This window comes from Paraburkholderia sp. 32 (genome assembly GCF_050435345.1).
GTDB classification, from domain to species: domain Bacteria; phylum Pseudomonadota; class Gammaproteobacteria; order Burkholderiales; family Burkholderiaceae; genus Paraburkholderia; species Paraburkholderia tuberum.
Map to the genome: position 1 here is coordinate 2053968 of NZ_JBNDKD010000003.1, position 461373 is coordinate 2515340.

Annotated in this window: 414 protein-coding genes, 9 tRNA genes, 3 rRNA genes, 19 pseudogenes and 4 riboswitches (2 of these 449 running past the window's edge); of the genes and pseudogenes, 172 read left to right on the forward strand and 273 right to left on the reverse strand. The window is 63.3% G+C overall.

Annotation, left to right across the window (positions count from 1 at the left end; translation table 11 throughout):
• The 7 genes from mlaD to OKW26_RS32280 all read right to left on the reverse strand — a co-directional run.
• Nucleotides 1-522, reverse strand: the 5' portion of a protein-coding gene (mlaD, locus tag OKW26_RS32250) for an outer membrane lipid asymmetry maintenance protein MlaD (protein WP_187612918.1). It extends 9 nt beyond the left edge of the window; 522 of the gene's 531 nt are visible here — the first part of the coding sequence; it begins with the start codon at nt 520-522; its stop codon lies off the left edge, out of view.
• Between the two features lie 90 nt (nt 523-612).
• Nucleotides 613-1380, reverse strand: a complete 768-nt coding sequence (gene mlaE / locus OKW26_RS32255) for a lipid asymmetry maintenance ABC transporter permease subunit MlaE (RefSeq protein WP_018420057.1) — start codon at nt 1378-1380, stop codon at nt 613-615.
• Complete coding sequence (locus tag OKW26_RS32260; protein ID WP_018420056.1) at nt 1377-2201, reverse strand: ABC transporter ATP-binding protein; 825 nt, start codon at nt 2199-2201, stop codon at nt 1377-1379. Before OKW26_RS32260 ends, mlaE begins: the two co-directional genes overlap by 4 nt.
• 91 nt (nt 2202-2292) lie before the next feature.
• A complete protein-coding gene (thiE, locus tag OKW26_RS32265; RefSeq protein WP_429356239.1) occupies nt 2293-3396 on the reverse strand; it encodes a thiamine phosphate synthase in 1104 nt (367 codons plus the stop codon).
• Nucleotides 3393-4208, reverse strand: a complete 816-nt coding sequence (locus OKW26_RS32270; protein WP_184052290.1) for a thiazole synthase — start codon at nt 4206-4208, stop codon at nt 3393-3395. Before OKW26_RS32270 ends, thiE begins: the two co-directional genes overlap by 4 nt.
• Nucleotides 4209-4315: 107 nt before the next feature.
• Nucleotides 4316-4513, reverse strand: a complete 198-nt coding sequence (gene thiS / locus OKW26_RS32275; RefSeq protein ID WP_026225709.1) for a sulfur carrier protein ThiS — start codon at nt 4511-4513, stop codon at nt 4316-4318.
• 59 nt (nt 4514-4572) lie between these two features.
• Entirely contained in the window at nt 4573-5709 is a 1137-nt protein-coding gene (locus tag OKW26_RS32280) for an FAD-dependent oxidoreductase (protein WP_090802108.1), read from the reverse strand.
• A 221-nt stretch (nt 5710-5930) separates the two neighbouring features.
• Nucleotides 5931-6054: riboswitch (TPP riboswitch) on the reverse strand.
• Nucleotides 6055-6485: 431 nt separating this feature from the next.
• Here OKW26_RS32280 and OKW26_RS32285 point away from each other — a divergent pair.
• From OKW26_RS32285 to OKW26_RS32305, 5 genes are all read left to right on the forward strand, one after another.
• On the forward strand, nt 6486-8237 hold the full coding sequence (locus OKW26_RS32285) for an ABC transporter ATP-binding protein/permease (protein WP_184065552.1): 1752 nt from the start codon (nt 6486-6488) through the stop codon (nt 8235-8237).
• Nucleotides 8234-9037, forward strand: coding sequence for an SDR family NAD(P)-dependent oxidoreductase (locus tag OKW26_RS32290; protein WP_429356240.1), 804 nt, complete (start codon nt 8234-8236; stop codon nt 9035-9037). Before OKW26_RS32285 ends, OKW26_RS32290 begins: the two co-directional genes overlap by 4 nt.
• 205 nt (nt 9038-9242) lie before the next feature.
• Nucleotides 9243-9716: a hypothetical protein gene (locus tag OKW26_RS32295; RefSeq protein WP_429356241.1), complete on the forward strand. Its 474-nt coding sequence runs from the start codon at nt 9243-9245 to the stop codon at nt 9714-9716.
• Nucleotides 9717-9780: 64 nt separating this feature from the next.
• Nucleotides 9781-10449 carry a hypothetical protein gene (locus OKW26_RS32300; protein ID WP_429356242.1) on the forward strand — a complete coding sequence of 223 codons (669 nt, stop codon included), beginning with the start codon at nt 9781-9783 and terminating at the stop codon, nt 10447-10449.
• A gap of 101 nt (nt 10450-10550) precedes the next feature.
• Nucleotides 10551-11294: a response regulator gene (locus OKW26_RS32305; RefSeq protein ID WP_184065545.1), complete on the forward strand. Its 744-nt coding sequence runs from the start codon at nt 10551-10553 to the stop codon at nt 11292-11294.
• A 96-nt stretch (nt 11295-11390) separates the two neighbouring features.
• Here the strand turns inward: OKW26_RS32305 and OKW26_RS32310 are convergent, their stop codons facing one another.
• From OKW26_RS32310 to OKW26_RS32320, 3 genes are all read right to left on the reverse strand, one after another.
• Nucleotides 11391-12062 carry a flagellar basal body L-ring protein FlgH gene (locus tag OKW26_RS32310; protein WP_429356243.1) on the reverse strand — a complete coding sequence of 224 codons (672 nt, stop codon included), beginning with the start codon at nt 12060-12062 and terminating at the stop codon, nt 11391-11393.
• Nucleotides 12063-12173: 111 nt separating this feature from the next.
• Nucleotides 12174-12887, reverse strand: coding sequence for a hypothetical protein (locus tag OKW26_RS32315; RefSeq protein WP_187612926.1), 714 nt, complete (start codon nt 12885-12887; stop codon nt 12174-12176).
• Nucleotides 12888-12890: 3 nt separating this feature from the next.
• Nucleotides 12891-13088, reverse strand: coding sequence for a DUF6726 family protein (locus OKW26_RS32320; protein WP_184070632.1), 198 nt, complete (start codon nt 13086-13088; stop codon nt 12891-12893).
• 43 nt (nt 13089-13131) lie between these two features.
• On the opposite strand from OKW26_RS32320, the gene OKW26_RS32325 reads away from it, so the two are divergent.
• From OKW26_RS32325 to OKW26_RS32335, 3 genes and pseudogenes are all read left to right on the forward strand, one after another.
• A complete protein-coding gene (locus tag OKW26_RS32325; protein WP_429356244.1) occupies nt 13132-13569 on the forward strand; it encodes a hypothetical protein in 438 nt (145 codons plus the stop codon).
• Nucleotides 13570-13687: 118 nt separating this feature from the next.
• Entirely contained in the window at nt 13688-14428 is a 741-nt protein-coding gene (locus tag OKW26_RS32330; RefSeq protein ID WP_018420192.1) for a response regulator, read from the forward strand.
• Nucleotides 14425-15733: pseudogene (locus tag OKW26_RS32335) on the forward strand (ATP-binding protein). The gene OKW26_RS32330 and the pseudogene OKW26_RS32335 overlap by 4 nt, the downstream one beginning before the upstream one ends.
• Nucleotides 15734-15925: 192 nt before the next feature.
• Here OKW26_RS32335 and OKW26_RS32340 read toward each other — a convergent pair.
• A complete protein-coding gene (locus OKW26_RS32340) occupies nt 15926-16801 on the reverse strand; it encodes a tyrosine-protein phosphatase (protein ID WP_429356245.1) in 876 nt (291 codons plus the stop codon).
• Nucleotides 16802-17154: 353 nt separating this feature from the next.
• Between OKW26_RS32340 and OKW26_RS32345 the strand changes: the two genes are divergently transcribed.
• Both OKW26_RS32345 and OKW26_RS32350 read left to right on the forward strand, forming a co-directional pair.
• The gene (locus OKW26_RS32345; RefSeq protein ID WP_429356246.1) at nt 17155-18414 is read left to right on the forward strand and encodes an MFS transporter; all 1260 of its coding nucleotides are present in this window, start codon (nt 17155-17157) and stop codon (nt 18412-18414) included.
• Nucleotides 18415-18441: 27 nt separating this feature from the next.
• Complete coding sequence (locus OKW26_RS32350) at nt 18442-19707, forward strand: D-amino acid dehydrogenase (RefSeq protein WP_429356247.1); 1266 nt, start codon at nt 18442-18444, stop codon at nt 19705-19707.
• Between the two features lie 197 nt (nt 19708-19904).
• On the opposite strand, the gene OKW26_RS32355 is transcribed toward OKW26_RS32350, so the two are convergent.
• The 3 genes from OKW26_RS32355 to OKW26_RS32365 form a co-directional block, all read right to left on the reverse strand.
• A complete protein-coding gene (locus OKW26_RS32355; RefSeq protein WP_090802122.1) occupies nt 19905-21374 on the reverse strand; it encodes a glutamate synthase subunit beta in 1470 nt (489 codons plus the stop codon).
• A gap of 105 nt (nt 21375-21479) precedes the next feature.
• Nucleotides 21480-26183 (reverse strand): glutamate synthase-related protein, encoded by a 4704-nt coding sequence (locus OKW26_RS32360; RefSeq protein ID WP_429356248.1) that lies wholly within the window; start codon nt 26181-26183, stop codon nt 21480-21482.
• Between the two features lie 352 nt (nt 26184-26535).
• Entirely contained in the window at nt 26536-27243 is a 708-nt protein-coding gene (locus tag OKW26_RS32365; protein WP_013090727.1) for a transposase, read from the reverse strand.
• Between the two features lie 187 nt (nt 27244-27430).
• Between OKW26_RS32365 and OKW26_RS32370 the strand changes: the two genes are divergently transcribed.
• Entirely contained in the window at nt 27431-28156 is a 726-nt protein-coding gene (locus OKW26_RS32370) for an OmpW/AlkL family protein (protein ID WP_429356249.1), read from the forward strand.
• 367 nt (nt 28157-28523) lie between these two features.
• Nucleotides 28524-28904, forward strand: a complete 381-nt coding sequence (locus tag OKW26_RS32375) for a DUF883 family protein (protein ID WP_090802126.1) — start codon at nt 28524-28526, stop codon at nt 28902-28904.
• A 103-nt stretch (nt 28905-29007) separates the two neighbouring features.
• Here OKW26_RS32375 and OKW26_RS32380 read toward each other — a convergent pair whose 3' ends face one another.
• From OKW26_RS32380 to pilM, 7 genes and pseudogenes are all read right to left on the reverse strand, one after another.
• A complete protein-coding gene (locus tag OKW26_RS32380) occupies nt 29008-30210 on the reverse strand; it encodes a deoxyguanosinetriphosphate triphosphohydrolase (protein ID WP_429357147.1) in 1203 nt (400 codons plus the stop codon).
• A 144-nt stretch (nt 30211-30354) separates the two neighbouring features.
• Nucleotides 30355-31431, reverse strand: a complete 1077-nt coding sequence (aroB, locus tag OKW26_RS32385) for a 3-dehydroquinate synthase (protein ID WP_429356250.1) — start codon at nt 31429-31431, stop codon at nt 30355-30357.
• A gap of 8 nt (nt 31432-31439) precedes the next feature.
• Nucleotides 31440-31991 (reverse strand): shikimate kinase, encoded by a 552-nt coding sequence (locus OKW26_RS32390; protein WP_090802131.1) that lies wholly within the window; start codon nt 31989-31991, stop codon nt 31440-31442.
• Between the two features lie 114 nt (nt 31992-32105).
• Nucleotides 32106-33824, reverse strand: coding sequence for a type IV pilus secretin PilQ (gene pilQ, locus OKW26_RS32395; RefSeq protein WP_429356251.1), 1719 nt, complete (start codon nt 33822-33824; stop codon nt 32106-32108).
• The gene (locus tag OKW26_RS32400; protein WP_429356252.1) at nt 33821-34759 is read right to left on the reverse strand and encodes a hypothetical protein; all 939 of its coding nucleotides are present in this window, start codon (nt 34757-34759) and stop codon (nt 33821-33823) included. Before OKW26_RS32400 ends, pilQ begins: the two co-directional genes overlap by 4 nt.
• Nucleotides 34756-35442, reverse strand: coding sequence for a fimbrial assembly protein (locus tag OKW26_RS32405; RefSeq protein WP_429356253.1), 687 nt, complete (start codon nt 35440-35442; stop codon nt 34756-34758). Before OKW26_RS32405 ends, OKW26_RS32400 begins: the two co-directional genes overlap by 4 nt.
• A pseudogene (pilM, locus tag OKW26_RS32410) lies at nt 35439-36429 on the reverse strand (pilus assembly protein PilM). The gene OKW26_RS32405 and the pseudogene pilM overlap by 4 nt, the downstream one beginning before the upstream one ends.
• 270 nt (nt 36430-36699) lie before the next feature.
• Here pilM and OKW26_RS32415 point away from each other — a divergent pair.
• Nucleotides 36700-39096, forward strand: coding sequence for a penicillin-binding protein 1A (locus OKW26_RS32415; protein WP_429356254.1), 2397 nt, complete (start codon nt 36700-36702; stop codon nt 39094-39096).
• A 95-nt stretch (nt 39097-39191) separates the two neighbouring features.
• Here OKW26_RS32415 and cyaY read toward each other — a convergent pair whose 3' ends face one another.
• Entirely contained in the window at nt 39192-39512 is a 321-nt protein-coding gene (gene cyaY / locus OKW26_RS32420; protein WP_090802140.1) for an iron donor protein CyaY, read from the reverse strand.
• Nucleotides 39513-39547: 35 nt separating this feature from the next.
• Here cyaY and lptM point away from each other — a divergent pair, with 35 nt between their 5' ends.
• Entirely contained in the window at nt 39548-39892 is a 345-nt protein-coding gene (gene lptM, locus OKW26_RS32425) for an LPS translocon maturation chaperone LptM (protein WP_184035642.1), read from the forward strand.
• Between the two features lie 9 nt (nt 39893-39901).
• Nucleotides 39902-41164, forward strand: coding sequence for a diaminopimelate decarboxylase (gene lysA, locus OKW26_RS32430; RefSeq protein ID WP_429356255.1), 1263 nt, complete (start codon nt 39902-39904; stop codon nt 41162-41164).
• 111 nt (nt 41165-41275) lie between these two features.
• Here lysA and msrQ read toward each other — a convergent pair whose 3' ends face one another.
• The 5 genes from msrQ to OKW26_RS32455 form a co-directional block, all read right to left on the reverse strand.
• A complete protein-coding gene (gene msrQ, locus OKW26_RS32435; RefSeq protein ID WP_429356256.1) occupies nt 41276-41971 on the reverse strand; it encodes a protein-methionine-sulfoxide reductase heme-binding subunit MsrQ in 696 nt (231 codons plus the stop codon).
• A gap of 10 nt (nt 41972-41981) precedes the next feature.
• Entirely contained in the window at nt 41982-42977 is a 996-nt protein-coding gene (msrP, locus tag OKW26_RS32440; RefSeq protein ID WP_184065483.1) for a protein-methionine-sulfoxide reductase catalytic subunit MsrP, read from the reverse strand.
• 206 nt (nt 42978-43183) lie between these two features.
• Entirely contained in the window at nt 43184-44395 is a 1212-nt protein-coding gene (gene ccsB, locus OKW26_RS32445; protein WP_429356257.1) for a c-type cytochrome biogenesis protein CcsB, read from the reverse strand.
• Between the two features lie 4 nt (nt 44396-44399).
• Nucleotides 44400-46610: a cytochrome c biogenesis protein ResB gene (locus tag OKW26_RS32450; RefSeq protein ID WP_429356258.1), complete on the reverse strand. Its 2211-nt coding sequence runs from the start codon at nt 46608-46610 to the stop codon at nt 44400-44402.
• A gap of 118 nt (nt 46611-46728) precedes the next feature.
• Nucleotides 46729-47382 (reverse strand): c-type cytochrome, encoded by a 654-nt coding sequence (locus OKW26_RS32455; RefSeq protein ID WP_429357148.1) that lies wholly within the window; start codon nt 47380-47382, stop codon nt 46729-46731.
• 219 nt (nt 47383-47601) lie between these two features.
• On the opposite strand from OKW26_RS32455, the gene yihA reads away from it, so the two are divergent.
• Together yihA and hemB are read left to right on the forward strand one after the other, a co-directional pair.
• Entirely contained in the window at nt 47602-48264 is a 663-nt protein-coding gene (gene yihA, locus OKW26_RS32460; protein WP_018420165.1) for a ribosome biogenesis GTP-binding protein YihA/YsxC, read from the forward strand.
• 278 nt (nt 48265-48542) lie between these two features.
• Nucleotides 48543-49541, forward strand: a complete 999-nt coding sequence (hemB, locus tag OKW26_RS32465) for a porphobilinogen synthase (protein WP_429356259.1) — start codon at nt 48543-48545, stop codon at nt 49539-49541.
• A gap of 123 nt (nt 49542-49664) precedes the next feature.
• Here hemB and dsbD read toward each other — a convergent pair whose 3' ends face one another.
• The 56 genes from dsbD to OKW26_RS32745 all read right to left on the reverse strand — a co-directional run bounded on the left by dsbD (nt 49665) and on the right by OKW26_RS32745 (nt 96532).
• Complete coding sequence (gene dsbD / locus OKW26_RS32470; protein ID WP_429356260.1) at nt 49665-51545, reverse strand: protein-disulfide reductase DsbD; 1881 nt, start codon at nt 51543-51545, stop codon at nt 49665-49667.
• A complete protein-coding gene (gene cutA / locus OKW26_RS32475) occupies nt 51538-51870 on the reverse strand; it encodes a divalent-cation tolerance protein CutA (RefSeq protein ID WP_090802155.1) in 333 nt (110 codons plus the stop codon). The genes dsbD and cutA overlap by 8 nt, the downstream gene beginning before the upstream one ends.
• Nucleotides 51871-52059: 189 nt before the next feature.
• Nucleotides 52060-52452, reverse strand: coding sequence for a 50S ribosomal protein L17 (rplQ, locus tag OKW26_RS32480; RefSeq protein ID WP_013090750.1), 393 nt, complete (start codon nt 52450-52452; stop codon nt 52060-52062).
• A gap of 192 nt (nt 52453-52644) precedes the next feature.
• Nucleotides 52645-53622 carry a DNA-directed RNA polymerase subunit alpha gene (locus OKW26_RS32485; RefSeq protein WP_007730697.1) on the reverse strand — a complete coding sequence of 326 codons (978 nt, stop codon included), beginning with the start codon at nt 53620-53622 and terminating at the stop codon, nt 52645-52647.
• Nucleotides 53623-53746: 124 nt separating this feature from the next.
• Nucleotides 53747-54370 (reverse strand): 30S ribosomal protein S4, encoded by a 624-nt coding sequence (gene rpsD, locus OKW26_RS32490; RefSeq protein WP_013090752.1) that lies wholly within the window; start codon nt 54368-54370, stop codon nt 53747-53749.
• Between the two features lie 147 nt (nt 54371-54517).
• The gene (gene rpsK, locus OKW26_RS32495; RefSeq protein WP_006052224.1) at nt 54518-54922 is read right to left on the reverse strand and encodes a 30S ribosomal protein S11; all 405 of its coding nucleotides are present in this window, start codon (nt 54920-54922) and stop codon (nt 54518-54520) included.
• Between the two features lie 28 nt (nt 54923-54950).
• Complete coding sequence (gene rpsM, locus OKW26_RS32500; protein WP_013589830.1) at nt 54951-55316, reverse strand: 30S ribosomal protein S13; 366 nt, start codon at nt 55314-55316, stop codon at nt 54951-54953.
• Nucleotides 55317-55357: 41 nt separating this feature from the next.
• Nucleotides 55358-55474 carry a 50S ribosomal protein L36 gene (rpmJ, locus tag OKW26_RS32505; protein WP_004199844.1) on the reverse strand — a complete coding sequence of 39 codons (117 nt, stop codon included), beginning with the start codon at nt 55472-55474 and terminating at the stop codon, nt 55358-55360.
• A gap of 20 nt (nt 55475-55494) precedes the next feature.
• Nucleotides 55495-55713 (reverse strand): translation initiation factor IF-1, encoded by a 219-nt coding sequence (gene infA / locus OKW26_RS32510; RefSeq protein ID WP_004521905.1) that lies wholly within the window; start codon nt 55711-55713, stop codon nt 55495-55497.
• A gap of 8 nt (nt 55714-55721) precedes the next feature.
• Nucleotides 55722-57068: a preprotein translocase subunit SecY gene (gene secY, locus OKW26_RS32515; RefSeq protein ID WP_090802158.1), complete on the reverse strand. Its 1347-nt coding sequence runs from the start codon at nt 57066-57068 to the stop codon at nt 55722-55724.
• Nucleotides 57069-57114: 46 nt separating this feature from the next.
• Nucleotides 57115-57549 carry a 50S ribosomal protein L15 gene (rplO, locus tag OKW26_RS32520; RefSeq protein WP_075303261.1) on the reverse strand — a complete coding sequence of 145 codons (435 nt, stop codon included), beginning with the start codon at nt 57547-57549 and terminating at the stop codon, nt 57115-57117.
• 29 nt (nt 57550-57578) lie between these two features.
• Nucleotides 57579-57761, reverse strand: coding sequence for a 50S ribosomal protein L30 (rpmD, locus tag OKW26_RS32525; protein WP_008923335.1), 183 nt, complete (start codon nt 57759-57761; stop codon nt 57579-57581).
• Nucleotides 57762-57772: 11 nt separating this feature from the next.
• Nucleotides 57773-58291 carry a 30S ribosomal protein S5 gene (gene rpsE, locus OKW26_RS32530; protein WP_075303262.1) on the reverse strand — a complete coding sequence of 173 codons (519 nt, stop codon included), beginning with the start codon at nt 58289-58291 and terminating at the stop codon, nt 57773-57775.
• Between the two features lie 14 nt (nt 58292-58305).
• Nucleotides 58306-58671, reverse strand: coding sequence for a 50S ribosomal protein L18 (rplR, locus tag OKW26_RS32535; protein ID WP_008923336.1), 366 nt, complete (start codon nt 58669-58671; stop codon nt 58306-58308).
• A 12-nt stretch (nt 58672-58683) separates the two neighbouring features.
• A complete protein-coding gene (gene rplF, locus OKW26_RS32540; RefSeq protein WP_018420154.1) occupies nt 58684-59214 on the reverse strand; it encodes a 50S ribosomal protein L6 in 531 nt (176 codons plus the stop codon).
• Nucleotides 59215-59232: 18 nt separating this feature from the next.
• Entirely contained in the window at nt 59233-59628 is a 396-nt protein-coding gene (gene rpsH / locus OKW26_RS32545) for a 30S ribosomal protein S8 (protein WP_006052216.1), read from the reverse strand.
• A gap of 14 nt (nt 59629-59642) precedes the next feature.
• Nucleotides 59643-59948 carry a 30S ribosomal protein S14 gene (gene rpsN, locus OKW26_RS32550; RefSeq protein WP_090802162.1) on the reverse strand — a complete coding sequence of 102 codons (306 nt, stop codon included), beginning with the start codon at nt 59946-59948 and terminating at the stop codon, nt 59643-59645.
• Between the two features lie 7 nt (nt 59949-59955).
• Nucleotides 59956-60495 carry a 50S ribosomal protein L5 gene (gene rplE, locus OKW26_RS32555; RefSeq protein ID WP_090802163.1) on the reverse strand — a complete coding sequence of 180 codons (540 nt, stop codon included), beginning with the start codon at nt 60493-60495 and terminating at the stop codon, nt 59956-59958.
• Between the two features lie 16 nt (nt 60496-60511).
• A complete protein-coding gene (gene rplX / locus OKW26_RS32560) occupies nt 60512-60820 on the reverse strand; it encodes a 50S ribosomal protein L24 (protein ID WP_184035555.1) in 309 nt (102 codons plus the stop codon).
• A 9-nt stretch (nt 60821-60829) separates the two neighbouring features.
• Nucleotides 60830-61198, reverse strand: a complete 369-nt coding sequence (gene rplN / locus OKW26_RS32565; RefSeq protein ID WP_006998478.1) for a 50S ribosomal protein L14 — start codon at nt 61196-61198, stop codon at nt 60830-60832.
• Between the two features lie 290 nt (nt 61199-61488).
• A complete protein-coding gene (gene rpsQ / locus OKW26_RS32570) occupies nt 61489-61761 on the reverse strand; it encodes a 30S ribosomal protein S17 (protein ID WP_007180129.1) in 273 nt (90 codons plus the stop codon).
• Entirely contained in the window at nt 61758-61952 is a 195-nt protein-coding gene (gene rpmC, locus OKW26_RS32575) for a 50S ribosomal protein L29 (protein ID WP_007180130.1), read from the reverse strand. The genes rpsQ and rpmC overlap by 4 nt, the downstream gene beginning before the upstream one ends.
• A gap of 10 nt (nt 61953-61962) precedes the next feature.
• Nucleotides 61963-62379, reverse strand: a complete 417-nt coding sequence (gene rplP, locus OKW26_RS32580; RefSeq protein ID WP_008923342.1) for a 50S ribosomal protein L16 — start codon at nt 62377-62379, stop codon at nt 61963-61965.
• Nucleotides 62380-62381: 2 nt separating this feature from the next.
• Entirely contained in the window at nt 62382-63188 is an 807-nt protein-coding gene (rpsC, locus tag OKW26_RS32585) for a 30S ribosomal protein S3 (protein ID WP_012434570.1), read from the reverse strand.
• An 11-nt stretch (nt 63189-63199) separates the two neighbouring features.
• The gene (gene rplV / locus OKW26_RS32590) at nt 63200-63529 is read right to left on the reverse strand and encodes a 50S ribosomal protein L22 (protein ID WP_004199272.1); all 330 of its coding nucleotides are present in this window, start codon (nt 63527-63529) and stop codon (nt 63200-63202) included.
• A 12-nt stretch (nt 63530-63541) separates the two neighbouring features.
• A complete protein-coding gene (rpsS, locus tag OKW26_RS32595; protein ID WP_006998484.1) occupies nt 63542-63817 on the reverse strand; it encodes a 30S ribosomal protein S19 in 276 nt (91 codons plus the stop codon).
• Between the two features lie 10 nt (nt 63818-63827).
• The gene (gene rplB, locus OKW26_RS32600) at nt 63828-64655 is read right to left on the reverse strand and encodes a 50S ribosomal protein L2 (protein WP_184065465.1); all 828 of its coding nucleotides are present in this window, start codon (nt 64653-64655) and stop codon (nt 63828-63830) included.
• 2 nt (nt 64656-64657) lie between these two features.
• On the reverse strand, nt 64658-64972 hold the full coding sequence (rplW, locus tag OKW26_RS32605) for a 50S ribosomal protein L23 (RefSeq protein WP_008923345.1): 315 nt from the start codon (nt 64970-64972) through the stop codon (nt 64658-64660).
• The gene (rplD, locus tag OKW26_RS32610; RefSeq protein ID WP_090802165.1) at nt 64969-65589 is read right to left on the reverse strand and encodes a 50S ribosomal protein L4; all 621 of its coding nucleotides are present in this window, start codon (nt 65587-65589) and stop codon (nt 64969-64971) included. Before rplD ends, rplW begins: the two co-directional genes overlap by 4 nt.
• Nucleotides 65589-66248, reverse strand: a complete 660-nt coding sequence (gene rplC / locus OKW26_RS32615) for a 50S ribosomal protein L3 (RefSeq protein ID WP_090805499.1) — start codon at nt 66246-66248, stop codon at nt 65589-65591. Before rplC ends, rplD begins: the two co-directional genes overlap by 1 nt.
• Nucleotides 66249-66449: 201 nt before the next feature.
• The gene (gene rpsJ, locus OKW26_RS32620) at nt 66450-66761 is read right to left on the reverse strand and encodes a 30S ribosomal protein S10 (RefSeq protein ID WP_006998489.1); all 312 of its coding nucleotides are present in this window, start codon (nt 66759-66761) and stop codon (nt 66450-66452) included.
• A 127-nt stretch (nt 66762-66888) separates the two neighbouring features.
• Nucleotides 66889-68079: an elongation factor Tu gene (gene tuf / locus OKW26_RS32625; RefSeq protein WP_129958904.1), complete on the reverse strand. Its 1191-nt coding sequence runs from the start codon at nt 68077-68079 to the stop codon at nt 66889-66891.
• 48 nt (nt 68080-68127) lie between these two features.
• Nucleotides 68128-70230 carry an elongation factor G gene (gene fusA / locus OKW26_RS32630; protein ID WP_090802169.1) on the reverse strand — a complete coding sequence of 701 codons (2103 nt, stop codon included), beginning with the start codon at nt 70228-70230 and terminating at the stop codon, nt 68128-68130.
• A gap of 131 nt (nt 70231-70361) precedes the next feature.
• Entirely contained in the window at nt 70362-70832 is a 471-nt protein-coding gene (gene rpsG, locus OKW26_RS32635; RefSeq protein WP_006053291.1) for a 30S ribosomal protein S7, read from the reverse strand.
• A gap of 181 nt (nt 70833-71013) precedes the next feature.
• Complete coding sequence (gene rpsL, locus OKW26_RS32640; protein WP_006053290.1) at nt 71014-71394, reverse strand: 30S ribosomal protein S12; 381 nt, start codon at nt 71392-71394, stop codon at nt 71014-71016.
• 218 nt (nt 71395-71612) lie between these two features.
• Nucleotides 71613-73460 (reverse strand): DNA helicase RecQ, encoded by a 1848-nt coding sequence (gene recQ, locus OKW26_RS32645; protein ID WP_184070691.1) that lies wholly within the window; start codon nt 73458-73460, stop codon nt 71613-71615.
• Between the two features lie 230 nt (nt 73461-73690).
• Entirely contained in the window at nt 73691-77929 is a 4239-nt protein-coding gene (gene rpoC, locus OKW26_RS32650) for a DNA-directed RNA polymerase subunit beta' (protein WP_429356261.1), read from the reverse strand.
• Nucleotides 77930-77950: 21 nt separating this feature from the next.
• Nucleotides 77951-82057 (reverse strand): DNA-directed RNA polymerase subunit beta, encoded by a 4107-nt coding sequence (gene rpoB, locus OKW26_RS32655; protein WP_090802173.1) that lies wholly within the window; start codon nt 82055-82057, stop codon nt 77951-77953.
• A gap of 369 nt (nt 82058-82426) precedes the next feature.
• The gene (rplL, locus tag OKW26_RS32660) at nt 82427-82804 is read right to left on the reverse strand and encodes a 50S ribosomal protein L7/L12 (protein ID WP_018420143.1); all 378 of its coding nucleotides are present in this window, start codon (nt 82802-82804) and stop codon (nt 82427-82429) included.
• 63 nt (nt 82805-82867) lie between these two features.
• Entirely contained in the window at nt 82868-83371 is a 504-nt protein-coding gene (rplJ, locus tag OKW26_RS32665; protein ID WP_062129470.1) for a 50S ribosomal protein L10, read from the reverse strand.
• Nucleotides 83372-83675: 304 nt separating this feature from the next.
• A complete protein-coding gene (gene rplA, locus OKW26_RS32670; protein WP_184065453.1) occupies nt 83676-84374 on the reverse strand; it encodes a 50S ribosomal protein L1 in 699 nt (232 codons plus the stop codon).
• On the reverse strand, nt 84375-84806 hold the full coding sequence (rplK, locus tag OKW26_RS32675; RefSeq protein WP_008922976.1) for a 50S ribosomal protein L11: 432 nt from the start codon (nt 84804-84806) through the stop codon (nt 84375-84377).
• Between the two features lie 161 nt (nt 84807-84967).
• Nucleotides 84968-85525 carry a transcription termination/antitermination protein NusG gene (gene nusG / locus OKW26_RS32680; RefSeq protein ID WP_075303275.1) on the reverse strand — a complete coding sequence of 186 codons (558 nt, stop codon included), beginning with the start codon at nt 85523-85525 and terminating at the stop codon, nt 84968-84970.
• 1 nt (nt 85526) lies between these two features.
• Complete coding sequence (secE, locus tag OKW26_RS32685) at nt 85527-85907, reverse strand: preprotein translocase subunit SecE (RefSeq protein ID WP_184040841.1); 381 nt, start codon at nt 85905-85907, stop codon at nt 85527-85529.
• A gap of 34 nt (nt 85908-85941) precedes the next feature.
• Nucleotides 85942-86017: transfer RNA gene (locus tag OKW26_RS32690), tRNA-Trp, on the reverse strand.
• Nucleotides 86018-86081: 64 nt separating this feature from the next.
• Nucleotides 86082-87272, reverse strand: coding sequence for an elongation factor Tu (gene tuf / locus OKW26_RS32695; protein ID WP_090802167.1), 1191 nt, complete (start codon nt 87270-87272; stop codon nt 86082-86084).
• A gap of 62 nt (nt 87273-87334) precedes the next feature.
• Nucleotides 87335-87409, reverse strand: a tRNA-Thr gene (locus tag OKW26_RS32700).
• A gap of 16 nt (nt 87410-87425) precedes the next feature.
• Nucleotides 87426-87499: transfer RNA gene (locus tag OKW26_RS32705), tRNA-Gly, on the reverse strand.
• Between the two features lie 39 nt (nt 87500-87538).
• Nucleotides 87539-87624, reverse strand: a tRNA-Tyr gene (locus OKW26_RS32710).
• Between the two features lie 156 nt (nt 87625-87780).
• Nucleotides 87781-87894, reverse strand: a 5S ribosomal RNA gene (gene rrf / locus OKW26_RS32715).
• A gap of 226 nt (nt 87895-88120) precedes the next feature.
• Nucleotides 88121-91002: ribosomal RNA gene (locus OKW26_RS32720) — 23S ribosomal RNA — on the reverse strand.
• Between the two features lie 346 nt (nt 91003-91348).
• Nucleotides 91349-91424 (reverse strand) — tRNA-Ala (locus OKW26_RS32725).
• A gap of 53 nt (nt 91425-91477) precedes the next feature.
• A tRNA-Ile gene (locus OKW26_RS32730) sits at nt 91478-91554 on the reverse strand.
• Between the two features lie 75 nt (nt 91555-91629).
• Nucleotides 91630-93162: ribosomal RNA gene (locus OKW26_RS32735) — 16S ribosomal RNA — on the reverse strand.
• The 16S, 23S and 5S rRNA genes sit together here with 5 tRNA genes alongside, the layout of an rRNA operon.
• 353 nt (nt 93163-93515) lie before the next feature.
• Nucleotides 93516-94796 (reverse strand): SGNH/GDSL hydrolase family protein, encoded by a 1281-nt coding sequence (locus OKW26_RS32740; protein ID WP_429356262.1) that lies wholly within the window; start codon nt 94794-94796, stop codon nt 93516-93518.
• Between the two features lie 113 nt (nt 94797-94909).
• The gene (locus OKW26_RS32745) at nt 94910-96532 is read right to left on the reverse strand and encodes an NAD(P)/FAD-dependent oxidoreductase (RefSeq protein WP_429356263.1); all 1623 of its coding nucleotides are present in this window, start codon (nt 96530-96532) and stop codon (nt 94910-94912) included.
• 247 nt (nt 96533-96779) lie between these two features.
• Between OKW26_RS32745 and paaA the strand changes: the two genes are divergently transcribed.
• The 8 genes from paaA to OKW26_RS32785 all read left to right on the forward strand — a co-directional run bounded on the left by paaA (nt 96780) and on the right by OKW26_RS32785 (nt 103166).
• A complete protein-coding gene (gene paaA / locus OKW26_RS32750; protein ID WP_429356264.1) occupies nt 96780-97781 on the forward strand; it encodes a 1,2-phenylacetyl-CoA epoxidase subunit PaaA in 1002 nt (333 codons plus the stop codon).
• A gap of 36 nt (nt 97782-97817) precedes the next feature.
• Nucleotides 97818-98102, forward strand: coding sequence for a 1,2-phenylacetyl-CoA epoxidase subunit PaaB (gene paaB, locus OKW26_RS32755; protein WP_018418671.1), 285 nt, complete (start codon nt 97818-97820; stop codon nt 98100-98102).
• 8 nt (nt 98103-98110) lie between these two features.
• On the forward strand, nt 98111-98932 hold the full coding sequence (gene paaC / locus OKW26_RS32760) for a 1,2-phenylacetyl-CoA epoxidase subunit PaaC (RefSeq protein WP_429356265.1): 822 nt from the start codon (nt 98111-98113) through the stop codon (nt 98930-98932).
• A 7-nt stretch (nt 98933-98939) separates the two neighbouring features.
• A complete protein-coding gene (gene paaD / locus OKW26_RS32765; RefSeq protein WP_090802184.1) occupies nt 98940-99509 on the forward strand; it encodes a 1,2-phenylacetyl-CoA epoxidase subunit PaaD in 570 nt (189 codons plus the stop codon).
• Between the two features lies 1 nt (nt 99510).
• Entirely contained in the window at nt 99511-100599 is a 1089-nt protein-coding gene (gene paaE, locus OKW26_RS32770) for a 1,2-phenylacetyl-CoA epoxidase subunit PaaE (RefSeq protein ID WP_184034674.1), read from the forward strand.
• 175 nt (nt 100600-100774) lie between these two features.
• The gene (locus OKW26_RS32775; RefSeq protein WP_429356266.1) at nt 100775-101590 is read left to right on the forward strand and encodes a DUF1835 domain-containing protein; all 816 of its coding nucleotides are present in this window, start codon (nt 100775-100777) and stop codon (nt 101588-101590) included.
• Between the two features lie 17 nt (nt 101591-101607).
• Nucleotides 101608-102219 carry a TetR/AcrR family transcriptional regulator gene (locus OKW26_RS32780; RefSeq protein WP_429356267.1) on the forward strand — a complete coding sequence of 204 codons (612 nt, stop codon included), beginning with the start codon at nt 101608-101610 and terminating at the stop codon, nt 102217-102219.
• 278 nt (nt 102220-102497) lie between these two features.
• The gene (locus OKW26_RS32785; RefSeq protein WP_090802188.1) at nt 102498-103166 is read left to right on the forward strand and encodes a GNAT family N-acetyltransferase; all 669 of its coding nucleotides are present in this window, start codon (nt 102498-102500) and stop codon (nt 103164-103166) included.
• A 97-nt stretch (nt 103167-103263) separates the two neighbouring features.
• On the opposite strand, the gene OKW26_RS32790 is transcribed toward OKW26_RS32785, so the two are convergent.
• Nucleotides 103264-103761: an Lrp/AsnC family transcriptional regulator gene (locus OKW26_RS32790; RefSeq protein ID WP_184034682.1), complete on the reverse strand. Its 498-nt coding sequence runs from the start codon at nt 103759-103761 to the stop codon at nt 103264-103266.
• Between the two features lie 189 nt (nt 103762-103950).
• Between OKW26_RS32790 and hppD the strand changes: the two genes are divergently transcribed.
• On the forward strand, nt 103951-105048 hold the full coding sequence (gene hppD / locus OKW26_RS32795; RefSeq protein WP_429356268.1) for a 4-hydroxyphenylpyruvate dioxygenase: 1098 nt from the start codon (nt 103951-103953) through the stop codon (nt 105046-105048).
• A 138-nt stretch (nt 105049-105186) separates the two neighbouring features.
• Here hppD and OKW26_RS32800 read toward each other — a convergent pair whose 3' ends face one another.
• On the reverse strand, nt 105187-105372 hold the full coding sequence (locus OKW26_RS32800) for a hypothetical protein (RefSeq protein WP_429356269.1): 186 nt from the start codon (nt 105370-105372) through the stop codon (nt 105187-105189).
• Between the two features lie 386 nt (nt 105373-105758).
• Between OKW26_RS32800 and OKW26_RS32805 the strand changes: the two are divergent.
• Nucleotides 105759-109356, forward strand: a pseudogene (locus tag OKW26_RS32805) (indolepyruvate ferredoxin oxidoreductase family protein).
• A gap of 159 nt (nt 109357-109515) precedes the next feature.
• Here the strand turns inward: OKW26_RS32805 and OKW26_RS32810 are convergent.
• Together OKW26_RS32810 and OKW26_RS32815 are read right to left on the reverse strand one after the other, a co-directional pair.
• A complete protein-coding gene (locus OKW26_RS32810; protein WP_429356270.1) occupies nt 109516-111798 on the reverse strand; it encodes an NADP-dependent malic enzyme in 2283 nt (760 codons plus the stop codon).
• A gap of 360 nt (nt 111799-112158) precedes the next feature.
• Nucleotides 112159-113403, reverse strand: coding sequence for an MFS transporter (locus tag OKW26_RS32815; protein WP_429356271.1), 1245 nt, complete (start codon nt 113401-113403; stop codon nt 112159-112161).
• A 312-nt stretch (nt 113404-113715) separates the two neighbouring features.
• Here OKW26_RS32815 and OKW26_RS32820 point away from each other — a divergent pair, with 312 nt between their 5' ends.
• Nucleotides 113716-114402, forward strand: a complete 687-nt coding sequence (locus OKW26_RS32820; protein WP_018418686.1) for an orotate phosphoribosyltransferase — start codon at nt 113716-113718, stop codon at nt 114400-114402.
• 143 nt (nt 114403-114545) lie between these two features.
• On the opposite strand, the gene OKW26_RS32825 is transcribed toward OKW26_RS32820, so the two are convergent.
• Nucleotides 114546-115235 carry a response regulator gene (locus OKW26_RS32825; RefSeq protein WP_187612705.1) on the reverse strand — a complete coding sequence of 230 codons (690 nt, stop codon included), beginning with the start codon at nt 115233-115235 and terminating at the stop codon, nt 114546-114548.
• Between the two features lie 269 nt (nt 115236-115504).
• Between OKW26_RS32825 and OKW26_RS32830 the strand changes: the two genes are divergently transcribed.
• The 7 genes and pseudogenes from OKW26_RS32830 to OKW26_RS32860 all read left to right on the forward strand — a co-directional run.
• Nucleotides 115505-116101, forward strand: a complete 597-nt coding sequence (locus OKW26_RS32830; RefSeq protein WP_090802611.1) for a YbhB/YbcL family Raf kinase inhibitor-like protein — start codon at nt 115505-115507, stop codon at nt 116099-116101.
• 91 nt (nt 116102-116192) lie between these two features.
• The gene (locus tag OKW26_RS32835; RefSeq protein WP_026225500.1) at nt 116193-116765 is read left to right on the forward strand and encodes a flavodoxin family protein; all 573 of its coding nucleotides are present in this window, start codon (nt 116193-116195) and stop codon (nt 116763-116765) included.
• Between the two features lie 236 nt (nt 116766-117001).
• Nucleotides 117002-117949: an N-acetyl-gamma-glutamyl-phosphate reductase gene (gene argC, locus OKW26_RS32840; protein ID WP_184034699.1), complete on the forward strand. Its 948-nt coding sequence runs from the start codon at nt 117002-117004 to the stop codon at nt 117947-117949.
• A 146-nt stretch (nt 117950-118095) separates the two neighbouring features.
• Nucleotides 118096-118824 (forward strand): annotated as a pseudogene (locus OKW26_RS32845) (DUF2957 domain-containing protein); the annotation flags it as partial.
• Nucleotides 118825-119202, forward strand: a complete 378-nt coding sequence (locus OKW26_RS32850) for a transposase (protein WP_429357149.1) — start codon at nt 118825-118827, stop codon at nt 119200-119202. It begins immediately after the preceding pseudogene.
• Nucleotides 119132-119599: pseudogene (locus OKW26_RS32855) on the forward strand (DUF2957 domain-containing protein); the annotation flags it as partial. The gene OKW26_RS32850 and the pseudogene OKW26_RS32855, both read left to right, overlap by 71 nt.
• Nucleotides 119517-119735: pseudogene (locus OKW26_RS32860) on the forward strand (OmpW family outer membrane protein); the annotation flags it as partial. The pseudogenes OKW26_RS32855 and OKW26_RS32860, both read left to right, overlap by 83 nt.
• 242 nt (nt 119736-119977) lie before the next feature.
• Here OKW26_RS32860 and OKW26_RS32865 read toward each other — a convergent pair.
• Together OKW26_RS32865 and OKW26_RS32870 are read right to left on the reverse strand one after the other, a co-directional pair.
• Nucleotides 119978-120613, reverse strand: a complete 636-nt coding sequence (locus OKW26_RS32865) for a LysE family translocator (RefSeq protein ID WP_184065758.1) — start codon at nt 120611-120613, stop codon at nt 119978-119980.
• Between the two features lie 106 nt (nt 120614-120719).
• The gene (locus OKW26_RS32870) at nt 120720-121589 is read right to left on the reverse strand and encodes an NAD(P)-dependent oxidoreductase (protein WP_429356272.1); all 870 of its coding nucleotides are present in this window, start codon (nt 121587-121589) and stop codon (nt 120720-120722) included.
• A gap of 93 nt (nt 121590-121682) precedes the next feature.
• Between OKW26_RS32870 and OKW26_RS32875 the strand changes: the two genes are divergently transcribed.
• Together OKW26_RS32875 and OKW26_RS32880 are read left to right on the forward strand one after the other, a co-directional pair.
• A complete protein-coding gene (locus OKW26_RS32875; protein ID WP_187612748.1) occupies nt 121683-122441 on the forward strand; it encodes a Mut7-C RNAse domain-containing protein in 759 nt (252 codons plus the stop codon).
• Nucleotides 122442-122494: 53 nt separating this feature from the next.
• Nucleotides 122495-122770 carry a hypothetical protein gene (locus tag OKW26_RS32880; protein ID WP_018418694.1) on the forward strand — a complete coding sequence of 92 codons (276 nt, stop codon included), beginning with the start codon at nt 122495-122497 and terminating at the stop codon, nt 122768-122770.
• A gap of 151 nt (nt 122771-122921) precedes the next feature.
• On the opposite strand, the gene OKW26_RS32885 is transcribed toward OKW26_RS32880, so the two are convergent.
• Both OKW26_RS32885 and OKW26_RS32890 read right to left on the reverse strand, forming a co-directional pair.
• Nucleotides 122922-123131: a hypothetical protein gene (locus OKW26_RS32885; protein WP_184056380.1), complete on the reverse strand. Its 210-nt coding sequence runs from the start codon at nt 123129-123131 to the stop codon at nt 122922-122924.
• Nucleotides 123132-123396: 265 nt separating this feature from the next.
• A complete protein-coding gene (locus OKW26_RS32890) occupies nt 123397-124149 on the reverse strand; it encodes an IclR family transcriptional regulator domain-containing protein (protein WP_018418696.1) in 753 nt (250 codons plus the stop codon).
• A gap of 236 nt (nt 124150-124385) precedes the next feature.
• Between OKW26_RS32890 and OKW26_RS32895 the strand changes: the two genes are divergently transcribed.
• Nucleotides 124386-125315, forward strand: coding sequence for a DMT family transporter (locus OKW26_RS32895; RefSeq protein ID WP_429356273.1), 930 nt, complete (start codon nt 124386-124388; stop codon nt 125313-125315).
• A gap of 78 nt (nt 125316-125393) precedes the next feature.
• On the opposite strand, the gene OKW26_RS32900 is transcribed toward OKW26_RS32895, so the two are convergent.
• From OKW26_RS32900 to OKW26_RS32920, 5 genes and pseudogenes are all read right to left on the reverse strand, one after another.
• A complete protein-coding gene (locus OKW26_RS32900) occupies nt 125394-125645 on the reverse strand; it encodes a hypothetical protein (protein WP_184056386.1) in 252 nt (83 codons plus the stop codon).
• A 781-nt stretch (nt 125646-126426) separates the two neighbouring features.
• Nucleotides 126427-127345, reverse strand: a pseudogene (locus tag OKW26_RS32905) (DUF2242 domain-containing protein).
• A gap of 194 nt (nt 127346-127539) precedes the next feature.
• Nucleotides 127540-128232, reverse strand: coding sequence for a lytic transglycosylase domain-containing protein (locus OKW26_RS32910; RefSeq protein ID WP_184065770.1), 693 nt, complete (start codon nt 128230-128232; stop codon nt 127540-127542).
• Nucleotides 128233-128357: 125 nt separating this feature from the next.
• Entirely contained in the window at nt 128358-129644 is a 1287-nt protein-coding gene (locus tag OKW26_RS32915; RefSeq protein ID WP_429356274.1) for a cytochrome-c peroxidase, read from the reverse strand.
• Between the two features lie 8 nt (nt 129645-129652).
• Nucleotides 129653-130888, reverse strand: coding sequence for an alkaline phosphatase family protein (locus OKW26_RS32920; protein ID WP_429356275.1), 1236 nt, complete (start codon nt 130886-130888; stop codon nt 129653-129655).
• Between the two features lie 240 nt (nt 130889-131128).
• On the opposite strand from OKW26_RS32920, the gene OKW26_RS32925 reads away from it, so the two are divergent.
• Nucleotides 131129-131389 carry a DUF6723 family protein gene (locus OKW26_RS32925; RefSeq protein WP_090805534.1) on the forward strand — a complete coding sequence of 87 codons (261 nt, stop codon included), beginning with the start codon at nt 131129-131131 and terminating at the stop codon, nt 131387-131389.
• A 51-nt stretch (nt 131390-131440) separates the two neighbouring features.
• Here the strand turns inward: OKW26_RS32925 and OKW26_RS32930 are convergent, their stop codons facing one another.
• The 6 genes from OKW26_RS32930 to OKW26_RS32955 all read right to left on the reverse strand — a co-directional run bounded on the left by OKW26_RS32930 (nt 131441) and on the right by OKW26_RS32955 (nt 137903).
• A complete protein-coding gene (locus OKW26_RS32930; protein WP_090802595.1) occupies nt 131441-132040 on the reverse strand; it encodes a rhomboid family intramembrane serine protease in 600 nt (199 codons plus the stop codon).
• A 162-nt stretch (nt 132041-132202) separates the two neighbouring features.
• Entirely contained in the window at nt 132203-134020 is a 1818-nt protein-coding gene (gene glmS / locus OKW26_RS32935) for a glutamine--fructose-6-phosphate transaminase (isomerizing) (RefSeq protein WP_429356276.1), read from the reverse strand.
• Nucleotides 134021-134079: 59 nt separating this feature from the next.
• Nucleotides 134080-135441, reverse strand: a complete 1362-nt coding sequence (glmU, locus tag OKW26_RS32940) for a bifunctional UDP-N-acetylglucosamine diphosphorylase/glucosamine-1-phosphate N-acetyltransferase GlmU (RefSeq protein ID WP_429294082.1) — start codon at nt 135439-135441, stop codon at nt 134080-134082.
• Nucleotides 135442-135583: 142 nt separating this feature from the next.
• A complete protein-coding gene (gene ttcA / locus OKW26_RS32945; RefSeq protein WP_090802590.1) occupies nt 135584-136585 on the reverse strand; it encodes a tRNA 2-thiocytidine(32) synthetase TtcA in 1002 nt (333 codons plus the stop codon).
• A gap of 3 nt (nt 136586-136588) precedes the next feature.
• Entirely contained in the window at nt 136589-136984 is a 396-nt protein-coding gene (locus OKW26_RS32950) for a dihydroneopterin aldolase (RefSeq protein ID WP_429356277.1), read from the reverse strand.
• A gap of 91 nt (nt 136985-137075) precedes the next feature.
• Nucleotides 137076-137903 (reverse strand): SDR family oxidoreductase, encoded by an 828-nt coding sequence (locus tag OKW26_RS32955; RefSeq protein ID WP_184065800.1) that lies wholly within the window; start codon nt 137901-137903, stop codon nt 137076-137078.
• Between the two features lie 13 nt (nt 137904-137916).
• On the opposite strand from OKW26_RS32955, the gene OKW26_RS32960 reads away from it, so the two are divergent.
• Together OKW26_RS32960 and OKW26_RS32965 are read left to right on the forward strand one after the other, a co-directional pair.
• Nucleotides 137917-139119, forward strand: a complete 1203-nt coding sequence (locus tag OKW26_RS32960) for a class I SAM-dependent methyltransferase (protein ID WP_429356278.1) — start codon at nt 137917-137919, stop codon at nt 139117-139119.
• A gap of 31 nt (nt 139120-139150) precedes the next feature.
• Nucleotides 139151-139345 carry a DUF2905 domain-containing protein gene (locus tag OKW26_RS32965; protein WP_018418711.1) on the forward strand — a complete coding sequence of 65 codons (195 nt, stop codon included), beginning with the start codon at nt 139151-139153 and terminating at the stop codon, nt 139343-139345.
• Between the two features lie 34 nt (nt 139346-139379).
• On the opposite strand, the gene OKW26_RS32970 is transcribed toward OKW26_RS32965, so the two are convergent.
• From OKW26_RS32970 to OKW26_RS32985, 4 genes are all read right to left on the reverse strand, one after another.
• On the reverse strand, nt 139380-140612 hold the full coding sequence (locus tag OKW26_RS32970) for a multifunctional CCA addition/repair protein (RefSeq protein WP_429347403.1): 1233 nt from the start codon (nt 140610-140612) through the stop codon (nt 139380-139382).
• Nucleotides 140609-141262: a glutathione S-transferase family protein gene (locus OKW26_RS32975; RefSeq protein ID WP_184065809.1), complete on the reverse strand. Its 654-nt coding sequence runs from the start codon at nt 141260-141262 to the stop codon at nt 140609-140611. The genes OKW26_RS32970 and OKW26_RS32975 overlap by 4 nt, the downstream gene beginning before the upstream one ends.
• Before the next feature lie 27 nt (nt 141263-141289).
• On the reverse strand, nt 141290-142243 hold the full coding sequence (locus OKW26_RS32980) for a complex I NDUFA9 subunit family protein (RefSeq protein WP_429356279.1): 954 nt from the start codon (nt 142241-142243) through the stop codon (nt 141290-141292).
• Nucleotides 142244-142325: 82 nt separating this feature from the next.
• Entirely contained in the window at nt 142326-144293 is a 1968-nt protein-coding gene (locus OKW26_RS32985; protein ID WP_429356280.1) for a transglycosylase SLT domain-containing protein, read from the reverse strand.
• A gap of 20 nt (nt 144294-144313) precedes the next feature.
• Here OKW26_RS32985 and OKW26_RS32990 point away from each other — a divergent pair, with 20 nt between their 5' ends.
• Nucleotides 144314-144913 carry a 5-formyltetrahydrofolate cyclo-ligase gene (locus OKW26_RS32990; RefSeq protein ID WP_429356281.1) on the forward strand — a complete coding sequence of 200 codons (600 nt, stop codon included), beginning with the start codon at nt 144314-144316 and terminating at the stop codon, nt 144911-144913.
• Nucleotides 144914-144964: 51 nt separating this feature from the next.
• On the opposite strand, the gene OKW26_RS32995 is transcribed toward OKW26_RS32990, so the two are convergent.
• The gene (locus OKW26_RS32995) at nt 144965-145477 is read right to left on the reverse strand and encodes a winged helix DNA-binding protein (RefSeq protein WP_018418717.1); all 513 of its coding nucleotides are present in this window, start codon (nt 145475-145477) and stop codon (nt 144965-144967) included.
• A gap of 210 nt (nt 145478-145687) precedes the next feature.
• Between OKW26_RS32995 and pxpB the strand changes: the two genes are divergently transcribed.
• The 5 genes from pxpB (at nt 145688) to OKW26_RS33020 (ending at nt 150162) form a co-directional block, all read left to right on the forward strand.
• Nucleotides 145688-146341 carry a 5-oxoprolinase subunit PxpB gene (pxpB, locus tag OKW26_RS33000; RefSeq protein WP_429356282.1) on the forward strand — a complete coding sequence of 218 codons (654 nt, stop codon included), beginning with the start codon at nt 145688-145690 and terminating at the stop codon, nt 146339-146341.
• Nucleotides 146338-147390: a biotin-dependent carboxyltransferase family protein gene (locus OKW26_RS33005; RefSeq protein ID WP_090802578.1), complete on the forward strand. Its 1053-nt coding sequence runs from the start codon at nt 146338-146340 to the stop codon at nt 147388-147390. Before pxpB ends, OKW26_RS33005 begins: the two co-directional genes overlap by 4 nt.
• Before the next feature lie 20 nt (nt 147391-147410).
• On the forward strand, nt 147411-148163 hold the full coding sequence (gene pxpA, locus OKW26_RS33010; protein WP_429356283.1) for a 5-oxoprolinase subunit PxpA: 753 nt from the start codon (nt 147411-147413) through the stop codon (nt 148161-148163).
• Nucleotides 148164-148441: 278 nt separating this feature from the next.
• Nucleotides 148442-149209: a DUF969 domain-containing protein gene (locus tag OKW26_RS33015; protein WP_184065840.1), complete on the forward strand. Its 768-nt coding sequence runs from the start codon at nt 148442-148444 to the stop codon at nt 149207-149209.
• The gene (locus tag OKW26_RS33020; protein WP_187612724.1) at nt 149206-150162 is read left to right on the forward strand and encodes a DUF979 domain-containing protein; all 957 of its coding nucleotides are present in this window, start codon (nt 149206-149208) and stop codon (nt 150160-150162) included. The genes OKW26_RS33015 and OKW26_RS33020 overlap by 4 nt, the downstream gene beginning before the upstream one ends.
• Before the next feature lie 65 nt (nt 150163-150227).
• Here OKW26_RS33020 and OKW26_RS33025 read toward each other — a convergent pair whose 3' ends face one another.
• The 12 genes from OKW26_RS33025 to OKW26_RS33080 form a co-directional block, all read right to left on the reverse strand.
• The gene (locus OKW26_RS33025; RefSeq protein ID WP_429357150.1) at nt 150228-151478 is read right to left on the reverse strand and encodes a TraB/GumN family protein; all 1251 of its coding nucleotides are present in this window, start codon (nt 151476-151478) and stop codon (nt 150228-150230) included.
• Nucleotides 151471-152490, reverse strand: a complete 1020-nt coding sequence (locus OKW26_RS33030) for a peptide ABC transporter ATP-binding protein (protein WP_090802569.1) — start codon at nt 152488-152490, stop codon at nt 151471-151473. Before OKW26_RS33030 ends, OKW26_RS33025 begins: the two co-directional genes overlap by 8 nt.
• A complete protein-coding gene (locus OKW26_RS33035) occupies nt 152487-153491 on the reverse strand; it encodes an ABC transporter ATP-binding protein (RefSeq protein WP_429356284.1) in 1005 nt (334 codons plus the stop codon). Before OKW26_RS33035 ends, OKW26_RS33030 begins: the two co-directional genes overlap by 4 nt.
• A gap of 2 nt (nt 153492-153493) precedes the next feature.
• Nucleotides 153494-154411 carry an ABC transporter permease subunit gene (locus OKW26_RS33040; protein WP_090802566.1) on the reverse strand — a complete coding sequence of 306 codons (918 nt, stop codon included), beginning with the start codon at nt 154409-154411 and terminating at the stop codon, nt 153494-153496.
• A 6-nt stretch (nt 154412-154417) separates the two neighbouring features.
• Nucleotides 154418-155428: an ABC transporter permease subunit gene (locus tag OKW26_RS33045; protein WP_090802564.1), complete on the reverse strand. Its 1011-nt coding sequence runs from the start codon at nt 155426-155428 to the stop codon at nt 154418-154420.
• Between the two features lie 141 nt (nt 155429-155569).
• On the reverse strand, nt 155570-157201 hold the full coding sequence (locus tag OKW26_RS33050) for an ABC transporter substrate-binding protein (protein ID WP_429356285.1): 1632 nt from the start codon (nt 157199-157201) through the stop codon (nt 155570-155572).
• A 205-nt stretch (nt 157202-157406) separates the two neighbouring features.
• Nucleotides 157407-159065 (reverse strand): ABC transporter substrate-binding protein, encoded by a 1659-nt coding sequence (locus tag OKW26_RS33055; protein WP_429356286.1) that lies wholly within the window; start codon nt 159063-159065, stop codon nt 157407-157409.
• A 158-nt stretch (nt 159066-159223) separates the two neighbouring features.
• Nucleotides 159224-160054, reverse strand: coding sequence for a methylenetetrahydrofolate reductase [NAD(P)H] (gene metF / locus OKW26_RS33060; RefSeq protein WP_184035098.1), 831 nt, complete (start codon nt 160052-160054; stop codon nt 159224-159226).
• A gap of 11 nt (nt 160055-160065) precedes the next feature.
• Complete coding sequence (locus OKW26_RS33065; protein ID WP_090805530.1) at nt 160066-160419, reverse strand: phage holin family protein; 354 nt, start codon at nt 160417-160419, stop codon at nt 160066-160068.
• A gap of 173 nt (nt 160420-160592) precedes the next feature.
• Nucleotides 160593-162011 carry an adenosylhomocysteinase gene (ahcY, locus tag OKW26_RS33070; RefSeq protein ID WP_184065849.1) on the reverse strand — a complete coding sequence of 473 codons (1419 nt, stop codon included), beginning with the start codon at nt 162009-162011 and terminating at the stop codon, nt 160593-160595.
• A gap of 33 nt (nt 162012-162044) precedes the next feature.
• A riboswitch (S-adenosyl-L-homocysteine riboswitch) is annotated at nt 162045-162179 on the reverse strand.
• 65 nt (nt 162180-162244) lie between these two features.
• Nucleotides 162245-162970 (reverse strand): LrgB family protein, encoded by a 726-nt coding sequence (locus OKW26_RS33075; RefSeq protein WP_429356287.1) that lies wholly within the window; start codon nt 162968-162970, stop codon nt 162245-162247.
• The gene (locus OKW26_RS33080) at nt 162967-163458 is read right to left on the reverse strand and encodes a CidA/LrgA family protein (protein WP_429356288.1); all 492 of its coding nucleotides are present in this window, start codon (nt 163456-163458) and stop codon (nt 162967-162969) included. Before OKW26_RS33080 ends, OKW26_RS33075 begins: the two co-directional genes overlap by 4 nt.
• Before the next feature lie 112 nt (nt 163459-163570).
• On the opposite strand from OKW26_RS33080, the gene OKW26_RS33085 reads away from it, so the two are divergent.
• Nucleotides 163571-164539 carry a LysR substrate-binding domain-containing protein gene (locus OKW26_RS33085; protein ID WP_429356289.1) on the forward strand — a complete coding sequence of 323 codons (969 nt, stop codon included), beginning with the start codon at nt 163571-163573 and terminating at the stop codon, nt 164537-164539.
• A gap of 66 nt (nt 164540-164605) precedes the next feature.
• Here the strand turns inward: OKW26_RS33085 and OKW26_RS33090 are convergent, their stop codons facing one another.
• Complete coding sequence (locus OKW26_RS33090; protein WP_429356290.1) at nt 164606-166267, reverse strand: GMC family oxidoreductase; 1662 nt, start codon at nt 166265-166267, stop codon at nt 164606-164608.
• Nucleotides 166268-166583: 316 nt separating this feature from the next.
• Here OKW26_RS33090 and OKW26_RS33095 point away from each other — a divergent pair, with 316 nt between their 5' ends.
• Nucleotides 166584-168272 carry an isovaleryl-CoA dehydrogenase gene (locus OKW26_RS33095; protein WP_429356291.1) on the forward strand — a complete coding sequence of 563 codons (1689 nt, stop codon included), beginning with the start codon at nt 166584-166586 and terminating at the stop codon, nt 168270-168272.
• A gap of 109 nt (nt 168273-168381) precedes the next feature.
• The gene (locus OKW26_RS33100) at nt 168382-169800 is read left to right on the forward strand and encodes a coniferyl aldehyde dehydrogenase (protein WP_090802550.1); all 1419 of its coding nucleotides are present in this window, start codon (nt 168382-168384) and stop codon (nt 169798-169800) included.
• A 674-nt stretch (nt 169801-170474) separates the two neighbouring features.
• Here OKW26_RS33100 and OKW26_RS33105 read toward each other — a convergent pair.
• From OKW26_RS33105 to fliE, 5 genes are all read right to left on the reverse strand, one after another.
• The gene (locus OKW26_RS33105; RefSeq protein WP_429356292.1) at nt 170475-170834 is read right to left on the reverse strand and encodes an EscU/YscU/HrcU family type III secretion system export apparatus switch protein; all 360 of its coding nucleotides are present in this window, start codon (nt 170832-170834) and stop codon (nt 170475-170477) included.
• A complete protein-coding gene (locus OKW26_RS33110; protein WP_429356293.1) occupies nt 170834-172249 on the reverse strand; it encodes a flagellar hook-length control protein FliK in 1416 nt (471 codons plus the stop codon). Before OKW26_RS33110 ends, OKW26_RS33105 begins: the two co-directional genes overlap by 1 nt.
• A 106-nt stretch (nt 172250-172355) precedes the next feature.
• Nucleotides 172356-172682, reverse strand: coding sequence for a flagellar protein FliT (locus tag OKW26_RS33115; protein ID WP_090802544.1), 327 nt, complete (start codon nt 172680-172682; stop codon nt 172356-172358).
• The gene (gene fliS / locus OKW26_RS33120; RefSeq protein WP_090802543.1) at nt 172679-173113 is read right to left on the reverse strand and encodes a flagellar export chaperone FliS; all 435 of its coding nucleotides are present in this window, start codon (nt 173111-173113) and stop codon (nt 172679-172681) included. Before fliS ends, OKW26_RS33115 begins: the two co-directional genes overlap by 4 nt.
• A gap of 295 nt (nt 173114-173408) precedes the next feature.
• Entirely contained in the window at nt 173409-173744 is a 336-nt protein-coding gene (gene fliE, locus OKW26_RS33125; RefSeq protein WP_429356294.1) for a flagellar hook-basal body complex protein FliE, read from the reverse strand.
• Between the two features lie 236 nt (nt 173745-173980).
• On the opposite strand from fliE, the gene fliF reads away from it, so the two are divergent.
• The 6 genes from fliF (at nt 173981) to OKW26_RS33155 (ending at nt 181348) form a co-directional block, all read left to right on the forward strand.
• Nucleotides 173981-175777 carry a flagellar basal-body MS-ring/collar protein FliF gene (gene fliF, locus OKW26_RS33130; protein ID WP_429356295.1) on the forward strand — a complete coding sequence of 599 codons (1797 nt, stop codon included), beginning with the start codon at nt 173981-173983 and terminating at the stop codon, nt 175775-175777.
• Complete coding sequence (gene fliG, locus OKW26_RS33135) at nt 175767-176762, forward strand: flagellar motor switch protein FliG (RefSeq protein ID WP_187612735.1); 996 nt, start codon at nt 175767-175769, stop codon at nt 176760-176762. The genes fliF and fliG overlap by 11 nt, the downstream gene beginning before the upstream one ends.
• Entirely contained in the window at nt 176755-177438 is a 684-nt protein-coding gene (gene fliH / locus OKW26_RS33140) for a flagellar assembly protein FliH (protein ID WP_090802539.1), read from the forward strand. The genes fliG and fliH overlap by 8 nt, the downstream gene beginning before the upstream one ends.
• Nucleotides 177432-179075 (forward strand): flagellar protein export ATPase FliI, encoded by a 1644-nt coding sequence (gene fliI, locus OKW26_RS33145; RefSeq protein WP_429356296.1) that lies wholly within the window; start codon nt 177432-177434, stop codon nt 179073-179075. Before fliH ends, fliI begins: the two co-directional genes overlap by 7 nt.
• Before the next feature lie 220 nt (nt 179076-179295).
• A complete protein-coding gene (gene fliJ, locus OKW26_RS33150) occupies nt 179296-179745 on the forward strand; it encodes a flagellar export protein FliJ (RefSeq protein WP_090802535.1) in 450 nt (149 codons plus the stop codon).
• 61 nt (nt 179746-179806) lie between these two features.
• Nucleotides 179807-181348 (forward strand): flagellar hook-length control protein FliK, encoded by a 1542-nt coding sequence (locus OKW26_RS33155; RefSeq protein WP_429356297.1) that lies wholly within the window; start codon nt 179807-179809, stop codon nt 181346-181348.
• Between the two features lie 412 nt (nt 181349-181760).
• On the opposite strand, the gene OKW26_RS33160 is transcribed toward OKW26_RS33155, so the two are convergent.
• The gene (locus OKW26_RS33160) at nt 181761-182060 is read right to left on the reverse strand and encodes a hypothetical protein (RefSeq protein WP_429356298.1); all 300 of its coding nucleotides are present in this window, start codon (nt 182058-182060) and stop codon (nt 181761-181763) included.
• Nucleotides 182061-182103: 43 nt separating this feature from the next.
• Between OKW26_RS33160 and fliL the strand changes: the two genes are divergently transcribed.
• The 7 genes from fliL to fliR are packed head-to-tail and all read left to right on the forward strand — an operon-like array spanning nt 182104 to nt 186551.
• Nucleotides 182104-182601, forward strand: a complete 498-nt coding sequence (gene fliL / locus OKW26_RS33165; RefSeq protein WP_429356299.1) for a flagellar basal body-associated protein FliL — start codon at nt 182104-182106, stop codon at nt 182599-182601.
• Nucleotides 182602-182659: 58 nt separating this feature from the next.
• Complete coding sequence (fliM, locus tag OKW26_RS33170; protein ID WP_184065889.1) at nt 182660-183658, forward strand: flagellar motor switch protein FliM; 999 nt, start codon at nt 182660-182662, stop codon at nt 183656-183658.
• Nucleotides 183651-184112: a flagellar motor switch protein FliN gene (gene fliN / locus OKW26_RS33175; RefSeq protein WP_429356300.1), complete on the forward strand. Its 462-nt coding sequence runs from the start codon at nt 183651-183653 to the stop codon at nt 184110-184112. Before fliM ends, fliN begins: the two co-directional genes overlap by 8 nt.
• On the forward strand, nt 184109-184624 hold the full coding sequence (gene fliO, locus OKW26_RS33180; RefSeq protein WP_429356301.1) for a flagellar biosynthetic protein FliO: 516 nt from the start codon (nt 184109-184111) through the stop codon (nt 184622-184624). Before fliN ends, fliO begins: the two co-directional genes overlap by 4 nt.
• Nucleotides 184624-185433 (forward strand): flagellar type III secretion system pore protein FliP, encoded by an 810-nt coding sequence (gene fliP, locus OKW26_RS33185; protein WP_184069741.1) that lies wholly within the window; start codon nt 184624-184626, stop codon nt 185431-185433. Before fliO ends, fliP begins: the two co-directional genes overlap by 1 nt.
• Before the next feature lie 34 nt (nt 185434-185467).
• On the forward strand, nt 185468-185737 hold the full coding sequence (gene fliQ, locus OKW26_RS33190; RefSeq protein WP_090802525.1) for a flagellar biosynthesis protein FliQ: 270 nt from the start codon (nt 185468-185470) through the stop codon (nt 185735-185737).
• Nucleotides 185738-185768: 31 nt separating this feature from the next.
• A complete protein-coding gene (gene fliR, locus OKW26_RS33195; protein ID WP_090802523.1) occupies nt 185769-186551 on the forward strand; it encodes a flagellar biosynthetic protein FliR in 783 nt (260 codons plus the stop codon).
• Nucleotides 186552-186619: 68 nt separating this feature from the next.
• Here fliR and flgL read toward each other — a convergent pair whose 3' ends face one another.
• The 12 genes from flgL to flgB all read right to left on the reverse strand — a co-directional run bounded on the left by flgL (nt 186620) and on the right by flgB (nt 199166).
• Nucleotides 186620-187846 (reverse strand): flagellar hook-associated protein FlgL, encoded by a 1227-nt coding sequence (flgL, locus tag OKW26_RS33200; protein WP_184065899.1) that lies wholly within the window; start codon nt 187844-187846, stop codon nt 186620-186622.
• A 9-nt stretch (nt 187847-187855) separates the two neighbouring features.
• On the reverse strand, nt 187856-189850 hold the full coding sequence (gene flgK, locus OKW26_RS33205; RefSeq protein ID WP_429356302.1) for a flagellar hook-associated protein FlgK: 1995 nt from the start codon (nt 189848-189850) through the stop codon (nt 187856-187858).
• A gap of 217 nt (nt 189851-190067) precedes the next feature.
• Nucleotides 190068-190841 (reverse strand): flagellar brake protein, encoded by a 774-nt coding sequence (locus OKW26_RS33210; RefSeq protein WP_184065917.1) that lies wholly within the window; start codon nt 190839-190841, stop codon nt 190068-190070.
• Nucleotides 190842-191195: 354 nt separating this feature from the next.
• On the reverse strand, nt 191196-192212 hold the full coding sequence (gene flgJ / locus OKW26_RS33215; protein ID WP_429356303.1) for a flagellar assembly peptidoglycan hydrolase FlgJ: 1017 nt from the start codon (nt 192210-192212) through the stop codon (nt 191196-191198).
• 12 nt (nt 192213-192224) lie between these two features.
• Nucleotides 192225-193394, reverse strand: a complete 1170-nt coding sequence (locus tag OKW26_RS33220; protein ID WP_026225507.1) for a flagellar basal body P-ring protein FlgI — start codon at nt 193392-193394, stop codon at nt 192225-192227.
• 2 nt (nt 193395-193396) lie between these two features.
• Nucleotides 193397-194095, reverse strand: coding sequence for a flagellar basal body L-ring protein FlgH (gene flgH, locus OKW26_RS33225; RefSeq protein ID WP_184066049.1), 699 nt, complete (start codon nt 194093-194095; stop codon nt 193397-193399).
• 29 nt (nt 194096-194124) lie between these two features.
• Nucleotides 194125-194913 (reverse strand): flagellar basal-body rod protein FlgG, encoded by a 789-nt coding sequence (flgG, locus tag OKW26_RS33230; protein ID WP_429356304.1) that lies wholly within the window; start codon nt 194911-194913, stop codon nt 194125-194127.
• Nucleotides 194914-195017: 104 nt separating this feature from the next.
• On the reverse strand, nt 195018-195776 hold the full coding sequence (gene flgF / locus OKW26_RS33235) for a flagellar basal-body rod protein FlgF (protein ID WP_184065937.1): 759 nt from the start codon (nt 195774-195776) through the stop codon (nt 195018-195020).
• Nucleotides 195777-195793: 17 nt separating this feature from the next.
• A complete protein-coding gene (locus tag OKW26_RS33240; protein WP_429356305.1) occupies nt 195794-197323 on the reverse strand; it encodes a flagellar hook-basal body complex protein in 1530 nt (509 codons plus the stop codon).
• A 43-nt stretch (nt 197324-197366) separates the two neighbouring features.
• The gene (locus OKW26_RS33245; protein WP_184065943.1) at nt 197367-198101 is read right to left on the reverse strand and encodes a flagellar hook assembly protein FlgD; all 735 of its coding nucleotides are present in this window, start codon (nt 198099-198101) and stop codon (nt 197367-197369) included.
• Nucleotides 198102-198111: 10 nt separating this feature from the next.
• On the reverse strand, nt 198112-198537 hold the full coding sequence (flgC, locus tag OKW26_RS33250) for a flagellar basal body rod protein FlgC (RefSeq protein ID WP_026225509.1): 426 nt from the start codon (nt 198535-198537) through the stop codon (nt 198112-198114).
• 128 nt (nt 198538-198665) lie between these two features.
• A complete protein-coding gene (flgB, locus tag OKW26_RS33255; protein ID WP_090802505.1) occupies nt 198666-199166 on the reverse strand; it encodes a flagellar basal body rod protein FlgB in 501 nt (166 codons plus the stop codon).
• A gap of 218 nt (nt 199167-199384) precedes the next feature.
• On the opposite strand from flgB, the gene flgA reads away from it, so the two are divergent.
• The 5 genes from flgA to OKW26_RS33280 all read left to right on the forward strand — a co-directional run bounded on the left by flgA (nt 199385) and on the right by OKW26_RS33280 (nt 202818).
• Nucleotides 199385-200860: a flagellar basal body P-ring formation chaperone FlgA gene (gene flgA, locus OKW26_RS33260; RefSeq protein ID WP_429356306.1), complete on the forward strand. Its 1476-nt coding sequence runs from the start codon at nt 199385-199387 to the stop codon at nt 200858-200860.
• 177 nt (nt 200861-201037) lie between these two features.
• Nucleotides 201038-201397 carry a flagellar biosynthesis anti-sigma factor FlgM gene (gene flgM, locus OKW26_RS33265; protein WP_429356307.1) on the forward strand — a complete coding sequence of 120 codons (360 nt, stop codon included), beginning with the start codon at nt 201038-201040 and terminating at the stop codon, nt 201395-201397.
• Between the two features lie 94 nt (nt 201398-201491).
• Nucleotides 201492-201938: a flagella synthesis protein FlgN gene (locus tag OKW26_RS33270; protein WP_429356308.1), complete on the forward strand. Its 447-nt coding sequence runs from the start codon at nt 201492-201494 to the stop codon at nt 201936-201938.
• Between the two features lie 290 nt (nt 201939-202228).
• On the forward strand, nt 202229-202411 hold the full coding sequence (locus OKW26_RS33275) for a type II toxin-antitoxin system HicA family toxin (protein ID WP_013090886.1): 183 nt from the start codon (nt 202229-202231) through the stop codon (nt 202409-202411).
• Complete coding sequence (locus tag OKW26_RS33280; RefSeq protein ID WP_187613875.1) at nt 202408-202818, forward strand: type II toxin-antitoxin system HicB family antitoxin; 411 nt, start codon at nt 202408-202410, stop codon at nt 202816-202818. Before OKW26_RS33275 ends, OKW26_RS33280 begins: the two co-directional genes overlap by 4 nt.
• 93 nt (nt 202819-202911) lie before the next feature.
• Here the strand turns inward: OKW26_RS33280 and OKW26_RS33285 are convergent, their stop codons facing one another.
• The 20 genes from OKW26_RS33285 to flhD all read right to left on the reverse strand — a co-directional run bounded on the left by OKW26_RS33285 (nt 202912) and on the right by flhD (nt 225045).
• Entirely contained in the window at nt 202912-203646 is a 735-nt protein-coding gene (locus OKW26_RS33285; RefSeq protein ID WP_090802497.1) for an RNA polymerase sigma factor FliA, read from the reverse strand.
• Nucleotides 203647-203676: 30 nt separating this feature from the next.
• A complete protein-coding gene (locus OKW26_RS33290; RefSeq protein WP_187613876.1) occupies nt 203677-204546 on the reverse strand; it encodes a MinD/ParA family ATP-binding protein in 870 nt (289 codons plus the stop codon).
• A complete protein-coding gene (flhF, locus tag OKW26_RS33295; RefSeq protein WP_184065961.1) occupies nt 204539-206488 on the reverse strand; it encodes a flagellar biosynthesis protein FlhF in 1950 nt (649 codons plus the stop codon). Before flhF ends, OKW26_RS33290 begins: the two co-directional genes overlap by 8 nt.
• 247 nt (nt 206489-206735) lie before the next feature.
• On the reverse strand, nt 206736-208838 hold the full coding sequence (flhA, locus tag OKW26_RS33300; RefSeq protein ID WP_187615278.1) for a flagellar biosynthesis protein FlhA: 2103 nt from the start codon (nt 208836-208838) through the stop codon (nt 206736-206738).
• Complete coding sequence (gene flhB / locus OKW26_RS33305; protein WP_429356309.1) at nt 208835-210070, reverse strand: flagellar biosynthesis protein FlhB; 1236 nt, start codon at nt 210068-210070, stop codon at nt 208835-208837. The genes flhA and flhB overlap by 4 nt, the downstream gene beginning before the upstream one ends.
• Nucleotides 210071-210245: 175 nt before the next feature.
• Nucleotides 210246-211568 (reverse strand): DUF3443 domain-containing protein, encoded by a 1323-nt coding sequence (locus OKW26_RS33310; RefSeq protein ID WP_429356310.1) that lies wholly within the window; start codon nt 211566-211568, stop codon nt 210246-210248.
• A 14-nt stretch (nt 211569-211582) separates the two neighbouring features.
• The gene (locus OKW26_RS33315; protein ID WP_184065972.1) at nt 211583-212128 is read right to left on the reverse strand and encodes a DUF2844 domain-containing protein; all 546 of its coding nucleotides are present in this window, start codon (nt 212126-212128) and stop codon (nt 211583-211585) included.
• A gap of 337 nt (nt 212129-212465) precedes the next feature.
• The gene (cheZ, locus tag OKW26_RS33320; RefSeq protein ID WP_184051785.1) at nt 212466-213176 is read right to left on the reverse strand and encodes a protein phosphatase CheZ; all 711 of its coding nucleotides are present in this window, start codon (nt 213174-213176) and stop codon (nt 212466-212468) included.
• A 1-nt stretch (nt 213177) separates the two neighbouring features.
• Nucleotides 213178-213573 (reverse strand): chemotaxis response regulator CheY, encoded by a 396-nt coding sequence (cheY, locus tag OKW26_RS33325; RefSeq protein ID WP_018418782.1) that lies wholly within the window; start codon nt 213571-213573, stop codon nt 213178-213180.
• Between the two features lie 61 nt (nt 213574-213634).
• A complete protein-coding gene (locus tag OKW26_RS33330) occupies nt 213635-214723 on the reverse strand; it encodes a protein-glutamate methylesterase/protein-glutamine glutaminase (protein ID WP_187613900.1) in 1089 nt (362 codons plus the stop codon).
• Nucleotides 214724-214728: 5 nt separating this feature from the next.
• Nucleotides 214729-215448: a chemoreceptor glutamine deamidase CheD gene (cheD, locus tag OKW26_RS33335; RefSeq protein ID WP_018418784.1), complete on the reverse strand. Its 720-nt coding sequence runs from the start codon at nt 215446-215448 to the stop codon at nt 214729-214731.
• Nucleotides 215445-216407, reverse strand: coding sequence for a CheR family methyltransferase (locus tag OKW26_RS33340; protein WP_429356311.1), 963 nt, complete (start codon nt 216405-216407; stop codon nt 215445-215447). Before OKW26_RS33340 ends, cheD begins: the two co-directional genes overlap by 4 nt.
• A 205-nt stretch (nt 216408-216612) precedes the next feature.
• Complete coding sequence (locus OKW26_RS33345) at nt 216613-218469, reverse strand: methyl-accepting chemotaxis protein (protein ID WP_429356312.1); 1857 nt, start codon at nt 218467-218469, stop codon at nt 216613-216615.
• Between the two features lie 39 nt (nt 218470-218508).
• Nucleotides 218509-219042: a chemotaxis protein CheW gene (locus OKW26_RS33350; protein ID WP_090802480.1), complete on the reverse strand. Its 534-nt coding sequence runs from the start codon at nt 219040-219042 to the stop codon at nt 218509-218511.
• A 78-nt stretch (nt 219043-219120) separates the two neighbouring features.
• Nucleotides 219121-221487: a chemotaxis protein CheA gene (gene cheA, locus OKW26_RS33355; protein ID WP_429356313.1), complete on the reverse strand. Its 2367-nt coding sequence runs from the start codon at nt 221485-221487 to the stop codon at nt 219121-219123.
• A 96-nt stretch (nt 221488-221583) separates the two neighbouring features.
• Nucleotides 221584-221961, reverse strand: a complete 378-nt coding sequence (locus OKW26_RS33360) for a response regulator (protein ID WP_018418789.1) — start codon at nt 221959-221961, stop codon at nt 221584-221586.
• A gap of 83 nt (nt 221962-222044) precedes the next feature.
• A complete protein-coding gene (gene motB, locus OKW26_RS33365) occupies nt 222045-223055 on the reverse strand; it encodes a flagellar motor protein MotB (protein ID WP_090802477.1) in 1011 nt (336 codons plus the stop codon).
• A 22-nt stretch (nt 223056-223077) separates the two neighbouring features.
• The gene (gene motA, locus OKW26_RS33370; RefSeq protein WP_090802475.1) at nt 223078-223938 is read right to left on the reverse strand and encodes a flagellar motor stator protein MotA; all 861 of its coding nucleotides are present in this window, start codon (nt 223936-223938) and stop codon (nt 223078-223080) included.
• A 136-nt stretch (nt 223939-224074) separates the two neighbouring features.
• Nucleotides 224075-224725, reverse strand: coding sequence for a flagellar transcriptional regulator FlhC (gene flhC, locus OKW26_RS33375; RefSeq protein ID WP_184065986.1), 651 nt, complete (start codon nt 224723-224725; stop codon nt 224075-224077).
• Nucleotides 224725-225045: a flagellar transcriptional regulator FlhD gene (gene flhD / locus OKW26_RS33380; protein WP_090802472.1), complete on the reverse strand. Its 321-nt coding sequence runs from the start codon at nt 225043-225045 to the stop codon at nt 224725-224727. Before flhD ends, flhC begins: the two co-directional genes overlap by 1 nt.
• Nucleotides 225046-225842: 797 nt before the next feature.
• Between flhD and OKW26_RS33385 the strand changes: the two genes are divergently transcribed.
• Nucleotides 225843-226907 carry a glycosyltransferase family 4 protein gene (locus OKW26_RS33385; RefSeq protein WP_090802471.1) on the forward strand — a complete coding sequence of 355 codons (1065 nt, stop codon included), beginning with the start codon at nt 225843-225845 and terminating at the stop codon, nt 226905-226907.
• Between the two features lie 299 nt (nt 226908-227206).
• Here OKW26_RS33385 and OKW26_RS33390 read toward each other — a convergent pair whose 3' ends face one another.
• Complete coding sequence (locus OKW26_RS33390; RefSeq protein ID WP_013090908.1) at nt 227207-227509, reverse strand: H-NS family nucleoid-associated regulatory protein; 303 nt, start codon at nt 227507-227509, stop codon at nt 227207-227209.
• Between the two features lie 287 nt (nt 227510-227796).
• On the opposite strand from OKW26_RS33390, the gene aqpZ reads away from it, so the two are divergent.
• From aqpZ to OKW26_RS33405, 3 genes are all read left to right on the forward strand, one after another.
• Complete coding sequence (gene aqpZ, locus OKW26_RS33395) at nt 227797-228537, forward strand: aquaporin Z (RefSeq protein ID WP_184065992.1); 741 nt, start codon at nt 227797-227799, stop codon at nt 228535-228537.
• Nucleotides 228538-228710: 173 nt separating this feature from the next.
• A complete protein-coding gene (locus tag OKW26_RS33400; protein WP_429356314.1) occupies nt 228711-229478 on the forward strand; it encodes a histidine phosphatase family protein in 768 nt (255 codons plus the stop codon).
• A gap of 287 nt (nt 229479-229765) precedes the next feature.
• Nucleotides 229766-230059: a PXPV repeat protein gene (locus OKW26_RS33405; protein WP_090802466.1), complete on the forward strand. Its 294-nt coding sequence runs from the start codon at nt 229766-229768 to the stop codon at nt 230057-230059.
• A gap of 101 nt (nt 230060-230160) precedes the next feature.
• On the opposite strand, the gene OKW26_RS33410 is transcribed toward OKW26_RS33405, so the two are convergent.
• Together OKW26_RS33410 and OKW26_RS33415 are read right to left on the reverse strand one after the other, a co-directional pair.
• Nucleotides 230161-230982 carry a Cof-type HAD-IIB family hydrolase gene (locus tag OKW26_RS33410; RefSeq protein WP_429356315.1) on the reverse strand — a complete coding sequence of 274 codons (822 nt, stop codon included), beginning with the start codon at nt 230980-230982 and terminating at the stop codon, nt 230161-230163.
• A gap of 47 nt (nt 230983-231029) precedes the next feature.
• A complete protein-coding gene (locus OKW26_RS33415; RefSeq protein WP_429356316.1) occupies nt 231030-231920 on the reverse strand; it encodes a BadF/BadG/BcrA/BcrD ATPase family protein in 891 nt (296 codons plus the stop codon).
• Between the two features lie 141 nt (nt 231921-232061).
• On the opposite strand from OKW26_RS33415, the gene OKW26_RS33420 reads away from it, so the two are divergent.
• Nucleotides 232062-232658, forward strand: coding sequence for a DNA-3-methyladenine glycosylase I (locus OKW26_RS33420; protein ID WP_429356317.1), 597 nt, complete (start codon nt 232062-232064; stop codon nt 232656-232658).
• Between the two features lie 162 nt (nt 232659-232820).
• Nucleotides 232821-233170: pseudogene (locus OKW26_RS33425) on the forward strand (hypothetical protein).
• A 100-nt stretch (nt 233171-233270) separates the two neighbouring features.
• Here OKW26_RS33425 and rpsU read toward each other — a convergent pair.
• The 6 genes from rpsU to OKW26_RS33455 all read right to left on the reverse strand — a co-directional run bounded on the left by rpsU (nt 233271) and on the right by OKW26_RS33455 (nt 242443).
• The gene (gene rpsU / locus OKW26_RS33430) at nt 233271-233483 is read right to left on the reverse strand and encodes a 30S ribosomal protein S21 (protein WP_006050883.1); all 213 of its coding nucleotides are present in this window, start codon (nt 233481-233483) and stop codon (nt 233271-233273) included.
• A 418-nt stretch (nt 233484-233901) separates the two neighbouring features.
• On the reverse strand, nt 233902-234843 hold the full coding sequence (locus OKW26_RS33435) for an aldo/keto reductase (protein WP_187613888.1): 942 nt from the start codon (nt 234841-234843) through the stop codon (nt 233902-233904).
• Nucleotides 234844-235285: 442 nt separating this feature from the next.
• Nucleotides 235286-238720 carry a tetratricopeptide repeat protein gene (locus tag OKW26_RS33440; RefSeq protein WP_429356318.1) on the reverse strand — a complete coding sequence of 1145 codons (3435 nt, stop codon included), beginning with the start codon at nt 238718-238720 and terminating at the stop codon, nt 235286-235288.
• Nucleotides 238721-238931: 211 nt separating this feature from the next.
• A complete protein-coding gene (locus tag OKW26_RS33445) occupies nt 238932-239231 on the reverse strand; it encodes a flagellar protein FliT (protein ID WP_184051749.1) in 300 nt (99 codons plus the stop codon).
• A gap of 19 nt (nt 239232-239250) precedes the next feature.
• Complete coding sequence (gene fliD / locus OKW26_RS33450) at nt 239251-240876, reverse strand: flagellar filament capping protein FliD (protein ID WP_429356319.1); 1626 nt, start codon at nt 240874-240876, stop codon at nt 239251-239253.
• A gap of 148 nt (nt 240877-241024) precedes the next feature.
• Nucleotides 241025-242443: a flagellin gene (locus tag OKW26_RS33455; RefSeq protein WP_187615240.1), complete on the reverse strand. Its 1419-nt coding sequence runs from the start codon at nt 242441-242443 to the stop codon at nt 241025-241027.
• Nucleotides 242444-242857: 414 nt separating this feature from the next.
• Here OKW26_RS33455 and OKW26_RS33460 point away from each other — a divergent pair, with 414 nt between their 5' ends.
• Nucleotides 242858-244990: a tetratricopeptide repeat protein gene (locus OKW26_RS33460; protein WP_429356320.1), complete on the forward strand. Its 2133-nt coding sequence runs from the start codon at nt 242858-242860 to the stop codon at nt 244988-244990.
• Between the two features lie 30 nt (nt 244991-245020).
• Here the strand turns inward: OKW26_RS33460 and OKW26_RS33465 are convergent, their stop codons facing one another.
• A complete protein-coding gene (locus OKW26_RS33465) occupies nt 245021-245320 on the reverse strand; it encodes a hypothetical protein (RefSeq protein WP_429356321.1) in 300 nt (99 codons plus the stop codon).
• A gap of 444 nt (nt 245321-245764) precedes the next feature.
• Here OKW26_RS33465 and OKW26_RS33470 point away from each other — a divergent pair, with 444 nt between their 5' ends.
• From OKW26_RS33470 to OKW26_RS33490, 5 genes are all read left to right on the forward strand, one after another.
• Entirely contained in the window at nt 245765-246514 is a 750-nt protein-coding gene (locus OKW26_RS33470) for a TIGR04255 family protein (RefSeq protein WP_429356322.1), read from the forward strand.
• Nucleotides 246511-246999 carry a hypothetical protein gene (locus tag OKW26_RS33475; RefSeq protein WP_429356323.1) on the forward strand — a complete coding sequence of 163 codons (489 nt, stop codon included), beginning with the start codon at nt 246511-246513 and terminating at the stop codon, nt 246997-246999. Before OKW26_RS33470 ends, OKW26_RS33475 begins: the two co-directional genes overlap by 4 nt.
• A gap of 123 nt (nt 247000-247122) precedes the next feature.
• Nucleotides 247123-247479 (forward strand): hypothetical protein, encoded by a 357-nt coding sequence (locus OKW26_RS33480; protein WP_429356324.1) that lies wholly within the window; start codon nt 247123-247125, stop codon nt 247477-247479.
• 255 nt (nt 247480-247734) lie between these two features.
• Nucleotides 247735-248286 (forward strand): hypothetical protein, encoded by a 552-nt coding sequence (locus tag OKW26_RS33485; RefSeq protein ID WP_429356325.1) that lies wholly within the window; start codon nt 247735-247737, stop codon nt 248284-248286.
• Between the two features lie 65 nt (nt 248287-248351).
• The gene (locus OKW26_RS33490) at nt 248352-248627 is read left to right on the forward strand and encodes a hypothetical protein (RefSeq protein WP_429356326.1); all 276 of its coding nucleotides are present in this window, start codon (nt 248352-248354) and stop codon (nt 248625-248627) included.
• Nucleotides 248628-248795: 168 nt separating this feature from the next.
• Here the strand turns inward: OKW26_RS33490 and OKW26_RS33495 are convergent, their stop codons facing one another.
• Together OKW26_RS33495 and OKW26_RS33500 are read right to left on the reverse strand one after the other, a co-directional pair.
• Nucleotides 248796-250145 carry an IS4 family transposase gene (locus tag OKW26_RS33495; protein WP_429356327.1) on the reverse strand — a complete coding sequence of 450 codons (1350 nt, stop codon included), beginning with the start codon at nt 250143-250145 and terminating at the stop codon, nt 248796-248798.
• Nucleotides 250146-250460: 315 nt separating this feature from the next.
• Nucleotides 250461-251483: an IS30 family transposase gene (locus OKW26_RS33500; protein ID WP_429352295.1), complete on the reverse strand. Its 1023-nt coding sequence runs from the start codon at nt 251481-251483 to the stop codon at nt 250461-250463.
• Between the two features lie 350 nt (nt 251484-251833).
• Between OKW26_RS33500 and OKW26_RS33505 the strand changes: the two genes are divergently transcribed.
• Nucleotides 251834-252013 (forward strand): hypothetical protein, encoded by a 180-nt coding sequence (locus OKW26_RS33505; RefSeq protein WP_187627427.1) that lies wholly within the window; start codon nt 251834-251836, stop codon nt 252011-252013.
• Nucleotides 252014-252211: 198 nt separating this feature from the next.
• Here OKW26_RS33505 and OKW26_RS33510 read toward each other — a convergent pair whose 3' ends face one another.
• Together OKW26_RS33510 and OKW26_RS33515 are read right to left on the reverse strand one after the other, a co-directional pair.
• On the reverse strand, nt 252212-252763 hold the full coding sequence (locus OKW26_RS33510; protein WP_429356328.1) for an IS630 family transposase: 552 nt from the start codon (nt 252761-252763) through the stop codon (nt 252212-252214).
• The gene (locus OKW26_RS33515) at nt 252760-253221 is read right to left on the reverse strand and encodes a helix-turn-helix domain-containing protein (protein ID WP_429356329.1); all 462 of its coding nucleotides are present in this window, start codon (nt 253219-253221) and stop codon (nt 252760-252762) included. The genes OKW26_RS33510 and OKW26_RS33515 overlap by 4 nt, the downstream gene beginning before the upstream one ends.
• A 59-nt stretch (nt 253222-253280) precedes the next feature.
• Here OKW26_RS33515 and OKW26_RS33520 point away from each other — a divergent pair.
• The 3 genes and pseudogenes from OKW26_RS33520 to OKW26_RS33530 form a co-directional block, all read left to right on the forward strand.
• Nucleotides 253281-253493 (forward strand): annotated as a pseudogene (locus OKW26_RS33520) (phage late control D family protein); the annotation flags it as partial.
• Between the two features lie 160 nt (nt 253494-253653).
• Nucleotides 253654-253935, forward strand: coding sequence for a BrnT family toxin (locus OKW26_RS33525; RefSeq protein ID WP_090802435.1), 282 nt, complete (start codon nt 253654-253656; stop codon nt 253933-253935).
• On the forward strand, nt 253907-254182 hold the full coding sequence (locus OKW26_RS33530; RefSeq protein ID WP_429356330.1) for a BrnA antitoxin family protein: 276 nt from the start codon (nt 253907-253909) through the stop codon (nt 254180-254182). The genes OKW26_RS33525 and OKW26_RS33530 overlap by 29 nt, the downstream gene beginning before the upstream one ends.
• A gap of 130 nt (nt 254183-254312) precedes the next feature.
• Here OKW26_RS33530 and OKW26_RS33535 read toward each other — a convergent pair whose 3' ends face one another.
• On the reverse strand, nt 254313-255044 hold the full coding sequence (locus tag OKW26_RS33535; RefSeq protein WP_429356331.1) for an alpha/beta hydrolase: 732 nt from the start codon (nt 255042-255044) through the stop codon (nt 254313-254315).
• Between the two features lie 61 nt (nt 255045-255105).
• Here OKW26_RS33535 and OKW26_RS33540 point away from each other — a divergent pair.
• Nucleotides 255106-255419: pseudogene (locus OKW26_RS33540) on the forward strand (toprim domain-containing protein); the annotation flags it as partial.
• Nucleotides 255411-255701, forward strand: a pseudogene (locus tag OKW26_RS33545) (tyrosine-type recombinase/integrase); the annotation flags it as partial. The pseudogenes OKW26_RS33540 and OKW26_RS33545, both read left to right, overlap by 9 nt.
• A gap of 54 nt (nt 255702-255755) precedes the next feature.
• Here OKW26_RS33545 and OKW26_RS33550 read toward each other — a convergent pair.
• Nucleotides 255756-255831: transfer RNA gene (locus OKW26_RS33550), tRNA-Arg, on the reverse strand.
• Between the two features lie 308 nt (nt 255832-256139).
• On the opposite strand from OKW26_RS33550, the gene OKW26_RS33555 reads away from it, so the two are divergent.
• Nucleotides 256140-257039, forward strand: a complete 900-nt coding sequence (locus OKW26_RS33555) for a c-type cytochrome (RefSeq protein WP_429356332.1) — start codon at nt 256140-256142, stop codon at nt 257037-257039.
• 120 nt (nt 257040-257159) lie between these two features.
• Here OKW26_RS33555 and OKW26_RS33560 read toward each other — a convergent pair whose 3' ends face one another.
• Nucleotides 257160-259250: a UvrD-helicase domain-containing protein gene (locus tag OKW26_RS33560; RefSeq protein WP_429356333.1), complete on the reverse strand. Its 2091-nt coding sequence runs from the start codon at nt 259248-259250 to the stop codon at nt 257160-257162.
• 368 nt (nt 259251-259618) lie between these two features.
• Here OKW26_RS33560 and OKW26_RS33565 point away from each other — a divergent pair, with 368 nt between their 5' ends.
• The 8 genes from OKW26_RS33565 to OKW26_RS33600 all read left to right on the forward strand — a co-directional run bounded on the left by OKW26_RS33565 (nt 259619) and on the right by OKW26_RS33600 (nt 271051).
• On the forward strand, nt 259619-260668 hold the full coding sequence (locus tag OKW26_RS33565; RefSeq protein WP_429356334.1) for an oxidoreductase: 1050 nt from the start codon (nt 259619-259621) through the stop codon (nt 260666-260668).
• Between the two features lie 218 nt (nt 260669-260886).
• Nucleotides 260887-261237, forward strand: coding sequence for a hypothetical protein (locus OKW26_RS33570; protein WP_429356335.1), 351 nt, complete (start codon nt 260887-260889; stop codon nt 261235-261237).
• A 219-nt stretch (nt 261238-261456) separates the two neighbouring features.
• Nucleotides 261457-261558, forward strand: a riboswitch (glycine riboswitch).
• 21 nt (nt 261559-261579) lie between these two features.
• Nucleotides 261580-261741, forward strand: a riboswitch (glycine riboswitch).
• Between the two features lie 80 nt (nt 261742-261821).
• Nucleotides 261822-262937: a glycine cleavage system aminomethyltransferase GcvT gene (gene gcvT / locus OKW26_RS33575; RefSeq protein WP_429356336.1), complete on the forward strand. Its 1116-nt coding sequence runs from the start codon at nt 261822-261824 to the stop codon at nt 262935-262937.
• Between the two features lie 59 nt (nt 262938-262996).
• Nucleotides 262997-263377 carry a glycine cleavage system protein GcvH gene (gcvH, locus tag OKW26_RS33580; protein WP_184003117.1) on the forward strand — a complete coding sequence of 127 codons (381 nt, stop codon included), beginning with the start codon at nt 262997-262999 and terminating at the stop codon, nt 263375-263377.
• Nucleotides 263378-263445: 68 nt separating this feature from the next.
• Nucleotides 263446-266382 (forward strand): aminomethyl-transferring glycine dehydrogenase, encoded by a 2937-nt coding sequence (gene gcvP, locus OKW26_RS33585; RefSeq protein ID WP_429356337.1) that lies wholly within the window; start codon nt 263446-263448, stop codon nt 266380-266382.
• 139 nt (nt 266383-266521) lie between these two features.
• Complete coding sequence (locus OKW26_RS33590) at nt 266522-267652, forward strand: alginate lyase family protein (RefSeq protein WP_018418839.1); 1131 nt, start codon at nt 266522-266524, stop codon at nt 267650-267652.
• Between the two features lie 29 nt (nt 267653-267681).
• Nucleotides 267682-269070 (forward strand): L-serine ammonia-lyase, encoded by a 1389-nt coding sequence (locus OKW26_RS33595; RefSeq protein WP_090802417.1) that lies wholly within the window; start codon nt 267682-267684, stop codon nt 269068-269070.
• Nucleotides 269071-269308: 238 nt separating this feature from the next.
• Nucleotides 269309-271051, forward strand: coding sequence for a thiamine pyrophosphate-binding protein (locus tag OKW26_RS33600; RefSeq protein WP_429356338.1), 1743 nt, complete (start codon nt 269309-269311; stop codon nt 271049-271051).
• A gap of 97 nt (nt 271052-271148) precedes the next feature.
• Here OKW26_RS33600 and OKW26_RS33605 read toward each other — a convergent pair whose 3' ends face one another.
• Both OKW26_RS33605 and putA read right to left on the reverse strand, forming a co-directional pair.
• Entirely contained in the window at nt 271149-272297 is a 1149-nt protein-coding gene (locus OKW26_RS33605) for a branched-chain amino acid ABC transporter substrate-binding protein (RefSeq protein ID WP_184061013.1), read from the reverse strand.
• 87 nt (nt 272298-272384) lie between these two features.
• Nucleotides 272385-276323, reverse strand: a complete 3939-nt coding sequence (gene putA, locus OKW26_RS33610) for a trifunctional transcriptional regulator/proline dehydrogenase/L-glutamate gamma-semialdehyde dehydrogenase (protein ID WP_429356339.1) — start codon at nt 276321-276323, stop codon at nt 272385-272387.
• A gap of 323 nt (nt 276324-276646) precedes the next feature.
• Here putA and OKW26_RS33615 point away from each other — a divergent pair, with 323 nt between their 5' ends.
• Nucleotides 276647-276817: a hypothetical protein gene (locus tag OKW26_RS33615; protein WP_429335503.1), complete on the forward strand. Its 171-nt coding sequence runs from the start codon at nt 276647-276649 to the stop codon at nt 276815-276817.
• A gap of 103 nt (nt 276818-276920) precedes the next feature.
• Here OKW26_RS33615 and OKW26_RS33620 read toward each other — a convergent pair whose 3' ends face one another.
• The 4 genes from OKW26_RS33620 to hemE all read right to left on the reverse strand — a co-directional run bounded on the left by OKW26_RS33620 (nt 276921) and on the right by hemE (nt 282616).
• Nucleotides 276921-277199 (reverse strand): hypothetical protein, encoded by a 279-nt coding sequence (locus tag OKW26_RS33620; RefSeq protein WP_184061011.1) that lies wholly within the window; start codon nt 277197-277199, stop codon nt 276921-276923.
• 4 nt (nt 277200-277203) lie between these two features.
• On the reverse strand, nt 277204-278634 hold the full coding sequence (locus OKW26_RS33625) for a YeiH family protein (RefSeq protein WP_429335504.1): 1431 nt from the start codon (nt 278632-278634) through the stop codon (nt 277204-277206).
• A 169-nt stretch (nt 278635-278803) separates the two neighbouring features.
• A complete protein-coding gene (locus OKW26_RS33630) occupies nt 278804-281041 on the reverse strand; it encodes a primosomal protein N' (protein WP_429356340.1) in 2238 nt (745 codons plus the stop codon).
• Nucleotides 281042-281515: 474 nt separating this feature from the next.
• Nucleotides 281516-282616: a uroporphyrinogen decarboxylase gene (hemE, locus tag OKW26_RS33635; protein ID WP_184061008.1), complete on the reverse strand. Its 1101-nt coding sequence runs from the start codon at nt 282614-282616 to the stop codon at nt 281516-281518.
• 294 nt (nt 282617-282910) lie between these two features.
• On the opposite strand from hemE, the gene OKW26_RS33640 reads away from it, so the two are divergent.
• Nucleotides 282911-283702 carry a transporter substrate-binding domain-containing protein gene (locus OKW26_RS33640; RefSeq protein ID WP_184051712.1) on the forward strand — a complete coding sequence of 264 codons (792 nt, stop codon included), beginning with the start codon at nt 282911-282913 and terminating at the stop codon, nt 283700-283702.
• An 814-nt stretch (nt 283703-284516) separates the two neighbouring features.
• Here OKW26_RS33640 and OKW26_RS33645 read toward each other — a convergent pair.
• The 26 genes from OKW26_RS33645 to OKW26_RS33770 form a co-directional block, all read right to left on the reverse strand.
• Nucleotides 284517-286247 carry an AMP-binding protein gene (locus tag OKW26_RS33645; protein WP_429356341.1) on the reverse strand — a complete coding sequence of 577 codons (1731 nt, stop codon included), beginning with the start codon at nt 286245-286247 and terminating at the stop codon, nt 284517-284519.
• Nucleotides 286248-286481: 234 nt separating this feature from the next.
• Entirely contained in the window at nt 286482-286907 is a 426-nt protein-coding gene (locus OKW26_RS33650) for a F0F1 ATP synthase subunit epsilon (protein WP_090802403.1), read from the reverse strand.
• A 158-nt stretch (nt 286908-287065) separates the two neighbouring features.
• Nucleotides 287066-288460, reverse strand: coding sequence for a F0F1 ATP synthase subunit beta (gene atpD / locus OKW26_RS33655; RefSeq protein ID WP_090802401.1), 1395 nt, complete (start codon nt 288458-288460; stop codon nt 287066-287068).
• A gap of 101 nt (nt 288461-288561) precedes the next feature.
• Complete coding sequence (gene atpG / locus OKW26_RS33660; RefSeq protein WP_184036910.1) at nt 288562-289446, reverse strand: F0F1 ATP synthase subunit gamma; 885 nt, start codon at nt 289444-289446, stop codon at nt 288562-288564.
• Between the two features lie 140 nt (nt 289447-289586).
• Nucleotides 289587-291128: a F0F1 ATP synthase subunit alpha gene (gene atpA / locus OKW26_RS33665; protein WP_090802398.1), complete on the reverse strand. Its 1542-nt coding sequence runs from the start codon at nt 291126-291128 to the stop codon at nt 289587-289589.
• A 56-nt stretch (nt 291129-291184) separates the two neighbouring features.
• Nucleotides 291185-291724 (reverse strand): F0F1 ATP synthase subunit delta, encoded by a 540-nt coding sequence (locus tag OKW26_RS33670; RefSeq protein ID WP_090802396.1) that lies wholly within the window; start codon nt 291722-291724, stop codon nt 291185-291187.
• Nucleotides 291725-291726: 2 nt separating this feature from the next.
• Nucleotides 291727-292197: a F0F1 ATP synthase subunit B gene (locus OKW26_RS33675; protein ID WP_090802394.1), complete on the reverse strand. Its 471-nt coding sequence runs from the start codon at nt 292195-292197 to the stop codon at nt 291727-291729.
• A gap of 136 nt (nt 292198-292333) precedes the next feature.
• Entirely contained in the window at nt 292334-292603 is a 270-nt protein-coding gene (gene atpE / locus OKW26_RS33680; protein ID WP_007180033.1) for a F0F1 ATP synthase subunit C, read from the reverse strand.
• An 81-nt stretch (nt 292604-292684) separates the two neighbouring features.
• Nucleotides 292685-293536, reverse strand: a complete 852-nt coding sequence (gene atpB, locus OKW26_RS33685; protein WP_429356342.1) for a F0F1 ATP synthase subunit A — start codon at nt 293534-293536, stop codon at nt 292685-292687.
• A gap of 165 nt (nt 293537-293701) precedes the next feature.
• The gene (locus OKW26_RS33690; protein ID WP_429356343.1) at nt 293702-294247 is read right to left on the reverse strand and encodes an ATP synthase subunit I; all 546 of its coding nucleotides are present in this window, start codon (nt 294245-294247) and stop codon (nt 293702-293704) included.
• Between the two features lie 575 nt (nt 294248-294822).
• Nucleotides 294823-295710 (reverse strand): ParB/RepB/Spo0J family partition protein, encoded by an 888-nt coding sequence (locus OKW26_RS33695; RefSeq protein ID WP_090802389.1) that lies wholly within the window; start codon nt 295708-295710, stop codon nt 294823-294825.
• Nucleotides 295711-295728: 18 nt separating this feature from the next.
• The gene (locus OKW26_RS33700; RefSeq protein WP_090802387.1) at nt 295729-296520 is read right to left on the reverse strand and encodes a ParA family protein; all 792 of its coding nucleotides are present in this window, start codon (nt 296518-296520) and stop codon (nt 295729-295731) included.
• 71 nt (nt 296521-296591) lie between these two features.
• Nucleotides 296592-297275 carry a 16S rRNA (guanine(527)-N(7))-methyltransferase RsmG gene (gene rsmG, locus OKW26_RS33705; RefSeq protein ID WP_429356344.1) on the reverse strand — a complete coding sequence of 228 codons (684 nt, stop codon included), beginning with the start codon at nt 297273-297275 and terminating at the stop codon, nt 296592-296594.
• The gene (gene mnmG / locus OKW26_RS33710; RefSeq protein WP_429356345.1) at nt 297272-299230 is read right to left on the reverse strand and encodes a tRNA uridine-5-carboxymethylaminomethyl(34) synthesis enzyme MnmG; all 1959 of its coding nucleotides are present in this window, start codon (nt 299228-299230) and stop codon (nt 297272-297274) included. The genes rsmG and mnmG overlap by 4 nt, the downstream gene beginning before the upstream one ends.
• Nucleotides 299231-299404: 174 nt before the next feature.
• Complete coding sequence (locus OKW26_RS33715) at nt 299405-300181, reverse strand: ABC transporter ATP-binding protein (protein ID WP_429356346.1); 777 nt, start codon at nt 300179-300181, stop codon at nt 299405-299407.
• A complete protein-coding gene (locus OKW26_RS33720) occupies nt 300181-301965 on the reverse strand; it encodes an ABC transporter permease subunit (RefSeq protein WP_429356347.1) in 1785 nt (594 codons plus the stop codon). The genes OKW26_RS33715 and OKW26_RS33720 overlap by 1 nt, the downstream gene beginning before the upstream one ends.
• A gap of 4 nt (nt 301966-301969) precedes the next feature.
• Complete coding sequence (locus OKW26_RS33725; protein ID WP_429356348.1) at nt 301970-303025, reverse strand: branched-chain amino acid ABC transporter permease; 1056 nt, start codon at nt 303023-303025, stop codon at nt 301970-301972.
• A gap of 219 nt (nt 303026-303244) precedes the next feature.
• A complete protein-coding gene (locus OKW26_RS33730) occupies nt 303245-304405 on the reverse strand; it encodes an ABC transporter substrate-binding protein (RefSeq protein WP_429356349.1) in 1161 nt (386 codons plus the stop codon).
• A 419-nt stretch (nt 304406-304824) separates the two neighbouring features.
• Nucleotides 304825-305991, reverse strand: a complete 1167-nt coding sequence (locus tag OKW26_RS33735; RefSeq protein WP_090802374.1) for an ABC transporter substrate-binding protein — start codon at nt 305989-305991, stop codon at nt 304825-304827.
• 559 nt (nt 305992-306550) lie between these two features.
• Entirely contained in the window at nt 306551-307522 is a 972-nt protein-coding gene (locus tag OKW26_RS33740) for a branched-chain amino acid ABC transporter permease (protein WP_167368667.1), read from the reverse strand.
• Nucleotides 307522-308406: a branched-chain amino acid ABC transporter permease gene (locus OKW26_RS33745; RefSeq protein ID WP_184036882.1), complete on the reverse strand. Its 885-nt coding sequence runs from the start codon at nt 308404-308406 to the stop codon at nt 307522-307524. The genes OKW26_RS33740 and OKW26_RS33745 overlap by 1 nt, the downstream gene beginning before the upstream one ends.
• 190 nt (nt 308407-308596) lie before the next feature.
• Nucleotides 308597-309811, reverse strand: coding sequence for an ABC transporter substrate-binding protein (locus tag OKW26_RS33750; protein WP_184060997.1), 1215 nt, complete (start codon nt 309809-309811; stop codon nt 308597-308599).
• Nucleotides 309812-309873: 62 nt separating this feature from the next.
• The gene (locus OKW26_RS33755) at nt 309874-310632 is read right to left on the reverse strand and encodes an ABC transporter ATP-binding protein (protein ID WP_184036876.1); all 759 of its coding nucleotides are present in this window, start codon (nt 310630-310632) and stop codon (nt 309874-309876) included.
• Nucleotides 310629-311408, reverse strand: a complete 780-nt coding sequence (locus OKW26_RS33760) for an ABC transporter ATP-binding protein (RefSeq protein WP_018418872.1) — start codon at nt 311406-311408, stop codon at nt 310629-310631. Before OKW26_RS33760 ends, OKW26_RS33755 begins: the two co-directional genes overlap by 4 nt.
• Before the next feature lie 289 nt (nt 311409-311697).
• On the reverse strand, nt 311698-313413 hold the full coding sequence (locus OKW26_RS33765; RefSeq protein WP_429356350.1) for a GMC family oxidoreductase: 1716 nt from the start codon (nt 313411-313413) through the stop codon (nt 311698-311700).
• Between the two features lie 139 nt (nt 313414-313552).
• Nucleotides 313553-315106, reverse strand: coding sequence for a CoA-acylating methylmalonate-semialdehyde dehydrogenase (locus OKW26_RS33770; protein WP_429356351.1), 1554 nt, complete (start codon nt 315104-315106; stop codon nt 313553-313555).
• A 145-nt stretch (nt 315107-315251) separates the two neighbouring features.
• Here OKW26_RS33770 and OKW26_RS33775 point away from each other — a divergent pair, with 145 nt between their 5' ends.
• A complete protein-coding gene (locus OKW26_RS33775) occupies nt 315252-316151 on the forward strand; it encodes a LysR family transcriptional regulator (RefSeq protein WP_184051684.1) in 900 nt (299 codons plus the stop codon).
• A gap of 235 nt (nt 316152-316386) precedes the next feature.
• Entirely contained in the window at nt 316387-316923 is a 537-nt protein-coding gene (locus OKW26_RS33780) for a class IV adenylate cyclase (RefSeq protein WP_018418876.1), read from the forward strand.
• A gap of 86 nt (nt 316924-317009) precedes the next feature.
• Here the strand turns inward: OKW26_RS33780 and OKW26_RS33785 are convergent, their stop codons facing one another.
• A complete protein-coding gene (locus tag OKW26_RS33785) occupies nt 317010-317501 on the reverse strand; it encodes an Lrp/AsnC family transcriptional regulator (RefSeq protein ID WP_090805519.1) in 492 nt (163 codons plus the stop codon).
• Between the two features lie 150 nt (nt 317502-317651).
• Between OKW26_RS33785 and OKW26_RS33790 the strand changes: the two are divergent.
• A pseudogene (locus OKW26_RS33790) lies at nt 317652-317891 on the forward strand (phenylalanine 4-monooxygenase); the annotation flags it as partial.
• A 209-nt stretch (nt 317892-318100) separates the two neighbouring features.
• Nucleotides 318101-318391: a 4a-hydroxytetrahydrobiopterin dehydratase gene (locus OKW26_RS33795; RefSeq protein WP_187612237.1), complete on the forward strand. Its 291-nt coding sequence runs from the start codon at nt 318101-318103 to the stop codon at nt 318389-318391.
• Between the two features lie 104 nt (nt 318392-318495).
• Here the strand turns inward: OKW26_RS33795 and OKW26_RS33800 are convergent, their stop codons facing one another.
• Nucleotides 318496-318720 (reverse strand): DUF3717 domain-containing protein, encoded by a 225-nt coding sequence (locus tag OKW26_RS33800; protein ID WP_090802357.1) that lies wholly within the window; start codon nt 318718-318720, stop codon nt 318496-318498.
• Between the two features lie 149 nt (nt 318721-318869).
• On the opposite strand from OKW26_RS33800, the gene OKW26_RS33805 reads away from it, so the two are divergent.
• Nucleotides 318870-319556, forward strand: coding sequence for a response regulator (locus OKW26_RS33805; protein WP_013090980.1), 687 nt, complete (start codon nt 318870-318872; stop codon nt 319554-319556).
• Between the two features lie 167 nt (nt 319557-319723).
• Nucleotides 319724-321238, forward strand: a complete 1515-nt coding sequence (locus tag OKW26_RS33810) for a sensor histidine kinase (protein ID WP_429356352.1) — start codon at nt 319724-319726, stop codon at nt 321236-321238.
• Between the two features lie 83 nt (nt 321239-321321).
• On the opposite strand, the gene OKW26_RS33815 is transcribed toward OKW26_RS33810, so the two are convergent.
• The 7 genes and pseudogenes from OKW26_RS33815 to mnmC all read right to left on the reverse strand — a co-directional run bounded on the left by OKW26_RS33815 (nt 321322) and on the right by mnmC (nt 330673).
• On the reverse strand, nt 321322-321855 hold the full coding sequence (locus OKW26_RS33815; RefSeq protein ID WP_018418882.1) for an SET domain-containing protein: 534 nt from the start codon (nt 321853-321855) through the stop codon (nt 321322-321324).
• A gap of 213 nt (nt 321856-322068) precedes the next feature.
• On the reverse strand, nt 322069-323181 hold the full coding sequence (locus tag OKW26_RS33820; protein ID WP_429356353.1) for an NADH:flavin oxidoreductase/NADH oxidase: 1113 nt from the start codon (nt 323179-323181) through the stop codon (nt 322069-322071).
• A gap of 109 nt (nt 323182-323290) precedes the next feature.
• Nucleotides 323291-324004 carry a glutamine amidotransferase gene (locus tag OKW26_RS33825; protein ID WP_429356354.1) on the reverse strand — a complete coding sequence of 238 codons (714 nt, stop codon included), beginning with the start codon at nt 324002-324004 and terminating at the stop codon, nt 323291-323293.
• Between the two features lie 142 nt (nt 324005-324146).
• Nucleotides 324147-324785 carry a MarR family winged helix-turn-helix transcriptional regulator gene (locus OKW26_RS33830; protein WP_184060989.1) on the reverse strand — a complete coding sequence of 213 codons (639 nt, stop codon included), beginning with the start codon at nt 324783-324785 and terminating at the stop codon, nt 324147-324149.
• A 570-nt stretch (nt 324786-325355) separates the two neighbouring features.
• Nucleotides 325356-326471 carry a YbdK family carboxylate-amine ligase gene (locus OKW26_RS33835; protein WP_429356355.1) on the reverse strand — a complete coding sequence of 372 codons (1116 nt, stop codon included), beginning with the start codon at nt 326469-326471 and terminating at the stop codon, nt 325356-325358.
• Nucleotides 326472-326558: 87 nt separating this feature from the next.
• A pseudogene (locus OKW26_RS33840) lies at nt 326559-327765 on the reverse strand (cation:proton antiporter).
• A gap of 940 nt (nt 327766-328705) precedes the next feature.
• Nucleotides 328706-330673 carry a bifunctional tRNA (5-methylaminomethyl-2-thiouridine)(34)-methyltransferase MnmD/FAD-dependent 5-carboxymethylaminomethyl-2-thiouridine(34) oxidoreductase MnmC gene (gene mnmC, locus OKW26_RS33845; RefSeq protein ID WP_429356356.1) on the reverse strand — a complete coding sequence of 656 codons (1968 nt, stop codon included), beginning with the start codon at nt 330671-330673 and terminating at the stop codon, nt 328706-328708.
• A gap of 230 nt (nt 330674-330903) precedes the next feature.
• On the opposite strand from mnmC, the gene OKW26_RS33850 reads away from it, so the two are divergent.
• Both OKW26_RS33850 and OKW26_RS33855 read left to right on the forward strand, forming a co-directional pair.
• Entirely contained in the window at nt 330904-331101 is a 198-nt protein-coding gene (locus tag OKW26_RS33850) for a hypothetical protein (protein WP_429356357.1), read from the forward strand.
• 18 nt (nt 331102-331119) lie between these two features.
• Nucleotides 331120-331398 (forward strand): HU family DNA-binding protein, encoded by a 279-nt coding sequence (locus OKW26_RS33855; protein ID WP_018418891.1) that lies wholly within the window; start codon nt 331120-331122, stop codon nt 331396-331398.
• Nucleotides 331399-331545: 147 nt separating this feature from the next.
• On the opposite strand, the gene OKW26_RS33860 is transcribed toward OKW26_RS33855, so the two are convergent.
• Together OKW26_RS33860 and OKW26_RS33865 are read right to left on the reverse strand one after the other, a co-directional pair.
• Nucleotides 331546-332838: a GTP-binding protein gene (locus OKW26_RS33860; RefSeq protein ID WP_429356358.1), complete on the reverse strand. Its 1293-nt coding sequence runs from the start codon at nt 332836-332838 to the stop codon at nt 331546-331548.
• A gap of 145 nt (nt 332839-332983) precedes the next feature.
• Complete coding sequence (locus tag OKW26_RS33865) at nt 332984-333427, reverse strand: lytic transglycosylase domain-containing protein (protein ID WP_184060985.1); 444 nt, start codon at nt 333425-333427, stop codon at nt 332984-332986.
• 496 nt (nt 333428-333923) lie between these two features.
• Between OKW26_RS33865 and gspD the strand changes: the two genes are divergently transcribed.
• Genes gspD through gspF form a run of 3 tightly spaced genes read left to right on the forward strand, consistent with a single transcriptional unit; the run spans nt 333924 to nt 339029 of the window.
• Nucleotides 333924-336290 carry a type II secretion system secretin GspD gene (gene gspD / locus OKW26_RS33870; protein ID WP_429356359.1) on the forward strand — a complete coding sequence of 789 codons (2367 nt, stop codon included), beginning with the start codon at nt 333924-333926 and terminating at the stop codon, nt 336288-336290.
• A complete protein-coding gene (gene gspE / locus OKW26_RS33875; RefSeq protein WP_429356360.1) occupies nt 336287-337807 on the forward strand; it encodes a type II secretion system ATPase GspE in 1521 nt (506 codons plus the stop codon). The genes gspD and gspE overlap by 4 nt, the downstream gene beginning before the upstream one ends.
• Before the next feature lie 4 nt (nt 337808-337811).
• On the forward strand, nt 337812-339029 hold the full coding sequence (gene gspF, locus OKW26_RS33880) for a type II secretion system inner membrane protein GspF (protein ID WP_090802334.1): 1218 nt from the start codon (nt 337812-337814) through the stop codon (nt 339027-339029).
• Nucleotides 339030-339105: 76 nt separating this feature from the next.
• On the opposite strand, the gene OKW26_RS33885 is transcribed toward gspF, so the two are convergent.
• Nucleotides 339106-339519, reverse strand: a complete 414-nt coding sequence (locus tag OKW26_RS33885; RefSeq protein WP_184060983.1) for a type II secretion system protein N — start codon at nt 339517-339519, stop codon at nt 339106-339108.
• Nucleotides 339520-339654: 135 nt separating this feature from the next.
• Between OKW26_RS33885 and gspG the strand changes: the two genes are divergently transcribed.
• The 8 genes from gspG (at nt 339655) to OKW26_RS33925 (ending at nt 345796) form a co-directional block, all read left to right on the forward strand.
• Nucleotides 339655-340119: a type II secretion system major pseudopilin GspG gene (gene gspG / locus OKW26_RS33890; protein ID WP_184060982.1), complete on the forward strand. Its 465-nt coding sequence runs from the start codon at nt 339655-339657 to the stop codon at nt 340117-340119.
• Nucleotides 340120-340308: 189 nt separating this feature from the next.
• A complete protein-coding gene (locus OKW26_RS33895) occupies nt 340309-340836 on the forward strand; it encodes a GspH/FimT family pseudopilin (protein ID WP_409259081.1) in 528 nt (175 codons plus the stop codon).
• Nucleotides 340837-340888: 52 nt separating this feature from the next.
• Entirely contained in the window at nt 340889-341281 is a 393-nt protein-coding gene (gspI, locus tag OKW26_RS33900; RefSeq protein ID WP_429357151.1) for a type II secretion system minor pseudopilin GspI, read from the forward strand.
• Nucleotides 341259-341933 (forward strand): PulJ/GspJ family protein, encoded by a 675-nt coding sequence (locus OKW26_RS33905; protein WP_429356361.1) that lies wholly within the window; start codon nt 341259-341261, stop codon nt 341931-341933. Before gspI ends, OKW26_RS33905 begins: the two co-directional genes overlap by 23 nt.
• Nucleotide 341934: 1 nt before the next feature.
• Nucleotides 341935-343050 carry a type II secretion system minor pseudopilin GspK gene (gspK, locus tag OKW26_RS33910; protein WP_429356362.1) on the forward strand — a complete coding sequence of 372 codons (1116 nt, stop codon included), beginning with the start codon at nt 341935-341937 and terminating at the stop codon, nt 343048-343050.
• Between the two features lie 28 nt (nt 343051-343078).
• Nucleotides 343079-344488 (forward strand): type II secretion system protein GspL, encoded by a 1410-nt coding sequence (gene gspL / locus OKW26_RS33915; protein ID WP_429356363.1) that lies wholly within the window; start codon nt 343079-343081, stop codon nt 344486-344488.
• Complete coding sequence (locus OKW26_RS33920; RefSeq protein ID WP_429356364.1) at nt 344485-344988, forward strand: type II secretion system protein M; 504 nt, start codon at nt 344485-344487, stop codon at nt 344986-344988. The genes gspL and OKW26_RS33920 overlap by 4 nt, the downstream gene beginning before the upstream one ends.
• A gap of 28 nt (nt 344989-345016) precedes the next feature.
• Nucleotides 345017-345796: a type II secretion system protein N gene (locus OKW26_RS33925; RefSeq protein ID WP_184060977.1), complete on the forward strand. Its 780-nt coding sequence runs from the start codon at nt 345017-345019 to the stop codon at nt 345794-345796.
• Between the two features lie 138 nt (nt 345797-345934).
• On the opposite strand, the gene OKW26_RS33930 is transcribed toward OKW26_RS33925, so the two are convergent.
• Nucleotides 345935-347539, reverse strand: coding sequence for an efflux transporter outer membrane subunit (locus OKW26_RS33930; RefSeq protein WP_429356365.1), 1605 nt, complete (start codon nt 347537-347539; stop codon nt 345935-345937).
• Between the two features lie 279 nt (nt 347540-347818).
• Nucleotides 347819-348217: a hypothetical protein gene (locus OKW26_RS33935; RefSeq protein WP_090802318.1), complete on the reverse strand. Its 399-nt coding sequence runs from the start codon at nt 348215-348217 to the stop codon at nt 347819-347821.
• Between the two features lie 258 nt (nt 348218-348475).
• Between OKW26_RS33935 and OKW26_RS33940 the strand changes: the two genes are divergently transcribed.
• Together OKW26_RS33940 and OKW26_RS33945 are read left to right on the forward strand one after the other, a co-directional pair.
• Nucleotides 348476-348982: a MarR family winged helix-turn-helix transcriptional regulator gene (locus OKW26_RS33940; protein ID WP_090802317.1), complete on the forward strand. Its 507-nt coding sequence runs from the start codon at nt 348476-348478 to the stop codon at nt 348980-348982.
• Between the two features lie 211 nt (nt 348983-349193).
• Nucleotides 349194-350756: a DHA2 family efflux MFS transporter permease subunit gene (locus OKW26_RS33945; RefSeq protein ID WP_429356366.1), complete on the forward strand. Its 1563-nt coding sequence runs from the start codon at nt 349194-349196 to the stop codon at nt 350754-350756.
• Between the two features lie 51 nt (nt 350757-350807).
• Here the strand turns inward: OKW26_RS33945 and OKW26_RS33950 are convergent, their stop codons facing one another.
• The 4 genes from OKW26_RS33950 to ada all read right to left on the reverse strand — a co-directional run bounded on the left by OKW26_RS33950 (nt 350808) and on the right by ada (nt 355484).
• Entirely contained in the window at nt 350808-351323 is a 516-nt protein-coding gene (locus tag OKW26_RS33950) for a hypothetical protein (protein ID WP_429356367.1), read from the reverse strand.
• Nucleotides 351324-351546: 223 nt separating this feature from the next.
• Entirely contained in the window at nt 351547-353163 is a 1617-nt protein-coding gene (gene gshA, locus OKW26_RS33955) for a glutamate--cysteine ligase (protein WP_429356368.1), read from the reverse strand.
• Between the two features lie 213 nt (nt 353164-353376).
• Complete coding sequence (locus tag OKW26_RS33960) at nt 353377-354297, reverse strand: DNA-3-methyladenine glycosylase family protein (RefSeq protein WP_429356369.1); 921 nt, start codon at nt 354295-354297, stop codon at nt 353377-353379.
• Nucleotides 354294-355484 (reverse strand): bifunctional DNA-binding transcriptional regulator/O6-methylguanine-DNA methyltransferase Ada, encoded by a 1191-nt coding sequence (ada, locus tag OKW26_RS33965; protein WP_429356370.1) that lies wholly within the window; start codon nt 355482-355484, stop codon nt 354294-354296. Before ada ends, OKW26_RS33960 begins: the two co-directional genes overlap by 4 nt.
• A gap of 463 nt (nt 355485-355947) precedes the next feature.
• Here ada and OKW26_RS33970 point away from each other — a divergent pair, with 463 nt between their 5' ends.
• Nucleotides 355948-356373 (forward strand): VOC family protein, encoded by a 426-nt coding sequence (locus OKW26_RS33970; RefSeq protein ID WP_184060970.1) that lies wholly within the window; start codon nt 355948-355950, stop codon nt 356371-356373.
• 44 nt (nt 356374-356417) lie between these two features.
• Here OKW26_RS33970 and OKW26_RS33975 read toward each other — a convergent pair whose 3' ends face one another.
• Nucleotides 356418-356972 (reverse strand): YaeQ family protein, encoded by a 555-nt coding sequence (locus tag OKW26_RS33975; protein WP_184061040.1) that lies wholly within the window; start codon nt 356970-356972, stop codon nt 356418-356420.
• Nucleotides 356973-357114: 142 nt separating this feature from the next.
• Nucleotides 357115-358092, reverse strand: coding sequence for a LysR family transcriptional regulator (locus OKW26_RS33980; RefSeq protein WP_429356371.1), 978 nt, complete (start codon nt 358090-358092; stop codon nt 357115-357117).
• Nucleotides 358093-358264: 172 nt separating this feature from the next.
• Here OKW26_RS33980 and OKW26_RS33985 point away from each other — a divergent pair, with 172 nt between their 5' ends.
• The 4 genes from OKW26_RS33985 (at nt 358265) to araH (ending at nt 363608) form a co-directional block, all read left to right on the forward strand.
• The gene (locus tag OKW26_RS33985) at nt 358265-359713 is read left to right on the forward strand and encodes an aldehyde dehydrogenase family protein (RefSeq protein WP_429356372.1); all 1449 of its coding nucleotides are present in this window, start codon (nt 358265-358267) and stop codon (nt 359711-359713) included.
• A gap of 160 nt (nt 359714-359873) precedes the next feature.
• Nucleotides 359874-360878: an arabinose ABC transporter substrate-binding protein gene (locus tag OKW26_RS33990; protein ID WP_429356373.1), complete on the forward strand. Its 1005-nt coding sequence runs from the start codon at nt 359874-359876 to the stop codon at nt 360876-360878.
• 91 nt (nt 360879-360969) lie between these two features.
• Complete coding sequence (gene araG, locus OKW26_RS33995) at nt 360970-362529, forward strand: L-arabinose ABC transporter ATP-binding protein AraG (protein WP_429356374.1); 1560 nt, start codon at nt 360970-360972, stop codon at nt 362527-362529.
• 74 nt (nt 362530-362603) lie between these two features.
• Nucleotides 362604-363608, forward strand: coding sequence for an L-arabinose ABC transporter permease AraH (gene araH, locus OKW26_RS34000; RefSeq protein ID WP_184060966.1), 1005 nt, complete (start codon nt 362604-362606; stop codon nt 363606-363608).
• Nucleotides 363609-363862: 254 nt separating this feature from the next.
• On the opposite strand, the gene sap1 is transcribed toward araH, so the two are convergent.
• A complete protein-coding gene (gene sap1 / locus OKW26_RS34005) occupies nt 363863-364201 on the reverse strand; it encodes a surface attachment protein Sap1 (protein ID WP_018418921.1) in 339 nt (112 codons plus the stop codon).
• A 622-nt stretch (nt 364202-364823) separates the two neighbouring features.
• Here sap1 and OKW26_RS34010 point away from each other — a divergent pair.
• Nucleotides 364824-365003: a hypothetical protein gene (locus tag OKW26_RS34010; RefSeq protein WP_090805511.1), complete on the forward strand. Its 180-nt coding sequence runs from the start codon at nt 364824-364826 to the stop codon at nt 365001-365003.
• A 206-nt stretch (nt 365004-365209) separates the two neighbouring features.
• On the opposite strand, the gene OKW26_RS34015 is transcribed toward OKW26_RS34010, so the two are convergent.
• Both OKW26_RS34015 and OKW26_RS34020 read right to left on the reverse strand, forming a co-directional pair.
• Entirely contained in the window at nt 365210-365635 is a 426-nt protein-coding gene (locus OKW26_RS34015) for an HIT family protein (RefSeq protein WP_090805510.1), read from the reverse strand.
• Between the two features lie 99 nt (nt 365636-365734).
• Nucleotides 365735-366670, reverse strand: a complete 936-nt coding sequence (locus tag OKW26_RS34020) for a GlxA family transcriptional regulator (protein WP_429356375.1) — start codon at nt 366668-366670, stop codon at nt 365735-365737.
• Nucleotides 366671-366844: 174 nt separating this feature from the next.
• Here OKW26_RS34020 and OKW26_RS34025 point away from each other — a divergent pair, with 174 nt between their 5' ends.
• Nucleotides 366845-367684, forward strand: a complete 840-nt coding sequence (locus OKW26_RS34025) for an SDR family NAD(P)-dependent oxidoreductase (RefSeq protein WP_429356376.1) — start codon at nt 366845-366847, stop codon at nt 367682-367684.
• Nucleotides 367685-367713: 29 nt separating this feature from the next.
• Here OKW26_RS34025 and OKW26_RS34030 read toward each other — a convergent pair.
• Nucleotides 367714-368831 (reverse strand): annotated as a pseudogene (locus OKW26_RS34030) (diguanylate cyclase).
• Between the two features lie 285 nt (nt 368832-369116).
• On the opposite strand from OKW26_RS34030, the gene OKW26_RS34035 reads away from it, so the two are divergent.
• Complete coding sequence (locus OKW26_RS34035; RefSeq protein WP_429356377.1) at nt 369117-369446, forward strand: ecotin precursor; 330 nt, start codon at nt 369117-369119, stop codon at nt 369444-369446.
• Between the two features lie 99 nt (nt 369447-369545).
• On the opposite strand, the gene OKW26_RS34040 is transcribed toward OKW26_RS34035, so the two are convergent.
• The 3 genes from OKW26_RS34040 to mnmE form a co-directional block, all read right to left on the reverse strand.
• The gene (locus OKW26_RS34040) at nt 369546-369707 is read right to left on the reverse strand and encodes a hypothetical protein (protein ID WP_184036753.1); all 162 of its coding nucleotides are present in this window, start codon (nt 369705-369707) and stop codon (nt 369546-369548) included.
• Between the two features lie 245 nt (nt 369708-369952).
• A complete protein-coding gene (locus OKW26_RS34045; RefSeq protein WP_429356378.1) occupies nt 369953-371143 on the reverse strand; it encodes a tyrosine-type recombinase/integrase in 1191 nt (396 codons plus the stop codon).
• Nucleotides 371144-371327: 184 nt separating this feature from the next.
• Nucleotides 371328-372722, reverse strand: coding sequence for a tRNA uridine-5-carboxymethylaminomethyl(34) synthesis GTPase MnmE (gene mnmE / locus OKW26_RS34050; protein WP_090802291.1), 1395 nt, complete (start codon nt 372720-372722; stop codon nt 371328-371330).
• 382 nt (nt 372723-373104) lie between these two features.
• Here mnmE and OKW26_RS34055 point away from each other — a divergent pair, with 382 nt between their 5' ends.
• Nucleotides 373105-373512, forward strand: a complete 408-nt coding sequence (locus OKW26_RS34055; protein WP_018418931.1) for a helix-turn-helix domain-containing protein — start codon at nt 373105-373107, stop codon at nt 373510-373512.
• 137 nt (nt 373513-373649) lie between these two features.
• Here the strand turns inward: OKW26_RS34055 and yidC are convergent, their stop codons facing one another.
• The 4 genes from yidC to rpmH form a co-directional block, all read right to left on the reverse strand.
• Complete coding sequence (yidC, locus tag OKW26_RS34060; RefSeq protein ID WP_184060959.1) at nt 373650-375308, reverse strand: membrane protein insertase YidC; 1659 nt, start codon at nt 375306-375308, stop codon at nt 373650-373652.
• 30 nt (nt 375309-375338) lie between these two features.
• Nucleotides 375339-375569 (reverse strand): membrane protein insertion efficiency factor YidD, encoded by a 231-nt coding sequence (gene yidD / locus OKW26_RS34065; RefSeq protein ID WP_167050029.1) that lies wholly within the window; start codon nt 375567-375569, stop codon nt 375339-375341.
• Between the two features lie 112 nt (nt 375570-375681).
• The gene (gene rnpA, locus OKW26_RS34070; RefSeq protein ID WP_429356379.1) at nt 375682-376161 is read right to left on the reverse strand and encodes a ribonuclease P protein component; all 480 of its coding nucleotides are present in this window, start codon (nt 376159-376161) and stop codon (nt 375682-375684) included.
• A gap of 19 nt (nt 376162-376180) precedes the next feature.
• Complete coding sequence (rpmH, locus tag OKW26_RS34075) at nt 376181-376315, reverse strand: 50S ribosomal protein L34 (RefSeq protein WP_004198824.1); 135 nt, start codon at nt 376313-376315, stop codon at nt 376181-376183.
• Nucleotides 376316-376697: 382 nt separating this feature from the next.
• On the opposite strand from rpmH, the gene dnaA reads away from it, so the two are divergent.
• The 3 genes from dnaA (at nt 376698) to gyrB (ending at nt 382516) form a co-directional block, all read left to right on the forward strand.
• A complete protein-coding gene (dnaA, locus tag OKW26_RS34080) occupies nt 376698-378296 on the forward strand; it encodes a chromosomal replication initiator protein DnaA (RefSeq protein ID WP_429356380.1) in 1599 nt (532 codons plus the stop codon).
• Between the two features lie 530 nt (nt 378297-378826).
• Complete coding sequence (gene dnaN, locus OKW26_RS34085) at nt 378827-379930, forward strand: DNA polymerase III subunit beta (protein WP_090802283.1); 1104 nt, start codon at nt 378827-378829, stop codon at nt 379928-379930.
• 114 nt (nt 379931-380044) lie between these two features.
• A complete protein-coding gene (gyrB, locus tag OKW26_RS34090) occupies nt 380045-382516 on the forward strand; it encodes a DNA topoisomerase (ATP-hydrolyzing) subunit B (protein ID WP_429356381.1) in 2472 nt (823 codons plus the stop codon).
• 1113 nt (nt 382517-383629) lie between these two features.
• Here the strand turns inward: gyrB and OKW26_RS34095 are convergent.
• Nucleotides 383630-385153, reverse strand: coding sequence for a CoA-acylating methylmalonate-semialdehyde dehydrogenase (locus tag OKW26_RS34095; RefSeq protein ID WP_429356382.1), 1524 nt, complete (start codon nt 385151-385153; stop codon nt 383630-383632).
• A 49-nt stretch (nt 385154-385202) separates the two neighbouring features.
• Nucleotides 385203-386530, reverse strand: a pseudogene (locus tag OKW26_RS34100) (aspartate aminotransferase family protein).
• A 114-nt stretch (nt 386531-386644) separates the two neighbouring features.
• Between OKW26_RS34100 and OKW26_RS34105 the strand changes: the two are divergent.
• Nucleotides 386645-388057, forward strand: a complete 1413-nt coding sequence (locus OKW26_RS34105; protein ID WP_429356383.1) for a PLP-dependent aminotransferase family protein — start codon at nt 386645-386647, stop codon at nt 388055-388057.
• A gap of 48 nt (nt 388058-388105) precedes the next feature.
• Here OKW26_RS34105 and OKW26_RS34110 read toward each other — a convergent pair whose 3' ends face one another.
• From OKW26_RS34110 to OKW26_RS34155, 10 genes are all read right to left on the reverse strand, one after another.
• The gene (locus OKW26_RS34110; protein WP_429356384.1) at nt 388106-388870 is read right to left on the reverse strand and encodes a GntR family transcriptional regulator; all 765 of its coding nucleotides are present in this window, start codon (nt 388868-388870) and stop codon (nt 388106-388108) included.
• A 15-nt stretch (nt 388871-388885) separates the two neighbouring features.
• The gene (locus OKW26_RS34115) at nt 388886-389917 is read right to left on the reverse strand and encodes a proline racemase family protein (RefSeq protein ID WP_429356385.1); all 1032 of its coding nucleotides are present in this window, start codon (nt 389915-389917) and stop codon (nt 388886-388888) included.
• Nucleotides 389918-389929: 12 nt separating this feature from the next.
• The gene (locus tag OKW26_RS34120) at nt 389930-391411 is read right to left on the reverse strand and encodes an aldehyde dehydrogenase family protein (protein WP_429356386.1); all 1482 of its coding nucleotides are present in this window, start codon (nt 391409-391411) and stop codon (nt 389930-389932) included.
• A 13-nt stretch (nt 391412-391424) separates the two neighbouring features.
• A complete protein-coding gene (locus tag OKW26_RS34125) occupies nt 391425-392717 on the reverse strand; it encodes an NAD(P)/FAD-dependent oxidoreductase (protein WP_429356387.1) in 1293 nt (430 codons plus the stop codon).
• On the reverse strand, nt 392714-393730 hold the full coding sequence (locus OKW26_RS34130) for a 4-hydroxyproline epimerase (protein WP_184060948.1): 1017 nt from the start codon (nt 393728-393730) through the stop codon (nt 392714-392716). The genes OKW26_RS34125 and OKW26_RS34130 overlap by 4 nt, the downstream gene beginning before the upstream one ends.
• Nucleotides 393731-393786: 56 nt before the next feature.
• Nucleotides 393787-394665, reverse strand: coding sequence for a dihydrodipicolinate synthase family protein (locus tag OKW26_RS34135; RefSeq protein WP_429356388.1), 879 nt, complete (start codon nt 394663-394665; stop codon nt 393787-393789).
• 35 nt (nt 394666-394700) lie between these two features.
• Complete coding sequence (locus tag OKW26_RS34140; protein WP_184060946.1) at nt 394701-395366, reverse strand: amino acid ABC transporter permease; 666 nt, start codon at nt 395364-395366, stop codon at nt 394701-394703.
• Nucleotides 395367-395376: 10 nt separating this feature from the next.
• Nucleotides 395377-396048 (reverse strand): amino acid ABC transporter permease, encoded by a 672-nt coding sequence (locus tag OKW26_RS34145; protein ID WP_184060945.1) that lies wholly within the window; start codon nt 396046-396048, stop codon nt 395377-395379.
• Between the two features lie 10 nt (nt 396049-396058).
• Complete coding sequence (locus OKW26_RS34150; protein WP_184060944.1) at nt 396059-396892, reverse strand: amino acid ABC transporter ATP-binding protein; 834 nt, start codon at nt 396890-396892, stop codon at nt 396059-396061.
• Nucleotides 396893-397357: 465 nt separating this feature from the next.
• Entirely contained in the window at nt 397358-398488 is a 1131-nt protein-coding gene (locus OKW26_RS34155; protein WP_260321173.1) for a porin, read from the reverse strand.
• A 489-nt stretch (nt 398489-398977) separates the two neighbouring features.
• On the opposite strand from OKW26_RS34155, the gene betC reads away from it, so the two are divergent.
• The 3 genes from betC to OKW26_RS34170 all read left to right on the forward strand — a co-directional run bounded on the left by betC (nt 398978) and on the right by OKW26_RS34170 (nt 402428).
• Nucleotides 398978-400528 (forward strand): choline-sulfatase, encoded by a 1551-nt coding sequence (gene betC, locus OKW26_RS34160; protein WP_429356389.1) that lies wholly within the window; start codon nt 398978-398980, stop codon nt 400526-400528.
• Nucleotides 400529-400632: 104 nt separating this feature from the next.
• Nucleotides 400633-401358: a GntR family transcriptional regulator gene (locus OKW26_RS34165; protein WP_184060942.1), complete on the forward strand. Its 726-nt coding sequence runs from the start codon at nt 400633-400635 to the stop codon at nt 401356-401358.
• A 197-nt stretch (nt 401359-401555) separates the two neighbouring features.
• The gene (locus OKW26_RS34170) at nt 401556-402428 is read left to right on the forward strand and encodes a substrate-binding periplasmic protein (protein ID WP_260321172.1); all 873 of its coding nucleotides are present in this window, start codon (nt 401556-401558) and stop codon (nt 402426-402428) included.
• Between the two features lie 272 nt (nt 402429-402700).
• Here the strand turns inward: OKW26_RS34170 and OKW26_RS34175 are convergent, their stop codons facing one another.
• Nucleotides 402701-403534 carry a transporter substrate-binding domain-containing protein gene (locus tag OKW26_RS34175; RefSeq protein ID WP_184060941.1) on the reverse strand — a complete coding sequence of 278 codons (834 nt, stop codon included), beginning with the start codon at nt 403532-403534 and terminating at the stop codon, nt 402701-402703.
• A gap of 239 nt (nt 403535-403773) precedes the next feature.
• Here OKW26_RS34175 and OKW26_RS34180 point away from each other — a divergent pair, with 239 nt between their 5' ends.
• Entirely contained in the window at nt 403774-403992 is a 219-nt protein-coding gene (locus OKW26_RS34180) for a hypothetical protein (RefSeq protein WP_429356390.1), read from the forward strand.
• A 289-nt stretch (nt 403993-404281) separates the two neighbouring features.
• On the forward strand, nt 404282-405508 hold the full coding sequence (locus OKW26_RS34185; protein WP_429356391.1) for a hybrid sensor histidine kinase/response regulator: 1227 nt from the start codon (nt 404282-404284) through the stop codon (nt 405506-405508).
• 209 nt (nt 405509-405717) lie between these two features.
• On the opposite strand, the gene OKW26_RS34190 is transcribed toward OKW26_RS34185, so the two are convergent.
• Both OKW26_RS34190 and OKW26_RS34195 read right to left on the reverse strand, forming a co-directional pair.
• Nucleotides 405718-407493, reverse strand: a complete 1776-nt coding sequence (locus OKW26_RS34190) for an SWIM zinc finger family protein (RefSeq protein ID WP_429357152.1) — start codon at nt 407491-407493, stop codon at nt 405718-405720.
• A 372-nt stretch (nt 407494-407865) separates the two neighbouring features.
• Entirely contained in the window at nt 407866-408417 is a 552-nt protein-coding gene (locus OKW26_RS34195) for a hypothetical protein (RefSeq protein ID WP_429356392.1), read from the reverse strand.
• Nucleotides 408418-408838: 421 nt separating this feature from the next.
• Here OKW26_RS34195 and OKW26_RS34200 point away from each other — a divergent pair, with 421 nt between their 5' ends.
• Nucleotides 408839-409111 carry a hypothetical protein gene (locus tag OKW26_RS34200; protein WP_260321169.1) on the forward strand — a complete coding sequence of 91 codons (273 nt, stop codon included), beginning with the start codon at nt 408839-408841 and terminating at the stop codon, nt 409109-409111.
• A gap of 410 nt (nt 409112-409521) precedes the next feature.
• Here the strand turns inward: OKW26_RS34200 and OKW26_RS34205 are convergent.
• Both OKW26_RS34205 and phaP read right to left on the reverse strand, forming a co-directional pair.
• Nucleotides 409522-409629, reverse strand: a pseudogene (locus OKW26_RS34205) (cold-shock protein); the annotation flags it as partial.
• Between the two features lie 411 nt (nt 409630-410040).
• On the reverse strand, nt 410041-410613 hold the full coding sequence (gene phaP / locus OKW26_RS34210; RefSeq protein WP_429356393.1) for a TIGR01841 family phasin: 573 nt from the start codon (nt 410611-410613) through the stop codon (nt 410041-410043).
• An 817-nt stretch (nt 410614-411430) separates the two neighbouring features.
• Here phaP and OKW26_RS34215 point away from each other — a divergent pair.
• Nucleotides 411431-411694, forward strand: coding sequence for an XRE family transcriptional regulator (locus tag OKW26_RS34215; protein ID WP_184060937.1), 264 nt, complete (start codon nt 411431-411433; stop codon nt 411692-411694).
• Nucleotides 411695-411717: 23 nt separating this feature from the next.
• Here OKW26_RS34215 and hfq read toward each other — a convergent pair whose 3' ends face one another.
• Entirely contained in the window at nt 411718-411960 is a 243-nt protein-coding gene (gene hfq, locus OKW26_RS34220) for an RNA chaperone Hfq (RefSeq protein WP_429357153.1), read from the reverse strand.
• A gap of 119 nt (nt 411961-412079) precedes the next feature.
• Between hfq and OKW26_RS34225 the strand changes: the two are divergent.
• The 3 genes and pseudogenes from OKW26_RS34225 to OKW26_RS34235 form a co-directional block, all read left to right on the forward strand.
• Nucleotides 412080-412280 (forward strand): annotated as a pseudogene (locus OKW26_RS34225) (cold-shock protein); the annotation flags it as partial.
• Nucleotides 412281-412587: 307 nt separating this feature from the next.
• The gene (locus tag OKW26_RS34230) at nt 412588-412767 is read left to right on the forward strand and encodes a DUF2934 domain-containing protein (RefSeq protein WP_184004408.1); all 180 of its coding nucleotides are present in this window, start codon (nt 412588-412590) and stop codon (nt 412765-412767) included.
• 548 nt (nt 412768-413315) lie between these two features.
• The gene (locus tag OKW26_RS34235) at nt 413316-413705 is read left to right on the forward strand and encodes a response regulator (protein WP_184060935.1); all 390 of its coding nucleotides are present in this window, start codon (nt 413316-413318) and stop codon (nt 413703-413705) included.
• Nucleotides 413706-413790: 85 nt separating this feature from the next.
• Here the strand turns inward: OKW26_RS34235 and OKW26_RS34240 are convergent.
• The 3 genes and pseudogenes from OKW26_RS34240 to OKW26_RS34250 form a co-directional block, all read right to left on the reverse strand.
• Nucleotides 413791-414314 (reverse strand): annotated as a pseudogene (locus OKW26_RS34240) (OB-fold nucleic acid binding domain-containing protein); the annotation flags it as partial.
• A gap of 60 nt (nt 414315-414374) precedes the next feature.
• On the reverse strand, nt 414375-415082 hold the full coding sequence (gene phoU / locus OKW26_RS34245; RefSeq protein ID WP_184060934.1) for a phosphate signaling complex protein PhoU: 708 nt from the start codon (nt 415080-415082) through the stop codon (nt 414375-414377).
• A gap of 186 nt (nt 415083-415268) precedes the next feature.
• Nucleotides 415269-415721 (reverse strand): hypothetical protein, encoded by a 453-nt coding sequence (locus tag OKW26_RS34250; RefSeq protein WP_429356394.1) that lies wholly within the window; start codon nt 415719-415721, stop codon nt 415269-415271.
• A gap of 384 nt (nt 415722-416105) precedes the next feature.
• Here OKW26_RS34250 and OKW26_RS34255 point away from each other — a divergent pair, with 384 nt between their 5' ends.
• Together OKW26_RS34255 and OKW26_RS34260 are read left to right on the forward strand one after the other, a co-directional pair.
• A complete protein-coding gene (locus OKW26_RS34255) occupies nt 416106-416291 on the forward strand; it encodes a DUF3562 domain-containing protein (RefSeq protein ID WP_184060932.1) in 186 nt (61 codons plus the stop codon).
• A gap of 155 nt (nt 416292-416446) precedes the next feature.
• A complete protein-coding gene (locus OKW26_RS34260; protein WP_184060931.1) occupies nt 416447-416671 on the forward strand; it encodes a hypothetical protein in 225 nt (74 codons plus the stop codon).
• A gap of 22 nt (nt 416672-416693) precedes the next feature.
• Here the strand turns inward: OKW26_RS34260 and OKW26_RS34265 are convergent, their stop codons facing one another.
• Nucleotides 416694-417266, reverse strand: coding sequence for a CHAD domain-containing protein (locus tag OKW26_RS34265; protein ID WP_429356395.1), 573 nt, complete (start codon nt 417264-417266; stop codon nt 416694-416696).
• Between the two features lie 424 nt (nt 417267-417690).
• Between OKW26_RS34265 and OKW26_RS34270 the strand changes: the two genes are divergently transcribed.
• On the forward strand, nt 417691-418596 hold the full coding sequence (locus OKW26_RS34270) for a dienelactone hydrolase family protein (RefSeq protein ID WP_429356396.1): 906 nt from the start codon (nt 417691-417693) through the stop codon (nt 418594-418596).
• Nucleotides 418597-418731: 135 nt separating this feature from the next.
• Nucleotides 418732-420009 carry an IS256 family transposase gene (locus OKW26_RS34275; protein ID WP_429356397.1) on the forward strand — a complete coding sequence of 426 codons (1278 nt, stop codon included), beginning with the start codon at nt 418732-418734 and terminating at the stop codon, nt 420007-420009.
• 432 nt (nt 420010-420441) lie between these two features.
• Here the strand turns inward: OKW26_RS34275 and OKW26_RS34280 are convergent.
• Nucleotides 420442-421325: pseudogene (locus OKW26_RS34280) on the reverse strand (AraC family transcriptional regulator).
• A 318-nt stretch (nt 421326-421643) separates the two neighbouring features.
• Here OKW26_RS34280 and OKW26_RS34285 point away from each other — a divergent pair.
• The gene (locus tag OKW26_RS34285; RefSeq protein WP_429356398.1) at nt 421644-423038 is read left to right on the forward strand and encodes an ethanolamine ammonia-lyase subunit EutB; all 1395 of its coding nucleotides are present in this window, start codon (nt 421644-421646) and stop codon (nt 423036-423038) included.
• The gene (gene eutC / locus OKW26_RS34290; protein ID WP_429356399.1) at nt 423035-423826 is read left to right on the forward strand and encodes an ethanolamine ammonia-lyase subunit EutC; all 792 of its coding nucleotides are present in this window, start codon (nt 423035-423037) and stop codon (nt 423824-423826) included. The genes OKW26_RS34285 and eutC overlap by 4 nt, the downstream gene beginning before the upstream one ends.
• 31 nt (nt 423827-423857) lie before the next feature.
• Here the strand turns inward: eutC and OKW26_RS34295 are convergent, their stop codons facing one another.
• Nucleotides 423858-426293, reverse strand: coding sequence for a heavy metal translocating P-type ATPase (locus tag OKW26_RS34295; protein ID WP_429356400.1), 2436 nt, complete (start codon nt 426291-426293; stop codon nt 423858-423860).
• Nucleotides 426294-426374: 81 nt separating this feature from the next.
• On the opposite strand from OKW26_RS34295, the gene cadR reads away from it, so the two are divergent.
• From cadR to OKW26_RS34325, 6 genes are all read left to right on the forward strand, one after another.
• Nucleotides 426375-426806 carry a Cd(II)/Pb(II)-responsive transcriptional regulator gene (gene cadR, locus OKW26_RS34300; protein WP_184074348.1) on the forward strand — a complete coding sequence of 144 codons (432 nt, stop codon included), beginning with the start codon at nt 426375-426377 and terminating at the stop codon, nt 426804-426806.
• A 122-nt stretch (nt 426807-426928) separates the two neighbouring features.
• Complete coding sequence (locus OKW26_RS34305) at nt 426929-427129, forward strand: hypothetical protein (protein WP_090802271.1); 201 nt, start codon at nt 426929-426931, stop codon at nt 427127-427129.
• 23 nt (nt 427130-427152) lie between these two features.
• Nucleotides 427153-428556 (forward strand): ATP-dependent RNA helicase DbpA, encoded by a 1404-nt coding sequence (gene dbpA, locus OKW26_RS34310; protein ID WP_184056100.1) that lies wholly within the window; start codon nt 427153-427155, stop codon nt 428554-428556.
• Nucleotides 428557-428897: 341 nt separating this feature from the next.
• On the forward strand, nt 428898-430052 hold the full coding sequence (locus tag OKW26_RS34315; RefSeq protein ID WP_429356401.1) for a pyridoxal phosphate-dependent aminotransferase: 1155 nt from the start codon (nt 428898-428900) through the stop codon (nt 430050-430052).
• A gap of 64 nt (nt 430053-430116) precedes the next feature.
• Nucleotides 430117-430911 carry an ABC transporter substrate-binding protein gene (locus OKW26_RS34320; RefSeq protein ID WP_184060920.1) on the forward strand — a complete coding sequence of 265 codons (795 nt, stop codon included), beginning with the start codon at nt 430117-430119 and terminating at the stop codon, nt 430909-430911.
• Nucleotides 430912-431052: 141 nt separating this feature from the next.
• Complete coding sequence (locus OKW26_RS34325; RefSeq protein ID WP_429356402.1) at nt 431053-431925, forward strand: AraC family transcriptional regulator; 873 nt, start codon at nt 431053-431055, stop codon at nt 431923-431925.
• 40 nt (nt 431926-431965) lie between these two features.
• Here OKW26_RS34325 and OKW26_RS34330 read toward each other — a convergent pair whose 3' ends face one another.
• On the reverse strand, nt 431966-432553 hold the full coding sequence (locus OKW26_RS34330; protein WP_184060918.1) for a LysE family translocator: 588 nt from the start codon (nt 432551-432553) through the stop codon (nt 431966-431968).
• A gap of 436 nt (nt 432554-432989) precedes the next feature.
• Between OKW26_RS34330 and OKW26_RS34335 the strand changes: the two genes are divergently transcribed.
• A complete protein-coding gene (locus tag OKW26_RS34335; protein ID WP_429356403.1) occupies nt 432990-434507 on the forward strand; it encodes a sensor domain-containing diguanylate cyclase in 1518 nt (505 codons plus the stop codon).
• A 114-nt stretch (nt 434508-434621) separates the two neighbouring features.
• On the opposite strand, the gene OKW26_RS34340 is transcribed toward OKW26_RS34335, so the two are convergent.
• Together OKW26_RS34340 and OKW26_RS34345 are read right to left on the reverse strand one after the other, a co-directional pair.
• Nucleotides 434622-435377 carry a complement resistance protein TraT gene (locus OKW26_RS34340; RefSeq protein ID WP_184040829.1) on the reverse strand — a complete coding sequence of 252 codons (756 nt, stop codon included), beginning with the start codon at nt 435375-435377 and terminating at the stop codon, nt 434622-434624.
• Between the two features lie 364 nt (nt 435378-435741).
• A tRNA-Lys gene (locus tag OKW26_RS34345) sits at nt 435742-435817 on the reverse strand.
• Nucleotides 435818-436017: 200 nt separating this feature from the next.
• Between OKW26_RS34345 and OKW26_RS34350 the strand changes: the two genes are divergently transcribed.
• Together OKW26_RS34350 and OKW26_RS34355 are read left to right on the forward strand one after the other, a co-directional pair.
• Nucleotides 436018-436422, forward strand: coding sequence for a PaaI family thioesterase (locus OKW26_RS34350; RefSeq protein ID WP_018418954.1), 405 nt, complete (start codon nt 436018-436020; stop codon nt 436420-436422).
• A gap of 75 nt (nt 436423-436497) precedes the next feature.
• Nucleotides 436498-437376 (forward strand): patatin-like phospholipase family protein, encoded by an 879-nt coding sequence (locus OKW26_RS34355; RefSeq protein WP_090805505.1) that lies wholly within the window; start codon nt 436498-436500, stop codon nt 437374-437376.
• Nucleotides 437377-437434: 58 nt separating this feature from the next.
• Here OKW26_RS34355 and OKW26_RS34360 read toward each other — a convergent pair whose 3' ends face one another.
• On the reverse strand, nt 437435-438448 hold the full coding sequence (locus tag OKW26_RS34360) for a D-2-hydroxyacid dehydrogenase family protein (RefSeq protein ID WP_184025762.1): 1014 nt from the start codon (nt 438446-438448) through the stop codon (nt 437435-437437).
• Nucleotides 438449-438833: 385 nt separating this feature from the next.
• Here OKW26_RS34360 and OKW26_RS34365 point away from each other — a divergent pair, with 385 nt between their 5' ends.
• Entirely contained in the window at nt 438834-440690 is a 1857-nt protein-coding gene (locus OKW26_RS34365) for a phosphoenolpyruvate carboxykinase (GTP) (RefSeq protein ID WP_429356404.1), read from the forward strand.
• A 12-nt stretch (nt 440691-440702) separates the two neighbouring features.
• On the opposite strand, the gene OKW26_RS34370 is transcribed toward OKW26_RS34365, so the two are convergent.
• On the reverse strand, nt 440703-440993 hold the full coding sequence (locus OKW26_RS34370) for a hypothetical protein (protein WP_184060913.1): 291 nt from the start codon (nt 440991-440993) through the stop codon (nt 440703-440705).
• A gap of 39 nt (nt 440994-441032) precedes the next feature.
• Between OKW26_RS34370 and OKW26_RS34375 the strand changes: the two genes are divergently transcribed.
• Entirely contained in the window at nt 441033-442139 is a 1107-nt protein-coding gene (locus OKW26_RS34375) for a LysR family transcriptional regulator (protein ID WP_090802249.1), read from the forward strand.
• A gap of 188 nt (nt 442140-442327) precedes the next feature.
• Here OKW26_RS34375 and OKW26_RS34380 read toward each other — a convergent pair whose 3' ends face one another.
• The 3 genes from OKW26_RS34380 to dprA all read right to left on the reverse strand — a co-directional run bounded on the left by OKW26_RS34380 (nt 442328) and on the right by dprA (nt 447011).
• Entirely contained in the window at nt 442328-444994 is a 2667-nt protein-coding gene (locus OKW26_RS34380) for a DNA topoisomerase III (RefSeq protein ID WP_429356405.1), read from the reverse strand.
• Nucleotides 444995-445302: 308 nt separating this feature from the next.
• A complete protein-coding gene (locus OKW26_RS34385; RefSeq protein ID WP_018418960.1) occupies nt 445303-445680 on the reverse strand; it encodes a thioredoxin family protein in 378 nt (125 codons plus the stop codon).
• Between the two features lie 101 nt (nt 445681-445781).
• Nucleotides 445782-447011 (reverse strand): DNA-processing protein DprA, encoded by a 1230-nt coding sequence (dprA, locus tag OKW26_RS34390; protein ID WP_429356406.1) that lies wholly within the window; start codon nt 447009-447011, stop codon nt 445782-445784.
• A gap of 277 nt (nt 447012-447288) precedes the next feature.
• Here dprA and def point away from each other — a divergent pair, with 277 nt between their 5' ends.
• From def to OKW26_RS34460, 14 genes are all read left to right on the forward strand, one after another.
• Nucleotides 447289-447792, forward strand: a complete 504-nt coding sequence (def, locus tag OKW26_RS34395) for a peptide deformylase (RefSeq protein WP_429356407.1) — start codon at nt 447289-447291, stop codon at nt 447790-447792.
• Between the two features lie 30 nt (nt 447793-447822).
• On the forward strand, nt 447823-448818 hold the full coding sequence (gene fmt / locus OKW26_RS34400; RefSeq protein ID WP_429356408.1) for a methionyl-tRNA formyltransferase: 996 nt from the start codon (nt 447823-447825) through the stop codon (nt 448816-448818).
• 116 nt (nt 448819-448934) lie between these two features.
• Entirely contained in the window at nt 448935-449576 is a 642-nt protein-coding gene (locus OKW26_RS34405; protein ID WP_429357154.1) for a LysE family translocator, read from the forward strand.
• A 105-nt stretch (nt 449577-449681) separates the two neighbouring features.
• Entirely contained in the window at nt 449682-450539 is an 858-nt protein-coding gene (gene htpX, locus OKW26_RS34410; RefSeq protein ID WP_018418965.1) for a zinc metalloprotease HtpX, read from the forward strand.
• A gap of 199 nt (nt 450540-450738) precedes the next feature.
• Nucleotides 450739-452178 (forward strand): 16S rRNA (cytosine(967)-C(5))-methyltransferase RsmB, encoded by a 1440-nt coding sequence (gene rsmB / locus OKW26_RS34415; RefSeq protein ID WP_429356409.1) that lies wholly within the window; start codon nt 450739-450741, stop codon nt 452176-452178.
• The gene (locus OKW26_RS34420) at nt 452175-452774 is read left to right on the forward strand and encodes a DUF4390 domain-containing protein (RefSeq protein ID WP_184025788.1); all 600 of its coding nucleotides are present in this window, start codon (nt 452175-452177) and stop codon (nt 452772-452774) included. The genes rsmB and OKW26_RS34420 overlap by 4 nt, the downstream gene beginning before the upstream one ends.
• Entirely contained in the window at nt 452764-455190 is a 2427-nt protein-coding gene (locus tag OKW26_RS34425; protein WP_429356410.1) for an ATP-binding protein, read from the forward strand. Before OKW26_RS34420 ends, OKW26_RS34425 begins: the two co-directional genes overlap by 11 nt.
• Nucleotides 455191-455880 (forward strand): response regulator transcription factor EsaR, encoded by a 690-nt coding sequence (gene esaR / locus OKW26_RS34430; RefSeq protein ID WP_184051110.1) that lies wholly within the window; start codon nt 455191-455193, stop codon nt 455878-455880.
• A gap of 93 nt (nt 455881-455973) precedes the next feature.
• A tRNA-Phe gene (locus tag OKW26_RS34435) sits at nt 455974-456049 on the forward strand.
• A gap of 395 nt (nt 456050-456444) precedes the next feature.
• Nucleotides 456445-457176 (forward strand): 7-cyano-7-deazaguanine synthase QueC, encoded by a 732-nt coding sequence (queC, locus tag OKW26_RS34440; RefSeq protein WP_429356411.1) that lies wholly within the window; start codon nt 456445-456447, stop codon nt 457174-457176.
• Nucleotides 457177-457240: 64 nt separating this feature from the next.
• Nucleotides 457241-457873 (forward strand): 7-carboxy-7-deazaguanine synthase, encoded by a 633-nt coding sequence (gene queE, locus OKW26_RS34445; protein ID WP_184060905.1) that lies wholly within the window; start codon nt 457241-457243, stop codon nt 457871-457873.
• A gap of 9 nt (nt 457874-457882) precedes the next feature.
• Nucleotides 457883-458338 (forward strand): 6-carboxytetrahydropterin synthase QueD, encoded by a 456-nt coding sequence (gene queD / locus OKW26_RS34450; protein ID WP_184061034.1) that lies wholly within the window; start codon nt 457883-457885, stop codon nt 458336-458338.
• A 191-nt stretch (nt 458339-458529) separates the two neighbouring features.
• Nucleotides 458530-459312: an HpcH/HpaI aldolase family protein gene (locus OKW26_RS34455; protein WP_090802233.1), complete on the forward strand. Its 783-nt coding sequence runs from the start codon at nt 458530-458532 to the stop codon at nt 459310-459312.
• Between the two features lie 29 nt (nt 459313-459341).
• Nucleotides 459342-460043 carry a tetratricopeptide repeat protein gene (locus OKW26_RS34460; RefSeq protein WP_409340037.1) on the forward strand — a complete coding sequence of 234 codons (702 nt, stop codon included), beginning with the start codon at nt 459342-459344 and terminating at the stop codon, nt 460041-460043.
• Nucleotides 460044-460126: 83 nt separating this feature from the next.
• Here OKW26_RS34460 and rodA read toward each other — a convergent pair whose 3' ends face one another.
• Together rodA and mrdA are read right to left on the reverse strand one after the other, a co-directional pair.
• The gene (rodA, locus tag OKW26_RS34465) at nt 460127-461275 is read right to left on the reverse strand and encodes a rod shape-determining protein RodA (protein ID WP_187612101.1); all 1149 of its coding nucleotides are present in this window, start codon (nt 461273-461275) and stop codon (nt 460127-460129) included.
• 10 nt (nt 461276-461285) lie between these two features.
• Nucleotides 461286-461373: the end of a penicillin-binding protein 2 gene (gene mrdA / locus OKW26_RS34470; RefSeq protein ID WP_429356412.1), read on the reverse strand. 2288 nt of this gene lie beyond the right edge of the window; 88 of the gene's 2376 nt are visible here — the last part of the coding sequence; the start codon falls outside the window, past its right edge — the gene reads right to left on this strand; it ends in the stop codon at nt 461286-461288.

The window sequence follows — 461373 nt, forward strand, 5'->3', positions numbered from 1 at the left end:
GGCAGCGCCGGAGGCCGGCGCGCCCGGCGCCGGTGCAGGGGCGGATGCGGCGGGCTTCGCCGCGCCGGAATCCGCGGCCTTGCTATACAGGAACTGGCCGATCAGGTTTTCCAGCACGATCGCCGATTGCGTCATCGAGATCGTATCGCCGGCCTTCAGCATTTCCGAGTCGCCCCCCGGCTCGAGCCCGATGTACTGCTCGCCGAGCAGACCCGAGGTCAGGATCTTCGCCGAAGTGTCCCTCGGAAACTGATATTGCTTGTCGATATCGATCGTGACGAGCGCCTGGTAGGTGTTGCTGTCGAAGCCGATCGACGCGACCCGGCCGACCGTCACGCCGGCGCTCTTCACCGGCGCGCGTGGCTTCAGCCCGCCGATGTTGTCGAACTTCAGCTTGACCGGGTAGGTTGCCTGGAACGACAACGAGCTCATATTGCCGGCCTTCAGCGCAAGAAACAGCAACGCCACGAAACCCAGCACCACGAACAGGCCGACCCAGAAGTCGAGAACATTCTTTTTCATCGTCATCCCAAAGTGAATCCGCCGCGCCGCCATCACCTCCGCCGTGCGCGGCGCATCATGCACCGCCGGCAGCCGGCATGCTGCGCGGTCTTAGCTGAACATTAGTGCGGTCAGCAGGAAATCGAGCCCGAGCACCGCGAGCGACGCGTACACGACCGTGCGGGTCGTCGCGCGCGACACGCCTTCCGGCGTCGGCTTCGCCTCGTAGCCCTGAAACAGCGCGACGAAGGTCACCGCGAGGCCGAACACCACACTCTTGACGACCCCGGCGCCGACATCGCGCCACACGTCGACGCCGCTTTGCATCTGCGACCAGAACGCGCCGGCATCGACGCCGATCAGCAGCACGCCCACCACGTAACCGCCCAGAACGCCGACCGCGCTGAAGATCGCGGCGAGGATCGGCATCGACACGATGCCGGCCCACAGGCGCGGCGCGATCACGACCTTGACCGGATCGACGGCCATCATTTCCATCGCGGTGAGCTGCTCGCCCGCCTTCATCAGGCCGATTTCGGCGGTCAGCGACGTGCCCGCGCGCCCGGCGAACAGCAGCGCGGTCACGACCGGCCCGAGCTCGCGCACGAGCGACAGCGCGACCAGCAACCCGAGCGCCTGCTCGGAGCCATAACGGTTCAGCGTGTAATAGCCCTGCAGCCCGAGCACGAAGCCGACGAACAGCCCCGACACCGCGATGATCACGAGCGAATAATTACCGACAAAGTGGATCTGCTTCGTGACAAGACGCGGGCGGCGCAGCAGCGGGAAAAATTCGAGCACGAGCCGCAGGAAGAAGCGCGTCGCGTAGCCGGCGGTGCCGAGCCCGGTGATGACCGAGCGACCGATCGTACTGATCATGACTGGCCTCCGCCGATGCCGAAGTCCGCCGCGAGCGGCGTCTGCGCCGGATAGTGGAATCTGAACGGGCCGTCCGGCGCGCCGTCGATGAACTGCCGCACGGTCGGATCGGTCGACGCGCGCAGTTCGTCGGGCGTGCCCTCGGCAAGCACACCGCCGTTGGACAGGAAGTACACGTAGTCGGCGATCGCGAATGATTCCGGCACGTCATGCGTGACGAGAATCGACGTGGCGCCGAGCGCCCGGTTCAGCGTGCGGATCAGGTTCGCGGTGATGCCGAGCGAGATCGGGTCGAGACCGGCGAACGGCTCGTCGTACATCATCAGTTCGGGGTCGAGCGCGATTGCGCGCGCGAGCGCCACGCGTCGCGCCATGCCGCCGGAAATCTCGGACGGCAGCAGGTCGCGCGCGCCGCGCAGACCGACCGCGTTGAGCTTCATCAGCACGAGGTCGCGCAGCAGTTCTTCGGGGAGATCGGTATGCTCGCGAAGCGAGAAGGCGACGTTTTCGAACACCGACATGTCGGTGAACAGCGCGCCGAACTGGAACAGCATGCCCATCTTGCGGCGCAGCGCGTAAAGGCCTTCGCGCGTCTGCTCGCCGATGTCTTCGCCATGGAACAGCACCTGGCCGCGCTGGGCGCGCACGAGGCCGCCGATCAGCCGCAGCACCGTGGTCTTGCCGCAACCCGAGCCGCCCATGACCGCGACGACCTGACCGCGACGAAAGCGCAGATTCAGATTCGACAGGACGAGCCGGTCGCCGTAACCGAAGTCGACGTCGCGCAGCTCGAGTAAGGTCTCGGGATAGGAAGGCACCAAACTGACAATCCTTTTACAGGGAAGGCCGAATTATAGGGCCATCGTGCAAAAGCTGCCGTGAGGTGCCCCGTTCCTTGACTATGCCTGACGATTATTGCGTAAACGTGTGTTGCAGTGCAGAAAGGGCCGCGGCCGGGTCGGCCGCTTCCGTCACCGCGCGCACCACGGCCGCGCAGCCAACGCCGGTCGCGAGCACGTCCGGCAGCACCTGCAGATCGATCCCGCCGATCGCGACGAGCGGCACCACGCCGTCGAGCAGCCGCACATAGCGTGCGAGGCGGCGCAAGCCCTGCGGCGCGGTCGGCATGACCTTGGTCGTGGTCGGGAACACGGCGCCCAATGCAATGTAGCTCGGCCGGAAATGCAGCGCCTTCAGCATCTCGTAGAAGCCATGAGTGGACAGCCCCAAGCGGATGCCCGCGTCAGCCAGCGCGGACAGATCCGCGCTATGCACGTCTTCCTGGCCGAGGTGCACGCCGTACGCGCCCGCCTCGAGCGCCGCCTGCCAGTGATCGTTGATGAACACCTGCGCGTCGTGCGCGCGGCCGGCCGCCACGCAGCGCGCGATTTCGCGCTTCAGCTCGTCGGCGGGTTCGGCCGACTTGCGGCGCAACTGCACCGTCTTCACGCCGAAGCCGACCACCCGTTCGACCCAGTCCGCGGTCGGCAACACCGGATACAGGCCGAGCCTTGCCGGGCAGCGCGGGAACGCCTTGGCGGGTGCCGCCGGCAGGTCGGTAAGGCGCGGAAAGCGAGCGAGGTCGGCCGGGAAAGCATCGTCGGCGCGGGTCTCGTCGCCATCGCGCCACGCGAGCGCGAGCACCAGCGCGTCGTGCGGATCGAAACCGCAGTCGAGGAACGCGGCAAGCGCGGGAATCCAGTCTTCCGCCAGATGGCCTTCGAGGCCGTACTTCTCGCCGCCCAGATGCAGCGTCGCGCGGTTTTCCGCGGCGACGATCACGCCCGCACCCCGCATCAGCCAGCGCGCGATCTGCTCGCCGTGCTGCTGTGCGTCGGCGGTTACGATCAGGTCGCCACCGTTCGGTTCGTCGGGTGCGATCAGGCAGATGCGCCACGGCGCGTGCGTCGGCGGCCAGTCGCCGAGACGTGCGCGGATGCGCTCGGCGGCTTCGATGAGTTCGTCGGCCGTCGGCCAGAACAGATCGCGGTCCTTCAGCGTCAACGACTGAGTCATGCGGCACCTCCATCCTGATGCCAGAACGGCATGCCGATCACCGGCGTGCTCGCGTGCGCGCTCTCGCGCTCGGCCATCGGGCCCGCGAGATACGCTTGCCGACCCGCCTCGACGCCCAGCGCGAACGCGCGCGCCATCGCGTCGGGGTGCGTCGCCTGCGACACGGCCGTGTTCAGCAGCACGCCGTCGAAGCCCCACTCCATCACCTGGGCCGCATGCGACGGCACGCCGAGCCCGGCGTCGACGATCAGCGGCACGTCCGGCAGCCGCTCGCGCAACACGCGCAGCCCGTATGGATTGATCACGCCCTTGCCGGTGCCGATCGGCGCGCCCCACGGCATCAGCGCCTCGCAGCCGGCGTCGAGCAGACGGCGGCCGATCACCAGATCTTCGGTGCAGTACGGCAGCACCTTGAAGCCATCCTTGACGAGCCGCGCGGCGGCTTCGATCAGGCCGACCGGGTCGGGCTGCAGTGTGTAGTCGTCGCCGATCAGTTCGAGCTTGATCCACTCGGTCTCGAAGATTTCGCGCGCCATGTGCGCGGTCGTCACCGCTTCACCGACGCTCAGGCAACCCGCCGTGTTCGGCAAGAGCGGCACGCCATGGCGCTTGAGCAGATCGAAGAAGCCGGCTTCGGCGTGGCCCTCGTTCATCTGACGGCGCAGCGCGACCGTCACCATGCCGGGGCGCGCGGCGTCGATCGAGTCGGACAGCGATTGCAGCGACGGATAGCGCGATGTGCCGAGCAGCACGCGGCTTGCAAAAGTTTGACCGTATAGCGTCAGCGCGTCGGCGGTCTCGTGAGAAGTCATTTGCATCATCCTGGTTTGCCCTCGCGGCTAGAACCGACCGCGTTGCGGCAATGGGTTTTCGGCGACGGTTGTTGCGTTCGGTAAGCGAGAGGCTGGCGCGGTCGCGCTCAGCCGCCCGCGACCGGCTGCACGACGTCGAGCCGGTCGCCCGTTTGCAACGCGCGCGCCGCATGCTGCGCACGCGCGACGAAATCGCCGTTGAGCGCGACAGCGAACGGCGGACGCGCGCCAAAGGCGGCGAGCGCATCGGCGACAGTCGCGCCCTCGGGCAGCGACAACGGCTTCTGATTGATATGAATGTCCATGGTGTTCGAATACGGTTCAATCGATGGCGCAAGCGGCATCGCGCGCGGCACGTTGGCCGCTACGCTCGGGCCGGCTCGCGCGCGAAATGCTGCTGGAACAGCTCGCTCCAGCGTGAGTCGCGCCGCCAGCCGGCGAATGCGTCGGCATCACCGACGCGGCCGTCGAGCAGCGCGCTCGCGAAGCGCACGGCTTCGTCGGCGACTTCGGGCGCGATCATGTAGCCGTGCCGGTACAGGCCGTTCACGCGCAGCGTGCGCGCGCCGTCCCACAGCAGCGCGGGGCGATGATCGGGCAAGGTCGGCCGGCACTGCGAATTCAGCTCGAGAATGCGCGCCTCGCCGAAGCCCGGGTGCACCGAAAACGCCGCGCTCAGCAACTCGAGCGCCGAACGCACGCTGACGGGCGACATGTCCTCGCCCTCCACCTCGGTCGCGCCGATCACGTAGAGGCCGTTCTGCTTCGGCGCGATATACAGCGGGTAACGCGGATGCAGTAGCCGCACCGGGCGCGTCAGCTGCAGGTGAGGCGCATGCACGCGCGCAACTTCGCCGCGGATGCCGCGCAGCGTCGGCAGCACCGGCTTCGCGCCGAGCCCGCGGCAATCGATGGTGATGCCGGCCTCGGGCAGCGACGCGTCGTCGATCGGCGTGTTCCAGTGCGTGTCGACGCCGCGCTCGGCAAGCCCGGCCGCGAGCGCGGACAGCACCTGGCGGTTGTCGAGCTGGCCTTCTCGCGGCAGCAGCCAGCCTTGGCTGAAGCGGCCGGCCAACGCGGGTTCGGCGGCGCCGAGCTGCGCGCCCGCCAACGCGACGAAGCCGCCGTCGAGCAACTCGGCCGGCGCGTTCGCACGCACGCGCCGCTCGAATAGCGGCGCCTCGGTGCGATCCGCGTGATGCCAGACGACGAGCGTGCCGTTGCGCTGGAAAAACACCGGCTCCGGCAGTTCGGCAAGCACGCGCGGCCAGCTTTCGAGCGAACTCGCGCCAAGCCGCGTGATCAGCAGCTCGGCGCTCGCGGCCTCTGCCAGCGGCGCGAGCATCGCGGCGGCGACCCACGCGGCAGCCTGCGAACCGGTGGCATCGCCGCGCTCGTAGAGCGCCACGCGATGCCCGTCGCCAGCGAGGCGCCACGCGACCAGGCGGCCGCACAGGCCGCCGCCGAGCACGGCGAAATCGGGTCGGGCGGGACGGTTCATCGCGCGCGCTCCGTTCGACTGCGGTGGGCAAAACCAAAACGGCACGGCTCACCCGAGGCGGCGTGACGAACGGAAAAATGCATGTCTGAAGAATAGGCGGTCATCGAGTCCTTTCCGTACGGCCAAAAACGCACGTACCCAGGACGAAACCGGCGGGTGAAGCCGGCCGGTCACGACGTGCACATGTGAGCTGCGCTCGCCGCCCGGCGGGGAATGGAAGACGGTTGCTTCCGGAAACTTCCCGCGCCGGTATTACCCGGATCGGGTGCAAAGGGTCTCTCTCAGCCTCGCCGCCCCGGCATGAAAGTCATGCCGCCTGTGGGCGAAGCACCCCTGTTTCGTCGAAGGTCATTAGACCATAAAAGGCGCGGCGCCCGCAAACCAGCGCTCCACGGTCGCCACCCCAATTTTGATCTGGCACCGTCTATCGAGATGCCGGTGCGAAGCGGCCCGGCGCTCTGGCACAATGCCGTGACCAGTGCCGCAAAAACGCGGTGCGCGCGGCGCTCGTGGCCGCATGCGTGGCGGCGGCACCCCAGCGGATGCCGGCCCCGAAAATTAATTTTCGCTTAAGGGCGTCACGCCAGAATCGGGCGCCCGTCCGGACTCGCGTTCATCGAGCGTGATGGCGCGATGCCCGGCCAGGTATCGCAGACCCGCGGCAGCCACGCCCTCGCAAAGAGGCCTGCTGTTCGCGGGATCGCCCGACATGGGTCAACCAGATCGGACCCGTACGCCGGAATGGCACTTCGGGTCAGCACTTCATCAGGACGCTCATGACACCACATACTTCCGCCAGCCCCGCGCTGCCGCCCGACGAAAAGGTCTCCGCGTGGACCCTGATCAAGCCCTACTGGGTTTCCGAGGAACGAGGCATCGCGTGGGGGCTGCTCGTCACGATCATCGTGATGAACCTGCTCGTCGTCTGGATCAACGTGCGCCTGAATAGCTGGAGCAGGGACTTCTACAACGCGCTGCAGGCGAAGAACGTCCACGACTTCCCGCACCTGCTGATGATCTTTACCGGACTCGCGTTCGGTTTCATCATCCTCGCCGTGTATGGACGCTATCTGCGCCAGATGCTCGGCTTCCGCTGGCGCCAGTGGCTGACCACCCGCTACCTGAACGAGTGGCTCGACGACAGCGCGTTCTACCGCATCGAGCGCGACCGTCTCGCCGACAACCCCGACCAGCGGATCAGCGACGACCTGCAGTCGTTCGCGACCACCACGCTGTCGCTAACGCTCGATCTGCTGTCGACCGTCGTCACGCTCGTGTCGTTCATCACGATCCTGTGGTCGCTCGCGGGCGCGTTGAGCATCTCGCTCGGCGGCATGCCGCTGCAGATCCCCGGCTACATGGTGTGGGCCGCGGCGCTGTATGCGGTGGGCGGCTCGCTCGTCACGCAGAAGGTCGGCCATCCGCTCGTGTCGATCAACTATCAGGCGCAGAAAGTCGAGGCCGATTTCCGTTTCGGCTTGATCCGGCTGCGTGAGAACGCCGAGCAGATCGCGTTCTACAACGGCATGGAAACCGAGAAGACGAACGCGCGCACGCTGTTCGGCCGCATCCGCGACAACTGGTGGCAGGTGATGAAGTACACGAAGCGCCTCACCTTCGTGCTGAGCTTCTACGGCCAGATCGCGATCATTTTCCCGATCGTCGTCGCCTCGCCGCGCTACTTCGCGGGCGCGTTCACGTTCGGCGTGCTGATGCAGATTTCGAGCGCGTTCGGCACGGTCAGCGATTCGTTCTCGTGGTTCATCAACAGTTATACGAGCCTCGTCGAATGGCGCGCGACCGTGAACCGGTTGCGCGAATTCAAGCGCGTCGTGCATTCGCCGCGTCTGAAGGAATCGGTGTCGCCGGCCACGGAACATGGCGGCATCAATCTGCATTTCGTCGACAGCAACACGCTTACCACCGACAGCCTCCAGCTCGCCCTGCCCAATGGCAACCCACTGTCGCGCATCCGCGATATCGCGATCCGGCCGGGCTCGCGCTGGCTCGTGCGCGGTCCGTCGGGCGCCGGCAAGAGCACGCTGATGCGCGCGCTCGCGGGCCTGTGGCCGTTCGGCGACGGCTCGATCGACGCACCGGTCAACGCGCGCATGATGTTCATCCCGCAGATCAGCTACATGCCGATCGGCACGCTGAAGGCGGCGCTCGCGTATCCGTCGGCGGCGGACACCTATGGCGACGACGAATGCCGCGACGCGCTCATCACCTGCCATCTGTCGGAATACGCGGACCGTCTGCAGGAAACGGCGCACTGGACTCGCGTGCTGTCGCCGGGTGAGCAGCAGCGCTTCGCCGCCGCGCGCGTGCTGCTGCACAAGCCGGACTACCTGTTCCTCGACGAAGCGACCAGCGCGCTCGACGCGGAAAACGAGGCGCGGCTCTATCGGCTGTTCACCGAGCGGTTGCCGAAGGCTGCGATCGTCAGCGTCGCGCATCGCGAATCGCTCGCAGCGTTCCATGACGAAACGCTCGACGTCGAGCGTTCTGTCGAAGCGGTAGCGGCGTGAGCGACGCGAGCGGCGCTCACGTCAGCGAAGCGCACGGCACCGCCGCTCGCGTCGTGCTGATCACCGGCGCCGGTTCCGGCATCGGTGCGGCGCTCGCACGGCGCCTCGCGGCGCCGCATACGTCGTTGATGCTGCACGCGCGCGGCGCAGACGACGCCTCCCGTCGACGGCTCGTGCAGGTTGCCGCCGACTGCACGGCAAGCGGCGCACGCTGCGCGACCGTGTTCGGCGACCTCGCCGAGCGCGGCGCGGCGGAGCACGTGATCCATCAGACGCTCGCGAGCTTCGGCGCACTCGATCAACTGGTCGCGAACGCCGGCCATGCGCAGCGCCAAACGCTGGCCGCGCTCGATCCCGACGCCTTCGGCGCCGCCTTCGCCGCGATGCCAGCCGCCTTCGCCGCGCTCGTGCGACGCGCGATGCCCGCGCTCGAAACATCGAAGCGCGGTCGCGTGGTCGCCTTGAGTTCGTTCGTCGCGCATCGCTATCGCGCGGATGCGCCATTCGCCGCGACGGCGGCCGCGAAAGCGGCACTCGAAGCGCTTGCGAAAACGGCGGCCGCGGAGCTCGCGCCGCTCGGCGTGACCGTCAATTGCGTGGCGCCGGGCTACACGCGCAAGGATCGCGGCCCAAGCGCCGACAACGCGGCCGTGTGGGCGCACGCCGCCGAAGCCACGCCGCTCGGTCATGTTGCCGAACCGGACGACGTCGCCGCGCTGATCGCATTCCTGCTGTCCGACGCGGCACGCCACATCACCGGCCAGGTGATTCACATCGATGGCGGCTTGACGCTCGGTTAAGCCTCGCCTGCGCGCCGGCACCTCCGGGCGCAACATCCGGAAAGACACGAGAAGAGTTCGAAAGCATTTGCGGAGCGCGCAAGCTGTTCCGCGCTTTGAAAATGCCGGCGAGCAGCGACGATAGTCGTACGGGCCGCGCCATGCGCCGGCCGTCGTTGATGTCAGTCACGTCTTTCATCGCAACCGCTCTTCGGACTCCTCGCCCATGTCATTCGCTCGCCGTGTTTCACCTTTGCTCCCGTCTTTGCTCCCGCGCATCGCGCTCGCCTGCGGCGCGGCGCTGCTGCTCACGAACGCCGTCGATGCCGCGCAAACGACCGAGCCGAACCAACCCGCCGATATCTGCGCGGCGCTCACGCACATCGTCGATGCGAGCGATTTCCGGCGACTGCCAAACGAGACCGCCGCGCAACTGCCGGGCGTCTCCAATACGGACGCTTGCCGCGCCAGCCCGCACGCGTACGACTGCCACTGGCGCGCGCACTGGCAAGCCGACGGCGTCATCAACGATCCGCTCGAAGAACTCGGCGCCGACATCGCCGCCTGCTTTCCGCGCGTCGTGCATGACGTCAACACACCCGTGCGCCAGCATTTCGTCGTGACCACCGACGCCCGTCGCGTGAACGTCACCGCGAGCGTGCAAGGTCAGAACGAACTGCGACTGCGCGTGACGCGCTGAGCGCGCGGCCGTCGCTGCTTTTGATGCTCCATCGCATTTCGTGACCGGGATCGGGCGCTGCCTCATGACCTCGTCGCCGACCGTGCGCGCGCCAGCGGCAACCAGGCATTCGCGCCTGGGTCTGGTCGCCTCGCTGATATGCCGGCGTCGTTGCGCCCTCGCCGCCTTCGCCGCGACGCTGACGCTCGCGCTCGACGGCTGCGCCTGGACGCTGATCCAGGCCGCCGACGCCACCGGCTCGGTCATCCAGGCCGGCTACGCGATCGCGTCGAACTACTCGTCGCCGACCTTCGTCAACGGGCGGCCCGCGGATTTGCGGCACGTCTGCATCGAAGTGAACCCGACGGTGTCGGTCGGCGATTTCGTGCCGGCGCTGCAGCTCGCGCTCGAGCGGCGCGGTATTCGTTCGGACGTCTACAATCCGGGCACCTCGCCGGCCGGCTGCGAAGCGCGGCTCGTCTACGACGCCGCGATCGACTATGGCCGCCGCTCGTTCAGCGACGAATCGATCCAGTACCTGTCGATCATCGATCTGACGCTGATCCAGGGTGGCCGCATTCTGGTCACCGCGCGCTATCAGACCGGCGGCCTGAACACCGACCGTTTTTCGTCGGCCTCGGTCAAGCTCGGCGGGCTGATCGAGCGGATGGTGGTCGATCGGACCGATTTCCCGCGTCAAGCGCAGCAACAGCAGACCCTGCAAACCTCGCAGGCCTTCCCGCCGCCCCACTGAGTGCTTGCGGCTTTGCTTTCGCTTGCAGCGCCTTACACGGGAAAGGATTGGAAAGCGGTATACGCTTTGCGCGGCCCGTGCGCATCACTAAGATGACCTGAATGAACCAGACCATCCTGATCGTCGATGACGATCCCGTCGTACGCGAGCTCGTCAGCGAATATCTGCACGGCCGCGGCTTCAAGGTCGCCATGCTGGAAAATGGCTTGGCGTTGCAGCGCAGATTGCAGCAGGAGCGTCCCGCGCTCGTCGTGCTCGACATCATGATGCCGGAGCTCGACGGCATCAGCGCGCTGCGCGCCTTGCGTGTCGCCGGCGACGACATTCCCGTGATCCTGCTGACCGCGCGCGCCGATCCGATCGATCGCGTGATCGGCCTCGAACTCGGCGCCGACGATTATCTCGGCAAGCCTTTCGAACCGAGCGAGCTCGTCGCGCGGATTCGCACCGTGCTGCGGCGTCGCGGCTCGATCGCGCCGGGCGCGCCCGAACAGCGCGCGCCCTATCATTTCGGCCGCTTCGAAGTGAACTTCCCCGCGCGCGAACTGCGCCGCGACGGCGAACGCATCACGCTGCGTTCGAGCGAATTCGCGATGCTGAAGGTGTTCGTCACGCACGCGATGACCGTGCTCACGCGTGCGCAGCTGCTCGAAAAACTGCACGGCAATAGCGAAGCGCATCGCAACCGCAGTCTCGACGTATCGATCTGGCGCTTGCGTCGATTGATCGAAGTGGACCCGTCGGAACCGCGCTACGTGCAGACGGTGTGGGGACACGGCTACGTGTTCGTGCCGGACGGCGAGATCGGCGCGGCCGAACGCGGGCTTGCGCCGCCGCTCGGTTAGCGGCGCCTGATGGTCGAAGCCGGTTGATGCGGCCCACGCGTCGCACGTAACGCGCAGCGCGGTGTCGCGCGCACCGCGCTGACCCGGGGCTGACGGTCAAAACGTCAGCACACTCAGAAACATCCTCTGCAGCCAGCCCATCGTCATCGCATCGTTGACCATGCCGAGGCCCGCCTGCTCGATGCGCGCGTTCGCAACCTTGCTCGACGCGACGTAATTGCCTGCTTCGATGTCCTTGGGATTGACGATGCCCGAGAGTCGAAGACGGTCGCGGGTCCCGCTCATCGCGATCACCTTCTCGCCTGACACGACGAGATTGCCGCCCGACACCGTGCCGATCACGGTCACGGCTAGCGTGCCCGTCATGTCGCTGATGTCGCTCAGATTGCCCTGCCCTTTGTAGTCGGTGCTGGCAGAGCCGATGTTGAATAGTTTGGCGAGTCGCGCGGCGGCATTCGTCGATTGATCCGCGGCAGTCGCGGTGATGCTGCTCGTGCGGTTCGCCGACGCGCTCGCGCTGTTGTTGCCGCTATACGATTCCGACAGCCGGATCGTCAGCACGTCGCCGACGTGCTGCGCGCGCGGCGTCTCATACAGCAGCAACGGCGCGCCGGCCTGATAGATCGCGCCTTGCGTGTTGACGTTCAACGGCGCGGACGCGAGCGGCGGCGCCATCGGCGTTTCGACGATCGACCTGGTCTGCGCGCTCGAACAGGCCGCGAGACAGCTCGCGGAGCCGAGCACGAGGGTGAGACGTAGCGCGGTCATGCTGGCTCCGTGGCGGAAAGGATGAAAGGAGTCGAAGTGAGGCGGCCTATCCGGACACCGCCCGGTTTCGGCGTTGGGATCGCACCGGTAATCAGGGTTGCCTGGCAAACGTCAGCCCGCGTCGGCGCCGCTCGCCTGCCATTGCCGCACGACCGCTTTCATCCACGCATCCGAGCCCTTCAGCAGATACGTGAGCGTGCCGTTGCGGCTGCCGGGCAGAAAGCACAGCGTGATCGAACTCACCGCGTTCTCCCATACGTACATCGGCATCGCGCCCGGCGCCGCCGCGTTGCGGGTCGCGAGACGCGGCGGCCCGTAACGATCCTCGAGCGCGTCGCGCAGATCCTCCGCGGTCAGCTCGTCGATCACGAACGACATCTCGTAGAGACGCAGCGCGCCCTGCCCGTCGATGCGCGCGAAGCGCATCACGTGTTCGAGCGCCGGCGCACCATCGACCACGGCCTGCGACACCGCCCAGCGTTCATCATCGCGATGCGCCCAGCGGCATGCGACGCTCAGGCTATCGTGCGACTTCAGCCGCATGCCGAGCGCTCCGGCCTGCACGTCCGTCTCGCAGATCGGCACGCTGCCGACCGGCGTCGCGCGCACGGTCGAGCCCGCACGGAATTCGTCGATCGTGATGCCGAGCGCGACGCCGCGAAACGAAAACGGCGCGTCCGGCGAGCGCCGCCGCGTGTCGGTGACGACGCTATTCGATGCCGCGCTGGCCGCCTTCGCACTGCGCGCGACGAGCTGTGCATGCGCGGCGCACGACAGCACGCCGCCGAGCAGCATCAGTGCACCAACCATCCGGGTGAGCGTCATGATTCAATCGATCGCGGAAGCGCACATGTCGAAAGGCGTCGCCGCCGCATGGCCGACGACCGGCAGCACTTTCAGGGTCGCCGCCGTGACCCGGCACGGCAGCGCCGCGGCGCCGCAGCCGCCGAGCGGCAACAGCAGCGCGCCGGCAACGAGCCACGCCACGGCGCGCCGCCGCTGCTCAGTAGTTCTGGATAACGGCACGCGGACCTCGCCGATTCACGCAGTCGTGTTGAGCAGATGGCCGATGAGCCCCGTGCCCGGCGCAGGCAGTGCAGGCTTCCCTAGCCCGGCGCTCTGCTGCGATTTCGCCGCTGCGCCCGTGGAGTTTGAACTGGCGGATTTCTCCGTGGCCGGCTTATTCGCCAGCGAGGAGAAAGGCATGGAACTGAGCGTATTGTGGATCGTCATGATGGACCTCGCGAAGGTGCGCATTGCGCACCGGTGTCGGTTGAACGCCGCGCGCCGTCGTCCGAGGCAGCGGGCCTCGTTCGGCGTGCGGCGCGACTTGCTGCGGAACCAATCATCGCGCCGCGCGGGCGCCGACGATGGGCGAAGCAAAGCACGCTTTCGCGCGGTTGTTACGATCCGTTCCGTGGGCTTGCGAGGGCTTTCGAGTGCTTGCCAACTGTTGTCATCGCGTGCCTGTCGTCGCGCAGAGCCGGATCAGGCAGTGCTAAAGTAAGCGCTGCACCTTCGCTGATCCGCCCCGGCGCGAGCCCGCCAGCACCGAGCGGCACACAGTAAGCGTTGGTAAGGAAATGCCCGGTCGCGCGTCGGGCGGGCCAGTCTAGAATTTCGCCATGAATCCACAGGTCCTTATCGTCGACGACGATCCGGTCGTACGCGATCTGCTTTGCAAGTTTCTGCAGTCGAACGGCTTCGATGCGTCCGTGCTGCATGACGGCACCCATTTGCAGCGTCGTCTCGAGCGTGAGCGGCCGTCGGTCGTCGTGCTCGACATCATGATGCCGAACACCGACGGCCTGCGCGCGCTCACCGCGTTGCGCGCCGCCGGCGACGACATCCCGGTGATCTTCGTGACCGCGCGCGGCACGGTGGCCGACCGCATCGTCGGCCTGTCGCTCGGCGCGGACGACTATCTGACCAAGCCGTTCGATCCGCGCGAACTGCTCGTGCGGATCCAGACCGTGTTGCGCCGGCGCGGGCCGTCCACCACGAGCGCGCCCGAAGCACGCAAGCGCTATCGCTTCGGTCCATTCGAACTGGACTTCGCCACGCGCTCGCTGAGCCGCGACGACGCCAAGCTGCCGCTGCGCGACAGCGAATTCGCGCTGCTGAAGATCTTCGTCAACAATCCGTACAAGGTGCTGTCGCGCGTGCTGATTCACGATCTCGTGCATCGCGACAACCTCGCGTTCCGCGACCGTAGCCTCGACGTACCGATCTGGCGCCTGCGCCGCGTGATCGAGGACGACCCGTCGAACCCGTGCTACGTGCAAACGGTGCGCGGCAAGGGCTACGTGTTCGTGCCCGACGCCAACGGCACACCCTTCGAGGACGGGGCCGCCCCGAGCGCATGAGAAATCCGCTGAACACGCTGTTCGGCAGAATGGCGTTGCTGTCGGCGGCGGTGCTGTTCGCGATTCAGGCGAGCTGGTTCGTGCTGGTGACGATGCAGCCGCCGCGCCACGAAATCGACGGCTTCGCGCGCGGCATTCTGCTCGTGCTGCAGGCGATCAACGGCGAGCCGATCAAGGGCGCCGCGCTCGCGCCGGCGATGCGCGTGCATCTGGTGCCCACCTGGAACATGCCGACCAGCGTGCATCTGCGCGAGCCGCACGAGCATATGGTGGTCGAACTGAGCCGGCACCTGCGTGAGAACCTGCCGGCCGGCACGCAGATCGCCGTCGACGATCTGCGTCCGCCGCAACTGTGGGTGCTGGTCCCGGGCAAGTCGAACTGGGTCGTCGTGCCGGTCGACCTGCCGCCGCCGCCGCGCTTTCTGATCGAATCGGTGTCGATGCTGGTCGCCGGGCTGATCCTGTCGTTGTTCGCGGTGTGGCAGATGCAACGGCCGTTGTCGCGCGTGGCCGATGCGTCGCGCGCGTTCGGCTCGGGCGGCCGGCCCCAACCCGTGCCGGTGCAGGGCCCGCGCGAGCTGCGTGAGCTGATCGGCTCATTCAACGACATGATGCGGCGCCTGAACGAAGCCGGCGACGACCAGGCGGTGATGCTCGCCGGCGTCGCGCACGATCTGAAGGCGCCGCTCACGCGCCTGAAGCTGCGCGCAAGCGTGCTGGTCGACGAAAACGAGCGCGCGGGCCTGATCCGCGACGTCGATTCCCTGACCAACATCGTCCAGCAGTTCCTCGAATTCGCGGGCCAATCGGCGGACGCCGGACCGCCCGTCGAAGTCGACGAGTTCTTGCGCGAGCAGTTTTCCTCGGGCGATTACGCGGAGGCCGCTGAAACCGCCGAAGCGGCGGACCCCGCCGAAACCCCGCTGTTCGCGCTCGATCTGCGCGCCGGCCCCTCGTTCACGCTGCCGCGCACGCTGCTCGACCGGCTCGTGACGAACCTCGTCGACAACGCGCTCGAACACGGCATGCCGCCGGTGGAAATCTCGACCGCGTGCAACGACCGTCATTGGACGATCAGCGTGCGCGACCACGGCGCCGGCATTCCCGACGACCGCATTTGCCGCGGCGATGAAGCCGTTCGTGCGGCTCGACGCCGCGCGCGGCGGCGAAGGCCATTGCGGGCTCGGTCTCGCGATCGTCGCGCGGCTCGCGCACGATCGCGGTGGACGCTGCCTCGTGCGCAATCACGCGCAGGGGGGGCTCGAAGTGCGGATCGAATTGCCGGTGGACCCGGCGCTGTCGTAAGGATGCTCGCAGGCAAACGCGGCGCGGACCGGACACTTACCTGCCCTTACCGCATCGACTGTCGCGCGGGTTGCGGCCTTATAGTCGCCCTCGGCAACCTTGATGCAGCCCTTCCCGGTCCGCCCGCACCTCTGCGGCGGACTTTTTTTTTGCGCTGTAAGGAAGGCCACCAAAGCGCGCCAGCGAAGCGCGTCAATGCACGAGCCGATTGCGCAGCGCGTCGACCGTCGCCGTGGAAAGACCGAGGCCTTGCGTCAGGTAGCTCGCCATCGTGCCGTAGCTCGCCTGCACCTGGTCGAAGCCCGCCTGCAGATAATTCTCGTCGACGTCGAGCAACGGCGCTCTCGCCGTCGCGATGGCCGCGCCTTCCTGCGCGCGCAGCGTGGTGGTTTGCGCGGCGATCGATGGCGCGAGATAGACGTTGCTGAGCAGGTAGTCCTGCATGATCACGTCGAGCGGAACGTTGGCGATGCTGAGCAGCAGCGCCGCGACCCAGCCCGCGCGATCCTTGCCCGCGTTCGAGTGGAATAGCTGCGCGCCCGTGCCGTCGGCGAGCGCGCCGAGCAACGCGCCATAGGCGGCTCGCTGCGGGCCGCCCGTCACATACGCGCGCGCCTGCGCCTGCATGAACGCGACGGCGTCGACGGGAGAATCGACCGGGGGCGCGACGAAGTCGTTCGTGCCGAGCACGTTCAGCGTCGAGGATGTCGCGCCGCTCGGCAGCACGTCGGCGGCGCGTGCGATTTCGGCGGGCGTGCGCAGGTCGTAGACCGACACGATACCGAGCTTGTCGAGCGTCGCCGTGTCGGTGCCGCTCAGCGTCAGCGCGTTCGCGCGATAGAACACGCCGCGCCGCATCTGTTTGCCGTCGACGGTCAGGTAGCCGGCACCCGCGCCGCCGACATCGCGGAAGTTGCTGACCGACACGAGCCGCGGCGTAGCCGGCTGATCGGCTTCGAGACTACCGCCGCAGGCGGACAGCAGCGTGCTGCCGAAACCCGCGGCCAGCATCGCACCGGCCGAGCCCCTCAGAAAGCGTCGCCGCGCCGCCGACGCTTCGCCGGGCATGCCGCGCTCCACGGGCACGGTCGTGCTCGCAAAGGCGCGGAAAGGCGAACGGTTTTTCGCGGTAACGGACATCGGGGCGACAGGTGTATAGGAGGATTGCGTGGGGCAGCCGGGGCTGCAGACGCAGTTTAACGTTGACCAATAAGTTTTGCGTTACATCGTAGGGGTTAGTAAGAAAAAAGAGGGACGGTTGGCCCACCGATTTCCGTTCCCTTGCGGTGCCTTATCGGCCGTTACCTCGCGCACGCCCTTTTTGACCCCAACTGGCCTCACGACGCCGCATCCCCGTAGAATACTGACACCCTCCCATCCGGCCCCCGCAGGCACAAGAAACCTGGAGACCACAACAAAACATGTCTTCTCTCCAATGGTTCACCGAGCTGACCCCGCGCGAGCGTCGCACGCTATTCGCCGGTTTCGGCGGATACGCGGTCGACGCGTTCGACTTCATGATCTACTCGTTCCTCATCCCGACGCTGATCGCGACGTGGGGCATGAGCAAAAGCGAAGCAGGCATGATCGCCACCAGCTCGCTGATTTCGTCGGCGATCGGCGGCTGGCTCGCCGGCATTCTTGCCGATCGCCACGGCCGCATCCGTGTATTGCAATGGACGATCGCCACCTTCGCGATTTTCACGTTCCTGTCTGGCTTCACGCAGTCGTTCTGGCAGTTGCTCGCCACGCGTACGCTGCAGGGCATCGGCTTCGGCGGTGAGTGGTCGGTCGTGACGATCATGATGGCCGAGACGATCCGCTCGCCACAGCATCGCGCAAAGGCGGTCGGCACCGTGCAGAGCAGCTGGTCGTTCGGCTGGGCGGCCGCGGCGATCGTCTACTGGGCGGCTTTCGCGCTGCTGCCCGAGCAGTACGCGTGGCGCGCGTGTTTCTGGGTTGGCCTGCTGCCCGCCGCATGGATCATCTATATCCGCCGCAACGTCAGCGACCCCGAGATCTTTGTCGCGACGCGTCGCGCGCGCGAAAGCGGCATCAACACGTCGCACTTCATGCAGATCTTCTCGGCCGCGCATCTGAAGACAACTGTGCTCGGCAGCGCGCTGTGCACCGGCATGCTCGGCGGTTACTACGCGATCACGACGTGGCTGCCCACCTATCTGAAGACGGAGCGCCATCTGTCGGTGTTCAATACGAGCGGCTATCTGATCGTGCTGATCGTCGGTTCGTTCGCCGGCTATATCGTCGGCGCGATTCTGTGCGACAGGATCGGCCGGCGCGCGTCGTTCGTGCTGTTCGCGGTCGGCTCGTTCGTGCTCGGCATGGTCTACACGATGCTGCCGATCACCGACACGATGATGCTCGCGCTCGGCTTCCCGCTCGGCATCGTCGTGCAGGGGATTTTCGCGGGCATCGGCGCGTATCTGTCGGAGCTGTATCCGAACGAAATCCGCGGCTCGGGGCAAGGCTTCTGCTACAACCTCGGGCGCGGGCTCGGCTCGTTCTTTCCGATACTCGTCGGTACCTTCGCGCAGACGATGACACTCGTGAAGGCGATGGGCATCGTCGCGGGCGCGGGGTATCTGCTCGTGATCGTCGCCGCGTTGTGCCTGCCGGAAACGAAGGGCAAGGTGCTAGGGGCGGCCGGCTCCGCCGCTTGAGATCGTCTGACACCGCAGTTCCCAATCATGAAAACGATCGTACTCGGCGGCGGCGTCATCGGCGTCGCCACTGCTTTTTATCTGTGCCAGCAAGGCTGCGACGTGACGGTGATCGAGCGCGAACCCGACGTCGCCCTGTCCACGAGTTTCGGCAACGCCGGCGTGATCGCGCCGGGCTACGTGACGCCATGGGCCGCGCCCGGCATGCCGGCGAAAATCCTCAAGTACCTGTTCAAGCCGGCCTCGCCGCTGATCTTCCGGCCGACGCTCGATCCGGCCCAATGGCGCTGGATCGCGCGCTGGCTGCGCGAGTGCGACCTCGACCGCTTTCGCGTGAACAAGCAGCGTATGCAGCGCATCGCGTACTACAGCCGCGCTTGCCTGCACGAATTCCGCGGCCGTCATCCGTTCGACTACGGCCGCAGCCAGGGCTATCTGCAACTGTTTCGCAGCGAGTACGACGTCGAACTCGCGCAGCCGGCGCTCGCGGTGCTGCGCGATGGGGGCATCGTGCATCGGGAAGTCAGCGCCGCGCAGTGCGCGGAGATCGAGCCCGGTCTGCGCTGGGCGCGTCAAGCGCCGTTCTCGGGCCTCTATCTGCCCGACGACGAAGCCGGCGACTGCGCGCGCTTCACCCGCGAACTGCGCGCGATCTGTGAACGCAATGGCGTGAGCTTTCGCTTCGACACGCGCGTCACGTCGCTCGATGTCGAGGGAGCGACGGTGCGCGGCGTGCGTATTCGAAGCGAGCGGGGCGCGCAGACGCTGCAGGCCGACGCGGTGGTCGTCGCGCTCGGCGTCGATAGCGCGGCGCTGCTCGCGCCGCTCGGCGTGAAGGTGCCGCTCTATCCGGTGAAGGGCTATTCGGCCACGCTGCCTGTGACCGACGAGGAAAAAGCGCCACGGGCGGCACTGATGGACGAATCGCTGAAGACGGCGATCACGCGCTTCGGCAACAACCTGCGCATCGCGGGTACGGCGGAGCTCGGCAATCGCCAGACGACGTTGCGCGAGCAGGCGCTGCAAACGCTGCTCACGGTGCTGCGCGACTGGTTTCCGCACGCGGCCAATCCGACTTCCGCGCACTTCTGGGTCGGCCACCGGCCGATGACGCCCGATGGCGCGCCGCTGCTCGGCCCGTGCAACATCGACAACTTATGGCTGAACCTCGGGCACGGCTCGACGGGCTGGGCGATGTCGATGGGCTCGGCGCGCGTGGTCGCGGATCTGATCGCACAGCGCAAACCGGAGATCGATCTCGACGGTCTGACGCTCGCGCGCTATCGCCAATGAGGCGGACATAACGCACCGCGACGAGATAAAAGAAAACCGGGCTCCCCCATTCAGGCGAGCCCGGTTTCTTTTTTACTGCATTGCTTTCCCGCTACAGGTGCCCTTCATGGGGCGCCTTGCCGTCTCCACGTCTTCCTGCAAATCGTCGCCGGCGCGCGCGGCCTGGAACGCCAGGCACGCACACCGGCTGAAGACGCTTAACGCGGCAGTTCCGAATGCCCCATCAGGAACGCATCGACCGAACGTGCGCACTGACGGCCTTCGCGAATCGCCCACACCACGAGCGACTGGCCGCGGCGCATGTCGCCTGCCGTGAACACCTTGTTCACCGACGTGTAGTACGCCTTGTCGCCCTCGGTCGTGGCGCGCACGTTGCCGCGCGCATCCTTGTCGACGCCGAACGCTTCGAGCACCGGCGACACCGGCTGCGTGAAGCCCATCGCGAGCAGCACGAGGTCAGCCTTCATTTCGAATTCGGAGTTCGGCACTTCGACCATCTTGCCGTCCTTCCATTCGACGCGCGCGGCGATCAGCTTCTCGACCTTGCCGTTCTTGCCTTCGAGACGCTTGGTCGCGACCGCCCAGTCGCGCTCGCAGCCTTCCTCATGCGACGACGACGTGCGCAGCTTGATCGGCCAGTACGGCCATACGAGCGGCTTGTTCTCTTCTTCCGGCGGCTGCGGCAGCAGTTCGAACTGCGTGACGCTCTTCGCGCCATGACGGTTCGACGTGCCCACGCAGTCGGAACCGGTATCGCCGCCGCCGATCACGACGACGTGCTTGCCCTTCGCGACGAGCTGGTTCGGCACTTTGTCGCCGGCGTTGACCTTGTTCTGCTGCGGCAGGAATTCCATCGCGTAGTACACGCCTTCGAGCTCGCGGCCCGGCACCGGCAGATCGCGCGGCATTTCGGAACCACCGGCGATCACGACCGCGTCGAACTGTTCGTTCAGCTCGGCCGGCGTGATGGTTTCCTTCGCCGTGTTGCCGATGTGCGCCGGCAGCGAGTCCGGCTTGCCGATGAACACGTTGGTGCGGAACGTCACGCCTTCGCCTTCCATCTGGCGCATGCGGCGGTCGATCTGCCACTTCTCCAGTTTGAAGTCGGGGATGCCATAACGCAGCAGGCCGCCGATCCGGTCGTTCTTCTCGAACACGGTCACGTCATGACCGGCGCGCGCGAGCTGCTGCGCGGCCGCGAGACCCGCGGGGCCCGAGCCGACCACGGCGACCTTCTTGCCGGTCTTGTGCTTCGGCGTTTGCGGCGCGACCCAGCCTTCGGTCCAGGCTTTGTCGATGATCGCGTGCTCGATCGACTTGATGCCGACCGGGTCGTCGTTGATGCCGAGCGTGCACGCCGCTTCGCACGGTGCCGGGCAGATACGGCCCGTGAACTCGGGGAAGTTGTTGGTCGAATGCAGCACTTCGATCGCGTTCTTCCAGTCCTGACGGAACACCAGGTCGTTGAAGTCCGGGATGATATTGTTGACCGGGCAGCCGCTGTTGCAGAACGGAATGCCGCAGTCCATGCAACGCGCGCCTTGAATCTTCGCTTCGTCGTCGGTCAGTGCCGCGACGAATTCCTTGTAGTGCTTCACACGCGTGAGCGGAGCCTCGTACGTCTCGTGGCGACGTTCGAACTCGAGAAAACCGGTTGCCTTGCCCATGTGGTTCTCTTCTCTATCTGTATCTAGGGGGTAATCTGGACCCGCCACGCGTCGATTGGTCGGAACGCGGCGGGTACGTCTAAAGTTGACTTCCGTGAAGGCAGCTCAGGCGGCGAGCACTTCGCTGTTCGCCTTCTTTGCGGCGAGTTCGCCGAGCGCGCGCTTGTATTCGGTCGGGAACACCTTCACGAACTGACGGCGTGCCGCGTCCCAGTTTTCGAGCAGCGCCTTCGCGCGCGGCGAGCCCGTGAACTGGAAGTGACGCTCGATGAGCCCCTTGAGCAGCGCTTCGTCGGTCGTGCCGCGATGCCACACGCCCTGATCGACCGTGCGCTCCTGTTCGGCCTGTTGCAGAACCGGTTCGAGCGCGACCATCGACTTGTTGCACTTGCTCGCGAACATGCCGTCCGGATCGAACACGTACGCGATGCCGCCCGACATGCCGGCCGCGAAGTTACGGCCCGTCTCTCCGAGCACGACGACCGTGCCGCCCGTCATGTATTCGCAACCGTGGTCGCCCGTGCCTTCGACGACCGCTGTCGCGCCCGAGTTACGCACGCAGAATCGCTCGCCGGCCACGCCGCGGAAGAAGGCTTCGCCTTCGATCGCGCCGTACATCACCGTGTTGCCGCAGATGATGTTCTCTTCCGACTTGCCGCGGAAATCGTTGGTCGGACGGATGATGATGCGGCCGCCCGACAGGCCCTTGCCCACGTAGTCGTTGCCGTCGCCGACCAGATCCAGCGTGATGCCCTTCGCGAGGAACGCGCCGAAGCTCTGACCCGCGGTGCCCTTCAACTGGATGTGGATCGCGTCGTCCGCGAGTCCTTCGTGGCCGTACTTCTTCGCGATCGTGCCCGACAGCATCGCGCCGACCGTGCGGTTCACGTTGCGCACCGGCTGGATGAACGACACGTGCTCGCCTTTCTCGATCGCGGCCTTCGCCTTCTCGATCAGCGTGTGGTCGAGCGCGCGGTCGAGGCCGTGATCCTGCACGTCGACGTGCTTGCGCGCGACTTCAGCCGGCACTTGCGGCTGGTAGAACACACGCGAGAAGTCGAGGCCCTTCGCCTTCCAGTGCTCGATACCCTTCTTCGTGTCGAGCAGTTCCGCGCGACCGATCAGGTCGTCGAACTTGCGGATACCGAGTTGCGCCATGATTTCGCGCGCCTCTTCCGCAATGAAGAAGAAGAAGTTCACGACGTGTTCCGGCTGGCCCTGGAACTTCGCACGCAGCACCGGATCTTGCGTCGCGACGCCGACCGGGCACGTGTTCAGATGGCACTTGCGCATCATGATGCAGCCTTCGACGACGAGCGGCGCCGTCGCGAAGCCGAACTCGTCAGCGCCGAGCAGCGCGCCGATCACGACGTCGCGGCCGGTCTTCATCTGACCGTCGGCCTGCACGCGGATACGGCCGCGCAGCCGGTTCAGCACCAGCGTCTGCTGCGTTTCGGCGAGACCCAGTTCCCACGGCGTGCCCGCATGCTTGATCGACGACAGCGGCGATGCACCCGTGCCGCCGTCATGACCGGCGATCACGACGTGGTCGGCCTTCGCCTTCGCGACACCCGCGGCAACCGTACCGACGCCCGACTCCGACACGAGCTTCACCGAGATGCTCGACGACGCGTTCACGTTCTTCAGATCGTGAATCAGCTGCGCCAGATCTTCGATCGAGTAGATGTCGTGGTGCGGCGGCGGCGAAATCAGGCCGACGCCCGGCACCGAGTAACGCAGCTTGCCGATGTAGTCCGACACCTTGTGACCCGGCAGCTGACCGCCTTCGCCCGGCTTCGCGCCCTGCGCCATCTTGATCTGGATCTGGTCGGCCGACACGAGGTACTCCGCCGTCACGCCGAAGCGGCCCGACGCGACCTGCTTGATGCGCGAGCGCAGCGAATCGCCTTCCTTCAACGCAATGTCGACGACCACTTCGTCGCCGATCACGGACTTCATCGTGTCGCCGTTCTTGATCGGAATGCCGCGCAGTTCGTTGCGGTAACGGTTTGCGTCTTCACCGCCTTCACCGGTGTTCGACTTTCCGCCGATGCGGTTCATCGCGACGGCGAGCGTGGCGTGCGCTTCGGTGCTGATCGAGCCCATCGACATTGCGCCGGTCGCGAAACGCTTGACGATTTCCTTCGCCGGTTCGACTTCGTCGAGCGGGATCGCCCTGGTCGGATCGAACTTGAACTCGAACAGGCCGCGGAAGGTCATGTGGCGCTTGGTCTGATCGTTGATCAGATGCGCGTATTCCTTGTACGTCTGGTACGAGTTGCTGCGCGCCGAGTGCTGCAGCTTGGCGATCGCATCCGGCGTCCACATGTGTTCTTCGCCGCGCACGCGGTACGCGTACTCGCCGCCCGCGTCGAGCATGTTCGCGAGGACGGGGTTGTCGCCGAATGCTTCGCGATGCAAACGGATCGCTTCTTCCGCGACGTCGAACAGACCAATGCCGCCGACTTTCGACGACGTGCCGTGGAAGTACTTCGACACCAGATCCGCGGCCAGACCGACCGCTTCGAAAATCTGCGCGCCGGTGTACGACATGTAGGTCGAAATACCCATCTTCGACATGACCTTCTGCAGGCCCTTGCCGACTGCCTTCGTGAAGTTGTAGACCGCCTTCTCCGCCGACAGGTCGCCCTTCAGGCCGGCCGCGAGCTGGCTCAGCGTTTCCATCGCGAGGTACGGGTGCACGGCTTCCGCGCCATAGCCCGCGAGCAGCGCGAAGTGGTGCGTTTCACGCGCCGAACCGGTTTCGACGACGAGACCCGTGCTCGTGCGCAGACCCTGCTGCACGAGGTGCGTGTGGATCGCGGCCGTAGCGAGCAGCGCCGGAATCGCGACGTTGTCGCGGTCGGTCTTGCGGTCCGACACGATCAGCATGTTGTAGCCGGACTTGACCGCATCGACGGCTTCCGCGCACAGCGACGCAAGGCGTGCCTCGATGCCTTCCTTGCCCCAGGCGACCGGATAGCAGATGTTCAGTTCGTACGAGCTGAACTTGCCGCCCGTGTACTGATCGATCGCGCGGATCTTCGCGATGTCCTTGAAGTCGAGCACCGGCTGCGATACTTCGAGACGCATCGGCGGGTTGATGTTGTTCGTGTCGAGCAGGTTCGGCTTCGGGCCGATGAACGACACGAGCGACATCACCATGTTTTCACGGATCGGATCGATCGGCGGGTTCGTGACCTGCGCGAACAGCTGCTTGAAGTAGTGATAGAGCGTCTTGTTCTTGTTGGACATGACCGCGAGCGGCGAGTCGTTGCCCATCGAGCCGACGGCTTCCTCGCCCGCTTGCGCCATCGGCGCCATCAGGAACTTCAGGTCTTCCTGGGTGTAGCCGAACGCCTGCTGGCGATCCAGCAGCGCAGCAGCTTCGCGGCGTTCCGTCACGACGTCTTCGGCCTTCGCCTCGATCTCGTCGAGCTTGATGCGCACGGCGTCGATCCAGCTCTTGTACGGCTTGGCGTTCGCGAGGTTGTCCTTCAGTTCCTTGTCGTCGATGATGCGGCCGTGCTCCATGTCGATCAGGAACATCTTGCCCGGCTGCAGACGCCACTTCTTGACGATCTTCGACTCGGAAATAGGCAACGTGCCGGCTTCCGACGCCATGATGACGAGGTCGTCGTCGGTGACGATGTAGCGCGCCGGGCGCAGACCGTTACGGTCGAGCGTCGCGCCGATCTGGCGGCCGTCGGTGAACGCGATGGCGGCGGGGCCGTCCCACGGCTCCATCATGGCGGCGTGGTATTCGTAGAACGCGCGGCGATTTTCGTCCATCAGCGTGTGCTGTTCCCAGGCTTCCGGAATCATCATCATCATCGCGTGGACGAGCGGGTAGCCGGCCATCACCAGCAGTTCGAGACAGTTGTCGAACGATGCCGTATCCGATTGGCCCGGATAGATCAGCGGCCACAGCTTCGGCAGATCGTCGCCGAGTACGTGCGAGGCGATCGCGCCGGTACGCGCGTTCAGCCAGTTGACGTTGCCCTTCACCGTGTTGATTTCGCCGTTGTGGGCGATCATGCGGTACGGGTGAGCCAGTTCCCACGCCGGGAACGTGTTGGTCGAGAAGCGCTGGTGCACGAGTGCGAGCGCCGAGATGGTGCGGTCGTCCTGCAGGTCGCGGTAGTACACGCCGACCTGGCCCGCCAGCAGCAGACCCTTGTAGACGACCGTGCGCGCCGACATCGACGGCACGAAGTATTCCTTGCCGTGCTTGAGCTTCAGCGCCTGGATGCGATGGCTCGCGGTCTTGCGGATGATGTACAGCTTCCGCTCGAGCGCGTCGGTCACCATGATGTCCTTGCCGCGGCCGATAAAGATCTGGCGGATCAGCGGCTCGCTCGCCTTCACGGTCGGCGAGATCGGCATGGCGTGGTCGACCGGCACGTCGCGCCAGCCGAGCACGACCTGACCCTCGGCCTTCACCGTGCGCTCGAGCTCCTGTTCGCAGGCGATGCGCGACGCGTGCTCCTTCGGCAGGAAAATCATGCCGACGCCGTATTCGCCAGCCGGCGGCAGCGTCACGCCCTGCCGGGCCATCTCTTCGCGATAGAAGCCGTCCGGAATCTGGATCAGGATGCCCGCGCCGTCGCCCATCAGCGGATCGGCGCCGACGGCGCCCCGGTGATCGAGGTTCTCGAGAATCTTCAGGCCCTGCTGGATGATTTCGTGACTCTTGTGTCCCTTGATATGGGCGACGAAGCCGACGCCGCAGGCATCATGCTCGTTTTGCGGGTCGTACAGACCTTGGGCGGCGGGAACCGGGTGAATCGGTTGCTGATGATCGTTCATGGGGACACCGTCTGTGAGGAGGCCGGACAGGCCGTTAAACCATTGTGCTTTTGCCGCAGTGCGCTTCGGGACCACGACGGCGCTCTTCTCGCAGCAAGACTGCGCGGGACGAAAAGCGTCGGAAATCGGAATATACGCGACGAATCAAGGAAATAGCAAATAAAACCTAATGATCAGCCCCCGATTATCAAATTGGTGCAGTGCGGTTATTTTTTATTGGTGCCACATCAATTTGGGGCAAAAGAAAACGGCATCCGACGTGCCGTCTTCATGCAGTCCCTTGATGCAAAACACTTTAATCGGATTTAAAGCGGCTCTATCGGCGCCGCCGGGGTATCGCCCTGCCGCCGCCTCACTGCGTATGCGGCGTCTCGCGCACCTTGCGTGGCCGGCCACGCGGTAGGGGTGACACACGTCGGTTGGCGGCGCGCGCCGCCCATTCGCGGTACGTGTCGCTGCCGAGCACCCAGCCCTTCAACGTGGCTTGCTGAAGCTGACTTGCCTCGCGCTCGTCGAGCGGCTGCTCGCACAGTTCGCGATAAGCACGCTGTCGCTCGAACGGCGTATTGCCGAGCGACCAGTAAAGGGGGTGATCCGTGATCAGACTGTCGAGGGTGAGGCCGATGTGATGACGGTAGCTCGACCAGCGATAATCCTCGGCCGCGTTGACCAGCTGCAAGCGCACCGGACACATTTCCACGACCCGGCTCGCAAGCAGGAAGTAGCGCTCACCCTCGATCACGGTGGCCCGGTAACGGCCTTCCCACAAGGTGCCGCGACGCGCATAGCGCCGGTTGAAGTGCGCGACATAGCGCCGCCCGACGGCCTGCATCGCCTTGGGCAGGCTCGACTCCTCGGTGGGCGTGACAAGCAGTTGCACGGCGCCCGGCATCAAGGCGTAAGCGTGGATGGAAAGGTGATGGTCCCGGGAGGCCGCCTTCAGACAGTCGATGAAAAGCTCGTAGTCCTGGTCGTCGACGAAGGCGGGCTGCTGGTCGAGCCCGCGGAGGATGACGTGCTGCGGCTGGTCGGGGACATAAAGACGTGCAAGCCGTGCCATGCTGGAGTGTCCAATAGTCGCGTTGGTATATACCCGAAGGTCCGAAGAGCCGCATGGGCGCAAGGTTCGGCGCCATGCGGCCAAGCCAGAAACCACGCGGTGCTTAGGGAGAAAACTCTAACCGCCGCGTATGGTTTGTTTCAAACGTTGTAGTCATAATGAGCGGGCCTTTTTTGGAGGAGCACATATGAAATTAAAACAGGCCGTAACGGGGATGGCAGTGCTAGCCTGCATGAGCACGGCAGCGCACGCACAATCGGCCGGCACCATTTACTTCTCGACGGGCTGGTTCCATCTGGCGCCCCAATCGAGCAGCGACCCACTGACCGTGACCAGCATTGGCGGTAGCCCAACCAACATCACCGAAGCCAACACCGGCGCCTCGCTGAGTTCGGCCGATACCATCGGTTTCACCGCCGGCTACTTCGTCACCGACCATATCGCAACCGAATTCGTCATTGGCGTCCCCCCTACTTTCGATCTGTACGGCACGGGCAGCTTCGCGCAGTTCGGCAAGCTCGGGCAGGCCAAACAGTGGAGCCCGACGCTGCTGTTCAAGTACTACTTCAACGCGCCGACCGCTTCGTTCCGCCCGTATCTCGGTCTCGGTGTGAGCCGCATCTGGTTCACCGACGAACACATTTCCAACAGCGCATTCGAAGCCAACGTTCTGCATGGTCCGACCAGTGTGTCGACGGATAGTTCGTGGGAACCCGTGTTTAATGCGGGCTTCACGTACGCCTTCAATCAGCATTGGTTCGCCGGCGTGTCGATCTCGTACCTGCCGCTCAGCACGACCGCAAAGCTCAGTTCGGCATCGGCCACGCCGGTCGGCACGCTGACCGTGCAATCGCAAACCAAGATCAAGCTGAACCCGATCGTCACTTACGTCAACGTCGGTTACCGTTTCTAACGCTTCGCTAAAGCAGGTAGCTTGAATTAGGGTAGTCGAATTTTCGCGACCTGGGGAACGCCGTCATCGAACCGATCACGGCGTTTGCATTTGGCGTCTCTGTTGCATCGGGATGGCAGCGTCATCCGGCATCAGCGTTTGTAAATTTGACGCGAATTCGGCGCGTCCATGTGCAAAATCCGGCGACGATACGGGCACGCCCCATCCTGTCGCGAGCCGCACGCGTGCAGCGGTGCCGGCAATGCAGCGCTTGGCATCGAAGTTGCGTTTAGATGGCGTTTCCTATGCGACGACGTGATACTGCGTCTACGCATAGCGTGTCCGCGCGACGATGCGCGGGGCCTTTCAACTCATCGACGGAGCGACCATGACAGCACTTCCAAATACGCGAGACGCCCTCGGCGAATCCTGGACCAGCGCGAGTCGCCGCGCGCGGCGCATCGCTCGCCACAGCCGCCACGCGGCCGAAGATATCGCGGTCGAGTTGCGCACCCTGCTGTCGGAACTCGAATCGACCTTGGCCGACGGCACGCAGGCCGACGCCGTGGCCCTGCGCGGCAGGCTGCGCAAACAGTTGGACGCCGCGCGCGAGCGGCTGAACGACACGCGCGACGCGATGCGCGATCGGGCGGGCGTCGCGATCTCGGACGCCGATCACTACGTGCATGAAAATCCGTGGCAGACGATTGCGATCGTCGGCGGGCTTGCGCTGGTGCTGGGGGCGCTGTTCGCGTCCCGTTCGCGATGACACTGGCTTGCCCGGTTTGACGGTGCTGGCAAGGGGGCGCGACGGCCGCTTCGATGCGGCAACGCTGAACGTTACACCCCTTGCCGCGCCCAGCCGCCAGCGGCTAGTTATCGTCGATCACGAACAGCCGCCGATACTCCTTCAGCGCGTAACGATCGGTCATCCCCGCGATGTAATGCGCGATCAAACGCGGCTGACGCGTCGCATCGGCCGACTGATAGTCCGGCGGCAGCAGCCGCGGGTCGTCGGTGAACGCGTCGAACAGGCCGACCACGACGCGGCGTGCCTTGTTGGCCATGCGCATCACGCGATAGTGACGGTACATGTTTCTGAACAGGAAGCGCTTGAGCGCCGCGGCCTGCGCGGCGATCGCATCACTGTGCGCGACGAGCGGGGGCGCCGCGCGCACGTCGTCGAGTGACGCCGGCGCGTAGCGCGCGAGACTGGCCCGCGTCGTTTCGATCAGATCGACGATCAGCGTATTGATCACGCGCCGCACCGTCTCGTGAATCAGCCGACGCCCCTCGATCTGCGGATAGTCGCCGCGCGCCGCCTCGCAGTGCGTCTGCCAGAGTTCCACTTCGGCGAGCTGCTCGAGCGACAGCAGACCGGAGCGCAGACCGTCGTCGACGTCGTGATTGTTGTACGCGATTTCGTCGGCGACGTTGGCGATCTGCGCTTCGAGCGACGGTTGCCGCCCTTCGAGAAAGCGCTCGCCCAATGTCCCGAGCCGGCGCGCGTTGTCGCGTGAGCAATGCTTGAGAATGCCCTCGCGCGTCTCGAAGCACAGGTTCAACCCGTTGAACGCTCCGTAGTGCTCTTCAAGTTCGTCGACGACCGTGAGGCTCTGCAGGTTGTGCTCGAAGCCGCCATGCTCGCGCATGCATTCGTTCAACGCATCCTGGCCGGCATGGCCGAACGGCGTATGGCCGAGATCGTGCGCGAGCGAAATCGCTTCGACGAGATCTTCATTGACGCGCAGATTGCGCGCAACCGAGCGCGCGATCTGTGCAACTTCGAGGCTATGGGTGAGGCGCGTGCGAAACAGGTCGCCCTCGTGGTTGACGAATACCTGAGTCTTGTATTCGAGCCGCCGGAATGCGGTCGAGTGGACGATGCGGTCGCGGTCGCGCTGAAACTCGGTACGCGCGCTCGGCGCGGTTTCCGCATAGCGACGCCCACGCGACTGGCTCGAATGCGCCGCGTACGGCGCGAGATGCGCTTCGAGCGCCTGCTGGGTCGGCGCGGGGGCGGCGGGTGTGGCAACCGCGGCAGCGGCATCCGCGGTGCTGACCGTGGCGGCGATGACGCCGTTCCCGGCGCCTGCGCGCGCGCTCGTCGTGTCATGCTGGATATCGTCGCTGCGCCTGTCAGTCACCGGGTCCTCCGAAACATGGGCGGCGCCTCGTGACGCGGGTGCGTGAAGCGTGGCTGCAGGGCCGTGTTGAATCTAGACGGCGGCGGCCAGCGTCGCATGCACGTCGGCGTCGGGCGCGCGGGTGATCAGTGTCTCACCGAAACGCTTCAGCAGAATGAACTTGATCGCGCCGGCTTCCGCCTTCTTGTCGATCTGCATCAGCTCGATGTAACGATCCGCGCCGAGCGCGGGAGCACGAGTGGGCAGATGCGCGGCAAGCACGACGTCGACGAGCCGCTTGCGCGACGCTTCATCGAGATGGCCGAGCCTCACCGACAGATCCGCCGCCATCACCATTCCGCAACCGACCGCCTCGCCGTGCAGCCACTCGCCATAGCCGAGTCCGGCTTCGATCGCGTGGCCGAACGTGTGACCGAAGTTGAGGATCGCGCGCAGACCACCTTCGCGCTCGTCCTGCGCCACCACCGACGCCTTGATCTCGCACGAGCGTTTGACTGCTTCAGTCAACGCCTGCGGTTCGCAGCGGTTCAAAGCCTCGATATTGGCCTCGATCCAGGTGAAGAATCCGGCGTCGGCGATTGCGCCGGTCTTGATGACCTCGGCGATGCCCGCCGCAAGTTCGCGTTCGGGCAACGTACGCAATGCGCCGATGTCAGCGATCACCGCCCGAGGCTGGTAGAACGCGCCGATCATATTCTTGCCCAGCGGATGATTGATGCCGGTCTTGCCGCCGACCGACGAATCCACCTGCGACAGCAACGTGGTCGGCACCTGGATGAACGGCACGCCGCGCATGTAGCAGGCGGCGGCAAACCCGGTCATGTCGCCGACCACACCGCCACCGAGCGCGATCAGCGTGGTCTTGCGGTCGGCGCGCGAGCCGAGCAGCGCGTCGAAGATCAGGTTCAGCGTCTGCAGATTCTTGTGTGCTTCGCCGTCCGGCAAAACCACCGTGGACACCTGCTTGTTCAGCGGCGCAAGCGCTGCGCGCAGCTTGTCGCCGTAGAGCGGATCGACGGTGCTATTGGTGACGATCGTGACCGAGTTGCCGGCGATATGCGGCGCGAACAGCGCGGTCTGGCCGATCAGGCCGGCACCGATATGGATGGGGTAGGCGCGCTCGCCCAGTTCGACGTTGACGGTAATCATACGGTCCATTATGAAGCAGGATGTTTGGCGACGCCGGCCATCTCGAGCTGCATCAGAACCATGTTGACGAGTCCGTTGACCGAGGGCCGGCCGGTTTCGATCACGAAGTGCGCGCATTCGCGGTACAGCGGGTCGCGCACTTCATAGAGCGCTTCGAGGCGCGCCTTGGGGTCTTCCGTTTGCAGCAGCGGGCGATTCTTGTCGCGCCGCGTGCGCAGCCACAGGTCATGCGGATTGGCGCGCAGATAGATCACGAGGCCACGGCTTTTCAACGCTTCGCGGTTTTCCGGCCGCAGGACTGCACCGCCGCCGGTCGCGAGCACGATATTGTCGCGCCCGGTCAGCTCGGAGATCACGCTCGCTTCGCGATCGCGAAAGCCCGCTTCGCCCTCGAGCTCGAAGATCACGGGAATGCGCGCGCCCGTGCGCGCCTCGATTTCGTGGTCGGAATCGAAGAACGGGCGCTCGAGACGGCGCGCAACCGCCCGACCCACAGTGGTTTTTCCTGCCCCCATGAGCCCTACGAAAAAAACATTGGCGTGTGCGTCCCGCGCTTGCAACGGTGTCCTCTGGCTAATCCGGTGTAGTTCGTGCCGCAGCTTACTGGCAAAGCGGCTGCCTTGTCGAGCCTGCGCGCCGCCGGCGGACGGCGGTGCATGCGTGCCCTATATGCCCTAATTTTCCCGCACCACGCGCGGTGTGATGAAAACCGCCAGTTCGCTACGCGTGTCGCGATGAGTCCGATGGCGGAACAATGCGCCCAGAACCGGTATTTTGCCGAGGAGGGGCACCCGCTCGACGTCGTCACGGTCGTCGGTCTCGTAAATTCCGCCGATCGACACCGTACCACCGTCCTCGACCTCGACGCGCGTTTGCACGTGCTTGGTGTTGATCGCGGGCCCGGCGTCGGTCTGCTCGCCGACGCTGTCCTTCGCGACGTCGAGATCGAGCACCACGCGGCCATCCGGCATGATCTGCGGCTCGACCTCCAGTTTGAGCGTCGCCCGGCGAAACTGCACGCCGGATACGCCCTGGCCGACCTTCGCCTGATACGGCAGCTCGGTGCCCTGCTCGACGATCGCCTTCATCCGGTCCGCGGTGACGACCCGTGGGCTCGACACGATTTTCCCATGCCCTTCGGACTCGAGCGCCGAGAGTTCGATATTCAGCAGCCGGGTCGCGTGAGCCGCGAACAGCGTGAGGCCGGCGGTCGCGGCATCGAATCCGGAGATCGGTCGGGCCGACAGATCGTACACGGAGCCGTCCGTCCCACCCGTCAGCCCTCTCGACGTACCGTCCGCACTGGTGCCGGCGAGCGACAGCCGCACCCCGAGATTGCGCGAAAAGCCTTGGTCGCCTTCGACGATCTGAGCCTCGATCAGCACCTGGCGAGTCGGCCGGTCGACGGAAGCGATCAGCGCCGCGATCTGCTCGAGCCGCCCCGCGAGATCGGTGACGAACAGCAGGTTGGTGCGCGGATCAGCGGTGACGGCGCCACGTTTGGACAGCACGCGCTGCGTGCCGGAACCGGTCAGCAGGCGACGCACGTCCTCGGCGTGCGCGTAGTGCAGTTCGAAGGTGCGGCTCGCGAGCGGCTCGAGGTCCGCGGCGCGCGCGTGGGCTTCGAAGCGCTGACGTTCGCGCGCGGCGAGCTCGGCGGCAGGCGCGACCCAGATTACGTTGCCGTGGCGCTCCATCGCCAGATTGTTGACGTCGAGCAAGGTGTCGAACGCGGTGCGCCACGGCACCTTGTCGAGACGTATCGACACGGCGCCGCGCACTTTGTCGCTGGCGACGATGTTCAGGCCGGTGAACTCGGCGAACGCTTTCAGGACCGCGCCAAGTTGCGCACGCTGAAAGTTCAGCGAGATCGGCTCGTTGCCCGCGGGAAGGCCCGAGTCCGCACTCGCCGATGCGTCGGCGAGGCGCGGCCGCGGCGGCAGCGGGACCGGCGGGCCTTCGAGACCAGGCGTGCCGGCACTGTCGTCGCGAGCCGGGGTGGCGGGTTGTCTTGGCGAAGGCGGCGGCATTGGGCCGTTGGCGACGTCGTCCGGGGAAGCGTCGGGCGCTATCGCGGAACGCGCGGCCGGCTGGAGCGTGTCCGGCTCCTGGGCCGCGCCTGGCGTGGAAACGTCGCCGAACGGATTGGCCGCCTGGCCGATGCCGCCGCTCGGCAGCGGCGCCGTCTCGTAGGCGGTGTTGGCCGATACGGCCGGGTCGTCGAGCGCCGCGTAAGTCGGCAACGGCGGCAGCAGCAGTGGCGTCGCTGCCTGTGCGACGCCGGCACCCAGCGTCGCGGCGACGTAGAGCCCGAAACACCGTCCGCAGACGACGCGGACCTCCCGTCCGACACCCAGCGTCGCGACGCTCCATCGTTTGAGCGGGCGCATCATGACGCCTCCGTCAGCGTCAGCGTCAGCGTGCGCGTCGCGCCGCCGTTCGCGAGCGTAATGCCAAGCGCGTCGAGCTGTGTGACCCGCTCGACGCCCAGTCGTTGCCCGGCCGCGACCGTCGTCGTGCCGTCTGGCGTGTCGAGCAGCGCGAGCCCGCGGGTACGATCGCGCAGCAAACCGACAAGGCGCAACTCAGAAGCATCGCCCAGCTCGCCGCTCGCGGAGATCTGCGACTTCGCAAACGGATCGAAGAACACGAGGCCTTCGTCGTCATCGTCGGCAGCCTCGTCGGCGTCAGGGCTCGCCTCGGCGCTCGCAGCCGGGGTGTCGGGCACCGGTCGCAGCGCGGCGTACACCTGCAGCGTCGCGGCCACCGCGAGCCCTTTGCCGTCCTGCTTGACGGTCACGTCGACGGGAACGATCAGCACCGGCAGTTGCGCGAGCCCGTGGAAAAACGCCATCAGGTGAACGAAGTCGGTGCGCGCGGTGAGCTGCAGCACGCGCATCCGCTCGACGCCCTCGCCGCTCGCCGCGCCCGGTTCCACCGCAAGCAGCGCGACGCCGCTTTGCGTGGCCAGCTCGGAGACGATGCGCACGTCGTCGGCGGAGTTCCACGACACGGCGCTCGACGCCGTGGCCGGCATCGCCGCGGCTGCACGGCGCAGCGACGGCAGCTGTGCGAGCGTGTGCCGCGCGTGTGCGAGACGCTGCGTGCTGACCGCGAGCGCCGCGCGGCTCGCTTCCAGTCCGGCGAGATCAGCCGCGTTCCAGCCGTACGCGCCGACGCCGAACACGAGCGCGGCAAGCGTCGCCGCGACGAGCCAGCGACGGCGCCGGCTCCACGCCTCGAGCGGCATACGCGCCTGCTTGACCCAGCGCGAAAAACCCGCGGATCCATGCGCCGCACCACCCGCCTCGAAAAAGGTCGTGCTCATCGCGCACCTCCCGTTGCTGCGGCCTTCAGGGCGCGCGTCGCTTTGTGCGGCGGATCGCCCCAGCGCAGGCGCGCATCGAACTCCACGGGTCCGCCTATCGCCTGTTCCGTCGACGCGCCGCCCTTCCCCGTCGGCCGATGCAGATCACGCATCTCCGCGCCCTGCACGCCGTGGATCGCGCCGAGCCGCTTGAGCCACTCAGCCGACGCGATATGGTCACTCGAAGTCGCCAGCAATTCAGTCTCGTACTCGCGCTGGCGCAGCTGCCGCAACACGACGCGATCGCCGGGTTCGAAGCTCAGCGCGTCGAGCAGATCGCGCAGATGTGCGAGCGGCCTCGCGAGACTCGCGGCGCGCGCCGCGGCTTCGCGCTCATCCTGTTCGGCCCGCGACAGCTTCGCGTGCTCCGCGAGCGGCACGGCGAGCGGAGTCAGCGCGTGCCCGGCCGCCGCGCGCCGCGCATCGAGCCGCGCTGCGGCGAAGCTCTGCCAACCGGCGACGAGCGACACACCCGCGGCACCGACACAGGCGGCTACAGCCCAGTCGCGCATACAGCGGCGCCGCGCGAGTCGCACGTTGCGTTGGCGATACGGCAGCAGATTGAAGCCGCCCAGCCACGGTACAGCGGCGCGCTGATCGGCACTCGCGGCGACGCCAGACGAAAACGACAGAACGGCCTTCATTCCAGCACCCCGCGCAACGCGAGCCCAAACGCGACCGCGCCAGCCGGCTCGTGCAGCAAGGCGTCGTCGAGCGGCCGCGCGTGGCTGCCGAGCAGCGCGCATTCGAACGGCAGCGCCGAGCAGCCGAGCACGTCGCCAATATCGGCGAGTGAAAAGCCGACGCCGTCGAGCAGATCGATTTCGCCGCCGATCAGCGCGCAGTCGAACTCCGGCCCGCGCATGAGATCGCGCAACGCGTCGGCGAGATCGGCATGCTCCGGCGCCGGGTAGCGCATCTCGCCGACGCTCGCGCCATCGACGACGCTCCAGCCGTACACGCCGTCCGTACCGACCCACACCGCCGCGTACGGCTCGTTCGGGTCGAGCTCGCGACTGGCCGCGTGGCGCAGCGCGCGCAATGCCGCGTGCGGTTCGCCATCGATCGCGGACAGCGAAATCCCTGCGGTCGCGGCGCATTCGATCCGCGCTTCGAGATGCTGACGCGCGGTCGCGGCGATCTTGACCGAGCGCACCGGCGACGGCGTCTCGTCGACGTACCAGTCGACCGCGAGCGCATGACGCTCGAGGCCGGCGATGCGCTCCGCCTCTCCCATCACCGCGGGCCGCAAGTCCGGCGAGCGCAACGCCGCCGTCCTCCCCCTCGCAGTCGCTCTGAGCGGCGAGCCGCGCGAGCGGCACTGTCGTCGTCAGCGTGGCCGACGAAGGCACGGCCATCGCGCAGCGCAGCGCGTGCGTCGCGCACACGCGCGGCAAACCGGCGAACGCATCGCGCAACGCCCGCGCGACGGCCTGCCGATCGACGATCTCGGCGCCCGCCATGGTGCCGGCCGCGAACGGCACCGTGCTCATATGTTCGAGATGCAGCGCGCCCCGGGCGCGTTGACTCACCACGACGAGACGCACGTTTTGCGAACCGACATCGATGCCGGCGGCGAAACGCTGCCGGCCCTCCCGCACCGCCTGAAGCCACGAATTTTTATAGGCCATACCGCCCTCCCTCTGACTCACGCGACGAACCATTCGAACGCGAGTAACGAGGGATCATTGTCGGCAGACGCACGTCCTAACGACATTCAGCCGAATGGCTAACGCGGATGCGAAGCCGCCCCGCGCGACATCAAAGCGACTACAGTTGGGACTACAGCGAAGTCACTCCCGCGCCGCCTGGCGTGTGCCGATTGCGCGTTATTCGTAAGCTCGTCGAAAGCAGAAAAACCCTGGCGGCTATAATCGCGGGACTGTTTTTCCGGTACTCCTATGCAAGCCACGTCTCCTGCGTCCCCACCGCCCGCGCCGAAAAAGCGCAAACGTCCGTTATGGCTGAAGCTGATCCTCGGCTTTGTCGGGTTGATCGTGGCGGGCATCGTATGCGTGGCGCTGGTGCTCGGCTATGCGCTCGTCGTCGCGACGCCGAACCTGCCGTCACTCGATGCATTGACCGACTATCAGCCCAAAGTGCCGCTGCGAATCTATACGGCCGACCACGTGCTGATCGGCGAATTCGGCGCGGAGCGGCGCGACATCGTGCACATCCAGGACGTGCCCGACAGCCTGAAGAAAGCGATCCTCGCGATCGAGGACGCGCGCTTCTATGAGCACGGTGGCGTCGACCTCACCGGCATCGCGCGAGCCGGCTTCGTCGCGCTGACCAACGGTCATGCGACGCAAGGCGCGAGCACGATCACGATGCAGGTCGCGCGCAACTTCTTTCTGTCCAGCGAGAAGACGTACACGCGCAAGATTTACGAGATGCTGCTCGCGTACAAGATCGAGTCGAAGCTGAGCAAGGATCAGATTCTCGAGGTGTACATGAATCAGATCTATCTCGGTCAGCGCGCGTACGGTTTCGCGAGTGCCGCGCGCGTGTACTTCGGCAAGGATCTGAAGGACCTGACGCTCGCCGAATCGGCGATGCTCGCCGGTCTGCCGAAGGCGCCCTCCGCGTATAACCCGGTCGTCAATCCGAAGCGTGCGAAGGTGCGCCAGGAGTACATCCTGCAGCGCATGTACGAATTGCACTACATCACTCAGGAACAGTACGACGAGGCGAGCCGGCAGCGGCTCGTCGTGAAGGGCATGGGCAAGGAGTACAGCGTGCACGCGGAATACGTCGCGGAAATGGTGCGGCAGATGATGTACGCGCAGTATCGCGAGGAAGCCTACACGCGCGGCCTGAACGTCGTGACCACGATCGACTCGGCCGATCAGGACGTCGCCTACCACGCGGTGCGCAAAGGCCTGATGGACTACGAGCGCCGTCACGGCTATCGCGGCCCGGAGGCGTTCATCGATCTGCCGGCCGACGCCGACGAGCGCGAGCAGGCCATCGACGACGCGCTGCTCGAACATCCCGACAATGGCGAAATCATCGCGGCCGTCGTCACGGCGGCGAGCCCGAAGCAGGTCCAGGCGGCGTTCATCGACGGCAATGTCGCGACCATTCAGGGCGACGGCCTGCGCTATGCGCAGTTCGCGCTCGGCCCTCGCGCGCAGCCGAATCAGCGCATCCGGCCCGGCGCGATCGTGCGGCTCGTGAAGAACGACGAGGGCGACTGGTCGATCACGCAATTGCCCCAGGTGGAAGGCGCGTTCATCTCGGTGGTGCCGCAGGACGGTGCGATCCGCTCGCTGGTCGGCGGCTTCGACTTCAACAAGAACAAGTTCAATCACGTGACGCAGGCGTGGCGTCAGCCGGGCTCCAGCTTCAAGCCGTTCATCTATTCGGCGTCGCTCGAAAAGGGCCTCGGGCCCGCCACGATCATCAACGACGCGCCGCTCTTCTTCAGCGCCGCCGAAACCGGCGGCCAGGCGTGGGAGCCGAAAAACTACGGCGGCGGCTTCGACGGTCCGATGACGATGCGCACCGCGCTGCAGAAATCGAAGAACCTCGTGTCGATCCGCATCCTGAACCAGATCGGGCCGAAGTACGCGCAGCAATACATCACGCGGTTTGGCTTCGACGCGGACCGCCATCCCGCCTATCTGCCGATGGCGCTTGGCGCGGGTCTCGTGACGCCGCTGCAAATGGCCGGTGCGTTCTCGGTGTTCGCCAACGGCGGCTACCGGATCAATCCGTATCTGATCGCGGAGGTCACCGATCAGCGCGGCATCGTCGTCGCGCACGCGCAGCCGCTCGTGGCCGGGCAAAGCGCGCCATTCGCGATCCAACCGCGCAACGCCTACGTGATGAACAGCCTGCTGCAAAGCGTCGCGCAGCACGGCACCGGGGCGAAGAGCAACGTGCTCAAGCGCACCGATCTCGCCGGCAAGACCGGCACGACCAACGATTCCCGCGACGCGTGGTTCGCCGGCTATCAGCACACGCTCACCGCGATCGCGTGGATCGGCTACGACAACCCGCGCAGCCTCGGCGACAAGGAAACCGGCGGCGGCCTGGCGCTGCCGGTGTGGATCGAGTACATGGGACGCGCGCTGAAGGGGGTGCCCGAGTACAAGATGCCACGCCCCGACGACGTCAGCGAAATCGGCTCGGAGCTTTATTTCGACGAGTTCACACCGGGCCACGGCTTCATCGCGACGGTCGGCGTCAGTCAGGCGACGCTCGATGCGGAGGCGAGCGCGGCAGCCGCCGCGCCGGAACAGGTCGGCGAACAGGAAAAGCAGGACATCATGAATCTGTTCCGCGGGCACTGAGGCTGCGTCGATGTCCCGCTAGAAAAGAAAAAAACCGCCGCGTTCGTTACGCGGCGGTTTTGTTTTGAGAGCGTCTCGCGCTTATTACACCGCGCTCATAGCGCGGCGATCCGCACCGGCTCGCCAGCCTGCTGCGTCGCATACTGCGACAGCGCCGCGAAAAACTCCGCGCCGCTGCGCGTGTCGCGCCATTCACCGTCGACGAAACGGAAGTGGAAACCGCCGGCCTTCGCCGCGATCCAGATCTCGCTCATCGGCGGCTGAAGGTTGACGATGATCTTCGTGCGGTTCTCGAATTCGAGCGTCAAAACGTTGCCGCTGCGCTCGAGCTCGATGTCGGCGTCGATGTCGTCGAGCGCGCTCTCGATGGCGGCCAGCACGGCTTCCGCACGGGTCAGGTAATCACTATCGGACATGCTAAACTCCATCGATTATTCATTCAGGGACAGTCATGCGAGTCGTAACTCGGATGCGCGCGGCAGCGCCCGGCCGCGCGATTGTAGCGGTTTTAGTCATTCTCGCAGGTTGTGCGCTTACCGGCTGCGGCCAACGCGGTGCACTCTATCTGCCGACCGTACCGCCGATGCCTGCCCCGCCGGCTCACCGCACGCAAACGCCATCGACCGATCGAAGCCAACCGGCTAGCGGCAGCGCGGCCGACACGGGTTCGATCCCGGACACCTCGGGCACGCCGCTCACGCTCGCCCCCGAAGACCAGCTCGCGGCGCCGCCCGCTTCGGCGGCATCGGCTCCCGCAGTGCCGCTGCCCGCCTCCGCCGTCCCTTCCGTTCAATAAGACTTTCGCATGACTCGATCCGCATTTGACTACGTCGACGGCGTATTGCACGCCGAAGGCGTGTCCGCCGTTTCCCTCGCCGAGCAGTTCGGCACGCCGCTCTACGTCTATTCACGCGCCGCGCTCACCGCTGCGTGGAACGCCTATGCGGGCGCCTGCGCGGGGCGTCGCGCGAGCGTGCACGTGGCCGTCAAGGCCAACAGCAATCTCGCGGTGCTGAATGTGTTCGCGCGCCTCGGCGCGGGCTTCGACATCGTGTCGGGCGGCGAGCTCGCGCGCGTGCTCGCGGCTGGCGGCAAAGCGGAAAACACCGTGTTTTCGGGCGTCGGCAAGCAGGCAAGCGAAATGCGCGACGCGCTCGCGGCGGGCGTCAAATGCTTCAACGTCGAATCGATTCCCGAACTCGACCGCCTCAACGCGGTGGCGGGCGAGATGGGCAAGAAAGCGCCGGTGTCGCTGCGCGTGAATCCCGATGTCGATGCGAAAACGCATCCGTACATTTCCACCGGACTCAAGACCAACAAGTTCGGCGTCGCGTTCGAAGATGCGCGTGCCACCTACCAGGCGGCCGCGGCGATGTCGAATCTCGAGGTGATCGGCATCGACTGCCATATTGGCTCGCAGATCACCGAAGTCGCGCCCTATCTCGACGCGATCGACAAGGTGCTGGAACTCGTCGAGCAGATCGAGCAGGACGGCGTGTCGATTCGCCATATCGACGTCGGCGGCGGTCTGGGCATCACCTACGACGACGAAACGCCGCCGGAAATCGGTGAGTTCGTGCGCACGGTGCTCGATCGCATCGAAGCGCGCGGCCACGGTCACCGCGAAGTCTATTTCGAGCCGGGCCGCTCGCTGGTCGGCAATGCGGGCGTGCTGCTCACACGTCTCGAGTTTCTGAAGCCGGGCGAGGACAAGAACTTCGCGATCGTCGACGCGGCGATGACCGATCTCGCGCGCCCCGCGATGTACGACGCCTATCACGCCATCGAGCCGGTCGTGAAGCGCGACGTCCCCGCGCATGTGTACGACGTGGTCGGTCCGGTCTGCGAAAGCGGCGACTGGCTCGGCCGCGAGCGGCTGCTCGCGGTCGAACCCGGCGATCTGCTCGCGATCCGCTCGGCCGGCGCGTACGGCTTCGTGATGAGCTCGAACTACAACACCCGTGCGCGCGCCGCCGAGGTGATGGTGGATGGTACACAGGCGCATGTGGTTCGCGCGCGCGAAGAGCTCAAGCAGCTGTTTGCGGATGAAACGATACTGCCGGCGTAAACGTCAGTCCCTGCGGCAGAGCGCGAAGGTCGAGCGCAGCAACGAAAACGGCGATGCCACGGTGGCATCGCCATTTTTATTTGAAACAGCGTGACGCCAATAAACTCGCCATCATCGTCGGCGCGTTCCCATCCTCCGCTCACGTATCCACACCACCAGCCGCCATCCCAGCAACGCGATCATCACCGCGCCGTAGATCTTCGGCAGCAGCAGGTCGTGCTTGCCTGCCTTCATCCACCAGAAATGCAGGATCGCGAGCACGCCGATCGCATAGATCGCGCGATGCAGCGTCTGCCAGCGACGTCCGAGCTTGCGCACCATCGCGCGCGGCGACGTGACCGCGAGCGCGATCAGCAGCACGAACGCGGCGAAGCCCACCGTGATGAACGGCCGCTTGCCGATGTCCTTCAGAATCTCCGCAACATCGAACCACTTGTCGAACCACAGGTACGTGGTGAAATGCAGCGTCGCGTAGAAGAACGTGTAGAGCCCGAGCATGCGGCGCAAACGCACGAACGCGGCGACGCCGGTCAGACGGCGTAGCGGCGTCACCGCGAGCGTGATGCACAGGAATACGAGCGTCCACAGGCCGGTCGAGCGCGTGATGAATTCAATCGGATTCGCGCCGAGCCGGTCGGTCAGGCCGAACAGCACGAGGCGCGCGAGAGGATAGAGCGCCGCGATGAAGACTGCGACTTTGGTGGGCACGACCCAGCGCGCGCCGCCGGTGGAACGCGGGTTCGCGGCCGACGCCGTCCGCCGCGTCGCAGGCTCGGTGCGGGTGACAGTTTGCGTATCGGAAACCATCGCGCTCGCCCTAGAAGTTCTTCTTCAGGTCCATGCCCTGATAGAGCGACGCGACCTGATCGCCGTAACCGTTGAACATCAGCGTCTTGCGTTTCGGCGTGAAAAAGCCGTCTTCGCCGATGCGCCGTTCAGTGGCTTGACTCCAGCGCGGATGATCGACATTCGGATTCACGTTCGAATAAAACCCATATTCGTTCGACGCGTACGTGTTCCAACTCGTCGGCGGCTGCTTCTCGACGAAGCGGATTTTCACGAGCGACTTCGCGCTCTTGAAGCCGTACTTCCACGGCACCACGACGCGCACCGGCGCGCCGTTCTGATTCGGCAGCACCTGGCCGTAGAGGCCCATCGTCAGTAGCGTCAGCGGATGCATCGCCTCGTCCATCCGCAGGCCTTCGGAGTACGGCCAATCGAGTATGGGTGCCGACAACCCTGGCATCTGCGACGGATCGGCGAGCGTGATGAACTGCACGTACTTTGCATTGCCGGTCGGTTCGACGCGTTTGATCAGCTCCGACAGCGAGACGCCGATCCACGGCACCACGATCGACCAACCTTCGACGCAGCGATGCCGGTACACACGCTCCTCGAGCGGCGCGAGCTTCAGCAGATCGTCGATGTCGTACACCTTCGGATTCTTGATCTCGCCCTCGACGCTCACCTTCCACGGATGCGGCCGCAACGTGCCCGCGCGCTGCGAGGGGTCGGATTTATCGGTGCCGAACTCGTAGAAATTGTTGTAGGTGGTGATGTCCTTGTACGGCGTGATCTTGTCGAGCGCGACGAACCTGGTGTTGGTTTTCGCCGCGAGCTTCTGCGCCTTCGGATCGGGCGACGAGTAGGTCGCGAGCGCCTCGCCGCTCACGCCGATCAGGCCGCCGAGCGCCATCGCGCCCGCCGCCTGCAGGATGCGTCGCCGGTTCTCGAACACGTGCCGCGGCGCGATTTCGCTGCGCGCGATGTCATCGCCGGTCAGTTGAATTCTGTCGCTTCGCTTGATCCACATCGTGCTACTCCTTGCCGGCCCGCCGCGTCGCGCGCGTTGCGGAGCCTTATTGATGATCGCCCCTTTGGGGGCGTCTGTCATCCATGGGTAGTTGCTCTGGTGCTCGACTGGCGAACACCGGGGAGCAACGAATATTCCATCGGCCATAAAAAAACCGCCGGTGCGAAAGCACGCGGCGGTTCTTAGTCGGTTCAGCGCGGCGGATCTTACAGCTTGCCGTAGCTATGCAAGCCCGACAGGAACATGTTCACGCCGAGGAACGCGAAGCTCGTGACCAGCAGCCCGGTCAGCGCCCACCACGCGGCGAGCGCGCCGCGCAGGCCCTTCATCATACGCATGTGCAGCCAGGCCGCGTAGTTCAGCCACACGATCAGCGCCCACGTCTCCTTCGGGTCCCAGCTCCAGTAGCCGCCCCAGGCTTGGGCGGCCCACAGCGCGCCGAGAATCGTCGCGATCGTGAAGAACGCGAAGCCGACCGCGATCGACTTGTACATCACGTCGTCGAGCACGTCGAGCGCCGGCAGACGATCCGCGAGCACGCCGCGTTCCTTCGCCAGATATGCGACGCCGACCATCGCCGACAGCGCGAAGCTGCCATAGCCGATGAAGTTCGCCGGCACGTGAATCTTCATCCACCAGCTTTGCAGCGCCGGCACGAGCGGCTGGATCTGCTGCGCGTCGCGCGCGACCGAGTACCACATCAGGAAGCCGACGGCTGCGCTGATCACGAGCAACACGAACGCGCCGAGCGCGCGCGTGTTGTAGTGCTGCTCGTAGTACAGATAGAACAGCGCGGTGATCAGGCTGAACAGCACGAACACTTCATAGAGGTTCGAAATCGGAATATGGCCGACGTCCGCGCCGATCAGATACGACTCGTACCAGCGCACCATCATGCCGACGAAGCCCATCAGCACCGCCGCCCACGTCATCGTCGAGCCGATCGCGGCGCCGGTCGGCGAGCGCGACAGCAGCGCGATCCAGTAGAACCCGGTCGCGAATACAAAGAGCGCGCTCATCCACAGGATCGCGGACTGGCTCGACAGGAAATACTTGAGGAAGAAAGCGTTGTCGGCGCGACTCAGATCGCCGTGGTAGATCTGGATTGCGAGCAGCGACAGCGCGGCGATTCCCACCATCAGCGGACGCACCGGCTTCCAGCGCCAGCCGAGCACGACGAAAACCGGCACCGAGCACATCAGCACCAGTTTGTCGTAGTAGTTCATGAACGGGTAATAGCGCGACAGCGCGAACCCGGCGCCCCCGACAAGCACGAGCGCGAACAGCCAGTCGACGATACCCAGGCGTTTCAGGAACGGCCGTTCGTCGAAGTTCGGGAGTTCGGGCGTGCTGCTCGCAAACGCCTTGTCGGCGCGTGAAGCAGAAGAAGAGGAGGAGGAAACCTGAGTCAAGTCCATGATCTTACCGGGTCGAATCCTGTGAGCTTGCCGACGCAGCGGCGGCCTGACCGGCCGGGCTGGCATCGGCTGCTTCGATGAGTTTCGCGCCCAGTGCGGCGCTCACGGCGGCCCGCGTCTGGACGAACTCTTTCTCGAAGTCTAGCGTCTTACGCGCGCTCGACATCGCCATTACGACGCTCGTGCCGTGGTCCGTGTCCTTGAGCCAGAACCACAGACGCCGTTCGCGAACGTAGAACATCGAGAAGATGCCCAATACGAGAAGCAGGCTGCCAAGATACACGACTTTTTTGCCCGGCGCGCGCGTCAACTGAAATACCGAAGCTTGCACCTGCTTGAATGAGTCAAGCTGCAAATAGACCGGCGATCCATACAGAAAGCTGTCGGAAATCGCATTAAGCGAACTCTGGATGAAGCGGCTCGTGTCCGCATCGGCCGGCGCGGCGGGCTCGCCGAGCCGCTGGCGCGACAGTTGCCACAAGTCCCACGTCACGCCTTCGAGCATGCGAAGCAGCAGGCCCGCCGCCTTTTCCTGCTCGCCCTTCGGTACCGAGCGGTCGATAAACCCAGCGACCGCCTGGAAGCCGCCGAGCGTTTCGCCATTCGGCATCTTCATGCTGCTGTCGGCGCCCGCAAAAAGGGTCAGCACCCGCAAGGCGCTTTCCTCCAGATGTTGCTGCAACTCCGCATTTGAACCCGGCACCGAACGCTGCGCGAATTGATGAGCGGCGATGGCCCGTTGGTTCGGGTCTTCCAGCGTGGCGCGCAGATTCATCCATTCCTTGAGCGTGCCGCCACTATCGGCGGGAATTCGCAGATAGCGGAACGGGTCATCGGGATTCAAGCGCATGCCGGCGAGGAACATTTTCTCGCCGTTCACGTCGACGGGCAGCATGTAGTTGTTGTACTCGCGCGCCTGGCCATCCTTGCCGCGAATCTTGTACTGCACCGACGGGCCGACGTTGTGCAGATCGAGCGGCTTCGACGTTTTCGCGCCGGAGCCGAGGCGCTCGTCGAACGCTTCCTTCAGCGAGTGCTGCGCGACAACCCCGCGCGCATCGTTCTGCCCGTTGCCGTTCGAGATGTTTTCGACGTTGATCGCGCGGAAGTCGGTGAATTCGACGGTCTGGCCATCGGCCAGCGGCGTGGCCGAGCTCAACGGCGCGCTGCCGCCGATCGTGCCGCCAAACGGCGCGGGCTTTGCACTCGGGCCGGACATCGGGAAGGCAGTCATCTGCATCAGCGAGCCGCCGTCCTGGAAGCTCGATTGATAAATCGACACGCCGTCGTATTCGAACGGCTTGTTGACCTCGACGCGCGCCGGCACGCGCGCGCCGGTCTTGTGATCGATCACGACGATGTCGCTCGCGAACAGCTTCGGCATGCCGGTCGAGTAGTAATCGACGATGAACTTGTTGAGCTCGATCGAAAACGGCAGGTCCTGGATCAGCGAACCATTGGGCTGATTCAGGATCGCGGTCGACACGTGCTGCCCTTCGGGTACCCACGCGTAGCCGCGGAACGTCGGGTTCGATTGCGACAGCCGATGCTCGGGCGAAATCTCGTTGATCACCGTGTTCGAGTTGATCGGCGACTTATCGAACAGCCACATTTGCAGCTTGATCGGCAGATTGCTGTCGAGCAGGCCGCCGAGGCAGATCACGACGATCGCGAGGTGCGCGGAGATGTAGCCGAACTTCGTCAGCGCGCCACGCTTCGCGGCGATCAACGTCGCGCCGTCCGACTCGCGCGTGACGAACTTGTAGCCGAGCTTCGTCGACAACCTTGCGAGCACCGCCGCCGACTGCGCGCGCGTGCCGTGCACCGCGAACTCACCCTTGTGATGGAACGCGCGCAGGCTGCCTTCTCGAACCTTGTCCTTCCAGCTCTTCGCGTCGGCGACCATCTTCGGCGCATTTCGGATCACGCAGAGCGACACAGACACCATCAGGAAGCCGAGAATCAGCATGAACCACCACGAGCTGTACACCGTGTAGAGGCTTAGCGCGCGGAAGATGTCCGCCCAGAACGGACCGAACTGGTTGACGTAGTTGGGATACGGATCGTCCTGCGTGAGGACGGTACCGATGATGCTGGCGATCGACAGAATGACGAGCAGCGCAATGGCGAAACGCATCGAGCTCAGGAGCTCGATGGCGCTGCGCATGACGCGATTGCCCGACTTCGACTGCAGACCCGACGTGGTGACGCTCATTCAATCTCCGACTGAACAGCAAAAAAGGGTGAAGGGCTGTCGTAGCGACGACACCCTCACCCTTTTCTTGTTTTTCACCGGCCTCGCCGGGCCGGTTGGATTTGCGCGGACGAAGCGCTTAATGCAGGCCCGCGATGTAGTCGGCAACCGCTTTGATTTCGTTGTCCGACAGACGCGATGCTATCGCATGCATCGCGTCGTTGTTATTACGAGCGCCCGGACCTTGCGTGAACGCGGTCAATTGCGTCACCGAGTACTCGGCCCACTGCCCCGACAGGCGTGGATACTGGATCGGAATGCCCTGCCCCGTGGGCCCGTGACAGGCCGCGCAGGCCGGCACCCCGCGGTCGGCAATCCCACCGCGATAGATCTGCTGCCCCACCGCGACGGTCTTCTTGTTGTGCGCATAGCCTGGCTTGGGCGTCTGCGCCGAGAAGTAAGCCGCGACGTTGATCATGTCCTGATCGGAAAGCGCGGCGGCCATGCCCGCCATGATCGCATTGTTGCGCGCGGCCTGTTTGGCGCCCGGCTGCGCCTTGAAATCTCTGAGCTGCTTGACGAGGTACTCAGGATGCTGGCCCGCCAGTTTCGGGTATGCGCCGCCGGCACTGTTGCCGTCTGCGCCGTGACATGACGCGCATACCTGTACCGCGATTGCCTGCCCCCGATTGATGTCCGGCTTTGCCGGATCTGCTGCTCGTGCCTGAATTGCCAAACCTGAAAGACCTGCCGTTACATGAAGCACCATCAGAGTCTTGCACAGTCGATTCATTCGCACACCCTGTCTCGTCTTGTGGGATTTTAGATGTTCTGCAAAGTACGACGACGGCGACCGAGTGACCGCCAGGAGCCGCCAAGGCACGTGGGGCGGCCTCCTAACGTTTTCAGTAAACCATCGTATTGTACAATAACTCGCTAATCGTTTAGACGCCAGTCGGGCTTGACCCGTTCCCGCTGCGGGCTCCGCAGCTTCTCCAATCTGGCTTCCACCATGCCCTTCCTGCTCCACGAATCCCGCTTCTATACCACCGTAAATCATCTGCGCGACCTGCCGGCCACCGCGCAGCCCGAGATCGCTTTCGCGGGACGCTCGAACGCGGGCAAATCGACCGCGATCAACGTGCTCTGCAATCAGAAGCGACTTGCATTCGCAAGTAAGACGCCTGGCCGCACGCAGCACATCAATTATTTTTCGGTTGGCAAGGCGGATGAGCCGACCGCCTATCTGGTCGACCTGCCGGGCTACGGTTATGCGGAAGTGCCGGGTGCGGCGAAGGCGCACTGGGAAGCGCTGCTGTCCACGTATCTGCAATCGCGCTCGCAACTGCGCGGCATGATCCTCATGATGGATTCGCGCCGCCCTCTGACGGATCTCGATCGGCGCATGATCGAGTGGTTCGCGCCGACCGGCAAGCCGATCCACACGCTGCTCACCAAATGCGACAAATTGACGCGTCAGGAAAGCACGAACGCGTTGCGCACCGCGCAGAAGGGACTGGCCGAATATCGGGCTGCGGGCTATCGCGGCGAACTCACCGCGCAACTGTTTTCGGCGCTCAAGCGAACGGGGCTCGATGAAGCGCATGAGCTGATCGAGAGCTGGCTGATCCCGGAGGCAGCGGGCGAAACAGGCGAAACGCCGGCCGCGGGCTGAACGCATATCAATGCAGGAATCCCGCGGCACGCGTGATATGCCTGTAAAACCCACGTCAGAGCGCGTTTGCGGCCGCGCATAAAAAAACCCGCCGCTTGAACGGCGGGTCAAACAGCCTAATCGAAAAACGACAGGCACCCGCTCAGGGAGGAGAAGCGGGGAGGTCAGCGCTAGGCGCCTTGCTCGATCGGTATGATATACCATTGTCTCGAAAAGTTTCCGGGAGCGGAGCCAGGTGCTATTTGTCCACTCCACCTATCCACGATCTTCGATTCGACATGAGCTTCTACCCGCACTACCGTCCGCGCCGCATGCGCCGTGACGACTTCTCGCGTCGCATGATGCGCGAAAACCTCCTCACGACCAACGATCTGATTTACCCCGTGTTCATCGTCGAGGGAACCAACGTGCGGCAAGCCGTGCCGTCGATGCCGGGCGTCGAGCGCGTGTCGGTCGATCTGCTGATGGGCGTCGCCGGGCAGTGCGTCGAACTGGGCGTGCCGGTGTTGTCTCTGTTTCCCGCGATCGAGCCCTCGCTGAAGACGCCCGAAGGCCGTGAAGCGGCCAACCCGGCGGGCCTGATCCCGCGCGCGGTGCGTGAGTTGAAGAAGAATTTTCCGGGGCTCGGCGTGCTCACCGACGTGGCGCTCGATCCGTATACGAGCCATGGTCAGGACGGCGTGCTCGACGAAGCCGGCTACGTGATCAACGACGAAACCGTCGAGATCCTCGTCGAGCAGGCTCGTGCGCAGGCGGAAGCCGGCGTCGACATCGTCGCGCCGTCGGACATGATGGACGGACGCATTGGTGCGATCCGCGAAATGCTCGAGAGCGAGGACCACATCCACACGCGCATCATGGCGTACGCGGCGAAGTACGCTTCGGCGTTCTACGGCCCGTTCCGCGATGCCGTCGGTTCCGCGACGAACCTCGGCAAGAGCAACAAGATGACCTACCAGATGGACCCGGCAAATTCCAACGAGGCGCTGCGCGAAGTGCAGGCCGACATCAACGAAGGCGCGGACATGGTGATGGTCAAGCCGGGCATGCCGTATCTGGACATCGTGCGTCGCGTGAAGGACGAGTTCCAGTTCCCCACCTACGTGTACCAGGTAAGCGGCGAATACGCCATGCTGAAGGCCGCCGCGCAGAATGGCTGGCTCGATCACGACAAGGTGATGATGGAATCGCTGCTCGCGTTCAAGCGTGCAGGCGCGGACGGCGTGCTGACGTATTTCGCGCTGGATGCCGCGAAGATCCTGCGTTCGCAGAAGTAAGCCAGGCGCGCTTTAGCGCGCGGCCGTCGAGAAAAAAACGGAGGCGAACCTTAGGGTTTCGCCTCCGTTTTTTTGTGCTGCCGCTTGCGAAGCGGCGGTCTTGCAACGCCCCGCGGCCTTCGATTACACCCCCGATGCACTCGCCCGATCCAGTGTGCGCAGGAATTTATCCGCCGATTCGTAGCCGACCTCCCGCAACACTTCCTTGCCACCCTGATCGAAAAAAATAATCCCCGGCGGCCCGAACAGATTGAAGCGCTTGAGCAGCGCCTGGTCGTCGGTATTGTTCGCAGTGACGTCGGCGCGCAGCAGATTCATCTGCTTCAGCTTCGCCTGAACGCGCGGGTCGCTGAAGGTGAATTTCTCCATCTCCTTGCAGCTCACGCACCAGTCCGCGTAAAAATCGAGCATGGCTGGCTGCGCCGCCGTTTTGACGGCCTGGTCGAGCTGATCCGATGAACGTACCGGCGCGAACGTCAATTCGCTTTGCGGCGCCGTTGCGGCCGCGCTGGAGCCATCCTTCGCGATGCTCGCCTGATTGCCGACGCGAGCCGCGAGCACCGCCAGCGGTCGCAGCGGATCCAACGATCCCGCCGCGAGGCCAACTAGAAGCGCGGCTGCCCAAACCGCCATCACGACGCCGACCGCCCGCCCAAGCCGGTGCCATATCGAGGCGCCTGCAACCGACTTGGAAAACAGGCCGAGCGCAACCGCGGCGATCAGCAGCCAGAGGGCGCTCAACAGCATCGACGCCGCCCCGCCGAGCACCGGCCAAACAATCCACAGCGCCGCGGCCAGCAGAACGACGCCAAAGAACACTTTTACGCTGTCCATCCACTTGCCCGCGCGCGGCAGCAGTGTACCCGCGCCGAGGCCAATGATCAGCAGCGGCAGCCCGAGCCCGATGCCCATCGAGAACAGCGCCGCGCCACCGAGCACGGCGTTGCCGGTATGCGCAATGAACGCGAGCACCGCAAAAAGCGGCGCGGTCATGCAGGCGCCGACCACCAGCGCCGACAGCGCGCCCATCACGGCGACCGCCGTAAATTTGCCACCCGAGCGTCCCGCTGACGCGCTCGACATGCGATCGCGCCAGCGCGGCGGCAGTTCGAGATCCACACCGGCGATCAGCAGCAGCGCGAAAATCGTCAGAAGCCCGCCGAACGCGCCGAGCACCCACGGGTTCTGGAGCCATGCGCCGAGACTCTGCCCGACGAGTGCCGCCACGACACCCAGCACCGTGTACACGAGCGCCATCCCGACTACATACGCGAGCGACAGCGCGAAGCCACGCCTGCGCGTGACGCGCGCTCCCTCACCGATGATGATCGCCGACAGAATCGGAATCATCGGATACGAGCACGGCAGCAAGCTCAGAATGGCGCCGGCAACGAAATAAAGCCCGACGATCGCAAAAAAACCGCCACGCTGCAGCAGCGACTGCGCGTAATCGGCGCTGGTGGCGCGTTCGTACCAAGGTTCGTCGTCAGTGGCGGCGGATTGTTGCGCGGTTGGGGTCGCCGCCCCGCTGCCAGCCAGCTGCAGCGCCTCGCTGCTCACGTGGTACACGCGCTCCATCGGGGGGTAGCAGATGCCCGCGTCGGCGCAGCCCTGCGACGTCACCGCAAGATCGAACGGTCCGGCAGCCTGCTTGACCGGAATGCGAATCGTCAGCTCGTTGCGATACGTCTCGACATTCTTGTTGAATGTCTGATCGAACTTCACATGACCGCCTGGCAGTTCAGGCTCGCCAAGCGTCGCCGTGCCGTTGCGGGTCGCGAACGCGAAGCGCTCGCGGTACATGTAGTAGCCGTCCGCAATCTTGTAGGTGACGACGACTTGGCCGGGGGCCTCGGTCGCGCTGAACCGGAACGCGACGGACGGGTCGAGGAAGTCGTCCGCGGCGCGCGCGAGCGTGGCGACTTGCGCGAGCAACGCGCAGCCGAGCAGAAAGAATGCGGTGCGCAGCGCAGCGCGCGCGCGCCGGTCGAGACCGTTAAACATGAACAGGGCGTTGGGTTTCAGCAGTGATCCACTGGCCGTAGGCGGCGGAGGCCGTCGCTTGCCATGAGAGGATTTCCGGCGTGCCGTAGGGATGGTGAGCCTGAATGTATTGCTCCAGTTCGAGCGCGCGAGCGGCGCTGGTCTTGAACAGCAGCTGGATTTCCTGCGCGGTTTCGATCGCGCCCTGCCAGTGATAGCTCGACTGCACGCTGCCTAGCTGGGTGACGCACGCGCAAAGGCGAGCGGCGAGCGCGTCGGCTGCGAGCTTTTGAGCGCCGGCCGCATCCGGCACCGTTGTCAGCACCAAGGTCACATTCACACTCACACCAAGCTCCGGCGGCGCAGGATTTCGATCCCGATATCGTATCACCTGGCCCTGTCGCCCTGCAGGGCGCCACGCGGTGCGGCCGCGACATTTGGTCACTGCGAAGCGGCTTTCGCTATCAATGAAAAATCCGCCGCAGAAAACAAAAAAGCCAGGCGATGCGCCTGGCTTTTTGTCGAAGCAGAAAGCTTACTCAGCTTCTTGCACTTCCGTTTCTTCGACTTCCGGTCGGTCGAGCAGTTCGACCAGTGCCATCGGCGCATTGTCACCGACGCGGAAGCCGAACTTCAGCACGCGCAGGTAGCCGCCCGGACGGTTTGCGTAGCGCGGGCCGAGCACGTCGAACAGCTTCGTGACCGAGTCACGATCGCGCAGGCGGTTGAACGCCAGACGACGGTTTGCGAGCGACGGCTTCTTGCCGAGCGTGATCAGCGGCTCGACGACTTTACGAAGTTCCTTGGCCTTCGGCAGCGTGGTCTTGATGACTTCGTGCTCGATCAGCGAGTTGGACATGTTACGGAGCATTGCCAAACGGTGGCTGCTCGTGCGGTTCAGTTTCCGCAGACCATGACGGTGACGCATGTTAATTCCTTCAGTTCAAAGTTTTGGTCCAGCTCTTCTATCGCACTCGTTCTGCAGCATCGACTACAAACAGTGAGCGCACGGGCCGGTAGTGACAAAAGACAAGACGCGGATTTTAAAGGAAAATCCGCGCCTGTGCCAGTACAGTACAGCGGTGCAATTCGCGGGTCCACACCCGACCGAGTTGTCCGCTTACTTGTCGAGACCAGCCGGCGGCCAGTTTTCGAGCTTCATGCCGAGCGTCAGCCCACGCGATGCCAGAACTTCCTTGATCTCGTTCAGCGACTTGCGACCCAGATTCGGAGTCTTGAGCAGTTCGTTCTCGGTACGCTGGATCAGGTCGCCGATGTAGTAGATGTTCTCGGCCTTCAGGCAGTTCGCGGAACGAACCGTCAGTTCGAGATCGTCGACCGGACGCAGCAGGATCGGATCGATCTGCGGTGCGCGCGACGGCGCTTCCGCCGCTGCTTCGGTACCTTCCAGCGCCGCGAACACCGACAACTGATCGACCAGAATGCGCGCCGATTGTCGGATCGCTTCTTCCGGCGAAATCACACCGTTGGTCTCGATGTTCATCACGAGCTTGTCGAGGTCGGTGCGCTGCTCGACGCGAGCGCTTTCGACCGCGTAGCTCACGCGACGAACCGGCGAAAACGAGGCGTCCAGCACGATCCGGCCGATGATCTTGGCCGACTCTTCACCGTAACGACGCACATTGCCCGGCACATAGCCGCGGCCCTTTTCGACCTTGATCTGCACGTCGAGCTTGCCGCCCTTCGATAGATGCGCAATCACGTGATCGGGATTGATGACTTCGCAATCGTGTGCGAGTTCGATATCGCCGGCCGTGACCACGCCTTCGCCTTCCTTCCGCAGCGTAACCGTCACTTCGTCACGATTATGCAGCTTGAAGACGACGCCCTTCAGGTTCAACAACAGGTTGACCACATCCTCTTGCACACCGTCGAGCGTCGAATACTCGTGCACGACGCCTGCAATCGTCACCTCGGTCGGGGCATAGCCCACCATCGACGACAACAGCACGCGCCGAAGCGCGTTGCCCAAGGTGTGGCCATAACCGCGTTCAAACGGCTCCATGACCACTTTCGCGTGGCTTTCGCCAAGCGATTCAACTGCAATAATCTTGGGCTTCAACAAACTGGTTTGCATAGGTTTTCCTTTTCAATACCCTCGGCTCGTTACACCGATAAGGCTGACCGGTAACAACCTGAAAATAAACAGCCGAGACGCCCCCTTGCGCAACGCAATCAGGGCGCCCCGGCCGTCAATCCGATTACCGCGAATACAATTCGACGATCAGGCTTTCGTTGATGTCGCCAGCGATGTCGCTGCGTTCCGGCTTCTGCTTGAAGGTACCTTCGAACTTCTTCGCGTCGACCGCGACCCAGCTCGGCATGCCGCCTTGCTCAGCGAGCGACAGCGCCTCAATGATGCGAGCCTGCTTGCGCTTCTGTTCGCGCACGGCGACGACGTCCCCAGCCTTCACCTGCATCGACGGGATGTTCGTTACGACGCCGTTCACCGTGATTGCCTTGTGGCCAACGAGCTGACGTGCTTCAGCGCGCGTCGAGCCAAAGCCCATGCGATACACGACGTTGTCCAGACGCGATTCGAGCAGTTGCAGCAGGTTCTCACCCGTGTTGCCCTTCAGGCGGTCTGCTTCAGCGAAGTAGCGACGGAACTGGCGCTCGAGGACACCGTAGATACGCTTTACTTTTTGCTTCTCGCGCAGCTGAGTGCCATAGTCGGACGTACGTGCGCCCGAGGTACGGCCGTGCTGGCCGGGCTTGCTGTCAAGCTTGCACTTGTCAGCGAGCGAACGGCGCGCGCTCTTCAGGAAGAGGTCAGTGCCTTCCCGGCGGGACAGCTTGGCCTTGGGGCCGATATAACGTGCCACGTTGATTCCTTCTGTGATTTATCACGCGAATGCTTCCACTCGCGCTAGTCCGAACCCTTTGAGTCGAACGGTGGGCTTAGTCAATTCAATAACACGCGCAGCCCGCCACCGCGCAAGGCGGGAACAGGCGCTCGAAATACCAGCGTCTTAGATACGACGACGCTTCGGCGGACGGCAGCCGTTATGCGGGACCGGCGTCACGTCGGAGATCGCGGTGATCTTGATGCCAAGACCATGCAGCGCGCGCACCGCCGATTCCCGGCCAGGACCGGGGCCCTTGATCCGCACTTCGAGGTTCTTCACGCCGTATTCCATCGCCACGCGGCCAGCTGATTCAGCTGCGACCTGAGCTGCAAACGGAGTCGACTTACGCGAACCCTTGAAGCCCTGACCGCCCGACGTTGCCCAGGCAAGCGCGTTGCCTTGACGGTCGGTGATCGTGATGATGGTGTTGTTGAACGACGCGTGAACGTGAACCACGCCCTCGGCGACGTTCTTCTTGACCTTCTTGCGAACGCGTTGCGCCGCGGAGTTGTTCGAAGCCTTAGCCATTACGTTTTCCTGTAACTGTCAGTTCCGCTTACTTCTTCAGCGATTGCGCTGCACGACGCGGACCCTTGCGCGTACGGGCATTCGTACGCGTACGCTGGCCGCGCAGGGGCAGACCCTTACGATGCCGCACGCCACGATAGCAGCCGAGATCCATCAGGCGCTTGATGTTCATCGTCGTTTCACGGCGCAGATCGCCTTCAACGATGAACTTGCCGACTTCTTCACGCAGCTTTTCGAGGTCTGCGTCAGTCAGGTCTTTGACCTTCTTCGAAAATGCCACACCAGCAGCGACGCAAATGTCGCGCGAGCGCGTGCGACCGACACCGTAAATAGCCGTCAGGCCGATTTCAGTATGCTGGTGATTCGGGATGTTAACCCCTGCGATACGAGCCATTGTTTTTCCTCAAACAAAAAGCGCAAGCAAAAGCGCGGCGTTCAGCCTTGACGCTGTTTGTGGCGCGGATCAGAACTGCAAATCACGCGCACAACGCCTTTGCGCTTGATAATCTTGCAATTGCGGCAAATGCGCTTAACCGATGCCATCACTTTCATGATATTACCCTTTTTTCAAATCACTTCGCCCGGAACACGATCCGCGCACGCGACAGATCGTAAGGCGTCAATTCAACCGTCACCTTGTCGCCCGGCAAGATCCGGATGTAGTGCATCCGCATTTTGCCGGATATGTGTCCCAATACGACATGGCCGTTTTCCAGCTTCACCCTGAAGGTAGCATTAGGCAGGTTCTCGATTACTTCGCCCTGCATCTGGATAACATCGTCTTTGGCCATAAGTCCTTTCAACGCATCGGGACGCCGCCGCCTTTGAAATTAGCTTTCTTCAGCAGCGATTCATACTGTTGCGACATAACGTACGACTGCACCTGCGCCATGAAATCCATTGTGACGACGACAATGATCAGCAGCGACGTTCCACCAAAATAAAACGGCACGTTCCAGCGTAGCACCAGAAATTCAGGCAGCAGGCAAACGAACACGATGTAGATCGCACCGGCAAGCGTCAAACGCGTGAGGATGCGGTCGATATATCGCGCCGTCTGATCGCCCGGGCGGATACCTGGGACGAAAGCGCCGCTCTTTTTCAGGTTGTCGGCCGTTTCCCTGCTGTTAAACACCAGTGCAGTGTAAAAGAAGCAGAAGAAGACGATCGCCAACGCGTACAGCAACACGTACACCGGTTGACCGGGCTTCAGGGCTTCGGCAACGTTGTGCAACGTGTCTGCGAACCAGCTGGTACGCGAACCCGAACTAAACCAGTTCAGGATAGTTGCCGGGAAGAGAATGATCGACGATGCGAAGATCGGTGGAATCACGCCCGACATATTCAGCTTCAGCGGCAAATGCGAAGACTGGCCGCCGTAAATCTTGTTGCCCACCTGCCGCTTCGCATAATTCACAAGTATCTTGCGCTGGCCGCGTTCGATGAACACCACCACATAGGTCACAGCAGCAATCAGCGCGACGACGATAATCGCCGAGATGATGCTCATCGAGCCGGTTCGCACCAGTTCAAAGAGACCACCGATTGCGTTCGGGAAACCCGCCGCAATACCGCCGAATATGATGATCGAGATACCGTTGCCAAGCCCGCGCTCCGTGATCTGCTCACCCAGCCACATCAGGAACATCGTGCCGGTCACCAGCGTCACGACCGTCGTCAAGCGGAAAACCATCCCCGGATCGATCACGAGGCCCGGCTGATTTTCCAGAGCGACGGCAATACCGAACGCCTGGAACGTCGCCAGCACAACCGTGAAGATCCGCGTGTACTGCGTAATCTTTCGCTGACCTGCCTGCCCTTCCTTTTTCAGCGCTTCGAGCTGCGGCGAAACAATCGCCAGCAACTGCATGATGATCGACGCCGAAATGTACGGCATGATCCCCAGCGCGAAAATCGTGAACCGCGAAAGTGCGCCACCCGAGAACATGTTAAACATGCCAAGGATGCCGCCCGACTGGCTTTGGAACAGTTTCGCCAGTTGGTCCGGGTCGATACCCGGCACCGGAATATGCGCGCCGATACGGTAGACGACTAGCGCCAGCAGCAGGAACACTGCTCGCCGGCGCAAATCGCCAAACTTCGCCGCGCTGCGACCGGGTTTTGCGAGACTCGGGCTGTTAGCCAAGTACCTTCTCCGATGCAAGTGCTAGTGACGGCAATTAACTCGCGCGTTACTCGGCAAAAGAGCCACCGGCTGCCTCGATAGCAGCACGTGCGCCCTTCGTCGCACCCAGACCCTTCACAACGACCTTGCGCTTGAGCTCGCCCGTTGCAATGATCTTGGCGCTACGGATCAGCTCGCCGACGAGGCCGGCTTGCTTGAGAGCCAGCAGATCGATTTCGTCGACCGGCAGCTTCTCCAGATCCGAGAGACGTACTTCACCGACGAATTCCTTCGTCAGCGAGGTGAAGCCACGCTTCGGCAGGCGACGTTGCAGCGGCATTTGACCGCCTTCAAAGCCAACCTTGTGAAAGCCGCCCGAACGCGACTTCTGACCCTTGTGACCACGGCCAGCGGTCTTGCCGAGGCCGGAGCCGATGCCGCGACCAACGCGGCGCTTTGCGTGCTTCGCGCCTTCGGCCGGCTTCAGGTTATTCAATTCCATTATCAACTCCTTGAGTCCTGGTCAGCCGCTTAGCTGATGACCTTAACGAGGTACGAAACCTTGTTGATCATGCCGCGCACAGCCGGCGTATCCTGCAACTCGCTAACCGAGTTGAGTCGGCGCAGGCCCAGGCCACGCACCGTTGCACGGTGCGATTCACGGGTGCCGATCAGGCTCTTGACGAGCTGGACCTTGACAGTTTTATCAGACATGGTGTCCACCTTTAGCCCAGAATTTCTTCGACGGACTTGCCACGCTTCGCAGCGATGTCGGCCGGCGTGGACTGCTTGCGCAGACCATCGAGCGTCGCACGAACGAGGTTGTACGGGTTCGTCGAGCCGTGGCTCTTGGCCACAACGTTCTGCACGCCCATCACGTCGAACACGGCGCGCATCGGGCCGCCTGCGATCACGCCGGTACCGTCCTTCGCCGGAGCGAGGAGGACCGTCGATGCGCCGTGCTTACCGTGCACTTCGTGTTGCAAGGTACCGTTCTTCAACGGCACCTTGAACATGTTGCGGCGAGCCTGTTCCATCGCCTTCTGGACAGCGACCGGTACTTCCTTCGCCTTGCCCTTGCCCATACCGACGCGGCCATCACCGTCGCCAACCACGGTCAGTGCAGCGAAGCCGAGAATACGGCCACCCTTCACGACCTTGGTCACGCGGTTAACCGCGATCATTTTTTCACGAAGGCCGTCGTCGCGTTCGTCAGCCTGAACTTTAGCTTGCATCTTTGCCATGACGAATTCTTCCCTTAGAACTTGAGTCCGGCTTCGCGCGCCGCGTCAGCCAGCGCTTTCACGCGGCCGTGGTAACGGAAACCCGAACGGTCGAAGGCGACGGATTCGATGCCGGCAGCCTTAGCCTTTTCTGCAATGCGCTTGCCGATCAGGGTGGCAGCAGCAACGTTGCCGCCCTTTCCCGATTGATCGGCCAGTTGCGCACGCACTTCGGCTTCGAGCGTCGACGCGCTAGCGAGCACCTTGGTGCCGCACGGCGAGAACACTTGCGCATAGATGTGCGTGTTCGTGCGATGCACGGCGAGACGCGCGACCTGCAGCTCAGCGATCTTTATACGCGTCTGACGAGCGCGGCGCAGGCGAGATTGAGTCTTATCCATGATTGCGCACCCTTACTTCTTCTTCGTTTCTTTGAGGATCACAACCTCATCGGCGTAACGCACGCCCTTGCCCTTGTAGGGCTCCGGCGGACGGTAGCCGCGCACTTCTGCAGCGACTTGACCGACTTGTTGCTTGTTGATCCCCTTGATCACGATTTCGGTTTGCGACGGGGTTTCTGCCTTGACGCCAGCCGGCATCTGGTGCACCACCGGGTGCGAGAAACCCAGCGACAGGTTCAGCTTGTCGCCTTGCGCTTGTGCGCGGTAACCGACGCCAACCAGCGTCAGCTTGCGCTCGAAACCCTTCGTCACGCCGTGCACCATGTTCGCAACCAGCGCGCGCATCGTGCCCGACATCGCATTCGCCTCGCGGCTTTCATCGACCGGCTCGAACTTCAGCGTGCCGCTGTCGTTCACTACCTTCACGAGGCTGTTGGCAGCCTGCGAAATCGTACCCAGCGGACCCTTGACAGTAATGCTGTCGGCGCTCAGGGCCACTTCCGCGCCTTGCAGCGCGATTGGGCTCTTACCTACTCGAGACATGTTTCTCTCCTTTCGGCCTTAAGCGACATAGCAGATGACTTCGCCGCCAACGCCCGTTGCACGTGCCTTGCGGTCCGTCATCACGCCCTTCGGCGTCGACACGATTGCCACGCCCAGGCCATTCATGACCACGGGGATGTCGTTACGGCCGCGGTACACACGCAGACCAGGCTTCGAGACGCGTTCAATGCGCTCGATGACCGGACGGCCAGCGTAATACTTCAACACGATGTTCAATTCCGACTTCGCACCTTCGGACTTCACTGCGAAATCGTCGATATAACCTTCGTCCTTCAGGACCTGCGCAATCGCAACCTTGACTTTCGACGAGGGCATAGTCACCGAAACCTTCTCGACCATCTGCGCATTGCGGATGCGAGTCAGCATATCGGCGATAGGATCACTCATGCTCATTTATGTTTCTCCTATTACCAGCTCGCCTTGGTCAGGCCAGGGATCTCGCCGCGGAACGCGATTTCGCGAATCTTGTTACGCGCCAGCCCGAATTTACGGAACGTGCCGCGCGGACGACCGGTAATTGCGCAACGGTTGCGCTTACGGGTCGGGTTAGAGTTTCGCGGCAGTTGCTGCAGTTCCAGGCGTGCTGCGTAATGCTCTTCTTCCGACTTGCTCGTATCGCCAATGATTGCCTTCAATGCTGCACGCTTGGGAGCGTACTTGGCGGCGAGGCGAGCACGCTTCTTTTCACGTTCGATCAGTGCCAGTTTAGCCACGGTAACCTCAGTTTCTGAACGGGAACTTGAAGCTGGCGAGCAGAGCCTTTGCTTCGTCGTCAGTCTTCGCAGTCGTCGTGATGCTGATGTTCAGCCCACGCAGTGCGTCGATCTTGTCGTAGTCGATTTCGGGGAAAATGATCTGCTCTTTCACACCGACGTTGTAGTTGCCGCGACCATCGAACGCCTTGCCCGACACGCCACGGAAGTCGCGCACACGGGGGAGCGCAACCGTCACGAAACGGTCCAGGAATTCGTACATTGCCTGGCCACGCAGCGTGACCATTGCACCGATCGGATAGCCCTGACGGATCTTGAAGCCAGCGATTGCCTTGCGTGCCTTCGTGATCACCGGCTTCTGGCCCGCGATCTTCGTCAGATCGCCAACGGCGTTTTCGATGATCTTCTTGTCAGCAACGGCTTCGCCAAGGCCCATGTTCAGGGTGATCTTGGTGATGCGCGGCACTTCCATCACGGACTTGTAACCGAACTTCTCGATGAGGCCGGGTACAACCTTCTCTTTGTAAAACTCTTGCAAACGAGCCATTTTTTACTCCGCAGCGTCAGGCGCTCAGTACGGCACCGGTCGTCTTCAGGAAACGGACCTTCTTGCCCCCTTCGACCTTGATGCCTACACGCGATGGCTTGCCATTCGCGTCCACCAATGCGACGTTCGAAATTTGCAGCGGCATCGTCTTGGCTTCCACGCCGCCCGTCGTACCCTTCATCGGGTTCGGCTTGACGTGCTTCTTGACGAGGTTGATGCCCTCGACAGTCACGGTCTCGCCGTGAACGGCCAGCACCACGCCACGCTTGCCCTTATCTTTGCCGGTGATGACGATAACTTCGTCACTCTTGCGAATCTTGTTCATCGCGACTCCTTACAGCACTTCAGGCGCCAGCGAAACGATCTTCATGAATCGTTCGCTACGCAACTCGCGCGTGACAGGCCCAAAAATACGGGTACCGATCGGTTCGAGCTTGGTGTTGAGCAACACAGCCGCGTTGCCGTCGAACTTGATCAGCGAGCCGTCCTGACGACGCACGCCCTTGGCGGTGCGAACCACCACGGCGTTGTAGATTTCGCCTTTCTTCACGCGCCCGCGCGGCGTTGCCTCTTTGACAGTCACCTTGATGATGTCGCCAATGCTGGCATAACGACGCTTCGAGCCGCCGAGCACCTTGATGCACATGACTTCACGTGCACCCGTGTTGTCGGCCACTTCAAGCCGAGTTTCGGTCTGGATCATGGTTTATCTTTCCCAACTTAATCCGGTCACGCCACCATGGCGCTTCCCGGTCAGTCTTGGTCCCGTCAGCCGATCGGCTGCTTGGGTTAGAACAGCAGCGACGGCAAACGAAACCCGCCATCGCAATCCGGTGAATCCTTCGGTCTGGGCTGGCGCCCGAACCGCTTCCCCCACCAACTTCGCCCGCGACGGGGCTCCCACAAAGAGGGAAGACCGAAATTATATCAAATAATCTCGGTCTTGCAAGCGAAACTTACTGCGATTTCAACTACTTCTACAGCTTTGCGACATTAGATGACGCGAGCAGCCTCGACCAGGCGAGCCACAACCCAAGCCTTCGTCTTCGAAATCGGACGAGTTTCCTGGATTTCAACGAGGTCACCCTCGTTGTACGTGTTCGCGTCGTCATGCGCGTGGTACTTCTTCGACCGCACGACGTACTTGCCGTAGATCGGGTGCTTCACGCGGTGCTCGACCAGCACGGTAACCGTCTTGTCCATCTTGTTGCTGACGACCTTGCCGACCAGCGTCCGCTTGAGCGAGGTTTTTACGCTATCGTTCATTTCTGGTTCGCCTTCTCAGTCAGGACGGTCCGCACACGCGCGATGTCGCGACGGACCTTCTTCAGCTGGCTCGTGTTCGTGAGCTGCTGGGTCGCGAGTTGCATGCGCAGGCCGAATTGCGCCTTCAACAGGTCCGACAGCTCCTTGTTGAGCGCGGCCTGATCTTTCTGGTGAAGTTCGGAAGCCTTCATCATTTGCTCCTTAGGCGCCGAGCTGACGCACGATAAACGTCGTCTTCAGCGGCAGCTTCGCTGCAGCCAGACGGAACGCTTCGCGCGCCAGTTCTTCGGTTACGCCGTCCATTTCGTACAGCATCTTGCCCGGTTGAATCTCAGCGACGTAGTACTCCGGGTTACCCTTACCGTTACCCATACGCACTTCCGCCGGCTTGGTCGAGATCGGCTTGTCCGGGAAGATCCGGATCCAGATGCGGCCACCGCGCTTGATGTGACGCGTCATTGCACGACGCGCCGCTTCAATCTGGCGCGCGGTCAGACGGCCACGACCGACAGCCTTCAGGCCGAACTCACCGAACGACACCGCGTTGCCGCGGGTAGCAACGCCGGTGTTACGACCTTTCTGCTCTTTGCGATACTTTCTGCGTTTCGGTTGCAGCATCGTTATTCTCCAGTCTTCCCGTCGCCGCCGGCACCGCCAGCACGTCGGGGAGCGCCACGGCGTGCACCTGCCGGGCCACCACCTTCGCCATCACGACGCGGACGGCGATCGCCACCCGGACGTGCATTGCGGCGCGGACGCTTTTCTTCGGCGACTTCTTCGACCACCGGTGCGTCGTTGCGGCCGAGCGTGTCGCCCTTGTAGACCCACACCTTCACGCCGATGATGCCGTACGTCGTCTTTGCTTCCGACGTTGCGTAGTCGATATCCGCACGCAGCGTATGAAGCGGCACGCGACCTTCGCGATACCATTCCGTACGGGCGATTTCGATACCGTTCAGACGGCCAGCGCTCATGATCTTGATGCCTTGAGCACCCAGACGCATCGCGTTCTGCATCGCACGCTTCATCGCGCGGCGGAACATGATCCGGCGCTCGAGCTGTTGCGTGATCGAATCAGCGATCAGTTGCGCGTCCGTTTCCGGCTTGCGGATTTCTTCGATGTTGACGTGAACCGGAACGCCCATGCGCTTTTGCAGCTCGGACTTCAGCAGTTCGATGTCTTCACCCTTCTTGCCGATCACGACACCCGGACGCGAGCTGAAAATCGTGATACGCGCGTTCTTTGCAGGACGCTCGATCACAACGCGGCCGACGGACGCGTTCTTCAGCTTCTTCTTCAGGTATTCACGAACACCGATGTCTTCCTGCAACATCGCCGCGAAATTGTTGTTGTTCGCGTACCAACGTGAAGCCCAATTGCGGCTGACGGCCAAACGGAAGCCAGTCGGATGAATTTTCTGTCCCATCGTATGACCCCTTAATTCCCGACCGTCACAGTGATGTGACAGGATTGCTTCTCGATGCGGTTACCGCGGCCTTTAGCGCGCGCGGTGAAACGCTTCAGCGATGCTGCCTTGTCGACGTAGATGCTCTTGATCTTGAGCTCGTCGATATCGGCGCCTTCATTGTGCTCCGCATTCGCGATCGCCGACAGCACGACCTTTTTCACGATCCCCGCAGCCTTCTTCGGCGAGAACGTCAGAACGTTCAGCGCCTTGTCGACCGGCAAACCGCGGATCTGGTCAGCCACAAGGCGCGTTTTCTGCGCCGAGATGCGGGCACCGCGATGAATTGCTTTCACTTCCATCTTGATTGCCCCTTATTTCTTGGCCTTCTTGTCGGCCGCGTGTCCCTTGAACGTACGGGTCAGTGCGAACTCGCCAAGCTTGTGGCCGACCATGTTTTCCGTGACATACACCGGAACGTGTTGACGGCCGTTGTGAACGGCGATCGTCAGGCCGATGAAGTCCGGCAGGATCGTCGAGCGACGCGACCAGGTCTTGATCGGTTTCTTGTCACGCGATGCTGCAGCCGCCTCAACCTTCTTCAGCAAATGGGCGTCGCAGAACGGACCTTTCTTAATAGAACGTGCCATTGCCTACTCCTTAACGCTTGTGACGGCGCTGGACGATCATGCTCGTCGTGCGCTTGTTGCTGCGGGTGCGATAGCCCTTCGTCGGCGTGCCCCACGGGCTCACCGGATCGCGGCCTGCCGCAGTCTTGCCCTCGCCACCACCGTGCGGGTGGTCGACCGGGTTCATTGCAACGCCACGCACCGTCGGGCGGATACCGCGCCAGCGGTTCGCACCAGCCTTACCGATTTGACGGAGGCTATGCTCTTCGTTGCCTACTTCACCGATCGTTGCGCGGCATTCAACGTGAACGCGGCGGATTTCGCCCGAACGCAGACGAACCTGCGCGTAGATGCCTTCGCGAGCCAGCAGCATCGCCGACGTACCCGCCGAACGCGCCATTTGCGCGCCCTTGCCCGGCAGCATTTCGATGCAGTGAATCGTCGTACCGACCGGGATGTTGCGGATCGGCAGCGTGTTACCTGCGCGGATCGGCGCCTCCGAACCCGACATCAGCTGTTGACCGACGGCAATACCCTTCGGAGCGATGATGTAGCGGCGCTCGCCGTCTGCGTACAGAACCAGCGCGATGTTCGCGCTACGGTTCGGGTCGTACTCGAGACGCTCGACCTTTGCGGGAATACCATCCTTCGTGCGACGGAAGTCGACGACACGATAGTGATGCTTGTGACCACCACCCTTGTGACGCGTGGTGATGTGACCGTTGTTGTTACGGCCGGCGGTCGACGACTGCGTGTCGAGCAGCGCTGCGAACGGCTTGCCCTTGTGCAGTTCCTTGTTGACCACCTTGACCATCGCGCGGCGACCCGGCGAAGTCGGCTTAACTTTCACGATTGCCATGATTACTTGGCCTCCGCTTCAAAGTTGATTTCCTGGCCGGGCTTCAGGCAGACGTACGCCTTCTTCACGTCCTTGCGCTTGCCCATGAAGCGACCAAAGCGCTTGGCTTTGCCCTTCGCGACCAGCACGTTGACGGAATCGACTTCCACCTTGAACAGCAGCTCGACTGCAGCTTTCACTTCCTGCTTCGTGGCATCCGGCGCGACTTCGAACACAACCTGTTCGTTCTTGTCGGCCACCAGCGTCGCCTTTTCGGAGACCACCGGCGCGAGCAGGACCTGCATCAAACGATGATCGTTCTTGCGAATCTCGCTCATGACAGCAACTCCTCGATCTGGGCGACCGCAGCCTTCGTGATCAGGATCTTCTTGAAGTAGATCAGCGACAGCGGGTCGGCGTAACGCGGCTCCACAACCGCCACGTGGGCGAGGTTGCGCGACGCGAGGTACAGGTTTTCGTCAACCGTGTCGGTAATCACCAGCACGGAATCGAGACCCATCGCCTTGAATTTTTCGGCCAGCAGCTTCGTCTTCGGCGCTTCGAGCGTCAACTCATCGACCACCGAGATGCGGCCTTCGCGGGCCAGCTGCGAGAAGATCGAGCAGAGACCTGCACGATGCATCTTCTTGTTGACCTTGTGCGAAAAGTTTTCTTCCGGCGAATTCGGGAAAATACGGCCACCGCCGCGCCACAGCGGGCTCGACGACATACCGGCACGGGCGCGGCCCGTACCCTTCTGGCGCCACGGCTTCTTGGTCGTGTGTTTGACCTGCTCACGATCCTTCTGCGCGCGGTTGCCGCTACGGGCATTCGCCTGGTACGCAACCACCACCTGGTGAATCAGGGCTTCGTTGTAGTCGCGGCCGAACACGACGTCCGACGCGCTAACGCCTGCACTTTCCTGACCATTGGCATTCAGGAGCTTAAGTTCCATTATTTCGCTCCTTTCACGGCACGCGTCTTCACGGCCGGCGTAACGAATACCTTGCCACCCTTCGCACCCGGAACGGCGCCCTTGACCAGCAGCAACTTGCGGTCAGCATCGATACGAGCGATTTCGAGGTTTTGCACCGTTACCTTCTCATCACCCATGTGACCGGTCATGCGCTTACCCGGGAAAACACGACCCGGATCCTGCGCCATACCGATCGAGCCCGGCACATTGTGCGAGCGCGAGTTACCGTGTGATGCACGGCCAGACGAGAAGTTATAACGCTTGATGGTACCGGCGTAGCCTTTACCGATCGACACGCCTTGCACGTCGACCTTCTGGCCCACTTCGAACAGCTCGGGACCAACCACGGCGCCGCTCGACAGTTCGGCAGCCTTAGCGGCATCGATCTGGAATTCTTTGAGGATTTCACCGGCTTGAACACCGGCTTTGGCGAGATGACCTGCCAACGGCTTCGTCACGCGGGATGCACGGCGCGTACCGAAGGCAACCTGCACGGCCGTGTAGCCGTCGGTTTCAACAGTCTTGATCTGCGTCACGCGGTTGTCGGACACGTCCAGCACGGTGACGGGAATTGAATCCCCTTCAGCCGTGAAGATACGGGTCATACCAACCTTGCGACCTACGAGTCCAAGGCTCATCGTTTTCTCCATTCCCGACTGCGATTGGTCGGGGCTAATTTACAAAATGCCGGCACCGCTTCGGGCATGAAACCATGCTGCAGGACGCCGACTTTTTTACGCAAATGCGCGAAAAGCTCAACAGTATAGCGAGCCTTTTCGTTTTCCGCAAGCAATCAATGACTTAGCGTTGCCCGGGTGGCCGGGCAAGGGCTGGAAGCCTTACTGCAGCTTGATTTCAACGTCCACGCCAGCCGGGAGATCCAGCTTCATGAGCGCGTCGACGGTCTTGTCCGTCGGGTCAACGATGTCCATCAAACGCTGGTGGGTGCGGATTTCGAGCTGGTCACGCGAGGTCTTGTTGACGTGCGGCGAACGCAGGATATCGAAGCGTTGAATGCGGGTCGGCAGGGGTACGGGACCACGAACAATCGCGCCAGTCCGCTTTGCCGTATCGACGATTTCAGCTGCCGATTGGTCGATCAGGCGATAGTCGAAAGCCTTCAGGCGAATGCGGATTTTCTGGTTCTGCATGACAAATTCCTTGAAAAGAGCGAGGCGATATTGCACCGCCGATTAGAAAAAGAACGTAGGCTCGGACGCTCGCGCAGAGCGAGTGCCCGAGCCCGGGCGCTACAGACTGCTACAGCAATCGTCGATGTTACTCGATGATCTTGGCGACGACACCAGCGCCGACCGTACGGCCACCTTCGCGAATTGCGAAGCGCAGACCTTCTTCCATCGCGATCGGGTTGATCAGTTTCACCGTGATCGACACGTTGTCGCCCGGCATCACCATTTCCTTGTCCTTCGGCAGCTCGATCGAGCCCGTCACGTCCGTCGTACGGAAGTAGAACTGCGGACGGTAGTTGTTGAAGAACGGCGTGTGACGGCCGCCTTCGTCCTTGCTCAGCACGTACACTTCAGCCGTGAAGTGCGTGTGCGGGTTGATCGAACCCGGCTTGGCCAGAACCTGACCACGCTCCACGTCTTCACGCTTCGTGCCGCGCAGCAGGATACCAACGTTGTCGCCTGCCTGACCCTGGTCGAGCAGCTTGCGGAACATTTCCACGCCCGTGCAGGTCGTCTTGGCCGTTGCGCGGATACCGACGATCTCGATTTCCTCGCCAACCTTGATCACGCCGCGCTCGACGCGACCCGTCACTACCGTGCCGCGACCCGAGATCGAGAACACGTCTTCCACCGGCATCAGGAACGCACCGTCAACCGCGCGCTCCGGCGTCGGGATGTACGTGTCCAGCGCATCGGCCAGGTTCATGATCGCTACCTCGCCCAGCTCGCCCTTGTCGCCTTCCAGCGCCAGCTTGGCCGAACCCTTGATGATCGGCGTGTCGTCGCCCGGGAAGTCGTACTTCGACAGAAGTTCGCGAACTTCCATCTCGACGAGTTCCAGCAGCTCGGCGTCGTCCACCATGTCGCACTTGTTCAGGAACACGATGATGTACGGAACGCCAACCTGACGCGCCAGCAGGATGTGCTCACGCGTTTGCGGCATCGGGCCGTCGGCAGCCGAGCACACCAGGATTGCGCCGTCCATCTGCGCCGCGCCCGTGATCATGTTCTTCACGTAGTCTGCGTGGCCCGGGCAGTCGACGTGTGCGTAGTGGCGGTTAGCCGTTTCGTACTCGACGTGCGCGGTGTTGATGGTAATGCCACGCGCCTTTTCTTCCGGCGCCGCGTCGATCTGGTCGTACGCCTTCGCTTCGCCGCCAAACTTCTGCGTCAGGACCGTCGTGATCGCTGCCGTCAGCGTGGTCTTGCCGTGGTCAACGTGACCGATCGTGCCCACGTTCACGTGCGGCTTGGTCCGCTCGAATTTACCTTTAGCCATGTTTCTCTTCTTTCAGAAAGTTAATCGTTGAATGACTTTGCCGCGCGATTACTTCGACTTCGCGTTGATGATCGCTTCCGACACGTTACGCGGAGCTTCAGCATAGTGCTTGAACTCCATCGTGTACGTTGCACGGCCTTGCGTCAGCGAACGCAGAGACGTCGAGTAGCCGAACATTTCCGACAGCGGCACTTCGGCGCGAACGATCTTGCCGCCGCCAACCATGTCATCCATGCCCTGAACAATACCGCGACGGCCAGAGAGGTCGCCCATCACGTTGCCCATGTAGTCTTCCGGCGTTTCGACTTCGACAGCCATCATCGGTTCGAGAATGACCGGCTGTGCCTTGCGCATCGCTTCCTTGAACGCCATCGAACCGGCCATGCGGAACGCGTTTTCGTTCGAGTCGACATCGTGGTAGGAACCGAACGTCAGGTGAACCTTCACGTCCACGACCGGGAAGCCCGCCAGCACGCCGGCCTTCAGCGTTTCCTGGATACCCTTGTCGACTGCCGGGATGTATTCACGCGGAATCACACCGCCCTTGATCTCGTCCAGGAACTCGTAGCCCTTGCCTTGCTCGTTCGGCTCGAGCGTGATGACCGCGTGGCCGTACTGGCCGCGACCACCCGACTGCTTGACGAACTTGCCGTCAACGTCTTCCGCCTTGCCGCGAATCGTTTCGCGGTAAGCCACCTGCGGCTTGCCAACCGTTGCTTCGACGCCGAACTCACGCTTCATCCGGTCGACCAGAATTTCCAAGTGGAGCTCGCCCATGCCCGAAATAATGGTTTGACCCGATTCTTCGTCCGTTTGAACGCGGAACGACGGATCTTCCTGCGCCAGACGGTTCAGGGCCAGACCCATCTTTTCCTGGTCCGGCTTCGTCTTCGGCTCAACAGCCTGCGAAATCACGGGTTCCGGGAAAACCATGCGCTCGAGCACGATCGGGCTCGTCGGATCGCACAACGTGTCGCCCGTGGTCGCGTCCTTCAGGCCGACCGCAGCGGCGATGTCGCCTGCGCGCACTTCCTTGATTTCTTCGCGCTGGTTCGCGTGCATCTGCAGAATACGGCCCAGACGTTCCTTCTTGTCCTTGGTCGCGTTCAGCAGGGTGTCGCCCGAATTCACAACGCCAGAGTAGACACGGAAGAAGATCAGTTGGCCGACGAACGGGTCGGTCATGATCTTGAATGCCAGTGCCGAGAACTTTTCGTCGTCAGCAGCGCGGCGCTCACCCTTTTCACCGTTTTCCAGCTCGCCGGTAACCGGCGGGATGTCGATCGGCGACGGCAGGAAGTCGAGCACGGCGTCCAGCATGCGCTGCACACCCTTGTTCTTGAACGCGGTGCCGCACAGCATCGGCTGGATTTCGCAAGCGATCGTACGGTCGCGCAGACCCTTGATGATTTCCTCTTCGGTCAGCTCACCCGACTCGAGGTACTTGTTCATCATGTCTTCGTTCGCTTCCGCCGCGGCTTCGACCATCTTTTCACGCCATTCGTTGCATGTGTCGACGAGCTCTGCCGGGATGTCTTCGTACGAGAACTTGGTGCCTTGGGACGCGTCGTCCCAAATGATCGCCTTCATCTTCATCAGATCGACGACGCCCGTGAAGTTCTCTTCCGCGCCGATAGGCACGACGACCGGAACCGGGTTCGCCTTCAGACGCAGCTTGAGCTGGTCGTAGACCTTGAAGAAGTTCGCGCCGGTACGGTCCATCTTGTTGATGAACGCGAGACGGGGAACCTTGTACTTGTTAGCCTGACGCCACACGGTTTCCGACTGGGGCTGCACGCCGCCCACAGCGCAGTACACCATGCACGCGCCGTCGAGCACGCGCATCGAGCGCTCGACTTCAATCGTGAAGTCGACGTGACCCGGGGTGTCGATGATGTTGATGCGGTGTTCGGCGCGGTCGCCCGCCATGCCCTTCCAGAATGCCGTGGTAGCAGCGGAAGTAATCGTGATGCCGCGCTCCTGTTCCTGCTCCATCCAGTCCATGGTGGCAGCGCCGTCGTGAACTTCACCAATCTTGTGGTTCACGCCCGTGTAGAACAGAATGCGCTCGGTCGTCGTCGTTTTGCCGGCGTCGATGTGAGCGCTAATACCGATGTTACGGTAGCGCTCGATAGGAGTCTTGCGAGCCACTTTGATCCTCTATTGGGATGACGCGATGCGAGAGATGCCCATCGCGCTGTAACACAAACGGGCGAGGCGCCTTTGAAGCGCACCCGCCCGGAATTTCTTTCCGTTTTCCGCTAAACCCGGGGTGGGGAAGCTTAGAAACGGAAGTGCGAGAACGCCTTGTTGGCTTCTGCCATCCGGTGAACTTCGTCGCGCTTCTTCATCGCGCCGCCACGGCCTTCGGCCGCTTCGGAGAGCTCACCTGCCAGACGCAGGGCCATCGACTTCTCGCTGCGCTTCTTCGCGGCTTCACGCAGCCAACGCATCGCCAATGCCATACGACGCGACGGGCGCACTTCGACCGGAACCTGATAGTTCGCACCACCAACGCGGCGGCTCTTCACTTCGACCACCGGCTTGACGTTGTTGAGCGCCACCGTGAACACTTCCAGCGGGTCCTTGCCACCCTTGGTCTGGATCTGTTCGAAAGCGCCGTACACGATACGCTCGGCAACCGACTTCTTGCCGGAGAGCATCAGCACGTTCATGAATTTTGCTACATCAACGTTGCCAAACTTCGGATCCGGCAACACTTCCCGCTTGGGGACTTCGCGACGACGCGGCATGTTTCTTCCTTTACTTTTCAGTTGGAGCTGTTTACAGCCCCGCGGCCACCAACTAACCCGATTCATCCGTAAGACTAACCAGCCTGGTCGGGTGACCACTTACTCGATAGCACCGGTGATTCCGGCACCATCGCTATTACCGCCTTTGCAGGCGACCTGAAACTACGATCGACCGGCTAAATTACTTGCCAGCCTTGGCACGCTTCGCACCGTACTTCGAGCGAGCCTGCTTACGATCCTTGACGCCCTGGGTATCCAGCGAGCCGCGAACCATGTGGTAACGCACACCCGGCAAGTCCTTCACACGGCCGCCGCGAATCAGCACGACCGAGTGTTCCTGCAGGTTGTGGCCTTCGCCACCAATGTACGAAATGACTTCGAAGCCGTTCGTCAGACGAACCTTGGCGACCTTCCGGAGTGCCGAGTTCGGCTTCTTCGGCGTCGTGGTGTACACACGGGTGCACACGCCCCGACGCTGGGGGCAGTCCTGCAAAGCCGGGCTCTTGCTCTTCGTCGTTTCCGACGTGCGGCCTTTGCGAACCAGTTGATTGATGGTTGGCATTGATTATTCCTGAAATTGAACAAAATCGACGCATCGGTTTCCGGGCAAAGCGGAAACGCCCGCGCATCGAACTTCCGGCTGGCCCGCTCACGCACGAACTGAAGTTGCGCGTAGGCATTCCAAGAACCGGAACCTAACATAATATTCCGAAAATACTAAGGGAGTCAACAAGTTGCGGTGTTTCGCCCCTGTCAAACCGGCTAAACAGCCAGACGACGTCAGTCTGCCGCTACGACGTGCAGCAATTCGTAGCCGAAACGGTCCAGTTTACGCGCCCCCATGCCCGGAATCCCGCGCAGATCGTCGATCGAATCGGGGCCGAGACGGGCGATTTCCGCGAGCGTCGCGTCATGGAAAATCACATAGGCCGGCACTCCGTCGCTCTTCGCGGTTTCTGTGCGCCACATGCGTAGACGCTCCCAGCGGGCCCGCTCGCGAGGGCCCATGCCAATGGTCGGATCGGCGCGCTCGCTCGTACGACCCGACGATTGACGCGTGCGTGTCGGCTTGACGTAGCGACGCATCGTCACCTTCTGCTCGCCCTTGAGCACCGGCTTGCTCGCCTCCGTCAGCACGAGCGAACCGAAGCCCTCGTGGTCGACCGTCAGGTAACCGAACGCGACGAGTTGGCGAAAGATCGCACGCCACTCCGGCTCACCGAGCGCCGCGCCGATACCGAACGTGGTCAGCTTCTCGTGGCCGCGCTGCAGGATTTTTTCGCTGCGGTTGCCACGCAAAATATCTATCAGGTGTCCGGCTCCGAAATGAAAGCCGCTCGCACGCTGCGCGCGAAACACGCACGACAGCGCCATCTGAGCCTCGCGCGTTGCATCCCAGGTCGGCGGCGGCTCGAGGCAGTTGTCGCAGTTGCCGCACGGCTGGCTCGTTTCGCCGAAGTACGCGAGCAGGCGCACCCGCCGGCAAGTCGCCGTTTCGCACAAACCGAGCAGCGCGTCGAGCTTGCCTGTCTGGACGCGCTTGTGCGCGTCGTCTGCTTCGGATTCGTCGATCATCTTGCGCTGCTGCACGACGTCGCCGAGCCCGTAGGCCATCCACGCGTTCGACGGCAGTCCGTCGCGGCCCGCGCGGCCGGTCTCCTGGTAGTACCCTTCCACGCTCTTGGGCAAATCCAGATGCGCGACAAACCGCACGTCGGGTTTGTCGATGCCCATGCCGAACGCAATCGTCGCGCACATCACGATGCCTTCCTCGCGCTGGAACATCTCCTGATGTTTCTGGCGCACCTCGAACTCCATGCCGGCGTGGTACGGCAGCGCGCGCATGCCCTTTTCCTTCAGCCACTCCGCGGTTTCCTCGACCTTGCGGCGCGACAGGCAATAAACGACGCCCGCGTCGGTCGTACCGTCAGCTTTCGTATGCTCGGCGCGGATGAAGTCGAGCAGTTGCGTGCGCGCGTTGTCTTTTTCGGCGATGCGATAGCGGATGTTCGGCCGATCGAAACTCGACACGAACACGCGCGCGTCTTCGAGCGCGAGACGGTGGATGATTTCGTCGCGTGTGATCGCGTCGGCGGTCGCCGTCAGCGCGATGCGCGGGACATTCGGAAAGCGCTCGTGCAGCACCGACAGCTGAATATATTCGGGCCGGAAATCGTGTCCCCATTGCGACACGCAGTGCGCTTCGTCGATCGCGAAAAGACCGATGCGCGTGCGTTCGAGCAGTTCCTGGAAGCGCGGCGTCATCAGCCGCTCCGGTGCGACGTAGAGCAGATCGATGTCGCCGTCGCGGAGCGCCCGCTCGGTGGCCACCGCCTCCGCGCTCGACAACGTTGAGTTCAGGTACGCGGCCCGCACGCCGACTTCGGTCAGCGCGGCCACCTGATCCTGCATCAGCGCGATCAGTGGCGACACCACGATGCCGGCGCCAAAGCCGCATTCGCGCCGCACCAGCGACGGGATCTGATAGCACAGCGATTTGCCGCCGCCCGTCGGCATCAGCACAAGGCAATCGCCACCGTCGGCGACGTGCTCGACAATTTCGCCCTGCTGCCCTCTGAACGCGGGATAACCAAAGACTTCATTGAGGATTTCGAGCGGTCGGGACATGTATTTGAGAGAGACGGCGAAAGGAACGGCACGCAGGCGGTGAGACGGATTTTACCAACCCATTCGTGCCGCGCCCGCGCTTTGCGACAACGTTAGCCATCGGGCCTAGGACTGCTCCGGCACGTCGCACCCATGCACGCGCAAAAAAGAGCAAAAAAAAACCGCTCAGTCGAAACTGAGCGGCCTTTTTTTCGTGGCTCGTGAGGCAAGGCGGCTTGCGCCGCCAGCACTTACTCGCCCGAGTGTTGCTGTTCGGCAGCCGGCGTTTCCGGCGTACCGAATTCGAACGACTCTTCCGCTGCGATCTGATCGAAACGCTCGCGGTCGGCCAGTTCCTTGCTCTTGCGCGCCTTGTGGAACGCGAGACCCGTACCGGCCGGAATCAGGCGGCCGACGATCACGTTTTCCTTCAGGCCACGCAGGTCGTCGCGCTTGCCCATGATCGCCGCTTCGGTCAGCACGCGGGTCGTTTCCTGGAACGACGCCGCGGAGATGAACGAATCGGTCGACAGCGACGCCTTCGTGATACCGAGCAGCACGTTTTCGTACGTTGCCGGACGCTTGTCTTCCGCGATCATACGGTCGTTCTCGTCGAGCATGTCCGACCGCTCGACCTGTTCGCCCGGGATGAAACGCGTATCGCCGTTGTCCGAAATCTGCACGCGGCGCAGCATCTGACGCACGATCACTTCGATGTGCTTGTCGTTGATCTTCACGCCTTGCAGACGGTACACGTCCTGCACTTCGTCCACGATGTAGCGCGACAGCGCCTCGACGCCCTGCAGACGCAGGATGTCGTGCGGATCCGCCGGTCCGTCGACGATCATTTCGCCCTTGTTGACGACCTGACCATCGTGCACCAGAACCTGCTTTTCCTTCGCGATCAGGAACTCGTGCTGGTTGCCCTCGAGGTCCGTGATAACGAGACGCTGCTTGCCCTTCGTGTCCTTACCGAACGACGTCGTACCCGTGACTTCCGCCAGGATACCCGCGTCCTTCGGCGAACGTGCTTCGAACAGTTCCGCCACACGCGGCAGACCACCGGTAATGTCACGCGTCTTCTGCGATTCGGTCGGGATACGTGCGAGCACTTCGCCGACCTGCACCTGCTGACCGTCCTTCACGGTGATCAGAGCGCCGACCTGGAAGCCGATCTGCACCGAGTGCTCGGTGTTCGGGATCTTCACTTCCTCGCCGTTCGCATCGAGCAGCTTGACCTGCGGACGCACCGTCTTCGACGCCTGCGAACCACGACGCTTCACGTCGATCACGACAAGCGTGGACAGACCCGTCACGTCGTCGATCTGTTTCGCGACCGTCACGCCTTCCTCGACGTTCTCGAACTTCACCGTACCACCGTACTCGGTGATGATCGGACGCGTCATCGGATCCCACGTGGCCAGTTGCGTGCCAGCCTTGATCTGCGCACCGTCGAGCTGCAGCAGCGTGGCGCCGTACGGCACCTTGTGACGCTCGCGCTCGCGGCCGTGATCGTCGGTGATCATCGCTTCACCCGAACGCGAGATGACGATCTGCTCGCCCTTCGCATTCGTGACGTAACGCATCGTCGACGTGAAACGCACCGTACCGTTCGACTTCGCTTCGACCGACGATGCCACCGCCGCACGCGACGCCGCGCCACCGATGTGGAACGTACGCATCGTGAGCTGCGTGCCCGGTTCACCGATTGACTGCGCCGCGATCACGCCGACCGCTTCGCCGACGTTCACCATCGAGCCGCGGCCGAGGTCGCGACCGTAGCAGGCCGCGCACAGACCGTAGCGCGTTTCGCAGGTCAGCGGCGTGCGCACGCGCACTTCGTCGATGCCGAGGCGTTCGATGTCTTCGACCGCGTCTTCGTCGAGCAGTGTGCCCGCTTCGAACAGCGTTTCCTGCGATTCCGGGTTGACGATGTCAGCCACGGCCACGCGACCCAGGATACGGTCACGCAGCGCTTCGACCACTTCACCGCCTTCCACGAGCGCCTTCATCGCCACGCCGTTCGACGTACCGCAATCTTCCTCGACGACGACCAGATCCTGCGTCACGTCGACGAGACGACGCGTCAGGTAACCCGAGTTCGCGGTCTTCAGTGCCGTATCAGCCAGACCCTTACGTGCACCGTGGGTCGAGATGAAGTACTGCAACACGTTCAGACCTTCGCGGAAGTTCGCCGTAATCGGCGTCTCGATGATCGAGCCGTCCGGCTTCGCCATCAGACCGCGCATACCGGCCAGCTGACGGATCTGAACCGCGGAACCACGAGCGCCTGAGTCCGCCATCATGTAGATGGAGTTGAACGACTCCTGACGCGTCTGGTTGCCGTCGCGGTCCGTGACCGGTTCCGTCGACAGCTGCTCCATCATTGCCTTGCCGACCGCTTCCGACGTCGCCGACCAGATGTCGACCACGTTGTTGTAGCGCTCCTGCGCAGTGACGAGACCCGACATGTACTGACGGTCGTATTCCTTCACCTTCTTCGCGGCGTCGCCAACGATGGTTTCCTTCTGCGGCGGTACGAGCATGTCGTCGACGCAAATCGAAATACCAGCACGCGTTGCCAGACGGAAGCCCGACTGCATCAGTTGGTCGGCGAAAATCACCGTCTCACGCAGACCGCACTTGCGGAACGCGGTGTTGATCAGACGCGAGATTTCCTTCTTCTTCAGCGGCTTGTTCAGCACCGAGAACGGCAGACCCGGCGGCAGGATTTCCGACAGGATCGAGCGGCCAACCGTGGTCGCATACAGCGTGATCTTCGGTACGAACGCCGGCCCGCCTTCCGACTTGTCTTCGTTGTGGACCATTTCGGTGATCCGCACGTTGACGCGCGAGGCCAGTTCGACTTCCTTGTTCTCGTACGCGCGCAGCACTTCCGACACGCCCGTGAACGTCAGGCCTTCGCCCTTGCCGTTCACCGCTTCACGCGTCGCGTAGTACAGGCCGAGCACGATATCCTGCGACGGCACGATCGACGGATCGCCGTTAGCCGGGAACAGTACGTTGTTCGACGCGAGCATCAGCGTGCGCGCCTCCATCTGCGCTTCGAGCGACAGCGGCACGTGAACGGCCATCTGGTCACCGTCGAAGTCGGCGTTGAACGCCGCGCAAACGAGCGGGTGCAGCTGGATTGCCTTACCTTCGATCAGCACCGGCTCGAAAGCCTGGATGCCGAGACGGTGCAGCGTCGGCGCACGGTTCAGCATGACCGGATGTTCGCGGATCACCTCTTCGAGGATGTCCCACACCACCGGTGTCTGGTTCTCGACCTCCTTCTTCGCGGCCTTGATGGTGGTAGCGACACCCATCACTTCGAGCTTGTTGAAGATGAACGGCTTGAACAGTTCGAGCGCCATCAGCTTCGGCAGACCGCACTGATGCAGCTTCAGCGTCGGGCCGACCACGATCACCGAACGGCCCGAGTAGTCGACACGCTTACCGAGCAGGTTCTGACGGAAGCGACCGCCCTTACCCTTGATCATGTCCGCGAGCGACTTCAGCGGACGCTTGTTCGCACCGGTCATCGCCTTGCCGCGACGGCCGTTGTCGAGCAGCGAGTCGACGGCTTCCTGCAGCATCCGCTTTTCGTTGCGGACGATGATTTCAGGCGCCTTCAGCTCGAGCAAACGCTTCAACCGGTTGTTACGGTTGATCACGCGGCGATACAGGTCGTTCAGGTCCGACGTCGCGAAACGGCCGCCGTCGAGCGGGACGAGCGGACGCAGTTCCGGCGGCAGCACCGGCAGCACTTCGAGGACCATCCAGTCCGGCTTGATGCCCGAACGCTGGAACGCCTCGAGCACTTTCAGGCGCTTCGCGTACTTCTTGATCTTCGCTTCCGAGCCGGTGTTCTTGAGCTCCGTGCGCAGCAGCTCGACCTGCTCGTCGATGTTGATCGCGCGCAGCAGTTCGCGAATACCTTCCGCGCCCATTTCGGCACGGAATTCGTCGCCGTATTCCTCGACCTTGTTGTAGTAATCCTCTTCGGTCATGATCTGCCGCGCTTTGAGCGGCGTCATGCCCGGATCGATCACCACGTATGCTTCGAAGTACAGCACGCGCTCGATGTCGCGCAGCGTCATGTCGAGCACCATGCCCAGACGCGACGGCAGCGACTTCAGGAACCAGATGTGCGCGACCGGCGAGGCCAGCTCAATGTGGCCCATTCGCTCACGACGCACCTTCGCGAGCGTCACTTCGACGCCGCACTTCTCGCAGATCACGCCGCGGTGCTTCAGGCGCTTGTACTTGCCGCAAAGGCATTCGTAGTCCTTGATCGGACCGAAAATCTTCGCGCAGAACAGACCATCGCGCTCCGGCTTGAACGTGCGGTAGTTGATGGTTTCCGGCTTCTTGACTTCACCGAACGACCACGAACGGATCTTGTCCGGCGAGGCCAGACCGATCTTGATCGCGTCGAAAACTTCAGGTTGTTGGACTTGCTTGAATAGATCGAGCAAAGCTTTCATCGCTTCTCTCCAGTAGTCCGATTAGTTCCGGTCCAGGTCGATGTCGATACCCAGCGACCGGATTTCCTTCACCAACACGTTGAACGACTCAGGCATGCCGGCATCGATCACGTGATCGCCCTTGACCAGGTTCTCGTAAACCTTGGTCCGGCCCGTCACGTCGTCCGACTTCACCGTCAGCATTTCCTGCAGCACGTACGATGCGCCGTACGCTTCGAGCGCCCACACTTCCATTTCACCGAAACGCTGGCCACCGAACTGCGCCTTACCGCCCAACGGCTGCTGCGTGACGAGCGAGTACGGGCCCGTGGAACGCGCGTGCATCTTGTCGTCGACCAGGTGGTGCAGCTTCAGGTAGTGCATGTAGCCGACCGTCACCGTACGTTCGAACATCTCGCCCGTGCGACCGTCGAACAGACGCACCTGGTTCTTCGACGGCGTCATGCCGAGGTTTTCAGCGATGTCGTCCGGGAACGCCAGGTCCAGCGCGCGGGACATTTCTTCTTCCGTCGCACCGTCGAACACCGGCGTTGCGAACGGCACGCCTTCGCGCAGGTTCTTCGCCAGTTCGAGGATTTCGTCGTCGCTGAAGCTGTCCAGCTCTTCGGCGCGGCCCGATTCGTTGTAGATCTTGATCAGGAATTCGCGCAGTTCAGCGATCTTCGCCTGACGCTGCAGCATTTCGCCGATACGCCAGCCGAGACCCTTCGCGGCCCAACCCAGATGCACTTCGAGAACCTGACCCACGTTCATCCGCGACGGCACGCCGAGCGGGTTCAGAACGACGTCAGCCGGACGGCCGTCGGCCATGTACGGCATGTCTTCGATCGGCACGATCTTCGACACGACACCCTTGTTACCGTGACGGCCTGCCATCTTGTCGCCAGGCTGCAGACGGCGCTTCACCGCCAGATACACCTTGACCATCTTCAGCACGCCCGGCGGCAGTTCGTCGCCTTGCGTGAGCTTCTTGCGCTTCTCTTCGAACGCGAGGTCGAACTGGTGACGCTTCTCTTCGATCGAGTTCTTGATCGCTTCGAGCTGGGCCGCTGCTTCTTCATCCGCGAGGCGGATGTCGAACCAGTGATAGTGGTCCAGATCTTCGAGGTAAGCGCGGTCGATCTTCGTGCCCTTCGCGAGCTTCTTCGGACCGCCGTTCACCACCTTGCCTTCGAGCATGCGTGCGAGACGCTGGAACGCATCGCCTTCCACGATACGCAGCTGGTCGTTCAGGTCGAGACGATAGCGCTTCAGTTCATCGTCGATGATCTGTTGCGCGCGCTTGTCGCGCTGGATGCCTTCACGCGTGAATACCTGCACGTCGATCACAGTGCCGCTCATGCCCGACGGCACGCGCAGCGACGTGTCCTTCACGTCCGACGCCTTCTCACCGAAGATCGCGCGCAGCAGTTTTTCTTCCGGCGTCAGCTGGGTTTCGCCCTTCGGCGTGACCTTGCCAACCAGCACGTCGCCCGCCTCGACTTCCGCGCCGATGTACACGATGCCCGACTCGTCGAGACGGCCAAGCTGCACTTCGGCGAGATTCGAGATGTCGCGCGTGATTTCTTCCGGTCCGAGCTTCGTGTCGCGTGCAACGACGTTCAGTTCTTCGATGTGAATCGACGTGTAACGGTCGTCCGCAACGACCTTCTCCGAAATCAGGATGGAGTCTTCGAAGTTGTAGCCGTTCCATGGCATGAACGCGATCAGCATGTTCTGGCCGAGCGCGAGCTCGCCCAGATCGGTCGATGCGCCGTCAGCCAGCACGTCGCCGCGCGCAACCTTGTCGCCCATCTTCACGATCGGACGCTGGTTGATGTTCGTGTTCTGGTTCGAACGCGTGTACTTGATCAGATTGTAGATGTCGACGCCGACTTCACCCGCGACCGCTTCGTCGTCGTTCACGCGAATCACGATACGGCCCGCGTCGACGTAATCGACCACACCGCCACGCAGTGCCTGAACCGTCGTGCCCGAGTCGACCGCCACGGTGCGTTCGATGCCCGTACCGACGACCGGCTTTTCCGGACGCAGACACGGGACGGCCTGACGCTGCATGTTCGAGCCCATCAATGCGCGGTTCGCGTCGTCGTGCTCGAGGAACGGAATCAGCGAAGCTGCGACCGACACGATCTGCGACGGCGCCACGTCCATGTACTGAATGCGGTCCGGCGTGACCATCAGCGTTTCGCCCGCTTCACGCGACGACACGAGTTCGTCGGTCAGCGTGCGGTCGTCGGCCACCGCCGCGTTCGCCTGAGCGATCACGTAACGGCCTTCTTCGATCGCCGACAGATAGTCAATCTGGTCGGTCACCTTGCCGTCCGCCACCTTGCGATACGGCGTTTCGAGGAAGCCGTATTCGTTCAGGTGCGCGTACAGAGCGAGCGAGTTGATCAGACCGATGTTCGGACCTTCCGGCGTTTCAATCGGACACACACGGCCGTAGTGAGTTGGGTGCACGTCGCGGACTTCGAAGCCTGCGCGCTCACGAGTCAGACCGCCCGGGCCTAGTGCGGAAACACGACGCTTGTGCGTGATTTCCGACAGCGGATTGGTCTGGTCCATGAACTGCGACAGCTGCGACGACCCGAAGAACTCGCGAATCGCCGACGAGATCGGCTTCGAGTTGATCAGGTCGTGCGGCATCAAGTTTTCGCTTTCGGCCTGGCCGAGGCGTTCCTTCACAGCACGTTCGACACGCACGAGGCCCGCGCGGAACTGGTTCTCAGCGAGTTCGCCGACACAGCGCACACGACGGTTGCCGAGGTGGTCGATGTCGTCCACTTCGCCCTTGCCGTTGCGCAGCTCGACGAGGATCTTGATCGTCGCGAGAATGTCGTCGTCCTGCAGCGTCATCGGACCGACGATTTCATCACGGCCGACGCGCCGGTTGAACTTCATACGACCCACCTTCGACAGGTCGTACGCTTCTTCGCTGTAGAACAGACGGTTGAACAGTGCCTCGACCGCTTCTTCGGTCGGCGGCTCGCCCGGACGCATCATGCGGTAGATCGCGATACGTGCGGCCATCTTGTCGGCCGTTTCGTCGATACGCAGCGTCGACGAGATGTACGGACCCTGGTCCAGATCGTTCGTGTAGAGCGTCTGGATGTCCTTGATCTTCGCTTCGCGCAGCTTCTCGAGCACGGATTCGGTAATTTCGTCGTTGGCGTTCGCGATGACTTCACCCGTATCGCCGTCGATCACGTTCTTCGCGAGCACGCGGCCGAGCAGATAATCTTCCGGCACCGAGATGAACTTGGTCTTCGCGTTATCGAGGTCGCGAATGTGCTTGGCGTTGATCCGCTTGTCCTTCTGGACGATCACGTTGCCATCGCGGTCCGTGATATCGAAGCGCGCGACTTCACCGCGCAAACGCTCCGGCACGAATTCCATCTGCGCGCCTTCCGGCATCAGCGTGAAATTGTCGAACACGAAGAAGTTTGCGAGGATCTGTTCCGGCGTCAGGCCGATTGCCTTTAGCAGGATCGTAACCGGCATCTTACGACGACGGTCGACGCGGAAGTACAGCACGTCCTTCGGGTCGAACTCGAAGTCGAGCCACGAGCCACGGTAGGGAATGATACGTGCCGAAAACAGCAGCTTGCCCGAGCTGTGCGTCTTGCCCTTGTCGTGTTCGAAGAAAACACCCGGCGAACGGTGCAGCTGCGAAACGATCACACGTTCCGTGCCGTTGATGACGAACGAACCGGTCGGCGTCATGAGCGGGATTTCGCCCATGTACACTTCCTGTTCCTTCACTTCTTTGACGACCGGCTTGCTCGGTGATTCTTTGTCGAGCAGCACCAGACGCACCTTGGCGCGCAGCGCCGAGCAGTACGTCAGACCGCGCTGCTGGCATTCCTTGATGTTGAATGCCGGCGGCGACAGCATGTAGCTGACGAACTCAAGGCGCGCGAAGCCGTTGTGCGAAACGATCGGAAAAACGGAAGTAAACGCGGCCTGCAAGCCTTCCGGCTTGCGTTGCGTAGATGACGTGTCTGCTTGCAGAAACGTGCTGAATGATTCAAGCTGGGTAGCCAGCAGGAAAGGTACTTGGTGAACGATGGGGCGCTTCGCAAAACTCTTGCGAATACGCTTCTTCTCGGTGAAGGAATATTGCATACGATCTCCGAATCACGGCGGGCATAGTTGTCGAGGCAGGATACCTTGATGAGACAACCCGAGTGTTCACCGACTGAGACCCGATGGCCGTCCGATGGCTTGAACGAGCCTAGAAGCTTGGTGGTTGGCCGCTACCAACCGCTGGCTGACGGCAGCGGATGCCTGTGTTGCCCGCTACCCGACCAAACTTGCCTTCTGCAGTCGCTTCAGAAGACAAAGAGAAATGCCGGTCAAAATTACCGTGGGCGTTTTTCTTTGGCTTCTGGGAAGCACATTCCTGCCGGCATACGCCCGCAAAAACGCGTCCTCCACAAAGCACAAAAAGGCCGGCGGTGAAAAACCGCCAGCCTTCGCACAGCGCGTTGAAGCTTACTTGATTTCAACCTTCGCGCCGGCTTCTTCCAGCTTCTTCTTGGCTTCTTCAGCAGCAGCCTTGGGCACCGCTTCCTTAACGGGCTTCGGTGCACCGTCGACCAGATCCTTCGCTTCCTTCAGGCCGAGACCCGTCAGTTCACGAACAGCCTTAATGACCGAAACCTTGTTTGCACCGGTTTCAGCCAAGATGACCGTGAATTCGGTCTGCTCTTCAGCAGCAGCAGCGCCGCCGGCTGCACCTGCCGGGCCAGCCACTGCAACAGCAGCTGCCGAGACGCCAAACTTTTCTTCGAACGCCTTGACCAGCTCGTTCAGTTCCAGAACCGACATCGAGCCTACGGCTTCGAGGATGTCTTCTTTTGCGATTGCCATTTGAAATACTCCTAAATTGAATTCGGATACAGCCAGCGATCAATCACGCTCGACTGAAGTGCATTACGCAGCGGCTTCTTCGCCTTGCTTCTTTTCTGCCAGCGCGGCCAGAGCGCGCGCGAAGCCAGAAACAGGTGCCTGCATAACGTACAACAGCTTGGAGAGCAGTTCTTCGCGGCTCGGGATGCTTGCCAGCGCTTGCACGCCAGCCTTGTCCATCACCTTGCCTTCGTAGGAACCAGCCTTGATGACCAACTTGTCATTGCTCTTGCTGAAGTCATTGACGACCTTAGCAGCAGCAATCGCATCTTCCGAGATGCCGTAGATCAGGGGGCCAGTCATCTGCTCTGCCAGCGGAGCAAACGGGGTACCCTCGACGGCGCGACGCGCCAGCGTGTTCTTCAACACGCGAAGGTAAACCTGTTGCTCACGCGCTTTCGCGCGCAGCTTGGTCAGATCGCCAACCGCGATTCCACGATACTCAGCCAGAACCACGGTCTGAGCTTTCGCGACTTGCGCGGCAACCTCAGCGACGACGGCCTGCTTGCTTTCTTTGTTTAGTGGCACGGTTAACCTCCAGATTCGATACACGCAGCGTGCGCCTTGTGTACCGCATTCAATAACGGCGTCCGACCAGTCAGGAGTATTTCGACCGTCAAAAATCCGTATCGCTACAGACATCCAACGGCTTCATCACTACAAAACCTTTTCGGGTTCGCCATCTGCGTTGGCTTTACATTAAGGGCCCGCCTACTTGCTGCGTGCCCACCAACGGTCTTTGACAACCGGTCGCGCGATGCAGACTGCCACCTCGCAACCGCCCAAAGCCCTTAAAAGCCGCCCCAACTCGCGCCGGAGCGGCGAAAATTCATTACTGGGCAGCGATCGACGTCTGGTCGACACGAACACCAACACCCATCGTGCTCGATAGGGCGACCTTGCGCAGATACACGCCCTTGCTCGTTGCCGGCTTCGCCTTCTGCAGCGCTTCGATCAGCGCATTCAGGTTGTTGCGCAGTGCTACCGGTTCAAACGAAGCGCGGCCGATCGTTGCGTGGATAATGCCGGCCTTGTCGACACGGAATTGCACCTGACCAGCCTTGGCGTTCTTGACCGCGGTCGCGACGTCCGGCGTGACCGTGCCAACCTTCGGGTTCGGCATCAGGCCACGCGGGCCGAGAATCTGCCCGAGCGTACCGACGATACGCATCGTGTCCGGCGAAGCGATCACGATGTCGAAGTTCAGGTTCCCGGCCTTGACCTGTTCGGCCAGGTCTTCCATACCGACGACGTCAGCACCAGCGGCACGAGCCTGCTCAGCCTTTTCGCCCTGCGCGAACACAGCGACGCGGACCGACTTACCGGTACCAGCGGGCAGCACGACCGAGCCGCGAACCACTTGATCCGACTTCTTTGCGTCAATGCCGAGTTGCACGGCGACGTCGATCGACTCGTCGAACTTCGCGCTTGCGCATTCCTTCACGAGCGACAGAGCGTCTTCGATCGGGTACAGCTTCTGACGATCCACTTTGGCTGCAAATGCTTGCAGACGCTTCGAAAGCTTAGCCATTTACACGCCCTCCACGGTGATGCCCATCGAGCGGGCGCTACCAGCGATCGTACGAACCGCTGCGTCCAGATCAGCAGCCGTCAGATCGGGCATCTTGGTCTTGGCGATATCTTCAGCTTGAGCGCGGGTGATCTTGCCGACCTTGTCGGTATGCGGCTTGCTCGAACCCTTGTCGAGCTTCGCTGCCTTCTTGATCAGAACCGTAGCCGGCGGCGTCTTCAGAACGAACGTGAAGCTCTTGTCCGCGAATGCCGTGATCACGACAGGAATCGGCAGACCCGGTTCCATCGCTTGAGTCTGCGCGTTGAACGCCTTGCAGAACTCCATGATGTTCAGGCCGCGCTGACCCAGCGCCGGACCAACCGGCGGCGACGGATTGGCTTTACCTGCAGGAATCTGCAGCTTGATAAAGCCGATAATTTTCTTTGCCATTTCGAGAACCTTTGTGGAACGCCGCCTTACGGGCGGACGCTCAGTGAGTAGTAGCGCGTGTTCGCCGACAAACTGGCTAGTTACGCTCCTCAACGGCCATTACGCGGACCGTAAGCGCGAAATACGGAACGCACCTAGCGGTGCGTTCCATAAAATCTAGACTACAACTTTTCGACTTGGCCGAATTCCAACTCGACCGGCGTTGCGCGGCCGAAGATTGTAACGGAAACACGGACTCGCGACTTTTCGTAGTTCACTTCTTCGACGCTGCCGTTGAAATCTGTGAACGGGCCTTCTTTCACGCGCACCATCTCGCCTACCTCAAACAGGGTCTTCGGACGCGGCTTCTCCACGCCCTCCTGCATCTGCGACATGATCTTTTCAACTTCCCTAGGGGAGATCGGGCTCGGCCGATTACGCGCCCCGCCGACGAAGCCGGTCACCTTCGCCGTATTTTTCACGAGATGCCACGTTTCGTCTGTCATTTCCATTTCGACTAAAACATAGCCCGGGAAGAAACGACGTTCGGTTACTGATTTGTGACCGCCCTTTACCTCAACAACCTCTTCCGTTGGAACGAGGATCTGGCCGAACTGATCCTGCATACCAGCCCGCTCGATGCGCTCCTGAAGCGCTCGTTGCACGCTCTTCTCCATACCGGAATATGCGTGCACTACGTACCAACGTTTGCCGCTCGGGGATGCCGGAGTATCACTCATATCATTTCCAACCCAGAATCGCCGAGAAAATCGCCCACTCAATGGATTTATCACAAACCCAGAGGAAGATAGCCATCACGACTACGAAGCCGAAGACCACGAGTGTTGTTTGGGTCGCCTCTTTGCGACTCGGCCAAACTACCTTGCGGACCTCTTTGTATGAGTCATTGGCGAAAGCGATGAAACCCTTGCCAGGCGCCGAGAGAAGACCGACTGCGACACCCGCGATCGCACCAACAGCCAAGGCGGCTCCGCGGATGTACCATTCCTGGCCATTAAGCCAGAAGAACCCCACGAACCCGGCCAAGACCAGCAACACACCTGCGATCAACATCAACTTGTCGCCGGATGTATTTACAGTTTCGACGGAAGGATTCGCCATAACACCTTAACAAGCGCCACTACGGCGCGATAGTTGGCAGGGGCAGAGGGAATCGAACCCCCAACCTTCGGTTTTGGAGACCGACGCTCTGCCAGTTGAGCTATACCCCTAAACCATTTGGGGTTGACGACACCGCCAACCCCGATACAACCGATTATCGAGAACTCTCTGGCGTTACTCGATGATCTTGGCGACGACACCAGCGCCGACCGTACGGCCACCTTCGCGAATTGCGAAGCGCAGACCTTCTTCCATCGCGATCGGGTTGATCAGTTTCACCGTGATCGACACGTTGTCGCCCGGCATCACCATTTCCTTGTCCTTCGGCAGCTCGATCGAGCCCGTCACGTCCGTCGTACGGAAGTAGAACTGCGGACGGTAGTTGTTGAAGAACGGCGTGTGACGGCCGCCTTCGTCCTTGCTCAGCACGTACACTTCAGCCGTGAAGTGGGTGTGCGGGTTGATCGAACCCGGCTTGGCCAGAACCTGACCACGCTCCACGTCTTCACGCTTCGTGCCGCGCAGCAGGATACCAACGTTGTCGCCTGCCTGACCCTGGTCGAGCAGCTTGCGGAACATTTCCACGCCCGTGCAGGTCGTCTTGGCCGTTGCGCGGATACCGACGATCTCGATTTCCTCGCCAACCTTGATCACGCCGCGCTCGACGCGACCCGTCACCACCGTGCCGCGACCCGAGATCGAGAACACGTCTTCCACCGGCATCAGGAACGCACCGTCAACCGCGCGCTCCGGCGTCGGGATGTACGTGTCCAGCGCATCGGCCAGGTTCATGATCGCTACCTCGCCCAGCTCGCCCTTGTCGCCTTCCAGCGCCAGCTTGGCCGAACCCTTGATGATCGGCGTCTCATCGCCCGGGAAGTCGTACTTCGACAGAAGTTCGCGAACTTCCATCTCGACGAGTTCCAGCAGCTCGGCGTCGTCCACCATGTCGCACTTGTTCAGGAACACGATGATGTACGGAACGCCAACCTGACGCGCCAGCAGGATGTGCTCACGCGTTTGCGGCATCGGGCCGTCGGCAGCCGAGCACACCAGGATTGCGCCGTCCATCTGCGCCGCGCCCGTGATCATGTTCTTTACGTAGTCTGCGTGGCCCGGGCAGTCGACGTGTGCGTAGTGGCGGTTAGCCGTTTCGTACTCGACGTGCGCGGTGTTGATGGTAATGCCACGCGCCTTTTCTTCCGGCGCCGCGTCGATCTGGTCGTACGCCTTCGCTTCGCCGCCAAACTTCTGCGTCAGGACCGTCGTGATCGCTGCCGTCAGCGTGGTCTTGCCGTGGTCAACGTGACCGATCGTGCCCACGTTCACGTGCGGCTTGGTCCGCTCAAACTTACCCTTGGCCATTTTCGACTCCTAAGAGGATTTTCCGTACGTTGCGCCGGGCGCAAACAATCACCGATTACTTCTGGTGCCCATGGGCAGGATCGAACTGCCGACCTCTCCCTTACCAAGGGAGTGCTCTACCACTGAGCCACATGGGCGCTACCTCTGTGTTGCTGGAGCGGGTGAAGGGAATCGAACCCTCGTCGTAAGCTTGGAAGGCTTCTGCTCTACCATTGAGCTACACCCGCAGGATCATGGATTCCCAACAACTGCTACATCTTGCATTCTGGTGGAGGAGGTTGGATTCGAACCAACGTAGGCGTAAGCCAACAGATTTACAGTCTGCCCCCTTTAGCCACTCGGGCACCCCTCCGCAGAGAACTGACGATTATGGGGGAACAATGTCTCTTTGTCAAGGGCTGCTTGACCGTTCCGATCCCAACGCTCTCATTTATATAGTGATTGACTGTTAGCCGTCCGTAAACGCAAAAACCCCACCGCGGCGGGTGGGGTTTCTGACTGGGGGGGAGCCTGACGATTACCTACTTTCACACGGGCAATCCGCACTATCATCGGCGTGGAGTCGTTTCACGGTCCTGTTCGGGATGGGAAGGGGTGGGACCGACTCGCTATGGTCATCAGGCATGACGGGTTGCTGCGTCGCAGGGCTGGAGTCAACCGGTTGCGCCACAGCCAATCGGGAAGAAGCGTAAAGGATTCGAGTGGGAGGGTTGTGTTGTTTCTGGCACAACACTGAATCCCAACCGGGCGTTTCTGTGAGCTCCCGCGGGAGTTCACACCAATCCCCTTCGGGGATCGGACCCGCGTAAGTGCTGAAGCACTACCGCGGGTCGAGACACACCTGTTATAGGATCAAGCCTTACGGGCAATTAGTATCAGTTAGCTCAGTACATTACTGTACGTGCACACCTGACCTATCAACGTCCTGGTCTTGAACGACCCTTCAAGGGGCTCGAAGCCCCGGGGATATCTCATCTTAAGGCGAGTTTCCCGCTTAGATGCTTTCAGCGGTTATCTCTTCCGAACATAGCTACCCGGCGATGCCACTGGCGTGACAACCGGTACACCAGAGGTTCGTCCACTCCGGTCCTCTCGTACTAGGAGCAGCCCCCTTCAAATATCCAGCGCCCACGGCAGATAGGGACCAAACTGTCTCACGACGTTTTAAACCCAGCTCACGTACCTCTTTAAATGGCGAACAGCCATACCCTTGGGACCGGCTACAGCCCCAGGATGAGATGAGCCGACATCGAGGTGCCAAACACCGCCGTCGATATGAACTCTTGGGCGGTATCAGCCTGTTATCCCCAGAGTACCTTTTATCCGTTGAGCGATGGCCCTTCCATACAGAACCACCGGATCACTATGACCTGCTTTCGCACCTGTTCGACTTGTCAGTCTCACAGTCAAGCACGCTTATGCCATTGCACTATCAGCACGATTTCCGACCGTACCTAGCGTACCTTCGTACTCCTCCGTTACACTTTGGGAGGAGACCGCCCCAGTCAAACTGCCTACCATGCACTGTCCCCGACCCGGATCACGGGCCAAGGTTAGAACCTCAAACAGATCAGGGTGGTATTTCAAGGACGGCTCCATTGAGACTGGCGTCCCAACTTCATAGCCTCCCACCTATCCTACACAGACCGGTTCAAAGTCCAATGCAAAGCTGCAGTAAAGGTTCATGGGGTCTTTCCGTCTAGCCGCGGGGAGATTGCATCATCACAAACACTTCAACTTCGCTGAGTCTCGGGAGGAGACAGTGTGGCCATCGTTACGCCATTCGTGCAGGTCGGAACTTACCCGACAAGGAATTTCGCTACCTTAGGACCGTTATAGTTACGGCCGCCGTTTACCGGGACTTCAATCAGGAGCTTGCACCCCATCATTTAATCTTCCGGCACCGGGCAGGCGTCACACCCTATACGTCCACTTTCGTGTTTGCAGAGTGCTGTGTTTTTATTAAACAGTCGCAGCCACCAGTTTATTGCAACCCTTTCACCCTTCTGGCGCAGGCCAGTCAGGCTATGAGGGCGTACCTTATCCCGAAGTTACGGTACCAATTTGCCGAGTTCCTTCTCCCGAGTTCTCTCAAGCGCCTTAGAATACTCATCTCGCCCACCTGTGTCGGTTTGCGGTACGGTCACTGTGAAACTGAAGCTTAGAGGCTTTTCCTGGAACCCCTTCCAGTTGCTTCGCCACCGAAGTGGCTCGCCTCGCACCCTTGAATTCTGCGCCCGGATTTGCCAAAGCGCCTTCTCCAATGCAAGGACCGGGACTTCCAACACCCGGACAACCTTCCGCGATCCGTCCCCCCATCGCATTTCACAATGGTGCAGAAATATTAATCTGCTTCCCATCAGCTACGCATTTCTGCCTCGCCTTAGGGGCCGACTCACCCTACGCCGATGAACGTTGCGTAGGAAACCTTGGGCTTACGGCGAGGGGGCCTTTCACCCCCTTTATCGCTACTCATGTCAGCATTCGCACTTCCGATACCTCCAGCACACTTTCCAGTGCACCTTCGCAGGCTTACGGAACGCTCTCCTACCATGCACATTACTGTGCATCCGCAGCTTCGGTATATGGCTTAGCCCCGTTACATCTTCCGCGCAGGACGACTCGATCAGTGAGCTATTACGCTTTCTTTAAAGGGTGGCTGCTTCTAAGCCAACCTCCTGACTGTTTTAGCCTTCCCACTTCGTTTCCCACTTAGCCATATTTGGGGACCTTAGCTGGCGGTCTGGGTTGTTTCCCTCTTGACACCGGACGTTAGCACCCGATGTCTGTCTCCCGTGATTGCACTCTTCGGTATTCGGAGTTTGCTATGGCGTAGTAATCCGCAATGGACCCCACAACCATGACAGTGCTCTACCCCCGAAGGTGAGACACGAGGCACTACCTAAATAGTTTTCGGAGAGAACCAGCTATTTCCAGGTTTGTTTAGCCTTTCACCCCTATCCACAGCTCATCCCCTAACTTTTCAACGTTAGTGGGTTCGGTCCTCCAGCACGTGTTACCGTGCCTTCAACCTGGCCATGGATAGATCACCTGGTTTCGGGTCTACACCCAGCGACTGGACGCCCTGTTCGGACTCGCTTTCGCTACGCCTGCCCTAATCGGTTAAGCTCGCCACTGAATGTAAGTCGCTGACCCATTATACAAAAGGTACGCCGTCACCCCTTCGCAGAGGCTCCGACTGTTTGTATGCATGCGGTTTCAGGATCTGTTTCACTCCCCTCCCGGGGTTCTTTTCGCCTTTCCCTCACGGTACTGGTTCACTATCGGTCGATCACGAGTATTTAGCCTTGGAGGATGGTCCCCCCATCTTCAGACAGGATTTCACGTGTCCCGCCCTACTTCTCGTACACCCAGTTCTTCCATGCTGTTTTCGTCTACAGGGCTATCACCTGCTATGGCCGCACTTTCCAGAGCGTTCGACTAACAATACAGATAACGTGTACCGGCTGATCCCATTTCGCTCGCCACTACTCTGGGAATCTCGGTTGATTTCTTTTCCTGCGGTTACTTAGATGTTTCAGTTCACCGCGTTCGCCTCACGCAGCCTATGGATTCAGCTACGGATACTCCATTAGGAGTGGGTTTCCCCATTCGGACATCTCCGGATCAATGCTCGTTTGCCAGCTCCCCGGAGCTTTTCGCAGGCTACCGCGTCCTTCATCGCCTGTGATCGCCAAGGCATCCACCACATGCACTTGTTCGCTTGACCCTATAACGGGTGTGTCTCTGTGTCGACCCACGTTAGCGCTTTAGCGCTTACGTGGGTCCCATCCCCGGAGGGGATAGACGCACTCGCTACAGGTTGAGTATTCGTGTTGCGCCGTATTCCAAAGCGATCTCTCGATCACCTTTAAAATACATCGATACAATCACAACCCTGATTCACCTACTCACACACCCATCTCCAGGTATGCTTTCGTGAATCTCTTTACTACTTCTTCCTGATTGTTAAAGAACGGCAGCCGGTATGAAGCCTGTGCCTCATACCGCTCTGACTGGCTCAATCGCCAATGCGCAACGCTCTGCCTTCATGCAGAACCCTGCGCATTGAGGATTGGTGGAGGATGACGGGATCGAACCGACGACCCCCTGCTTGCAAAGCAGGTGCTCTCCCAGCTGAGCTAATCCCCCAGTCCCACAGATACTCCAGCGGCCCCAGCCCTTCAGCTCACCAGACAAGACACTGGTGGGTCTGGATGGATTCGAACCATCGACCCCCGCCTTATCAAGACGGTGCTCTAACCGGCTGAGCTACAGACCCCTGAGCCTGTCTGCGTTTCTTCTAACCACAGCCGATAAGCGTGAGCACTTGAGTGCAATGAATGCACAGCTCTGGAAAGGAGGTGATCCAGCCGCACCTTCCGATACGGCTACCTTGTTACGACTTCACCCCAGTCATGAATCCTACCGTGGTGACCGTCCTCCTTGCGGTTAGACTAGCCACTTCTGGTAAAACCCACTCCCATGGTGTGACGGGCGGTGTGTACAAGACCCGGGAACGTATTCACCGCGGCATGCTGATCCGCGATTACTAGCGATTCCAGCTTCACGCACCCGAGTTGCAGAGTGCGATCCGGACTACGATCGGTTTTCTGGGATTGGCTCCACCTCGCGGCTTGGCAACCCTCTGTTCCGACCATTGTATGACGTGTGAAGCCCTACCCATAAGGGCCATGAGGACTTGACGTCATCCCCACCTTCCTCCGGTTTGTCACCGGCAGTCTCCCTGGAGTGCTCTTGCGTAGCAACTAGGGACAAGGGTTGCGCTCGTTGCGGGACTTAACCCAACATCTCACGACACGAGCTGACGACAGCCATGCAGCACCTGTGTTATGGCTCCCTTTCGGGCACTCCCGCCTCTCGGCAGGATTCCATACATGTCAAGGGTAGGTAAGGTTTTTCGCGTTGCATCGAATTAATCCACATCATCCACCGCTTGTGCGGGTCCCCGTCAATTCCTTTGAGTTTTAATCTTGCGACCGTACTCCCCAGGCGGTCAACTTCACGCGTTAGCTACGTTACCAAGCCAATGAAGGCCCGACAACCAGTTGACATCGTTTAGGGCGTGGACTACCAGGGTATCTAATCCTGTTTGCTCCCCACGCTTTCGTGCATGAGCGTCAGTATTGGCCCAGGGGGCTGCCTTCGCCATCGGTGTTCCTCCACATCTCTACGCATTTCACTGCTACACGTGGAATTCCACCCCCCTCTGCCATACTCCAGCGCTGCAGTCACCAATGCAGTTCCCAGGTTAAGCCCGGGGATTTCACATCGGTCTTACAGCACCGCCTGCGCACGCTTTACGCCCAGTAATTCCGATTAACGCTCGCACCCTACGTATTACCGCGGCTGCTGGCACGTAGTTAGCCGGTGCTTATTCTTCCGGTACCGTCATCCCTCACGGATATTAGCCACGAGGTTTTCTTTCCGGACAAAAGTGCTTTACAACCCGAAGGCCTTCTTCACACACGCGGCATTGCTGGATCAGGCTTGCGCCCATTGTCCAAAATTCCCCACTGCTGCCTCCCGTAGGAGTCTGGGCCGTGTCTCAGTCCCAGTGTGGCTGGTCGTCCTCTCAGACCAGCTACAGATCGTCGGCTTGGTAGGCCTTTACCCCACCAACTACCTAATCTGCCATCGGCCGCCCCTTGAGCGCGAGGTCCCGAAAGATCCCCCGCTTTCCTCTCCCGAGCGTATGCGGTATTAATCCGGCTTTCGCCGGGCTATCCCCCACTCCAGGACACGTTCCGATGTATTACTCACCCGTTCGCCACTCGCCACCAGACCGGAGTCCGTGCTGCCGTTCGACTTGCATGTGTAAGGCATGCCGCCAGCGTTCAATCTGAGCCAGGATCAAACTCTTCAGTTCAAACCTGTTACTGTGTTCGGGCTCTCTCGAACCCGGTCGCTCACTCAACGTACTGACGATGATTGATCCGTCTTTCGACAGACAAACCTTCCTCTAATACTGTGTGAGGCTTCTGATACTTCTGCCTGACAGCAGATTCCGGAGAATCCGCCGCCGCATTCCGCATCAAGCGCCCACACTTATCGACTGTTAGTTTTTAAAGATCGGTCCGCCAAACCCGCCGCGCCTGAACCACCACTACCCGGCACTGCTTCGTTTGCGTCGCTGCGTCTGCAGCAGAGAAGCGAGATTATGGGGACTCTTTCGCGTCTCGTCAATACCCGTTTTTGCTTTCGCTTAAAAAAAGTTGCCGCTCACTCCCGGGTCGCATCCACCACGACCTCGACAGGAACTGCAGCGGCCATAGCCGCGTAGCCCGCGTCGCTTGGATGGATGTGGTCGCCGCTATCGAAAGCGCGCTGCAGACGCTCCGGCTGCGCCCGATCGCGCAACGCCGCGTCGAAGTCGACGACGCCATCGAAAGCACGACTAGTTCGGATCCACTGATTAACCGCGAGTCGGATGTTTTCCCGCTCCGGTGGCAGCGACGCCGGCGTCAGCGTCGCGCCGAACATCTTGACACCGTTGCGCCGCGCGGCCGCGATCACTCGCTGGTAACCGGCGATCAGATCGGCAGCCGTGACCGACGTATGAGGAAAATCGCAGTCGAGCCCGCCATGAGGCGGCATTGCCGCAAAGTTGATGTCGTTGATGCCAATCAGCAGGATCGCCGCTTTGACGCCTGGACGTCGCAAAACGTCGCGCTCGAAGCGGCTCGCAAGCGCGTCGCCATAGCAAGGCGAGTCGCTCAGGAGCCGGTTGCCGCTGATGCCGAGATTCACGATCGCGGTCGACTGCGCGCCGCTCGCCGCCAGCCGCCGAGCCAGCGCATCCGGCCAGCGACGGTTCTGGTTGAGGGTGGAGCGCATGCCGTCGGTGATCGAGTCGCCGATCGCGGCCACGGCAAGCGACGGTGCCGCCGCCTCCACCGACAAACCCGTGACCCACACATATTGCGTGAAGCGGCCGGGAAACGCCGTGGCGGACGCGTCGGTGGTGTGATTGCCGGGCCCGGACACATAATTTACCTGATTCGACACTCGGTGCCATGCGACGATCCGCTGCTCCGGTCCCACGAACGCACTGATCGCATATGGCGCGCCCTCGACGACATCGATCGCGACCGCATCGCTGTCCACCTCGCCGCCAGGCGGAACGCTGACCGCGCCCTTACCGCCAAACGTCACCCGACTGCCGGCGCCCTCGACTGCTGCCGCGCCACCGGCGGAGCGCGCGATGCGCAGTTCGTCGATGACGAGAGGCGTCTTGCCGTACGCATTGCTCAGATGAATTCGCGCCACCCTCCCCGACAACGTCGGATACATGATTTGCCGAACGGTGCGCCCGGCGACTTCCGGCGCGCGATACAGCGGTGGCAACTCGGCCCGCTGTGGAATCGGTTGCAGCGCGGTCGCCCAAACGGCGACCCAATGCTCGGACGCTTCGGCAGCGAACGCACTCGAGGAAACGACAAACGGGGCAAATTGGGCAAGCAGCGCCGCGCCGCATGCGGCAGCCAGGGTGCGAATGGTCATTCGGAAGATCGGTTCGAGGCGAAACGCGCATTGTGCACGAACGACGCGGCAAGCGCCGGCAATCGCAGGCAGGTCCGCTTACCCCGGCGCCCGGCGGCTGTGCCGGCTCGGTCTCACGCCGTTTGCTGACTCATGATCTTCAGCGCGACCGCTTCGGCGACCTCGATTCCGTCGATTGCCGCCGAGTAGATCCCGCCCGCATACCCCGCACCCTCGCCCGCCGGATACAGCCCGTTGACGTTGACACTCTGGTAGTCGTCGCCGCGACGCACGCGTACCGGCGACGAAGTTCGCGTTTCAACGCCGGTCAGCACCGCATCATGCATCGCGAAACCTGCGATTTTCTTCTCCATCTGTGGCAGCGCTTCGCGAATCGCTTCGATCGCGTAGTCGGGCAGCGCGGTGCTGAGATCGGTTGGCCGCACGCCCGGCTTGTACGACGGAACGACCGAGCCGAGTGAAGTGGACGGCCGCCCCGCGATGAAGTCGCCGACCAACTGCCCTGGAGCCATATAGTTACCGCCACCGAGCTCGAACGCCCGCTCCTCCCACTTGCGCTGGAACGCGATGCCGGCGAGCGGCCCGCCCGGGTAGTCGTCTGGCGTAATGCCGACCACGATGCCCGCGTTCGCGTTGCGCTCCGCGCGCGAGTACTGGCTCATGCCGTTCGTGACGACGCGCCCCAGCTCGGACGTGGCCGCCACCACGGTGCCGCCGGGACACATGCAGAAGCTATAAACCGCTCGCCCGTTGCTGCAGTGGTGCACCACCTTGTAGTCGGCTGCGCCGAGCTGTTTGTGACCGGCAAATTTCCCGAAACGGCTCCGATCGATGATCCCTTGCGGATGCTCGATCCGAAAACCGAGCGAAAACGGCTTCGCCTCGACGTGAACGCCGCGGTCGTACAGCATCTGGAAGGTATCGCGTGCGCTATGGCCGACCGCCAGCACAACGTGGTCGCAGCGCAGCGTCTCGCCGGTCGACAGCTTCAGCCCGCGCACCTGGCCGTTGTCGATGTCGATGTCCTCGACACGCGTTTCGAAGCGCACTTCGCCGCCCAACTCGTGGATGCTCGCGCGCATCTTCTCGACCATGCTGACGAGACGAAACGTGCCGATATGCGGCCGGCTCAGGTACAGGATGTCCTCCGGCGCACCGGCCCGCACGAATTCGTCGAGCACCTTGCGGCCGTAGTGTTTCGGGTCCTTGATCTGGCTGTAGAGCTTGCCGTCCGAAAAGGTGCCCGCGCCACCTTCGCCGAACTGCACGTTCGACTCGGGATTCAGCACCGATTTGCGCCACAGGCCAAACGTGTCCTTGGTGCGCTCACGTACGGCCTTGCCGCGCTCGAGGATGATCGGCCGGAAGCCCATCTGCGCGAGGATCAGGCCCGCGAACAGTCCGCACGGCCCCATGCCGATGACGACCGGACGCGGCGTGCTCAGTTGGGCGGGCGCTTCGGCGACGAACTTGTAGCTCATGTCGGGCGTCACGGCGCAATGCGGCACGTCGGCGAGCCGTTTCAGCGCGGCCCCTTCATCCTTGACCTCGACATCGACGATGTAGGTGAGCTTGATGTCGGCGCGCTTGCGCGCGTCGTGCGCGCGGCGAAACACGGTGTATCGGATGAGCCCGTCCCGCGCCACGCCGAGTTCCGTGAGGCGCGCACGGATGGCGGCTTCGAGGGCGCTTTCGGGATGATCGAGCGGGAGTTTGATTTCGCTTAGACGTAACATGAGTACCGGAGATGCAAGTGGGCCGCAAATCGCGGCCAATTCGCAATTTTACCGGTAAGTGTCGGCGCGGGGTGACGGCCGGTCATGAAGCGCCGGCCCGTCGAAACCGGGCAAACCAGCATGCATGCTTCGACGCCCTCGACGAGCTATCAGCCCCAACGTCTCTGCACAAAAAATTTATTAACCGACCGGTCGGTTGGTTTATACTACGCCGACACAGACCACTCCTCCAGAGAGAGCGTCCCTCATGTACACCCAATCCCTCGATATCCCCGGCAACGTTGCCCCGCTGGACGCGGACGCGAATTCGCCCGAACAACAGGCTCGCTTCGACGCGGTCATGAGCGCCGACGGCAAGATCGAGCCGCAGGACTGGATGCCCGACGCGTACCGCAAAACGCTGGTGCGGCAGATCTCGCAGCATGCGCACTCGGAGATCGTCGGCATGCTGCCCGAGGGCAACTGGATCACGCGCGCGCCGAGCCTCAAGCGCAAGGCGATCCTGATCGCCAAGGTGCAGGACGAAGCCGGCCACGGCCTCTATCTGTATAGCGCCGCCGAAACGCTCGGTGTCTCGCGCGAGCAGCTGATCGACGCGCTGCACGCGGGCAAGGCCAAGTATTCGAGCATCTTCAACTACCCGACACCCACCTGGGCCGACGTCGGCGTGATCGGCTGGCTCGTCGACGGCGCGGCGATCATGAACCAGATCCCGCTGTGCCGCTGCACGTACGGCCCGTACGCCCGCGCGATGATCCGCATCTGCAAGGAAGAGTCGTTCCATCAGCGCCAGGGCTTCGACGCGCTGCTCGCGATGATGGCCGGCACCGAGGCGCAGCGCGAGCTGGTCCAGCAGGCGGTGAACCGCTGGTGGTGGCCGGTGCTGATGATGTTCGGCCCGAGCGACAAGGACTCGGTCCACAGCAACCAGTCGGCCAGATGGGGCATCAAGCGCATCACCAACGACGACCTGCGCCAGAAATTCGTCGATGCGACCGTCGAGCAGGCGAAGGTGCTCGGCGTCACGCTGCCCGACGTGGACCTCAAATGGAACGAGGCGCGCGGCCACTACGACTACGGCGACATCGACTGGGAAGAGTTCTGGCGCGTCGTCAATGGCGACGGCCCGTGCAACCGCGAGCGCCTCGCGACCCGCGTGAAGGCCCATGAAGACGGCGCCTGGGTACGCGAAGCCGCGCTCGCCCACGCGCAAAAGCAGCGCCAGCGCGCGCAACAGCGCGCCGCCTGAGTGGCACCGCACATCAAAGGAATCAGGAGATCAGCAATGAACAAGGAATGGCCGATTTGGGAAGTGTTCGTGCGCAGCAAGCAGGGACTCGACCATAAACACTGCGGCAGTCTGCATGCCGCCGACGCGCCGATGGCGCTGCGCATGGCCCGCGACGTCTACACGCGCCGCCAGGAAGGCGTGAGCATCTGGGTGGTGCCGTCCTCGGCGATCACGGCCTCGGCGCCGCACGAGAAGGCCGAGCTGTTCGAACCGGCGGGCGACAAGATCTATCGCCACCCGACGTTCTACACGCTCCCCGACGAAGTCAACCACATGTAAGCGCGGCCATGACCACTACGTCCACTACGCCCATTACGCCCGAACATCTCCAGTACGTGCTGCGCCTCGCGGATACCGCGCTGATCCTCGGTCAGCGCAACACCGAGTGGTGCGGCCACGGCCCGATCCTCGAAGAGGACATCGCGCTGTCGAACATGAGCCTCGACCTGATCGGCCAGGCGCGCCTGCTGTACACGCACGCGGCCGCGCTCGAAGCGCCGCTGACCGGCCGTCAGCGCAGCGAAGACGACTACGCGTACTTCCGCGCCGAGCGCGAATTCGCGAACTACACGCTCGCCGAGCTGCCGCATTACGGGCCGCTCGCCGGCACCGCGCAGGCCGGGAAGGATTACGCGGTCACGATCGTGCGCAACTTTCTGTACGCGACGCTGATGATGCATCTGTGGGGTGCGCTGACGGGCTCCACCGACGGACAGCTCGCCGCGATCGCCGCGAAGTCGATCAAGGAAACGCAGTACCACGTGCATCACGCGAGCGAGTGGCTGATCCGTTTCGGCGACGGCACCGACGAATCGCACCGTCGCGCGCAGGCCGCGCTCGACTATCTGATGCCGTACACGTACGAGTTCTTCAGCGCGGACGCGGTGGAAGACGCGGTCGCCGCGGCCGGCATCGGCCCGCGCACCTCAGCGCTGGAAGCCGCGTGGCTCGACGACGTGCGCGCCACGCTCGACCAGGCCACGCTGACGCTGCCCGCGGTGCTGCGGCACGTGAGCACGGGCAAGCACGGCGAGCATTCGGAGCACATGGGTTTCGTGCTCGCCCAAATGCAGAGCCTCGCGCGCCAGCATCCGGGCGCCAGCTGGTGAGTACGCGATGACGACCTCGACCGCCCCGCAGCCCGCGAACGCCGCCGCTGCCACGACCGACGCCGCGCTCACCCGCGCATGGACCGTGCTCGAAGCGGTACCCGACCCGGAGATCCCGGTGGTGTCGATCCGCGAGCTCGGCATCCTGCGCGACGTGCGACGCGCCGCGGACGGCGCGCTCGAAGTCGTGATCACGCCGACCTACTCGGGCTGCCCGGCGATGTCGCAGATTGCCGAAGACATCGGCCGTGCGCTCGAGGCCGCGCAGCTCACGCCATACCGCGTCGCCACCGTGCTCGCGCCGGCGTGGACCACCGACTGGATCACGGCCGAAGCCCGCGAAAAACTGCGCGTCTACGGCATCGCGCCGCCGACGGGCAACTGCGGTTCAGCCGCGACGTCAGCGCCGCAGGAGAAAGTGCTGCGCTTCGTGCCGCGCGCGCTGCCGGCCCCAGGCTGCCCACGCTGCGGCTCGGCGCACACCGAGCGGCTCGCGCAATTCGGCTCGACCGCCTGCAAGGCCCTGTATCGCTGCCTCGACTGCCGCGAACCCTTCGACTACTTCAAACCGTACTGATATGGCCACCCCGCAATTCCATCCGCTGCGTATCCGCGAAGTGCGCCCCGAAACCGCCGATGCGGTCTCGGTCGCCTTCGAAGTCCCGCCCGAACTGCGCGACCACTATCGCTTCACGCAGGGGCAGTTCGTCACGCTGAAGACGCATATCGACGGTGAGGAAACGCGCCGTTCGTATTCGATCTGCGTGGGCGTCACCGACTACGATCGCGACGGCGAGTTGCGCATCGGCATCAAGCGCGTGCGCGGCGGGCGTTTCTCGAACTTCGCGTTCGACACGCTGCAGCCGGGCCACACGATCGACGTGATGACGCCGGACGGCCGTTTCTTCACGCACCTGAACGCGGAACAGGGGCAGCAGTACCTCGCGTTCTCGGGCGGCTCGGGCATCACGCCGGTGCTCGCGATCATCAAGACGACGCTCGAAGTCGAGCCGCGCAGCACCTTCACGCTCGTCTACGGCAACCGCAGCGTCGACCAGATCATGTTCGCCGAGGAGCTCGAGGATCTGAAGAACCGCTTCATGAACCGCTTCGTGCTGTATCACGTGCTGTCGGACGACCTGCAGGACGTCGAGCTGTTTAACGGCGTGCTCGACCAGGAAAAATGCGCGGCGTTCATCGAGCAGCTGCTGCCGGCCGACGCGATCGACGAAGCGTTCATCTGCGGCCCCGCGCCGATGATGGATGCGGCCGAGGCCGCGCTCAAGGCAGCCGGCGTGCCGCCCGCGAAGGTGCACGTCGAGCGCTTCGGCACGCCGCTGCCGCAGGCGGGCGTGCCGCCCGTCGAGATCACCGCGGACACCCCCGCGGCCGAGCTCGAAATCGTGCTCGACGGCAAGCGCCGCAAGCTGCGCCTGCCGTATCAGGGCACGAGCGTGCTCGACGTCGGGCTGCGCGCCGGTCTCGCGCTGCCGTATGCGTGCAAGGGCGGCGTGTGCTGCACCTGTCGCGCGAAGGTGCTCGAGGGCGAAGTGAAGATGGAAAAGAACTACACGCTCGAAGAACACGAGGTCCGCGACGGGTTCGTGCTGACGTGTCAGTGTCATCCGGTTAGCGACAAGGTCGTCGTCAGTTACGACGAACGTTGAGTCGAGTGCTTTCATGGCCTATGTACGGACTGCCCGCCCGTGACGTCCGCCACCGCTTTCGGCCGTTTCGCGATCCGCTTAAACTAGAGGCCGCTCATCGATCGGGACATCGGGTTCCAGTCGGCGAGCGGCCTCTTTTTGTTACAGCTGCTGGCGTCACTGCAAGCCCTTGCCCATGAGCACGATTCACCTCACCAACGGCGATGTCGCCGCCGAGTCGCTGCGTACCGCGCTGGACCAGGCGGGCCGCGACGATCGCGTGCAGCCGCTGCGGGACGATCTGGCGGTCGGCCCGTTACGCGGCGTCGACGACGCTCCGCACGTGCGCGCCGACTTCTGGGAACGCGTCAGCGCCGACACGCAACGCGACTTCGTGCGCGAGTTCCGCGAACAGGCCGCGGTGCTCGACGGCCTCGCCAGCAGCACCGCGAATCTCGTGGTGTGGCACGCCGAAAGCGCGTCCGATCAACTGATGCTGCGCCGCGTCTGCTACCTGGTGCGCAACAGCCCGCAGCGTTTGAACGAAGTGCGTCTGTCGATCGCCGACCTCACCGATCCGCAAGCGTGGGCGCATACCCGCAAGGATCGCGCGACATCGGTCGGCATGTTTGCGCCGGACGTATTGCAGACACACCTGCCGGACGCCGCGCCGATTTCCGTGCTGCGCATCAGCCGGCTCGCGCTCGAATGGCAGGAGGTCAAACAGGCGAACGGCGAGACGCGGCGCTGGCGTGACAAGACGTTCACGAGCGGCAGCGTTGCCGAAATCGACGCGCTGATCCTCGACCGCGTACCCGACGACTGGCAGCCCGCCGCGCGCGTCGCCGCCTACGTGATGACCGCCGGGTTGGGGTTCCTCGTCAGCGACAGCATCGTGCTGTGGCGCATGCGCGAACTCGCGGCGCTGCGGCGCATCCGCCTGCGCGGCGACGCGAACGAATGGCGCTCGCTCGAACTGCGCGCGGCATCCGCCCCCTGCTCACCCCAATAAGATAAGAACAGACGAATATGGCCCGCACCCGAGCCCCCGACCACGAGACCCAACGCGAGCAGATTCTCGAACTGGCCGCCGCGAAGTTCGCGCAGACCAGCTATCCAAGCACGTCGATGGCCGATCTTGCCGCGGCGAGCGGCACCTCGAAAGCGCGCCTCTATCACTATTACGAGAGCAAGGAAGCAATCCTGTTCGATCTGCTCGATCGCTACACGAAGCGCCTGATGCTGATCATCGCCGAGGTGGAAGGATCGAGCCAGCGGCGCGAACTGAGCGAGCGAGAAACCTTCGCGGAGCTGATCCGCGCGTTCCTGTCCGAGTATGAGACGTCGCACAGCCGGCACGTCGCGCTGCTGAACGATGTCAAGTATCTGGTCGATTCGCAGCGCGAGATCATCCTGAACCGTCAGCGCGACGTAGTCGCCGCCTTCGCGCGGCAGCTCGTGCGCGCCTATCCCGAACGCGCGACACGCGACAACCAGACCGCGCTGACGATGATGGTGTTCGGCATGATCAACTGGACCTTCACGTGGCTCAAGCCGGACGGCCGGATGGGCTATCGCGAGTTCGCCGAGCAGGTGGTCGGCATGGTCGAGCATGGTCTCGCCAGCGCGCCGGCCAGGTAGACGATGGTCTGAACAGATCGCAACCCGCGCACTGGATGTTGCAAAGCAACAACATGCAGACCAAATAAATCAGCGCAGGGAATCCATGCGGCATCGTGTCACGAACGTGCGATCACTTTTAACTTCTGTTTAAAATCAAATAATTAAATTTAGGGTTCCAGCGCTCCAGGTATTCACCTCGACTTTTGATACGGGTTTTCCCTAGTGAATGGCTTAGGTTTCCGTTAAAATCGGTTTTGCGGTGCACAACGCCGCCTGATTAAAAGGAGAACCCGACCATGAACATGCTGACCCATCGCAACACCGAGCCGATCGCGCCGAACGATCGCGCGTCGCTGCCTGCTGAACGCGCGCACGTTCTGGTCCGTGAACTCACCGCCGCCGATCGCGAACGCCTGCTTGCTCACTTCCTCGCGCTCGACGAAGAAGACCGTCTGCTGCGCTTCGGCCAAGTCGTGCCGAACCATGTGATCGAAAACTACGTGCGCGCGATCGACTTCACGCGCGACACCGTGTTCGGCGTGTTCAACAGCAAGCTGGAACTGAGCGGCGTCGGCCATCTGGCCTACCTGCCGGCCGAAGGCAACAAGCGCACCGCCGAATTCGGCGTCTCCGTGCTCGAAAGCGCACGCGGCATCGGTATCGGCTCGAGGCTATTCGAGCGTGCCGCGATCCGCAGCCGCAACACGCATGTGACGACGCTGTACATCCACTGCCTGGCGCGCAATTCGACCATGATGCACATCGCCAGGAAGGCCGGCATGAAGATCGAGTACGCGTACGGCGAGGCCGACGCCTATCTGACGCTGTCGCCGGCCGATCAGTCGAGCATCCTCGCGGAAATGCTGCAGGAGCAGGCCGCCGTGTTCGATTACGCGCTCAAGCGCCACGCACGCCAGGCATCGCGACTGTTCGAGTCGTTCATGCCGGTGGCTGTCGCTGCCTGAATAATCGCTACGGGGAACTGAGATTGGGGCGGCCGCAAGGTCGCCCTTTTTCTATCTGTACCCAATCAACGCCACGCGTAGGACCGTGCGCGGAAGCCTACAAAATGGGCAGCGCTGTCGTTTCCTTGATCTTTTCTAGCGAAAAGCTCGATTTCACATCGATCACCGATGGATGCCGCAGCAATTGATCCTGCACGAAGCGCGAAAAGTGCGCCATGTCCTCCACCTGGACGCGCAGCAGGTAATCCATCTCACCCGTCATCGCGTGACATGCGACAACTTCGGGCCACGTCTGCACGGCCGCGCCGAACAGATCGGCATGCGTGGCCTCGCCATGCGGACTGAACGCGCGACCGCCACCCTTCTCCAGCCGCACGCTGACATACGCGAGCAGGTCGAGCCCGAGACGTTGCGCGTCGAGCAGCGCGACATAGCCGCGAATCACGCCGCTTTCCTCGAGCCGGCGAATCCGCCGCAGGCACGGACTCGGCGACAGATTGATCCGTTCCGCTATCTCCTGATTCGATAGCCGGCCATTCTCCTGAAGGATCGCCAGAATGCGTCGATCGATCGCGTCTATCTCGCCAATAGCCATGTTCTGCCACGTGTCGTTCGAATAGAGCCATAAACTGGCTCAAGCGTAGCGACGCGTGATTAAGTTCGCAAGTTTTTGTCTTCATCGCGGTTCTACACTTGCCCCATCCGGTCGCGCTCAGCCGACCGTCCCGCGCGCTCACCGCCTGCGCGCCTCGGCAACCCTCTTGCATGGGATTGGAGACTGACGATGCAGGTTTCAACTTGGGAAAATCCTGTCGGCACTAACGGCTTCGAATTCATCGAATACACGGCGCCGGACCCGAAAGCGCTCGGCAAGCTGTTCGAACAGATGGGCTTCACGGCCGTCGCGCGGCATCGTCATAAGGACGTGATGCTGTATCGTCAGGGCGACATCAACTTCATCGTCAACGCGGAGAAGCATTCGTTTGCGCAGCGCTTCGCGCGCTTGCATGGCCCGTCGATCTGCGCGATTGCGTTTCGCGTACAGGACGCCGCGAAGGCCTACGCCCAAGCGCTCGAAAAAGGCGCATGGGGTTTCGACAACAAGACCGGCCCGATGGAGCTGAACATCCCGGCGATCAAGGGCATTGGCGATTCGCTGATCTATTTCGTCGACCGCTGGCGCGGCAAGAACGGCGCGACGCCGAACAGCATCGGTGACATCGACATTTACGACGTCGACTTCGAGCCGATTCCGGGCGCGAACCCGAACCCGGTCGGTCACGGCCTGACCTATATCGATCACCTGACGCACAACGTGCATCGCGGCCGCATGCAGGAATGGGCGGAGTTCTACGAGCGCCTGTTCAACTTCCGCGAGGTGCGCTACTTCGACATCGAGGGCAAGGTGACGGGCGTCAAGTCGAAAGCGATGACCTCGCCGTGCGGCAAGATTCGCATTCCGATCAACGAGGAAGGCTCGGACACCGCCGGTCAGATCCAGGAATACCTGGACGCGTACCACGGCGAAGGCATCCAGCACATCGCGCTCGGCACCAGCGACATCTACCGCACCGTCGACGGCCTGCGCGCATCGGACATTTCACTGCTCGACACGATCGACACGTACTACGAACTCGTCGACCGACGCGTGCCGAATCATGGCGAGCCGCTCGAGGAACTGCGCAAGCGCAAGATCCTGATCGACGGCGCACCGGACGATCTGCTGCTGCAGATCTTCACCGAAAACCAGATCGGCCCGATCTTCTTCGAGATCATTCAACGCAAGGGCAACCAGGGCTTTGGCGAAGGCAACTTCAAGGCGCTGTTCGAATCGATCGAGCTCGATCAGATTCGCCGCGGCGTCGTGCAGGACAAGACCTGACCACGCAGACTCGCGCCTGATCGGCGCGCACAAGAAAAAAGGGCGAGGATCGCAGGATCCTCGCCCTTTTACGTTGCAACGCCGCCGCTCTCTTCGGAACGGCGGCCGGTCGTCATTAGACGCGCGCGATGCGGTGCGTCATGAATTCTGCCTGTACCGATCGCTGCCGATCGCACCGTCGACCCGCGCCGGCGCCACCTGCGCCGTGCGGATGATCGCGTTCGGCAGTGCCCCCGTGCTGCCCGGATTCGAGCGCACCGGCGCGCTCATCGCGAAGAAAGCGGCGGAAACCATCAGGAAGGTCTGGATGTTTCTTGTGTTCATGCGTACTCCTTTTCTAACTGCCCTGCTGTCCAGAAGCTGCACAGAATGCGCGGCGTTCGGCATCGCTCGCAGGTCGGGGTTAGACAGTCGTTTTCACTGCGGTTCCGCAAATTTGTAGGTTTTACAGCTTGTTACACGCGCAGGCGCAATACAACTCCATTCCGGCGGAAATCCGCGACAACTGCCGACAACACGTCGGCAACTTGTCGCGAAACCGGCCGAAATCAGACCGTGCGCGGGCGATTTTTGATCCGCTGCGGCGGGTTTCCACCAGTGCTACCATCGCTTAAAACCCGTCAATATGACGGCCCCGGCCCCAGCATTCACGAGATGCCGGGGCCAGAAAAGTTTTGGTGATCCCAAGCTGAAGTGGAGGAGTACACATAATGAATGCCCCGCTAGACGCAGGTCAGCGAGCCTCGCTCGAAGCCGCGTTGTCTTCCGTCACGCTCGACGACAAATACACCCTCGATCGCGGCCGCGCGTACATGAGCGGCATCCAGGCGCTGGTGCGTCTGCCGATGCTGCAGCAGGAACGCGACCGCGCCGCCGGCCTCAGCACGGCCGGCTTCATCTCCGGCTACCGCGGATCGCCGCTCGGCGGGCTCGACCAGTCGCTGTGGAAAGCGAAAAAGCATCTGGCCGCGCATCAGGTGGTGTTCCAGCCCGGCGGTCAACGAAGACCTCGCGGCCACCGCCGTATGGGGTTCGCAGCAAGTCAATCTGTACCCGAGCGCCAAATACGACGGCGTGTTTTCGATGTGGTACGGCAAGGGCCCCGGCGTCGACCGGTCCGGTGACGTCTTCAAGCACGGCAACTCGGCCGGCTCGTCGCGGCACGGCGGCGTTCTCGTGCTCGCCGGCGACGATCACGCGGCCAAATCCTCGACACTCGCGCACCAGTCCGAACACATCTTCAAGGCATGCGGGCTGCCGGTGCTGTTTCCGTCGAACGTGCAGGAATATCTGGACTTCGGCCTGCACGGCTGGGCGATGAGCCGCTACTCGGGCCTCTGGGTCGCGATGAAGTGCGTGACCGACGTGGTCGAATCGTCCGCATCGGTCGATATCGATCCGCACCGCACCAACATCATCCTGCCGGAAGACTTCGTGATGCCCGACGGTGGGCTGAACATCCGCTGGCCCGATCCGCCGCTCGTGCAGGAAGCGCGTCTGCTCGACTACAAGTGGTACGCGGGTCTCGCCTACGTGCGAGCGAACAAACTCGACCGCGTCGAAATCGATTCGCCGCATGCGCGCTTCGGCATCATGACCGGCGGCAAAGCTTATCTAGACGTGCGCCAGGCGCTGACCGACCTCGGTCTCGACGACGAAACCTGCTCGCGCATCGGCATCCGGCTGTACAAGGTCGGCTGCGTGTGGCCGCTCGAAGCGCAAGGTGCGCAGGCCTTCGCACGCGGTCTCGACGAAATTCTGGTGGTCGAGGAAAAGCGCCAGATCCTCGAATACGCGATCAAGGAAGAGCTGTACAACTGGCCCGACGCGCAGCGCCCGCGCGTATTCGGCAAGTTCGACGAGAAGGACGGCGCGGGCGGCGAATGGTCGGTGCCGATGGGCAACTGGCTGCTGCCGGCGCACTACGAGCTGTCGCCCGCGATCATCGCGAAGGCGATCGCCACGCGGCTCGACAAGTTCGATCTGCCATCGGATGTGCGCGCCCGCATCGCCGCGCGCATCGCGGTGATCGAGGCGAAGGAAAAGGCGCTCGCGCGGCCGCGCGTCGAAGTCGAGCGCAAGCCGTGGTTCTGCTCGGGCTGCCCGCACAACACGTCGACCAACGTGCCGGAAGGCTCGCGCGCGATGGCCGGCATCGGCTGTCATTACATGACGGTCTGGATGGATCGCAGCACCAGCACGTTCAGCCAGATGGGCGGCGAAGGTGTCGCGTGGATCGGCCAGGCGCCGTTCACGAACGACAAGCACGTGTTCGCCAATCTCGGCGACGGCACCTACTTCCACTCGGGGCTGCTCGCGATTCGCGCGGCGATCGCGTCGAAGGCGAACATCACCTACAAGCTGCTGTACAACGACGCGGTCGCGATGACGGGCGGCCAGCCGGTCGACGGCGTGCTGAGCGTGCCGCAGATCACGCATCAGCTCGCCGCCGAAGGCGCGGCGAAGATCGTCATCGTCACCGATGAGCCGGAGAAGTACGCGGCAAGCGTCGGCCTCGCGCCCGGCGTCGACATTCACCACCGCGACCAGCTCGACGACGTGCAGCGTCAGCTGCGCGAGGTTCCGGGCACCACGATCCTGATCTACGACCAGACCTGCGCGACCGAAAAGCGCCGTCGCAGGAAACGTGGCGCGTATCCCGATCCGGCACGGCGCGTCGTGATCAACGAAGCGGTGTGCGAAGGCTGCGGCGACTGCTCGGTGAAGTCGAACTGCCTGTCGGTCGAACCGCTCGACACTGAGTACGGCACGAAGCGCCAGATCAACCAGTCGACCTGCAACAAGGACTTCTCGTGCGTGAACGGCTTCTGCCCGAGCTTCGTCTCCGTTGAAGGCGGCCAGTTGCGCAAGCCGAAGGCGGCGTCGGGCGCCGGCGCCGAAATGCCGCCGGTGCCGGATCCCGAGTTGCCGTCCATCGACCGTCCGTACGGCGTTCTGGTGACGGGCGTCGGCGGCACGGGCGTCGTCACGATCGGCGCGCTGCTCGGCATGGCCGCGCATCTCGAGAACAAGGGCGTCACGGTGCTCGACGTCACCGGCCTCGCGCAGAAAGGCGGCGCCGTGATGAGCCACGTGCAGATCGCGAAGCAGCCCGCCGACATCCACGCGACCCGCATCGCAATGGGCGAAGCGAGCCTCGTGATCGGCTGCGACGCGATCGTCACCGCCAGCGACGAATGCGTGTCGCGGATGCACGCGGATCGCACGCGCGTCGTGCTGAACAGCGCGCACACGCCGACGGCCGAGCTGATCAAGAACCCGAACTGGCGCTTCCCCGGCAGCAGCACCGAAGCCGACGTGCGCGCCGCGGCCGGCGATGACAACGTCTCGACCGTCGACGCGAATCACTTCGCCGTCGCGCTGCTCGGCGACGCGATCTACACGAACCCGTTCGTGCTCGGCTATGCGTGGCAGCGCGGCTGGGTGCCGCTCACGCACGAGTCGCTGATTCGCGCGATCGAGCTGAACAACGTGCAAGTGGACAAGAACCGCGCGGCGTTCGAATGGGGCCGGCGTGCCGCGCACGATCTGGCTGCGGTACGCAAGCTCGCGCAAACGCAGGGACGCGGCGATCCGGCCGACAGCGCGGGCGGCAAGATCATCGCGCTGCATACGCCGAAGGCGCTCGACACGCTGATCGACAAGCGCGCCGACTATCTGACCGCCTGGCAGAACCGTGCGTACGCGGAGCGCTATCGCGCGCTGGTGTCGCAGGTGCGGGCCGCGGAAGAAGCGCTCGATTCCGGCGACGGCCAAATGCCGCTGACCGAGGCGGTCGCGAAGAACCTGCACAAGCTGATGGCGTACAAGGACGAATACGAAGTCGCGCGTCTGTACAGCGACCCGGCGTTCATCGAAAAACTGAACGCGACGTTCGAAGGCGACTGGAAGCTGCACCTGCATCTCGCGCCGCCGACGCTATCGAAGAAGGACGCGCACGGCCATCTGGTGAAGAAGAAGTACGGCCCGTGGATGTTCCGCGCGATGCACGTGCTCGCGAAGCTCAAGTTCCTGCGCGGCACCGCGTTCGACGTGTTCGGCAACACCGGGGAGCGTCGCACCGAGCGCGCGCTGATCGGCGAATACGAGGCATTGGTGCGTGAGCTGATCGGCGGGCTGACTTCTCAGAAACGCGATCTCGCGGTCGAGCTCGCGAATCTGCCCGACGGCATCCGCGGCTATGGGCACGTGAAGGAAAACAACCTGAAAGGCGTGCGCATCAAGTGGAACGAGCTGCTCGCGCGTTGGCGTTCGCCGGATGCGGGCAAGACGCAGCACGCGGCTTGATCGACTCTCCCAACTGAACCGAAAAGCGGCGGTCTGCACGGACCGCCGCTTTTTTTCAGGCGCAAAAAAACGCTACGGAACCGGGATTCCGTAGCGCTTCTGCCCAGGCCGCCGCGCGCGCGTTACTGCCGCGCCCGCGCCAACCTCACGTGATGCACGTTACTTCGCGTTCACCGACTTGCGCGCGTTCGCCGAAGCGACCGCCGTCATGTTGATGATACGGCGCACGGTCGCGGCCGGCGTCAGGATATGCACCGGCTTTTCCGCACCCAGCAGGAACGGCCCGACCGTCACACCCTCGCCGCCCACGACCTTCAGCAGGTTGTACGCGATGTTCGCCGCTTCGACGTTCGGCATGATCAGCAGATTCGCTTCGCCGGCGAGCGTCGTGCCCGGGAACGCGGCCTTGCGGACCGTCTCCGACAGCGCCGCGTCGCCGTGCATTTCACCGTCGATTTCGAGCGACGGCGCGCGTTGCGTGATCAGCTTGCGCGCCGCGGCCATGCGCTGCGACGACGACGACGGCGCGCTGCCGAAGTTCGAGTTCGACAGCAGCGCGACCTTCGGGGTGATGCCGAACTTCTCGATTTCGCGCGTGGCGAGCATCGTCATGTCGGCAAGCTGCTCGGCGGTCGGCACTTCGTTCACGTACGTGTCGCAGATGAACATGTTGCGGCCCGGCAGCATCAGCAGATTCATCGCGGCGAAGTTCTCGACGTCGTCGGCCTTGCCGAGCACCTGCTCGATGAAGTTCAGATGCGTGTGGAACTGGCCGATCATGCCGCAGATCATTCCGTCCGCTTCGCCAAGGCGCACGAGGATCGCGCCGATCAGCGTGTTGAACTTGCGCATCGCGGCCTTCGCGACGTCCGGCGTCACGCCTTCGCGCGCGCCGAGTTCGTGATACGCCTGCCAGCACTTGTGATAGCGCGGATCGTCTTCCGGATCGACGATCTCGACGTCTTCACCGCACTTGAGCTTCGAGCCCATCTTCTTCAGACGCATCTCGATCACCGACGGACGGCCGACCAGGATCGGCTTGGCGATCTTTTCGAGCAGCACGAACTGCGCGGCGCGCAGCACGCGCTCGTCTTCGCCTTCCGCGAACACGATGCGCGCCGGTGCCGACTTCGCCGCCGCGAACACCGGCCGCATCACCATGCCCGAGCGATAGACGGTCGCGCCGAGCTGTTCGCGGTACGCATCCATGTCCTGGATCGGGCGGGTCGCGACGCCCGAATCCATTGCGGCCTGCGCGACGGCCGGCGCGATCTTGATGATCAGGCGCGGATCGAACGGCTTCGGAATCAGGTATTCGGGACCGAATTCGAGCGAGTGGCCTTCGTAGGCCTTCGCGACTTCATCGCCCTGGTCGGTTTCCTCGGCCAGTTCGGCAATCGCGCGCACGCACGCGAGCTTCATTTCTTCGGTGATCGTCGTCGCGCCGACGTCGAGCGCGCCGCGGAAGATGAACGGGAAACACAGCACGTTGTTGACCTGGTTCGGATAGTCCGACCGGCCGGTCGCGATGATGCAGTCCGGGCGCACCTTGCGCGCTTCTTCCGGACGGATTTCCGGCTCGGGGTTCGCGAGCGCGAGAATCAGCGGCTGCGAGCCCATTTCGGCGACCATCTCCGGCTTCAGCACGCCGGCGCTCGAGCAGCCGAGGAACACGTCCGCGCCGCGGATTGCATCGGCGAGCGAGCGCGCTTCGGTGTGCGCGGCATAGCGCTCCTTCGACGGATCGAGGTTGCCGCGCCCTTCGTAGATCACGCCCTTCGAGTCGGCGACGAGAATGTTCTGCTTCGACAGACCGAGATTGACGAGCAGATCCAGACACGCAATGGCCGCCGCGCCCGCGCCCGAACAGACCAGCTTCACTTCGTCGAGCCTCTTGCCGACCACCTTGAGGCCGTTCAGGATCGCCGCCGACGCGATGATCGCGGTGCCGTGCTGATCGTCGTGGAAGACCGGAATCTTCATACGTTCGCGCAGCTTCTTCTCGATGTAGAAGCACTCGGGCGCCTTGATGTCTTCGAGGTTGATGCCGCCCAGCGTGGGCTCGAGCATCGCGATCGCCTCGACGAGCTTGTCCGGATCGGATTCGCTCAGCTCGATGTCGAACACGTCGATGTCCGCGAACTTCTTGAACAGACACCCCTTGCCTTCCATCACCGGCTTCGCGGCAAGCGGGCCGATGTTGCCGAGGCCGAGCACCGCGGTGCCGTTCGTGATCACGCCGACGAGGTTGCCGCGCGACGTGTACTTCTGCGCGTCGAGCGGTTCCTCGTGAATTGCCATACAGGCTGCCGCCACACCCGGCGAATACGCGAGCGACAAATCCAGCTGGTTCGACAGCGCCTTGGTAGGCGTCACCGAAATCTTGCCAGGTTTCGGATTCTGGTGATATGCGAGAGCGCTTTGCTTGAGTTGTTCGTCCATTTCTAGGCCTGCGAGACGTAAGTGATTGGGCCCGGCGACACACATCGTTGCAGCGCTTTCATCTGTCGGACCGATAGCCGACCGAGGCGGTTTTCGCACGCGCCCGGTCAGGCGCGACGGCTTACCTCGACGAAGACGGGACGATGTGGAGTGCTTCGCGGGTCGATTAGTGTACACCCCGGACGTGTCGATGCACTGAGTGGTTAACAGGACTCGCCATTAGCGAAACAGGCGTTCAGGACGCTGCGTCGCCATGGCCCAACCGTGCTTTTCCGCCACGCGGCGGGGCGCCATGCGGGCCGCATGGTCCACGCATTCGCAGTATTCGAAGCGATTGAAGGACGCGCTTCGTCGACGCGGTCAGTCGAGTTCGGCGCCGCGTCGCTCAGGTATCAGAACCAGGGTCGCGAGGATGTCGAGCAGGTAAATCGACGCCAGTAGCGCGAGCGCCGCGCCGAACGAGTAGCGCGCCGCCAGCGCGCCCACGACGACCGGCCCAAAGCCGCCCACCGCGCGACCCGCGTTGAACAGCACGTTTTGCGCGGTGGCGCGCGCATCGGTTGGATAGAGCTCCGAAATCAGCGCGCCGTAGCCGCCAATCATGCCGTTGACGAACACTCCCATCGCCGCGCCGCCGATCAGCAACGCCATCGGCGTCGTCAGTTGCGCATAGAGGAACACCATGACGACGGCGCCCGCCTGGTAGAACAGGAACGTCGGCTTGCGGCCGAAGCGGTCGGCGGCGATGCCGAATAGCCAGATGCCGGCCGCCATGCCGAGAATCGTCGCGGCGGTCCACAGCCCCGATTTGGTCAGCGAATAGCCGAAGGTCTTCGACAGATAGCTAGGTAGCCAGATCATCAGCCCGTAATAGCCGAAGTTCTGCACCGAGCACAGGATCGTGACGCCGAGGCTCGCGCGCGTCGTGCGTCCATCGACGAACAGCAGTTTCAGCGGCAGCTTGCGCATGCCGCGCGCGACGCGTTGGTCGAAAAGCGCCGGCTCCTCGACGCGGCGCCGCACGAAGAACGACACGACCGCCGGCAGCAGCCCGAGCGCGAACATGCCGCGCCAGCCGATCACCGGCAGCAGCAGCGGCGTCAGCAACGCGGCCGCCAGCACGCCAAGCTGCCAGCCGAGCCCGACATACGACGACACCCGCGCCCGCTGCGACGCCGGCCACGCTTCGGCGACCAGCGTCATACCGATGCCGAATTCGCCGCCCAGCCCGATCCCGGCGACGGTCCGATAGATCAGCAGGTCCGTGTAGCCTTGCGCGAGCGCGCACAGGCCGGTGAACACTGCGAAGATCAGGATCGTCCACGTCAGCATGCGCACGCGGCCGAAATAATCGCTGAGCACGCCGAAGAGCACGCCGCCCGCCACCGCACCGATGAGCGTCCATGTGACCAGCGCACCGGCCTGCGAGGAACTCAGATGCAGGTCGGCGGCGATCGCCGGCAGCATGAAGCCGAGAATCAGCAGATCGAAGCCGTCCATCGCATAGCCCAGCACCGACGCAAGCAGCGCGCGGCCCGCATAGCCCGGTTGGACGGCGGAGCGGGTTTCGGTGGCGGAGGCGGAGGCAGGCGGAGCGGCGTTCATTGAAAGCATTCCGTAGGTCTGAAGGCGGCTGCGTGGGAAGCGTCGCGGGAAAGTCGCGTGAGTGTAAAGGCGGCCTCACCCGGTCACAAGACGATGCGCGCGCCAAAGCGCCCGCCGGCTGCGCCGCCGCGCACGACGGCCTCCTCGGTGCGACCCATTTCAGGTAAAATAGCGGCCCACGCGCGCAGCAAAAGCCGGTCTGTGCTCTTCCCCCGGCCGCGTATCCCGCCCAGCATGGCGCGGCATACCCCGCTTGCTGCGCCACCGGGCCCAGCGCCCGCTTCTCCCCCGCTCACTCCGAAGGATCCGCCCATGACAGGCTTCGATCGCCAGACGATCTCCGACACCACCGCCAAAATGCTGCTCGAAGTACAAGCAGTGCATTTCAACGCGGAGAAACCGTATATTTTCACGTCCGGCTGGGCGAGCCCGGTGTATATCGACTGCCGCAAGCTGATCTCGTATCCGCGTGTGCGCCGCGGCCTGATGGAAATGGCCGAAGCGACGATCCTGCGCGACGTCGGCTATGAGCAGATCGACGCGGTCGCCGGCGGCGAAACCGCGGGCATCCCGTTCGCGGCATGGCTGTCCGACCGCCTGATGGTGCCGATGCAGTACGTGCGCAAGAAGCCGAAGGGTTTCGGCCGCAACGCGCAGATCGAAGGTCTGCTGACCGAAGGCCAGCGCGTGTTGCTCGTCGAAGACCTGACGACCGACAGCCGCAGCAAGATCAACTTCATCAACGCGCTGCGCACCGCCGGCGCGACGGTGAACCACTGCTTCGTGCTGTTCCACTACAACATCTTCAAGGAAAGCGTGTCGGTGCTGAAAGACATCGACGTCGATCTGCACGCGCTCGCCACGTGGTGGGACGTGCTGCGCGTCGCGAAGCAGAACAACTACTTCGACACGAAGACGATCGACGAAGTGGAAAAATTCCTGCACGCGCCGGCCGAGTGGTCCGCTGCACATGGCGGTGCGACGTCTACGCCGCAATAAAGCCATCGCGCTAAGGCAGTGACAATAAAAACGTAGCCGCTTTATGCGGATTGAATGAAAAAGCCGCCTGTTTCGCAGCAGGCGGCTTTTTTTATCGCCGATTGTTTATCGCCGATTACCCGGCGGACGAAACGAGGCCGATATCAGGACTGGTTCGCGATGTTCTTACTCGAGTTCGACGAAAGATTCAGCAAACCATTGCTCTGCGCATACTGGAATAGTTGGGAGTCGCGATCGATTCCGAGCTTGCGCATGGCCGCGTTTTTTTGTGTGCTGATCGTCTTGATGCTGCGATTCAAACGCTCCGATATTTCCTTGATCGTCATACCCGATACGAACAGGCGCACGACTTCGAGTTCGCGCCGCGACAGCTTCGAGTCGTCGCGCTTGCCGGCTGAATTGACCCGCAACCCATCGAGCACCGCCTTCACCGACGGACTCATATAGGTCATACGACGGCCCACGTGTTGTACCGCAAGCGCAATATGGCTGAGATCGTCCGATTTGTTCACGACCGACGTCACGCCAAGTTCCTTGAGCCGTTTGAGCAATGCGGCGTTCTCGAGCATGGTGAGCACGACGATCGGCAGATTCGGGAAATTGCGGCGCAAATAGTCGATGAGTTGCAAGCCGTCGCCGTACTGACCGCCCGGCATGGCCAGGTCGGTGACGAGCACGTCGCATTCGGTGGATTGCAACATTTTGATAAGTTCAGTCGACTGCCTTGCGCGCCCAACGACTTGCATACCGGGAAATTTGAGCAGCGCATTTTCAGCGCCAAACAGAATAACCGGATGATCGTCTGCCACCACGACCCTGAGTGAAACTTGCATCGTCCTCCTCTGGACGGATAAACCGGTCTCCACAACTTCTAACACTGCTTTTGACGCTCGCTATTTAAACGAGTCAAATGCAGTAAGGGTCGCGCGACAACCCCCTTACTATAGCTGATTTCCTGTCTGCGAATTCCGCGGCACGCGAACATATTGCGTCGCAGAGCTAATCAGCGCTGATGTTAGACTTGATTCGACCTTGGGGCACAATTCAGCACAACGACAGTCGCGAGGACCCGCGCCTCGCGCCCTTACAGGAGAACCGGCATATGCGCATGCGTTGCCTGGTTGTTTCGCTGGCTTCATCTTGGCGGCATCGATCGCTCGCCGTCGGCGCGATGCTTGCGCTATTCGCAGCGCATAGTGCCGGTGCGCGGGCCGACGAGCCGTTCACGCTGACGAGCGCGAGCGTGCGCGCGGGCGGCACCGTGCAGAATGCGCAGGTGTTCGACCGGAACGACTGCAAGGGCGGCAACCGTTCACCGCAGCTCTCATGGCGCGACGCGCCGGCCGGTACGCGCGGCTTCGCGATCACGATGTTCGACGAGGACGCGCCGGGGCGCGGCTGGTGGCACTGGGCGGTCGCGGGCATCCCCGCCACGGTCGACAGCCTGCCCGAGAATGCGAGCTCGTCCGGTTTCCTGCGCAAGCTCGGCGCGGTCGAAGCGCGCAACGACTTCGATACCGACGGCTATGGCGGCCCGTGCCCGCCGCCCGGCAAACCGCATCGCTATATCATCACCGTGTACGCGCTGAACTCGGCCGATCTGCGTCTCGCGCAAGGACGTCCCGCGTTGATGTTCGATCACGAGATCGGCACGGCCGCGATCGGCAGCGCGCGGCTCGAGGTCAATTACGGGCGCTAGTGGCGGCCGTCGCGGTCGTGATGGGGCGCCGCCGCGCCGCATCGCCTGGCTTGCGCCGTTCGCCTTCCCGATCGCTTTGCTGGAGCACTTCATGTCGAAGATCGTCATCGTTTATCACAGCGGCTACGGCCACACGAAGAAGGTCGCCGAAGCCGTGCTCGCGGGCGCGCTGGAAGCCGGTGCGCAGGCGAAGATGATGCCGGTCGGCGACCTCGACGACGCCTCGTGGGACGAACTCGCCGCCGCCGACGCGCTGATCTTCGGCGCGCCGACCTACATGGGCGGCCCGTCGGCCGATTTCAAGAAGTTCGCCGACGCCAGTTCGAAACCGTGGTTCGCGCAGGCGTGGAAAGACAAGATCGCAGCCGGCTTCACGAACTCGGCGACGATGAACGGCGACAAGTTCTCGACCATTCAGTACTTCGTCACGCTGGCGATGCAGCACAGCATGATCTGGGCCGGCACCGGCATGATGCCGTCGAACACGAAGGCCGCGACGCGCAACGATCTGAACTTCGTCGGCGGCTTTACCGGACTGCTTACGCAATCGGCGGCCGATGCGTCGCCCGACGAAGCGCCGCCGCCGGGCGATCTCGAAACCGCGCGCCTGTTCGGCGCGCGCATTGCGGGCGTCACCGCGCGCTGGATCGCGCCGCGCGGGTAGCGGCGCGCGGGTAGCGGCGCGCGGCTAATGGCTGAACGGCGCCGAAACGACGTCGCGGCTCATCGGCGGTTCATCTTCGGTCATCAGCCCGCATTCGCCGCGCAACGGGTCACGCCAACGTCACGTTGTGCGCGCATCGTCGTTTTTTCGCGCTGCACCGCACGGTCGCGGCGATGACGTCTTAAAATAACGTTCCGGCGCGGCGTCGCGCCCCGTTTCCAGCGAGTGAGATCGAGATGAGCACGAAAGTTTTTGTCGACGGACAGGAAGGCACGACCGGCCTGAAAATTTTTGAATACCTGTCGCAGCGCGCCGACGTGGAAATCCTGCGTATCGAAGAAGCGAAGCGCAAGGACCTGGACGAGCGCCGTCGTCTCATCAACGCGTCGGACGTCACGTTCCTGTGTCTGCCCGATGTCGCCTCGCGCGAGTCGGCCTCGCTCGTCGAGAACGACCGCACGGTGCTGATCGACGCGAGCACCGCGTTCCGCACCTCGCCCGACTGGGCCTATGGCCTGCCCGAGCTGGCTCGCTCGCAGCGTGAGCGCCTGCGCACCGCCAAACGCATCGCCGTGCCGGGCTGCCACGCCTCGGCGTTCGTGCTCGCGATGCGCCCGCTCGTCGAAGGCGGCGTCGTCGCGCCCGAGTTCGCCGCGCACGCCTATTCGATCACTGGCTACAGCGGCGGCGGCAAGAAGATGATTGCCGACTACGAAGCCGGCGGCAACGACAGACTCAAGAGCCCGCGCCCGTACGCGCTCGGCCTCACGCACAAGCACCTGCCGGAAATGGCCACGCATACGGGCCTGAAGTCGGCGCCGATTTTCACGCCGATCGTCGGCGACTTCTACAAGGGCCTCGCGGTCACCACGTACTTCTCGCCGGGCCAGCTCGCGAAGAAGACGACGCCGCAGGACGTGCAGGCTCAGTTCGCCGAATACTACGCGGGCGAAGCGTTCGTGCACGTCGCGCCGTTCAACGCCGACGCGAGTCTCGACAACGGCTTCTTCGACGTGCAGGCGAACAACGACACCAACCGCGTCGACCTGTTCGTGTTCGGCAACGAAGAGCGCTTCGTGACCGTCGCACGGCTGGACAATCTCGGTAAGGGCGCGTCGGGTGCGGCGATCCAGTGCATGAATCTCGCGATCGGCGCGGCCGAAGACACCGGTTTGAAACGCTAGGCGAGTCGACCCGCATCCGCGGTGCCACGAAAAAAGCCGGTCTTTGCAGACCGGCTTTTTTTGTTTTAAAGCCCGCTCATTGCATTGCACTGCATTGTGTTTTCCGCCTGCAGCGCATGTCGCACGGCATAACTCGCGGCCTGGCAATGGCTATTGCCACAGCACCTTTTCTTATCGCTTGCGGCGGGGCAAAGCCGACAATCCGGGCTCCGTCACACCGGCGCAATGCGCGGGCGCGAGTTGCGGTACGCAAGGCGCGCCGACGCCCAGCGCTAGCACCGCGACGCTGTGCCCCGACATCGCGGACCTCGTCAACAGCACTTACCTCGGCGGCGCCGGCAGCGGCGAAATCGTTCAGCTGAATATCGACGCGACCGCGATGACCTACACGCTGAAGTGGCTCGAGTCGCCGATTCCGCTCACCAGCGCGAGCGTCGCCGTCACACGCAGGGGCACGCAGATCACGGGCGCGGTGATTCACCCGCCCACCGGCATGCTGCCGACCGCCGAGCAGACACGCTGCGCGTTCATCCTCGGCGCGGGCACCGGCACCGCGTCGGACGGCACGACCTACGCGACGCCCGACTTCGTCGACAACCCCGAACCCGCCGATGATCCTGATCGGCAAGGGCGTCGCGGGCGGCGGGATTCCGGGCGCGACGATCCAGTATGCAGGCATCACGCTGCTGCCCGGCGTTCCCGCCATCGGCGCGGTCAACAAGCGGCACTTCGACTTCTATCCGTTCCTCGGCTTCGCGAGCACGACGACCGACATCACGAAGCTTGCCGGCACCTACAACGCGCTGCTGTACCACCTGTCGCCGACCGCGAACTACGAAACCGTCGCTACGAACGCCGTCGAAACCTTCGACGCGATGTTGACGGCAGAATTCATCGCCGTGGCAGGCCCAACGGTCCGCTTCAGATCGCCTGATGCATTGGCTTCGGCCGCTGGCCTGGCTCCGGTCCTGAAGCAATCGGGCAAATCCAGCTGGCTCAAACGACCTCAAAAGGGCGACAAGCGTCTCAAGCGGATCTTCTATCAGTCCGCATTCGCATCGATGCGCTGTCCCGAGAGCGCCGCGTTCTACGCGCGCAAACGCAAAGAGGGGAAGCGACATCATCAGATCATCATTGCTCTGGCCAGACGACGCGTGAATGTGCTGTGGGCCATAGGGCGGTATGAATTCGAAAATCATTTCGGTGCTCGCTCTGTGCGCACCGTTGCTGGGCGCGTGCGGCGGCAGCAGTAACGGCGACGGACCGATGACCGAAACGCGGCCGTGCCCTGCGTCGCTCGACTACGGCACGGTCTTCACCGGTGGCGGCGGAGACGGTGAACTCGTCAAACTGCAGCTCGATACGACGAAGATGACGTGGCAGATCAGCTACATCCAGTCGCCGATTCCCGCCACCACCGGCACCGTCGCCCCGACGCGCGCGGGCCAGGTCGCGGGCGGCTCCCTGCCCCCGGAAAAGCGGCTACCGACCAACAAGCTGAACCAGTGCGCGTTCCGTCTGAACGGCGCGAGCCTCGATGCGAGCCGGCCGGCGCGGATTTTCGTGGGCGAAGGCGTCGTCGTCGTGGGCGCCGGTGTTCAACGCGGGCCTTGCGTACAACATCACCGAGCACTGGGGGCTCGTTGCGTCGGTCACGTATATCCCGCTGAAGACGACGTCGTCGGTCATCGTCAAGGCGGCCGATGGGACGGAGCTTGGCGTGTCGAAAGCGGATCTGGACGCAGACCCGATCATTTCCTTCCTGGCCGTGTCGTATAAGTTCTGAATTTGATTTTCCGCGGTCGCGGCGCCGCCTTGGGCGCGCGGCGAATTCCGGGCAAAAAAAAGCCCACCTAAGTTGGCGGGCTGAATCCATATCAGAGGAGACATGGAGGAGACAAGACGAACTATAGCAGACCGCTTGGTGCGTCGCAACATGCAAATTAGGGTTGACCCTCAATGTTGCAGACATACAACGGTCACATCGGTACGGCTCAGTTTTCCCTTGTCTGCCGACACGCGCGGTGCTTAGTGCCTCACCAGCGCCATCATCGCGCCGAAACCGACGAACACACCGCCCGTCAGCCGGTTGAACATCCGCGCGACGCTGCGGCTCTTCAACCTGGCGCCGATGCGCGTGCCAAAACCCGCATACACCAGATACCAGCTGACCTCGATCGACGCGAACGTCGCGAGCAGCACGCCGAACTGCGGCAACTTCGGCTGGGTTGCATCGATGAATTGCGGCAGCAGCGCGGCCGCGAACAGGATCGCCTTCGGATTGCTGCTCGCGACCAGAAAGCCGTTGCGAAATAGCGCGAAGCGCGAGCGCGCGGGCCGGGCCGTCAGGTCGTCGACGTTGTGCGCAGCGGTTTCGTCGGCCGGCGCGCGCCATGCCTTGATGCCCAGATATACGAGGTAGGCCGCGCCGATCATGCGCAGTGCATTGAACATGGTCGGCCATGCCGCCAGAAACACGCCGAGCCCCGCCGCCGATACCACCAGCATCAGCACCAGCGCCGATAGACAACCGGCCATCGTCGCGCTCGCGCGACGCAGGCCGTGCTGGGCGCCGTGCGTCATCACGAGCAGCATGTTGGGACCGGGAATCGCGGAAACGACGAAAACGGTGGCGGCGAACAGCCACCATGTATGCAGAGTCATCGAAATCGGGTGTAGGGGGATCGGGCGGCTATTATGCCTTGCCGCCCAGCGCGACTCATGCGGCCACGCTGCGTCGAGCGCTCGCGTCCGGCGATCGACAGCGCCGTCAGCGGCCGGCCCGGCGCGTCGCGACCTGACCCAGCACCGCGAAATCCTTCTCGCCGTCGCCGTGCGCGATCGCCTCGATCAGGCTGTCGCGAACCACGCTCGCGACCGGCATCGGCGTCGTCACCGCATCGGCGGCGGCGAGCGCGAGGCGCACGTCCTTCAGTCCCAGACGCGCCTTGAACAGCGCCGGCTCGAAGCGCTGCTCGGCGATCAGCTTGCCGTAGCCCGAGTACACCGGTCCCGGAAACAGGCCGCTCGTGATCACGTCGAGGAAGTCCTGCATCGCGAGGCCGTGGCCCGTCACGAGCGCGGCCGCTTCGCCGAGCGTCTCGATCGCCGCGCCGAGCATGAAGTTCGCGGCCAGCTTCATCACGTTCGCCTGCTGCGGCAGCGAGCCGATGCGCCAGGTCTTCTGGCCGAGTGCGTCGAAAATCGGCTGGATCCGGTCGATCGATTCGGCCGGGCCGCCCGCGACGATCGTCAGCTTGCCCGCGGCCGCGACGTCGGGCCGCCCGAGCACCGGTGCGGCGACGTAATGCACGCCGCGCGACGCGTGCGCGGTCGTCAGTTCCTCGGCGAGAGCCACGGAAATCGTCGCCATGTTCGCGTGGATCAGCCCGCGCGGCGCATGTTCGAGCAACGACGCGGTGATGACTTCGCGCAGCGCGGCATCGTCGGCAAGCATCGAGAACACGGCGTCGCCCGCAAACGCTTCAGCCGGCGTCGCGACGACTTGCGCGCCCAGCCCGGCCAGCGGCTGAGCCTTTTCCGGTGAGCGGTTCCACACGCGCACCTGGTGCCCGGCTTTCAGAATGTTTGCAACCATCGCGGCGCCCATCTCGCCGAGACCGATAAAACCGATGTCCATCTATCGCTCCGTCTTCTAAAGAACCCGAAGTAGAGCACACTCATGCGACAAGCGCAGGACAACGCGCAACCCGAGCGGTGCGATACTGCAGGCATGGTCACCGCGACATTCCGCTTCTACGAGGAGCTGAACGACTTCATCGCCCGGCCGCTGCGCCGGCGCGCGTTCACCTGCGTCTGCGCGCGCGGCGCAACGACCAAGCACATGATCGAAGTGCTCGGTGTGCCGCATACCGAGGTCGAGCTGATACTGGTAAACGGCGACTCGGTCGGTTTCGATCATCCGCTCGCCGACGGCGACCGCGTCGCGGTCTATCCGAAATTCGAGGCGCTCGACATCCAGCCGCTGCTGCGCGTGCGCGAGCGGCCGTTGCGCGTGATGCGCTTCATCGCAGATGCGCATCTCGGCGGCCTGGCGCCGCTTCTGCGGCTTGCGGGCTTCGATACGCTGTACGACAACCACTTTCCCGACGCCGATATCGAGGCGCTTGCCGCCGCGCAGCAGCGCATCGTGCTGACGCGCGACCGCGAGCTGCTCAAACGCCGCAATATCACGCATGGCTGCTACGTGCGCGCGCTGCGGCCGCGCGAGCAGTTGCGCGAAGTGTTCGAGCGGCTCGACCTCGCGCGCAGCGCGCAACCGTTTCGGCTATGCCTCGTATGCAACGCGCCGCTGCGACGCATCGCACGCGAGGAAGCCGGCCTGCGCGTGCCGCGCGGCGTGCTGCAGCGGCACAGCCGCTTCGTGACCTGCGATGTATGCCGACGCGTGTTCTGGGAAGGCACGCATTGGCAGAGGATGCGCGCGTTGATGGACAGCGTCTCCGCCGGCGCACCGGACCGTGTCGGCTGACGCCCCGCGCTTGCGTACAATGCGGGTTGATCTATTTGGCAGAGGCCTTTCCGATGATGAAAAAAACCGACCTTGAAAAGAACAAGGCGCTGAAACTGGGCAACGCGATGAAACAGGCAACCGCTAACCGCGGCGGCAAGAACGCGGCGACCGAGCCGAAGATCGACCGGCGCGAGCAGCGCAAGCTCGATCAGGCGCAAGGCCTCGTCCCGTTTGCGTGCAAGCTCAACGGCGAGCTGGTGGAGGAGCTGAAAACGCGCGCCGCCAGTCATCCGGACGGCCTGAACGGGCTGCTGGATGAAGTGATCCGGCGCGGACTCGCGGGCTGATCTTCCCGCGCGCAAAATCCGCCGCAAAAGCAAAAAGGCCAGAGCGCGAGCTCTGGCCTTTTTGCTGGCAACGCATCTGCCGCCACCGGCTGCACCGACCGGCAAACGGTGCGGCGCAGCGCTATGTCGCGCCCGACGAGCGCGCGTTGGCTTAGTTCTGCACGCCCTTGTCGTTCGTGCCTGCTGCCGAAGCTGCGGCGGAAACGTGTGCCTTCTTGCCGTGGGTCTTCAACTGCTTGACGTGGTGCTTCTTCGGTGCGCTTGCTGCTTCCATAGCAGCGGCATCCGATGCCTGCGCGAAAGCCTGAACGGAAACGAGTGCGATCGAAGCGGCTGCGAGCGAGACGATAACTTTTTTCATGTGTTGATCCCCAAACCAGACGACTGAGTCAATGTGAATGAATACAGCTGCACGGTAGAGCGGCTGGACTTCGAGGTGCCTTGTGCTCCCCGCGGGAGAGTATTACCCAGGCGTAGGCGGTTTGTCATGCGCAAAACTCGATATGTATTTTCCGGGAGACAGCCTGCTTTCAGCCTGCTTTCATCTACCTGCAAGCCGCAGCGGAGACCCTACCAGGTCCCCGTGAAGCCGCCGCCCGCGCGCCTCGCCGACCGCTTCGCGGCGCTCAAACCAGGTTTCGCAGCAGGCTCGCGGTCTCCTGCAGCGCCGGCAAAACGCGGTGCAGCGCGGCGTTCGCCGACTCCTCGCCGATCGGCATGCTGACGCTGATCGCCGCGACCACCGTACCGTGCCGGTCGCGCAGCGGGACCGCGACGCCGCGCACACCGATCTCGAGCTGCTGGTCGGTGACCACGTAGCCGTTGCGGCGGATTTCGCCAAGCACTTCTCTGAGCCGTTCGACGGTCGAATAGGTGTACGGCGTGAAAACCTTGATCGGATACGACGCGAGCCACGGGTCGATGCTGTCGGGCGGCTGGAACGCGAGCAGCACGAGCCCCGCCGACGATAACGGCGCCGGCGCGCGCGAGCCGGTCACGAAGCCGACCGCCATCGCTCGATTCACGCCGTTGCGCGCGACGTAGACGACGTCGTGTTCGTCGAGGATCGCGACCAGCGCGGTTTCCTGCACGGTCGCGGTGATCCGCTGCAGGAACGGTTGCACCGTGCGCGGCAGCCGCGCCGAATCGAGGTAAGACTGGCCGAGGCGCAGCACGCGCGGCGCGAGCCAGAACAGCTTGCCGTCTGTGTCGACGTAGCCGAGCTCGCGCAGCGTCAGCAAATAGCGGCGCGCAGCCGTGCGCGACAGGCCGGCGCGCGCGGCGACCATCGTTGGCGTCATGCGCGCGTGCTCTTCGTCGAATGCTTCGATGATCGCGAGCGCCTTCGCGGCGCCCGCGATCCAGTCCTTGTCGTCCATGTCGTTTGCTCGTGGAAGGAGCGGGGGATCGCGGTCCGGTCCGCAAGTCGCTTGATTACCGCGATCCGCAGGCCGGCGACCGCACGGCCGTTGCGCGATTATCGCGCGACTCGCGGGATTTGCCTGCCTGGCGCGCGACGCCCGCGTATCATGTGAGCGATTCCTTACCGGCTGAGCACCGCGTGGCGTGCCTGCGCGGCTTCCCAGCGCGATCCCAAGACAAATCAGAAGAAATCTTGAATCCCGATACCCGCCAACACCTGCGCGCGAACGTGCTGATGCTGATCGCGGCGATGATCTGGGGCTCCGCGTTCGTCGCACAGCGACTGAGCCTCGATACGATCGGCCCGTTCCTGTTTACCGGCTTGCGCTTTCTGCTCGGCGCGCTCGTCGTGCTGACGATGATCGTCTGCGTGCGCCGCGCGCCGCTCGGCGAGCGGACGAAGCGCGCGCCCGGCGGAGCCCGCGAACTGCTTGGCGCGGGCGGGCTGCTCGGCGTCGTGCTGGCCGTGTCGATCTCGCTGCAGCAGATCGGCCTGCAGTACACGAAGATCGCGAACGCGGGCTTCATCAGTTCGCTGTATGTGGTGATCGTGCCGCTGCTCGGCGTGCTGTTTCGCCACCGGACTGGCCTCCGTACGTGGCTTGGCGCGCTACTGGCGGCCGTTGGCATGTACTTCCTGAGCGTCGACGAGCACTTTTCGATGCTGTACGGCGACTGGTATCAGCTCGCCGGGGCGCTGGTGATTTCCGCGCAGATGATGCTGGTCGGCCGCTTCGCGGCGCGCCACGACACGCTGATGCTCGCACTCGCGCAGTTCGTGACCTGTGGGCTCGTGTGCCTGTCGATCGGCCTTGCCATTGAACCCGTTAGCGCCGTGGTAATTGCGCGAGCCGCGCCGACGATCGCGTACGGCGGTGCGTTATCGGTGGGCGTCGCGTATACGATCCAGGTGGTCGCGCAGCGCCACGCGGCGCCCTCGCATGCGGCGGTGATTTTCAGCATGGAAGGCGTGTTCGCGGCGTTTGCGGGCTGGCTCGTCCTCGGCGAAACGCTGACGACTCGCGCGTTGTTCGGCTCTGCGCTGATGCTCGCGGGATTGATCGTGTGTCAGATACTGCCGGGCTGGAAACGCGCCCGGCAGCGTGCGCCGCAGGTGATGTGATTTACAGCGTTTTAAAACGATTCGACGCCAACGCTCGGTGCGCGATGCGCGCCGACAGGCGTCTTGCCCTTCGCCCAACTATGCCGCGCGCGGATGAGCGAATAGGCTCGGCGTATCGGCGGTTGGCGGAAACACGCACCAGCAGCCGTCGTCGTGGCGAAAGAAGAACAAACCCCGCCCGCCCTGTTCCGACGACGTCTCCACCCTCACATAGCGCCGCCCGCCCGCGCGCGTGCGGCTGAACTCCGTCACGTGAACCGGCTCGGCCGGCGATGGCGAAAGCCACTTCTCGACCAGAAACCGCAACGACTGTTCGCTCGCGGCTCTCATGATCTGCTCCGGAACAGCTTGTCGCGCTGCTCATCGCGCGTGGACTCGGGACTGTCGTCGTCGCGAGCGGCGTCGCCGTCCTCGGCGGCCTCGGCGGCTGCCAGCGCCATCATCCGACTGGTCGCGACCGCGCGCAACGAGCTGCAATGGGCCGCATGTCGAAGGTCCGACAGAAGACGGACTAGCTGTCGTGCTGATCTGCGCTTCATACATCCCCCGCACTGCACCAGAAACCTCACAAAGCACTTTAACTCTATGCCGGATTGTTCGCTGGGCAAATGGTTTTGACTAAATAGCAACAGTTGCGCTTGCAATAAGAAGGCGTGCAATCTTCGTACCGAGTTATCAATGTGCGCGTTCGGTGGGCGGAAATCTGTGCGTTGGCGAGCCCTTCGCGTCGCGCGAAGCGTCGATGCGGGAGCAACGGGAAGTGTCGGTCGGAGGCGTGGTTATCCACAGCGACCTCTGAATAACTTCGGGATAGCGCGACGAACAGCCTGTGCGCGAAATCTTGATAAAGATCAGGGTCGGCTAACGGTGTTCGAACTTATCCCAGTTATGTAGTTTTTCTACCGACGTGTTCCGCAGGGTTATAGGTTTCGCATGATGTTGAAGCGGCGCGACATTTGCGACTTATCCACAGAATCGGTTGACCCTTGTTAACTACTACTACGTATGTATACGTATCAAGTAAACACCATAAGGTGAATATCGCTGCGCGCCTGAATCAGAGGCTGATCGGACCTTGATCAGCCTCGATGCGAAAGCCGCTGCGCCGCTGTCACGGCACCAGAGGCGCCGTGCCGCTCGCGGGTTCGATCGCTGCAGCCTGGCCAATCGGGTCGGCGGGCTGGACCGGCGAGGATGTCGACGGTGTCGTCAACGGAACCGGTGCGGGCGCGGGTTAACTGCACTGGCGCGGGCGCTGACTGGACCGCCTGAGCCGCAGCTGGTGGCGTCACGGCGACAGGCTTGTCGGTCGTCGGTTGGGCGAGCGCTGGTGACGTCGTCTGAACCGGCACGGTCGGCGTCGCTCGAACTGCAGCGGAGGTGGTCGCCGCTACCGGCTCGGGCACCGGCTCAGGGATCGTCCGTTGAAGCGGCGCTGCTACCGGCATCGGCAGCGTCCGCGTCTCGATCGGGCTGCTCGTCACCGGCTGCGTGCGCACGACCGTCTGCAAGTAATGATCGACGAGACCGAAAAAGCGGTCATAGAACTTGCCCGACGGAATCGTCTCGCTCGAGATCTTCACCATCGCGTCGCTATTGGAGCGAATCGGCAGCGACAGCGAACCGAGCACGCTGAGCCCGACGCTCGCCGACGTATCGCTCTTCTTCAATGCGAAGCCGTTCTGCACCGCGTTCACGTACACGATGCTGGTATCGGCCGCCTCTTCGCCGGGCGTGCACACGACGTGAAATTCGACGACCACGTGCGAATCGCCGGTAGGCTGAAAATTCTTCCTGCCGTCGACGGTATCGGGACGCGACATCGTCGTCAGATAGCCTTGGCTCAGCAATGCGCGGCGCGCGGCTTCGCAGCTATCGCCCGTACTCGAATTGAAATTGCGCGCGTACGGGCTTGCGCCGGTTTCGAATAGTTCCTGAGTGAATTTGGGTTGCGGCGTGCTGCTGCATGCCGTGAGCGCGACCAGCCCGAACAGGGCCGCAGCGGTGGTGCGGGAAAAGGGGTTCTGCATGATCAGTTGCGAGAAGCGCTTCGTGAGCGCGAACGGAAATGCATTGTAGAGCGGGCAGCGTCACGTGCGTAAAAAGCGTGCAAGGTGCAGCCCGGACCCTATTGCAGCGGGTAACACCACGTCAACTTGAAGCACGCTGCCGCCCCCTCGCAGTGCATGCGGGCGAAAATGCGAAAGAAATCGCGCGCGCGTGCCTAGTTCGACGTCGTGCGCGTCGAGCCAATCGTCGCGGCCGAAGTCGACCCAGAGGTCGCGGCCGACGATGCCCCGGCTGCCCCGCTCGCGGCGGGTGCCGCGGATGCAATGAGCACCGCCGGCACGCTGAACGCGTCGGCCCACGGATTCGCGCTGGCGCAACGATCCGCCTCGCACGACGCGGCCCGCCCAACGGCCCCGGAAGCGCCGTCAGCGGGTGTCGCAACCGCCGCGAAATCCTCCACGCGCAGATTCACCTTCTGCGCATAGGCCTTCGAGCCGCCATAGCTCTTGAGCGCGGTATTCAGATCGCCGTTCGCCGAGCGCATGTAGCCGTACAGAATCGCCGAGCCCGCTTCGATGTTCGCACCCGGCTCGGTCAGATCCTTCACGTTGCGCAGCAGGCCGCGGTGCGCCTGCGGCACGACCTGCATCAGCCCCGTCGCGCCATTGGCGCCGCGGGCTTTTTCCTTGAAGCGGGATTCGATCGAGATGATGGCGAGCAGCAGCGCCGGAGGAAGGGAGTATTTGTTGGCGGCGGATTGCACCGCGTCGGAGATCTTTTGAGCCTTTTCTTTGCCCACACCGAACTTCTGCGTCAGGTACGCCGATATTCGGTCGGTGTTCTCGTCGGCCGCCGCGGTTTGCGCGAGGCCGAGCGAAAGCACGATCAGGCAAAGTAACCGGCTCATAGTGGACGTCGGAGGAAGCAAAGATCCGCGCATTATAGCGCCGCGGCGTCGGGCGGCGCCTTTCCTCGGCAATTTTTGTCTTTTAAATCAAGGGTGACCGGAACTCGCCCCGCTTTCCGATGCGTTCATTTGACCGCTTTTGACTTCAGGTCATAGCCGTCGCTCAGCGTCGCGAGGAACGCGGCGACGTCGTCGATATCACGCTCGGACCAGACCGGACGCTCGCCCGTTTTGCGCGTCAGCGGCTCGTCGGTCGTATCGACGTTCACGCGCAGTGCGACCGGCAGATCGTTGAATTTGTCGACTTTGCCGTGCGCATCCCTTGGATACCACTTGTCCGGGTTCGTATCGCGTTGCACGTAGAAACGCAACGCCTCTTTCAGCGTGTGGAAGCGACCGTTGTGAAAAAACACGTGACGCGTCGCGGTATTGCGCAGCGATACCGACTTGAACAGTCCGCAGTTCAGCTTGTCGCTCTGATCCGTACGCAATGGTCCGCACAGGCCCATGTCGAAATACTTCGGATCGGCGTTGACCTTCAGTTCAGCGTTGCGCGGCACGCCAAGCGCCTGAAAGTTGAAGTCGGTGAAAAGCGGATGAGCGCCGTTCACGCCCGACTGGTCGATATGACAGGATGCGCAATTGCCGCCGGCGGGGTCGTCGAACAGTTTTTTGCCGCGCAACTCTTGTGCAGTTAGTTGCACTTTCCCGTCCAGGTAGTAGTCGAACTTGCTCGTGTACGGATGAAAACTCGGGTCTTCGAGCTCGAAGCGCTCGATCGCGTACATCGCCTGGGTGAACGCCTTGGTCGGATCGGCAAAAATGTTCTGGCCGAATACTTCCTTGAAGCGCGCAGCGTAGGGCGCGCGCTGCATCTTCGCGAGCAATGCGGCCGGATCCTTGTTGGCCATCTCGTTCGGATTGAACAGCGGGAAGTTCGCCTGATCGTGCAGATAGTTGAAGCGCCCGTCCCAGCCGAAGCCGCCGACCGGCGCGTTGTCCGTTTCGCTGAGCCGCTCGGACAGGCTCGCCGCCTGCGCATGCGTCCAGATCGGCGTACGGTTCAGCACGTAGCGCAGGCTCGGCACCGCGCGCGTGCCCTGCTGATGCAAGTCCGCGCCGCCCAGTTGCGCGGCGAGACCGTTGGGCGGCCCGTACGCGTGCTCGGGACTGTGGCAGCTCGCGCACGACATCTTGCCCGAGGCCGACAGCGCCGGATCGAAGAACATCAGTTTGCCGAGCGCGGCGGCGTCGCTATAGACGGGCTTCGCATCGGCGGATGTCGGTGTCGCATTCGACGCAACAGCGGGCGCCGCACCGGCGCCCCCCAGTAACGCGCCGCCCATCAGGGCGGCGAGCGCTATCCGACGCGCGCTCGCGCGCGCCGTGAATCGCATGACAGAAGACAGCATCGAGTCTTTTACAGGTTCGTGAAGATGTCGCTGCCGAACCCCACCAGACCGGCCTGTCCCGCATAACCAAGGTGGTCGAGCTGGAAGATGTCCTCGATGCTCTTCAGCATCGAATAGTGGTTGTACGGCACCGTGGACACCGTGCCCGGCTTGATGAACTTCGAGATCATCACAGCGCCGGTCTGGTCGCCGCCGTAGCTCGACTTGGTCAGGTTGATCGTGATGCCGTTATAGGCGAGCGACGAAGTCTCCGGGAACGACGGCAGGTTCGGGCCGGGTTGCTGGCTACAGCAGGTCGTGCCCGCAAATACCAGATCCTCGCCCGACGCGGACTGCGTGACCGTCGCGTAGCTGCTTTCGTCGAAGTTGATGATCAGCAGGCCATCCTTCTGGAACGCCGGCGATGCGGTAATGATCGGCACCCACTTCTGCAGGAACGTGTTCGCGCTCGTCAGGCCGCCCGGCTGGCCGTTCACGCAAGGTGCGTCGTGGCCGTCGTCGCACAGGTTCGGCGTGATCAGGTTGAAGTTCGCCGTGGTCGAGACCGATTGCAGATCGTTCTGCAGGTTATTCAGATTGACGACGTGCTGTCCGCAGTCCGGCGAATCGATGATCGAGTGGAAGTACATGAACGGATTGTGGCGCGTCGCATACTGGTCGCCGAGCGGCACGGCCGCGCTCGGCGCTTCGGCCGACTGCGTGAGGTCCGTCGTGTTCAGCGTCGGATGGCCGCAGGTGGCGGCTTCGCGCGACGGATCGTTGCCCATGTCGCCTTCATAGCCCTTCCACGTATAGCCCGCTGCCTTCAGCTGGTCCGGCAACGTCTTCACGCTCGCCGGATACACGCAGCCCGAGCCGATCGCCTGGCCATCGGACGTCATGCCGGTCAGCTTGAAGTCCTGATAGGTCATGCAGTCGTTGTCGGTCTCGTTAGTCGGCGACTGGCCGCTGATCATCGAGATGTAGTTGTCGAGACTCACGTGGCCCGTGCCGTAGTACTGCTGCACGAGCGCGCCTTGCGATGCCAGTGTTTGCGCGAGATACGGCGCTTTGGTGTTGGCGCCGAATGTGGTCGCGTAGTTTTCGTTTTCGAGCGTGATCACGAAGACGTGGCGAATCTGCTGCTGTCCGGTCAGTTGCAGCCCGCCGGACGAAGAAGACGAGCCGCAGGCGGCCACGATCAAAGCGATTAAAGCCGCGCAAGCGGCCGTGATGAGTGCGCGTAGCCCAATGCGGTGTGACATGTTCGTTGCCCTCTGTTGCTGTCTTTTTGTTGCCCTGTGGGGAATGCGGTTTTATTTGCGGGCAGACTTTATGGAGTGCCTATGACATTGCCGTGAAAGTTGACATTAGTTCACCGATAAAACCATTGGCGAACCAGCGGGTTGCCCACTCGATTCACGCTTCGCGCCGATTTGAGACAATGCGCGTCGGCCGCGAGCATCGTTGCGCGCGGCCTCAACGAACAACCGATGTTTTCAGCTATGAGCAAGACCGCGTTTATTCCCAGCGTCCCCGGCACGTCGGAGGACGACTTCGAGATTTCGGCGAGCGCGAAAATGGCCGGCTACCGGCGCTTCTTCGGCGTATTGAAGGTGGTGCGCACGACCGACGGCCGCGTGCTGTTTCCATTCGATGGCGCACCCGAACTGGGCCCACACGCGAGCCGACTCGAAGCGCTCGCGGCCGCGCAGGTGTATGGCGAACACATCGTCGCGAGCGATCTGGCGCGGCCGGAGTTGTAGGATTCGTCGATCACCCGGCGATATGCCGATAGGCGAAAAGATGCGGGTGGGTCAGCGCACGCGCACCCGGTTTGCCGCGCCGGCCCCCGCACGCGCGGCGAGCACACCACCGAGCACGCCGCCGACATGGCTCTGCCACGACACATCCGGATAGATCGGCAGTACGCCGAACAGCAGGCTCAGACCGTAGCTGCTGACGACGACCAGGGCCACGAGGATCGACACGAGATTGCGCGTGTAGTAACCACGCGCAACCAGGTGACCCGCATAGCCGAACACCAGCCCGCTCGCGCCGATATGCACCGAATACGGCGCGCCGAATAGCCACGCGCAAAGACCGGCGCCGAGCATCGCGCCGATGGTCGCGCGCCAGAAGCCGGCGATGTTCGGCCACGTACACAGCCAGCCGAGTACGACGAGCCCGCTGGTGTTGGCGGCGATGTGTCCGACGCTCGCATGCAGCCACGGCGCGAACAGGATGCCCTGCAAGCCGTCGAGCGAACGCGGCACGACGCCGTGTTCGTTCAGATGCAGGAACGGCAATGCAACCGACAGAAAGAACACCGCCCACATCGAACCGACGAACAGCGCGATTAGCACGACGCGTGACTTCAGCTTTTCGGTTAGCGTGTTGGGAGATGAGGTCTTCATGATGACGAGGCCACGTGGGATGTCGACAGAGGGTAGTCGATGTGGCGTCGTCACGTCGAGGCATCGTGGCAAGACAGATGCCGATGGTGTTTCGTCCGCCGGACCGCATGGCGGCGCGGCTGATTGCATGAGCTTGCGGCGCGGTTTGCCGCTACGTCTTCGTCACTCCACCGTCACCGACTTCGCCAGGTTCCGCGGCTTATCCACATCCGTGCCACGCGCACAAGCGGTGTGATACGCGAGCAACTGCAGCGGCACGACGTGCAGGATCGGCGACAGCAAGCCATAGTGCTCTGGCATCCGGATCACATGCAGCCCTTCGCCGTTGACGATCTTCGTATCGGCATCGGCGAACACATAAAGCTCGCCGCCGCGCGCGCGCACTTCCTGGATGTTCGACTTCAGCTTTTCGAGCAGCGCGTCGTTCGGGGCGACCGTCACCACCGGCATCGCTTCGGTCACGAGCGCCAGCGGCCCGTGCTTCAGCTCGCCAGCCGGATACGCCTCGGCGTGGATATACGAAATCTCCTTGAGCTTCAGCGCGCCTTCGAGCGCGATCGGATAGTGCATGCCGCGTCCGAGGAACAACGCATGTTCCTTGCGCGAAAACTCCTCCGACCACGCGATGATCTGCGGCTCCAGCGCGAGCACGCTGTTGAGCGCCGCCGGCAGGTGGCGCAACTGCTTCAGATAACTCGCTTCCTGCTCGTCGTTCAAACGTCCGCGCAGCTTCGCGAGCGTTGCCGCCAGCGTGAACAGTGCAACCAGCTGCGTCGTGAATGCCTTGGTCGACGCGACGCCGATCTCGCGGCCCGCGTGCGTGAGGAACGACAACTCGGTCTGCCGCACCATCGCGCTCGTGCCGACGTTGCAGATCGCGAGCGTGTGCTTGTGGCCGAGTTCCTGCGCGTGCTTGAGCGCCGCGAGCGTGTCGGCGGTTTCGCCCGACTGCGAAATCACCACCACCAGCGACTTCGGATTCGGCACCGACTCGCGATAGCGATACTCGCTCGCGATCTCGACCTGAGTCGGAATCTTCGCGAGCCATTCGAGCCAGTACTTGGCGGTGAGCCCCGAGTAGTAGCTGGTGCCGCACGCGAGAATCAGCAGGCTGTCGATGTCCGCGAACACCTGGCGCGCGCCCTCGCCGAAGATCGACGCATCGAACGCGTCGGCCTGCGGAATCGTGTCGGTGATCGCGCGCGGCTGCTCGAAGATTTCCTTCTGCATGAAGTGGCGATACGGGCCGAGTTCGACCGCGCCGCCATAGGCGGCCACCTGGCGCACCTCGCGTTGCGCGGCCTCGCCCTGGCGATCGGCGATGCGCACGCCATCGAGCGACAGTTCGCAGACGTCGCCTTCCTCGAGGAAGATGAAGCGCTCGGTGCTGCCTGCGAGCGCGAGCGCGTCCGATGCGAGGAAGTTTTCGCCGTCCCCGAGCCCGACCACGAGCGGCGAGCCCTGACGCGCGCCGACCACCGTATGCGGCTGATCCTCGTGCAGCACCGCGATCGCATACGCGCCGTGCAGTTGCGCGATCGCCTCGCGCACCGCGGCGAACAGGTCGCCGCGATACAGGCTATGGACCAGGTGCGCGATAACCTCGGTGTCGGTCTGCGAGACGAACTCGTAACCCTTGCCGCGCAGCATTTCGCGCAAGGTCTCGTAGTTTTCGATGATGCCGTTGTGTACCAACGCCAGCGCATCCCGCGAGAAGATCGGGTGCGCGTTGTCGGTGACCGGTGCGCCATGCGTGGCCCAGCGTGTATGCGCGATGCCCGTCACGCCTTCGAGGCGACCGTCGCGCACCTGGCCTTCGAGGTCGGCCACGCGCGCGACGCTGCGCGCGCGGCTCGGCCCGCGAGCGCCGAGCACGGCGACGCCGCACGAATCGTAGCCGCGATATTCGAGGCGCCGCAGTCCTTCGATCAGGACGGGAACGATATTACGTTGCGCAACCGCGCCGACAATGCCGCACATGGTGTATTCCTTTTCAGTGCCGGATTCAGTGAGCGCGCCTCGTGGGCACGCCGTATCGATCAGCTTTTCTTTTTGACAGGGCGCACGTAGCCCGTCTTGCTCGTCTGGGTTTTATCGTTCAACACCAGCGCGTCGGCGGCGACGTCCTTCCACACCGTGGTGCCGGCCGCGATCGTCGCGCCGCGCTGCACGCGCACCGGTGCGACCAGTTGCGTGTCCGAGCCGACGAACACGTCGTCCTCGATCACGGTGCGGAATTTGTTGGCGCCGTCGTAGTTGCAGGTGATCGTGCCCGCGCCGATATTCACGCGCGCGCCGACATCCGCATCGCCGATGTAGGTGAGGTGGTTGGCCTTCGAGCCATGACCGAGCACCGCGTTCTTGATCTCGACGAAGTTCCCTACATGAGACTCGTCCTGCAGCGCCGCGCCTGTGCGCAAGCGCGCATATGGACCGACAACGGCCTTCGCGCCGACTTCCGCGCCTTCGATGTGCGTGAACGCATCGACGCGCGTACCGGCGCCGATACTCGCGTTGCGAATCACGCAGTTCGGCCCGATGCTGACGTTGTCGGCCAGCGTCACACGGCCTTCGAACACGCAGTTGACGTCGATCGACACGTCGCGGCCGCATTCGAGCGTGCCGCGCACGTCGACGCGCGCCGGGTCGGCGAGCGTCACGCCCGCGACGAGTAGTGCGTCGGCGACATTGCGCTGATGAATCCGCTCGAGCTCGGCGAGCTGCTGCTTGCTGTTGACGCCGAGCGTTTCCCACTCGTCGTCGGGCTGCGTGGTGACGACTTCGAGGCCGGCTTCGATCGCCATTTCGACCGCGTCGGTCAGATAGAACTCGCCTTGCGCGTTGTCGTTTTTGAGCGCCGCGAGCCAGCCGGCAAGGCGCGCGGTCGGCGCGACGATGATGCCGGTGTTGATTTCGGCGATCTTCAGCTGCTCGGGACTCGCGTCCTTCTGCTCGACGATGCGTTGCACGTTGCCGTGCTGATCGCGCACGATGCGGCCGTAACCGGTCGGGTCGTCGAGCGTGACGGTGAGCACGCCGTAGCCGTCCTGGCCGGCACGCCCGGTCAGTGCGCGCAGCGTTTGCGCACGCGTGAGCGGCACGTCGCCATAAAGCACCAGCGTGGGCAACGATGGATCGAGCAGCGGCAGCGCCTGCTGCACCGCGTGGCCGGTGCCGAGCTGTTGCTCCTGCACCGCGAACTGGATATCGGGCGCCGCGACGGCTTCGCGCACGGCTTCGGCGCCGTGGCCGATCACGACGATCAGGCGGGCGGGCTTCAGCGCGCGGGCGGTGTCGATGACATGAGCGAGGAGCGGCCGGCCGGCCAGAGGATGGAGCACCTTGGGAAGCGCGGACCGCATGCGCTTGCCGGTACCTGCCGCCAAAATGACGATGTTCATGGCGTCGGCAAATAGACGAGTTTGGAGCGGACGATTCTATCATGCTGCACCTGCAAAAAAGGCCGCAGACGCGGCCTCGGCAGGGCTTGCAAGCCAGCGGAAAAGCGGCCGGAATGCCGCCGGAACAGGCACTTTTCGCTCGTTACAGGTCGTCGAACTGGACCAGCGAAATGGTCTTCGCACTGGTGAGCGGCGCGCCTTCGTCGCCGCTCGAGCATGGTTCTTCGTCGAACGCGATGTCACCTTGCGGGTCGGCTTCGCCGCTCGCGCGCAGCCCCGCGAACGCAAACAGCTGGTGATCCATCAGATGCGACGGCACCACGTTCGACAACGCATTGAACATGTTCTCGATGCGGCCCGGGAAACGCTTTTCCCAGTCGCGGACCAGCGCCTTCATTTCCGCGCGCTTAAGGTTTGGTTGGCTACCGCACAGATTGCACGGAATGATCGGGAATTCACGCAACTCGGCGTACTTCTCCAGATCGGTTTCCTTCACGTAGGCGAGCGGCCGGATCACGATGTTCTTGCCGTCGTCCGATTGCAGCTTGGGTGGCATGCCCTTCAACTTGCCGCCATAGAACAGGTTCAGCAGCAGCGTTTGCAGGATGTCGTCGCGATGATGGCCGAGCGCGATCTTGGTCGCGCCGAGCTCGCCGGCGACGCGATACAGGATGCCGCGCCGCAGCCGCGAGCACAGCGAACAGGTGGTCTTGCCCTCCGGCACGAGCCGCTTGACGATGCTGTAGGTGTCCTGATTCTCGATGTGAAACGGGATGTCGAGCTGGGTCAGATACTCGGGCAGCACGTGCTCGGGGAAGCCCGGCTGCTTCTGGTCGAGGTTTACCGCGACGATGTCGAAATTGATCGGCGCGCGCTCGCGCAGCCGCATCAGGATCTCGAGCATCGCGTAACTGTCCTTGCCGCCCGACAGGCACACCATCACCTTGTCGCCGTCCTCGATCATGTTGTAGTCGCCGATCGCCTGGCCGACCTGGCGCGCGAGACGCTTGAAGAGCTTGTTGTTCTCGTACGCTTCCTTCTGCTCGCGGCGCGTGAGCGGCGATTTCGGGGCGCGGGCGGCGCTCGGTGCCGCGGTGGCGTCAGCGGCTTCGTTGTCTGCGGTCAGGATTTCCGGTGCGTTCATCGCTCAGTCCTCCTTGATGCGGAAGACTTCGACGCCGACCGCATCGCAGTCCGGATACACGTCCGGCTTTTCGGTCGACACGCGCGCGCCGCGCACCTGCGGATGTTCGAGCATCGCGCGCACGAGGTCGTCGCACAGCGTTTCCTGCAGATGAATATGGCCTTGCGAGACGCGCCTCGCGATCGTCGAGCGCATGAAGTCGTAGTCGACGACTTCGGTGAGCTTGTCGTGCACCGGCGTGGACATCGCGAGCGGCACGAACAGTTCGACGTTGATCACGACGCGCTGCTCGCCGCGCTTTTCGAAGTCGTGCACGCCGATATTGATGTGCACTTCGTAATTGCGCAGAAAAAGCAGGCGGCAATCGGCGAGCCGGGGGTGCGAAAGAGCGGCAAACATGTTCGTTCCAGTCCAAAAAAGCGTGCGGGGCACGCAAAGGGGCGCTTCGCCACACGCGATGACCGCCTCGAAGGCCGGCCACGCGCGCGTGTCAGGCGCCCGTCAAAAACATCACGTCGCGCGGCAGCGGCACGAGATGCTGCCCGCCGTCGACCACCAGCGTCGTTCCGGTCACGCCGGCTGCATCCGCGAGATACAGCGCGGCGGCGACGATGTCCTCGGGCCGCGACGCACGGCCAAGAGGCGTCATACGGTGAGCGGCCTCGAACCCGTGCTGGGTCTGGTCGCCCGATTGCATGGTCAGCCCGGGCGCGAGCCCGACCACCCGGAGCTTCGGCGCGAGCGCCTGAGCGAGCGCGACCGTCGCGGTCTGCAGCGCCGCCTTCGACAGCGTGTACGACAGATAGTCCGGGTTCATGTTGTACAGCTTCTGATCCAGCACATTGATGACGACGCCGCGCTGACTTTCGTCGCGCAATGCCGCATCGGGCGTCGCGTCGTAAAGCATGCGCGCGAGCACGAGCGGCGCGCCGACGTTCATCGCGGTCAGCTTCAGCAGCAGCTCGTAGCCGACGTCGCGCGCCGTGTCTTCCTCGAAGCGCGACGCGTTATTGACGATGCACGACGGCCGCCCGAGCGCAGCGGCGCAGTCCGGCAGCAGCCGGGCGACCTGCGCCTCGTCGCCGAGCTCGGCGTGCAGCGCGACCGCGCGGCGGCCCAGCGCGACGATCTGCGCGACCACTTCGTCGGCGTCCTCACGCGAGGCACCGTAGTGCACGGCCACGTCCCAGCCGCGCGCGGCGAAGCCGAGGGCGAGCGCGCGCCCGATGCGGCGCGCGGCGCCCGTAATCAGCACGACGCGGGGCGTTTCGGGCGGCAGTTCAGCCGCGCGGGCAGCGATGTCCGGAGAGACGGTCATTTACAATGCGGGGATGAATCCCAAAGCTCACCAACCCGATAGTTTACCTGCTCCCGGCCCGAGCGCGCTCGCGCAGTCCGACGCGCTCGTCGCCGAGATCCGCGTGCAGCTCGACGCGGCCGGCGGCTGGCTGCCGTTCGACCGCTACATGGAGCGCGCGTTGTACGCGCCGGGTCTCGGCTACTACAGCGGCGGTGCGCGAAAATTCGGCCTGCGCGCCGACGACGGCAGCGACTTCGTCACCGCGCCGGAATTGTCGCCGCTGTTCGCCGCGACGCTCGCGCGCCCGCTCGCCGAAGCGTTGGAGGCGAGTGGCACGCGCGATGTGATGGAGTTCGGCGCCGGCACCGGCAAGCTCGCCGCGGGCTTGCTCAATGCGCTCGACACGCTCGGCGCCGGGTTCGACAGCTATTCGATCATCGATCTATCGGGTGAGCTGCGCGAGCGGCAGCGCGAAACGATCGCGGCGGCCGCGCCCGCGCTGCTCGCGAAAGTGCGCTGGCTCGACGCGTTGCCGCAGCGCTTCGAAGGCGTGGTGATCGGCAACGAGGTGCTCGATGCGATGCCGGTGCGGCTCTTCGCGCAAAACGGCGGTGTCTGGCGCGAGCGCGGCGTGGTGTGGCGCGACGCCGCCTTCGCGTTCGACGACCGCCCCGTCGCGGCCGCCGCGGACCTCGCGCTGCTGACCGAAATCGATGCGAGCCGCGAACCGGCCGGCGACGACTACGTGACGGAAACGCACGAAGCCGCGCGCGCCTTCACGCGCACCATCTGCACGATGCTCGCGCGCGGCGCGATCTTGCTGATCGACTACGGTTTTCCGCGCCACGAGTACTACCACGACCAGCGCGCGCAGGGCACGCTGATGTGCCACTACCGGCACCGCGCGCACGGCGACCCGTTCCTGTACCCCGGTCTGCAGGACATCACCGCGCACGTCGAATTCACCGGCATCGCCGAGGCGGGCGTCGAGACCGGCGCGGACCTGCTCGGCTTCACATCGCAAGCGCGCTTCCTGCTGAACGCGGGCGTCACCGAGGTGCTCGGCGAAATCGATCCCGCCGACGCCGCGCGCTTTCTTCCCGCCGCCAACGCGGTACAGAAGCTGCTGTCCGAGGCGGAGATGGGCGAGCTCTTCAAGGTGATCGCGTTTTCGCGTGGACTCGACGATACGCTGCGCGCCTTTTCGAGCGGCGATCGTTCGCATACGCTGTGATCGTGAATCCGCTCTGGCTCGAGGACTCGCGATGATTCGCTGGCTTTTGACTACCTTCGTTGCCGTCGCGGTGCTGTCGTCGTGCTGGCCGTGGCTGAGGAAGCTCGGCATCGGCCGGATGCCCGGCGACGTGACCTTGCGGCTGTTCGGCCGCGAGTATCCGTTTCCGTTCATGTCGACGCTGGTGCTGTCGATGCTGTTGTCGCTGTTGGCGCGGGTGTTGTAGGCGCCGTCGCGCGCTACTTTACGCCCGCACGACTTCAAGCCAGCGCAGCCTCTACCGCACGTACGCGCTCCTCATGCACGGCGTCCTTGATGCCGGCCGGCGCATCGGCGAGCCGCTGCGCCACTGCCCCTGCATCCACGCCTCGCGCGGCCACCAGTGCAAGCCTCAGCCGCTCGGCCTGCGGGTACTCGCTCATCTCGAGGCCGAGCCGCCCGCGTGCATCCGACTCGCAGGCCTGCAGCGCCTCGGCGAAGCGCGCCGGCTTCCTGATCGCGTCGCTGCGCTCGAGCAGGCGCACCAGAGCCGCCGCCCCCATCTCCATCACGCGATGAATATTGCCGTGCTCGCGCGCGACCAGCACCGCCAGATCGCGGCACTCGTTCGGCACGCGCAGCCGCTCGCACAGCGGCTTCAGCAGATCGACGCTGCGGCCCTCGTGGCCGATGTGCCGCGGCAGCAGGTCCTCCGGCGTGGTCGCCTTGCCGAGGTCGTGCGTCAGCGCCGCGAAGCGCACCGGCAGCGCGTAGCCCTGCTGCGCGGCATGGTCTAGCACCATCATCACGTGGACACCGGTATCGACCTCGGGGTGATAGTCGGCGCGCTGCGGCACGCCGAACAGCGCGTCGATCTCCGGCAGAATCCGCGCGAGCGCGCCGCAGTCGCGCAGCACGCCGAACATCCGCGACGGCTTCTTCTCCATCAACCCGCGCGACACCTCCTGCCACACGCGCTCGGCCACCAGCGCATCGGCTTCGCCGTCGGCGACCATCTCGCGCATCAGCGCCAGCGTTTCCGGCGCGACCGTGAAATCGACGAAACGCGCCGCGAAACGCGCGATGCGCAGAATCCGCACCGGATCTTCGAGGAACGCGGCGCTGACATGGCGAAAAAGCCGCGCCTGCAAGTCAGCCTGGCCGTTGAACGGATCGATGACGGGGCCGGTCAGCTCGCCGTCCGGGCGCACCTCGCGCGCCATCGCGTTGATCGTCAGATCGCGGCGCGCGAGGTCTTCTTCGAGCGTCACGTCGGGCGCATAGAAAAACTGGAAGCCGTGATAGCCGGCCGCCGTCTTGCGCTCGGTGCGCGCGAGCGCGTACTCCTCCTGCGTCTGCGGATGCAGGAATACCGGAAAGTCCTTGCCCACCGGCCGATAGCCCTGCGCGACCATCTGCTCGGGTGTTGCTCCCACCACCACGTAGTCGCGGTCCTGCACCGGCACGCCGAGCAGCTCGTCGCGGACCGCGCCACCTACTGCATAGATATTCATGGGCATTCGTCTTGATAGGCGATCGCGTGCGTTTCGCGGCGCGAGGCGTCGATCCATGCATTGACCGCGGGCAGCTCGGTGAGCCGCTCGACATAGGCGGCTGCGGTCTCCGACAACGCCGGCTTCCACGTGTTGAAGCGCATCGCGACCGGCGCGAACATCGCGTCGGCAATGCCGAATTCGCCGAACAGGAACGGACCGCCGTAGGTCTCGAGGCAGTCGCACCAGATCGTCTCGATCCGCGCGATATCGGCGAGCGCGCCCGGCGTCGCGTTCTTGCCCGGGAACGACGCACGGATGTTCATCCACATCTTCGAGCGCAACTCGCCGAACCCCGAATGCATCTCGGCGCTGACGCTGCGCGCATGCGCGCGCGCCGCCGCGTCTCGCGGCCACAGCGCGTGTTGCGGGAAGCGCTCGGCGAGCGTTTCGGCGATCGCCAGCGAATCCCACACGGCCTGCCCGGCGTCGTCGATCAGGCACGGCACCTTGCCCGGTCCGCGCGGCGCCTGAGCGCGGATCTTCGCATTCGTGTCCGCTTCGTACAGCAGGATCAGTTCCTCGTCGAACGGAATGCCGAAGTGCGTGAGCAGCAGCCACGGACGCATCGACCACGACGAATAGTTCTTGTCACCAATCAGCAGTTTCATACTTGTTATCAGGTAGAGGGAAAGGCTTCAGCGTCCGGCGTTGGCGCGGAACGTGTCGAGTCGCGAACCCGAGGCAGCACCGGTCAGGTACGTCGGCACGATCGCTTCGATGCTGACCGGTTCGAGTCCGAGCTCGGGCGCGAGCGGCCCGCTCAGAATGTTGGCGACCTTCATCGAATCGAGATTGTCGCGCGAAATCACCGGTTCGCCCGGCGCCATTTCGAAGCTCAATGCCTGCAGGCGCGCGAGCGGCTCGGGCAGACGGATGATGCGCGCATGCTTGCCGATCACGTCGCCGCAGTACGAAACCAGGTCTTCGAGCGTGTAGACGGTCGGACCGCCGAGCTCGTAGGTGCGGCCGCTCGCGCCATCGAGATCGAGCACGTTGACGATCGCCTTCGCGACGTCGCCGACATAGACCGGTTGGAACTGCGCGTCCGGCATCGCGAGCGGAATGGCCGGAAACACGCGCTGCAGGAACGCGAACTTGTTCAGAAACGCGTCCTCGGGTCCGAACACGACCGACGGCCGGAAGATCGTCCACGCGACGTTGGCCGCATGCACGGCTTTCTCGCCGTCGGCCTTCGAGCGCGAATACATGCTCGGGCCGTTCGGATTGGCGCCTAGCGCGCTCAGATGAATCAGCCGATGCACGCCCTTGCCTTCGCAGGCGGCGACGATGCGCGTCGGCAGCTCGACGTGCGCATGCGCGAACTCTCGCCCATAGGGCTTGCCGCGTTTGCCGTTCAGGATACCGACCAGATTGATTACGCAATCGGCGCCCTCGACGAAGCGCGCGAGTTGCACCGGATCGAACACGTCTGTTTCGAGCACGTCGATCGGCAGCATGGTCAGATGTCGCGCGTTGTAGCGTCGCCGTGTGGCGACGCGCACGTCCTTGCCCGCCTCGACGAGCGCGTTGACGAGGTAGCTGCCGATAAACCCTGAACCGCCGATGACCGCGATGGCTTGATGTCGCATTTTTCGACTCCCTGATGGAAGCCGCGGCAACGGCTGGCGAAGCGCGCCGCAACCTCGAAGCGAGATTGCGGCGCCAAGGCGCTTACGGTGCGATGTAACCCAGGCGCGCCTTCAGCGATTGCGGACGGCCTTCGAACAATGCCGCGTAGTAGACCGTGTTGGACAACACATTTTTCACGTAGTCACGAGTTTCCTGAAACGGAATCGTCTCGGCGAAGACCGCGCCTTCGACCGGGCGCTGCAGCGACTGCCGCCAGTTGCGCGGACGGCCCGGACCTGCGTTATAGCCAGCGGTGGCCAGCACGGCGGACCCGTCGAACTGATTGTAGATCATCGCCAGGTAGTTCGTGCCGAGCAGGATGTTGGTGTCGATGTCGTTCATCTGCTCGCGCGACACCGGTCCCAGACCGATCTTCTTCGCGACCAGTTGCGCGGTGGCGGGCATCAGCTGCATCAGTCCGCCCGCGCCGACCTCAGAGCGCGCGTTGATGATGAAGCGCGACTCCTGGCGAATCAGCCCGTACGCCCACTCGACGTCGAGCCCGCTCGACTGCGCGTCCTGCTCGACGATGTTGCGGAACGGCGATAGATAGCGCAGCGAAAAATCGTGCTCGCTCTTCGTGCGGTCCGCGGTGTTGACGGTGCGGTCGTACAGCTCGATGCGGCGCGCGTACTCGGCGGCGGCGAGCAGTTGCCGGTCGGACATGTTGCGCAACGGCCAGTTCCATTCGCGATTGCCTTCGAGCCGCAGATTCAGCCCATAGAAGCGCTGCGCGAGATCGAAGCCCGGCGTGGTGCCGGCTTGCTGCACTTCGGCGTCGGTCACGGTGGTTTTCGGCGGCACGGTGATCTTCTGGCCGAGCTCTTCGAGCGCGAGCTGCCCGTAGAAGTTGAAGTTCGACGCGATCGACTGGAATTCCTGACTGGCCGTGGCCGTGTCGCCGGCCTGCTTCAGCGCGCGCGCGTGCCAGTACACCCACGACGGTTGCTTGCGCAGCGACTCGGGCATCTGCTCGATCGACCAGCGCACCATGTTCCAGTCGCCTGCGAGTAGCGCGCTGCGTGTGCGCCATTCATACGCGGGATTCGACAGCGGCGCGTTGGCCGACAGCCGGAACCAGTCGACCGCGCCAGGCATCTGCTTGAGCGCGCCCTGATAGCCGATCGTGCCCCAGCCGATCGCGCGCTCCGGCGAATTCAGCGACGGCGCGACCGACGCGAACGTGGCCGCGGCCATGGCCGGATCGTTGCGCGCCATGCGCGTGATGGCGAGCAGCGCCAGTTGATGCGATTGCGCATCCGGTCCGACGCCGCGCGCGAGCAATAGCGGCGGCGCATTGGTCGCCTGGCTGAACAGCACCGGGTCGGGCGGCTGGTCGCCGAGCGCGTCGACGAGCTTGCTGCCGGTACTCGTGTAGTTCTGTTCGTACGCGAGACGAATTTGCGCCCAGATGTCGTCGGCGCTGAACTGGTGGTTCACGCCGAGCACCGTGATCAGATCGACGCAGCCGTCGCCGTACCACTTCGGCTCGACGAGCAGCGCGCGCGCCGCGTCCGCGACGTTCTCGCCGCGCGACGCGCGCGATTCGAGCGCGTAGCACTTGACCTGAGTGTCGTCGTCGAGCACGAACTTCGCGTACTGCTGGTCGAAGTTGCGCCAGTCGTGACGCGTGCCGAGCACCGTCAGGTAGTCGTTGCGCATGCGATCGGCGATCGCCTGGCCGTCGTACTTCTGCAGGAACGCGAGCACGGGCGCGTCCGGCGCGTCGATGCGCGCATGGCCGGTCGAATCGAACAGCTGCGGCTTGATCTGGAAGTACTCCAGATACGAGGGCGCCGGATAATTCGGGATCATGCTCGCGAGCTGGGCTGCGCGCGCCGCGTCGTTAGTACGCGAGGCTTCGCGAAGCTGGACGAAAATCTGGTCGTCGTTCGTGAGTTGCGAGATCGGAAGGGGCTTGACGGCCGAGGCAGTGCTGCAGGCCACGAGTGCCGCTGCGGCAAGCGCGATACTGGCCGCGCGATATACTCGAAAAAGGCGTTTTGACATCGTTGTTTCTGGAGCGCGAATTGGACCCAAGCATAGCATGCAACCCTGTCCCGGCAACGAAAAAGGCGCTGCGCCGGAGGTTGCTGGAAAGCCGTCTGCAAGCGGCTTCCGAGCCGGCGAAGAATGCCGCGCTCGGGCGTCGGATGCTCGACGCGCTGAAGCACTACGCGGTACGCAGCGCGGGATTCTACTGGCCGCTTGCCGGCGAGTTCGACGCGCGCGGCGCGATTGCGCTCTGGCTTGCCGCGGACTCGCACCACGAAGCCAGTCTGCCAATCATTAAAGAACGTGGCATGGCGCTCGAATTCCATGCCTGGACGCCCGCGACGCCGATGAAAATCGGCCATCACAAGATTGCCGAGCCCACCTCGGGGCGCGTGGTGCTGCCCGAGCTGCTGTTCGTGCCCTGCGTGGGTTTCGACTCGGACGGCTACCGCCTCGGCTACGGCGGCGGCTATTACGACCGCACGCTGGCCGGCTGGCCGGCGGCGCACAAGCCGATCACGGTCGGCATCGCCTACGAAGCGTGCCGCACCGACACGCTGGAACGCGAGGCGCATGACATTGCGCTCGATCTGATCGTCACGGAGGCGGGGTTTCATCCGGCGCTGCCGGGCTGAACGCGCGATGCGCGGCGTGTGACGCGCCGGCGCTTGCGCGGTGTTTCGTCGTTACAGTGAAGCCGCCGCGCGCGCCGCCGTGTCGTACAGGCCCGACGCATTGCGCATCAACTGCGCGGCCTCGCCGATCTGCTGGTTGGTCAGGCCGCTTTCCTTGAGCGTCGAGATCAGGCAGTTTTCGCGCACCTCGCGATACTTCAGGCATAGTTCGCGGCCCGCGTCGGTTGCGGAAAAGAACACTTCCTTGCCGGTCTTTTCGCTTTTTACGTACCCTCTAGCTACGAGCTTTTTCAACGCGTACGTCGCGACGTGCGTGTCCTCGATGTTCAGCACGAAGCAGATGTCCGCGAGCTTCTTGCGGCGTTCGCGATGGCTCACGTGGTGCAGCAGCGACACTTCGATCGCGGTCATGTCCTTGTCGCCGGCCGCCGACATGCAGCGCACCATCCAGCGGTTGAACGCATTGCCTGCCATGATCAGCGCGTATTCGAGTTCCGAGAGTTCCGCGCTGCTCTCGGAGACGAGATGTTCCGACGAAACGATCTTGGTGGGATGACGCGTCATACGAGGTTCCCGTGACGAAAATGGGCTGGAAAAGTGTCGCAAGTGTACGACGATGCTCGCCACCGACGAGCCTGGCAAAAACGCTTATTGGTAAATCGTCAATATTTTATTGATAATGTACGCTCCAAACGTCGCCGACTCCGTGCCGGGCATGCGCCAACGCACCGCGCTGTCCGCCTCATCCTCCGACTCGATCCGGGCCGCCCAGTCATGAGCCAACCACGAATTTTTCCCCTCGGCGATGCCGCGCTCGTCTGCGAAGCGCCGCCGCCCGCCACGCTGGAGTGCCAGCAGCGCGTGTGGGCTGCGGCCGAAGCCGCGCGCGACTGGCCGCAGGTGCTCGAAGTCGTGCCCGGCATGAACAATCTGACGCTCGTGTTCGACCCGCTCTCGACCGACGCCGACGCGCTCGGCGAGCAGTTGCTGACGGCCTGGAACGCAGCGGCCAAAGCCGTCGCGCCCGGGCGCGACGTCGAGATTGCAGTGCAGTACGGCGGCGCATTCGGCCCCGATCTGCGGGCGGTCGCCGAACATACGGGCTTGAGCGCGCGCGAGGTCGTCGAACGTCATGCGGGCGGCGTCTACGTGGTGTTCTTTCTCGGCTTCCAGCCCGGCTTCGCCTATATGGGTGGGCTCGACACCGCGCTGCACACGCCGCGCCGCGCGTCGCCGCGGCTCGAGGTGCCGGCGGGCTCGGTCGGCATCGGCGGCGAGCAGACTGGCATCTATCCGGCGGTGTCGCCGGGCGGCTGGCAGCTGATCGGCCGCACCGAGGTGCCGCTGTTCGATCCGGCGCGCCGTCCGCCCACGCTGCTGCAGCCCGGCGACCGGGTGCGCTTCACGATCGCGGGGATGCACGCATGATCGACGTGATCCGCGCGGGTCTCCAGACCACGATCCAGGACCTCGGCCGCCACGGCTATCGGCATCTCGGCGTCGCGATGGGGGGGGCGCTCGACCGGCTGTCGCTCGAAGTCGGCAACCGGCTGGTCGGCAACCGCCCCGACGCGGCCGGCCTCGAAATCACCTTCGGCCCGACCGCGCTGCGCTTTTTGCGCGCGACGCGCGTCGCGATCACCGGCACCGAGTTCGGCGCGACGCTCGACGGCAAACCCGTCTATTCGTTTTGGAGTCTGCCCGTGCAGGCCGGCCAGGAGCTCGTGCTGCACGCGGCGAAGCGCGGCATGCGCGGCTATGTCTGCGTGGCGGGCGGCATCGACGTGCTGCCGATGCTCGGCTCGCGCAGCACCGACCTTGCCGGCCATTTCGGCGGACTCGGCGGCCGCGCGCTCAACGACGGCGACCGTCTGCCGGTCGGCGCGCCGCAGCAGCGCGGCCACCTCGGCTTCACGCCCGAGGCGCCCGAGTTCGGCGTGAAGGCGCCCGCCTGGTGCAAGTTCGTGCTGGTCAACGAGCCGCTGCGGCGCGGTCGTCATCCGTCGGGCGTGCCGTGGGCCATACCGATCCGCGTGCTGCGCGGCCCCGAATACGACAGCTTCACTGCGGATGCACAGCAGTCGTTCTGGTCCGACGAGTGGCTCGTGACGCCGAACAGCAACCGCATGGGCTATCGCCTTGCCGGCACCGAGCTGAAGCGCACGCACAAGACTGACCTGCTGTCGCACGCGGTACTGCCCGGCACGATCCAGGTGCCCCCGAACGGTCAGCCGATCGTGCTGATGAGCGACGCGCAGACCACCGGCGGCTATCCGAAGATCGGCGCGGTGATACAGGCCGATCTGTGGAAGCTCGCGCAGGTGCGCCTGAACGGTGCTGTCCGTTTCATCCCGACGACGCCCTACGAAGCGCGCCAGGCTTTGCTGGAAGAACGCACGTATCTGCGGCAGATCGATGCCGCGATCGCGATGCATGAAGAGCGTTGCGCGCGCCGGGTGGCGCTCGCGGCGCTGTGACACTAAGTAAAGGAATCCCCATGGAAATCGATCTGAACGCCGATCTCGGCGAAGGCTGCGGCTCCGACGAGGCGCTGCTCGACCTCGTGAGCTCGGCCAACATCGCATGCGGCTGGCATGCGGGCAGCCCCAACGCGATGCGCGACTGCGTGCGCTGGGCCGTGCAGAAAGGCGTGTCGATCGGCGCGCATCCGAGCTTCAACGATCCCGAGAATTTCGGCCGCAAGGAAATGGAGCTGCCGGCGGGCGAGATCTACGCGGGCGTGCTGTATCAGCTCGGCGCGCTGTCGGCGATCGCGCAGGCCGAGGGCGGGCGCATCGCGCACGTAAAGCCGCACGGCGCACTGTACAACCAGGCCGCGCGCGACGCGAAGATCGCTGACGCGATCGTCTCCGCGGTGCACGATTTCGATCCGTCCGTGGCGGTGTTCGCGCTCGCCAACAGCGGGCTCGTGAGCGCCGCGCGCAACGCGGGCCTGACCGCGATCGAGGAAGTGTTCGCCGACCGCGGCTATCGCGCCGACGGCTCGCTCGTGCCGCGCAAGGAGCCGGGCGCGCTGCTCGACGACGAGGACGAAGTGCTCGCGCGCACGCTCGTGATGATCCGCGAGCAGCGCGTGAAAGCCGTCGACGGACAGTGGGTGCCGTTGAACGCGCAGACCATCTGCCTGCACGGCGACGGCCCGCATGCGCTGGCGTTCGCGCGACGCATTCGCGGCGCGCTCGCCGACGCCGGCATCGAAGTGCATGCGGCGGCCGCCGCGCGCGTCTGAGCGTTCGCCTCACCGTCCTAGCCACTGCGCGCGTCGCTCCGATCCGGCGCGCGTGACCGATCCAGCGCCCCGCACCCATGCGGGGCGATTGCCAGCCGCGGCATCAATCGCGATGCCCGCTGCAAACCCACGGATGCCGACGCGCATTCACGGGGCAGGTAAAGAGAGTTCGACGCGGCCGCAGAGCCGCGGCGGCACGCCGGCGCATGAGGCCGCATGCACCGGTTCACGTCAGCCGCCACCCGCGGCGAAGTTGAATAGCCTCTTTGGAGATCCTGATGCAGACAACTGTCAGTCTATGGCCGCTCATCGGTGTGGCCGTCATCATCGTTGGCTTTCTGTTGCGCTTCAATCCGATGCTGATCGTGGCCGTCGCCGCGATCGTCACCGGTTTCGCGGCGCACTTCCCGCCGGAAAAAATCCTCGCGCTGATCGGCACCGGCTTCATCAAGACGCGCAACATCCCGCTGATCATCCTGCTGCCGCTCGCGGTGATCGGCCTGCTCGAACGACACGGCCTGCGCGAGCGCGCGCAGGCGTGGATCAGCAGCATCAAGGCGGCGACCGCCGGACGTCTGTTGATCGTCTATCTGCTCGTGCGCGAGCTGACCGCCGCGGTCGGCCTGACCGGGCTCGGCGGCCATCCGCAGATGGTGCGTCCGCTGATCGCGCCGATGGCCGAGGGCGCGACCGAGAACCGCTTCGGCAAGATCGGCGACGCGGTGCGCTTCCGGCTGCGCGCATTCTCGGCCGCAACCGACAACGTCGGCCTCTTTTTCGGCGAGGACATCTTCGTCGCGTTCGGCGCGATCGTGCTGATGACGACTTTCCTGAAGGAAGCGGGCATCGTCGTCGAGCCGATTCACGTCGCCGTGTGGGGCATTCCGACCGCGATCAGCGCGTTCATCGTGCATGGCTTCCGGCTCTGGCTGCTCGACCGCCGGCTCGAGCGTGAATTGCGCGGCAAGGCGCCGGGCGGCAGTTCGAGCGCGACCGCCGCATCGACGCCGCCGTCGGCCACGCGTGCTACCGGAGACGAAGCATGACCTTCACGATCACCTATCTGTTCTGGTTGCTCGGCATCGTGCTGCTGATCGTCGGCGGCATGATCGTCACGGACCGCGAGCATCCGCGCCGCCTCACCGCGGGCGGCTTCTGGATTCTTTACGCGCTGATCTTCCTGATCGGCGACCGGCTGCCGCCGGCCGTGGTCGGCGGCGCGGTAATCGCGATGGCGCTGATCGCGGGCTTCGGCGGCGTCACCGCGGGCAAGCCGAAGACGCTGTCGCTCGAAGCACGTCAGGCGAGCGCCGCGCGACTGCGCAACAAGCTGTTCGTGCCCGCGCTGACGATTCCGGTCGTCACCGTGATCATCACGCTCGCGGCAAGCCATCTCGTGTTCGGCGGTGTGCCGTTGATCGAGAAGGCCAACGTCACGCTGATCGGCTTCGGTCTGGGCTGCGTGATCGCGCTCGCGATCGCCTGTGTGATCACGCGCGACACGGTCGGCCAGTCGATGAAGGAAGCGCGCCGCCTCGTCGATGCGCTCTCGTGGGCCGCGGTGCTGCCGCAGATGCTCGGCATGCTCGGTCTGGTGTTCTCGGACGCGGGCGTCGGCAAGGCGGTCGCGCACGTGACCACGTCGTATATCAGCCTCGAGTACCGCTTCGTCGCGGTGGCCGTGTACTGCATCGGCATGGCGCTGTTCACGATGGTGATGGGCAACGGCTTCGCCGCGTTTCCGGTGATGACGGGCGGCGTCGGCGTGCCGATCCTCGTCGGCGTGTTCCACGGCAACCCGGCCGTGATGGCCGCGATCGGCATGTTCTCCGGCTACTGCGGCACGCTGATGACGCCGATGGCCGCGAACTTCAACATGGTGCCGGCTGCGCTGCTCGAATTACCCGACAAGAATGCGGTGATCAAGGTGCAGATTCCGACGGCGTTGATGCTGCTGGTGATCAATATCTTTCTGTTGAATTTCTTGATGTTTTTGTAGGGCTGCTGACAAGCGCGTCGTTTTGACAACCGGGATGTGAGCAGACGCAAACGGTCTTGCGCCGATCAACTCGCCTCGACCACGAAGCCGTGCTGCCGCAACAACTGCAGCACGCCCTTCGGCCCACCCAGATGCAATGCGCCGATCGCGACGAACAGCGGCTTGTTCGGCGCGGCGAGCTGCAACATTCTCGCGACGAAGCGGCGATTGCGCTCGTAGACGATCCGGTTGTCGATCGAATTGGAGACGCGCGGGTCGCGCGCGAGCTTCTCCGATTTGGCAGCCTGCCACGCGGCGATCGCATCGGCATCGCCGACCCGCCACAGCCGGTGCAGCGTGCGCACGTCCTCGACGTTCTGCGCGGGCGTCTGCACCAGATCCTGCGCGAGCATCTCCCGCTGCTGCGCGGCCGACAGTCCGGTGAACGCGCGCATCTGTTGCGCGAGCGTTTCGAGTCCGACGATCTTGCCGCGCGTCTTCAGATAGACGTTCTGCAACTGCGCTTCGGTGCCGTATTCCGTTTGCAGACCCGCGGACAGCGAGTCGTAGGTCTCGACCACCAGCGACGCGAGCCACGGCCGCATCTTTTTGATCGCATCGAGCGCGGCCGGGTTGCCGCGCAACCGCAACGCGAGCTTGTGCCACAGCGGCTCGGGCAGCAGACCCGGCAGGCAGTCGTGCTTGCACACGCCGTACTTCGACACGTCGTCCTGCGACACCAGCAGCTCGTCGGGCGACAGTTCGAGCGCGAGCGTCGGCGACGCGGCGAGCGCCGCGAGGATCGGCGCGCGGAACGGCTGCCCCGCCGGATAGTCGGCGGGATCGCCGACGTGCAGCGTGCCGAGCACGTAGATCGTCGTACTGCCGCGCGTCGCGACATAGAACGGCATGCGCGCCGGTTGCAGACGCACCGGTCCGCTCGCGGTGGTGCCGGGGACCGGAGGCGGCGCAATCGACGGCGGTGGCGTAGCTGGCACCGTGACGGCAGGACGGGCCGCCTGGGCTGGTGCCTTGGCCGCCGCGCCGGCCGCGTGAGCGATGCAGGGTACGGCCGCGCCGACCGACAGCGCGCAGCCTACGCGAAATAAAGCGGACAGCGACGCGGGAAGAAATACGGAGAAAAAGGCGCGCGCGAGCACGTGAACAAACGCGCAGAGAAACGTGCGAAAAAACTTGCCGGCGAACCTTCCAGCAAATGCGCCGCAGGGCGCGGCGCCTCCCAGCGCACGCGCCCCGCGGCGCCGCGCGAAGGCGGCTATCCAGCCGCCCTCACACAAGCGGCGCGCAAGACGACGCGCCGCCACCACATCAGGCATCCACGTCCCCCACCTCTTCAGCGCGGTGACAGGAGACCAGGCGGCCATCCACTTCTCGCAGCTTCGGCTCCTCGCTGCGGCAGCGGTCGATCACGTACGGGCAGCGCTGATGGAACGTGCAGCCCGACGGCGGATTCAGCGGCGACGGCATTTCGCCTTGCAGCTTGATCTTGATCGTGCGGTCGGCCTCGAAGATCGACGGGGTCGCCGACATCAGCGCGCGCGTGTACGGATGGCGCGGCTTCGAAAAGATGCGTTGCTTGTCGCCGAGTTCAGCGACGCCGCCGAAGTACATGACCATCACGTCGTCGGCGATATGCTCGACCACCGACAGGTTGTGCGAGATGAACACGTAGCTCGTCTTGAACTCGTCCTGCAGGTCCATGAACAGGTTCAGGATCTGCGCCTGGATCGAGACGTCGAGCGCCGAGACCGGTTCGTCGGCGACCACGATCTGCGGATCGAGGATCATCGCGCGCGCGATCGCCACACGCTGACGCTGGCCGCCGGAGAACATGTGCGGATAGCGCTTCGCGTGCTCGGGCCGCAGGCCGACCGTGCGCATCATCTGCGCGATGCGCTCGGCGCGCTCGGTCGCGCTCATCTGCGTGTTGATCGCGAGCGGTTCGCCGAGCGTCTGCTCGACGGTCTTGCGCGGATTGAGCGACGCAAACGGGTTCTGGAACACCATCTGCACGCGGCGCCTGAGCGCCGCGATCTTCTCGTGATTCGCGCCGGCCACGTCCTCGCCGTCGATCAGCAGGCGGCCCGCGCTCGGCGTTTCGATCATCGTCAGCTGACGCGCGAGAGTCGACTTGCCGCAGCCGGACTCGCCGACTACCGCCAGCGTCTTGCCGCGGTCGAGCGCGAACGACACGCCGTTCAGCGCCTTCACCGTGCCGTGCGCGAACATGCCGCGCTTGACCGTGTAGTAGCGCGCGAGCTGGTCGGCGACGAGCACGTGATCGCCAGTACGATCCGACTGGCGACGGGTTTCGGGTACTGCGCTCATCGGGCGCCTCCTTGCGTGTGAACGTTGGCGTCCTTATCGAGGTTCAGCGGCTTGATGCAACGCACGCGCGTGAGCTCGGCGTGCGCGGGCAGCGGCGCGAGCGCGGGGCGGGCCTTCATGCAGTCGTCGACCACGTACTTGCAGCGCGGCGCGAACAGGCACCCCTTGGGCCGGTCGTCGCGGCCCGGCACCATGCCCGGCAGCGCCGCGAGCCGCACCGCGCCGACGTTGTGCTCGGGAATCGCGGCCAACAGTGCTTCCGTGTACGGATGATGAGGCGCGGCGAAGATGTCCGGCACCTTGTTCGTCTCGATCACCTCGCCCGCGTACATCACGGCGACGCGCTGCGCGACCTCGGACACCACGGCCAGATCGTGCGAAATCAGCACGAGCGCCATGCCGCGTTCCTTCTGCAGGCGCATCAGCAATTCCATGATCTGCGCCTGGATCGTCACGTCGAGCGCGGTGGTCGGCTCATCGGCGATCAGCAGCTTCGGGTTGCAGGCGATCGCCATCGCGATCATCACGCGCTGGTTCATGCCGCCCGACATCTGATGCGGAAACGAGCCGATGCGGTTCTTCGCGTCCGGAATGCCGACCTGGTCGAGCAGTTCGAGCGCGCGTTTGTCTAGCGCGCCGCCGCGCAGGCCCTCGTGCAGCTTCAGCACTTCCTTGATCTGATAGCCGACCGTGTAGCTCGGGTTCAGGCTCGTCAGCGCGTCCTGGAACACCATCGCGATGTCCTTGCCGATGATCTTGCGGCGTTCCCTCGCGGAAGCCTTCAGCAGGTTCTTGCCGTCGAACGTGATTTCGTCGGCGGTAACCTTGCCGGGCGCGTCGATCAGGCCCATCAGCGCCATCATCGTCACGCTCTTGCCCGAGCCCGATTCGCCCACCACGCCGACCACTTCGCCCGGCGCGACGTCGAGATTGATGCGGTCGACCGCGGGCAGGCCACCGAAGTTGACCACGAGATTGCGGATGGTCAGTAAGTTGCTCATGGTCAGGCCATCCGTTTCAGTTTGGGGTCGAGCGCGTCGCGCAGCCCATCGCCGAGCAGGTTGATCGCAAGCACCGAGATCAGGATGGACAGGCCGGGCATCGTGACGATCCACCATGCGCTGTCGATGTAATCGCGCGCCGACGCGAGCATCGCGCCCCACTCCGCCGACGGCGGCTGCACGCCGAGGCCGAGGAAGCCGAGCGCGGCGGCATCGAGAATCGCCGACGAAAAGCCAAGGGTTGCCTGCACGATCAGCGGCGCGGTGCAGTTCGGCAGCACCTGCGAGAACATCAGCCGCAACGTGCTCGCACCCGCGACGCGTGAAGCGGTCACATACTCCTTCTGCAACTCGCCCTGGGCGGACGCGCGCGTCAGACGCACGTAGCCCGGCAGCGCGACGATCGCGATCGCGAGCATCGTGTTGACGAGACCCGGACCGATGATCGCGACCACCGCGACCGCGAGCAGCAGCGACGGCAGCGCGAGCAGCACGTCCATGATGCGCATGATCGGGGTGTCGGCCCATTTCTCGAAGAACGCGGCGACGAGGCCGAGCACGACGCCCGGAATCAGCGCGAGGACCACCGAGACGAAGCCGATCCAGAACGACAGCCGCGCGCCGTACATCAGACGCGAAAGGATGTCGCGGCCCGCTTCGTCGGTCCCGAGAATGAACTTCCAGTTGCCGCCGTCGAGCCATGCCGGCGGGATCTTCACGGAGTCGCGGTATTGCTCGATCGGGCTGTGCGGCGCGATCAGCGGCGCGAAGATCGCGATGAAGACCAGCACCAGCACGATGATGCCCGCGCCGACCGCACCGCGGTTGCGCGAGAAGTTCGCCCAGAATTCGCGTGCCGCGATGCCGCGGCCGCTCGGCGGGGTAACCGCTTGGGGGACGGTGTTTTGAATGTCAGCCATCGTGATTTACCTCGTATGGCGAATGCGCGGGTTGAGCACGCCGTACAGCAGATCGACGACGAGGTTCACGACGATCACCAGCGTGGCGATCAACAGGATACCGCCCTGCACGACCGGATAATCGCGCCGGCCGATCGCGTCGATCAGCCACTTGCCGATGCCCGGCCATGAAAACAGCGTTTCGGTCAACACCGCGCCCGCAAGCAGTGTGCCGACCTGCAGGCCGATCACGGTGACGACCGGAATCAGCGCATTGCGCAGCGCATGCACGACGATCACGCGTCCCGGCGAGAGCCCCTTCGCGCGCGCTGTGCGGATGTAGTCCTCGCGCAGCACTTCGAGCATCGACGAGCGCGTCATGCGCGCGACGACCGCGAGCGGAATCGTGCCGAGCACGATCGCGGGCAGGATCAGGTGACTGAGCGCGGATTTGAACGCGCCTTCGTCGGTGGACATCAGCGAGTCGATCAGCATGAAACCGGTCACGTGCGGAATGTCGTATTCGACCGCGATGCGGCCCGACACCGGCGTCAAGCCGAGCTTGACCGAGAACACCATGATGAGGATCAAGCCCCACCAGAAGATCGGCATCGAGTAGCCGGTCAGGGCGGTGCCCATCACGCCGTGATCGACCACCGTGCCGCGCCTCAGCGCCGCGAACACGCCCGCCGGCAGGCCGACGATCAGCGCGAACAGCATCGCGCAGAACGACAGTTCGACGGTGGCGGGAAAGCGCGCGAGGAATTCGCCCATCACGCTCGTGTTGGTGATGATCGAAGTGCCGAGGTCGCCGTGCACGGCGCGCACGATGTAGTGGAAGTACTGCATTGGCAAGGGCTCGTCGAGCCCGAGGCGGTGCATCGCGGCCGCATGCATGGCCGGATCGACGCCGCGCTCGCCCATCATCACTTCGATGGGGTCGCCCGGGATCAGGTGAATCAGCGCGAACGCGAGGATCGTGATGCCGATGAATGTCGGTATCACCATGCCGATGCGGCGCAAAACGAAGCGGAACATGGTTCGCTCCCATGGTACTGGTGATGAAAAAACGCAACCGGCGACGAGGGCTCGTGACCCCGGTCGCCGGACCATTTCGACCAGTTTTCTAACCGTGCGAAAAGTGTACTGTGTTGCGGCGTACTTTTTGAACTTTACGGATTACTTGACGCTGACGCCGTCGAAGCGCGCGTAGCCGAGCGGTTCGATGCGCATGTCGACCACCTTCTTGCTGACCGGCTGATAGACGGTCGAGTGCGCGATCGGCGAGAACGGCAGTTGCTGCGCGAAAATATATTGCGCTTCGCCGTAGATCTTCGTGCGCGTCGCCACGTCCGAAGTCGTGCGGCCCTTCTGGATCAGATCGTCGAACGGCTTGTAGCACCACTTCGAGAAGTTGTTGCCGTTGATCGCCTCGCAGCCGAGCAGCGTGCCGAGCCAGTTGTCCGGATCGCCGTTGTCGCCGGTCCAGCCGATCAGCATCGTGTCGTCTTCGCCCGCGTGCGCGCGCTTGATGTACTCACCCCATTCGTACGTGACGATCTTCGCCTTCACGCCGATCTTCGCCCAGTCCGCCTGGATCATTTCCGCCATCAGACGCGCGTTCGGGTTGTACGCGCGCTGCACCGGCATCGCCCACAGCGTGAGGTCGAAGCCGTTCGGGTAGCCCGCCTTCGCGAGCAGATCCTTCGCCTTGGCCGGATCGTACGAGGCGGCCGGCAAGTTCTTGACGAACGACCATTGCGTCGGCGGCATCGGGTTCGTGGCCAACTGGCCCGCGCCCTGGTAGACCGACTCGATGATCGCCTTCTTGTTGATCGCCATGTCGAGCGCCTGACGCACTTCGAGCTTGTCGACCGGCTTGTGCGTCACGTTGTACGCGAGATAGCCGAGGTTGAAGCCCGGTTGCGACGGCATGTCGATGTTCGGCTCGGCCTTCAGCGGCGCGATGTCGGCCGGGCGCGGATAGCTCATTACCTGGCATTCGTCGCGCTTGATCTTCTGCACGCGCACGCCGGCATCCGGCGTGATCGAGAAGATCAGCTTCGAGATCTTCACCGCGCCCGGCTTCCAGTAGTCGGGATTGCCGTCGAAGCGGATCGTCGCGTCCTTCGTGTAGCTGCGGAAGATGAACGGACCGGTGCCGACCGGGTACTGATTGATGTCGGCGGCCTTGCCTGCCTTGAGCAGCTGATCCGCATATTCAGCCGACAGGATCGACGCGTATTCCATCGCCAGATTCTGGATGAACGGCGCGTTGACTTCCTTCAGCGTGAACTTGACCGTGTACGGGTCGACCTTCTCGACGCTCGTGATCAGCTTGTCGAGGCCCATGTCGGTGAAGTACGGGAACTGCACCGGATACGCCTTGCGGAACGGCTGGTTCGGGTCGAGCATGCGCTGGAACGAGAAGACCACGTCGTCCGCGTTGAATTCGCGCGTCGGCTTGAAGAACGAGGTGGTCTGGAACTTCACGCCATGACGCAGATGGAACGTGTAGGTCTTGCCATCGGGCGACACGTCCCACTTCTCCGCGAGGCCGGGCTCGACCTTGGTGCCGCCGCGTTCGAACTCGACGAGGCGGTTATAGACGGTGAACGTGTTGGCCGTGAAGTCGACGCCCGTCGTGTATTGGGCCGGATCGAAACCCGCGGGACTGCCTTCCGAGCAGTAAACGAGGGTTTTGTTCGGGATCCCAGCGGCCTGCGCGCTCGTGACGCCAAGCAGGGATGCCGCTGCGGCAGCGACGAGCGTGGACCTACGCGCGACGCGCAACAGATTGTTTTGCTTCATGTTTCCTCCAGGTTCAGGGCCGGCTTGCGCCGGCGTAGCGGGATATTACTTGAGCTTGGGCCGGCTACCAAGCGGAGCAAAATCCCTCTGTTGACGACAGGAAACACTTCGTGCAAACGTTTTGCCACGGTTTTGTCACGGGCCGGGCGGGCTCATTCGAGCCGCCCGGCGACGAATGCGGCGCAAAAAAACGCGCCGCGCCCGCTTATTTCACCCCAACCCCCAGGAATTGCGTCGGCCCGAACGGATCGATCTTGAAGCCCGTCACGTTCTTGCTGATCGGCTGATAGACGGTCGAATGCGCGATCGGCGTGAACGGCACCTGGTCCTTGAAGATCTCCTGCGCCTGCGTATAAGCCTTGGTGCGATCGGCCATGTTGGTGGTGCTGCGGCCCTGCTTGATCAGATCGTCGTAAGGCTTGTAGCACCACTTCGAGAAGTTGCTGCCGTTGACCGCGTCGCAGCCAAGCAACACGCCGAGCCAGTTGTCAGGGTCGCCGTAGTCACCCGTCCAGCCGATCAGCATCGCCTGATGCTCGCCGGCGTGCGCGCGGCGAATGTACTCGCCCCATTCGTACGTGACGATATTCACCTTGACGCCGATCTTCGCCCAGTCCGCCTGCAGCATTTCGGCCATCAGGCGCGCGTTCGGGTTATACGGGCGCTGTACCGGCATCGCCCACAGCGTCAGCTCGAAGCCGTCGGGGTAGCCCGCCTGCTTCAGCAGCGCTTTCGCTTTGTCGACGTCGTAGGGCGCGTCCTTCAGGTTCTTGTCGTAACCCCATTGCGTCGGCGGCATCGGGTTGGTCGCGAGCTGGCCCGCGCCCTGGTAGACCGCTTCGATAATCGCCTTCTTGTTGACCGACATGTCGAGCGCGCGGCGCACGAGGACGTTGTCGAGCGGCTTTTTGGTCGTGTTGTACGCGATATAGCCGAGGTTGAAGCCCACTTCGCTTGGCATCGCGAGCGACGCATCGGCCTTCACGGTGGGGATGTCGGCCGGGCGCGGATAGGACATCACCTGGCATTCGCCGCGCTTCAACTTTTGCAGGCGCACGGCCGGATCGACCGTGATCGCGAAGATCAGCTTGCCGAGCTTCGCGACGCCCGGCTTCCAGTAGTCGGGATTGCCGTCGAAGCGGATCGTGTCGTCCTTCGTATAGCTGCGGAAGATGAACGGACCGGTGCCGACCGGGTACTGGTTGATGTCGGACGCCTTGCCCGCCTTCAGCAGCTGATCGGTGTATTCAGCCGACAGGATCGACGCGAACGGCATCGCGATCTGCTGCAGGAACGGCGCGTCGACTTCCTTCAGCGTGAAGCGCACCGTGTACGGATCGACCTTCTCGATTTTGGCGATGTTCTTCGCGAGACCGAGGTCGTTGAAATACGGGAAATTGACTGGATACGCCTTGCGGAACGGGTTCTCGGGATCGAGCATGCGTTCGTAGGTGAACACGACGTCGTCCGCGTTGAATTCGCGGGTCGGCTTGAAGTACGACGTGGTCTGGAATTTGACGCCGTGGCGCAGATGGAACGTATAGGTGAGGCCGTCGGGCGACACGTCCCACTTTTCGGCGAGTCCTGGCTCGATGTCCGTGCTGCCATGCGCAAATTCGACGAGCCGGTTATAGACCGTGTACGAGCCGGCGCTGAATTCGACGCTGGTCGTGTATTGCGCGGTATCGAAACCCGCCGGGCTGCCTTCGAAGCAGAACACCAGCGTCTTGTCGGGCAGCGTGGCCGCCTGCGACGCGGCGGGCGCGAGGCCGCTCGTGGCGACCGCGAGCGCGGCGAGCGCCGGCAGGCAGAACTGGTGAAGCGCGAACAGCCGGTGTGTCGCAGTCTTTCTTGTCACTGTCATATCGTCCTCCGCACAGCAGCCGGGTTAGCTGCGTTTCGATGATAGACAGCCCAAAAATGAGCTTCAACAGGGACTTACCACGCTATTTGGGACAAATTTGCGACCCATGCCAGACTGGCGGGGACCGCGCGGCCGTTGCGGCCGCGCGGGCATCGCAATTACACGGCGAGCCGTTCGCAGATCGCCTTGGTCGACGCGGCCGCGTTCAGCGTATAGAAGTGCAGACCCGGCACTTTCGCGTCGAGGAGCCGTTGACACAGAGCCGTCACCACGTCGAGCCCGAACGCGCGGATCGACTCGCGGTCGTCGCCGAAGCTCTCTAGCCGGCGCGCGATCCAGCGCGGCACTTCGGCGCCGCACATTTCGGAGAAGCGCATCAGCTGCGAGAAGTTCGTGATCGGCATGATGCCGGGCACGATCGGCACGTCGACGCCGAGCTGGCGCGCATCGTCGACGAAACGGAAGTACGCGTCCGCGTTGAAGAAGTACTGCGTGATCGCCGAGTTCGCGCCGGCTTTCACCTTGCGCGCGAAGTTTTCGAGATCGTGACGCGGCGAGCGCGACTGCGGATGGTATTCCGGATAGCCCGCCACCTCGATCCAGAACCAGTCGCCGAACTCGGCACGGATGAAGCTGACGAGCTCCGACGCATAGCGCAGCTCGCCGACCGCGCCCATGCCCGAGGGCAGATCGCCGCGCAGCGCGACGATATGGCGGATGCCGTACGCGCGGTACTCGTTGAGGATCGCGCGCAGGCTGTCCTTCGACGAGCCGATGCACGACAGATGCGGCGCCGCCTCGAGCCCTTCCTTCGCCATGTCGACGACGGTATCGAGCGTGCCTTGCTGGGTCGAGCCGCCGGCGCCGAACGTGACGGACACGAACTTCGGTTTGAGCGACACGAGTTCCGCGCGCGTCGCGCGCAGTTTGTCGATGCCTTCCTGCGTTTTCGGCGGGAAGAATTCGAATGAGAGTTCGATCGGATTCATAGTCAAAAAGGTCAACCGAGACTGCGGTTGCCGAAAATGAGCGCGGACAGTAGCCACGACACGATGCTGTACAGGATCGAGCCGAAGAACGCCGACCAGAAGCCCGACACCTCGAAGCCCTTCAGCAGCGACGCGCACAGCCAGAAGCACAGCGCATTGACGACCAGAATGAAGAGTCCGAGCGTGAGGATCGTGACGGGCAGCGTCAGCAGGATCAGCAGCGGCCGCAGCAGCGTATTGATGAGGCCGAGCACGATCGCGACGATCAGCGCGGTACCGAAACTACGGATATGGATCGACGGAACGATGTAGGTGATGATCAGCAGCGCGAGCGCGTTGATGAGCCAGGTCAGCAGCACGGTCATGTAGAACTCCTTGTAAGCACCTGTGCGGAGAAGATGTCCAGCAAACGAAAAGCCGCGCTGGCGAACAAAGCGGCGCATTGCGCGCCGCCCCGGGATCGGACCGTCAAGCTTTTACCGCCGCCCGCGTGGCCGGGCGCGCGAACGCGCGCATCGAGCCGCGGACGGCCGCGTGCTTAATAGCGGTAGTGGTTCGGCTTGAACGGACCGTTCTTGTCGACGCCGATGTAGCCGGCCTGCGCGTCGGACAGCACGGTCAGGTTCGCGCCGATGCGCGCCAGATGCAGACGCGCGACCTTCTCGTCGAGATGCTTCGGCAGCACGTACACCTTGTTTTCGTACTTCGCGCCCTGCGTGAACAGTTCGATCTGCGCGAGCGTCTGGTTCGTGAACGAGTTCGACATCACGAACGACGGGTGGCCCGTCGCGCAGCCGAGGTTCACGAGGCGGCCTTCGGCCAGCAGGATCACGCGCTTGCCGTCCGGGAAAATGATGTGGTCGACTTGCGGTTTGATGTTTTCCCACTGGTACTGACGGGTCGACGCGACGTCGATTTCCGAGTCGAAGTGGCCGATGTTGCAGACGATCGCGTTATGACGCATCGCCTTCATGTGATCGTGGTTGATCACGTGGTAGTTGCCGGTCGCGGTCACGAAGATGTCGGCCTTGTCGGCCGCGTATTCCATCGTCACGACGCGGTAGCCTTCCATCGCCGCTTGCAGCGCGCAGATCGGATCGATTTCGGTGACCCACACGGTCGCGCCCAGACCGCGCAGCGATTGCGCGCAGCCCTTGCCCACGTCGCCGTAACCGGCCACGACCGCGATCTTGCCCGCGATCATCACGTCGGTCGCGCGCTTGATGCCGTCGACGAGCGACTCGCGGCAGCCATACAGGTTGTCGAACTTCGACTTCGTGACCGAGTCGTTGACGTTGATGGCCGGGAACGGCAGGCGGCCTTCCTTCTCCATCTGGTACAGACGGTGCACGCCGGTGGTGGTTTCTTCGGTGACGCCCTTGATCGCCGCGAGGCGCTTCGAGTACCACGTCGGGTCGATCTCGAGGTGCGCGGCGATCGACTTGTACAGCGCGACTTCTTCTTCGTTGGTCGGCCTGGCGATCACCGAGCGGTCTTTCTCGGCCTTCGAGCCAAGGATCAGCAGCAGCGTCGCGTCGCCGCCGTCGTCGAGGATCATGTTGGCGAACTCGCCGTTCGGCCATTCGAAAATGCGGTGCGAGAACTCCCAGTATTCATCGAGCGATTCGCCCTTGAACGCGAACACCGGCGTGCCGGCCTGCGCGATCGCGGCGGCGGCATGGTCCTGAGTCGAGAAGATGTTGCACGAGGCCCAGCGTACGTCCGCGCCGAGCGCGGTCAGCGTCTCGATCAGCACGCCGGTCTGGATCGTCATGTGCAGCGAGCCGGCGACGCGCGCGCCCTTCAGCGGCTGCTGCGCCTTGTACTCATCACGGGTCTGCATGAGGCCGGGCATTTCGGTCTCGGCGATCGTGAGTTCCTTGCGGCCCCAAGCGGCGAGCGACATGTCGGCGACAACGTAATCCAGCTTCTGGGAATCGATGACTGCGGCGTTCATCACGCCCTCCTTTCTAAGAAATTGACTAGAAATGTGACGTGAGCGCGGTTTGAGGCAGCGTTCGGATTCGCGCGATGCGCATTCCATGCTGCCAATTGAAGCCTTCGAGCCTGGCGGGCGGCCGGCGAATGCGGATTCGCGGTACCCGTCGCAACGCTCCTCGAAGACGAACGGCGATTGTAGCAAATCGAGATGACTTCGGCGCGTGCCGGATGGTGCGGCAGCGCGCTGGTTCAGATCGGCAGCAGCCCCAGCATCGGCGCGAGCAGCACCATGGCGACGCCGGCGATCATCATCGTCAGGCTGGACACCACGCCCTCCTCGCTGCCGAGCTCGCGTGCCTTCGCGGTGCCGACGCCGTGCGCGGCCGCACCGAACAGCGCGCCGCGCGCGAGCCGCGTGCGCAGCGGCACGAACGCGAGCACGATTTCGCCGAACAGCATGCCGCAGACGCCGGTCGCGATCACGAACAGCGCGGTCAGGTCCTTCGGCGCGTGAATCCTGTCGGACACGGCGAGCGCGAATGGCGTCGACACCGAACGCGTCATCAGGCTGCGCTGCAAGTCCGGCGACAGGTGCAGCAACTTCGCGAGCATCAGCGAGCCGCCGACGCCGACCAGAATGCCCACCGTCACGCCGACGGACAGCGAGATCCAGTGGCGCTTCAACAGTGCGCGGTACTCGTAGATCGGCACGGCGAACGCGACCGTCGCGGGGCCGAGCAGCCACATCAGCCAGCGTGTGTCCTCGAAGTAAAGCGAATACGGAATGTGCGCGAGTACGACGATCGCGACGAGCGCGGCCGGCACCGTCAGCATCGGCGTGAGCCACGGCGAGCGCACGCGCGCATACAGCGCCTTCGACGCGAAGTACAGCGCGATCGTCAGCACGAGGCAGCCGGCCGCGATCAGGCGCGCGGCGTCGTCGGCCAACAGCGAAGCGAACGGGAGCGGGTTCATCGGCGCTCGTGCGACAGACTGCCTGCCTTACGCGCAACCCGCACGCGGCGCAGCGCGAAACGCCGTTCGACGCGCGCGGCCTGATCGACAGCGAACGCCACCGCGACCATCACCATCAGGGTGCCGGCGATCACCACTAGCGCGAGGCGCCAGCCGTCCGCGCGGAACAGGCCGCCGTATTGCACGGCGGCGACCGCCGCCGGAATGAAGAACAGCAGCATGTCGGACAGCAGCCAGTCCGCGCCGGCCTTGACCCAGCGCGGCGCGATACCTCCGCAGAACAGCAGCGCGAGCAGCGCGACGAGGCCGACCACGCCGCCCGGCACCGGCAGATGGAGCCGCCGCACGATGAAATCGGCGCCGATCCAGAGCGCCGCGATCGCGGCGCTTTGCACGGCGATGCGTGCGACACGGCCGAAGCCACCCGCGTCTCCACTTGAGCCGCCACCGGCGGGACGGGCGGAACGGGTGAAAACTGGCGCGGACATGACATCCCCTGGCTGGCGTGGAAGGCATTTAGTATGGGGCCCGCCGCGCCATAAATAAAATGACTTACAATCATCGAAACCATTCCGAACTGGAATTCTGGAGACCACGCTCATGGAACTCCGCGCGCTGCGCTATTTCGTCGAAGTGGTCCGTCGGCAAAGCTTCACCGTCGCCGCTGAGCAGATGTTCGTCACGCAGCCGACCATCAGCAAGATGGTCAAGTCGCTGGAAGACGAAATCGGCTCGCCGCTGCTGCTGCGCGACGGCCGCCAGATGGTTCTCACCGACGTGGGCCGGATCGTCTATCAGCGCGGCCAGGACGTGCTCGCCGCGCACGCGCAACTGCAGGCCGAGCTGAACGATCTCGACACGCTCGGGCGCGGTGAACTGGCAATCGGCATTCCACCGATGGGCGGTGCGCTCTTCACCCCCGCAATCGCCGCGTTCCGCCAGCGCTATCCGAAGATCGAGCTGAAGCTGTTCGAGCAGGGCTCGCGCGCGATCGAAGCCGCGCTGATCAACGGTGAACTGGAACTGGGCGGTGTGCTGCAGCCGGTCGACCCCGACAACATCGACGTGCTGCCGATGTCGCGCGAGCTGTTGTGGCTCGTCGCGCGCGCCGGCTCGCGCTGGGATGCGTTGAACGAGGTGCCGCTCGCCCAACTCGCCGATGAGCCGTTCGTGTTTTACGGCGAAAGCCTCGCGCTGAACGACGTCGTGTTGAACGCGTGTCGCGCGGCGGGATTTGCGCCCGCGATCGTCGGACGCAGCGCGCATTGGGACTTCATGGCGGCGCTGGTGCTGGCTGGCGTCGGCATCGCGCTGCTGCCCGCGCCCTATTGCCGGCGGCTCGATCCCGCGCAGTTCACCTGCCGCCCGGTCGTCGAACCGGAGATCCCGTGGGAAATGGCGATCGGCTGGCGCCGCAACGGCTATCTGTCGCACGCGGCGCGCGCGTGGCTCGACGTCGCGCGCGAAACGCTGCCGACACACGCCAGCGACGATTTCATACTCGGACCGGGGATCGGCTTTAACGGAATCACAGCGCCGCAAGGAGCTCTGCCACCCTCAGGCGAGTGACGGGCGGCGGCCGGCCGCCGGCCGCGTTACGCCGCTCGCGTTTGCCGACCTCCTTGCAAACGGCGATCAAACCGCCTGCGCCGGCATGTCACCTGGGTTCGGGGGCGTCACCGTCGCCGACCTCCCCGCTCCGTCTCGCCGGCTCGTCGCGATCAACTCCGCCGCCCGTTCGCCGATCATCACCGTCGGCGAATTGGTGTTGCCGCCGATCAGGGTCGGCATGACCGACGCATCGACGATCCTCAACCCCGTCACGCCGCGCACGCGCAATTGCGGATCGACGACCGAGCGCGCGTCGCCGCCCATCCGGCAGGTCGCGACCGGGTGATAGATCGTGTCCGCGCGCTCGGCGATCGTCTGGCGCAGTTCCGCATCCGATTGCCCTGGCCGCGTGTACAACTCCTCGCCGCCGTGCAGCGCGAGCGACGGCGCGCCGAGAATGCGCCGCGCCATCTTCGCGCCCTCGACGAGCAGATCGAGATCGCGCGCATCGCTCAGAAAGCGCGGATCGATCAGCGGCGCGACACGCGCATCGGCGCTTGCGAGCGTCACGGTGCCGCGGCTATGCGGACGCAGCACGCATACATGCAGCGAATAGCCGTGGCCCCAGTGCATATGGCGGTTGTGATCGTCGACGATCGCCGCGCAGAAATGCAGTTGCAGATCGGGCCGCGCGAGCGTCGGCCGGCTCTTCAGAAAACCGCCCGCCTCGGCGACGTTGCTCGACAGCATGCCGCGCCCGTGGCGCATGAAGGTCACGAATTGCGGCAGCATCCGCGCGATGCCGCGCACCGAAAAACCGGTGGGCTCGATCGACCTCACGCGCTTGTTGATCGTGAAATCGATGTGATCGATCAGGTTCTGGCCGACCTCGGGCGCATCGTGAAGCACGTCGATGCCGAGCGAGCGCAGATGCGCGGCCGGCCCGATGCCCGAGCACATCAACAGTTGCGGCGAGTTGAACGCCCCAGCGGCGAGCACGACCTCGGCGCGCGCCGCGAGCGTTTCGGTGCGGCCGCCGCGCACGATTTCGACGCCGCTCGCGCGCTTGCGGTCGAACACGACGCGCAGCACGGTCGCGTCGGCCATCGTGTGCAGATTCGCGCGCGGCCGGTCGTAGATGTACGCGCGCGCGACGCTGCAACGGCGCCCGTCACGTTGCGTGACCTGATAGAAGCCGATGCCTTCCTGATCCGCGCCGTTGAAGTCGTCGTTCGCTTTGTAGCCCGCTTCGAGCGCGGCCTGCACGAAGCGCCTGGAAAACGGATTCCTGAAGCGCAGATCGGACACGGTCAGCGGACCGGCCTCGCCATGCCACGCATCGGCGCCGCGCTCGTTGTCTTCGGCGCGGCGAAAATACGGCAGCACCTCGGCCCACGACCAGCCGTCGCAGCCGAGCCGCGCCCACTCGTCGTAATCGAGCGGATGGCCGCGCGTGTAGATCATCGCGTTGATCGCGCTCGATCCGCCGAAACCGCGTCCGCGCGGCTGATAGCCCTGGCGACCGGCGAGCCCCGGCTGCGGCGTGGTCAGGTAGCCGTAGTTGGTCTTCAGTCTGTTCGGCACCACGGCCGCGACGCCGACCGGCATGTTCACCAACAGATTGCGCCCGGTATGCGGACCGGCCTCGATCAGCGCGATGGTCGCGTCGGGACAGCTATCCGCGAGACGGCTCGCGAGCGTGCAGCCGCCCGAGCCCGCACCGACGATGATGTAGTCGTATTGCATGCGCTCCTCCTGATGGGCCGCGTTGCTCGCGGACCCTGTCTCGTGCACACTTGTCTACGTGTGTTTTCTGCGCATTGTAGGGAGCGTATTGGGGCTGCGGCGGCTCCCTGACAGAACGATTCCTCTAAACGCCGGCGGCAACGCGCCCCTATGATGAAAGGCGCGTACGGCCCGCGCGCGGCTTCCAAACATGGCGCGACGCGCGCCCTCCTTCCGGCATGCGGCATCACGCGCGGCGCTCGAACAGATGCGACAAAGCGCATCGGGGATGCCGTCGGCGAAGCGGCGCACAATAGCGAAAGCAAGGAGACAGCAGATGGAACGGCACGGCTTCGGCCAGACTCACGAAGTGACGAATCAGGCACCGCCGCTCGCGGACTACAACCTGTTCTCGAGCGACGCCGCTTTGAGCGCGGCCGTCGATCGCGACGGCGCGAGCTGGCATCGCGAGGCGCTGCTGCGACACGGCGCGACGCTGACGACGCCCGACACGCTCGCGCTCGCGGAGCTCGCCAACCGCCATACGCCGGAGCTGGTCACGCATAGTCCGCGCGGCGAGCGCATCGACGCGCTCGAGTTCCATCCCGCGTGGCATGAACTGCTCGCGCTGCTGCGCCGCGAAGGGCTACACGCGCTGCCGTTCGCCGAGCCGCGAAGCGGCGCGATGGCCGCGCGCTGCGCCGGCTACTTCATGCATGCGCAAATCGAATCCGGCTCGCTGTGCCCACTGACGATGACATTCGCGAGCATTCCGGTGTTGCAGCGCGAATCCACGTTGTTCGATACGCTGCGCGACCAGTTGTACACACGCGAGCACGATCCGCGCGACGTGCCGCTCACGCAAAAGCGCTCGGCGATGATCGGCATGGGCATGACCGAGAAACAGGGCGGCTCCGACGTGCGCAGCAACCGCACGCGCGCCCATGCGTTCGACGGTGCCGGCGGACGGGGCGGCGCCTACCGGCTCGTCGGTCATAAATGGTTCTTCTCGGCGCCGCAGTGCGACGCCCATCTGGTGCTCGCGCGCACCGACACGCACGAGGGACTGTCATGCTTTTTCGTGCCGCGCTTCGCGCCGGACGGCAGCAAGAACGCGGTGCAGATCCAGCGTCTGAAGGACAAGCTCGGCAATCGCTCCAACGCAAGCAGCGAAGTCGAATTTCTCGACGCGTACGGTGTGATGATCGGCGACGAAGGACGCGGCGTGCCGACCATCATCGAAATGGCGAGCTACACGCGGCTCGACTGCGTGATCGGCAGCGCCGCGCTGATGCGTGCCGCGCTCGTGCAGGCGGTCCATCATGCGCGGCATCGCAGCGCGTTCGGCCGGCACCTTGCCGAGCAGCCGCTGATGCGCAACGTGCTCGCCGATCTCGCGCTCGAATCCGAAGCGGCTACGGTGCTGTTCATGCGTCTCGCGCGCGCGTTCGAGGAATCCGCCGACGCGTCGTCGGCTTCATCGGCCGAACGCGCCTGGCGGCGCATCGTTACGCCTGCCGCGAAGTACTGGGTCTGCAAGCGCGCGCTCGAATTCACCGGCGAGGCGATGGAAGTCTGGGGCGGCAACGGCTACGTCGAAACCGGGCCGATGGCGCGCTTCTATCGCGAGGCGCCGGTCAACTCGATCTGGGAAGGCTCGGGCAACGTGATGTGCCTCGACGTGCTGCGCGCGATGGAGCGCGAGCCGCAGGCCGCGCAAGCGCTGTTCGCCGCCTGGCAGGACGTCGCGCGCGCGCATCCGGCGTTGGGCGCGGCGCTCGCGCGTCTCGCCGCGACGCTGAACGGACCGGCCGAACCGCGCGAGGCGTCGGCGCGACGTATCGCGCAGCAGATCGTGCTGATCGCGCAGGCGACGCTGCTCGCGCAGCACGCGCCCGCCGGGGTCGCCGACGCGTTCATCGCGACGCGTCTCGCCGACGGCTGCGGCGAAAGCGGCCGCGTGTACGGCACGCTGCCGGCCACGTTCGATCACGCGGCGATCGTCAAGCGCGCCTTTCCCGGGTAAACGCGGCGGGCGCGCAAACCCCGAGCGCACCGCTCGCAACTCCGACTCAACCTCAAACCAAGATAAGCGCGCTCGACGCGCACGGTCATCCATCTGGGAGTGGACTCACATGAAGAACGATGTGCCGGAGGTCGCCGCGCTCCAAGCACTGTTGCGCGATCAACGTCATGCGTATCTGCGCGCGCCCTATCCGTCGTGGGACACGCGTGCGACGCATCTGCGTGCGCTGCGCAAGCTGATGCTCGACAATCGCGATGCGCTCGCCGACGCGATGCACGCGGACTTCGGCAATCGCGCGAAGGAAGAAGTGCTGCTCGCCGAATTCCTGCTCGTGAAGGAAGAGATCGACGCCGCGCTGCGTCACGGCAAGCGCTGGATGAAAGCGCAGCGCCGCCGCACCAACAAGTGGCTGCTGCCGGCGCGCGCGAAGGTGGTGCCGCAGCCGCTCGGCGTGGTCGGCATCATCGTGCCGTGGAATTATCCGGTGCTGCTCGCGGTCGGCCCGTTGATCAGCGCGCTGACGGCCGGCAATCGCGCGATCATCAAGATGTCCGAGCTGACGCCGCGCACCTCGGCGCTATTCGAGCTGCTGATCGGTCAGACGTTCGCGCGCACTCACGTCGCGGTCGTCAACGGCGATGCGGCGCTCGCGGCCGCGTTCAGCGCGCTGCCGTTCGATCATCTGCTGTTCACCGGCTCGACGAAGGTCGGTCACGAAGTGATGCGCGCGGCGGCCGAGCATCTGACGCCGGTCACGCTCGAACTCGGCGGCAAGTCGCCGGCGCTGATCGGCGCGCATGCGCGTTTCGACAACGCGGTCGACAATCTGATCGCCGGCAAGACCCTGAACGCGGGGCAGACCTGTGTGGCGCCCGACTACGTGCTGGTGCCGCGCGGCAAGGAGCAGGCGTTCATCGAACGGGCGCGCGTGCGGATGGCGAGGATGTATCCGGACTTCGCGCAGAACCCGGATTACACGTCGATCATTTCTTCGCGGCACTTCGAGCGGCTCGAACGTCTCGCCGACGAAGCGCGGGCTGCGGGCGCGCAATTGCATGCGCTGACCAACGCGACGCCCGATGCCGGGAGCCGGCGCTTTCCGCTGATCGCCGTGACTGGCGCGCCGGACGAATGCGCGCTGATGCAGGAGGAGATTTTTGGGCCGCTGTTGCCGCTCGTGCCGTACGACACGCTCGACGACGCGATCGCGTGGATCAATGCGCGGCCGCGGCCGCTGGCGCTTTATCTCTATGCCGACGATGCGCGGACGGTTGAGCGTGTCACGCATGAAACGATCGCCGGCGGCATGGCGGTTAACGAGACGCTGATGCATCTGGCATGTGAGAGTTTGCCGTTCGGCGGGGTCGGGGCGAGTGGGATGGGGGCGTACCACGGGTACGAGGGGTTCGTTACTTTTTCCAAGATGAAGCCCGTGCTCGTGCAGGCGCGCTTGAATGCGCGCGGGTTGATTTCGCCACCGTACGGGAGACGCGTGAACGCGGTGTTGAAGTTGATGATGAGATTCTGATTTAGCCCCTGGGCGGGGTGAGGCCTTTTTTTGTCTTTGTTCTTTGCGGTGTTGGCCTTTCCTTGTTGTCTTATCGATCTATTAGCGTTGCCCCTGTGCGGGGCGGCACCTACTTTCTTTGCTGCTGCAAAGAAAGTAGGCAAAGAAGACAGCTAAAACCGCCAACTCTTAAGCGGGTCCCTCGGTCTGCATGAGGTAGTGGTGCATCTGGAATCCGTGCTCCCGCACATTCCGCGCCAGTGACAAGGCAGTCATTCTTCCGGCGGCGCTACGCGCGCCGAAACCCCGTTCAAAACCCACCGGTTGTTTCGGCGCATCGCCGAGGCGCAGCCGACGGCCCCCGCTGCGCGGGCCAAACCATTGGTTTCCCTGGCAGACCCGTCCGCGACGCACGTAGTGCGGAGTGGGAGGGATGATGGCTTTGTCACGAACGGGGAATGTGCGGGGGCCCGGATTCCAGATGCACCACTACCCCTTCCAAGCCAGGGGACCCGCTTATAAGCTTGCGGTTTGAGCTGTCTTCTTTGCCTACTTTCTTTGCAGCAGCAAAGAAAGTAGGTGCCGCCCCGCACAGGGGCAACGCTAATAGACCGATAACAAAGCAAGGAAAGGCCAACAAAGCCAGAACAACGACAAAAAAGCGCCCCGCCCTGCCAAAGGGCAAACACACACCTTCAGTTATCCACAGTACTAGCACCGCCAGGCACATCAGTAGCAACAACATCAACCACATCCGGCGCGCCAGCGCCATTGCCCGTCTCAGCATCGGCCCCACTCTCGAGCCGATGCAACCAGGCCAGCAACTCGGCGACAGCCTGATAAAGCTGCGGTGGAATCCGCGCATCCAGATCGACTTGCATCAGCAGCGACACCATCTCGGGCGCCTCATGCACATAGAGCCCTGCCTCCTTCGCGCGCTGCACGATCATCTCAGCGAGCAGCCCATACCCCTTGGCGACCAGACGCGGGGCGGGCTCGCCGCCATGAGCGTCATAAACAAGCGCGGCCGCGCTGCGACGTTGGGTGCGGCTCATCAGATATCCCAATCGAGGTCGTCGCGCGATGCGGCGCCCGACGCCGACGCCGTCGACGTGGCCACAGCCGCCGACGCCGACCGTGCATACGCGCTCGCGGCCTGCGCACCCGCCGCCGAGGTGCCCGCCGCGGTAGTACCAGGCACACCGCCGCCGATCTCGCGAATCGTCAATCCCTGCAACTCGAGCCCCGCCGCCGCGAGCCGCTGACGGAAATCGTCCCCCTGCATCGCGAGCCGCGCGGCGCCCCGCGGGCTCGCCTGCACGCGCGCGGCCAGCCGCGTGCCGGTCAGCGTCAGTTCGGCATCGACGGTGCCGAGCGTCGGCAGCGACAGCGTCAGGCGCGTGCGCCACGGCTGGTCGTCCTCGCTCGCGAGGCCGCCGCCGCTGCGGTCCCATTCGTCGCCATCCTGCTCGATCGTCCAGTCCAGACGCGCGCCGGGCCACGCCTCGCCGGTCCAGCGGAACTGTCCGGTCGCAAGCAGATCGAGCTGCTGGCGCACGAGCGGCACCGTCGCCGGATGCACCGCCGCCGCCATCGCCTGCGCGCTCTGCGACGAGCCGGCATCGGCCGCCTGGGACACCGCGCTGTGCAGCCCCGCGTGTGTGGACTGGCCATTCAGGTCGGACACCGAGCTGGCCAGCAGCTCGCCCGCGACGAGTCGCGCGGCCTGCGCGGTCAGGATCGACGGCGTCGCGTGCATGGCAGGGTTGTTCTCGGCAACGTTCGCCGTGCCGCGTGGCGTTGCCTCGGGGGCTCCGTTCGCCGCAGCGGACCGCGCGCCCGCGTCGCCAGCGTCGGCGCTCCAGTCGGGAGGCAATTGAGAATCTGCGACGAGCTGGTTCTGCGCCTCGTTCGCCAGTTGGGCCGGCGAACGCTGGCCGACCAGCCACGCCGCGAGATGCGCCTCGTAGAACAGGCCGCTGTCGGCGACCGTCTGTTGCAGCGCGGCCGCGAGCGCCGCGACCGGCACTTCGGTCGCCGCCACGCTCGCGGTGGCGGCCGCGGTTGCGTTGGCGGCAGCGTTGGGATTGGTGTTGGTGCTGGCAGCAGCAGCGGAATCGTCGGCAGCGAAATTGACTGTCGCGGCGCCCGCCGCATCGGTCAGCGGCAAGCTTTCGATGGCGACGTCGAGCGCCGGCGCGGCCGCCCAGATCGGCGCGCGGCCGAGCACCGCCGGTGTGGCCTCGCCGCCTGAGTGCGCAATCGCATTCAGCGTCAGCGCGACGGCCGACAGCGCGGTTTGCGCGGACGGCTGGGGCGCGGGCGTCACGTTCGCAGGCGCCGCGGGAACCGCGGTATCGACGCCGGCCGCGCCGGTCTGCGAGGTGGTCGCGGTTCCCGGCGCGATGCTGAGCAGGCTGTCGATCCGGCTCGACAGCACCGAAGCGAGGGCCGAATCGATTCCGTTCATGCCGGTTCCTTGGTCGCATCGGCGGCAACGCGCGCGATGCTCTGATTGCTCCGATCCTTCAGACGCGTGCGGCGTGGCGCCCGCTCACGCGCGCGCCCGCTCGCGCTCAGCGCGCCCCGTACAACTCCTTCAGCACGCGCGTCGACCGGCCGGCGAACAGCGCCGACAGATGCGCCATGCGCGGATTCGCGAGGTCGCGGATCGCGGCGTCGTCGGCGAGGATCTGGCGGATCAGCGCGTACTTGCGCAGGCGTTCGGCCTCGTCGAGCTTGACGCCCACGTCGGCTTCGCGCAGCGCTTCGACCAGCTGCCGATACTCTTCCTGCAAGTGCACCAGGTCGTTCCACAGTGCACGACGGGCCGCCATCAGCATGCGGCAGGACAGCGCCGCGATCGCCTCGTAGCGGGCAAAATATTCTGCGTTCGATGTCATCTCAGGCTTTCCGCGGCTGGCTGTGCTGCCATCCGCGCGATCTCCGGGGCTATCCCGATCCATGCCTCTTCGAGCGTCGCGAGCAGACGGTCCACTTCCACGAGCATCGCCTCGCTCTGATTGATATTGGCTTGCAACAGTCGACGCGCCATATAGTCGTACAAAGCGTTGAGCCGTTCGGCGATTTCGCCGCCCACCTCGAGGTTGAGCGACTGCTGCAGCCCGCTTTCGATGATCCGGATCGCCTTGCTGATCGCCATGCCACGCTCGGCCACGTTGCCCTGCTGCAAATGCATGCGGCTTTGCGCGATCGCCTGGCGTGCGCCCTGGTACAGCAACACGATCAGACGATGCGGACTTGCGCCCATCACGGATGTCTCGATACCGACACGCGCATACGCGTTGGCTCCAGCGTGCCCTTGGGAAAACATCGGCGCTCCTCCTCTTATACTGGCTGCGGTTAAGTCGTGGCGTGGCCGCGCGGCGCGTCGACGCGCCGGTCGCTGACCTGTAATTTGGTTATCGGATGCGCGACGACAAAGCTTTAGTCCGGTGTAAGGAGGATCGAAAGCGCCGCTGGGCGGGCACCGGAAACACGGCACGAAGCCGCCGGCGCAAGCGCCGGCAGCGGCGTGCCGGATCGCCGGACGGGACTCGTGTGGACCTTCAGGCGGTCCTTCAGGCAGTCCTTCAGGCAGCCCTTCAGGCGGACACGCGCGATCCCGCTCAGATCGACATCTGCGCGATGTCGTTGTACGCGGCGACCAGCTTGTTACGCACCTGCAGGCCGAACTGGAAGCCGATGTTGGCCTTCTGCATGTCGACCATCACGTCGTTCAGCGAGACGCTCGACGCGCCGAGCTCGAACGCCTGCGACTCGCCGACCGCCTTCTGCTGGTCGCCGCTGATCTTGTCGAGCGAAGCCTTCAGCGCCGCCGCGAAGTTGGTGGGCGTCGCCGCGCCGGATTGCTCCGCCGCCGGGGTCGCGTCGCCGGCCGCCTGCGCCGCCATCGCCTGCATCTGTTGCAGCGCCGACGATAGCGCGTTCACGGGCATGGTCATGTTTTCTCCGTTGGATGTGCGATCGGACCGCCGGACGGTGTACCGATCTGGACGAAAGCATAGCAGCGGCTCCTCGCGGAAAGTCCCGAAACTAGAGGGAAAACCCGGCTCTATTCAAGCAATCGGGTTGAGCGGCGCTGCGGATAATTTCAAAGGTGAAAGTCTCTGTCCGTCCGCCCAGCCCCGGCGCGGCATCACGACAGAACGCCAAGGCATTCCCCGGAGAAACCCGACGCATGGATTCGTCAGCCAACTCTTTGATCAACCCCGACGCCCGTATGGGGCTCGCCGGCGCGCAGCCCGCTGCCGGTCAGGCCGGTAGCGGCCAGGCCGGCGGCATGGCCGACCTCGGTGGCCTCGGCGGCCTGGGAGGTATCGGCGGCAATTTCGGCCAGCGTCTGTCCGGACTCGCGCAGATGCGCGGCAACCCGCGCGCGCCGCTCGTGTTCGCGGTCGCGCTGCTGGTGGCGGTCGTCGCCGGCCTGTTCCTGTGGTCGCGCGCGCCCAGCTACAAGGTGCTCTACAGCAATCTGTCCGACCGCGACGGCGGCTCGATCATCACCGCGCTGCAGCAGGCCAATATTCCGTACAAGCTGTCCGAAAGCGGCAGCGCGATCCTCGTGCCGGCCGAGCAGGTCCACGAGATGCGCCTGCGCCTCGCATCGCAGGGGCTGCCGAAGAGTGGCTCGGTCGGCTTCGAGCTGATGGACAACCAGAAATTCGGCATCAGCCAGTTCGACGAGCAGATCAACTATCAGCGCGCGCTCGAAGGCGAACTCGAACGCACGATCGAAGCGATCTCGAGCGTGAAATCGGCGCGCGTGCATCTCGCGATTCCGAAGCCGAGCGTGTTCGTGCGCGACAAGGAAGCGCCGTCGGCGGCGGTGCTCGTGAACCTGTACCCGGGCCGCGTGCTCGACGAAGGGCAGGTCGTCGCGATTACGCACATGGTGGCGTCGGCGGTGCCGGAAATGCCGGTGCGCGGCGTGACGATCCTCGACCAGGACGGCAACCTGCTCACGCAGCCAACCAATGGCGGCGGACTCGATGCGACCCAGCTGAAGTTCCGCCAGCAGATCGAGCGCAACACCCAGCAGCGCATCGACACGATCCTCGCGCCGCTGTTCGGCGCCGGCAACGCGCGCTCGCAGGTCAGCGCCGACATCGACTTCTCGCACAGCGAGCAGACCTCCGAGAACTACGGCCCGAACGGCAATCCGCAGCAGGCCGCGATCCGCAGCCAGCAGTCGAGCAGCGCCACCGAAATGTCGCAAGGCGGCGCCTCGGGGGTGCCGGGCGCGCTGTCGAACCAGCCGCCGCAGCCGGCCTCCGCGCCGATCGTGGCGGGCAACGGCGCGAGCTCGGTCACCACGACGCCGGTCAGCGACCGCAAGGATTCGACCACCAACTACGAGCTCGACAAGACCGTGCGCCACGTCGACCAGCCGATGGGCGGCATCCGCCGGCTGTCGGTCGCGGTGGTCGTCAATTATCTGCGGGTCGTCGATCCGAAGGGTCACGTGACGATGCAGCCGGTCAGCGCCGACAAGCTCGCGCAGATCACCCAGCTCGTGAAGGACGCGATGGGCTTCGACGCGTCGCGCGGCGACTCGGTCAACGTGGTCAACAGCGCGTTTACCACCGAGCTCGACCCGAACGCCGACCTGCCGTGGTGGCGCACGCCCGACATGCTCGCGCTGTACAAGCAGATCGCGACGTACCTCGGCATCGGCGCGGTGGCCCTGTTCCTCTACTTCGTGATGGTGAAGCCGGCGTTGCGCCGCGCCTTCCCGCCGCCGCCCGAGCCGGTTGCCGCGCTGATGGCGCCCGACGAACCGGTGCTGCTCGACGGCATCCCGGCCGAGGAGCGCGATGGCGCGGTGGTGGAAATCGAAGCGGATAGCGAGCATCTCGCGCTCGAAAACGCGAAGCACAAATACGAGCGGAACCTGGAGTTCGCGCGCAGCATCGCGCGTCAGGATCCGAAGGTCGTAGCAACCGTCGTCAAGAACTGGGTGTCCGATGAGCGCTGAAGGCGTAGTGAAGAGCGCGCTGCTGCTGATGTCGATCGGCGAGGAAGAGGCGGCGCAGGTGTTCAAGTTTCTGGGCCCCCGTGAGGTTCAGAAAATCGGCGTCGCGATGGCCGCGCTGAAGAACGTCACCCGCGAACAGGTCGACGAGGTGCTGCAGGAGTTCGTGCGCGAGGCCGAGCAGCACACCGGCATGTCGCTCGATTCGAGCGATTACATCCGCTCCGTGCTGACCAAGGCGCTCGGCGACGACAAGGCCGGCGCGATCATCGACCGGATCCTGCAGGGCAGCGACACGAGCGGCATCGAAGGCCTGAAGTGGATGGACTCGGCGGCGGTCGCGGAACTGATCAAGAACGAGCATCCGCAGATCATCGCGACGATCCTCGTGCATCTGGACCGCGATCAGGCTTCGGAGATCGTCGGCTGTTTCACGGACCGGCTGCGCAACGACGTGCTGCTGCGGATCGCGACGCTCGACGGCATCCAGCCGGCCGCGCTGCGCGAGCTCGACGACGTGCTGACCGGCCTCTTGTCCGGCAGCGACAACCTGAAGCGCAGCCCGATGGGCGGTATCCGCACGGCGGCCGAGATTCTGAACTTCATGTCGAGCAACCACGAGGAAGGCGTCATCGAAAACGTGCGCCAGTACGACGCCGAGCTCGCGCAGAAGATCATCGACCAGATGTTCGTGTTCGAGAACCTGCTCGAGCTCGAAGACCGCGCGATCCAGCTGCTGCTGAAGGAAGTCGAATCCGAAGCGCTGATCATCTCGCTGAAGGGCGCGGCGCCCGCGCTGCGTCAGAAGTTCCTGTCGAACATGTCGCAGCGCGCGGCCGAGTTGCTCGCCGAAGACCTCGACGCGCGCGGCCCGGTACGCGTGTCCGAAGTCGAGACGCAGCAGCGCCGCATCCTGCAGATCGTGCGCAACCTGGCCGAGAGCGGACAGATCGTTCTAGGCGGCAAGGCGGAAGACGCCTATGTCTGATCCGAACGCCCCGGCAAAGGAAAGCCTCTCGGCCTACCAGCGCTGGGAGATGGCGTCGTTCGACCCGGCTCCGCCGGCGCCGCCGCCGGCCGAACCCGAGTTCGACGAGCGCGCGTTCGAAGCCGAACTCGAGCACCGCCGCGAAGCCGCGCATGCACAGGGCGTCGCGTCCGGTCATGTGGCCGGCCAGGCGCTCGGCTATCAGGCGGGCTATGACCAGGGGCACGCGCAGGGTTTCGCGCAAGGCCAGACCGAGGCGCGCGAGGAAGCGATGCGGCTCGCCGCGCTCGCCGAAACCTTCAAGAGCGCGCTCGATGGCGCGCAGCACGCGATCTCCGAAACGCTGATCGCACTCGCGCTCGACATCGCGCAGCAGGTCGTGCGCCAGCACGTGCAGCACGACCCGACCGCACTGATCGCGGCCGCGCGCGAGGTACTCGCGGCCGAGCCCGCGCTTGCCGGCGCACCGGCGCTGATCGTGAGTCCCGCCGATCTGCCGGTCGTCGAGGCGTATCTGCTCGATGAATTGCAAACGCGCGGCTGGACCGTGCGCACCGACGCATCGGTGGAGCGTGGCGGTTGCCGCGCGCAGGCCGGCACCGGTGAGGTCGACGCGGGCATCGACACGCGCTGGCAGCGCGTCGCCGCCGCGCTCGGCAAGGTGAGCACGTGGTGAAGCCGACGCTCGACGAGATCCGCGCGAGCGATCTGACGCCGCTCGAACGCGAGCTCGCGTTGGCGTCGTTCGGCGCCGAGGCGCTGGCCGATGTCGAGTCGGCCGGTATTCCGCAGCCCCCGGATGCGGCATGGCACGCTCCTGCGAGCGCACATCCGGCGACAGGCGCGGCGGCGAGCCGCGAGTCCGCCGCGACGGACCACGCCGCGCGCAGTGCTTGCGCCGCTCACGCTCCGCACGCGCCGTCCTACGATCCCGCGCTCGACATCAATCCCCACATGCAGGCATGGCGCGGCCAGCTCGACGCGCTGCGCGCGCGCAACGCGATCGCGAAGCCGCTGCGCGCGTGCGGGCGTCTCACACGCGCGGCCGGTCTCGTGCTCGAAGCGGTCGGCCTGCGTCTGTCGGTCGGCGCCGAAGTGATGATCGAGTTGCCGCCCGGCAGTTCGCTGCCGATGGCCGAAGCCGAAGTGGTCGGCTTCTCCGGCGACAAGCTGTTCCTGATGCCGACCACCGAAGTGATCGGCCTGTTGCCCGGCGCGCGGGTCTTTCCGCTCGAAAGCGCGCCGATCGCCGACCCGCTCGCGGGCGCGAAGCGTCTACCGGTCGGCTGGGAATTGCTCGGCCGCGTGCTCGACGCATCCGGCCGTCCGCTCGACGGGCTCGGCCCGCTCGGCACGCAAAGGGACGCGCCGCTGTCCGCGCCGGTCATCAATCCGCTCAATCGCGAGCCGATTCACAAGGTGCTCGACGTCGGCGTGCGCGCGATCAACTCGCTGTTGACCGTCGGTCGTGGTCAACGGATGGGGCTGTTCGCGGGTTCGGGCGTCGGTAAATCGGTGCTGCTCGGCACGATGGCGCGCTACACCAGCGCCGAGGTGATCGTGATCGGCCTGATCGGCGAACGTGGCCGCGAAGTGAAGGAGTTCATCGAACAGATTCTCGGCGAGGAAGGGTTGGCGCGCTCGGTCGTGATCGCCGCGCCGGCCGACGTGTCGCCGCTGTTACGGATGCAGGCCGCCGCGTACTCGACCTCGCTCGCCGAATACTTCCGCGACCAGGGCAAGCACGTGCTGCTGCTAATGGATTCGCTGACCCGTTACGCGATGGCGCAGCGCGAGATCGCGCTCGCGATCGGCGAGCCGCCCGCGACCAAGGGGTATCCGCCGTCGGTGTTCGCGAAGCTGCCGGCGCTCGTCGAGCGCACCGGCAACGGACCGGCGGGCGGCGGCTCGATCACCGCGTTCTACACGGTGCTCACCGAAGGCGACGACCAGCAGGACCCGATCGCCGACTCGGCGCGCGCGATTCTCGACGGCCACATCGTGCTGTCGCGCTCGCTCGCCGAAGCCGGCCACTACCCTGCGATCGATATCGAAGCGTCGATTAGCCGGGCAATGACCGCGCTGATCGACGATAACCATCTGAATAAAACGCGTATGTTCAAGCAGATGCTGTCGCGCTATCAGCGCAACCGCGATCTGATCAACGTCGGCGCGTATTCGAGCGGGCGCGACGCGGTGCTCGATCGCGCGATCGCGCTGTATCCGCGGATGGAAGCGTTCCTGCAGCAAGGCTTTCGCGAGTGCGCGAACTTCCAGCCGAGCATCGACATGCTGAACGCGCTGTTTGCTTAGGGTCTGTTTACATATGGAACGCACGTGCGTTGCCGCGAGAAGGGCCGCTCGCAAGGACTGCGACGCCGCGAATACTCGACGTATTCGCAAGGAGCATGACGCAGCGAGCGGCCCTTCTCGCGGCAACCCCATTGCCTGGAATTCATTTCAGGGGAATGCCCGCGGGCATTCGCACGTGCGTTCCATATGTAAACAGACCCTACGGCCGAGGAGGCTGACGATGTCGAAACATTTTCCGATCAAGACGCTGATCGGTCTCGCGCAGGACGACGTGGACGCCGCCGCGCAGCGGCTCGGCCGCGCGCAGCGCGAGCGCAACGACGTTCAGGCGCAACTCGATGCGCTCGTGCAGTACCGCGACGAATACTACGCACGCTTCATGGAGAGCGCGCAGTCGGGCATGCCGGCCGGCAACATGCGCAACTTCCAGGCGTTCATCGATACGCTCGATGCCGCGATCGAGCAGCAGCGCAGCCTGCTGGCGGCGGCGAGCGCGCGCCTCGAGGCGGCGAAGCCCGACTGGCAGCGCCACAAGCAGAAGCTCGGCTCGTACGAAGTGCTGCAGGCGCGCGGCGAGGCGGCCGAGGCGAAGGTTGCGGCGCGGCGCGAACAGCGCGACGCCGACGAATTTGCGGCGCGGAGTCTGCGCATGCGAGCCGACGGCGCGTGAGGCCTTGCCTCGCGGCCAAAGCCTGACGGCACACCCGTTCGACCGATTCACAGGATTCTTTATGTCGCTTCTTTCACAGATCGGCTCCCAACTGAGCACGCTGCTCGACACGAGCGGCAATGGGTCGAGCAGCGCGTCCGCGAACGCCGCGGTCTCGAGCCCGTTCGCGCAGACCTTGCAGCAAAGCATCGACCAGCAGAACAGCGCGAATCAACAGCAGACCAGTTCAGCGACGGCGTCGCAAGCCTCGGCGCCGAGCGCGCCCAGTGCGCCGCCGCCCGCTTCCGCTTCCACGTCCGCTCCCGCTTCCTCGCAGCAGAGCGCGAGCGGCAGCCAGAACGGCAACGGCACAGCGAGCAACGCGGCCAGCAGCAGCGCGTCATCGCCGTCGTCCACGCCGTCGACGACACCAACGCAGCAGGCATCGAACAGCCAGACGACCGCGACGCAAGCCAGGCAGAAAGACACCAAGGCGCAAACCGACGCTGGCGCGCTCGCCGCCGCTGCGGCTGCCGCCCAGGCTCAGGCGCAAGCGCAGGCACAGGTCGTCGCCAACAACGCCGACTCGAACGCCACCACCACGACCGATGCCGCGAGCTCCGCCGCCGATGCGGTGAGCGCGCTGGCCGGCACGGCCACGAGCGCGCTCGCGGCCACCGCGGCAAGCAGGAAAGGCGCGGTCGATCCGAAGTCGCTGCAGGATGCGTTGCAGCGTGCGCTGTCCGCGCTGTCGAGCGGCCAGGGCGCGGTGCCCGCGGCCGCGCTCGCTGCCGGCGCGGCCGCAAAAGCCACGAGCGTGTCGAGCGCGGCGGGCGGCTTGGGCAACACGAAAAACGGCCTGAACGGCACGTCGGACGACAAGACGCTCGCGAGCGGCCTGTTCGGCAACGGCAAGGGGGCCTCGACGACCCACACGACGTCGACGGCGACGGCTGCCGCGACCGCGCTGGCCGATCCGTCGGCAGCGAAGTCGGCCGCCGACGCGTTGAGCGCCGCGGCCGCGACGAGCGGCCAGGCGGACAACCTCGCATCGGTGCGCAGCGCGTCCGAGGCGGCGAACGCCGCGCTGGCCGCGACGCAGGCGGCAGCGAACGCCGCGAGCACGACGGCGGCAGCGCAGAGTACGGGCAATGCGAGCGCGGCCGCCGCCGCGAATGCGTTGACGCCGCAGGTCGGCACGAGCGACTGGGAAGACGCGCTGAGCCAGAAGGTGGTGTTTTTGTCGAATGCGCATTCGCAGAGCGCTGAGCTGACGCTCAATCCAAAGGATCTGGGGCCGTTGCAGGTCGTGTTGCAGGTGGCGGATAACCATGCGCATGCGCTGTTCGTTTCGCAGCACCAGTCGGTGCGGGAGGCGGTCGAGGCGGCGTTGCCGAAGCTTCGCGAGGCGATGGAGTCGAATGGGATTGGGCTTGGCAGCGCGAGTGTGAGTGATGGGTTTGCGCGGCAGAGCGGGCAACAGCAGCAGAGCGCTGGCGCGGGTGGGGGGAATGGGAAGAGGGGTGGTGGTGGTGGGGGCGCCCTTGCAGGGGACAGTTCCAGCGATGCCATCGGGAATGTTGCCGTGCGGCAGCAGGTTGGATTGGTCGATACGTTTGCCTAGAGCGAGGCGGGGCGCTTTTTTGTCGTTGTTCTGGCTTTGTTGGCCTTTCCTTGCTTTGTTATCGGTCTATTAGCGTTGCCCCTGTGCGGGGCGGCACCTACTTTCTTTGCTGCTGCAAAGAAAGTAGGCAAAGAAGACAGCTCAAACCGCAAGCTCATAAGCGGGTCCCTTGGCTTGGGAGGGGGAGTGGTGCATCTGGAATCCGGGCCCCCGCACATTCCCCGTTCGTGACAAAGCCGTCATCCCTCCCACTCCGCACTACGTGCGTCGCGGACGGGTCTGCCAGGGAAACCAATGGTTTGGCCCGCGCAGCGGGGGCCGTCAGCTGCGCCTCGGCGATGCGCCGAAACCACCAGTGGGTTTTGAACGGGGTTTCGGCGCGCGTAGCGCCGCCGGAAGAATGACTGCCTTGTCACTGGAGCGGAATGTGCGGGAGCACGGATTCCAGATGCACCACTACCTCATGCAGACCGAGGGATCCGCTTAAGAGTTGGCGGTTTGAGCTGTCTTCTTTGCCTACTTTCTTTGCAGCAGCAAAGAAAGTAGGTGCCGCCCCGCACAGGGGCAACGCTAATAGACCGATAACAAAGCAAGGAAAGGCCAAAAAAGCCAGAACAACGACAAAAAAAACCCCAAAAACCAGAAACAGCCAGAAATAGCCAGAAATAGCCCTTCTTTTCGACCCATAGCGCCGCAGGCAAATCAACAACAATCACCCTAACCCTTACTAGGCCAGCAACAAGCTGGCAAACCAAATGGCAACCACGACCGCACCGCAACAAGCGCCCGCCTCGCCGGGCCCCATGAAGCGCATCATCCTGATCGTCCTCATTGCGCTGATCGCCGCGGGCGCTGCCGGTGCCGGCGTGTGGTTCTTCATGTCGAAGCGCGCACCCGTCGCCGTATCGGCCGAAGCCGCGCCGGCGCAATCCGCCGTGCCGCTGTTCTTCCCGCTCGAATCGATGACCGTCAACCTGCAATCGGACGACGGCCAGCAACACTTCCTGCGCATCGGCCTCACGCTCAAGCTCGGCGATGCCGCCACCCAGCAGGCGCTCACCGATCACATGCCGGAAGTGCGCAGCCGCATCCTGCTCGCGCTGTCGAACAAGCACCCCGAAGAACTCGCGCCGCTCGAAGGCAAGCGCGCGCTCGCCGAAGAGCTGAAGACGCTGATCACCGAGCCGATTGACAAGGGCGCCGCACCGATCCGCGTGCAGGACGTGCTGTTCACCGAATTCGTCGTGCAGTGACGTGACGTTGTCAAGCGCTGCCATCATCAATCGCCAAGGGACGCACGAGGAATAAGCAATGGGCCACGAAGAGTTCATGTCCCAGGAGGAGGTCGATGCCCTTCTGAAGGGCGTCACCGGCGAATCCGACACGGAATCCGAGCAAAACGACCGCACGGGCGTGCGGCCGTACAACATCGCCACGCAGGAACGTATCGTCCGTGGCCGGATGCCGGGCCTCGAAATCATCAACGACCGCTTCGCGCGCCTGTTGCGCGTCGGCATTTTCAACTTCATGCGGCGCTCGGCGGAAATTTCCGTCGGCCCGGTGAAGGTGCAGAAGTACAGCGAGTTCACGCGCAACCTGCCGATCCCGACCAACCTGAACCTGGTCCACGTGAAGCCGCTGCGCGGCACGTCGCTGTTCGTGTTCGATCCGAACCTCGTGTTCTTCGTGGTCGACAACCTGTTCGGCGGCGACGGCCGTTTCCATACGCGCGTCGAAGGACGCGATTTCACGCAGACCGAGCAGCGCATCATCACGAAGCTGCTCAATCTGACGTTCGAGCACTACGCGGCGTCGTGGAAGAGCGTGCGTCCGCTGCAGTTCGAATACGTGCGCTCGGAAATGCACACGCAGTTCGCCAACGTCGCGACGCCGAACGAAATCGTCATCGTCACGCAGTTCTCGATCGAGTTCGGCTCGACGGGCGGCACGCTGCACATCTGCATGCCCTACTCGATGATCGAGCCGATCCGCGACATTCTCTCGTCGCCGATCCAGGGCGAGGCGATGGACGTCGACCGACGCTGGGTGCGCGTGCTGTCGCAGCAGGTGCAGGCCGCCGAAGTGCAGCTGAGCGCCGATCTCGCGCAGGTGCCGGTCACGTTCGAACAGATCCTGAACATGCGCAAAGGCGATGTTCTGCCGATCAACATCCCCGAGCACATCACCGCGAAAGTGGACGGCGTGCCGGTGATGGAATGCGGCTACGGAATTTTCAATGGTCAGTACGCGTTGCGGGTCCAGAAGATGATCAGCGCAGCCGACACGATGAAGGAAGGTGGATATGAGTGACCTGAACGCAAAGCCCGAGACCGATCTCGCGGCAGCCTCGCAACTCGCCGGCGAGCTGTCCGCCGTGGAAGACGACGCGGCGATGGCCGACTGGGCAAGCGCGCTCGCCGAGCAGAACGGCAACGACGAAATCAACCCGGCCGCGGGCGCCGTGTTCCAGCCGCTGTCGAAGGCCGCGCCGACCTCGACGCACAACGACATCGACATGATCCTGGACATTCCCGTCCAGATGACGGTCGAACTCGGCCGCACCAAGATCGCGATCCGCAATCTGCTGCAGCTCGCGCAGGGCTCGGTCGTCGAACTCGACGGCATGGCCGGCGAGCCGATGGACGTGCTCGTCAACGGCTGCCTGATCGCGCAGGGCGAGGTGGTGGTCGTCAACGACAAGTTCGGTATCCGGCTGACCGACATCATCACGCCGTCCGAACGCATCCGGAAACTCAATCGATGAAACGTTTGGCAGGTCGCGGCGTGCTGCTCGCGTCGCTTTTCGCGTCCACCGTCGCGCACGCCGCCGACATGAACGCGGTCAACAACGCCGCGAAGATCGCCTCCGGTGTCGGCGCGGGTAGCGCGGTGCCGGCGCTCGGCGTCGGCGCGGTCCTGCAAACCTTCGTCGGGCTGGCGGTCGTGATCGGCCTCGTGTTCGGCTGCGCGTGGCTCGCCCGACGCTTCGGCCTGCAACCGGGCCAGCGCGGCGGTCTTGTGAAGACGGTCGGCGGCGCTTCGCTCGGTGGCAAGGAACGCGTCGCGGTCGTCGAGATCGGCGATACGTGGCTCGTGCTCGGCGCCGCGCCCGGCAACGTGCGGCTGCTGCATACGATGCCGGCGGGTTCCGTCGCGGCCGATACGGTTGCCGCTTCGCCTGCACCGCTTTCCGGCACTTTTGGTCAACGCTTTCGCGACGCCCTGAAGGGCGAAGTGGGCAAACGTTTCAACGCGCACCGCGGCGGGGATCGGTAATGCAGGTCAGTTTCAGGCAGTCAGCCTGGTTCTTCACGCTTACGCGCCGTGCGGGGCGGGCGCTCCCCGCAGCGCTGCAACTCGCGCTGCCGGCACTGCTGTTCGCGCTGCCGACGCTGTCTTTCGCGCAAACCGCCGGCCTGCCGGCGTTCACGACGAGCCCCGGCCCCAACGGCGGCACGACTTACTCGCTGAGCGTGCAGACGATGCTGCTGCTCACGATGCTGTCGTTCCTGCCCGCGATGGTGCTGATGATGACGAGCTTCACGCGCATCGTGATCGTGTTGTCGCTGCTGCGCCAGGCGCTCGGCACGACCACGACGCCGCCGAACCAGGTGGTCGTCGGTCTCGCGCTGTTTCTGACGCTGTTCGTGATGTCGCCGGTGCTCGATAAAGCCTATAACGAAGGTTACAAGCCGTTCTCCGAAGGCACGATGTCGATGGATCAGGCGGTGGCGCGCGGCGTCGCGCCGTTCAAGACCTTCATGCTGCGTCAGACCCGCGAAAGCGACCTTGCGCTGTTCGCGCGCATCTCGCACGCGGCGCCGATGCAGGGGCCCGAAGACGTGCCGCTGTCGCTGCTGGTGCCGTCGTTCGTGACGAGCGAGTTGAAGACCGGCTTCACGATCGGCTTCACGATCTTCATTCCGTTCCTGATCATCGACATGGTGGTCGCGAGCGTGCTGATGTCGATGGGCATGATGATGGTGTCGCCGGCGACGATTTCGCTGCCGTTCAAGCTGATGCTGTTCGTGCTCGTCGACGGCTGGCAGTTGCTGCTCGGCTCGCTCGCGCAGAGCTTCGTCTGATATTTTTTGACTCCTTGTTCCTCAGGCACTCACGATGACACCCGAAGCAGTCATGACGCTGGCCCACCAGGCCATGTACGTCGGCCTCGTGCTGGCCGCCCCGCTGCTGCTCGTCGCGCTCGTCGTCGGTCTGGTCGTGAGCCTGTTCCAGGCGGCCACGCAGATCAACGAAAGCACGCTGTCGTTCATCCCGAAGCTGCTCGCGATCGCGCTCACGCTGGTGATCGCCGGACCATGGATGCTGACCACGATGCTCGACTATCTGCGCCACACGATCACCAGCATTCCGACGCTCGTCAACTGAGCGCCGCTGGCACGCCTGCCCTCCCCACTCCATGTTCACGGTCACCTACGCGCAACTGAACGTCTGGCTGACCGCGTTCCTGTGGCCGTTCGCGCGCATCGCCGCGCTGATCGCGACCGCGCCGGTGCTCGGCAACATGTCGCTGCCCTCGCGCGTGAAAATCGGTCTCGCCGCGTTCGCGACGATCATCGTCGCCCCGACGATCGGCGCGCTGCCGCAGGTCACCGTGTTTTCCGCGGCCGGCGTGTGGATTCTCGTCAACCAGTTCCTGATCGGCATCGCGCTCGGCGTGACGATGCAGGTCGTGTTCCAGGCGATCGACGCGACCGGCTACTTCATCGGCCTCGGCATGGGCCTTGGCTTCGCGACCTTCTTCGACCAGCAGGCGACCGGCTCGGGCGTCGTGATCTCACGCTACATGACGACGATCGCGACGCTGGTGTTTCTCGCCGTCGACGGTCATCTGCAGATGATCGCCGCGCTCGTGACGACGTTCCAGTCGGTGCCGGTGTCGGCGAACCTGCTCGCGCCGCACGGTTGGCAAACGCTCGCGAACTGGGGCGGCTCGATCTTCTCGGCGGGGCTGCTGCTCGCGTTGCCGGTCGTCGTCGCACTGCTGATCGCGAACCTCGCGCTCGGCATTCTCAATCGCGCGGCGCCGCAGATCGGCGTGTTCCAGATCGGCTTTCCGCTGACGATGCTGGTCGGCCTGCTGCTCGTGCAGCTGATGCTGCCGAACATGATCCCGTTCTTCGTGCGCTTGTTCGATAACGGCATCGATGAGATGGGACGGGTCGCGGCGGCACTGGGATAACGCCGAAAATCGCGGACATAAAAAAACCGGCTCGCGCCGGTTTCTTTATTGCGCCGCCGGGAGCGGCATCAGCTGTTGATGTACTGGAACAGCGACATGTTCTGGATCTGCACGAACGCTTGCTGCGAAGCCTGCAAGGCCGCCTGCTCCATCGAGTACTTGCTGATCGTCGAGACCATGTCGGTCTGGGTCAGGTCCGCGAGATCGCTTTGCGTTTGCAGTGAGTTGGTCTCCGTCACCGTTTGCAGCGCCTTGACTTCCTGCTCGCGGCCGCCGACCGATGCCTGCACCGCGGTGACGTTGTTCAGCGTGTTGCCAAGCTGCGACAGGCCCGTATTCAACGCGTTCTGCAGGTTCGCCGAGGCCGCGGGGTTGCCGCTCACCGGCTGCTGGAGCGCGGCGATCATCGCGTTCAGGTTCGCGAACACGTTGGTGCCCGCCTGGTTGGCCGGCTGCACCGTGAATTTGTCGTTGGCCGCCGGCGTGCCTGTGATTTCGACGGTCTGGCCCGCGATCGTGATGTCCGAGCCCGCCGTGTACGGCTGCACCGTACCCGCGACGTTGGTCGTCGTGTCAGTGACCGTGTAGGTGAGCGAGCTGCCGCTGCCGCTGAACTGGATCTGGTACGAGTCCGCGTTCCCCGCGTTGGTCGGATCCTTGACCGACACCGCGCCGATCACGCCGCTGCCGGTATTGGCCGGGTCGCCCGAGGCGATCGGCTGCGCGTTGGTCGCGCCGACGCTCATGAACACCGACAGCCCATTGTCACCGGTCGAGACCGCGTTGCTATCGGTGACCTGCACGGTGCGCGTGCCCGTGTCGCCCGTATAGGTGACGTTGCCGGCCGCATCGGTCGTGAAGGCCTGGGTCGAATTCTGGAAACCGGCGAACAGCGCATTGCCCGAGCTGTCGCTCGCATTCGCGGAGGTGACGAGCTGGTCGCGCAGGGCGGTCAGCTGCGCGGCGATCGCCGTGCGGTCGGCGTCGTTCAAACTGCCGTCGCCGGCGCGCAGGCCTAACGTGTTCGCGCTTTGCAACGTCGTGATGACGCTGGAGAGCGTCGAGTCCTCGGCCTGCAACGACGTGAGCGCCGCGTTCTGGTTCGTCGTGTACTGCGACAGCGCGGACGCCGTCGAGCTGAGCTGCACGGCCTGCGCGGCGCCGAGCGGATTGTCGGCGGGCGTGGTCAGGCTCTCGCCGCTCGAGATTTCCTGATAGATCTGCGACAACTGAGCCTGCTGATTGCTCATGTTCGCGACGTTCATGCTGAAGTACTGCTGGGTCGAAATTCGCATGGTTCCGCCTTACGAGAAGATGCCAAGCAAAGTCTGGAACAGCGTCTGCGCCGTCTGGATGACCTTGCTGTTGGCCTGATAGAGCTGCTGGTACTGAAGCAGGTTGGCCGCTTCCTCATTGATATTGACGCCCGACACCGACTGCTGCGCCGACGTGATCTGCGTGACGAGCGTGCTTTGCGCGGTCGCCGAGGTCTGGATCTGCGTGGTCTGGTTGCCGATGTTGTTGACGTAGCTCGCGTACGCGCCCGTCAGCGTCGAGGTGCCGCCGTCGAGCGCCTGCGCCGAAGTCAGGTTCGACAGCAGTTGCGCGTTGCGGCCGTCGTTGGTCGCGCCGGTGTTCGGTCCGATCGTGAACGAGTCGCCGTTGGCGGGCGTGCCGCTGATCGTGACCGTCACGTTGTTCATCACGCCCGCGCTCGCCGAATTGCTCGGGTTGGTGATCGTCAGCGTCGCGCCCGAGCTCGGCGAGTATGGCACCGCGGTCGTCGCCGAGCTGATCGTGTACTGCGTGGACGGCGAGCCGGCGACTGTCACCACCGTGCCGACCGGGAAGCCGGTCAGGCCGGTGCCCGCGGTGTAAGTGATCGTCGAGGTGCTGGTCGGCGCGCTGTAGCCGGCAGATACCGTGCCTTGCGTGATCGTCCCGGTGCCGGTGTTCGACGTCGACGCCGACGCGAGCACCGGCGCCGCGGCCGCGATTGCCGACGCCGACGTGGTGGTCAGCGCGAAGCCGTCGAGCGCGCCGCGGGTCGGTTCGACCGAGAACGAGTCGCCGGCCTTCATCGTGCCGCTCGCGACCGAGAACTGCAGGCCGCCGATCGGGTTGGTCAGGTTCGCCGCCGAACCGACGATGCTGCCGGTCTGGTTGTCGGTCAACGTGTAGGTGCTGCCGTCGTACGACAGCGTGTAGTCGCCCGTGGTCGGCTGGGTCGCGTCGGCGAACGAGACGCCGAGCGTAGCGTTGCCGGTGTTCTGCGAGTTCGCGTACACGGTCGGCGAGCCGACCGTGAACAGCGCGCCGCCCGCGGTGCCGTTCAGCGTCAGGCCGAGTTCGTTCTGCGCATTGACCTGCGCGGCGAAGCTGGTCGCGATCGCGCCGAGTTGCGCCTCGGCCGGATCGAGCGTTTGCGAGCGGAATTGCAGCAGTCCGCCCAGCGTGCCGCCGGACACGCTCGTGTCGGACAGCGTCTGCGGCGTCGGTGTCGGCTTTGCCCCGGCCTGGCCGAGATACTGGACCGACAGCTCGCTCGGATCACCCGACGAAGTCGCCGTGCCGAGATTGAAGCTGTTGCCGGCCAGCACGAGCGGCTGTCCGCTCGACATGAACAGGCTATAGCTGCCGTTGTCCTGCACGACCGACACGCCGATCAGTTGGGACAGGTTCGACACCGCCTGGTCGCGTTCGTCGAGCAGCTGGTTCGGCGGCTGGCCCTGGTTGCTCGCCTGCGTGATCTGCGTATTCAGCGACGCGATCTGCGCGGTGTAGGTGTTGATCTGCGTAACAGAGTTGCTCAGCTGCGTGTTGACGCTCGAGCGCAACTGGTCGTACTGCTGGCCCGCCGCGTTGATCTGGTTCGCGAGCGTCTGCGCGTCGCTGACCGCGGTCTGCCGCGTCGACACGCTCGACGCGTTGTTGGCGACGTTCTGCAGCCCGGTGAAGTAACCGCTGATCGCGCTCGCAATCCCGGCGGTCGGACTGCCGACGAGGTTGTTGAGCTGGGTGATCATCGTGTTGTACGCGGTGAGCGCGCTGCTCGACGACTGCGCGTTGTTCAGCTGGGTCGTCAGGTACTGGCTGTACGCGCGCGTCACGGTGTCGGTGGAGACGCCCATCGGCAGGTAGCCGGAGCCGGTATACGTGCCGCCCGTCTCCGAATACACCGGGGTTTCCATCGTATAGCCGGGTGTCGACGCGTTGCTGATGTTCTCACCAGTCGTCGTCAAACCCCACTGGGCCGCGTTGAGTCCGCTAAGGCCGATATTCAACAGATTGCTGGACATGCGTCATCCTGAAGGGCGGCATCGCAGACATGCCACCGCGTTAGTGGAACATCCTCTTTAACGGCCCACCGTGCGAAAAATTGAGGGCCATGCCGTTTCGTTTGCGCGACGTTGCCGCGCTGTTGCCTCCGACGCGAGTGCAACGTTTGCTTCGTCGGCCAAAGCGTTCGCGCGGTGCCGGGCGTCGCGCGCACGGCACCGCGCGTTGGCTCGCCGCTCAGCGCGCCAGCGAGCGGCGCTTCATTTCGAGCTGCGTGATCAGCCGCTGCAGCGTGTTTTCCGCGCTGCCCGGCAGCGACAGGAAACGGAAGCCGAGCTGATAGCGCTGCGTGCCGTTCGGCAGCGCGAGCGAGCGATGCGACACGAGCTGCAGATCGAGCGACAGACGGCCGAGCGCGCCGAGCGTGAGCTCGCAGTCCATCAGGCGCGCGCCCATCGGCAGCGCGGCGACGCGCAGGTCGGTCGTGCGCATCCCGACGCCGCCGAGCGACAGGTCGTGCACCTCGAAGCGGAACGTGTCGCCCTCGGGCAGGCGGCCCGTACACATGAACGGGTCGAGAATCGGCGCGGCGACGCGGAAGTACTCGCGGCGCTGCACGTAGAACAGCACCTCGGGGAAGTCGGCCTCGAACGCCGGCATTCCCTCGAAGCGCGTCTCGCGTGGCGTCGGGGTCGTGAACTCGACGCGCACGCCGTCGGGCGACGCGTGGAACTGGCAGCGCGGCGCGTTGAGCAGCCCCTTGTTCTGATCGGCGAGCGCGCCCCAATCGAAGGTGAAGGTGCGCTCGCGCACGTCGACGTCGAGCAGGCGCGTGACGATCTGCCCGCCCGCATATTCGACGGTGAGGAAATCGCCGCGATTGACGATATTGCGCAGCTGCACGCCGATTTCCAGCGGATTGCGGCGGCCGAAATCGGAAGCGCTCTCGTTTTGCGGGACGTGCGGCTGACCGTTCGTGTCAGTCAGGCCGTTCGACTGGTTCATATCCATGGGCTTGCCGGTAAGCATGTTCTTGCGGGCACGTGCCAGGGCCTAGCCATGGACTCTGAGGGTCTTCATGCAAAGCCGCAACACACGCGTTCGACCGGACCTTACAGCGCTATTCCGGTATCGGGTCTAACTCGTTAGCGGCAGCATCGAGCCAAAATTTAGGGGCTCAATTTAAATATTCGCCGGAAAATTTCGCGCAAACGTTAAAAGCGTATCTGCCCTATTTTCCGCGACCTTGCTCGCCCCGGACCCTGCGGAGCTTTTTACCGATGCCGGTTTTTCTGCTGCTTTTATCGCCGCTTTTACCGACACCTTTAAAACCGCTTTGATGCCCGTCGCGTGCGTTATTTTTAATCAGCCCATTTTCTGCATGATCGACAGCAGCTTTTTCGCGTAATGCGGATCGGTTGCATAACCGGCGCGCTGCATGCCGTTCGCAAAACCGTTCACGTCGCGCGACGAATTGATCACCTGCGCGTAACGCGGATTGCTCTTCAACATGCTCGCGTAATCGGTCATCGCTTCCTGGTACGAGTCGTACGCGCGGAATTTCTCGACCGTGCGCTGCGGCTTGCCGTTCACATACTCGGTCGTGACCGTCGACACGGTCTTGCCGGTCCAGTCGTTGCCCGCCTTGATGCCGAACACGTTGTGGCTCGTCGAGCCGTCGGCCTTCTTGATCTCGCTCTTGCCCCAGCCCGATTCGAGCGCGGCCTGACCGATGATGAAGCGCGCCGGAATGCCGGTCGCCGCGCTCGCGGCCTGCGCCGGCGTGGCGAGCTTGTCGACGAAGGCGTCGACCTTCGACGAGCTGCCGTCGCCGCGCACCGGCGGCGTCAGCGCGCTATTGGCCGAGTAGGCGCGGCCGAGCCCGAGCTGACCGTTGGCCTGGGCGTTGCCGTAGGCACGCGCGAGCGCGTTGAGCGCCGCGCTCTGGCCTTCATCGCCGCCGCTAGCGCCGCCGCTAGCGCCGCCGAGCGCGTTGGCCATGCCGGCGAGACCACCCGCCGCGCCCGCGCCGTTCGCGCCACCCACCTGCATGCCCTGGTTGCGCATCAGTTGCTTGAGCATCGCGTCGGCGACGCCGATGCCCTTCTTCGACAGCTGCTGCGCCATCTGCTGATCCATCATCGACGTGAACGTCGCCGTGTCGTGCGAATCGAACGGACCGTCCTGCGGCGTTGCATCGCGCATGCTCTTCAACATCATCTGCGTGAACACGGCGTCGAACTGCTGCGCGGCCATCTTCATGCCGGCTTGCGGCGAGGCCTTCGCCTGCGCGCTGAGTGCGCCGAAGCCCTGCACGTCGAGCGCGAACCGGCTGGTCAGATCGTTGGCGGAGTTGGCGCTATTGGTCGTATCGGAATTCATCTCGCGTGCTCCTTAGATGATTTCAAGGTCGGCGCGCAATGCGCCGGCTGCTTTCATGGCCTGCAGGATCGACATCAGATCCGCGGGCGTCGCGCCGAGCGCGTTGAGCGCCTTCACCACTTCGGCGAGGTTCGCACCGGCGTTCACGAGTTTCAGCGAGCCGTTGTCCTGCTTCATCTGGATCTGCGACTGCTGCGCGACCACCGTGCGGCCGTTCGAGAACGCGCCCGGCTGGCTCACCACCGGCTGCGTATTGATCACGACCGACAGATTGCCGTGCGCGACCGCGCAGTTCTGCAGCGTGACCATCTGGTTCATCACGATCGAGCCGGTGCGGGCGTTCAGGATGACTTTCGCGGCGGCCTGCCCGGGCCGCACTTCGAGGTTCTGCAATTGCGCCATGAACGAGACCTGCTGCTGCGGATCGGCCGGCGCGCGCAGCTGGATCGTGCGGCCGTCGAGCGCGGTCGCGGTGCCGCTGCCGAACGCGTTGTCGATCGCCGCGACGACGCGCTGCGTGGTGTCGTAGTCCATGTCGTTCAGGTCGAGCTGCATGGTGCCCGCCTGCGACACCGCCGTCGGCACCGAGCGCTCGACGATCGCGCCGCTGGTGATGCGCCCCGCGGCGAGCTGGTTGACCTGCACCCTGCTGCCGTTCGCGCTCGCGCCCGCGCCGCCCACGGCGACGTTGCCCTGGCCGAGCGCATACACCTGGCCGTCGGCGCCCTTCAGCGGCGTGAGCAGCAGCGTGCCGCCGCGCAGGCTTTTCGCATTGCCGAGCGACGACACCGTGATGTCGATCGCTTCGCCCGGCCGCGCGAACGGCGGCAGCACCGCGGTCACCATCACCGCGGCGACGTTCTTCAACTGGATGTTCGACAGCGACGACTGCGAGTTGCTGGAGCCCGCCGCCTGGTTGTTGATCGAGATGCCGAGGTTCGCGAGCATGTTCGCGAGCGTCTGCGTCGTGAACGGCGTCTGCGTGGTCTGGTCGCCGGTGCCGTCGAGGCCGACCACGAGGCCGTAGCCGATCAGCGGGTTGTCGCGCACGCCCTGGATCTGCACGAGGTCCTTCAGGCGCTCCGCGTGCGCCGGCGTCGCGGCCGGCAGTGCCGCGCAGGCGAGCGCGACGAACATCAGTGCGCGGCCCGCGCGCGACAGCGTGTTGAAGACGGTACCCATGATCACCACGGCGCCACGTTGAGGAAGAACCGCTGCAGCCAGCCCATGGTCTCCGCTTCGTTGATGTAACCCTTCGCGGAGTATTCGATTTTCGCGTCGGCGACCTGGGTTGAGTACACGGCGTTCAGACTCGAAATCGTGTTGGGATTCACGACACCGGAAAAGCGCACGAATTCATTACCCTGATTGATCAGCATCTGTTTCTCACCGCTCACGATCAGGTTGCCGTTCGCCTGCACGCCGGTCACGGTCACGGTGATCGTGCCGTTGAACGTATTCGACGCGTTCGCGCCGCCGGTGCCGGCAAAGCCGTTGGCGCCGGTCGCGTTCAGGTTGGTCTTGGCGAACAGGCCGCCGAGAAAGCCCGCGGTCGGCACGCTGAAGTTCGTGCTGCCGTTGCGGCTCGCATTCGCGCCCGAGTTCTTCGTCGCGTTGATGTTCTCGGCGATCACGATCGTGATGATGTCGCCTACGTTGCGTGGCCGCTGGTCTTCGAACAGCGGCCGACCCGCGTAGCCCGGGTTGTAGATCGAGCCCGGCGCCTGCGCCTGCGGCGGCAGCGGCGGCACCGCGTTCATCGGCTGCTGGGTGATCGGTTCCCTCGGCAGTTGGGCGCAGCCGCCGAGCGCGGCGAGCAGCGTGAGCTGCACGAGCGCCTCGGCCGTGCGCGAATGAACCGGAGTGCGAGTGGAGTGCGACATCATCGTTTACCGCCTTAAATTTCCAGTCCTCAAACCTGCATCTGGCTCAAGGTCTGCAGCATCTGGTCGGAGGTCGTCACGGCCTTGCTGTTGATTTCGTACGCGCGCTGCGTCTGGATCATGTTCACCAGTTCCTGCACGACGTTCACGTTCGACGCTTCCACGTAACCCTGGTTGAGCGTGCCCGCGCCGTTCAGACCCGGCTGCGACACGTTCGGCGCACCCGACGACGCCGTCTCCGAGAACAGGTTCTCGCCCTTGGCGTCGAGGCCGGCCGGGTTGATGAAGGTCGCGAGCTGCATCGTGCCGAGCTGCTGCGTATTGCTCGAGCCGGCCACGGTGATCGACACCGCGCCGTCGCTGCCGATCGTCAGCGAGGTGGCATTGGTCGGGATCGTGATCGCCGGAATCACCTGGTAGCCGCTCGACGTGACGAGCTGACCCTGCGCGTTGGTCTGGAACGAGCCGTCGCGCGTGTAGGCGGTCGTGCCGTCGGGCATCTGCACCTGGAAGAAGCCCCCGCCGTTGATCGCGACGTCCTTCGAGTTGCCGGTCTGCTGCAGGTTGCCCTGCGTGTACAGACGCTCGGTCGCGACCTGTTGCACGCCGGTGCCGAGCTGGATGCCGGACGGCAGTTCGGTTTGCTGCGTCGAGTTCGCGCCCGGCTGGCGGATGGTCTGGTACAGCAGATCCTCGAACACCGCGCGCGAGCCCTTGAAGCCGTTGGTGCTGACGTTCGCGAGGTTGTTCGAGATCACGTCCATCTGCGCCTGTTGCGCATTCATGCCGGTGGCGGCGATATAGAGTGAGCGGTTCACTTATGGTTCTCCAATGTCGGGCGGAGTTGGCGCTTTAGCGCTTACTCCGGCCCCATGCAAAGCGGTCTCGGAGCGCGCCTCGTAGGGCGCCCCGCGGCAATCCGTTAACTGAAGCTGAGCAGCTGGTTGGCGGACTGATCGTTCTTGTCGGCGTTTTCCAGCAACTGCGTCTGCATCTGGAACTGGCGCGCGTTGGTGATCATCGAGACCATCGCGCTGACCGGATTCACGTTGCTGCCTTCGAGCGACGCCGGCGCGACCGTCACGGTCGGATCGGCGTCGGCGGGATTGCCGTCGGCGGTGCGAAACAGACCGTCATCGCCGCGCGTGAGCGACTGCGGATCGGGATTGACCAGCTTCAGCTGATCGACGGTGACCACAGCGGTGGGCGGATCGCCCGGCGTCAATGCCGACACCGTGCCGTCCTTGCCGATCGTGATCTGCGCGCCCGGCGGCACCGATACCGGCCCGCCGTTGCCGAGCACGACCTGATTGGTCGCGTTCACGAGCTGGCCGTTTTCGTCGATGTGCAGATTGCCCGCGCGCGTGTAGGCCTCGTTGCCGTCGGCGGTCTGCACCGACAGCCAGCCCGGCCCCTGAATCGCGACGTCGAGCGGATTGCCCGTCTGCTGGATCGGCCCCGGCGTGTAGTCGGCGCCCGGTGTCGACGACAGCACGAAGGTACGGGTCGTGTCGTCGTTGATCGCGCTGCCGTCGCCGAACGACATCGGCACGGCGCGGTAGGTTTCGAGCTGCGCGCGAAAGCCCGTGGTCGACGCGTTCGCGAGGTTGTTCGCGACGATCGCCTGCTGTTCGAGCGCCTGCGCGCTGCCCGACATCGCGGTGTAGATCAGCCGATCCATGAAGAACTCCTGTTCGCTTACAGGTTGATCAGGGTCTGGTCGACGGCCTGCTGGGTCTTGATCGTCTGCGCGTTCGCCTGATAGTTGCGTTGCGCGGTGATCAGGTTGACCAGCTCGTTCGTCAGATCGACGTTCGAGTTCTCGACCGCGCCGCCTTGCAGCACGCCGTGATTGGTCGATCCCGGCGTCGAGATCTGCGCGACGCCCGAGGCAGCCGTCTGGCCGTACTCGTTGTTGCCGAGGTCGACGAGGCCGTTCTGGTTCGAGAAGTTCGCGAGCACGATCTGGCCGAGCGCCGCGGTCTGCCCGTTCGAGTAGTTGCCCGTCAGCGTGCCGTCGGAGCCGACCGTGAAGCCGGTGAGCTGGCCGGCCGCGAAGCCGTCGGTCTGCAGGCTGTTCACGCCGTCCTTGCCGCCGTACTGCGTCGTCGTGCCGATGTTCAGCGTGAGGTTCTGCGGCGTCGACGAACCATCGGCGGTCGGGATCGAGAAAGTGAAGCCGCCGAGCGTAGCGGTGGCAACGTACGTCGCGGGCGTGGTGGCCGGAACGGCAGGCTGGGTCGTGCTGACCAGCTTGCCCGACGAATTGAAGGTCGCCTGGCCGACCAGCGACGCCGTGCCGGTCGAGGTGCCCGCGTAGACGTTCCACGTGCCGGCACCGGTCTTGGCGAAATACATGTTGACCGTCTGCGAGCCGCCGAGCGAATCGTAGGCCGTCGTGCTGGTCGAGTAGTTGTAGGTCGTCGAGTCGTTCTGGTTGAACGCAGTCGGCGTTGGCGCGACGGTGTAGGCGGTGGTAGCCGACGGTGTGCCGGTGAACGTCACGCTCTGGCCATTGCCGAGCGTGATCGCCGTGCCGGCCGTGTAGGTGCCGGAAACCGGCGCGGTGTTAGCCGTAGTGTCGGTAACCGTGTAACCACCGGCGCCGTCGAAGGTGATCGAGTAGGTGTCGTTGTTAGTGTTCGCGGTCGCGTCGGTGATCGTCGCGCCGGTCGTTGTCAGCGCCGTGCCGCCGGTGTTAGTCACCGTCGGCGCACTCAGCATGATGTTGTCCTGCGCGTTCAGGTTCAGGCCCGCGGCGATCGAGGTGGTCGCCTGCGGCGCTATGTTCGCGGTCGGCACCTGCAGCGGCACGGTCTGCGCGGTGTTGATGATGCCCGAGCTATTGGCCGCGTAGCCCATCAGATCGAGGCCCTGCGCGTTCGTGATGAAGCCGTTCTTGTCGAGCTGAAACACGCCGTTGCGCGAATAGGTCAGCGTGCCGTTGTTCGACATCTGGAAGAAGCCGTTGCCGTTGATCGCGACGTTCAGTGCCTGGTTCGTCGTGGTGAGCGTGCCTTGCGAGAACTGCTGCTGCACTTCGGACAGTTGCGTGCCGATCCCGATCTGCTGGCTCGTCGCGGTGGCGATCGAGTTCGCGTACATATCGGCGAATTCGGCGGTGCCGCTCTTGAAGCCGACCGTGTTGGCGTTGGCGATGTTGTTGCCGATCACGTCGAGATCGCTCGACGACGCCGACAGACCGCTCAAACCTTGTTGGTAACCCATGACGTGCTCCGTGTCTGGAAAGTCGTAACTGAATTGATCTGAATCAGAGGATCGCTGCGACGCCGGTCAGGTCGACCGTCGAGCCGTTCGACAGCACGAGGCCCGGCGTGCCGCTGCTCTGCTGGACGACGCTTTCCACCGTCGCGCCGGTGAGCGTGGTAGCCGTCGCCTGCTGGCCGTTGATCGTGCCTGTCGCGGTGATCGTGTAGGTGCCGTCGGCGAGCGTGTTGCCCGCCGAATCGGTCGGCGTCCAGCCAACCGGAATCGTGCCGGCCGACTGCTTGCCGAGATCGAGCGTGTTGACGATCGTGCCGGCCGAGTTCTTCACGACGATCTGCAGGTCGCTGACGGAGTTCGCGAGCGTGACGCCGAACTCGTTCGTCTTGCCGCTCGCCACGGTGATCGAGTTGCCCGGTGCGAGCACGGTCGAACCGATCAGCAACGCGGCCTGCGACTGCTGGCCCGCCGACAGCTGCGTCGACAGCGAGGAGAGCGACGTATTGAGCTGGCTGATGCCCTGCACCGTGCTGATCTCGGCGAGCTGCGAGGTCATCTGCGAGCTGTCCATCGGATTGGTCGGGTCCTGGTTCTGCATTTGCGCGACGAGCAGCTGCAGAAAGGTGTTCTGCAGGTCCGCCGCCGACGTGCCCGACGTGCTGCTCGACGTGCTGCTCGTCGAGCTGGTCGCGCTCGAGCTGCTGCTCGTGCCGTTCATCGTGTCGAGCAGCGTCTGCGAAACGGTCGTGCCGCTGCCGCCGATCGTGGTGTTGGTGGTCAAGGCTCTCTCCTCAGGTTCCGATCGTGAGCGTTTTCAGCATCAGGGTTTTGGCGGTGTTCAGTGTTTCGACGTTGGCCTGGTACGAGCGCGAGGCCGAGATCATGTTGACCATCTCCTGCACCGGGTCGACGTTGGGCAGCGTCACGTAGCCGTTCGCGTCGGCGGCCGGATTGCCGGGCTCGTACGCGGTCTTCATCGGCGACGGATCGTCGACCACGCCCGTCACCTGCACGCCGCCGACCTGCTGGCCGGAGCGTGTGCGCGCGCCGCCGAGCGGGCTCACCGCGAACACGACCTGCTTGGCCTTGTACGGCTGACCGTCGGGGCCCGTCGTGCTGTCCGCGTTGGCCAGGTTCGACGCCGTCACGTTGAGCCGCTCCGACTGCGCCGACATCGCGGAACCCGCGACACCAAAAATGTTCATCAGGGATGGCATGTTTCCTGACCTCTCCTGCCGGTTCGCACCGGCTTTACGTTAAGTCCCGTAGCGTTTCTGTTCGTGCGTGCATGCTGCCTGTGTTCAGCTGCTATGCGCCCTGCCTGGGTGCCGTGCTCGTGCCCGGCTTACGACGAGCCCGACGTGATCGCCGACAGCATCGTCTTGATCTGGTTCGACACGACCGTCATACCCGACTCGAAGTGCACCGTGTTGTCGGCGAACTGCACGCGCTCGGTGTCGACGTCGACCGTGTTGCCGTCGAGCGCCGGCTGCAGCGGAATCCGGTATTGCAGGTTGCCGTAATCGTCGGGGCTGCCGCCCGTCGCCGTCAGCGTGGCCTTGCCGCTCATGTGGCCGGCCTCGGTCGTGTTCATCGACATGCCGCTCGTCACGCCCGCGGGTTGCGTCATCGCGAGCGTCGAGCTGTTCGATGCGCCTTGGCCCGCGGTGCTGCCGCCCGTCTTCTTCAGCGCGCCGGCGAGCGACGACGCGAAGTCGATATCGCGCGCCTTGTAGCCGGGCGTGTCGGCGTTCGCGATATTCGACGACAGCAGTTCCTGCCGGTATGCGCGCACATCCATCGCCTGCCGGCCGAATGCGAATTCGGCATCGAGCTTGTCCAGCATCGGAATCTCCCGAGAACGTTTCCAAGGCCGTCCCGTGTGCGCATCGTGAGAGACACGCGGCGGGCGCGAAGGCCTTTTTGCATGTGATGCATCTTATGGGCCGCGCGCAAGCGGCAATCGGACGAATAACCGGGAAAGGGGGCTTCTATTCAACGTTTGCGCGAAAGCGGCGCTCACTAGAATGCAAGGCGTACCGATGCATTCGATGGAGACCCGCGATGGACCAGCCCACCAACACCTTGCCGCAGCCGGCGAGCGGCACGACGATGCGTCGCGTGGGGGGTGGCCGGGTCGATGAACGGGGCGATGGTTCGGAGGGCGCGCTCGCCCAGCCGGTGCCGCGCTCTTTCTCGCGTTGCCTTGCGCATTGCCTGACGCGGGCGGCCGTCAACGTCGCGGTATGGGTTGCGGGCGGCATCGTGTTGCTGCCGGCCACGACCCAGGCGCAGGACGCGGGCGGCCCGATCGTGATTGCCGGGCCCGCCGAGAAAAATCCCGCCGCGCTGAACGATCTCGCGCAACGGATTCAGACGCCGGCGCAGCGCAGCGCGGCGGCGGCGTCGCTCGCGGCGGCGACCGCACAGTCGCTCGGCCGCGCGAGCGGGTCGCGCGACACCGATACGTTCGGGCGTGCCGCGAGCGCAAGCGGCGCGATCGTCATTCCGGGCGCGGGCGAGCCCGCTGCCGCCGCGCCGGCCATCATCCGCACCAACTTCAAACCGGACGCCAACGGCGTCGTGACGATTCCGCCGGCGGCCAGCACCGGGGCGTCGGGCGTCGCGCGCGTCAATGTCGAAGCGGGCCCGGCCGCCAGCGTCGCGAATCAGCGCGTGGTCGCGGCCAATGCGCCGCAAGGCGACGGTTTCGACAGTCTCGCTGCGCGCGGCGAGCCACCCGAGTTCGGCGCGAATGGCAAGCCGATCGCGGCCGCTGCGGCGCAGCCGGCGCATCCCGGGATCGCGAGAACACCCGCGACGTCGCCTGGCTCGCGCCAAGCGGCGGCCGTCATTGCACAGAGAACGCCGCAGACCGCTACCGCCGCGACGGCTGCGCAAGCCGCGCCGCTGCCAGGCCAGCAGGACCCGGAAGCGATTCACGCGAGCGCGCTCGCGTTCCTGCAACAGCAGGCCGTCGGCCTGCCCGGCAAGGCCGACATCACTGTCGCGTCCGCGTTTCCGCGCGGCCTCGCCGCGTGCACGTCGCTCGAACCGTTCATGCCGACCGGCGCGCGCCTGTGGGGCCGGCTGACGGTCGGCGTGCGCTGCGCGGGCGAGCGGCCGTGGACCATCTATCTGCAGGCGCGCATCTCGCTGCATGCGACCTACTACCTCGCCGCCCGCGCGATGGCGCCGGGCGAAGTCCTCACGGCCGCCGACCTCGTCGCGCGCGAAGGCGACCTGACCGGCCTGCCGCAGGCGATCGTCACCGACCCGTCGCAGGCGGTCGGCTCGGTCTCGCTCGTGCGGATCGCGGGCGGCATGCCGCTGCGCCGCGACATGCTGAAGAGCGCGTCGGCGGTGGTGTTCGGCCAGACCGTGCGGGTCATCGCGGCCGGCGACGGTTTCTCGATCTCGTCCGAGGGCAGCGCGATGAACAACGCGTCGCCGGGCCAGCAGGTGCGCGTGAAGACCGCCAACGGCCAGATCATCTCCGGCATCGTCAAGGACGGCGGCACGGTGGAGATCCAGATGTGAGCGGGCTGGTGGCAACGAGCACCGTCGAAACGGGTGGCGCCCCGGTGGCCAGGGCAGACGGACGGGGATTGAAAGGGGTAGATGGCCACCTGGCGGCGAGCCGGGTGTCGAGCGATTGCGCTAAAGTTTTGATCAGCGGTTGCCGTTATCAGGATCAAATCGTTAGGGAAGCCAATCGTGAAAGTCGATCCCACCACCTCTTCAAATCTGCCGTCCTTGAAAGACGCTTTGTCCCGTTCGCAGCAGAGCGACGAAGCCACGCCGGCAGCCAGCACCACCCAGGGCGCGACGAGCACGGCCGCGCCGGCCGCGAGCAGCGCGTCGAGCGAAACGAGCGTGAGCCTGTCGGGTCTGTCGCAGCATCTGCGCAGCCTCGCGGCCTCCGGCTCGGCCGACATCGACACCGCGCACGTCGAGTCGATCAAACAGGCGATCAAGGACGGCAAGCTGCAGATCGACTCCGGCAAGATCGCCGACGGCGTGCTGCAGACGGCGCGCGACCTGTTGCAGAACAAAACCTCGTCGACCGGCAACTGATCGGCATTTCGCCGCGCGGTGATCTGCCGGGCGGCGTCCGACCAACCCGGTTCGCGCGCCGTTCGCGAGCCAGTGTGCGTAGCGAGTTGTTGATATGAAAGAAGCCCTCGTTGCTACCCTGATCGAAGAATATTCGACCGTCGAGGCATTCGCCTCGATCCTCACTCTCGAAACCAAAGCGCTGACGGCGGTCTCGCCGCTGGAGCAGTTGCCGGCGATCGTCGAGAAAAAAACCGAGCTGATCGGCGTGCTCGCGAGGCTCGAAGCCGCGCGCGACTCGCATCTGGCCGAACTCGGCTTTCCGACCGGCTGGTCCGGCATGGAGCTCGCGGCCAGCACCGACGCGCGCGTCGCGACGCAATGGAAGCTGCTGCAGAAAGCCGCGGATCGCGCGCGGCGCGTCAACACCAACAACGGCGAGCTGATCCGCGTGCGGATGGACTACAACGAGCGCGCGCTAAAGGCGCTGCAAGTCAACGTGCCGCGCAAGACGAATCTGTACGGGCCGGATGGACGAGTTCCGGTTTATTCGGGACTTTGATCGGCCCGCCTGCCCGGCCTGCAATCGAGCAATACACGAAATGAATGAAAAAGCCCGTCATTGACGGGCTTTTTCGTTTTCCGCCGCCGCTTTTCCACCCACTTCCCTGTCCGTTCCGCGCTGCGTTAGCCGTTCGGCTAGCTGGCGCTAGTCCACCTCGTCACGTTGAAATGGTGACTTCGTTCGAGCTTTCGCCAACGCCGCGGCTTCGACGCGGCCGCAATTCGACGGGCGGAAGCTTGTTTGCTCGTTAGTTTGTGTAGGCGTGTGTATAATGGAGGGTATGATGTATGAACAGTGCCGAGGTCGTCAAATTGATTCAAGCGAATGGCTGGCAGCTCGTCCGCATAGCGGGCAGTCACCATCATTTCAGGCACGCGGGAAAACGGGGGCTCGTGACCGTCCCGCATCCGAAAAAAGATTTGCCGGCCGGCACCCTGAACAGCATTCTGAAACAGGCGGGGCTCAAATGAAGCATCTGATCTTTCCGATCGCCATCGAACCCGGAGACAACACGCACGCGTTCGGCGTCGTGGTGCCCGATATTCCAGGCTGCTACTCCGCGGGCGACACGCTCGAACAAGCGTATGTGAACGCGAAACAGGCAATCGAATCGCATCTCGAAACCTTGCTCGACGAAGGGCTGCCGCTGCCCGAGCCTCTCACGCTAGGCGAGCATCGGCGCAATCCCGAGTTCGCGGGGTTCACATGGGGTTTCGTGACGACGCGCAATATTCCGGCGTTGAAGAAGGCGGTTCGCATCAACATCTCGCTGCCCGAGGTGCTGGTGCAGGAGATCGACGCGTATGCGCAGGCGCGCGGTATGTCGCGCTCGGCGTTTCTCGCGCTCGCCGCCGAGCATGAGATGGCGAACGCCTGAGCAACGGCAGGCGGCACAGGCGCGCATCGGCATCGGCGCACCGCCGCATCTGAAGGCGGCGTTTGAAAAACGGCGTGCGGCGCCGCGGTGGCGTCAGTTCGCTTCGGCGTTCGCCCAGGCCATTTCGCGCAGTCGGGCGCGCAGGCGTGCCACGGCCTGGCTATGCAACTGGCACACGCGCGATTCGCTGACTTCCATCACCGCGCCGATCTCGCGCAGATTCATGCCGCGCTCGTAGTAGAGCGACATCAGCAGCTTCTCGCGCTCCGGCAAGCGGTCGATCGCTTCGATGAGCGCCGAGCGCAGGCTGTCGTCGAGCAGCGCCGAGAGCGGATCGGAATGATCGACGCAGTAGCGGTCCAGAAAAGGTTCGTCGTCGGCGGAGCGGTCGAAGTCTTCGTAGTAGATCAGCTGGCTGCCATGCAGGTCCTGCAGCATCGACTGATATTCGTCGAGCGGCATTTGCAGGTGCTCGGCGACCTCCGCCTCGCTCGCCGAGCGGCCGAGGTTCTGCTCCACCTTGTGCACCGCGGATTCCACTTCGCGCGACGTGCGGCGCAGGCTGCGCGGCAGCCAGTCGTTGCTGCGCAACTCGTCGAGCATCGCGCCGCGAATCCGCTGGCTGGCATAGGTCTCGAACTGCGCGCCCTGGTCTTCCTTGTAGCGGCCGGCGGCATCCAGCAAACCGATCATGCCGGCCTGGATCAGGTCGTCGAGATCGACGCTCGCCGGCATTTTCGCGACAAGCTGCAAGCCGAGTCGACGCACGAGCGGTGCGTACTTCGTCAAAACTTCGGCCTGAGAAATCTTTCCCTGAGCGTTGTACATCGTGCTCCCCTTGTCCTTCGTGCACGCCTTTCAAGCGTGATGCGCGGACGGTTGGTCGGCGTGGTGCGCCGCTGTAACTGTCGCAGGCGCCCGCCAGGGCGTTTGCGACGACATCGCTGGCCGCATCGGCCAGTACTGCAATTCGGCGGCGAGATGGCGGAAGTCGCGCGCGGCCGGTGTCGACGGAAACGCGTCGACCACGCAGCGCGACAGCTCGAGTGCCCGTGCGATGCGCACGTCGGCCGCAATGCAGCCGGCGTTTTCCAACGCGACGGTCAGGTAACGGCCGGCCACGCCGGCGAGATTCGCGAACGCGGCTTGCGCGTCGTCGGCGCTTTGTACGTGATTCGCGAGCACGCGCAACTGCGCGATCGCGTGCGCGTAATGCAAACGCTTGATGCACGCATAGGCCTCGGTGATCGCCTCGCCCGACATGCGCGCGACGATCATCACGTCATGCGCCTGCTTGGCGAGCGGCGACAGATGCCCTTCGTCGTCGAGTTGCGCGTCGATCAGCACGATATCGGCCGAGCCTCCGAGCAGCACACCGAGTTCGGCCTCCGTATGCCCCTCGCGGTTGTTGCGCGAGGCGGACAGCACCGAAAAACCGAGCGCGTGACGCGCGGCGGCGAAATCGACCGGGCTCTCGCCGCGCATCACCGCCGCGAAGTTGCCCGCGCCGCGCAAGCCGCCAAGCATCGCGCTCACCGACTTCTCACCGACGCATTCGTCGATCACCAGCACGTCCTTGCCCTGCTGTGCGAGCGCCGCGGCGAGGTTGACCGCCACGGTCGTATTACCGACGCCCGACGACGCCCCCGCCAACGCGATCACGCGCGCGCCGCCGCGCCCGAGCAGCCGCCGCAACCCTTCGGCTTGATCCGAAACGAACTTATCCAAAGCGAACCTCGTGCAGCTCGGCCGTCGAACGTGCGGACAGCGAGGACAGCAAAGCGGGGATGTCGTCGTCGTGCGGCACGAACGGCGAGTTGTCGCGCGGAATGCAGAAGGTGCTCTTGATCAGGAATTTCTTGGTCGCGACGTAAAGGTTCTCCGGCACCTTCTGTCCGGTCGATACGTAATGCACCGGCAGCTTGTAGCGGATCACCGTATCGAGCACGCCGCCGAGGTTGGTCGCTTCGTCGAGCTTGGTCAGAATGCAGCCGGCGAGCGGCTGCTGGTCCGACGCGCGCTGATACGCCTGCACGACTTCGTTCAACGTGTCGCCGTGGCTCGTCGCGTTGAGCAGCAACAGACGCTGCACCGGCTGGCCGGCGCGGCTTAGCATCGCGATCTGGTCGGACACGAGCCGGTCGCGCTGGCTCATACCGATCGTGTCGATCAGCACGATGTGCTTGTTGCGCAACTCCGAGAGCGCGAGCTGCAGATCGGCGCTGTCCTTCACCGCATGCACCGAAACGCCGAGAATCTTGCCGAAGATGCGCAGCTGTTCATGACCGCCGATGCGGTAGCTGTCGGTCGTCAGCAGCGCCACCTTGCTCGCGCCGAAGCGCATCACGCAGCGCGCTGCGAGCTTCGCGGTGGTCGTCGTCTTGCCGACGCCGGTCGGCCCCATCAGCGCGAATACGCCGCCGCGCTCCATCAGCGCGTCTTCGTCCTCCATCACCGGCAGGTTCGACTCGAGCACCGAGCGCACCCAGTCCATGCCGCCGTCCATCGTGTCGACATCTTCGGGCAGGTTGTCGACCAGCATCTGCACGAGCTGCGCGGAAAAGCCGGCGGCGAACAGGTGCTTGGTGAGCGCGGCGCGTGCGGGACTGCGGCGCTGTCGATCGCCCCACAGCAGACCCGCGAAGTGCTCTTCCATCATGTCGCGCATCGACGACAGCTCGTTCATCACGGTGTCCTTGACGACCTGCTCCATGCGCCCCTTGATCGCTTCGGCGACGGCGGACGGCGTGCGGCTTTCGTCAGTAGCGGACGGCACGGGCGCGATCTTCTGAGCGGCGCGGCGCGCAGCGGCTTCGGCGGCTTCGCGCGCCCAGTCGGGCGTGTCGATCACCGGCGGCACGGCGGCCGGCCGCGCGTCGACTGCGCTGCCGAGGCCTTTGGCGGTCGCGACGGCGGGCGTCATCGCGGCGGGACGCGCGCTGTATTGGCCGCTCTGTTGCTGCTGCTCGGCCGCGAGGCGGCGCGCGTGATCGATGAGCCACGGATTCGACTCGGCCATCGTGCGCGGCGCGGCGGCTTCGCTCGATGCGTTAGCCGGCGGTACCGGCACGCCGGCAGCTTTCAGCAAATCCGCGCGGATGTCTTTCGACAGGCGCGCGGCCGCGGCGCGGGCGCTCGCGCCGGAAGGCGCGGCGGCAGCGGCGGGCGTGGCCGGTGCGTTGAACGATGTGGCCGCGCTGGACGCCGACTGGCTCACGGCGGGCGCTGCTTGATTCGCGGACATGCTGAGCGCCTGGCTGAGCGCCGAATTGAGCGCCGTCCTGTTCACCGAGCCGGCCATGAAATCCGCAGCCGCATTCGCCGGCTCGATCGCCGGCGTCGCTTCACCACCCGCTTCCGGGCTCGCGCCGAACACCGACGAAAACACGTCCGGCATTGCGCTCGCGTACGGATTCGTCGGCGCCGCGAACAAGCCGCGCGGGGCCAGCGTCGATGCCGCACCTGAGCCCGTGCCGAGCGCCGCGGCCTGCGCGCCTTCGCGCGCTTTCGGCGTGATCGCGGCGAGATCGCTATCGGCGAGCGCGACGATTTCGACGCTGCCGTCGTCCATCGTGCGATTCGACAGCACGACCGCATCGGGGCCAAGTGCTTCGCGAACGAGACGCAACGCATCGCGACTGGTAGCACCGACAAATTTACGAATGTTCAAGCTGGACCCCCGATGAGGTATACGGACTGACGGACCGGCAATACACCGCTTCCCATTGCGATCAATTATTGCGAAAGGCGTCGGGCGACGATCGATGGATAAAGACCGTTAAAGGTGGGTAATTCGCGCGATGGACACACGGCAGACGCATCGTTGGACGAGCCTGGGAGAGCCGTGCCAACGCAAACCGGCGCCCCATTGGAGCGCCGGTTGCGTTGTATCGACAGCCGCGGGCGAGCGACCTTCGTCAGCCGTGCGCGCCGATCAGATTGACCACCTTGACGTTGCGCGTATCGGGCACTTCCGCATACGAGAGCACCTTCAGCTGCGGCAGGCTGCGGCGCAGGAAGCGCGCGAGCATCGGCCGCAGTGCGTGCTGCACCAGCAGCACCGGAGCGAGGCCAAGGTTCTGCTGACGCGTCATCGCTTTCTGCGTTTCGGTGAGCAGCGTGTTCGCGAGACCCGGTTCGAGGCCCGGGTTCGGGCCGGTCGATAGCGCCTGCGACAGCACCCGTTCGAGGTTCGCGTCGAGGCCCATCACCTGCATGTCGGCGGTCCCGGGGAACCACTGCTGCGTGATCGCGCGGCCCAGCGCGAGCCGCACCGCGGCGGTGAGGTCGTGCGGGTCGGTGAGCTTGGTCGCGTGTTCGGCGAGCGCTTCGAGGATCGTGCGCATGTCGCGAATCGGCACGCCTTCTTCGAGCAGGTTCTGCAGCACCTTTTGCAGCGTGGTGAGCGGCAGCATCTTCGGCACCAGATCGTCGACGAGCGACGCCGTGTCCTTCTGCATCCGCTCGACCAGCGACTGCACCTCGCGGCGGCCGAGCAGCTCCGACGCGTGCGTGACGACGAGGTGATTCAGGTGCGTCGCGACCACCGTGCTCGAATCGACGACCGTGTAGCCGTATACCTGCGCCTGTTCGCGCAGATTCGTGTCGATCCAGATGGCGGGCAGGCCGAACGCCGGGTCCTGGGTCGGCGTGCCCGGCAGCGCGGCCGATACCTGGCCCGGGTTGATCGCGAGCCACTGGCCCGGATACGCCTCGCCCGAGCCGACCTCGACGCCCTTCAACGCGATCCGATAGCCGTTCGGCCGCAATTCGAGGTTGTCGCGGATATGAATGACCGGCGGCAAGAAGCCGATTTCCTGCGCGAACTTCTTGCGGATGCTCTTGATCCGCTTGAGCAGTTCGCCGTCCGAGTTCTTGTCGACGAGCGGAATCAGCCGGTAGCCGACTTCGAGGCCGAGCGTGTCGATCATCGTCACGTCGTCCCAGCTCGCCTCGGCGTTTTCGACCGGCGCCAGCGCGGCCGGCGCGACGTCGACGAGCGCCGGTGCGTTCTTGCGCTCCTCGGTGCGCTTCTTCATCGTGCGGCCGAGCTGGATCAGGCCGCCGCCGAGAATCAGGAACGCGAAGTGCGGCATGCCCGGGATCAGTCCCATCAGCACGAGAATGCAGCCGGTGATCATCAGCACGCGCGGGTTCGTGAACAGCTGGCCGGTCAGTTGCGTGCCGATGTCCTCGTTGGTCGCGACGCGCGAGACGATCACGCCGGCCGCCGTCGAAATCACCAGCGACGGAATCTGCGCGACGAGGCCGTCGCCGATCGTCAGCAGCGTGTAGTTCTTGCCCGCCGCGGCAAAACTCATGTCGTGCTGGACCATCCCGACGATCAGCCCGCCGATGATGTTGATCACCATGATCAGGAGGCCGGCGACCGCATCGCCTCGCACGAACTTGCTCGCGCCGTCCATCGAGCCGTAGAACTCGGCTTCCTGGGAGATCTCCTTGCGCCGCGTGCGAGCCTGCTCTTCGTTGATGAGGCCGGCGTTCAGATCGGCGTCGATCGCCATCTGCTTGCCGGGCATCGCGTCGAGCGTGAAGCGCGCGGACACTTCGGCGATCCGCCCCGCGCCCTTCGTGATCACCATGAAGTTGATCACCATCAGGATCACGAACACGACGATACCAACCGCGAAGTTGCCGCCCACGAGGAAGTGGCCGAACGACTCGATCACCTGACCGGCCGCATCGGGACCGGTATGGCCTTCGAGCAGCACGACCCGCGTCGAGGCGACGTTCAGCGACAGCCGCAGCAGCGTCGAGAACAGCAGCACGCTCGGGAACGCGGCGAAGTCGAGCGGCTTCATCGTGTACATGCTGACGAGCAGCACCATCACCGACAGCGCGATGTTGAACGTGAACAGCAGATCCAGCAGGAACGGCGGCAACGGCAAAATCATCATGCCGAGGATCATGCAGATCAGCACCGGCCCGGCGAGGGCGCGCAGGTTGGTGCTGCTCAGCGCATCCGAGCGTCGGGCGAGGAAACCGGCGCGAGCGTTCATGCGGAGGCTCCGTTGTGGTCGTCGCTAGTGGCGTCGTTGGCATTGTCGTCGGCCGGGTTCAGCGTGTTGGCGGCTTCCTCGGCGGCGTCCTCGTCCGCTACGCCGCCCTTGTCGAGTTCGGGCGGCACGTCGAGTTCGGTCGGCGCGACCGGCACGTCGCCGCCTTCGGCCTTGAAGCGGCGCAACTGATAGACCCACGCGAGCACTTCCGCGACCGCGCCATAGAGCGGCCCCGGAATCTCACGATTCAGATCGACGTTGTGATAGAGCGCACGCGCGAGCGGCGGCGCTTCGAGCAGCGGCACGTTGTTTTCGGTGGCGATCTCGCGAATCCGCGCGGCCACGAGGTTCACGCCCTTCGCGACCACCTTCGGCGCGCGCATCTCGCCGTCCGTATATTGCAGCGCGACCGCGAAGTGGGTCGGGTTGGTCACGACCACGTCGGCCTTCGGCACTTGCGCCATCATGCGGCGCCGCGCGATCGCGCGCTGCTGCTGGCGAATCTTGCCCTTGATGTGCGGATCGCCTTCGCTCTCGCGATGCTCACGCTTCACTTCTTCCTTCGTCATGCGCAGCTTCTTGTGGAACGACCACAGCTGGTACGGCACGTCGAGCGCGGCCACCGCGAACATGCCGGCCACCGTCATGCCGCAGCACACCGCGATCAGATGCACGGAGTTGGCGAGCGCGAGATTGAGCGGCTGCGTCGCGAGCGCGAGGAATTGCTCGTGGCGATTCCAGATCGCCGTGCCGCCGATCAACCCCACCACCAGCGTCTTCGCGAGCGACATGCCGAGCTGGATCGGTCCGTTGATCGAAAACATGCGGCCGAGGCCCTCGATCGGGTTCAGCCGGTTGAACTTCGGCTCGAGCCCCTTTGCCGACAGCAGCCAGCCGCCCAGCGCCATCGGTGCGAGCAGCGCGGCAAGTCCGGTGACGCCGAGTATCGGCACGAGCGCGTAGAGTCCTTCGCGACCCGCTGAGCCCGCGCCGATCAGCATGCGGCTGGTGTCGAACGCGCTCGCGTGGTTGAAGGTGAGCGACGCACGCAGCATGTTCTGCAAATGCTCGCCGATGCTGCCCGACATGCCCCATACGCCGTAGAACCCGGCCGCGAGCAGCGCGAAGGTCGACAGCTCCCGCGAACGCACGATCTGCCCCTCCTCGCGCGCCTTCTGCAGGCGCCGAGGGGTGGCGGATTCGGTTTTTTCGAGGTCGCTGTCCTCTGCCACAAAGCTCTCCAGTCGGCCGAGGCACGGCGCCTCTTTCCAGTGACAGCGATTATTCCTGCTCGACGCAAGCGCCGATCGGCGGATAAGGGCGGAGAAACGGGGGTATTTCGAAGGATGAGCGGACGGCTCGCGCGTCTGTCACGCAAGCCGTCCGGCATTGGATCGACGTGCGGCTTCAGTAGCCGACGAAGGGGGAGGGACCGCCGCTCGCGGTCTGATCGAGGTGGTAGTACACGTAGCGGCCGAAGAAGAACGGCAGACCGAGGTCGAAGCTGGCGTTGCCGCCGATCTGGCCGGCGAGCGTGTTGAACGCGTAGTTGCTGCCGTTGGCGAACAGCGTCTGCGCGTTCACGATGCCGATGCTCGCGGCCGCCGACACGTTGTTCTTCCCGACCAGCGTGACCGTGCGGGTCTGCGCCGACGACGGGCAATAGAAGCCCGCGAACTGGCTGCCGCACAGCGTGAGCGTGCTATCGCCGAAGAAATAGGCGTTCGAGCCGGAATCGAGGAACGCCTGGACGGTCGTGCCGTTGAAGGTGCTGTTGTTGAGGTCGCCGTATGGGTCGGTCGTGAATACCTGCGCAGCGGCAAGCGGGTTGTTCCCCTGCGTGCCGATGCCGAACACCAGCGTGCCGGTCGCCGACGCCTGCCCGGTGTTCGACACCGGTGCCATCTGTACGATCACGCCGTTGTTGTCGAGCGGGAAGTTCGCGACCGGATTGGCGATCTGTTGCGGAATCGGCACCGCGGTGCGCGTGCACGACGTGCCGTTCGGACAGGCGAAGTAGTTGCTGTAGGTCGCCGCGGTCGTCGTGTTCGCGCAGGTTGCGCCGCAATCGGTCGGCGCGGTGCCGATGCCGAGGATGCCGTTCGCGCCCAGATCGGCGGCCGTGTTTTCGGCCGGGCCGCTGCCGCAGCCGCTTGGTACCGTGCTCGCGGCCTTGTCGCCGATGATCTGCAGCGGGATGCTGCCGGTCGTCGTTTCACCGCCGATCGTCACGATCGCGGTACGCACCGAGCCCCACGTGTAACCGTCCGCGAACGTCGCGCACTCGGCGAGCTGCGCGGCGTTGCTGCCGATCGTGCTGACCGGCAGCGCGCCGAGCAGCGTCGAATTGAGCACTGAACTGACCACGCGCAGGCCAAACGAGCCGGTGTCGACCTGGATATTGTCGATGGTCTGACAGTTGCTGGTCGAGCCTGGCGCGCAGATCCTCACGCTGACGGTCGGGATGTTGATGACACCGGCCACGCCCCGGCCGACCGTGATCGGCACCGTGTTCGACGCGTTCGCGGAGATCGGCTGCTGGCTCGGGCTGGCCGGCAGCGAACCGCCGTTCAGTCCGTTCGATGTGCTGCCGCCATTGTTGGAACTGGAGTTGTTGTCGCTACCGCCGCCTCCGCCTCCGCCGCAGGCGACGAGCGTCGCCGTGAGCAGCACGGCAAGCGCGGCCTGCATCCAGCTTTTGATGTTCGCGGTCGTGAGCATGGTTCGCATCGTGGTCCTCGCCGTTACTGGATGTCGGAACCGCTGACGCCGGCCGGCAGCGCGGAGGGCAGCCACGCGACGCCGCTGAACGCGCCCATGTGGCCGCCCGAACGCACCACCAGCCCGCTCTCGTCGACGGCGACCGGCCCCCGCGCATTGCCGCGCGCGGCCCGCACGGCCTTCACGCCGGCCACGTACTGAGGGAAATAACTGCCGAGCAGGTCACTGAGATCGGGCATTTGCGGACCATGCCACGAAATGCCGAATACCGCGCCACTCGTGCTCAGGTATTCGCGCACCACGGTGCCGTTGCCGAACGTGGTCTCGCGTACCGTGTAGGAAGCGGGTGTGGAAGATGTGGAAGACGCCGCGCTCGATTCAGAACGCATGACACTTTGCGATGTGCCGCTGGCGGGCTGCACCACGCGGGAGGACACCGACGCGTCGGACGGGGGGGTGAGCGGCGCGCTGCCCAGCGCCGCATGGGCGGACTGCGCGGCCGTCAGGGCCAATAACGAACATGGCAATACGAGCGCCGTGACTCCGGCGCGACCAATACGACTCCACATGAGAAGCTCCTCCCGAGCCGCGGCACGCTTCGCCGACTGCGCGAAGCGGCCGCTTATAGGCAGATGATACGGCACCGCCGCGGCCGCAACGCTGAGGGATGACCTCGCCGGGCGACTGCCCGGCGTTGCGCGGGCCGGGTGCCGTACCGCTTTGACCTCGTAGTATGCCTGCGGATTCTTTCAGCCGGCGCAAGGCGCGCCCACGCGCGCGACTGACCGACTATTACTAGCAGGAAAACGTACGGAAGATGGGTAGCCGGTACTCATTGAACGCGTGTTTGGCGCAAATCGCGGAGAAACCACCAGTCCGGCGCGCTTGCCGGGCCGAGTCACTTGCTCAGAAACCGAGGCTCGCGAGCAGATCGTCGACCTGCGATTGATCCTGCACCACATCCGTCTTGCCTTCCGGATTGATCTGCGGACCGTTGAGCAGATGCTCCGGGCTGCCCGTCGACGACACCTCCGCCTTGAGAGCCGCGGCGTTCGCCGCGAACTGCTCGCGCCGCTCGAGCGCGATGTTCTCGACCAGCACGCCGAGCAGCTGCTGCTCGATCAGATAGACGACGTCGGTGATCTTCTTGATCACCTGGCCGGTCAGATCCTGGAAGTCCTGCGCGAGCATGATCTCCATCAGCTGCGAGTTGGTCGCGCCGGTCGCGTCGGGCACGCCGCGCAGGAAGGTGCGCGTGTCGTTCATCAGCGCGCGCACTTCCTCGCGCTCGATCGGCGCCGCGTACCACTGCTCCCAGCGCGCGTCGAGCGTGCCCGCGTCTTTCTGCAGCTGCTCCTGGATCGGCTTCGCGATGTCGATCGCCGACAGCACGCGCTCGGCGGCCTGCTCGGTCATGTCGGCGATGTACTTCAGACGATCGCGCGCATCGGGCACGGCTTCGGCCGCGCGCTCGACGTGCTTGTCGAGCCCGAGTTCGCGCATCGAATCGCGCAGCGTGCGCGTCAGTTGTCCGATGCGGGCAAGGATGCGGTCCGACGCGAAGTCGCCGCTGTCGTTGCCCGCTTCGGCGCCAGGCGTTTGGGTCGGCGGCGTCACGTCAGCTCCCGGCTTTCGCCATTTTCTCGAGGATCTTGTTGAGCTTCTCGTCGAGCGTCGCGGCCGTGAACGGCTTGACGACGTAACCGCTCGCGCCGGCCTGCGCCGCCGCGATGATGTTTTCCTTCTTCGACTCGGCCGTCACCATCAACACCGGCAGGTGCGCGAGGCTCGCGTCGGCGCGGATTTCCTTCAGCATCGCGAGACCGTCGAGGTTCGGCATGTTCCAGTCGGAGATCACGAACTCGTAGCTGCCGCTGCGCAGACGCGCGAGACCGGCCGCGCCGTCTTCCGCCTCGTCGACGTTCGAGTAGCCCAGTTCCTTCAGCAGGTTGCGGACGATCCGGCGCATCGTCGGAAAATCGTCAACCACCAGAATCTTCATTCCCTTGTCCATTTCTTTCCCTTTGCTTGATCCATGTTGCGGCGCTCGGCCGCGTCATTCCATCCGGCACGCATCATACCCGCTGAACGCGGTCACCCATCGACGACAAACGCGCCATCACGCGCCGGCTCATGTCCGGCAGCGCGGCGATTTCGTCGGCCGCGCCGAGCGCGATCGCCTCGCGCGGCATGCCGAACACGATGCAACTCGCCTCGTCCTGCGCCAGCGTGTAGGCACCGGCCTTTTTCATCTCCAGCAGCCCGGCCGCGCCGTCGCGCCCCATGCCGGTCAGGATCACGCCAACGGCGTTCTTGCCCGCATGCTGCGCGGCCGAACGGAACAGCACATCGACCGACGGACGATGCCGGTTCACCGGCGGGTCGTCGGACAGATGCGCAATATAGTTCGCACCGCTCCTCGCGAGCAACAGATGCGCATGGCCGGGCGCGATGTACGCGTGCCCCGGCAGCACACGCTCGCCGTGCTCTGCTTCTTTAACGGTAATCCGGCACAAACCATTGAGGCGTTGCGCGAAAGATTTCGTAAAGCCCGGCGGCATGTGCTGCGCGATCAGCACCGCGGGCGCGTCGGGCGGCAGCGGCACCAGCACTTCGCGGATCGCTTCGGTGCCGCCCGTCGAGGCGCCGACGATAACCAGCTTCTCGGTACTCAGCAGCGGGTTGTTGAAGAGCGGCGCGGCGCCGGCCGGCGCCTGCGCGGCCTGGGTGGCCGCATGCTGCGCCGGCGCTGCCTGGCGCACGCGCGCGCGGGCTGCCGCGCGAACCTTGTCGGCGAGCTTTTCCGCGTAGTCGAGCATGCCGTCGCGAATGCCGACCTTCGGCTTGGTCACGAAATCGACCGCGCCGAGTTCGAGCGCGCGCAGCGTGATTTCGTTGCCGCGCTCGGTCAGCGACGACACCATCACGACCGGCATCGGCCGCAGACGCATCAGCTTCTCGAGAAAGTCGAGGCCGTCCATGCGCGGCATTTCGACGTCGAGCGTCAACACGTCCGGGTTGTGCTGCTTGATGAGCTCGCGCGCGACGAGCGGATCGGGTGCCGTCGCGACCACCGTCATGTCCGGCTGGCTATTGATGATTTCGGTCATCAGGCTGCGGATCAGCGCCGAATCGTCGACGCACAATACCTTGATCTTTTGCACAGCGCTCACGCCTCCTCTGTGGTTCTGGCGTTGTTGGAATGAGTCGGGCGCGGGCTCGCGCCGAACAATTCGATTCTCGGCCGCGCGGCGGCGGCGGCCGGCTTCGCGAACAGCTCGACCCGCTTGCGCGCGGCGGCGAGCCGCTCGGCGCGCGCTTCGGCGCTTTGCCGCACGAGCGCCTGTTCGCGCTCGGCGACGCCCGCTTCCTGTTGCAAGCGCAATTTCTTCACCATCACCTGACCGGTGCGCGGCATGAACGCGACCTTGCGCGGGTGCGAGCCCTGCAGGTCCTCGGCGACGATGCGGATCTTTTCGGTGGCCAGATAGCGGCGCACGAACTCGGAGTTGCGATCGCCGATGTTCATCGTCGTCATGCCCGCGAGCACCGCGCCGCCGCCGAACACCTTGGCCTCGAAGCGCTCGCGCCGCCCGCCCGCCTTGATCAGTTCGTTGATCAGCACTTCCATCGCGTACGCGCCGTAGCGCATCGAGTCCGACGCGGCCTGCGCGACGTCGGCGCCGTCGTCGGGCAGCATGAAGTGATTCATGCCGCCGATGCCCGCGGTGCGGTCCTGGATGCAGGCCGCGACGCACGAGCCGAGCACGGTCACGAGCACCATGTCTTCGCTCGTCGTATAGAACTCGTTGGGCAACAGCTTCACGCCGGGGCGCTGGAAGTGGTTGTCGTAGTACAGGTTCGAAGCGATCGGCAGCGTGCTGCTCATGCGGCCACCCCGCTCGATTGATGCGCGTCATGCGCGTTGGCGCGCGACGGCGCGCGAGTGCCGCCCGCGTCGCGCGTCAGTTCGTAGACGGTCTGGCCGCGCAGCCGGAACGCTTGCGTCACGTACGTGAAGTTTTCCGAATGGCCGGCGAACAACAGGCCGCCCGGTTTCATCAGCGGCTCGAAGCGCGACAGCACCTGCGCCTGCGTCGGCTTGTCGAAATAGATCATCACGTTGCGGCAGAAGATCGCGTCGAACTGCGTGCGCAACTGGTAATCGCGATTGGTCAGGTTCAGTTGCTCGAAGCGCACGAGCGCGCGCACTTCGGGACGCACCTTGACCATCCCCGCATGCGCGCCCGTGCCCTTCAGGAAGAAGCGCTTCAACCGCTCGGGCGACAGGTGCTTGACCTGGTCGAACTGGTAGACGCCGGCCTCGGCCTTCGCGAGCACCTGGGTGTCGATGTCGGTCGCGAGCACCGACGCCTGGCGCGCGCCGCTGTCGCCGAGCGCTTCGAGCAGCGTCATCGCGATCGAGTACGGCTCCTCGCCCGTCGATGCCGCCGAGCACCACACGGACACCGGTTGCGCACGGCGCGGCACGAACTCGGCGAGGATCGGAAAGTGATGGGCTTCGCGGAAAAACGCCGTGAGGTTGGTGGTCAGGGCATTGGTGAACGCTTCCCACTCGGCCGGATCGTTTTCCGCTTCGAGCAGATCGAGATACTGCCGGAACGTATCGATGCCGCGCGCCCGCAAGCGGCGCGCGAGGCGGCTATACGCCATGTCGCGCTTGTGGTCCGACAGCGAGATGCCCGCCCCGCGATGAATCAGCTCGCGGATGCGGGCGAAATCGGCCGCCGTAAATTCGAAATCGCGGCCCGTCTCGACGGACCTGGCCGGCTCTCTGCGGTCAGGTGCTGCCCGCGCGGGGCGTTGTGTTGCGCGCGTTGCCATCATGAAAATTCCTGTCTGCGATATGAGCCGTCACGCTCGCCGCCCAGCCGGACTGCCTGGGAGGTAGGAATTGTCGTCGCGGGGTCGCGCCCTCCCGCGAGTTCCAGCGACATATGGCCGGCTCGCGACACGCGTGCTGTGCGTGGCTTCGATGCTTCGCCCATCCGCGGGCGCGATGCCGGTTGACCACATGTCACTCTGCCGTTGCCTAAAATGTTTCCCAGTCCGCGTCCGAGCTCGCCTTCGCCGTGCCCGGCGGAGCGGCGCGCGTGGGCGTGTCGATCGCGACGCGAGCCGCGGCTGCGGCCGGCCGGGGCTTCAATGCCGGTTCGACGCGTGCGGCCGCGTCGTGCTGCGTCGGGGTCGCCGCGCTCGCCGCGATTGCCTTCGATTCCTTGCTCGCGCCCACCGGGTTCACCGGAGTCGCCGCGCTCGCCGCTTGCGGTGCAGCCCTGGCGGGCCGCGCGGGCGTCTGCGCACGCGTCGCCGGGGCGCTCTGACGCGCCGGTGTGCCGGTTACCTTCCAGCCGCCCAGCACCGCCTGCAACTGCCGCGTCTGATCTTCGAGCGACGCCGCCGCGGCCGCCGCCTGTTCGACCAGCGCCGCGTTCTGCTGCGTGACCGAATCCATCTGCACGACCGCGCGGTTGACCTGCTCGATGCCGCCCGACTGCTCCTCCGACGCCGCGCTGATCTCGCCCATGATGTCGGTCACGCGACGCACCGCCTGCACGATTTCGTCCATCGTCGTGCCCGCGCGGCCGACCAGCTCGGAGCCGCTCCTGACCTTGTCGGCCGAATCGCCGATCAGCTCCTTGATCTCCTTCGCGGCGCTCGCGCTGCGCTGCGCGAGGCTGCGCACTTCGCCCGCGACGACCGCGAAACCGCGGCCCTGTTCGCCGGCGCGTGCGGCTTCGACCGCCGCGTTCAGCGCGAGGATGTTGGTCTGGAACGCGATGCCCTCGATCACGCCGATGATGTCGACGACCTTGTTCGAACTGGTCGCGATTTGCTGCATCGTCGTGACGACCTGGCTCACCACGTCGCCGCCGCGCGTCGCGATGTCCGACGCGTTGACGGCGAGCTGGCTCGCCTGGCGCGCGTTCTCGGTGTTCTGCCGCACGGTGCCGGTCAGCTGATCCATGCTCGATGCGGTTTCCTGCAGCGACGCCGCTTGCTGCTCGGTGCGCTGCGACAGATCGGTGTTGCCCATCGCGATTTCGCGCGCGCCGGTGTCGATCGATTCGGTGCCGCTGCGGACCGCGCGCACCATCGTCGCGAGGCTTTCCTGCATCCGCTTGATGCCCGCGAACAGGCGGCCGATTTCATTGTTGCTGAACACCTCGACGGGGGTGGACAGGTCGCCCCCAGCGATCCGCTCGAAACAGGCGGTCGCGTCGTTCAGCGGCTGCACGATGAGCCCGCGCAGCGCGAAACGGATGCCGACCACCACCAGCAGCGCGAACGCCGTGGTCACGCAAATCAGCATGATCATCAGCGACGCGCTCGACTGCGCGCTCGTTTCCTGATCGGCCACGCTCTGCCGCAACGCCTGGATCACCGCGGCGGCGGCCGCGTCGTAGGCGATGAACATCGGGCTGATCTTCGTGTCCGCGACCGCGTGATACGCGTCGAGATCGTTCGCGTTCAACGCGGCGAATTCGACGTCGACGCCGTCGTGCATCACCGTCGTACGCTTCGCGAGCACATCGTCGAGCAAGGCCTGCTCGACGCGGTGCTTCGGCGCGTCGAGATACGCCTGCCAGCTCTGCTTGCTCTTGCCGAGCAGCTCCTGCGCGCGATCGAGCGCCTTCTTCGCCTCGTCCGCGTTACCGGCGGCCGTCAGCGTGTTGAAGCGCTCGATCGCGATGCGCGAACGCAACAGATACGCCGACGCATCGTCGAGCGCATGAATCGCGACCAGTTCGCCGCGTGCGATGCGATCGAGCGAGTCGCTCGCGCCATTCAGCGCGGTCAGCCCGAGCGCGCCGACTACTACGGTCAGCGCCGCCAGAAGAATCCCCACCATCGTCAGCGACGTGCGGATCGACCACCTGCTCAGCATTTTGATGCTCCTTGTGCCGGGTTCCGTTACTGCCTGCGCTCAGACGCCGAGCGTTTCGGTCAGCGACATCTCGGAGCTGGTCATCAGCTTCTCGATGTCCATCAGGATCAGCATGCGGCCGTCGACCGTGCCGAGACCGGTCAGGTATTCGGTCGTCAGCGTCGCGCCGAATTCCGGTGCCGGCATGATCTGATCGACCGCGAGCGTCAGCACGTCCGACACGCCGTCCACGACCATGCCGACCACGCGATGCGCGACGTTCAGGATGATCACGACGGTCTGATGGTCGTACTCGACGCGGCCGAGATGGAACTTGATCCGCATGTCGACGATCGGCACGATGATGCCGCGCAGGTTGATCACGCCCTTGATGAACTCGGGCGCATTGGCGATGCGCGTCACGTTGTCGTAGCCGCGGATTTCCTGCACCTTCAGGATGTCGATGCCGTACTCTTCCGCGCCGAGCGTGAAGACGAGGAATTCCTGACCGCCGGCGTCCGCCTGCGCGTCGCGGCGGCCATTCGTACCGCTCGCGTTTGCGACGCTCGAATTGATGGATTGGACTTCTGCCACGTTAGCCCCCAAACGGTTGGGATGAATTGAGTTGAAGTTGTGTTGCGATGTCTGTCAGTGCCGCGTTTGCTGCGTGCGTTAGGCGAGGCTCATCGCCTGCGCATGCCCATGCCCATGCGCATGACGCGATTCGCGGTTCAGCGCCGCGACGTCCACGATCAGCGCGACGCTGCCGTCGCCCAGAATGGTCGCCGCGGAAATGCCGTGCACCTTGCGGTAGTTCGTTTCCAGATTCTTCACGACCACCTGCTGCTGGCCGACGAGTTCATCGATCAGCATCGCGAAGCGCCGTCCCTCGGTCTGCATGATCGTGACGATGCCCTGGGTCGGCTCCTGCTTCGCATCCGACACGTTGAACACCTCGTGCAGCGCGACGAGCGGCAGGTATTCGCCGCGCACGCGCACCACGCGCTCGCCGTTGGCGACCGTGTAAATGTCTTCGGCTCGCGGTTGCAGCGACTCCATCACGAAGTTCAGCGGCAGGATGAAGATCTCGTTGCCGACCTTCACCGACATGCCGTCGAGGATCGCGAGCGTGAGCGGCAGCACGATCCGCGTGGTGCTGCCCTTGCCCGCGTGCGACGTGATCTCGACGTGACCGCCCATCGACTGGATGTTGCGCTTCACCACGTCCATGCCGACGCCGCGGCCGGACACGTCGGTGACCTGCTCGGCGGTCGAGAAGCCCGGCAGGAAGATCAGGTTCCAGACTTCCTCGTCGCTCATCGCTTCGCTGACCTGCATGCCCTGCTTGGCCGCCTTCGCGAGAATCTTGTCGCGGCGCAGGCCCGCGCCGTCGTCGCTGACCTCGATGACGATGTTGCCGCCGTGGTGCGCCGCCGACAGCACCAGCTGACCGGTCGAATCCTTGCCCGCCGCGCGCCGCGCCTCGACGGTCTCGATGCCGTGGTCGAGACTGTTGCGCACGAGGTGCGTCAACGGGTCGATGATCCGTTCGATAAGGCTCTTGTCGAGTTCGGTCGCCTGACCGAAGGTGACGAGTTCGACCTCCTTGCCGAGTTTCGCCGCGAGATCGCGCACCAGACGCGGGAAGCGGCTGAACACGTAATCCATCGGCATCATGCGGATCGACATCACCGCTTCCTGCAGATCGCGCGCGTTGCGCTCGAGTTGCGCCATGCCGTTGAAGAGCCGGTCGTGCAGCGCCGGATCGAACGTGCTGGTGGTCTCCGCGAGCATCGCCTGCGTGATCACCAGCTCGCCGACCAGATTGATCAGCTGATCGACCTTCTCGACGCCGACGCGAATCGAGCTGCCTTCGGCGCCGGCCGCCGCGGCGGCCGGACGGGCCGCCTTGCGGTCCTGATCGGCGGACGCGGCCGAAGCCGGTTTGGCCGCCGCCTGAGCCGCCGCGGGTGCCGCAGGCGGCGGCTCGATGCTGTCCGCCTGACCGGGTGCGCTTGCGGGCGCAGCGGTGAGGGCCGCCGGGGTCGACGATGCTGCGGGCTCCGTGTGAAGGACCGGCTGCGCCTGCGCTTGCGCCGCGGGAGCGGCGGGCGCGACCTGCGCGGATTGCGCCGGTGTCGGAGCGGCAGCGTCGGGCGTTCCAGGTTCGCCCTGCTGCGCGTCGTCCGCCGGCGCGGTGCCACGGCCGATCGTGATCTGACTTTCGTCGATCACGAAGCAGCACACGGCGATGATGTCGTCGGAAGATACGTCGCTCGAGAGCCACAGCGTCAGATCGCTGCCGCTCTTGACCTGCCCGACGATGTTGCCCAGGTTGCCCAGCTCTTCGGTGAGCAGTTCCTGGTCTTTCTCTCCCACGCCCCGTAGCGTAATTTTCAGATGTGGGCCGGCGCTGTCGGCCGTGCCCGCGGCTTGTCCGGTCTGTGCCGGTTCGCCGTCGATCCATTCGCCCGCCGCCTGCACCGCCTGTTCGACGACGTGCTCGGGCGGGGTGCCGCCTTGCTGCTGTACCGCGGTTGCTTGTGTTGTTGTTTGGGTTGCCGCCGCCTGCGTTGCTGCGGGCGCGGGGGCGCTCACGGCCGGCGCGGTTTCGGCGCTCGCCGCCGCTGCCGGCGCGCCGCCCATGCGGCTTTCCGCGTGCAGCTGCTCCAGCTTCGCGCAGATCGCGCGCGCCACCGCCGCATCGGGCTCGGCGCTCGCGCGATAGTCGGCGAGCTGGCCGGACAGCACGTCCTTGGTTTCGAGGAACGTGTCGATCATGTCCTTGCGCAGCACCAGCTCGTTGTTGCGCGCGCGATCGAGCAGCGACTCGAGAATGTGCGTGGTCTCGGTGAGCGCGGTGAAACCGAACGTTGCCGCGCCGCCCTTGATCGAATGCGCGGCGCGAAAGATCGCCGCGAGGTCTTCGGGGTCCGGGTGGGCCACGTCGAGATTGAGCAGCAATTGCTCCATCTGCGCGAGCAGTTCGTCCGCTTCGTCGAAGAACGTCTGATAGAACTGTGTGATGTCGAGTGTCATGCCTGGTTCACCGCGAGAGTGCCTGTCTGGCTTGAGTCGCCGTAGAGGCGCGTCGAGAGCTATCTGTACTGTGTCTAAAGGTGTTGATGACGCGGATCAAGCCGGGTCCGGTTCGGCCAGCGCCGCCACCAGCTCGGTCAGCATGTCCGGGTCGAGCGGCTTTTCGATCCAGCCGGTCGCGCCCGCCGCGCGCGCCGCCTCTTTGAAGGGTTCGCCCGATTCCGTCGTGAGGACGAGGATGGGCGTCGCCTGATAGGCCGGATTTCCGCGCAGCGCGGTGATCAGATCGAGACCGGTCTTGCCGGGCATGTGCTGGTCGGTCAACACGAGATCGAACGCCATCGCGAGCGCGTTTTCGAGCCCTTCGTTGCCGTCCGCCGCGAGCGTGACTTCATAGCCGGCGCCCGTCAGCGTCGCGGCGAGGATCTGCCGCATCGATGCCGAATCGTCGATTGCCAGGATGTGCCTGATCATGAAAACCTCGCTGCGCTTAACACTGGGCCGCCGGGCGGTGCGCGCCGGTCGGGCGCGGGCCGCGGCCCGGCGGCCGCGGTCTGTTACTGGGCCGGTGGCGCCGCCGCCGGCAACTTCGGTGCAGCCGTCACCGGCTGCGCAAGTCTTTGCAGCAGCGGCTTCGAGCCGGCTGCGTCGTCCGACAGGGTCGTCGTCGTGGAGTCGTCGTGATCGAGCGCCTCCTCGGACTTCCTGTTCAACACGATGATGCTGATGCGACGGTTTTCCGGATCGAGCGGGTCCGCCTTGTTCAGGTTCTGCGTCGACGCGAGACCGAGCACGCGCATTACCTTCGCTTCGTCCATGCCGCCCGCGACCAGCTCGCGCCGCGACGCGTTGGCGCGGTCGGCCGACAGCTCCCAGTTGCTATAGCCCTTCTCACCGCCCGCGTACGGCACGGCGTCGGTATGGCCCTGCACGATGATGCGGTTCGGCACGTCGTTCAGCGTGTGGCCGATCTCGCGCAGGATGTCGCGCATGTACGGCTCGACGACGTCGCGTGCGGTCGCGAACATCGGCCGCTTCTGCGAGTCGACGATCTCGATGCGCAGGCCGGTCAGCGTCGAGTCGATGCGGATCTGCTGCTTGAACTGGCGCAGCACCGGGTTCGCCTCGATCGCGGCCATCAGCTTGACCTGCAGGTCGTGCAGGCGCACCTGTTCCTGGCGTTCGAGCGCGCCCGTCAGCTGCTTCACGGAGTCGTCGTCGTTGTGCGACGCGGTGCGCTCGGCGCGGCTGCTGCTGCCGTCGGTCGAGCGGGTCACGCCCTGCGCGTCGGTCGAGATGTCGCGACCGCCGCCCTTCAGGATGCTCGAGTCTTCGGCGCTGCGATCGCCGCCCCACAGCGTGATCTTCAACGGCTGGTTGAAGTAGTCGGCGATACCTTTCAGCTGCACGGTGGAGGCCGAACTCAGCAGCCACATCAGCAGGAAGAACGCCATCATCGCGGTCATGAAGTCCGCGTACGCGAGCTTCCACGCGCCGCCGTGATGACCGGACTTTTTCGGCGCGCTGCGCTTGACGACGATTGCGCGGTCTTTGTCCTTGCTGCTCATCGGTTCGGTTCCCGTCGCCTGCTTATTTCGCCTTGACGCGGCGCACGTGCTCTTCGAGCTCGGCGAACGACGGGCGCTCGGTCGAGAACAGCACCTTGCGGCCGAACTCGACCGCGATCGCCGGCGCGTAGCCGTTCAGGCTCGCGAGGATCGTCACCTTGATGCACTGGAACATCTTGGTCGACTCGGTCACGCGCTGCTCGGCGACGCTGGCGAGCGGCCCGATCAGCCCGTACGAAAGGAGAATGCCGAGGAACGTGCCGACGAGCGCCTGCGCGATCATTTCACCGAGCACGGCGGGCGGCTTGTCGGCCGAGGCCATCGTGTGCACGACGCCCATCACCGCGGCGACGATACCGAACGCCGGCATCGCGTCGCCGACCTTGGTCAGCGCGTGCGCGGGCGCCTCGCCTTCCTGGTGGTGCGTCTCGATCTCCTCGTCCATCAGGCTTTCGATCTCGAATGCATTCATGTTGCCGCCGACCATCAGCCGCAGGTAGTCGGTCAGGAACTCGATGATGTGCTTGTCGGCGAGGATCTTCGGGTACTGCGTGAAGATCGGGCTCTTCGACGGATCGTCGATGTCGGCTTCGAGCGTCAGCGTGCCTTCCTTGCGCGCTTTCGCGAGCAGCACGTACAGGAGCCCCATCAGCTCCATGTAGACGTCCTTGTTGTACTTCGCGCCCTTGAACAGGGTCGGAATGACGCGCAGGGTCGCCCGGATCGTCTTCATCCCGTTACCGAGAATGAATGCGCCGACTCCGGCGCCGACGATCATCAGCACCTCGACGGGTTGCAGCAGCGCGCCGAGATGGCCGCCTTCGAGCGCGTAACCGCCGAAAACGGACAACAGCGTCACGAGTGTTCCCACGAAAATCAGCACTGCCGAGCCCTCACAAAAAAGCGACGGTTACCGTCGTTAGTCAGGTTTACGGCACCGGGGCGGAAAACTTTGGGGAAAAAGACGGCGCTCGAGTCCGGTGTAAACCAGAGGCTTGCGCTGCCTCAACGCGTGCTGCTCAGACTTCGGCGGTGACGAGGGTATCGAGCGTGGGGGCGGGGCAGCGGGCCTCGTGAGCTCGCGCGTCGGTCACTTGCGGCACCTCGGCCGGGACTCCGGCGACGGCGATTTGCCGCTCGGCCCGCGTTTGCGCCGCCTTCTTCGTCTTGCCCGCGCGCGACGGCGGCTGACACAGCCCGCACACGAACCCGTGCTGCGGATCGTGCGCGTGCGCGACGAAGTGGCCGCCGCAGCGGCGGCAGGCGCTCATCTGCAGCATGCCCGAGTCGAAGAAGCGCACCAGCGTCCAGGCGCGCGTGAGACTGAGCACCGGCTCGTCGTCGTGCAACTGCACGTGCTCGAGATACAGCCGGTAGCTCTTCACGATCGATTCGATCGCGCGGCAGCCGCCGTGACCGGCCATGAAACGGTAGATGTTGTAGAACAGCGACGAATGAAAGTTCGGCTGCCAGGTCATGAACCAGTCGGTCGAAAACGGCAGCATGCCCTTGGGCGGCGACACCCCTTTCAATTCCTTGTACAGCTTGACGAGCCGGTCGCGCGACAGGCTGGTTTCCGCCTCCAGCAATTGCAGACGCGCGCCCAGTTCGATCAGCTCGATCGCGAGGGTGATTTCCCGGACTTCGAGTAAGACGCTCTTACTGGCCATCAGCCGATCTGCTCGACCGGCTGGCTCGCCATCAGGATCGCCGAATGAGCCTGCGCCATCGCGCTGGACTTGTCCTTGTCCGCAAGGGCGGACAGCACCGCGTGATCGTCGAAGCGGAAGCGGCACAGCATCTGGTTGGACGCCGCGAGCTTGACGGTCTGCGCCAACGACAGATTGGCGAGCACGTCGGCCAGCTGGTCCGAAATACCCATGCGGAACATGCCCATCGGCTTGTCTTCGCGCAGCAGACGCTGGGCGAGCAGCAGATAGGAAAGATTGACTTCCCTGATCTCACTGAGCATATGGCTAGTCGTGCTCATGATTTCCCCCGTTCGTATGCCCGGCTGGTCAGGCCGATTTTTGCGGAAACGTTTGCTCGAACGCGCGCGCTGAATCCGCGCGCATCCGCTCGTCTCTGGTCTTGCAAGCATTGTCTCGAAAGGGGGCACAGCCGAAAATCGGAGAGACACCCCAGCTGGATGACGGATTAATCCGTCATTTGTGTAGGAATTATTCCTACAACCCGGGTTGCGGCGAGGCACGAATTGGGCCGAATTAATGCGCGGGGCGGGACTGACGATGCGTGCTGGGAATTTATACGGCTGCGGCGTGTACCGGATGGTGAGTTTTCAGAACTTCATCGCCGCACCGTAAATCGGTGGAAAAGAATTATAAGACGTTTTCAGCCGGCTGCAATCTGGCTCAGTTAGAGATCTTTCCCGGCTCATCCGACCCTCGGGTCCGCCGCTTGCTACGGTGCATTTCGCCTGTCGAGCTTGATTGAGTCGGTGGAATTACGCTTCCCGATGATGGGGCCCTGTTGGCGGCTCGACCTTGCGCGGCAGCTGTAACGGTCGATGTTTCGCGCTGTAACAACATTAAGCGTTTGAAAAATAACTCGAATTACCGCGGTCGATCCCGATAATGAAGGCTAAGGGATTACCCGATAGCTATTTCGGAGCCCCTCGGGCGGGGCAAACCGCGCCCAACCGTCCGGTTAGGCAGACGTACCACGCGCCATTCAGCCGTGGTGCGAAGCCCCGGTAAGTATCAAAAATCCGCATGGGATCCGGGTCGGCGCCACAGCGCTAACTTTGATCGACACAGGAGAAAACGCATGCGAATCGCACAAGTCGCGCCGCTCTACGAAGCTGTCCCACCGAAACTCTATGGCGGCACCGAACGTGTCGTGTCGTATCTGACCGAAGCGCTGGTCGAGCTCGGCCATGACGTCACGCTGTTCGCGAGCGGCGACTCGGTCACGTCCGCCAATCTCGAGGCGTGCTGGCCGCGCGCGCTGCGCCTCGATCCGACGATTCGCGATGCATTGGCGCCGCACGTGCTGATGATGGAAAAGGTCCGCAAGATCGCGCACGAGTTCGACGTGCTGCACTTCCATCTCGACTACCTGCCGTTCCCCCTGTTCACGACGATGGACACGCCGTTCGTGACCACGCTGCACGGTCGTCTCGACCTGCCGGAATTACAGCCGGTGTTCGACGCGTTCTCGCATGTGCCGGTCGTGTCGATTTCGGATTCGCAGCGTCTGCCGCTGCAGCAGGCCAACTGGCTCAACACGATCTATCACGGTCTGCCGGACCAGTTGCTGACGCCGCAGCCGCACAAGAAGCCCGAATATCTCGCGTTCCTCGGCCGCATCTGCCCGGAAAAACGCGTCGATACAGCTATCAGGATCGCCGCGCAAAGCGGTCTGCCGCTGAAGATCGCCGCCAAGGTGGACAAGGTCGACATGGAGTACTTCAAGCGCGAGATCGAGCCGCTGCTGTCGATGGCGCATGTCGAGTTCGTCGGCGAGATCAACGAGGCGCAGAAACCCGAGTTTCTGTCGGGCGCGAAGGCGCTGCTGTTCCCGATCGACTGGTCCGAGCCGTTCGGCCTCGTGATGATCGAGTCGATGGCCTGCGGCACGCCGGTTATCGCGTTCAACCGCGGCTCCGTGCCTGAGGTGATCGACCACGGCGTGACCGGCTATATCGTCGAGGACGTGCAAGGCGCGGTAGCGGCTCTGCAGCGTCTCGACGAGCTGTCGCGCATCGAAATCCGCGCCCAGTTCGAACGCCGCTTCAGTTCGAAAACGATGGCGCAGAACTATATCGACGGCTATTCCGCCTTGATTGAAACGTCGCGGCGCCCGGTATTGCGCCAGGTCGCGGTCGGCTAGGCGCGCCTGAAAACGGCCGGCGCTTTTGCGGCTGGCCGTTTTCGGCCCGCATTGAAGCGGCGCTGTGAACCTTCGCTTATAACGCCGCAATAGCGGCGAGTCCGGCATCGGAATCGTTTGCGCGAGCGAAAAACGAAGTCTTTTGGCTGCCGGACGCGAAAAAGCCGCCCTGTATGGGCGGCTTTTTTAATACAGGGATGGTTGCGCTTCCACGGTGGATTTGCGCGCGGCGAATAAGCCAAACAGCAAAGAAACCTTCAGACCGCCTTCACCCCGTCTCACATCAGGTCGGGCGGGCGTCACGCCGAGCCAATCAGAAATCGCTCGCGATTCTTGCCGACGATCCATTTGGGCGGCTTGCCGCGCCCGCTCCATGTATTGCCCGACTTCGGGTCCTGATATTTCGCCGGCAGCGGCGTCTTCTTGGGCGGGCGGCCGCGCTTGGCGGCGACCGCGAAACCGAGATCCTGCGCGGTCAGACCGTATTCGGCGATCTTTTGGCGGATGTCGGCGACGACATTGTCGATTTCCGTGCGTCGCGCTTCTTCTGCCTGTGCCTGCAATTTGGCAATCTGCGCCTTGAGGTCTGCATATTGAGACATTCGGTTCTCCCCTTTTCTAGAACTCATTCGACCGCAGACTAGCTGCAATTATAAAAATTCGCAATGGCGACTAATACCGGTTTAGCGAATTTTCCTCTGATAATTATTAAAGAGTGTGAATTGTAAAACCTGCGCTTTATCTCGTAATAGTTTATAAATTCTGTGCGGATTGACAATCTTTGACACTCGATTTGGCGCTGTCTGCCTAGAATTGCGCGCTCAAGGTACGTACTCGCCCTTTTCGATGCGTGCTTCTGAAGTACCCATTCTTTTTAGGATCACCAAACATGCAGTTGTCAAAGCGCCTCGTTGCCGAATTGCTCGGCACCTTCTGGCTCGTGCTCGGAGGCTGCGGCAGCGCGGTCCTCGCCGCCAACTTCGCCGGGCCGGTTCACGGATTGGGCATCGGCTTCGTCGGCGTGTCGCTGGCCTTCGGCCTGACCGTGCTGACGATGGCTTTTGCGATCGGCCACATTTCGGGCTGCCACCTGAATCCGGCGGTGAGCGTCGGACTGGCCGTCGCCGGCCGATTTCCGGTGCGCGATCTTCTGCCCTATGTCGTCGCGCAGGTGGTCGGCGCGGTGCTCGGCGCATTCGTGCTGTCGCTGATCGCGTCGGGCAAGCCTGGCTTCGACCTGGTCGCGAGCGGCTTCGCGACGAACGGTTACGGCGAGCAATCGCCGGGTCACTACTCGCTCGCCGCTGCCTTCATTTGCGAAGTGGTAATGACTGGCTTCTTCCTGTTCGTGATTCTCGGCGCGACCGACCGCCGCGCGCCGGCCGGCTTCGCGCCCATCGCGATCGGCCTGTGCCTGACGCTGATCCATCTGGTCTCGATTCCTGTCACCAACACGTCGGTCAATCCGGCGCGCTCGACGGGCCCGGCGCTATTCGTCGGCGGCGTGGCGATCGATCAGCTGTGGCTGTTCTGGGTTGCGCCGATCATCGGTGCGGTGATCGCGGGTGTCGTCTATCCGCTGATCGCTGAGGATCGCAGCAGCGATGCGCGCAAGCTGGCGCTCGACTGACGGCCAGTTCGACGCCCCGGTCTCGCGATCGTCGCGTAGCCGGCATGAATGGGCGCCTCGGCGCCCATTATTCATTGCGCTCGCCAATGCGATATGAATGCCGCGCCGGCCGCGTGCCGGTGGGCACCGCTGCTAGAATCGGGCGACTTCCCAGCCTCGCACAGGTGCTTTCGATGAACCGTTTCCGCGGATTCCTGCATGGCGTCGCACTGTCGCTCGGCGGCGTGTGCGCGAGCACGATGGCGTTGCCGGCCGCGTCCGCGGCGACGAACACGGCGACCGTCGTTGCGACCGCGGCCCCCGTCGTTGCCGCGGCGGGCGGCAATATCGAAACCCTCGTATTCGTTCGACACGGCGAGAAACCCGCGCAGGGGTACGGCCAGCTAGACTGCCAGGGGCTCAACCGCGCGCTCGCGTTGCCGGCCGTGATCGCCGCCAAATTCGGCAAACCCGATGCGATCTACGCGCCCGACCCCGCCCAGCAAAAAGACGACGGCGGTCATCCGTACTATTACGTGCGCCCGCTCGCGACGATCGAACCGACCGCGATTCAATTACAGATGCCGGTCCAAACACCGTACGGTTTTGCGCAGATCGACCAGCTCGGCAACGCGCTCGTCGACCCGGCCAATCGCGGCAAGCTGATCGTCGTTGCCTGGGAGCACAAGCTGATCGAGAAGCTGTTGCGGCAGATGTTGAGCGCGCATGGCGGTCGCGCGGCCGACGTGCCGAAATGGCAAAGCGACGACTTCGACAGCATTTACATCGTCCGACTCGACTGGCAGAACGGCACGCCGCGCGCGAGCTTCAAACACGATCGCGAAGGGCTCGACGGGCGGGCAACCGATTGCCCTTGCGCGGCCTTGCCGGGAGTGTCGACATCTTCGGCAGGGGCGGCCTCTTCCGCAACTTCGGCCGCTTCGGCGCCTGCGGCGGATTAATTGAGCAATACAGATGTAAGCCGTGTTTACGTGCGCTGGCGCGGCAAGCGGCGAGCGTGCGCGACCAGCCGCCTGCCGGCTTGAATTGATCCGCCGCGAAGCCCCGTGCGGCGCGGCTGCAAGCGAAGTAAGGTATTTGCGCGCAACGTCCGCGCGAGCGTTTTTTCTAGCTTCGATGACTTCGACGATGCTTGCAGTCCGTAACATCTGGTCGCAGTCCAGCCCACCTCGAGTGCGTACATTGGTCCTGTGCGACAAACCTACGTCGCCTCACAGGAGAGACCAACATGAAACGCATCGTCACTCACTTGCTGGTTGCTGCCGGACTCGCGGCGGGCGCATGCGGTGTCGCGCAAGCGCATACGGATCTGAGCGTCGGCCTATCGCTCGGCGCCCCGGTTTATGCAGCGCCCGCGCGCGTCTACGCGGCGCCGGAGCCGGTGTACTACGGCGGCTGGGATCATCGCTACCCGCGCGGCGACTACTACCGCGACTATCACCGCGATGATCGCGGCTGGGGTCACGACAACCATCGCTGGGGTCATGACAATCGAGGCGAGCACCGCGGCTGGCGGGATTGACGAGCGCTAGCGGAGCGCACGCTGCGCGCTTCGCGAGCAACTGTTGCGGCCCGCATCCACGCGAGTGGATGCGGGCCGCTTTCAATCGCAGTGACTACGGTTCAAGATGCCAGTTCGTCGTTGAGCGCAAACAGTTTGCGCAGATGATGCGCAACGCCCGCCTCGAAATTGTTGCCGATGCGCGGCACATGCGGCAGACGGGTGATCAGATCGGGATTGGCGTTGTTCATCATGAATGGATGGCCGGCCGTCTCGAGCAGATCGATATCGTTCATGTTGTCGCCGAACGCGACGCAGTGCGACGCGTCGACACCGAGACGCTCGAGCACGATCTGCAGGGCGCGCCCCTTCGACACATTCGCGGTCATCACTTCGAGACAATCCGGCAATGAATACGTCACGTACAGTCGCTCGCCGAAGTCGCGTTCCAGATTGGCGGCCACCCGCGCGAGATCGGCGGGGTCGCCGATATACAGCGCCTTGGCAATGTCGACGCCATCGTGCTTCGGCAGGTCGGTCACTTCGTACGTGAAGCCGGAATCCTGGTGAAATTCCAGCAGATGGGGCGCGTCGCGGTCGATGAGCCACGCCTCGTCTGCAAACAGACTGACGATCACTCGACCATGCGCGCCGACAATTTCGGGCTGCACGAGACGCTGGACGATCGCCGGCGGCAAATCGTCGGCGTGGATCACCGTGTTGTCAGGCGCGTGAATGCGCGCGCCGTTCGACGTGATCAGATACGGATTGATGCCGAGCAGATCGCGGATGCCCGCGACGTCGCAGTAATGCCGCCCGGTGGCGATCACGAACTGCAGCCCGTCGCTTTCGAGCTTGCGCACCGTGGCGACCGTGAACGGGTCTACCTGGTGATCGGCGTTGAGCAGTGTGCCGTCGAGATCCGTGGCGATGACTTTATACATGGTGAGTCCGGCGGCTGAACCGTCGAGGCAGCGTCAAAGCGGGTATTTTACAGGTCTCCCCGAGCCAGCCGCTGCGCCTCGCGCCGCGCCAGTTGCAAGCCGCCATGCGCCGAATCCGCCCGCGGCTCGCGCAGGCGCGCCTGATACGCCTGCGGCACGTACTCGCGCAACGGCGTACCGAGGCCTCCGCATAACGCGACCGGCAGCGCGCCCGTCGCGTCCAGCGCGGCGATCATCTTGCCGACTTCGACGCCGGCCTCGCGGAGCAGCCGCGCCGCGAACGGATGTGCGCGGTGTTCGATCGCGATCGGCGCGAGCCGCGCGTAGGCAGTCTGATTGGCCGTGCACAGCCACACGACGAGACTGTCGCGATCCCGCGCGCCGGTATGCGCGAGCAGCGCTTGCGTGAGATCGTCGACGGCAACGCGGCCATCCAGCGCCTGTTGCGCGTGCACGATCAGCCGGAGGCCGAGCCACGCGCCGCTCGCTTCGTCGCCCGATGGAAAGCCGTAGCCGCTGGCCATGCGGAATTCGCCGTCGCTCGCGAGCGAAGCCGCGACGCTGCCGGTGCCGAGTGCGACGATCACGCCGGGCGCGCCGTCGTGCGCGCCGAGCAGGGTCGTGTAGGCGTCGGTTTCGACGGCCAGTCCGGCGAGCCGCGGCGCCTGCTGGTGAAACTCGGCGAGCCAGTCGCGATTGTTGACGCCCGCCAGTCCGCAACCGAGCACGCAGCGCGACCAGTCCAGCGCGACTCCGGCTCGCTCGAACGCTTCGCCGCAGGCGGCCTGAATGGACTGCCATGCGCGCGGGATGCCGAGCCCAAGGCCCGATGGGCCGCTTGCCGCTTGCGCCAGTTCGCGGCCCTGCGCGTCGCCGAGCACGACGCGCGTGCCGGTGCCGCCGCCGTCGACGCCGATCAGAAAGAAGTCGTGGTTCATCGAATCGAATCAGTTCCGTGGGTGAATAACGCTTAGCGTGGCAGGTCAGTTTGAATCGCGCAATTAGCCGATTGGCCAGTTTGCGGCGTACACCGCTTCCACTATGCTGGCGAACGACATGACCACGCGGGGAGCGCGACAGTGACACAACGATGCAACTGGGTATCGAGCGAAGCGCTCGCACAGTACCACGACACCGAATGGGGTGTGCCCTCGCGCGACGACCAGCACCTGTTCGAGATGCTCGTGCTCGAAGGCGCGCAGGCCGGCTTGTCATGGTCGACGATCCTCAACAAGCGCATCGGCTACCGCCGTGCATTCGCCGACTTCGACATCGACAAGGTCGCGGCCTTCACGCCGAAGCGCGTGGATGCGCTCTTCGCCGATGAAAGCATCGTGCGACATCGCGGCAAAATCGAGGCGGCCATCCTGAACGCGCGCGCTGTGCAGCAGATTCAGGCCGAACATGGCTCGCTCGCGAACTTCGTGTGGTCATTCGTCGACGACACGCCGATTCAGAACGAATGGGCTTCGTATAAGCATGCACCTGCGTCGACGGAAGTATCGGACGCGCTAAGCAAGGCGCTCAAGCGCTACGGCTGCAAATTTGTCGGTTCGACGATCTGCTACGCATTCATGCAGGCGGTCGGCATGGTCAACGATCATGAGACGACCTGCATGTGTCGTGAGCGATGCGTGTCGCTGGGCAAGAAGGGGCGTGGTCGGAAGGCGAGGTGAGGCCACGGCGTCCGCGGGAGGCGCAAACGCGTGAATTGGTGCCCTTTCATGCTCGTAGTCGGCCCTTCGTCGGACGACGCACGGCGGATACTCGTCGCCATGCGCTCACGCGATGCGCGCTCAACAACAAATAACTACCGCCTCGGACGCGGGAGACCAACCATGAAAACACTTAGCTTCCTGACCCACCAGGACATTTACGATCAGTCCGTCACGCATCTGTTCGAACAGAAACGCGCTGCATTGCTACCGAGGGGCGGCGGCGCCTACCGCGGCTATTGCGGCGGCTGCCCGGTCGGCAACCTCCCGCTTACATGGATGTCGGCTTGGCCGCGCTGAAAAAAGCGCTGCTTCGCGCCCGCATCAACGTATACGACCCGGTGACCATCGCTTTGCTCAGTTGCCTGCAAAACGTGCACGACGTGTTCGGCACATGGGAGTGGCACGACCGGCTGGGCTCGATCGCGCGCGAGTTCGGGCTGTCGGCCGAGCGGCTGAGGAGCGCGGCGTAACGGCTGCACGCAGGGGCAAAATCCGACGCCGCAAAAGCAAAACGGCGATGTGGCTTCTTTCGAAGCTCACACCGCCGTTCGGCGTATCTGAAAAGCGTGTTTAGTGCAGCTTTTTCGGCAGCATCTGGCTGCGCAGACGCTTGTGCAGGCGCTTAACAGCTGCTGCCTTCTTGCGCTTGCGAGCCGTGGTCGGTTTTTCGTACGACTGGCGTTCACGCAGTTCAGCGATCAGGCCATTCTTTTCGATTGCGCGACGAAAGCGGCGAATTGCCACTTCGAACGGCTCGTTTTCCTTCAGAAGAATCGTCGTCATGTAATTCCTAACTCAATCACTAGATACGGGTTTAATTGCATGGCGGTAACCGCTCAGGTCACCACTCACGCGCCGGCCCTCCGGTCGCTCCGATTCATGGCCAGTAACAGGCAAACGCGAGGCTGATAAACAACCCCGGCCAAACCACGAATGAAGCGAGAGGCAAAGCGGCCACGGAGGCCGGAAAAGAGAGGTGGGGAGTTCACCGCGGAACGCGGACAGACCTAATGCAAAAGCCGCGTCTGTTGCCGTTTCGCCAACCTTTCATCAACGAAGAACACTGACGAAACAGGCAAAGATCTCAATTCACTCTCGATCATATCAGGAAACTCTCCATCCTACCAGGGGTTTACCGATTGCGCCAGGCTATTCCCTGGCGCGGATCGCCCCCGCGTTGGCGGCCGAGGTGTTCGCCTTATCAGGCGCTCGCTTCGTCCAGCTCACGAATATCGTCGGCGGCGAGGGACAGCTGGACGGCCGCGACCAGGCTCTTCAACTGCTGGACCGAGGTTGCGCTCGCAATAGGGGCCGTAACGCTCGGGCGCGCGATCAGCCATGCAAGCGCGATCGCGGCCGGCGTGCTGCCGTGCCGTTGCGCGACGCGGTCGAGCGCGCCGAGAATCCGCAAGCCGCGCCCGTTCAGGTATTTTTCGACCCGGCTCCCGCGCGCCTTGCCGGCCAGGTCGGCCTCGCTGCGGTATTTGCCTGACAGGAACCCGCTCGCGAGGCTGTAATAGACGACCACGCCGAGATGATTCGCGAGCGCCACCGGCTCGCTGTCGCTCTCGTATTGCGCGCGGTCGTACAGGTTGTATTCGGGCTGCAGCAACTGATACCCGGGCAGCCCGTGCTCGCGCGATACCGCGAGCGCTTCCTCGACGCGCGCGCCACTATAGTTAGACGCGCCGATCACGCGCACCTTGCCCGCCTCGATCAGCTTCTGATACGCACCGAGCGTTTCGGCGAGCGGCGTCGCGGTGTCGTCGTCGTGGGAGAAATAGACGTCGATGTAATCGGTTTGCAGGCGGCGCAGCGAGTCTTCGACCGCCGCCTGGATATTTGCGGCCGATAGCCCCTTGCGCTGCGGATGCTTCGACACCTTGGTCGCAAGCACAATCCGCTCGCGCTTGCCGCTCTGATGGAACCACTTGCCGAGGATCGTCTCCGACTCGCCGCCCTGGTTGCCGGGCACCCAGGCCGAGTAGACATCGGCGGTGTCAATGAAATTGAGTCCGGCTTCAACGAACGCGTCGAGGATCGAGAAAGAGGTGGCTTCATCGGCCGTCCAGCCGAATACGTTGCCGCCGAACATGAGCGGGGCGACCTGCAACGAGGAAGTGCCGATCCTGCGTAGTTCCATGATGGCTCCAGGTATGAGTGGGCGAACGCAATGCGGGAAATGGCCGGGCAAACCCGGGACCGTTGAGCGTACGCCGCCTTGCACTACGTTGCAGCCCCGGGCACGAAGGCTACGCCGCACGCCTCGCGCTTGAACGCGGTCGATGCGTGGCGCAAAAGATGGCGCAATAGTTTGCGCGCGTCTCAAGTTTATTCAGAACAACCACCGGCGCGATGATCTATAGGGTCAGGACAACTCGGCCAATACGACGACGCAAACGACCGGCACGTACACAGACGTCTCGGTAATTGTGGCCGGCTCCGTCTTGAGCGTCCCGATCTCGAGTACGCCCGAAGGACGGCGAGGCGTTCAGCGTGACGCCCGCCGATAGTCTGTCGCCTGAACTATCGCTCTACCCCACGTGCCCGCAACAAAGCTTTAGTTGACCGACCAGGCTCAATGGTCACTTCAGGAACGTCGACCATGCCTGGTGTTCGCGGTAGTACTGATCCTCCGCAGCATCCAGTCCGTTGTCCTTGTACCAGGGCAGATGCCTGCACGTGTACCGTCCACCGAAACGCACCGCAGCCAGATGAGTTTCGCGGCGGAAGTACCGCTTGTTGTAGACCGCAAAGGTCGTATCGATCGGCGCGCGAAAGATCGGGTCACCGTTGGTGCTCGCCGCGATCTGCTGTTGCCAGAAGCGTGCTTCCCAGTCGATCAGCCCATAGTTCTTCACGCCGTCCGACTGCATGATGGAGAGTGCTTTCTCGTCCATCAGCGCGGGTTGCGAGATGTCGAGAGCAAAGCCGGCCTTGCCGATTTTCAAAGCTTCCGTGGCGTCTATCAGGTCGAACAGGAAAGTATCGGGCAACTCGGGATTCAGTTCGAGATCGGGATCGGTAATGCAGAAAATGTCCGGCAGCCGGTGATAGATGACGTCTGAAAGCGTGAACGCGCGCGGCCCGACATTGTGGTCGAGCCGTGCGACGCTCACCGTATCCTGGATGCTGGCGAGGTAGTCGAGCATACCGGGGGCGCTCGATGCGTTGTCCATGACGATGAGATTGCGCAATCCTCTGCCTTGGAGCTGCGACACCATCCGGCGCAGATATGTGACGTTGTTAAAGGTCGGGATCAGAACCGGCACGTTGGCGATCAGGGCGCCGACTGGATGCCGGTATTGCCGGCTATCCGCCCTGAGCGCTGCCAGCTCGCTCGCTGGCTCAGCCCGGTTGACCGGCGCGATGCGCTCAAGATCGCTCACGTATTGTGAGACTCGGCTCAGTTCCTGGCGGATATTCCTGTCGTTCGGCAGCAGGGTATCGGCCTTGCGCAAAGGCTCCAGTGCCTCAAAGGGTTTCCCTTGCTGCCGCAGCGACGTCGCCAGCATGTGCCATGCCTTGCCGATTTCTGGCAAGAGCGTGGTGAACTGGCGGGCTACAGCTTCGGCCTCGGCAAACTGCTGCTTGTCGAGCAGGAGCGTGAGCGTATCGACGAATTCACCGGCCAGCGCGGCGCGCTGCTCGGGCGACAGGCCTGCTGGGCTGTCCCCGGCGGTGTGCGCATTGCTGACATGCGCCAGAACCTCGAAATGCTCAGGCTCCAGTCCGTCGCACCACCGCTGCCACATGGTGCGAAACGCGCGCGAGGCGGCGTTGGAGATCGCGCCGGCGTCGATCAGGACCGACTGTCTGCAGTACTCGCGCAGCTCGCCGCGCACTACCGCGAGCGCTTCGGGGTCGGCGGCCAGCGCGGCGCACTTGCGCACGAAGTCGTCCTTGTCCTGCGCAACGAAGGCTGAGTCGAGCCCGAGGTGCGAGAGCCACCCCGTGCTGCCGCGGCTTGCCATCGAAACGCCCGGCAGGGTCATGGTGGGCACGCCCATCCACAACGCTTGCATGGTCGTGGTCGAATTGCCGAAGGGCAACGTGTCGAGACAGACGTCGATCAGATTGTGCTGCTGCAGGTAAGTCGAGACATTCCCGCGCTGCAGAAAACTGATACGGCTCAAGTCGATCCCTTCGCTCGCGAACAGCCCGGTCAGCTTGTCCATCTGCTCCCGTGCCGTAATCGCGCCGATGACCATGCGCGAATCCGGTACCTCGCGCAGCACGCGTGCCCAGAGCGCCACGACTTCAGGCCCGATCTTGACGATGCGGCTGAAGCTGCCGAACGTGATGAAGCCGTTTTTCAGGGCAGGTAACTCGTTGACGTCCGGCGCTTGCGGGTGCGGCTTGAACGGCGCGAGCGCCGGCAGGAACACGAGCTTTTCCGAGAACTGGCGCTCGAATTGTTCGAGCGGCGTGACAAAACGGTCCGACAGGTAATAGTCGACGGCATCCAGGCCCGTCGTGGCCGGATTGCCGATCCAGCTCGCCTGGATCGGCGCCGGCTTGTGCGCGAAGACCACGAGCCGGTTGCGGCCGGTATGGCCGGACAGGTCGATGAGGATATCGATGCCATCGTCGCGGATCTTCTGCACGACTGCGTCGTCGCTCATGCCGAAGATTTCGCTCCACGTCTGCGCATGCACACGAATCTGCTCGGTGAAGCCGTCGGTCACCGCGTAGTTCGAATAGATGTGCAGTGACAGACTCGAATCGAGCGCCAGATGCTCTAGCACCGACAGGAAGAAATACGCAACCGGGTGACCGAGCAGATCGCCGGAAACAAAACCGACTCGCAGGCGCCGCGACGGATCGCGGTCATTGGTGTGCCGGGGCCGACGCGCACGCAGCGGCGCTTCGTGGCGCGCTGCAAACTCGCGGAACTCCGCGAATGCGCTGAGCGCATCGAGGTCCGGCTTGTGCATCAGGTTGAACAGCAGGTTGCTGTGGGTTATCGCCAGCATCGGTGCCAGTCTTAGCGCACGGCGGAAAGCGGTTTCGGCTTCGTCGTACAGACCATGCTTGAGTAGCGAGAGGGCAAACGCGTCGCACTCGATGGCGTCGTTCGGCGCCAGTTCCACGGCACGGCGGAGATGGACGATCCCCTCGGCGTACCGGCCCATCTCCTCTAAGGCGGTACCAAGGTTGCGATGTAGCGCGGCGCTTTCGGGATATTTTTCGAGCGCCTGCCGGCAATGCGCTTCGGCTTGCTGATACTGGCGGGTGGTAATCAGCCCGTCAGTCAGCATCGTCCGGGCGGCAATGAAGTTGGGCAGCAGGCGGGCGGCGTGCTCGGCTGCCTCGACGGACTCGTTGTAGCGGCCCGTGCGTTGCAGGACACGCCCAAGTTCGTACCAGCATTCGCCATGCGACGGATATTGATGCGTCAGACGGCGGGACACATTCAGCGCCGCTTCGAATTTCCCGCTGTTCAAGAGATGCTGGAGCTGGCGCATCTCCTTGAGGCTTGCGCGGCGCGTATCGAGCTTCACGCGCTCGTCCGGATCGGATGCCGCAGGGGGGCGCGAGTCGCTCCCGCTCGCATCAGCCTGGGGAGCGGGAGCGGTCGCAGCCTCGGGCTCCGGCGTGGCCGGGAGCGGCGCTTCTTCCCCATTGATGCGCGCGTGCAGCATCTGGACGGCCGCCTCGGGCAGGCCTTGATGCCGCGCGAGGTCGAGCACGACGCGGGCCGCCTCGGTCTGCTGGCTGGCGACGAGGGCGTTAATGTAGTAGACCCAGATCTGCCCATTTTTCGGCATCTGCCCAAGCGCCGCCTCGAAATGCGGCACTGCTTCGGAGGGCCGCCCCGTTTGCATGAGCAGCGCGCCGAGGTGGTAGTGCGCGTCGGGGTGATCGCTCGCGGCCTCCAGGACGGAGGCATAGCGCGCGGCCGCCTCGTCATATTCCTGCTGGCGATGATGTTCGATCGCGCTCTGCATGGTGAGCGCGATGTCGTGATTCTGCTGCAATTTGGCAGCAGGTGTGGCGGTGCAGAGGAAGGCGGTCATGACGAAGGCGCGCGTACGCGTCAAGAACTCGGAACGTTCGAATTATGGGCGGCGGCCAATTACGCCGATCGTCCGAGCTAGCGCCAAAACGGCCGCCAATTTGCCTTCGATGAACTCTCAGGGCAAAGAAACGGAAAAGAAAAAGCCCGCGCAAGGCGGGCCAGGGTACGCCATTGCGCCGCGAACGACGCAATGAACCGTTGCTCCTGCTTCAGTACCGCGCCATGCTCAAATACTGCCCGGCGTTGCGGCTCGCCTGCATGCTCGCCTGATACTCGGCGCCCAGCACCTGCTGCGCGGCCTGCGCGGCCTCGACGATGCGGCTGTCGATCTCGTGGATCTCCTTGAGCCGCACGATGACCTCCTGCGGCTGGGGCGCGCCGAGCGCCGTCAGGAGGGGCGAGCGCTCGTCCGCGAGCTGCGCGGCCCGCTCCCACTCGCCAACAGCGACCGCCAGTTCGAGGTCTTTCGTTATCTGCCAGATGCGCTCGATCGGGGCGACGTTCTGCATGGCTCGCTCCTCGTCGCGCTCAGCTCTTGTTCGTGGCGAGCGCGCCTGCGCTGTTGGTGCCACCGAACAGTTGCGTGAGGTATTGCGAGTTGTTGTTCATCGTTGCCATCAGTGTGTTGAGCGCTGTGAACTGCGCGGTATACATACTGGTGAGCTGAGCCTGCCACGCTGTAAGCGTCGTCTGCTGGTTCGAGAGGCTAGTCAGGTCGGCGTTGATCGCGTCCGTACGGTTTTGAATGATGCCGCCGGACGAGGTGTAGTTTGTGATGCTGTCGTCCAGTTGCGCGGCGATGCCGTTGGTCGAATTGAACAGCGAGGCTACAACCGACTGGTTGTTCTGCAACGCATTGCTGAGCGTCGTGTCGTCCACCGACAGCGTGCCGTCCGCCTGGAGCGTAACGCCGATCGCGGCAAGCGTCGTCTGCGAGGTGCCGCTGCCCACGCCGCCGCTCACGATCTTGGCGAGCTGGTTCTGGATCGTGCTCAACGTGGAATCGCCGATTAGCACGCCCTGCGACGTCGAGTTCGCGTTGTACGCCGTCAGCGCCCCCATCGTCGTGACGAGCGTGTTGTAGAGGCTGACGAAATTGTTGATCGCCGAGGACTCCGCGCTGGTGTTCTGCGCGATCGTGAGCGTCTGCGTGGTGCCGACCGCCGCTGCCGTGAGGTTCAGCGTCACGCCGGACACGGCCGTCGTCACGGAGTTCGAGGAGCTGGTTACGCCCACGCCGCCGAGCGTGAAGTACGCATCCTGGGCGGCCTGCGTCTGGGTCCAGCCTGTGCCGGAAATGGTCGACTGGCTGGGGTTGTAGGTCTCCGGGTTGCCGTTGCTATCGAGAACCGGGTTGCCACTGCTATCCAGAACTTGAGCGGTGAGGTCGCTCGCGCTGGAGATCGCCTTGCCGTTGGTGGTCGTCACCGCGAGCTTGTTCAGGTCGTCGGTCGAGCTCGAATCGTTGATCGCGATGCTGATGCCGCTCGACGCGCCGGTCGAGGTCGATTGCAGCACGAGATGCGCGCCGTCCGCGCCGGTCACGACGGTCGCGACCACGCCGGGATTGTCGTTGGCCGAATTGATCGCCGATGCAATGCCGGCAATCGTGCTGTTCGAGCTATTCAGGGAAATCGTGCTGGTGTTGCCGTTGACCGTCAGGGCCATCGTGGCCGCGCCGGAAGCCAGGTTTTTGGTCGAGCTGTAGCCCGCCGAGGTGAGCACTTGCGACGTGGCGACCTGCGCCACATTGAGCGAGTACGAACCTGCCACCGCGCCCGTGCTGGCTGTGGCGGTAACGCCGCTGCCGCTCAAGGTGGACGAGAACGAGTTGAGCGTCGCACCGTCGCTGAGCGGCTCGGCGGCGGCCTGCAACGCGGACAGTGCCGCGGAGAGCGTGCCGTAGGCCGAGATCAGCGTGTTGTCCGCAGTCTGCTCGGCAGCGATGGTCGCGGCCTGGCCGGCAGACTTCGAGTTGACGAGCGCGGTAACGAGCGAACTTGTGTCCATCGACGAATTGGTCGAGCCGCTAATGATCGACTGGGCGGCTGCCTGCACCGTGGCGTTGGCGTCGGCTGTCGTGGTGGCGACTGCACTCGCGATCGCGCTGGTGGTGGATCCGGTTACGGTGGTCGATCCGGTTACGGTGGACATGAGGAGGCTCCGTGCGTCGGCAATGCCGGTTAAAGCGATTTAACAAGCGGGGTAACGCGGGAAAAGACAATCGGGAGGCAAGCCTCCCGACGGGTTTGCGTCCGGCGCGCATCGAGCCGCGCGCCGGCTGCCTGCAGCGGGAAGCGCCTTACTGGAGGAGCTTCAGGATCTGCTGCGGCTGCGAGTTCGCTTGTGCCAGCACCGAGATACCGGCTTGTTGCAGAACCTGTGCCTTGCTCAGGTTAGCCGTTTCTTGTGCGAAGTCGGCGTCCTGGATCGACGATTGTGCGGTCGACAGGTCGGTCGACTGAGCTTGCTGCGTCGTGCCGATTGCGCTGAAGCGGTTTTGTGCCGCGCCGAGCGTTGCTTGCAGGTTGTTGACAGCGTTCAGCGCGTTGTCGATGGTCAGCATTGCTGCCGAAGCGCCGTCCTTGGTCGAGATGTCGATCTGCGAAACCGTGTTCGACTGGCTCAGCTTGTCGATGGTCGCGCCCATTGCGTCTGTAGTCTTGCCCGCAGCATCGAGATTCGGGTCATCGCCGGCCGCTTGACTCGCGGTCGCGATAGCGCCCGTTACCGCTTCGACTTCGGTCGCCATAGTTGCGCCGGTGTCGCCAGTCAGCGTGGTGTTGCCGTTGCTGTCCGTACCAACAGTACCGCTGGTGAAGACTGCGCTAGCAACAGCGTTAGTCAAGGCCTTACCGTTCTGGTCCGTGAGCGTGAAGCCGCCCTTACCGTCGGCAATCACGTTGATCTGCGAGACAGTAGCGTTCTCGCTGCCGTTCGTATTAAGCGTCCACGTCTGCGAAGCATCACCTGCTGCAGCCGGAAGCGCGGCGCCACCGGTCACTTCGGCCGCGGGGGCATTCGAGAAGGCCGTGATCGTCGAAGCATCGGTGATGGCGTTACCGTTTTGGTCCGTGTACGAGACCGAATTCGTAGCGTTGTCCCACGAAGCCGTGACCGACGTGATACCCGCAGCCGCCGCAGCAGCGCCCGTGCTATCCAGCGAGACCGAGAACGAGCCGAGCGTGTTGCCCGCTGCCGGAACGCCGCCGCCAATCGAAGCAGCGGACATCGACTGCGAGAGATTCAGCGAGATCGACTGACCGACGTTTGCGCCGACCTGGAACGACACGTTGCCCAACGAGCCGTCGAGGACGTTCATGCCGTTGTACGTCGTTTGCGACGCGATACGGTTGATTTCCGAGACTTGCTGGTTCACTTCCTGTTGAAGTGCAGCACGGTCGTTGTCGGTCATCGAACCGTTAGCTGCTTGCGTAGCAAGCTGGCGGATACGCTGGAGCGACGAAGTCAGCGACGACAGACCCGACGATGCCGTTTGCACCATCGACGTACCGTCGTTCGAGTTCGACACACCCTGGTTCAGACCGTTGATCTGGGTCTGCATGATGTTCGAGATCGCAAGACCTGCTGCGTCGTCTGCTGCGCTGTTGATGCGCTTGCCCGACGACAGCCGCGTGATCGCTTGCGACAGTGCGCTACCCGAGCCGGTCAGGTTTTGTTGCGCGACGAGCGAGTTGGTGTTGGTATTGATTCCGAGCATTGAGATTCTCCTAATGGGGCTATCGGCCCAGTAACGGCAGCGGTTCGTTGGCCTGCCGCCTTGTTTGTGATTACGACCCCACCTGGAAAAACTTTAGCCGCCTTGTTGATGCAACCCCTCTGGGCTGACGCCCTTGCCTCGCCCGCGTGCAGTGGGGAGGCGCTTTTCAGGATGCGGGACGCCAGGCTTCGTCCTTCGGCGGCTTAAGGCTCGCAGGCGTCGAAGCCACTTCGCGTCGCAATGCTGATCGAGCATCCGATCGCCCTTGATCTGCACCCGGCCTTACGGCTTCGAAAGACGAAGCCCGCGCAGCACGTCATCGGTCGAATTGAACCGAGCTGCCAGCTCAATTCGGGCCGCCACCGCGCGTGCGCATGCCTTAAGCTGCGAATCCACAGCCCCTCTACGACGACCGTGACCGCTACGAGCCCACTTGCCCCCACGCGCCAGCACATTCTGAGCGAAGCCACTGCCCTCGGCGCCACCGGGCAGTTCGCCGACGCACTGGCGCTGCTTGCACCGCTCGTCGGCGCGAAGGCCACGCCCGAGGACGCGGAGCACGCCGATGCGCTCAACCTCGCGGCCATGTGCGCCACGGGTGTGGGCCAGCCTGCGCAGGCGCAAGCTCTATGGTTGCGCTGCATTCAAGCGAAGCCGGATTTCGCCGACGCGTATCTGGGGCTCGGAGCGATGCTCGCGACCCTCAATCAGCTTGCGGAAGCGGAAGCGGTTTACGGGCGGCTTGCCGCGATACGCCCCGATGACGCCGATGTCCATAGCAATCGCGGGATCGTGCTGCACCGTCTCGGACGGCATGACGCGGCCCAGGCCGCGTACCGGGTGGCGCTCGCACTTCGCCCGGACCACGTCGACGCGAACTACAACCTCGGCATCGTGCTTCATGAACAGCGCCGCCTCGACGAAGCGGAGGCGGCCTATCGCACAGCGCTCGCCGTGAATCCGCAATTTGCCAAGGCGAACAACAACCTCGGCAATCTGTTGCGCGAACGCGGCCGGATCGAAGAGGCTGAAGAAGCGTATCGGCAGGCGCTGCTCGCGCACCCGCAATATCCCGAGGCACTGAACAACCTGGGGGCGCTTTACAGGGCGCTCGGCCGGCTCCGGGAAGCCGAGCTGGCTTGCCGCCTCGCGCTTCAGATCCGCCCCGCCTACGCGGACGCGCTCAACAATCTCGGCTGTGTGCTCACCGAACTCAAGCGCCTGCCCGAGGCGGAAAGCGCCTACCGGCAGACGCTCGCGTTGCGCCCCGCCTTCGCCGAGGCGCACTACAACCTCGGCTGCGTCCTGCACGCACTGGACCAACTGGTCGATGCCGAATGCGCGTATCGCGAGGCGCTTCGGCTCGCGCCGAACCGCGTCGAAGCGGCCAATAACCTGGGTTGCACGCTGCTTGCGCAAGCGCGCCTGCCCGAGGCTCTTGCGGCGTTTCGCCACGCGCTCACATTGCGCGCCGACATCGCCGAAACGCACTTCAATATCGGCAGCATCGTGAAAGAGCTCGGCGACCCGGAGCAAGCCGAAGCCGCCTACCGCCGCGCGCTCGCGCTGCGCCCCGACTACGGCGACGCGAAGTTCCGTCTCGCCACGCTGCTCATCGGCATGGGCCGCTTCGAAGAAGGCTTTCTCCTCTACGAATGCCGCTACGAGATGGCTGGGTTCGCGCATCACGCCACGCAGTCGATGCTGAGGTGTCCGCGCTGGCGAGGCGAGCCGCTCGCCGGCAAATCACTCCTCGTTTGGCAGGAGGATGGACTCGGCGACATGCTGCAGTTCGGGCGTTATCTGCGCCTGTTGAAGGCTCAGGGCGCCGCGCACGTCGCGTTTGCCTGTATGGCACCGCTACAACGCCTGTTCGCCGATGTCGATGGAGTCGACGCGGTGCTCAGTCATGACGAAGCCTCGGCGCGCGCCGGCGATTTCGATTGCTGGATCAGCGCCCTCAGCGCACCGCTGTATCTGGGCACAAGGCTCGACACGATTCCGCCTCCCCTGCGCATCACCCTGGCCCCGTCGCGCGTCGAGCATTGGCGCGCGCGCCTTGCTGTGCTGGGCGCGGGACACCGGGTGGGTCTCGTCTGGAAGGGCAACCCGAAACACCACAACGACGTGCACCGTTCGCTACCGTTGCTCAACACACTGGCGCCGCTCTGGAGCCTGCCGGGCGTGAAGTTCGTGAGCCTGCAAAAGGGCGCGGGGGAAGACGAAGCGCTGTCATTCCCTGCGAGCCTCCCGATCCTGCCTCTCGGCGCAGATCTCGAAGACTTCACCGACACGGCTGCGGTTATCTCGCAACTCGATCTGCTGATCTGTGTGGACACTTCGACGGCACATCTGGCAGCCTCGCTCGGCAAACCATGCTGGGTGCTCTTGCCGGCACGCGACGTGGACTGGCGGTGGATGCATGGCCGTGACGACTCGCCGTGGTATCCCAATACGGTTCGCCTGTTCAGGCGAGGGCTGGATGAACCGTGGCCCGCAGTCGCGGAGCGCGTGCGACAGGCCTGCGCTGCGTGGTTCGGCGCGTGACATCAACGCCGCGCTTGCGCTGAAGTGAGGCTAGTCACACATGCCGCGAAACACCACGGCAGCGATCATAGGCGCGCAGAGCACGAGCAGCACCAAGGCATCGAGCAGGCGAACCAGGCGGTGTCGCAGATGGGCCAGATGACGCAGCGGAACGCGGCGGCGGCCAGTTCGTTGCACGACCATGCCGGTCAACTGGTTCTGCAGGCCTCGGATTTCAGGGTGGCTTGAAGCGGCTTCCGGGTTCGCGCAGAAAGTTTTCCGGTCGTCGGCGTTGCTGGTGCGTGATGAGACCGGCAACTGATGCTGGAAGCACGCCATGTTGGAGCGCAAGACGTTGGTCCTGACGCCACGACAAAAAACTAAAGGCCCCAGGCTTTCGCCAAAGGGCCTTGTTTTATCGGGTTTTCTGCGAACCCGGCATCATGTCTAAATCCTGGTGCGCCCGGTTGGGATCGAACCAGCAACCCCTGCCTTCGTAGTTTTATCGGCACACACAGATTCTTTATAAATCAACGCCTTACGCAACTCGCAAACTGCAAAACCAAGGCTAAACAAGGCCAATGGAGGTCAATCCGGTTCACGCAAGGTGCAATTTAGCTGCACTCGCGATTCAGCGTTTCCGAGTACGTTGCGGACCTGACCATGCTTGCGCTACGCCCTCTTCAATGTGCGTTGTTCGTCGGTCGCCTAGGTGTAGCGATAGTTACGCCGATTTTCTGTGCGTGTGTACAATGCGTTGAGCCATAAAGCGCCACCTAATCGGACCCCATTTATATGGTCGACAGGCACTACCCGCGCGCACCTATCAGTGAAGCAATCATCGACTTACAGGTCGAATTCACGTCGCCGCCGCCTCAGAGTGCGTTTGTTGACGCCGCACAAAAAATTCGCGATCGATTCCCAGTGTCGCAGCCCATACAGATGTTCGAGATGAACTTCGGAGGGGCGACAGAGGAAGCTCAACCGACCGTCAAGTCTGAGCGTACCGAGACCGGCATGCGCCTGACTAACAATCCGCCCACACGAGTTCTTCAGTTGCAGAGGCGCGGATTTACCTTCAGTCACCTGCCGCCGTACTCGGACTGGGGCACCTTCAGTGATGAAGCGAAAGAACTATGGAACCAGTTTGTTCCTGAGTTCGGTCCGACTAGAGTGGTTCGGGCTGCCACTCGTTATATCAACCGAATCGTGGTTCCGGCGGACAAGGCGGATTTTCGCGAATACTTCACGCTTTACCCAAATGTGCCGGCTGCGATGCCTCAAACGGTGACGGGCTGTTTCATGCAACTCGTTATACCGCAACCGAATGGTCCGAAAGACACGTCAGCCGTTATCAATTTCGCACTAGAACCAAGCGCGAATTCTGGTGGACTGTCGTTTCTGCTCGATTTCGACGTGTTTTCGCCCTGCCACTTTGACCCGACGGCCGACGAAGTCTGGAACGTATTAGCGCAACTCAGAACCGTGAAGAACGAGCTATTTGAAGCATCAATTACCGACGCCACAAGGGAGCTGTTCAAATGACCGCCATCGCTTTAGCGAATGGACCTGGGGTTCTTGTCAATCCCGGGAGCAGCAACGCTATGGGGCTGACGCCTCAGGTGTACCTTAAGAAGGTTTCGCGCCCGGCACGTCACAACCCGCTACTACTCCCAGAACATACAGCCAAGCGTGACATTCAACGCCTGGCTACGCTGGAAGAAGATTGGGATGGCTTCGGTAGCGATAAGCCTCGCAATGAGGCAATCTCCCACGCCATCGCCGCCCTGCCCGCACTCATTGCGATGGCAGAGAGAACCGGCGGATGGTCCCTGCCTCACGTGGTCGCGAATGAAGTTGGTGAAGTCGTCCTGGAATGGTGGAAAGGCGGTAAGAAGCTCACACTGTTTGTCCAGGACGAACGGATCGACTTCTTACGGACTTGGGGCGAACGCATCGATTCGGATATGGAAGACGGGATCCTCGAGCCGGGAGAGTTCGCCGCACTTTGGACTTGGCTGAACGTATAACGCACTCTGCGTACAACAATGGCAGACGAAGTCGTAGAAGATGGGGAGCAGCTGTATCGGCGGGTGCCTAATAGCTCCGCTTTCTTTAGCTCGTCCAATGGAACGCTTCGCTTGAGTTCGTGCGTGTTCAATGACAAAGCGAAGTCCACTGCGGAGAAACGACCATCCGTCGACAGAGCCAAACTTCGCGGACATGACCCACACGCGGCAAAGACGGAGCCGACACAAGGCATTGTCGGCCTGGTCACAGAGGCAGTGCGCAATATCAGCGGCGTCACTCGGACCGATACGAGCGGAAATGTTGTCACCGAGCACGCCGTCGACGTGATATACGATCCACGCGAGGACAACAACGCGCACGCGTTGGTCACGGTTGCTCCCGTATTCGAATCTAATCGCCCCTTCGAGCGCCTGAAGGACAGCCTCGCCAGACTGGCCGAAAAAGGCGGCTGGCTGGTCGAACCTGGCGGCGGCGACTAACGCCACCAACTATCAGCCAATTTCGGCACCCACGAAACACTCGATGCCGCATCAAAGTGCAACTTTTTTAACGTCGCGATATGTCTCTAGCGCCCGCGTGAGTCGTGGTCGCGGCAGCGAGCACCAAGTGCATCACAACTACTCCGTTAAGGACCACCCGCAGGCGGGGAGGGGACTGCAAAAAGCAAAGCTGGTTTCCGAGCGCTGGCGGCTGGGTATCGTCCTCCATTACGGACATTCGAACTGGAGATTGAGATGACCCTGGTGGTCGCACATGCCGGTGAAGACATCGGATTCATGATCGCCGACACACTTCTAAGTTCGCCCGCTCCGCTGCGAGGCGAGATGCGTCCACTTAATGGCGCCAGTCACGCACTGAAAATCCACATACTGTCGGGCCGCCTCGCAGTTGCGTTTGCCGGTGATCCGGGATTGGCCTGTGGTCTCATTGCCGAAATCAACGCTGACATCAAAGGCGATCCCGCGTTAGACGTCCCGCAAAGCCTTTTGGAGAGGTATCAGGAGCGCGCCGCTCATATCCCACAGGATCAACGTTCAGATTTTTTGGTTTTGCGCCTATCGGCTGATGGCCCCCGCCTTGACAAGGTGACGCTGGAGGAAGGGGTACGGACAGTGCAGAGAGCTTACATAGGCGACTCAGAAGGCTATCGGCAGCTAACCGAACTTGTAGGGCCATATGCTGGGCCAACCGTGCGCAGGTGCAGCAACCAGACGGCTCATTCGTCACAGAACAATTTGAGCCGACAGACGGCGAGCAATGGTTCGCCAGAGCATCCGACGCCTTAGAGGCGCTCTGTCATAGACGGTCCGTCGAGACAGTCGGTGCAGTCACTGATGCTATCACCCGCGTGGTGAACGCCCGCATCTCTGGCGAACTGGAGTATCGGCAAGCCGTTTACGTAGGGCGCTCAGTCGAGGAAGGGAACACCGGCTATACGCTCCTCGCCGCCAACAAAGGCACACGGGCTATGGCCATATTCTTCTATGCGGGAAAAGTGGGTTTCGTGTTTTTGCCGGGAGACCCTGCTGGATGCCACAGGCTGGCCGCAGATTCGGACGTGAAATTTATCGACGCTGCCCGAAAGCAATATGGCATCGAATTGGTTGGTGCAACGCAACCCGCCTGAAAGACCTTAGAAAAGCCTTATCTGGAAGGGCAGAGTACGGCCATGTTCAGCCGGTCGCGCGTCCCCTCGGCCAGACATTCGAAAGTCGCTTCCATGCTGAAAGCTGCCGCTCGCTTTGCTCCGTGACCCGGAAGAGGCTTGCCGTTCAACCTCGACTATGGCATGTCGTTATACAGAAATGTCGGCATCACCGTCATCGCGCAATAAGCGCATGGTTTCCGCGGCGATATGAACTTTCGTAAGTCCCTTCCAGATGGTCTGCGCGCCGGGTTCGCCGTCGCCCTTGCGAGCGAGGAAACCGCCGAGGCGTGCGACCAGGCGCAGCACTTCGTTGAGCTTGGGTTGCACAGCTCCAGGCGTTTTCGTAAGCAGGTAAGCAGCGCGAATTTCATCGGGATCGAAGAACAGACGCGCGTCCAGATCGGGGCAGGTCCGGCCCAGCCGCATCAGATAGGTCACGCGCCAAGCCACCACCAGAAACAGCGCCAATGCACGCTCGAGTCGCTCAATCGTGCCCAACTGCAGTTCTTCGACCTGACAGCCGTTCTTCAGAACGTTGAACAGGATCTCGATTTCCCATCTCGCCCGATACCACTCGATCAATTCGGTCGCTTCATCAAGCGTGGTCGCCGCACGGTTAGTCAGCAAGCGCCATTCGATCGGTTTGACGCCGGCAGGCGCGTCCAGCTCGCGCGCGACCAGGCACGTTGCAGCGATGCTTTTGCCCTTGCTCGCGGGCAACTGCACACGTTGGAGCCACAGACGCTGGCGCACCATGCGCGCTTTCACGCCTTGGCGTGCGGCCATCGGGAAGTCGATTTCGCCCACCGCTTCGCCGCATGTCGCGCGCTCCCACAGTTTGTCGCCCTCGGGCAGGCTGCGGTTATGCGAGGCACGTACCAGCCAGTCGGCCGGGTTGCCCAGCGCATCGGCGCGTTCCATCAGCGCCATCAGATCCGCTTCGCGGTCGGCCACATACACCAGGCGGGTCGACGGCATATCCGGCGCCATCTCGGCGATACGCTCGTAGCCTTCGATCCAACGCAAACTTTCCTTCGGACCGCTACGTTGGCCCGACTCGTCCTTCTTCTCGCGGGCCCACATCCAGGCGTCCAGGATGCCCAACGGCTCGCGCTGCGGCGTCACCGCATAGGTCGGGTGAACAAACATCCCGCGCTGCGCCTCATACGTCAGAGGCCCCAGTCCGATCGCCCCCTGACCATTGAAATCAAGCTCGGTAGTGTCTTGCAAACAGAGAACGACCCGACGCGTTTGCATCCGCCTTTGCGTCTGTTGCCAATGTGGCTCCAGAATCGCATGCCACTGAACCTTCTCGTTATCGAAGAAGCGGTACGCCGCTATCGTCTCGCCCCAACCGTGGCATGCCTGAGGCACACTGGCCGTCGGCTCGGCCGCCATTCTTTTCATCAAAAGCCTCGCTCGCTTGTTCAGGCGTGCGTCGCCCAGGTCCAGTTGCTCGAATTCCGTTTGCGTCCAGGGTGTCGATTCGGTGACCAAGGCATCCGCTCAAAAGCGGAGAGTAAACGGCAAACGCCGACAGTTTACAAGCGGCGCGCTATGTCATTGAAAGTAAACGGCCTTTCTCGCCGCCGCAGACCGGCGGCGACGTTGTGTATAACGACATGGGCATAGATGCCACTGCTGAGGAGCGAATACAAGTTATTGGGGAGCTTCTAGGTCGCCTTGGTCAGAACAAGTTACTCTCAAATAGCATTAAAAAGGAAAATCTAAATGAAATCGTTCGCGATTTAATATCAGGTGAAAAAAAGAAAATTCTGAAAGGCACCAGGGTAATGAGGGCAGTCTCAAGAGTCAAGTGCAACGTTTAGCTAATCCAGCCTTCTCTAACTCTTTAGCCATTGCTTCCTCGGGGGAGTCCCAGCCGAGCGTCTGGCGAGGCCGCCCGTTAAGCAATTTGGCGATGTCATTGAGTTGGGTCTGCGAGAGCGTCGAAAGGTCTGTGCCCTTTGGCAGAAACTGACGCAGCAAGCCGTTGGTGTTCTCATTGCTGCCGCGCTGCCAGGGCGCATGCGGATCAGCAAACCAGATATCGATATTGAGCCGCCTGGAGAGCTCGACATGGCAGGCCATTTCCGTTCCCCGATCGTAGGTCAGGCTCTCGCGAAGAAAGGCCGGCAACTTCTTCATTTGCCGCGAGAAGCCTTCCAGCGCATTCCTGGCCGTACAGCCATCCATGCGGCACAGAATCACGAAGCGCGTCTTGCGTTCGACCAGCGTGCCCACGGCGGAACGATTAAACGCACCCTTGATGAAGTCGCCCTCCCAGTGCCCCGGCAACAGCCGTTGCTCGATCTGCTCGGGGCGATATTGGATGCGCAAATCCTCGGGAACATAGCTGCCGCCAGCAAGCGTCGTGCGCCGATTTCCGCGCGCCGGTTTTTCTTGGCGCAAGGCTGCGATCATGGCTGGTTTCAGCGAGCCACGTGCATACGTGTAAATGGCAGCATAGACCGTCTCGTGGCTGACGTGCTGACTTGGGTCGTCTGGATACATGGCCCGCAGTTTGGCAGCGATTTGCTGCGGCGACCAGCGCCAGTAGACCAGGTGATCATGCACATGCCGATAAAGCGCGCTGCCTTCGATCAACTTGCGCGGCCGTACGCAGCGCCGACGACGCAGCCGATAGGCCGAGGCCGCCTGCGTCGCACAGTAGCGCGGCGCGTCCACGCTGCAATTACGCGCCAGTTCGCGCGACACCGTCGAAGCGCTGCGCCCCAGCAGCCCCGCAATAGTTCTTATGCTGCCGCCCTTTTGATGTTCGATCATGATCGCCGCGCGTTCTTCCGCACTCAAATGCTTGTAGTTCTTCTTCATCGCAACACCCTACCTCATTCAAGGTGTTGCACTTGGAACTAGAGACTAAGATTGCATCAAGATTCAATTAACGTCGACTCCGCGGCGCCTCCGAGTGATCATGTAAATTTCGAGCCATTTGTCGGAATATCGCCGAGAAAGTATCAAGACATATTCAATTCCAGAGAGCCGAGAAAAGATTCCACCGGAAAAATTGTCGACTGGAGAGCCAAATACAATAGGCCGAGATTTATGCGATTCACAAATTCATATAAAGAGATTGAATTAGCAATTGTCGGCGAGGAAATACCCTTACTTGTAAAGAAATTAGGAATTAGTGTAAAATGATGCACTGAAAATCGGAGATTAACATGAAGAAACCAAGCAGCCTTGCTCAGCAGATAGCACAAGCACAGCGCCTACTCGCTAGCCTGCCGGAAGCCAAGAAGTCGAGTCTGAGATTGGAAGGGTCTGATCTTTATCTAAACAAAAAACCAGATTACCCAGTCTCTCAATTAACCAGGACGAAAATCAAACAGTCATCGAAGTAATTAGTTGCTCGGCTTTATATTGGCACGCGTTGAATCTCAAGATTCCGCGCTCGATGATCGTTAGGAAACGGCAGAAACTTCCGCATAACGACCAACGACTTCTTGGGCCAACATGCCACTCTCGTGAACGTATTGAGGGATCGCTGCCGGCGCAATGCGAACTCAACGTTTGCAAAAGGGGCGTCCATGGTTAAGTGTTCACGAAAATCTGATTTGAAAATCTGAGCCGAATCCGTCGAGCAGTTTTTTGACCTCGGCATCGATGGTTTCCTTGGTCCAGGTGACGAAGCGGCGCCAGTGATACCTGGCGTGCTTCCAGAGGATTTCGATGAGATTCAGTTCGGGGCTGTAGGGCGGCAGATAGAACAGCACCATGCGATGTTCGAGAAACCATTGGTCGATTGTTTCCTGATCGATGTTGTGATAGATCGAGGCGTTGTCGAGCACCACTAGCGTCGTCAGACCGGGCGTGCCTTCCCGCGCGACCTGCTCAAGGAATTGCACGACATCGGGGCGTTTGATCGTGGTCTTGCTGGTGTGATACGTCAGCAGGTTGGCGCCGAAATCCAGTGCACCAGGGACGGAGCGTTTGCAGTGCGGTTGCGGGAACACACGATGCGGTTCGCCGATGGGCGACCAGCCGCGCTGCACCGGGGGCGAAGCACTGAACCCGGATTGATCGAAGTAGAACAGCTGGCACGCACCGTCGAGTGCGGCCTGCTGTAGCTTCGCGAGGTTGGAGGCCTTCACGGCGAACTCCTCGGGGTTACGCTTTTTTTGAGCGAATAGCGACCACGCTTGTAGGAAAACCCCGCTCGTTTGAGCGCAGTCGACAAGGTATCCAGGCGGCAGGGAAACGGCACACCATGAGCTTCTTCAACGCGCTGCGCAATCTGTCTGAGAGTCATCAATTCGGCGCTGGCCGCCTCGATGGCGGTGGCGATCATGGCTTCAGACAACGAACGGGGACGTCCGCCTTTATGACCGACCAGCAGCCCACATATGCCGGATTCCCGCCACGCGTGCGCCCAGTTGTAGACCGACTGCCCGCTCACGCTGAGCTGCGCAGCCACTTCAGTCAGTTTGATCTTGCGGCCGAGCATCATCACGCCCGCGGCCCGGGTGCCCATGTCGCGATGCTGGTGGTTCAACGACATCTGTTGCAAGGTCTTTTCCTCGGCTTCGCTCAGCTCTACAACACACTTCATCTGGACTCCGGCGCAATGGGTTTGCCGAAGTTAACAAAATTCAAACGCGTTTACCAGCAACACTTACCGTCGACGAGGTAGAGCACAGCGGCGCCCCGGATATCCTCACCATTCGGGCGCGCTCGGCCTCGATGACCAAGGACATGGGCGAACGAAAGGAGGCGAGCTGGCACGGCGAAACGCTCGGCCCGATCGTGCGCAAGATCGCCGGCCGGCACAGCCTCAAGCCGGCGATCGCCGACGCCCTCGCGAAAATCGCGATCGCACATATTGCACACGATTGCCGATGGCGGATACACGACGTAGCTCGACCTGGAGATGCGCGACGATCCGACGAGCGACCGGCACCGCTCGAACTTTCGCAAACCAGGCAAGTAATCGTAGTTACAAAAACCTGTTGCGCGCGCCAGTTTACGTAACTACAATAACCATATGACAACGATACACGACCCAGCTAAAAGCGAAGCCAACGAAGGGAAGCACGGCGTTTCCCTGGCGCTCGCTGATGCTATCGATTGGTCGTCGGTATGGTGCGCGCCCGACGACCGCAAGGACTACGGAGAACTGCGCGAAATAGGCTATGCCGTGATCGATGCCCGTCTCTATTGCATCGTTTTCACGCAGCGCGGCGAAACCTTCCGGGTTATCAGTCTGCGCAAAGCCAACAACCGGGAGATTGACCGCTATGAAGAAGCAACCCAAATTGATCCGTAACACGCCAGAAGAAGAAGCCGCGATTGCGCGCGGCATCGCGGCCGACCCTGACACGTTCGAGCCGACCGATGAACAGTTCGCGCAGATGAAGCGACGCGGCGGCCGGCCGAAACTCGCGAATCCGAAAGTTGCGGTAACGGTGCGGTACGACGCCGATATCGTCGACCGGTTCAAGGAAAGCGGCGAAGGCTGGCAAACCCGCATGAACAACGCTTTGCGTGACTGGCTGAAAACACACCGCGCATAGGCGTTCCGCAAACGATCGTTTTCAGTACAACCTGACAAGGGGGCGCGCAGTGCCCTTTTTGTCGATTCGAATTTCCATAGCGTCAATGCCAGACAAACTCCCCGGAATCGGCCAGACGCTGCGATTTTCGTTATTTACCGGCGACGCGACGGCCTGCGCTGAGTTTTTCCCAGGTGGCTCCGTTTTCGCCCGTGGTAACGCATTGCTGGCGCAAGCCAGCTTGCAATACGACACTGCCGATCGAGTAGTGATGACCGCCGTACTCGCATTGCGGCGCAGCAGGCAGCTGCGCGGATGCTGCCGATCGCTCCACGACGACGTGTGTCACTGCTGCGAGCTCAGCGATCACTCCACACGCTACAGCAACCGCGCGCCACGGCGTCTGTTTCCCGGGCGCTTGCGCGATGGTCGCCGCCGTCTGAGCAAGGATCGGCGGATCTACTACAACCGGCTTCACGGGAGCGACTGCATTGCTCGCGCCTTCAATGGCATCGTGCCGCGACGTATCGGCCGCATGAACTGGGTTTCGTGATGTTGCCCTGGCCGATGCCGGCTCTGTTGTGCCATTTCGCAACCACACTTCGAGATATGACATTGCACGCTGGTACACGTCGCGCGGTATCTCGTCCATGTTCGGAAACTTGAACACGGTCATCAAGCGCCGATAGACCATCAGCTTGTCGGTCTGCGTCTTGGCTTGGATCTGATGCGCCTTGCGTGCGATCGCACTACGCTGACGATCGCTGATGTAACTCGGGTTCGGTTCGTTGTGGATATGCACGCTTACGTTGGATTGCGCGCTATTCGTCTTGACATGGCGGCCTGCAACTTGCCCGATGTTCCCGTTGAATTTCTGTTGCATTACTTTTTATTCTCCAACGCGGCTGGCACGGCACCGGTTGGCGCGACCATAGCGCCGACCAAGGCGGTTCCTGACCGGGCGCGGGATCTCCGATGCTGCGGTCGACGCGGCGATCACGGCCAGGACGCTCGGCTTTAACGACTGGACCAGCTCGAAGGCGCAGCCCGGCGAAGTCGGCCACGGCGGGCCGGCCGCCGCGTTCATCGTCCGCACACTGAATCCAGGCCACGTCGTCGCCGTCGACATGCGCGCTATATCGACCCGACAATCAACGGCGGCGTCAAGACGCAGACCCAAGGCGACAAGTCAGGCTACGGCTGGACAGCCGACGTGCAGCGGCTCGACAAGGCAAGGCGCGTGATCGTCGTCGAAAGCGTGTTCGTATACCACGGCAAACCGGTCTACCAGACCGTGACTGCGGCGTGGACCAAAGCGCTGAAGCGGGCCGGTATCCGTGACTGCCGCTGGCACGATCTGCGCCACACGTGGGCAAGCTGGCATGTGCAGCGCGGCACGCCGTTACAGGTGCTCAAGGAGCTGGGAGGATGGGAAACGCTGGAAATGGTGCAGCGGTACGCGCACCTGTCGGCCGATCACTTGGCGCAGTGGGTGCAGCCGATGACGATGCAAGCCGCACCGCAGTTAGCTGCAATTTAGCTGCAATTCGTGGGGAGCGGGAACGGGTGAATTCGTTGGAACCCTTGTCAGGGTTGGTGCGCCCGGCTGGGATCGAACCAGCAACCCCTGCCTTCGGAGGGCAGTACTCTATCCATTGAGCTACGGGCGCTTCACCACAAAACTGCGGGGAATCTACGCGAAAGCGCGCCAACCAGAACGGACGCGACGCCAACGCGAGAGACCGCAAGGATACCCGGTTTCGGCCGAACCGTCCACAGGACGGCCTCCGACGCCCATCCCAGCGTCTTCCCCGAGCTCTGCCATCGTCCATGCCGATCCGGGTAAACGCCTGCTGAACACCGTCCTGGCCCCCTCGCCGCCGCCGAAAGCTTGCGTCTATAATCGTCCGTGGCTGATAAAGAACAAGAAGTTGCCGTCGCGCTGTACCGCTCACACACCCACGGAGACGAGACAAGCATGAGCGAAGCACCACACGGAGCCCCGATCAAAACCCCAGCACAGCTTATCGCCGCGGTCATCGCCGGGTTTGCTGTGCCGATCGTCATCATCGTTCTGCTCGCCGTCTACGTCGATAATTCGACGCGCACCGGCGCCGGCACCGACTCTCTCTCCGAAGCCGAAGTCACCTCCCGCATCCATCCGATCGCCCAAGTCGAGATCCGCGACGCCAACGCACCGCGCGTCTACAAGACCGGCGAGGAAGTCTACAAGGCGGTCTGCTCGGCGTGTCACGCGTCGGGTGCCGCAGGCGCGCCGAAATTCACCAACACCGCAGACTGGGCGCCGCGCATCGCGCAGGGCTTCGACACGCTGTGGCACACCGCCCTGTCCGGCAAGGGCGCCATGCCGCCGCGCGGCGGCACGAGCCCCGACGACTACAGTGACTTCGAGATCGCGCGCGCGGTCGTCTATATGGCGAACAATTCGGGCGCGAGCTTCCCCGAGCCGGCGCAGCCGGCGGCGGGCGCGGCCGCGGCATCCGGTGCGGCAGCGGCATCCGGTGCAGCAGGTGCATCGGATGCGGGCGCGGCCCAGGCCGCCGCGGCGCTGGCCGCAATGGCCAGCGTGCCGCAGACTCCCGCCCCGGCAGCAGGTGGCGCGCAAAGCGCGGACGCCTCGCAGGCCGGCAAGGCGCTGTATCAGTCGGTATGCCAGGCCTGTCACGCGACCGGCGTGCTGAACGCGCCGAAGTTCGGCGACAAGGAAGCATGGGCGCCGCGCCTGAAGGACCCGATGGACACCGTCTATAACTACGCGCTGCACGGCAAGGGCGCGATGCCGCCGAAGGGCGGCTCGAACGCATCGGATGCGGACGTGAAGGCTGCGGTCGACTATATGGTCAGCGCGGTGAAGTAAAGCACGCGGCATCGGTCGTCGCTGAAATGAAAAATCCCTGCATGCGCTAACGCGATGCAGGGATTTTTTATGTGCAATCGCGAGCAACCGCAACCGGCGGGCACTGGCAGTCCCGCCCGCTCACGACTTCTGCAACAACGCCTTCAGGCTCGCGAGCCGGTCCTTCGGCGACATCGGCGCTTCTTCCGGTGTCGGCGGCGGCGCATCGTCGAGCAGCATTTCGTTGATGAAGCGCGACGCCTCGCAGACGACCGTCTCCCGCGCCCGCTTGCGCTTCTTGCACCAGTTCAGATGCAGGCTGCGCTGCGCGCGCGTGATCGCGACGTACATCAGCCGGCGTTCCTCCTCGATGCGCGCGTCGTCGATCGGCTCGTCGTCCGCGCCACCCCGATGCGGCATGATGCCTTCCTCGACGCCGACCAGGAACACGTGCGGATACTCGAGCCCCTTCGACGCATGCACGGTCGACAGCCGCACCGCATCCGGATCTTCCTCGCGGCCTTCGAGCATCGACATCAGCGCGACCGTCTGGATCAGCCCGAGCAGGTTCTTGCCGGTGTCGCCGAAGCCGTCGGCGGTGTCGTAGCCGGTCGCTTCGCTGCCGCTGCCGTGCTCCGGCTCTTCCTTCGTGCCCTTGCGCTTGAGCCACTCGATGAACTCCAGCACGTTCTGCCACTTCGCCTGCGCCTGGCGTTCGTCGAACGCGTCGTACAGATACGCTTCGTAGTGGATCGCCTCCATCAGCTCATTGAGTAGCGTGCCCGCCGCGTCCTTCTCCGCGCGGTCGGTCAGGCGCTGCATGAAGTCGCAGAACGCGCGCATCGGCTCGATCTGACGCGGCGACAGACGCGCCTCGATGCCGCCCATGTAGACCGCCTCGAACAGCGACACCTTCGCCTGACCCGCGAACGCGCCGAGCGCCTCCAGCGTCGTATTGCCGACGCCGCGACGCGGTGTCGTGATCGCGCGGATGAACGCGGGATCGTCGTTCGCGTTGGCGATCAGACGCAGGTACGCGCAGATGTCCTTGATCTCGGCCTTATCGAAGAACGACTGGCCGCCCGACAGCACGTACGGAATCCGTTCGCGGCGCAGCACCTGCTCGAAGATGCGCGCCTGGAAGTTGCCGCGATAGAGGATCGCGTAGTCGCGGAAATTCGCGCGCCGCTCGAACTTGTGCGCGGACAGCCGAAACACGACGGACTCCGCCTCGTGCTCCTCGTCGTTGCAGCCCGTCACCGTGATCGTGTCGCCCATGCCGTGCTCGGACCACAGCTTCTTCTCGAACAGCTTCGGATTGTTCGCGATCACGTTGTTCGCGGCGCTCAGGATGCGCACCGTCGAGCGGTAATTCTGCTCGAGCTTGATCAGGTGCAGGTTCGGGAAATCCTTGCCGAGCTGGCCGAGGTTTTCGAGGGTCGCGCCGCGCCAGCCGTAGATCGCCTGATCGTCGTCGCCGACCGCCGTGAACGCCGCGCGCTTGCCGGCCAGGAGCTTCACCAGTTCGTACTGGCATGCGTTGGTGTCCTGATACTCGTCGATCAGCAGATAGCGCAGCTTGTTCTGCCAGCGGTCGCGCACCTGCTCGTTGCTCGCGAACAGTTCGGCGGGCAGGCGGATCAGATCGTCGAAATCGACCGCCTGGTAAGCGTGCAGCGTCGCCACGTAGTTGCGATAGACGATCGCCGCCTGATGCTCGTCCTCGGTCGAGGCGGTCGCGATCGCCTGCTCGGGCATGATCAGGCCATTCTTCCACAGCGAGATGATCGACTGGATCTTGCGAATGAAGCCCTTGTCCGTCGAGCCGACCTGCTCCTGGATCATGCCGAAACAGTCGTCGGAATCCATGATCGAGAACTGCGGCTTCAGGCCGACATGCTCCGCCTCCTGACGCAAAATCTGCACGCCGAGCGAGTGGAACGTACACACCGTCAGCTGGTTCACGGGCACCTTGCGGCCTTCCTTGCCGGGTGCGGTCAGCGTCTTGCCTTCGAGCAGCTTGCCGACGCGCTCGCGCATCTCCGCCGCGGCCTTGTTCGTGAACGTGACGGCGGCGATGTGCCGTGGCTCGAAGCCCTTCGCTTCGATCAGGTGCGCGATTTTCTGCGTGATCACGCGCGTCTTGCCGCTGCCGGCGCCGGCGAGCACGAGACAGGGACCGTCGAGATAACGGACCGCTTCACTTTGAGCGGGGTTCAGGCCTGCGGACATCGTTTGTGGATGGCTAATACGGTTGAGGGACGCTGAGGTCGGACCGGCGGGTGGCGCCGGCCGAAGGCCCGGGGCATGCTGCGCGGCGCAGTGCTCGCGAGAGGTGCGATGTTAACATGGCCACTGCGATGGCCACTGCGATGGCCACTGCGATGGCCACCGCGATGGCCACCGCGATGGCCACCGCGATGGCCACCGCGATGGACGCCCTCGTTGGATGCCTCGATGGCTCGGACGCCCCGACGGGCTGCGCGCAAGGCCGGCCGTCATGTTCAGCCCCCAGTCCAGCCCACAAATGCCACAATGAGCAGATTGCGCGCCGCCGCCGCGGTGGCAAGGCGGCGCGCCGCTCCTCCAGGAAGACTCGCATGTCCGCATCGCTGAAAATTGGATTGATGGGCTACGGCTTCGCCGGCGCGACGTTTCACGCACCGGTGATCGAACACTGCGGACGCGCGAGGGTCGCCGCGATTGCGACCGGGCAATCCGAGCGCGCGCACGCCGACTATCCGCACGCGAAAATCGTCGCCGATCTCGACGCGCTGCTCGCGCTCGACGACATCGACTGCGTCGTGATCGCGACGCCCAACGACACCCACTTCGACCTCGCGCGCCGCACCCTCGAAGCCGGCAAGCACGTGGTCGTCGACAAGCCTGTCACGCTGAGCGCCGCCGACGCCCACACGCTTGCCAATATCGCGCTCGCGCGCGGCAAGCTGTTCGCGCCCTTTCACAACCGCCGCTGGGACGGCGATTTTCTGACCGTGCGCGATCTGCTCGCGCGCGTGGAACTGGGTCGCCTCACGCAGTACGAATCGCATTTCGACCGCTTCCGGCCGGGCGTGCGTCAGCGCTGGCGCGAAGACGTGACGCGCGGCGGCGGTCTGCTGTTCGATCTCGGTCCGCATCTGATCGACCAGGCGCTCGCCCTCTTCGGCGCGCCGAAGACCGTATCGGCGACGGTGCGCACCCATCGCGACGACGCAAGTGCACCCGACTACGTGCACATCCAGCTCGGCTACGACGAGTTCGAGGTCGTGCTGCACGCAAGCGCGTTGACCGCGTTGCCGGGACGGCGCTTTGCTATCCACGGCACGCGCGGCAGCTACGTGAAGTACGGCCTCGACACCCAGGAAGATCAGCTGAAAGCGGGCCTGCGCCCCGGCGACGCAGGCTTCGGCGCCGGCAACAGCCCCGGCATGCTGCGCGTGCTCGAAGGCGACGAGGAAGTCGAGTGCGAATTGCCGACCCGCAACGGCGAGTACGCAGGCTTCTATATTGCGTTGGCCGACGCGATCCAGAACCGCGTCGCATTTCCGATCAGCACGCGCGACGCGGTCGACGTGATGACGATCATCGACCTGGCCGCGCGCAGTTCCGAGCAGGGCGTGCGACTGCCGTTCGAGCGGATTCGCTGAGCCCCGCCGCGCTGCGCGTCGACACCGCGACACCACGAGCTGTGTACCAAAAACGGGACCGCCTTTAGCGCCGCGAAGGCTGTCGGCGCGGGCTTTCCTGACGTTCCGGAAAGGAACATAACGTTACAAATTCGCCCGCTGCAGAGTCAGCGGGCGTTCTTCGTCAGCCGTTGCTAGTGAGGTAGCAACCCAACACGACAACGACTCCGGGAGAATCCATGTCTCGAATCATCCGTGCCCTTGTTGCATGCGCGCTGCTCGGCTCCGTCGCCGCCTGCGTGGTAACGCCCCCGCCCGCGCCGCATCCGGGCCCGACTCCGCAGCAGATCGCGGACCAGCGTCTGCATCAGGTCGAGGGCCGCATCGACAATCTCGCGCACCGTATCGATAACCGCGTGAATCAGGGCTATTACCCGCCGCCGCAAGGCGCCGCGCTGCATCACCGTCTCGAGACGATCCGCCAGGAAGCGCATGACATGGCCGCCCAGCATGGCGGCGGTTTGTCCGCGGAAGAACAGCGCGTGCTGAATCAGGAACTGGACAATGCGGCTCATGCGATCGGCGAGTGAGCCAGCGAGCAAGTGGTCAAACCGAATCGGCAAACGAGCCACCAGGTGAGCCCCCACTACCGCTCATCGTGCGGTCACGGATGGCACCGGGAGAAGCAACTGAAAAGCGCGGGCACCACGGTCCGCGCTTTTCTTTTTGACGCCCCCGAACAGCCACAGCCGGCCCCACACCGCTCCCGGGCCTTTATTTGACAAGCCCCGGCCCGTCGCGTAAATTCGCCGCACGCGTCGGGAGAGCGTGCTGGCAGGCGAAAAATCGCAGGCCGCGCCGCCGAAGGGGCACACCCGCAAACTCTCAGGCAAAAGGACCGACCGCGTCGAAAAACCCGTCTTCCGGCGGCTTTTTCGCACTCTGGAGAGCGGCAGTAGCCATCCGCGTCGCACCTCGTGCACCGCAGGCAGGCTGCCCACCGAAGGGGCGCGCGTTTCACCCGTGACGGATCGAGCTCATTGAGCCAGTCGCGGCGGCGCAATCTCTCAGGTATCGAGGACAGAGGGGTCATGCAGAACCACGCTCGCAGGCACACGGCCGCGAGGCAGTGCGCCGCATGGCCTTTTTTGTTTCGCGAGATGCCCGAGGCCCCATGACCGAACTCAAACACACCCCGCTCCACGCCGCTCACCGCGCGCTCAATGCTCGCATGGTCGACTTCGGCGGCTGGGACATGCCCGTCAACTACGGCTCGCAGATCGAGGAACATCGCGCGGTGCGCACCGACGCCGGCATGTTCGACGTGTCCCACATGTGCGTGGTCGACTTCACCGGCGAGCGCGTCCGCGCGTTCTTCGAATACGCGCTCGCGAACAACGTCGCGAAGCTGCAAACACCGGGCCGCGCGCTCTACTCCTGCATGCTGAATCCGAACGGCGGCGTGATCGACGATCTGATCGTCTATTACTTCGCCGAAGACCACTTCCGCGTGGTCGTCAACGCCGGCACCGCCGACAAAGACATCGCCTGGTTCGGCCAGCTCAACGCGGGCGGCTTCGGTCTCACCATCACGCCGCGCCGCGATCTGGCGATCGTCGCCGTGCAAGGCCCGAACGCACGCGAAAAGGCCTGGCAAACCGTGCCGGCCGCGCGCGCCGCGACTGAAACGCTGAAACCGTTCAACGCCGCGCGCGTCGACGGCACGCCGTTCGGCGAGCTGACCGTCGCGCGCACCGGCTATACCGGTGAAGACGGCTTCGAGATCATCGTGCCGGCTACCCACGTCGAAGCGCTGTGGAAGGCGCTCGCGGCCCACGGCGTGCGCCCGGCCGGTCTCGGCGCGCGCGATACGCTGCGCCTCGAAGCCGGCATGAACCTGTACGGCCAGGACATGGACGACAATGTCTCGCCGCTCGACGCCGGCCTCGCATGGACCGTCGACCTGGCCTCGCCGCGCGAGTTCGTCGGCAAGAGCAGCCTCGAAGCCGACGGCTCGCGCGCCGCGTTCGTCGGCCTGATCCTGCTGAAGGAAAACGGCAAGGCCGCGGGCGTGCTGCGCGCGCATCAGAAAGTCGTCACGCCGCACGGCGACGGCGAAATCACCAGCGGCACGTTCTCGCCGACCATGCAGGAATCGATCGCCTTTGCGCGCGTGCCGAAGGGCGTGCAGCCGGGCGACACCGTGCACGTCCAGATTCGCGACAAAGCCTGTCCCGCAAGCGTGGTAAAACTGCCGTTCGTGCGCAACGGCAAGGTGCTGGCGGTCTGAGCGGCCGGCGCGCGCCCCCACATTCAAACACTACCGAACATACCGTTCAGGAGCATCCAATGAGCATCCCGGCCGAACTGAAATACACCGAATCGCACGAATGGGTCCGCACCGAAGCGGACGGCACGCTGACGGTCGGCATCACCGACCACGCGCAGGAAGCGCTCGGCGACATCGTCTTCTTCGAAGTCCAGGAACTCGGCAAGTCCGTGACCGCGGGCGACACCGTCGCCGTGATCGAATCGGTGAAGGCCGCCTCCGATATCTACGCGCCGGTCTCGGGCGAAGTCATCGAGGCGAACACGACCGTCGCGGACTCGCCCGAAACCGTCAACAGCACGCCGTACGACAGCTGGCTGTTCAAGATCAAGCCGGCCGCCGATGCGTCGCTCGACCGCCTGCTCGACGCCGAGGCCTACGCGAAGTCGATCGGCGCCTGAGTCGCCTTTTGTTTTAACCGTCAGGCGCGGCGCTCGCACAACGGCGCGCCGCGCCGCCAGGAACACCCATGAAGCTCGAACACCCGGATCGTCTGATGAACCGCACTCCTCTCTCGCTCGCCGCGCTCGAAGTGCACGACGCCTTCGCCGAACGGCATATCGGCCCGGATACGGCCGACCAGCAAGCGATGCTCGAAGCACTCGGCTTCGCGTCGCGCGCGGCATTGATCGACGCCGTCATCCCGAAGACGATCCGCCGCACCGAAACGCTGCCGCTCGGCCCCTTCGCGCAACCGAAGAGCGAAGCCGAAGCGCTCGCCGCCTTGCGCGAGCTCGCGGACAAGAACCAGGTGTTCCGCTCCTACATCGGCCAGGGCTATTACAACGCCCATACGCCGACGGTGATCCTGCGCAACGTGCTCGAAAATCCGGCGTGGTACACCGCGTACACGCCGTACCAGCCTGAAATTTCCCAAGGCCGTCTGGAAGCGCTCCTGAACTTCCAGCAGATGGTCACCGACCTGACCGGCCTCGCGATCTCGAACGCATCGCTGCTCGACGAAGCGACCGCCGCCGCCGAAGCGATGACGCTGCTGCAACGCGTCGGCAAACCGAAGTCGAACGTGTTCTTCGTTGCCGACGACGTGCTGCCGCAGACCATCGAGGTCGTGAAGACGCGCGCGACGCCGGTCGGCATCGAAGTGAAAGTCGGCCCGGCCGCTGAAGCCGCCGACGCCAACGCATTCGGCGTGCTGCTGCAATACCCGGGCGTGAACGGCGACGTGCGCGACTACCGCGCGCTGACCGAAGCGATCCACGCGGCGGGCGGCCATGTCGTCGTCGCCGCCGACCTGCTCGCGCTGACGCTGCTTACGCCGCCGGGCGAATGGGGCGCGGACGTCGCGGTCGGCAATACGCAGCGTTTCGGCGTGCCGGTCGGCTTCGGCGGCCCGCATGCCGCGTACCTCGCGGTGCGCGACGAATTCAAGCGGCAAATGCCGGGACGTCTGGTCGGCGTAACCGTCGACGCGCAAGGCAACCCCGCGCTGCGTCTCGCGCTGCAAACGCGCGAGCAACACATCCGCCGCGAGAAGGCGACCTCGAACGTGTGCACCGCGCAGGCGCTGCTCGCGATCATGGCGAGCATGTACGCGGTCTATCACGGCCCGCGTGGCCTGAAGACGATCGCACTGCGCGTCAATCGCATCGCCACGCTGCTCGCCGAAGGCGCGAAGCAGCTTGGCTATAAGCTCGTCAACGAAGCTTTCTTCGACACGCTCACGTTCGACACCGGCGCCCGCACGCAAGCGCTGCACGACGCGGCGACGGCCAGGCGCATCAACCTGCGCCACGTGAGCGCGACGCAAGTCGGCCTGTCGATCGACGAAACCACCACGCGCCACGATCTGGCCGACCTGCTCGCGGTGTTCGCTCAAGCGGCCTTCACGAGCGACGTGCCGCAAGTCGACGCGCTCGACGCCGCGCTCAACGCATCGAACTCTGCGTCGGTGCCGGCCGCGCTCGAACGCACGAGCGCGTACCTGACGCATCACGTGTTCAACCGTCATCATTCGGAAACGGAAATGCTGCGCTATCTGCGCAGCCTGTCGGACAGGGACCTCGCGCTCGATCGCTCGATGATCCCGCTCGGCTCCTGCACGATGAAGCTGAATGCGACGTCGGAAATGCTGCCGGTCACGTGGCCCGAGTTCGGCCAGATCCATCCGTTCGCACCGACCGAACAAACCGTCGGCTACCGCGAGATGATCGATCAGCTCGAAGAGATGCTGGTCGCCGCGACCGGCTATGCGGCCGTGTCGCTGCAGCCGAACGCGGGCTCGCAGGGCGAGTACGCGGGTCTTTTGATCATCCACGCCTATCACGCGTCGCGCGGCGAAGCGCATCGCGATGTCTGTCTGATTCCCGCTTCGGCGCACGGCACGAACCCGGCGTCGGCGCAAATGGCCGGCATGCAGGTCGTGGTCGTGGCATGCGACGCGCAGGGCAACGTCGATATCGAAGACCTGAAGAAGAAGGCCGCACAGCACGCCGATAAGCTCGCGGCGATCATGATCACGTACCCGTCGACGCACGGCGTGTTCGAGCAGAACGTCCGCGAAATCTGCGAGATCGTGCATGCGCACGGCGGCCAGGTGTACGTGGACGGCGCGAACATGAACGCGATGGTCGGCCTGTGCGCGCCGGGTCAGTTCGGCGGCGACGTCTCGCACCTGAACCTGCACAAGACCTTCTGCATTCCGCACGGCGGCGGCGGACCGGGCGTCGGTCCGGTCGCGGTCGGCGCGCATCTCGCGCAGTTCCTGCCGAACCAGACTTCGTCGGGCTACCAGCGCTCGGAGGATGGCATCGGCGCGGTGTCGGCCGCGCCGTACGGCTCGGCGTCGATCCTGCCGATCTCGTGGATGTACATCGCGATGATGGGCGCGAAGAACCTGAGCGCCGCGACCGAAACCGCGATCCTCAACGCGAACTACGTCGCCAACAAGCTCGCGCCGCACTATCCGGTGTTGTACTCGGGCCCCGGCGGCCTCGTCGCACACGAGTGCATTCTCGATCTGCGTCCGATCAAGGACACGAGCGGCATCACCGTCGACGACGTCGCGAAGCGCCTCGCCGACTATGGCTTCCACGCGCCGACGATGAGCTTCCCGGTACCGGGCACGCTGATGGTCGAACCGACCGAGTCGGAGTCGAAGGAAGAGCTCGACCGCTTCATCGAGGCGATGATCGCGATCCGCGAGGAAATCCGCGCGGTCGAGGAAGGCCGCGCGGAGCGCGAGGACAATCCGCTGAAGCACGCGCCGCACACGGCGGCGGTCGTGATCTCGGACGACTGGAAGCACGCGTATGCGCGCGAGACCGCCGCCTACCCGCTGAAGACGCTGATCGCGAACAAGTACTGGCCGCCGGTCGGTCGCGCGGACAACGTGTACGGCGATCGCAACCTGTTCTGCTCGTGCGTGCCGATCGCCGATTACGAGTAAGCAGCGCGAGTCGGCGAGACGTCATGCGCGGCGCTGTGAAGGTCCGTCGGCATCCGCGAGCGGTCCAGCCGCGGTCCTGTCGTTGAAAGCCGCAACCGGCTAACATCACACACCGAATCAGCCTAACGAGGAGTTTCGCATGGCGCGAAAGGTGCGATTGATGCAAAGCCGGGCCGAGGCGGCAGGCGTCCGTCCGTGGCGGCCCGCTTACGCGGTACTGTTGGCCGCAGCGGCCGCGTTGCTGCCGCTGCGCGCGGCGCAGGCCGCGATGAATTTCTGCGCGGCGCCGGCGCTGCAAACGAGCGAGCGCACCAATGCCGACCCCGGCGTCAAGGCGCTCGTCGCCAACGTGCAGGCACATCTGAACGAGCAGCCGCATGCGCTCGCCAAATTGCACACCGAGGGCACGCTGCCGCACGAGGGCATCTACGATCAGAGCGTCGAAGCGGAGAAGGATCTCGACCTGCTGCGCGACGCCGCGCTCGCGTGGCGCGCGACCAGCGACGACCGCTTCCTGAAACTCGTCGACCGTCTGCTGTACGCGTGGGTCACGACCTATCAGCCGAGCTTCAATCCGATCGACGAAACGCGTTTCGAAGGTCTGATCCTCGCGTACGACATGACCGCGAGCGCGTTGCCCGTCAAAACGCGCAACGCGGCGATGGCCTTTCTGACGAAGCTCGCGAACGGCTACATCGCGCAGATCGACGCGCAGCCGCGGCCGCTCACGGGCACGTTCCGCAACAATTGGCAAAGCCACCGCATCAAGCTGATCGCGATGGCGGCATTCACGCTCGACAACCGCAAGATGATCAACGCCGCGCAGCGGCTGTTCGTCGAGCATATCGGCGACAACATCGCCCCGGACGGCTCGACGATCGACTTCGGCGAGCGCGATGCGCTGCACTACGTGACCTACGATCTGCAACCGCTGGTGACGGCCGCGCTCGCCGCGCGCCGCCACAACCGCAACTGGCTGCAAGAAAAGGGCGCGAACGGCGCGACGCTGCTCGCCGCGCTGAATTGGCTCGTGCCGTTTGCTACCGGCGGTCAGACGCATGAGGAATTCGTGCATTCGAACGTCGCGTTCGATGCAAAACGTCGCGAGGCCGGCTTGCCCGGCTATTCGGGTCAGTGGGATCCGAAGAACGCGACGGAACTGTTTCACCTGGCGGCCCGTCTCGATGGACGCTTTACGCCAGTCGCGCTGCAGCTCGCACCGACGCCGCCCGCGTGGCTCGCCGTGTGCTTGCCGCTGCCGGCGCGCTAAACTCTTTATCTATAGGCAGGGAGCAGGACATGGCAGTCAGCGTCTTCGATCTCTTCAAAATCGGCATTGGTCCGTCGAGCTCGCACACGGTCGGGCCGATGCGCGCGGCGCTGATGTTCGTCCAGGGACTCGAGCGCGACGGGCTGCTCGCTTCCACCGCATCGGTGAAGGCGGAGCTGTACGGCTCGCTCGGCGCGACCGGCAAGGGCCACGGCACCGATCGCGGCGTCATGCTGGGCCTGATGGGCGACGCGCCCGACACCGTCGATCCCGAGACGATCGCGCAACGGCTCGAAGCAGTGCGCACGTCGCGCCAACTCGCGCTGCTCGGCACGCACGAGGTGCCCTTCGTGCAGAAAGAGCACATCGCGTTTTATCGTCAGGCGCTGCCCGAGCATCCGAACGGCCTGAAGCTGTTCGCCTTCGATGCGCAAGGGGCAACGCTGCGCGAGTCGACCTATCTGTCGGTCGGCGGCGGCTTCGTCGTGACGGCCGGCGCGCCGAACACGAAGGTATTGAGCGCCGTCGATCAGCTTCCGCATTCGTTCCGTACCGGCAACGAATTGCTCGCGCTGTGTGCGGCGAGCGGCAAGAGCATCGCGCAGCTGATGTGGGAAAACGAGCGCGTCTGGCACAGCGAGGAAGAGACGCGCGCCGGTCTGCTGAAGATCTGGGACGTGATGCAATCATGCGTCGCGCGCGGATGCGGCATCAACAATCCCGATGCCGATGGTCACTTGCCCGGACCTTTCCAGGTGAAGCGGCGCGCGCCGCAGCTGTATCGCGCGTTGACGGGCAACCCTGAGCGCGCGTTGCAGGATCCGCTGTCCATGGTCGACTGGATCAACCTGTACGCGATCGCCGTCAACGAAGAGAACGCGGCCGGCGGGCGCGTCGTCACCGCGCCGACCAATGGCGCGGCCGGCATCATTCCGGCGGTGCTGCATTACTACACGCGCTTCATGCCGGGCGCGAACGAGCAGGGCGTGATCGACTTCCTGATGACGGCCGCCGCGATCGGCATCCTGTACAAGCTGAATGCGTCGATCTCCGGTGCGGAGGTGGGCTGTCAGGGTGAAGTCGGCGTCGCATGCTCGATGGCCGCGGGCGCGCTGGCCGCCGTGATGGGCGGCACGCCGAAGCAGGTCGAGAACGCCGCGGAAATCGGCATGGAGCACAACCTCGGGCTCACCTGCGATCCGGTTGGCGGCATGGTGCAGATTCCGTGCATCGAGCGCAATGCGATGGCATCGGTGAAGGCGGTCAATGCCGCACGCATGGCGTTGCGCGGTGACGGCAGCCACTACGTGTCGCTCGATTCGGTGATCAAGACGATGCGCGAAACCGGCGCGGACATGAAGACCAAGTACAAGGAAACGTCGCGCGGCGGCCTCGCGGTAAATATCGTCGAGTGTTGAGTCGCTGAGCGCGGCATTCAATTGCGTGCGATCGCATCGGAAAAGCGCGGGCCCTGCGGCTCGCGTTTTCATTTGCGCGATCGTGTTGCGCGCACGCCGATCGAACAGTTGCGCTGCGCCATGACAACGCCCACATGCTCGGCGTAAGCTGTCGAAGCGCCCATCGGCCGCTGTTGCACGTTCCGCCGATGCGGCTCCATCCCAACGCACCCACGCACTGCCAGGAGGCTTCTTCGCAATGTCGCTGCCGAATGCTCCCGCTTCCCATTCCGCTTCCAATTCCGTTATCGCTGCCCATACCGCACGCACGACCGGCGCGCGCCTCGTCGTCGATGCGTTGCTCACACACGGCGTCGAGCGCGTGTTCTGCGTCCCCGGCGAAAGCTTTCTGGCCGTGCTCGATTCGCTGCACGACGAAACCGGGCGCATCCAGACGATCGTCTGCCGTCACGAAGCCGCGGCCGCGAACATGGCCGAAGCGCTCGGCAAGCTGACCGGCCGCCCGGGTGTCGCACTCGTCACGCGCGGGCCGGGCGCGACGCATGCGTCGATCGGCGTTCATACTGCGTTTCAGGACTCCACGCCGATGATTCTGCTGATCGGTCAGTGCGCGCGCGAACATCTCGATCGCGAGGCATTTCAGGAGATCGACTTCCGGCGCATGTTCGGTCAGATGGCGAAGTGGGTCGCGCAGATCGACGACCCGAAGCGCATCCCCGAATATCTGAGCCATGCGTTTCATACGGCCACCTCGGGGAGGCCCGGGCCGGTCGTGCTGGCGCTGCCCGAAGACGTGCTGAGCGATGCCTGCGACGCGGTACCTGGCGCACCCGCTTATCACCGCGTGGCGGCGTCGCCATCGGCCGCGCAGATCGCGAAGCTGCGCGAGTTGCTCGAAGGCGCGCAACGGCCGATGGTGATCGCCGGCGGCAGCGGCTGGACAGCGGCCGCATGCGCGGACCTGCGGCGTTTCATCGAAAACTGGCAGTTGCCGATTGGCCTCGCGTTCCGCTTCCAGGACACCTTCGACAACGAGCATCCGAACTACGCGGGCGACGTCGGTCTCGGCATCAATCCGGCGCTCGCTCAGCGCATTCGCGACGCGGACTTGCTGCTCGCGCTCGGTCCGCGCCTCGGCGAAGCGACGACCAACGGCTACACGCTGCTCGACATCCCGAAGACGAAGCAGACGCTCGTGCACGTGCATCAGGGCGCGGAAGAACTGGGCCGCGTATATGCGGCCGATCTGCCGATCGTCTCGGGCATGCCTGAGCTTGCGGCATTGCTTGCGGAACTGAAACCGTCGTCCGGCAGGCTCGCCTGGGCGGGTGCCGCTGAGGAAGCGCATCGCGCGTATCTGGATTGGCGCGAGCCGCGCCCAATTCCCGGCGACGTGCAGATGGGCGAAGTGATCCAGCAGTTACGCGCTCACTTGCCCGACGACGCGATCCTCACGAACGGCGCCGGCAATTACGCGACGTGGCTGCATCGGCATTTCTCGTATCGGCACTTTCGTTCTCAGCTCGCGCCGACGAGCGGCGCGATGGGCTACGGCGTGCCGGCGGCGCTCGCGGCAAAGTCGCTGTATCCACAGCGCGCGGTGGTCGCGCTCGCCGGCGACGGCTGCTTCATGATGGCCGCGCAGGAGCTCGCGACAGCGATGCAGTACGACCTGCGCGTGCTGTTCATCGTCGTCAACAACAGCCAATTCGGGACGATCCGCATGCATCAGGAGCGACACTATCCGCATCGCGTGCATGGCACCGACCTCACGAATCCGGACTTCGCGGCATTCGCGCGATCGTTCGGCGCGCATGGCGAAACCGTTGAACGTACCGGGGATTTTCTGCCGGCGTTGCAACGCTCGATCGAGTCGCAGCTGCCGGCCGTGATCGAAATTCGCATGCTGCAGGAAGCGAGCACGCCTGCGGCGACGCTCGAGATGATTCGTGAGCAGGGGAGGAAGATGCGCGGGCAGTGAAAATCGCCGCGTGGCCTGACAGCGTGTCGAATGCGCCGCCCATAAAAAACCCCGCCAGAGCGGGGTTTTCTATTATCGACCGTAGTCAGCAAAAAACTTACTTGCCGCCCACGCTTTGCAGCGTCGTCCACTTGCCATCGACGACCTTGTACAGCGTGATACCGCCGTTCTTCAGATCGCCGCGCGCGTCGTACGCGAGGTTGGCCGACGTCACGGCCGGCTTCGACGTCTTGGCGAGCACCGGCAGGTACCTGGCAGGATCGGTCGAGTTCGCGTTCTTCATCGCGGTGAACATCGCCATCGCGCCATCGAACGCGTACGGCGAGTACGTTTGCACGTCTTCGTTGAAGCGCGCCTTGTACTTCTCGACGTATGCCTTGCCGCCCGGCATTTCTTCGAGCGGCAGACCGGCAAGCGAAGCCACCGTGCCGTTAGCCGCATCGCCGGCGAGCTTGATGAAGGTCGGCGTGTGGACCATTTCGCCGCCCATCAGCGGCGCCTTCACGCCGAGCTGCTTCATCTGCTTGACCATCGGTGCGGCTTGCGAATCCGCGCCGCCGTAATAGATCAGATCCGGGTTCGACGACTTCAGCTTGGTCAGGATCGACTTGAAGTCGACGGCCTTGTCGTTCGTGTATTCACGATCGACGATCGTCGCGCCTGCCGCCTTCGCAGCCTTCTCGAACTGATCCGCAAGACCCTGGCCGTAAGCGGTGCGATCGTCGACGATCGCGATCTTCTTCATGCCGAGGTTCTTCACCGCGAACGCGCCAGCGACCGAGCCTTGCTGCGTGTCGGACGTCATCATGCGGAAGGTGGTCTTGAAGCCCTGCTGCGTGTATTCCGGCGCCGTCGCCATCGCGATCTGCGGAATGCCCGCGTTCGCGTAGATGCGCGAGGCCGGAATCGTCGTGCCCGAGTTGAAGTGGCCCAGCATGCCCTTGATGCCGTCATCCACGAGCTTTTGCGCGACCGTCGTGCCGGTGCGCGGGTCGGCCTGGTCGTCGGCCGAGTCGAGCACGATGCGAACCTGCTTGCCGCCGATCACCGGCTTCGTCGCGTTGAACTCTTCGACCGCGAGCGTGATGCCGTTCTGGAAGTCCTTGCCATAGTGCGCCTGTGCGCCCGTCATCGGACCGGCGAAACCGATCTTCACGTCTTCCGTCGATTGAGCGTTGGCCGTCCCCGCCAGCGACATGGCGGCAACCAGAGCTGCGCCTGCCAGCTGTTTCATTTTGTGTTGCATAGCTTCTCCTTGGTACCAGGTGTGGATGAAGCGGTGTCGGGGTCGCCGTCCCGCTTCCTTTCTATCGAATAAATCGCCGAGGTTCGCTCAACCGATCGTCATCAAATTCGCATTGCCGCCTGCCGCCGCGGTATTCACGCTGACCGAGCGCTCGGTAAGCAGACGCTCGAGCGCATAGTCCTCGTCGCCGCTCGCGAGCGCACGGGCCGCGACGCCCTGCACCGACACGATCGGCCCCGCGCGCTTCGCGACCTCCTTCACGAGCGCGAGCAGCTCATCGCTGTCGCCTTCGAACAGCACGGCGTCGAACGGCGCGTCGGCGCTCTTCTTCACGCTCGCGTGGGCCTTCAGCGACGCCGGCAATTGCGAAACCAATTGTTCACCGGCCGCGCCCTCGAACAACGCACGATTTCCCGTAGCCAGCGCCGCCGCGAACTGCACGCGCGCGCCGCTCGCCGTCGACGCGATACACAGCACCGTGCCGCGCGGGCCCAGCGTGTACGTATTGCGCTCGCCGGTCGGCCCCGACAGTACCGCGGTCGCGCCCGCCGGCACGTGCGACAGATAGCCGTCGCAACGCGCGGCAAGCTGCGGCTCGCGCTCGGCGATCAGCCAGTCGCGCAACGCGCTCAGCGCGGCCACCGGATTGTCGCCCTGTTCTGCAGCCTGCGCCGCCTGCGGTACTTCGACCACCAGCGCCTGCGCGAGCGACTTCGGCAAACCAGCCGGACGCGTTGCGAGCAGACGCTGCAGGTATAACGCACCGCCGGCCTTCGGCCCCGTACCCGACAGTCCTTCGCCACCGAACGGTTGCACCCCGACCACCGCGCCGATCACGTTGCGGTTCACGTAGATGTTGCCTACGTGTGCGCGGCTGATCACGTGCGCGATCGTTTCGTCGATGCGCGTGTGGATGCCGAGCGTCAAACCGTAACCCGTCGCGCGAATCTGTTCGAGCAGCTTGTCGAGCTGGCTGCGGCGATAGCGCACCACGTGCAGCACCGGACCGAACACTTCGCGCTTCAGCTCGTCGATGCTGTCGAGCTCGATCAGCGTCGGCGGCACGAAAGTACCCTGCGTCGCGCCCTCCGGCAGCGGCAGTTGCTCGACCTTGCGGCCCTTGTCGCGCATCGCCGCGATGTGGGCGTCGATGCCGCGCTTCGCGTCCAGGTCGATCACCGGGCCGACGTCGGTCGACAGCCGATCCGGGTTGCCGAGCGCGAGCTCGCGCATCGCGCCCGTCAGCATTTCGAGCGTGCGGTCCGCGACATCGTCCTGCAAACAAAGAACGCGCAACGCCGAACACCGTTGACCGGCGGAGTCGAAAGACGACTGCAGCACGTCGGCGACGACCTGCTCGGCGAGCGCCGACGAGTCGACGATCATCGCGTTCTGGCCGCCGGTTTCGGCGATCAGCGGAATCGGCTTGCCATCCGGATCGAGTCGGCCGGACAGCGTCTTGTTGATCAGACGCGCGACTTCGGTCGAGCCGGTGAACATCACCGCACGCGTGCGCGGATCGGCGACCAGCGCGGCTCCGACCGTCTCGCCATTGCCCGGCAGCAGTTGCACCGCGCCCGCCGGCACGCCCGCTTCGCGCAGAATTCGCACCGCTTGAGCTGCGATCAGCGGCGTCTGCTCGGCCGGTTTCGCGAGCACCGTGTTGCCGGCCGCGAGCGCGGCGGCCACCTGGCCCATGAAAATCGCCAGCGGGAAATTCCACGGGCTGATACAGACCACCGGACCGAGCGGCCGATGTGTGTCGTTCGAAAACTCGTCGCGGATCTGCGTCGAGTAGTAGCGCAGGAAGTCGATCGCTTCGCGGATTTCCGCGACCGCGTTGGCGAGCGATTTGCCCGCTTCGCGCACCACGAGGCCCATCAGCGTGTGCATCTGCGCTTCGAGCAGATCCGCGGCGCGCGCGAGGCAATCCGCGCGCGCCTCGACCGGCGTCGCCTGCCAGATCGGCGCGGCGGCCACCGCATGGCCGAGCGCGGCGCTCACGTGCTCCGCCGTCGCTTCGACGACCGTGCCGACGAGATCACGATGGTCGGCCGGGTTGCGCACGTCGCGCCCGGCGCCGACGGCGATCTGGTTGTCTTCGAGCATCGGCGCGGCGCGCCACGGATGATGCGCGCTCGCGAGCAGCGCCGACGACAGCGACGCGAGCCGATGCTCGTTCGACAGATCGAAGCCCATCGAATTGAGCCGCTCCGCGCCATACAGATTGCGCGGCAGCGGAATGCGTGCGTGCGGCGCGCCGAGCGGCACGATTCTCGACGCTTCCTCGACCGGATCGGCGACCAGCTCCTTGATCGCGACGGATTCGTCGGCGATGCGGTTCACGAACGACGTGTTCGCGCCGTTCTCGAGCAGCCGGCGCACGAGGTACGCGAGCAGCGTCTCATGCGTACCGACCGGTGCGTACACGCGGCACGGGCGGTTCAGCTTGTCGCGGCCGGTGACTTCTTCGTAGAGCTGCTCGCCCATGCCGTGCAGGCACTGGAACTCGTACTGGCCGGGGTAGTAGTTGTTGCCTGCGAGCTGATAGATCACCGACAGCGTGTGCGCGTTGTGCGTCGCGAACTGCGGATAGACGGCATCGGGCGCGCCGAGCAGTTTCTTCGCGCAGGCGAGGTACGACACGTCGGTGTAGACCTTGCGCGTGTAGACCGGATAGCCTTCGAGGCCGTCGACCTGCGCGCGCTTGATTTCCGTATCCCAGTACGCGCCCTTCACGAGCCGCACCATGACACGGTGACGGCTGCGGCGCGCCAGATCGATCAGGTAGTCGATCACGAACGGGCAGCGCTTCTGATACGCCTGCACGACGAAGCCGATGCCGTTCCAGCCTTGCAGCTCAGGATCGAAGCACAGCGCTTCGAGCAGGTCGAGCGAGAGTTCGAGGCGGTCGGCTTCTTCGGCGTCGATATTGAGGCCGATGTCGTAGCGGCGCGCGAGGATCGCGAGCGAACGCACGCGCGGCAGCAGCTCGCTCATCGTGCGTTCCTGCTGCGCGCGCGAGTAGCGCGGATGCAGTGCGGACAGCTTGATGGAGATGCCGGGGCCTTCGTAAATGCCGCGGCCGCCCGCGGCCTTGCCGATCGCGTGGATCGCCTGCTCGTACGACGCGTAGTAGCGCTGCGCGTCGGCCTCGGTGGTGGCCGCTTCGCCGAGCATGTCGTATGAATAGCGGAAACCGCGCGCCTCGTACTTGCGGCTGTTCGCGAGCGCTTCGGAAATGTTCTCGCCCGTCACGAACTGCTCGCCCATCAGGCGCATCGCCATGTCGACGCCCTTGCGGATCAGCGGCTCGCCGCCCTTGCCGATCAGGCGCGTGAGCGCCGACGACAGGCTAGTCTCGCTATTGGTCGTCACCAGCTTGCCGGTGATCATCAGGCCCCAGGTCGCCGCGTTGACGAACAGCGACGGCGCCTGGCCGACGTGCGATTTCCAGTCGCCCTTGCTGATCTTGTCGCGGATCAGCGCGTCGCGGGTCGCGCGGTCGGGGATGCGCAGCAGCGCCTCGGCGAGGCACATCAGTGCGACGCCTTCCTGGCTCGACAGCGAAAATTCGTGGATCAGCCCTTCCACGCCGCCGCCCTTGCTCTTCGAGCGCAGCGTTTCGACGAGCTTGCCGGCCATCGCCTGCACGTCGCCGGCGAGGTTGGCCGGCAGACGCGCCTGGCCGAGCAGGAACGGCACGCACTCGGGTTCAGGGCGGCGATACGCGGCGGTGATCGCCGCGCGCAGCACCGACTGCGGTTGCACGTTCTGCGCAAAATCGAGAAACGGATGGGATGCGCCGTCTTCCTCGTTCTCGACCGCCGCGCCGTCGGCGAGATCGGCCGTGCCGGTCGCGCCTGACAGTTCGGGCGGCAACTGGCCGTGCTCGATCTTTTCGAGGTAGGCGAAAATCGCCTGCTTGATCAACCAGTGCGGGGTGCGCTCGAGGCGGGTGGCGGCATCTTTGAGCCGGGAACGCAGGAGGTCGTCGACCTTGACGCCAAGGGTGGTGCTAGCCATGTTTCCTTCTCTGATATCGGGCGCGAGCCTGGCGAAAGACTAAAAGTTGGGCGAATCGTACGCCTCCAAATAAAAAGGTGCAACCAAATCGGCAGGTTGGTTGCACCCCGTCGGAAGCCTTATGGAACATGGGTTTCCGGACGGTGACCGACAGTCGAACCGGGGTGTTTTCGATCGGTACTTTCCCTGGCGTGATTCTTTTTGAAATAAGCCTTATCAAACGACTTCGCGCGCCGATATACAGAAGCACGAAGACGGACGGCCCGAAACGTCGGTTTCAGGGCACGCAGAAAAGATAAACGGGGTTCTCGAGGGTTGGTGTAATGGAAAAGTGGCTGGTAATACTGGGCATCTGGGCGCTGTGCGCGGCCTGTGCGGTGTTTTTCATTCGAGGCGCGACACGGGGCTCGAATCGGCGCGAAGAGGAGCGCAAGCGTGCGAGCGCGGCCTCGCGTGGATCGGCGGGCGATACGCGAAACGCGCTGAACGACTGAGATCAGGAGAGGCGCGCAACGGCTCATGAAGCCGGATGCGCGCGAATGTGGGGATTCGCGACTGGATTGGCGCGGGGAGTTGCGCCTGAAGATCGCTGTTGGATCAGCGCGGCCCGAGCGACGGCGCAACCGGCTCGAACCGCGCACAGACATCGCCGGGCGATACCAACTGGTCATGCAGACCACACAGCCGGCTATCGGCGACGCTCGCGCCGAACCCTGAACTGAACACGGCAAGCCCTGGGATGCGCTGCTCGAGCGCATCCCGTTCGCTCACGCGATGCCGGCATGCGGCGCAGCAGGGCGCGTCCGCCGCGCAGCTGCGCTCTACGGCGCCTACGTATGGCGCAGCGCCGGCGCCACGATCCATCGAAATCTTCATGGCGTTATCCGAGGCTGTTCCAGTACGACGCGAACACGTGTGCGGACAGCGCGTAACCGATCGCGATATTGACCACCACGCCCGCCGTGAACGCGAGGAACGGCTTCAGACCGGTCGCGGCAAGCGAGCGCAAGCGCGTCGTCAGACCGATGCTCAGGAAGCAGAAGGTGAACGCCCACGTGCGCAGCACCGTGATCGGCGCGACGAACTCCGGCGTGACGACCTTACGGTAATCGGCGAGTGAATAATGGCTCGCGATCCACGTGACCAACGCCGACGCGATCACGAAGCCGATCACGAACTTGGGGAAACGCGCCCAGATCTCACCGGCATTCGCGCGCGCGGCGACGCCGCTGTCCTGCGCTTCCCAGCGCGTCGTCGCGACGATTGCGAGCACGAACGCCCAGATGCCGATCCAGATGTCGCGGCCGACCACCTTCATCAGCGTGAAGGCCTGCAACGACGCTTCCGGCGCGCCGGCGATCGCGCCGCCTGCGTGGCGCGCGAAATCGCCGTAGGCCTGGGCAGCGGCGATGCCCGCGGCGTCGGCGAATTCGGAGGTGCCGATCCAGGCGCCGGCGACGGCCGTCGGCAGTCCGAGCGAGCGCGACGCGAACGGCAGCACGAAGATCATCACGATCGCCCACAGCACGACCAGCGTGATCGCGACCGACGCCTGCTCGCGTTTCGCCCGTACCGCGCCGGCAATCGCGATCGCTGCCGACACGCCGCACACCGCGCCGCCGACACCGAGCACGGCGGCAAAGCGTCGATCGAGTCCGAATGCTCGCGCAACGAGAAAGATCACGAAGAACGTCACCAACGACACGATGCTCGCCTGGACGACCGCGACCGGACCGGCCCACACGAGCAGCGTGAACGGCAGCGTCGCGCCGAGCAGCACGATACCGACCTTGATGTAAAACTCGACGCGCAGCCCAGCCGCGAGCCACTCCGGCAGCGTGAACAGGTTCGACACGAGCAGCCCGAGCGCGAGCGCGACGAGCGGCGGCTCGAGGTTGTACCTGGACGCGTCGACCCATGCGCCGAGCGTCAGAATCAGCGCGGAAGCGACGAACACCACGACGAACGCGGCGAGAAACGCGCCGACGCGCTGCCGGAGCAGGGCGACGCTCGCGCCGAACAGCACCGCGAATGTCGCGAATAGCGCGAAGTAGTTGGGTAGATGCTTGCCGATGTCCTGCGCGGCCTGCGCGACGCTCGACCATTTGGCCGGCGCAACCGCGAGCCACTTGATGCTGCTGCCCGACGCGAACAGCGCCCACGCGATCACGATCACGAGCAGGCCGACGCCCGCGGCGAGCCAGTCTTCGGTCAGCGAAAAGCCGCTGCCTCGTGCGGTTTGCGCGTCTTGTGTACCTTGCCGCTGACCCGGCGCGGCGCCCTCCGGCACGGTGTGATGGGTGTCGCTCATTGCAGATGCCCCACGAAAGTTGAGTGGCATCGGCGCGAAGTTATTGTCGTTTAGCCCCAAAATGCGCCGATTTGGCGACTATAGGCGAGCGGGATCGCAAAGCGAAACGATCATTCGCTCTATGGATATGACTCAAAGAAGTATGGCGGGCGTCATCTGGCCCGTGGCGTCAGATGTCGAGCGGATCGACTTCGAGGTTCCAGCGCAGCACGCCCTTGAGCGCGCGCAACAGTGGCTGCCATGCGCGCAGCGTAGCCTGCAGCGCCGCGCGCGATGCGCTTTCGATCAGCAGCTGCGCGCGATGCACGTGCATCACCTTGACGATCGTGAGCGGGACTGCGTCGTAGACGGTGACGCGCCCGGCGGCAGGAATCCGCGCAAGTTCGGCGGCGGCCTGCTGCAGAAACGCGAGCGCCGCTTCGAGCGTGCGGCCTTCGGCGCGCAACAGCGCCTGGTAGACGAACGGCGGCAGGTGCGCGTCGCGTCGCTCGGCGAGCGTCGCATTGGCGAAGCCGACGTAGTCATGACGGCACAGCGCGTGATACAGCGCGTGACGCGGATAGCGCGTCTGCACCAGCACTTCGCCCGGCAGACCGGCGCGGCCCGCGCGGCCGCTCACCTGCATCAGCTGGGCGAACAGGCGCTCGCTCGCGCGGAAATCATGCGAAAACAGCGCGGTATCGGCGTTCAGCACGCCAACCAGTGACACGCGCTGGAAATCGTGTCCCTTCGCGATCATCTGCGTGCCGACCAGAATATCGACCTCGCCCGCGTGCACGTCCGAGAACAACGCCTGCGCGCTGCCCTTGCGGCGCGTGCTGTCGGCGTCGATTCGCAGCACGCGGGCGCCCGGCACCGCGCTCGCAAGCGTTTCCTCGACGCGCTGCGTGCCGCGCCCGAGCGGTGCGATATCGACGTTGCCGCACTCCGGGCACGAACGCGGGATACGAGACTCCCAGCCGCAGTGATGGCAGCGCAGCGCGCGCTCGGGCTTGTGCAGCACGACGTAGGCGCTGCAGCGCGGACAACCGGCCACCCAGCCGCACGCGTCGCAGGCGAGTTGCGGCGCGTAGCCACGGCGGTTGAGGAACACGAGGCTCTGCTCGCCGCGTTCGAGCCGCGCCTTCATCGCGGCGATCAACGGGCCCGACAAACCTTCGATCGATGCCCGCCCGCGTCGGCGCTCGTCTTCGAGATCGATGAGACGCACGCTCGGCAGTGCGGCCTCGGCGACGGCGCGGCGCGACAGCGTGAGCCGCTCGTAGCGGCCCTGATCTGCCTGCCACCAGCTCTCGAGCGACGGCGTCGCCGAGCCAAGCACGACCGGCACGCCGAGTTGCTTCGCCCGATAGATCGCGAGATCGCGCGCCGAATAGCGCAAGCCTTCCTGCTGCTTGTAGGCCGGATCGTGCTCCTCGTCGACGACGATGATCGCCAGCCGCGGCAGCGACGCGAGCACCGCGAGCCGCGTGCCGAGCACGATGCGCGCGCGGCCGGTATGCGCGGCGAACCAGTTGCGGGCGCGCTCGCCTTCGGCGAGGCCGCTATGCAGCGTGACGATCGCGCTGGCGTCGAGCGCGGCGAAGCGGGCGCGGAACGCCGCCTCGAACTGCGGCGTCAGGTTGATTTCCGGTACCAGCACGAGCGCTTGCGCATCGGGCTTGCCGGCCAGAATCGCGGCGAGCGCGCGCAGATACACCTCGGTCTTGCCGCTGCCCGTCACCCCGTGCAGCAGGAACGGCGCGAAGCCGTGGGCGTCGCGGATCGCTTCGACGGCACTCGCCTGTTCGTCGGTGAGGGTTGGCAGGGCAGGCGCGGGCATGTTCGGCAGCGACGCGGCGGCGGGCACCGTGGCGGCGTCGATCACATCGAGCGTGACCCAGCCTGCCGTCTGCCATGTGTCGAGTGTCGCCAGCGCCTTCGGATGCAGCGCGCGGGCGTCGGCAGCGAGGAGGAAGTCGGCTTGAGCGAGCGCTTGAGCGAGCGCTCGGAGCGCGGTCGCGCGGGCCGGCAAGGCGTCAGGCAATACCGTGCGGCCCTCGGCCGTCAACCGATAGCGCTCTTCCGGGGCGAACAGCCGTGACCAGCGCGACGCGTCGCGCAGCGCCTGCGGCAGCCCCGGCAGCGCCACTTCGCCGAGACCGCGCTGATAGTAGTCCGCGGCGAATGCGGCGAGCGCGAGCCAATGTGTCGACACCGGCGGACACGCCGTGCAGACCTGATCCACATCACGCAGGCGCTCGGCCGGCACGTCGCTGTGAGCGGTCACTTCGCAAACGAGCCCCACCACGTGCCGCTTGCCAAACGGAACGCTGACGAGCGTGCCTACGACAGCCGCCCCGGAGATGTCGCAGCGGTAGTCGAACAGGGTCGGCAGCGGATGGTCGAGCGCGACGCGGACGAACATTTCGTTCACTCGGCGTGGCGCTGAGGATGAGCCGGCACGAGGCCAACTCGCGGCGCGGGGTGGGTCGCACGGAACGCGAAGCCGTAGAAGTTAAAGTAAAACCTTAATTTCACCGCTAAGTTTTGGATTCGACTGAACAATTGCGCTCGGCTCGCGGCCCTGTGGATAACTTTGTTGAGAACTTCGCTTCGACGGGCCGCAAACGGCGCCGCGACGGCCTTGTGTGGGATTCCGCACATTTCATCACGCGCCCCGCAAACCCTTGCCCGACAAGGCTCAGATCAAATGCGCCGAGTATGTGCAAGGGTCGGGGCACGATTAAAGTCTCTACCGCGCCGCAGCGTGCGAAGTGTGCATAAGTCAGCTCTTGACTTTCGTAAGACCACCATCTGGCGGCGTATTCGCGGAGCTGCGGTCCTTAGGGCGAGAGCCCAATTCGCTGCGATGCAACAAGAAACGGTAATGATTACACACTCACGCGGGCGTATGTGCGCCACTACGAATAGCGCGACTGTGACGATGCACTTCGTCGACCAGTTCAGCAACATGCTCTGGCGGCGTGAACTGTGAAATGCCGTGACCCAGATTGAAAACGTGGCCGGGATGGTTACCGAAACTGTCGAGCACCGCGCGCGCTTCCATGCGGATCGCGGCAGGCGGCGCAAACAACACCGACGGATCGATGTTGCCCTGAAGCGCCACCTTGCCACCGACACGTTCGCGCGCCTTGCCGAGGTTCACGGTCCAGTCGAGGCCCACCGCGTCGACGCCGCTCGCGGCGATGTCGTCGAGCCACAAGCCGCCCCCCTTCGTGAACGCGATTACGGGCACTTTTTCGCCGTCGTGTTCGCGCTTCAGCTGGCTGACCACCTGCTCGATGTAGCGCAGCGAAAAGCGCTGATAGATGCCATCGGCGAGCGCTCCGCCCCATGTGTCGAAAATCATCACCGCTTGCGCGCCAGCTTCGATCTGCGCGTTCAGATATGCCGCGACCGAGCGCGCGTTGACCTCGAGAATCCGCTGCAGCAGATCGGGACGCGCGTACAGCATCGATTTGACGGTGCGAAAGTCCGCCGAGCCGCTGCCTTCCACCATGTAGCACGCGAGCGTCCACGGGCTGCCTGAGAAACCGATCAGAGGCACGCGCTGGCGGCCTTGCGCGTCCTTCAGCGCCGAGCGGATTTCACGCACGGCGTCGGTCACGTAGCGCAGTGTCGCGTCGATGTCGGGCACCGCTAGGCGCGCGACGTCGTCTTCGGTGCGCACCGGACGGGCAAATCTCGGCCCTTCGCCGTTGACGAACTCGAGACCGAGGCCCATCGCGTCGGGCACGGTCAGGATGTCGGAGAACAGGATCGCGGCGTCGAGCGGATAGCGATCGAGGGGCTGCAAGGTGACTTCCGTCGCGAAAGCCGGGTTCTTCGCGAGACCGAGGAAACTGCCCGCGCGGCCGCGCGTGGCGTTGTATTCCGGCAGATAGCGGCCAGCCTGCCGCATCAGCCAGATCGGCGTGTAGTCGGTGGGCTGGCGCAGCAGCGCGCGCAGAAAAGTGTCGTTCAGGAGTTGATGGGCCACGTTGCGTGCGACTGAAGAGCTGAGGGCAAAGGAGCATTTTACCGGAGGCGGCTCCGGACATCGCGCGTCGCGGGGTAATGAATGTTGCGACGGCGCGTCGTGGGAAGCGGGCGGAAAGCAGCTCGGACGCACCTCGATCAGCTACCGCCCGCCACTGCCCGCGCGGGTCAGGGTCGGTGTCTTCCGCTGCCCGGGTCGCCCTGGCTGAACGGCCGATGTTCAAGCCCGCGCTGCCAAGCTACTATCCAACAGCTTTACCGATGAATTGCACACTACACACCACCAGGAGACTCGATGAAGAAGGCAGCACTCGCAATGCTCGGCGCGCTCGCCGGCGTCCTGATGCACGTCGGCGTAGCCAGCGCGCAAAACGCCGCGCCCGCGCCGTCCAGGCTCGACGACATCATCAGCCGCGGCACGCTGCGCGCTTGCACTACCGGCGACTACAAGCCGTATTCGTTCTACAGGGGCGATGGCCAGTTCGAGGGCATCGATATCGACATGGCTGAATCGCTCGCGAAGTCGCTCGGCGTGAAGGTCGAGTTCGTCAAGACGTCGTGGTCGAACCTGATGAACGACTTCGTCGCAAAGTGCGACATCGGCATTGGCGGTGTGTCGCCGACGCTCGAGCGCCAGAAGCATGCGTTCTTCACACAGGCTTACATGATCGACGGCAAAACGCCGATCGTCCGTTGCGACGACGTCAACAAATACCAGACGGTCGCGCAGATCGATCAACCGTCCACACGAGTGATCGTCAATCCGGGGGGCACCAACGAGAAGTTCGCGAAGCAATACTTCACGCACGCAAACGTGACCGTTTATCCGGACAACGTGACGATCTTCAAGCAGATCCTCGCGGGCAAGGCGGACGTGATGGTGACGGATGCGTCGGAAACGCTGCTGCAGCAGAAACTCAATCCCGGCCTCTGCTCGGTGCATCCGGACAAGCCGTTCCAGTACGGCGAGAAGGCATGGTTGCTACCGCGCGGGGATGTCGCGTTCCAGCAATACGTCGATCAGTGGCTGCATCTCGCTCGAGCGACCGGCGAGTATCAGGCTATCTCGGACAAGTGGTTGAAGTAAGCCGACCGTGTCCGTTGGAGGGCGTCAGTTGCTGACTGATTGCGAGGGCGGCCTGCGCAGGCCTTGAAATTTGGTGCCGGCGATGATGTAACGAAGGGCGACGTCGTCGGGTCGTATAACTGTCCGGGTCAGGTCCAAGGTGCAGCGATGCGCCCCTTTCCAATACGCTGCACAAGCGGATTTGCTTTGCTGCATTGCATCACAGGTTTTTCATCGAATTGCGATGTATTTCGGGGCAGGGTCCCAGCGCTGGTACCGCAGGAAATTCGTCGCTCGAACGCTGCAGACGCAACCATCTCACGCTGATGAGTGACCCAATTTCTGCTGCACCAGGCGTCATGAATGGCATCAATCATGCATATTAAATTGCGGCGTAGTCATCGGTAATAACTACGTTTTAAAGATTTCATTTTGGCAATAAATCCCGCAGCGCCTTATCTGGCGGGCGTTACAACCTGAAACACTTTGTTACCGCGTTCATAGAGTAATTCGCCCACAATGCCCTCAACGGTTTCAACACGGATGTGGCTGTGTGCGTGGTGTGAGCGGATACGATGCACTTGCCGGTCGGCGCTTGCCGAAGCCCTGTAAAGGGGCATCCCTGCTGGGGCCGTCATCGACGCAGGGGCGTCGTGATAACCGTCCCATCTTTGGTCTCCTCGCGCTAACCCCGTAGCGTGTGGTTTTTAGCGGGCTCCAGGCCCGCTTTTTTTTCGCCTGCTCAAACGTTTGCGCGCGACGAATCCTCGCCGCGCAACTCCTGTTCTACCGTACCTATTTGGCATATTTGGCTGCGCAGCGTGCTGCGGCGGCGTCATGCCGTCTTATCCTCTCTGAGTTTCAACTCGCCGATCATCCGTTCGCGCATCACGAATTTTTGCACCTTGCCGGTCACGGTCATCGGCAGTTCATCGACGAAGCGGATATATCGCGGCACCTTGTAGTGCGCAATCTGTCCCTGGCAGAACTGCTGGATTTCTTCTGCCGTCGCCTGTTCGCCGGTCCGCAGCACGATCCACGCGCATACTTCTTCGCCATACCTGGTATCGGGAACGCCGAACACCTGCACGCTCTGGATCTTCGGGTGACGGAACAGAAACTCCTCGATCTCGCGCGGATAGATGTTTTCGCCGCCGCGAATCAGCATGTCCTTCAGCCGGCCAACGATGTTGCAATAGCCTTCGGCGTCGAGCGTCGCGAGGTCGCCCGTGTGCATCCAGCCGTCGACGATACTCTCGTGCGTCTTCGCGTCGTCCCCCCAGTAACCGAGCATCACCGAGTAGCCGCGCGTGCATAGCTCGCCCGTTTCGCCGACCGGCACGATATTGCCGAGCGGATCGACGATTTTCACTTCGAGATGCGGCTGGATGCGCCCGACTGTCGTCGTACGCTTGTCGAGCGGATCGGTCGTCGAGCTCTGGAACGAGACAGGGCTGGTTTCCGTCATGCCGTAGGCGATCGTGATCTCGCTCAGGTGCATCTTCGAGACGACCTTCTTCATCGTCTCGATCGGGCACGGCGAGCCCGCCATGATGCCGGTGCGCAGCCGCGAGAAGTCGTACGAGGCGAAGGTCGGATGGTCGAGTTCTGCGATGAACATCGTCGGGACGCCGTGCAGCGCGGTGCATTTTTCCTCCGCGGTCGCGGTGAGTGTCGCGGCCGGATCGAAGCCCTCGCCCGGAAACACCATGTTCGCCCCGACCGACACGCACGCGAGCACCGCCAGCACCATCCCGAAGCAGTGGTACAGCGGCACTGGAATGCACAGGCCGTCCTGCTCGCTGAGCCGCATCGCCATCGCGATATAGCGCGCGTTGTTCACGACGTTGCGATGCGTCAGCGTCGCGCCCTTCGGATTGCCCGTCGTGCCGCTCGTGAACTGGATGTTGATCGGCTCCCGGCACGACAGCGTCGCGCCGATCGCATCGAGCCGAGTGGCGTCGAACGACGCACGGCCACGCTCGATCACGTCGGAAAAGCTCAGCATGCCTGGGGTCTCCGTGTCGCACATGCGGATCACGTAGCGCAGTTCCGGCAGCCGCGCGGCATGCAGTTCGCCCGGCGGCTGCGTCGCCAATTCGGGCGCGAGTTCCTGCAGCATCTCGAGGTACATCGACGTCTTGAAGCGCTCGGCGGTGATGATCGCCTTGCAACCGGCCTTGTTCAGCGCGTATTCGAGCTCCGCGAGCCGGTAGGCAGGATTGATGTTGACGAGGATCGCGCCGATACGCGCGGTCGCGAACTGCGTCAGCAGCCACTCGACGCGGTTCGGCGACCAGATGCCGACGCGATCGCCCTTCGCGATGCCGAGTGCAAGCAGCCCGGACGCAAGCACATCCACTTCCTGCGCGAATTCGCTCCACGTCCAGCGGATGCGCTGCTCCCGAAACACCACGGCCGGCCGGTCGGGAAAACGCGCCGCGGTGTCGCGCAGAAGCTCGCCGACGGTCGCTTCGCTCAACGGATTTTCGGTCGACCCGCGCACATACGACAGTCCATCCGCAGGTTCGATGAGCGCACCTTCTCCCGAGCTATGCGTTGCCATGGTGTTGTCTCCGTGAGCGCAAGCGCGCTCGATTGAAATGAATTTGAAATCGATTGTGCACCGGCGCGTATCCGGCCGGCATCAAGTCTTACCCGCACCGCGTCGCATCGACCGCGGCGAGCGGCGACCGTCCGTTTCTCCAACCTCGTGGATTTTGCCGACCTTTACGTAAACGTCAACTAGCTATCAAAAAAAAGCAGCCGCGCAGGCTGCTTTCTTCCACTAGGTGCTGCTTTAGTGCTGGCCGCGCAGCTTGCGCAGACGCTGGATTGCCGCGAGCTGCGCCGTCGCGTACGCGAGTTCCGCCTGTGCGGTCGCGTACTCGAGGTTCGAGCCCGTGTTCTGCAGCGCCTCTTCCGCACGCTTGCGTGCGTCTTCGGCCTTGGCTTCGTCGAGATCCTTGCCGCGGATCGCGGTGTCGGCGAGAACCGTCACTGCACCCGGTTGGACCTCGAGGATGCCGCCGGCGACGAACACAAACTCTTCTTCGCCGTTTTCAACTTCGATGCGCACCGCACCCGGACGGATCCGCGTGATGAGCGGCGTGTGGCCCGGCAGAATGCCGAGTTCACCCGCTTCGCCTGGCAGCGCGACGAACTTCGCCTGGCCCGAAAAGATTTGCTCTTCCGCGCTGACGACGTCTACTTTAATGGTTGCCATATGTGTCGACTCCTGTCGACGAGAGTTAGCGCTTGAGTGCTGACTCCCGTCCCATGCAAGGCGGGTTGAGCGTAATCAGAGACGCTGGCTTTGCGCAACACTACCGTTTTGGCAGCCGTGATGCGCGAGGTCGGCGCCCGCTTCGTTACACCCGACCTTTACTGGATCTTCTTGGCTTTTTCGAAGGCTTCGTCGATCGTGCCGACCATGTAGAACGCTTGCTCCGGCAGGTGGTCGCACTCGCCTTCGACGATCATCTTGAAGCCACGGATCGTTTCCTTCAGCGGCACGTACTTGCCCGGCGAACCCGTGAACACTTCAGCGACGTGGAACGGCTGCGACAGGAAACGCTGAATCTTACGAGCGCGCGCGACGGCGAGCTTGTCTTCCGGCGCGAGTTCGTCCATGCCCAGAATCGCGATAATGTCGCGCAGCTCCTTATAGCGCTGCAGCGTTTGCTGCACGCCGCGCGTGATCGAATAGTGCTCTTCGCCGATCACGTGCGGGTCGATCTGACGCGAGGTCGAATCGAGCGGGTCCACCGCGGGGTAGATACCGAGCGAAGCGATGTCACGCGACAGCACGACGGTTGCGTCGAGGTGGCCGAAGGTCGTAGCCGGCGACGGGTCGGTCAAGTCGTCTGCAGGGACGTACACGGCCTGCACCGACGTGATCGAGCCAGTCTTGGTCGACGTAATACGCTCTTGCAACTTACCCATTTCTTCAGCCAGCGTCGGCTGATAGCCCACTGCCGACGGCATACGGCCGAGCAGTGCCGACACTTCGGTACCGGCCAGCGTGAAACGGTAGATGTTGTCGACGAAGAACAGCACGTCGAGGCCTTCGTCACGGAAGTGCTCGGCCATCGTCAGGCCGGTCAGCGCGACGCGCAGACGGTTGCCCGGCGGCTCGTTCATCTGGCCGTACACCAGCGCGACCTTGTCGAGAACGTTCGAGTCCTTCATTTCATGATAGAAGTCGTTCCCTTCGCGGGTACGCTCGCCCACACCGGCGAACACGGAGTAACCACCGTGTTCCTTCGCGATGTTGTTGATCAGTTCCATCATGTTCACGGTCTTGCCCACGCCGGCGCCACCGAACAGACCCACCTTACCGCCCTTCGCGAACGGGCAGATCAGGTCGATAACCTTGATGCCGGTTTCGAGCAGCTCGGTCGACGGCGACAGTTGGTCGAACGCCGGAGCCTTCTGGTGGATCGCACGCGTGGTTTCGCTCGAGATCGGGCCGGCTTCGTCGATTGGACGGCCAAGCACGTCCATGATACGGCCGAGGGTCGGCTTGCCGACCGGCACGCTGATCGGGTTGCCCGTGTTCTTCACGATCGTGCCGCGGCGCAGACCATCCGAAGCACCCAGACAGATGGTACGGACCACGCCGTCGCCCAGCTGCTGCTGGACTTCGAGCGTCAGTTCCGAACCTTCCAGAATGAGCGCGTCGTAGATCTTCGGCATGGTTTCACGCGGAAATTCCACGTCGATCACCGCGCCGATGCACTGTACGATCTTGCCTTCTACCAAAGCAGTAGTACTCATCGCTTTTCCTTTAGATACTCAATTCTTGACTCGCGCAAAGGCGCAGTTTCTCCGATGGGCGCGCCGCTCGGGCGCACACGCAACGACCTGCCTGACCGGGGTCAGACGGCCGCCGCTCCACCGACGATTTCCGACAGTTCTTTCGTGATCGCGGCCTGACGGCTCTTGTTGTAGACGAGCTGCAGATCGTTGATGACCGTCTTCGCGTTGTCCGAAGCGGCTTTCATCGCGACCATGCGGGCCGACTGCTCCGATGCCATGTTTTCCGCGACGGCCTGATAGACCAGCGCTTCGACATAACGCACCAGCAGTTCGTCCACCACTGCCTGCGCATCCGGCTCGTAGATGTAGTCCCACTGCGTGCTCGGCGTCGTACCGTCTTCTTCCGTGCGCTCGAACTGGTCCGCCGACAATGGCAGCAGTTGCTCGATCACCGGCTCCTGCTTCATCGTGTTGACGAAGCGTGTGTACGCGAGGTACACCGCCGAAATCTTCCCTTCCGAGTACAGGTCGAGCTGCACCTTCACAGCGCCGATCAGTTTTTCCAGATGCGGCGTATCGCCCAGTTGCACGACGTTCGACACGACTTTCGCCTGCAGTCGGTTCAGGAAGCCCAGACCCCTGCTGCCGATCGCGGTTGCCTCGATCGTCTTGCCCTGGCCTTCCAGTTCCTTGAACTTCTGCAGCGACGCACGCAGCACGTTGGTGTTCATCCCCCCGCACAGACCTTTATCAGTCGTGACGAGGATGATGCCGGCCGCCTTCGCGCCTTCGTTCGACACCATGAACGGGTGACGATACTCCGGGTTCGCACGGCTCATGTGCGCGGCGATATCGCGGACCTTGTCGGCATACGGGCGAGCAGCGCGCATGCGCTCCTGAGCGCGGCGCATCTTCGATGCGGCCACCATCTCCATCGCTTTCGTGATCTTGCGCGTGTTTTGCACGCTCTTGATCTTGCCGCGAATTTCCTTCATTCCAGCCATTGCTTGCTCCTTTGTCGGCCCGAGTTAGCGCTTTAGCGCTTACTCGGGTCCCATGCAATGCGGCCGAAGTAGCGCGGGAGCATTCGCATGCGGCCCGCGCCGCTTCAAGGTCCGTTTATGCCTTGCGGATCACTCGCGGATCAATAAGCGCCGGACTTCTTGAAGTCTTTGACGGCCGTGTGCAGCAGGCCTTCGTCGTCCTTCGAGAGTTCCTTGGTGTCTTCGATACGCTTGACCAGGTCAGCATGGCTCGACTTCAGGTGGTCGCGCAAGCCCTTTTCGAACGGCAGGACTTGAGCAACTTCGAGGTCGTCGAGATAGCCGTTATTCGCCGCGAACAGCGACACAGCCAGTTCCCACACCTGCAGCGGCTGATACTGCGGCTGCTTCAGCAGTTCCGTCACGCGGCGGCCGCGCTCGAGCTGCTTGCGGGTCGCTTCGTCGAGGTCCGATGCGAACTGCGCGAACGCAGCGAGTTCGCGGTACTGCGCGAGGTCGGTACGGATACCGCCCGACAGCTTCTTCACGACCTTCGTCTGAGCCGCGCCACCCACACGCGACACCGACACGCCAGCGTTAATCGCCGGGCGGATACCTGCGTTGAAAAGGTCGGTTTCAAGAAAGATCTGGCCGTCGGTAATCGAGATCACGTTCGTCGGAACGAATGCGGTCACGTCGCCTGCCTGCGTTTCGATGACCGGCAGTGCCGTCAGCGAACCGCTCTTGCCCTTCACTTCGCCGTTGGTGAACTTCTCGACGTACTCTTCCGACACGCGAGCAGCACGCTCAAGCAGACGCGAGTGCAGATAGAACACGTCACCCGGATAAGCTTCACGGCCCGGCGGGCGGCGCAGCAGCAGCGAGATCTGACGGTATGCCCAAGCCTGCTTGGTCAAGTCGTCATAAACGATCAGCGCGTCCTGACCGCGGTCGCGGAAGTATTCGCCCATCGTGCAGCCGGCGTACGGTGCGAGGTACTGCATCGCAGCCGATTCCGAAGCCGAAGCGGACACGACGATCGTGTATTCCAGCGCGCCGGTTTCTTCCAGCTTGCGCACCACGTTCATGATCGACGAAGCCTTCTGGCCGATCGCGACGTAGATACAGAAGAGGTTCTTGCCCTTCTGGTTGATGATCGCGTCGACTGCGACTGCGGTCTTGCCGCACTGGCGGTCGCCGATGATCAGCTCACGCTGGCCACGGCCGATCGGCACCATCGCGTCGATCGACTTCAGACCGGTCTGGACCGGTTCCGAAACCGACTTACGCCAGATCACGCCCGGAGCAATCTTTTCGATTGCATCGGTCTTCTTCGCGTTGATCGGGCCTTTGCCGTCGATCGGGTTGCCGAGTGTGTCGACCACGCGGCCGAGCAGTTCCGGACCCACCGGCACTTCCAGAATGCGGCCCGTCGTCTTGACGATGTCGCCTTCCGAAATGTGTTCGTATTCACCCAGAATCACGGCGCCGACCGAGTCGCGCTCGAGGTTCAGCGCGAGACCGAAGGTGTTGCCCGGAAATTCGAGCATTTCGCCCTGCATCACTTCCGACAGGCCGTGGATACGCACGATACCGTCGGTCACGGAGATCACGGTGCCCTGGTTGCGAACGTCTGCGCTCGCGTCAAGGCCCTGGATCCGGCTCTTGATCAGCTCGCTGATCTCAGAGGGATTGAGTTGCATTATTCGCTCCTGATAGTCAATTCTGTTGCGTGCCAGCCGCTAAAACGCGAAGCGCTTCAGGCCGTCAGGGCCGTTTGCATGCTGGCGAGCCGCGCGCGGACCGAGGTATCGAGCACTTCGTCGCCGACCGTCACGCGTACGCCGCCGATCAGCGAGTGATCGACTTCGACTGTCGGCTTCAGCTTGCGCTTGAACTTGCGTTCGAGGCTTGCGACGAGTTCGTTCAACTGCGCACCTTCGAGCGGGAATGCGCTGACGATCAGCACATCTGCTGCCCCTTCGCGGGCGTTCTTCAACTCTTCGAACTGCGAGGCGATTTCCGGCAGCAACTGCAGGCGATGGTTGTCCACCAGCATCTGCACCAGATTCTTCGCTTGCGCGTTGTCCTTGAGCGGCGACTTGACCGCGGCCAGCAGCAGATCGCTTACCTGGGCACGGCTCACTTTCGGGCTCGAGGCGATCGACAGCACTTCGGGCAGACGCGCAACCTGTGCCAGCTCCTGCACGAGCGTGGACCAGGCGGCGATGTCACCAGCTTCGGCCACGCCAAACAGCGCTTCCGCGTACGGACGGGCGATGGTTGCAAGTTCGGCCATGATCAGAGCTCGGCTTTCAGTTGATTCAGCAGGTCAGCATGAGCCGCCTGGTCGACTTCGCGCTGCAGGATCTGTTCAGCGCCCTTCACAGCGAGTGCAGCAACTTCGCCACGCAGCGCTTCGCGCGCCTTCACGACTTGCTGATCCGCGTCGGCCTTCGCCTGCGCGATGATGCGGGCGGCTTCCGCCTGCGCCTGAGCCTTGATTTCGTCGGCGACTGCGACAGCGCGCTTTTCAGCGTCGGCAATGCGTTGCTGGCCGTCGTTGCGAGCCTGAGCCAGTTCCTGGTCGACGCGCTTGTGAGCGGCTTCGAGTTCCTGCTTGCCCTTTTCCGCGGCGGACAGACCGTCGGCGATCTTCCTCGCGCGCTCGTCGATGGCGTTGATCAGCGGCGGCCACACGAATTTCATCGTGAACCACGCGAGGATCAGGAACACGACCATTTGCGCAAACAGGGTTGCGTTGAGATTCACGGTGTTTCCTTAAACGTTGCTAGTTCGGAAAGTGAAACGGCAAGGCGCTCATCGATTCTGCTCGATCAGCGCCCCAGTACCCGTTCCGCCCTGCGCCTTTACCAGTTATAGCTCAGGCGCAAACCTCCGAGGAACCTCAGCCTGCCAGCTTCGAGAGCAGCGGGTTCGCGAACGCAAACAGCATTGCCACACCAACGCCAATCAGGAACGCCGCATCGATCAGACCAGCCAGCAGGAACATCTTGGTTTGCAGCGGGTTCATCAGTTCCGGTTGACGGGCGCACGCTTCAATGTACTTGCCGCCCATCAGACCGATACCGATACAGGCGCCGATAGCACCCAGGCCGATGATGATGCCGATACCGATGGCGGTCAGACCCTGGATGTTGGCGATGAAAGCTTGCATGATCACTCCTTTGTGAAAAGTCTTTTAGAACTGGTTGGAACTGGGATTTAAAAAACTACGATTCTTTGCCGACAACGCAGGTTAGTGCGTGTCGTGTGCCTGGCCGATGTACACCAGCGTCAGCATCATGAAAATGAACGCCTGCAGCAGAACGATCAGGATGTGGAAGATTGACCACACTGTGCCGGCGACCACGTGGCCGATGAAGCCAAGCACCGTCGTGTCCGCGCCGAAGCTCCAGAGGCTGCCGAGCAGGGCAATCAGCAGGAACAACAGTTCGCCCGCGTACATGTTGCCGAACAACCGCATGCCGAGCGAGACCGTCTTCGCGACGAACTCGATGATGTTCAGTGCGAGGTTCGGGATCCACAGCAGCGGATGCGCGCCGAACGGAGCGGACAGCAGTTCATGCACGAAGCCGCCAGCGCCCTTGATCTTGAAGTTGTAGTAAATCATCAGCACGAACACGCCGAGCGCGATACCGATCGTGCCGTTCAGGTCGGCGGTCGGCACGATGCGGTGGTGCGGGATGGCTTCGGACAGACCCAGCCAGCCGATCACACGGCCCGGCAGGTCGACGGGTATGAAGTCGAGCGAGTTCATTAGCGCGACCCAGACGAACACGGTCAGCGCGAGCGGCGCGATGAAGGTGCGCGAGCCGTGGATCATGGCCTTCGATTGATCCTCGACCATTTCGACCAGCATTTCGATCGCGCACTGGAAACGGCCCGGCACGCCGGACGTTGCCTTGCGGGCTGCCATGTGCAGCACGAAGATCGTGACGAGGCCGCACACGATCGACCAGAAAAGGGTGTCGAGATTCCACACGTGGATGTCGAAAATCGACGTCTGATGCGCGGTGGAAAAGTTCTGCAAGTGGTGCGCGATGTACTCGGACGGATCCATTGCGCGCGTGCCTTCGCTAGCTGCCATATCGTTAAAGCCACCCAAATTGTCGAAAATCGTTCGAGGCCGCTCCCGCCGGAACACTGTGTTGCGGGAACGCGCCGGGTGCGGGCCCTGTCTCACCCGCACACCCGTGCCGGCGCTGCGCGCCGGCCTTAAATTCTTTTTGCTGCTGTTTTTTGTGCTGCTACCTTAGCGCCACGCCAAGGCGATCCAGTAAGTCTTCAGCGCGATGAGGTAGGTCACGAGCAGCGGAATCCAGCGTACGTCGTGATACCAGAAGGCGATTGCGACAAACATCGCAATCGTTGTCCCCATCTTGAGTGCTTCGCCGATCATCCAGCCCATCACGGTCTCGGCGCCGCCCTGCTTTTTCAGTCGTGCCGCGAACAACGCGCCCGGCACCCAGCAGATCGCCCCCCCGAGGAACGCGGACAGCGCAGCAGCGCCCGGCGGCTTGTAGAACAGCCACCACAACAGCGTTGCGACCAGGGACAAAACCATTTGCGCTGCGACGACCCTGAACGGCGTTACGCGCGATGGACGACCCACGCCGGGACCAAACAGCTTTTCCGCCTCGGCCCGCGTGAGCGGAACGATATTGTTATCTTCCTGCGCGTCATCCCACGCTTCGGCCGGATCGAACTGCCGACTGGAGGACATCTCGGGTGCGGAGCGCTCAGCGCGGTGTCTGTCGTCACCATTCTCCGGCGACAGATTCGACGTTTTGACCGCCATCGCAATGTTCCGAAAGTCTCGTTCAGCCCGCGAGTTTACGCAGCGCTTACGGGGTTGCCGTGCAATTAAATCCGGGCGATTGTAAGCGATAGTTGCAGGCAATTCAAGACTTTAGGCCAGCCTATAACCGCGTGAAACTTCCCTTCACGATGCGGTAAAACGTACGCTAACGACGCGAAACACGTCAAATGTAAGGCGGGCGGGGGACGGCAAAACCCGTGCGGGTGGTCGCGTGGATCGAAGCTCGTTGGCAGTGCGTTCCGACGCAGCGGCAGACGTCTCGAAAATGCAACAAATGCCTCTTTTTTAAGGGCTGAACGGGATAGCTCTTCTATTGAGCTGAATCAGCCTCACCGCAAATTTCGATGATGATCGGGTCGCTTTTGATAGCGGCTCGTCAGGATGATTATCGCGTGAATGTGGAGCGTCCGAAGCTAGGATTCCTGATTATTCGTGCATCGGTTGTTTTGGAATCCACAATAGTCGCTCGCACCGAGGTAGACCAACTCGCGGCAGTGCTCATGCACAGGCCGCCAGCCGTTCACCACTCTTGCCTGCTGAGCGCCAATCTGTGCTCAGACGTTCGCGTTCCCGCGCAAACGAACCAGAATGCCTTCCAGTGCGTCGAGATCGCCGAAGTCCACCAGCACCTGGCCGCGACCGCGTCGGCCGAGCTTGATTTTCACCGTAGCGGACAGCAGGTCCGACAGTTCCTCTTCCAGGCGTCGCGTGTCACGGCCGCCGTCCGGATTCGCGCGGGCCTTGGCCGCCGGCGTCACCTTCGTGGTCATCGCAACCAGCTTTTCCGTCTCGCGCACAGACAGGCGCTTGTTGACGACCTGGTTGGCCAGCGTGATCTGTGTCGCGGCATCGACGGCGAGCAGCGCGCGAGCGTGGCCCATGTCGAGATCGCCGGCGAGCAACATCGTCTGTACCGGTGTCGCAAGGTTCAGCAGACGCAGCAGGTTCGACACCGCGCTGCGCGAGCGGCCCACCGACTCTGCCGCCTGCTCATGTGTGAAATTGAATTCGTCGAGCAGGCGCTGGATACCCTGGGCCTCTTCGAGGGGATTCAGATCCTCGCGCTGGATGTTTTCGATCAGCGCCATCGCCGCGGCGGCCTGGTCGGGCACGTCCTTCACAAGCACCGGCACCTCGTCGAGGCCCGCAAGCCGCGCCGCGCGAAAACGCCGCTCCCCCGCGATGATCTCATAGCGGTCCGCCGCGATCGGACGCACGAGAATCGGCTGCATCAGCCCTTGCGCGCGGATGCTCGCCGCAAGCTCCTGCAGCGCGCCTTCGTCCATGCGCGTGCGCGGCTGGTATTTGCCCGCCTGCATCTTGCCGAGCGGCAATACGTTCGGCGCGCCGTCGATCACCGCTGCCTCGGTGATATCGGCGGTGCCGCCGAGCAATGCCTCCAAACCGCGGCCCAGTCCCTTCTTTCTTGCTACTGCGTTCATCGTGCTTCCTCGATCCGCTTAGGATGCCTGGGGCGCGTCATTCAGCGCGCGCACCCGCTCAATCATTTCGACGCCGAACTGCACGTACGCCTGCGCGCCTCGCGACGCCCTGTCGAACACCACACCGGGCAGCCCATAGCTGGGCGCCTCGGCCAATCGCACGTTGCGTGGAATCACCGCGTCGAAGACCTTGTCGCCGAAGTGCTCTTTCAATTGATCCGAGACTTGCTGTTGCAACGTAATGCGCGGATCGAACATGACGCGCAGCAGACCGATCACCTTGAGGTCGCGATTCAGATTCGCATGGACCTGCTTGATCGTGTTGACGAGGTCGGACAGCCCTTCGAGCGCGAAGTATTCACACTGCATCGGAATGACGACGCCGTGCGCGGCGCATAGTCCGTTGAGCGTCAGCAGTGACAAAGCCGGCGGGCAATCGATCAGCACGAAATCGTACTCGCCCTCGACCCCGGCGAGCGCCGCCTTCAGTTGACGCTCGCGATTCTGCATGCTGACGAGTTCGACCTCGGCGCCCGCGAGCTCACGGTTCGCGGGAAGCACGTCGTATCCGACCGCCTCGGGCCGTACGCGGGCATCGGCCACCGACACGTTGTCCACGAGCACCTCGTAGACCGTGTTCGTACATTCGGCCTTGTCGATACCGCTGCCCATCGTGGCGTTGCCTTGCGGGTCCAGATCGATGAGAAGGACTCGCTGTCCCTGCGCTGCCAGGCTCGCGGCCAGATTGACTGTGGTGGTCGTCTTGCCGACGCCGCCCTTCTGGTTCGCAACGCAGAAGATTTTTGCCATCGTTGGTGTGTCCCTTTTGCTGCTTGGATGAAGTGAAAATCGTTGAGGGTGTTGACAGGCCGAGGCGGCCGTCAGCTTTCGGGGTCCACTCGCACCTCGATCAGATGCCGCTCGGCGTCGAGCGACGGCACGTTCAGCCGGATGATCTGTTCCACGTGGGCGCCCGCCGGCAGACGCGTAATTTCGGCATCCGGCCGCATACCCTTCATCGCCCAAATTGCGCCCTGCTCCGCAACCAGATGACGGGCCAGTGTAACGAAATCCGAGAGTTCTGCGAACGCGCGCGAGACAATTACGTCGAACTTTGCCGGTACTTCGGCGCCAGGCCGCAGCGTCTCCACCCGACCGGTCACAACCGACAGGTTCGCGAGGCCCAGTTCCGCCTTCGCCTGCGACTGAAAGGCAGTCTTCTTATGGACGATGTCGTTCGTCGTGATGGTCCAATCGGGTAGCACGATCGCGAGCACGATGCCCGGCAGCCCCCCGCCCGAACCGACGTCGAGCACCGACGACGGCCCGCGCGGCGCCAGGTGCGGCACGATCGATAGCGAATCGAGAATGTGCTGGATTAGCATCTGCCTCGGATCGCGGATCGCTGTCAGGTTGTAGACGTTGTTCCACTTCGCGAGCAGCGCGACATAATCGAGCAGCTTGCGTTGCTGCGCGTCGCTGAGTTCGAGACCAAGTTCACGGACACCGTCCGCCAGCAATGACGCCAAGGCCTGCTGGTCGATTCCCCTCTGCGCTGCCGTCATTGAACCACCGGCGTGCTGTCGGCGCCGGGCTCGGCGGACTTCGACGGACGACGCCCGAGGCCACGCTTCAGATGGACCATCAGCAGCGAGATGGCGGCAGGCGTGATACCGGAAATACGCGACGCCTGTCCAATCGTTTCCGGCCGGAACTGCATCAACTTCTGGCGAGCTTCGAACGACAGCCCACGGACCTCGGTGTAGTCCAGCCCTTCAGGCAGACGCGTGTTCTCTTGCGCCTCGTTGCGTTCGATCTCACCGGCCTGTCGGTCGATGTAGCCCTGATATTTGACGCCGATTTCGATCTGTTCCTTGATTTGCGCGAGCAGCACGGGGTCTTCCGCAAGTGCTTCGGGCGCACCACAAGTGCCGTCACGCAGCCCACAGACGCCGTCGTAGCGGACGCCCGGACGACGCAGCAGGTCCGCGAGACTGTATTCGTGGTCGATTGGCTTGCCAAGCAAGGCGGTCGCCTCTTCTGCCGATAAGGTCTTAGGATTGACCCAGGTTGAACGCAAGCGCTGTGTTTCACGTGAAACAGCGTCACGCTTGCGACTGAAGGCGTCCCAGCGAGCGTCATCGACCACGCCGAGTTCGCGCCCGATCTCCGTCAGCCGCGTATCGGCGTTGTCTTCGCGCAAGCTCAGACGGTACTCCGCGCGGCTCGTGAACATCCGGTACGGCTCGGACACCCCGCGCGTGACCAGATCGTCCACGAGCACGCCGAGATAAGCCTGGTCGCGACGCGGACACCATGCTTCCTTGCCTTGCACAAACAGACCGGCGTTGATGCCGGCCAGAGTGCCCTGTGCAGCTGCCTCTTCGTAGCCGGTCGTACCGTTGATCTGTCCGGCGAAGAACAGGCCACTGATCACCTTCGTTTCTAGCGATGCCTTCAGGCCACGCGGATCGAAATAGTCGTACTCGATCGCGTAGCCCGGGCGCAGGATATGCGCATGCTCGAGCCCGCGCATGGAACGCACCAGCTCGAGCTGCACGTCGAAGGGCAGGCTCGTCGAGATCCCGTTCGGATAGAACTCGTTGGTCGTCAGACCTTCCGGCTCGAGGTAGATCTGATGCGATTCCTTCGACGCAAACCGGTGAATCTTGTCCTCGATCGACGGGCAATAGCGTGGCCCCACCCCCTCGATCACGCCCGTGTACATTGGCGAACGATCGAGACCGCCGCGAATGATGTCGTGTGTCCGTTGATTCGTATGCGTGACCCAGCATGGCACCTGGCGCGGGTGCTGCTCGACACGCCCGAGGAACGAAAACACCGGCACCGGGTCCAGATCGCCGGGCTGCTCTTCGAGCTGCGAATAGTCGATCGTGCGACCGTCGATTCGCGGTGGCGTACCGGTCTTAAGCCGGCCCTGCGGTAGCTTCAGCTCTTTCAACCGCGCCGACAGCGAAACCGCAGCCGGGTCGCCCGCGCGTCCGCCGGTGTAGTTGTTCAACCCCACGTGAATCTTGCCGTCGAGGAACGTGCCCGCGGTTAGCACCACCGCGCGCGACCGGAAACGAATACCCACTTGCGTGATGGCGCCGACCACGCGGTCGCCCTCGACCATCAGATCGTCGACGGCCTGCTGAAATAGCCAGAGGTTCGGCTGATTCTCTAGACGATGGCGGATCGCCGCTTTGTACAGCACGCGGTCAGCCTGAGCGCGCGTCGCGCGGACCGCCGGTCCTTTCGACGAATTCAGGATCCGAAACTGGATGCCGCTTTCGTCGGTAGCGGCCGCCATGGCGCCACCCAGCGCGTCGACCTCCTTGACCAGATGGCCTTTGCCAATGCCGCCAATCGACGGATTGCAGCTCATCTGACCAAGGGTTTCGATGTTATGGGTCAAAAGCAGCGTTTTGTTGCCCATGCGCGCCGACGCCAAAGCAGCTTCGGTGCCGGCATGACCGCCACCGACGACGATTACGTCAAATTCTGAGGGAAAAAGCATCGCGGGATCTCACGCCAGATCGTCGCGTGAGCCTTCAAAAGAAATGTATGGGCGAATTATAACGGGTTCAGTTTCGGCCCGAATTTCGTCCGAATGGTGAAACAATAAAAAGCGGTGTGTTTCACGTGAAACACACCGCTTCCAGAGACAGCGATCAGCGAAATAAGTGCGGGCTTATGCGACCTTTTTGGCAAGACCGAGATAGGTTTCGATCACCCGGGGATTTTGCGCGAGCTCGGTTGCCGGTCCTTCCAGTGCCAACTCGCCGGTTTCCAGCACGTAGCCGTAGTCCGAGATCTGCAATGCAGCGCGCGCGTTCTGCTCGATCAGCAGCGTCGCGACGCCCGTCTGCCGCAAGGCGCTGATGATGTGAAAGATTTCCTTCACGATCAGCGGCGCGAGACCGAGGCTCGGCTCGTCCAGCATCAGCAGATCGGGCTTGCCCATCAGGGCGCGGCCGACCGCGAGCATCTGCCGCTCGCCGCCGGAAAGCGTGCCGGCCGCCTGCTTGCGCCGCTCCTTCAGCCGCGGAAACAGTTCGAACACCGGTTCCAGCTGATCGAGAAAGTTGCGCTCCCCTGCTCGCTTGCGCCGGTAGGCTCCAAGCAGCAGATTGTCCTCGACGGTCATCGAAGCGAAAAGCTCGCGCTTTTCAGGCACCAGGCACATACCAAGCGCAACGCGTTTTTCGACCGGCGTCGCGCTGACGTCGTCGCCCTGATAGGAAACCGCGCCTTTCGCATGACCGGACGTCGGCAATGCGCCCATGATCGCATTCAGCAGCGTCGACTTTCCCGCGCCGTTCGGGCCGATCACGGAGACGATCTGCCCCGCCCGCACCTTGATCGCCGCATTGTGCAGCGCTTCAACCTTGCCGTAGCGGACGGACAATTGGCTCACTTCGAGAATCGGTCCCGCCGACGCCACGCCGGTCGTTGTCATGTCGTCCATCATTCCACCCCACCCAGATACGCTTCGAGCACCGCCGGATCCTGCTGGACTTCCTGCGGCAGGCCCTCAGCGATCCGCGTGCCGAACTCCATCACCACGAGCCGGTCCGTCAAATTCATCACGAAATCCATGTCGTGCTCGACGAGCAGCACGCTCATCCCTTCTGTCTTCAGTCTGCGCAGCAGTTCGGCGAGCTGAAGCTTTTCCTGATACCGGAGACCAGCGGCCGGTTCATCGAGCAATAGCAGAGTCGGGTCGCAGCACAGGGCGCGCGCAATTTCGAGAATCCGCTGTTGACCAAGCGCCAGGCTGCCCGCTTCGTCATACATGTGCTGTTCGAGGCCGACGCGGCGAATCTGCCGAGCGGCTTCGGCCATCAACCGCTGCTCTTCGGAGCTGTTCAGCCGCACGACACTGCGCCACACGCCCGCATGGCCACGTAGATGCGCACCGATCGCGACGTTCTCGAGCACGGTCATACCCGGCAGCAGCTTCACGTGCTGGAACGTCCGGCCGATGCCGCGCTTGACGATTTCACGCGAACTCAGCGCATCGATGCGCTCGCCGCGGAACGTGATCTCGCCGCTTGTCGCCTGCAGCACACCGGTCACGAGATTGAAGGTCGTCGACTTGCCTGCGCCGTTCGGTCCGATCAGCCCGATGATCTGCCCTGCTTTGACCTCGAAGCTGACGTCGTTCACCGCGACGAGACCGCCGAACTGCTTGCGCGCCTTGTTCACCGTCAGCAGGTCTTCGCCGGTCTGTGGCTTGTTGCGCTGCGGCAGAGGATCCGCGTGATCGGCGAGATGCGCCCGCGGGCCACGCGGGAAAAAGCGCGCGACGAACGGCCAGACGCCCTGCCGCGCGTACTGCAGAAGCAGCACCATGATGATGCCGAACACGATCACTTCGAAGTTGCCGTTCTCGCCGAGCAGTTTTGGCAGCAGCGTCTGCAAATAATCCTGCAGCACGGTCAGGATCGCCGCGCCGAGCACCGCGCCCCAGACGTGCGAGACGCCGCCCACCACCGCCATGAACAGGAACTCGATGCCGTGATTCAGTCCGAACGGCGTCGGATTCACGGCGCGCTGCAAGTGCGCGTACAGAAAACCCGAGACCGACGCAAGCACCGCCGCATAGACGAAAATCACGACGCGCATCCAGCCGGTGTTGACGCCCATTGCCTCGGCCATCAGACCACCGCCGCGCAACGCGCGGATTGCGCGACCCGGCCGGCTATTAAGCAGATTCTGAACAGAGACGACCGCAGCGAGCACGACCACCCAGATCAGGTAATAGATATGGCGGCCGGACTCAAGATTGATCCCGAAAACATTCAACACCGGGATGCCGTTGATGCCGTCGTACTTGCCGAGCATGTCGAGATTGCCGAACAGGTAGAACAGCGCGAGCCCCCACGCAATCGTGCCGAGCGGCAGAAAGTGGCCGGATAGGCGCATCGTCACGAGACCGAGCATCAGCGCAACCAGGGCAGTGACGATCACGCCCGCGATCAGTGCGAGCCACGGCGACACGCCGAAGTTCGTCGTCAGATACGCGGTTGCATACGCGCCGATGCCAACGAACGCGGCCTGCCCGAAGCTCGTCATCCCGCCGATGCCGGTCAACAGCACGAGGCCGATCGCGACGATCGAATAGAGACCGATGTAGTTCAGCAGCGTGACCCAGTACTCGGGTACATGGATCGGATGCGGCAGAACCGGCAAAGCGAACAGCACCACGAGGAACAACCAGAAGAACTTCTTTTGCATGATTCGTTTCATCGTGTCACTCCTCTTCCTCTTCGGCGTGCGGGCTCGCCAGACTGCGCCACAGCAGCACCGGGATGATTAACGTGAACACGATCACTTCCTTATAAGCACTAGCCCAGAACGACGAATACGACTCCAGCAGACCAACGAGAATCGAGCCGGCCGCCGCCAGCGGATAGCTGACCAGACCGCCGATGATCGCGCCCACGAAGCCCTTCAAACCGATCAGGAAGCCCGAGTCGTAGTAGATCGTCGTGAGCGGCGCGACGAGGATGCCGCACAGTGCGCCGAGCCCCGCCGCAAGCGTGAATGCGAGGCGTCCCGCCTGCGTGGTGCCGATGCCGACGAGCCGCGCGCCGAGCCGGTTCACCGACGTCGCGCGCAACGCCTTGCCCGAAATCGAGCGATCGAAGTACAAATACAGCGCGCCGATCAGCACGGCCGCGGTGCCGATCACCCACAGGCTCTGTCCGGAGATCGACAACGTACCGATGTTGAACGTCGCATCGGAAAACGCGTTGGTGCGCGAGCCTTCGGCGCCGAACATCACGAGGCCGAGACCGACCATCACGAAATGCACGGCCACCGCGACGATCAACAGCAGCAGCGTGGTCGCCTCCGCGATCGGCTCGTAGGCAAGGCGATACACGAACGGACCCATCGGAATCACGATCAGCAGCGTCAGCGCGATCTGCACGATCATCGGCAGCGGCTGCAGGAAGATGCCGCGCGTGAGCGCGTAGACCGCGATCGGAAACAGCAGGTACTTCCCCGCCAGCACGGGCAGCGTGCGCGCCGCATGACGACGCCGCTCAGCATGCCGCAAGACGGCCGCCGTCTCGACGACGAAGCATGCCGCGCCCATCGCCATCAACAGCCAGCAGGTGGCCGGAAACTTCTGCGTTTGCAGTGCGGCGAGCGTCAACGCACCGTACGAAACGAACTCCCCTTGCGGGATGAAGATCACCCGCGTGACGGAGAACACCAGCACCAGCGCAAGCGCGAGCAGCGCGTAGATCGCGCCGGTCGTGATGCCGTCCTGCGCGAGGATCGCCGCAATTGATAGATCCATACTTCCTCGTCCTGAAGCGTCGAAATCGAAAGACCGGGAAACAGTCGCGACGGCGCGGTGCGAAGCCGGCCATCGATCTGCATGTCTGAAAAGACAACCGCCGCGCCGGGACGCGGCGCGGCGGTCGATGCCATTGTCGTCGAACACAATGGCAATGCGGCGTCATGCACCGCAGATTGTGCGAGAGGCGCGTACCGCTACTTGTTTTTGTAAATAGTCTTAGTTGTTCTGCAACTTCCACTTGCCGTCGACGATCTGCACGATCACGCGTGCGCGCTGGTCGAGGCCGTTGTGGTCGGTCGCGGTGGTGTTCATGATGCCGTGCGACACTGGCAGCTCCTTGATGTTTTCGAGCGCGTTGCGCAGCGCCATGCGGAACTCCGGCGTGCCCGGCTGGGCGGTCTTCAGCGCGACCGGAATCGCAGCCTGCAACATCTGGCCGGCATCCCATGCGTGGCCGCCGAAGGTCGCGACCGAACCCGCGCCATACGCCTTCTCATAGGCGTTCTTATAGGCTTCCGCCGACTTCTTCACCGGGTTCGAATCCGGCAATTGATCGACGACAAGAATCGGACCGGCCGGCAGCAGTTCGCCTTCGCAATCCTTGCCGCACACACGCAGGAAGTCGTTGTTCGCGACCCCGTGAGTCTGATAGATCTTGCCCTTGTAGCCACGCTCCTTCAGCGTCCTGGCCGGCAGCGCCGACGGCGTGCCCGAGCCCGCGATCAGCACCGCGTCGGGATTCGCGCCCATCGTCTTCAGCACTTGGCCCGTCACCGATGCATCGGTGCGGTTGAAGCGCTCGTTCGACACGATCTTCAGGTTGTGCGCTTTGGCGGCGGCGTCGAACGTCGTGTTCCAGCTGTCGCCGTATGCGTCCGAGAATCCGATGAAGCCGACCGTCTTCACGCCGTGATGCTGCATGTAATCGGCGATCGCTTCGGCCATCAGGCTGTCGTTCTGAGGCGGTTTGAATGCCCATGCGCGCTTCGCATCCATCGGCTGAATGATCGCGGCCGATGCCGCGAGCGAGATCACCGGCGTCTTGCCCTCAGCGGCCGGATCGAGCATCGCGAGCGAATTCGGCGTGACGGTCGAGCCGATGATCGCGTCGACGTGGTCTTCGTCGATCAGCTTGCGCGTGTTCTGCACGGCCTTGCTGGTGTCCGACCCGTCGTCGAGGATGATGTACTGCACGCTCTTGCCGCCGATCTCCTTCGGCAGCAACGCGATCGTGTTCTTTTCAGGAATCCCGAGCGACGCGGCCGGCCCCGTCGTCGACAACGTGACGCCGATCTTCACCTGCGCGAATGCAGCCCCCGCGCCGCACATCAGCGCCATCGCGATGCCGGTGCGTACCCAATGCCTTGTCTTTTTCATTGCGAGTCTCCAAACGCTTTGAAAAGCGCCTATCTGTAAGCCGGCTTGCTGGGCCGGGTGTTTGAATCTAGTGAGCGGGTTCAGGTGTGCCAAGCATGGTTTTCCCTGCTCGGCGCGCATACCTTCCCCAGCTGCGTTGGGTACCGCTCCTCTCGCGTCGCGCGAGTGCGCATTCGCGTCATACGCCGCGTTTCTGTGCCGGGGCTTTATTCCAACCAGGCATCTCATAAACCACTAATATGTTAGTAGTTTGCGTTCTGCATTATCGACGGTCAAGAGAGCGTGCGCCAAATGCGGGTTTGTCCTGAAGCAGCGAAACCACACTTTTGCGCGATGCGGACACCTGGCCCGGGTAATAAAAAAGACGCGTCAACTGCACGCGTCTTTTTCGATGAGGTCCCGTGGCGCAGAGCCTTCGCTCAGTCGCCGGCGAGCTTCCACTTGCCGTCGACGATCTGCACCATCACGCGCGCCCGCTGATCGAGGCCGGCATGGTCGTTCCCGCTCATGTTGAAGATGCCGTGCGACGCGGGCAGATCTTTCGTGCCTTCGAGCGCGGCACGCAGCGCCTCGCGGAATGCCGGCGTGCCTGGCTGCCCCTTCTTCAACGCGAGCGGAATCGCATGCTGCAACAGCAGACCCGCGTCCCATGCGTGACCGCCGAACGTCGACACCGACCCCGCGCCATATGCCGTTTCATACGCATGCTTGTACGCAAGTGCGCTCTTCTTCACCGGATTCGCCTCGGGCAGTTGCTCGGCGACCAGCAGTGGGCCAGCGGGCAGCCACGTGCCTTCGCAATCCTTGCCGCACACGCGCAGGAAGTCGTTGTTCGCGACGCCGTGCGTCTGATAGTACTTGCCCTTGTAGCCGCGCTCCTTCAGCGTTTTCTGCGGCAGCGCGGCCGGCGTGCCCGCACCGGCGATCAGCACCGCGTCCGGGTTCTGCGACATCATCTTCAGCACCTGGCCCGTGACCGATGCATCGTTGCGCGCGAAGCGCTCGTTCGCGACGATCTTGATCTTCGCGAGGTCAGCGGCTTTGCTGAATTCCTTGAACCAGCTCTCGCCGTACGCGTCGGAAAAGCCGATGAACGCGACCGTCTTCACACCGTGATTGGCCATGTGCTGCGCAATCGCCGTGGCCATCAGAATGTCGTTTTGCGGCGTTTTGAAGACCCATCCACGCTTCGCGTCCATCGGCTCGACGATGCCCGCGGCCGCGGCCAGAGAGATCATCGGCGTCGAGGTTTCGGCAGCGACGTCGATCATGGCGAGCGAGTTCGGCACGACGGTCGAGCCGATCAGTGCATCGACGTGGTCTTCGCTAGTGAGCTTGCGGGCGTTCTTGACCGCCTGGGTGGAATCGGTTGCGTCGTCGAGGACGATGTAGTCGATCTTCTGGCCCGCCACTTCTTTCGGCAGTAGCGCGATCGTGTTCTTTTCCGGAATGCCGAGCGATGCGGCCGGTCCTGTTGCCGACACGGTGACGCCGATTTTCACGTCCGCGAATGCATGGCCGCTCCAGGCAGCCGAGACCCCTGTGGCGACCAATGCCGCGCTGATCCAACGCAATGCCGACTTCATCCTGCTCCTCTATTAACCCCGTTATTCAATTGCAATTAAATCCGCGGATTTAATTGCCAAACCCAGTGGTCGGTGAATAAGCGAGTGTAGCGGACGCAAGCGCCGTGCTGCAAGCGTTTCGCAGGCTTGTGATGTTTACCTGCAGCGGTTGGCGGAGAGTAAAAAATGGCGCGTGAAATAGCCGGGCGATCGCGTCAAAGATTCGATAAACACAAATAAAAAAGCGCTGTTGGATATCAATCCAACAGCGCTTTCTTCTGGGCACTGAGTGCCTCACTTGTCTCCTCGTTCTCCACCTGCAAATTCGTGGTGCATCAGAACTGCATGAAGATTAAACGACCACCCCAACAGTCACAACTAGCAATTACCCTAGTGGTGCACTGCGGCACCGGATTGGGGCGCGTAGGGCGCTTTTCGTCGCACGGTTTGCCACAGGTTCGCCCGAGTCCCTGATCCAGCGGACCTTCAGCACGAGCCGCAATTAGATCGGACGTCGAAGCAATTTCGTACCGCACTGCATCAAGCGAGCGACCACGCGGGCGGGATCAAACAGCCACTCTCAAGCCCGCAACGGTCGCACTCGCGCGACGATCTCACCGACGATGCCGCGCCGGAACGCCAGCACACACGCGATGAAAATCAGCCCCGTGACGATCGTCACCGATTCGCCGAGCGAGCGGAACCAGTCGATGCCGGTCATCGACGCGAGTGCCGCGCCGATATCGCCGAGCCTGTCTTCGAGCGACACGATCAACGCGGCGCCGAGCAACGGCCCGAACAGCGTGCCCATACCGCCCACCAGCGTCATCAGGATCACGAGGCCGGACATCGTCCAATAGGCATCGCTCAGCGTTTCGAAGCCCTGCACCAGCACCTTCAGCGAACCCGCGAGACCCGCAATGCCGGCCGACAGGATGAATGCGAGCAGCTTGAAACGGTCGGTGTCGTAGCCGAGCGACACCGCGCGCGGCTCGTTTTCCTTGATCGCGACGAGCACCTGCCCGAACGGCGAATGCACGATCCGCACGATCAGCAGGAAAGCCGCGACGATCACCGCGAGCACGACGAAATATAGCGCGAGGTCCGAAGAGAGATCGAGCACGCCGAACAGCTTGCCGCGCGGCACGCCTTGCAGACCGTCTTCCCCGTGCGTGAACGGCGCCTGCAGGAACACGAAGTAGACCATCTGCGCGAGCGCGAGCGTCACCATCGCGAAGTAGATACCCTGACGGCGAATCGCGAAGAAGCCGACGACGAGCCCAAGCAGCGTCGCCGCCGCGGTGCCGCTCAGCACGCCGAGCTCCGGCGAAAAGCCGAGCGTCTGCATCGCATAGCCGGTGACGTAACCGGCCGACGCGAGAAACATCGCATGACCAAAGGACAGCAAGCCCGTATACCCGATCAGCAGATTGAAGGCGGCCGCGAACAGCGCGAAGCACAGCACCTTCATCACGAAGAGCGGATAGATGCCGAGCACCGGCACCGCGAGCAGCACGATCAGCAGCAGACCGTAGAGCACCTTTCTCTGCATCATTTTTCCCTGCCGAAAAGACCCGCCGGACGCACGAGCAACACGAGCGCCATGATCACGAAGACGACGGTCGCCGACGCCTCGGGGTAGAACACACGCGTGAGTCCTTCGACTACGCCGAGCATCAGGCCGGTCAGGATCGAGCCCATGATCGAGCCCATCCCGCCGATCACGACCACCGCGAACACGGTGATGATCATCGACTGGCCCATCAGGGGCGAGACCTGAATCACCGGCGCGGCGAGCACGCCGGCAAACGCCGCGAGCGCGACGCCGAAGCCGTAGGTCAGCGTGATCATCAGCGGCACGTTGACGCCGAACGCCTCGACGAGCTTCGGGTTTTCGGTGCCCGCGCGCAGATACGCGCCAAGCCGCGTCTTCTCGATCACGAACCATGTCGCAAAGCACACGACCAGCGACGCGACGACCACCCATGCGCGATAGTTCGGCAGATACATGAAGCCGAGATTGGTCGCGCCCGACAGCGCCGACGGCACATCGTACGGCTGGCCCGACGAGCCGTAGATCGAATGGAATACGCCCTCGATCACGAGTGTGAGGCCAAACGTCAGCAACAGGCCATACAGATGATCGAGCTTGTAAAGCCAGCGCAGCATCGAGCGCTCGATCGCGACGCCGACCAGTCCGACGATCAGCGGCGCGAGCACGAGCATCACCCAGTACGGCAGATTGAAATACGACAGCCCCATCCACGCGAGCATCGCCCCGAGCATGAACAGCGCGCCATGCGCGAAGTTGATCACGTTGAGCAGGCCGAAAATAATCGCCAGCCCGAGGCTCAGAATCGCGTAGAACGAGCCGTTCACGAGCCCGAGCAGAAGCTGGCTCAGCATCGCCGGTAGCGGAACGCCAAAGATGTCCATTGAAGCCCTTAGCCCTTCAAGCCATCGTCAAGGTGAGATCGGTGACGCACGATCCGGCCGGCACGCGACGAGCGGCGACGCCGCCCATCGGCGTACGGCATCTGAAACGGTCATCCGCCAGCGCGTGCCCCTGCAGCGCCGGCGGTTCTCTCAGGTCTGCGCGGTCCTCGACCGCTTACTGCGCCCGCGCTTACTTCCACAGCGCGCAGCGGGTCTGCGCCTTGGTCGTGAAGACCTGATCGCCCGGAATCGTCGCAGTGATCTTGTAGTAATCCCACGGCTCCTTCGATTCGGCCGGCGTCTTCACCTGCATCAGGTACATGTCGTGGATCATGCTGCCGTCCTGACGGATGTAGCCCTTCGCGTAGAAGTCGTCGATCTTCGTCTTGTGCAACTGCGCCATCACCTTGTCCGGATCGGTCGAGCCCACCGCCTGCACCGCCTTCAGATAGTTCATCGCCGCCGAGTAGTCGGCAGCCTGCAGGCTCGACGGCATCTTCTTCATCTTGTCGAAGTACCGCTGCGACCACTTGCGCGTGTCGGCGTCCTTGTTCCAGTACCAGCTGTCGGTCAGCACCAGACCTTGCGTCGTTTCGAGACCGAGGCTGTGCACGTCGTTGATGAACATCAGCAGCGCGGCGAGCTTCATCGTCTTGGTGATGCCGAATTCCTTCGCGGCCTTGATCGCGTTGATCGTGTCGCCGCCCGCGTTCGCGAGGCCGAGGACCTGTGCCTTCGACGCCTGCGCCTGCAACAGGAACGATGAGAAGTCCGACGCCGACAGCGGATGACGCACCTCGCCGAGCACCTGGCCGCCGTTCGCCTTCACGACCTCCGCGGTCGCTTTTTCGAGCGCCTTGCCGAATGCGTAGTCTGCCGTCAGGAAGTACCAGGTCTTGCCGCCCTGCTTCGTCACGGCCGAGCCCGTGCCGTTCGCGAGCGCGGTCGTGTCGTATGCGTAGTGGATCGTGTACGGCGTGCATTGCTCGTTGGTCAACGTATCGGCGCCGGCGCCGACGCTGATATAGACCTTGTGCTTCTCGCCCGCGACGGTGTTAGTCGACAGCGCGGTCGCCGAGTTCGTGCCGCCGATCACCATGTCCACGCCGTCGCGGTCGAACCACTCGCGAGCGCGGGATGCCGCGATGTCCGCCTTGTTCTGGTGATCCGCGTACAGCACCGTGATCGGCTTGCCGTTGACCTTGCCGCCGAAGTCGGCGACCGCCATCCGGATCGCTTCAAGACCGCCCTGCCCGTCGATATCCGCGTACAGCCCCGACATGTCCGTGATGAAGCCGATCTTTACAGCATCGTCGGCCGCTTGCGCGCTGCCCAGCGTCAGTGCGGTGCCGGCGGCGACCGCGAAGCAGAGCGAGGCAATTCGCGCGAGTGGGTTCTTTTTCATGCATGTCTCCTGGTTCTTCGCTTGTGGTTATCAGAGGCAGTCGGGCGCGCGTGTGTCCGTGTCTATACGCCCAGTAAATCGTGCAGCACCGGCATCTTGCCTTCGAGTTCGCTAGCCCCGAAATGCTCGACGATCATGCCGTGCTCCATCACATAGAAACGATCCGCGAGCGGCGCGGCGAAGCGGAAGTTCTGCTCGACCATCACGATCGTGTAGCCGCGCGCCTTCAGCGTAACGATCATGCGCGCGAGCGCCTGCACGATCACGGGCGCGAGCCCTTCCGAGATTTCGTCGAGCAGCAGCAGATTCGCGCCGGTGCGCAGAATCCGCGCGACCGCGAGCATCTGTTGTTCGCCGCCCGAGAGCCGCGTGCCCTGACTCATGCGCCGCTCGTGCAGATTCGGGAACATCGCGTAGATTTCCTCGAGCGACATCATGCGCGCCTTGTCGCCGACGGGCGGCGGCAGCAGCAGATTTTCCTCGCACGACAGGCTCGAAAAAATGCCGCGCTCTTCCGGGCAATAGCCGATGCCGCAATGCGCGATGCGATGCGTGGGCAAGCCGACCGTTTCGCGTCCGTCGATACGGATCGAGCCGGTACGGCGACCCGTGAGGCCCATGATCGCGCGTAGCGTCGTGGTGCGGCCCGCGCCATTGCGCCCGAGCAGCGTCACGACCTCGCCGCGGCCGACCGACAGATCGACGCCGTGCAGAATGTGGGATTCCCCGTACCAGGCTTGCAGTCCCGCGATTTCCAGCGCGGGTGCGCCGCTTTTCGTTTCGTTCGCTTCGAGGCCTTCGCGCTCGACCGTCGTATTCATGCGTGGGCTCCGGCGAGCGCCGCGTCGGCGCTGCCCATGTAGGCTTGCATCACGAGCGGATTCTTCGACACTTCCGCGTAGCTGCCCTCGGCGAGCACTTCACCCCGTTGCAGCACGGTGATCGTGTCGGAGATACCGGCGATCACATTCATATTGTGTTCGACCATCAGGATCGTGCGTCCGGCCGACACTTTCTTGATCAGCGCGGTCACGCGATCGACGTCCTCATGACCCATGCCTTGCGTGGGCTCGTCGAGAAGCATCAGTTCCGGCTCCATCGCGAGCGTGGTCGCGATTTCGAGCGCGCGCTTGCGGCCGTAGGCGAGCTCGACCGTCAACACATCGGCGAAATCGGTCAGGCCGACCTGGGTCAGCAGATCCATCGCGCGATCGTTCAGACGGCGCAACGTACGCTCGCTCTTCCAGAAGTGAAACGCGGTGCCGAGCGAGCGCTGCAACCCGATGCGCACGTTCTGCAATGCCGTCAGATGCGGAAATACCGCGGAAATCTGGAACGAACGGATGATGCCGCGCCGCGCGATCTGAGCTGGCCGTTCGCCAGTGATATCGACACCGTTGAAAACGATCTGGCCCGCGGTGGGTTCGAGAAATTTGGTGAGCAGATTGAAGCAGGTGGTCTTGCCCGCTCCATTGGGGCCGATCAGCGCATGGATCGAGCCGCGGCGCACGCGCAGGTTCACGCCGTTCACGGCGACAAAGCCTTTGAACTCGCGGGTGAGACCGCGCGTTTCGAGAATCGTATCGCCGAGAATCATGTTCCCTTCCATACGGAGTAAGGCGAAGCACTACGATCTTTCCGCGCGAAGCTCCGCGCGACTTGTTATTTTTGCGGCACCCCTTGCCGCTCGTTGGCGTGCTGCACCAATCCGGACGGTGAGCCATGGCGCGGCACGCAGCATGGCTGCCATTGTCGCGCCAATGATGCAGCGCAATCATTGGGATTTGCACTTAGGGAACGAGGCCCGCGCCGTGCGTATGTGACGCGCGGTTCACACGCTTCACGTACGCGGCGGAAAACCTGACTGGTGCGCTCACCGAGTCATGTCACACAGCTGACATCGACGCGGCAACACCGGTATGCGCGGCCATGCTGCCGCTCACGCGCGCGCGACGATCCTCGCGGATCATGTCGCTGGCGCGCTCGGCGATCATCAGCGTCGGCGAATTGGTGTTACCTGACGTGATGTTGGGCATCACCGACGCATCGACGACACGCAAGCCCTCGACTCCGATAACTCGTAGCCGATTGTCGACGACCGCGGCGGGATCGTCGGTCGTGCCCATGCGGCAGGTGCCGACCGGATGGAAGATCGTCGTGCCGACCGCGCCCGCGGCCTGCTGCAATTCTTCTTCACTTTGATACTGGAGGCCCGGCAGGATCTCCCGCGGCTGATAGCGCGCGAGCGCGGGCGCCGCGACGATGCGACGCGTCAGACGTAGCGCGTTCGCGGCGACGTGGCGGTCGTAGTCGGTCGACAGATAGTTCGGCGCGATCAACGGTGGCGCGCAAGCATCGGCCGACGCAATATGAATGCTGCCGCGCGACGTGGGGCGCAGCTGACACACCGAAGCCGTGAATGCATTGAAGCGATGCAGCGGTTCCCCGAAGCGATCAAGCGACAAAGGCTGCACGTGATACTCGAGATCGGGTCGCGACAGAGAGCGATCGTCGGCGTCGGACTTCGCGAACGCGCCGAGTTGCGACGGCGACATCGACATCGGTCCACTCTGAAACAACGCGTACTGCATGCCGATCATCAGCTTGCCCCACCAGTGCGCAGACATCGTATTCAGCGTGCGCACGCCCTGCACCTGATACGCCATGCGCAGTTGCAGATGGTCCTGCAGATTTTCACCGACACCGCGTAGATCCTGAACGACCTCGATGCCGAGATTCTGCAGACGCGCGCCATTGCCGACACCGGACAATTCGAGCAGTTGCGGCGAGTTGACCGCGCCGGCGGAAAGGATCACTTCGCAACGCGCTTTGGCGAGATAGTCGACCTCGCCGCCACGATATTCGACTCCGGTGCAGCGGCGGCCATCGAACACGACACGCTGCGTGTGGGCACCGGTGATGACAGTGAGGTTCTCCCGCTTCAACGCGGGCCGCAAAAATGCCTTCGACGCATTCCAGCGAATGCCACGCTTCTGGTTGACGTCGAAGTAGCCGACACCGGTGTTATCGCCGCGATTGAAATCGTCGGTGGCGGGGACGCCGGTTTGCTGCGCGGCTTGCGCGAACTCTTCGAGAATCTTCCATTTGAGGCGCTGCTTCTCGACGCGCCACGGTCCGCCCGCGCCGTGCGCTTCGTTGGCGCCGCCGTGGTGATCCTCGCTGCGCCTGAAGACCGGCAGCACCGCGTTCCAGGACCACGTCCTGTCGTTCGTCACACGCGCCCACTCGTCGTAGTCTTCCCGCTGACCGCGCATGTAGATCATGCCGTTGATCGACGAACTGCCGCCGAGCACACGCCCGCGCGGATACGACAGCGTGCGGCCGTTCAGACCCGGCTCGGCCTGGGTCTTGTACAGCCAGTCCGTGCGCGGATTGCCGATGCAATACAGGTAGCCGACCGGCACGTGAATCCAGTGATAGTCGTCCTTCCCCCCGGCTTCGAGCAGCAGCACGTGGATGTCGGGATCTTCGGTGAGCCGGTTCGCCAGCACGCAGCCGGCGGTACCCGCGCCGACGATGACGTAGTCGAACTCGCCTTCGAGTCGCCGCGCGGCGCGAGGCGTACTGTCGCTATGACTCATCGTTCAGCCTCCTAAGCATCTTTGCGGCGCACGCGTGGCTGCTCGATCGCTTCCACGCATGCGCCGCGAAACGCTTTTATTGCGCTTTTATTGTTTTCCTGGCGCGCTTGCCGACTTGATGCCGCGCAAAGCCGCTAGCTTACTTGGCGACCGGCATCGTGAATTCGGCGCCCTTCGCGATGCTGTCAGGCCAGCGCTGCATGATGCTCTTGTAGCGCGTGTAAAACCGCACGCCTTCCTCGCCGTACGCATGATGATCGCCGAACAGCGACTTCTTCCAGCCGCCGAACGAATGCCAGGCCATCGGCACCGGAATCGGCACGTTGATGCCGACCATGCCGATCTCGATCTGCCGGGAAAACGCGCGTGCAATGCCGCCGTCGGACGTGAACAGGGACACGCCGTTCGCAAACTGATTCGCGTTGATCAGTTCGACTGCGGAGGCGAAGTCGGGCACGCGCACGACGCACAGCACCGGTCCGAAAATCTCCTCGCGGTAGATCTTCATGTCGGGTAACACGTCGTCGAACAGCGTGCCGCCGAGGAAGAAACCCTTCTCGTGCCCCGCGACCTGATGACCGCGCCCATCGACGACGAGCTTCGCGCCCGCGGCGACGCCAGCGTCGATATAGCCGAGCACCTTGTCGCGATGCGCGCCGGTGACGAGCGGCCCCATCTCGGCCGCCGCTTCCATGCCGTTGAGGATCTTCAGGCTATTCACGCGCGGCGTCAGACGCTCGATCAGCTCATCGGCGATATGCCCCACCGCGACCGCCACCGAAATCGCCATGCAGCGCTCGCCGGCCGAGCCGTAGGCGGCGCCGATCAGGGCGTCGACGGCCTGGTCGAGATCGGCGTCGGGCATTACGACGAGGTGATTCTTGGCACCGCCCAACGCCTGCACGCGCTTGCCGCGCTTCGTGCCTTCGGTGTAGATGTATTCGGCGATCGGCGTGGAGCCGACGAACGACAGCGCGCTGACTTCCGGATGCACGAGCAGCGCGTCGACCGCGACCTTGTCGCCGTGCACGACGTTGAACACGCCGTCCGGCAGGCCCGCTTCCTTCAGCAGTTCGGCGAGCCGGTTCGACGCGGACGGATCGCGTTCGGACGGTTTCAGCACGAAAGTGTTGCCGCACGCGAGCGCGACGGGGAACATCCAGCACGGCACCATCATCGGGAAATTGAAGGGCGTGATGCCCGCGACCACGCCGAGCGGCTGCCGCAGATTCCAGTTGTCGATGCCGCCGCCAATCTGATCGGTGAAATCGGTCTTCAGCAGATTCGGGATGCCGCACGCGAATTCGACGATCTCGATGCCGCGCATCACCTCGCCCCTGGCGTCGGAAAACACCTTGCCGTGCTCGCGCGTGATCAGCTCCGCGAGCTCATCGTGATGACGGTCGAGCAGTTCCTTGAACTTGAACAGCACCCGCGCGCGTTTGATCGGCGCGGTTTCGCTCCAGGCGGGAAACGCGGCTTTGGCGGCAGCGACCGCGGCGTCCACCTCGGCGACGCTCGCGAGCGGCACGCGCGCGCTGACGCTGCCGAGGGCCGGATTGAAGACGTCGCCGAAGCGCCCGCTCGTGCCTTCGACCGTCTTGCCGTTGATGAAATGGCTCAGCGCGCGTGCACTCGCCGCGCTGCGTGTGGCCTCGTCCTGCGCGGTTGCGTCGGAATATGTCTCGCTCATCTCGTTCCTCTTTCCTGTGAAATCTTCCGCTTCGCGCTCGATGCCGCGCGCACAAGCGTGCTGAACACCAAGCGTACGGCCCCTACGAGCGACAAATCCAATAAGTAATGCTCAACTGCGCTATAAGCCGCGCTAATATCAGCATATGGATCTGACTCTCCTTAGGGCCTTCGTCACCGTCGCACGCGAGGGCAACCTTACGCGTGCCGCGGTGCAACTGCATCTGACCCAACCTGCCGTCAGCCTGCAAATCAAGCACTTGCAGGAGACGCTCGGCGTGACGCTGTTCACGCGGACTTCGCACGGGCTCGCGCTGACCCGCGACGGCCAGGCGCTGCTGCCGCATGCCGAACGCGCGCTCGGCGCGGCAGCCGACGTGCAGCGGGCGGCGCAGACGCTGCGCCAGGAAGTACGCGGGCGCCTGCGCATCGGCACCATTCTCGACCCGGAGTTTTTGCGCCTCGGCGGTTTCCTGAAGCAGCTCGTCGAGACCTGGCCGCAGATCGAAACCGCGCTGCGCCACGGCATGTCGGGCTGGGTGCGCGAACAGATTCGCGCGGGCGAGCTCGACGTCGGCTATTACATTGGCCTGCCCGCCGACGACGAGACGCACGACGGCGCCACGTTTCACGCGGTCACGCTCACGCATTTCCAGTATCGCGTGCTCGCGCCGGCGGGCTGGAAAGATCGCGTGAAGGGTGCGCGAGACTGGCGCTCGCTCGCGGCGCTGCCGTGGATCTGGACGCCGCCGGCGTCCGCGCACAACCGGCTGCTGTCGCGCTGTTTCGGCGAAGCCGGTGTGAAGCCGGTCAAGGTGGCCGAGGTGGACCAGGAGCCGTCGATGCTCGATCTGGTCAAATCGGGCGTCGGTCTCACGCTTGCGCGCGATGCAACCGCGATCGCGGAGGCGCATGCGCACGCGCTGACGATCGTCGATGGCATAACGGTGCCGACGCAGCTGAGCTTCATCACGCTCGACGAGCGCAAGGACGAGCCAGCGATCGCGGCGGCGTTGAAGCTGATCGAACAGCAGTGGGCGATTTGAGCGGGGACGGTCTGACGCGTTGCGATATGAGTCTCGCTAATGCCCGCCCTCTCCCACTTGTCCGCCGAGCTGAAACCGCTCCGTCACGAAGTTTTTGCTAGATTAGCGGTTTGCGCTCGCGCAGCGCCCTCGCAGCTTTCCGTTCCGCCTGGCTTCGTCCTTCCCGGCGGCCTCCGCCCGGCAACACCAGCAACTCCGGAGCCGCCGCTCACTTCCCCATCCACAGGAGCCTGACATGGCACGCAACATCGAAATCAAAGCCCGCGCCCAGCATTTCGACCAACTGCGCGAGCGCGCCGCACAGCTCGCGACGGACGCGCCGCTGATCTTCCGCCAGCAGGACTTTTTCTACGACGTGCCGCGCGGCCGCCTGAAGCTGCGCCAGTTCGACGACGGCACGCCGGCCGAGCTGATCTTCTATCAGCGCGACGACCGCGACGGCCCGAAGGCGTCGTACTACACGCGCAGTCCGGTGACGAATCCCGAAGCGATGCATGCGCTGCTCGCGACCGCGCTGACCACGCGCGGCATCGTCTCGAAAGAGCGGCACGTATATCTGAGCGGGCGCACGCGGATTCATCTGGATCGCGTCGACGGTCTCGGCGATTTCGTCGAACTCGAAGTGGTGCTCGCGCAGGACGACGACGAAGAAGGCGGCCACGCGGAAGCACAAGCGATGTTCAAGAGCCTTGGCGTATCGGAAGCGGATCTGGTGCCGGTCGCGTATGTCGATCTGCTGAATGCCGACGACGAGCCAAAGCGGGCGGCATAGAGATCCCGTCACCGCAGGGGCCGCGGCAACGCATGCGCGGCTCCCTCTTCCTGTCAGTCGGCACTGCCGGCAACGGCTTCGAACGCTCAAACCGCCGCCGCCCCCGGCGCCAGATGCCCGAGCGGCAACGGCCCATTGCGCTTGAACGTGGTCAGCACGATATTCGAGCGCACGCTATCGACACCCGGCACGCGCATCAGCTTCTTCATCACGAAGGTCGACAGGTAATTCAGATCCGGCGCGACGATGCGCAGCAGATAGTCGGCATCGCCGACGACCGCGTGACATTCGAGCACTTCGGGCAGCAAGTCGATCTGCTGCTGAAACTGCTCGATGATCGAATCGCCGTGATGCTTCAGCTTCAGGCTCGTGAAAGCGGTGACGCCAAGCCCAAGCTTTTCGGGCCGCAGCACGACGCGATAGCCATCCACCACGCCGACCTGTTCCAGCCGTTGCAGGCGTCGCCCGATCTGCGACGGCGACAGCGGCACCTGCTCCGCCAACTGCTGATGCGTGGCGCGGCCGAAGCGCTGCAGCACGTCGAGCAGCGCGAGATCGAAGTGGTCGAGTTCAAGCATGGTGATATCCCGCATTAATCTGCCATTTAACACGCGATTATCGCATAACTATCCGCTTATACGCGAAACTTGCGCCCTTTCCGCACGTGCTCCGCTCTACACTCGCATACACCGATCTCATGCAATCCGTCTTGTTACGGCAGCCTCGCCATGTCCACCGCCAGCACCGCCAAACTCAAGGAACAGTTCGACGCCGGTCTCGAGACCCGCGCCGACTTCACGATCGATCAGCCGCTTGAGTGCTACGGCACGGTTGACCATGCGGGCTGGCGACAACTGTACGCGCGCCAAACAGCCTTGCTCGAAGGCCGTGTCTGCGATGAATTCTTCGCGGGCGTCGAGCGCATCGGCCTGCCGTCGGAGCGCGTGCCGTCCTTCGAAGACGTCAACGCGCCTGCCTACGCGGCGGGCGACCTGTTCGACGGCGACTGCGTGATTACGCGTGGCACCCGCGAGGGTTGGAACACCGGCGGCGACGTTTGAACGAAAAGCCATCGCAAACCGATCCGGCCCAGCGTGCGGCGAGCGTTGCGCAACCATGAAAAAATGACGGATTCGTCCGCCTGCCGGCGAGCGAGTTCGACGAGCGAGGTAACACCATGATTCAGAAACTGACTTCCGACGAGCGAACCCAGCAACTGGCGAAACTGAATGGCTGGCAAAGCGTGGCTGAGCGCGATGCGATTCGCCGCGCGTTCGAGTTCGCCGACTTCAACGAGGCCTTCGGCTTCATGACGCGCGTCGCGATCAAGGCGCAGGAGATGGACCACCATCCCGAGTGGTTCAACGTGTACAACAAGGTCGACATCACGCTGTCCACCCATGAAGCGAACGGCGTGACCGAACGCGACATCGCGCTTGCCGCATTCATCGACGGGATTACTATGTAATACCAATAATTACGGGCCTTTATGCGTGTTTATGCATAACTCGCCGCCTAATCAGGTGACCATGAAAGGACAATGCAGGCAATTCCTTAGGTAAACCTTCAGTTCTACAGGCTATTCTTAAGTTGAACGTAAGCTTCCCAGGCCTGCCTTGCAATCGGGTCGAAACGATCGAGTGATAGCGACTGCTGACGCTGTACAATCAGCAGCGCATACGGCTTGGAGAGCGCGCTTGCCTCCTTGCACAGAACGTGTTCGTCGCCGCTTGAAGGTGAGCGGGTGCGCCAGAAGTTGATCGCGGCTTCCAGTTCGTGAATGCTGATCTCGGACATGACTTCGTGATGGCTGGCACGGTGCTTCGATTCGGCTCGACAGCTGCTTCGTGGCGCGTCTGCCGCCGCTTCGCACGCTGGCTGTGTAGCAGGCGCCCCGGCGAACCGCTTGCCCAAACGCCTAAACCCATTGTACTTGAGCGAAATCCATGCGACTCCTTCTGATCGAAGATGACCGCCCCATCGCACGCGGCATCCAAAGCAGTCTCGAACAAGCCGGCTTCACCGTCGACATGGTCCATGACGGCATCTTTGCCGAGCAGGCCCTCACGCAAAATCGCCACGAACTCGTGATCCTCGATCTGGGTCTGCCGGGCATCGACGGCATGACGCTGCTGTCGCGTTTCCGCCAGAGCAACCGTCACACGCCGGTGATCATCCTGACCGCGCGCGACGAACTGAACGACCGCGTGCAAGGCCTGAACTCGGGCGCGGACGACTACATGCTGAAGCCGTTCGAGCCGGCCGAGCTCGAAGCGCGTATTCGCGCGGTGATGCGCCGCAGCGGTCCGCACGGTGACATGCCGCGTCCGGAAGTGTCGCTGGGCGGCGTGCGGCTGTCGGGCGTCGACCGCCGCATCTTCAACGACGACAAACCGCTCGAACTGTCGCCGCGCGAATTCGCGGTGCTCGAAATGCTGCTGCTGCGTCACGGCCGCGTCGTCAGCAAGGCGCAACTACAGGATCATCTGACACACTTCGGCGGCGACCTCGGCGATACCGCGATCGAAGTCTACGTGCACCGCGTGCGCAAGAAGCTCGAGAACTGCCGTGTCGAAATCGTCACCGTGCGTGGCTTTGGCTACCTGTTGCAGGAAATTCGCCAGGCCGCATGATCGTCGTGAAGGCCGCGCATTGCGTCGCGGCCTGACGGCGCCGGAGCGGCGCCGCGCATCGGCTGTGCCCGGGGCGCCTTGTGCCGGGCCCCGGGCCGTCTCAAGGCGCCTCGCGCCATTACTACCGCAGTTGCCACCGCAGTCACAACTTTCCCGCGCGTTCGATCATGCACCAGCCGGCCGCCAATAGTCTGCGCCGCACGCTGCTGCGGCGCCTCGCTGCTCCCCTGTCGCTGCTCGCGCTGATGAGCGGCCTGATCGCTTACTGGCTCGCATGGCAGTACACGCAGCACGTGGTCGACCGTTCGCTCGCGGACCTCGCGACCGCGATCTCCAAACAGATCCAGATTGCCGGACCGGAAGCGCCGATCACGGTGCCGCCGCTCGCGCAGGCGATGTTCTCCGACCCGGTCGAACATCTGGTCTACCGGATCAGCACCGGCGACACCGAAATCGCCGGCGATCACAATCTGCCGCTGCAAGGCACCAACGTGCGCCGCATGCATTACGCGTACGTGTTCGAGACGCAGCACGAAGGCGTGACCGTGCGGGTCGCTCAGGTGCGCGTCGATCAGCCGAGCGGTAATCCGATCGTCGTCGAAGTCGGCCAGCCCGTGCATCACCGCTTCCGCATCGCCGCCGAGTTCCTCATCGCGATCATGATGCCGTTATTGCTGCTGCTGCTAGCCGGCTGGGTGATCGTGTGGCGCGTCGTCAATCAGCAGCTCAATCCGCTGACGGCGCTCGCCGATTCGCTGAACCGGCAAACGCACACGTCGCTCGAGCCGGTCGACGAAACCTATGTGCCGGTCGAGATCCGTCCGCTGACGGGCGCGCTGAACGCGTTGCTCGATCGTCTGAAAGCCGCCCTCGATGCGCAACGTAAATTCATCGCCGATGCCGCGCATCAGCTGCGCACGCCGCTCACCGCCGTGAAGCTGCATGCGGAGCAGGCGGTCGTCGCACGCGATCCACAGCAGACGCTCGCTGCCGTGCGCGAACTGCGCGCCGCGGCCGATCGCGCCGTGCGGCTGTCGAATCAATTGCTGTCGCTCGCGCGTGCCGAGCCGGGCGAACAGGCGGCCCGCTTCGTCAATGTCGACATGGCCGCGCTCGCGTTCGACACCGGCGCCGAATGGGTGCCGCGCGCGCTACCGGTACACGTGGACCTCGGCTTCCAGCGCCTCGACGATCCGTCCAACGATGACCCGCTGATGGCGCGCGGCAACCCTGTGCTGCTCCATGAAGTGATCGCGAATCTGCTCGATAACGCGCTGAAGTATGTGCCGCCTTCGCGGGCCGACGGCGGGCGTATCACGGTCACAGTTTCGCAGACGCTGATCGACGATCTGCGCATGGCCGAGATCGTCGTCGAAGACAACGGGCCGGGCGTGCCGCGTTCGCAGCAGTCGGATCTGTTCAAGCGATTCTTCCGCGGCGACGGGCAGACCGAGGCGGGCGTCGACAGCGGCGCAGGTCTGGGCCTCGCGATCGTCCACGACATCATGGTGCTGCATCATGGCAGCGTGCATTACGAGGACGCACCGGAGGGCGGCGCACGCTTTATCGTGAGGATTCCGTTGCTGCCGCCCGGTGCGTCCGCAGGCGCTGCCACCGCCAACGATGCCAACGCACGGCGCGCGACGAAAAAACCGGCGCACTCGGCGCCGGTCGATTTGTAGAAGGTTTGCCCGGCTGCCGCGGCGGCGTTCGCCTCAGCGCTTCGATCAGCGCAGACAGCTACCGCCGCGCACCGACCCGCGGCTCATTTCTTCTTCGATTTCTTCGCCGATTTGCTCGACTTTTCCCCCTTGTCGGCGCCTTTACCCGACTTGCCGCCGCCCTTGCCCTTCTGCGGCGGTGCCAGCATCGTGCCGCGGCACTTGCGCGCGCCGCAGCGGCATTCGTATTCCTTTTTCAGCTTTTTCGTCTGACGCGCGTCGATCACGAGGCCGTAGTCGTAAAAGACTTCCTCGCCCTCCGCGATATCGCGCAGCGCATGCACGTACACGTGTCCGTCGATTTCCTCGGCTTCGCAGTTCGGCGCGCATGAATGATTGATCCAGCGCGCGCTATTGCCGTTCACCTTGCCGTCGATGACCTTGCCGTTATCCAGCGCGAAATAAAACGTGTGATTCGGTTCAGCCGGATTATGCGGATGGCGGCGCAACGCTTCTTTCCAGGTAATCCGCTCGCCCTTGTATTCGATCAGTCGCTCGCCGGCCGCGATCGGTTCGAGAGCAAACACGCCTTTGCCGTGCACACCCGAACGGCGCACGGCGATCCTGCGTGAATTCATTGAATGAATCCTTGTGAAGAACTGGGGAATCAAATCTGGCAATCGTCAGGCACGTCGTGCGCGCGGCTTTTTTCTGACGCGAATAGCAAACGCGGCGCCCTGAAAGCGCCGCGTCGACTTGCGACGCGCACCGCGCCACAACCGGCATCCTACACGTTGTCCACGGCTTCCTTCAACCGTCAGCCGATGCGTTTGTTCAACGTGCGACGGGCGTCACCGTTGACCAAACGAAATGTCGCCGAACAGCGCTTTCTGCTCACGCGGTTGTGAACGCCAGTACTGCGGCGGCGCTTCGACGGTCGCACCGAGGTTAGCGGCGGCGTGCCACGGCCAGCGCGGGTTATAGAGCAGCGCGCGAGCCAGCGCGATCAGATCGGCATCGCCCGTTTCGATCAGCTGCTCGGCGTGCAGCGGATCAGTGATGAGTCCGACGCCGATCGTCGTCAGACCGGTTGCGTGCTTGACCGCCTTCGCGAACGGAATCTGATAGCCTGGCTCGAGCGGAATTTGCTGCAGCGGCGAGACACCGCCCGACGACACGTCGATCCAGTCGCAGCCGCGCTTTTCCAGCTCGTGTGCAAACGCGATCGTGTCTTCGAGCGTCCAACCGCCTTCGACCCAGTCCGTCGCCGACACGCGCACGCCGACCGGTTTGTCGGCAGGAAATGCGGCACGCACGATGTCGAAGATTTCGAGCGGAAAACGCATGCGGTTTTCGACCGAGCCGCCGTAGTCGTCGGTGCGCTGATTGGCGATCGGCGACAGGAACTGATGCAGCAGATAGCCATGGGCGGCATGCACTTCGAGCGCATTGATGCCAAGACGCGCGGCACGCCGCGCGGACGCGGCGAACGCCTCGCGAATCCGGTTCAGGCCGACGACATCGAGCGCGAGCGGCGGCTCCTCGCCCGGCTTGTGCGGCAGCGCCGACGGCGCATGCGGCAGCCACCCGCCTTGCGACACCGCAATCAGCTGGCCGCCTTCCCACGGCACGTGGCTCGATGCCTTGCGGCCCGCGTGCGCCAGTTGCATCGTCACGTTGACGTGCGAATGCTTGCGGATCGCGGCCAGCACCGGCACGAGCGCCTCTTCGGTCGCGTCGTCCCACAAGCCGAGATCGCCGGGGGTGATGCGCCCGTCCGGCTCGACGGCGGTTGCTTCGATGCACAGCATGCCCGCGCCGGACAGCGCGAGACCGCCGAGGTGAATCATGTGCCAGGCGGTCGCTTCGCCGCGTTCGGCGGAGTACTGGCACATTGGGGAGACGACGATCCGATTGGGAAGCGTCACGCTACGCAGCGTGAGCGGAGAGAAAAGCGCGCTCATGGATTACGCCCAGTGAAAGCCCGAGAGCGATCGAGGATAGCACCGCACGCGGTTTACTGCATGAACGTGGCACCTGGCTGGACGCTTACGTCGCCATTCGGCTAGCCATTCAGGCTTGCGTCTCGACGTGATCGAGCCATTCGCCGAACATGCGGCACGCGGCGGCTTCGAGCACGGGACCGTATCGGCCGGTGTCGGCGCGCAACTGACGCGCGTCGATGCCGTGGCCCGAGAGTTCGTTCGCATTCCCTATCAGCCAAGGTTCGAACCGATCGGTGCGGATCTCGGGATGACACTGCAAGCCCAGTACGTGATCGCCCCATGCGAAGGCCTGATTCTCGCAAGCCGGGGTCGATGCCAGACGGGTCGCGTTGGCCGGCAGATCGAAGGTGTCGCCGTGCCAATGCAGCATCGAGGTATGAGCGCCATCGAGATGACGCAGCGGCGAGGCGCGGCCGGCATCGGTCAGCTTGAGCGGCGTCCAGCCGAGTTCGGCCTGAGCCGCGGGGTAGACGCGCGCACCGAGCGCCCGCGCGATCAGTTGTGCGCCAAGGCAGATACCGAGTGTCGGCAGACCGGCCGCGATGCGTTTTTCGATCAACGACAGCAGCGGCGCGAGCGTGGGGTACAGCGCGTCGTCGGTAGCGCTGATGGGGCCGCCCAGCACGACCACCAGCGACGCGGCAACCGGATTGGGCGCCTCGATACGGGCAACGCCCACATCGAGATAACGGACCGGACGCCCGCGCTCGCCGAGCACGAGCTCGAGACTGCCCAGATCCTCGAAGTGCACATGGCGGATGGCGAGTACTTCCCGATTCATCGGCCTGCCCTATCTTCAGGTTGACTAACGACCTGCCGCCAGCGACTTTATCCTTGCACGGCACCAGCCGGCAAGCAGGCGGCGCCTACCGCCCGCCGTCGCCGGCCAGGCCATGTTAGCGGATTGCCCAGGAAGACGCCGGTTATTGGGCGAAGATCTTCCACGTCTTCTTCTGGGTGGCAACGTCCGCCGTTTCATGCACGGAGCAGTCGAGACGCACATCGGTGTCCAACATGTTCAGGTCGAGCAGCGCGCAGTGATGCGGCGTCTTCTTCGGATTCTTGCTCGGCTGGAAATGCGTGCAGCTCAGGCACATACGATGCGGCGGAATCGTGTTTTGCGCTTCGAGCTGATAGATGGTCTTGAGCAGCGTGCGATAGAACACGGACTGCTCGTCGTCGCGCAGCGTACCGACCGCCTTCGAGAGGAAGTCCGGCCATTGCGCGGCGCGTTTGGCAGCGGTGCGGCCACGCGAGGTCAGACGTACCGCGAGCGCGCGACCGTCGTCGAGTGCGCGACGCTTTTCGACGAGGCCCTTGGTCTCGAGCGTGCTGACCGCATCGCTGGTGGTCGCGGCAGTCAGCGCCGTTTCACGCGCGATTTCGCCGAGACGCATCGGCCCCTTACGTTGCATCAACAGCACGAGGATCTCGCCCTGGGTCGGCGTAAGGCCCGCGCCTTCCGCCCATTCCCAAGCCTGGCTTCGCATCGCCGTGCTCAATCGCAAGAGGCTGTGGGTCACTCGCCCGGCTGCCTGTTCTCCGTATACGCCTTCGCTCATAATCTTCGATTCGTTTATTTACCGCTTTGGTGCAATGCCGGCGGCTGCCTGCCGGAGTACACCCGTTGCGTGTGTGGGGTAGCTTCGTCCAACCGCGGATGAAACCGTTTGTACTATCTCAAAAATACACCGTCTTGGAAGCCGAAGGCGGCGAAAAACGACATTCTATGCGACAGCGGCTAATCGTACAGCTAACTTATCCAACGCGAGCTGTGGATAAGCAGGGGAAAACGTTTGGACAGCCTGTGTACCGTTTTGCAACAAGCACTTGCAGCGTGTTGAACGTTTCCTCGGTTGCGCTTGCCAGGCGTGGCCGGAGCCCGTTTTACGAGCCCAGTTATCATTTCCCCAGCGCGTTGACTTTGCAGGAAATTATTCAGTTGTCCACAGCCTTTGGCAATGCCTGCTTACGACTACTACGCTGGTATACGTAAGCTTTCGAAAAACCTGAAGGGTTGCGCGCGCGAAAAACCATAAAAATTTTCTTACGAAAAAAAACCCACACGCGGCGGGTTTCGTCGGAACGTCGCGTAGCTGGCGCACGCAAACGGTTTCATGAAGTCTTCGCGACTAGGCGCGCCATTGCAGACACTGCTGGCGTACCGCTTCGTGCAAGGACTTTTCCTGCGCAAACACACTGCGCAGCCACGTCGCGTCGTTGACCTGACCGCGCGCGATCGCGCCGACTTCGGCCAGCGCATTCACCGAGCCGAGCGCTTCCGCATGCGGTCCGATCTGTTCGAGCGTTTCGAGAATATCTTCGGAAATCGTCTTGCGTTCACCGGTTTGCGGATTGATGCAGATGCCACCGAGTCCGAAGCGGCAGGCTTCGAAACGGTTGAATGTGTAGACCAGATAGTCGTCTTCCTGCGGCATGATCGGCTTATCGAGCAACAAATGACGCGCAAGCGTCTGGATGTAGCAGGCGATCGCCGCGGCGCGATCCACCGAAAACGGTGTATCCATCACGCGGACCTCAATCGTGCCGAAGCCCGGCTTCGGACGGATATCCCAGTAGAAATCCTTCATGCTGTTGACCACGCCCGTGTGGACCATCTTCGAGAAATACTCCTCGAAGCTGTCCCACGTCAGCACGAACGGCGCGCGGCCCGACAGCGGAAACGCGAACACGGAATTCAGACGTGCCGAATGAAATCCGGTATCGACGCCCTGTACGAAAGGCGACGACGCGGACAACGCAATGAAATGCGGGATGAAGCGCGACATCGAATGCAGCAGATACAGCGCGCTGTTCGGATTCGGGCAACCGATGTGCACGTGCTGGCCGAACACGGTGAACTGCTTCGCGAGATAGCCGTATAGCTCGGAAATATACTGAAAGCGCGGCGTATCGACGATCTGCCGCTCGCTCCATTGCTGGAAAGCATGGGTGCCGCCACCGCACAGACCGACGTTCAGATGATCGGCCGCGGACACCAGCGTGTCGCGAATCTTGCGCAGATCGGTGACCGCCTGTTCGTGCGACGTGCAGATGCCGGTCGACAGCTCGATCATGCTTTCGGTGATTTCCGGCGTGATATTGCCGGGGATTTTTTCGTCCTTGATGAGGCGCAGCAGATCCGTGCCGGCTTTGGTCAGATCATAATCGTGCGTATTGACGATCTGCATTTCGAGCTCGATACCGAACGTGAACGGTTTCGAGTCGATGAAGGGTTCGAGTGACATGGCGTCCCCTGAGTCAGGTCGTTTGAGGCGAAGGAATTGAAAGACGGGTTCGTGAAACGCGCATGGCAGCCCATGCGCGTTTCACGCTTACCCCTCGCGCCGCTCGGCGACGAGCGCGAGGCTGCGATAGACGAGCCACGGCCCGAGAATCTGCAGCACGAAAATCGAACACATAGCGATTGCGCGCAGCTGCGGATCGAAGTTCGGATACAGGTTGTACGTGTCGTCGACGAGCAGATACGCGAGCGCCGACATCGGTGACAAGGACAGGCCGAGCGCGATGCCCTGCTTCAAGTTCAGGCCGCTCGGCTTCGCGAACGCCAGCACGCCGACCAGCTTCGCGACGAGGCGAGCAACGATCAGACCCAGCGCGGCGACTCCGCCCAACGCGATGTGCTTCCATTCGAACGACGTCAGCGTCAGCACGAACAGGATCACCGTCAGCAGCCAGCCCGCGGTGCCGAAATGCTCTGGCCACAACTGCGGACGCACTTCGTGATTCTTCACGATGATGCCCGCGGCGAGCAGCGCGAGAATCGTCGACAGCTTGAACAGATGCGCGATCGCGATCGCGAGCAGCACGAGACCGAACAGCGCCACGAACGAATGCTCGTCCTGCATGTTCAGGCGCCGATAGAAGAACGTGCAGGTGCGCGCGAGCAGATACGCGAGCACGAGCGAGCCGACCAGCAGGTACAACGGCTGCAGGATGGTCGCGAACACGTTGCCGTAAACCTCCTGATGCAGCCAGCTCGACACGAGCTTTTCGATCACGACCGCGTACATGCTGTTCAGCGCGGTCAAGGTCAGAAGACGCTGCGTGACCTGGCCTTCCGCGCGTAGTTCGGTTTTGAGCTGGATCACCATCGCGGGCGATGTCGCCATCGCGATCGCGGCGAGTACGGTCGCGACCATCAGCGGCACGTGCAGAAACAGCAACACGGGCAGCACCAGCACGAAAGTCAGCGTGGCTTCGGCGACGCTCGACAGAATCAGCCACGGATTACGGCGGATCCAGCGCAGATCGAGCCGGCTGCCGAGTTCGAACAGCAACAGGCCGAGCGCGACGTCGAGCAGCGGGCCGCGCGGCGCTCGCGGAATCCGCATCGATCACGCCAAAGCCTGCCGCGCCGGCCACGAGTCCGATCACCGCATAGCCGGAAATGCGCGGTAAACGCCACGCGCGATAGCAAAGCTCGCCGCACAGACCGGCGGCAAGCAATGCAAGACCCGCCCAGAAAATGGCGTCGGGCGAAAGCGGCCACGCTGGCAAAAACGAAAACGCCGAATTCATCGTAATGGGTTCTCCTTGGCAGCAACGGCAGACGACACGAACCGGCGCACACGCACGCCGTCACGAGCGCACGGGGAGCGCACGTTGTCGCAAGCGCTTCGCGAAATCAGCGTTGCGAGGTTTCAATGATCGGATGATCGGAATGCGCCACGGCCGCGAAGAACCGCACGGAGTCGGGCACATACACGGGATGCGGCAGTAGCAACAGGGATGCTGAAGGAACGCCGTCGACCTTGAATCAGATTCTGTTTGACCGGCACCGTTCCATTGCTGCGCGTGCCGTCAGTTGCTGTGGCACGACGCGGAAAAACGGGGATTGTGCCATAGCTTTTTCCGGGTTAACCGAAAAGACGTTAACTCGCAGGCAAAACGGTAAAAAAGAACGTTATTTTCCCAGTGAACGGAAAAAGCGACCTTTTTTCGAGGTATCGCATCAGTTTCGACCACGTCGCAAACGGCGAATCCGCTCCGGGGCGTTGCCGCTGCTTCGGTGATTTCGATGCGCGGTTTTGTCGTTAACGCAGCGCGTCGAGCGATCCGTTTTACGCGAACTCGAACGAAATTCAGCTAGCCCGATCGGCGGGGCGTTAGCCCCCGTCTTTGCTGTTTACTGGTTTACCGTATGTATACGTAGTAACAGTTAACAAGCTGCCTCGGTTTCTGTGGATAACCTATGTTTACCGAAACAAATCATCGAGTTCCCGGCCGCATAACCGGATGCACAGCATGTGCGGCGGCTGCCGGTATACGCGAGCAACTTTTCGCACTTTTTCGCGATGTCCCAGTTACCCCGTTTACGTCCACAACGGTTCCACACGACTTGCGCCGGTTAACCGCGCGGTTATCCACAGGTGGTAGTGGATAAGCCGGAACCTGGTTTACAGGGCGGGCGGAGTTAACGTGCCGGGCGCAGAGATAACTTCGCAATGGTCGAAGCCGGTTAACCGATCGTTCCCTGTCGCAAGGACCGCAGCAGAAAACGCCCAGGGTCGATGTCTTCCGCGAGATCGCGTTCGAGCGGCCACGGCTCGCCTTCGATCTGCGAGGCGATCAGTTCAGCGCCGAGCGCGGCCCACACCAGCCCGCGAGAACCATAAGCGAATGCGCCGTACAGACCGTCGAGGCGCGGCAGATCGAGCGGCCATGCGCCGCGCAGGCGGGCAGCATCGCGGGCGGCAGCGGCTTCGTCGGCGAACTGGCCGATCATCGGCATGCGATCCGAGCTCACGCAGCGAAACGCAACGCGTCCGGCGAGCGAGGTCAGCGGCGCGGCATCGAGTGCGCTTGCGAACGACGGCAACATCTGCGCGACGCGCTCGATATTCTCGCGATGACCGTCCGCGCGCAGCGACGTGTCGGGGTCGTCGAGTTCATAGGTCGCGCCTGTCAGCGTGACATCGTTCGCGAGCGGCACGGCGTAGCCCTCGCCGATCACCGGCAGCGCGAGCGGCGCGACGGTACCCGCCGGCAGCAAGCTCAACTGACCACGAATGCTGCGGGTCGGCGCATGACGCAAGCCAGCGATGCGCGCAGCTTCATGCGCACCGGCGACGATCACGACCGGCGCTCGCGCGACTACCTTTCCCGCGATATCGAAGACGGTCCACTGATCGCCGGAACGTTCGAGCCGCGCGACGTCGACACCGAAGCGTCGTTCGAGCAAGCCGCCTGCCGATGCGAATTGCGCCGCGCACAGCGAAGCCGGATCGATCCAGCCGCCGTGCGGAAAGAACCAGCCGCCACGCGCGAGCGGCACGCCGGCGAGTCGCTCGGCATCGGACGCGCACACCGGCGTCACGTAGTCGGACGGATAGCGGAACGCGCCGATGGCCTCGCCGATTGCGCGCGCCTCGTCGTCGTCCGCGGCGATCTGCAGCAGACCGCGATCGCCGCGCGCGAGCCGATGCCCTGCACTTTCGAGCGCGGCCCAACGATTGAGCGCGTACAGAAAGCCCGCCCGCGTGACGCGCGACGCGACGCTGTCGTCGCGCGAAATCATTGGGTGGAATACGCCGGCTGGATTGCCAGACGCATCTTGTGCAACCGACGCATGCCGCTCGAGCGAAGTCACGCGCCAGCCGCGCGCCGCAAGCCGCTCGATCACCGCGCAGCCGGCCAGTCCCGCACCGATCACGACCGCGTGTCGTTCGTCGTGCCCGAACGGCGCGGGCGGCTCATAACGGCGCACACGCCAGCGCGGCGCGAAGCGACCGACCAGCATCGCGCGTTTCCAGCCGAAGCCGTCGACCTTGCGATACTCGAAGCCGCATTGCGTCAAAGCGCGTTTGACGTCGCCCGCGCTGCTATAGGTGGAGAAGGTCGCGTCATCGCCCGCGACGCGCGCGAGCGCCTTGAAGATCGCCGGGCTCCACAGCTCTGGATTTTTCGCGGGCGCAAAGCCATCCAGATAGAACGCATCGGCACGCAGCCGCAATGTGGGCAGGCTGTCGAGCGCATCGGCGAAGATCAACGTCAGCACGACGCGGCCGCCTTCGAATTCGAGCCGGTGCGTGCCGGGCACGAGCATCGGCCAAGCGTTCGCGAGCGTGTCCGCGAGCCCGGCGATCAGCGGATCGGAGATCGTCGTTGCGTGAACGCGGCGCAGATCGGCGGCGCTAAACGGATGCTTTTCGGTCGACACGAAATGCAGCCGCTCGCAGCGAGCCGGATCGGCGCGCCATGCGGCCCACGTGACGAGAAAGTTGATGCCGATGCCGAAGCCGGTTTCGAGCACGGTGAACGTACGGCGGCTCTGCCATCTTTCGGGCAATTCGTTGCCGCGCAGAAAGACGTAGTGAGCCTGCTCGAGCGCGCCGACGGCGCTGTGATAGATGTCGTCGTAGCGTGGTGAAAAGGGGCTGCCGTTGTCGCGGAAAGCGAGGACGGCGGGGATCAGCGGATCGGTCATGCGCGACGGGAAAACTCGCTCAAAAGGTCGCTCGAAAGAGCGGGTTCGATGGTTCGAGCCGGCGCGCGCTGCGCGCGAGTCGCCGTAAAAGACCCATCAGGACGCATTTAGACGCTTTGCTGCGTTGGCAAAAACCAACGCTAACCCCCGCCAGGACTGGGTTTCAGCCCTCGTTTAGGGGGTGCTGAGGGGCAAAATTTCGATTTCCTTGCAAGAACGGCCAGAAAACCGTGCAATTCCTCGAAACCCTTATCCTGATTGGGTTTGCGCTGCGCTATCATAGCAAGCGCCGCGAAGGGAGCGGCAGCACGGCCGCCGAACAGGATTTTGTCCGGCGCGGGAGATCGTCAGGATCAGGGCCGCAGCTGCTCGACGGCGCGGTGCGCGCACGTATAATCGGCGCGGTCGCGCTGTTCGTATCAACCTAAACTCAGAAAGGAACCTTAATGAACAAACAGGAACTGATCGACGCTGTCGCAGGACAGACGGGCGCCAGCAAGGCTCAAACCGGTGAAACGCTGGACACGTTGCTTGAAGTGATCAAGAAGTCTGTGTCGAAGGGTGAGGCGGTCCAGTTGATTGGCTTCGGTAGCTTTGGTTCGGGCAAGCGCGCAGCGCGTACGGGTCGTAATCCGAAGACCGGCGAAACTATCAAGATCCCGGCTGCCAAGACCGTCAAATTCACGGCAGGCAAGGCGTTCAAGGACTCGGTCAACAAGCGCTAGGCAGATTCCTGCCGGGCAGTTGACACCCGCGAGAAAAACCCGCCAGTGGCGGGTTTTTTTTCGTCCATGCATATGGTTCAAGCGCGGGACGTGCTTCGTTCAGTCATGACGATGCGCGTTCTCGCCGTGGTCATGTCCGCCATGTTCTCAGTCGTCGCCGTGCCCGTGATGATGACGGCCGCGATCATCATCATGATCGTGGTCGTCGAACTCCCACGCCGGGAACGGATCAGGGAACTGCTGCCAGGCTTGCGGCCCGAGCGCGTATTCGTCGTCGGTGAGCAGACAGGCGTCGAACTTCGCGCGCCAGATGGCAGGGTCGATATCCACGCCGATCAGCACGAACTCCTGACGACGATCGCCGATGCTGGTATCGTCCGGCGCGCCGTACCAGTCGGCGGCGATTTCGGCGGCCAGCTCGTCGTCGCCTGCCGGCCATTCGCTGCGATCCTGCGCGGCCCACCACATGCCCGCCGGACCGTGCCGGCAAGCGCCACCGGCCTGCGATAGCGAACCGCCGATATCGTTGCGCGTCGCGAGCCAGAAGAATCCCTTGCTACGCAGTACGCCCTTCCACTCCCGATGCAGCAGCTCCCACAGCCGCTGCGGATGAAACGGCCGGCGTGCGCGATAGACGAAATGGCCGACGCCGTATTCGTCGGCTTCACTGCGATGCATGTGGCCGTGTTGACCGCCGTGCTCGTGCTCGAGTGCCGCGAGCCAGCCCGGCGCATTCGACGCTTCGTCGAAATCGAAGCGTCCGGTGTTCACGATCTGCTCGAGCGGCACTTCGGCGAAGCGGCTCACGAGCTGCACCGCGCGCGGGTTCAGGCGTGCGAGGATGCGCTGCAAACGCGCGAGCTCGTCGGCGCTGACGAGATCGATCTTGTTCACGACGAGCACGTCACAAAACTCGATCTGCTCGATCAGCAATTCGACGATCGTACGGTCGTCGTCTTCGTCGACCGTGATGCCGCGTTCGGCGAGCGCATCGGCCGACGCGTAATCGCGCAGGAAGTTGAACGCATCGACGATCGTGACCATCGTATCGAGCCGCGCGACGTCGCCGAGCGACGCGCCTTCGTGGCCCTCGAATGTAATGGTTTCGGCACTCGACATTGGCTCGGCGATGCCGCTCGATTCGATCACGAGCGCGTCGAAGCGATTTTCGCCGGCGAGGCGATGGATTTCGTTTTGCAGCTCGTCGCGCAGCGTGCAGCAGATACAGCCGTTCTCGAGTTCAACGACCTGCTCGTCGACGCTCGACAGGTCGGCCGCCTGGCGCACGAGCGTCGGGTCGATATTGACCGCGGCGAGATCGTCGACGATCGCGGCGACGCGCAAACCGGCGCGATTCGCGAGGATGTGATTCAGGAGCGTGGTCTTGCCGGCGCCCAGAAAACCGGAGAGCACGGTGATGGGCAATAGCGGCTGGTTCATCGCGGTACGGAATACGGGAGGATTGAAAGGCGTGCCGGGGGCGGGGCCAAATGGTCGGCGTCGCTGCGACGGCGCGACAGCAGCATGAAGCCGCATTGTGCATTAAAACGGGCGCAGCCTGCGCAAGCGACAGCGCTGGACAAGCCTACCGCGCGGGCATCAACTTCCAGCTGCGCAGAATCGCGGCGATCTGTTGCGCGTATTTGTCCCGCAACGTCGGCGTCTCAGAGTGGTATGCTCCGACCGCCTGCCAGGTATTGCCGTACTTGTTCATCTGGCGGCGCAGATGCCACGCCGCGATATAAACGTTCTTGCACGGCTCCATCAGCGTGCCCTGCGAGATCCCGTACTGGGCGAGCACCGGCAGATGCACCGAATTGATCTGCATCACACCGTAGTCGGTCGAGCCGTTCGCGTTCTTGTGCTGCGCATCCGGCCGGTTGTGCGACTCCTGCCACGCGATAGCCCGTAAAATCAATGGGTTGACCTTCTGATACTTCGCCGCTTCGTCGAAGCAGTCGGCGCGCGCGGAGCCGGCTGCGACGAGCAGCGCGAGCGTGGCGGCGACGGTGACGAGCGGACTTTTCATCGATCAACAGGACTGGATAAACCCGAGGTAAGAATCGGTAAGGCAGTTTGCCGGCCGCATTTCGGCCGCAACGGCAAGCTGGCCGGGCATTTGTCGAGCATCGGGGAAAACCCGCGTCAGCAAACGCATAGCAGTGAGTCGAACGGCTCGTATCATACCGGCAGTCCGACCTTCGTCAAGTTGGCTAACCGACATAAGACCGTACAAAGCCGGGTAATGGCGTCTGTGTACGGTGCCGGTCAGCTTTCAATTTAATAACGACCCTGCGATCCCTAAGGATTCGCATGAGGCCCCTTGTTTTGTTTCAAATCCGACATGAAAAGCTGTTACTGTTCGTTTTTTTCGGACGTCGGGACGCTGGAGCTCGAAGCGAAACTCGCTTTTGGGGCCGGCTCACAGACCGACCGGGCGGTAGCTTGCTGCCAGGTCCGCATCGCATGACCGCCGGTGGCAGAGGCTGCCGGCATCGATATCACATTCCATGAGAAGAAATTGTATGGCTTTGCGTCGCGTGGCAACGGCGCTGCTGGTGGCTGGACTGATCACCGCGCAGACAGCACAGGCAGAGGTGACACTCAACTTCGTCAACGCCGACATCGACCAGGTCGCCAAGGCGATCGGCGCGGCGACCGGCAAGACGATCATCGTCGATCCGCGGGTGAAGGGGCAACTGAACCTCGTGTCCGAAAACGCGGTACCCGAGGATCAGGCGCTCAAAACCCTGCAGTCCGCGCTGCGCATGCAGGGCTTCGCGCTCGTGCAGGATCACGGCGTGCTGAAAGTGGTGCCCGAGGCCGACGCCAAGCTGCAAGGCGTGCCGACCTACGTCGGCAACGCGCCGACGGCGCGCGGCGACCAGGTCGTCACGCAGGTCTTCACGCTGAGGAACGAATCGGCCAACAACCTGCTGCCGGTACTGCGTCCGCTGATTTCGCCGAACAACACCGTCGCGGCCTACCCCGCCAACAATACGATCGTCGTCACCGACTACGCCGACAACGTGCGGCGCATCGCGCAGATCATCGCGGGCATCGATAACGCGGCAGGCCAGTCGGTGGCGGTCGTGCCGCTGAAGAATGCGAATGCGATCGACATCGCGCAGCAGATGAACAAGATGCTCGATCCGGGCGCGATAGGCAGTACGGACGCGACGCTAAAGGTGTCGATCGCGTCGGATCCGCGCACCAACTCGCTACTGATGCGCGCGTCGAACACCGCACGTCTCGCGGCGGCAAAGGAGCTCGCGAAACAGCTCGACGTGCCGACCACGATGCCGGGCAACATTCACGTCGTGCCGCTGCGCAACGCGGATGCGACGAAGCTCGCGCGCACGCTGCGCAGCATGCTCGGCAAGGGCGGCGGCGAAGGCTCGTCGGGCGGCTCGAACGAGGCGAACTCGTTCAACCAGAACAGCAGTGGTGGTGGCGGCGGCGGTCTGTCGAACGCCAGCAATTCGACGGGCACGTCGGGCACGCCACCGTTGCCGTCAGGCGGACTCGGCGGCAGCTCGATGAACTCGCCGATGGGCGGCGGCGCCTCGGGCTCGAATAGTAATAGTGGCGGCTTTCTCGGCGGAGAAAAGGAGAAGAGCGAAGACCAGGGCGGCGGCATGATCACGGCCGATCCCGCAACCAACTCGCTGATCATCACGGCGCCCGAAGCGACGTACCGCAACTTGCGCGCGGTGATCGACCAGCTCGATGCACGTCGCGCGCAGGTGTATATCGAGGCGCTGATCGTCGAGCTGAACTCGAATACGAGCGGCAACCTCGGGATTCAGTGGCAGGTCGCGAACGGTAACCTGTTTGCCGGTACCAACCTGTCGACGGGCTCGGGCAACAGCATCATCAACCTGACGGCGGCCGCGGCCGCTGCCGGCTCGACCGGCGGTCTCGCTACGGCGCTGGGCGCCCAGAACTTGCAACAGGGCCTGAACGTCGGCTGGATCCACAACATTTTCGGCGTGCAGGGTCTCGGCGCGCTGCTGCAGGCGCTGTCGCAGACTGCCGACGCGAACGTGCTGTCCACGCCGAACCTGATCACGCTCGATAACGAAGAAGCGAAGATTATCGTCGGTACCAACGTGCCGATCCAGACCGGTTCGTACTCGAACCTGACGAGCGGCACGACGAGCGCGGCGTTCAACACGTTCGACCGTGTCGACGTCGGTCTGACGCTGCACGTGAAGCCGCAGATTACCGACGGCGGCATCCTGAAGCTGCAGCTCTACACGGAAGATTCGGCGATCGTGAACGGTACGAACAACGCGGCGACGAACCCGGCGGGCCCGGAATTCACGAAGCGTTCGATCCAGTCGACCGTGCTGTGCGATAACGGCGAGATCATCGTGCTCGGCGGCCTGATGCAGGACAACTACCAGGTCAGCAACAGCAAGGTGCCGCTGCTCGGCGACATTCCGTGGCTGGGCCAGCTGTTCCGCTCCGAGCAAAAGACGCGCGACAAGACTAACCTGATGGTATTCCTGCGCCCGGTCATTCTCGCCGATCGCGACACCACCCAGGCCGTCACGGCGAACCGCTACGACTACATCCAGGGCGTGCAGGGTGCGTACCGTTCGGACAACAACATCATGAGGGATCGCGACGATCCGATCGTGCCGCCGATGCCGCTCGGCCCGAGCCAGGGCGGTGTGCCGGCGCTGAACCTGTTCGATCTGAACCAGATGCGCCGCCAGCAGATGATGCCGCAGCAGGCACCGCAACAGGTGCCTCAACAGGTACCGCCGCAGGCTGTGCCGCAAGCCAACGCGCAGCCCACGACGCAACCCGTGCCGCAACCGGCGGTCGTCGATCCGGCCAGCGGAGTGGTGCCGAGCACGGTATCGCCGGGAGCGCGTCCGTGACGCAGACGTCCGCGCAAACCGCGCCATCGCAAGGTCTGTTGAACGGCGCCGCCGCCGGCGAGCGCGCGGCGCCCTCGCCGCTCGCCGCCCGGCTCGTGCCGTACGGTTTCGCGCGCAGCGGCCAGATCCTGGTCGCGCATCAGTATGCCGATAGCCTCGAAGTCTGGATCAGCGAGCGCACGAGCGAAGCCGCGCTTGCCGAAATCGCGCGCAACTACGGCACGGTATCGGTGGTGCGCGTGGCCGCCGACGATCTCGCGCAGGCGATCAACCAGGCCTATGCGCGCCAGGACGGCAGCGCCGCGCAGGTGGTCGGTGAAGTGGAAGGCGAAGTCGATCTGTCGCGTCTGATGCAGGACATTCCCGAGGTCGAGGATCTGCTCGAATCGGAAGACGACGCGCCGATCATCCGCATGATCAACGCGCTGCTCACGCAAGCGGCGCGCGAACAAGCATCGGATATTCATATCGAGCCGTTCGAGAATGCGTCCGTGGTGCGCTTTCGTGTCGACGGCACGCTGCGCGACGTGGTGCGGCCGAAAAAAGCGCTGCACGGCGCGCTGATCTCGCGGATCAAGATCATGGCGCAGCTCGACATCGCGGAGAAACGTCTGCCGCAGGACGGCCGCATTACGCTGCGCGTCGGCGGTCGTCCGGTCGACGTGCGCGTATCGACGCTGCCCACCGGCCACGGCGAGCGCGCGGTGCTGCGGCTGCTTGAAAAAGACGCGGCGCGACTGAATCTCGAAGCGCTGGGCATGGCATCCGACACGCTCGGCAAGTTCGACAAGCTGATCGGCAAGCCGCACGGCATCGTGCTCGTGACGGGCCCGACCGGCTCCGGCAAGACCACGACGCTGTATGCGTCGATGTCGCGACTGGAGACGGCGACCACCAACATCATGACGGTGGAAGACCCGATCGAATACGACCTGTCCGGCATCGGCCAGACCCAGGTCAACGAGCGGATCGGCATGAGCTTCGCGCGCGCGTTGCGCTCGATTCTGCGTCAGGATCCGGACATCATCATGATCGGTGAAATCCGCGACCTCGAAACCGCGCAGATCGCGGTGCAGGCGTCGCTGACCGGCCACCTGGTGCTCGCGACGCTGCACACGAACGACGCGGCATCCGCGGTCACGCGTCTGACCGACATGGGCGTCGAGCCGTATCTGCTCGCTTCGTCGCTGCTCGGCGTGCTCGCGCAGCGGCTCGTACGGCGGCTGTGCCCGGTGTGCCGCGAAGAGCGCACCGAAGAGGACGGCAGCAAGCGCTGGCATCCGGTCGGCTGCGACCGTTGTGGCCAATCCGGTTACGCGGGACGGCGCGGCGTCTACGAGCTGCTGCTGATCGATGAGACGATCCGTGCGCTGATCCACCGCAACGCGGCGGACGCCGAAATTCTCGAAGCGGGCCGCGCGCACGGCATGCGCACGCTGCGCGAGGATTCGGAGCGCTGGCTCGCATCGGGACTGACGTCGCTCGAAGAAGTGATTCGCGTGACGGGCGGAGCATAAGCGCATGCCGGCATTCCGTTTCGAAGCGATCGACGCGGCGGGCAAGGCACAAAAAGGCGTGCTCGACGCCGACAGTGCGCGCGGCGCGCGCACCAACCTGCGCTCGCAGGGACTCACTCCGCTCGTCGTCGAACCGGCGGCGTCGCGCACCCGCGGCGAGCGCAATCAGCGGCTCGCGCTCGGGCGTCGTCTGTCGCAGCGCGAGCAGGCCATTCTGACGCGGCAGCTCGCGAGTCTGCTGATCGCGGGTCTGCCGCTCGACGAAGCGCTCGCGGTGCTCACCGAGCAGTCGGAGCGCGACTACATCCGCGAGCTGATGGCGGCGATTCGCGCCGAAGTGCTCGGCGGTCATTCGCTCGCGAATGCGCTGCAGCAGCATCCGAAGGACTTCCCCGAGATCTACCGGGCGCTCGTCGCGGCCGGCGAACACACGGGCAAGCTCGGCCTGGTGCTGTCGCGGCTCGCCGACTACATCGAGCAGCGCAATGCACTGAAGCAGAAGATCGTGCTGGCGTTCACGTATCCGACGATCGTCACGATCATCGCGTTCGGCATCGTCACGTTCCTGCTCAGCTATGTGGTGCCGCAGGTCGTCAACGTGTTCGCGAGCACCAAGCAGCAACTGCCGTTTCTGACGATCGTGATGATGGCGCTGTCCGGCTTCGTGCGGCACTGGTGGTGGGCGATGCTGATCGGCGCGATCGTGGTCGTCTATCTGGTGCGCGCGACCCTCAGGCAACCGGGCCCACGGCTCGCCTTCGACCGCTGGCTGCTGACCGCGCCGCTGATCGGCAAGCTCGTGCGCGGCTATAACACGGTCCGCTTCGCCAGCACGCTCGGCATTCTGACCGCGGCGGGCGTGCCGATTCTGCGCGCGCTGCAAGCCGCGGCCGAAACGCTCAGCAACAATGCGATGCGCGAGAACATCGACGACGCGATCGTGCGAGTGCGCGAAGGTACGTCGCTGTCGCGCGCGCTCGGCAACACGAAGACGTTTCCGCCGGTGCTCGTGCACCTGATCCGCTCGGGCGAAGCGACCGGCGACGTGACGACGATGCTCGATCGCGCGGCCGATGGCGAAGCGGGCGAGCTGGAGCGTCGCACGATGTTCCTGACGAGCCTGCTGGAGCCGCTGCTGATCCTGGCGATGGGGGGCGTGGTGCTGGTGATCGTGCTCGCGGTGATGCTGCCGATCATCGAACTGAACAACCTCGTGCAGTAGTAGTCGTCGTAGCGCGAGGAAGGAAGAGAAAGGATTTGCGCGGCATGCGGTATCAGCCGCGCAACCGCTTCGGGTTTCAGCGCACGTAAATGGTGGGACCGCTGGAGTAGGCGGGGAGGAAGATTTCCGAGTGGGCGCCATTGCGGTCGATGATGATCGAGCGAGCGCGGACTTCGGAGAGCCTGGTGCCTTGCATCAGCGTGCTGCCGAGCGACACCGCGCGCGGCGGCTCGCCACCGACGCTGACGATCGCCGCGGCGCCTTTGCTCAACGCGAGGATGCCGAAGAGATGGATGTCCTGATTGACGTTGCGCGTGAGCTGTCCGCCGAACAGCGTCGCGGCCTGATCGGTCGAGACCTGCGCATGCGCCGCCGCAGCCGGCAACGGCGCGCCGGACAACGTGATGAGCGTGATGACCCAGTAGGTCAGCGTCGCGCAGAAAGCGGCGAACAGCGCGAGCGACAGGAGGCGAATTTGGATGGCGTTCATGCGCACATTGTACGGACTATTGTGAAAATTGCGGTGGGTTGAAGCCCTTCAACTGCATGACATTAAAATGACGGCCCGGCGTGTTCAATCTGATAGGCCGGGCCGAAAATTTCACCTGAAAAGAGGTAGCAACCTATGCAACTGTCGACCATTCGCCGCGCTGACAACGCGGGTTCGCGCGGCCGTCGTCAACGCGGTTTCACGCTGATCGAAATCATGGTCGTGATCGCCATTCTCGGCATTCTCGCCGCGCTGATCGTGCCGAAGATCATGAGCCGTCCGGACGAAGCGCGGCGCGTTGCCGCGAAGCAGGACATCGGCACCGTGATGCAGGCGTTGAAGCTCTATCGCCTCGACAACGGCCGCTATCCGACCCAGGAGCAAGGCCTGCACGCACTGATCGAAAAGCCGTCCACCGACCCGGTGCCGAACAACTGGAAGGAAGGCGGCTATCTCGAGCGTCTGCCGAACGATCCGTGGGGCAATGCGTACCAGTACCTGAATCCCGGCGTGCACGGCGAGGTCGATGTGTTCAGCTACGGCGCCGATGGCAAGCCGGGCGGCGAGGGCAACGACTCCGACGTCGGGTCCTGGCAATGAACAGGCTGAACCTGGCATCCCGGCAGACTCGATGATGTTCATGCACGCGCCCTCCTTGCCACCGGTTCGGCCGCTTGTTTCGCGAGGCGCCCTGCCCGCCACGCCGTTATGTTCGCGGCGCGTGCAAGCGTGCGTGCTTCACCGATGCATTGCTGTATGAATTTCCGTTGATCGTCGATGCCCGGCACTATGCGCACGTCCGCTTGCAAGTCCCGTGTGGACACTCCGTGTACGGCTTCGCGGCCGCGCTCCCGCCTGCGCCGCCGCCGCGCGGCAGGCTTCACGCTGCTCGAAATGATGGTCGTGCTCGTGATCGCGGGCCTGCTCGTGTCGCTGACCGCGGTCACGATGACCCGCAATCCGCGCACCGATCTGAACGAGGAAGCGCAGCGTCTCGCGCTGCTGTTCGAATCGGCTGGCGATGAAGCGCAGGTGCGCGCGCGGCCGATCGCGTGGCAGCCGTTCGAGGGCGGCTTCCGTTTCGATCAGCGCACCCAGGACGGCTGGCGTCCGCTGCGCGACGATCTGCTCGGACCGCGTCAGTGGGAAGGCGGTGTGACCAGTGTCGCGATCAGTTACCCGGGCTCGGATTCGCACGCCGATCGCATCGTGTTCGGTACCGAGGCGATCGACGTGCCGGTGCAGGTCACGCTGTTTTCGGCGGCCGGCCAGGCGACGATCGTCGGTACCGGCAATGGCCGCTACGAGGTGCGCTGAGATGCGGATGCTTCGCTATGGCAGGTCGGTCCGTGCCCCTTCCCTCTTCATGATGCGCGATGTCGGGTGCCGCGAGGAGCGTGGCTTCACGATGATCGAGGTGCTGGTCGCGCTCGCCATCATCGCGGTCGCGCTTGCCGCGTCGCTGCGCGCGGTCGGCAGTCTCGCGAGCGGCGAAGCCGATCTGCACCGGCGTCTGCTCGCCGGCTGGAGCGCGGACAACGCGCTCGCGGACCTTCATCTGAAGCATGCATGGCCCAACATCGGCTCAACGAGCTTCGATTGCTCGCAAGGCAATCTGCAACTGCGCTGTACCGAGCATGTGACGGCGACGCCGAATCCGGTGTTTCGCCGTGTCGAAGTGATGGTGACGATGCCTGGGCAGTCCGGCAATCTCGCGCAGATGGTCACGGTGGTCGCGAATGAAAACAACCGCTCGCTGTGAGCGCCGCCGCCGTTATGGCGCGCGCGGCTTCACGCTGATCGAACTGCTGGTCGCGATCGCGATCCTCGCGGTGATCGCCGTGCTGTCATGGCGCGGGCTCGATCAGATCATCCGTGGCCGCACGACGATCACGAACGCGATGGAAGACGAACGCGTGTTCGCGCAGCTGTTCGACCAGATGCGCACCGACGCACGCCAGGCCGCCAGCGACGACGAATCAGGCCAGGCCGCGGTCTCGGTGTCCGGCAACGCGCTGCAGATCGTGCGGCACATGGTGCTGCCGGCCACCGCGCCGCGTCTGCAGGTGGTGCGCTATCAGATCTCGAACGGCCGCGTGGTGCGCTACGCGTCGCCGCCGCTCGGCAACGTCGGCGAATTGCGGCGCGCGTTGCACGGCAGCGACGAAGGCTGGAGCGCGGTGCCGCTGATGGGTGGCGTCGGCTCGATCTCGGCGCGCATGTACGTGCCGAAGCTCGGCTGGACCATACGGATGAACGACGTACAGACCGCGATGACCGAGGCCGTCAACAACCTGAAGGTGCCGCAGCTCGGCAACGCGCCGATGCCGCGCTCGGTGACGGGGCTCGAGGTCAGCATCGGCGCAACATCGCTCGCGCGGCCGGTCACGCGCGTTTTTCTGGTCGGAGAATGACATGACGTTCTCCTCGTCGTCGTTGAAAAAGTCGGCATCCGGTTCGCGCGTGGCCGGTGCGCGCGAGCGCGGTGTGGCCATCATCAGCGCGCTGCTCGTCGTCGCCCTGTCGGCGATCCTCGTGTCCGGCATGTTGTGGCGCCAGCAGGTGCAAATCCGGCGCATCGAGAATCAGCGGCTGTTGTCGCAGGCGCAATGGGTCGCGCGCGGCGCGCTCGACTGGACCCGGCTGATTCTGCGCTCCGAAGGCGATACGTCGGCTGGCATCACGTATCTGGGCGGCTTGTGGGGCGTGCCGATCGCGAAAACCCGACTGTCGGATTTTCTCGGCCAGATTGGCGAGGTACGCGCTGAGCAAGGCGCGGCCACCTACCTGTCGGGCTCGATCGAGGACGCGCAGTCCCGATTCAATCTGCGCAATCTGGTCGCAAGTCCGGCGCCCGGCGTGACGCAAATCAGCGCCGAGCAGATGGCCGCGTATCAGCGCCTGCTGGTGTCGCTCGGCCTGAGCGGGCAGCTCGCCAAAGTGACCGCGCTGCACGTGCGCGCGGGGCTGTCGCAGTCGGCGACGCGCTTTCAGACCGGCACGTCCATCAGCAGCACGCCGCAGGTGGGCGGCGGCGGCGGTATGACGGGCGGCAACTTCACGAACCAGCCCGGCATCGAGGACGGCGACGACAACGTGGCGGTCGCGCCGCTGCTGATGACGGGCGTCGATTCGCTGCTCGACATTCCGGGCTACACGCCGGAGATCGTCGCGAAGCTGCGGCCGTTCGTCACCGTGCTGCCTACGACCACCGCGATCAACATGAACACCGCGTCGGCCGAAGTGATCGCGGCAGTGGTGCCGGGCATGACCGTGTCGCAAGCGCAAGCACTCGTCGCGCGGCGCCAGACCGTGTTTTTCCGCAACGTCGGCGACGTGCAGCTCGCGCTGACCGCCGCCGGTGTGCAATCGGTGTCGATCGATCCGAATCAGTTCGACGTCAACTCGAGCTACTTTTTAGTCCACGGCAGTGTGCAGCACGAGCGCGCCGAAGTGGATCGCACGACGCTCGTCTATCGCGATCCGCTAACTCACACCACGCGTATCGTGCGGGTACAAGACCAACTGTGAACAACGCAATCCATAGAGAGAGTGGCCTTTGAGCACGCTGATCGTCCTATTGCCGCCGCGTGATCCGGCGGTGCCCTCGCAGGAATGGCAACTGCCCGAGCTGCCGTTCGTGCTGCTCGACAAGACGGGGCGCACGCAGCGCGCCGGCCGCTCGGCGCTCGCGCTGCTGCCGCGCGCCGGCACGACGGTGCTGATGCTCGCCGCGCGCGACCTGCTGCTGATGCCCGCGACGCTGCCGCCGCTGCGTGGCCCGAAGCTGCGCCAGGCGCTGCCCAATATCGTCGAGGATCAACTGATCCAGGACCCGCAGACCTGCCATATCGCGGTCGATCCGCAGGGGCTTGGTGAAGGTCGGCACCTGCTCGCGATCATTGATCGCGGCTGGTTCCGTTTCATCTGTGAGGCGTTCACGGCGGCCGGTCATCGCAGTCTGCGCGCGGTGCCGGTCACGCGTTGCCTGCCGCTGGCGCCGGTGACCGAAGTTGCCGCGAACGACGATGAAACAGCCGAAGTGCGCGAGCCGGCGATGGCTGGCGCGGCGAGCGTCGCGACGTCGCTACCGGGCATCGCGCCGGTGGTCGCGCCCGAAGCGCCGTCCATCGTGCCGATGGTGGCCGCGGTGCTCGGTGCGGTCGTGCAGACCGCACCCGCGCTGCTCGTCGAAGGCGCGCTCGACAGCGGCGTGCCGCGCGTCGAACTGGCGATTGCACGCGGTGTCCAGGGCGAGGGTTTCGCGGCGCCGGCCGATGCGGTGAACGCGACGCTGTCCGCGCTAGCGGGTGCGGCGCCGGTGTCGCTGTACATGCTGACCGAGGTGCCCGGCAACGAGCCGAACCAATCCACGACGAGTCCCGCGCGGCTCGCCTCGCATATTCACGGCGCGAGTCCGCTGCCGTTCGAGCAGCTCGCGCGACGCGCGCTCGAATGCCGCTTCGACCTGTGCCAGTTCGAATTCGCGTCGCAGCCGTGGCGCCTCGATCGCGCGACGCTGCGGCGTCTGCGTCTGCCGATCGTGCTCGCGCTCGCCGCGCTCGTCGTCGCGATCATCGGCGCGAACGTGCAGTGGCTGATGCTTGCGCGTCAGCGTGACGCGATCAACACGCAGATGACGGAGCTGCTGCTCAATACGTTCCCGAAGACGACCGTCGTACTCGACGCGCCCGATCAGATGGCGCGTCAGGTGCAACAGCTGCGCGTGGCGGCGGGCGAGCTGTCGCCGGAGGATTTCCTGTCGCTCGCCGACGGCCTCGCGCGCTCGCTGTCGCCGCTGCCGGTCAACGGCATTGCCGCGCTCGACTATCACGATCACCGCCTCGACGTGACCTTCAAACCCGCGGTCAAGGTCGACCCCGACTTCGCCAAGCGCCTCGCGCGCAACGGCCTTACCGGCGCGATCGACAGCAGTACCGGCAAGTGGACCATCAGGAACGGACAATGAAAGCTGAACTCGCTCAAACATGGGCTGGCTTCTGGGACCAGCGCACCGATCGCGAAAAGGCGCTGCTGACGTGGGGCGGCGCCGCGCTCGCCGTGGCGATTGCGTGGTCGGTGCTGTGGGCGCCCGCGCAGGAAGGCCGCGCGCACCTGCGTGAATCGCTGCCCAGCCTGCAGCGGCAGCTTGCGCAGATGACCGCGCAGTCGAACGAGGCGCGCTCGCTGTCGGCGGCCGCGCAAGGTGTCGCGCCGACCGGCGCGGCGCTGAAGGACGCGCTTTCCGCATCGCTCGGCGAACATGGCCTTGCCGCGACGCAGGTGCAGTTCGTCGGCAACGCGGTGCAGGTGCAAATGAAAAACGTGGCGTTTCCGGCCTGGACCGCGTGGGTCGATGACGTGCGCAAGCAGTTCAAGGTGCAGGTCTCCGAGGCGCACATTAGCGCGTTGAAAGACGACGGCCAGGTCGATCTGACGGTCGCGCTGCAACCGTCGACCGCGAAATAACAACGCGCCGCTCGCTACAGGATCTCGCATGAATTACTGGATGTGGCGCCTGCGTGCGGCGCTGCCGTGGCTGGTGGTCGCCGTTTTGTCGGTGGCGGCCGTGACGCTCGCGTTACTGCCGGCCGCCTGGATTACGCCGCAGTTCGCGCGGCAAACGCACGGGCACGTCAATCTCGTCGACGCCGAGGGCTCGCTGTGGCACGGCTCGGCGACCCTGATGCTGGCCGCCGGCGCCGATATGAGCGCGGCGACGCTGCTGCCTGGTCGGATCGAATGGCGCACGGCGTTCTGGCCGCTTTTCACCGGACGCGTGCGCATGGTCATGCGCCATAGCGAGGCGATGCCCGACCCGGTCACGGTCGAAGCGACGCCGCGCGGCGCAACCGTCACGCCGGGCGTGCTCGCGGTGCCGGCGTCGCTGCTCGCGGGGCTTGGCGCGCCATTCAACACGCTCGATCTGCAGGGCAACGTGCAGCTGTCGTGGTCCGAGTGGCGCAGTTTCAACGGCGAAGCGTTCGGCCAGCTGACGATGATGCTCGACGACGTCAGCTCCCGGGTGTCGCTCGTGAAGCCGCTCGGGTCGTACCGGGTCAGGTTTCAGGCGCAGGGCACGTCGTCGGCGCTCGATCTGAGCACGATCAAGGGTCCGTTGACGCTGACCGGCAGCGGCACGGTGTCGGCCGCATCGACGTCGTTTCATGGCACGGCGAGCGCCGCGCCGGAACAGCACGATAACCTCGCCGGCCTGCTGAATCTGCTTGGCCGGCCTAGCGGGCCGGATACGGTGGCGCTGACGTTCGTGCACTGAGTTGGGGCTGACGTGCGCTGATGTGTGCCGAGGCGCGTGTTTCGCGCGCGTGGCGCGATGAAAAAAGAGGCATGGCCGCGAGTTGCGACCATGCCTCTTCTGTTTCGTGGCGTTGCTGCGCGGCGAGCACAGCGGACATTATTTGCTCTGCACCCGCGCTTGCAGCGCGTCTGTGCCCGACGCGGTGCTCTGTGCGATGGACGGCGCGCCGACTGACGTGGCCGCAGCCCTCGGCGCCGATGCCGGCGGCGGTGCGGGCGCCGCGACATCGCCGGTCTCGCGATTCATCTGCGACGCGTCCCAGCCGCCGCCGAGTGCCTTCACGAGCCCCACCGACGACACCATCCGCTGCCCGGCGATATTCTCGAGCTTCTGTTCGGCGGTGAAAGCCGTGGTCTGCGCGGTCAGCACATTGACGAAGCCGACCGTGCCCGCCTTGTACTCGTTCGTCACGATGGCGAGCGCCTGGCGCGCCGAGTCGACCGCCTGCCGCTGCACGACGATTTCCTGTTCGAGGATGCGCAGCGCCGCGAGATTGTCCTCGACGTCCTGGAACGCGGCGAGCACCGTCTGCCGATAGGTCGCGACATCCGCGTCATAGGTGGCACGCGCGGCCTCGGTTTGCGCTTTGCGCAGGCCGGCGTCGAAGATCGTCCCGGCCAGTTGCGGGCCGAGCGTCCAGAAGCGCGACGGCAACGTCAACAATTGCGAGAACACCGAGTTCTCGAAGCCGCCGGTCGCCGACAGCGTCAGCGACGGGAAGAAGGCGGCGATCGCCACGCCGATCTGCTCGTTCGCCGCCGCGGCCTTGCGTTCCGCCGATGCGATATCCGGCCTGCGTTCGAGCAGCGCGGAGGGCATCTGCGCAGGCACGGCGGGCGGCGTCGCGGTGAGCGGCATCGGCGGCAGGGAGAACATCGACGCGGGCACGCCGACCAGCACCGCGATCGCGTGCTCGTCCTGCGCGCGCTGGATGCCGTTGTCGATCGCGGCGGCCTGCGCCGATTGCAGCTGCGTTTGCGCCTGGATCACGTCCGAGCGCGCGGCGACGCCGGCCGCGTACTGATTCTGCGTGAGTTGCAGCGAGCGTTGATAGGCGATCACGGTGTCGTCGAGCAGCTTCTGCGTGGAGTCGAGCGCGCGCAGCAGGAAGTAGGTCTGCGCGAGCGTGGCCTGGGCGGACAGGCGCGCGTTCGCGAGGTCGGCGGCCGCGCCCTGCTGGCCGGCTTTCTGCGCGTTGACCGAGCGCGTGACCGAGCCCCACAGGTCGGGCTCCCAGCTCGCCGTCATCTGCACGTTGAAGCTGTTGGTGATGCCCTCGCGACTGGTCGCCGTAGTCGCATTACCACTGGTTTGCGTGCCGTTGCCCGAGCGCGTCGCGCCCGCCGACGCACCGATCGTCGGGAAGTACGCTGCCCGCGCTTCGCCGACGAGCGCGCGCGCCTGCCGGTAGCTCGCGGCGAATTGCGCGATGGTCTGGTTCGCGGTGTTGAGCTTGGCTTCGAGTTCGTTGAGCTTCGGGTCTTCGTAGATCGCCCACCAGTCGCCGCGGTCGTGTTGATCGGCGGGTTCGGCGACTTTCCAGCCGGGCGCGGCTTCCTTGAACGACGCGGGGATCTCGGTGGCCGGCCGCTGATAGTTCGGACCGACCGCGCAGGCGGCCAGGAGCGTCGCGCAGGCCGCGCTCACGGCAAGGGACAGGACGCGCGGAGCAAGCGCCCGCGACATTCGATCAGACTGCATGCAATGAATTCCTTCTGGACGCCGCAATGCGGCCGGGAATGGCGCCACCGGCCGGGCGAGATCGTGGTCTGCCGGAATGTTAGCGTATGAGCCCGCGCGAGCGCGGGAAACTGAAAGCCGAAAGGTTAATGCGAGGCGGTGCGCAGGTGTGTTACTTGCGGTGACGCGCTGGTTACGCGTTGTTACCGGCGGCGCGAGGGGCTGCGGGTTCGCGGTGGTTCAGATGGCTAGACGAAGCGAAACTGTGTGCCGAAAAGCGCGCTGCGAATCGGTGCACCTTCAGAGCCGCGATTCCGTGGATTGGGTCTGCTGGCGTTGACGCTGACACGCGAGCTTGCCAGCGGAGGCCCGGCACGACGCACCGCCAGGCGCGAGGCAAGCGTTACCGCTGTTGGCCGTCGCGGGGACGACGTTTCCCGCCTTTATCACGAAGCTTTCCTTCGGCAGCACGATCTCGCTGGATTCCGCGCCCACAACGCTGCCTTTGCTCGCCCGCTTCGTCCCCCTTCGATGCTCGGCCCACGCGAGCAACGCGACACCCACCGACCCACCCGGCAGCACGAACAGTCCCGCAAACAGCGCGAGCTTCCACCAGCGGTGTCGGCCCTGGAAGGTATGGAGTGCGGAATCGGTCAGTGAGCGGCTGAGGCCGCCAAGCGTGTTTTTGAGGTACAGCATCGGGGAAATCCTTTGGCGCGCGTCGCGAGGCGGGCGGCGTGCGGTCGATCGGTCAGAACATGGTCTCGAATGGCGCAGGACGCGCGAAACTCATTGCTTGTCATAATATTGACTATGCAATCAAATTTCAAGATACTGTGCGGCGCAATTGATTCGACTGTTGTATTTCGGTTGGCCTCGTTGCGCACCGCAAAATGCGATTTGACTTGTCTGCTTAGGCAGCTAAACTTCGTCTTGCCTGGATGTTGCGGATACCCCATGACTGATGGCCCCTACAAAGCGGACGAGGTCGAGCTCACGAGCAGTCTCGGCTACTACCTGACGAAAGCGCGCAACGTGCTGGTCGAGCGCACGGACCGTGCGGTCAAGCCGCTCGGGCTCACCGCGCAGCAGATCGGCGTGATTCTGATGCTGTCGTCGCGGCGCGCGAGCACGCCATTCGAGCTGTCGCGCGCGATGTCGTACGACAGCGGCTCGATGACGCGTCTGCTCGACCGGCTGGAAAAGAAGGGCTTCGTCGTGCGCACCCGCAGCAGCGACGACCGACGCATGGTGAAACTTGAGCTGACGCAGCAGGGCCACGAGGCCGCGCGCCAGTTGCCGAACCTCGGCGCAACTGTGCTGAACGACCAGTTGCGCGGCTTTACCGCCGAGGAGCACGCGACGCTGATTCACCTGCTCGCCCGTTTCATCGCAAACGGTCCCGAGGCAGACGCCGACGTGGGTTGCGGACCGGCGCCACCGCCGGACGAGCCGCCGGGATGAGCCGAGGCATGCGTCAAACAACGGTCGTCGTCGGATGGCGGCGGCGCGTCATCACGAAGTACTAGCGGGACAATCACGAGGCGCTTTTCAAAGGCGTCATTGTCATCAGATATCTGTCTGGGCAGAGGGTGATGCGGCATGCAAGCATGGTATCTGAAACACCCGATAAGGCTGCCGCGACAAGCTTTCGCCGCCTGAGGAGAACAAACCTATGGATGCCACGGCTTCCAACGCCACGCTGCCCGCAGCAGAACTCGCCCCGCTCCAGGGCGGCACGCTCGCGCTGCTGACCGTCGGCCTTGCGCTCGGCACCTTCATGGAGGTGCTCGACACCTCGATCGCGAACGTCGCGGTGCCGACCATTTCCGGCAGCCTCGGCGTCGCCGCAAGCCAGGGCACCTGGGTGATCTCGTCGTACTCGGTCGCCTCGGCGATCGCTGTGCCGCTGACCGGCTGGCTCGCGCGACGCGTCGGCGAGGTACGACTCTTCACGCTGTCCGTGCTGCTGTTCACGATCGCGTCGGCGGCCTGCGGTTTCGCGCACAACTTCGAATCGCTGATCGCATTCCGGCTCGTGCAAGGGCTCGTGTCCGGGCCGATGGTGCCGCTGTCGCAGACGATCCTGATGCGCTCGTACCCGCCCGCCAAACGTGGACTCGCGCTCGGCTTATGGGCGATGACCGTGATCTGCGCGCCGATCTTCGGCCCGGTGATGGGCGGCTACATCACCGATAACTTCACGTGGCCGTGGATCTTCTACATCAACGTGCCGATCGGCCTGTTCTCGGCGTTCTGCGCGTATCTGCTGCTGCGTGGCCGCGAGACGCAGACGACGCGCCAGCGCATCGACGCGGTGGGCCTCGCGCTGCTCGTGACCGGCGTGTCGTGTCTGCAGATGATGCTCGACCTCGGCAAGGACCGCGACTGGTTCAACTCGACGTTCATCGTGGCGCTTGCCGTGATCGCGCTCGTGTCGATCGCGTTCCTGCTCGTGTGGGAGTTGACCGAGAAGGAGCCGATCGTCGACCTGTCGCTGTTCAAGGATCGCAACTTCGCGCTCGGCGTCGTGATCGTCTCGTTCGGCTTCATGGCGTTCTTCGGCTCGGTGGTGATCTTCCCGCTATGGCTGCAAACGGTAATGGGCTATACGGCCGGCCTCGCGGGTCTCGCCACGGCACCGGTCGGATTGCTCGCGCTGTTTCTGTCGCCGATGATCGGCAAGAACATGCATCGGCTCAATCTGCGCATGGTCGCGAGCTTCGCGTTCATCGTGTTCGCGATCGTATCGTTCTGGAACTCGGCGTTCACGCTCGACGTACCGTTCGGCCACGTGATCCTGCCGCGGCTCGTGCAGGGGATCGGCGTCGCCTGCTTCTTCGTGCCGATGACGACGATCACGCTGTCGAGCGTGTCCGACGAGCGTCTTGCAAGCGCGTCGGGTTTGTCGAACTTTTTCCGCACGTTGTCGGGCGCGATCGGCACCGCGATCAGCACGACGTTCTGGGAAAACGACACGATCTATCACCACGCGATGCTTGCAGATACGGTCAGCACGTATTCGGCGAACACCAACGCCTATACGAATGCGCTGGCGGGCGCCGGGCTCTCCGGCGACAGCCTGACCGCGCAGCTGAACCAGGTGGTGACGAGTCAGGCGTACATGATGGCCACCAACGACTTCTTCCGCATCTCGGGCGCGGCGTTTATCGTGTTGGCGGTGCTCGTGTGGATCACGAAGCCGCGCAAAGGCACCGGGCCTTCATTAGGACACTGAAGCAAACGCGCGGCAGCGGCGAACGCATCGCCGCTGCGCCCACCGCTCGATCTATTGCGACATCGTCTCGCCATTCGGCAGCCTGGTCGTGTTACGGGGCGTCGTCTCCGGATGCGTCGCATCGGGCGCGTTCTGCGATGGCGTCGCGCTGCCTTGCGGCGCGCTGGCGGCTGTGCCCGTGGTGCCTCTCACATACTGCTTGAAATCCGCACCGGCTTCCCACGGATTCGGCTTGCAGCCGAGCGAGCTGTCGCAATGCGCCGAAAAGCCGATCGTGGTGGTGCCATCGGGACCCGCGGCGCGCGTGATCTCAAACGCGAGCGCGCGCTTGCCGCCGTCCGGGCCGGCGGTCTGGATCAGTGAGTCGTTAGCGGTCTCGATCTTGTATTTCGAATGACTCGCGACCCACGTTTGCGCCCGTTGCCACCAGAGGTCGCATTCGGCCTTGTTCGAACACGTCAACGGCCTGGTCGCGATCTGCATGACATCGGGATCGACCTGACCCTGGGTCGAGCATGCCGTCGTCGCCAAGAGACACAGCGCGGCCAACAGAGCTTTGTTCTTCACGTCGATACCTCCCCTGTGGAGCATGTCATAAGATTTTGGACTACCCCATCGAAGCGGTGTTTCACCCAGATCGGAGAATCGCGACGTCGCGCGGAGTATTTGCCGATTCCGCGGACGCCTGAAGAGCGCAATCCGTAGAGGTTACCTGCGCGTTACTCGGGGCAAAGAAAAAGCGGCCACGTGGGCCGCTTGAAGCACTTCCGGGATGCTGTGGTCCGAACGCTCAGACGCTGAAGCGATTGAGCGTATAGGCCCGATACGCAGCGACGAACGCATCGAACGAACCAACCTCGTCGCGTTCGAGTTTCGCCTGTTCGTCGAGCGATCGCACCGCGAGGTCGGCAAACGCCTTGGACTGCGCGGCATCGAGCGGACGCGCACGGAAGTACGCGGCGTGCGCTTCGCTTTGCGCGAGGCCGAACGCGAGGAAGCTTTGCTGCTGGTCGCGCATCGTTTGCAGCACGCGCGCCGATGGCGTCAGCGACACGTCCGCGAGCTTCGCGCGTTGCGCGGCGACCGCGCGCGCGTGTTCGTCGCCGCCCTTCAGGCTGTCGAGCACGGCCGCCGCGGCGTCGATTTTCACGAGCAGTTCGTCGGCCCAGTCGATCATCGCGACCGGCTTGCCGTCGCGAACCAGTTCGAGGCCTGGCTTGCGGCCTTCCATCGTCACGCGGCCGAAGTTCTGGTTCGCTTCGGTGTACGCGGGCGGAGGCAGGGGCGCGCTGTCGTCGAGCGCGCACACGAGCAGGTACGCGTCGAGAAAGCGCGACGTTTCGAGCGAAATGCCGGCCGGCTCGAACGGATCGATGTCCATGCAACGCACTTCGACGTATTGCACGCCGCGCGCGGCGAGCGCATGCAACGGCCGCTCACCCGGATACGTGACGCGCTTCGGACGGATCGTCGAATAGAACTCGTTTTCGATCTGCAGCACGTTGGTGTTGATCTGCACCCACTCGCCGTCGCGTTGCGTGCCGATCTGCTCGTAGGCGGGATACGGCCGGCTCACGGCTTTCGCGAGCGCGTCGAGATAGCCGGGCAGCGTGTCGTAGTCGGCGTGCAGCGCGGCTTGCGCGGCCGTGTTCGAATAGCCGAGATCGCTCATGCGCAGGCTGGTCGCGTACGGGCGGTACAGCGTGTCGGCGTCGAACGTCTCGAGCGTGTGTTTGCGATCGCGGAGAAAGCGCCGATCGAGCGCCGGCGACGCGCCGAACAGATACATCAGCAGCCAGTTCGTGCGGCGGAAATTGCGGATCAGCGCGAGATAGCGGGCGGACTGGAAGTCGACGGCGTTCGCGGTGGATTGCTGATCGGCGTGCAGCAGGCGCCACACGTCTTCGCTCAGCGAATAGTTGTAGTGGATGCCCGCGATGCACTGCATCGTGCGGCCATAGCGCAGCGCGAGGCCGACGCGGTACACGTACTTCAGCTTGCCGATGTTCGAGGAGCCGTAGTGCGCGATCGGAATGCCATCGTCGGTGGCGGGCAACAGTCCCGGCATCGAGTTGTTCCACAGGATCTCGTCGCCGAGCTCCGCGTAGACGAAACGATGCAGCACGTCGAGTTGCGCGAGGGTTTCGGCGGCGTCCTGCTCAGCCGGCGTGATCAGCTCGAGCAGCGCCTCGGAGTAGTCGGTCGTCAGCGACGGGTGCGTGAGCGCCGAGCCGAGCGCGCGCGGATGCGGCGTCATCGCGAGTTGGCCGTTGCGCGTCACGCGCAGGCTTTCCCTTTCGATGCCGCGCAGGCCGCGTATCAGCACATCGCGCTGCGGGCTCGAGTCGAGCACGGACAGGCGGTGCGAAAGCGCGTCGGTCGTGCAGGAAGGTGTGGTGTTTGGCATTGATGCAAGTTGGGCGTTGCCGGTCGCCGTGTATCGCCAGACGATTCACAGACGGTATAGCGGCTGACAACGTTCGGCGGAATTTTCAGTAGCGGGCACTTTAACATCTCGCCAGAACCGCTGCTTGCGGCCACTTCGGCGGAGTTTCAGCGAGCACGTCGAGGTCGCGCTGAACTACGCCATCGGCATCGGCACGTCGCGACGACGCTCAGCTCATCCCCCGCGCGCAGCGCCCGCCCGATCCGCCACCTCGTTCCACAGATGCATCGCGGCATACGCGCGATACGGCCGCCACGCGTCGGTGCGGCTGCGCTGTTGCGCGGGCCGTACGAGCGAAGGATCGCGCGCGCAGATCGATTGCATCAGCACGAGATCCGCCTCGGGCCATGCATCGGGATCGCGCCATGCACGCATCGCGACGTATTCGACGGTCCAGGGGCCGATGCCCGCGAGCGCGAGCAATGCGGCACGCAGGCTCGCGGCATCGACGGTGTCGCTGCTGTCGAGCGGCACGTCGCCGCTCGCGACCGCACGCGCGAAGCCCTGCAACGCGGCGACGCGTTTGCCCGGCATGCCGATCTGCGCGAGATCGACTTCGGCGAGCGCGGCCGGCGTCGGAAAACGCCACGCGGTGTTTTCGTGCGGATGCCCGTCGATGCGTTCGCCCGCTCGCTGCACGAGCCGTCCGATGATGGTCGTCGCGGCCTTCACGCTGACGTGCTGACCGACGATCGCGCGCACCACCAGTTCGAAGCCGGACCACGCACCCGGCACGCGCAGGCCGGGCACCGCGGCGACGAGCGGCGCGAGCCACGGGTCCGCCGCGAGTCCGGCGGCGATCTTCTTTGGATCGGCGCGCAGATCGAACATTCTTGCGATTGGCGCGGCGAGTGCATCGGCGTGGCGGCTCGCCGGCCCTTCGATGCTCGCGACGATGCAGCGCTTGCGCGGATGCAGCCGCACGCTAAGTGTGCCGCCGTCGCCGTTCCAGTCGATCGCGCGACGATACGCGCCGTCCTCGACGGCTTCGACGCCAGGCGTCGCGCGGCCGCTGAAAAAGCGCAGCAGCCGCGGCCAGTCGAACGGTGCCTTGAACGGCAATTCGAGAGTTGCAACCTCGTGAAGCGTGCTCAAGCGGCGTGATCCAGTTGGGAGTTGTGGGAGTCGGCATCTGTGCGGCTTGCGTCGCGGCGGAGCGCGTCGCTGGCTGCAACGCCGCCTGCGTGCTGCGCCTCATTGTCGAGCAACGCGGCCTTGCGCGGCAGCCCCCAGCGATAGCCGGCGAGCGCCCCGCCCTTCTGCACGACGCGATGGCAAGGAATCGCGAGCGCGACCGGGTTGGTCGCGCATGCGCTCGCGACGGCGCGCACCGCCCGCGGCGAGCCGACCGCCTCGGCGATCTGCGAATAGCTGCGTGTCTCGCCGTACGGGATTCGCCGCAGCGCATCCCACACGCGCTGCTTGAATGCGGTCGACGCGATATCGAGCGGCAACTCGAAGGCCTGGCGCGTGCCGCGCAGATACGCGTCGATCTGTGCGATGAACGGCGCGAGCCGGCCGGCGTCTTCGCGCAGCTCGGCATTCGCGAACTCGCCGCGCAATTCGTCGATCAGCAGCGCGATGTCGTCGCCGAAACCGATCTTGCAGATGCCCTTGTCAGTCGCGGCGACCAGCACGAAGCCGAGCGAGGTCGGCGCGCTCGCATAGCGCACCGTCAGGCCCGCGCCCTTGCGGCGATACGCGGACGGCGCCATGCCGAGCTCGGCCGGCGCGCTGTCGTACATTCGCGACGGCGAGCCGAAACCGGCGTCGAGCGTCGCGCGCGTGACGTCGGCGCCGCCCTGCAGCGCATCGCGCAACGCGGCGCCGCGCTGCGCGGCCTGGTATTGACGCGGCGAGACGCCGACCACGCGCTTGAACAGGCGCTGCAAATGGAACGGGCTCACGTGCACGGCATCGCTCAGTTGCGCGAGCGTGAGGCGCTGCTGCGGATCGGCGTCGAGCGCTGCGCACGCCCTGGCGACGATGTCGAGCTCGCGCGGCAGACCGCCGGGCTGGCAGCGCTTGCAATCGCGAAAGCCCGCGGCGCGCGCGGCGGCGGCATCGGTGAAGAAAGCGACGTTTTCGCGGCGCGGCTGGCGCGACGCGCACGACGGCCGGCAGAACACGCCGGTCGTCCTGACCGCGTAGAAGAATGCGCCGTCGGCATCGCGGTCGCGGTGGGTGACGGCGTCCCAGCGTTCGTCGTCGGTGCGCCACTGGGCGGTGTCGACGTCGGCGGCGGCGCGCATGGGGACGGAATGGCGAGTGGTGGCGTTCATGATGTCCTGGGGCCCGGATGGGCAGGCAGTGTCGATGCTCATCAATCTAGGCCCGAACGCTACACAGTACGCGCCGGATCTTGCTCTGTCATTCGGACGCGCTTGTCCGTACCCGTAGTGGGGTCAAACCCGGCAAATCGCAATCCGAAGCGCCTTGGAATGCCCTGCGGCCGGATGTTTTGCCTCAAACTGCGGCAATTTCGCACGATATCGGGTTTTCCCTTAAAAAGTTATTGCGTCGCACCAAGCCGATGTGTATATTAGTGCTTGTCTCCTCCATGTCTCCTCCTGATATGGATTCAGCCCGCTCCACTTGAGCGGGCTTTTTTTTGCCTGCGGTTTTTGTCCGCGCCTGGTTTGCATTTGGTCCGGTTCGCCCACGACTTCCCGCCGATCCACCCCGCCCTTTCCTTTCTCCTACACTTCCTAATCGGTTCTCCGAACTAGCGAAAGGGCGTTCGAAATGAAAATCCACATTCGCGAGATCGACCACGTCGTGATCCGGGCGACGCAGGTCGAAACCCTCGCGCGCTTTTACTGCGACGTACTCGGTTGCAGTGTTGAAAAGGAGCAGCGCGAACTCGGCCTCACGCAACTGCGCGCGGGCCGATCGCTGATCGATCTGCTGCAGGTCGGCGCGAAGCTCGATCGCGCGGAAAACGGCGCGGCGGGCACGGGGCGCAACATGGACCACCTGTGTCTGCGCGTCGAGTCGTTCGACGCCGACGCGTTGAAGGCGCATTTGAGCGCGCATGGCGCGCGGCTCGGCGAACAGGGAGTGCGTTATGGCGCGGACGGATTCGGGCCGTCGCTGTATCTGTTCGACCCGGAGGGCAATATGGTCGAGCTGAAGGGGCCGCCGGAAGCGGCGCGGGTCACGTCGCTCTGAATGCGAGAACGAAGCGGCGCAAAAACTGGTTCAGACCTGAGCCGTCACGCATCGGCGGGCGCCTTGAGTACGGTCCAGTCGATCTTCACCGCATCGGCTTCGGCGCTGCCGAGCCATGCTTCGCCGTCCTGCACCGTGCATTGCAGCCGCATCGTGCGTTCGGCAAGCGAGCCGAGCGATGCCGCGACGTCTTCGCCGAGCGTCCAGACCGTCACGTTGCGCAGGCGCTCGACCTTGTTGCGCACGCCCTGCCACCAGATTTCCGAAGTACGCCCGCCATACGCGATCACGACCACGTGATTCGCCCGCCCGCTCGCCTTGGCGATGCGGCGCTCCTCGGGCTGGCCGACCTCGATCCACGTGTCGATCGCGCCGGTCAGATCCTTCGCCCACAGATCCGGTTCGTCGACATCCGACAAACCTTTGCAGAACTCCAGCCGTTCCTGCGCGAACAGCGCGAACGCGGCGACGCGGACCATCATCCGTTCGTCGGTTTCGGAGGGGTGACGGGCGATCGTCAGCGAATGGTCGGCGTAATAGTGCCGGTCCATGTCAGCGATCTGCAGTTCCGCCTTGTATATCGTCGATTTGAGAGCCATGCCGTTGCTAAACCAGGCGCTCGCTCCACCGGAGCGCAGCGAAAATGAATCGTCGACGGCGCGTTGCCGTTTCTTGTGTTTGCTGTACATCGTATGTTCCTCCCGCGCCGTTAGCCGGTGCCTATGACACAGAAGGAAGCATTTACCGGGCCACCGCAGGTTCCGTGGCCGTGCCGTATACGTCGCGAGCCGCATCTCGCAGCGCGTCGAGCACGACGGCGGCCGCCGGCGACAACAGATGCGACTGGCGCGTGATGATACCGAATGTATCCATCCTGCAAGGCAAATCGATCGGTACGCGCTTCAATACCCCGTACTGTTGGTACTGGCGCGCCACTTCATCGGGCAATACCGCCAACATGTCGCTTTGCAGCAGCAGGCTCGAAATCGCGAGGAAGTTGTTCGTATTGACGACGTTCTGCGGCGGATTCAGGCCGATCTGCGAAAACATCAGGTCGAAGCGATGGCGCAGCACGCTGCCCGGCGGATGCAGCACCCAGCTCGCGTTGACGATGCCGCGCAGCGTCAATCCCGTTTCATTTTCGAGCGGATGGCCGGGACGCGCGACCACGCACAGCGGTTCGTCGGCGAGCGGTTCGTAGCGCACGTCGGTCTTGAACTGGTTCTGCCTTTCGAGCACGCGGCCGATCATGATGTCGAGATCGCCTTCGGCGAGCCGCGGCAGCATCACGTCGGAGGTCTCGACCTCGGTCCAGATCTGCAACTGCGGATAACGCGCCTTCACGCTCGCGATCGCGCGCGGCACCATCGTCGCGGCCGCCGCGGCGATCACGCCGATACGCACCTGACCCGCGAGCCCCGCGCGCAGCGCCGAGATTTCGTCGTGCGCCTGGCTCAGGTTCGACAGCACCATGCGCGCGTGGCGGATCATCACCTCGCCGTACAGCGTCGCGTGCATACCGTGCGGCGTGCGGTCGAACAGGCTCACGCCGAGCATGTCCTCGAGCTCTTTCAACAGGCGCGACGCGGCCGGCTGCGTCATGCCGAGCACGTCGGCCGCGCGGCGCACGTTGCCCTCCTCCTCCATCGCGGCAAGCAGCAGCAACTGGCGCGTCTTCAGCCGCGCGCGCACGAACCAGTTCGAATAGCTACGCGTCATCGCAGGGTCTCCTGGGTCTTTACGAGCGATTTTTGTACGTTCTTCCTCTGAAGCTCCATGATGCCATACCGAAACTGATATCGGAGAAGCCTAAAAAGGGATTGGAAAGTTATTGGGCCGGCTCATACCATTCGTGGACTTTTGTGAACTTACGGTGCGCCTTTTTTCGCCGATGAACCGCGATCCGCTCGTCCCCCTCGTTGCCAGCCCGTTTCGCCATTACATCAATGGCGGATGGGAGACTGGCGCGACCACGGGCGTGTCGCTCAATCCGTCGGATCTCGACGAGCCGGTCGGCGAATACGTGCGCGCGGACGTGCGGCAGACCGACAGCGCGATCGAGGCTGCGCACGCGGCGTTTCGCGACTGGTCGCTCGCCTCCGCACAGCGCCGCGCCGACGCGCTCGACGCGATCGGCAGCGAAATGCTCGCGCGCCGCGAGGAGCTGGCCCGGCTGCTCGCGCGTGAAGTCGGCAAGGTGCTGCCCGAGGCGCTCGCCGAAGCGACGCGCGCAGGGCAACTGTTCAAGCTATTCGCGGCCGAGGCGCTGCGCGCGTTCGTCGAGCCGCACGCGTCGGCGCGTGCCGGCGGCGAAATCGACGTGACGCGCGAGCCGCTCGGGGTGGTCGGCATCATCGCGCCGTGGAGCGCGCCGCTCGCGATCGCCGCGGCGAAGATCGGCGCCGCGCTCGCGCACGGCAACTGCGTCGTCTACAAGCCGGCCGAATCGGCGCCGGCCTGCGCGGCGGCGCTCGCGTCGATCGTCAGTCGCGCGGGCTTGCCGGCCGGCGTGTTCAACCTCGTGATGGGCAGCGGACGCAAGGTCGGTGCGCGCATCGTCGCGCATCCGCTCGTCGCGGCGATCAGCTTCACCGGTTCGTCCGACACCGGCACGCGCGTGCTGCAGGCCGCCGCGACGCGCCAGGCGCGCGTGCAGCTCGAGATGGGCGGCAAGAATCCGTTCGTCGTGCTGGCCGACGCCGATCTCGACGGCGCGGTCGACGCGGCGCTCACCGGTGCCTTCAGCGCGACCGGCCAGCGCAGCACGGCTGCCGCGCGGCTGATCGTCGAACGCGCGGTGTTCGCGCCGTTCGTCGACGCGTTGCAGGCAAAGCTCGCGAAACTCACCGTCGATCACGCGTTGAAGCACGGCACCGATATCGGCCCGGTGGCGAACGCCGCGCAGCTCGAACGCAATCTCGACTACGTGCGCGTCGGCGAGCAGGAAGGCGCGCAGTTGCTGCGCGGCGGGCGGCGACTGGAGCGCGCGACGCGCGGCTATTTTTTCGAGCCGGCGCTGTTTATCGGCGAATCGGAGCATCGGATCGCGCGTGAAGAGATTTTCGGGCCGCTCGCGGTCGTGCTGCGCGCGGACGATTACGAACACGCGCTACATCTCGCGAACGACACCGCCTACGGACTGTGCGCCGGCATCTGCACGCGCTCGCTCGAACGCGCGCGGCATTTTCGCCGCCACGTGCAGAGCGGTCTCGTCACGATCAATCTGCCGACCACGACCGTCGAGCATCACGGACCCGGCGGCGGCCGCAAGGCGTCGGCCTATGGCGCGAGCGATGCCGCGTTCTGGACCGCCGTGAAAACGGCGTACCTGGCGAGCTAGAAGCAATGAGCCGCGCCACCGTTTTCACCGCGACTCGCGCGAACCGCCCGGCGTGCCGCGCGCAGATCCGACCCGATTCGCGCGACGGCTGACGCCGCCCGCGTTACCCCGCTGCAACTACACGACATCAATGCAGCTTTTCACCCTCAGGAGACAGTAGATGACCAGCAAGCTTCGCCGTTTGACCCTGACCGCGATGGCCGCCGCCGCCCTCGCCGCCCCGTTCGCCGCACAACTGTCCGCCCAAGCGGATGAGCCGCTCAAAGTCGGCTTCCTCGTGAAGATGCCCGAACAGGCGTGGTTCATCAACGAACAGAAAGCCGCGAGCGCGCTCGGCAAGAAGGACGGCTTCTCGGTCGTCAACATCGGCACGCCCGATGGCGAAAAAGTGCTGGCCGCGATCGACAACCTCGGCGCGCAAGGCGCGAAAGGCTTCGTGATCTGCGCGCCCGACGTGCGTCTCGGACCGGCGATTCAGGCGCGCGCGAAGCGCTACAACATGAAGTTCGTGACCGTCGACGACCAGCTGGTCGATTCGACCGGCAAGCCGCTGGCGAACGTGCCGCACCTCGGCATGTCGGCCTTCAAGATCGGCAACCAGGTGGGCCAGGCGATCACCGACGAAATGAAGCGCCGCGGCTGGAAGCCTGAGGAAGTCGGCGCGCTGCGTATCACGGACTATGAGCTGCCGACCGCGAAGCTGCGCACCGACGGCGCGACGCAGTCGCTGCTCGCCGGCGGCTTCAAGAAGGAAAACGTCTTCGACGCGCCGCAGAAAACCACCGACGACGAAGGCGGCTTCAACGCGGTGTCGCCGGTGCTCGCGCAGCATCCGAACATCAAGAAGTGGGTGATCTTCGCGCTCAACGAGGAAAGCGTGCTCGGCGGCGTGCGCGCGACCGAACAGCTGCATATTCCGGCCGCGGACGTGATCGGCGTCGGCATCAACGGCGCGGGCGAGGCGTTCGCCGAGTTCCAGAAGAAGGAACCGACGGGCTTCTACGGCACGATCGCGGTCAGCTCGACGAACCACGGCAAGGAAAGCACCGAGAACCTTATCGAGTGGATCAAGGACGGCAAGCAGCCGCCCGCCGACACGCAGACCACCGGCAAGCTGATGGTGCGCGGCAACTGGCTGGACGTGCGCAAGGAACTGGGTATTTAAGCGAGGTTCTCGCAGCAGACGGCGGGCCGCCTCGTGCCTCGCGTTTAGCGCGAGCGCGGCCCGCTCAGGTTCATCCGTTCGAGGTTTTTCGATGACGTCCTTATTCACCGGGTCTCATGCCAGCGAGGCGGCGCTCGCGCCCTCGCCCGCATCGACGCCCGCATCCGACGCCCCCTATCTCCGGCTCGACGGCATCACCGTGCGCTTTCCGGGCGTGCTCGCGCTCGACCAGGTCTCGCTAGAAGTGCGCCGCGGCGAGGTGCACGGCCTGATGGGCGAAAACGGCGCCGGCAAATCGACGCTGCTGAAGGTGCTGTCCGGCGTCAATCATCCTGTCTCGGGCACGTTGTCGCTCGACGGCGTCGAGCAGCAGTTCGCGACGACCAAGGCGGCGATCGCCGCGGGCATCGCGATCATCTATCAGGAACTGCATCTGGTGCCGGAGCTGACGGTCGCCGAGAATCTGATGCTCGGCGCCCTGCCGAATCGCTTCGGCGTACTGGACGAAAAGGCTTTGGTCGCGCGTGCGATGCGCGAGCTCGAACGGCTCGGCGAAAAGCTCGATCCGTCGCAGCAGGTCAAGCATCTGTCGATCGGTCAGCGGCAGATGATCGAAATCGGCAAGGCGCTGATGCGCGACGCGCGCGTGATCGCGTTCGACGAACCGACCAGCTCGCTGTCGTCGCGCGAAACCACGCAACTGTTCCGCATCATCCGCGCGCTGAAGGCCGAAGGCCACGCGATCATCTACGTCACGCACCGGATGGATGAAGTCTACGAACTGTGCGATCGCGTCACCGTGTTTCGCGACGGCCGCCGCATCGACACCTTCGAGGCCGGCGCGGGACTCGACCGCGATCGGCTGATCAGCTGCATGGTGGGGCGCTCGATCACCGATGTGTACGGCTATCGCGCGCGCGAGCACGGCGACGTGCAGCTTCAGGTCGACGGCCTGATGGGACCGGGCCTGCGCGAACCGGCTTCGTTTTCGGCGCGCAAGGGCGAGATCGTCGGCTTCTTCGGACTCGTCGGCGCGGGCCGCTCCGAGCTGATGAAGCTGATCTACGGCGCGGTCAAGCCGAGCGCCGGCGAGGTCGCGCTGAAGGGCAAGCGCGTGCAGTTCGCCACGCCGCGCGACGCGGTGCGCGCCGGTGTCGCGCTGTGTCCCGAGGATCGCAAGCAGGAAGGCATCGTGTCGATCGCGTCGGTGTCGGACAACCTGAACATCAGCTGCCGCCGCCACTTCAGCCGCTTCAGCGTGCTCAACGGCCGCAAGGAAGCGCAGACCACCCGCGAGTTCATCGGCAAGCTCGCGATCAAGACGCGCAACGGCGACACGCCGATCGGCACGCTGTCCGGCGGCAATCAGCAGAAGGTGATCCTGTCGCGCTGGCTCGCCGAAGAGATCGACGTGTTCCTGATGGACGAGCCGACGCGCGGCATCGACGTCGGGGCGCGCAGCGAGATCTATGGGCTGCTGTATGGGCTCGCCGAGGCGGCCCGCACGGTCATCGTCGTGTCGAGCGATCTCGCCGAGGTGATCGGCGTGACCGATCGCGTGATCGTGATGAAGGAAGGCCGCATCGTCGGCGATCTGCCAAAGGCGCAGGCCACGCCGGATGCGCTGATCAAGCTGGCATTGCCGCGCTGATCGCCCAACGGATCGCGCCACCAGACCTCTTACCGAATATCGCAACGAAAACGGCATTGAATGGAACAGACATCATGAATACACCTTCCACCGATTCCTCGACCCCCGCCGTCGCCTCCGTGGGCTTGGCCGCGCGCGCCGCGCGCACCTGGGACCTGATCAACAAATCCGGCATCGTGATGGTGTTCGTCATCCTGTTCGCGGTGCTGTCGTTCACGGTCCCAGACTTTCTGAGCACGCGCAATATCCAGGGCCTGCTGCTGTCGGTCACGCTGATCGGCTCGATCTCCGTCACGATGATGTTCGTGCTCGCGCTCGGCGAGGTGGACCTGTCGGTGGCGTCGATCGTCGCGTTTTCGGGCGTGGTGGCTTCCGTGCTGATCACCGCGACGCACAGCGTGTTAGTCGGCATCACGGCCGGCGTGCTCGCGGGCGGCGCGGTCGGGCTCGTCAACGGCACGCTGGTCGCGCGCTACAAGATCAACTCGCTGATCGTCACGCTCGCGATGATGGAGGTCGTGCGCGGCCTCGCGTACATCACGTCGAACGGCGACGCGGTGATGATCTCCGAGGAGCGCTTCTTCGACCTCGGCGGCGGCTCGTTCCTCGGCATTTCTTATCCGATCTGGAGCAACATCGTCGGCTTCGTTCTGTTCGGCTTCCTGCTGAAAAAGACCGTGTTCGGCAAGAACGTGCTGGCCGTCGGCGGCAATAGCGAAGCGGCTGTGCTCGCGGGGCTGCCCGTCACGCGGATCAAGATCACCGTGTTCGTGCTGCAAGGCCTCGTGACCGGCTTCGCGGGCGTGATGCTCGCGTCGCGCATGAGCCTCGGCGATCCGAAGACGTCGGTCGGGCTCGAGCTCGGCGTGATTTCCGCGTGCGTGCTCGGAGGTGTGTCGCTGACGGGCGGTGTCGCGACGATCTCCGGCGTGCTGGTCGGCGTGCTGATCATGGGCTCGGTACAGGACGCCATGAGCCTGCTGAACGTACCGACGTTCTACCAGTACCTGATTCGCGGCGGCATCCTGCTGCTCGCGGTTCTGTTCGACCAGTTCCGCCGCAGCAAGCGCGTGCACTGACGCGCCGTTGCTCGTGGCCGGTTTCCTGCGCTTTGCGAGAAGGCGTACTGCCGATGCGGGTCGATAAAACCCGCATCGGCTTTTTTATTGCAGGTGAAGCCTGGCAAGTATCAAAAGCAATAAAAAAAACGGCTTGGCATCGGAATGCCCAAGCCGTCTCTTTTAGCTCACGCGTTCACGCCTGCGACTTTTAAAGCCGCAGCGGATACGCATGCGACGGTATTCCGGCTTTTGCCGGAATACCGGTGTTGTACTTATTGCTTGATGAATCGGTCGTTCGCCCAGAGCCCCTCGGTATCGCTATTGGCTGAATTCACGAACTCGACGTCGTGGCCGACCACGCGCACCACGCGGAAACTCGAGTCGGTCGGAGTCGACACGCATTGATATCCGGAGAAGAATTCCTGCATCTGCTGCTGTTCACCGGCTTGCGCGTGGTGATCGGCGGCATCGAGCTTGTCCTTCGATACGCAGCCATAGGCATTGGCCTTGAACTGGATCGTTTGCTGCGGCTTGATCACGACGTCTTGCGCCTGAACGCTAGCGGCAGCCAAACCCGCGATGGCGAAAACAACGGCAATTCGAGTTTTCATTCGTTCCTCCGGGGCGGGCCGAAAAAAATCTCGGTTAGCTATGTATTTAACTTTAACGGTGGACCCGCATCTCGCACTCTAGGAGAACCGATGAGAACGACAAGCACATCTTGTGTGCGATCGCAACAGTGGCGAATTGTCGCACCTGCTGTCGAAGCTGATTAAAGCTTGAGCACACGCCTGACCGAATGGCAATGAAATGAATAACTAAAAATCCACACTCGCATATGCCTTAGCTGGTAAAGCTTTGCGCGCGCATTCACGTAAACGTGTAGCGTCAATTAAGCGATTTAATACAATTTAATCAACGGGTTTGTGCATCGCACACAAAGTCATTCCACAGGCAAAAGCTGCGATGCGCAATAACGAGGCAAGTGCAGAAAATAAACAGTGCCAGCCGTATCTCACGGGCCCTGGTGAAACGCTTGCAACGCGCCATTGCCGAAAACGCATGAAAAAAGCCGCGCGGCGCAAAACCGCGTGGACAGGCGAGGGGGGCGCGATCGCAGTGCGATGTACCCTTCGCGTGCGGCCTGAATCCAGGTGGATCTTCGTCGAGCCGGTATGCGGGTACAGGCGGTGCTCTACAATGAAAATGAATCTCCTGCACCCGGAGGCTATCGTGAACGAGCACGTCATACTCGGGATTTTTCTGGTCGTTCCGCTGCTGATCGTCATGTTTCTTTTTTCCGACGAACTGTGGCAGGAGCATCGAGACCTGCACGACGGACGGCCGTTGCGAGCGCGTCGCCGACGCATCGACTGGCGGCATCCGCTACGCCGTTCGCGCGAGCGGCTCTGAGATTGCGAAGCGGGTCCCCAAAGAAAAAAAGCCTGCCACAGGGGCAGGCTGAAAAAAAGAGATCCACACTCAATGCCTTGAACACAAGGCAATAGCAGTCTAGTCGCGACACGCCAATCGGTGGTTTCAACGGCTTTTACAGTTGTTACCGGGCGTGACCGTAATGCGGGGCGCGACGTTGCGTCGGCAGGGCCTCGCGTCGCGCTTCAATGGGCGCGCCAGTGCGCGCGAATCCGTTTGGCGAGCGCTTCGAGCGTGTCCGGATCGGCGACCTCGCGCGCATGCAGCTTCAGCGGTTGGCCTTCCCAGCGCGGAATCACGTGGAAATGGACGTGCGGCACTGTCTGTCCCGCCGCCGCGCCGTTGAACTGGCCGATGAACACGCCGTCAGGACGCAGTGCCGCGCGCACCGCGATCGCGAGCTTTTGCGCCATGCGCGTCGACGCGACGAGCGCCGCATCCGACAGATCGAAAATTTCCGCGACCGCTTCCTTCGGCACGACGAGCAGATGGCCGTCGGCCTGCGGCATCAAGTCCATGAAAGCCAGCGCCTGGTCGTTTTCGGCCACCTTGATGCACGGTAGTTCGCCGCGCAAGATTTTGGCGAACGGGTTGCTGTCGTTGTAGCTCATCGCGTTTCCTTTCATTTGGGCTGGGTTCGATTCACGGGTCGAGCGGGATACTTTTTTGCGTAGCTTCGCACCGCGGTTTCCTATTCTCTACCCGAACGCTTACGCCACGCGTGCGGCACGCCGGATCGCTTGAGGTGGCTGGCCGAACGCGCGCAAAAACGCGCGCCGCATCCGCTCGGGGTCGATGAAGCCAGTGTCGGCTGCGACGGTTTCGATCGAATGACGGCCGGTTTCGAGCATGGTGCGAGCCGCCTCGACACGCAGCGCCTCGATCGCGCGGGCCGGCGACTGGCGCGTCTCGTCGCGAAACGCGCGGCTGAACTGGCGCGGGCTCAGATGCGCGACGTCGGCGAGCTGCTCGACGGTCAGCGGCTCGCGCAGATGGCTCTTCGCATACGACAGCGCGTTCTGGATCCGATCGGATTTCGGTTCGAGATCGAGCATCGCGGAGTACTGCGATTGCCCGCCGGTGCGCCGGTGATAGACCACGAGCTTCTTCGCGATCGCACGCGAAACCGCGACGCCGAGGTCGCTCTCGACGAGCGCGAGGCACAGATCGATACACGCGGTCATGCCGGCCGACGTCCACACCGAGCCGTCGACGATGAAGATGCGGTCCTCGTCGACCCGCGCGCGCGGAAAGCGCCGTTGCAAATCGCGCGCATGCGCCCAGTGCGTAGTCGCGTGACGGCCGTCGAGGATGCCCGCTTCGGCGAGCACGAACGCGCCGGTGCAGATGCTCGCGGTGCGGCGCGAGGCGGCGAGGGCGTCGTTCAGAAACGCGAGCAGCCCCGGCGACGACGGCGCGATCTCCATCGCGCCGGTGACGATCACCGTGTCGTAGGCGGGATCGCCGAACGGGCGCGTCGCGACCTCGACGCCCGCCGAGCTGCGCACCATGCCGCCGTGCTCGGAGATCACCGCGACGTCGTACGCGGGCTCGCCGGTGTCCTGATTGGCGAGTTCGAAAATCGATACCGCGACCATGTCGAGGATCTGAAAGCCCGGAAAGACCACCACGGCGATGCGTTTCATCTGCGATGTCCGAAAACGAGGGGAATACGACATTTGAGACAAAACAGTACGCGCCTAAACTCAGCTCGTCAACCCCGTCGTATCAGCGCAAAAGCCGCCAGGCGGCGAGTTCACGGATGTTCCCATTCACCGGACAGGCGGCCGCATCATGCGCAGCCCGCAAGGAGAGCTTCAATGGCAACGCAGGCAGACAAGGGCGTACAAGGCAATTCGAACGAAGGCAACGGTACGGCGGTGGTCACGGGCGCATCGTCGGGTATCGGCGCGGTCTACGCGGACCGGCTCGCGCGACGCGGCTACGACCTGCTGCTGATCGCGCGCGACGGCGCACGCCTCAGCAGCCTCGCCGACCGGCTGACGAAGGAAACCGGCCGCCGCGTGAGCACCGTCAGCGCCGATCTGACCAACAAGGCCGACGTGCGCCGCATCGAGAACCAGTTGCGCGCCGAGCGCGGCATCACGATGCTGATCAACAACGCGGGCGTCGGCGCGACCGCGACGCTGATCGACTCCGACATCGATGAACTCGAGCAGATGATCGAACTGAACGTGAGCTCGCTCACGCGCCTGACGGCGGCGGTGTTGCCGGGCTTCATCGCGCGCGGCGCCGGTACGGTGATCAATATCTCGTCGATCGTCGCGCTGGCGCCGGAATTGTTGAACGGCACCTATAGCGGCACCAAGGCCTACGTGTTGAACCTCACGCAGTCGCTGCATCACGAGGTGGGCGGCAAGGGCGTGCGGCTGCAAGCGGTGCTGCCGGGCGCGACGAGCACCGCGTTCTGGGATCGCGCGGGTCTCGCGGTCGAGAACCTGCCTTCGCAGATCGTGATGAGCGCCGAGGACATGGTCGACGCGGCGCTTGCCGGTCTCGATCAGGGCGAACTGGTGACGATCCCGTCTTTGCCCGATGCCGCCGACTGGGAGCGTTTGAACAGCGCGCGTTTGCATCTGCAGCCGAATCTGTCGCGCAGCGCGCCGGCCGAGCGCTATACGCGCGCCGTGGCCGCGTAAGCCGAAGGTCGAGGAGGGCGGCGCCAGACTCAGCCGCTCACGGCCACTTGATTCTTGCCGTCGTGTTTCGCGCGATACAGGCCGACGCCGGCGGCCTCGATCAGCGACGTGACCGGTTCGGCGGCCGACGGCACCACCATCGCCGCGCCGATGCTGATCGTGACGACGCCCTCTGCCGAGCCCGCATGGGTGATCGCGCGGTCTTCGACCGCGATGCGGATTTTCTCCGCGAGCAGGCGCAAGCCGCCCGCCGACGTGTCCGGCACGACCACCGCGAACTCCTCGCCGCCGAAGCGCGCGGCGAGATCCAGTGAATGGCCGAGGCACGCTTCGATCGTATGCGCGACGCTCTTCAGCACTTCGTCGCGCCGGCGACGTGCCCGTAGGTGTCGTTGTAGGCCTTGAAGTGGTCGACGTCGATCATCAGGAGGCCGAGGCCGGTCTTGTCGCGGGTGCCACGGTGCCATTCGGCCGCCAGATACTGGTCGAGGTAGCGGCGGTTCGACAGGCCGGTCAGACCGTCCGAATGCGTGAGCCGCTGCAACTCCAGATTCGTCGCCAGCAGTTGCCGCTGAGATTGCCGCAGCGCGCGGTACGCCTCGTCGCGTTGCAGCAGGTGTAGATACGAGCACGAGTGATAGCGGATGCGCGCTATCAGCTCGATGCGGTCGGGCAGCTTCACGAGGTAGTCGCTCGAACCGGCCGCGAACGCCGCGCTTTTGACGAGCGGCTCTTCGTTGGTCGACAGCACGACGATCGGGATGTCGCGAGTGGCGGGATTCAGCCGGTATTGCCGCACCAGCGTCAGACCGTCGGTGCCCGGCATCACGAGATCTTGCAGGATCACCGTCGCGCGCGTTTCCTCGGCGCAGCGCACCGCGTCTTCCCATGACGCGCAGTAGCGAAAGTCGATGCCCGGCTCGTCGGCGAGCGCCTCGCGCACCCCCTCGGCGATGACCGCCTGGTCGCCGACCAGCAGCACCATGATCGGGCACTCGGCCGCCGGCGGGTCGGCGAGGATGCGCGCGAGCGCGTCGTCGCTGGCGAGACTGGGCGCATCCTCAGCGACGAGCGCGTGCGCCTGCGCGTTCGCGTCGTCTGCGGGATGCAGCGTTGCGGCGTTCTGGGGCGGTTTAGAGGTGTCCATGTGGCTCGGCCAGGATGAAGTTCAGGGAGGGCACGTCAGCTTGCGGGGAGGCGAGGCGCTCGTTGACCACTGCCCTTGGTCAGATAATAGTCGGCGCCCGCATCAAGGCCAGCGCGGCGATCTTCCCCGCGATGCCTGGATGAAAAGCAGCGCAATGCCCTGCGTCGGTTAACGCGTCCAACGTTATGCACCTGTTACAGAGTTAATCTCCGGTTACCAACTGCAGCATCTATTTCCGCGCGCGCCGGCGACAATTCGTCCATGCCTGAACGGCGGGAGCTCAATATGAAAAAGATCGCAGTGGCGTTGGTAATGGCGGGTAGTTTGACGGTGGCGGGCGAGGCGTCCGCGCACGGACACGGCGGTGATGTGGTGGGTGCGCTGATTGGCGGCGCGGTGCTGGGCGCGGTGGTCACCTCGGCGTTGACGCCGGCGCCGGTGGTCGCGTATCCGCAGCCGGTCTATGCCGAGCCCTCGTACCAGCCCGCGCCGGCTTACGTGGCACCGCCGCCCGGATATTGCTACGACCAGTATCAGCGCGCATATGTCGCGTGCGGCGCACCGCCGCCCGGACAGTACGGCTATGCGCAACCGCAACCCGAGCCGCAGTGGTGAGCGCAGCCAGCCTCTGATGCGCGGATGATTCAGCCGAACAACGCGCAGACAAAAAGGCCGTCGCCCAATGCGACGGCCTTTTTCCATTTGAGGCACGGCTTAATGCTTGTGATGCAGCCACTCCGCGTAATGCGTGTCGAGCCAGCGCTCGAGCCTGGGCGGCCTGGACGGGTCGCGGTGACGCGACATCATCCAGATGGCAAGGCCGACCACCAGCATGACGGCGGGCCCCATCAGATAAGCGAGCATTGATTCAGGCATCGGAACCTCCGTATCGGCTTGCATCCATCTCTCAGTGTAGGCGAAGGAAGCGGGGAAAGAACGACGATGTCAAACGGTCCAGAGAAGCGAAAAAAGGTGCATTTGCGCCCGGTTTGGAAACCTGTTTTTTGATGATTTTTCCTTTATTTGCCTAGCGTCTGGGCGAGGTCGCATTAGCCTGTGTACCATCCTGTTACCGGCCTGACGGCAAGCGTCACATGGCGCCAAAACCCATGACAATGCCGTCAAGCCGTCCCGTTCGCCGTCTGCCGCGCGACTTCCACCTGGCTATCGACAAAGTCCGCCCAACTCTGAAGCATGCGACCCTGCCACGCCGCTTCGTCGGTTGCTTCACGCTTCGCGATGTCGCCCCCCGCAGCTGTTTGCTGTTCCATGTCGCGCAGATGCGACGACGCGGTGCGACGAAAGTCATGCAGCACGAAATGCTCCACGTCGAGCCCCAATGCCTTGACTGCCTGGTTCAGCGTGCTTTTCGCGATCGGCCGATCGTCGCCCCTGACGCTCGGGAACACGAACGTCTCGCTGGTGCGCCCGCGCTGCAGCTCGCGCAGCAGCGCAACCGCCTGACGCGGCAGACGGACGACGCGGTCCTCGCGCGCGTTCAGGCGCGCGGCGGGGATCGTCCACAGCGCGTTGTCGAGATCGAACTCGGCCCATGTCGATTCGACGAGGTCCGCTTTGCGTGCCATCGTCAGCACCAGCAGATGCAGCGCGAGCTTCAGCGGACGGCGGATATTGGATGTGTCGATCCTGCGCAGCATGACACCGATCTCGGCGCCGGACAGCACGCGGGTGCGGCTGTCGAAGGTCGCGATCGAGCGCGCCGGTACGACTTCCGCGGGATTGCTGGTCGCGAGCTGGCGCGCGATCAGATACGCGTACAGGCGCTTCACGACGTTGCGCGTGTGCAGCGCCATTTTCGGCGAGCCGCGGCTTTTGATGCGCTCGCAGATCGCGACGACGTCGTCAGCGGTGACCGCGCCGATCGGCTTGTTGCCGATCGCGGGCAGCACGTCCTTGTCGAGCGCGCGCCGCGTGGTGCGGCGATATTCATCCGACTTGCCGGCCAGCGCCGTCGCGAGATAAAGCTCGGCCGCTTCGCGCAGCACGTCGGCCTTGCTCTCGGCACCGCGATCGCGCCGCGCGGTGGCGACCGGCGAGATGCCCTGCGCGACGAGCGCCGCGTACCTCTGCGCCTTCGCGCGCGCGACGCGCAGCGAAATCATCCGGTAATCGCCGATGGTCGCGAGCGGCTGACGCTTGCCGTTCAACGTATAGCGGAAGCGCCAGACCTTGGTGCCGGTCGTCATGACCTCGATCACGAGGCCGTTGCCGTCGGCGACGCAGTAGCGGGTCGCGCGCGGTTCGAGCGCGCGGATCTCGGATTCGGTGAGCGGGGTGGCGAGGCGGGGCATGCTTTGGGGGCGCTGTACGTTTAGGCTCGGACAGCTGGATTCTAAATCCTTTGCCCGGTTGTGTACCAAAAATCCGGTGGGTTTTTGGTCGACGGAGTGCGATTTTCGCGTGTGCGGCAGCGGCACCGATTCGGCCGCGAGAGCCTATATGACGGCCGCATTGCGGCGACGCACAAGTTCGGCGTTACTTGCCGATACAGAATCGGCTGAAAATCACGCCGAGCAGATCGTCCGAACTGAACTCACCGGTGATCGAGTTCAGTTGATCCTGCGCGAGCCGCAATTCCTCGGCGAACAGATCGAGCGCCTGTGCGTTCTGCTCCGCATGCACGGCGGCGGTCGCCAGATGCTCGTCGGCCGCGCGCAACGCGATCAGGTGCCGCTCGCGCGCGAGATAGACGCTCTCCGCGCCCGCCTGCCAGCCGGCAATCCGCAGCAGTTCGTCGCGTAGCAGCGCGACGCCGTCGCCCTTCTTCGCCGACAGCCGCACCTCGCTAAGTTCTAGGTCGGCGTCGAGCGCCTGCGTCGCGGGCGCGAGCCCTGTCAGGTCGGTCTTGTTCAGCACGCGGACGACGGGCACGCCGCGCGGAAAGCGTCCGGCGATCGTTTCGTCGCCGGCCGTCATTCCGGCGCGCGCGTCGAGCAGATGCAGCACCACGTCCGCGCGCTCGATCTCGCCCCATGTGCGCTCGATGCCGATCTTCTCGACCTCGTCCTCGGTCTCGCGCAGGCCGGCCGTGTCGATCACGTGCAGCGGGATGCCTTCGATCTGGATCGTCTGCGCGACCTTGTCGCGCGTCGTGCCGGCGATCGGCGTGACGATCGCGAGTTCGGCGCCGGCGAGCGCATTCAGCAGCGACGACTTGCCGACGTTCGGTTGCCCCGCCAGCACGACCGACAAACCTTCGCGCAGCAACGCGCCCTGGCGCGCCTCGCTCAGCACGTGCGCGAGACGCTCGCGTATGCGCACGAGCTTGCCGCGCGCGTCGGCGGCTTCGAGGAAGTCGATTTCCTCTTCCGGGAAGTCGAGCGTCGCTTCGACCAGCATCCGCAGCGTGATCACCTCTTCGACCAGCGCGTGGATGTCGCGCGAGAACGCGCCGTCGAGCGATCGGCCGGCCGAACGCGCGGCGGCCTCGGTGCTTGCCTCGATCAGATCGGCGACGGCCTCGGCCTGCGCGAGGTCGAGCTTGTCGTTCAGAAACGCGCGACGCGTGAATTCGCCGGGCTCGGCGAGCCGTAGACCGAACGCGCGGCCGGCGTCGATGCAGCGCTGCAGGACCAATTGCAGCACGACCGGGCCGCCATGGCCTTGCAGTTCAAGCACGTGCTCGCCGGTGTACGAGTGCGGCGCCGGAAAGTACAGCGCGATGCCGCGATCGAGCGGATTGCCGCTCGCGTCGAGAAACGGCACGTAGCTCGCGTGACGCGCCGCGAGCGTCTGGCCGGTGAGGGCCTGCATCAACGGCTGGGCCGCCGCCGCGCCAGCGCGGCCGAACGAAATCCGCACGACGCCGATGCCTCCCCGGCCGGGCGCGGTAGCAATGGCAACGATGGGATCGGAGTCGGTCGTGAGCATGTGAAGTCGGGTGAAACGGGAGGGGAGGAGCAGGGCCGCGTCGGTCGAACCGGCGCGAGGCATTGTAACGCGCGCGCTTCGCACGGAAGCGCTGGCGACAAGGACGCGAAGCGGATGACGTGCCCGTTCGCCTCTATTGTTTGAACAACTCAGATTTATCTCAATTAAGCTAGGATTGTTACCGCGCTACTTAGGAATTGTTGAGACTCGGCAGGAACTGCGGTTCAGGCAAAGCCAAGCCTGGCAATCGAGAGATGAAAAAAATCAAATTCGCGCAACGCGTTACGGGGCGCGCGCTACAAGCTAAAACTATCTCAAATAAGAGAAAACAAAGCTTGATCGGTTGTCAACTGGCTGAACTCCGAATTGCACAATCTGGCCCATGCCGACCGACAAAGAAAAAGCCGCCTTCGCCAAGAGGCTGAAGGATCTGCTCGAGCCGCTGAAAATCCGCGGCGGGACCAAACTCGCCGAGCAATTCAATCTTCGCTATTACGGCGAGCGGCCCGTGACGCCCCAGACCGCACACAAATGGCTGACGGGCACGACGATCCCGAAGCCGGACAAGTTGCGCACGCTCGCCGAATGGTTGAACGTCAAGGAGCACTGGCTCCATTACGGACCACCGCCCGGCGCCAGCGCACGACCGATGGCACGTGGCGAAAAATATCCGCCGACACCCGAAACGATCGAACTCGCTTCGAAGATCGCATCGTTGACCCCGAAGGACCGGAATCTGGTCGAGGAAATGATCGTGCGTTTTTACGGCGAAGATTCCGACGAAGAGTGAACGACGAAACTCAAGCGCAGCCGCCCGCCGCATTTCCTTCAGCCGCACCATAAAAAAAGCCGCCCGGTTCGCACCGGGCGGCTTTTCGTTTTGAGCTTGCGTCACGGCGGCCCTGCGGGCCGCCACCGGACGGAACATCAGGCCGGCTTCACCTTCGAGCTGCCCATCATCCGCGTGATGTAGTACTGCTGCGCGATCGACAGCACGTTGTTCACGACGTAGTACAACACGAGACCTGCGGGGAAGAAGAAGAACATCACCGAGAACGCGATCGGCATGAACATCATCATCTTCGCCTGGACTGGGTCCGGCGGCGTCGGGTTCAAGCGGGTCTGCAGGAACATCGACACGGCCATCAGGATCGGCAGGATGAAGTACGGGTCCTGCTGTGACAGATCATGGATCCATAGAATCCACGGCGCGCCGCGCATTTCCACCGACGACAGCAACACCCAGTACAACGAGATGAACACCGGGATCTGGATCACGACCGGCAGACAGCCGCCGAACGGATTGACCTTCTCGGTCTTGTACAGCTCCATCAGCGCCGCGTTCATCTTCTGCGGATCGCCCTTGAAACGCTCGCGCAGCGCCTGCATGCGCGGCGTGATCGCCTTCATGCGCGCCATTGACTTGTAGCTCGCGGCCGACAGCGGGAAGAACACCGCCTTGATCAGCACCGTGAGCAGCACGATCGACCAGCCCCAGTTGCCGACATAGCCGTGGATCTTCGACAGCAGCCAGAACAGCGGCTTCGCGATGATCGTGACCCAGCCGTAGTCCTTCACCAGATCGAGACCCGGCGCGATACCTGCGAGCATCTTTTCTTCTTCCGGACCGGCGAACAGACGCGCGGACACGCTGACGGTCTGGCCCGGCTGGATGGTCGGCATCGCCTCCTTCATGCCGACGCGATACAGCGACGGATCGATCTTCTCGGCGTAGAACTCGCGCTTCACGCCTTCCTGCGGAATCCAGGCCGACGCGAAGTAGTGCTGGACCATCGCGACCCAGCCGTCGTTGGCCGACGTCGCGAAGTTCTGCTTGTTCTTGTCGAGATCGCTGAACGTCATCTTCTGGAAGTGATGCTCGTTCGTGTAGACAGCCGGTCCGATGAACGTGTGCGAGAAGCGCGGCGTTTCGACCGGCTGGTCGTCGCGCACGAGTTCCATATAGAGTTGCGGCGTCACCGGCGTGGTGCCGACGTTCTGGACCTTCGTCTCGACGCCGATCACGTAGCTGCCGCGCGTGAACGTATACGTCTTGATGACCCGGAGGCCGCCCTTTTCCGGCGACTCGAAGCTCATCTGGAACGAGTTCTGGCCGTCGGCCAGATGGGTCGGCTGATTCGGCATCAGCGTAAAGATGTCGTTGTGATTCGGGAAATCACCGCCGAGCAGGCCAGTGCGCGCCAGATACGTGTGATTGTTCGTTTTGTCGAACAGCGTGATCACGAGATCCGGCTGCTTGCCGTCGCCCTGCTTGACGAGCGACAGGCGCGACAATGTGCCACCGCGGGTGTCGATTTCGCCGCTATAGACGTCGGTGCCGAACTTCACGAGCTGCGATTGCTCGGCCGCTGGCGCGTTGCCCGGCGCGGCCGCGTTGGTTGTCGGCAGATCGGCCGGCTGGGTGCCCGGTGTCGTGGTGCCCGGCGTGGCGCTGCCGGCGGTCTGGGTCGGCGTCGTGCTCGGGAAGAACATCGACGGGCGTCCGTGGTCGCGTTGCCAGTTGTCGAACAGCATGACAGCTGACATGAAAAAGATGACCCATAGGACGGTGCGTTTGATATCCATGCGTTGTCTCAGTGTCGATGGAACGGCGCGTCAGCGCTTTTCAGAAGTGGGTGGCGGGACGAGATCGATGCCGCCCGCGGAAAACGGATGGCAGCGGCAAACACGCCTCACGGCGAGATAAGTCCCGCGCGCGGCGCCATGATACTGGATTGCCTCGCGCGCGTAATCAGAGCAGGAAGGGTAAAAACGGCACCGGTTGCCGAGCATGGGGCTCACGGCAAGCTTGTAAAAGCGCAATAAAGCGAAGAGTACCGTTTGCATGGCAGGTGCGGCCGTACGGCGCCGCGCAACGTGAAGTACAGGACGGCGCCCGCGCTCTGAAGCTGCCGGCGCAACGCCCATTGCGGCGACCGTGGTGCGGGCGGTCACTGCGTCATTCCGTCTTGGGCGCCTCCGCGGGCGGCGCCTGACGACGGGTAATTTCGCGCGCTGCCTTGTCGAGCAGCGCCTCGATTTCGCTGCGGCACAGCGCCTTCAACGGCGGCGATGACGCGCTCGGCAAAGCTTTTTTGTCGAAACGCGTGTGTAGACGCAGCAGCACATCCCAACCGCCGAATTCCGCGCGACGCAGCCGGAAGGCTTCGCGCGCCATCCGGCGCACCAGATTCCGCGTGGCCGCGCGCGGCGCATACTTCTTACCGATCACGAGGCCGAGACGCGCCTCGTTGCCGGTGGGCCGGCCGTACACGACGAAGTGTGCGGTACGGCGCCACGGCCGCAAACGAAAAACGGATGAAAATTCATCCGTTTTTAGCAGCCTTGCGGCTTTGGGGAAGGCGGCTTGCGCTCGCAACGGAACCGAGCCCGGTTGCTGCGCCCCGGCCGCTCCCGCTTCGCCGCGGGTTTCGGTCACAGCGCGCAATCCGCTTGCCTTAGATCGCGAGGCGCTTGCGGCCCTTCGCGCGACGTGCGTTGATGACCTTGCGGCCGCCAGCGGTCTTCATGCGAACGCGGAAGCCATGGGTGCGCTTGCGACGGGTAACGGAAGGTTGGTAAGTACGTTTCATGTTGCTCTCACTTGATCGAAAAAAACCGCGCGATCATCGCTGAAAGCGCAATGGCCGGTGGTTTACTGAAATTGGTTTTCGCGGAACCCGTTATTTAAACTGGTTTTCCGTTGGCCGTCAATAGTTTAGCCGTCGTCTGGCGCAGCCGGGGTTGCCGGACCAAGCGATCGGTCCCTGTGGATAACTCACTTTCGGGTTCGTTTTGGCGTTAGAATCTCGCCTTACTTCCCAAAAATGTTGCACGCCGCTCCGGCACGCTTGTCCCGCAGACCCTTGTGGCACAGGCGCCTGGGGCTGTTACGCCTGGCTGCTCAGGGCCTTGTTGCGCGTGCGCGACAGGGGCAGCGGCGACCGCCGTGCACACCATAACGATAGCAACTTGATGAACGAATTCTGGCAACACTGTTCCGCATTGCTGGAGCGTGAGCTTACGCCCCAGCAGTACGTGACGTGGATCAAACCCTTGGCCCCGGTCGCCTTCGACGCCGATGCGAACACGTTGAGCATTGCCGCGCCGAACCGCTTCAAGCTCGACTGGGTCAAGAGCCAGTTCTCCGGCCGCATCGCGGATATGGCCCGCGATTTCTGGCATGCGCCGGTGGACGTGCAATTCGTATTGGATCCGAAGGCCGGTATGCGTAGCCCAACGGCCGCGGCGCCGGCTCCGGCGTCGGCACGCCCGGCTTCGGCCGCGCCGCAGGGCGGTAATGCCGGCGGCGTCGCGGCCGTCGATGCGGCTGTCGGCGCCGTGCATGCCGCGCATGCCGCGCGCGCGAATCCCGCAGCCGCGGCTGCGGCGCTCGCAGCGCAAAACGCGAATTCGCGCAGCGCCGCCGAAGACGTCGCAGATCTCGATCTGCCGAGCCTGGACGCGAACGAAGCCGCCGCCGGACGTCGCACGTGGCGCCCAGGCCAAGGCGTGGGCGCGACGGCATCCAGCGAGAGCGACTCGATGTACGAGCGCTCGAAGCTGAACCCCGTGCTGACCTTCGACAACTTCGTGACCGGTAAGGCGAATCAGCTCGCGCGCGCCGCGGCGATCCAGGTCGCCGACAACCCCGGCATTTCGTATAACCCGCTGTTCCTGTACGGTGGCGTGGGCCTCGGCAAGACACACCTGATCCATGCTATCGGAAATCAGTTGCTGATGGACAAACCCGGCGCGCGGATTCGCTACATCCACGCGGAACAGTACGTGTCCGATGTCGTGAAGGCGTACCAGCGCAAGGCGTTCGACGACTTCAAGCGCTACTACCACTCGCTCGACCTGCTGCTGATCGACGATATTCAGTTCTTCTCGGGCAAGTCGCGCACGCAGGAGGAATTCTTCTACGCTTTTGAGGCGCTGGTCGCCAACAAGGCGCAAGTGATTATCACGAGCGATACGTATCCGAAGGAAATCTCGGGTATCGACGATCGCCTGATCTCGCGCTTCGACTCGGGCCTGACGGTGGCGATCGAGCCGCCCGAACTCGAAATGCGCGTCGCGATTCTGATGCGCAAGGCGCAATCGGAGTTCGTGAGCCTGAATGAGGACGTCGCGTTCTTCGTCGCGAAGCATCTCCGCTCGAACGTGCGCGAACTCGAGGGCGCGCTGCGCAAGATCCTCGCGTATTCGAAGTTCCACGGCCGCGAAATCACGATCGAACTGACCAAGGAAGCGCTGAAAGACCTGCTGACGGTGCAGAACCGGCAGATTTCGGTGGAAAACATCCAGAAAACGGTCGCCGACTTCTACAGCATCAAGGTCGCGGACATGTATTCGAAGAAGCGTCCGGCGAACATCGCGCGGCCGCGGCAGATCGCGATGTACCTGGCGAAGGAATTGACGCAGAAGAGTCTGCCGGAAATCGGCGAGCTTTTCGGCGGGCGCGACCACACGACGGTGCTGCACGCGGTGCGCAAGATCGCCGACGAGCGCAGCAAGGACGCGCAGCTGAATCACGAACTGCACGTGCTGGAGCAGACGCTGAAGGGCTAGACGGGCTGGCCGCACGCGACCGTGAAACGGACGTCGGCGGCAGGAAACGCCGGAAGCGGCTACGCAGTGGTTTGAATGAGGCCGCGAAAACGCTGTAAATCGAGAAACGGGCAGGGGACTCACAACCCGGCGGCGCTGTCGGGTCCGAACGGGAAATGACAAGGAACGCGACGGTAAGCGGGCAGAAGCGACGTAAAAAGCGCGGCAAACCCGTGACGAATTTGCGGCGCAACCGGCCAGAAGTGGCGGAACAACGAGCCTGCGAACCGGTAGCGCCGCGCAGCGGCGCGACAAGTCGGCGGCAGCCCGGACCACGCCCTACAAAATCGACCTGTTTATTCCCGAACTCGCCCCCATTTTAGTGAGGCGGTCCCGTTTTCAGGCACAATACAGGTTTAACCGCCCGGCGGCGACGGGCGGATTTCACGCCGTGTCGGGCGCTTTTCAGGGCGCCGGCGGGGAGCCGTGGCTGCGCGCTGAAACGCTTGTCCCGTAAGGCGTGCAGGCCGTTATACCAACGAAGGAACCCTATGCAACTGGTCAAGACCGAACGCGACAACCTCCTCAGGCCGCTGCAAACCGTGAGCGGCATCGTCGAACGCCGCCATACGTTGCCGATCCTCGCCAATTTGCTGATCACCAAGAACGGTCCTGACGTATCGTTCCTGTCGACCGACCTGGAGTTGCAGATCACCACGCGCGCCGATTTCGGCGTGGGCGGCGATTCGGTCGCGACCACGGTGGCAGCGCGCAAGCTCCTCGACATTCTGCGCGCGATGCCTGACGGCCAGGTCACGCTGACGCTGAACGACAAGCGTCTGACCGTGCAATCCGGCAAGAGCCGCTTTGCGCTGCAGACGCTCGCCGCGGACGAATTCCCGACCGTCGCTCAGGCCAAAGACTACGGCGCGAGCCTGGTGGTTCCTCAAAAGACGTTCCGCCAGCTGCTCGGCATGGTCCATTTCTCGATGGCCCAGCAGGACATCCGCTACTACCTGAACGGCATGCTGCTGGTGGTGGACGGCGATCAGCTGATGGCGGTCGCGACCGACGGTCACCGTCTCGCGTTCTCGTCGATGAAGATCGAGGGCTCCTTCGCGCGCCACGAAGTGATCATTCCGCGCAAGACGATTCTCGAACTGCAGCGCCTGCTCGAAGACATCGACGACACGCTGAAGATTGACATCGCGCAGACGCAGGTCAAGTTCACGTTCGGTCAGGTTGAACTCGTGTCGAAGCTCGTGGAAGGCAAGTTCCCCGACTTCCAGCGCGTGATTCCGAAGTCGCACAAGAACAAATTCCAGATTGGCCGCGAAGAACTGCAGCGTTCGCTGCAACGCGCGGCGATTCTGACGTCGGATAAGTTCAAGGGCGTGCGCTGCATCGTCGAGCCGGGCCAGTTGAAGATCATGTCGACCAACGCCGATCAGGAAGAGGCGCAGGAAGAACTGGAAATCGCATACGACGGCGACAGCGTCGATATCGGGTTCAACGTCACGTATCTGCTCGACGTGCTCGCGAATTTGAAGGTCGACATGCTGCAGGTGAGCCTGGGTGATGCCAGCTCCAGCGCGTTGATCACGATTCCCGAGAACGACGAATTCAAGTACGTGGTGATGCCGATGCGCATCTGACGCGTCCAACATCAAGAAGAACACCAAGGGGCGCAGCGCCCCTTTGGCGTTTTTATGGCGTTTTGAAAAGTCCAGAGCAGCAACCTTGCAGTAACGCAGAACCGGAAAAAATCCATGACTGAAACGAACAATACGCAGCCCGATAACAGCTACGGCGCCTCGTCCATCCAGATCCTCGAAGGTCTGGAAGCCGTGCGCAAGCGGCCTGGGATGTACATCGGGGATACATCGGATGGCACCGGTTTGCACCACCTCGTGTTCGAAGTGCTCGACAACTCGATCGACGAAGCGCTCGCCGGCCATTGCAACGACATCCAGGTGATCATCCACGCGGACAACTCCGTGTCGATCACCGACAACGGCCGCGGCGTGCCGACCGGCCTCAAGATGGACGACAAGCACGATCCGAAGCGCAGCGCCGCCGAAATCGTGATGACCGAGCTGCACGCCGGCGGCAAGTTCGACCAGAACAGCTACAAGGTGTCGGGCGGCCTGCACGGCGTGGGCGTGTCGTGCGTGAACGCGCTGTCGGCGTGGCTGCGCCTCACCGTGCGCCGCGACGGCAAGAAGCACTTCATGGAATTCCACCGTGGTGTGCCGCAGAACCGCGTGCTCGAAGAGATCGACGGCGTGATCACGTCGCCGATACAGGTGATCGGCGACACCGAAAACCGCGGCACCGAAGTGCATTTCATGGCCGATGAAAAGATTTTCGGCAATGTTGAATACCACTACGACATTCTCGCGAAGCGGATTCGTGAGCTTTCGTTCCTCAATAACGGCGTGCGGATTCGATTGGTGGATCAGCGCTCGGGTAAGGAAGAGGATTTCGCGTTCGTCGGCGGCGTGAAGGGTTTTGTCGAGTACATCAACAAGAACAAGTCCGTGCTGCACCCGAACATCTTCCACATCATCGGCGAGAAGGATGGTGTGGGCGTCGAAGTGGCGATGCAGTGGAACGACAGCTACAACGAAAACGTGCTGTGCTTCACGAACAACATTCCGCAGCGCGATGGCGGCACGCACCTTACCGGTCTGCGTGCGGCGATGACGCGCGTGCTCAATAAGTACATCGCCGATCACGAAGTCGCGAAGAAGGCGAAGGTCGAAACGTCGGGCGATGACATGCGTGAAGGGCTGTCGTGCGTGCTGTCGGTGAAGGTGCCTGAGCCGAAGTTCAGCTCGCAGACGAAGGACAAGCTCGTGTCGTCGGAAGTGCGCGCGCAGGTGGAAGAAGTGGTCGCAAAGGCGCTCGAGGAATTCCTGCTCGAGACGCCGGGCGACGCGAAGATCATCTGCGGCAAGATCGTCGATGCGGCGCGTGCCCGCGATGCGGCGCGCAAGGCGCGTGAGATGACGCGCCGTAAGGGCGTGCTCGATGGCGTCGGTTTGCCCGGGAAGCTCGCCGATTGCCAGGAGAAGGATCCGGCGAAGTCGGAGATTTATATCGTCGAGGGTGACTCGGCGGGAGGGTCGGCGAAGCAGGGGCGTGATCGGAAGTTTCAGGCTATCTTGCCGCTGCGCGGCAAGGTGCTGAACGTCGAGAAGGCGCGCTACGACAAGCTGCTTTCTTCCGAGCAGATCGTTACGCTGATTACCGCGCTTGGCTGCGGGATCGGCAAGGAAGATTACAACCTCGACAAGCTGCGCTATCACCGCATCATCATCATGACCGATGCTGACGTCGACGGCGCGCACATCCGGACGCTGTTGTTGACGTTCTTCTATCGGCAGATGCCGGAGATGATCGAGCGCGGGTATATCTATATCGCGCAGCCGCCGCTTTACAAGATCAAGGCGGGGAAGGATGAGCGGTATCTGAAGGATGAGTCGGAAGTCAACGCTCATATTCTTCGGCTCGCGTTGCAGGGGTCGGAGTTGGTGGCTTCTGAAGGTGCGACTCCGATTACCGGGGATGCGTTGGGTGAGTTGGCTCGGGCTTATCTGTTGGCGCAGGCAGTGGTTGATCGGTTGAGCCGGCTGTATGACGCGGGTGCGCTCGAGGCCGTGATGGATGGCGTCGTTATCGACCTCTCCAGCGAGCAGGCGGCCGAAGCTTCGGCTCGCGCGCTTGAGGCGAAGCTGCGGGATGATGCGCTGAAGCCGGAAGTGCGCGTTACGACGATGTATGACCCGGTGCGGGAGCTGCGCTCGCTGCGCGTCGCGCGGACGCATCATGGGAATCAGAAGATTTCTGTGATCGATGAAGAGTTTCAGTTGACTGCGGATTATCAGCAGCTTGTGACCACCGCTAATACGTTCAAGGGGTTGATCGGCTCTGGCGCTGTGATCAAGCGTGGGGAGCGGAGTATGGCTGTCACCGACTTTAAGAGTGCGATGAAGTGGCTGCTGGCTGATGCTGAGAGGAATATGTCCAAGCAGCGCTATAAAGGCCTCGGGGAGATGAATCCGGAGCAGCTTTGGGAGACGACTATGGATCCTGCGGTGCGGCGTCTTCTTCGGGTGCAGATTGAGGATGCTATTGCTGCTGATGGCATCTTTACTACGCTCATGGGGGACGATGTGGAGCCGCGCAGGGCTTTTATTGAGTCGAATGCGTTGAGGGCGGGGAATATCGACGTTTGAGGGTGTTGTAGCAGGAGTCATAACCTGAGATTTTGGGAAGCATCCATTGAGACATTTATCGATAGACGCGCTCCGATAGCTCACATGATGGCACCTGACTAACGTCACAGCCGCACGAATGACGGCCACAGTGTTGAGGTGGCCGTAGTTTTTTCGGTCTCGGCAACAATCAGGGGGGCTTTTCAGCCGGACTTCTGCTGCGTCCGCTGGTCCGCGGTTTTCGTCTGTGCTCCCGCCCAATGTACTGAAAACGATTTCGCCTGCGACAGCATCGCCCAGCTCACGCACAGCGGCTTCGTTGGTCGCGCCAGAGCATCGTAGTTGGGGTGACCCGGTTTGCTTCTCTAGCGAATGCGCCTCTTTTAGATAGACGCACTGCGCTGACCGCCTCAGAACGACTCCTAGCGGCGATGGCCGTTGATGCGCTCCTATCTGACGCCGGCAAAAACCTGGAATCTGGCGAAGTCGGTGACGGTGGAGTGCGTGGGCGCTGGCCGGCATCCCGTGTGCCCGGCAAAAAAGAAAGTGTCCCTCGACCTCGTCATGGAAGCCTCCCTGACGGAGAGTGCCGAAACGGTCAAAGCCTTGTCAGCTATGGCTAGGGACGCATTTATTCGGTAGCGCATGTAACCATCGAGCGGCTCGTCTTTTTACCCCCCGTTTTCTTTGAAATTTTTGGGCGCAGGGCGGCTGAGGGACACTTTTAGGGAGGGGGCTCCGAAGCGTCACGCGAGGCGTGAAAGCCCTCCGTACGAATCGCGGATGGGTCTACAGGCACCATCAGGGCCCGCTCGAACTCACTGGGTCAAATCTGTCCCGCAATCAACCATTCCACCGTTCCGGCCACCCCCTTGCCAGCAAATCCACCGCATCTTGCATCTGCAGCGCCGTCTCGTCGCGGTTCGCCCCCAAGAGCCACTTGAGAGGACCGCGACGAAACATCCAAGCCTCCATGTTTTCAATCCTCCATGCGACTTCTGGCGCCCGCGTTGAAACGCGGGGGCGCGCTTGCCGCCACTACAACCTTGTTGTGGTATGACCCAAGCGACTGAGCCTGGCTCGGCTCGGCCAGTGGACGCCATCCGCAACCGCCGACCGCGCCAAGTCATGAGCTTACTTCGCAACGGGCATTGTGAACTCGGCTCCCTTGGCAATGCTATCCGGCCAACGCTGCATGACGCTCTTGTAGCGCGTATAGAAGCGTACGCCTTCTTCGCCGTAAGCATGATGGTCGCCAAAAAGGGAACGCTTCCAGCCGCCGAACGAATGCCATGCCATCGGAACCGGGATGGGCACGTTCACGCCGACCATGCCGACCTGAATCTGTCGCGCGAACGCCCGGGCCACGCCGCCGTCCGACGTGTAAAGCGAGACACCGTTCGCGAACTCATGCGCGTTAATTAGCTTCACTGCGCTCGCGAAATCGGGCACTCGAATCACCGCAAGAACAGGCCCAAATATCTCTTCCTTGTAGATTTTCATGTCCGTCCGAACGTCGTCGAAGAGGGTACCGCCGATGAAATACCCTGGCCTCGAATAGACCGGGTGAGTTCGCCCGTCAACGATGAGCCTGGCACCTTCGGCTTCGCCGGAAGCGATGTAGCCGGCCACTTTCGCCTTGTGTTCGGCCGTCACGAGCGGCCCCATTTCAGCGTCGAGTTTCTCGCCATTCTTGATAACAAGCGATTTGACGCGCGGAATTAACTTCTCGATGAGGGCGTCCCCGGTGTCACCCACGGCGACCGCCACCGAGATAGCCATACAGCGCTCGCCGGCGGAGCCGTAGGCGGCACCAATCAGCGCATCCACCGCCTGGTCCAGGTCTGCGTCCGGCATCACCACGAGGTGATTCTTCGCGCCGCCCAACGCCTGCACGCGCTTGCCGCGACGCGACGCTTCCGTATGGATGTACTCCGCAATCGGCGTCGAGCCGACGAACGACAGGGCGGCGACGTCCGGATGGTCGATGAGCGCGTCGACTGCCACCTTGTCGCCATTGACCACGTTGAAGACGCCATCCGGCAAGCCAGCTTCCTTGAGCAGTTCGGCGAGGCGCACCGAAGCGGACGGGTCGCGCTCGGACGGCTTCAACAAGAACGTGTTGCCGCAGGCCAGCGCAACCGGGAACATCCACATCGGCACCATCACGGGGAAATTGAACGGCGTAATGCCCGCCACCACGCCCAACGGCTGACGCAGGTTCCAGTTATCGATGCCGCCGCCAATCTGGTCGGTGAAGTTCGTCTTCAGGAGATTGGGAATGCCGCAAGCGAATTCGACAACTTCGATGCCACGTACCATTTCGCCCTGCGCATCGGTGAAGACCTTGCCGTGCTCACGCGTGATGAGCATCGCCAGCTCGTCGTGGTGCTTGTTCAGCAGTTCCTTGAACTTGAACAGGATGCGCGCACGCTTGAGCGGAGCAGTCTCGCTCCAGCTCGGGAAAGCTGCCGCGGCTGCCTGCACCGCCTGGTCGACTTCTTCGACGGAGGCAAGGGCCACTCCGCCGGTCACCTCTCCGGTTGCGGGGTTGAAAATATCCTTGAAGCGGTCGCTCGACGGCACAACGATTTGACCGTTGATGAAGTGGCTAACCTGCTTGATAGAGAGGTTCGCTGTTTCATTTGCTACATTCATTTCGGAACTCCAGATGCTTGTCTGGCCGATGGCGGCCTGGTGGTTAAAATCAGGCAGCGTTGCGCAGTACGTCTTGCACCGTTGAGAAAATCTGGTCAATCTTCTGCTCGTCGATAATCAGTGGCGGCGAGAAGGCAAGATGTCACCGGTGTAACGCACGAGTACGCCAGCCTCGAAGCATTTCAGGAATACGTCGTATCCGCGTGCACCCGGTGCACCCGGACGCGATTCGAGCTCGATACCGGCGACCAGACCGAGGTTCCGGATGTCCTTCACGTACGGCGAGCCATGCAGCTCGTGTACAGCATCTTCGAAAACGCCGGACAACTCTTTTGCACGCTCGAAGAGTCGGTCCCGCTTGTAGATATCGAGCGTTGCAATAGCAGCTGCTGCCGCGGCGGGATGCGCAGTGTAGGTGTAGCCATGAAAAAACTCGATAGCATTCTCCGCTCCTGCATTGACCACCGTGTCATGGACCGCGCGGCTGGCCGCAACGGCACCCATTGGAATGGCCGCGTTATTGATTGCCTTCGCCATCGTGAGGACGTCCGGAACTACGCCGAAATATTCGCTCGCCGTCGGCGCGCCCAAGCGCCCGAATCCGGTAATCACCTCGTCGAAAATCAGCAGGATGCCGTGCCTGGTGCACAGCTCGCGGAGTCGCTCAAGGTAGCCCTTCGGAGGAACGATTACGCCAGTCGACCCTGCAAGCGGTTCGACGATAACGGCGGCGATGGTCGAGGCGTCGTGGAGCGCGACGAGCCGCTCAAGCTCATCTGCCAGATGTCCACCCCAGGTCGGTTGGCCACGCGTGAACGCTGCCTCCGCGATGTTCAGCGTATGCGGAAGGTGGTCCACATGTGGCATCAGGTTACCGGAGAACGTCTTGCGGTTTGCCAGGATGCCACCGACTGAAATGCCGCCGAACCCAACACCGTGATAACCACGCTCCCGGCCGATGAAGCGGGTACGTTGCCCTTCACCGCGCGCACGATGATAGGCGAGTGCTATCTTCAACGCTGTGTCGACCGACTCCGAACCCGAGTTTGTAAAGAAGATACGGTCGAGGCCCACCGGCATCAATTCGGCGACCGCGGTCGCTGCTTCGAATGCGAGCGGGTGGCCCATCTGAAACGTCGGCGCATAGTCCATCGTTGCGAGTTGCTCAGCGACAGCCTCCGTGATTTCCGAGCGGCCATGGCCCGCGTTCACGCACCAAAGACCTGCCGTCGCGTCGAGCACGGGACGGTCGTCCACGGTCGTGTAGTACATGCCCTTCGCAGATTTGAACAGTCGGGGTGCTGCCTTGAATTGCCGGTTCGCCGTGAAGGGCATCCAGAAGTTCGAGAGGTCCGGCCCGGTTTGCGTTGTGCTCATGAGATGACTCCGTGAATATGGAGTCAACTCTATCGACTTCGCACGCTACAATCACTGGACAGCCGAAAACAAACGGTCAGACTGTACTAACTACTTCTCCCGGACTGTATTGAAATGTTCGAACTGAACCTGTCCCGCCTCAGGAAGAACGAAGGTACGCTGGTCGACCAGATTGTCTCGTCAATCGAGCAGGAACTGAGGCAGGGTACGTACCCCGCCGGCACCATGCTGCCTTCTGTACGAACGCTTGCGAAAGCTCATAACCTGAGCACGTACACAGTCTCTGAAGCATACCAACGGCTTGTTTCGCTAGGGCTTGTGAACGCCCGTGCCGGAGCAGGTTACCGTGTCGCAACTCCAGCAGCCAAAGCGCCTGCTGCGCCTGTCTGGAGCGCTCCAAGTTTAAACGCCGCGTGGCTACTGTCCGACGTTTTTGCGGACCAGTCTGTGCCCATCAAGGCGGGATGCGGGTGGATTCCAAACGACTGGATAAACGAGAGTGGCGTTCAACACGCGTTGCGCGTAGTAAGCCGCGTGCCAGGACCCCGCATCGGAGGCTACGGCCATCCGTACGGACTCGCGACACTGCGCGAGCATATCGCTAATTCGTTGCGTAGATATTCGCTGTCCGTAGGTACCACTGACGTTCTGTTGACGCAAGGCGTCACTCAGGCGCTGGACCTCGTCGTTCGGACTCTTCTTCGGCCCGGTGACACGGTGATTGTTGAAGACCCGTGCTATTGCAATCTGCTGCAGATTCTCAAGGTGGCATTCGTCAACGTGGTGAGTGTTCCGCGTACACCTGACGGCATCGATAGCGCGCAACTTGAAGAGGTGGTGAAGCGACATCGCCCGAAGGGCCTGTTCATCAATACCGTGTTGCAGAATCCTTCGGGAACATCGCTTAGCGCTTCGTCAGCGTTCCGCCTGCTTCAGATTGCCGACCGCGAAGGTCTGTGGATTGTTGAAGACGATATCTCCAGAGAGCTCGCTCCGCCTGGCGCGCCATGCCTCGCGGCGATGGAAGGTCTGCAACGGGTCATCTACGTATCAGGCTTTTCAAAAACCATCACACCCGCAATGCGAGTCGGATATATCGCCGCCAGCCGAGACCTCGTTTCGCGGTTCGCCCTGACAAAGATGGCGGTCGGCCTTACCTCATCCGAAGTTACCGAGCGTGCTGTCGCGACCGTCCTTATAGAAGGGCACTACGACCGTCATACCGCTCACATCCGGGAACGGCTGTTCAATGCGCACGCGCGCGTGACTGAGTCCATGGCCAGAGCCGGCCTCGAAATATTCCACGCGCCCAATGCAGGGCTGTTTTTGTGGGCGAAGTTGCCTATTCGGCCGGAAGACAGCATCGCAGTTGCAAATGATGCGTTGAGCAAGGGCATCTGGCTTGCTCCTGGCTCATATTTCCGACCAGGGGAGCCCGCATCTGAGTGGTTCAGATTCAATGCAGCGGCGTCCGACGTTCCGGAACTGTGGACGTTTATGAAGGGGCTGACCAGCGGCGCCGCCTAGCTTTGCGAAAAAGGCAGACTCGGAGAGACCAAAGCTGCCTGCAACGGGTCACAGAACGGCCATCGATTCCGTCATGTTCTGTCGCATGTAATCAAGAAACCGTTTCTGGAACAGCATGGTGTGCTCGTGCGCGGCCTTTTCCGCCGCCTCGGCGTCTTTCCTCGCTATCGCGTCTATCAGTTCGTCGTGGTCGCGTCCGAGCTTCGCCGCTGTCGGCGAAGTGACCGTGAAGTCAAAATGCAGATGCAACAGTCGCTGGCCTTCACCCAATAGCCGCTCGTAATATCCGACGAAGTAAGGGTTGTTCGCCGCATGCGCGATGGCCATGTGCAGAGCCTTGTTCGTTTCGGACATCGCCTGGAAATCGCCACTTGCCACCGCCTGCATGTACACGTCATCTGCCTTACGGATGCGGGCGAGGTCGGTATCGGTTCGGTGCAGTGCTGCCAACCGCGTGACCGCTCGCTGGATGAGGTCAAGTGCCGAAATGTATTTGGGGAATTCTTCAATTTCGAACGGCGTGACAAGAGTCGTGCGGTTCGGAAGAATGGTCACCAGGCCTTCGCTAGTCAGTCGCGCAAGCGCATCGCGCACCGGCGAACGCGAAAGGCCAAACTGCTCCGCAAGCGATACCTCGTCCAGCGGGGCGCCTGGCTTGAGTTGCAGCGTCAGAATCTGCTTTCGCAACTCCTCGTAGATGTACCGTCCGCCATGCCGGCGCACGTTGGTCTCAGTCTCTGTCGTGCCTTTGCTCATCGTTTCACCGCCATCATCGTGGGCCCGGAAAGACGGGCGCGCATTCAAGTTTATCATCGCGCGCACTCCGCCTCAGGCCTTCAGGAAACCCGAGCCCCAGGTGTCGCTCAGCATGAAGCCGGCGGCGAGCGGGTCGTCAGGGTCGACCCCAATCTGCTGGATTCCGTAGACCCACGCCCGCCCTTGAACACGCGGGAGCACCGCCGGCCTGCCTCCTACCTCGGTTTTGCCGAGGAGCTCGATGGTAAATTCGCCTCCGATTGTCGAGCGCGATTTCAGCCGACTGCCAACGTCCGCCAGGCCTCGGGCGGCCAGCGTCGCCAGATTGGCCGAGCTTCCCGTTCCGCACGGTGACCTGTCGACCCGACCAGGAGGCAGTGTCGTGCACGTCTGATACAGTTCGTCAGTCACGCGATTGCGGAACATCACGTAGGCGACCTCGTTAATCTGTGGGTAGAGCGGATGCTGTATCCGAATCTGCCCGTTGATGACATCCTTCAGCGACACGCCAAGCTCGGCAAGCTCGCGGGCCTTCTCTGGCGCAATCTCCAGCCCAACCTGTTCGACGTCGATGAGCGCGTAATAGACGCCCCCGAACGCGATGTCCGCCTTGATTGTTCCGAAGTGCGACGTCTGGAAGCTAAAGTCCAGCTGTTCGACAAACGACGGCATCATGTCGAGTGAGACCTCGGTGCAACGCCCGTCCTTACAGCTCGCGCGGGCGGTAACCAATCCCGCTGGCGTGTCGAGCACCACAGTCGTTTCCGGCTCCTGCATCTCGACCATACCGAGTTCAAGCAACGCTGTGACCACGCAAATGGCATTGCTGCCCGACATCGGATGCGCCTTGTCCGCCTGCAGCACGATGAATCCGGCGTGTGCTTCAGGACGAGTCGGCGGCAGCAGGAGATTGACCGACATCTGCAGGCAGCCTCGCGGCTCAAGCACGACCAGTCTGCGCAGACTGTCGTCCACCTCGTTGATGTAGTTCATCTTGTCGAGCATGGTCTCACCGGGGATGCCGACGACTCCTGCCGTGATAACCTTGCCAATCTCGCCTTCGCAGTGCACGTCTACGAGTTGGAGTGTCTTTTTCCAGCGCATGATTGACCCACCTTACTTGATGTACCAGCCCCATGGCTTGTCACTGTCGTACCGCGTAATCTGTTTTGTTTCCAGATAGTTGTTAAGGCCCCATTCGCCAAGTTCGCGGCCGATACCGCTTTGCTTATAGCCACCCCATGGAGCTTCCGTAAAAGTCGGTTGCGAGCAGTTAATCCAGACAATGCCTGCGCGCAGCGCTCGCGCGACACGTTCGCAGCGCTCGTTATCGCGCGACATCACCGCCGCAGCAAGGCCGAAGCGCGAATCGTTTGCGGACCGCACCGCGTCCGCCTCAGTGTCGAACGGTCGAATGCATACGACCGGCCCGAAGATTTCCTCACGCCAGACCCAGCTTTCTTCCGGTACATCGGCAAAAACGACGGGCTCCATAAAGTAACCCTTATCGAGGTGTGCGGGTCGTTCTCCGCCAGTTACCAGTCGCGCGCCTTCTTCCTTGCCACGCGCGACGGCTTCGAGCACTTTCTCATACTGCCCCTCGCTAACGAGTGGTCCAAGCAGCACGCCGTCCTCAAGACCGTTCCCGATAGTGATTTTGCGCGTTTCCTCTTCCAGCCGCTCGAGCAGGCGCCCGTAAATTTCGCGCTGCACGAGAACGCGCGACGTCGCAGAGCAAACCTCTCCCTGGTTCCAGAAGATGCCGAACATAATCCATTCGACGGCCGCATCGATATCGCTATCTTCGAAGACAATGAACGGCGACTTGCCGCCCAGTTCGAGGCTCACATTCTTGATGTCGCGCGCAGCGGCCTGCATGATTCGGGTACCGGTCGGAACGCTACCGGTGAACGCCAGCTTGTCGATACCCGGATGCTCGCTCAGCGGGGCGCCTGCGTCCTTGCCAAGACCGGTGACCACGTTGAGCACGCCGGGAGGAAGTTCAGCACCGGCCGCAATGTCGGCGAGCTCAAGCGCAGTCAGAGGCGTGAGCTCCGACGGTTTCAGGACCATGGTACAGCCAGCTGCGAGAGCAGGCGCGACCTTCCATGCGGCCATCAACATCGGAAAGTTCCAGGGGATGATGGCCCCCGCGACACCGACCGGTTCCTTGCGCGCAACCGAGCTGAAGCGGTCATCGGAAAGCGCAACAGGCTTCTCGGCATCGGCATCCAGCCTCTTGGCGAGACTCGCATAGAATTCGAAGCAACCGGCTGCATCGCCCAGGTCCCATAGGGCCTCCGGAAGCGGTTTGCCATTGTCGCGAACTTCGATTTCCGCAAGCTCCTGCAAACGGTCACGAATGCCCTTGCCGATTCTGCGAAGGACAGCGGCGCGCTCGGCGCCGCTCATACGGGGCCATGGGCCTTCGTCGAATGCTTTGCGGGCAGCGTTGACTGCAAGGTCGACGTCTTCCGAGGTTGCGGCAGCGACCTTTGCAATCACCTTCTCATTGCTCGGGTCAACCGTATCGAAAGTCCCACCCTGCAGGGGCGAAACCCATTGGCCGTTGATATAGAGATGCTCGTACGATTTCATCGAATTCGTCCCGTCAGGAGAAGCGGTAGGCGCTGAATGGTGTGAGGTTCTGTTTCGTCGGGTGCCCGGCAACCATGTCTGCAATCAGACGTCCAGTTGTTGCGCCTAATGTGAGACCGAGCTGGCCGTGGCCGAATGCCATAAACACGTTCTGCAGACGACGTGAACGGTCGATGATGGGTTTAGTGTCTGGCAGGAAGGGACGATAGCCAACGCCATACTCGACATCGTCCGTCTGGAGTTCCGGTAACACCCGCTTTGCTTTTTCAAGGATGATGTCGGCGCGCCTGAAGTTCGGTTTCGCGTCGCGTCCAGCGAATTCAATCGTGCCGCCAATCTGAAGGCCACGCGTCATCGGGCTGAAGCAGAAGCCTCCGTCCGCATAGATTGTGGAATGACGGATTTCGACGCCCGGATTCGCAAGTACGGCCTGGTAGCCTGCAATACCCTCGAGCGGGATGCTGACACCTAGTGCGTCGAAAAACCGTCGCGAACCGATGCCAGAGGCCACAACAACCGCACTGGCCTGCACGCGTTGGCCGTTTGCTAGCGTGACACCCGTTGCTCGCCCATTCGACTCGTCGATGCGGGTGACCTCCGCGCGAATGCGCCGACCACCCTGGGCAACGAAACTTTCCGTGAGCGCGGCAACGAAGCCCTCTGTGTCGCTGACCGCTCGCCAGTCAGGAAAGAGCAAACCGTGAGCGAAGCGTCCTGCCAATGCGGGCTCAAGGTCACCGATTTCTTTTGCGTTCAGCCGCTGCGATTTGAAGCCGAGGGATGTGCGCAGGTCGAGGTGTGGTTGCTCGTGGGTGATGCCCGCTGGATTGTCGAAGACTTCAAGAATCGGACGCTCGCCCATCAGGGTCTTGTCCTCACAGGCATCAAGCAACGGTGCATAGTCGGCATACACGTCGTGCGTGAGCGTCGCCATTGACTGCGCAATGTCGACAATCTTCGAATGGCGCGCGCACATGAGAAAACGGAAAAACCACGGCACGATGCCCGGCAGTGCACTTGGGCGCAATGCAAGAGGACCTTTCTGGTCCATCAACCAGCCAGGTACCTTCATCAAAATGCCGGGTTTCGACAACGGGATGATTTCGCTCACCGCCATCTGGCCACAACTCCATTTCGCCGTACTGTTGCCTGGCGCTTCGGGGTCAACCAGCGTAACGGCGTAGCCACCGCGCTGAAGATAGAGTGCGCAGCAGACTCCGATGATGCCGCCACCGACGACAGCGGCGGATTCCTGCACTACAGGAGCCTGGCTGGCCGTGAAAGAATCACGAGGAACGGCGTTCACTTGGAGAACTCCTGCAGGTCAAAGCCATGCGCGTAGGGTTGCGAGTCATCGACGTAGTGCTCCGAACGCCCAGTCATCCAGGCGCGTCCCTCAACACTCGGCAGCACGGCATCGATACCACTTTTTAACTTCAGCGTAGATTCAACACGGCCGATAAAATGGCTACCGATGAGGCTTTGATGGGTGAAAGTCTCTCCTTGCTGCAGCAGCCCCATTGCATGGCGCTGAGCCACGCGCGCCGACGTGCCCGTTCCACAAGGCGAACGGTCAATCAGGCTGTCACCTGCGATGACGACGGCGCGAGCATCGGCGTCCTTCGAAATCGGAGCACCCGTCCACATACAGTGCTTGACGCCGCGAATGTTCGGGTTGTCGGGGTGAACAACATCGACCGTGTGGTTGACCAAGACCTGCATCTGGCGGCCGCAATCAAGCAGTTCCTCGGGGGAGAAATGCTCGCAGCCAGGGAAGTTCGGCTGCACCTCGACTATCGGATAGAAGTTGCCACCGTAGGCAATATCGATGGTCAGTTTGCCGAACCGCGGATGGACCACTTCCACATCGCGATACAGCAGGAAGCTCGGTACATTTGTAAAGCGGACGGAGGTCAAACGCCTGCCTTCCGTCTCATAGTGAGCGGTAAGCTGCCCGGCAGGCACATCGACAACGACCTTGCCGGGCGACTTCGGATGAACAAGACCTGCTTCAAGTGCGAACGAAATGGATCCGATTGACGCATGCCCACACATGGGGAGGCAACCAGACGTCTCTATGAAGAGCAGGCTCATATCCGACCCAGCAGACAATGCCGGATAGAGGATGGTGCCCGACATGTGAGAGTGCCCGCGGGGCTCGAGCATAAGAGAACGACGAATCCAGTCGTACGTCGCGACGAACTCTTCACGGCGCTCGTTCATCGACTTCCCCGTAAGCTGAGGCGCGCCGTCAATCACCATGCGGACTGGCATGCCCTCTGCGTGCCCTTCGATGCACCTGAAACTATGTCTCGTCATTCCGATGTCTCGTGAAAGAAATGCGCCTACGGAATGTGTCCGTCGGCGCGCGTGCGTCAGACCTGGGCGGCCTCAAAAACAGCGCGGAACGCTGTCTTTTCTTCGTCCGTGAGCGGCTTGAGCGGCATACGTGCAGGACCGACCTTGAAGCCGGCGAGTTCGCAGCCGTACTTCACCTTCTGCACAAACTTGCCTGCTTCCATGGTCGCCATAACCGGAAACAGAGAACGCATCACGTCCTGCGCGCCGCGGATATCGCCAGCGGTGAACTTGTTGTAGAAATCAACCACAGGCTTCACGAAGCAGTTTGCCGGACCGCAAATCCAGCTGCTCGCGCCCCAGAGGAAGAAGTCGAGCGCCTGGTCGTCCGAGCCGCACGACAGTTGGTAATTGTCCTTGTACTTCTCGCCGATTTCGACGGCGCGCAACAGGTTGCCGCTACTTTCTTTGATGCCGATGACGCGCGGGTTGTCCTTGAACGCGTCCAGCACGCCGAAGCCCACTTCGACATTCGTGCGAACAGGGTAGTTGTACAGGACGATGTCGACGTCCGGAACTGCTTTCAGGATGGCTTCGTAGTGGCCGATAAGCTCTTCCTGCGACGGCAGCGCGTAGTACGGCGGAGCAATGAGAACGTTCTTGTAGCCCGCGTCGCGGACCAGTTGGACCTGTTCGATGACTTCGCGCGTGCACGAGCCGTTTGCGCCGCCGATGAGCATGCCGCGATCACCCACGACTTCAAGGACCGTCTTCAGGATGGCGCGTCGCTCGTCGTGCGTAAGCGCGTAGTATTCGCCCGTCGAGCCCAGCGGAACGAATCCACTGACGCCAGCCTTGAGCTGGAACTCGAGGATGGACGCAAGCGTGTCGTGGTCGACCGCACCGGACACATTGAACGGGGTGACGAGTGCGGGCAGGATACCTTTCATCTGCATTTGAGTTACTCCGACAATCAAAAATACTGTTTGGGTTAATAGGCAAAACGTCTGAGGAAGCGCGATTCAACCAGCCCGACCAGACGTGTCAGCGGGAACGCGACAAGGAAGTAAATAATTGCAACTGCGGTCAGGAACTCCACCGGCCGAGCCGTGCTGTTGGAAATGCTCTCTCCAACAAACATCAGGTCTGCGACACCCACCGACGAGATGAGCGCGCTCTCCTTGAACAGGCTGACAATGTTCGAAAGGAGCGGCGGAACCGCCCTGAGCAGTGCCTGTGGAAAAATCACATAGAGAACCTTCGCTTGCGGCGTGAGGCTGAGGGCGGTGCATGCGTCATGCTGTTCGGCCGAAATTGATTTCAGGGCTCCACGGAAGGTCTCGCTCGTAACCGCCGCCATGTACATGGTCAGTGAGATGACGACTGACAGGTACGGAGGAATCGGTATCCGGAAAATAACCGGGAAGCAAAAGAAGACCCAGAAAAGCTGAATCAGCAGTGGCGTGCCGCGGAAGAACTGGACATAAAAAGTGGTCAGCCCTTTAACCCATGGTGTCGGCGACATCCGCAGCAGGCTCAACATGAATCCTGCGAGGCTCCCTATCACTGCACAGCTGCTTGTAAAAGCCAGCGTAACGCCCAGCCCCTTAAGCAGGACGTGCCAATAGGGAAAGACGGCAAAAAAGTTGAGGCTCATGTTCAGTTCCTTATCGCTGCATAGCCGCGTCCTGCCGGCGCTCGACAAGATGCACTAGCTTCGAGATGGGCAAGGTTAGTGCAAAGTAAATCAGCGCCACGACGGAGTAAGTCTCGAGAGGACGATAAGCTTCAGTCGCGAGACTCTTGGCGACGTACATCAGGTCAGCAACAGCAACGATGGCAACCAGAGCACTTTGCTGAAGACTGCCGATGCCGTTGGTCATCAGAACAGGCATCGCATTTCGCAGGGCTTGTGGCAGCACGACGTAGAACGTACGCTGCCAGGGACGCAGTCCCAACGCAACGCACGCGTCGAGATGCTCCTTGGGAACTGCCTGGACACCGGCTCGATACGCTTCCGCGTTGAAGGCAGTGAGATTCAGGCCGAGCGCAAGCACGCCCATAACGATGGGGTCGATGAACACATCTGCGAGCATCGGAATGCAGTAGAAGAACCACACAATCTGCAGCAGTGCGGGTGTGCAGCGGAAAAACTCGATGAAGAGCTGAGCCGGCCATCGAACGACTGCCCAGCGGCTCATCGCCAAGAGACAAAGAAGGAAGCCCAGAACAAGGCCCATGGCGTTGGAGGCAATAGCCAGCTCCAACGTCACCCTGAGGCCAGAAAGCAATGCCCCAACACTGCCTTCAAGAAAACTAAAGTCAAAGTGGTAGTTCATGGCTTTAACCTCAGTCGAGATGCAGAACTTTCTCGAGGAACTCGCGAGTGCGAGCCTCTTTCGGACACTTGAACATTTCGGCAGGTGCGCCCTGTTCCACGATTTTTCCGCTTGCGCAGAACACCACACGAGTGCCGATATCACGCGCAAAATGCATATCGTGCGTGACGATAATCATGGCCATCGTCTGTTCAGCCAACTGCAGCATTACGTTCTGCACTTCAACGACCATTTCCGGGTCGAGTGCCGACGTGACTTCGTCGAACAGCATCAGCTTTGGCTCGAGCATCAATGCGCGGGCGATTGCAACGCGCTGCTTCTGACCGCCGGAGAGCTGGCTCGGATATGCATGCAGCTTGCTTTCCAGCCCCAGCCGGGCGAGATATATCCGCGCACGCTCGGTGGCCTCTGCTTTCGACAGGCCGCCAGCCTTGACGGGGGCGAGAATGAGGTTGCCGAGCACCGACAGATGAGGAAAGAGCGTGTAGTGCTGAAACACCATGCCGATTTGCTTCTGGAGCTTGGCGTCAATGCGTTTTGCACGTCCTGCATCAGCGCCTCGAATGTAGGGCTGGCCCCGGAAGCCAATCTCGCCACTTTGAATTCCCTCGAGGCCCATCATGACGCGCAGCAGGGAGCTTTTTCCGCTTCCGCTAGGGCCGATGATGACAAGGCGGTCGTCAGCACGCATGTCGAGGTCCATCTTGTCCATGACGACAAGGTTCTCGCCGTAAGACTTGTACACCTGGCGAAACTGGACGAAGTCTCCGGTTGTGGAGACGGGAACGTCATGGACGGCGGATTGTCCGTTGGGTTGAATGGCCATGGTTTGGGGTGACAACATTGAAGTCTCTCCAGCGAAGCGCGTGCGATGCGCCTGAATAAGTAAGCGAGCCAAAACTGACGGTCTTCAAGCAACTCCGGCCGAGGCGCTCATGTCCGGCGGCTGGTACCCGGCAGGGAGGGTTTCGGGCGGACCGCCCTTCACCATACATCTCGCCGCGTGCTACATTGCATTCTTCGGTGTATGCAGCGTTGCACACAGTTTAGGCAGCTGAAATTTGCACTGTCAACCTCTATTCGAGGTTTTCAGGGAAACCGCTCAGGGGGTTAACCCGCAGCACAGAATTGCCAGTGATTTCTTGCTGCTGAGGGCCCATATCGACAGCAATTCAGGCAAAAGTGAAAGGTTGAAAAACACGTCAGCTGCGGCCGCTCCATGCTCACTGCATCGCTGCGATGCCTGAGAGACGGTGCGTGCTAAGGTGCGCAAAGAGGCCTCCGCTGATGCGAAAGCCTTTAATTTAATTTAGAACTTGTGACGGATACCCAGCCGCACTACGGTCTGGCGGGCGCTTCCCGGTGCCTCCGTCGCGGTGGGCCCGATTGCGTAGATGCTCGCAAAGGTCGCATCCCCGGCTGCCTTCTGGTAAATGGCCATTGCGAATACGTCCGTGCGCTTTGAAAGGATGTAATCCAGCATCACGTTAAATTCGTGCCATTTCGGATGCAGGTCCCCGGTTGCGGAAGCTTGATTGCCGCTCGTGAAATAGTAGCCCCCGGACAAAAGGACGCTCGGTGTGAACGTGTAGGTCGCGTTTACTTCGTAATTGTCAAGTCGCAGGTAGCTGGAAACGATGGGGCCTGACTTGATGCCATCAAGCACCGTCCGGGCCCATGACGCTGCCAGCTTCACGGGGCCAATCGTGTACGTTCCACCCGCACCGTAGATGCGCTGACGGGCTGCGACGAACGGAGCGTCTGCATTGGATGAAACAGCGCCATCGGCGTTTGTGCCTGGATTATCCAGTTGCTCGAATGCCGCGCCGAGATAGATAGGCCCGTTCGCATAGGAACCCCCAACGCTATACGCACGGTTTTGCTTGAACCCTCCGGCCTGATTACTCATCCCGTACATCGTTCCGAACGTGAAACCACCCAGGTTCGGACTCGTGTACTTGACGGAATTGTTGACGCGGAAGTCGTTGCCGATGTTGTCACTGTCGAACGGATGGCACATGTATCCGCCGCCGTAGGTGCCGCACGAAGTCAGCGGATAAAGGTAGTCAACAACCGGGTCGTACTGACGACCGAGGGTAACCTTACCCCAAGACTGCCCCGACATCCCCACCCAGGCGAGGCGCCCGAATATCCGGCCACCTTGGCCGAGATTGCCGTTCGCCACGCTAAAACCATTCTCGAGCTGAAAGATAACCTTGTTCCCAGCCCCGATATCCTCTGCCCCCTTCAGGCCGAATCGACTTGCCTGCGGAGGGCCATCGGACAACATAAACGCGTGCGCACCGTTGCCGGTTTTGAGATTGCTCACGTAGTTGAATCCCGCGTCGATAATTCCGTACAAGGTGGCGCCGCTCTGAGCGTTGGCGACATTTGCGAGCATCATTGCAATAGCAGCGCCAAACAGCCGTGAAGCTTTCATATCGGACTCCTCAATATATTGTTTAAATCAGCTTGCGTTACGAAGACCCAACCTGCAGGAGACCTGCCGCACCATGCACGGAGTCGACATCTGTTGCCGCCTCCGACAGCAGCACCACCCTGAGGAACCGCCGGCCTCGCTTCCACGAACCGCCCGGCTAACAGCGCTCTCAGATATTCAAACGCTGCAGTGTATACATCAAAGTGTGCAACTTGCGCCGATTATGTCGCCCAATTTTCGACAAGGTCAAGCGAACAAAAACCGGATAGGTACCGCTCGAACCGAAGTGTCGCGATATATCGGGTTAACGCGGAGGTGAAAAACCGGTGGCGACCCAAAAAACAGTTTACTTGTCGAATTTTAGTCGACAAAATGATTGCAGGAAATCCGGAAGGCCCAAACGGGATGCAACGGATAGCACAGGGATGGCTCAACCCTCGAAAAACCGATGCTGGTTGTGCCGTGAGACGAGGTGACAAGGAACGTTCGATGAAGAAGCCCAACATTGTGTTCATCATGGCCGACCAGTTGACGGCTTACGCGCTCCCTGCGTATGGCAACAAAGTCTGCAAAACGCCGCATCTGGACAAGCTAGCGTCTGAGGGCACCGTTTTCGAGCACGCATACTGTCCGTACCCGCTCTGCGCGCCATCGCGCTTTGCTTTAATGAGTGGGCGCCTGCCTTCCCGGATTGGCGCTTACGACAACGCGGCCGAGTTTCCCGCGTCCGTTCCCACATTCGCTCACTACCTTAGGGACGCCGGCTATTACACGTGTCTGTCCGGCAAGATGCATTTCGTCGGCCCCGACCAGCACCATGGGTTCGAGGACCGTCTGACCACCGAAATTTACCCCGCGGATTTCAGCTGGACGCCGCTGACTTATGACGAGGTCGGCGACCCGGAGCACCCGGAAACGCATGTCAAGACCCAGGGTGTGTCAAGCGTTGAAACGGTCGCCGACGCGAATGCCGTCGCGCGGTCACTCCAAATCGACTACGACGATGAAGTCGCCAGGCGTGCGGTTCAGCAAATCTACGACTGGCGTCGATATGGTGACGGTCGCCCTCTATTCATGACAGTTTCGTTCACGCAGCCTCACGACCCGTACGTCTCGACTCCCGAGTTCTGGAATCTCTACAAGGACGAGGAAATCGACGAGCCTCGCGTCGCCGAAATTGAACTCGACAAGATGGACCCCCATAGCCGCGGCCTGTACTTTCACTACGGTCTCGACAAGTACAACGTGACTGACGAAGTCTATCGGCGCGCGCGGCATGGCTACTACGCTATGATTTCCTATATCGACCAGCGCGTGGGAGAACTACGGGCGGCCCTCGAAGCCACCGGGATGGCAAAAGACACGATTCTGATGTTCACGTCGGACCACGGCGACATGGTTGGCGAGCGCGGTCTATGGTTCAAGAAAAACCTGTTCGAACCCGCGCTATCCATACCGCTCTTCTTCTACGACCCGCGCGCAAAGGGTCCCGGACGCGTAAAGGCCCCCGTATCACTCGTCGATGTGCTCCCCACTCTGGTTGACATTGCTAATGGAGACGAGAAAGCCATCGTGACGGCCTACGAAGGCAGCAGCCTTCTGTCTTTGATGAAGAAAGATGAGCCCGACCGGGTGGTTCTTGCTGAGCACCTTGACGGCGGGACGAAAGCTCCACGCGTCATGGTGCGAAAGGGAAAGTACAAGCTGGTCTATTCCAGGGCGTATCCTTCCCAGCTTTATAATCTTGATGCAGACCCGGGTGAGGTCAATAACCTCGCCGACGACCCGGAGGCTCGCCCCATCCTCGAAGAACTCAAGACGATTCTGGCGGAAACGTGGAACCTTGAAGACCTTCGGGAAGAAGTCGCGGCCAATCAGCGAACTAGGCAGTTCCTGATGCGCTCGCTGCAGACTGGTCGGGTTATCGACTGGGAAACTTATCCGAATGCGGTTCGCGACCACACGAAGTTTGTTCGTCGCGGAGAGTATTTCCCCGAGGTAGAACAGCGGTCGTACCTGAGATTGCCCGACAGCGATTGAACACGGCCCGGCGACCCAGATAGTCGGGAAGTCCTGGAAGGCTCTCCGCAATCTTCCCGAACAAACCAGATTGACTGCGGTATCCAATCAAAACGAAGCATGCTATGAACACTCTCCTAACTGACGACGAGCGCCGAGGAAAGGTAACCAGCACCAAAACGGTGTATCAGACGCTTCGCACCGAGATTCTGAACCTTGCGCAACGACCAGGAAGGCTTCTTGACGAGGCAACGCTGGCCGACCGGTTTCAGATGTCCCGTTCCCCGATACGCGAAGCGTTGATTCGGCTGGTCGGCGACGGTCTCGCAGTCGTGCTTCCCAACCGAAGCACGATTGTGTCGCCAATCGAACTGGAGGCGTTCCCGAAGTACGTCGAGGCGCTCGGTATCGCTCATCGCCTGAACTGCAGACTCGCCGCGACAAATCGTACGGACGAGGATCTGGTCATGATTGCGGCTGCTAACAAGGAATTGCTCGAGACAATCGCAACAGGTGACTATCTCAGCGTTTCTGCGGCCCACAAGAACTGCAATATGGCGACAGCGCGTGCAGGCCGGAATCCCTACCTGGCTGCGTTCTATGAGCGCCTGCTCGACGAACGCCGTCGGATGTTCAATCTGCACATCGAGCACCTGGGACAGACACACGATGCGAATCAGTTGTATCAACAGCACGAGATGATGTTGAAAGCCATCCGCGCCTGCGAACCCGACCTGGCAGACAACCTGGCGCTGGAACAGACAAGGCACTTTCGGGAGAGCTTTTTCGAATTCATGCGAAGCGACCAGGTCTCTGAGGTTGACCTGAGCAAAACCGTCGAGGGGTCATGAGGTGCCTGTTCTGGGTCGGCTGGTTGACGTATTGAACGCGACATCCGGCGGTTGTCGCCTTTAACAAGCGGGTTACGTCAACTGGAGGTACGGGCTTCAGACAGTTTTGTTAGGACGACATTTTAATTTGTCGGATTTCCAGTCAAATATTGCCAGGTGAAGAAGCTCAATGCACTGATGTGCACCATTCGAACGGATTGATTGACCACACCATCACTTTCTTTTTTGGGGTCGACATGTTAGGTAACTCTCGCTTGACTCTTGGTGCCGCAGCATGTGCGGCATTTCTCTCCGCTGCCCTCGCAAGCATGCCGGCCAAGGCCGATGATGCAAACACGTGGCAAGCCGTCAAAAAGGCGGGCGTACTTCGCTGTGGCGCCGCTGTCGCACCTCCCTATGTTATGCGCGACCCCAGTACCGGGACGCACAGCGGATTCTTCAGCAGCCTGTGCCGTGACTTCGGTGAGAAGATTCTGAAGGTCAAAGTGGAGTTCGTTGACACTACGTGGGACAACATCGTCGCCGGCTTGCAGTCGGAAAAGTGGGACCTCTCCATGGCGCTCAACGACACGCCTGCCCGACGGGAAGCCATCGATTTTTCCGCTCCGGCCATCGACTACAGCCTGTCGTTCGCGTACAACAAGAAGAATCCCAAGTTCGCGGGAGGTATCCACTCCCTTGCCGACATCGACAAGAAGGACATCAGAATTGCCGTCATGTCTGGCACCGCCGCGGACAAAGCCATTACTGCTGCCCTGAAGCAGGCAGAGATTGTTCGCTTGCCGGGGGACGATGAGGTACGGCTTTCCCTTCTTTCCCGCCGAGCAGATTTGGTTGCAGACCCGAGCATCACGAACATGCTTCTTACGCAGGCGCACCCGGACTGGGCAGCAGCGTTCAGCCCAACGCCCCCACTCGCGCACCAGAACGTTGCGTTTGGTCTTCGCAAGGGTACTCCGCCTGCGGACGTTGCAGTTCTCAACGACTTCATTGCGTCTCAGGTGAAGTCTGGGTCGGTCGACAAGCTTGTGAAGGCTTCGGTTCAACAAATGCTCGACGCCGCAAAGTAACAACTTCCGTATTCAAGCCGCCAACGACCTCTAAAAAACCCCGTTGGCGGTCTGATTGGAGACTGATTGAACAGCGCCCCGACGAGAGCGCATAACTCGAGGCCACTCTGAAGCCGCAGGTAGCCGAACAGTCATTGAAATGGGCTGGGCTGCAGCGCCATGCAAATGGAACAGGGAGAGAGGACTTGCGCAACTTGTACGCATCGCAAATGGAACGGCGCCGCGATGCCGGCAGGGCCATCGCAGCGCTCGGTGTATTACTTCTCTATGTGTTACTTGTTCGAGGTGAGCATGGCCTGGACCGATGTCTTGATGAGGCGATTGACGGCGCCCGATTTGACCTGCTCATTGACGTACTTGTTCAGGACGGCGATGTCAGCCGCAGGCGTCTCTTTCCGAACGCCGAATGCGACTTCCTGCTGAGCAAGAGGCGGGGTCGGCTGGACGGTGGCCGCCCATTCGGGATGCGCCTCGGTCAACAGCATGTTAGTGATGTTGGCGTCAGCAAGAAGGTCAGCGCGTTTCGACATGAGAGCAAGACGCGTCTCATCGTTGCCTGGCAAGCGCATGATTTGAGCCTGTTTGATAACTGCCGAAATAGCCTTGTCTTGCGCAGTTCCTGACATGACCGCGATAGTCACGCCCTGCTTGTCAATTTCCGCAACAGTGTGAGCACCCTTCGGAATTTTCGGGTTGTTCTTGTTATAGACGAACGAAACGTTGTAATCCGTTGCCGGCACCGAGAAGGAAATCGCCTTTTCGCGGTCCGGTGTGTCGTTCAGCGCCATCGAAAGGTCCCACTTTTCCGACTGCAGACCTGCAACGATGTTGTCCCACGTGGTGTCGACGAACTCGACCTTCACCTTCAGGACGTTCTGTCCGAAGTTTCGGCAAAGCTCGGAGAAGAAGCCGCTGTATTCCCCGGTCTTCGGGTCGCGCATCACATACGGAGGCGCGACCGCCGCGCCGCATCGCAGGACACCTGCCTTTTTCACGCTCTGCCATGCGGAGGAGTCGTCAGCGCGAGCCGGCACACTGGCAATGACGCAACCAGCGGCAACCAGACACAACAAAGCTTGACGGGTAAAACGAGACAGCCGAACCATGATGACCTCTCAAACAAGGGGAATCCCGGCGACGAACATGCGTACGTCACACAACTATGTGTGCTTAGATGTGTGCATCTGTGTATGCATAATAGGAAGTCAAAATTCGACTTGTCAACTAGGCGATTGCCCTGGCCTTCCGGGCGAAGGCCGACGCAAAAGCCGGGCGGTAGAAGCGGAGGCGGCAAAGCAGCGCGATGCACCGTCTGGCACAGGCACTGACGTTGTGGGACGGCACCATGCTGCAGACGCTCTCGGATATGGCACTGAGGGTGTGTGATGCGGGCAGCGCGGGCATCGGCCTAGTGGAAACGGACACCGACGGCACGCCCATCTTCCGCTGGGTCGCGGTTTCGGGTGCATGCCTTGCCGCCGTGGGCAGCACCATCCCGATAGCGGAGAGTCCAGGCGGCGTGACGCTTGAACTGGCAACGGGGCAACTCTTTTCCTTTCCCTAGCGCCACTTCGCCTTTCTGAAACACATTGCCCCCGAGATTATCGAAGAACTGGTCGTACCGATTCCGGGCGAACCCGACCCGTGGGGCACCCTGTGGGTGATGTCTCACGACAGGGAACGCGTTTTCGATACCGAGGACCGTAGAATCCTCACCAGTCTCGCGAACTTCACCTGTGCAGCGCTCACGATGACCCGGGCAAAGGCCGACGCCGAAGCGCGCGCGTCAGAGGCGGAGGCATCAAGGAATGCTCTGACTCTCGCCGAAAGCACGCAAGGACGACTTCATTGCGTTGCTGAGCCATGAACTGCGCAATCCTCTCGCACCCATTGACAGTGCCCTGACGGCCGCACGAAAGCTCGCTACAGATAATCCCGCCGTGTTGTCTGCGCTCGGCATCGCCGACAGGCAGATGCGGATACTCAAACGACTCGTCGGCGACCTGCTCGACGCGTCCCGGATAAGGCATGGAAAGCTCTCCACTCGCCCTTCATACGGGCTGCTCCAGGATATCGTGGCCGATGCAGTGACGGCGATGAAAGCCGACGTCAAAAACGGTGAGCACCGCATCCATGTGACCATTCCGCCGTTTCCGGTGACCGTTCACGCCGACGCTGCCCGACTCACCCAGGTCATATCGAATCTGCTGACGAATGCAGTGAAATACACCCCTCCCGGCGGCGACATCACTTTGTCAGTCGAGGCACCGGACCTGAGCATCGAGCCGATACACGATTCATCGCCCCGCACTGCGGTCATCACGGTGAGGGACAACGGCGCGGGCATTTCGCCGTCACTGCTGCCACACGTCTTCGAGATGTTTGCCCAGTCGGCGTCAGCACGCGGAAAGGCAGAAGGCGGACTCGGAATCGGACTGGCGGTCGTGAAGCATCTGGTTGCCGCACACAACGGCACGGTTATCGTTGCGAGCGACGGTGAAGGCCAAGGGACGGAAGTCACCGTGCAGCTCCCCATTGTCTGCAAAAGCACGAGTGCCCCAGTCGCGTCCGCGACACGCACCATGGCACCGGCTCGCATCCTTCTCGTGGACGACAACGCAGGCGCCACGGCGGCGCTCGGCACATTGCTGGAGCTGGAGGGGCACGAGGTGAAGCGGGCACAGAGCGGACCCGACGCGCTCTCGATAGTGGAATCATTCACGCCGGACGTTGCGCTGATTGATATCACGATGCCAGGGATGGATGGCATCGAGCTCGCACAACTACTTCGCCTTCGCGCCCAATGCTCCCTGACGAAACTGGTCGCATTGACCGGCAGCACCGATGCCCCAGGCAGACCTCAGATTGATGAGCGGATATTTGACTGCCATCTCATCAAACCGCTGTCGCTCGATAACCTCGCGGATGTCATGCGCTCATGGCGTCGCGGTCGGCGGAAAGTGTCGATGGGGACGGCATCATTCCCGGGCAGCGCTAATTCCGCCGACTCACTGGTTACGAAAATCTGGCACAGACGTTGGGACGCGACCCGACATCGTAAAGACTGGCACCGCTCGTGACACATCGAGGACGGCATCCGGAACATATAAAGGAGGCTACCCCTCACGGGACATGCCATCGCCCCGAACGGCCAATATGCCGTCGGCGGGAGTATTGTGCAGGGAACAAAACTCATCAAGGATTCCCGCATCGTCGCCAGCTTCGAAACCGGGGGCGAAGCGCATGCCCCAGGACCTGATTGGCCGCGCGCTTGAGTAGACAGCCACGACTAACCCAGTGTCGCCAGCAGCTTCATGAAGTTGCGCTTGGCACGATAGGTCTCGCGGATGGTCTGCAGTTCATCGGCGAACTGCGCATGCTCCTTCAGTTCTGCTCGCAATTTCCCGATAGTCCGCACGATGCCGAACGCCTCCTCATAACGGGCGTTACGCGTTCCACTCTCGGCGGCGATGGGTAGCAGGCGGTGATACAGGACAATGGCGTCGTGCGGATGGGTCTTTGAGCGAATGGATGCCATCGTTGCCCACATAGTTGTCGCCACGGGACCGCCGCAGAACGTCTTCCACGCCGTGTCGTACTCGCGCCCGGTGAGAAAGATTTTGACCAGTTCGGTTCGCGTCGGCATCTGCCAGGAATTGCGCTTCGCTTTGGTCGGCGCCTCTTCAGCACGAACAAGACTCCACAGATGATTGAGCGCGCGCTCGCGTGTCATATCATGCTGGCCAGTCGCGCTGGCGACATCCATCAGGGCGGCGAATGCTTCTGCACCCGGGTGCATCCCGAAACGCTGCCACGCGAGCACATCAGCCTTCTCGAATTCGCCGCGCCGCAGGTGCTCCTGGATGCAGAAGTCGAGCAGACGCTGGTCCACGTTCTTGCCTGACTCCATGAGGCCGCGTTCGGCCCACGCGAGTCCTTCGTCGTAGCGCCCGTGCTTCGCGCAAAGCTCTGCGACCAGCAGGAAGCGGTAGGGACTCGACAGGTCCTTTGACCGGATGCGAACCAGTGCGTCCACATCGCCGTCGAGGTCGGCCAGCGCCTCCATCGCGCGTTCCAGTCGCATGCGTAGCGGGTCGAACGACCGGCGAAACTCATTGCTCGGCGCAAGTGCCGGCAGGCCGTCCCATCCGTTTTCTACAAGCATGCGGTACCGATGAATCCCAAGGTCGCCGAGCGGTTCGGCGTAAGCCGGCAACACATCGTAGAAGGTATCCCACACGCCGTCGGTCTGGAACCGGAACAGTCGCTCCGCGAGCTTCGTTGGGTCCGGTCGCGTCTGTCGACATGCTTCGAGATGTACGGCGGCAAGCTCCATGATGGCCGGCATCACATCACCCCCGGAGTCATCAATCTGCTCGAGACTTGCTTCGGCGCCGGCAATCGCCAGTTCCGCAAGCTCGACCACCTGGGCGGCCTGAGGACTGGCAAGCCGCTGCCGCAGCATGTCCGCGAGCGCCATCAGGCCGTCGCCGTACGCGCCGGCTTCGCGCCAGTCGAGCGGCCGCGAAATGCGCGTCGCCTGTCGTACCGCGGTCTTCATGCCCGGGAGGTCACCGGCGTTTGCCGCACGCGCCGCGAGCAACAGCCTGTCGCGCAGCGCCATGTCGCGCTCGACCGCTTCCAGCAACAGTTCGCGCACGGCTTCCGCATTCAGCGTCGCAACATATTCACGAATCTGCTCCTCGTACGTCTTGCGCTTTTTACGAGGCTTTGCCGGCTTTGACTCATCGGCATGAAACACTTCCGCGCCGGTATTCTCGAGCCACGACAGGGCGACCGCGACCCCGTGCTTGCAGAAGATACCGTCCTCGCCGACCGGACAGTCGCATTCGTAGGTCAGCTCGCCGTCGTCGCCCGCGCCAAGTTCGACGCGGTACCTGTGCGTGCCACGTACGTTCGCGCGAAGGACACCATCGCGCTCTTCGAGGCGTGATACGGCGCCCTCATGAAAATACGCCTTGCCGCGCCCGAACGTTTTCGTGTCCGCGAGCGACTGGATTTCGGCGAGGGTAATGATGTCGTGAAGTGGTGACTGGCTGGACATGGCGTACGTTGGAGATATGCGAGAAAGAAGGATGCACGAGCCAATCGGCTGTGGCACGAATCCGCAAAACCAACGGCCACCCAAAGGCGCCCGTCGCATGCGAAATTCCCTGACTCTGCAGGAGGAATTCCAATTTCGGGAGGGACCAGGCGCGTCCGTTCGTACTACGTCTTTCCTTGAGCGATACGACAGATATAAGCAGTCGAGGGGTACTACCAGCACGGTTTGTCAGCGCCCCAAGCGTAACGCTCCCGTAGAGCGGCGGCGCGCACAATTCGGACCCTGTCGACGTCGACGAACGCAGCGGAATCAGCGGCGACGTGGAGTCAGGTCAAGCGAACCGTTCATCTACCCTCACGTCGTCTCCACAACTTACGCGTCGGACTTCCACGGCCATGAGGGGTAGACTCGCCCACTGCTTTCAACGCTCTCCCGTTGGTCCTCGGCTTGTCCGTCATTACGCTCGACATCGCCAGCGCTCGGAGCCTCGTCCGCCTGCAAGCTTTCGGAACTGCCATCGGTCGAGTCAGCGCACACGTCCTCGCCAGCTTTCACCGACGGCAAGCCCACACCGAACCACCGAACGTCGCTACGCAACGCAGCGACGTACGCACGCCATCCGTTTGCGTTGTCGGCAAACAGGCTCCGTCGAACAGTGGAAGCAAGACGCTTGCGATTCAGCTCAGGCTCAAGCAGTTCCCGTGGCCATGCGAAGAAGGCGTCTGACACTCGCTGAACAAACTGCTCTGCTGTCATCCGCGGCGATACCTGTTCGAGGAGCGGGAAGCCTCCAAGCGGGTCGTGCGCTGCGGCCAGTTCGCGTACGGTCTTGTGGCCGTCACCACATTTCAGGAGACGGTTCACGACCGCCAGTACATCTCCAAGGTGAAGCAACAAGGCACGGCGCTCGAATGCATCATTCATCTGCTCATTTCTCTCTACGTGAGTCGAAGCACAATTCTAGCTTGCCCGTCGCGCAGCGCTGTGAGAGGCACGGTGTTCGCGTTTTCCTTGAGCGGCAAAAACTCGGACTTCTTCGCGGACCTGTCTGACAAGGCGTCCATCCTGTCGATTTATCAGCAACCCGGAACTGCCGATGCATGGCGAGGCGACAGGAGTCGCCCTCAGGCAACGCGGGCGCCGCGGATGTCGATGGTCAGGGTTCGGGCCGGCCTGTGCCGTCGGCCGTCCAGCTCCTGGCAATTCTCTGAGGCCCACTCACCTCGAAATATCCGGTTTCAGAAATCACAAATCCCTGGTCAACATTGCGGGCGTCTGCGGCGTTAAGGAGATGAACGGTGAAAACCGTCCCGTTACCTGAACGGAAAACCTGCTGGAGCGGAACATGAAAAACACGAACGGGCAGTCCCTGCGTTGTCAGGTCGAAAAGTGGCTCGCACCGGCTCCCACGATGCACGTTCATGTAACCAGATTCAGTCGCACCGCAGGGAATGGGAGACGCTACGTGTGCGTCGAAACGTCGTCACCAGCCGGAGCGCGCGCGTTGTTTTTCTTCAGGCACGATGACGGCAGGTGGAGCGTGTTCCCGCCCACTGCCAATAGGCGGAAGTCAACTGCAGAGCACCCTCTCGTGCAGGGGGCCGCCGCCACCTTTTGATGACGGTCACGAGTTCGCCGCGCTCAATCGCGGCGCTCGGGATTCAATCTGGTTTCGAGCCGGTGCACGGCTATCGAGCCGCATTTTCGTAAGATGAGCGAAGTCCACGGAAACGTGGGGCGCCACTGCACGGCGCCTCGGCCGTCCCGGCACAAATCGAGCAAGCGTGAGCTATGCAGGTGCAGACCGCCCGAGCGACGGGAACTGAACGAGTTCTGAGTTTTGCTGCTAAGCATCTCGACGCGGCCGCGCCGGGAACGAGCGAAATGTCGAGCGCTCAGAATCGGCGTTTTACCCGGATTGACCCATGTACCACAGCAGACTACAACTTCACTGTCGGAGTCTCGGATAACGTAACTGCGATTGAGCTAAGGCCATTCTTTTGCGTGTCAGCGAGTTGCGCTGAGGTGTTAGCTTGGATAGATTTTCGCTGCCTGCTTACCCTTCGGGCCTTGCTTCCGGCCAAAGCTTACCTTCTGGTTTTCCTGCAGCGATTTGAAGCCTTTTGCCTGAACCTCGGGAAGTGCGCAACAGATCCTCCCACGGTTTTGGATTGGATGGCTTTGACGAAACAATACCCGTTGCGCAATGTTCTCTGAGTGGAAGTCCAATAGGAGCACAGCTCACTCGAACGTCTGAGGCCCCTTTAGCGTTAAGGGGAGATTTCATCGCCCAGTATTCCCAAGTAGTGACTTGCCGCCTCTGTACGAGGCTGTTTTTTTACGTGGGACGTCCGTTCCCGACAAAATTTGAAGAGCACCCGTCTCGGCGCGAGCCTGGTAACAGACGTGGGCGGACATGACGTGCGCCCGAACGGCCGACCAGCGCCCACGAGAGCTGGGCTTGTCCGATAGCGGCCAGGTCGCAGTGTGCGGCCAGGCGCGTTAGGTCGCCGCGCCGTGCGACCACGGGTTCAACGTTCCTTCAAATTATTGCTTCGCCGCTTTTGCTGCTTTCTCGACTGCCTGGTCAGCCGCTTCGGTCACCTCCGATGCGGCTTTTGTTGCGGCGTCCAGGTTACTTTGCGCGACTTCGACTGCCTGCTTCGTGGCCTTTTGCACGCTTTCCTGAGTGGTGTTGGCCAGCGTGATAGCTTGTTTCAGAAATGCGATTGCGGCTTCGGAGCCGACCGGGGCGTTTTGCGCGAGATTCTCGACGAACGATTGAACCTGGCGGCTGACCTCCTGGTACCGCGCATTGACGACCTCTGCCAGTTGCGTTTGCGTGGCCGACGCAATCTCCGCAACCTGACGTTCGTACGTCAGGACCTTCTCCGCCGAGTGCAGCGCCAGCGCATCTTGCAGACCGGTAACTTCCTGTCGGTCCTTCTTCGCCAGCCCGTCTTGCTCGCGTTGGTGCCAATCGGCAAGCGTCGTTTTCGCCGTATCCAGATTCAGTCTGACGAGCTTTTCCTCGCCCTCCAGCATTCTGCTGGCCAGGCCGAAAAAGAAGTCAAGATTAGCTTGCTGCGCTGTAGCAGCCTGTCCCTGAAAATCAGCCATGTTCGCCTCCGGAAGATGTATGCCCAACGCCCAGCATGTTCGGCAACGGTGACCAACTGATGAAGCGCGTCGTATGGAAGCTCCCGAGCAGCTGCATTTTCGACACCGGCTCCGCAGGCGTATTGGTCTTGGCCACGAGCCCGTACAACGTCCTCAGCACTGGGCTGCGTAAGGGTGCTCTGCGGACGTCGACAGATGCAGGAACTGCAAACGACGAAAATACAATTACAGGACGGCAGCGGTCGGGGCGCCAATTGAATCTGCCTATCTGGGGCACACTTGAAAAAGGGTGTTTTTTCTCTCGCCGCCACCTGCTGGATGCGTCTGCGTCCTTATTGCGATGGCGCTTTCGCCGGAGACCATCATCGCGATGTGTGACGAGGTCGTGGAACAGCACGCCGCTCTTTTCCACGCAAGCAGATATTCGCCACTGGAACTTCCCGGACCTGCTGGTGACCAAAGCCGGTGACGCACGAACAGGTGCCGACCTCCGGGTAGGTTTTCCGACAGACCTACGTCTGCGAGCGTTGTCATTGCGCTGCTACTTCACTCGAAGAAAGCGGCGGAGTGACTTCTGGCCACGTACGGGATAGGGAAAACGGTATCCGTGTCGATTACACCGGGCATTTAAAGCGTTAAGTCAGAGCGGGGAAGGCGCGCCGCAACGGGCGTTCAGGTGCAGTGAAGTTCACGCGAACGACATGCCAGCCCGAGTGATGGCGTTCGACCGCAAGCATCAACATCGAAGTCGTGTCACACCTTCGTAGCCTGAAGCACGTAGGTTTGGTCACGATGAGTTACAGGAGCATTGCACGTCATGAATCGTCGTCCGAATCTTGATGTACATCTGCAAGGCACTCTCAAACACAACGGCTCCAGGCGGGCCTTCGCTGCACGACTGGACATGACCATCAAGCGCGCCAAGGTGACCTCCGGTCGGGTGGCCAGGTCACTCGGCGTACCGGAACACGAGGTGACCCTTTGGCGCGCCGGAGTTACCGTTCCGAAGAGCACGGATTGTGCGCGCCTTTCTGAACTTCTCGACGTGGACGTCGTCTGGCTATGCGCAGGTCAAGCGTAAGCGACAGCATGTCATGGCAGTTCTCATCGGACACGGCCTCGCACGCGGTTCGGCTTGTCGCCACTCACCGGCACCTCGGTCGGGTCACGTGCCTGGCTCCTGCCATTGACCGGCAACACGGTCGAAGTGGCATGTTTGAAGACAAGTTGCGCACCCGGGCCAGACTCCAGCAGAACTGCAAACTGGTCAAAGGCGGCCAGTTGACCGCTCAGTCTGATGCCGTTCACGAGGAACACGTTTACGGTGGTCTTGTCGTTCACGGGCATCTGCAAAAAATCGTCTTGTACGCCTGGGCGTCCGGTCATGTTCAAGGTCAAGGCGATAGGTCCTTGGATTGTACCGGCGATACCTGAAGCGGCCAGCCTTTTCGATTCTGGACACAATGATGGCAAGCGGTACCGTAAAGTGGTTCAATGATGCGATGGGTTTTGGTTTCATCACGTCGGATGGCAGCGGTGAAGACCTGTTTGCCCTCTTCTCGGGAATCAGCGCAGACGGGTTCAAGTCGCCGCAAGAGAATCAGGAGGTCAGCTTCGACGTGAAGATAGGGCCGAAGGGCAAGCAAGCCGCGGATATCAAGCCAGTTCAGGAGATAGTCTGTCTCTTTGCCGCTTACGGCGCCGGTTCGTCAGGCGTCGTACTTTCAAGGCGGAGTCGGCCAGGAGCGCCTGTCGAAAAAGCAGAATCCGCCACCAAGCGCCGAGATTGGAAGTCAACGCGAAGCGCGGCGCGGCGGCGTCATCACGCATGACTCGGACGCCAATTGCTTCGACACGTTCGTCGGCGTGGGCCTTTCTGCTCCCGCATCGACGCTTTCGCCTTCCGCTGTGAAACTGGCACGCGGAGCAACTTCACGAGTAGCTGCTCGCGAAAAATCTCTGGAGGATTGAGCAATGGACAACGTTTCGCGGGAAGAGAAGATTCGTGTACGGGCCTACGAGCTCCGGGAAAAAGACGGCAGCCCCGACGGTCGCGCCGACGAGTATTGGGAGCAACCCCGCGCACAGATAGAAGAGGAAGAATCCGATGCCGACGGGAGCGGAGCCGACCTAAAGGGGCGGCTGCCGCTGTGACGAAAACTGGAATGGCGCTGACGAAGAGCCGCCATTGACCGCTTGGTCGAGTTGCAATTATTGAAGGCGGAGCGACAGCGGCGCAATGCTCGCAACGAGCCTCTTCGTTGTCGCTTTGCGCCGACCACTCGACGTTCCGGACGCTATCCAGCGTCGCTGGTGTCCTGCCGCACCGCGCTCCTGACCGCGAGGCTGACCTGGCAGGTTAAACGGCGTGCCTCCGCAGCGACACCCTTGTAAGTCTTCTTCATTCCACTGCTGTCAGAGGCGGGCGCATTCATTCCCTCTTCTTCTGCATTTTCGGCTTCGTCTGTTTCTGCGACATATCGCCCGACTTACCCATGGTGTTTGCGCCGGACGCGCCAGATGGTGACTTTGTAGCGCCGCTTGCTTTCGGCGTTCCCATTCCGGTGCCACCCTGGCCTGCACCGGCGCCCCCTCCACCACCTGTTCCCGCACCCTGCGCGTATGCGGCGTCGATGCATGGCCCGTGAACTTTGACCTGCATCAAGCTGCCAAACGACATGTGGCGACTCTTGCAATTGGTCATGACAAGCGTACTGCTGGTAGACGATGATGCGGAGGCTTTGGCCGCGTGGGGCGCGATCTGTGCCACTGACGGATTTGATGTAAGAAGCGCGAGCGACGGCCAGTCAGCATTGGCAATGTTCATCGAATCCCCAGTCGACATAGTGGTCGCCGACTGGCGCATGCCGGTGATGTCGGGCAGCGAACTCTGTCATCGTTTGCGCACGCTGCCTGGACTAGCTGACGTTGCTTTCATACTGGTTTCCGGCGAACCCAGTCCACCGGCCTTCATCAATTACGACGGCTTCCTTCCCAAACCCGTGGACGGACCGGTGTTGCTGGCCACAATGCGACGGCTGCTGGCGGACCACATAACCCATCGCGAGCAACAGCGCCGCAAGACAACGTAGTCGAAAAGCCGCCTCTTGTGCTGACGAGGGAAATCGAAAGATGGCTGTTGAAAGGAAATGCCGATTCCAAAGGCACGTTGGTAAGTCAGCAAAAATTTCTGCTCGCAGTAATCAGGCCGCCAAGCAGGTGAGACATATCGACAAGGCGCTGCGCGACCAGATGTCGAACCTCACCTTCGCATTGCCATGTTCCGTACACGGCAAGTAGCGATGCGCCGAGCGCTTCCTTTCTCTGCTTCTCGAGCAGGCTCGGCTACACGATTACATTCACGTTGCCGGTCTCGTCTTCAAGCGTCACAAACATGACCCCCTTCGCAGTGCCCGGCCGTTGCCGTGCGGTAACAAGACCGCAGCCTCGTGCGAGCCGCTCGTCGCGATAGGTGCGCAGAGTCGACGCTGGCATCAGCCGGTTTGCGAGCAACTCCGGCCGCAGCAGTTCGAGCGGATGTCGACCAAGCGTAAGACCGACAGACCGAGATAGTCAGCGACGATGCCGGCACTGTGCTCAAGCGACGAGTCCCAAACGCTGATGGCCACATCGACTGGCAGCACCTTGACGCCATGGCGTTGTGCATCCCGTACTAACTGCGAAGGCGAGGAGAAGCGCATCGCTGTCAGTCCGTCTTCGCGACCGATGCGCTCCCTGCTTCGTCCTGCTTTCACGCTCTATCATTGACCGAATGCTTCGCGTTCGAGTTGTTCACGGGAAACGTGGCGCACGTCCTTGCCTTTGACTACGTAGATAATGAATTCCGCTATGTTCGTCGCATGGTCGCCAATGCGTTCGATGGCCTTTGCGATGAAGAGGTAGTCCAGCGCGATGGGGATGATTCGGGGAGCCTCCATCATGTACTTCACCAGCTCATGGACGAACAAACGAAACTGGTCATCGATAGCGTCGTCGTCGCGGACGATTTGTGCTGCGGCAACTGTGTCGAGGCGCGCGAATGCATCAAGCGCACCGCGGAGGATAGTCATGGCCATCTCACCGGATAACGCGATTTCCGCGACATTGATGGTCGGTGCATTGTGGTCTTCTGCAATTCGTCGAGTCCGCTTAGCGACCTTCCGCGCTTCATCCCCAGCACGCTCGAGGTTCGTGACGATCTTCGAAATGGCCATCAGCAGACGCAGGTCGCGTGCAGCCGGCTGGTACCGCGCGATGATGTTGATGCACTCTTCATCGGCCTCCGCTTCGATGGCATTGACTCGACGCTCGTCGGCGATGATTCTGTCGACCAGGTCCAAATCGAGGTGGTTAAGCGCCTGCATCGCATTCATGACTTGCGATTCAACGAAACCGCCCATCTCGAAAACCTTGGACAATACGTGGTTGATGTCAGCGTCGAATCGACTGGAAAGGTGGTTATCGGGCATAGGAATCCGTGCCAGCCAACCCAGCTGTTTTTGTAATCGCCGCGCGGTTTCGTGACCGCTCCATCACGTCATGGCGCGCGTCGTATGGAACAGTGGCCGATGTTCCAGGAACCGTGCAGAAGCATTCAGCGAAGCACAGCGGCGAACCCCGGCCCGCACGGGCAATCCGCTCGGACCGTGGTACAGCTACGATTTTGCTGGTCGACCAGTCTTGACGGTTTCGACCGCAGAAACAGCTGCCAGCAGACCCTCGGCGGTGGGGGCCGAGTCCAGCAAGAGCAGACCAGCGCGAAGAAGCTCGCTTTTTTTCACCGAGACGCCTGCGTCGAGACACTTCTGTTTCAGCGCCGCGATTTTCTCGTAGTCGGACCTCGGCATCGTGAAGCTGTCGCGAACCACCTTCTCTTTCTTCGCGCGTTTCGCTTTCACCTCGGCTGCCGGACTGACTTGCGCTGCCTCAACGGGTTTCGCGCGCTTCTGTTTGCCGGCCTTCGTCGGAGCCGGCTGGGCATCTGGCGCTGCGGCTGCGGCCACGCTCTTCTCATCCGCTGGCTTCTCATCGGCTTTCGCATGGCCGTTGACATTCTTCGGGAAGTGAAAGGCCTTCTTCGTCGGCTTCCTCACGCTGGGTTCACTCATGACCATCTCCAGACTGATAAACGGTATAAACAGTATATACCGTTAATTTGCGATTGCCAGACCGCATTCGAGATGCCGCCCTCATGCCAGGACCATCAAGTTGTCCACACAATCTGTTTGCAAGGCTATGGACAATTCCCGGGCAAGCGGGACAAGTAGCTGAAAAGATTGATTTTGTGCAGTGCGCGCCGAACATGTGCCTTTCGCAGCTCATCTGTGTCGGGCACCAAGCAGTGGAGTAAGCGCACCAGTGGTCAACAGAACACAAAAGCGTCCCTAAAGACAAAACGAAGCGATAGGTCTATTCAATTTGCATGCGGTTGGGCAGCGTCGTCTAATCGACCTCCCGAAGTTGCCGTTCCTACTCAACGCTAGGAGAGCGCCATGGCCCAGCCCAACGCTGAGGATGTCATCAAGGCTATTGCCTCCGACACCAATACCCCCACCGAGACCGTGTCGAAGCTGTATGAGGACACGCGGGCCGAATACAGCGACGGCGCGCGGGTGATGGATTACATGACAGTTCTCGTGGCCAAGCGTGTTCGCGAGAATTTGCGACATCGGCACTAGGGCCGAATTGACATCAATAACCATCACGACGCCGTGCAACGCCGCATTCTGCCGCATTGAAGAAGTGCACCGAAAGGCTCCTGCTCCTGTGTCGTTGACGTACCTCATGTGATTGGGTAAGTTCGACTGGTCATAGTTACTACAGGGCGGTGTTGATGGTCGAAGATTACGAAACAACCAGGGAAATCGAAGTCGAGTTGGATGGCACCCGCTATCGGGGCCGCTACCGCGTCATGAGCGGCACGGTTATCGTCTACTTCGAGGACGAAATCAAGTTCGCCAGCCATGACATGAACGGGCCTGACGTAGTTGCTAGATGGCTGCTGACCGACCTGTCGCGACGGGTCGAGTCGAGGAAGCGGAAAGCGTCTGGTAGCTAGAATGATTCAGGAATGGCTGTACTCACGGCCCCACCTGACAGCCTGTACGCAGCATTTCGAGCGCGACCCGTCCGTGGAGTTGCTGCTGCTCCCCCAGATATTTGACTGCCTTCTTCAACGCATGCGGTTCGCCGAGCTGAAAAGCATATTCGCGGAGTAAGGTTTCGCTGGTCACCAGGTCGTTCAAATGGCCAAGGTGCTCCTGGACCTGTGCGAGTTGTTCAATCGCCGCCAGGTAGTGGTCGTCAAGTACCGGCGCGAAGAATTCGAGTGAATATCGCAGCCTCTTCCCCGCGATACGTACATCGTGAAGCGCTGCGTAGTCAGCGTCCCGATTCGAGACCACGCGCCTAACGCGCTTTTTCAACATCCTGCTGGCTTGCTCCGCGCGCCGCGCCGCAAATTCATCCAGTGGCGTCAGGACAGTTTGTGCACAAATCTGATTTTCGGCGGCGGCCATCGCGTGTTGAACTATCCGTTCAACACCAGCATTTGCGATTGTCCTGTTGCTGAACGATAGTGCATCACTTCGATACCGGTCGACCCGTTCAATAAGAGTTTTAAACTTTTTATTAATAGTCAGGCTGATGAACAATACGTCGACGTGCTGATACTGCTTGAGCTTTTCTTCCTGCTCGCGGAGTCGACATTCAGGCCAAACATCTCCCGCTCAGGAATCAACCTGGGGGCGGCGAAGTGAAATCGGCGCTACGCTCGCGCGCCGACCGCGCTCGGCGACTCCGGACGGCTAAAAGCGACTCGAATCCTCGACTTTCTGGACATGCGCGACCCGGCGAATCGATAAAGTGCCTGCCGTCTGCCGTCACCGTCTGTCGTATCACGACAATTCTGTCATTTGCATTGCATTCCTGCCCGGACCGCCTATAACGCTGCATAAATAACTCTGTCCGTACTCATGGGAGACGGCCATGTTCGCAAGTGTGAGAGGCTTGCCGTTCCTTTTGCTAGTCCTTGTGCTCCTTTGCATTCCGCGCGTCCCCTACGCGCAGGTGGCGCGAATGGAAGTCATTCCATTCGAGTCGATGACGCTCACAGACGAGCAATTTCTGGCCGGAAGCGAAGACGGCAAGCGCGTGACGATAGCCGGTGAATTGCGGCTGCCTCGATCCGGGACCGACAGGCTGCCCGCCGTCATACTGCTGCACCCGTCTGGGGGTATCGGCGGCCAGATAGCGGACTGGGAGCAGTGGTTCCTGTCGTTGGGCGTTGCCACTTTCGTTGTCGACAGTTTCACGAGCCGAGGCATAGAAAACACAATCAATGACCAGAGTCAGCTTGGCAGACTCGCCCAGACAGAAGACGCGTATCGCGCGCTCAGCCTTATTTCCAAAAACCCTCATGTCGACGCGAGCCGCGTGATGCTAATGGGCTTTTCCCGTGGAGGGCAAGACACGCTCTACGCGAGCATGGTGCGCTTCCAGAAAGCGCATGCCGATGCATCGACTCCAGGATTTGCAGCCTATGTTCCGCTTTACCCAGACTGCAGTGCCCACTACCTCGATGACGACAACGTATCACAGGCTCCCATTCGCATATTCCATGGAAGCGCAGACAACTATGACCCGGTCGCGCCTTGCAAGGCCTATGTGGAACGGCTGAAAGCCAAGGGGGCGGACGTAGAGCTGACCGAGTTTGCCGGGGTTAATCATATTTTCGATGCGCGCGCCTTCGCACATCCAACCTCCCTGCCGAAAGCGCAAACAGTGCGCAATTGTGCATGGGAAGAACGCAGTGCGGGACATTTGCTTAACGTCAAAAGCAACCTGCCGTTCTCATATGCCGACCCCTGTGTCGAACGGGGCGTGACAATCGGGTACGACGAGAGCGCGACGGAGCAAACGAAGAAGGCAATAGCCAACCTGGTTACCACTACGCTTAAGCCGACACCGACACATGCCCCGTGATTCCGTTGAGACTGGCGGGAACAGCATTGCTTTGGGCTGTTACGTAAAACGCGCGGAGATTTGCTTGCTGCGAGGGTGTAAAAAGTTTTGTGTAAACGGTCATTTGGCAGGAGACTGCCAGCAACAGGAGCATAGATGACCGTAGCGAAACGCAATAAAAGAGAGAAACCCGATGCTGAACTCGTCAAGCTGGCAGACAGCCTGCTGGCGAATTACCAGAAGCCGGAAAACCTGATAGACGAGAACGGCCTGCTCAAGCAGCTGACCAGGATGCTGGTGGAGCGTGCGTTAGAGACGGAGATGTCCGAACACCTGGGCCATGGCAAGAGCGAAGCGGTGACCAATGCCACAGGCAACACCCGTAATGGTCATAGCGCCAAGACGCTGCAGGGGGAGTTTGGCAAGTTGCCGCTCAACATCCCGCGCGACCGTCAGGGGGCGTTCGAGCCGAAGCTGGTGGAGCGCCATCAGACGCGCTGGACGGGCTTCGACGACAAGATCATTTCGCTGTATGCGCGTGGCCTGAGCGTGCGCGAGATCCAGGGGCACCTGGAAGAAATGTACGGCACGGAGGTCTCGCCGACGCTGATCTCGGCGGTCACTGACGCCGTCAGTGATGAGGTGAAGGTCTGGCAGGCCCCTGCGCTCGACGCGCTCTATCCGATTGTCTATCTCGACTGCATTCACGTCAAAGTGCGCGACAGCGGCGCGGTGCGGACCAAGGCGGTGTACCTGGCCATCGGCGTGAACATGGCCGGCCACAAGGAAGTCCTGGGACTGTGGATCGCCCAGACCGAGGGGGCCAGGTTCTGGCTGCAGGTGGTCGCTGAGCTCAAGACGCGCGGCGTGCAGGACATCTTTATCGCCTGCGTCGACGGGCTTAAAGGCTTTCCTGAAGCCATTGAAGCGGTCTACCCCAAAGCGGCCGTGCAACTGTGCATCGTGCACATGGTGCGCAGCAGCCTGAACTTCGTGCCGTGGAAAATGCAGCGGGAAGTCGCCGCCGACCTGAAGACGATTTACACTTCATCGACCGTCGAGATGGCCGAACAGATGCTGGGCGCCTTCGAGGCCAGGTGGGACAAGGACTATCCGTCCATCGGGCAGAGCTGGCGACGCAACTGGGCACGGGTGATTCCGTTCTTCGATTACCCGCCGGAGATCAGGAAGGTGATTTACGCCCCGGAGGAAGTCCCCTTGGGGGACACCACGAACGCCATAGAATCGATCAACATGAGCCTGCGCAAGGTGATCAAGACCCGCAGCTCGTTCCCGACCGATGAGGCCGTCACCAAGCTGTTTTACCTGGCCCTGAACAACATCAGCAAGAAGTGGACGATGCCGATCCGCGACTGGAAGGCCGCACTGAACCGTTTCACGATCCAGTTCGAAGAGCGGCTGGTGCCGGGTTAAACCTCAACCCGTTTACACAAAATTTCGGACACCCCCCTTTCTGCGAGATCTTCTTCAAAAAATGGCCTTCCACTCGAGGCCACTTATCCACATCCCCCTTTGGACAACTTTTGTAAAAACAGCCGAACACATTGTGGGCGAAACCTTGATAAATGCGCCGCGTTAACCGGTCGGCTAAAAATTCTCCCTGGCTCCGTCAACCTGTCCGCCCGCGCTCCCAAGGGTTATCGATTCTGCAGCGCATTGATCCGTAAACGAACTTCCACGTTATCCACAGCTGAACGCCCCACTTGTTAACTATTACTACGTATACATATATAAAGACTATAAAAACCGGAGAAGCACGCCGAAACACGCGCAACGTATACGCACATAACGACAGCAACATCGCAGGACGCAGAACCAGCGAGCACCAACCCAGCCACCCACACCTCACCCCAACGGCAAACAAATCTCCGTAGCCAACTCCGCAGGCGCAGTCTCCTTGGGACTGTTCAAAAATACTCCTCAAACACCGGCGCATCCGCTGCCTCCCTCCCAGACTGCACGAGCCAGGTCCCGTACAACCACTCATAAGCCGCTCGCATATCGCTATACGGCCCCACATGCCGCAACACCGCATATTCCCCACCGCGTATACGCGTGACAGAAACCGCCCCACCCATCCCAACAGCCGAAGCCACTTCAGCCATCACAGGCCCCGGCAACAACACACCCGCCTTCGACCGCAACGCCTTCTCCTCGACCACTCCCGGATCATCGAAGTAAACCCCGATCATCCGCATCTGCGCCTCGAGCAGAGTATGTTTCGCAAGCCACCCCAACAAAGCATCAAAAGCCTTTCCGATCTGCATATAAGGTCCGACATGATCGACCGACAAAATCTCCATCGGCTCCACATAACGAATCACGACCTCACGAATCATCGTCATCTGATCGTCTTCTGAAAGCGCCGGACGAAACCGGCTATGCGTGCCTTGCCTGCGATACTGCGCCGGCGGCACACCAAACACGGCGCAAAACGTCCGCGAAAAAGACTGCAAACTGCTATACCCCGAACGCTCGGCAATCTGAGCAATCGGCATCGAACTACTCGCAAGAAAACCCGCTGCGCGATGCAACCGTAAACGCCGCACGGTCGTCGCGACCGTCTCGCCATACATCGCCTGATAAATCCGGTGCCAGTGATACGGCGACAGACACGCAATCTCCGCAAGCCGTCCTATATCGAGCGGTTCGTCGAGGTGATCGTAGATATGGTCGAGCACGCGTGCGAGTCGCGTCTCGTATCGAGCCCGATGGTCTGATTCGTTCATGACTGGACCGCAGAAAATTGTCGCGAGAGGATGCGAACAAAGTATCACGTCAGCGAGTGTCGGCCGTTTACCAAATCCTGCGGATTTCAAGCGGTGCGCACAAAGGGGATTGAGCGCCTGTTGACCGCGCCCCGTGGACGCGAGCAGGAGCGCCAAACACAGCATCGGCAAACAGCCCCAATCTCCGCAACGTGACGCTGCCGCCGTTTGGCGCTATCGTGTAGTGAGCAGCACCAGCACCAGCAGCAAGCAACCTGCAGCATGTAACCGCCGTTCCCATTCCTACCCGCGTTCGCGCGAGGCGATGGAGCCGCAAACATGAGCTACACCGAGTCGATCGGCAGTCGCACGTACCGCTTCGCCGACCTGAAGACCCTGCTCGCGAAAGCGAGCCCGCAACGCTCGGGCGACCAGCTCGCAAGCATCGCGGCAGCGAGCGAAGAAGAGCGGGTCGCCGCCAAAATGGCGCTCGCCGAGGTGCCGCTACGCACGTTCCTGAACGAACCGCTGATCCCCTACGAAACCGACGAAGTCACCCGCCTGATCATCGACGATCACTCGCCAGCAGCCTTCGCCGAAATCTCCCATCTGACAGTAGGCGACTTCCGCAATTGGCTACTCAGCACCACAACCGACACCGACGCACTCACCCGCATCACCGAGGGCCTAACACCAGAAATGGTCGCCGCCGTCTCAAAGCTGATGCGCAACCAGGACCTGATCACCGCCGCCCGTAAACGCCCGGTCATCACACGCTTTCGCAACACGGTCGGTTTACCGGGCCGCATGTCCGTACGCCTGCAACCGAACCACCCAACCGACGACGTCAAAGGCATCGCCGCCTCGATGCTCGACGGCCTGATGTACGGCTGCGGCGACGCGCTGATCGGCATCAACCCCGCGAGCGACAACCTCGCCGCGATCACGAAGCTGCTGCAGATGATCGACGACTTCCGCCAGCGCTATCGGGTACCGACGCAGTCGTGCGTACTCACGCACGTGACGAGCACGATCGCCGCGATGGAAAAAGGCGCGCCGGTCGATCTCGTATTCCAGTCGATCGCCGGTACCGAAAAAGCGAACGCGAGCTTTGGCATTTCGCTCGCGCTGCTGCAGGAAGCGTACGAGGCGGGGCTGTCGCTACAACGCGGCACCGTCGGCAGCAATCTGATGTACTTCGAAACGGGGCAGGGCAGCGCGTTGTCGGCGGATGCGCATTTCGGCGTTGACCAGCAGACCTGCGAGGCGCGCGCCTATGCGGTCGCGCGCAAGTTCAAGCCGTTTCTGGTGAATACGGTAGTCGGTTTCATCGGCCCTGAGTATTTGTACGATGGCAAGCAGATCACGCGCGCGGGTCTCGAGGATCACTTCTGCGGCAAGCTGCTCGGCGTGCCGATGGGTTGCGACATCTGCTACACGAACCACGCCGAAGCGGACCAGGACGACATGGACAATCTGCTGACGCTGCTCGGCGTAGCGGGCATCAATTTCATCATGGGCGTACCTGGCGCGGACGACGTCATGCTCAACTATCAGAGCACGTCCTTTCACGACGCGCTGTACGTGCGCGACGTGCTCGGTTTGCGCCGGGCGCCGGAATTCGAGGAATGGCTGGAGTCGATGCAGATCATCGACGCACGCGGCGCGTTGATCGGCGCATCGTCGCGGCAACCGCTGCTCGAAGGCGCGCGCGACTGGATGGGGATCGCATGAGCGAGAACGACGCACTCGACAAGGACCCGTGGAGCGCACTGCGTCGGTTTACGCAAGCGCGCATCGCGTTAGGCCGCGCGGGCAACAGCCTGCCGACCGCGCCATTGCTCGCGTTCAATCTCGCGCATGCGCAGGCGCGCGACGCCGTGCACCATCCGCTCGATGTGGACCCGCTGCACGCACAGCTGCGCGCGCAAGGTATCAACACGCTCGACGTGCATAGCGCCGCGCCGGATCGCGAGCATTATTTGAGGCGCCCTGATCTTGGGCGGCGTCTGTCGGAGGAGAGTCGCGCGACGCTTGCCCGACTGCCATCGCAATCAAGCGATGTGCTGTTTGTGATCGGCGATGGTCTATCGGCGTTCGCCGCATCGAAGCAGGCTGTACCGTTGCTGCAAGCTATACATCCAAAGCTCGCGGGTTGGACCATCGGTCCCGTAGTGGTCGCGCGTCAGGCGCGCGTCGCACTCGGCGACGAGATCGGCGAATTGCTCGACGCGAAAATCGTTGTGATGCTGATCGGCGAGCGGCCGGGTTTGAGTTCACCGGATAGCCTCGGCATCTACGTCACGTACGCGCCGAAAACGGGGTGCAGCGACGCCCAGCGCAACTGCATTTCCAACGTGCGCCCGCAAGGCCTCGACTATCCGCAGGCCGCGCACAAGCTGCACTATCTGCTCACGCAGGCGAGGAAGCTGAGACTGACAGGGGTGGGCTTGAAAGACGACAGCGATGAGCTGCTAGCCAGCGCTCCGACGCATCCTGCCGTGAACGACGGTTCAGCGTAGGACGCAACGAGCGTAAATCTCGCACGCCCACTCACTTGCGCAACAACCTCAACCCATTGGCCACTACCAGCAAACTCGCACCGACATCTGCGCACACCGCCATCCACATCGTGCCGAAGCCCATCAACGTCAGCACGAGGAACACGCTCTTGATGCCAAGCGCGAGCGCGATGTTCTGCACCAGCACCCCGTAGGTCGCCTTTGACAACCGGATAAACGTCGGAATCTTCCGCAGATCGTCGTCCATCAACGCGACGTCGGCGGTTTCGATCGCGGTGTCGGTACCCATCGCACCCATCGCGAAGCCGATGTCAGCGCGCGCGAGCGCGGGCGCATCGTTGATGCCGTCGCCGACCATGCCGACCGTCGCGCCATCGCTCGACCATTGCGTGAGCGCGTCGAGCTTGTCCTCGGGCAACTGATCGCCGCGCGCTTCATCGACGCCGACCTGCTGCGCGATCGCCTCGGCGGTATGACGGTTGTCGCCGGTCAGCATCGTGGTGCCGACGCCGAGCCGCCGTAATTCGGCGACGGCGGCGCGGCTCGTTTCCTTCACCGTGTCAGCGACCGCAAACAGCGCGAGCACGCGCTGCGCATCGGCGAGCATCACGACGGTTTTGCCGTGCTGTTCGAGCGCATCGAGACGCGCCTCGAGTTGCGGCGAGCAGCGGCCCAACTCTTCGACCAGGCGATGATTGCCGAGCCAGTACGCGATACCGTCGATATCGCCGCGCACGCCGCGTCCAGCGATCGCCTGGAACGCATCGACGTGCAGGTGTTCGACGCCGTCGTCATTGGCGGCAGCAGCGATCGCCATCGAAACAGGGTGGTCGGAGCGGCCCCCGAGGCTTGCCGCAAGCGTGCGGTATCGGAACGTTTCACGCGCGTCACCAACCACCTCAAACTCCGTCTGCACTGGCTTCCCGTGCGTAATCGTCCCGGTCTTATCGAGCGCCAACCGGGTCAGCTTGCGACCCTGTTCGAGATAAACGCCACCCTTGATCAGAATCCCCTTGCGCGCCGCGGCCGCGAGCCCGCTGACGATCGTCACCGGTGTCGAAATGACGAGCGCGCACGGACACGCGATCACGAGCAGCACCAGCGCCTTGTACACCCACGCGTGCCACGCTCCACCGAACACGAGTGGTGGGACCAGAGCGACGGCGAGCGCAATCGCGAACACGATCGGCGTATAAACGCGCGCGAATTCATCGACGAAGCGCTGCGTCGGCGCCTTCGTGCCCTGCGCCTCCTCGACCGCGTGGATGATCCGCGCGAGCGTCGTGTTGCCGGCGGCCGCCGTCACTTGATAATCGAACGAGCCCGCCTGGTTGATCGTGCCGGCGAATACGGCGTCGCCGATCGCCTTGTCGACGGGCAGGCTCTCGCCGGTGATCGGCGCCTGATCGACGCTCGAGCGGCCCGCGACGATTTCGCCATCGAGCGCGATCCGCTCGCCCGGCTTCACGCGCACGAGCGTCCCGGGCACGATCGCGTCGACGCGGACGGGCTGCCACGCTCCATCGGGCTGCTGCACGCTGGCCTGTTCGGGCGTGAGCAGCATGAGCCCTTCGATCGCGTTGCGCGCGCGGTCGAGCGAGCGTACCTCGATCAGCTCGGCGATCGTGAAGAGCACCATCACCATTGCGGCTTCGGGCCACTGGCCGAGCAGCGCCGCGCCGGTCACGGCGATGCTCATCAGCGCGTTGATGTTCAAGTTGCCGTTGCGCAGCGCGACCCAGCCCTTGCGATATGTCGTGAGGCCACAGCAGGCAATCGCGACGACCGCCATACCCGCCACCACCCAGGCCGGCGCGCCGAGCCAGCTAGCGGCTTCTGAGGCTCCCGCGACGATGCCGGCGAGGATCAGGGGCCACCACGGCTTGCGCATTGCGTCAGTGGCTGCTTGGGGCACCGCGTCGGCGTTCCCACCCTTTCCGGCGTCGCTTGCCAGTTCGGGCGTGAAGTCGAGCGAGCGCAGGGCGGCGAGGACCGACTCGAGCGCCTCCGGCGCGTGGACGACAGTCAGCACGCGCTGCATCAGGTTGAAGTCCATGCTACGCACGACCGGCATACGGCCGAGTTTCTTGCGGATCAGCGCTTCCTCGGTCGGGCAGTCCATCTGCAGGATGCGGATTGCGGTGCGAAGGTCGTCGCCGACGGCTTCGGACGGAGGCAGGCGCAGCGACGCAGGCGCAAAAGCGCTAGCGGCGCAGCAAGCGACAGCAGCGTGATCATGGGCGTGGCCGTGATCATGACCGTCCTGATGATCGTGCCCTTCATGCCGATCACCGCCGCCCACGTCGGCGCCACAAGCATGTTCACCGCCATGCGAATGCCCACATCCCTCACCCGTGCCCCTGCCGTGATCATGGTCGCGCCGCGCATCAACGTCGCCGCAACCCCCGTGCATACAGGCTTCGTCCAGTTCCGGACGATCGGTGGCAATACGGCAGGTGTCAGGCATTGGTGGCTTCCTCGTGCGATTTGTGGTCTAGTAAACACCCTGAAGCCACTACAAGGTCAAGGCCGCGTGGAGGAAGGGTCCATGAAAATCGGCGAACTGGCGAAAATCGCCCATTGCACGACGGAAACCATCCGTTTCTACGAGAAAGAGCGCCTGCTGCCCGAGGCGGAGCGCACCGAAGCCAATTACCGCAGTTACACGGCAAAGCATGTCGAGCGCCTGCGCTTCATCCGCAATTGCCGCGCGCTCGACATGACTCACGACGAAATCCGCGCATTGCTGCGTCTGACCGACGCGCCGGCGAACGGCTGCGGCGGCATGCATACGCTGGTCGACGAGCACATCGCGCACATCGACACGCGTATCGAAGAACTGCAGCAGCTGAAGGCGCAACTGACGACGCTGCGCGACCAATGCCACGGCGAGCATCCGGTCGAAGACTGCGGCATCGTGCACGGCCTGACCGACATGGATGTGGCCGTGCCGCGTCCGCGGCATACGCATCTCGGTTGACGCCATGCTTGCCGTCGAGCGCTATCGCGTCACGACGCAGCGCCGGCGCGGCAACCCCATACACGGCAAGGCCGCATGTGCGACCTTGCCGATCGATCATCGAATCCAGTTGGAGAATCAACGTGTTCACCTGTAGAAACCAGTCCTGCGGCGCGCAGTGGGAGCAATCCGACGTCGTCATCAAGAACGAAGGCCAGGGGCTGCTGTTCCGCTGCCCGCTGTGCGGCGCGCGCAATTACGTCGAGCGTTTCGACGGCGACAACGGCGCGGTGCTGTACGAGCAGTTGCCGGGCCGCCCCGATCAGGGCCCGATGGCCGAGTAATCTCGATTCCTACAGACGATCCTATGAACAGTCCCACCCCCGCCGGCGCCGCATTCAGCGAGCTGCCGCTACCGCCCGCCACGCTCGCGAACCTGACGCAGCTCGGCTACGTCGAGATGACGCCGATCCAGGCCGCGAGCCTGCCGATCGCGCTCGCCGGTCAAGATCTGATCGCGCAGGCGAAAACCGGCAGCGGCAAGACCGCGGCGTTTTCGCTGGCGCTGCTCGCGCGCCTCGATGTACGCAAATTCGGCACGCAGGCAATGGTGCTGTGCCCGACGCGCGAACTCGCCGATCAGGTCACGCAGGAAATCCGCCGTCTCGCGCGCGCGGAAGAAAACATCAAGGTGCTGACCTTGTGCGGCGGCACGCCGATGCGCCCGCAGACGGCGAGCCTCGAGCACGGCGCGCACGTCGTGGTCGGCACGCCGGGCCGCATCATGGATCACCTCGAACGCGGCAGCCTCGATCTGCAATCGCTGAACACGCTCGTGCTCGACGAAGCCGATCGCATGCTCGACATGGGTTTCTTCGACGACATCGCGAAGGTCGCCAGGCAATGCCCGAAAGAGCGCCAAACGCTGCTGTTTTCGGCGACGTACCCTGAGGGCATCGCGAAGCTGAGCCAGCAATTCCTGCGAAACCCGAAGGAAGTCAAACTCGCCGAGCGGCACGACGACAGCAAGATCCGTCAGCGCTTCTACGAAGTGACCGAAGACGAACGTCTGCACGCGGTCGGTCTGCTGTTGAATCACTATCGTCCGGTCAGCACGATCGCGTTCTGCAACACGAAGCAGCAGTGCCGCGATCTGCTCGACGTGCTGCGCGCGCAGGGCTTCCATGCGCTTGCGCTGCACGGCGAACTCGATCAGCGCGAGCGCGATCAGGTGCTGATCCAGTTCGCGAACCGCAGCTGCTCGGTGCTCGTCGCGACCGACGTCGCCGCGCGCGGCCTCGACATCGCGCAACTCGAAGCGGTGATCAACGTCGACGTGACGCCGGACCCGGAAGTGCACACGCATCGCATCGGCCGCACGGGCCGCGCCGATCAGGAAGGCTGGGCGCTGAGTCTCGCGAGTATGGACGAGATGGGGCGCGTCGGTGGGATCGAGCAGGCGCACAAGCGCGACGTCGAATGGCACAAGCTGGCCGAGCTGAAGGCGGGCAACAACGAACCGCTGCTGCCGCCGATGGAAACGCTGCAGATCCTCGGCGGCCGCAAGGACAAGATCCGTCCCGGCGACGTGCTCGGCGCGCTGACCGGCGACGCCGGCTTCGCGGGCTCGCAGATCGGCAAGATCAACGTGACCGACATGTCGACCTATGTCGCGGTGGAGCGCAGCATCGCGCGCGAGGCGGTGCGCCGGCTCAGCGCGGGCAAGCTGAAGGGGCGCAAGGTCAAGGTTCGTTTGATGGACGAAGCCTGATTCACCCGAAGCTCCGGCTTTCATTGAAAGTCCAATAACTCGAAAAACGGCCGCGTCAGCGGCCGTTTTCGCAACCGGGCCGCTCAGCATCACATTCCTTCATACCTACGCAGTTACCCGCATTCCCCGAAATCCACACCGCGTCCCCGCAAACCATGAACCCACCGGCTTAGGCCTGCGTCGAGCGGCTTCGCGCGAGCCATGAAGAAAACGCATGCCGCGCATGACAAAGTTTCGATTGTGAGCGTTCTTTGGCTGATGCCTAATCACCCCACCGGAAGGAACGCCCCGCTGCCGCCATTCGCGCGGCCGCCGGCGGGTGTAGATAGGGAGAAAGTCTTATGCAGAGCGCCATGCAAGCCCGCTCGAAACTGCCGGACGTCGGCACCACCATTTTTACCGTGATCGGCCAACTGGCCGCGCAACACGATGCGTTGAACCTGTCGCAGGGCGCGCCGAATTTCGCGCCGGACCCGAAGCTCGTCGACGGCGTCGCGCAGGCGATGCGCGCCGGCCACAACCAGTACGCGCCGATGGCCGGCATCGGCGCGCTGCGCGAAGCGCTCGCCGACAAGGTCGAAACGCTGTACGGCGTGCGCTACGACCCCGCCAGCGAGGTGACCGTGCTCGCGAGCGCGAGCGAAGGTCTTTATTCGACGATCAGCGCGCTCGTGCATCCGGGCGACGAAGTGATCTACTTCGAGCCGTCGTTCGACAGCTACGGTCCGATCGTGCGCCTGCAGGGCGCGAAGCCGGTCGCGATCAAGCTGTCGCTCGATCACTTCCGCGTGAACTGGGATGAAGTCGCCGCCGCGATCACGCCGAAGACGCGCATGATCATCGTCAACACACCGCACAATCCGACGGCGACGATTTTTAGCGACGCCGATATCGAGCGGCTGAAGGCGCTCACGCGCAACACCGACATCGTGATTCTGTCCGACGAGGTCTACGAACACGTCGTGTTCGACGGCGCGAAGCATCAGAGCATGGCGCGCCATCAGGAACTCGCCGAGCGCAGCGTGATCGTGTCGTCGTTCGGCAAGTCGTACCACGTGACCGGCTGGCGCGTCGGCTACTGCCTCGCCCCCGCCGCACTGATGGACGAGATCCGCAAGGTCCATCAGTTCATGGTGTTCTCCGCCGATACGCCGATGCAACACGCGTTCGTCGACGCGCTCGCCAATCGCGACAGCTACCTCGGCCTGTCCGACTTCTATCAGAAGAAACGCGATCTGCTCGCGCATACGCTGCGCGAATCGCGCTTCGAGCTGTTGCCGAGCGAAGGCAGTTTCTTTATGCTCGCCCGGTTCCGCGGCTTCTCCGATGAAAGCGACAGCGATTTCGTGCTGCGCCTGATCCGCGATGCGCGCATCGCGACGATTCCGTTGTCGGCGTTCTACACCGACGGCACGGATTCGGGGCTGATTCGCCTGAGTTTCTCGAAGGACGACGCGACGCTGCTCGAAGGCGCGCGGCGTTTGTGTGAAATCTGAGCGCGCGAGAGCACACTCGAAGTGTCGAAGTCGTCAAAGTATTCGAAGTATGAAGGGAGATGTCATGAAGTTGCTCAAGTGCTTGTTGGCGCTGGCCTGTGCCGGCGCGTCGCTCGCAGCATCGTCGGCCGCAAGCGCCGCCGATACCGCGACGCTGCGTTTCGGCCTCGAAGCGCAGTACCCGCCGTTCGAGTCGAAAGGACCGAACGGCGAACTGCAAGGGCTCGATATCGACGTGGGCAACGCGGTCTGCGCGGCCGCGCACATGACGTGCAAGTGGGTCGAAACCTCGTTCGACGGCCTGATTCCGGCGCTGCAAGGCCGCAAGTTCGACGCGATCAATTCAGCGATGAACGCGACCGAGCAGCGCCGCCAGGCGATCGATTTCACGACCGTCGTCTATCGCGTGCCGTCGCAGCTGATCGCGCGCAGCGACAGCGGTTTGCAGCCGACGCCTGAGTCGCTGAAGGGCAAGCGCATCGGCGTACTGCAAGGCTCGATTCAGGAGACCTTCGCTAAGGTGCATTGGGAACCGGCCGGCGTGATCGTGCTGCCGTATCAGGACCAGAACCAGGTCTATGCCGATCTGACGGCTGGCCGTCTCGACGGCACGCTCGTGCTCGCGCCGGCCGGACAAACGGGCTTTCTGTCGAAGCCCGAAGGTAAGGGCTACGCGTTCGTCGGTCAGCCTGTGCGTGACGACAAGATTCTCGGCAGCGGCATCGCATACGGCATTCGCAAGGGTGATACTGCGCTGCGCGATCAGTTGAACGCCGCGATCGCGAAGGTGCAAGCCGACGGCACGGTGAAGACGCTGGCCGCGAAATATCTCGGCAATATCGACGTCAGCGCGAAGTAATCGCGTCGCGTTCGGCCGGCGGCGCCGTTTGCGAGCGGCGCCGCGCGTTCGCTTGTTGGCCATGCGTTTGACGGCTACGATACGTAGGCTTCGCGAAGTCGGAGACAACGGCGAAGTCGGCGGATCAACCGGAGAGCGCGCATGAGCGAGACGATCGAAGCGGCAAGCGCTGCGAACACCGCACGCGCAAAAGGCGCAGACGCGCCGCGCTTCTGGCGCAGCGCGGCGCTGCCGTTCATCGAGGCGCGTTCCATCGACGATGGCCGCAAGGTCTGCTACGCCAAACATTCGCACGAAACGTTTTCGATCGGCGCGGTGACGGGAGGCCGCAGCGTGTACCTGAACCGCCACGCGCGGGAATGGGTCGGCGCGGGCGCCGTCGTGATGATGAACCCCGACGATGTGCACGCGTGCAACCCGGTTGCCGGCGAGCGGTGGTCGTATCGGATGCTGCACGTCGACGTTGCGTGGTTCACGAAACTGCAGCACGAGCTGGGCTTCAACGAGAACCATGCGTTCCGCGCGTTTTCGCAGATCATGACGCTCGACGCCGCGCTGTTCGACGGCCTGAACCGGCTGTGCGCGATTCTCGCCAGTAACGACGACGACAACGACACCCTGCGCAAGGAAAGCGCGGCCATCACCTTCTTCTCCAGCGTGCAGCAAACGCTCAATCCGGCGAGCCTGCCCGAGCGTGCCGTGAGCGGCCAACTCGCGCGCGCCGCGGATTACATCGCCGAAAACTGCACGCGCGCGCTGAAACTCGACGATGTGTGCGAAGCCACCGGGCTGTCCGCGTCGCACCTGATACGCGCGTTCAAGCTGCGCTACGGCATGACGCCCCACGCGTATCTGATCAACCGACGCATCCAGTACAGTCGCGGGCAACTGCGGCGCGGGGCACTGATCGCCGATGTCGCGCTCGATGCCGGCTTCGCCGATCAGGCGCATTTGCAGCGCACCTTCAAGCGGCTGGTGGCGGCGACGCCGGGCCAATATCGCAGTGGAGCGTGACGCGGCATCAAGCCGCCTCGGGAAGCAGGCGCGGCTCGCGTCACTCGACGAGCAGATACATCGCACTGAGCGCGAGCAGCGCCGCCATCACGCGATTGAACACCCGGACCCGCTTCGCTTCACGCAGATGCCTGCGCAAAAACGTGCCGGCATACGCCCAGCTCGCGATCGATAGATAGCAGATCACGAAGTACAGCGCCGTGAATTGCCAGACGAGCCCGCCGTCGCCGCCTGCCGCATACGCGCTCATGCCGGCCAGCGACGCGAGCCACGCCTTTGGATTGAGCCATTGCATGGCCGCGCCGTGCGCGAACGACGGCCCGCGCGCCGGCTTGTCCGCGCCGAGCTGGCCGTCATCGATGGTGAGCTTGTAGGCCATGTAGAGCAGAAAGCCCACGCCCGCCCATTTGACGATCTCGATCAGATTGGGAAAGCGCGCGAGCAATTCGTGCAGGCCGAGGCCGATCAACAGAAGCAGCAACGTGAAACCGACAGTCGCGCCAGTGACGTGCCGCAGACTCGCGGCGAGCCCGTGCTGCGCGCCGGCGCTCAGCGCGACGACGTTGACCGGGCCGGGAGAAATGGAACTGGCGAGCGCGAACGCGGCCATCGAGAGTAATGCGGTCATCGGATGCCTCGAAACGTGAGTGTGCGAATGGATTGCGACGCTCAACGGTAACGAGGCGGCGAGGGCATGTATTGAAGGAAATTGCCCAATCGATAAGAAGCTAAAACCGCTGCGGCTTCAACGGTTCACAAAAACATTAGGCGATTACGCGATGATTCGATAACAAACACGCGTTTGAATTTAAAAAAGAAATACGCGCAAACGTTACCGAGGAAAAACAATTTTTGAATTATCAGGTAAATTCTATTTATCGAAACTTATGATATGCCCCTATGCAGCGGGCGATTATTCGGCCCGATAAACAGTCCGAAGCCTCGAAAATGCGTGATTCCACTTGCGTATGGATTCGCTATCTGCTGGGTGCTCTGTCCCAACAAACCGGAAGCGTAGTGAGTACTTCGACAAACGGACTCCCGCCGTTGGAAACGCAGAGCACATGATCCACAAAAGAAAGGCCCGGTTTCACGTCCTGATCGCATGGGCGCGCAGATGGCGGATGCCACGCGATGGCGTCATCTACGCGGGATGCGGCGTGGTGCTCGCAATGCTCGCGCTGTGTGGCTACGCGCTGTATCAAAGCCGCGAGGATGCGATTGCGCGCGCACTCGATTCGACGCGCGATGTCGCGACGATCACCGAGCGCGATATCGCGCGCAATTTCGAGCTGTACGCGCTGTCGCTGCAGGCCGTCGCCGATGGCCTCGGGCGTCCGGGCGTGCTCGATTCGCCGCGTTTGCGGCGCGAGATCCTGTTCGATCGCGCGGCGACCGGGCAATACGTCGGCGCGATGGTGGTGATCGACGCACTGGGCAACGTCGCGATCGATTCGGATAGCGACGTGCCGCGCGGGGGAAACCTCTCGGACCGTCCGTACTTCAGGATTCATCGTGAAGATCCGGATCTCGGGCTCGATGTCAGCGCGCCGTACAACTCGAGACTCAGACCCGGTTCGCGCAGCATCGCGCTGAGCCGGCGACTGTCCCGGCCTGACGGATCGTTTGCGGGAATCGTCGCGCTCGGTATCGATCAGGAGTATTTCACGAGCCTGTTCGCGGATCTGCGGATCGGGCAGCATGGCTCGGTGTCGATCGTCAGAACGGACGGCACGATCATCGTGCGACGGCCCGACGATCGACACGCGACGGGCAGCGACATCAGCAAGACGCCGTTCTTCCAGCACCTGCTCGCGAAAGACGAGGGCAGCTTAATCGCGTCTTCGCCGCTCGATGGCGCCGAGCGGCTTTACTCGTTCAGACGGATTCCGCAATTGCCGCTGATCGTGCTGGTCGCCGAGGCGACCGACGATATCTACGCGGGCTGGTGGGGGCGCGCGCTGACGATCGGTTCGCTGATGCTGATCTTCGGGATCGGCGTGATCGTGTTGGCGGCGTGGCTCGGCGCCGAGTTGCAGCGTCGACAGCGGGTGGAGCACGAGCTCGAACGGCTTGCCGGCACGGACGGACTCACCGGCCTGCCCAATCGCCGCGCGCTGTGCGAAACGCTCGAGCGCGAATGGCTGCGCGCGCGCCGCACGGGCAGCGTGTTATCGCTGCTGTTCGTCGATATCGATCACTTCAAAGCCTATAACGATACGTATGGTCATCAGGCCGGCGACGTCGCGCTGACCGCGGTCGCGCGCTGCATCCGCAGGGTGATCCAGCGGCCGGGCGATTGCGTCGGTCGATACGGCGGCGAGGAGTTTGTCGTGGTGCTGCCGGATACCGACGCCGCCGGTGCCGGGGTGGTCGGCGAGAACATCCGCGTGGCGATCGGCGAGTTGGGCATCGCGCACCAGGGCGGCGAGTTCGGTCGCGTGACGGTCAGCATCGGCGCGACCACGTCGCGGTCGGATCGGGTGACGGATGTCAGCGTCGTCGTTCGGGCTGCCGATGAGGCGTTGTATACGGCCAAGGCCGGTGGCAGGAATAGGGTCGCGCAGATGGGAGTTGGGTGACCGGTCGCTCCTGATTTTTCTGCGCCGGAAATGAAGAAGGGTTGCGACGCTTTCGCGTGCAACCCTTTCTAATTTCCGCGACGTGCTACCTCGCGCCGGTTGTCGATGCCTGGATTAGAACGAGCCAGCGATAACGCGCACCAGCCCACTGCGCAGCGGCGGCGCTGCTTCAGCGAACTCGAGATTCACCTTGTTGGCGACGCTCAAGATGCGGGTCTGATACGTACGATAGTTCGTATCTTCGCTGTAGGTCACGGTTGTGCCGCCACTGTTGCCTTGGTGCAGGTTGTGTGTGGAGTTTTCGTGGCTCGCTACGCCACTGTGCTGGCGCTCCTTGATTTGCACGTCGGTAATGGCGGTGTAGTACACGTCTTTAACTGCAGCGTTGGCGACCAGTTCAATCAGGCCGCCCGCGAGGGCCGCGCCAGCGATCGGCGCGGCATGCGTGCTACCAAACGATGCCGCGGCGGCCGCGCCAAGAAAGGCACCGCCAAGAGGGGCGCCATATCCGCCGAATGCTTCCTGGGCCGCCGACGGAGCGACCTTGCCTACCTGCAGGATGTTTGCCTGAAGAATATATTGCGCATGGTCGGGGTCTCCGACGATGCGGTATCCCTTGCCCGAGACGGCCGCTTTCACGTCAGCCGCGATGTCGAAATCAGGCTTGTCGGAGGTATTGCGAATCTGCACGAAAACAGTCTTTTTCGAATCGGCGACCGGGTCGAGGAAGATCGTGTCCGACATCTTTGTCTGGACATCGAGATCGTGCTTGCTGATCGCAACCTGGGTCGCCGCACAGCCGGTCAGCAAGCTGGTGGTGCCGGCCGTAGCCAGAAGAACTGCTGTAAGTGCAAGTTTGTTCAATTTCATAACTTCCCCTGTGTTTCTGCAGCAGATCACTACGGTCCCCTGCTGCACGCTGGCCAATCATTTGAATTAATTTCTTCGCAGATACCCGTCCTTGCATGCTTATGAGGAAAGGAAGGGCATGTGGAATGTCGGCTGCTAGCTTGGGAATCTTTAGGGTTAGAAGCGAAATTATGCTAATTGGGTAATGGCATGGCCATTACGGGGGAGCGGATGTTGGGCGTATGGTGATAGGGCTGCGCAGCTTGCGCAATCTCGCAGTAGTTTGCGAATGGGTGTGCCGCAGCCGCGTTGTCCCATTTGCCTGCACAGGCGCCAGAACGCAAAAAGCCCGGTCGCAGTGACCGGGCTTTTTGCTTGAATCTGGTGGTGGGGCGTGAGTGACTCGAACACTCGACCTACGGATTAAGAGTCCGCTGCTCTACCAACTGAGCTAACGCCCCAACAGAAGCGAAATTATGCAGGATCTTTTTGAGATTGCCAAGCCCTTTTCGCAGTGTTATTAAAAAGATCGCATCGCCCGAACTTGAGCGTTCCCACGACAAAGCCGTCATCCCGAAAACATCGACGCGTCCAACGCTGCCGGTATCATGTCGCGGACACCTCCCGCACGCAGCATCGCGGCTTTCGCCCGGGGATTCCCATGGATGACAAAGAGATTACCGAGCTGCTCGACCGAGTTCTCGCCCCATGGGTCCGGGCGCTCACGTTGACGCCGATCAAGGTCGACGAGGAAAGTGCCACGCTGCGTCTGCCGTTCTCTGGCGAGTGGCGACACTCGGGCGGCATGATCAGCGGCCAGGTATTCATGGCGGCCGCGGATACGGCGATGGTCGTCGCCATCACCGCCGCGCTCGGCGGCTTCAAGCCGATGAGCACGGTGTCGCTGAACATCAACTTCATGCGCGCGGTCCGCAAGGGCGATGTGCTGATCAAGGCGCGCGTGCTGCGCATGGGCCGCAATCTCGTGTTTGGCGAAGTCGAACTGTTCGACGAAGGCGGCAACATGGCGGTTCAAGCCACTACGACTTACGCGCTGCTCGAGTGAATGCGCGTCGGACCCGAGGGGGCCGCCAACACAATCTGCGCGCAGCAAGAGCAAAGGAAAGCAAGGAAAAGCAGCATGTTCGATCAGGTCGTATTCGCCGGCGGCGGCAACCGCTGCTGGTGGCAGGCGGGTTTCTGGGACGTCGTGCAGCCGCAGCTCGACATCCGTCCGCGCGTGATCACCGGCATTTCGGCCGGCGCCGCAACCGCGTGCATGATTTACACGCGCGGCGACGCCGACTGGGTTATGCGCTATTACGAAGACGCGCTGCGCCACAACACGCGCAACGCATACTGGGGCAATCTGCTGCGCGGCGAGTCGGTGTTCCCGCATTACCGGATCTACCGTCAGGCGCTGCTCGATATCTATGGCGACAAGTTTTCCAGGCTCGCGCAGGCGCCGGAAATCCGCATCGGCGTGTCGCATCTGCCGCGCTGGCTCGGCGCGAGAAGTGCGGTCGCGGCAGGGCTGGTCGCGTACAACATCGAAAAATACGTGCGCAAGACGCTGCATCCGACGCTCGGTCGGACGCTTGGCTTTCATCCGGAATTCGTGCGCGCGCAGGATTGCGCAAGCGTCGACGAGTTGGCCGACCTGATCCTGCAATCGTCGAGTACACCGCCGTTCACGCCGGTTCTGCGGCGCAACGGCCGGCCGGTGCTGGACGGCGGCATGGTCGACAACGTGCCGGTCGGCGCGCTAGATGCCGACGCGCCGGGCAACGTGCTCGTGATGGTCACGCGTCTTTATCCGCGGCCGCAGATGTTCGTCGTGCCACACGGCGTGCAGCAGCGGCTTTACGTGCAACCGTCGCGCAAGGTGCCGATTTCGAGTTGGGATTACACGAGTCCGTCGCAGATGGTGCACGCCTATAACCTTGGCCGTGCCGACGGTGAGGTCTTCCTTGAACGCATCCCTGCATTGATGGAGGCGGGAGCGCACGAAGCGCGATGAGCGACGCGACGCGGCGGGGCGGGCACACATCTGATCCGCCGGCCGCCTCGCCCACCAATCACCGCCGACGCCCGCCCTGCAACGCCTCCGGATTCGCGACACTGGCGGTATCGCCGGCATCGAACGCGAGGATGTTGTTGAACGCCGCCGAAAAATACAGCTCGTAGCTCTCGCGCTCCACGTAGCCGATGTGCGGCGTGCAGATCACGTTCTCCATGCGCAGCAGGCTGTAGCCTTGCAGGATCGGCTCGCTTTCGTAGACGTCGATCGCGACCATGCCCGGACGGTTGTGCGACAGCGCGTTCACCAGCGCACTCTCTTCGAGCAGCTCGGCGCGGCTCGTGTTCACGAGCAGCGCGGTCGGTTTCATGCGCATCAAATCGTCCTGCTTGACGATGCCACGCGTGTCGTCGTGCAGACGCAGATGCAGGGACAGCACATCGCTGGTCTCGAACAGTTCCTCACGACTCGCCGCGACGCTGTAGCCATCGGCGCGAGCGGCTTCGCGCGAGTGCTCGCGGCCCCAGATCAGCACGTTCATGCCGAACGCCTTGCCGTAGCCAGCGAGCAGTCGGCCGATCTTGCCGTAGCCCCAGATCCCTAGCGTCTGTCCGCGCAGCACTTGCCCCAAACCGAAGTTCGGCGGCAGCGCCGACGTCTTCAGCCCCGACTGCTGCCAGGCGCCCTGTTTAAGGTTTGCCACGTATTGCGGAATACGCCGTTGGGCGGCCATGATGAGTGCCCACGTCAGTTCGGCCGGCGCGACCGGCGAACCGCTGCCCTCGAGCACGGCAATGCCGCGCTCGGTACAGGCCGCTAGATCGATGTGGCTCGACACTTTGCCAGTCTGACTGATCATGCGCAAACGCGGCAGCTTGTCGAGTAGTTGCGACGTGATGCGGGTACGCTCGCGAATCAGAACGAGGGCGTCGACTTCCGCAAGACGGCTCGCAAGTTGTCCGAGACCGCGCACGGTATTGTTGAATACTTTGACTTCCTGGTCGGCCAGCAATTGAAAGCAGTCGAGCTTGCGAACGGCGTCCTGGTAATCGTCGAGGATGGCAATCTTCATGGTATGTAATTTGCGGCGCACCTCGTTGGTGCGAACTGAATGTTATGCTGACTGTCCCACCATGTGACTTAGGTCACACGTTAGTCTGGCTAGATGCCCTACCGTAGAAGCTGTCGCACACAAAGAACGGCAACGCTACGTGAAGGCGAATTGAGAACGTTTTTAGCAGTTTGTTGCGTGTTGAGGCAAGCCGCTTTACACAAGGTTGCAGAAGCCTTGTAGGAAGCGCGCCTCCGCCTGGCAAGCTGTGTGGCCCAGGACGATCTGCGCGATCATGCGCCGCCAGTGGAAAATTGACACGTCGGCGCGATGAATTCAATGCCTCTCGCATGCAGCGTCCCCGGGCTTGTACCGTTTTTCTATTGCTTCAAACGGAGACAAGTCGATGAATCATCCCTCGTTCGAAGGCCAGCCCACTATCGAGGCGCCCACATGGATCAAACACCGCAAGCTGATCGACTGGGTCCAGCGCATCGCCGCGCTGACCAAGCCTGAAAAAGTGGTCTGGTGCGACGGCTCGCAGGAAGAATATGACCGCCTGTGCGCGCAGATGGTCGAAGCCGGAACGCTGAAGAAACTCAACCCCGCCAAGCGTCCCAATTCCTATCTCGCCTGGTCCGATCCGTCCGACGTCGCGCGCGTCGAGGATCGCACCTTCATCTGCTCGCAGCGCGCAGAGGACGCCGGCCCCACCAACAACTGGATCGCCCCGGCCGAAATGCGCTCGACGCTCGACGGCCTGTTCGATGGCGCGATGCGCGGCCGCACGATGTACGTGGTGCCGTTCTCGATGGGCCCGCTCGGCTCGCCGATCGCGCATATCGGCGTCGAGTTGAGCGACAGCCCGTACGTCGCGACCAATATGCGCATCATGACGCGCATGGGCCGCAAGGTGTATGACGTGCTCGGCGAGGACGGCGAGTTCGTGCCATGCGTGCATTCGGTCGGCGCGCCGCTCGCGGCGGGCGAGCAGGACGTGTCGTGGCCTTGCAACAAGACCAAGTACATCGTGCATTTCCCCGAATCGCGCGAAATCTGGAGCTTTGGCTCGGGCTATGGCGGCAATGCGCTGCTCGGCAAGAAGTGCTTCGCGCTGCGCATCGCATCGACGATGGGCCGCGACGAGGGCTGGCTCGCCGAACACATGCTGATTCTCGGCGTCACCTCGCCGGACGGGCGCAAGCATCACGTGGCGGCGGCGTTTCCGTCGGCGTGCGGCAAGACCAACTTTGCGATGCTGATCCCGCCGGCGGGCCTGAACGGCTGGAAAATCTCGACGATCGGCGACGACATCGCGTGGATCAAGCCGGGCAAGGACGGCCGCCTGTACGCGATCAATCCGGAAGCCGGCTACTTCGGCGTTGCGCCGGGCACGAGCGAAAAGACCAACTACAATGCGCTCGCCACGTTGAAGGAAAACGTGATCTTCACGAACGTCGCGCTGACCGACGACGGCGACGTCTGGTGGGAAGGCATGACCGACGAGCCGCCGGCGCATCTGATCGACTGGCAGGGCAAGGACTGGACGCCGGCCGAGGCAAAGGAAACCGGCCGCAAGGCGGCGCATCCGAACGCGCGCTTCACGGCGCCGGCTTCGCAGTGCCCGTCGATCGACGCGGACTGGGAAAACCCGGCCGGTGTCGCAATCGACGCATTCATCTTCGGTGGCCGCCGCTCGACCACCGTGCCGCTCGTCACCGAAGCGCGCAACTGGGTCGAGGGCGTCTACATGGCGGCGACGATGGGCTCTGAAACCACCGCCGCGGCGGCTGGACAGCAGGGCGTGGTGCGCCGCGATCCGTTCGCGATGCTGCCGTTCTGCGGCTACAACATGAGCGACTATTTCACTCATTGGCTGAAGACCGGCGAGCGTCTGCAGCAGTTGAGCGCGAAGCTGCCGAAAATCTTCTGCGTGAACTGGTTCCGCAAGGGCGCGGACGGCAAGTTCGTGTGGCCTGGCTTCGGCGAGAACATGCGCGTGCTGAGCTGGATGGTCGGCCGCATCGAAGGCACTGCGCAGGGCGAAGAGCATGCGTTCGGCATTTCGCCGCACTATGAGGACATCGACTGGAGCGGGCTGAACTTCAGCCGCGAGCAGTTCGAGCAGGTGATTTCCGTCGATGACGCTGCATGGCGCGACGAGCTCGTGTTGCACACGAAGCTGTTTGACACGCTGCAACACGGTCTGCCGCCGGCACTGACTGAGGCGAAGCGCGCGCTCGAGGAAAAACTTACAGCGTGATTATGTGAGTGCTCACTCAGCATAAAAAGCCGCCCTCGGGCGGTTTTTTCGTTGGGCGCCCGGTTTACTTCCGTTTTTTCGAGTTCCGCAACGGCCGAACGACCGTTGCGTCTGTTCGAACAAAAAAGACAGAGCAAGATGCAGCGCAGCAGATTGTTTTTGATTTGGGAATAATCGCTGGTCAGACCCCGGTTTTATCGACACAGTCGTACCAAAATTGACAATATTTCCTATTTTGCGGGCAACTTCTGCACGATTTTGCGAGTCGTAGGAGAATTCCAAGTTCGCTTCACTGGTTTTCACCAATTGTCAGGAAGCAGTAACAAGGCAGGGAGTTGTCATATGGATCATTTGCAGTCGATGCGAGTTTTCGTCAAGGTGGCGGATCTCGGCAGTTTTGCCCGCGCCGCGAGCGCCATGGATATTTCCAACGCGGTCGCCACCCGTCACGTTGCCGACCTCGAGGGCCGTCTTGGTACGCGGCTGCTCAATCGCACGACCCGCAGCTTGTCGCTGACCGAATCCGGTCAGGTCTACCTCGAGCGCGCCCGTCAGATTCTCGACGAACTGGAAGACGTCGAACAGATGGTGGTCGCTCGCAATCACGAACCCGTCGGCACGCTACGCATCGTCGCGCCTGTCGTGTTCGGGCTGCATAACCTCGCGCCCGTGCTGCAAACGTACGCGGAGCGCTATCCAAAAGTCATTCCCGACGTCACGCTGGTCGATCGTCAGGTGGACCTCGTCGAGGAGGGCTTCGACGTCGGCGTCGTGATCGCGCGGCAAATGCGCAGCGCGAGTATCGTTACGCGGCGTCTGACCACGGGCTGCATGACCGTCTGCGCGACGCCGGCTTATCTGGAAAAGCATGGCATGCCGACGCGTCCCGAACATCTGCTCGAGCACCCGTGCCTGAGCCTGCCATCCGAATACTGGGGCGATGAACGCGTGTTTACGGGGCCGGAAGGCGAAGTGCGCGTGCGGCCGTCGAACGTGATCGTCGCGAACAACACGGAGATGCTGAGACAGTTTGCGCTGCTCGGCATGGGCACCGCGATTCTGCCGAGCTATCTGATCGGTCGCGACATGACGCGCGGCCGGCTCGTGCGTTTGCTCGGCGATTACCGTTTGCCGCAGGTCGAGATCAATATTGCGTACCCAAGCCGCCGTCACCTGCCGGCCAAGGTGCGCACGTTCATCGACCATCTGGTCGAGCACTTCAACCAGACGCCGAACAGCGTGCTCGGCGAGCAGTGGATCAAGGACGGTCTGGAGCGTCCGGCGACGTCGGCCGCGTTCGAGACTGCCGAGTCGCGCGCACCGGAAGCGTTCGATGGCGCCGAGCCGCTGTCGCGGCTTCTCGATAGCGAGCTGTCGCCGGCCGTGCCGAAGCCGATGACGAAGTCGTCCAATCGCAGTCCACGCCCGACGGCGTTATCGCCGTTGTAAATCTCTGAATGTCGAAGCCCGCAGCGATGCGGGCCGGCATTAAAAAGGCGCAGTCACCTCAAGTGACTGCGCCTTTTTTCATGGACAGATGCGGACTACGCCGCGGGCTGTGCACGGATCGCCGACTGCGGTGGCTAATGTAGCTATTCCTGCTACCACCGCGAGCCGCCGGTCCGAATCTCGCCCCACTAGCCGGTTTTTCGCGCCGCGGTCTTTTTCGCCGGTGCCTTCCTGGCCGCCGCGGACTTGGCGGCGGGCGCCTTCTTCGCCGCCACCTTCTTTTCCGCCGGCTCGGCCTTCACGGCCACCGCGGTATCACCTTCGTCCGCTTCCGGCATCGCCTTGGCCGCGGAACGAGCACCCGAAGTCTTCGCCGCTGCGGTCTTCGCCGCCGCCGGCTCCTTCTTCTCGAATTCGAAGCCGATCTTGCCGTCGTTCTGCTTGACGAGGAAAGCTTTGAAGTTACGGCCGGTACGCGACGACTTGAAGTTCGTCAGCAGATCGGTGCGACCCTCCTCGAGCAGTTTGGCCATCTGCTCGCGGGCGATTTCCTGCTGCAGGATCACCTTGCCGGAACGGAAGTCGCACGACTTCGGATTCGCCACCGAGTTTTCGCAGACGTAGCTCATGCCATGCTCGAAAACGCGGCCTTGGCACTTCGGACACGCGCCGACCGGCTGCTGATCGGAGAAGTCGGGCGGCTCGCCGTCTTCGCCGGCCGCGTCCTGGCCGAAGTCGAACTCGAGCTTGTAATTCTTGATCTCGTCGTCGAGCGACAGTTTCAGGATCGCCGAGAACGGCCGCCCCATCTTGCTGCGGAAGCCCGACAGCGGCCCGATCGTCTTGTTCTGCAGCAGTTCTTCGACTTCGGCGATCTCGAACTGACGGCCGCCCGGAATCTTCGAGATCGAGAACTCGCACTTCGAGCACGCGAAACGCCGGTAGTTTTCCTTCACCTGGCCACCGCAATGCGGGCAAGGTGTCTGCAATGTCGCGTAATCGCCCGGGATCGTGTCGGAATCGTATTCCTTCGCGCGCTTGACGATAGTCTGCGTCATGCGCGCGATTTCCTGCATGAACGCGTCGCGTGGCAGGTTGCCGCGCTCCATCTGCGACAGCTTGTATTCCCATTCGCCGGTTAGCTCCGGCGCAGTCAGCTCCTTCACGCCGAGGCCGCGCAGCAGCGTCATCAGCTGGAAGGCCTTGGCGGTCGGAATCAGATCGCGGCCTTCGCGGATCAGGTACTTTTCGGTGAGCAAACCTTCGATGATCGCCGCGCGCGTTGCCGGCGTGCCGAGCCCCTTGGCCGCCATCGCTTCGCGCAATTCGTCGTCTTCGACCAGTTTTCCCGCACCTTCCATCGCCGACAGCAGCGTCGCTTCGTTGTAGCGTGCGGGCGGCTTCGTGATCAGTTGCTGCGCGGCGATCTTGTCGGTCTTGACTTTTTCGTCCTTCTGCACCGGCACGAGGTTCGCGTCATCGCCGCTGGTTTCACGGCCGTAGATCTGCAGCCAACCCGGCTCGACGAGCACCTTGCCCTCGGTCTTGAAGTGATGGCCGACCACCTCGGTGATACGCGTAGTCACTCGGGATTCGGCGGCAGGGAAGAACACGGCGAGGAAGCGCTTCACGACGAGGTCGTAGAGCTTCTGCTCCGGCTCGGACAGATTCTTCGGCGCCTGCAGCGTCGGGATGATTGCGAAGTGGTCGCTGATCTTCGAGTTGTCGAAGATGCGCTTGTTCGGTTTCACCCAGCCCTTGTCGAGCACCTGCTTCGCGAACGGCAGGTAGTTGTTGCTCTCCTTGAGCATGCCGAGCGTCTGCTTGACCGTGTCCAGATAGTCTTCCGGCAACGCGCGCGCGTCGGTTCGCGGATAGGTCAGTACCTTGTGCTTTTCGTACAGCGCCTGAGCGAGACCCAGCGTGTTCTTCGCCGAAAAGCCGAAGCGGCCGTTGGCTTCTCGCTGCAGACTGGTCAGGTCGAAGAGCGCGGGCGACAGCTGCGTCGACGGTTTCGACTCCTCGGTCACCGTGCCGAGCTGGCCGCGGCAAGCCGCGACAATCGTCTCTGCCGCTGGCAACGCCCAGAGGCGCGAATCGCGCTTCTCCGGATCGAACTCGTCGCGCTTGAATTTCGGATCGAACCAGCGGCCTTCGTAGAAGCCGCCCGCGCAGACGAACTCCGCCTTCACTTCCCAGTAGTCGCGCGGCACGAAGCGTCGAATCTTCTCTTCGCGTTCGACGACGATCGAAAGCGTCGGCGTCTGCACGCGCCCGACCGTGGTCAGGAAAAAGCCGCCGCCCTTGCTGTTGAACGCGGTCATCGCGCGCGTGCCGTTGATGCCGACGAGCCAGTCCGCCTCCGAGCGGCAGCGCGCCGCGTCGGCGAGCGGCTGCATCTCTTCGTCGCTGCGCAGACGCGCGAAACCGTCGCGGATCGAGCCGGCCGTCATCGACTGCAGCCACAGCCGTTGCACCGGCTGTTTGGCTTTCGCGTGCTGCGCGATCAGGCGGAAAATCAGTTCGCCCTCGCGCCCCGCGTCGCATGCGTTGATCAGACGGTCGATGTCCTTGCGCTTCATCAGCCTGGTCAGCACCTTCAGGCGCGACTCGCTCTTCGCGATCGGATTCAGATCGAAATGCGGAGGAATGACGGGCAGATTGGCAAAGCTCCACTTGCCGCGCTTGACTTCGTAGTCGTCGGGCGCGGCGATTTCCAGCAGGTGGCCCACTGCCGACGAAAGGACGTAGTCGTCGCTTTCGTAGTACTCGTCATGCTTGGTAAAGCCGCCCAAAGCGCGCGCGATGTCGTTCGCGACAGAAGGCTTTTCGGCGATGATCAGTGCTTTGGACATGACTCGATGTGAGGTTGGTAGATCCGGGTTGGTGGCCTTGAGGGCCAACATGGCGCGAGACGCTCGCTTGAGACCTCTTTCGATCCAATAACGACCGCTTTATAGCACAAGGTGCGAACCCAACGGGTCAAGTGCCATAAAAGCGCGTCATCATAATTGCGCGTCCGGCGGTTGATCAACTGCGGCAAACGCCGCGTGCGGACAGCGATGCCAGCCGCGATGCTGTCCCAAATGATCGGCGGGGGCCTGTGCCGCAAGCGGCGCGTCGCGAGGCTTTCCGTTTGACCGGGCGGCGCGCGAGGCCGCCTTCAGGCGACCGCCAGCGCCGGCCGCAGCTTTGGCGCACCGGTTACGCCGGGCAGCGCGGTCAGATCCGACAGCATCCGCTCGACGATCGACACCTGTGGCAAAACCGTACCGAAAAACCGTGTCGTCACCGAGTCTTCGATCAGGACGGTCGGGAAATTCTCCACGTCCAGATCGTCGAACCGATCCGCATGAGTTTCGATGTCGATCCATGCGAAACAGACTTCCGGGTGCCGCTCGGCCAGTTGGTTGAAGGAGTCCCGGTACTCGCGACACGTCCCGCACCACTCCGCGCACAGGCACGCAACGAACAGCGTGTCGGGTTCGTTGACGCGCTCGGCGATCCGGTCCTGGTCGGTGTCGAGGTTCAGCGCGGGCATGAAGTGATTTCCTTGTGTGTTTTGTCGGGTGCTTTGGCGCGAATGTAGCATGGCCGGTCGCGAAAAGTTGCCAATCTGCATTGACGCCGGTCAGTCTCGGCTCAGTCATGATGGGCTCGCATGAAGCGGCCGCCGGGCAGCAGCGTGACCTCGCCGGCGAGTTCGAGCCGGAGCAAGGCGGCATGCAGGGCGGCGTTCTCCATCTCGGTACGGGCGGCGAGAATTTCAAGCGTGGTCGGCGAATGGCCGAGCGCGGCGAGCAGACGCTGTGCGTCAGGGGCGAGCGCCGGCTGCGGGGCCGGCCCGGACGCCGGTGAGTCGGCGAAGGCTGCGGTCGTAGCGGGCAAAGCGGTCCCACCCGACGAAACGTGCAAACCCGCATGCTCCAGCGGCACGGCCCGCTTCGCCGAGCGTCTCGCATCGCCCGCCGGCCGCCGGGCAAAACCGAGCTCCTCCAGCACCTCGTCAGGCGTTTCCACGAGCCGCGCTCCCTGCTTGATCATCCGATGACAGCCGCGCGACAACGGCGCGTAAATCGATCCGGGCAACGCGAACACGTCGCGCCCCATCTCATTGGCAAGCCGCGCGGTAATCAGCGAACCGGAACGCATAGCCGCCTCGACGATCACGACTCCGCTGACCAGCCCAGCGATCAGCCGGTTGCGCTGTGGGAAGTTGGCGGCGCGTGCCGGCGTGCCGAGCGGCCACTCCGAGAGAATCGCACCCTGCGCCGCGATCTGCCGCGCGAGCGCTTGATGCGCGGCGGGATAGACAAGGTCCGCGCCGGTGCCGACCACCGCGACCGTTCCGCCGACACCTTCCAACCCGCCCCGATGCGCGGCGCCGTCGATGCCGAGTGCGAGCCCCGATACGACCGTCACGCCCGCCGCCGACAGTTCTCGCGCGAACCGCCGCGCATCCTCGATGCCCTGCGGCGTCGCGCTGCGGCTGCCTACGAGCGCTACCGCGCGCGTATGCAGCAGCTCAAGCCGGCCCTTTATATATAGGAGGGGTGGCGGATCGGGCAACGTCAGCAGCGCGGGCGGATAGGCGGGATCGTCGAGCGTGACGATCTGGTTGCCCGGCTGCTCGCGCCATGCGAGCACCGCATCGAGCTGGCCGTCGAACGCTGGACCCGGCGGCGCCAGCACCGCGCGCGCCGCGGCGTCTCCGGCGACCTCCGCGAGCGTCTCCGGCGACTGCGCCAACAGCGCCTGCGGCAGCCCGAATGCGCCCAGCAACAGGCGCAACGCCGCGGGTTTTAGGCCCGGCGCAAGTGACAACCGCAGCCAGGCGGCAAGTTCGATACGGGTCGCGGGCAAGGTCTGCATGCGGGTCGCTCCTCTGGCGGGGCCTGCGGGCAGGCGGGCGCCATGCTAAAATTTTCATCATCCGAAATAAAAACGCGGAAATAAAACGGCAATGAGCCGCGAATAATCGCGGCGCCGCGCTTACCGGCGCGGGTTCGTCGTCGGGCGCACGAGGCGCGTTGAATCGAACCGGTTCGACATCATCTATCCTCTGCGTATTACGACGGGCTCACAACCTGGCCAAATGGCCAACGCGAGCCTCCAACGGTTGGCGGCGTCTCAAATCACACTCGAAATCATGGCTTTACTGAGCATCCTCAATTACCCGGACAAACGGCTGCACAAGGTGGCGAAGCCAGTCCCGGAGGTCAACGACCGTATCCGCCGTCTCATAGCGGACATGGCCGAAACGATGTACGCGGCGCCCGGCGTCGGCCTCGCCGCCACCCAGGTGGACGTGCACGAACGCGTGATCGTGATCGACGTGTCGGAAACGCACGACGAACTGCTCGCGTTCATCAATCCGGAAATCGTCTGGTCGAGCGATGAGAGGAAGTTGTCGGAAGAGGGCTGCCTGTCGGTGCCCGGGATCTACGACAACGTCGAGCGTGCCGAGAAAGTGCGCGTGCGTGCGCTCAACGAGAAGGGCGAAACGTTCGAGCTCGATTGCGAGGGGCTGCTCGCCGTGTGCATTCAGCACGAAATGGATCACCTGATGGGCCACGTGTTCGTCGAGTATCTGTCGCCGCTGAAGCAAACGCGCATCAAGAGCAAGATGAAGAAGCTCGCCCACGCGATGTAACGCGCTTTCAACTTGCCTACCGCCCCATTCATGAGTCATTCGTTGCGCGTCATCTTTGCCGGCACACCGGAATTCGCCGCGGCCGCGCTGGCCGCGATTCATGGCGCCGGGTTTGCCGTGCCGCTCGTCTTGACGCAGCCGGACCGGCCGGCGGGTCGCGGCATGAAGCTGCAGGCGAGTCCGGTCAAGCGCTACGCGCAGGAGCACGGCCTCGCGGTTGCGCAGCCCACGTCGCTGCGCCGCGCTGGCAAATATCCACAGGAAGCCGCCGCCGGCATCGAGCAACTGCGCGCGACGCCGCACGACGTGATGGTTGTCGCCGCCTACGGACTGATCCTGCCGCAGGAAGTGCTCGACATTCCGCGCTTCGGCTGCATCAACATCCACGCGTCGCTGCTGCCACGCTGGCGCGGCGCGGCGCCGATTCATCGCGCGATCGAGGCAGGCGACGCGCAAACCGGCATCACGCTGATGCAGATGGACGCTGGACTCGACACCGGCGCGATGGTTTCCGAAGTACGCACCCCCATCTCCGCCGACGACACCACCGCCACGCTGCACGACCGCCTCGCCGGGGACGGCGCGCAACTGATCGTCGACGCACTAATCGAGCTCGAGCGCAGCGGCAAGCTGACGTCGATCCCGCAACCGGCCGACGGCGTGACCTACGCCGAGAAAATCGCCAAGCACGAAGCGGCGCTCGACTGGCGCCGGCCGGCCGAGGCGCTTGCGCGTCAGGTGCGCGCGTTCGACCCGTTCCCCGGCGGCGCCGGCACGCTCGACGACGGCAGCACCGTCAAGATCTGGGCCGCCACCGCCGTGGCCTCGCCGGCGTCGGGCAGCAACAAGGCGCCAGGCACCATCGTCGAGGTTGCGCCCGACGGCGTGCTGGTCGCTTGCGGCGAAGGTGCACTGCGTCTGACGCAATTGCAGAAGCCCGGCGGCAAGCGCCTGCCGGTGCGCGAATTCCTTGCTGGCTCGCCGCTCACCGCAGGCCAGCGCTTCCAGCTTCCCGAGGCGCAATAAGCGCGTCTCGCACGCCGGAGCATCGTCCATTCGGCCGGTGTTCTCCGCGCCCGCCGCGAGCGCGACGCGCGTTAGAATCCTCCATGCAGCAGACCAGGTTTTCGAGGGTGCATCACATGTTCGGCATCGTCCATTTCGAGTTTTTCATCGTCGCGGTTTTTCTCCTGAACATCACGCCGGGGCCGGATACCGCTTATATCGTCGGGCGCAGCGTCGCCCAGGGCCGCGGCGCGGGGCTGATGTCGGCGCTCGGCATTTCGGCGGGCTGCTGCATTCACTCGCTTGCCTGCGCGTTTGGACTGACCGCGCTGTTGGCCGCGTCGGCTACGGCGTTCACCATCGTCAAATTCGTCGGCGCGATTTATCTGATCTATCTGGGGGTGCGCCTGATCTTCACGAAACCGGCCGCGGATGCGCCGGTCGGCGACGCGCGCGCGTCGTCCACGCCGAAGTCGCTGCGGCAGTTGTTCCTGCAAGGCTTCTGGACCAACGTTCTGAACCCGAAAGTCGTGCTGTTCTTCGTGTCGTTCTTCCCGCAATTCGTCACGACGGGCAGCGAACACAAGACCTTCGCGTTTCTCACGCTCGGCGCGGTCTTCGTGCTGATGAGCATGGTCTGGAACAGCTTCGTCGCGTGGATCGCGGGAAGCGTCACGCAGCGTTTCTCGGGCAAACCGGCGGTCAAGCGCTGGCTCGATCGCGGCGTCGGCAGCGCGTTCGTCGGCCTGGGCATCAAACTCGCGAGCGCCGCGCGATGATTGAATTTTCCCGCACCGCCCATATCTAACATTTCGCTTACAATCTGGCGCCGCAATCGCGCGGCACGGAGATGAAGGCCACGCTCGGGGCAAGGAGTTGCAGACATGTTTAACTGGGTGAAAACCGCGATGTTGATGGCCGCGATTACGGCCCTTTTCATCGTGATCGGCGGGATGATCGGCGGGTCGCGCGGCATGATGGTCGCGCTCGTGATCGCCCTTGGGATGAATTTCTTCTCGTACTGGTTCTCCGACAAGATGGTCCTGCGCATGTACAACGCGCAGGAAGTCGACGAAAACAGCGCGCCGCAGTTCTATCGGATGGTGCGCGATCTCGCCACGCGCGCGAACCTGCCGATGCCGCGCGTCTACCTGATCAACGAAGACGCGCCGAACGCGTTCGCCACCGGTCGCAACCCGGAGCACGCGGCAGTCGCGGCGACCACCGGCATTCTGCGCGTACTGTCCGAGCGCGAAATGCGCGGCGTAATGGCGCACGAACTCGCGCACGTGAAGCATCGCGACATTCTGATCTCGACGATTTCGGCGACCATGGCCGGCGCCATTTCCGCGTTGGCGAACTTCGCGATGTTCTTCGGCGGCCGCGACGAAAACGGCCGTCCCGCCAACCCGATCGCGAGCATCGCGGTTGCGCTGCTCGCGCCGATTGCCGGTGCGTTGATCCAGATGGCGATTTCGCGTGCGCGCGAATTCGAAGCCGACCGGGGCGGCGCGCAGATTTCGGGCGACCCGCAGGCACTGGCGTCGGCGCTCGACAAGATCCATCGCTATGCGAGCGGCATTCCGTTCCCGACGGCCGAGGCGCATCCGGCCACCGCGCAGATGATGATCATGAATCCGCTGTCGGGCGGCGGTATCGCGAGTCTGTTCTCGACGCACCCGGCGACCGAGGAACGCATCGCGCGTTTGATGGAAATGGCGCGCACCGGGCGCTTCGACTGACGCGCCGCGTCGCTCGGCGCGTCGAGCCTGAAGTACTGAAGAGCGGGCCCGCGAGGCCCGTTTTTTTTCACACCGTTCGTCGCCACTGCACGACAGCGTCTGCGGCCACCACCCACGCATGGCAGCGCCCCACCGGCGCCACGCTACAATGTGCGCTGATTGCGCCGCGCGCACCGTGCGGCTTGCCCTTGCTCCCTTCATGACTCCAAAGCCTTCTTCGCGTTCTGCTTTCTCGTCGGCGCGTTCGCGCGAATCCCGTTTGTCGACGCTGCAACTGTCGCCCGAATCGCTCGGGTTCGCACTCGATTGCGCGGCCCAGGCCGTCGGCGCCGTGCGTCTCGGGGCGGCCTTGCCCGCGGCGCTGCAAAGCGTTTTCGTGGCGGTGCCCGAGGACAACGCCGCAGCGGCGCGCGGCGCGGTGCAGGATATCGCCTATCGCACGCTGCGCCGTCTCGCAACCGCCGAGTGGCTGATCGCGAAGCTGGTGAAGAAGGCGCCTCCGCCGCACGTCGCGCATGTGCTCGCGTGCGCGCTCGCGCTGCTCGTCGACGACGAAGCGAGCGCCGCCTACACGCCGTTCACGGTCGTCGACCAGGCGGTCAGGGTGATTGGCGCGCGTCGCGAGTTCGCGTTCGCGAAGGGGCTCGTCAACGCGGTGCTGCGCAACTTCTTGCGCGAGCGCGACACGTTGCTCGCCTCGGTGCAAGCCGATGAAGTAGCGCGCTGGAACTATCCGGCCTGGTGGATCGACGCGGTGAAGCGCGCATGGCCCGAGGCGTGGCAATCGGTGCTGGCCGCCGGCAACACGCAAGGTCCGCTGACGTTGCGCGTGAACGCGCGCCATTCGACGGTCGACGCCTATCTGCAAGTGCTGCAACGCCAGCAGATCGCCGCAAGCAAGGCTGGCGAGTACGCGGTCACGCTCGCGACGCCAATGCCGGTCGAGCGCATTCCGGGCTTCAGCGAAGGTGTCGTGTCCGTGCAGGACGCAGGGGCGCAACTCGCCGCGCAATTGCTCGGCGTGCGCGACGGCATGCGCGTGCTCGACGCATGCGCGGCCCCTGGCGGCAAGACCGGGCATCTGCTCGAACTCGCCAACGTTCAACTGGTCGCGCTCGAAAGCGATGCGTCTCGTGCGCGCCGCATCGGCGAAAACCTGCGGCGTCTGAAGCTCGAAGCGGAAGTGCGCATCGGCGACGCGGGCAACCCCGCGCAGTGGCACGACGACCTCGACCAGCCGTTCGACCGCATCCTCGCCGACGTGCCGTGCTCGGCGTCGGGCATCGTGCGGCGTCATCCGGATATTCGCTGGCTGCGTCGTCAGTCCGATATCGCCGCGCTCGTCGCCGAACAGCGCCGCATTCTCGACGCGCTGTGGCCGCTCGTGAAACCGGGCGGCGAGATGCTTTACGTCACCTGTTCGATCTTCCCCGAAGAGGGCGAGTTGCAGGCACAGTGGTTTGGAAACCAGCACCAGGATGCGGTACGATTGGACGCGCCGGGGCAGCTTTTACCCTCAGTTGCCCGCGCGCCCGCCGACCCATCGGCCGGTTCTCATGCTGGACGACCCGCTGAATTCAGCGCCGGCACGAACTCAGACCACGACGGATTTTTCTACGCGCGCTTTCAGAAACGGTGACCATAAAACGCTTCTTCCCGCTTCGGCTCGCTGCCGTGCTCTGGATCGCGCTGGCCGTCTGGCTTGCAGCGCCGGGCGCGGCGCACGCTGACTCGATAGCGGTGCAGCGGGCGTCGCTGCAGGCCGACAACGGCGGCTGGAGTCTCGACGCGCATTTCGAATTCCAGCTGAACAGCAATCTCGAAGACGCGGTCAACAAAGGCATTCCGCTTTATTTCACGACCGATTTCGAACTGAGCCGGCCGCGCTGGTACTGGTTCGACGAGCAGCCGGTCAGCGTGTCGCAAAGTTTGCGGCTGTCGTTCCAGCCACTCACGCGCGAATATCGCGTGTCGAGCGTGCAGTCGGGCGGCTTGCAGCTCGGCTTTTCCACGCTCAACGATGCGCTCGCGGTGATCAAGCACGTGACGTCGTGGCACGTGATCGACCGCAATCAGGTGCGGGTCGGCGAAACCTATAACGCGTCCGTGCGCATGCAACTCGACATCGGGCTGATGCCCAAGCCGTTCCAGATCGACGCGGTGAACAACCGCGACTGGAACCTCGCCTCCGATTGGAAGCGCTTCACTTTCACGGCCGCCGATCGTGCTAAATAAAGTGCGCTCATCTTCCACCAGTGTCAGCAGCATCGTCGTGCGCGTGCTCGTGTCGACGGTCGCGGTGACGGCCGTGTTGCTGCTCGTGTTGCTGGCCGCCGCCAGCGCGAACACCGAATTCTTCGACCGCTATTACCAGTGGCTGTATGCGGCCAACGTCGCGGTCGCGTTGATCTTTCTGCTGGTGGTGGCGACGCTCGTCGTCATCATCATCGTGCGATTACGCACGGGCAAATTCGGCACACGGCTGCTCGCGAAGCTCGCGTTCTTCATGGCGCTGGTCGGTGTGGTGCCGGGCGGCATCATCTACATCGTGTCGTATCAGTTCGTGTCGCGCAGCATCGAGTCGTGGTTCGACGTGAACGTCGAAACCGCGCTCGCGTCCGGCCTCAACCTCGGGCGCGGCATGCTCGACGCGTCGCTGTCCGATCTGCAGACGAAGGCGCGTTTGATGTCCGAGCAGCTCGCGAGTGCGGATGCGGCCGGCACCACGTTGACGCTGCTGCGTTTGCGCGACCAGTTCGGTGTGCAGGACGCGACGATCGTCGAGCCGACCCGCAGCATGTCTGGCGCGACGCCGGACATGCACGTGGTCGCGCAGGCGTCCGGCAACTACGCGATGCTGCTGCCGAACGATCTGCCGACACCGCTGATGATCGAGCAGGCGCGTGGCCACGGCTATGCGGCGATCGAAGGCGAAGTGGACGGCGATCCGAATGCGCACGGCGGCAAGGGAGCGCTGCGTCTGCGCGTGGTGCAGCGTATTCCCGATGCGAACGCGTCGCTATTGCAGCCCGCCGAGCGCTTCCTGCAACTGACGCAGCCGGTCTCGACGACACTCGCGCGCAATGCCGACTCGGTGCAGCGCGCGTATCGCGAGTATCAGGAGAAGGCGCTCGGCCGCACCGGCTTGCGCAAGATGTACATCGGCACGCTGACCCTGTCGCTGTTTCTCGCGACTTTCATCGCGATGATGCTCGCGCTGGCGCTCGGCAATCAGCTCGCGCGGCCGCTATTCCTGCTCGCGCAGGGCACGAAGGAAATCACCGAGGGCGACTACACGCCAAAGCGCGAGATCAAGTCGCGCGACGAACTCGGTTTCCTCACGCAGTCGTTCAATGCGATGACGCGGCAGTTGTCGGAAGCGCGCGGGGCGGTCGAGAAAAATCGTATCGCGCTCGAGCATTCGAAGGCGTATCTCGAGAGCATCCTCGCGAACCTGACCGCGGGTGTGTTCGTGTTCGACCGGCAATTCCGGCTGACCACCGCGAATCGAGGCGCCGAGCGGATTTTCCGTCAGCCGTTCCAGACGGTGCTCGGCTCGTCGCTCGATCAGATCGGCGTGCTCGGCGAATTCGGCGCGATGGTGCGCAAGGCATTCGCCGATCGCGAAGCGGCGAGCGAAGACAGCCATGACGACAACGGCCATTGGCAGCAGCAGTTCTCGGTGCCGGTGCCCGGCGAAACCGAGCCGCTCACGCTGCTCGTGCGCGGCGCGCGCCTCGTCGCGGCGAACGAGCGCGACGCTGAAGGCATGCAGACCGCGGGCTACGTGATCGTGTTCGACGACATCTCCGACGTGATCTCCGCGCAGCGTTCGATCGCATGGGGCGAAGTCGCGCGGCGCCTCGCGCACGAGATCAAGAATCCGCTCACGCCGATTCAACTGTCGGCCGAACGATTGCAGATGAAGCTCGCCGACAAGCTCGCGCCGTCGGATGCGGACGTGCTGAAGCGCGGCGCGACGACGATCGTCAATCAGGTCGCCGCGATGAAGCAGATGGTCGACGATTTCCGCGACTACGCGCGCACACCGCCCGCGGTACTCGCGCATCTGCAATTGAATGGTCTGGTCAGCGAGGTGCTCACGCTGTACGGTATCGAAGAAGGCAAGGGCGCGATCCAGGTCGAGCTGGCGGCCTTGCCCGCGATACGCGGCGACGCGACGCAGTTGCGTCAGGTGATCCACAACCTGCTGCAGAACGCGCAGGACGCGGTCGCCGAAGTCGCGCATCCGCGTGTTTTGCTCGAGACGAGGACAGTAGAATACGGAGACCCCGACGCGCAAGGCAAGGCACGCGTCGCGGTCCGTCTGACAGTGTCGGACAACGGACCAGGCTTCCCCGCGCGTATCCTCACGCGCGCGTTCGAGCCGTACGTGACGACCAAGGCCAAGGGTACGGGTCTGGGACTTGCGATGGTCAAGAAGATCGTCGACGAACATGGCGCGCGCATCGACATTCGCAATCGCATGAAGGCCGGCGACGTGATCGAAGGCGCGCAGATTTCGATTCTCTTCCTTCAACTGGCGGACGACTCCGCGCAGCCGGGTGCACCTGGTTCGGGTGCCCATCCGGCGCACGGCGGCGCGTCGCAGGGAACGACAAAAGCAACAGTGCAGACAAGGGCAGCGTAAATGGCAACCATCCTGGTGGTAGATGATGAAATGGGCATCCGGGAACTGCTCTCGGAGATCCTCAGCGACGAGGGACACGTCGTGGAGGCCGCTGAAAACGCGCAGGAGGCGCGCGAGTTCCGTCTGCGTCAGGCGCCGGACCTCGTGCTGCTCGACATCTGGATGCCGGACACCGACGGCGTGACGCTGCTCAAGGAATGGGCCGCGCAAGGTCAATTGACGATGCCCGTGATCATGATGTCCGGTCACGCGACGATCGACACCGCGGTCGAGGCCACCAAGATCGGCGCGCTCAACTTCCTCGAAAAGCCGATCGCGTTGCAGAAGCTATTAAAGGCGGTCGAGCAGGGACTCGCGCGTGGTAACGCGGCGGCCGTGCCTGGCGGCGTGGCTGCGAAGCCGGCGTTGCCGGTCAGCGCATCGTCAGTCGCGTCGGCGGCCGCGTTGCCGATACTGTCGTCCGATGGCGTCGGCGGCGGCACGCTCGTCGCGCAAACCGCGTCGATCTCGTTCGACATTCCGCTGCGCGATGCGCGCGATGCGTTCGAGCGCGCGTACTTCGAATATCACCTCGCGCGCGAGAACGGCAGCATGACGCGTGTCGCGGAGAAGACCGGTCTCGAGCGCACGCATCTTTATCGCAAGCTGAAGCAACTCGGCGTCGATCTCGGCAAGAACAAAGGGGAGTGAGCGCCACGTGTTGCATGCGAACGCGGCCCGGCAGATTATTTATGAAAGGGCTTGCTGAACTGCGGATCGCTTGATATAGTTTCGTTCTTCGTTGGCCCGGTAGCTCAGTTGGTAGAGCAGCGGATTGAAAATCCGCGTGTCGGTGGTTCGATTCCGCCCCAGGCCACCAGGATTCGGCCCCAGGAAATCGCAAGATTCCCTGGGGCTTTTCCGTTTGGCGGACAAGTCGTCACTTCGGCTTGCCATGCAGTTGAAGCCGCGCGGGTGGGACAGCTGGCGTCGGCGACATTCGGTGTCGCGTGATAAAATCGCGCCAGTTCAAGGACTTGCATGCAGGCGTCGCACGCGGTCGTGCACCGCGCGAATGCAGTGCCGAGCATGTCGCACCGAAGCACCCAATCCTTCGCCCGACGATCGGCGGTATAAGCGCCCAGCCACGTTCCCGCGCAACGCGCGACCTATACTGCTTTGGGCCGGCACAGTGCCGGCACACGTCGCGCCGCGTTGCTTGCATGGCGCACCTCGCGCAGCGCGACGTGGCACTCTCATTCACGGAGTATCACGGTGATCCGCAAAGACGCTAAGCGTAGCGCGCTCGTGCTGTTTTCCGGCGGCCAGGATTCTGCCACGTGTCTCGCGTGGGCGCTCGACCGTTACGACACGGTCGAAACGGTCGGCTTCGATTATGGTCAGCGTCATCGTGTCGAACTCGAATGCCGCGAAGGATTCCGTCAGGCCGTCGTGCGTGCGTTTCCGGCGTGGGCCGATCGTCTCGGCGACGATCACACGATCGACCTGTCGCTGCTCGGCGCGATCAGCGACACCGCGATGACGCGCGAGATCGAAATCGAAGCCACGGCCAATGGGTTGCCGAACACGTTCGTGCCGGGCCGCAATCTGATGTTCATGACGATCGCCGCGGCCATCGCGTATCGGCGCGGTTTGCAGGTGCTGGTCGGCGGGATGTGCGAGACGGACTTCTCGGGCTACCCCGATTGCCGCGACGACACGATGAAGGCGCTGCAGGTCGCGCTGAATCTCGGCATGGACGCGCGTTTCGCGCTGGAGACGCCGCTGATGTGGCTCGACAAGGCCGACACGTGGCGCCTCGCGCGCGAGCTCGGCGGCGACGCATTGGTGGAACTGGTGCGCGTCGAGACGCATACCTGCTACGTCGGCGAACGGGCCGAGTTGCACGCATGGGGCTTCGGCTGCGGCGAATGCCCGGCATGCCGGTTGCGCAAACGTGGCTATGAGGCCTACCTCGCCGGCGAAAAAGTCACCGAGCCGGTCTGACGGCTCGCGCGAGAGCGCCCATCATTGAGCATCATTGATTCAGGAACACAGGACAGAAAGCAGCATGACGTACGCGGTCAAGGAAATTTTCTACACGTTGCAGGGCGAGGGCGCGAATGCCGGGCGGCCGGCCGTGTTCTGCCGTTTCGCGGGCTGCAATCTGTGGTCCGGCCGCGAAGAGGATCGCGCGGACGCCGTCTGCCGTTTCTGCGACACCGATTTCGTCGGCACCGACGGCGAGAACGGCGGCAAGTACCGCACCCCCGACGAACTGGTCGCGATGATCGCGTCGCAATGGCCGCAAGGCGAGGGCGAACGCTTCGTCGTGTGCACTGGCGGCGAGCCGATGCTGCAGCTCGATCAGCCGCTCGTCGACGCGCTGCACGCGGCCGGCTTCGAGATCGCGATCGAGACCAACGGCTCGCTGCCGGTGCTCGACACGATCGACTGGATCTGCGTGAGCCCGAAGGCCGACGCGCCGCTCGTCGTGACGAAGGGCAACGAACTGAAAGTCGTGATCCCGCAGGACAACCAGCGCCTCGACGACTACGCCAAGCTCGACTTCGAGTATTTCCTCGTCCAGCCGATGGACGGCCCGTCGCGCGACATCAACACGAAGCTCGCGATCGACTGGTGCAAACGTCATCCGCAGTGGCGCCTGTCGATGCAGACTCACAAGTATCTGAACATTCCCTGATTTGCCGTGCTGACGATTACCCGAAAACTCGAATTCGACGCGGGCCACCGCATTCCCGATCACCGCAGCCAGTGCCGTAATCTGCATGGCCATCGCTACGTGCTCGAAATCACGCTGCTAGGCGATCTGGTCGACACCGAAGGCGCGCCCGATCGCGGCATGGTGATGGACTTCGCCGACGTGAAGTCGCTCGCCAACGAGCACCTGGTCGACAAGTGGGACCACGCGTTTCTCGTCTACGAAGGCGACACGCAGGTGCGTGGCTTCCTCGACAGCATGGCGGATCACAAGACGGTCGTGATCGATCGCATTCCGACCGTCGAAAACCTCGCCGCGATTGCGTTCGACATTCTCGCGAACGTCTACGACGCGCACTACGGCGTGAACCTGCGCCTGCACAAAGTGCGTCTGTACGAGACGCCGAATTGCTGGGCCGAGGTGGTCCGCGACTCGCTTCCCACCTGAATCCACGCCCCGCCACGCGAACGAACTCTCGCGTTATTGTCACGGTATGATCGTTCCGACCAACACACGGAGCGAGACATGCCGGTCACCGCATCGCGTCGCAGCAGGCAACGAGGCCGTCAGCGCCCCGGTGCCTGCCTGATCCACTATCTGGCCCCGCTTCGCATTGCAAACCTGCGCGAGGCCAGCCGATGAGCACCTTCACCAACTCCCTCAAACAACGTCTGAAGGACAACGCGCCGCTGATCGGGCTGTGGTTGTCGCTCGGCAGCGAGGCCGCCGCGGAAGCACTCGCGCACGCCGGCTTCGACTGGCTGCTGATCGACATGGAGCACGCGCCCAACGATAGCGGCGGCGTCGAGTCGCAATTGCGCGCGATTGCCGCCGCCCATCTGCCGAGCGAGCCGGTGGTGCGGGTGCCCGCGAGCGAGCCGTGGCTCGTCAAGCGCGTGCTCGACGCCGGCGCGCGCACGCTGATGTTCCCGAACATCGAATCCGCCGAAGACGCGGCACGCGCCGTGCGGCTCACCCAATATCCGACCGCCGAGGCGCTCGACGGCCTGCGCGGCGTCGCGGGCGTCGTGCGCGCGGCCGGTTACGGCATGCGGCGTGATTACGTGCAGACGGCCAACGCACAGATCGCGACGATTGTGCAGATCGAATCGGCGCGCGGTTTGCGGGAGGTCGAGCAGATCGCGGCGACGCCGGGCGTCGATTGCCTGTTCGTCGGGCCGGCCGATCTCGCCGCGAGCCTTGGTCATCTCGGCGACGCGAAACACGCGGACGTGCAGGCGGCGATGGCGCGTATCGTCAGCGCGGCGGACAAGGCCGGCATTGCCGCCGGCATCTTCGCGATGGACGTGGCGAGCGCGCGGCAGCATCGCGACGCCGGTTTTCGCTTCGTCGCGCTAGCCGCCGACGTGATCTGGATGTTGCGCGCGACGCGCCAGGCATTACAGGAGGTGAGGTCATGAACGGCAGAGTGCAGGGGGGCGCCGGGCGGATGATCACGCGAGTGACCGCGCAAGTGACCATGGCGGCGGCGCTGCTCGCGACTGGGGCGTGGAACGCCGCGTATGCACAGGATCGCGTCGCCAAGGCGAACGATCCGCAGACGCAATCCGCGGTGGCCGACTACAACGCCGGCAACCTTGGCGCGGCGCTGAGCGAATTCCGCCAGGCCGCCGAGCGCGGCAGCCGGCTTGCGCAGTTCAACTACGCGATGATGCTGCTCAACGGCGAAGGCACGCCGGTCAACGTCGACGAAGGCAAAAAGTGGCTGCGCAAGGCCGCCGACGCGAACATGTCGCACGCGCAATACGTGTACGGCAAGATGTACGACGATGGCGAGTTCGTCGAGCGCGATCCGGTGGAGGCGCATCGCTGGTTCATGAAGGCGGCCGCGCAGGGCCATGTGCAGGCGGAGCTCGCGCTCGCGAATCAGTTCCTCGACGGACGCGGTACCGAGCGTGACAACAAGCAGGCGTTCGTCTGGTACAAGAAAGCGGCGCAGGGCGGCGACATGACCGCGCAGTACGTGACCGGCTCGTTCTACGAGCGTGGCGGCGATGGTGTCGACCGGAATCTGAATGTGGCGCGCGCGTATTACGCGGCCGCGGCGGCGCAGGGCGATCCGGCCGCGCGCCTGAAGTATCAGCAGTTGAGCGCGCAGCTGCGCGATCAGAAGGAAGTGAAGCCGCAGTAATGAAGCAGCAATAAAGCAACAGGGCGCTCGCAACGAGCGCCCCTTTTTTGCATTGTCGTTTGCTGCGTGCCGCTAGCTACGGGTTAGCTCTGCATCAACCGCTTCTGTCGCGCGACGCTCATGATCAGCCCGATCGCGACGCCCAATGTAGTCAGCGCGGTGCCACCGTAACTCATGAACGGCAACGGCACGCCGACCACCGGCAGAATCCCGCTCACCATGCCGATATTGACGAACGCGTACGTGAAGAATGCCATCGTCAACGAGCCGGCCAATAATCGCCCGAACAATGTCGCGCCGTTGGCCGCGATGTAGAGCCCGCGCGCGATCAATAGCATGTACAGCGTGAGCAGCACGATTCCGCCTGCCAAACCGAACTCTTCCGAAAACACCGCAAAGATGAAGTCGGTGTGCTTCTCGGGGATGAACTCCAGATGCGCCTGCGTACCCTTCAGCCAACCCTTGCCGAGCGGGCCGCCCGAGCCGATCGCGATCACCGCTTGAATCGTGTGGAAGCCTTTGCCGAGCGGGTCCGAGGTCGGATCGAGCAGCGTGCAGATGCGGTGCTTCTGGTAGTCGTGCATCAGCGGCCACTGCACTTCGGGCTGACAGATCTTGTCCTGGAACGCCGCGATCGACGCAACCGCAATCACGGCCGCGATCAGCACCGGCATGATCAGCTTGAAGCTCAGCCCCGCGAAGTAAATCACGAACAGGCCGGCCGCGAACACGAGCACGGCCGTGCCGAGGTCGGGCTGCTTCGCGATCAGGCCGACCGGCACGATGAGGATCACGAAGCCGACCAGGTAGTCGTACCAGCGCATCACGCCTTCGCGGCGCTGGTAGTACCAGGCGAGCATCAGCGGTGTGGCGATCTTCATGATTTCCGATGGCTGGATCACCACGCCGACGTTGATCCAGCGCTTCGCGCCCTTGCGCGTAAGGCCGAACATCGCGACTGCGACCAGTAGCGCGATCCCGAACGCGTAGAGCGGGACCGCGAAGCGCATCAGCGTATTGGGCGGCACATTGGCGAGCCCCCACATCAGCACGAAGGTGAGCAGGATGTTGCGCAACTGGTCTTCGACGCGGCCCGGCATGTCGAGCGTCGCGCTGTACAGCGTGACGATGCCGACGCACAGCAGCAGAAACACGATCAGTGCGAGCGGACGGTCGAAGCCTACGAACATCCGCTTGATGCGCTCGAGCCAGGCGCGCTTGTCGAATTGCATGCCTTTCTCCTTATTCGTCGATGCCGCCGGCGGCCGGCTGGCGCGGCGACGCGCCCTGGAAGCTGTCCTCGCGCGATGGTGCCGCGACGCTCGGCGCC

Bases quoted from the DNA above. Each gene is read 5' to 3' on its own strand.
- OKW26_RS33670 (WP_090802396.1), bottom strand. From the start codon at position 291,724: ATGGCCGAACTTGCAACCATCGCCCGTCCGTACGCGGAAGCGCTGTTT.
- OKW26_RS32970 (WP_429347403.1), bottom strand. From the start codon at position 140,612: ATGAATATCTATGCAGTAGGTGGCGCGGTCCGCGACGAGCTGCTCGGC.
- OKW26_RS32900 (WP_184056386.1), bottom strand. From the start codon at position 125,645: ATGAGAGCCGCGAGCGAACAGTCGTTGCGGTTTCTGGTCGAGAAGTGG.
- paaB (WP_018418671.1), top strand. From the start codon at position 97,818: ATGAACAAGGAATGGCCGATTTGGGAAGTGTTCGTGCGCAGCAAGCAG.
- fmt (WP_429356408.1), top strand. From the start codon at position 447,823: ATGAGTCATTCGTTGCGCGTCATCTTTGCCGGCACACCGGAATTCGCC.
- cheY (WP_018418782.1), bottom strand. From the start codon at position 213,573: ATGGACAAGGGAATGAAGATTCTGGTGGTTGACGATTTTCCGACGATG.
- OKW26_RS34155 (WP_260321173.1), bottom strand. From the start codon at position 398,488: ATGAAAGCTTCACGGCTGTTTGGCGCTGCTATTGCAATGATGCTCGCA.
- atpD (WP_090802401.1), bottom strand. From the start codon at position 288,460: ATGAGTACTACTGCTTTGGTAGAAGGCAAGATCGTACAGTGCATCGGC.
- OKW26_RS32270 (WP_184052290.1), bottom strand. From the start codon at position 4,208: ATGACTTCTCACGAGACCGCCGACGCGCTGACGCTATACGGTCAAACT.
- rpsJ (WP_006998489.1), bottom strand. From the start codon at position 66,761: ATGCAGAACCAGAAAATCCGCATTCGCCTGAAGGCTTTCGACTATCGC.
- pxpB (WP_429356282.1), top strand. From the start codon at position 145,688: ATGAGCCAACCACGAATTTTTCCCCTCGGCGATGCCGCGCTCGTCTGC.
- rplO (WP_075303261.1), bottom strand. From the start codon at position 57,549: ATGGAATTGAATAACCTGAAGCCGGCCGAAGGCGCGAAGCACGCAAAG.
- OKW26_RS34460 (WP_409340037.1), top strand. From the start codon at position 459,342: ATGATCACGCGAGTGACCGCGCAAGTGACCATGGCGGCGGCGCTGCTC.
- OKW26_RS33270 (WP_429356308.1), top strand. From the start codon at position 201,492: ATGAAAGAAGCCCTCGTTGCTACCCTGATCGAAGAATATTCGACCGTC.
- OKW26_RS33760 (WP_018418872.1), bottom strand. From the start codon at position 311,408: ATGATTCTCGGCGATACGATTCTCGAAACGCGCGGTCTCACCCGCGAG.
- sap1 (WP_018418921.1), bottom strand. From the start codon at position 364,201: ATGAAAACTCGAATTGCCGTTGTTTTCGCCATCGCGGGTTTGGCTGCC.
- OKW26_RS32920 (WP_429356275.1), bottom strand. From the start codon at position 130,888: ATGTCACACCGCATTGGGCTACGCGCACTCATCACGGCCGCTTGCGCG.
- OKW26_RS34040 (WP_184036753.1), bottom strand. From the start codon at position 369,707: ATGCCTGAATCAATGCTCGCTTATCTGATGGGGCCCGCCGTCATGCTG.
- OKW26_RS33935 (WP_090802318.1), bottom strand. From the start codon at position 348,217: ATGCTGTACCTCAAAAACACGCTTGGCGGCCTCAGCCGCTCACTGACC.
- OKW26_RS33535 (WP_429356331.1), bottom strand. From the start codon at position 255,044: ATGCAACAGAAATTCAACGGGAACATCGGGCAAGTTGCAGGCCGCCAT.
- glmS (WP_429356276.1), bottom strand. From the start codon at position 134,020: ATGTGCGGCATTGTCGGCGCGGTTGCGCAACGTAATATCGTTCCCGTC.
- OKW26_RS32315 (WP_187612926.1), bottom strand. From the start codon at position 12,887: ATGACGCTCACCCGGATGGTTGGTGCACTGATGCTGCTCGGCGGCGTG.
- dnaN (WP_090802283.1), top strand. From the start codon at position 378,827: ATGCAACTGGTCAAGACCGAACGCGACAACCTCCTCAGGCCGCTGCAA.
- rpmJ (WP_004199844.1), bottom strand. From the start codon at position 55,474: ATGAAAGTGATGGCATCGGTTAAGCGCATTTGCCGCAATTGCAAGATT.
- OKW26_RS32870 (WP_429356272.1), bottom strand. From the start codon at position 121,589: ATGGACATCGGTTTTATCGGTCTCGGCGAGATGGGCGCCGCGATGGTT.
- tuf (WP_129958904.1), bottom strand. From the start codon at position 68,079: ATGGCTAAAGGTAAATTCGAGCGGACCAAGCCGCACGTGAACGTGGGC.
- flgH (WP_184066049.1), bottom strand. From the start codon at position 194,095: ATGTCGCACTCCACTCGCACTCCGGTTCATTCGCGCACGGCCGAGGCG.
- OKW26_RS33595 (WP_090802417.1), top strand. From the start codon at position 267,682: ATGGCAGTCAGCGTCTTCGATCTCTTCAAAATCGGCATTGGTCCGTCG.
- fliL (WP_429356299.1), top strand. From the start codon at position 182,104: ATGGCAACCACGACCGCACCGCAACAAGCGCCCGCCTCGCCGGGCCCC.
- OKW26_RS33625 (WP_429335504.1), bottom strand. From the start codon at position 278,634: ATGAGCGACACCCATCACACCGTGCCGGAGGGCGCCGCGCCGGGTCAG.
- OKW26_RS33745 (WP_184036882.1), bottom strand. From the start codon at position 308,406: ATGGACATCTTTGGCGTTCCGCTACCGGCGATGCTGAGCCAGCTTCTG.
- rpoC (WP_429356261.1), bottom strand. From the start codon at position 77,929: ATGAAAGCTTTGCTCGATCTATTCAAGCAAGTCCAACAACCTGAAGTT.
- OKW26_RS34230 (WP_184004408.1), top strand. From the start codon at position 412,588: ATGGACAACGTTTCGCGGGAAGAGAAGATTCGTGTACGGGCCTACGAG.
- gspK (WP_429356362.1), top strand. From the start codon at position 341,935: ATGACGTTCTCCTCGTCGTCGTTGAAAAAGTCGGCATCCGGTTCGCGC.
- OKW26_RS34330 (WP_184060918.1), bottom strand. From the start codon at position 432,553: ATGACCGCATTACTCTCGATGGCCGCGTTCGCGCTCGCCAGTTCCATT.
- OKW26_RS32825 (WP_187612705.1), bottom strand. From the start codon at position 115,235: ATGCAAGTTTCACTCAGGGTCGTGGTGGCAGACGATCATCCGGTTATT.
- rpsQ (WP_007180129.1), bottom strand. From the start codon at position 61,761: ATGAACGATAGCGTAAAAACCTCGCTCAAGCGGACGCTGGTCGGCAAG.
- OKW26_RS32360 (WP_429356248.1), bottom strand. From the start codon at position 26,183: ATGAACGATCATCAGCAACCGATTCACCCGGTTCCCGCCGCCCAAGGT.
- flgB (WP_090802505.1), bottom strand. From the start codon at position 199,166: ATGCTGGACAAGCTCGATGCCGAATTCGCATTCGGCCGGCAGGCGATG.
- rplA (WP_184065453.1), bottom strand. From the start codon at position 84,374: ATGGCTAAGCTTTCGAAGCGTCTGCAAGCATTTGCAGCCAAAGTGGAT.
- OKW26_RS34385 (WP_018418960.1), bottom strand. From the start codon at position 445,680: ATGCCCGCGCTGAACCTCGACACCGACCAGGACCGGATCGCCGAGCGC.
- OKW26_RS34055 (WP_018418931.1), top strand. From the start codon at position 373,105: ATGCCGACCGACAAAGAAAAAGCCGCCTTCGCCAAGAGGCTGAAGGAT.
- rpsG (WP_006053291.1), bottom strand. From the start codon at position 70,832: ATGCCGCGTCGTCGCGAAGTCCCCAAGCGGGAAGTGTTGCCGGATCCG.
- fliG (WP_187612735.1), top strand. From the start codon at position 175,767: ATGAGCGCTGAAGGCGTAGTGAAGAGCGCGCTGCTGCTGATGTCGATC.
- lptM (WP_184035642.1), top strand. From the start codon at position 39,548: ATGCGAGTCGTAACTCGGATGCGCGCGGCAGCGCCCGGCCGCGCGATT.
- fliN (WP_429356300.1), top strand. From the start codon at position 183,651: ATGAGTGACCTGAACGCAAAGCCCGAGACCGATCTCGCGGCAGCCTCG.
- OKW26_RS33385 (WP_090802471.1), top strand. From the start codon at position 225,843: ATGCGAATCGCACAAGTCGCGCCGCTCTACGAAGCTGTCCCACCGAAA.
- rpsK (WP_006052224.1), bottom strand. From the start codon at position 54,922: ATGGCTAAGGCTTCGAACAACTCCGCGGCGCAACGCGTTCGCAAGAAG.
- OKW26_RS34200 (WP_260321169.1), top strand. From the start codon at position 408,839: ATGAAAAACACGAACGGGCAGTCCCTGCGTTGTCAGGTCGAAAAGTGG.
- fliQ (WP_090802525.1), top strand. From the start codon at position 185,468: ATGACACCCGAAGCAGTCATGACGCTGGCCCACCAGGCCATGTACGTC.
- OKW26_RS32830 (WP_090802611.1), top strand. From the start codon at position 115,505: ATGCGCATGCGTTGCCTGGTTGTTTCGCTGGCTTCATCTTGGCGGCAT.
- aqpZ (WP_184065992.1), top strand. From the start codon at position 227,797: ATGCAGTTGTCAAAGCGCCTCGTTGCCGAATTGCTCGGCACCTTCTGG.
- flhD (WP_090802472.1), bottom strand. From the start codon at position 225,045: ATGAGCACGACTAGCCATATGCTCAGTGAGATCAGGGAAGTCAATCTT.
- OKW26_RS33980 (WP_429356371.1), bottom strand. From the start codon at position 358,092: ATGACGCGTAGCTATTCGAACTGGTTCGTGCGCGCGCGGCTGAAGACG.
- rpsU (WP_006050883.1), bottom strand. From the start codon at position 233,483: ATGACGACGATTCTTCTGAAGGAAAACGAGCCGTTCGAAGTGGCAATT.
- OKW26_RS33920 (WP_429356364.1), top strand. From the start codon at position 344,485: ATGAAAGCTGAACTCGCTCAAACATGGGCTGGCTTCTGGGACCAGCGC.
- rplC (WP_090805499.1), bottom strand. From the start codon at position 66,248: ATGAGCCTTGGACTCGTAGGTCGCAAGGTTGGTATGACCCGTATCTTC.
- phaP (WP_429356393.1), bottom strand. From the start codon at position 410,613: ATGGCTGATTTTCAGGGACAGGCTGCTACAGCGCAGCAAGCTAATCTT.
- OKW26_RS33975 (WP_184061040.1), bottom strand. From the start codon at position 356,972: ATGGCTCTCAAATCGACGATATACAAGGCGGAACTGCAGATCGCTGAC.
- OKW26_RS33630 (WP_429356340.1), bottom strand. From the start codon at position 281,041: ATGTTCGTCCGCGTCGCGCTCGACCATCCGCTGCCGACCCTGTTCGAC.
- OKW26_RS33110 (WP_429356293.1), bottom strand. From the start codon at position 172,249: ATGAACGGAATCGATTCGGCCCTCGCTTCGGTGCTGTCGAGCCGGATC.
- OKW26_RS32325 (WP_429356244.1), top strand. From the start codon at position 13,132: ATGAGCCCCGTGCCCGGCGCAGGCAGTGCAGGCTTCCCTAGCCCGGCG.
- OKW26_RS33065 (WP_090805530.1), bottom strand. From the start codon at position 160,419: ATGACCGTGCTGCTGACCTGGCTCATCAACGCGCTCGCGCTGCTGATC.
- OKW26_RS33830 (WP_184060989.1), bottom strand. From the start codon at position 324,785: ATGAGCGAAGGCGTATACGGAGAACAGGCAGCCGGGCGAGTGACCCAC.
- flgA (WP_429356306.1), top strand. From the start codon at position 199,385: ATGGACCAGCCCACCAACACCTTGCCGCAGCCGGCGAGCGGCACGACG.
- araG (WP_429356374.1), top strand. From the start codon at position 360,970: ATGACGTCCTTATTCACCGGGTCTCATGCCAGCGAGGCGGCGCTCGCG.
- flhA (WP_187615278.1), bottom strand. From the start codon at position 208,838: ATGAACGCTCGCGCCGGTTTCCTCGCCCGACGCTCGGATGCGCTGAGC.
- OKW26_RS33390 (WP_013090908.1), bottom strand. From the start codon at position 227,509: ATGTCTCAATATGCAGACCTCAAGGCGCAGATTGCCAAATTGCAGGCA.
- OKW26_RS33080 (WP_429356288.1), bottom strand. From the start codon at position 163,458: ATGTCCGCGCCAGTTTTCACCCGTTCCGCCCGTCCCGCCGGTGGCGGC.
- fliS (WP_090802543.1), bottom strand. From the start codon at position 173,113: ATGTTTTCCCAAGGGCACGCTGGAGCCAACGCGTATGCGCGTGTCGGT.
- pilQ (WP_429356251.1), bottom strand. From the start codon at position 33,824: ATGATGCGCCCGCTCAAACGATGGAGCGTCGCGACGCTGGGTGTCGGA.
- OKW26_RS33360 (WP_018418789.1), bottom strand. From the start codon at position 221,961: ATGATCAGGCACATCCTGGCAATCGACGATTCGGCATCGATGCGGCAG.
- OKW26_RS33765 (WP_429356350.1), bottom strand. From the start codon at position 313,413: ATGAGTCATAGCGACAGTACGCCTCGCGCCGCGCGGCGACTCGAAGGC.
- OKW26_RS32950 (WP_429356277.1), bottom strand. From the start codon at position 136,984: ATGTTTGCCGCTCTTTCGCACCCCCGGCTCGCCGATTGCCGCCTGCTT.
- OKW26_RS34145 (WP_184060945.1), bottom strand. From the start codon at position 396,048: ATGAACTACCACTTTGACTTTAGTTTTCTTGAAGGCAGTGTTGGGGCA.
- OKW26_RS33050 (WP_429356285.1), bottom strand. From the start codon at position 157,201: ATGAAGCAAAACAATCTGTTGCGCGTCGCGCGTAGGTCCACGCTCGTC.
- OKW26_RS33020 (WP_187612724.1), top strand. From the start codon at position 149,206: ATGACCTTCACGATCACCTATCTGTTCTGGTTGCTCGGCATCGTGCTG.
- OKW26_RS34195 (WP_429356392.1), bottom strand. From the start codon at position 408,417: ATGAATGATGCATTCGAGCGCCGTGCCTTGTTGCTTCACCTTGGAGAT.
- rplX (WP_184035555.1), bottom strand. From the start codon at position 60,820: ATGAACAAGATTCGCAAGAGTGACGAAGTTATCGTCATCACCGGCAAA.
- OKW26_RS33475 (WP_429356323.1), top strand. From the start codon at position 246,511: ATGACCGCCATCGCTTTAGCGAATGGACCTGGGGTTCTTGTCAATCCC.
- fliP (WP_184069741.1), top strand. From the start codon at position 184,624: ATGCAGGTCAGTTTCAGGCAGTCAGCCTGGTTCTTCACGCTTACGCGC.
- OKW26_RS33045 (WP_090802564.1), bottom strand. From the start codon at position 155,428: ATGTTCCGCTTCGTTTTGCGCCGCATCGGCATGGTGATACCGACATTC.
- OKW26_RS33815 (WP_018418882.1), bottom strand. From the start codon at position 321,855: ATGAATTCACGCAGGATCGCCGTGCGCCGTTCGGGTGTGCACGGCAAA.
- OKW26_RS32815 (WP_429356271.1), bottom strand. From the start codon at position 113,403: ATGAACGCCGCTCCGCCTGCCTCCGCCTCCGCCACCGAAACCCGCTCC.
- OKW26_RS33035 (WP_429356284.1), bottom strand. From the start codon at position 153,491: ATGAGCAACTTACTGACCATCCGCAATCTCGTGGTCAACTTCGGTGGC.
- OKW26_RS34120 (WP_429356386.1), bottom strand. From the start codon at position 391,411: ATGAAATCGTACGAGCATCTCTATATCAACGGCCAATGGGTTTCGCCC.
- cheA (WP_429356313.1), bottom strand. From the start codon at position 221,487: ATGACACTCGACATCACACAGTTCTATCAGACGTTCTTCGACGAAGCG.
- OKW26_RS34405 (WP_429357154.1), top strand. From the start codon at position 448,935: ATGTTCGGCATCGTCCATTTCGAGTTTTTCATCGTCGCGGTTTTTCTC.
- OKW26_RS33405 (WP_090802466.1), top strand. From the start codon at position 229,766: ATGAAACGCATCGTCACTCACTTGCTGGTTGCTGCCGGACTCGCGGCG.
- msrP (WP_184065483.1), bottom strand. From the start codon at position 42,977: ATGTGGATCAAGCGAAGCGACAGAATTCAACTGACCGGCGATGACATC.
- gspD (WP_429356359.1), top strand. From the start codon at position 333,924: ATGGCTTTGCGTCGCGTGGCAACGGCGCTGCTGGTGGCTGGACTGATC.
- OKW26_RS32415 (WP_429356254.1), top strand. From the start codon at position 36,700: ATGCAAGCCACGTCTCCTGCGTCCCCACCGCCCGCGCCGAAAAAGCGC.
- paaD (WP_090802184.1), top strand. From the start codon at position 98,940: ATGACGACCTCGACCGCCCCGCAGCCCGCGAACGCCGCCGCTGCCACG.
- OKW26_RS33220 (WP_026225507.1), bottom strand. From the start codon at position 193,394: ATGGGTACCGTCTTCAACACGCTGTCGCGCGCGGGCCGCGCACTGATG.
- rplN (WP_006998478.1), bottom strand. From the start codon at position 61,198: ATGATCCAGACCGAAACTCGGCTTGAAGTGGCCGACAACACGGGTGCA.
- hfq (WP_429357153.1), bottom strand. From the start codon at position 411,960: ATGCCCGTGAACGACAAGACCACCGTAAACGTGTTCCTCGTGAACGGC.
- mnmE (WP_090802291.1), bottom strand. From the start codon at position 372,722: ATGCTCACGACCGACTCCGATCCCATCGTTGCCATTGCTACCGCGCCC.
- rplQ (WP_013090750.1), bottom strand. From the start codon at position 52,452: ATGCGTCACCGTCATGGTCTGCGGAAACTGAACCGCACGAGCAGCCAC.
- tuf (WP_090802167.1), bottom strand. From the start codon at position 87,272: ATGGCCAAGGGTAAGTTTGAGCGGACCAAGCCGCACGTGAACGTGGGC.
- rsmG (WP_429356344.1), bottom strand. From the start codon at position 297,275: ATGACGGCAGCGCAGAGGGGAATCGACCAGCAGGCCTTGGCGTCATTG.
- OKW26_RS34270 (WP_429356396.1), top strand. From the start codon at position 417,691: ATGGAAGTCATTCCATTCGAGTCGATGACGCTCACAGACGAGCAATTT.
- OKW26_RS32820 (WP_018418686.1), top strand. From the start codon at position 113,716: ATGACAGGCTTCGATCGCCAGACGATCTCCGACACCACCGCCAAAATG.
- OKW26_RS32455 (WP_429357148.1), bottom strand. From the start codon at position 47,382: ATGAATCGACTGTGCAAGACTCTGATGGTGCTTCATGTAACGGCAGGT.
- OKW26_RS34285 (WP_429356398.1), top strand. From the start codon at position 421,644: ATGAGCTACACCGAGTCGATCGGCAGTCGCACGTACCGCTTCGCCGAC.
- secE (WP_184040841.1), bottom strand. From the start codon at position 85,907: ATGGCGAATCCTTCCGTCGAAACTGTAAATACATCCGGCGACAAGTTG.
- flgC (WP_026225509.1), bottom strand. From the start codon at position 198,537: ATGCCATCCCTGATGAACATTTTTGGTGTCGCGGGTTCCGCGATGTCG.
- infA (WP_004521905.1), bottom strand. From the start codon at position 55,713: ATGGCCAAAGACGATGTTATCCAGATGCAGGGCGAAGTAATCGAGAAC.
- OKW26_RS32930 (WP_090802595.1), bottom strand. From the start codon at position 132,040: ATGAAGACCTCATCTCCCAACACGCTAACCGAAAAGCTGAAGTCACGC.
- rpsH (WP_006052216.1), bottom strand. From the start codon at position 59,628: ATGAGCATGAGTGATCCTATCGCCGATATGCTGACTCGCATCCGCAAT.
- metF (WP_184035098.1), bottom strand. From the start codon at position 160,054: ATGAATCCGATCGAACTCTCATTCGAATTCTTCCCGCCGAAAACGCAG.
- OKW26_RS33775 (WP_184051684.1), top strand. From the start codon at position 315,252: ATGGATCTGACTCTCCTTAGGGCCTTCGTCACCGTCGCACGCGAGGGC.
- OKW26_RS33990 (WP_429356373.1), top strand. From the start codon at position 359,874: ATGACCAGCAAGCTTCGCCGTTTGACCCTGACCGCGATGGCCGCCGCC.
- OKW26_RS34095 (WP_429356382.1), bottom strand. From the start codon at position 385,153: ATGAATGTAGCAAATGAAACAGCGAACCTCTCTATCAAGCAGGTTAGC.
- rplK (WP_008922976.1), bottom strand. From the start codon at position 84,806: ATGGCAAAGAAAATTATCGGCTTTATCAAGCTGCAGATTCCTGCAGGT.
- ada (WP_429356370.1), bottom strand. From the start codon at position 355,484: ATGAACGCCACCACTCGCCATTCCGTCCCCATGCGCGCCGCCGCCGAC.
- OKW26_RS33925 (WP_184060977.1), top strand. From the start codon at position 345,017: ATGAATTACTGGATGTGGCGCCTGCGTGCGGCGCTGCCGTGGCTGGTG.
- OKW26_RS32355 (WP_090802122.1), bottom strand. From the start codon at position 21,374: ATGGGCAAGGCAACCGGTTTTCTCGAGTTCGAACGTCGCCACGAGACG.
- paaC (WP_429356265.1), top strand. From the start codon at position 98,111: ATGACCACTACGTCCACTACGCCCATTACGCCCGAACATCTCCAGTAC.
- OKW26_RS33650 (WP_090802403.1), bottom strand. From the start codon at position 286,907: ATGGCAACCATTAAAGTAGACGTCGTCAGCGCGGAAGAGCAAATCTTT.
- OKW26_RS33600 (WP_429356338.1), top strand. From the start codon at position 269,309: ATGTCGCTGCCGAATGCTCCCGCTTCCCATTCCGCTTCCAATTCCGTT.
- OKW26_RS34350 (WP_018418954.1), top strand. From the start codon at position 436,018: ATGGATGACAAAGAGATTACCGAGCTGCTCGACCGAGTTCTCGCCCCA.
- OKW26_RS33565 (WP_429356334.1), top strand. From the start codon at position 259,619: ATGTCCGCATCGCTGAAAATTGGATTGATGGGCTACGGCTTCGCCGGC.
- ahcY (WP_184065849.1), bottom strand. From the start codon at position 162,011: ATGAACGCCGCAGTCATCGATTCCCAGAAGCTGGATTACGTTGTCGCC.
- OKW26_RS33940 (WP_090802317.1), top strand. From the start codon at position 348,476: ATGACTGATGGCCCCTACAAAGCGGACGAGGTCGAGCTCACGAGCAGT.
- fliJ (WP_090802535.1), top strand. From the start codon at position 179,296: ATGTCGAAACATTTTCCGATCAAGACGCTGATCGGTCTCGCGCAGGAC.
- rplW (WP_008923345.1), bottom strand. From the start codon at position 64,972: ATGAGCGAGATTCGCAAGAACGATCATCGTTTGATGCAGGTCCTGCTC.
- paaE (WP_184034674.1), top strand. From the start codon at position 99,511: ATGGCCACCCCGCAATTCCATCCGCTGCGTATCCGCGAAGTGCGCCCC.
- OKW26_RS34380 (WP_429356405.1), bottom strand. From the start codon at position 444,994: ATGTCCAAAGCACTGATCATCGCCGAAAAGCCTTCTGTCGCGAACGAC.
- rpmD (WP_008923335.1), bottom strand. From the start codon at position 57,761: ATGTCTGATAAAACTGTCAAGGTCCAGCTCGTCAAGAGCCTGATCGGC.
- dnaA (WP_429356380.1), top strand. From the start codon at position 376,698: ATGAACGAATTCTGGCAACACTGTTCCGCATTGCTGGAGCGTGAGCTT.
- OKW26_RS32280 (WP_090802108.1), bottom strand. From the start codon at position 5,709: ATGAACCGTCCCGCCCGACCCGATTTCGCCGTGCTCGGCGGCGGCCTG.
- OKW26_RS33810 (WP_429356352.1), top strand. From the start codon at position 319,724: ATGCACCAGCCGGCCGCCAATAGTCTGCGCCGCACGCTGCTGCGGCGC.
- OKW26_RS33645 (WP_429356341.1), bottom strand. From the start codon at position 286,247: ATGGCAACGCATAGCTCGGGAGAAGGTGCGCTCATCGAACCTGCGGAT.
- fliE (WP_429356294.1), bottom strand. From the start codon at position 173,744: ATGACCATGCCCGTGAACGCGCTATCGTCGGCGCTGCAACAGATGCAG.
- fliD (WP_429356319.1), bottom strand. From the start codon at position 240,876: ATGTCCACCGTAACCGGATCGACCACCGTAACCGGATCCACCACCAGC.
- OKW26_RS32865 (WP_184065758.1), bottom strand. From the start codon at position 120,613: ATGACTCTGCATACATGGTGGCTGTTCGCCGCCACCGTTTTCGTCGTT.
- rplD (WP_090802165.1), bottom strand. From the start codon at position 65,589: ATGGAACTTAAGCTCCTGAATGCCAATGGTCAGGAAAGTGCAGGCGTT.
- flgK (WP_429356302.1), bottom strand. From the start codon at position 189,850: ATGTCCAGCAATCTGTTGAATATCGGCCTTAGCGGACTCAACGCGGCC.
- OKW26_RS33700 (WP_090802387.1), bottom strand. From the start codon at position 296,520: ATGGCAAAAATCTTCTGCGTTGCGAACCAGAAGGGCGGCGTCGGCAAG.
- atpG (WP_184036910.1), bottom strand. From the start codon at position 289,446: ATGGCTGGAATGAAGGAAATTCGCGGCAAGATCAAGAGCGTGCAAAAC.
- OKW26_RS33435 (WP_187613888.1), bottom strand. From the start codon at position 234,843: ATGGAACTACGCAGGATCGGCACTTCCTCGTTGCAGGTCGCCCCGCTC.
- OKW26_RS33440 (WP_429356318.1), bottom strand. From the start codon at position 238,720: ATGACCGCCTTCCTCTGCACCGCCACACCTGCTGCCAAATTGCAGCAG.
- OKW26_RS34045 (WP_429356378.1), bottom strand. From the start codon at position 371,143: ATGCCCCGCCTCGCCACCCCGCTCACCGAATCCGAGATCCGCGCGCTC.
- OKW26_RS32745 (WP_429356263.1), bottom strand. From the start codon at position 96,532: ATGTTACGTCTAAGCGAAATCAAACTCCCGCTCGATCATCCCGAAAGC.
- cyaY (WP_090802140.1), bottom strand. From the start codon at position 39,512: ATGTCCGATAGTGATTACCTGACCCGTGCGGAAGCCGTGCTGGCCGCC.
- OKW26_RS34275 (WP_429356397.1), top strand. From the start codon at position 418,732: ATGACCGTAGCGAAACGCAATAAAAGAGAGAAACCCGATGCTGAACTC.
- OKW26_RS33555 (WP_429356332.1), top strand. From the start codon at position 256,140: ATGAGCGAAGCACCACACGGAGCCCCGATCAAAACCCCAGCACAGCTT.
- OKW26_RS33695 (WP_090802389.1), bottom strand. From the start codon at position 295,710: ATGAACGCAGTAGCAAGAAAGAAGGGACTGGGCCGCGGTTTGGAGGCA.
- mnmG (WP_429356345.1), bottom strand. From the start codon at position 299,230: ATGCTTTTTCCCTCAGAATTTGACGTAATCGTCGTCGGTGGCGGTCAT.
- rpsS (WP_006998484.1), bottom strand. From the start codon at position 63,817: ATGGCACGTTCTATTAAGAAAGGTCCGTTCTGCGACGCCCATTTGCTG.
- OKW26_RS32370 (WP_429356249.1), top strand. From the start codon at position 27,431: ATGAAATTAAAACAGGCCGTAACGGGGATGGCAGTGCTAGCCTGCATG.
- OKW26_RS33985 (WP_429356372.1), top strand. From the start codon at position 358,265: ATGAACCGCGATCCGCTCGTCCCCCTCGTTGCCAGCCCGTTTCGCCAT.
- fliF (WP_429356295.1), top strand. From the start codon at position 173,981: ATGGATTCGTCAGCCAACTCTTTGATCAACCCCGACGCCCGTATGGGG.
- gspI (WP_429357151.1), top strand. From the start codon at position 340,889: ATGCGCGATGTCGGGTGCCGCGAGGAGCGTGGCTTCACGATGATCGAG.
- OKW26_RS34150 (WP_184060944.1), bottom strand. From the start codon at position 396,892: ATGTTGTCACCCCAAACCATGGCCATTCAACCCAACGGACAATCCGCC.
- OKW26_RS34180 (WP_429356390.1), top strand. From the start codon at position 403,774: ATGCTGCAGACGCTCTCGGATATGGCACTGAGGGTGTGTGATGCGGGC.
- OKW26_RS34365 (WP_429356404.1), top strand. From the start codon at position 438,834: ATGAATCATCCCTCGTTCGAAGGCCAGCCCACTATCGAGGCGCCCACA.
- OKW26_RS34175 (WP_184060941.1), bottom strand. From the start codon at position 403,534: ATGGTTCGGCTGTCTCGTTTTACCCGTCAAGCTTTGTTGTGTCTGGTT.
- ccsB (WP_429356257.1), bottom strand. From the start codon at position 44,395: ATGGACTTGACTCAGGTTTCCTCCTCCTCTTCTTCTGCTTCACGCGCC.
- OKW26_RS33715 (WP_429356346.1), bottom strand. From the start codon at position 300,181: ATGGACGACATGACAACGACCGGCGTGGCGTCGGCGGGACCGATTCTC.
- OKW26_RS33415 (WP_429356316.1), bottom strand. From the start codon at position 231,920: ATGAACCACGACTTCTTTCTGATCGGCGTCGACGGCGGCGGCACCGGC.
- OKW26_RS33805 (WP_013090980.1), top strand. From the start codon at position 318,870: ATGCGACTCCTTCTGATCGAAGATGACCGCCCCATCGCACGCGGCATC.
- OKW26_RS33075 (WP_429356287.1), bottom strand. From the start codon at position 162,970: ATGAACCCGCTCCCGTTCGCTTCGCTGTTGGCCGACGACGCCGCGCGC.
- flgL (WP_184065899.1), bottom strand. From the start codon at position 187,846: ATGCGAATTTCGACCCAGCAGTACTTCAGCATGAACGTCGCGAACATG.
- OKW26_RS33945 (WP_429356366.1), top strand. From the start codon at position 349,194: ATGGATGCCACGGCTTCCAACGCCACGCTGCCCGCAGCAGAACTCGCC.
- gspF (WP_090802334.1), top strand. From the start codon at position 337,812: ATGCCGGCATTCCGTTTCGAAGCGATCGACGCGGCGGGCAAGGCACAA.
- OKW26_RS33750 (WP_184060997.1), bottom strand. From the start codon at position 309,811: ATGAAAAAGAACCCACTCGCGCGAATTGCCTCGCTCTGCTTCGCGGTC.
- OKW26_RS33640 (WP_184051712.1), top strand. From the start codon at position 282,911: ATGAAGAAGGCAGCACTCGCAATGCTCGGCGCGCTCGCCGGCGTCCTG.
- OKW26_RS32910 (WP_184065770.1), bottom strand. From the start codon at position 128,232: ATGAGCCGGTTACTTTGCCTGATCGTGCTTTCGCTCGGCCTCGCGCAA.
- betC (WP_429356389.1), top strand. From the start codon at position 398,978: ATGAAGAAGCCCAACATTGTGTTCATCATGGCCGACCAGTTGACGGCT.
- hppD (WP_429356268.1), top strand. From the start codon at position 103,951: ATGCAGGTTTCAACTTGGGAAAATCCTGTCGGCACTAACGGCTTCGAA.
- htpX (WP_018418965.1), top strand. From the start codon at position 449,682: ATGTTTAACTGGGTGAAAACCGCGATGTTGATGGCCGCGATTACGGCC.
- hemB (WP_429356259.1), top strand. From the start codon at position 48,543: ATGAGCTTCTACCCGCACTACCGTCCGCGCCGCATGCGCCGTGACGAC.
- OKW26_RS33155 (WP_429356297.1), top strand. From the start codon at position 179,807: ATGTCGCTTCTTTCACAGATCGGCTCCCAACTGAGCACGCTGCTCGAC.
- OKW26_RS33310 (WP_429356310.1), bottom strand. From the start codon at position 211,568: ATGCGAACCATGCTCACGACCGCGAACATCAAAAGCTGGATGCAGGCC.
- atpA (WP_090802398.1), bottom strand. From the start codon at position 291,128: ATGCAACTCAATCCCTCTGAGATCAGCGAGCTGATCAAGAGCCGGATC.
- OKW26_RS32835 (WP_026225500.1), top strand. From the start codon at position 116,193: ATGTCGAAGATCGTCATCGTTTATCACAGCGGCTACGGCCACACGAAG.
- OKW26_RS33210 (WP_184065917.1), bottom strand. From the start codon at position 190,841: ATGGATATGAACCAGTCGAACGGCCTGACTGACACGAACGGTCAGCCG.
- OKW26_RS33005 (WP_090802578.1), top strand. From the start codon at position 146,338: ATGATCGACGTGATCCGCGCGGGTCTCCAGACCACGATCCAGGACCTC.
- esaR (WP_184051110.1), top strand. From the start codon at position 455,191: ATGGCAACCATCCTGGTGGTAGATGATGAAATGGGCATCCGGGAACTG.
- OKW26_RS33515 (WP_429356329.1), bottom strand. From the start codon at position 253,221: ATGAAGTGTGTTGTAGAGCTGAGCGAAGCCGAGGAAAAGACCTTGCAA.
- OKW26_RS34025 (WP_429356376.1), top strand. From the start codon at position 366,845: ATGGCAACGCAGGCAGACAAGGGCGTACAAGGCAATTCGAACGAAGGC.
- OKW26_RS33530 (WP_429356330.1), top strand. From the start codon at position 253,907: ATGAAGAAGCAACCCAAATTGATCCGTAACACGCCAGAAGAAGAAGCC.
- OKW26_RS32295 (WP_429356241.1), top strand. From the start codon at position 9,243: ATGTCATTCGCTCGCCGTGTTTCACCTTTGCTCCCGTCTTTGCTCCCG.
- msrQ (WP_429356256.1), bottom strand. From the start codon at position 41,971: ATGGTTTCCGATACGCAAACTGTCACCCGCACCGAGCCTGCGACGCGG.
- queE (WP_184060905.1), top strand. From the start codon at position 457,241: ATGACGTACGCGGTCAAGGAAATTTTCTACACGTTGCAGGGCGAGGGC.
- OKW26_RS32400 (WP_429356252.1), bottom strand. From the start codon at position 34,759: ATGAGCACGACCTTTTTCGAGGCGGGTGGTGCGGCGCATGGATCCGCG.
- fliH (WP_090802539.1), top strand. From the start codon at position 176,755: ATGTCTGATCCGAACGCCCCGGCAAAGGAAAGCCTCTCGGCCTACCAG.
- rplE (WP_090802163.1), bottom strand. From the start codon at position 60,495: ATGGCTCGTTTGCAAGAGTTTTACAAAGAGAAGGTTGTACCCGGCCTC.
- OKW26_RS32955 (WP_184065800.1), bottom strand. From the start codon at position 137,903: ATGACCGTCTCTCCGGACATCGCTGCCCGCGCGGCTGAACTGCCGCCC.
- recQ (WP_184070691.1), bottom strand. From the start codon at position 73,460: ATGTCCCGACCGCTCGAAATCCTCAATGAAGTCTTTGGTTATCCCGCG.
- OKW26_RS34020 (WP_429356375.1), bottom strand. From the start codon at position 366,670: ATGAAACGCATCGCCGTGGTGGTCTTTCCGGGCTTTCAGATCCTCGAC.
- OKW26_RS33855 (WP_018418891.1), top strand. From the start codon at position 331,120: ATGAACAAACAGGAACTGATCGACGCTGTCGCAGGACAGACGGGCGCC.
- putA (WP_429356339.1), bottom strand. From the start codon at position 276,323: ATGGCTAGCACCACCCTTGGCGTCAAGGTCGACGACCTCCTGCGTTCC.
- OKW26_RS33505 (WP_187627427.1), top strand. From the start codon at position 251,834: ATGAAGAAACCAAGCAGCCTTGCTCAGCAGATAGCACAAGCACAGCGC.
- OKW26_RS32975 (WP_184065809.1), bottom strand. From the start codon at position 141,262: ATGAAACTGCTGATTGGTGACAAGAACTATTCGTCGTGGTCGATGCGT.
- OKW26_RS32980 (WP_429356279.1), bottom strand. From the start codon at position 142,243: ATGCGACATCAAGCCATCGCGGTCATCGGCGGTTCAGGGTTTATCGGC.
- OKW26_RS33730 (WP_429356349.1), bottom strand. From the start codon at position 304,405: ATGAAAAAGACAAGGCATTGGGTACGCACCGGCATCGCGATGGCGCTG.
- OKW26_RS34260 (WP_184060931.1), top strand. From the start codon at position 416,447: ATGGTCGAAGATTACGAAACAACCAGGGAAATCGAAGTCGAGTTGGAT.
- gcvP (WP_429356337.1), top strand. From the start codon at position 263,446: ATGAAGCTCGAACACCCGGATCGTCTGATGAACCGCACTCCTCTCTCG.
- OKW26_RS33525 (WP_090802435.1), top strand. From the start codon at position 253,654: ATGACAACGATACACGACCCAGCTAAAAGCGAAGCCAACGAAGGGAAG.
- OKW26_RS32450 (WP_429356258.1), bottom strand. From the start codon at position 46,610: ATGAGCGTCACCACGTCGGGTCTGCAGTCGAAGTCGGGCAATCGCGTC.
- rpsE (WP_075303262.1), bottom strand. From the start codon at position 58,291: ATGGCAAAGATGCAAGCTAAAGTTCAGGCTGACGAACGCGACGACGGC.
- OKW26_RS32875 (WP_187612748.1), top strand. From the start codon at position 121,683: ATGGTCACCGCGACATTCCGCTTCTACGAGGAGCTGAACGACTTCATC.
- OKW26_RS33285 (WP_090802497.1), bottom strand. From the start codon at position 203,646: ATGTACAACGCTCAGGGAAAGATTTCTCAGGCCGAAGTTTTGACGAAG.
- OKW26_RS32330 (WP_018420192.1), top strand. From the start codon at position 13,688: ATGAATCCACAGGTCCTTATCGTCGACGACGATCCGGTCGTACGCGAT.
- OKW26_RS32285 (WP_184065552.1), top strand. From the start codon at position 6,486: ATGACACCACATACTTCCGCCAGCCCCGCGCTGCCGCCCGACGAAAAG.
- gcvH (WP_184003117.1), top strand. From the start codon at position 262,997: ATGAGCATCCCGGCCGAACTGAAATACACCGAATCGCACGAATGGGTC.
- OKW26_RS33445 (WP_184051749.1), bottom strand. From the start codon at position 239,231: ATGCAGAACGTCGCCCCGATCGAGCGCATCTGGCAGATAACGAAAGAC.
- OKW26_RS34315 (WP_429356401.1), top strand. From the start codon at position 428,898: ATGCAGAGCGCCATGCAAGCCCGCTCGAAACTGCCGGACGTCGGCACC.
- OKW26_RS33500 (WP_429352295.1), bottom strand. From the start codon at position 251,483: ATGAAGAAGAACTACAAGCATTTGAGTGCGGAAGAACGCGCGGCGATC.
- OKW26_RS33340 (WP_429356311.1), bottom strand. From the start codon at position 216,407: ATGATGGCAACGCGCGCAACACAACGCCCCGCGCGGGCAGCACCTGAC.
- OKW26_RS34215 (WP_184060937.1), top strand. From the start codon at position 411,431: ATGAATCGTCGTCCGAATCTTGATGTACATCTGCAAGGCACTCTCAAA.
- OKW26_RS32775 (WP_429356266.1), top strand. From the start codon at position 100,775: ATGAGCACGATTCACCTCACCAACGGCGATGTCGCCGCCGAGTCGCTG.
- rplB (WP_184065465.1), bottom strand. From the start codon at position 64,655: ATGGCAATCGTGAAAGTTAAGCCGACTTCGCCGGGTCGCCGCGCGATG.
- OKW26_RS33800 (WP_090802357.1), bottom strand. From the start codon at position 318,720: ATGTCCGAGATCAGCATTCACGAACTGGAAGCCGCGATCAACTTCTGG.
- OKW26_RS34255 (WP_184060932.1), top strand. From the start codon at position 416,106: ATGGCCCAGCCCAACGCTGAGGATGTCATCAAGGCTATTGCCTCCGAC.
- ttcA (WP_090802590.1), bottom strand. From the start codon at position 136,585: ATGAACGCACCGGAAATCCTGACCGCAGACAACGAAGCCGCTGACGCC.
- flgJ (WP_429356303.1), bottom strand. From the start codon at position 192,212: ATGAATTCCGATACGACCAATAGCGCCAACTCCGCCAACGATCTGACC.
- yidD (WP_167050029.1), bottom strand. From the start codon at position 375,569: ATGCAAACGGTACTCTTCGCTTTATTGCGCTTTTACAAGCTTGCCGTG.
- OKW26_RS32800 (WP_429356269.1), bottom strand. From the start codon at position 105,372: ATGAACACAAGAAACATCCAGACCTTCCTGATGGTTTCCGCCGCTTTC.
- OKW26_RS34130 (WP_184060948.1), bottom strand. From the start codon at position 393,730: ATGACGAGACATAGTTTCAGGTGCATCGAAGGGCACGCAGAGGGCATG.
- OKW26_RS34320 (WP_184060920.1), top strand. From the start codon at position 430,117: ATGAAGTTGCTCAAGTGCTTGTTGGCGCTGGCCTGTGCCGGCGCGTCG.
- OKW26_RS32740 (WP_429356262.1), bottom strand. From the start codon at position 94,796: ATGACCATTCGCACCCTGGCTGCCGCATGCGGCGCGGCGCTGCTTGCC.
- OKW26_RS32790 (WP_184034682.1), bottom strand. From the start codon at position 103,761: ATGGCTATTGGCGAGATAGACGCGATCGATCGACGCATTCTGGCGATC.
- OKW26_RS33735 (WP_090802374.1), bottom strand. From the start codon at position 305,991: ATGAAGTCGGCATTGCGTTGGATCAGCGCGGCATTGGTCGCCACAGGG.
- rpoB (WP_090802173.1), bottom strand. From the start codon at position 82,057: ATGCAATATTCCTTCACCGAGAAGAAGCGTATTCGCAAGAGTTTTGCG.
- cheD (WP_018418784.1), bottom strand. From the start codon at position 215,448: ATGAGCAGCACGCTGCCGATCGCTTCGAACCTGTACTACGACAACCAC.
- OKW26_RS33560 (WP_429356333.1), bottom strand. From the start codon at position 259,250: ATGTCCGCAGGCCTGAACCCCGCTCAAAGTGAAGCGGTCCGTTATCTC.
- OKW26_RS33690 (WP_429356343.1), bottom strand. From the start codon at position 294,247: ATGGCGGTCAAAACGTCGAATCTGTCGCCGGAGAATGGTGACGACAGA.
- OKW26_RS34165 (WP_184060942.1), top strand. From the start codon at position 400,633: ATGAACACTCTCCTAACTGACGACGAGCGCCGAGGAAAGGTAACCAGC.
- OKW26_RS34340 (WP_184040829.1), bottom strand. From the start codon at position 435,377: ATGAAATTGAACAAACTTGCACTTACAGCAGTTCTTCTGGCTACGGCC.
- mnmC (WP_429356356.1), bottom strand. From the start codon at position 330,673: ATGACCGATCCGCTGATCCCCGCCGTCCTCGCTTTCCGCGACAACGGC.
- OKW26_RS32310 (WP_429356243.1), bottom strand. From the start codon at position 12,062: ATGACCGCGCTACGTCTCACCCTCGTGCTCGGCTCCGCGAGCTGTCTC.
- rpmH (WP_004198824.1), bottom strand. From the start codon at position 376,315: ATGAAACGTACTTACCAACCTTCCGTTACCCGTCGCAAGCGCACCCAT.
- OKW26_RS33030 (WP_090802569.1), bottom strand. From the start codon at position 152,490: ATGAGCGCAGTACCCGAAACCCGTCGCCAGTCGGATCGTACTGGCGAT.
- OKW26_RS33835 (WP_429356355.1), bottom strand. From the start codon at position 326,471: ATGTCACTCGAACCCTTCATCGACTCGAAACCGTTCACGTTCGGTATC.
- paaA (WP_429356264.1), top strand. From the start codon at position 96,780: ATGTACACCCAATCCCTCGATATCCCCGGCAACGTTGCCCCGCTGGAC.
- fliR (WP_090802523.1), top strand. From the start codon at position 185,769: ATGTTCACGGTCACCTACGCGCAACTGAACGTCTGGCTGACCGCGTTC.
- OKW26_RS34135 (WP_429356388.1), bottom strand. From the start codon at position 394,665: ATGCAGATGAAAGGTATCCTGCCCGCACTCGTCACCCCGTTCAATGTG.
- motB (WP_090802477.1), bottom strand. From the start codon at position 223,055: ATGAGCAGCAAGGACAAAGACCGCGCAATCGTCGTCAAGCGCAGCGCG.
- OKW26_RS33970 (WP_184060970.1), top strand. From the start codon at position 355,948: ATGAAAATCCACATTCGCGAGATCGACCACGTCGTGATCCGGGCGACG.
- rpsC (WP_012434570.1), bottom strand. From the start codon at position 63,188: ATGGGACAGAAAATTCATCCGACTGGCTTCCGTTTGGCCGTCAGCCGC.
- OKW26_RS33345 (WP_429356312.1), bottom strand. From the start codon at position 218,469: ATGCTGAGCAGGTGGTCGATCCGCACGTCGCTGACGATGGTGGGGATT.
- thiS (WP_026225709.1), bottom strand. From the start codon at position 4,513: ATGGACATTCATATCAATCAGAAGCCGTTGTCGCTGCCCGAGGGCGCG.
- OKW26_RS33485 (WP_429356325.1), top strand. From the start codon at position 247,735: ATGACCCTGGTGGTCGCACATGCCGGTGAAGACATCGGATTCATGATC.
- OKW26_RS33780 (WP_018418876.1), top strand. From the start codon at position 316,387: ATGGCACGCAACATCGAAATCAAAGCCCGCGCCCAGCATTTCGACCAA.
- aroB (WP_429356250.1), bottom strand. From the start codon at position 31,431: ATGATTACCGTCAACGTCGAACTGGGCGAGCGCGCCTACCCCATCCAT.
- OKW26_RS33785 (WP_090805519.1), bottom strand. From the start codon at position 317,501: ATGCTTGAACTCGACCACTTCGATCTCGCGCTGCTCGACGTGCTGCAG.
- OKW26_RS33895 (WP_409259081.1), top strand. From the start codon at position 340,309: ATGCGCACGTCCGCTTGCAAGTCCCGTGTGGACACTCCGTGTACGGCT.
- OKW26_RS34035 (WP_429356377.1), top strand. From the start codon at position 369,117: ATGAAAAAGATCGCAGTGGCGTTGGTAATGGCGGGTAGTTTGACGGTG.
- OKW26_RS33085 (WP_429356289.1), top strand. From the start codon at position 163,571: ATGGAACTCCGCGCGCTGCGCTATTTCGTCGAAGTGGTCCGTCGGCAA.
- OKW26_RS33055 (WP_429356286.1), bottom strand. From the start codon at position 159,065: ATGACAGTGACAAGAAAGACTGCGACACACCGGCTGTTCGCGCTTCAC.
- OKW26_RS32785 (WP_090802188.1), top strand. From the start codon at position 102,498: ATGAACATGCTGACCCATCGCAACACCGAGCCGATCGCGCCGAACGAT.
- rplP (WP_008923342.1), bottom strand. From the start codon at position 62,379: ATGCTGCAACCGAAACGCAGAAAGTATCGCAAAGAGCAGAAAGGTCGT.
- atpB (WP_429356342.1), bottom strand. From the start codon at position 293,536: ATGGCAGCTAGCGAAGGCACGCGCGCAATGGATCCGTCCGAGTACATC.
- OKW26_RS33105 (WP_429356292.1), bottom strand. From the start codon at position 170,834: ATGAGCCGCACCCAACGTCGCAGCGCGGCCGCGCTTGTTTATGACGCT.
- OKW26_RS32405 (WP_429356253.1), bottom strand. From the start codon at position 35,442: ATGAAGGCCGTTCTGTCGTTTTCGTCTGGCGTCGCCGCGAGTGCCGAT.
- OKW26_RS34325 (WP_429356402.1), top strand. From the start codon at position 431,053: ATGAGCGAGACGATCGAAGCGGCAAGCGCTGCGAACACCGCACGCGCA.
- OKW26_RS33930 (WP_429356365.1), bottom strand. From the start codon at position 347,539: ATGCAGTCTGATCGAATGTCGCGGGCGCTTGCTCCGCGCGTCCTGTCC.
- rplV (WP_004199272.1), bottom strand. From the start codon at position 63,529: ATGGAAGTGAAAGCAATTCATCGCGGTGCCCGCATCTCGGCGCAGAAA.
- OKW26_RS33470 (WP_429356322.1), top strand. From the start codon at position 245,765: ATGGTCGACAGGCACTACCCGCGCGCACCTATCAGTGAAGCAATCATC.
- OKW26_RS32960 (WP_429356278.1), top strand. From the start codon at position 137,917: ATGAATCCCAAAGCTCACCAACCCGATAGTTTACCTGCTCCCGGCCCG.
- OKW26_RS32995 (WP_018418717.1), bottom strand. From the start codon at position 145,477: ATGACGCGTCATCCCACCAAGATCGTTTCGTCGGAACATCTCGTCTCC.
- eutC (WP_429356399.1), top strand. From the start codon at position 423,035: ATGAGCGAGAACGACGCACTCGACAAGGACCCGTGGAGCGCACTGCGT.
- thiE (WP_429356239.1), bottom strand. From the start codon at position 3,396: ATGACTCAGTCGTTGACGCTGAAGGACCGCGATCTGTTCTGGCCGACG.
- OKW26_RS34250 (WP_429356394.1), bottom strand. From the start codon at position 415,721: ATGAGTGAACCCAGCGTGAGGAAGCCGACGAAGAAGGCCTTTCACTTC.
- OKW26_RS34105 (WP_429356383.1), top strand. From the start codon at position 386,645: ATGTTCGAACTGAACCTGTCCCGCCTCAGGAAGAACGAAGGTACGCTG.
- OKW26_RS33275 (WP_013090886.1), top strand. From the start codon at position 202,229: ATGAACAGTGCCGAGGTCGTCAAATTGATTCAAGCGAATGGCTGGCAG.
- OKW26_RS32965 (WP_018418711.1), top strand. From the start codon at position 139,151: ATGATTCGCTGGCTTTTGACTACCTTCGTTGCCGTCGCGGTGCTGTCG.
- OKW26_RS33280 (WP_187613875.1), top strand. From the start codon at position 202,408: ATGAAGCATCTGATCTTTCCGATCGCCATCGAACCCGGAGACAACACG.
- OKW26_RS33615 (WP_429335503.1), top strand. From the start codon at position 276,647: ATGGAAAAGTGGCTGGTAATACTGGGCATCTGGGCGCTGTGCGCGGCC.
- flgF (WP_184065937.1), bottom strand. From the start codon at position 195,776: ATGGATCGGCTGATCTACACCGCGATGTCGGGCAGCGCGCAGGCGCTC.
- OKW26_RS33905 (WP_429356361.1), top strand. From the start codon at position 341,259: ATGAAAACAACCGCTCGCTGTGAGCGCCGCCGCCGTTATGGCGCGCGC.
- OKW26_RS33620 (WP_184061011.1), bottom strand. From the start codon at position 277,199: ATGAAGATTTCGATGGATCGTGGCGCCGGCGCTGCGCCATACGTAGGC.
- rplL (WP_018420143.1), bottom strand. From the start codon at position 82,804: ATGGCAATCGCAAAAGAAGACATCCTCGAAGCCGTAGGCTCGATGTCG.
- OKW26_RS32985 (WP_429356280.1), bottom strand. From the start codon at position 144,293: ATGTCAAAACGCCTTTTTCGAGTATATCGCGCGGCCAGTATCGCGCTT.
- OKW26_RS33410 (WP_429356315.1), bottom strand. From the start codon at position 230,982: ATGTATAAAGTCATCGCCACGGATCTCGACGGCACACTGCTCAACGCC.
- rpsM (WP_013589830.1), bottom strand. From the start codon at position 55,316: ATGGCTCGTATCGCAGGGGTTAACATCCCGAATCACCAGCATACTGAA.
- OKW26_RS32375 (WP_090802126.1), top strand. From the start codon at position 28,524: ATGACAGCACTTCCAAATACGCGAGACGCCCTCGGCGAATCCTGGACC.
- OKW26_RS32340 (WP_429356245.1), bottom strand. From the start codon at position 16,801: ATGCCCGGCGAAGCGTCGGCGGCGCGGCGACGCTTTCTGAGGGGCTCG.
- OKW26_RS34140 (WP_184060946.1), bottom strand. From the start codon at position 395,366: ATGAGCCTCAACTTTTTTGCCGTCTTTCCCTATTGGCACGTCCTGCTT.
- OKW26_RS33795 (WP_187612237.1), top strand. From the start codon at position 318,101: ATGATTCAGAAACTGACTTCCGACGAGCGAACCCAGCAACTGGCGAAA.
- yihA (WP_018420165.1), top strand. From the start codon at position 47,602: ATGCCCTTCCTGCTCCACGAATCCCGCTTCTATACCACCGTAAATCAT.
- rplR (WP_008923336.1), bottom strand. From the start codon at position 58,671: ATGGATAAGACTCAATCTCGCCTGCGCCGCGCTCGTCAGACGCGTATA.
- OKW26_RS33090 (WP_429356290.1), bottom strand. From the start codon at position 166,267: ATGCAATACGACTACATCATCGTCGGTGCGGGCTCGGGCGGCTGCACG.
- dprA (WP_429356406.1), bottom strand. From the start codon at position 447,011: ATGCAGACCTTGCCCGCGACCCGTATCGAACTTGCCGCCTGGCTGCGG.
- OKW26_RS33720 (WP_429356347.1), bottom strand. From the start codon at position 301,965: ATGAAACGAATCATGCAAAAGAAGTTCTTCTGGTTGTTCCTCGTGGTG.
- OKW26_RS34295 (WP_429356400.1), bottom strand. From the start codon at position 426,293: ATGCCTGACACCTGCCGTATTGCCACCGATCGTCCGGAACTGGACGAA.
- OKW26_RS33590 (WP_018418839.1), top strand. From the start codon at position 266,522: ATGGCGCGAAAGGTGCGATTGATGCAAAGCCGGGCCGAGGCGGCAGGC.
- gyrB (WP_429356381.1), top strand. From the start codon at position 380,045: ATGACTGAAACGAACAATACGCAGCCCGATAACAGCTACGGCGCCTCG.
- argC (WP_184034699.1), top strand. From the start codon at position 117,002: ATGAGCACGAAAGTTTTTGTCGACGGACAGGAAGGCACGACCGGCCTG.
- OKW26_RS32850 (WP_429357149.1), top strand. From the start codon at position 118,825: ATGTTGACGGCAGAATTCATCGCCGTGGCAGGCCCAACGGTCCGCTTC.
- OKW26_RS32890 (WP_018418696.1), bottom strand. From the start codon at position 124,149: ATGGACGACAAGGACTGGATCGCGGGCGCCGCGAAGGCGCTCGCGATC.
- OKW26_RS33825 (WP_429356354.1), bottom strand. From the start codon at position 324,004: ATGAATCGGGAAGTACTCGCCATCCGCCATGTGCACTTCGAGGATCTG.
- araH (WP_184060966.1), top strand. From the start codon at position 362,604: ATGAATACACCTTCCACCGATTCCTCGACCCCCGCCGTCGCCTCCGTG.
- OKW26_RS33770 (WP_429356351.1), bottom strand. From the start codon at position 315,106: ATGAGCGAGACATATTCCGACGCAACCGCGCAGGACGAGGCCACACGC.
- OKW26_RS34190 (WP_429357152.1), bottom strand. From the start codon at position 407,493: ATGTCCAGCCAGTCACCACTTCACGACATCATTACCCTCGCCGAAATC.
- OKW26_RS33315 (WP_184065972.1), bottom strand. From the start codon at position 212,128: ATGTGGAGTCGTATTGGTCGCGCCGGAGTCACGGCGCTCGTATTGCCA.
- OKW26_RS33865 (WP_184060985.1), bottom strand. From the start codon at position 333,427: ATGAAAAGTCCGCTCGTCACCGTCGCCGCCACGCTCGCGCTGCTCGTC.
- OKW26_RS32300 (WP_429356242.1), top strand. From the start codon at position 9,781: ATGACCTCGTCGCCGACCGTGCGCGCGCCAGCGGCAACCAGGCATTCG.
- dbpA (WP_184056100.1), top strand. From the start codon at position 427,153: ATGAACAGTCCCACCCCCGCCGGCGCCGCATTCAGCGAGCTGCCGCTA.
- OKW26_RS33040 (WP_090802566.1), bottom strand. From the start codon at position 154,411: ATGGCTGACATTCAAAACACCGTCCCCCAAGCGGTTACCCCGCCGAGC.
- OKW26_RS33755 (WP_184036876.1), bottom strand. From the start codon at position 310,632: ATGAATACGACGGTCGAGCGCGAAGGCCTCGAAGCGAACGAAACGAAA.
- dsbD (WP_429356260.1), bottom strand. From the start codon at position 51,545: ATGTTTAACGGTCTCGACCGGCGCGCGCGCGCTGCGCTGCGCACCGCA.
- OKW26_RS33095 (WP_429356291.1), top strand. From the start codon at position 166,584: ATGGAACGGCACGGCTTCGGCCAGACTCACGAAGTGACGAATCAGGCA.
- cadR (WP_184074348.1), top strand. From the start codon at position 426,375: ATGAAAATCGGCGAACTGGCGAAAATCGCCCATTGCACGACGGAAACC.
- OKW26_RS34115 (WP_429356385.1), bottom strand. From the start codon at position 389,917: ATGCGCTGGAAAAAGACACTCCAACTCGTAGACGTGCACTGCGAAGGC.
- yidC (WP_184060959.1), bottom strand. From the start codon at position 375,308: ATGGATATCAAACGCACCGTCCTATGGGTCATCTTTTTCATGTCAGCT.
- OKW26_RS34110 (WP_429356384.1), bottom strand. From the start codon at position 388,870: ATGATAAACTTGAATGCGCGCCCGTCTTTCCGGGCCCACGATGATGGC.
- glmU (WP_429294082.1), bottom strand. From the start codon at position 135,441: ATGAACATCGTCATTTTGGCGGCAGGTACCGGCAAGCGCATGCGGTCC.
- OKW26_RS34360 (WP_184025762.1), bottom strand. From the start codon at position 438,448: ATGAAGATTGCCATCCTCGACGATTACCAGGACGCCGTTCGCAAGCTC.
- OKW26_RS34455 (WP_090802233.1), top strand. From the start codon at position 458,530: ATGAGCACCTTCACCAACTCCCTCAAACAACGTCTGAAGGACAACGCG.
- nusG (WP_075303275.1), bottom strand. From the start codon at position 85,525: ATGAGTGATACTCCGGCATCCCCGAGCGGCAAACGTTGGTACGTAGTG.
- OKW26_RS33725 (WP_429356348.1), bottom strand. From the start codon at position 303,025: ATGGATCTATCAATTGCGGCGATCCTCGCGCAGGACGGCATCACGACC.
- OKW26_RS34015 (WP_090805510.1), bottom strand. From the start codon at position 365,635: ATGAGCTACAACGACAGCAACCCGTTCGCCAAAATCTTGCGCGGCGAA.
- OKW26_RS33820 (WP_429356353.1), bottom strand. From the start codon at position 323,181: ATGAGCGCGCTTTTCTCTCCGCTCACGCTGCGTAGCGTGACGCTTCCC.
- OKW26_RS33400 (WP_429356314.1), top strand. From the start codon at position 228,711: ATGAACCGTTTCCGCGGATTCCTGCATGGCGTCGCACTGTCGCTCGGC.
- phoU (WP_184060934.1), bottom strand. From the start codon at position 415,082: ATGCCCGATAACCACCTTTCCAGTCGATTCGACGCTGACATCAACCAC.
- rpmC (WP_007180130.1), bottom strand. From the start codon at position 61,952: ATGAAGGCTTCCGAACTTCACCAGAAAGATCAGGCCGCGCTCAACAAG.
- pxpA (WP_429356283.1), top strand. From the start codon at position 147,411: ATGGAAATCGATCTGAACGCCGATCTCGGCGAAGGCTGCGGCTCCGAC.
- OKW26_RS34235 (WP_184060935.1), top strand. From the start codon at position 413,316: ATGACAAGCGTACTGCTGGTAGACGATGATGCGGAGGCTTTGGCCGCG.
- rplF (WP_018420154.1), bottom strand. From the start codon at position 59,214: ATGTCTCGAGTAGGTAAGAGCCCAATCGCGCTGCAAGGCGCGGAAGTG.
- gcvT (WP_429356336.1), top strand. From the start codon at position 261,822: ATGACCGAACTCAAACACACCCCGCTCCACGCCGCTCACCGCGCGCTC.
- lysA (WP_429356255.1), top strand. From the start codon at position 39,902: ATGACTCGATCCGCATTTGACTACGTCGACGGCGTATTGCACGCCGAA.
- atpE (WP_007180033.1), bottom strand. From the start codon at position 292,603: ATGCAAGCTTTCATCGCCAACATCCAGGGTCTGACCGCCATCGGTATC.
- OKW26_RS32925 (WP_090805534.1), top strand. From the start codon at position 131,129: ATGAGCAAGACCGCGTTTATTCCCAGCGTCCCCGGCACGTCGGAGGAC.
- OKW26_RS32915 (WP_429356274.1), bottom strand. From the start codon at position 129,644: ATGCTGTCTTCTGTCATGCGATTCACGGCGCGCGCGAGCGCGCGTCGG.
- OKW26_RS32345 (WP_429356246.1), top strand. From the start codon at position 17,155: ATGTCTTCTCTCCAATGGTTCACCGAGCTGACCCCGCGCGAGCGTCGC.
- OKW26_RS32810 (WP_429356270.1), bottom strand. From the start codon at position 111,798: ATGGACGAACAACTCAAGCAAAGCGCTCTCGCATATCACCAGAATCCG.
- fliM (WP_184065889.1), top strand. From the start codon at position 182,660: ATGGGCCACGAAGAGTTCATGTCCCAGGAGGAGGTCGATGCCCTTCTG.
- OKW26_RS33015 (WP_184065840.1), top strand. From the start codon at position 148,442: ATGCAGACAACTGTCAGTCTATGGCCGCTCATCGGTGTGGCCGTCATC.
- OKW26_RS32885 (WP_184056380.1), bottom strand. From the start codon at position 123,131: ATGAAAAAAGTTATCGTCTCGCTCGCAGCCGCTTCGATCGCACTCGTT.
- flhC (WP_184065986.1), bottom strand. From the start codon at position 224,725: ATGGCCAGTAAGAGCGTCTTACTCGAAGTCCGGGAAATCACCCTCGCG.
- OKW26_RS34375 (WP_090802249.1), top strand. From the start codon at position 441,033: ATGGATCATTTGCAGTCGATGCGAGTTTTCGTCAAGGTGGCGGATCTC.
- OKW26_RS33570 (WP_429356335.1), top strand. From the start codon at position 260,887: ATGTCTCGAATCATCCGTGCCCTTGTTGCATGCGCGCTGCTCGGCTCC.
- OKW26_RS32780 (WP_429356267.1), top strand. From the start codon at position 101,608: ATGGCCCGCACCCGAGCCCCCGACCACGAGACCCAACGCGAGCAGATT.
- OKW26_RS33455 (WP_187615240.1), bottom strand. From the start codon at position 242,443: ATGCTCGGAATCAATACCAACACCAACTCGCTCGTCGCGCAACAAAAC.
- OKW26_RS32305 (WP_184065545.1), top strand. From the start codon at position 10,551: ATGAACCAGACCATCCTGATCGTCGATGACGATCCCGTCGTACGCGAG.
- OKW26_RS33860 (WP_429356358.1), bottom strand. From the start codon at position 332,838: ATGAACCAGCCGCTATTGCCCATCACCGTGCTCTCCGGTTTTCTGGGC.
- OKW26_RS33025 (WP_429357150.1), bottom strand. From the start codon at position 151,478: ATGCCTGATGTGGTGGCGGCGCGTCGTCTTGCGCGCCGCTTGTGTGAG.
- OKW26_RS33115 (WP_090802544.1), bottom strand. From the start codon at position 172,682: ATGACATCGAACGCAGAATATTTTGCCCGCTACGAGGCGATCGCGGCG.
- OKW26_RS33885 (WP_184060983.1), bottom strand. From the start codon at position 339,519: ATGAACGCCATCCAAATTCGCCTCCTGTCGCTCGCGCTGTTCGCCGCT.
- mlaE (WP_018420057.1), bottom strand. From the start codon at position 1,380: ATGATCAGTACGATCGGTCGCTCGGTCATCACCGGGCTCGGCACCGCC.
- rodA (WP_187612101.1), bottom strand. From the start codon at position 461,275: ATGCAATTCGACAAGCGCGCCTGGCTCGAGCGCATCAAGCGGATGTTC.
- OKW26_RS34335 (WP_429356403.1), top strand. From the start codon at position 432,990: ATGATCCACAAAAGAAAGGCCCGGTTTCACGTCCTGATCGCATGGGCG.
- OKW26_RS32880 (WP_018418694.1), top strand. From the start codon at position 122,495: ATGATGAAAAAAACCGACCTTGAAAAGAACAAGGCGCTGAAACTGGGC.
- OKW26_RS34355 (WP_090805505.1), top strand. From the start codon at position 436,498: ATGTTCGATCAGGTCGTATTCGCCGGCGGCGGCAACCGCTGCTGGTGG.
- OKW26_RS33740 (WP_167368667.1), bottom strand. From the start codon at position 307,522: ATGCAGAGAAAGGTGCTCTACGGTCTGCTGCTGATCGTGCTGCTCGCG.
- OKW26_RS33605 (WP_184061013.1), bottom strand. From the start codon at position 272,297: ATGCAACACAAAATGAAACAGCTGGCAGGCGCAGCTCTGGTTGCCGCC.
- gspG (WP_184060982.1), top strand. From the start codon at position 339,655: ATGCAACTGTCGACCATTCGCCGCGCTGACAACGCGGGTTCGCGCGGC.
- rsmB (WP_429356409.1), top strand. From the start codon at position 450,739: ATGACTCCAAAGCCTTCTTCGCGTTCTGCTTTCTCGTCGGCGCGTTCG.
- OKW26_RS32350 (WP_429356247.1), top strand. From the start codon at position 18,442: ATGAAAACGATCGTACTCGGCGGCGGCGTCATCGGCGTCGCCACTGCT.
- OKW26_RS33100 (WP_090802550.1), top strand. From the start codon at position 168,382: ATGAAGAACGATGTGCCGGAGGTCGCCGCGCTCCAAGCACTGTTGCGC.
- OKW26_RS32365 (WP_013090727.1), bottom strand. From the start codon at position 27,243: ATGGCACGGCTTGCACGTCTTTATGTCCCCGACCAGCCGCAGCACGTC.
- rpsL (WP_006053290.1), bottom strand. From the start codon at position 71,394: ATGCCAACCATCAATCAACTGGTTCGCAAAGGCCGCACGTCGGAAACG.
- OKW26_RS33240 (WP_429356305.1), bottom strand. From the start codon at position 197,323: ATGGGTTACCAACAAGGTTTGAGCGGTCTGTCGGCGTCGTCGAGCGAT.
- OKW26_RS32485 (WP_007730697.1), bottom strand. From the start codon at position 53,622: ATGCAAACCAGTTTGTTGAAGCCCAAGATTATTGCAGTTGAATCGCTT.
- gshA (WP_429356368.1), bottom strand. From the start codon at position 353,163: ATGCCAAACACCACACCTTCCTGCACGACCGACGCGCTTTCGCACCGC.
- fliO (WP_429356301.1), top strand. From the start codon at position 184,109: ATGAAACGTTTGGCAGGTCGCGGCGTGCTGCTCGCGTCGCTTTTCGCG.
- def (WP_429356407.1), top strand. From the start codon at position 447,289: ATGGCTTTACTGAGCATCCTCAATTACCCGGACAAACGGCTGCACAAG.